This window comes from Planococcus sp. TJ-302 (genome assembly GCF_058268455.1).
The window spans coordinates 1,382,201-1,843,573 of sequence record NZ_JBZDOI010000001.1 but is presented as its reverse complement, the minus strand read 5'-3'; the positions used below and the strand labels follow the sequence as shown (position 1 = coordinate 1,843,573).

General features: G+C 46.4%; 418 protein-coding genes, 4 pseudogenes, 4 riboswitches and 1 other annotated feature (2 of these 427 only partly in view). Of the genes and pseudogenes, 326 read left to right on the top strand and 96 right to left on the bottom strand.

Going from position 1 to position 461,373, the window contains the following annotated elements; genetic code table 11:
- The 7 genes from AC4EHB_RS09015 to AC4EHB_RS08985 all read left to right on the top strand — a co-directional run.
- On the top strand, positions 1–388 hold the 3' portion of the coding sequence (locus AC4EHB_RS09015; protein WP_490981232.1) for a hypothetical protein. 47 nt of this gene lie to the left of the window's left edge; only the last 388 of its 435 coding nucleotides appear in the window; the start codon falls outside the window, past its left edge; it ends in the stop codon at positions 386–388.
- Positions 389–473: 85 nt separating this feature from the next.
- Positions 474–1,376, top strand: a complete 903-nt coding sequence (locus AC4EHB_RS09010; RefSeq protein ID WP_490981231.1) for an HD domain-containing phosphohydrolase — start codon at positions 474–476, stop codon at positions 1,374–1,376.
- 133 nt (positions 1,377–1,509) lie between these two features.
- Positions 1,510–2,088, top strand: a complete 579-nt coding sequence (locus AC4EHB_RS09005) for a hypothetical protein (RefSeq protein WP_490975232.1) — start codon at positions 1,510–1,512, stop codon at positions 2,086–2,088.
- A gap of 132 nt (positions 2,089–2,220) precedes the next feature.
- A complete protein-coding gene (locus tag AC4EHB_RS09000; RefSeq protein WP_490975231.1) occupies positions 2,221–3,696 on the top strand; it encodes a circularly permuted type 2 ATP-grasp protein in 1,476 nt (491 codons plus the stop codon).
- Positions 3,677–5,560: an alpha-E domain-containing protein gene (locus AC4EHB_RS08995; RefSeq protein ID WP_490975230.1), complete on the top strand. Its 1,884-nt coding sequence runs from the start codon at positions 3,677–3,679 to the stop codon at positions 5,558–5,560. Before AC4EHB_RS09000 ends, AC4EHB_RS08995 begins: the two co-directional genes overlap by 20 nt.
- Before the next feature lie 150 nt (positions 5,561–5,710).
- The gene (locus AC4EHB_RS08990; protein ID WP_490981230.1) at positions 5,711–7,156 is read left to right on the top strand and encodes a DEAD/DEAH box helicase; all 1,446 of its coding nucleotides are present in this window, start codon (positions 5,711–5,713) and stop codon (positions 7,154–7,156) included.
- A 234-nt stretch (positions 7,157–7,390) separates the two neighbouring features.
- Positions 7,391–7,957: a 3D domain-containing protein gene (locus AC4EHB_RS08985; RefSeq protein WP_490975228.1), complete on the top strand. Its 567-nt coding sequence runs from the start codon at positions 7,391–7,393 to the stop codon at positions 7,955–7,957.
- A 137-nt stretch (positions 7,958–8,094) separates the two neighbouring features.
- Here AC4EHB_RS08985 and AC4EHB_RS08980 read toward each other — a convergent pair whose 3' ends face one another.
- A complete protein-coding gene (locus AC4EHB_RS08980; protein WP_490981229.1) occupies positions 8,095–10,455 on the bottom strand; it encodes an immune inhibitor A domain-containing protein in 2,361 nt (786 codons plus the stop codon).
- Positions 10,456–10,925: 470 nt separating this feature from the next.
- Here AC4EHB_RS08980 and AC4EHB_RS08975 point away from each other — a divergent pair, with 470 nt between their 5' ends.
- The 3 genes from AC4EHB_RS08975 to AC4EHB_RS08965 are packed head-to-tail and all read left to right on the top strand — an operon-like array spanning position 10,926 to position 14,736.
- Positions 10,926–12,452, top strand: coding sequence for a phytoene desaturase family protein (locus AC4EHB_RS08975; RefSeq protein WP_490981228.1), 1,527 nt, complete (start codon positions 10,926–10,928; stop codon positions 12,450–12,452).
- The gene (locus AC4EHB_RS08970) at positions 12,449–13,915 is read left to right on the top strand and encodes a phytoene desaturase family protein (RefSeq protein ID WP_490981227.1); all 1,467 of its coding nucleotides are present in this window, start codon (positions 12,449–12,451) and stop codon (positions 13,913–13,915) included. Before AC4EHB_RS08975 ends, AC4EHB_RS08970 begins: the two co-directional genes overlap by 4 nt.
- Positions 13,906–14,736: a phytoene/squalene synthase family protein gene (locus tag AC4EHB_RS08965; RefSeq protein WP_490975224.1), complete on the top strand. Its 831-nt coding sequence runs from the start codon at positions 13,906–13,908 to the stop codon at positions 14,734–14,736. Before AC4EHB_RS08970 ends, AC4EHB_RS08965 begins: the two co-directional genes overlap by 10 nt.
- A gap of 37 nt (positions 14,737–14,773) precedes the next feature.
- Here AC4EHB_RS08965 and AC4EHB_RS08960 read toward each other — a convergent pair whose 3' ends face one another.
- Genes AC4EHB_RS08960 through AC4EHB_RS08945 form a run of 4 tightly spaced genes read right to left on the bottom strand, consistent with a single transcriptional unit; the run spans position 14,774 to position 18,778 of the window.
- Positions 14,774–16,249, bottom strand: a complete 1,476-nt coding sequence (locus tag AC4EHB_RS08960) for a phytoene desaturase family protein (RefSeq protein WP_490981226.1) — start codon at positions 16,247–16,249, stop codon at positions 14,774–14,776.
- The gene (locus AC4EHB_RS08955) at positions 16,246–17,346 is read right to left on the bottom strand and encodes a glycosyltransferase family 2 protein (protein ID WP_490981225.1); all 1,101 of its coding nucleotides are present in this window, start codon (positions 17,344–17,346) and stop codon (positions 16,246–16,248) included. Before AC4EHB_RS08955 ends, AC4EHB_RS08960 begins: the two co-directional genes overlap by 4 nt.
- A gap of 2 nt (positions 17,347–17,348) precedes the next feature.
- Positions 17,349–18,023, bottom strand: coding sequence for a lysophospholipid acyltransferase family protein (locus tag AC4EHB_RS08950; protein WP_490975221.1), 675 nt, complete (start codon positions 18,021–18,023; stop codon positions 17,349–17,351).
- Complete coding sequence (locus AC4EHB_RS08945) at positions 18,020–18,778, bottom strand: carotenoid biosynthesis protein (RefSeq protein WP_490975220.1); 759 nt, start codon at positions 18,776–18,778, stop codon at positions 18,020–18,022. Before AC4EHB_RS08945 ends, AC4EHB_RS08950 begins: the two co-directional genes overlap by 4 nt.
- A 468-nt stretch (positions 18,779–19,246) precedes the next feature.
- Between AC4EHB_RS08945 and AC4EHB_RS08940 the strand changes: the two genes are divergently transcribed.
- From AC4EHB_RS08940 to AC4EHB_RS08920, 5 genes are all read left to right on the top strand, one after another.
- Positions 19,247–20,089, top strand: coding sequence for a MurR/RpiR family transcriptional regulator (locus AC4EHB_RS08940; RefSeq protein ID WP_490975219.1), 843 nt, complete (start codon positions 19,247–19,249; stop codon positions 20,087–20,089).
- A gap of 81 nt (positions 20,090–20,170) precedes the next feature.
- The gene (locus tag AC4EHB_RS08935) at positions 20,171–21,007 is read left to right on the top strand and encodes an ABC transporter substrate-binding protein (RefSeq protein WP_490981224.1); all 837 of its coding nucleotides are present in this window, start codon (positions 20,171–20,173) and stop codon (positions 21,005–21,007) included.
- A gap of 28 nt (positions 21,008–21,035) precedes the next feature.
- Positions 21,036–21,704, top strand: coding sequence for an amino acid ABC transporter permease (locus tag AC4EHB_RS08930; RefSeq protein WP_490975217.1), 669 nt, complete (start codon positions 21,036–21,038; stop codon positions 21,702–21,704).
- 12 nt (positions 21,705–21,716) lie between these two features.
- A complete protein-coding gene (locus AC4EHB_RS08925) occupies positions 21,717–22,439 on the top strand; it encodes an amino acid ABC transporter ATP-binding protein (protein WP_490975216.1) in 723 nt (240 codons plus the stop codon).
- An 84-nt stretch (positions 22,440–22,523) separates the two neighbouring features.
- A complete protein-coding gene (locus tag AC4EHB_RS08920; RefSeq protein ID WP_490975215.1) occupies positions 22,524–22,823 on the top strand; it encodes an AraC family ligand binding domain-containing protein in 300 nt (99 codons plus the stop codon).
- Positions 22,824–23,360: 537 nt separating this feature from the next.
- Here the strand turns inward: AC4EHB_RS08920 and AC4EHB_RS08915 are convergent.
- Complete coding sequence (locus AC4EHB_RS08915; RefSeq protein ID WP_490975214.1) at positions 23,361–24,077, bottom strand: DUF6904 family protein; 717 nt, start codon at positions 24,075–24,077, stop codon at positions 23,361–23,363.
- Positions 24,078–24,088: 11 nt separating this feature from the next.
- On the bottom strand, positions 24,089–24,796 hold the full coding sequence (gene rluF / locus AC4EHB_RS08910; RefSeq protein WP_490975213.1) for a 23S rRNA pseudouridine(2604) synthase RluF: 708 nt from the start codon (positions 24,794–24,796) through the stop codon (positions 24,089–24,091).
- 235 nt (positions 24,797–25,031) lie between these two features.
- Between rluF and adh the strand changes: the two genes are divergently transcribed.
- The 4 genes from adh to AC4EHB_RS08890 all read left to right on the top strand — a co-directional run bounded on the left by adh (position 25,032) and on the right by AC4EHB_RS08890 (position 28,193).
- The gene (gene adh, locus AC4EHB_RS08905; protein WP_490975643.1) at positions 25,032–26,552 is read left to right on the top strand and encodes an aldehyde dehydrogenase; all 1,521 of its coding nucleotides are present in this window, start codon (positions 25,032–25,034) and stop codon (positions 26,550–26,552) included.
- 21 nt (positions 26,553–26,573) lie between these two features.
- A complete protein-coding gene (locus AC4EHB_RS08900) occupies positions 26,574–26,936 on the top strand; it encodes a DUF779 domain-containing protein (RefSeq protein ID WP_490975212.1) in 363 nt (120 codons plus the stop codon).
- Positions 26,937–27,421: 485 nt separating this feature from the next.
- Positions 27,422–27,610 carry a hypothetical protein gene (locus AC4EHB_RS08895; protein ID WP_490975211.1) on the top strand — a complete coding sequence of 63 codons (189 nt, stop codon included), beginning with the start codon at positions 27,422–27,424 and terminating at the stop codon, positions 27,608–27,610.
- Positions 27,603–28,193 carry a Fic/DOC family protein gene (locus AC4EHB_RS08890; RefSeq protein ID WP_490981223.1) on the top strand — a complete coding sequence of 197 codons (591 nt, stop codon included), beginning with the start codon at positions 27,603–27,605 and terminating at the stop codon, positions 28,191–28,193. The genes AC4EHB_RS08895 and AC4EHB_RS08890 overlap by 8 nt, the downstream gene beginning before the upstream one ends.
- Positions 28,194–28,264: 71 nt before the next feature.
- On the opposite strand, the gene AC4EHB_RS08885 is transcribed toward AC4EHB_RS08890, so the two are convergent.
- Complete coding sequence (locus tag AC4EHB_RS08885; protein WP_490975209.1) at positions 28,265–29,083, bottom strand: AAC(3) family N-acetyltransferase; 819 nt, start codon at positions 29,081–29,083, stop codon at positions 28,265–28,267.
- Between the two features lie 79 nt (positions 29,084–29,162).
- Between AC4EHB_RS08885 and AC4EHB_RS08880 the strand changes: the two genes are divergently transcribed.
- On the top strand, positions 29,163–29,639 hold the full coding sequence (locus tag AC4EHB_RS08880) for an acyl-CoA thioesterase (RefSeq protein ID WP_490975208.1): 477 nt from the start codon (positions 29,163–29,165) through the stop codon (positions 29,637–29,639).
- 61 nt (positions 29,640–29,700) lie between these two features.
- On the opposite strand, the gene AC4EHB_RS08875 is transcribed toward AC4EHB_RS08880, so the two are convergent.
- The 3 genes from AC4EHB_RS08875 to AC4EHB_RS08865 form a co-directional block, all read right to left on the bottom strand.
- Positions 29,701–30,210 (bottom strand): DUF421 domain-containing protein, encoded by a 510-nt coding sequence (locus AC4EHB_RS08875; protein ID WP_490975207.1) that lies wholly within the window; start codon positions 30,208–30,210, stop codon positions 29,701–29,703.
- A gap of 336 nt (positions 30,211–30,546) precedes the next feature.
- On the bottom strand, positions 30,547–31,566 hold the full coding sequence (locus tag AC4EHB_RS08870; RefSeq protein WP_490981222.1) for a YecA family protein: 1,020 nt from the start codon (positions 31,564–31,566) through the stop codon (positions 30,547–30,549).
- Between the two features lie 108 nt (positions 31,567–31,674).
- The gene (locus AC4EHB_RS08865) at positions 31,675–32,577 is read right to left on the bottom strand and encodes an acetamidase/formamidase family protein (protein ID WP_490975205.1); all 903 of its coding nucleotides are present in this window, start codon (positions 32,575–32,577) and stop codon (positions 31,675–31,677) included.
- Positions 32,578–32,703: 126 nt separating this feature from the next.
- On the opposite strand from AC4EHB_RS08865, the gene lepB reads away from it, so the two are divergent.
- Both lepB and AC4EHB_RS08855 read left to right on the top strand, forming a co-directional pair.
- The gene (gene lepB / locus AC4EHB_RS08860; RefSeq protein WP_490975204.1) at positions 32,704–33,237 is read left to right on the top strand and encodes a signal peptidase I; all 534 of its coding nucleotides are present in this window, start codon (positions 32,704–32,706) and stop codon (positions 33,235–33,237) included.
- A 510-nt stretch (positions 33,238–33,747) separates the two neighbouring features.
- Positions 33,748–36,087: a purple acid phosphatase family protein gene (locus AC4EHB_RS08855; RefSeq protein ID WP_490981221.1), complete on the top strand. Its 2,340-nt coding sequence runs from the start codon at positions 33,748–33,750 to the stop codon at positions 36,085–36,087.
- 50 nt (positions 36,088–36,137) lie between these two features.
- Here AC4EHB_RS08855 and AC4EHB_RS08850 read toward each other — a convergent pair whose 3' ends face one another.
- Entirely contained in the window at positions 36,138–37,304 is a 1,167-nt protein-coding gene (locus tag AC4EHB_RS08850) for a pyridoxal phosphate-dependent aminotransferase (protein WP_490975202.1), read from the bottom strand.
- A gap of 87 nt (positions 37,305–37,391) precedes the next feature.
- Here AC4EHB_RS08850 and AC4EHB_RS08845 point away from each other — a divergent pair, with 87 nt between their 5' ends.
- Positions 37,392–38,177, top strand: coding sequence for a carbon-nitrogen family hydrolase (locus tag AC4EHB_RS08845; RefSeq protein WP_490981220.1), 786 nt, complete (start codon positions 37,392–37,394; stop codon positions 38,175–38,177).
- 27 nt (positions 38,178–38,204) lie between these two features.
- Here AC4EHB_RS08845 and AC4EHB_RS08840 read toward each other — a convergent pair whose 3' ends face one another.
- Positions 38,205–38,783 (bottom strand): GNAT family N-acetyltransferase, encoded by a 579-nt coding sequence (locus tag AC4EHB_RS08840; RefSeq protein ID WP_490975200.1) that lies wholly within the window; start codon positions 38,781–38,783, stop codon positions 38,205–38,207.
- Between the two features lie 114 nt (positions 38,784–38,897).
- On the opposite strand from AC4EHB_RS08840, the gene AC4EHB_RS08835 reads away from it, so the two are divergent.
- From AC4EHB_RS08835 to AC4EHB_RS08820, 4 genes and pseudogenes are all read left to right on the top strand, one after another.
- Positions 38,898–39,350 (top strand): OsmC family protein, encoded by a 453-nt coding sequence (locus AC4EHB_RS08835; protein WP_490981219.1) that lies wholly within the window; start codon positions 38,898–38,900, stop codon positions 39,348–39,350.
- Between the two features lie 149 nt (positions 39,351–39,499).
- Positions 39,500–39,760 (top strand): metal-sensitive transcriptional regulator, encoded by a 261-nt coding sequence (locus AC4EHB_RS08830; protein WP_490975198.1) that lies wholly within the window; start codon positions 39,500–39,502, stop codon positions 39,758–39,760.
- Between the two features lie 200 nt (positions 39,761–39,960).
- Positions 39,961–40,323: a rhodanese-like domain-containing protein gene (locus tag AC4EHB_RS08825; RefSeq protein WP_490981218.1), complete on the top strand. Its 363-nt coding sequence runs from the start codon at positions 39,961–39,963 to the stop codon at positions 40,321–40,323.
- A gap of 47 nt (positions 40,324–40,370) precedes the next feature.
- Positions 40,371–40,526 (top strand): annotated as a pseudogene (locus AC4EHB_RS08820) (sulfite exporter TauE/SafE family protein); the annotation flags it as partial.
- A 17-nt stretch (positions 40,527–40,543) separates the two neighbouring features.
- On the opposite strand, the gene AC4EHB_RS08815 reads toward AC4EHB_RS08820, so the two are convergent.
- Entirely contained in the window at positions 40,544–41,245 is a 702-nt protein-coding gene (locus AC4EHB_RS08815; RefSeq protein WP_490981217.1) for an oxidoreductase, read from the bottom strand.
- A gap of 127 nt (positions 41,246–41,372) precedes the next feature.
- Between AC4EHB_RS08815 and AC4EHB_RS08810 the strand changes: the two genes are divergently transcribed.
- From AC4EHB_RS08810 to AC4EHB_RS08800, 3 genes are all read left to right on the top strand, one after another.
- Entirely contained in the window at positions 41,373–42,053 is a 681-nt protein-coding gene (locus AC4EHB_RS08810) for a TrkA C-terminal domain-containing protein (protein WP_490981216.1), read from the top strand.
- Positions 42,054–42,159: 106 nt separating this feature from the next.
- Entirely contained in the window at positions 42,160–44,268 is a 2,109-nt protein-coding gene (locus AC4EHB_RS08805; RefSeq protein WP_490975194.1) for a type IA DNA topoisomerase, read from the top strand.
- A 53-nt stretch (positions 44,269–44,321) separates the two neighbouring features.
- Entirely contained in the window at positions 44,322–44,528 is a 207-nt protein-coding gene (locus tag AC4EHB_RS08800; RefSeq protein ID WP_490975193.1) for a heavy-metal-associated domain-containing protein, read from the top strand.
- Positions 44,529–45,346: 818 nt separating this feature from the next.
- Here AC4EHB_RS08800 and AC4EHB_RS08795 read toward each other — a convergent pair.
- The gene (locus AC4EHB_RS08795; protein WP_490975192.1) at positions 45,347–45,928 is read right to left on the bottom strand and encodes a protein-L-isoaspartate(D-aspartate) O-methyltransferase; all 582 of its coding nucleotides are present in this window, start codon (positions 45,926–45,928) and stop codon (positions 45,347–45,349) included.
- A 205-nt stretch (positions 45,929–46,133) separates the two neighbouring features.
- Between AC4EHB_RS08795 and msrA the strand changes: the two genes are divergently transcribed.
- From msrA to AC4EHB_RS08750, 9 genes are all read left to right on the top strand, one after another.
- Positions 46,134–46,772 (top strand): peptide-methionine (S)-S-oxide reductase MsrA, encoded by a 639-nt coding sequence (gene msrA / locus AC4EHB_RS08790; protein WP_490981506.1) that lies wholly within the window; start codon positions 46,134–46,136, stop codon positions 46,770–46,772.
- Between the two features lie 162 nt (positions 46,773–46,934).
- Positions 46,935–47,129: a PLD nuclease N-terminal domain-containing protein gene (locus AC4EHB_RS08785; protein ID WP_490975641.1), complete on the top strand. Its 195-nt coding sequence runs from the start codon at positions 46,935–46,937 to the stop codon at positions 47,127–47,129.
- Complete coding sequence (locus AC4EHB_RS08780; RefSeq protein ID WP_490981215.1) at positions 47,126–48,004, top strand: ABC transporter ATP-binding protein; 879 nt, start codon at positions 47,126–47,128, stop codon at positions 48,002–48,004. The genes AC4EHB_RS08785 and AC4EHB_RS08780 overlap by 4 nt, the downstream gene beginning before the upstream one ends.
- Positions 48,001–48,786, top strand: coding sequence for an ABC transporter permease (locus tag AC4EHB_RS08775; protein ID WP_490981214.1), 786 nt, complete (start codon positions 48,001–48,003; stop codon positions 48,784–48,786). Before AC4EHB_RS08780 ends, AC4EHB_RS08775 begins: the two co-directional genes overlap by 4 nt.
- Before the next feature lie 160 nt (positions 48,787–48,946).
- Entirely contained in the window at positions 48,947–49,351 is a 405-nt protein-coding gene (locus AC4EHB_RS08770; RefSeq protein WP_490981213.1) for a VOC family protein, read from the top strand.
- Positions 49,344–50,048 carry a CBS domain-containing protein gene (locus tag AC4EHB_RS08765; RefSeq protein ID WP_490975188.1) on the top strand — a complete coding sequence of 235 codons (705 nt, stop codon included), beginning with the start codon at positions 49,344–49,346 and terminating at the stop codon, positions 50,046–50,048. Before AC4EHB_RS08770 ends, AC4EHB_RS08765 begins: the two co-directional genes overlap by 8 nt.
- Before the next feature lie 11 nt (positions 50,049–50,059).
- A complete protein-coding gene (locus tag AC4EHB_RS08760) occupies positions 50,060–50,884 on the top strand; it encodes a metallophosphoesterase (RefSeq protein ID WP_490975187.1) in 825 nt (274 codons plus the stop codon).
- Positions 50,885–50,896: 12 nt separating this feature from the next.
- Positions 50,897–51,373 carry an NUDIX hydrolase gene (locus tag AC4EHB_RS08755; RefSeq protein WP_490981212.1) on the top strand — a complete coding sequence of 159 codons (477 nt, stop codon included), beginning with the start codon at positions 50,897–50,899 and terminating at the stop codon, positions 51,371–51,373.
- 24 nt (positions 51,374–51,397) lie between these two features.
- The gene (locus AC4EHB_RS08750) at positions 51,398–51,895 is read left to right on the top strand and encodes a GNAT family N-acetyltransferase (protein WP_490975185.1); all 498 of its coding nucleotides are present in this window, start codon (positions 51,398–51,400) and stop codon (positions 51,893–51,895) included.
- Between the two features lie 33 nt (positions 51,896–51,928).
- Here the strand turns inward: AC4EHB_RS08750 and AC4EHB_RS08745 are convergent, their stop codons facing one another.
- Entirely contained in the window at positions 51,929–52,252 is a 324-nt protein-coding gene (locus tag AC4EHB_RS08745) for a CHY zinc finger protein (protein WP_490981211.1), read from the bottom strand.
- Between the two features lie 86 nt (positions 52,253–52,338).
- Positions 52,339–52,511, top strand: a riboswitch (FMN riboswitch).
- Positions 52,512–52,752: 241 nt separating this feature from the next.
- Between AC4EHB_RS08745 and ribE the strand changes: the two genes are divergently transcribed.
- The 10 genes from ribE (at position 52,753) to AC4EHB_RS08695 (ending at position 63,159) form a co-directional block, all read left to right on the top strand.
- Complete coding sequence (gene ribE, locus AC4EHB_RS08740; protein ID WP_490975183.1) at positions 52,753–53,382, top strand: riboflavin synthase; 630 nt, start codon at positions 52,753–52,755, stop codon at positions 53,380–53,382.
- Positions 53,383–53,397: 15 nt separating this feature from the next.
- Positions 53,398–54,591: a bifunctional 3,4-dihydroxy-2-butanone-4-phosphate synthase/GTP cyclohydrolase II gene (locus AC4EHB_RS08735; protein WP_490975182.1), complete on the top strand. Its 1,194-nt coding sequence runs from the start codon at positions 53,398–53,400 to the stop codon at positions 54,589–54,591.
- A 13-nt stretch (positions 54,592–54,604) separates the two neighbouring features.
- Complete coding sequence (gene ribH, locus AC4EHB_RS08730; protein WP_490975181.1) at positions 54,605–55,069, top strand: 6,7-dimethyl-8-ribityllumazine synthase; 465 nt, start codon at positions 54,605–54,607, stop codon at positions 55,067–55,069.
- 225 nt (positions 55,070–55,294) lie between these two features.
- Positions 55,295–55,834: a histidine phosphatase family protein gene (locus AC4EHB_RS08725; protein WP_490981210.1), complete on the top strand. Its 540-nt coding sequence runs from the start codon at positions 55,295–55,297 to the stop codon at positions 55,832–55,834.
- 69 nt (positions 55,835–55,903) lie between these two features.
- Positions 55,904–57,727, top strand: a complete 1,824-nt coding sequence (locus tag AC4EHB_RS08720) for an LTA synthase family protein (RefSeq protein ID WP_490975179.1) — start codon at positions 55,904–55,906, stop codon at positions 57,725–57,727.
- Between the two features lie 67 nt (positions 57,728–57,794).
- Positions 57,795–58,808, top strand: coding sequence for a GTPase (locus AC4EHB_RS08715; RefSeq protein ID WP_490975178.1), 1,014 nt, complete (start codon positions 57,795–57,797; stop codon positions 58,806–58,808).
- Between the two features lie 103 nt (positions 58,809–58,911).
- Entirely contained in the window at positions 58,912–59,592 is a 681-nt protein-coding gene (locus AC4EHB_RS08710; RefSeq protein WP_490975177.1) for a response regulator transcription factor, read from the top strand.
- Entirely contained in the window at positions 59,582–60,982 is a 1,401-nt protein-coding gene (locus AC4EHB_RS08705; RefSeq protein WP_490981505.1) for an ATP-binding protein, read from the top strand. The genes AC4EHB_RS08710 and AC4EHB_RS08705 overlap by 11 nt, the downstream gene beginning before the upstream one ends.
- 112 nt (positions 60,983–61,094) lie before the next feature.
- On the top strand, positions 61,095–61,970 hold the full coding sequence (locus AC4EHB_RS08700) for a peptidylprolyl isomerase (protein ID WP_490975176.1): 876 nt from the start codon (positions 61,095–61,097) through the stop codon (positions 61,968–61,970).
- A gap of 1 nt (position 61,971) precedes the next feature.
- Positions 61,972–63,159 carry a S1C family serine protease gene (locus AC4EHB_RS08695; RefSeq protein WP_490975175.1) on the top strand — a complete coding sequence of 396 codons (1,188 nt, stop codon included), beginning with the start codon at positions 61,972–61,974 and terminating at the stop codon, positions 63,157–63,159.
- A 66-nt stretch (positions 63,160–63,225) separates the two neighbouring features.
- Here AC4EHB_RS08695 and AC4EHB_RS08690 read toward each other — a convergent pair whose 3' ends face one another.
- From AC4EHB_RS08690 to AC4EHB_RS08680, 3 genes are all read right to left on the bottom strand, one after another.
- Entirely contained in the window at positions 63,226–63,456 is a 231-nt protein-coding gene (locus tag AC4EHB_RS08690; protein ID WP_490975174.1) for a hypothetical protein, read from the bottom strand.
- 141 nt (positions 63,457–63,597) lie between these two features.
- Entirely contained in the window at positions 63,598–63,804 is a 207-nt protein-coding gene (locus tag AC4EHB_RS08685; RefSeq protein ID WP_490975173.1) for a hypothetical protein, read from the bottom strand.
- A gap of 54 nt (positions 63,805–63,858) precedes the next feature.
- Positions 63,859–64,563 carry a type 1 glutamine amidotransferase domain-containing protein gene (locus AC4EHB_RS08680; protein ID WP_490975172.1) on the bottom strand — a complete coding sequence of 235 codons (705 nt, stop codon included), beginning with the start codon at positions 64,561–64,563 and terminating at the stop codon, positions 63,859–63,861.
- Positions 64,564–64,787: 224 nt separating this feature from the next.
- Here AC4EHB_RS08680 and AC4EHB_RS08675 point away from each other — a divergent pair, with 224 nt between their 5' ends.
- From AC4EHB_RS08675 to AC4EHB_RS08665, 3 genes are all read left to right on the top strand, one after another.
- Positions 64,788–65,126, top strand: a complete 339-nt coding sequence (locus tag AC4EHB_RS08675) for a hypothetical protein (RefSeq protein WP_490975171.1) — start codon at positions 64,788–64,790, stop codon at positions 65,124–65,126.
- A gap of 64 nt (positions 65,127–65,190) precedes the next feature.
- The gene (locus AC4EHB_RS08670; protein WP_490975170.1) at positions 65,191–66,012 is read left to right on the top strand and encodes a manganese catalase; all 822 of its coding nucleotides are present in this window, start codon (positions 65,191–65,193) and stop codon (positions 66,010–66,012) included.
- A 60-nt stretch (positions 66,013–66,072) separates the two neighbouring features.
- A complete protein-coding gene (locus AC4EHB_RS08665) occupies positions 66,073–66,795 on the top strand; it encodes a YqjF family protein (protein WP_490981209.1) in 723 nt (240 codons plus the stop codon).
- A gap of 16 nt (positions 66,796–66,811) precedes the next feature.
- Here the strand turns inward: AC4EHB_RS08665 and AC4EHB_RS08660 are convergent, their stop codons facing one another.
- From AC4EHB_RS08660 to AC4EHB_RS08645, 4 genes are all read right to left on the bottom strand, one after another.
- The gene (locus AC4EHB_RS08660; protein WP_490975168.1) at positions 66,812–67,687 is read right to left on the bottom strand and encodes an SDR family oxidoreductase; all 876 of its coding nucleotides are present in this window, start codon (positions 67,685–67,687) and stop codon (positions 66,812–66,814) included.
- Between the two features lie 89 nt (positions 67,688–67,776).
- Positions 67,777–70,362, bottom strand: a complete 2,586-nt coding sequence (locus tag AC4EHB_RS08655) for a YfhO family protein (RefSeq protein WP_490981208.1) — start codon at positions 70,360–70,362, stop codon at positions 67,777–67,779.
- A gap of 19 nt (positions 70,363–70,381) precedes the next feature.
- A complete protein-coding gene (locus AC4EHB_RS08650) occupies positions 70,382–70,777 on the bottom strand; it encodes a GtrA family protein (RefSeq protein WP_490975166.1) in 396 nt (131 codons plus the stop codon).
- Complete coding sequence (locus tag AC4EHB_RS08645) at positions 70,767–71,705, bottom strand: glycosyltransferase family 2 protein (protein ID WP_490975165.1); 939 nt, start codon at positions 71,703–71,705, stop codon at positions 70,767–70,769. The genes AC4EHB_RS08650 and AC4EHB_RS08645 overlap by 11 nt, the downstream gene beginning before the upstream one ends.
- 325 nt (positions 71,706–72,030) lie before the next feature.
- Here AC4EHB_RS08645 and AC4EHB_RS08640 point away from each other — a divergent pair, with 325 nt between their 5' ends.
- From AC4EHB_RS08640 to AC4EHB_RS08585, 12 genes are all read left to right on the top strand, one after another.
- The gene (locus tag AC4EHB_RS08640; protein WP_490975164.1) at positions 72,031–72,648 is read left to right on the top strand and encodes a TerD family protein; all 618 of its coding nucleotides are present in this window, start codon (positions 72,031–72,033) and stop codon (positions 72,646–72,648) included.
- 14 nt (positions 72,649–72,662) lie between these two features.
- Positions 72,663–73,241 (top strand): TerD family protein, encoded by a 579-nt coding sequence (locus tag AC4EHB_RS08635; RefSeq protein ID WP_490975163.1) that lies wholly within the window; start codon positions 72,663–72,665, stop codon positions 73,239–73,241.
- A gap of 109 nt (positions 73,242–73,350) precedes the next feature.
- On the top strand, positions 73,351–74,496 hold the full coding sequence (locus AC4EHB_RS08630; protein WP_490981207.1) for an HpcH/HpaI aldolase/citrate lyase family protein: 1,146 nt from the start codon (positions 73,351–73,353) through the stop codon (positions 74,494–74,496).
- A complete protein-coding gene (locus AC4EHB_RS08625) occupies positions 74,429–75,802 on the top strand; it encodes a phosphoribosyltransferase domain-containing protein (protein WP_490975161.1) in 1,374 nt (457 codons plus the stop codon). The genes AC4EHB_RS08630 and AC4EHB_RS08625 overlap by 68 nt, the downstream gene beginning before the upstream one ends.
- Complete coding sequence (locus AC4EHB_RS08620) at positions 75,802–76,911, top strand: cysteine protease StiP family protein (RefSeq protein WP_490975160.1); 1,110 nt, start codon at positions 75,802–75,804, stop codon at positions 76,909–76,911. The genes AC4EHB_RS08625 and AC4EHB_RS08620 overlap by 1 nt, the downstream gene beginning before the upstream one ends.
- The gene (locus AC4EHB_RS08615; protein WP_490981206.1) at positions 76,908–77,723 is read left to right on the top strand and encodes a hypothetical protein; all 816 of its coding nucleotides are present in this window, start codon (positions 76,908–76,910) and stop codon (positions 77,721–77,723) included. Before AC4EHB_RS08620 ends, AC4EHB_RS08615 begins: the two co-directional genes overlap by 4 nt.
- Before the next feature lie 17 nt (positions 77,724–77,740).
- The gene (locus tag AC4EHB_RS08610; RefSeq protein WP_490975158.1) at positions 77,741–79,354 is read left to right on the top strand and encodes a YceG family protein; all 1,614 of its coding nucleotides are present in this window, start codon (positions 77,741–77,743) and stop codon (positions 79,352–79,354) included.
- 21 nt (positions 79,355–79,375) lie between these two features.
- Positions 79,376–80,458: a toxic anion resistance protein gene (locus AC4EHB_RS08605; protein WP_490975157.1), complete on the top strand. Its 1,083-nt coding sequence runs from the start codon at positions 79,376–79,378 to the stop codon at positions 80,456–80,458.
- A gap of 19 nt (positions 80,459–80,477) precedes the next feature.
- Positions 80,478–81,056: a TerD family protein gene (locus tag AC4EHB_RS08600; protein WP_490981205.1), complete on the top strand. Its 579-nt coding sequence runs from the start codon at positions 80,478–80,480 to the stop codon at positions 81,054–81,056.
- A gap of 213 nt (positions 81,057–81,269) precedes the next feature.
- Positions 81,270–82,436: a M20 metallopeptidase family protein gene (locus tag AC4EHB_RS08595; protein WP_490981204.1), complete on the top strand. Its 1,167-nt coding sequence runs from the start codon at positions 81,270–81,272 to the stop codon at positions 82,434–82,436.
- A gap of 189 nt (positions 82,437–82,625) precedes the next feature.
- Positions 82,626–84,155, top strand: a complete 1,530-nt coding sequence (locus AC4EHB_RS08590; protein WP_490975154.1) for an AbgT family transporter — start codon at positions 82,626–82,628, stop codon at positions 84,153–84,155.
- Positions 84,156–84,193: 38 nt separating this feature from the next.
- The gene (locus AC4EHB_RS08585; protein ID WP_490981203.1) at positions 84,194–85,492 is read left to right on the top strand and encodes an amidohydrolase; all 1,299 of its coding nucleotides are present in this window, start codon (positions 84,194–84,196) and stop codon (positions 85,490–85,492) included.
- 62 nt (positions 85,493–85,554) lie between these two features.
- Here the strand turns inward: AC4EHB_RS08585 and AC4EHB_RS08580 are convergent, their stop codons facing one another.
- Entirely contained in the window at positions 85,555–86,817 is a 1,263-nt protein-coding gene (locus tag AC4EHB_RS08580) for a TRAP transporter large permease (RefSeq protein ID WP_490981202.1), read from the bottom strand.
- Positions 86,805–87,302, bottom strand: a complete 498-nt coding sequence (locus AC4EHB_RS08575) for a TRAP transporter small permease (protein ID WP_490975151.1) — start codon at positions 87,300–87,302, stop codon at positions 86,805–86,807. Before AC4EHB_RS08575 ends, AC4EHB_RS08580 begins: the two co-directional genes overlap by 13 nt.
- A gap of 415 nt (positions 87,303–87,717) precedes the next feature.
- Here AC4EHB_RS08575 and AC4EHB_RS08570 point away from each other — a divergent pair, with 415 nt between their 5' ends.
- The 15 genes from AC4EHB_RS08570 to AC4EHB_RS08500 all read left to right on the top strand — a co-directional run bounded on the left by AC4EHB_RS08570 (position 87,718) and on the right by AC4EHB_RS08500 (position 102,227).
- Positions 87,718–88,746 (top strand): DctP family TRAP transporter solute-binding subunit, encoded by a 1,029-nt coding sequence (locus AC4EHB_RS08570; RefSeq protein ID WP_490975150.1) that lies wholly within the window; start codon positions 87,718–87,720, stop codon positions 88,744–88,746.
- Positions 88,747–88,847: 101 nt separating this feature from the next.
- Positions 88,848–89,228: a 4-carboxymuconolactone decarboxylase gene (pcaC, locus tag AC4EHB_RS08565; RefSeq protein ID WP_490981201.1), complete on the top strand. Its 381-nt coding sequence runs from the start codon at positions 88,848–88,850 to the stop codon at positions 89,226–89,228.
- A 284-nt stretch (positions 89,229–89,512) separates the two neighbouring features.
- Positions 89,513–90,439, top strand: coding sequence for a hydroxymethylglutaryl-CoA lyase (locus AC4EHB_RS08560; protein ID WP_490981200.1), 927 nt, complete (start codon positions 89,513–89,515; stop codon positions 90,437–90,439).
- Between the two features lie 26 nt (positions 90,440–90,465).
- Entirely contained in the window at positions 90,466–91,260 is a 795-nt protein-coding gene (locus AC4EHB_RS08555) for an enoyl-CoA hydratase/isomerase family protein (RefSeq protein WP_490981199.1), read from the top strand.
- A 5-nt stretch (positions 91,261–91,265) separates the two neighbouring features.
- Positions 91,266–92,633 carry an MmgE/PrpD family protein gene (locus tag AC4EHB_RS08550; RefSeq protein ID WP_490975146.1) on the top strand — a complete coding sequence of 456 codons (1,368 nt, stop codon included), beginning with the start codon at positions 91,266–91,268 and terminating at the stop codon, positions 92,631–92,633.
- Between the two features lie 17 nt (positions 92,634–92,650).
- Positions 92,651–93,151, top strand: coding sequence for a PaaI family thioesterase (locus AC4EHB_RS08545; protein ID WP_490975145.1), 501 nt, complete (start codon positions 92,651–92,653; stop codon positions 93,149–93,151).
- Positions 93,152–93,171: 20 nt separating this feature from the next.
- Positions 93,172–94,014: a fumarate hydratase gene (locus tag AC4EHB_RS08540; protein ID WP_490975144.1), complete on the top strand. Its 843-nt coding sequence runs from the start codon at positions 93,172–93,174 to the stop codon at positions 94,012–94,014.
- Between the two features lie 12 nt (positions 94,015–94,026).
- Positions 94,027–94,581: a Fe-S-containing hydro-lyase gene (locus tag AC4EHB_RS08535; protein WP_490975143.1), complete on the top strand. Its 555-nt coding sequence runs from the start codon at positions 94,027–94,029 to the stop codon at positions 94,579–94,581.
- Positions 94,582–94,594: 13 nt separating this feature from the next.
- On the top strand, positions 94,595–95,485 hold the full coding sequence (locus tag AC4EHB_RS08530) for an NAD(P)-dependent oxidoreductase (protein ID WP_490975142.1): 891 nt from the start codon (positions 94,595–94,597) through the stop codon (positions 95,483–95,485).
- Positions 95,486–95,621: 136 nt separating this feature from the next.
- A complete protein-coding gene (locus AC4EHB_RS08525; protein WP_490975141.1) occupies positions 95,622–96,287 on the top strand; it encodes a GntR family transcriptional regulator in 666 nt (221 codons plus the stop codon).
- A 51-nt stretch (positions 96,288–96,338) separates the two neighbouring features.
- Positions 96,339–97,403: a tartrate dehydrogenase gene (locus tag AC4EHB_RS08520; protein WP_490975140.1), complete on the top strand. Its 1,065-nt coding sequence runs from the start codon at positions 96,339–96,341 to the stop codon at positions 97,401–97,403.
- A gap of 263 nt (positions 97,404–97,666) precedes the next feature.
- Positions 97,667–98,359: a class I SAM-dependent methyltransferase gene (locus AC4EHB_RS08515; RefSeq protein ID WP_490981198.1), complete on the top strand. Its 693-nt coding sequence runs from the start codon at positions 97,667–97,669 to the stop codon at positions 98,357–98,359.
- 28 nt (positions 98,360–98,387) lie between these two features.
- Complete coding sequence (locus AC4EHB_RS08510) at positions 98,388–99,809, top strand: SLC13 family permease (RefSeq protein ID WP_490981197.1); 1,422 nt, start codon at positions 98,388–98,390, stop codon at positions 99,807–99,809.
- Between the two features lie 38 nt (positions 99,810–99,847).
- On the top strand, positions 99,848–101,029 hold the full coding sequence (locus AC4EHB_RS08505) for a CaiB/BaiF CoA transferase family protein (protein ID WP_490981196.1): 1,182 nt from the start codon (positions 99,848–99,850) through the stop codon (positions 101,027–101,029).
- A 22-nt stretch (positions 101,030–101,051) separates the two neighbouring features.
- Entirely contained in the window at positions 101,052–102,227 is a 1,176-nt protein-coding gene (locus tag AC4EHB_RS08500) for an acyl-CoA dehydrogenase family protein (protein WP_490975136.1), read from the top strand.
- 65 nt (positions 102,228–102,292) lie between these two features.
- Here AC4EHB_RS08500 and AC4EHB_RS08495 read toward each other — a convergent pair whose 3' ends face one another.
- Positions 102,293–103,726, bottom strand: coding sequence for an amidohydrolase (locus tag AC4EHB_RS08495; RefSeq protein WP_490981195.1), 1,434 nt, complete (start codon positions 103,724–103,726; stop codon positions 102,293–102,295).
- Between the two features lie 235 nt (positions 103,727–103,961).
- Positions 103,962–104,187, top strand: a binding site (T-box leader).
- 94 nt (positions 104,188–104,281) lie between these two features.
- Here AC4EHB_RS08495 and AC4EHB_RS08490 point away from each other — a divergent pair.
- Positions 104,282–105,445: a pyridoxal-phosphate-dependent aminotransferase family protein gene (locus AC4EHB_RS08490; RefSeq protein ID WP_490981194.1), complete on the top strand. Its 1,164-nt coding sequence runs from the start codon at positions 104,282–104,284 to the stop codon at positions 105,443–105,445.
- A complete protein-coding gene (gene serA / locus AC4EHB_RS08485; RefSeq protein WP_490975133.1) occupies positions 105,442–107,028 on the top strand; it encodes a phosphoglycerate dehydrogenase in 1,587 nt (528 codons plus the stop codon). The genes AC4EHB_RS08490 and serA overlap by 4 nt, the downstream gene beginning before the upstream one ends.
- A gap of 87 nt (positions 107,029–107,115) precedes the next feature.
- Here serA and AC4EHB_RS08480 read toward each other — a convergent pair whose 3' ends face one another.
- The gene (locus AC4EHB_RS08480; RefSeq protein ID WP_490981193.1) at positions 107,116–107,907 is read right to left on the bottom strand and encodes an HAD family hydrolase; all 792 of its coding nucleotides are present in this window, start codon (positions 107,905–107,907) and stop codon (positions 107,116–107,118) included.
- 145 nt (positions 107,908–108,052) lie between these two features.
- Between AC4EHB_RS08480 and AC4EHB_RS08475 the strand changes: the two genes are divergently transcribed.
- From AC4EHB_RS08475 to AC4EHB_RS08455, 5 genes are all read left to right on the top strand, one after another.
- The gene (locus AC4EHB_RS08475; protein ID WP_490981504.1) at positions 108,053–109,147 is read left to right on the top strand and encodes a nitric oxide synthase oxygenase; all 1,095 of its coding nucleotides are present in this window, start codon (positions 108,053–108,055) and stop codon (positions 109,145–109,147) included.
- Positions 109,148–109,330: 183 nt separating this feature from the next.
- Positions 109,331–110,047, top strand: coding sequence for a YebC/PmpR family DNA-binding transcriptional regulator (locus AC4EHB_RS08470; RefSeq protein WP_490975131.1), 717 nt, complete (start codon positions 109,331–109,333; stop codon positions 110,045–110,047).
- 253 nt (positions 110,048–110,300) lie between these two features.
- Complete coding sequence (locus tag AC4EHB_RS08465) at positions 110,301–111,530, top strand: acyl-CoA dehydrogenase family protein (RefSeq protein WP_490981192.1); 1,230 nt, start codon at positions 110,301–110,303, stop codon at positions 111,528–111,530.
- A 56-nt stretch (positions 111,531–111,586) separates the two neighbouring features.
- Positions 111,587–112,171, top strand: a complete 585-nt coding sequence (locus AC4EHB_RS08460) for a TetR/AcrR family transcriptional regulator (protein WP_490981191.1) — start codon at positions 111,587–111,589, stop codon at positions 112,169–112,171.
- A gap of 46 nt (positions 112,172–112,217) precedes the next feature.
- Positions 112,218–113,204, top strand: a complete 987-nt coding sequence (locus AC4EHB_RS08455) for a quinone oxidoreductase family protein (RefSeq protein WP_490981190.1) — start codon at positions 112,218–112,220, stop codon at positions 113,202–113,204.
- A gap of 102 nt (positions 113,205–113,306) precedes the next feature.
- Here the strand turns inward: AC4EHB_RS08455 and AC4EHB_RS08450 are convergent, their stop codons facing one another.
- Positions 113,307–114,452, bottom strand: coding sequence for a M20 family metallopeptidase (locus AC4EHB_RS08450; protein ID WP_490981189.1), 1,146 nt, complete (start codon positions 114,450–114,452; stop codon positions 113,307–113,309).
- Positions 114,453–114,624: 172 nt separating this feature from the next.
- Here AC4EHB_RS08450 and AC4EHB_RS08445 point away from each other — a divergent pair, with 172 nt between their 5' ends.
- The 21 genes from AC4EHB_RS08445 to AC4EHB_RS08345 all read left to right on the top strand — a co-directional run bounded on the left by AC4EHB_RS08445 (position 114,625) and on the right by AC4EHB_RS08345 (position 137,971).
- Positions 114,625–116,001, top strand: coding sequence for a M20/M25/M40 family metallo-hydrolase (locus AC4EHB_RS08445; protein ID WP_490981188.1), 1,377 nt, complete (start codon positions 114,625–114,627; stop codon positions 115,999–116,001).
- Positions 116,001–117,242, top strand: coding sequence for a M20 metallopeptidase family protein (locus AC4EHB_RS08440; protein ID WP_490981187.1), 1,242 nt, complete (start codon positions 116,001–116,003; stop codon positions 117,240–117,242). Before AC4EHB_RS08445 ends, AC4EHB_RS08440 begins: the two co-directional genes overlap by 1 nt.
- On the top strand, positions 117,239–118,789 hold the full coding sequence (locus AC4EHB_RS08435; protein WP_490975124.1) for an ABC transporter substrate-binding protein: 1,551 nt from the start codon (positions 117,239–117,241) through the stop codon (positions 118,787–118,789). Before AC4EHB_RS08440 ends, AC4EHB_RS08435 begins: the two co-directional genes overlap by 4 nt.
- Positions 118,790–118,834: 45 nt before the next feature.
- Entirely contained in the window at positions 118,835–119,749 is a 915-nt protein-coding gene (locus AC4EHB_RS08430; RefSeq protein ID WP_490981186.1) for an ABC transporter permease, read from the top strand.
- A gap of 23 nt (positions 119,750–119,772) precedes the next feature.
- Positions 119,773–120,669, top strand: a complete 897-nt coding sequence (locus tag AC4EHB_RS08425; protein WP_490981503.1) for an ABC transporter permease — start codon at positions 119,773–119,775, stop codon at positions 120,667–120,669.
- 20 nt (positions 120,670–120,689) lie between these two features.
- Positions 120,690–121,652: an ABC transporter ATP-binding protein gene (locus AC4EHB_RS08420; protein WP_490975122.1), complete on the top strand. Its 963-nt coding sequence runs from the start codon at positions 120,690–120,692 to the stop codon at positions 121,650–121,652.
- 15 nt (positions 121,653–121,667) lie between these two features.
- Positions 121,668–122,693, top strand: coding sequence for an ABC transporter ATP-binding protein (locus AC4EHB_RS08415; RefSeq protein WP_490975121.1), 1,026 nt, complete (start codon positions 121,668–121,670; stop codon positions 122,691–122,693).
- 13 nt (positions 122,694–122,706) lie between these two features.
- On the top strand, positions 122,707–124,029 hold the full coding sequence (locus tag AC4EHB_RS08410; protein WP_490975120.1) for a hypothetical protein: 1,323 nt from the start codon (positions 122,707–122,709) through the stop codon (positions 124,027–124,029).
- Positions 124,030–124,433: 404 nt separating this feature from the next.
- Positions 124,434–125,684: a dicarboxylate/amino acid:cation symporter gene (locus tag AC4EHB_RS08405; protein ID WP_490975119.1), complete on the top strand. Its 1,251-nt coding sequence runs from the start codon at positions 124,434–124,436 to the stop codon at positions 125,682–125,684.
- Between the two features lie 226 nt (positions 125,685–125,910).
- Positions 125,911–127,311 (top strand): MBL fold metallo-hydrolase, encoded by a 1,401-nt coding sequence (locus AC4EHB_RS08400; RefSeq protein WP_490975118.1) that lies wholly within the window; start codon positions 125,911–125,913, stop codon positions 127,309–127,311.
- Between the two features lie 64 nt (positions 127,312–127,375).
- On the top strand, positions 127,376–127,744 hold the full coding sequence (locus AC4EHB_RS08395) for a rhodanese-like domain-containing protein (RefSeq protein WP_490975117.1): 369 nt from the start codon (positions 127,376–127,378) through the stop codon (positions 127,742–127,744).
- Positions 127,745–127,875: 131 nt separating this feature from the next.
- Entirely contained in the window at positions 127,876–128,859 is a 984-nt protein-coding gene (locus AC4EHB_RS08390) for a LacI family DNA-binding transcriptional regulator (RefSeq protein ID WP_490975116.1), read from the top strand.
- On the top strand, positions 128,856–129,737 hold the full coding sequence (gene rbsK, locus AC4EHB_RS08385) for a ribokinase (RefSeq protein WP_490975115.1): 882 nt from the start codon (positions 128,856–128,858) through the stop codon (positions 129,735–129,737). The genes AC4EHB_RS08390 and rbsK overlap by 4 nt, the downstream gene beginning before the upstream one ends.
- Positions 129,734–130,120: a D-ribose pyranase gene (gene rbsD / locus AC4EHB_RS08380; protein WP_490975114.1), complete on the top strand. Its 387-nt coding sequence runs from the start codon at positions 129,734–129,736 to the stop codon at positions 130,118–130,120. Before rbsK ends, rbsD begins: the two co-directional genes overlap by 4 nt.
- Before the next feature lie 19 nt (positions 130,121–130,139).
- The gene (locus tag AC4EHB_RS08375) at positions 130,140–131,642 is read left to right on the top strand and encodes a sugar ABC transporter ATP-binding protein (RefSeq protein ID WP_490975113.1); all 1,503 of its coding nucleotides are present in this window, start codon (positions 130,140–130,142) and stop codon (positions 131,640–131,642) included.
- The gene (locus AC4EHB_RS08370; RefSeq protein ID WP_490975112.1) at positions 131,623–132,567 is read left to right on the top strand and encodes an ABC transporter permease subunit; all 945 of its coding nucleotides are present in this window, start codon (positions 131,623–131,625) and stop codon (positions 132,565–132,567) included. Before AC4EHB_RS08375 ends, AC4EHB_RS08370 begins: the two co-directional genes overlap by 20 nt.
- Before the next feature lie 13 nt (positions 132,568–132,580).
- Positions 132,581–133,504, top strand: coding sequence for a ribose ABC transporter substrate-binding protein RbsB (gene rbsB, locus AC4EHB_RS08365; protein ID WP_490981185.1), 924 nt, complete (start codon positions 132,581–132,583; stop codon positions 133,502–133,504).
- Between the two features lie 120 nt (positions 133,505–133,624).
- Entirely contained in the window at positions 133,625–133,894 is a 270-nt protein-coding gene (locus AC4EHB_RS08360; protein WP_490975110.1) for a hypothetical protein, read from the top strand.
- 224 nt (positions 133,895–134,118) lie between these two features.
- On the top strand, positions 134,119–135,621 hold the full coding sequence (gene dacB / locus AC4EHB_RS08355) for a D-alanyl-D-alanine carboxypeptidase/D-alanyl-D-alanine endopeptidase (RefSeq protein ID WP_490981184.1): 1,503 nt from the start codon (positions 134,119–134,121) through the stop codon (positions 135,619–135,621).
- 658 nt (positions 135,622–136,279) lie between these two features.
- On the top strand, positions 136,280–137,002 hold the full coding sequence (locus AC4EHB_RS08350) for a gamma-glutamyl-gamma-aminobutyrate hydrolase family protein (RefSeq protein WP_490981183.1): 723 nt from the start codon (positions 136,280–136,282) through the stop codon (positions 137,000–137,002).
- A complete protein-coding gene (locus AC4EHB_RS08345; RefSeq protein ID WP_490975107.1) occupies positions 137,003–137,971 on the top strand; it encodes a dipeptidase in 969 nt (322 codons plus the stop codon).
- A 68-nt stretch (positions 137,972–138,039) separates the two neighbouring features.
- Here the strand turns inward: AC4EHB_RS08345 and AC4EHB_RS08340 are convergent, their stop codons facing one another.
- From AC4EHB_RS08340 to AC4EHB_RS08325, 4 genes are all read right to left on the bottom strand, one after another.
- Positions 138,040–138,888, bottom strand: a complete 849-nt coding sequence (locus AC4EHB_RS08340; RefSeq protein WP_490975106.1) for a YihY/virulence factor BrkB family protein — start codon at positions 138,886–138,888, stop codon at positions 138,040–138,042.
- Positions 138,889–138,981: 93 nt separating this feature from the next.
- A complete protein-coding gene (locus AC4EHB_RS08335) occupies positions 138,982–139,341 on the bottom strand; it encodes a YolD-like family protein (protein ID WP_490975105.1) in 360 nt (119 codons plus the stop codon).
- A 141-nt stretch (positions 139,342–139,482) separates the two neighbouring features.
- Entirely contained in the window at positions 139,483–140,784 is a 1,302-nt protein-coding gene (locus AC4EHB_RS08330; RefSeq protein WP_490975104.1) for a hemolysin family protein, read from the bottom strand.
- A gap of 91 nt (positions 140,785–140,875) precedes the next feature.
- Positions 140,876–141,502 carry a YfbR-like 5'-deoxynucleotidase gene (locus AC4EHB_RS08325; RefSeq protein WP_490975103.1) on the bottom strand — a complete coding sequence of 209 codons (627 nt, stop codon included), beginning with the start codon at positions 141,500–141,502 and terminating at the stop codon, positions 140,876–140,878.
- A gap of 91 nt (positions 141,503–141,593) precedes the next feature.
- On the opposite strand from AC4EHB_RS08325, the gene AC4EHB_RS08320 reads away from it, so the two are divergent.
- Positions 141,594–142,076, top strand: a complete 483-nt coding sequence (locus tag AC4EHB_RS08320) for a metal-dependent hydrolase (protein ID WP_490975102.1) — start codon at positions 141,594–141,596, stop codon at positions 142,074–142,076.
- A 109-nt stretch (positions 142,077–142,185) separates the two neighbouring features.
- On the top strand, positions 142,186–142,374 hold the full coding sequence (locus AC4EHB_RS08315) for a hypothetical protein (RefSeq protein ID WP_490981182.1): 189 nt from the start codon (positions 142,186–142,188) through the stop codon (positions 142,372–142,374).
- 13 nt (positions 142,375–142,387) lie between these two features.
- On the opposite strand, the gene AC4EHB_RS08310 is transcribed toward AC4EHB_RS08315, so the two are convergent.
- Together AC4EHB_RS08310 and AC4EHB_RS08305 are read right to left on the bottom strand one after the other, a co-directional pair.
- Positions 142,388–143,587 (bottom strand): MFS transporter, encoded by a 1,200-nt coding sequence (locus AC4EHB_RS08310; RefSeq protein WP_490981181.1) that lies wholly within the window; start codon positions 143,585–143,587, stop codon positions 142,388–142,390.
- A gap of 117 nt (positions 143,588–143,704) precedes the next feature.
- Positions 143,705–144,136 (bottom strand): hypothetical protein, encoded by a 432-nt coding sequence (locus AC4EHB_RS08305; RefSeq protein WP_135505354.1) that lies wholly within the window; start codon positions 144,134–144,136, stop codon positions 143,705–143,707.
- Between the two features lie 216 nt (positions 144,137–144,352).
- On the opposite strand from AC4EHB_RS08305, the gene AC4EHB_RS08300 reads away from it, so the two are divergent.
- The 22 genes from AC4EHB_RS08300 (at position 144,353) to AC4EHB_RS08195 (ending at position 166,615) form a co-directional block, all read left to right on the top strand.
- Entirely contained in the window at positions 144,353–145,027 is a 675-nt protein-coding gene (locus tag AC4EHB_RS08300) for an SOS response-associated peptidase (protein ID WP_490975099.1), read from the top strand.
- A gap of 15 nt (positions 145,028–145,042) precedes the next feature.
- Entirely contained in the window at positions 145,043–145,891 is an 849-nt protein-coding gene (locus AC4EHB_RS08295; protein ID WP_490975098.1) for a patatin-like phospholipase family protein, read from the top strand.
- 84 nt (positions 145,892–145,975) lie between these two features.
- On the top strand, positions 145,976–146,449 hold the full coding sequence (locus AC4EHB_RS08290) for a GNAT family N-acetyltransferase (protein WP_490975097.1): 474 nt from the start codon (positions 145,976–145,978) through the stop codon (positions 146,447–146,449).
- Positions 146,450–146,528: 79 nt separating this feature from the next.
- A complete protein-coding gene (locus AC4EHB_RS08285; RefSeq protein WP_490975096.1) occupies positions 146,529–146,978 on the top strand; it encodes an Lrp/AsnC family transcriptional regulator in 450 nt (149 codons plus the stop codon).
- Positions 146,979–147,333: 355 nt separating this feature from the next.
- Positions 147,334–148,275, top strand: a complete 942-nt coding sequence (locus AC4EHB_RS08280) for an ABC transporter permease (protein ID WP_490975095.1) — start codon at positions 147,334–147,336, stop codon at positions 148,273–148,275.
- A gap of 15 nt (positions 148,276–148,290) precedes the next feature.
- Entirely contained in the window at positions 148,291–149,178 is an 888-nt protein-coding gene (locus AC4EHB_RS08275; RefSeq protein WP_490975094.1) for an ABC transporter permease, read from the top strand.
- 16 nt (positions 149,179–149,194) lie between these two features.
- Positions 149,195–150,754, top strand: coding sequence for a glutathione ABC transporter substrate-binding protein (locus tag AC4EHB_RS08270; RefSeq protein WP_490975093.1), 1,560 nt, complete (start codon positions 149,195–149,197; stop codon positions 150,752–150,754).
- Between the two features lie 7 nt (positions 150,755–150,761).
- Positions 150,762–151,775 carry an ABC transporter ATP-binding protein gene (locus AC4EHB_RS08265; protein ID WP_490975092.1) on the top strand — a complete coding sequence of 338 codons (1,014 nt, stop codon included), beginning with the start codon at positions 150,762–150,764 and terminating at the stop codon, positions 151,773–151,775.
- A complete protein-coding gene (locus tag AC4EHB_RS08260; RefSeq protein ID WP_490975091.1) occupies positions 151,741–152,742 on the top strand; it encodes an ABC transporter ATP-binding protein in 1,002 nt (333 codons plus the stop codon). The genes AC4EHB_RS08265 and AC4EHB_RS08260 overlap by 35 nt, the downstream gene beginning before the upstream one ends.
- Positions 152,743–152,801: 59 nt before the next feature.
- On the top strand, positions 152,802–154,406 hold the full coding sequence (locus AC4EHB_RS08255; RefSeq protein ID WP_490981180.1) for a gamma-glutamyltransferase family protein: 1,605 nt from the start codon (positions 152,802–152,804) through the stop codon (positions 154,404–154,406).
- A 17-nt stretch (positions 154,407–154,423) separates the two neighbouring features.
- On the top strand, positions 154,424–154,999 hold the full coding sequence (locus AC4EHB_RS08250) for a chromate transporter (RefSeq protein ID WP_490975637.1): 576 nt from the start codon (positions 154,424–154,426) through the stop codon (positions 154,997–154,999).
- Positions 154,996–155,529 (top strand): chromate transporter, encoded by a 534-nt coding sequence (locus tag AC4EHB_RS08245; protein ID WP_490975089.1) that lies wholly within the window; start codon positions 154,996–154,998, stop codon positions 155,527–155,529. Before AC4EHB_RS08250 ends, AC4EHB_RS08245 begins: the two co-directional genes overlap by 4 nt.
- A 144-nt stretch (positions 155,530–155,673) precedes the next feature.
- Complete coding sequence (locus tag AC4EHB_RS08240; RefSeq protein WP_490975088.1) at positions 155,674–156,177, top strand: RrF2 family transcriptional regulator; 504 nt, start codon at positions 155,674–155,676, stop codon at positions 156,175–156,177.
- On the top strand, positions 156,174–156,398 hold the full coding sequence (locus AC4EHB_RS08235) for a DUF896 domain-containing protein (protein WP_490975087.1): 225 nt from the start codon (positions 156,174–156,176) through the stop codon (positions 156,396–156,398). Before AC4EHB_RS08240 ends, AC4EHB_RS08235 begins: the two co-directional genes overlap by 4 nt.
- A 17-nt stretch (positions 156,399–156,415) precedes the next feature.
- Positions 156,416–157,285 (top strand): Hsp33 family molecular chaperone HslO, encoded by an 870-nt coding sequence (gene hslO / locus AC4EHB_RS08230; RefSeq protein ID WP_490975086.1) that lies wholly within the window; start codon positions 156,416–156,418, stop codon positions 157,283–157,285.
- A gap of 232 nt (positions 157,286–157,517) precedes the next feature.
- Positions 157,518–158,120, top strand: a complete 603-nt coding sequence (locus AC4EHB_RS08225; protein WP_490981179.1) for an alpha/beta hydrolase — start codon at positions 157,518–157,520, stop codon at positions 158,118–158,120.
- 59 nt (positions 158,121–158,179) lie between these two features.
- On the top strand, positions 158,180–159,145 hold the full coding sequence (locus AC4EHB_RS08220) for a glutaminase (protein WP_490975084.1): 966 nt from the start codon (positions 158,180–158,182) through the stop codon (positions 159,143–159,145).
- Positions 159,146–159,268: 123 nt separating this feature from the next.
- Positions 159,269–161,317 carry a catalase gene (locus AC4EHB_RS08215; protein ID WP_490981178.1) on the top strand — a complete coding sequence of 683 codons (2,049 nt, stop codon included), beginning with the start codon at positions 159,269–159,271 and terminating at the stop codon, positions 161,315–161,317.
- Between the two features lie 138 nt (positions 161,318–161,455).
- Entirely contained in the window at positions 161,456–162,703 is a 1,248-nt protein-coding gene (locus tag AC4EHB_RS08210) for a DUF2382 domain-containing protein (RefSeq protein WP_490975082.1), read from the top strand.
- An 85-nt stretch (positions 162,704–162,788) separates the two neighbouring features.
- Positions 162,789–162,989 (top strand): YwbE family protein, encoded by a 201-nt coding sequence (locus AC4EHB_RS08205; protein WP_490975081.1) that lies wholly within the window; start codon positions 162,789–162,791, stop codon positions 162,987–162,989.
- Positions 162,990–163,171: 182 nt separating this feature from the next.
- A complete protein-coding gene (locus tag AC4EHB_RS08200) occupies positions 163,172–165,298 on the top strand; it encodes an ATP-dependent helicase (protein WP_490981177.1) in 2,127 nt (708 codons plus the stop codon).
- Positions 165,299–165,343: 45 nt separating this feature from the next.
- Complete coding sequence (locus AC4EHB_RS08195; RefSeq protein WP_490975079.1) at positions 165,344–166,615, top strand: MDR family MFS transporter; 1,272 nt, start codon at positions 165,344–165,346, stop codon at positions 166,613–166,615.
- A gap of 32 nt (positions 166,616–166,647) precedes the next feature.
- Here AC4EHB_RS08195 and AC4EHB_RS08190 read toward each other — a convergent pair whose 3' ends face one another.
- Positions 166,648–166,959 (bottom strand): DUF3243 domain-containing protein, encoded by a 312-nt coding sequence (locus AC4EHB_RS08190; RefSeq protein ID WP_490975078.1) that lies wholly within the window; start codon positions 166,957–166,959, stop codon positions 166,648–166,650.
- 162 nt (positions 166,960–167,121) lie between these two features.
- Here AC4EHB_RS08190 and AC4EHB_RS08185 point away from each other — a divergent pair, with 162 nt between their 5' ends.
- Positions 167,122–167,967 carry a VLRF1 family aeRF1-type release factor gene (locus AC4EHB_RS08185; protein WP_490975077.1) on the top strand — a complete coding sequence of 282 codons (846 nt, stop codon included), beginning with the start codon at positions 167,122–167,124 and terminating at the stop codon, positions 167,965–167,967.
- A 33-nt stretch (positions 167,968–168,000) separates the two neighbouring features.
- Here AC4EHB_RS08185 and AC4EHB_RS08180 read toward each other — a convergent pair whose 3' ends face one another.
- Positions 168,001–168,681, bottom strand: coding sequence for an IucA/IucC family C-terminal-domain containing protein (locus AC4EHB_RS08180; RefSeq protein ID WP_490975076.1), 681 nt, complete (start codon positions 168,679–168,681; stop codon positions 168,001–168,003).
- Between the two features lie 115 nt (positions 168,682–168,796).
- Here AC4EHB_RS08180 and AC4EHB_RS08175 point away from each other — a divergent pair, with 115 nt between their 5' ends.
- A complete protein-coding gene (locus tag AC4EHB_RS08175) occupies positions 168,797–169,177 on the top strand; it encodes a VOC family protein (RefSeq protein ID WP_490975075.1) in 381 nt (126 codons plus the stop codon).
- Between the two features lie 88 nt (positions 169,178–169,265).
- Here the strand turns inward: AC4EHB_RS08175 and hmpA are convergent, their stop codons facing one another.
- Positions 169,266–170,447, bottom strand: coding sequence for an NO-inducible flavohemoprotein (gene hmpA, locus AC4EHB_RS08170; RefSeq protein ID WP_490981176.1), 1,182 nt, complete (start codon positions 170,445–170,447; stop codon positions 169,266–169,268).
- Positions 170,448–170,681: 234 nt separating this feature from the next.
- Here hmpA and AC4EHB_RS08165 point away from each other — a divergent pair, with 234 nt between their 5' ends.
- On the top strand, positions 170,682–171,116 hold the full coding sequence (locus AC4EHB_RS08165) for an RrF2 family transcriptional regulator (RefSeq protein WP_490981175.1): 435 nt from the start codon (positions 170,682–170,684) through the stop codon (positions 171,114–171,116).
- Between the two features lie 33 nt (positions 171,117–171,149).
- Here AC4EHB_RS08165 and AC4EHB_RS08160 read toward each other — a convergent pair whose 3' ends face one another.
- The 3 genes from AC4EHB_RS08160 to AC4EHB_RS08150 form a co-directional block, all read right to left on the bottom strand.
- Entirely contained in the window at positions 171,150–171,572 is a 423-nt protein-coding gene (locus AC4EHB_RS08160) for a pyridoxamine 5'-phosphate oxidase family protein (protein WP_490975072.1), read from the bottom strand.
- 86 nt (positions 171,573–171,658) lie between these two features.
- Complete coding sequence (locus AC4EHB_RS08155; RefSeq protein ID WP_490975071.1) at positions 171,659–172,555, bottom strand: EamA family transporter; 897 nt, start codon at positions 172,553–172,555, stop codon at positions 171,659–171,661.
- Positions 172,556–172,650: 95 nt separating this feature from the next.
- The gene (locus AC4EHB_RS08150) at positions 172,651–172,878 is read right to left on the bottom strand and encodes a YczO family protein (protein WP_490981174.1); all 228 of its coding nucleotides are present in this window, start codon (positions 172,876–172,878) and stop codon (positions 172,651–172,653) included.
- Positions 172,879–173,052: 174 nt separating this feature from the next.
- On the opposite strand from AC4EHB_RS08150, the gene AC4EHB_RS08145 reads away from it, so the two are divergent.
- Positions 173,053–174,072, top strand: coding sequence for an STAS domain-containing protein (locus tag AC4EHB_RS08145; protein WP_490975069.1), 1,020 nt, complete (start codon positions 173,053–173,055; stop codon positions 174,070–174,072).
- 232 nt (positions 174,073–174,304) lie between these two features.
- Positions 174,305–175,402, top strand: a complete 1,098-nt coding sequence (locus AC4EHB_RS08140) for an acyltransferase (protein ID WP_490981173.1) — start codon at positions 174,305–174,307, stop codon at positions 175,400–175,402.
- Positions 175,403–175,593: 191 nt separating this feature from the next.
- Here AC4EHB_RS08140 and pepT read toward each other — a convergent pair whose 3' ends face one another.
- The 6 genes from pepT to AC4EHB_RS08110 all read right to left on the bottom strand — a co-directional run bounded on the left by pepT (position 175,594) and on the right by AC4EHB_RS08110 (position 181,760).
- Complete coding sequence (gene pepT / locus AC4EHB_RS08135; RefSeq protein WP_490981172.1) at positions 175,594–176,811, bottom strand: peptidase T; 1,218 nt, start codon at positions 176,809–176,811, stop codon at positions 175,594–175,596.
- A gap of 181 nt (positions 176,812–176,992) precedes the next feature.
- Positions 176,993–178,192, bottom strand: a complete 1,200-nt coding sequence (locus tag AC4EHB_RS08130; protein ID WP_490981171.1) for a M20 family metallopeptidase — start codon at positions 178,190–178,192, stop codon at positions 176,993–176,995.
- Between the two features lie 19 nt (positions 178,193–178,211).
- Positions 178,212–179,048 (bottom strand): MetQ/NlpA family ABC transporter substrate-binding protein, encoded by an 837-nt coding sequence (locus tag AC4EHB_RS08125; RefSeq protein WP_490981170.1) that lies wholly within the window; start codon positions 179,046–179,048, stop codon positions 178,212–178,214.
- Positions 179,049–179,088: 40 nt separating this feature from the next.
- Positions 179,089–179,739: a methionine ABC transporter permease gene (locus AC4EHB_RS08120; RefSeq protein ID WP_490981169.1), complete on the bottom strand. Its 651-nt coding sequence runs from the start codon at positions 179,737–179,739 to the stop codon at positions 179,089–179,091.
- Positions 179,729–180,760 carry a methionine ABC transporter ATP-binding protein gene (locus tag AC4EHB_RS08115; protein WP_490981168.1) on the bottom strand — a complete coding sequence of 344 codons (1,032 nt, stop codon included), beginning with the start codon at positions 180,758–180,760 and terminating at the stop codon, positions 179,729–179,731. The genes AC4EHB_RS08120 and AC4EHB_RS08115 overlap by 11 nt, the downstream gene beginning before the upstream one ends.
- A 140-nt stretch (positions 180,761–180,900) precedes the next feature.
- A riboswitch (SAM riboswitch) is annotated at positions 180,901–181,014 on the bottom strand.
- A 104-nt stretch (positions 181,015–181,118) separates the two neighbouring features.
- A complete protein-coding gene (locus AC4EHB_RS08110; RefSeq protein ID WP_490981167.1) occupies positions 181,119–181,760 on the bottom strand; it encodes a glycerol-3-phosphate acyltransferase in 642 nt (213 codons plus the stop codon).
- 133 nt (positions 181,761–181,893) lie between these two features.
- Positions 181,894–182,009, top strand: a riboswitch (SAM riboswitch).
- A 104-nt stretch (positions 182,010–182,113) separates the two neighbouring features.
- Here AC4EHB_RS08110 and AC4EHB_RS08105 point away from each other — a divergent pair.
- The 3 genes from AC4EHB_RS08105 to AC4EHB_RS08095 all read left to right on the top strand — a co-directional run bounded on the left by AC4EHB_RS08105 (position 182,114) and on the right by AC4EHB_RS08095 (position 185,358).
- On the top strand, positions 182,114–183,403 hold the full coding sequence (locus AC4EHB_RS08105; RefSeq protein ID WP_490975061.1) for an O-acetylhomoserine aminocarboxypropyltransferase/cysteine synthase family protein: 1,290 nt from the start codon (positions 182,114–182,116) through the stop codon (positions 183,401–183,403).
- Between the two features lie 12 nt (positions 183,404–183,415).
- Positions 183,416–184,429 carry a homoserine O-acetyltransferase MetX gene (gene metX / locus AC4EHB_RS08100; protein ID WP_490981166.1) on the top strand — a complete coding sequence of 338 codons (1,014 nt, stop codon included), beginning with the start codon at positions 183,416–183,418 and terminating at the stop codon, positions 184,427–184,429.
- A 143-nt stretch (positions 184,430–184,572) separates the two neighbouring features.
- Positions 184,573–185,358, top strand: coding sequence for a hypothetical protein (locus tag AC4EHB_RS08095; RefSeq protein WP_490975059.1), 786 nt, complete (start codon positions 184,573–184,575; stop codon positions 185,356–185,358).
- A gap of 55 nt (positions 185,359–185,413) precedes the next feature.
- Here AC4EHB_RS08095 and AC4EHB_RS08090 read toward each other — a convergent pair whose 3' ends face one another.
- Positions 185,414–185,644 (bottom strand): excisionase family DNA-binding protein, encoded by a 231-nt coding sequence (locus AC4EHB_RS08090; RefSeq protein ID WP_490975058.1) that lies wholly within the window; start codon positions 185,642–185,644, stop codon positions 185,414–185,416.
- A 195-nt stretch (positions 185,645–185,839) separates the two neighbouring features.
- On the opposite strand from AC4EHB_RS08090, the gene AC4EHB_RS08085 reads away from it, so the two are divergent.
- The 7 genes from AC4EHB_RS08085 (at position 185,840) to AC4EHB_RS08055 (ending at position 192,539) form a co-directional block, all read left to right on the top strand.
- Entirely contained in the window at positions 185,840–186,706 is an 867-nt protein-coding gene (locus tag AC4EHB_RS08085) for an EamA family transporter (protein WP_490975057.1), read from the top strand.
- A 118-nt stretch (positions 186,707–186,824) separates the two neighbouring features.
- Positions 186,825–187,517 (top strand): response regulator transcription factor, encoded by a 693-nt coding sequence (locus tag AC4EHB_RS08080; RefSeq protein ID WP_490975056.1) that lies wholly within the window; start codon positions 186,825–186,827, stop codon positions 187,515–187,517.
- A complete protein-coding gene (locus AC4EHB_RS08075) occupies positions 187,495–187,656 on the top strand; it encodes a hypothetical protein (protein WP_490975055.1) in 162 nt (53 codons plus the stop codon). The genes AC4EHB_RS08080 and AC4EHB_RS08075 overlap by 23 nt, the downstream gene beginning before the upstream one ends.
- Before the next feature lie 2 nt (positions 187,657–187,658).
- Complete coding sequence (locus tag AC4EHB_RS08070) at positions 187,659–189,800, top strand: sensor histidine kinase (protein ID WP_490975054.1); 2,142 nt, start codon at positions 187,659–187,661, stop codon at positions 189,798–189,800.
- Positions 189,801–190,049: 249 nt separating this feature from the next.
- Positions 190,050–190,319, top strand: coding sequence for a hypothetical protein (locus AC4EHB_RS08065; protein ID WP_490975053.1), 270 nt, complete (start codon positions 190,050–190,052; stop codon positions 190,317–190,319).
- A gap of 3 nt (positions 190,320–190,322) precedes the next feature.
- Positions 190,323–191,972 carry a sodium:solute symporter family transporter gene (locus AC4EHB_RS08060; RefSeq protein ID WP_490975052.1) on the top strand — a complete coding sequence of 550 codons (1,650 nt, stop codon included), beginning with the start codon at positions 190,323–190,325 and terminating at the stop codon, positions 191,970–191,972.
- 24 nt (positions 191,973–191,996) lie between these two features.
- Positions 191,997–192,539, top strand: a complete 543-nt coding sequence (locus AC4EHB_RS08055) for a hypothetical protein (RefSeq protein ID WP_490975051.1) — start codon at positions 191,997–191,999, stop codon at positions 192,537–192,539.
- A gap of 65 nt (positions 192,540–192,604) precedes the next feature.
- Here the strand turns inward: AC4EHB_RS08055 and AC4EHB_RS08050 are convergent, their stop codons facing one another.
- The 5 genes from AC4EHB_RS08050 to AC4EHB_RS08030 all read right to left on the bottom strand — a co-directional run bounded on the left by AC4EHB_RS08050 (position 192,605) and on the right by AC4EHB_RS08030 (position 196,002).
- Entirely contained in the window at positions 192,605–193,240 is a 636-nt protein-coding gene (locus AC4EHB_RS08050; protein ID WP_490975050.1) for a response regulator, read from the bottom strand.
- Complete coding sequence (locus tag AC4EHB_RS08045; protein ID WP_490981165.1) at positions 193,215–194,261, bottom strand: sensor histidine kinase; 1,047 nt, start codon at positions 194,259–194,261, stop codon at positions 193,215–193,217. Before AC4EHB_RS08045 ends, AC4EHB_RS08050 begins: the two co-directional genes overlap by 26 nt.
- The gene (liaF, locus tag AC4EHB_RS08040; protein WP_490975048.1) at positions 194,258–194,950 is read right to left on the bottom strand and encodes a cell wall-active antibiotics response protein LiaF; all 693 of its coding nucleotides are present in this window, start codon (positions 194,948–194,950) and stop codon (positions 194,258–194,260) included. Before liaF ends, AC4EHB_RS08045 begins: the two co-directional genes overlap by 4 nt.
- Before the next feature lie 62 nt (positions 194,951–195,012).
- Complete coding sequence (locus AC4EHB_RS08035) at positions 195,013–195,648, bottom strand: PspA/IM30 family protein (protein WP_490975047.1); 636 nt, start codon at positions 195,646–195,648, stop codon at positions 195,013–195,015.
- Between the two features lie 12 nt (positions 195,649–195,660).
- Complete coding sequence (locus AC4EHB_RS08030; RefSeq protein WP_490981164.1) at positions 195,661–196,002, bottom strand: lmo0954 family membrane protein; 342 nt, start codon at positions 196,000–196,002, stop codon at positions 195,661–195,663.
- 541 nt (positions 196,003–196,543) lie between these two features.
- On the opposite strand from AC4EHB_RS08030, the gene AC4EHB_RS08025 reads away from it, so the two are divergent.
- From AC4EHB_RS08025 to trhO, 4 genes are all read left to right on the top strand, one after another.
- Positions 196,544–197,626, top strand: a complete 1,083-nt coding sequence (locus tag AC4EHB_RS08025) for a metallophosphoesterase (RefSeq protein WP_490981163.1) — start codon at positions 196,544–196,546, stop codon at positions 197,624–197,626.
- 12 nt (positions 197,627–197,638) lie between these two features.
- Positions 197,639–198,256, top strand: a complete 618-nt coding sequence (locus tag AC4EHB_RS08020; RefSeq protein WP_490975044.1) for a DedA family protein — start codon at positions 197,639–197,641, stop codon at positions 198,254–198,256.
- 90 nt (positions 198,257–198,346) lie between these two features.
- Positions 198,347–199,297, top strand: a complete 951-nt coding sequence (locus AC4EHB_RS08015) for a 2-hydroxyacid dehydrogenase (RefSeq protein WP_490981162.1) — start codon at positions 198,347–198,349, stop codon at positions 199,295–199,297.
- Positions 199,298–199,425: 128 nt separating this feature from the next.
- On the top strand, positions 199,426–200,388 hold the full coding sequence (trhO, locus tag AC4EHB_RS08010) for an oxygen-dependent tRNA uridine(34) hydroxylase TrhO (RefSeq protein WP_490975042.1): 963 nt from the start codon (positions 199,426–199,428) through the stop codon (positions 200,386–200,388).
- Between the two features lie 40 nt (positions 200,389–200,428).
- Here the strand turns inward: trhO and AC4EHB_RS08005 are convergent, their stop codons facing one another.
- The 6 genes from AC4EHB_RS08005 to AC4EHB_RS07980 all read right to left on the bottom strand — a co-directional run bounded on the left by AC4EHB_RS08005 (position 200,429) and on the right by AC4EHB_RS07980 (position 206,941).
- On the bottom strand, positions 200,429–201,955 hold the full coding sequence (locus AC4EHB_RS08005) for a tripartite tricarboxylate transporter permease (protein ID WP_490981161.1): 1,527 nt from the start codon (positions 201,953–201,955) through the stop codon (positions 200,429–200,431).
- A gap of 18 nt (positions 201,956–201,973) precedes the next feature.
- Positions 201,974–202,423 carry a tripartite tricarboxylate transporter TctB family protein gene (locus tag AC4EHB_RS08000; RefSeq protein WP_490975040.1) on the bottom strand — a complete coding sequence of 150 codons (450 nt, stop codon included), beginning with the start codon at positions 202,421–202,423 and terminating at the stop codon, positions 201,974–201,976.
- Positions 202,424–202,473: 50 nt separating this feature from the next.
- Complete coding sequence (locus tag AC4EHB_RS07995; protein ID WP_490975039.1) at positions 202,474–203,490, bottom strand: Bug family tripartite tricarboxylate transporter substrate binding protein; 1,017 nt, start codon at positions 203,488–203,490, stop codon at positions 202,474–202,476.
- Positions 203,491–203,625: 135 nt separating this feature from the next.
- Positions 203,626–204,303, bottom strand: a complete 678-nt coding sequence (locus AC4EHB_RS07990) for a response regulator (RefSeq protein WP_490975038.1) — start codon at positions 204,301–204,303, stop codon at positions 203,626–203,628.
- Entirely contained in the window at positions 204,300–205,886 is a 1,587-nt protein-coding gene (locus tag AC4EHB_RS07985) for an ATP-binding protein (protein WP_490981160.1), read from the bottom strand. The genes AC4EHB_RS07990 and AC4EHB_RS07985 overlap by 4 nt, the downstream gene beginning before the upstream one ends.
- A gap of 212 nt (positions 205,887–206,098) precedes the next feature.
- On the bottom strand, positions 206,099–206,941 hold the full coding sequence (locus tag AC4EHB_RS07980; RefSeq protein ID WP_490981159.1) for a MerR family transcriptional regulator: 843 nt from the start codon (positions 206,939–206,941) through the stop codon (positions 206,099–206,101).
- Positions 206,942–207,262: 321 nt separating this feature from the next.
- Here AC4EHB_RS07980 and AC4EHB_RS07975 point away from each other — a divergent pair, with 321 nt between their 5' ends.
- From AC4EHB_RS07975 to AC4EHB_RS07965, 3 genes are read left to right on the top strand one after another with little or no spacing between them, the layout of a single operon-like run.
- Positions 207,263–208,744: an aldehyde dehydrogenase family protein gene (locus AC4EHB_RS07975; RefSeq protein WP_490981158.1), complete on the top strand. Its 1,482-nt coding sequence runs from the start codon at positions 207,263–207,265 to the stop codon at positions 208,742–208,744.
- Positions 208,745–208,763: 19 nt separating this feature from the next.
- Positions 208,764–209,927 (top strand): saccharopine dehydrogenase family protein, encoded by a 1,164-nt coding sequence (locus AC4EHB_RS07970; protein WP_490981157.1) that lies wholly within the window; start codon positions 208,764–208,766, stop codon positions 209,925–209,927.
- A 24-nt stretch (positions 209,928–209,951) separates the two neighbouring features.
- Entirely contained in the window at positions 209,952–211,145 is a 1,194-nt protein-coding gene (locus tag AC4EHB_RS07965) for an acyl-CoA dehydrogenase family protein (RefSeq protein ID WP_490981156.1), read from the top strand.
- Between the two features lie 66 nt (positions 211,146–211,211).
- Here the strand turns inward: AC4EHB_RS07965 and AC4EHB_RS07960 are convergent, their stop codons facing one another.
- A complete protein-coding gene (locus tag AC4EHB_RS07960) occupies positions 211,212–212,129 on the bottom strand; it encodes a diacylglycerol/lipid kinase family protein (protein ID WP_490981155.1) in 918 nt (305 codons plus the stop codon).
- 104 nt (positions 212,130–212,233) lie between these two features.
- Between AC4EHB_RS07960 and AC4EHB_RS07955 the strand changes: the two genes are divergently transcribed.
- From AC4EHB_RS07955 to AC4EHB_RS07935, 5 genes are all read left to right on the top strand, one after another.
- Positions 212,234–213,430: an alanyl-tRNA editing protein gene (locus tag AC4EHB_RS07955; protein WP_490981154.1), complete on the top strand. Its 1,197-nt coding sequence runs from the start codon at positions 212,234–212,236 to the stop codon at positions 213,428–213,430.
- Positions 213,431–213,487: 57 nt separating this feature from the next.
- On the top strand, positions 213,488–215,650 hold the full coding sequence (locus tag AC4EHB_RS07950) for a beta-propeller domain-containing protein (RefSeq protein WP_490981153.1): 2,163 nt from the start codon (positions 213,488–213,490) through the stop codon (positions 215,648–215,650).
- A gap of 93 nt (positions 215,651–215,743) precedes the next feature.
- Positions 215,744–216,883: a zinc-dependent alcohol dehydrogenase gene (locus AC4EHB_RS07945; protein WP_490975029.1), complete on the top strand. Its 1,140-nt coding sequence runs from the start codon at positions 215,744–215,746 to the stop codon at positions 216,881–216,883.
- Positions 216,884–217,441: 558 nt separating this feature from the next.
- Entirely contained in the window at positions 217,442–218,227 is a 786-nt protein-coding gene (locus AC4EHB_RS07940; RefSeq protein WP_490975028.1) for a threonine/serine exporter family protein, read from the top strand.
- Positions 218,228–218,240: 13 nt separating this feature from the next.
- Positions 218,241–218,708, top strand: coding sequence for a threonine/serine exporter family protein (locus AC4EHB_RS07935; RefSeq protein WP_490975027.1), 468 nt, complete (start codon positions 218,241–218,243; stop codon positions 218,706–218,708).
- 30 nt (positions 218,709–218,738) lie between these two features.
- Here the strand turns inward: AC4EHB_RS07935 and AC4EHB_RS07930 are convergent, their stop codons facing one another.
- The gene (locus AC4EHB_RS07930) at positions 218,739–220,760 is read right to left on the bottom strand and encodes a sensor domain-containing protein (protein ID WP_490981152.1); all 2,022 of its coding nucleotides are present in this window, start codon (positions 220,758–220,760) and stop codon (positions 218,739–218,741) included.
- A 177-nt stretch (positions 220,761–220,937) separates the two neighbouring features.
- On the opposite strand from AC4EHB_RS07930, the gene AC4EHB_RS07925 reads away from it, so the two are divergent.
- The 5 genes from AC4EHB_RS07925 (at position 220,938) to AC4EHB_RS07905 (ending at position 227,203) form a co-directional block, all read left to right on the top strand.
- On the top strand, positions 220,938–221,507 hold the full coding sequence (locus AC4EHB_RS07925; RefSeq protein WP_490981151.1) for a copper resistance CopC family protein: 570 nt from the start codon (positions 220,938–220,940) through the stop codon (positions 221,505–221,507).
- 62 nt (positions 221,508–221,569) lie between these two features.
- Positions 221,570–222,553, top strand: coding sequence for a copper resistance D family protein (locus AC4EHB_RS07920; protein ID WP_490981502.1), 984 nt, complete (start codon positions 221,570–221,572; stop codon positions 222,551–222,553).
- Positions 222,554–222,612: 59 nt separating this feature from the next.
- The gene (locus tag AC4EHB_RS07915; RefSeq protein WP_490981150.1) at positions 222,613–223,527 is read left to right on the top strand and encodes a DMT family transporter; all 915 of its coding nucleotides are present in this window, start codon (positions 222,613–222,615) and stop codon (positions 223,525–223,527) included.
- 132 nt (positions 223,528–223,659) lie between these two features.
- Complete coding sequence (locus tag AC4EHB_RS07910) at positions 223,660–225,387, top strand: ABC transporter ATP-binding protein (RefSeq protein ID WP_490981149.1); 1,728 nt, start codon at positions 223,660–223,662, stop codon at positions 225,385–225,387.
- Complete coding sequence (locus AC4EHB_RS07905) at positions 225,380–227,203, top strand: ABC transporter ATP-binding protein (protein ID WP_490975021.1); 1,824 nt, start codon at positions 225,380–225,382, stop codon at positions 227,201–227,203. Before AC4EHB_RS07910 ends, AC4EHB_RS07905 begins: the two co-directional genes overlap by 8 nt.
- A gap of 71 nt (positions 227,204–227,274) precedes the next feature.
- Here AC4EHB_RS07905 and AC4EHB_RS07900 read toward each other — a convergent pair whose 3' ends face one another.
- Positions 227,275–228,324 (bottom strand): acyltransferase family protein, encoded by a 1,050-nt coding sequence (locus AC4EHB_RS07900; RefSeq protein WP_490981148.1) that lies wholly within the window; start codon positions 228,322–228,324, stop codon positions 227,275–227,277.
- A gap of 145 nt (positions 228,325–228,469) precedes the next feature.
- Here AC4EHB_RS07900 and AC4EHB_RS07895 point away from each other — a divergent pair, with 145 nt between their 5' ends.
- The 3 genes from AC4EHB_RS07895 (at position 228,470) to AC4EHB_RS07885 (ending at position 230,974) form a co-directional block, all read left to right on the top strand.
- Positions 228,470–229,321, top strand: coding sequence for a GNAT family N-acetyltransferase (locus tag AC4EHB_RS07895; protein WP_490981147.1), 852 nt, complete (start codon positions 228,470–228,472; stop codon positions 229,319–229,321).
- 73 nt (positions 229,322–229,394) lie between these two features.
- Positions 229,395–230,249, top strand: a complete 855-nt coding sequence (gene kynA / locus AC4EHB_RS07890) for a tryptophan 2,3-dioxygenase (protein ID WP_490981501.1) — start codon at positions 229,395–229,397, stop codon at positions 230,247–230,249.
- Between the two features lie 11 nt (positions 230,250–230,260).
- Positions 230,261–230,974, top strand: coding sequence for a glycerophosphodiester phosphodiesterase family protein (locus tag AC4EHB_RS07885; RefSeq protein WP_490981146.1), 714 nt, complete (start codon positions 230,261–230,263; stop codon positions 230,972–230,974).
- 93 nt (positions 230,975–231,067) lie between these two features.
- On the opposite strand, the gene AC4EHB_RS07880 is transcribed toward AC4EHB_RS07885, so the two are convergent.
- From AC4EHB_RS07880 to AC4EHB_RS07865, 4 genes are all read right to left on the bottom strand, one after another.
- The gene (locus AC4EHB_RS07880; protein ID WP_490975017.1) at positions 231,068–232,087 is read right to left on the bottom strand and encodes a DUF2804 domain-containing protein; all 1,020 of its coding nucleotides are present in this window, start codon (positions 232,085–232,087) and stop codon (positions 231,068–231,070) included.
- 123 nt (positions 232,088–232,210) lie between these two features.
- A complete protein-coding gene (locus AC4EHB_RS07875; RefSeq protein WP_490981145.1) occupies positions 232,211–233,071 on the bottom strand; it encodes a DegV family protein in 861 nt (286 codons plus the stop codon).
- Positions 233,072–233,210: 139 nt separating this feature from the next.
- Entirely contained in the window at positions 233,211–233,774 is a 564-nt protein-coding gene (locus tag AC4EHB_RS07870) for a glycerol-3-phosphate acyltransferase (RefSeq protein WP_490981144.1), read from the bottom strand.
- A 91-nt stretch (positions 233,775–233,865) separates the two neighbouring features.
- Positions 233,866–235,239: a dipeptidase gene (locus tag AC4EHB_RS07865; RefSeq protein WP_490981143.1), complete on the bottom strand. Its 1,374-nt coding sequence runs from the start codon at positions 235,237–235,239 to the stop codon at positions 233,866–233,868.
- Between the two features lie 149 nt (positions 235,240–235,388).
- Between AC4EHB_RS07865 and AC4EHB_RS07860 the strand changes: the two genes are divergently transcribed.
- The 4 genes from AC4EHB_RS07860 (at position 235,389) to AC4EHB_RS07845 (ending at position 240,359) form a co-directional block, all read left to right on the top strand.
- Positions 235,389–236,642, top strand: a complete 1,254-nt coding sequence (locus AC4EHB_RS07860; RefSeq protein WP_490975013.1) for a hemolysin family protein — start codon at positions 235,389–235,391, stop codon at positions 236,640–236,642.
- Positions 236,643–236,861: 219 nt separating this feature from the next.
- Positions 236,862–237,920 carry a YkvI family membrane protein gene (locus AC4EHB_RS07855; RefSeq protein ID WP_490981142.1) on the top strand — a complete coding sequence of 353 codons (1,059 nt, stop codon included), beginning with the start codon at positions 236,862–236,864 and terminating at the stop codon, positions 237,918–237,920.
- A gap of 345 nt (positions 237,921–238,265) precedes the next feature.
- A complete protein-coding gene (locus AC4EHB_RS07850; protein ID WP_490975011.1) occupies positions 238,266–238,802 on the top strand; it encodes an RNA polymerase sigma factor in 537 nt (178 codons plus the stop codon).
- 102 nt (positions 238,803–238,904) lie between these two features.
- A complete protein-coding gene (locus AC4EHB_RS07845) occupies positions 238,905–240,359 on the top strand; it encodes a phospholipase D-like domain-containing protein (protein ID WP_490975635.1) in 1,455 nt (484 codons plus the stop codon).
- A gap of 90 nt (positions 240,360–240,449) precedes the next feature.
- Here AC4EHB_RS07845 and AC4EHB_RS07840 read toward each other — a convergent pair whose 3' ends face one another.
- Both AC4EHB_RS07840 and AC4EHB_RS07835 read right to left on the bottom strand, forming a co-directional pair.
- On the bottom strand, positions 240,450–242,009 hold the full coding sequence (locus AC4EHB_RS07840) for an ABC-F family ATP-binding cassette domain-containing protein (RefSeq protein ID WP_490975010.1): 1,560 nt from the start codon (positions 242,007–242,009) through the stop codon (positions 240,450–240,452).
- A 148-nt stretch (positions 242,010–242,157) separates the two neighbouring features.
- On the bottom strand, positions 242,158–242,340 hold the full coding sequence (locus AC4EHB_RS07835; protein WP_490975009.1) for an SE1832 family protein: 183 nt from the start codon (positions 242,338–242,340) through the stop codon (positions 242,158–242,160).
- Between the two features lie 160 nt (positions 242,341–242,500).
- Here AC4EHB_RS07835 and AC4EHB_RS07830 point away from each other — a divergent pair, with 160 nt between their 5' ends.
- The gene (locus AC4EHB_RS07830) at positions 242,501–244,324 is read left to right on the top strand and encodes a cation:proton antiporter (RefSeq protein ID WP_490981141.1); all 1,824 of its coding nucleotides are present in this window, start codon (positions 242,501–242,503) and stop codon (positions 244,322–244,324) included.
- A gap of 135 nt (positions 244,325–244,459) precedes the next feature.
- A complete protein-coding gene (locus AC4EHB_RS07825; protein ID WP_490975007.1) occupies positions 244,460–245,023 on the top strand; it encodes an NADPH-dependent FMN reductase in 564 nt (187 codons plus the stop codon).
- Between the two features lie 91 nt (positions 245,024–245,114).
- Here AC4EHB_RS07825 and AC4EHB_RS07820 read toward each other — a convergent pair whose 3' ends face one another.
- Positions 245,115–246,089 carry a nuclease-related domain-containing protein gene (locus tag AC4EHB_RS07820; protein WP_490981140.1) on the bottom strand — a complete coding sequence of 325 codons (975 nt, stop codon included), beginning with the start codon at positions 246,087–246,089 and terminating at the stop codon, positions 245,115–245,117.
- Between the two features lie 237 nt (positions 246,090–246,326).
- On the opposite strand from AC4EHB_RS07820, the gene AC4EHB_RS07815 reads away from it, so the two are divergent.
- The 9 genes from AC4EHB_RS07815 to AC4EHB_RS07775 all read left to right on the top strand — a co-directional run bounded on the left by AC4EHB_RS07815 (position 246,327) and on the right by AC4EHB_RS07775 (position 256,738).
- A complete protein-coding gene (locus AC4EHB_RS07815; RefSeq protein ID WP_490981139.1) occupies positions 246,327–248,486 on the top strand; it encodes a DNA topoisomerase III in 2,160 nt (719 codons plus the stop codon).
- Between the two features lie 55 nt (positions 248,487–248,541).
- Positions 248,542–249,030, top strand: a complete 489-nt coding sequence (gene ybaK, locus AC4EHB_RS07810) for a Cys-tRNA(Pro) deacylase (RefSeq protein ID WP_490981138.1) — start codon at positions 248,542–248,544, stop codon at positions 249,028–249,030.
- Between the two features lie 71 nt (positions 249,031–249,101).
- Positions 249,102–249,743, top strand: coding sequence for a YczE/YyaS/YitT family protein (locus tag AC4EHB_RS07805; RefSeq protein ID WP_490975003.1), 642 nt, complete (start codon positions 249,102–249,104; stop codon positions 249,741–249,743).
- 158 nt (positions 249,744–249,901) lie between these two features.
- Entirely contained in the window at positions 249,902–250,552 is a 651-nt protein-coding gene (locus AC4EHB_RS07800; protein ID WP_490981137.1) for a class I SAM-dependent DNA methyltransferase, read from the top strand.
- A gap of 40 nt (positions 250,553–250,592) precedes the next feature.
- On the top strand, positions 250,593–251,066 hold the full coding sequence (locus AC4EHB_RS07795) for an S-ribosylhomocysteine lyase (RefSeq protein WP_490975001.1): 474 nt from the start codon (positions 250,593–250,595) through the stop codon (positions 251,064–251,066).
- A gap of 11 nt (positions 251,067–251,077) precedes the next feature.
- On the top strand, positions 251,078–252,010 hold the full coding sequence (locus tag AC4EHB_RS07790; RefSeq protein WP_490981136.1) for a PLP-dependent cysteine synthase family protein: 933 nt from the start codon (positions 251,078–251,080) through the stop codon (positions 252,008–252,010).
- Positions 252,007–253,140 (top strand): bifunctional cystathionine gamma-lyase/homocysteine desulfhydrase, encoded by a 1,134-nt coding sequence (locus AC4EHB_RS07785; protein ID WP_490974999.1) that lies wholly within the window; start codon positions 252,007–252,009, stop codon positions 253,138–253,140. The genes AC4EHB_RS07790 and AC4EHB_RS07785 overlap by 4 nt, the downstream gene beginning before the upstream one ends.
- Positions 253,141–253,353: 213 nt before the next feature.
- Positions 253,354–255,456, top strand: coding sequence for a peptidase M6 (locus AC4EHB_RS07780; protein WP_490981135.1), 2,103 nt, complete (start codon positions 253,354–253,356; stop codon positions 255,454–255,456).
- A 91-nt stretch (positions 255,457–255,547) separates the two neighbouring features.
- Positions 255,548–256,738, top strand: coding sequence for a glycine C-acetyltransferase (locus AC4EHB_RS07775; RefSeq protein ID WP_490981134.1), 1,191 nt, complete (start codon positions 255,548–255,550; stop codon positions 256,736–256,738).
- Between the two features lie 121 nt (positions 256,739–256,859).
- On the opposite strand, the gene AC4EHB_RS07770 is transcribed toward AC4EHB_RS07775, so the two are convergent.
- The 4 genes from AC4EHB_RS07770 to AC4EHB_RS07755 all read right to left on the bottom strand — a co-directional run bounded on the left by AC4EHB_RS07770 (position 256,860) and on the right by AC4EHB_RS07755 (position 260,492).
- Positions 256,860–258,071 carry a M20 metallopeptidase family protein gene (locus AC4EHB_RS07770; protein WP_490981133.1) on the bottom strand — a complete coding sequence of 404 codons (1,212 nt, stop codon included), beginning with the start codon at positions 258,069–258,071 and terminating at the stop codon, positions 256,860–256,862.
- Positions 258,072–258,205: 134 nt separating this feature from the next.
- Positions 258,206–258,955 carry an amino acid ABC transporter ATP-binding protein gene (locus AC4EHB_RS07765; protein ID WP_490974995.1) on the bottom strand — a complete coding sequence of 250 codons (750 nt, stop codon included), beginning with the start codon at positions 258,953–258,955 and terminating at the stop codon, positions 258,206–258,208.
- Between the two features lie 30 nt (positions 258,956–258,985).
- On the bottom strand, positions 258,986–259,687 hold the full coding sequence (locus AC4EHB_RS07760; RefSeq protein WP_490974994.1) for an amino acid ABC transporter permease: 702 nt from the start codon (positions 259,685–259,687) through the stop codon (positions 258,986–258,988).
- A complete protein-coding gene (locus tag AC4EHB_RS07755) occupies positions 259,674–260,492 on the bottom strand; it encodes an amino acid ABC transporter substrate-binding protein (RefSeq protein ID WP_490974993.1) in 819 nt (272 codons plus the stop codon). The genes AC4EHB_RS07760 and AC4EHB_RS07755 overlap by 14 nt, the downstream gene beginning before the upstream one ends.
- A 372-nt stretch (positions 260,493–260,864) precedes the next feature.
- Between AC4EHB_RS07755 and AC4EHB_RS07750 the strand changes: the two genes are divergently transcribed.
- A complete protein-coding gene (locus tag AC4EHB_RS07750) occupies positions 260,865–261,809 on the top strand; it encodes an L-threonine 3-dehydrogenase (protein ID WP_490981132.1) in 945 nt (314 codons plus the stop codon).
- 58 nt (positions 261,810–261,867) lie between these two features.
- Here AC4EHB_RS07750 and AC4EHB_RS07745 read toward each other — a convergent pair whose 3' ends face one another.
- The 3 genes from AC4EHB_RS07745 to AC4EHB_RS07735 form a co-directional block, all read right to left on the bottom strand.
- Complete coding sequence (locus AC4EHB_RS07745) at positions 261,868–263,235, bottom strand: YjiH family protein (RefSeq protein WP_490981131.1); 1,368 nt, start codon at positions 263,233–263,235, stop codon at positions 261,868–261,870.
- Positions 263,236–263,392: 157 nt separating this feature from the next.
- A complete protein-coding gene (gene bshB2 / locus AC4EHB_RS07740) occupies positions 263,393–264,082 on the bottom strand; it encodes a bacillithiol biosynthesis deacetylase BshB2 (RefSeq protein WP_490981130.1) in 690 nt (229 codons plus the stop codon).
- A 13-nt stretch (positions 264,083–264,095) separates the two neighbouring features.
- Positions 264,096–264,446 carry a YojF family protein gene (locus AC4EHB_RS07735; RefSeq protein WP_490974989.1) on the bottom strand — a complete coding sequence of 117 codons (351 nt, stop codon included), beginning with the start codon at positions 264,444–264,446 and terminating at the stop codon, positions 264,096–264,098.
- A gap of 80 nt (positions 264,447–264,526) precedes the next feature.
- On the opposite strand from AC4EHB_RS07735, the gene AC4EHB_RS07730 reads away from it, so the two are divergent.
- Together AC4EHB_RS07730 and AC4EHB_RS07725 are read left to right on the top strand one after the other, a co-directional pair.
- The gene (locus AC4EHB_RS07730; protein ID WP_490981129.1) at positions 264,527–265,462 is read left to right on the top strand and encodes an ABC transporter permease subunit; all 936 of its coding nucleotides are present in this window, start codon (positions 264,527–264,529) and stop codon (positions 265,460–265,462) included.
- Positions 265,463–266,491, top strand: coding sequence for an ABC transporter permease (locus AC4EHB_RS07725; protein ID WP_490974987.1), 1,029 nt, complete (start codon positions 265,463–265,465; stop codon positions 266,489–266,491). It abuts the gene before it with no gap.
- Between the two features lie 96 nt (positions 266,492–266,587).
- Here AC4EHB_RS07725 and thiD read toward each other — a convergent pair whose 3' ends face one another.
- Both thiD and AC4EHB_RS07715 read right to left on the bottom strand, forming a co-directional pair.
- The gene (gene thiD, locus AC4EHB_RS07720; protein WP_490974986.1) at positions 266,588–267,424 is read right to left on the bottom strand and encodes a bifunctional hydroxymethylpyrimidine kinase/phosphomethylpyrimidine kinase; all 837 of its coding nucleotides are present in this window, start codon (positions 267,422–267,424) and stop codon (positions 266,588–266,590) included.
- A gap of 63 nt (positions 267,425–267,487) precedes the next feature.
- On the bottom strand, positions 267,488–267,742 hold the full coding sequence (locus AC4EHB_RS07715) for a hypothetical protein (RefSeq protein ID WP_490974985.1): 255 nt from the start codon (positions 267,740–267,742) through the stop codon (positions 267,488–267,490).
- A gap of 70 nt (positions 267,743–267,812) precedes the next feature.
- Between AC4EHB_RS07715 and AC4EHB_RS07710 the strand changes: the two genes are divergently transcribed.
- Genes AC4EHB_RS07710 through AC4EHB_RS07695 form a run of 4 tightly spaced genes read left to right on the top strand, consistent with a single transcriptional unit; the run spans position 267,813 to position 269,932 of the window.
- On the top strand, positions 267,813–268,532 hold the full coding sequence (locus AC4EHB_RS07710; protein WP_490981128.1) for a DUF4230 domain-containing protein: 720 nt from the start codon (positions 267,813–267,815) through the stop codon (positions 268,530–268,532).
- Between the two features lie 13 nt (positions 268,533–268,545).
- Positions 268,546–269,220, top strand: coding sequence for a uracil-DNA glycosylase (locus AC4EHB_RS07705; RefSeq protein WP_490981127.1), 675 nt, complete (start codon positions 268,546–268,548; stop codon positions 269,218–269,220).
- 59 nt (positions 269,221–269,279) lie between these two features.
- Positions 269,280–269,534 (top strand): DUF5327 family protein, encoded by a 255-nt coding sequence (locus tag AC4EHB_RS07700; RefSeq protein ID WP_490974982.1) that lies wholly within the window; start codon positions 269,280–269,282, stop codon positions 269,532–269,534.
- A 20-nt stretch (positions 269,535–269,554) separates the two neighbouring features.
- Complete coding sequence (locus AC4EHB_RS07695; RefSeq protein ID WP_490974981.1) at positions 269,555–269,932, top strand: DUF423 domain-containing protein; 378 nt, start codon at positions 269,555–269,557, stop codon at positions 269,930–269,932.
- A gap of 372 nt (positions 269,933–270,304) precedes the next feature.
- Here the strand turns inward: AC4EHB_RS07695 and hemQ are convergent, their stop codons facing one another.
- On the bottom strand, positions 270,305–271,054 hold the full coding sequence (gene hemQ, locus AC4EHB_RS07690; RefSeq protein ID WP_490974980.1) for a hydrogen peroxide-dependent heme synthase: 750 nt from the start codon (positions 271,052–271,054) through the stop codon (positions 270,305–270,307).
- 174 nt (positions 271,055–271,228) lie between these two features.
- On the opposite strand from hemQ, the gene AC4EHB_RS07685 reads away from it, so the two are divergent.
- Genes AC4EHB_RS07685 through AC4EHB_RS07675 form a run of 3 tightly spaced genes read left to right on the top strand, consistent with a single transcriptional unit; the run spans position 271,229 to position 273,904 of the window.
- Complete coding sequence (locus tag AC4EHB_RS07685) at positions 271,229–272,050, top strand: lipoate--protein ligase family protein (RefSeq protein ID WP_490974979.1); 822 nt, start codon at positions 271,229–271,231, stop codon at positions 272,048–272,050.
- Between the two features lie 54 nt (positions 272,051–272,104).
- On the top strand, positions 272,105–273,409 hold the full coding sequence (locus AC4EHB_RS07680) for an HD domain-containing protein (RefSeq protein WP_490974978.1): 1,305 nt from the start codon (positions 272,105–272,107) through the stop codon (positions 273,407–273,409).
- Positions 273,410–273,904: a YwgA family protein gene (locus AC4EHB_RS07675; RefSeq protein ID WP_490981126.1), complete on the top strand. Its 495-nt coding sequence runs from the start codon at positions 273,410–273,412 to the stop codon at positions 273,902–273,904.
- A gap of 52 nt (positions 273,905–273,956) precedes the next feature.
- On the opposite strand, the gene thmT is transcribed toward AC4EHB_RS07675, so the two are convergent.
- Positions 273,957–274,142 carry a 2-hydroxymuconate tautomerase gene (gene thmT / locus AC4EHB_RS07670; protein WP_135500829.1) on the bottom strand — a complete coding sequence of 62 codons (186 nt, stop codon included), beginning with the start codon at positions 274,140–274,142 and terminating at the stop codon, positions 273,957–273,959.
- Positions 274,143–274,235: 93 nt separating this feature from the next.
- Between thmT and AC4EHB_RS07665 the strand changes: the two genes are divergently transcribed.
- From AC4EHB_RS07665 to pyrG, 29 genes are all read left to right on the top strand, one after another.
- A complete protein-coding gene (locus tag AC4EHB_RS07665; RefSeq protein WP_490974976.1) occupies positions 274,236–274,751 on the top strand; it encodes a YwhD family protein in 516 nt (171 codons plus the stop codon).
- 374 nt (positions 274,752–275,125) lie between these two features.
- Positions 275,126–275,959, top strand: coding sequence for a spermidine synthase (gene speE, locus AC4EHB_RS07660; RefSeq protein WP_490974975.1), 834 nt, complete (start codon positions 275,126–275,128; stop codon positions 275,957–275,959).
- Position 275,960: 1 nt separating this feature from the next.
- On the top strand, positions 275,961–276,833 hold the full coding sequence (gene speB / locus AC4EHB_RS07655; protein WP_490974974.1) for an agmatinase: 873 nt from the start codon (positions 275,961–275,963) through the stop codon (positions 276,831–276,833).
- Between the two features lie 274 nt (positions 276,834–277,107).
- Entirely contained in the window at positions 277,108–278,334 is a 1,227-nt protein-coding gene (locus AC4EHB_RS07650) for a cation:proton antiporter (RefSeq protein ID WP_490974973.1), read from the top strand.
- Between the two features lie 102 nt (positions 278,335–278,436).
- Complete coding sequence (locus AC4EHB_RS07645) at positions 278,437–278,934, top strand: antibiotic biosynthesis monooxygenase family protein (protein WP_490974972.1); 498 nt, start codon at positions 278,437–278,439, stop codon at positions 278,932–278,934.
- A 174-nt stretch (positions 278,935–279,108) separates the two neighbouring features.
- A complete protein-coding gene (locus AC4EHB_RS07640) occupies positions 279,109–279,519 on the top strand; it encodes a YwiB family protein (protein WP_490981125.1) in 411 nt (136 codons plus the stop codon).
- Positions 279,516–281,177, top strand: coding sequence for an arginine--tRNA ligase (argS, locus tag AC4EHB_RS07635; protein ID WP_490974970.1), 1,662 nt, complete (start codon positions 279,516–279,518; stop codon positions 281,175–281,177). The genes AC4EHB_RS07640 and argS overlap by 4 nt, the downstream gene beginning before the upstream one ends.
- A gap of 44 nt (positions 281,178–281,221) precedes the next feature.
- Positions 281,222–281,409, top strand: a riboswitch (cobalamin riboswitch).
- 357 nt (positions 281,410–281,766) lie between these two features.
- Entirely contained in the window at positions 281,767–282,735 is a 969-nt protein-coding gene (locus tag AC4EHB_RS07630) for an ABC transporter substrate-binding protein (protein ID WP_490981124.1), read from the top strand.
- Positions 282,728–283,720 carry a FecCD family ABC transporter permease gene (locus tag AC4EHB_RS07625; RefSeq protein ID WP_490981123.1) on the top strand — a complete coding sequence of 331 codons (993 nt, stop codon included), beginning with the start codon at positions 282,728–282,730 and terminating at the stop codon, positions 283,718–283,720. Before AC4EHB_RS07630 ends, AC4EHB_RS07625 begins: the two co-directional genes overlap by 8 nt.
- Position 283,721: 1 nt before the next feature.
- The gene (locus AC4EHB_RS07620) at positions 283,722–285,182 is read left to right on the top strand and encodes an adenosylcobinamide amidohydrolase (RefSeq protein WP_490981122.1); all 1,461 of its coding nucleotides are present in this window, start codon (positions 283,722–283,724) and stop codon (positions 285,180–285,182) included.
- Entirely contained in the window at positions 285,179–286,132 is a 954-nt protein-coding gene (cbiB, locus tag AC4EHB_RS07615) for an adenosylcobinamide-phosphate synthase CbiB (RefSeq protein WP_490981121.1), read from the top strand. Before AC4EHB_RS07620 ends, cbiB begins: the two co-directional genes overlap by 4 nt.
- Entirely contained in the window at positions 286,119–287,198 is a 1,080-nt protein-coding gene (gene cobD / locus AC4EHB_RS07610; protein WP_490981120.1) for a threonine-phosphate decarboxylase CobD, read from the top strand. Before cbiB ends, cobD begins: the two co-directional genes overlap by 14 nt.
- Entirely contained in the window at positions 287,180–287,728 is a 549-nt protein-coding gene (locus AC4EHB_RS07605) for a bifunctional adenosylcobinamide kinase/adenosylcobinamide-phosphate guanylyltransferase (RefSeq protein ID WP_490981119.1), read from the top strand. The genes cobD and AC4EHB_RS07605 overlap by 19 nt, the downstream gene beginning before the upstream one ends.
- Positions 287,729–287,732: 4 nt before the next feature.
- Positions 287,733–289,187, top strand: coding sequence for a cobyric acid synthase (locus AC4EHB_RS07600; RefSeq protein ID WP_490981118.1), 1,455 nt, complete (start codon positions 287,733–287,735; stop codon positions 289,185–289,187).
- On the top strand, positions 289,184–289,954 hold the full coding sequence (gene cobS / locus AC4EHB_RS07595) for an adenosylcobinamide-GDP ribazoletransferase (RefSeq protein ID WP_490981117.1): 771 nt from the start codon (positions 289,184–289,186) through the stop codon (positions 289,952–289,954). The genes AC4EHB_RS07600 and cobS overlap by 4 nt, the downstream gene beginning before the upstream one ends.
- Positions 289,927–290,511 (top strand): histidine phosphatase family protein, encoded by a 585-nt coding sequence (locus AC4EHB_RS07590; RefSeq protein ID WP_490981116.1) that lies wholly within the window; start codon positions 289,927–289,929, stop codon positions 290,509–290,511. The genes cobS and AC4EHB_RS07590 overlap by 28 nt, the downstream gene beginning before the upstream one ends.
- Complete coding sequence (locus AC4EHB_RS07585; protein ID WP_490981115.1) at positions 290,463–290,888, top strand: bifunctional adenosylcobinamide kinase/adenosylcobinamide-phosphate guanylyltransferase; 426 nt, start codon at positions 290,463–290,465, stop codon at positions 290,886–290,888. The genes AC4EHB_RS07590 and AC4EHB_RS07585 overlap by 49 nt, the downstream gene beginning before the upstream one ends.
- Entirely contained in the window at positions 290,860–291,447 is a 588-nt protein-coding gene (locus AC4EHB_RS07580; RefSeq protein WP_490981114.1) for a cob(I)yrinic acid a,c-diamide adenosyltransferase, read from the top strand. Before AC4EHB_RS07585 ends, AC4EHB_RS07580 begins: the two co-directional genes overlap by 29 nt.
- A 1-nt stretch (position 291,448) precedes the next feature.
- Complete coding sequence (locus tag AC4EHB_RS07575; protein ID WP_490974958.1) at positions 291,449–291,925, top strand: ECF transporter S component; 477 nt, start codon at positions 291,449–291,451, stop codon at positions 291,923–291,925.
- A complete protein-coding gene (locus tag AC4EHB_RS07570) occupies positions 291,922–292,602 on the top strand; it encodes an alpha-ribazole-5-phosphate synthase (RefSeq protein ID WP_490981113.1) in 681 nt (226 codons plus the stop codon). Before AC4EHB_RS07575 ends, AC4EHB_RS07570 begins: the two co-directional genes overlap by 4 nt.
- Before the next feature lie 234 nt (positions 292,603–292,836).
- Complete coding sequence (locus tag AC4EHB_RS07565; protein WP_490974956.1) at positions 292,837–294,975, top strand: (Fe-S)-binding protein; 2,139 nt, start codon at positions 292,837–292,839, stop codon at positions 294,973–294,975.
- Positions 294,976–295,264: 289 nt separating this feature from the next.
- Complete coding sequence (locus tag AC4EHB_RS07560; protein WP_490981112.1) at positions 295,265–296,461, top strand: acetyl-CoA C-acetyltransferase; 1,197 nt, start codon at positions 295,265–295,267, stop codon at positions 296,459–296,461.
- Positions 296,462–296,463: 2 nt separating this feature from the next.
- Positions 296,464–297,315, top strand: a complete 852-nt coding sequence (locus AC4EHB_RS07555; protein WP_490981111.1) for a 3-hydroxybutyryl-CoA dehydrogenase — start codon at positions 296,464–296,466, stop codon at positions 297,313–297,315.
- Between the two features lie 17 nt (positions 297,316–297,332).
- A complete protein-coding gene (locus tag AC4EHB_RS07550; protein WP_490981110.1) occupies positions 297,333–298,469 on the top strand; it encodes an acyl-CoA dehydrogenase in 1,137 nt (378 codons plus the stop codon).
- A 36-nt stretch (positions 298,470–298,505) separates the two neighbouring features.
- Positions 298,506–299,645: an acyl-CoA dehydrogenase gene (locus AC4EHB_RS07545; protein WP_490974952.1), complete on the top strand. Its 1,140-nt coding sequence runs from the start codon at positions 298,506–298,508 to the stop codon at positions 299,643–299,645.
- A 15-nt stretch (positions 299,646–299,660) separates the two neighbouring features.
- Entirely contained in the window at positions 299,661–300,305 is a 645-nt protein-coding gene (locus AC4EHB_RS07540; protein WP_490981109.1) for a TetR/AcrR family transcriptional regulator, read from the top strand.
- 3 nt (positions 300,306–300,308) lie between these two features.
- Positions 300,309–303,560, top strand: coding sequence for a fused isobutyryl-CoA mutase/GTPase IcmF (gene icmF / locus AC4EHB_RS07535; RefSeq protein WP_490981108.1), 3,252 nt, complete (start codon positions 300,309–300,311; stop codon positions 303,558–303,560).
- Positions 303,561–304,223: 663 nt separating this feature from the next.
- On the top strand, positions 304,224–304,799 hold the full coding sequence (gene rpoE, locus AC4EHB_RS07530) for a DNA-directed RNA polymerase subunit delta (protein ID WP_490981107.1): 576 nt from the start codon (positions 304,224–304,226) through the stop codon (positions 304,797–304,799).
- Positions 304,800–304,956: 157 nt separating this feature from the next.
- The gene (gene pyrG / locus AC4EHB_RS07525) at positions 304,957–306,552 is read left to right on the top strand and encodes a CTP synthase (RefSeq protein ID WP_490974948.1); all 1,596 of its coding nucleotides are present in this window, start codon (positions 304,957–304,959) and stop codon (positions 306,550–306,552) included.
- 56 nt (positions 306,553–306,608) lie between these two features.
- On the opposite strand, the gene AC4EHB_RS07520 is transcribed toward pyrG, so the two are convergent.
- On the bottom strand, positions 306,609–307,094 hold the full coding sequence (locus AC4EHB_RS07520) for a DUF2529 family protein (RefSeq protein ID WP_490981106.1): 486 nt from the start codon (positions 307,092–307,094) through the stop codon (positions 306,609–306,611).
- A 100-nt stretch (positions 307,095–307,194) separates the two neighbouring features.
- Between AC4EHB_RS07520 and AC4EHB_RS07515 the strand changes: the two genes are divergently transcribed.
- The 33 genes from AC4EHB_RS07515 to fabZ all read left to right on the top strand — a co-directional run bounded on the left by AC4EHB_RS07515 (position 307,195) and on the right by fabZ (position 337,282).
- Positions 307,195–307,554 (top strand): response regulator, encoded by a 360-nt coding sequence (locus AC4EHB_RS07515; protein WP_490974946.1) that lies wholly within the window; start codon positions 307,195–307,197, stop codon positions 307,552–307,554.
- 86 nt (positions 307,555–307,640) lie between these two features.
- Positions 307,641–308,498: a class II fructose-bisphosphate aldolase gene (locus AC4EHB_RS07510; RefSeq protein ID WP_490981105.1), complete on the top strand. Its 858-nt coding sequence runs from the start codon at positions 307,641–307,643 to the stop codon at positions 308,496–308,498.
- A 77-nt stretch (positions 308,499–308,575) separates the two neighbouring features.
- Entirely contained in the window at positions 308,576–309,226 is a 651-nt protein-coding gene (gene fsa / locus AC4EHB_RS07505) for a fructose-6-phosphate aldolase (RefSeq protein WP_490974944.1), read from the top strand.
- A 134-nt stretch (positions 309,227–309,360) separates the two neighbouring features.
- Positions 309,361–310,659, top strand: a complete 1,299-nt coding sequence (murA, locus tag AC4EHB_RS07500) for a UDP-N-acetylglucosamine 1-carboxyvinyltransferase (RefSeq protein WP_490974943.1) — start codon at positions 309,361–309,363, stop codon at positions 310,657–310,659.
- A gap of 73 nt (positions 310,660–310,732) precedes the next feature.
- Entirely contained in the window at positions 310,733–311,698 is a 966-nt protein-coding gene (gene glpX / locus AC4EHB_RS07495) for a class II fructose-bisphosphatase (protein WP_490981104.1), read from the top strand.
- A gap of 121 nt (positions 311,699–311,819) precedes the next feature.
- Positions 311,820–313,103 carry a transcription termination factor Rho gene (rho, locus tag AC4EHB_RS07490; protein ID WP_490974941.1) on the top strand — a complete coding sequence of 428 codons (1,284 nt, stop codon included), beginning with the start codon at positions 311,820–311,822 and terminating at the stop codon, positions 313,101–313,103.
- A 151-nt stretch (positions 313,104–313,254) separates the two neighbouring features.
- Entirely contained in the window at positions 313,255–313,470 is a 216-nt protein-coding gene (gene rpmE / locus AC4EHB_RS07485; RefSeq protein WP_074510520.1) for a 50S ribosomal protein L31, read from the top strand.
- Between the two features lie 177 nt (positions 313,471–313,647).
- A complete protein-coding gene (locus AC4EHB_RS07480) occupies positions 313,648–314,241 on the top strand; it encodes a thymidine kinase (RefSeq protein WP_490981103.1) in 594 nt (197 codons plus the stop codon).
- 521 nt (positions 314,242–314,762) lie between these two features.
- The gene (prfA, locus tag AC4EHB_RS07475; RefSeq protein WP_490974939.1) at positions 314,763–315,836 is read left to right on the top strand and encodes a peptide chain release factor 1; all 1,074 of its coding nucleotides are present in this window, start codon (positions 314,763–314,765) and stop codon (positions 315,834–315,836) included.
- The gene (gene prmC / locus AC4EHB_RS07470; protein ID WP_490981102.1) at positions 315,829–316,686 is read left to right on the top strand and encodes a peptide chain release factor N(5)-glutamine methyltransferase; all 858 of its coding nucleotides are present in this window, start codon (positions 315,829–315,831) and stop codon (positions 316,684–316,686) included. The genes prfA and prmC overlap by 8 nt, the downstream gene beginning before the upstream one ends.
- Before the next feature lie 89 nt (positions 316,687–316,775).
- On the top strand, positions 316,776–317,768 hold the full coding sequence (locus AC4EHB_RS07465) for an L-threonylcarbamoyladenylate synthase (RefSeq protein WP_490974937.1): 993 nt from the start codon (positions 316,776–316,778) through the stop codon (positions 317,766–317,768).
- Positions 317,769–317,792: 24 nt separating this feature from the next.
- Positions 317,793–318,227: a low molecular weight protein arginine phosphatase gene (locus AC4EHB_RS07460; protein WP_490981101.1), complete on the top strand. Its 435-nt coding sequence runs from the start codon at positions 317,793–317,795 to the stop codon at positions 318,225–318,227.
- A 169-nt stretch (positions 318,228–318,396) separates the two neighbouring features.
- Entirely contained in the window at positions 318,397–318,834 is a 438-nt protein-coding gene (rpiB, locus tag AC4EHB_RS07455) for a ribose 5-phosphate isomerase B (RefSeq protein WP_490974935.1), read from the top strand.
- A 17-nt stretch (positions 318,835–318,851) separates the two neighbouring features.
- A complete protein-coding gene (locus AC4EHB_RS07450; protein ID WP_490981100.1) occupies positions 318,852–319,442 on the top strand; it encodes a TIGR01440 family protein in 591 nt (196 codons plus the stop codon).
- Positions 319,429–320,664 carry a serine hydroxymethyltransferase gene (glyA, locus tag AC4EHB_RS07445; protein ID WP_490981500.1) on the top strand — a complete coding sequence of 412 codons (1,236 nt, stop codon included), beginning with the start codon at positions 319,429–319,431 and terminating at the stop codon, positions 320,662–320,664. Before AC4EHB_RS07450 ends, glyA begins: the two co-directional genes overlap by 14 nt.
- Positions 320,665–320,747: 83 nt before the next feature.
- Positions 320,748–322,922 (top strand): putative bifunctional diguanylate cyclase/phosphodiesterase, encoded by a 2,175-nt coding sequence (locus AC4EHB_RS07440; protein ID WP_490981099.1) that lies wholly within the window; start codon positions 320,748–320,750, stop codon positions 322,920–322,922.
- 213 nt (positions 322,923–323,135) lie between these two features.
- Positions 323,136–323,765 carry a uracil phosphoribosyltransferase gene (gene upp, locus AC4EHB_RS07435; protein WP_490974931.1) on the top strand — a complete coding sequence of 210 codons (630 nt, stop codon included), beginning with the start codon at positions 323,136–323,138 and terminating at the stop codon, positions 323,763–323,765.
- Between the two features lie 148 nt (positions 323,766–323,913).
- Entirely contained in the window at positions 323,914–325,032 is a 1,119-nt protein-coding gene (wecB, locus tag AC4EHB_RS07430) for a non-hydrolyzing UDP-N-acetylglucosamine 2-epimerase (protein WP_490981098.1), read from the top strand.
- Between the two features lie 235 nt (positions 325,033–325,267).
- Positions 325,268–325,489 (top strand): AtpZ/AtpI family protein, encoded by a 222-nt coding sequence (locus tag AC4EHB_RS07425; RefSeq protein ID WP_490974929.1) that lies wholly within the window; start codon positions 325,268–325,270, stop codon positions 325,487–325,489.
- Between the two features lie 3 nt (positions 325,490–325,492).
- The gene (locus AC4EHB_RS07420) at positions 325,493–325,864 is read left to right on the top strand and encodes an ATP synthase subunit I (RefSeq protein ID WP_490974928.1); all 372 of its coding nucleotides are present in this window, start codon (positions 325,493–325,495) and stop codon (positions 325,862–325,864) included.
- Positions 325,865–325,891: 27 nt separating this feature from the next.
- Positions 325,892–326,602 (top strand): F0F1 ATP synthase subunit A, encoded by a 711-nt coding sequence (atpB, locus tag AC4EHB_RS07415; RefSeq protein ID WP_490981097.1) that lies wholly within the window; start codon positions 325,892–325,894, stop codon positions 326,600–326,602.
- Positions 326,603–326,662: 60 nt separating this feature from the next.
- Positions 326,663–326,887: a F0F1 ATP synthase subunit C gene (gene atpE / locus AC4EHB_RS07410; RefSeq protein WP_006829234.1), complete on the top strand. Its 225-nt coding sequence runs from the start codon at positions 326,663–326,665 to the stop codon at positions 326,885–326,887.
- A gap of 331 nt (positions 326,888–327,218) precedes the next feature.
- Positions 327,219–327,749 (top strand): F0F1 ATP synthase subunit B, encoded by a 531-nt coding sequence (gene atpF, locus AC4EHB_RS07405; RefSeq protein WP_490974926.1) that lies wholly within the window; start codon positions 327,219–327,221, stop codon positions 327,747–327,749.
- Positions 327,746–328,276 (top strand): F0F1 ATP synthase subunit delta, encoded by a 531-nt coding sequence (locus AC4EHB_RS07400; protein WP_490974925.1) that lies wholly within the window; start codon positions 327,746–327,748, stop codon positions 328,274–328,276. The genes atpF and AC4EHB_RS07400 overlap by 4 nt, the downstream gene beginning before the upstream one ends.
- Before the next feature lie 28 nt (positions 328,277–328,304).
- Positions 328,305–329,813, top strand: coding sequence for a F0F1 ATP synthase subunit alpha (gene atpA, locus AC4EHB_RS07395; RefSeq protein WP_490974924.1), 1,509 nt, complete (start codon positions 328,305–328,307; stop codon positions 329,811–329,813).
- Positions 329,814–329,864: 51 nt separating this feature from the next.
- Positions 329,865–330,719, top strand: coding sequence for an ATP synthase F1 subunit gamma (gene atpG, locus AC4EHB_RS07390; protein WP_135500195.1), 855 nt, complete (start codon positions 329,865–329,867; stop codon positions 330,717–330,719).
- A 226-nt stretch (positions 330,720–330,945) separates the two neighbouring features.
- Complete coding sequence (gene atpD / locus AC4EHB_RS07385) at positions 330,946–332,361, top strand: F0F1 ATP synthase subunit beta (RefSeq protein WP_490974923.1); 1,416 nt, start codon at positions 330,946–330,948, stop codon at positions 332,359–332,361.
- Between the two features lie 24 nt (positions 332,362–332,385).
- Positions 332,386–332,790, top strand: coding sequence for a F0F1 ATP synthase subunit epsilon (locus AC4EHB_RS07380; protein ID WP_135500197.1), 405 nt, complete (start codon positions 332,386–332,388; stop codon positions 332,788–332,790).
- A gap of 337 nt (positions 332,791–333,127) precedes the next feature.
- On the top strand, positions 333,128–333,361 hold the full coding sequence (locus tag AC4EHB_RS07375) for a DUF1146 family protein (RefSeq protein WP_135500198.1): 234 nt from the start codon (positions 333,128–333,130) through the stop codon (positions 333,359–333,361).
- A gap of 343 nt (positions 333,362–333,704) precedes the next feature.
- Positions 333,705–335,003 carry a UDP-N-acetylglucosamine 1-carboxyvinyltransferase gene (gene murA, locus AC4EHB_RS07370; RefSeq protein ID WP_490974922.1) on the top strand — a complete coding sequence of 433 codons (1,299 nt, stop codon included), beginning with the start codon at positions 333,705–333,707 and terminating at the stop codon, positions 335,001–335,003.
- A gap of 270 nt (positions 335,004–335,273) precedes the next feature.
- Entirely contained in the window at positions 335,274–336,269 is a 996-nt protein-coding gene (locus AC4EHB_RS07365) for a rod shape-determining protein (protein ID WP_490974921.1), read from the top strand.
- Positions 336,270–336,455: 186 nt separating this feature from the next.
- Entirely contained in the window at positions 336,456–336,737 is a 282-nt protein-coding gene (locus AC4EHB_RS07360; RefSeq protein WP_490981096.1) for a DNA-directed RNA polymerase subunit beta, read from the top strand.
- 104 nt (positions 336,738–336,841) lie between these two features.
- Positions 336,842–337,282: a 3-hydroxyacyl-ACP dehydratase FabZ gene (gene fabZ, locus AC4EHB_RS07355; RefSeq protein ID WP_490981095.1), complete on the top strand. Its 441-nt coding sequence runs from the start codon at positions 336,842–336,844 to the stop codon at positions 337,280–337,282.
- Positions 337,283–337,332: 50 nt separating this feature from the next.
- Here fabZ and AC4EHB_RS07350 read toward each other — a convergent pair whose 3' ends face one another.
- A complete protein-coding gene (locus tag AC4EHB_RS07350; protein ID WP_490974918.1) occupies positions 337,333–337,770 on the bottom strand; it encodes a YwpF family protein in 438 nt (145 codons plus the stop codon).
- 281 nt (positions 337,771–338,051) lie between these two features.
- Between AC4EHB_RS07350 and AC4EHB_RS07345 the strand changes: the two genes are divergently transcribed.
- Both AC4EHB_RS07345 and AC4EHB_RS07340 read left to right on the top strand, forming a co-directional pair.
- Positions 338,052–338,456, top strand: a complete 405-nt coding sequence (locus AC4EHB_RS07345; protein ID WP_490981094.1) for a single-stranded DNA-binding protein — start codon at positions 338,052–338,054, stop codon at positions 338,454–338,456.
- A gap of 23 nt (positions 338,457–338,479) precedes the next feature.
- Positions 338,480–338,623, top strand: a complete 144-nt coding sequence (locus AC4EHB_RS07340) for a hypothetical protein (protein ID WP_490974916.1) — start codon at positions 338,480–338,482, stop codon at positions 338,621–338,623.
- 55 nt (positions 338,624–338,678) lie between these two features.
- Here the strand turns inward: AC4EHB_RS07340 and AC4EHB_RS07335 are convergent, their stop codons facing one another.
- Together AC4EHB_RS07335 and AC4EHB_RS07330 are read right to left on the bottom strand one after the other, a co-directional pair.
- Entirely contained in the window at positions 338,679–341,402 is a 2,724-nt protein-coding gene (locus AC4EHB_RS07335; RefSeq protein WP_490974915.1) for a DEAD/DEAH box helicase, read from the bottom strand.
- Entirely contained in the window at positions 341,399–342,931 is a 1,533-nt protein-coding gene (locus AC4EHB_RS07330; RefSeq protein ID WP_490981093.1) for a hypothetical protein, read from the bottom strand. Before AC4EHB_RS07330 ends, AC4EHB_RS07335 begins: the two co-directional genes overlap by 4 nt.
- Before the next feature lie 249 nt (positions 342,932–343,180).
- On the opposite strand from AC4EHB_RS07330, the gene AC4EHB_RS07325 reads away from it, so the two are divergent.
- The 26 genes from AC4EHB_RS07325 (at position 343,181) to AC4EHB_RS07200 (ending at position 380,414) form a co-directional block, all read left to right on the top strand.
- Positions 343,181–343,543 (top strand): hypothetical protein, encoded by a 363-nt coding sequence (locus tag AC4EHB_RS07325; protein ID WP_490981092.1) that lies wholly within the window; start codon positions 343,181–343,183, stop codon positions 343,541–343,543.
- Positions 343,544–343,644: 101 nt separating this feature from the next.
- Positions 343,645–344,130, top strand: coding sequence for a transcriptional regulator (locus AC4EHB_RS07320; RefSeq protein ID WP_135500208.1), 486 nt, complete (start codon positions 343,645–343,647; stop codon positions 344,128–344,130).
- Between the two features lie 526 nt (positions 344,131–344,656).
- Positions 344,657–345,481, top strand: a complete 825-nt coding sequence (gene dppA / locus AC4EHB_RS07315; protein ID WP_490981091.1) for a D-aminopeptidase DppA — start codon at positions 344,657–344,659, stop codon at positions 345,479–345,481.
- 48 nt (positions 345,482–345,529) lie between these two features.
- The gene (locus tag AC4EHB_RS07310; protein WP_490981090.1) at positions 345,530–346,453 is read left to right on the top strand and encodes a S66 peptidase family protein; all 924 of its coding nucleotides are present in this window, start codon (positions 345,530–345,532) and stop codon (positions 346,451–346,453) included.
- Positions 346,454–346,476: 23 nt separating this feature from the next.
- The gene (locus AC4EHB_RS07305; protein WP_490981089.1) at positions 346,477–347,418 is read left to right on the top strand and encodes a C40 family peptidase; all 942 of its coding nucleotides are present in this window, start codon (positions 346,477–346,479) and stop codon (positions 347,416–347,418) included.
- A gap of 447 nt (positions 347,419–347,865) precedes the next feature.
- Positions 347,866–348,087: a DUF2187 family protein gene (locus AC4EHB_RS07300; protein ID WP_135501577.1), complete on the top strand. Its 222-nt coding sequence runs from the start codon at positions 347,866–347,868 to the stop codon at positions 348,085–348,087.
- Positions 348,088–348,270: 183 nt separating this feature from the next.
- Entirely contained in the window at positions 348,271–348,963 is a 693-nt protein-coding gene (locus AC4EHB_RS07295) for a hypothetical protein (protein WP_490981088.1), read from the top strand.
- Positions 348,956–350,254 (top strand): efflux RND transporter periplasmic adaptor subunit, encoded by a 1,299-nt coding sequence (locus AC4EHB_RS07290; protein ID WP_490974908.1) that lies wholly within the window; start codon positions 348,956–348,958, stop codon positions 350,252–350,254. The genes AC4EHB_RS07295 and AC4EHB_RS07290 overlap by 8 nt, the downstream gene beginning before the upstream one ends.
- A gap of 116 nt (positions 350,255–350,370) precedes the next feature.
- Entirely contained in the window at positions 350,371–350,640 is a 270-nt protein-coding gene (locus AC4EHB_RS07285; RefSeq protein WP_490981087.1) for a YhdT family protein, read from the top strand.
- Positions 350,637–352,097 carry a sodium/pantothenate symporter gene (gene panF / locus AC4EHB_RS07280; RefSeq protein WP_490981086.1) on the top strand — a complete coding sequence of 487 codons (1,461 nt, stop codon included), beginning with the start codon at positions 350,637–350,639 and terminating at the stop codon, positions 352,095–352,097. Before AC4EHB_RS07285 ends, panF begins: the two co-directional genes overlap by 4 nt.
- A gap of 435 nt (positions 352,098–352,532) precedes the next feature.
- On the top strand, positions 352,533–353,447 hold the full coding sequence (locus AC4EHB_RS07275; protein ID WP_490981085.1) for a DMT family transporter: 915 nt from the start codon (positions 352,533–352,535) through the stop codon (positions 353,445–353,447).
- A 96-nt stretch (positions 353,448–353,543) separates the two neighbouring features.
- Positions 353,544–354,704, top strand: coding sequence for an aminotransferase class I/II-fold pyridoxal phosphate-dependent enzyme (locus AC4EHB_RS07270; protein WP_490981084.1), 1,161 nt, complete (start codon positions 353,544–353,546; stop codon positions 354,702–354,704).
- A 45-nt stretch (positions 354,705–354,749) separates the two neighbouring features.
- Positions 354,750–356,363, top strand: coding sequence for a M20/M25/M40 family metallo-hydrolase (locus AC4EHB_RS07265; protein WP_490981083.1), 1,614 nt, complete (start codon positions 354,750–354,752; stop codon positions 356,361–356,363).
- A gap of 308 nt (positions 356,364–356,671) precedes the next feature.
- Positions 356,672–357,808, top strand: coding sequence for a mandelate racemase/muconate lactonizing enzyme family protein (locus AC4EHB_RS07260; RefSeq protein ID WP_490981082.1), 1,137 nt, complete (start codon positions 356,672–356,674; stop codon positions 357,806–357,808).
- Positions 357,798–358,889: an amidohydrolase gene (locus AC4EHB_RS07255; RefSeq protein ID WP_490981081.1), complete on the top strand. Its 1,092-nt coding sequence runs from the start codon at positions 357,798–357,800 to the stop codon at positions 358,887–358,889. Before AC4EHB_RS07260 ends, AC4EHB_RS07255 begins: the two co-directional genes overlap by 11 nt.
- A gap of 95 nt (positions 358,890–358,984) precedes the next feature.
- Positions 358,985–360,400, top strand: coding sequence for an alanine/glycine:cation symporter family protein (locus AC4EHB_RS07250; RefSeq protein ID WP_490981080.1), 1,416 nt, complete (start codon positions 358,985–358,987; stop codon positions 360,398–360,400).
- A gap of 354 nt (positions 360,401–360,754) precedes the next feature.
- Positions 360,755–361,246 carry a VanZ family protein gene (locus tag AC4EHB_RS07245; RefSeq protein ID WP_490981079.1) on the top strand — a complete coding sequence of 164 codons (492 nt, stop codon included), beginning with the start codon at positions 360,755–360,757 and terminating at the stop codon, positions 361,244–361,246.
- Between the two features lie 197 nt (positions 361,247–361,443).
- Entirely contained in the window at positions 361,444–362,169 is a 726-nt protein-coding gene (locus AC4EHB_RS07240) for a WecB/TagA/CpsF family glycosyltransferase (protein ID WP_490974897.1), read from the top strand.
- Entirely contained in the window at positions 362,166–363,257 is a 1,092-nt protein-coding gene (locus tag AC4EHB_RS07235; protein WP_490981078.1) for a glycosyltransferase, read from the top strand. The genes AC4EHB_RS07240 and AC4EHB_RS07235 overlap by 4 nt, the downstream gene beginning before the upstream one ends.
- A 235-nt stretch (positions 363,258–363,492) precedes the next feature.
- Positions 363,493–364,875, top strand: a complete 1,383-nt coding sequence (locus AC4EHB_RS07230) for a cell wall-binding repeat-containing protein (protein ID WP_490981077.1) — start codon at positions 363,493–363,495, stop codon at positions 364,873–364,875.
- Positions 364,876–364,940: 65 nt separating this feature from the next.
- Positions 364,941–367,334 (top strand): SpoIID/LytB domain-containing protein, encoded by a 2,394-nt coding sequence (locus AC4EHB_RS07225; RefSeq protein ID WP_490981076.1) that lies wholly within the window; start codon positions 364,941–364,943, stop codon positions 367,332–367,334.
- Positions 367,335–367,420: 86 nt separating this feature from the next.
- On the top strand, positions 367,421–369,283 hold the full coding sequence (locus AC4EHB_RS07220) for an LTA synthase family protein (protein WP_490981075.1): 1,863 nt from the start codon (positions 367,421–367,423) through the stop codon (positions 369,281–369,283).
- Positions 369,284–369,564: 281 nt separating this feature from the next.
- On the top strand, positions 369,565–371,817 hold the full coding sequence (locus AC4EHB_RS07215) for a cell wall-binding repeat-containing protein (RefSeq protein ID WP_490974893.1): 2,253 nt from the start codon (positions 369,565–369,567) through the stop codon (positions 371,815–371,817).
- 15 nt (positions 371,818–371,832) lie between these two features.
- Positions 371,833–372,483: a hypothetical protein gene (locus tag AC4EHB_RS07210; protein WP_490974892.1), complete on the top strand. Its 651-nt coding sequence runs from the start codon at positions 371,833–371,835 to the stop codon at positions 372,481–372,483.
- A gap of 295 nt (positions 372,484–372,778) precedes the next feature.
- Positions 372,779–377,437, top strand: coding sequence for a cell wall-binding repeat-containing protein (locus AC4EHB_RS07205; protein ID WP_490981074.1), 4,659 nt, complete (start codon positions 372,779–372,781; stop codon positions 377,435–377,437).
- 526 nt (positions 377,438–377,963) lie between these two features.
- Entirely contained in the window at positions 377,964–380,414 is a 2,451-nt protein-coding gene (locus AC4EHB_RS07200; RefSeq protein WP_490981073.1) for a cell wall-binding repeat-containing protein, read from the top strand.
- A gap of 236 nt (positions 380,415–380,650) precedes the next feature.
- Here AC4EHB_RS07200 and AC4EHB_RS07195 read toward each other — a convergent pair whose 3' ends face one another.
- Genes AC4EHB_RS07195 through murJ form a run of 4 tightly spaced genes read right to left on the bottom strand, consistent with a single transcriptional unit; the run spans position 380,651 to position 385,542 of the window.
- Positions 380,651–381,661, bottom strand: coding sequence for a GNAT family N-acetyltransferase (locus AC4EHB_RS07195; RefSeq protein ID WP_490981072.1), 1,011 nt, complete (start codon positions 381,659–381,661; stop codon positions 380,651–380,653).
- On the bottom strand, positions 381,658–383,118 hold the full coding sequence (locus AC4EHB_RS07190; RefSeq protein WP_490981071.1) for an O-antigen ligase family protein: 1,461 nt from the start codon (positions 383,116–383,118) through the stop codon (positions 381,658–381,660). The genes AC4EHB_RS07195 and AC4EHB_RS07190 overlap by 4 nt, the downstream gene beginning before the upstream one ends.
- Positions 383,119–383,142: 24 nt before the next feature.
- Positions 383,143–384,021 carry a PIG-L deacetylase family protein gene (locus AC4EHB_RS07185; protein ID WP_490981070.1) on the bottom strand — a complete coding sequence of 293 codons (879 nt, stop codon included), beginning with the start codon at positions 384,019–384,021 and terminating at the stop codon, positions 383,143–383,145.
- Positions 384,022–384,036: 15 nt separating this feature from the next.
- Positions 384,037–385,542, bottom strand: a complete 1,506-nt coding sequence (murJ, locus tag AC4EHB_RS07180) for a murein biosynthesis integral membrane protein MurJ (protein ID WP_490981069.1) — start codon at positions 385,540–385,542, stop codon at positions 384,037–384,039.
- Between the two features lie 335 nt (positions 385,543–385,877).
- On the opposite strand from murJ, the gene AC4EHB_RS07175 reads away from it, so the two are divergent.
- Both AC4EHB_RS07175 and AC4EHB_RS07170 read left to right on the top strand, forming a co-directional pair.
- Positions 385,878–389,369 carry a DUF8508 domain-containing protein gene (locus tag AC4EHB_RS07175; protein WP_490981068.1) on the top strand — a complete coding sequence of 1,164 codons (3,492 nt, stop codon included), beginning with the start codon at positions 385,878–385,880 and terminating at the stop codon, positions 389,367–389,369.
- Between the two features lie 582 nt (positions 389,370–389,951).
- Positions 389,952–391,391: a S1C family serine protease gene (locus AC4EHB_RS07170; protein WP_490981067.1), complete on the top strand. Its 1,440-nt coding sequence runs from the start codon at positions 389,952–389,954 to the stop codon at positions 391,389–391,391.
- 786 nt (positions 391,392–392,177) lie between these two features.
- On the opposite strand, the gene AC4EHB_RS07165 is transcribed toward AC4EHB_RS07170, so the two are convergent.
- Positions 392,178–392,969 (bottom strand): C40 family peptidase, encoded by a 792-nt coding sequence (locus AC4EHB_RS07165; protein WP_490981066.1) that lies wholly within the window; start codon positions 392,967–392,969, stop codon positions 392,178–392,180.
- 627 nt (positions 392,970–393,596) lie between these two features.
- Between AC4EHB_RS07165 and AC4EHB_RS07160 the strand changes: the two genes are divergently transcribed.
- From AC4EHB_RS07160 to AC4EHB_RS07135, 6 genes and pseudogenes are all read left to right on the top strand, one after another.
- Positions 393,597–394,616: a patatin-like phospholipase family protein gene (locus AC4EHB_RS07160; protein ID WP_490981065.1), complete on the top strand. Its 1,020-nt coding sequence runs from the start codon at positions 393,597–393,599 to the stop codon at positions 394,614–394,616.
- Between the two features lie 79 nt (positions 394,617–394,695).
- Entirely contained in the window at positions 394,696–395,715 is a 1,020-nt protein-coding gene (locus AC4EHB_RS07155) for an acyltransferase (RefSeq protein WP_490981064.1), read from the top strand.
- A 661-nt stretch (positions 395,716–396,376) separates the two neighbouring features.
- On the top strand, positions 396,377–399,400 hold the full coding sequence (locus tag AC4EHB_RS07150) for a S8 family serine peptidase (RefSeq protein ID WP_490981063.1): 3,024 nt from the start codon (positions 396,377–396,379) through the stop codon (positions 399,398–399,400).
- Between the two features lie 437 nt (positions 399,401–399,837).
- Positions 399,838–401,796 (top strand): bifunctional 2',3'-cyclic-nucleotide 2'-phosphodiesterase/3'-nucleotidase, encoded by a 1,959-nt coding sequence (locus AC4EHB_RS07145; protein ID WP_490981062.1) that lies wholly within the window; start codon positions 399,838–399,840, stop codon positions 401,794–401,796.
- Between the two features lie 1,010 nt (positions 401,797–402,806).
- A pseudogene (locus tag AC4EHB_RS07140) lies at positions 402,807–402,872 on the top strand (zinc-ribbon domain-containing protein); the annotation flags it as partial.
- Between the two features lie 54 nt (positions 402,873–402,926).
- Positions 402,927–403,712, top strand: a complete 786-nt coding sequence (locus tag AC4EHB_RS07135; RefSeq protein WP_490981499.1) for a S1C family serine protease — start codon at positions 402,927–402,929, stop codon at positions 403,710–403,712.
- A gap of 45 nt (positions 403,713–403,757) precedes the next feature.
- Here the strand turns inward: AC4EHB_RS07135 and AC4EHB_RS07130 are convergent, their stop codons facing one another.
- Positions 403,758–404,561 carry a hypothetical protein gene (locus tag AC4EHB_RS07130; protein ID WP_490981061.1) on the bottom strand — a complete coding sequence of 268 codons (804 nt, stop codon included), beginning with the start codon at positions 404,559–404,561 and terminating at the stop codon, positions 403,758–403,760.
- Between the two features lie 374 nt (positions 404,562–404,935).
- Here AC4EHB_RS07130 and AC4EHB_RS07125 point away from each other — a divergent pair, with 374 nt between their 5' ends.
- From AC4EHB_RS07125 to AC4EHB_RS07040, 18 genes and pseudogenes are all read left to right on the top strand, one after another.
- Positions 404,936–405,661 (top strand): YveK family protein, encoded by a 726-nt coding sequence (locus tag AC4EHB_RS07125; protein ID WP_490981060.1) that lies wholly within the window; start codon positions 404,936–404,938, stop codon positions 405,659–405,661.
- A 4-nt stretch (positions 405,662–405,665) separates the two neighbouring features.
- On the top strand, positions 405,666–406,391 hold the full coding sequence (locus AC4EHB_RS07120) for a CpsD/CapB family tyrosine-protein kinase (protein ID WP_490981059.1): 726 nt from the start codon (positions 405,666–405,668) through the stop codon (positions 406,389–406,391).
- 49 nt (positions 406,392–406,440) lie between these two features.
- On the top strand, positions 406,441–407,208 hold the full coding sequence (locus AC4EHB_RS07115; RefSeq protein WP_490981058.1) for a tyrosine-protein phosphatase: 768 nt from the start codon (positions 406,441–406,443) through the stop codon (positions 407,206–407,208).
- 124 nt (positions 407,209–407,332) lie between these two features.
- Positions 407,333–409,165 (top strand): polysaccharide biosynthesis protein, encoded by a 1,833-nt coding sequence (locus AC4EHB_RS07110; RefSeq protein WP_490981057.1) that lies wholly within the window; start codon positions 407,333–407,335, stop codon positions 409,163–409,165.
- A 57-nt stretch (positions 409,166–409,222) separates the two neighbouring features.
- Complete coding sequence (locus AC4EHB_RS07105; RefSeq protein WP_490981056.1) at positions 409,223–409,804, top strand: sugar transferase; 582 nt, start codon at positions 409,223–409,225, stop codon at positions 409,802–409,804.
- A gap of 187 nt (positions 409,805–409,991) precedes the next feature.
- Positions 409,992–411,398 carry an oligosaccharide flippase family protein gene (locus AC4EHB_RS07100; RefSeq protein ID WP_490981055.1) on the top strand — a complete coding sequence of 469 codons (1,407 nt, stop codon included), beginning with the start codon at positions 409,992–409,994 and terminating at the stop codon, positions 411,396–411,398.
- Complete coding sequence (locus tag AC4EHB_RS07095) at positions 411,395–412,522, top strand: glycosyltransferase family 4 protein (protein ID WP_490981054.1); 1,128 nt, start codon at positions 411,395–411,397, stop codon at positions 412,520–412,522. The genes AC4EHB_RS07100 and AC4EHB_RS07095 overlap by 4 nt, the downstream gene beginning before the upstream one ends.
- Positions 412,523–412,524: 2 nt before the next feature.
- Positions 412,525–413,769 carry an O-antigen ligase family protein gene (locus AC4EHB_RS07090; RefSeq protein ID WP_490981053.1) on the top strand — a complete coding sequence of 415 codons (1,245 nt, stop codon included), beginning with the start codon at positions 412,525–412,527 and terminating at the stop codon, positions 413,767–413,769.
- A gap of 73 nt (positions 413,770–413,842) precedes the next feature.
- On the top strand, positions 413,843–414,979 hold the full coding sequence (locus AC4EHB_RS07085) for a glycosyltransferase family protein (protein ID WP_490981052.1): 1,137 nt from the start codon (positions 413,843–413,845) through the stop codon (positions 414,977–414,979).
- Positions 414,980–415,466: 487 nt separating this feature from the next.
- Positions 415,467–416,828, top strand: a complete 1,362-nt coding sequence (locus tag AC4EHB_RS07080) for a phenylacetate--CoA ligase family protein (protein WP_490981051.1) — start codon at positions 415,467–415,469, stop codon at positions 416,826–416,828.
- A 26-nt stretch (positions 416,829–416,854) separates the two neighbouring features.
- On the top strand, positions 416,855–418,966 hold the full coding sequence (locus AC4EHB_RS07075; RefSeq protein WP_490981050.1) for a bi-domain-containing oxidoreductase: 2,112 nt from the start codon (positions 416,855–416,857) through the stop codon (positions 418,964–418,966).
- Between the two features lie 3 nt (positions 418,967–418,969).
- A complete protein-coding gene (locus tag AC4EHB_RS07070) occupies positions 418,970–420,871 on the top strand; it encodes a heparinase II/III domain-containing protein (protein ID WP_490981049.1) in 1,902 nt (633 codons plus the stop codon).
- On the top strand, positions 420,868–422,088 hold the full coding sequence (locus AC4EHB_RS07065) for a glycosyltransferase family 4 protein (RefSeq protein ID WP_490981048.1): 1,221 nt from the start codon (positions 420,868–420,870) through the stop codon (positions 422,086–422,088). The genes AC4EHB_RS07070 and AC4EHB_RS07065 overlap by 4 nt, the downstream gene beginning before the upstream one ends.
- Positions 422,088–422,969, top strand: coding sequence for an NAD-dependent epimerase/dehydratase family protein (locus AC4EHB_RS07060; protein WP_490981047.1), 882 nt, complete (start codon positions 422,088–422,090; stop codon positions 422,967–422,969). The genes AC4EHB_RS07065 and AC4EHB_RS07060 overlap by 1 nt, the downstream gene beginning before the upstream one ends.
- A 54-nt stretch (positions 422,970–423,023) precedes the next feature.
- Positions 423,024–424,250: a nucleotide sugar dehydrogenase gene (locus AC4EHB_RS07055; protein ID WP_490981046.1), complete on the top strand. Its 1,227-nt coding sequence runs from the start codon at positions 423,024–423,026 to the stop codon at positions 424,248–424,250.
- A 33-nt stretch (positions 424,251–424,283) separates the two neighbouring features.
- A complete protein-coding gene (gene wecB / locus AC4EHB_RS07050) occupies positions 424,284–425,399 on the top strand; it encodes a non-hydrolyzing UDP-N-acetylglucosamine 2-epimerase (RefSeq protein ID WP_490981498.1) in 1,116 nt (371 codons plus the stop codon).
- Positions 425,400–425,819: 420 nt separating this feature from the next.
- Positions 425,820–425,909 (top strand): annotated as a pseudogene (locus tag AC4EHB_RS07045) (AAA family ATPase); the annotation flags it as partial.
- Positions 425,910–426,502: 593 nt separating this feature from the next.
- Positions 426,503–428,677 carry a cell wall-binding repeat-containing protein gene (locus AC4EHB_RS07040; RefSeq protein WP_490981045.1) on the top strand — a complete coding sequence of 725 codons (2,175 nt, stop codon included), beginning with the start codon at positions 426,503–426,505 and terminating at the stop codon, positions 428,675–428,677.
- A gap of 187 nt (positions 428,678–428,864) precedes the next feature.
- On the opposite strand, the gene AC4EHB_RS07035 is transcribed toward AC4EHB_RS07040, so the two are convergent.
- Positions 428,865–429,971: a ketopantoate reductase family protein gene (locus AC4EHB_RS07035; protein WP_490981044.1), complete on the bottom strand. Its 1,107-nt coding sequence runs from the start codon at positions 429,969–429,971 to the stop codon at positions 428,865–428,867.
- Between the two features lie 721 nt (positions 429,972–430,692).
- Between AC4EHB_RS07035 and AC4EHB_RS07030 the strand changes: the two genes are divergently transcribed.
- A complete protein-coding gene (locus tag AC4EHB_RS07030; protein WP_490981043.1) occupies positions 430,693–431,439 on the top strand; it encodes an MBL fold metallo-hydrolase in 747 nt (248 codons plus the stop codon).
- A gap of 104 nt (positions 431,440–431,543) precedes the next feature.
- Positions 431,544–431,993, top strand: a complete 450-nt coding sequence (locus tag AC4EHB_RS07025) for a RidA family protein (RefSeq protein WP_490981042.1) — start codon at positions 431,544–431,546, stop codon at positions 431,991–431,993.
- Positions 431,994–432,208: 215 nt separating this feature from the next.
- Here AC4EHB_RS07025 and AC4EHB_RS07020 read toward each other — a convergent pair whose 3' ends face one another.
- From AC4EHB_RS07020 to AC4EHB_RS07010, 3 genes are all read right to left on the bottom strand, one after another.
- A complete protein-coding gene (locus tag AC4EHB_RS07020; RefSeq protein ID WP_490981041.1) occupies positions 432,209–433,627 on the bottom strand; it encodes an amidase in 1,419 nt (472 codons plus the stop codon).
- Positions 433,624–433,803: a hypothetical protein gene (locus tag AC4EHB_RS07015; protein WP_490981040.1), complete on the bottom strand. Its 180-nt coding sequence runs from the start codon at positions 433,801–433,803 to the stop codon at positions 433,624–433,626. Before AC4EHB_RS07015 ends, AC4EHB_RS07020 begins: the two co-directional genes overlap by 4 nt.
- A 253-nt stretch (positions 433,804–434,056) precedes the next feature.
- Complete coding sequence (locus AC4EHB_RS07010) at positions 434,057–434,878, bottom strand: neutral zinc metallopeptidase (protein WP_490981039.1); 822 nt, start codon at positions 434,876–434,878, stop codon at positions 434,057–434,059.
- A 662-nt stretch (positions 434,879–435,540) separates the two neighbouring features.
- Here AC4EHB_RS07010 and AC4EHB_RS07005 point away from each other — a divergent pair.
- From AC4EHB_RS07005 to AC4EHB_RS06930, 16 genes are all read left to right on the top strand, one after another.
- Positions 435,541–437,175 (top strand): ABC transporter substrate-binding protein, encoded by a 1,635-nt coding sequence (locus AC4EHB_RS07005; protein WP_490981038.1) that lies wholly within the window; start codon positions 435,541–435,543, stop codon positions 437,173–437,175.
- A 17-nt stretch (positions 437,176–437,192) separates the two neighbouring features.
- The gene (locus AC4EHB_RS07000) at positions 437,193–438,272 is read left to right on the top strand and encodes a M42 family metallopeptidase (protein ID WP_490981037.1); all 1,080 of its coding nucleotides are present in this window, start codon (positions 437,193–437,195) and stop codon (positions 438,270–438,272) included.
- A gap of 558 nt (positions 438,273–438,830) precedes the next feature.
- Complete coding sequence (nhaC, locus tag AC4EHB_RS06995) at positions 438,831–440,252, top strand: Na+/H+ antiporter NhaC (RefSeq protein ID WP_490981036.1); 1,422 nt, start codon at positions 438,831–438,833, stop codon at positions 440,250–440,252.
- Positions 440,253–440,485: 233 nt separating this feature from the next.
- Positions 440,486–440,791, top strand: coding sequence for a hypothetical protein (locus AC4EHB_RS06990; RefSeq protein ID WP_490981035.1), 306 nt, complete (start codon positions 440,486–440,488; stop codon positions 440,789–440,791).
- Between the two features lie 542 nt (positions 440,792–441,333).
- A complete protein-coding gene (locus AC4EHB_RS06985; RefSeq protein WP_490981034.1) occupies positions 441,334–443,055 on the top strand; it encodes a right-handed parallel beta-helix repeat-containing protein in 1,722 nt (573 codons plus the stop codon).
- A gap of 527 nt (positions 443,056–443,582) precedes the next feature.
- Positions 443,583–444,275, top strand: coding sequence for a sugar transferase (locus AC4EHB_RS06980; RefSeq protein WP_490981033.1), 693 nt, complete (start codon positions 443,583–443,585; stop codon positions 444,273–444,275).
- Positions 444,276–444,680: 405 nt separating this feature from the next.
- Positions 444,681–445,808: an acyltransferase family protein gene (locus AC4EHB_RS06975; protein WP_490981032.1), complete on the top strand. Its 1,128-nt coding sequence runs from the start codon at positions 444,681–444,683 to the stop codon at positions 445,806–445,808.
- A 198-nt stretch (positions 445,809–446,006) separates the two neighbouring features.
- The gene (locus tag AC4EHB_RS06970) at positions 446,007–446,999 is read left to right on the top strand and encodes a polysaccharide deacetylase family protein (protein ID WP_490981031.1); all 993 of its coding nucleotides are present in this window, start codon (positions 446,007–446,009) and stop codon (positions 446,997–446,999) included.
- Between the two features lie 633 nt (positions 447,000–447,632).
- The gene (locus tag AC4EHB_RS06965) at positions 447,633–448,406 is read left to right on the top strand and encodes a YveK family protein (RefSeq protein ID WP_490981030.1); all 774 of its coding nucleotides are present in this window, start codon (positions 447,633–447,635) and stop codon (positions 448,404–448,406) included.
- A complete protein-coding gene (locus AC4EHB_RS06960) occupies positions 448,366–449,049 on the top strand; it encodes a CpsD/CapB family tyrosine-protein kinase (RefSeq protein WP_490981029.1) in 684 nt (227 codons plus the stop codon). Before AC4EHB_RS06965 ends, AC4EHB_RS06960 begins: the two co-directional genes overlap by 41 nt.
- A 394-nt stretch (positions 449,050–449,443) precedes the next feature.
- The gene (locus tag AC4EHB_RS06955; RefSeq protein ID WP_490974844.1) at positions 449,444–450,619 is read left to right on the top strand and encodes a glycosyltransferase family 4 protein; all 1,176 of its coding nucleotides are present in this window, start codon (positions 449,444–449,446) and stop codon (positions 450,617–450,619) included.
- A gap of 117 nt (positions 450,620–450,736) precedes the next feature.
- The gene (locus AC4EHB_RS06950; protein ID WP_490981028.1) at positions 450,737–451,738 is read left to right on the top strand and encodes a glycosyltransferase family 2 protein; all 1,002 of its coding nucleotides are present in this window, start codon (positions 450,737–450,739) and stop codon (positions 451,736–451,738) included.
- A gap of 152 nt (positions 451,739–451,890) precedes the next feature.
- Complete coding sequence (locus AC4EHB_RS06945) at positions 451,891–453,063, top strand: glycosyltransferase (protein WP_490981027.1); 1,173 nt, start codon at positions 451,891–451,893, stop codon at positions 453,061–453,063.
- Between the two features lie 2 nt (positions 453,064–453,065).
- A complete protein-coding gene (locus AC4EHB_RS06940) occupies positions 453,066–454,385 on the top strand; it encodes a hypothetical protein (RefSeq protein ID WP_490981026.1) in 1,320 nt (439 codons plus the stop codon).
- Between the two features lie 112 nt (positions 454,386–454,497).
- Positions 454,498–456,033, top strand: coding sequence for a lipopolysaccharide biosynthesis protein (locus AC4EHB_RS06935; protein ID WP_490981025.1), 1,536 nt, complete (start codon positions 454,498–454,500; stop codon positions 456,031–456,033).
- Positions 456,034–456,238: 205 nt separating this feature from the next.
- A complete protein-coding gene (locus AC4EHB_RS06930; RefSeq protein ID WP_490981024.1) occupies positions 456,239–457,288 on the top strand; it encodes a polysaccharide deacetylase family protein in 1,050 nt (349 codons plus the stop codon).
- Positions 457,289–457,700: 412 nt separating this feature from the next.
- Here AC4EHB_RS06930 and AC4EHB_RS06925 read toward each other — a convergent pair whose 3' ends face one another.
- Both AC4EHB_RS06925 and AC4EHB_RS06920 read right to left on the bottom strand, forming a co-directional pair.
- The gene (locus tag AC4EHB_RS06925; protein ID WP_490974838.1) at positions 457,701–457,994 is read right to left on the bottom strand and encodes a hypothetical protein; all 294 of its coding nucleotides are present in this window, start codon (positions 457,992–457,994) and stop codon (positions 457,701–457,703) included.
- Between the two features lie 424 nt (positions 457,995–458,418).
- Complete coding sequence (locus tag AC4EHB_RS06920) at positions 458,419–459,222, bottom strand: neutral zinc metallopeptidase (RefSeq protein ID WP_490981023.1); 804 nt, start codon at positions 459,220–459,222, stop codon at positions 458,419–458,421.
- A 321-nt stretch (positions 459,223–459,543) separates the two neighbouring features.
- Here AC4EHB_RS06920 and galE point away from each other — a divergent pair.
- Positions 459,544–460,554, top strand: a pseudogene (galE, locus tag AC4EHB_RS06915) (UDP-glucose 4-epimerase GalE); the annotation flags it as partial.
- A 197-nt stretch (positions 460,555–460,751) separates the two neighbouring features.
- Here the strand turns inward: galE and AC4EHB_RS06910 are convergent.
- Positions 460,752–461,373, bottom strand: partial view of a neutral zinc metallopeptidase gene (locus AC4EHB_RS06910; protein ID WP_490981022.1) — the 3' portion only. It continues 278 nt past the right edge of the window; the window shows 622 of its 900 coding nt (coding positions 279–900); its start codon lies beyond the right edge, outside the window; its stop codon occupies positions 460,752–460,754.

Below are 461,373 nucleotides of genomic sequence, written 5' to 3'. Positions count from 1 at the left end.
AGTAATGCTTGGAACTTCGGCATTTGCTGCAGGAGACACATCCGTAACAACGGAAATTGCAGAAGGCTTATCTGATATCGAGCTGGTAAATAACGAAATCTACGCTGAAATCGCCGAAGCACAGGCGGAAGCGGATGAGTTATATGCTGACTATCTATCTAATTACGCGAGTGCTTATGACGCAGAAACAAAATCTGCTTTATGGGCTAAATACGACGAGGAAGTTTCAGCGTTGATCCATGACTTGGACATGAAGACTCGTGAAATGACGCGTGTTGGCGTTGAAAATGCCAATGCTGCTGGAATCAATGTCGCGATTGAATGGATTCCGGTCCAATTTCCGGACCGTATTGCGATGATTGATCCAATCCGCGTTATTGCTTGGTAGAATAGGTTGTATTTAAAATAATGTATGAGGTAATATGAGAGTATAGAATCTATACTCTCATATTTTTTTAGGAGGAAGTGAGCTTTTGAAAGGCTTAAATATATTGAAAAAAAACTTCCTTGATACAGTAAGGAATGATTCTACTACTTTGAGTTTATTAGGGCGCGGAGATGGCTTAGAACTTATGAAGCAAACTGTCATGAAAGATAAAATGTTTGTTTTGTTTCCTGGAGAAGGAAACTATGTAGTTGAATTTTTCTATATTTTAACTGGAGAAATGGAAGTAGATTTAGGTGGAGAAAAAATAAACCTGGGTCCTGACGACGTTTTTTCTGCTAAAAATCTCGAAGCTGCAGTGCATTTTTACGCTCTTACAGAAGTCACTATACTTTCATTTTCTAATGTTTCTTCTTTCCATTATTTAAGCAATGAAATAATGGAGTTAAGAAAAATCGGAGAGTTAGTTGAGCACAAGGATCGTTATACTTTTAAACATAGTGCTCGGGTTGCGGAATATGCAATGAAAACTGCAATAAAAATGAGTTTTGAAAAAAAACAGATATCAAATTTATTCATAGCGTCTATCCTTCACGACATCGGCAAAATCAACATTCCGGAAGAAGTTCTGAAAAAACCTGCTAAACTGAACGACGAGGAATTTGCGCTCGTCAAAAAACATCCCGGCGACGGTGCTGACATGCTCCGGAAAACGGCTTATGCAGACCTTGCGGATATCGTCGAGCAGCATCATGAACGGGTCAATGGCCGCGGCTATCCTTTCGGACTGAAAGGCGACGAGATATTGACGGAAGCGAAAATCATCGGCGTCTGTGATACTTTTGATGCGATGACGGAAGATAGAGCATATCGAAAAGCTTTTAGCGCAGAATATGCAATGGCTGAAATCAGGGGGCTGGCTGGAGTTCAGTATGACCCAGAAGTGGTCGAGGCGTTTTGGCAGGTGCTTAAAGAAGAAGGCAAAATTTAATAATGTTCCTCTTTTTTAGACACCACTTTTACCAGTAGGTGTCTTTATTTTTTTCCATTAAAAGGTTTGAAAATATTGCGAATAGTCAATACTAAATAACACAGGATTTAAAAATCAAAAGGAGTGGTAAGCAATGGCTAGAAAATCAAGCGGAACATTCGGTAAATTGGTGTTATTAGGAATTGGTGCTTTAATCGGTGCCGCAATGACACAGAAAAAAGAAGGGCAGACTTCAACTCAAGCTGGAAATCTGAAAGACTCTGTTGTAAAAGGACTTGACCGGTTGAACGAGCAGTCCGGCGGCATGGTTGATAAAGTGAAGCCAAGTGTCAACAAAGCGGTAGAGGCTGTGAAAGGCGTTATCGAAAGCCAGCAGCAAATGATGGACAAAGAAAAAGAAGCGTTGGACAAAGCCAATCAGACCTTGAAAGAGGATGTCGGCAGTTCAACAAATAAGACAGGTACAAGTTCAACAGGCACACCAAGTACGACAGGTACGGGTTTAACGGGTACAGGTTTATCTGGATCAGGCATGACAAGCTCTGACAAAACAGGCAGCGGCACTTCGGGAACTGCCGGCGGTACATCCTCTTCAACAAGTGGTTCTGCTTCTTCAGGCACAACTCCAAGCGGCGGCACATTTGGCGGCAGCACGTCTTATAGCGATTCCCTGAAAAAGAATGCAGACGAAGATAAGTCAAAAAATAACTAATTTTTCAGTTAAATGTATATCCTGTCTGAAAAATAAGATAAAATGAATAGAGGGAAGGCTATAGCTCGAAAAAAGAGCCGTAGCTTTTTTTGTTTATATTGGATGCTGCAAAATGATTTAAGGAGGGTATGTATGTTCAAATCGTATAATGTAAAACCGTTTTTTGATGAAATGTTTACAGCACAAGGAACGGCGAAACCCCATTACCGCAAATTCTATGAAAAGCTCCAGCAATTCTCCGAAGAAGAACTGAAAGAAAAGCACGAAACAGCCCAGCTGTCTTTTCTCAGGCAAGGGATTACGTTCACAGTCTATAACAATAACGTCGGAACAGAGCGGACAATGCCTTTCGATTTTGTGCCGATCATTATTTCCCCTGAAGAATGGGATACAATTGAAAAAGGAATGATTCAACGTACAGAAGCCTTAAACCGCTTTTTGGATGATGTCTATCACAGTCAGAAAATCCTCGAAGATGGAATAATCCCCAGAAGACTGATAGAAGAAAATCCCTATTATTATGCTAAACAAGTGCAAGGAATCGATGTGCCTCTGAAAAACCATATATTTTTAGCCGGCATTGATTTGATCCGCGATGAACATGGAACATATCATGTGCTTGAAGACAACCTGCGAAACCCCTCTGGAATGTCATATGTCTACCAGAACCGCTATGTTATGCGGCAAGTCTATCCGGAATTCTTCAACAATCATTCCGTGCATGCCTTGGAGCATCAAATGTCGTATTTGCACGAAGCGATTCTTGATCATGCTCCTAGAACGACGAACGATAAGCCTTTTGCGGTTCTTTTAACCCCTGGAATGTACAATTCCGCTTATTATGACCACGTTTTTTTGGCGCAGCAAATGGGGATTGACCTAGTTGAAGGCCGGGACCTCATTGTCAAAGACCATGTCGTATACATGAAATCGATTCGTGGGCTCAAGCGCGTTGATATTGTCTACCGCCGAATCGACGATGATTTTCTGGACCCGGAAGCTTTCCGCGAAGATTCAGCACTGGGCGTGCCGGGGCTGTTGGACGCTTACCGCCATGGAAACGTCGCCATTTTGAATGGTATTGGCAATGGTGTTGCGGATGACAAGGCGATTTATGCGTATGTTCCAGACATGATCCGCTATTACCTAAACGAAGAACCAATCATCGGCAACGTTAAAACTTATTTGCTTGATAATTTAGAAGAACGGGAATGGGTATTGGAGCATTTGGAAGAACTGGTCGTGAAAAACGTCGGCGCTTCTGGCGGCTATGATATGCTGGTCGGGCCCCATGCATCGAAAGAGCTAATTGAAGAATTCAGGGCTAAAATCATCGAGAGCCCACATCAATACATTGCCCAGCCGACAATCAAATTGTCGCGTGCTCCCGCTTATCAAGGCGAAGACTTTTACCCGTGCCATGTTGATTTGCGCGTCTTCGTCATGAGAGGGAAAAATACGCGCGTCCTTCCAGGAGGATTGTCGAGAGTGGCGCTGAAGCGCGGATCGCTCGTCGTCAACTCCTCGCAGGGCGGCGGCGGAAAAGATACCTGGGTCTACCGGGATAAGGATGACAGGGGGGACCACAATGCTGAGTCGAGTAGCTAATTCTTTATATTGGATGTCCCGAAATGCCGAGCGCGCAGAAAATAACGCCCGGATTTTGGATGTCCAGCTTTTGCAGATGATTGAAGCTTCCGATGAAGAACTGGTCAGAGACAGCGACTGGAAGTTGATTTATGAAATATGTGCTTCAAGTGAAGAGCTCAGCCATATAAAGTCTAAGGAATATTATGAAGAAGACCAGCTGGTTCAATATCTTTCATTTGATGAAGGCAATATGAATTCCGTTGCGAATTGTGTCCGGACGGCCCGCGAAAATGCTCGCGTCAGCCGTGATCATATTACGGATGATTATTGGCAGACATGGAATCGCTGTTATTTGGCTTTGCAGGATGTAGAAGTGGGCCAATGCACGGCCAAAGATGTCGGCAAGTTTTTGGAGCGCGTCAAATTCACTTCGCTGACATCGCAAGGAATTATTGAAGCGGCTATGTCACGTGGAGTCGGCTATCAAATCATCAAAATCGCCAAATGGCTCGAACGCGCTGAAAAAACCGCCCGGATTTTGAATGTCGTCTGTGAGCGGACCTATGAACAGCAGTTGAAAGCCCAGACGGAAGATTATTATTATTGGCTGTCTGCGCTGCGCATGACCAACGCCTATGATGCGTATTTAAAAGCCAATCCGCCAAAAATGGACCCGCGGCACGTGCTCAATTTCCTAATCTCCAATCAAAGCTTCCCGCGCTCAATCCGTTATTGTCTGGATCATGTACGGGCGGCTGTGGAAGAGTTGGAAGATAGCAAGATTTCCCATTATTCGTGGGAGCTTTACGCAAAACTGGACGAAGTGCGGACTAAGTTCAATGAGCTGAATTTGGATGAGTTATCAACTGATGAAATGATGGAGTTCCTAAATCATTTCCAAGACGGCTGCAATGAAATTAGCCAATTATTCTCTAAAACCTATTATTTGATCGAACCTTCTTCAGAACAGTCTGGACAAAGCCAGTCACAGAATGCAACACATCAGATAGGCACGAAGGGAATAACCACTATGAAGTATAAGATTGAGCACACCAATATTTTTCAATACGAGACGATTGTCGACCAAAGCATGAACTCCATCCGCCTCAAGCCAAAATCCGACGAATGCCAGCGCCTGCATGCTTACCGTGCGGATATTACACCTGCCTCACTGACAAAAGAGCATATCGATATTTGGGGCAATAATGTGGAAACCTTTTTCATTGCAGAGCATCACCAAAATCTTGAAGTGAAAGCTACGTCGACTGTCAGCATCCAGAAAAGCCCGTTCATCCACCGCATTGATTATTCACCGGAAATGAACTCCATTTTCCATTCCAACTTATTTGGGGAACAATATTTGGCCTATCTGAGCAACACGGCGTATACGTATCTGACGCCGGAACATATCAGCCAAGTGGACACAGCGCTCGGCGAAATGTCGAATCCGGTCCAGTATTCGATTGACGTTATGAATTACCTGCACGACCGCTTTACGTATGACGGCGAGTCGACGGACGTTTCGACGCGAGCGGAAGAGTCGTTCGATTTGATGAAAGGCGTCTGCCAGGACATCACGCACGTCATGCTGGGAATATTGCGCGCCAAACACATTCCAGCGCGCTACGTCAGCGGCTATTTATACGTCGGCGAAAACTCGGCATTGATCGGCGATGCGGCGAGCCATGCATGGGTTGAAGTGATGGTTCCGGGAATCGGCTGGGTCGGCCTGGACCCGACAAATAATGTAGAAGCGCTTGAGCATCATATTCTTGTCGGGGTTGGGCGCGATTACAATGATGTCAGCCCGGTGCAAGGCGTCTACAGAGGCGGAAGCCAGTCGCTTGACGTCAAAGTATCGGTCAGCTTGCTCGATCAATAAGCACCAAATCAACCAGTGGAGCATTTCCGCTGGTTTTTTATTCATCTACCGGCAAGATAAAACTTAATAATCGCTTAACGTGTGAAAGAATGATATCCGTGCGATAATAAAACAACGTGTATATTTTTGAACGGAGAAGGAGCAATAAATATGACTGAAAAACAATTTACTGATTTTACAATCAGCGAACCAATCTTAAAAGCATTGGATGGGCTGGGCTATAAAAAACCGACAGAGGTGCAAGAAAAGGTTATTCCCGTGGCTTTGGCAAAGACGGATCTAACCGTGAAATCCCAGACGGGGAGCGGGAAAACCGCTTCTTTTGGAATTCCGATCTGTGAATTGATCGACTGGGATGAAAATAAGCCGCAAGCGTTGATCCTGACGCCGACGCGTGAACTGGCTGACCAAGTGAAAGAGGACATTACGAATATCGGCCGCTTCAAACGCATCAAAGCGGCAGCGGTATACGGCAAACAGCCTTTCGCTTTCCAACAGGCTGAATTGAAACAGAAATGCCACGTTGTCGTAGGGACGCCTGGACGAGTTCTGGATCATATTGAGCGCGGAACGATCGACTTGAGCAAAGTCGCTTACCTGGTTCTTGATGAAGCGGATGAAATGTTGAACATGGGCTTTATTGAACAAGTAGAGACGATCATCACGAAGCTTCCGGAACAGCGCACAACAATGTTGTTCTCGGCAACATTGCCTGAAAACGTCGAAAAGCTTCAGCGCAAATACATGACGGATCCTGAACACATCGAAATCGAATCGACGGACACCATAACAGACCGCATCGCCCATTCCTTGATCCGTGTGGAGGAAAAGAGAAAGTTTGCTGTGCTGCGCGATTTGACGATTGTTGAAAATCCGGATAGCTGCATTATTTTCTGCCGTACGAAAGATAATGTCGACTTCGTTATGGAGCAGCTTGAAAAGCATCATTACACATGTGAGAAATTGCATGGCGGGATGCTGCAGGAAGACCGTTTTGCAGTGATGAGCGAATTCAAACGTGGCGAGTTCCGTTATCTTGTTGCTACGGATGTAGCTGCGCGCGGCATCGATATTGACAGCATCACGCATGTCATCAACTACGACATTCCTTTAGAGAAGGAAAGTTATGTACACCGCGCCGGTCGTACAGGGCGTGCAGGCAAGACAGGGAAAGCTATTACGTTCGTGACACCGCACGAAGGCAAATTCCTGACGGAGATCGAAGCGTATATCGGATTTGAAATCGAAGAGCGCATGGCGCCTTCATCAAGCGAAGTCCATGCCGCAGAGCCAGCCTTCACGGAGAAGCTCGAAACGCAGCCAAAGCTGAAAAAGAACAAGAATGAGGAAGTCAATAAAGACATCATGAAATTGTATTTCAATGGCGGCAAGAAAAAGAAATTGCGCGCATTCGACTTTGTCGGCACGCTGACGAGCATCCCAAGTGTAACGGCTGAAGATATCGGCATCATCAAAATCCAGGATACCGTGACGTATATCGATATTCTCAACGGCAAAGGGCCGATGGTATTGAAAGCGATGAAAGATAAGACGATCAAAGGTAAAACTTTGAAAGTCCATAAAGCGAATAAATAAGGAAAGAATGCCCAATATGGGCTTTCCAGAGTTGCCGGCAATTTGTCGGCAATTCTTTTTTTTGTGTCAAAATCCCGTTTTTCTGGGCAAAACTGTTTCTAGCTGTAACTTATTAATCATAAATGTCATGAAATATAGTCGAAATGTAATGGTATATACGTCTAACTGTTACAGAACTGTAATGTTTACATGTTATTTTATTTGTACTGCAAAAACAAAAAAGGAGCGAATAAATTGAAAAAACTACTCATCGTCTTAAGTTTCGCATTAGTTTTATTTCTTGGAACGTCTCTAGAAAGTTCAGCAGCATCAAATACATACACGGTTAAAAGTGGGGACACTTTATATAAGATTTCTAAAACGCATAAAGTATCAGTCAGCAACCTAAAAACATGGAACAAGCTTAAATCGAATACCATCCATCCGAAACAGAAATTAAAAGTGAAAGGCACTGCAGTGAAAACTGCTGCGAAAGCAAAAACGCCTTCACGTTCAACTTCATCTAACGTTGTAAAAGAATTCACGGTTTCCGCTACAGCATACACGGCGTCATGTGCAGGCTGTTCAGGAATTACGAAGACCGGCATTAACTTGAAGAAGAATCCAGGATTAAAAGTAATCGCTGTAGATCCGAGAATCATCAAACTAGGAACGAAAGTTTATGTTGATGGCTACGGTTATGCAGTTGCAGGCGACATCGGAAGCGCCATCAAAGGCAACAAAATTGACGTCTTCATTCCAACTAAGAGCGCGGCTCTAAAATGGGGACGCAAAAACGTCAAAATCAAAATCCTTAAATAAGATGGGATAAATCAGAATAGAAGTGAAAGCAGCCCTTGAACCCGGAAAAAATGGGTTCAAGGGCTGCTTTTCTTTTTCATGTGATTAAAAACCGAAGAAAGTGCCTCGGCGCATCCAATGCGCCGGGGCATTTTTTCTTATTTGTAGATGTGTACTTTCCCGACTGATCCGTCAGGGCTTTCGCCAGTAACACGGAACTTCAAGCCGGCGCTTGGGACATTGCGCCCTGCGTCATCCATACCCGGGTTGCTGTAGTCAGCGCTGTCATCAAACAGTGGTGTGCGTTTTGTAAAGTTGTCAGTCAAAGTCAAGCCATTGATCGCTCTGTAATCAAGGTACATTTTAGAAGATTTGTTTAAGCTGAAGGCTGCATCATTCAACTGGTAGCGTGACGATCCAACAAAGCCGTCGCTCCAGTAATTCGTTTGCTGGTCAGCGTCAACTACGCCAAGGAAACCTTCACCCGGATGCAATCCAGTCCAGTTGTCCGTGTAGAACGTATCCACATACCAGACAACAAGCCCTTTATCGTAGCTCATCAAGCTAGCTCCGCGGCGGATGTTGGCTAAGCCTTCATCGATGCCGTTATGTGAGCGCCAGTCAAGCAAGTAGTATCTTTCTGAGTAAACTTTCCCTTCGTCCTGTGTGAAACCTGCAAGTGTGAAAGCAGGAGTGCCTTCTGCATCGTCAGATACAATTGTCTGGCCGTCTGCCGTGATGACCAGGTCATCCGCGTAGAAGCCAGGGTTGATCGCTGCTACATCTGTCCAGTAGTTTAGTTCAACTGTAACTTTTTCGCCTGCATAAGCCGACAAGTCAAAGCTTGCATCGATCCAGCCATTTGAAGCGCCTGTGATGCCGTGTCCTGGATTCTGCTCATGCGGATCTGTATCTGTTGTGATATTTCCTTTGATTGCTTTGCCGTTCACTTTGACAGAAGCATAATCCCAGTCTGTTTCAATGTCATACCAAGCTTTGAAATTCAAAGCGGCTGAAGTAACGGTTGTCAAATCAACTTTCACTGACATCGAGTTATCCAATTCATCGCCTTTGCCGCTGAAGTATTCTTTCGTACCGCTGAATGGCGTGTTCACATCCGTCGCTTTTTCCGGCAAGTCGACGCGCACTGTATCGTTGTTTTTGCCTTTCGTGACGTTTTCATCGATCAGCACAGTTGTTCCTGCTGAAGTAATGTCTTTTTCGTTCAATGTGGTCCCTGTCAGCCAGTTGCCGCCATGGCCTGCTTGAAGCATTTCTTTAGCGTAGGGACTGAAAGCGGTCGGCTCAGTTCCTGGCACTTTTCCTGCCCAACTGCCGGCTGACATGATGGACCAGTATGCTACTGCTTCGCCAGTACCAGAGTATTGCGTATCGTATTCATCCGGCAATCCGAGATCGTGGCCATACTCGTGTGCAAACACGCCGCCAGCGCCGTCTTCCGGTTCGATTGTGTAATCAGAAGCCCCTAATAATCCACCAAAACGGTCGCTGTTAGATTTGCCGCCTGGCACCGCTACTAACCCAAGGCTTGAACGATGGGACCAGATTGCGTCTCCGGCCAGTTTTCCGCCGCCAGCTTCTTCGCCGACACCGGCATGGACAACCATCAAGTGGTCAATAATGCCGTCTGGTTCGTTGTAGACGCCATCGCCGTCATAATCATCGCGATCCCAAGCATCGTATTCAGAAAGGTTGATCGATGGGTCTTGACCCGCTTTTGTTAGCGCTTCCATTACAAGCGATCTTGCTCTTCGGTCGCTATCGTCTGGACCAGGGTAGTTGCCGCCGTAATAAGCGGCCGGGTTGTCAGCTGTATACCAGCCAGCGATTTGGCCGTCGAATGTATAGCTGCCGCCTGACTGCTGCTCGTAATATTGTTTCATGGATACGAAAGTTTCGCCGTTCGGGCCTTTATAACCGTTGTCGCCAAAAACCATATCTTCGAAATGGGAGGTTGGATAGTCTTCATAGAACATATCACTTTCTTCTGGTGTAATGGAGCCTGTTTTGTAATCCGGGAAGTCGATGGCAAGAACAAGCACTTTGTCTTTACGGACCTCACCGTCGAATGCTTCGTTTTCTACTGGCGATACATTCGCTTTTTTGGTTTGGCCAAGCTTATTGCCTTTTCCGTTTGTCAGGCCTTGACCTTTTGCTTTATCTCTTAATGAATCCTCGTGTTTTTTTGTGAGAGGATTTTGTGCTTCGACTTTTTTGTTGCTTTCAGCTTTTGTTTTCAAGAATTTCTGCAAAGCTTTCTCCGCTTCTTCAGGGCCGGCGTCTTTTGCCAAGCGTCCCTCTTTCTTAAGCATTTCAATCAATCTTTCGTCATTGGCCACGCCCAGATCCGCTGGCGTTCCAGAAACTTCGCTGAAATGGGATAAAGCTTCAGCTGCCTTGGTAGTTGGCGCTGCATAGACATTGCCTGTAGCCAGCGCGCTGAATCCAAGAACTGCAGCTAAAGTCGTGCTCACAAAGATGTTCTTCTTCAAATTCATTCCTCCTCTAATGATATAATTTTCATAACATTTAAAATATAAATGAGAGAAATGGAAAATACTATAAAAAATTTACAAATAATATAAAAAAGAAGAATAGTACCTACTAAAGAATGAAATGTGTGGATATATTAACACTACGATATGTAAAAATTTAGTTAATCGAAATAAGTGCGAGAAGGAATTGGAAAAAGGAGATAAACCCTCTAGCCTAATTTTTTGAAATTTTTAATTGGAATACTCGATGCTCCAGATATCGGGTATTTTTTAGTTTAGCGAAGCCACAGTTTTTACGGTTGATTTCCTGCCTCGCAGTAAGGCTAAAAAATCTGAAAAATGATAAAATAGAAATATCTTATAGACCGTTTGATTAATCATATCGCTAGTCATTTGGATGTTAAAAATATATAATGTTTGTATAATAAATGTCTAACTATTATAGGGAGTTAGTCTAAAATGGGGGTTAAGCCATGAAAGAGCGGATGATAGTAATAGGCGCAGGCCCAGGCGGCTTAGCGGCAGCGATGCTGCTGGCAAGCAAAGGCTATAAAGTGGATGTCTATGAGAAACAAGACAGAGTAGGAGGGCGCAATGCAGAATTGCGTCTAGGCGATTTTAAATTTGATACGGGCCCGACGTTCTTAAGCATGATTCACATTGTTGAAGAGCTTTTTGAGGCATCCGGGCGGCAGTTGAAGGACTATATGGAAGCGATTGAACTTGATCCAATGTACGAATTGCGCTTTGAAGACCAAAACCTGATTATGACTCGCGATTATGACAAGATGAGAAAACAGATCGATGAAAATTTCAAAGGCGATGGCGAAGGCTATGTCCGTTTTATGAAAGACAACGCAAAAAAATTGGAGGCGCTGACGCCGTTGCTGCAATCGCGCATGGACAAGTTGATCCATATGATGCAGCCCAATGTCATCAAAGCGCTGCCTCAACTGGAGGTCAATAAAACTTTATACGATGTCCTGTCCCGCTATTTTAAAGATGAGCGCTTGAAGATGGCTTTTGCATTTCAGTCCAAATACCTCGGGATGTCGCCATGGGAATGTCCGGGTGCATTTTCCATCCTTTCCTATATGGAGCATGCTTACGGCATATTCCACCCGATTGGCGGAGTCAATCAACTTTCACAGGCGATGGCAAAAGTGATCGAAGAGTTGGGCGGCACTATTCATTTAGGAAAAGGTGTTAAAAAATTAACCATTGAAAACCGTGCTGTAAAAGGCGTCGAACTGGAGGACGGCTCTGTCGAATTGGCAGATGAAGTCGTCATCAACGGTGATTTCGCACACGTCATGACACACCTTGTAGAACCGGGCATTTTGAAGAAATACAGTCCGCAAAAATTGGAGAAGAAAAAATATTCTTGTTCGACGTTTATGATGTATCTTGGGCTGGATAAAAAATATGACCTTTCCCACCACACCATCATCTTTTCGAAAGACTATAAAAAGAATGTCGAGGAAATCACGAATACGCGCATGCTTTCGGCAGATCCCTCTATTTACGTCCAGAACGCCAGTGTAACCGACCCAACGTTGGCGCCTGAAGGCAAGTCGACGCTTTATATCCTGGCACCGGTGCCGAATAATTTCAGCGATATCGGATGGGAGCAAGAAAAAGGGGCATTCCGCGAACTGGTATTGGATATCATCGAAGAAAAAACAGGCTTTAAAGGGCTCCGCGACCATATTGAAGAAGAGCAGCTGCTGACGCCATTCGATTGGGAGCATGAGTATTCCGTTTACAAAGGTGCAACGTTCAATCTGGGACATCAATTGTCGCAGATGATGATTTTCCGTCCCCATAATAAATTCGAAGAACTGGACAATTGCTGGCTGGTAGGAGGCGGAACACATCCAGGAAGCGGCTTGCCGACAATTCTGGAATCTGCCCGCATTACAGCGAATGGCATTTTTGAGCAATACGGAAAATCACCTGTTCCGACATCGCCTTTGCCGGCATTGGAGGGCTTTTCATGAAAATTGCCATTATCGGAGGCGGCGTCGGCGGTTTGATGGGAGCACTTTTCTTAACCCGTCAAGGCTTCGATGTTACCATCTTTGAAAAAGAGCAGAAATTGGGAGGCCGTTTAACGTTCGTGGAACGCGACGGCTTCCGGATCGACGAAGGGCCGACAATTGTCCTGCTGCCGGAAATGTTCCGTAAACTGCTGGGGGAAGCAGGAATCAGCGATGACCAATATGAACTGCTCCTCTGCGATCCGCTTTATACAATCCGTTACCCCGACGGCAAAGTGTACACCAAATATCCGGATATCGAACGCCAAGCCGCGGAAGTGGAGCGGGTGTTTCCCGGGGAACAGGAAGGCTTCTTGAAATTTATGGCAGAAGGCAGAGAGCGCTTTGAAATTGGAAGCTCCGCCTTTTTGGAACATTCCTTTGTTAAAAAAAGCGACTTCTGGACTCCTGGGAATGTGAAAAAGCTGCTGAAGCTGAAGCCGCAGCAATCTGTGAAAAAATTAATGGCCAATTATTTTAAAGATGAGAGGCTTCAATTGGCATATACACTGCAGGCGCTGTATATCGGGGGAGACCCGTTCAATGCGCCTGCAATGTATTCTTTAGTGCCTTTCAGCGAGCATGAACATGGCGTGCATTATTTGAAAGGCGGCTACGGCAGTTTGATCCCGCTTCTTGAAAAAGAACTCCGGAAGCGCCCGAATGCTGAGATACATACCGGCTGCCCAGTAGAAAACATCGTCGTTGAGGACGATGTGGTCAAAGGAATTGAAACAAAAGAAGGATTTCAGGCTTTTGACGGCGTAATTTATAATGGAGACTTTCCTTCGATTACATCTGTCCTGCCTGGCCAGAAAGTGAAGGAATTTGTTCCTTCTTCCGGTTGCGTACTGTTATACTTCGGGCTCGACAAAATCTATGAAGATGTTAATGTCCATCAGTTTTTCATTGGGAACAGTTATGAAAACCATATGAAAAATGTCTTTAGCGATAAGAAACTTCCTGAAGACCCTGCGTTCTATACCTTCCATCCTTCCAAAGTGGATCGTTCACTTGCTCCGGAAGGGAAAGGCGTCCTTTACATGTTGGTGCCTGTTCCTGCCGGCTCAACGGTCGATTGGGCTTCGGAAGCAGAATGGATCGATCAAATCATAGAACGCGCGGAGCATTTATCTTTTCCCGGGTTAAAGGCGGCGATAGAGTGGATGGAAATCCGTACGCCGACAGAAGCTGAAGCGTTCGGCTTGTTCAAAGGCGGCAGCTTCGGCATTGGGCCGACGCTGTTCCAATCAGGGGTTTTCCGTCCGCAGGTCAAGCCGTATAAAACCCAGGGCTTGTTCGCAGTGGGAGCGTCCGTGCATCCGGGCGGTGGAATCCCGATTGTCATGCAAGGAGCGAAACTCATGGCCGAGCAAGTCCAAAGTGAGTTCACGAGTGAAGGGAGCGGTCCACGATGGAAGTAAGACAAGCTTACGATTATTGTGAAAAAGTCATTGCTGCCAATTCCAAGAGTTTTTACAAAACCTTTTCTTTATTGCCAAAGGAAAAACGGAAAGCGGTTTGGGCAGTTTATGCATTTTGCCGTCTCGCTGATGATATTGTTGATGAAGGGGATAACCCCGTTGAAGAACTTGCAAAGTTTGAACAGGAGTTTCAGCAATTCTTGAAAGGCCAGCACAACCCGGAAAATCCGATGTGGGTGGCGCTGGCCGATGTGTTCCAAACCTTCGATATGGATGCAGACGCATTTTCCTGTTTGCTGAGAGGCCAAGCAATGGACTTGTCTTTCAGCCGCTACGAAACAGTTGAAGACCTGCTGGACTATTGCTACCATGTGGCAAGCAGCGTTGGGCTGATGCTGCTTCCGATTCTTGCGCCAGGCAAAACGGCTGTGCTGAAAGAAGGCGCGGTTTCCCTGGGCTACGCGATGCAGCTCACCAATATTTTGCGGGATGTCGGAGAAGATTTGAAAATTGGCCGAATTTATTTGCCGAATGAAGTTTTGCATAAATACAGTCTTGCCGATGCCGATCTGCATAATGGGCAGGTCAGCGGGGAGTTTGTCGAAGTTTGGGAAGATCTTGCCAAGCAAGCTGAACATTTTTATGAGCAGGCATTTGAAACCATCCATGAATACCCGCTGTCCTCGCGCATCGCTGTAAAAGGGGCGGGCCTTGTATACCGTGAAATTTTGTCGGCAATCCGCGACAAGCGCTATAATGTGTTCACAGAGAAACACTTCGTATCAGATGAATCCAAACAGGCCATCATAGCTTACTTATAAACCAAAAGGCTTCAGCGCGAAACGGCGCTGAAGCCTTTTATTTGTGCTGCTTGATGATGCGGTTTGCCAAATTCTGTCCACCCATTGTAACAATCGGGGAGCCGCCGCCGGGATGCGTGCTGCCGCTTATGAAATATAAATTGGAGATATCCGGGCTTGCATTTGCAGGCCGCAGGAAGGCATCCGCTTTGCGATGTGAAGAAGGGCCATACAAGGCGCCGCGCCACGAGCCAAACGTCTCCTTTATAAAAGAAGGAGTGAACACTTTTTCCACAGCGAGGCGGCTGCGGATTTCCACGCTGTAGCTTTCCAGAAAATCATAAATTCGTTCTTTGTATTGCTCAGGATCGATCTGCAGCTGCCCTTCTTTTGTCAGGGCAGGTGCGTTGACTAAAATAAACAAATTGCTGCCATCCGGAGATACGGTAGGATCGGTGAAAGAGGAGTTGCTAATATAGACCGTCGGTTCGTCGCTGTATTGCTGGTGATCAAACAAATCGGCAAATTCCTGTCGGTAATCTCCGGAGAAAAATACATTATGATGCTTGAGTTCCGGCACATGTCCTCTCAGCCCTGCGGTTATAACGAATGCTGAGATAGAAGGTTCGAAACTTGCTGCTTTCGCATCGGGAAAAGAAGGGCGCAGCTTTTCATCCACCAATTCGGGATAAGCACTCAAGAGATCACCATTTAAAATGACCAGATCCGCCTCGACTTTCTCTCCGCCTGCCAGCTCCACACCGCTGACGCTGCCGTTATTGACCAGTATCCGCTCTATGCTTGTTCCGGTCTGCAGCACAGCCCCGTTCTTTCTGGCAACAGCCGCAAAAGCTTCCGCAATGCGGACATTTCCGCCTTTCGTATAATAGACGCCTTCTACCAGTTCGAGATATGCAATCATCGCAAAAGTGGCAGGCGCTTTATAAGGTGAAGATCCGATATAAGTTGCGTAGCGGCCAAGAGCCTGCAGCAAGTTCGGGTTTGAGAAATAACGCTTGAAAAAATGATCTAAGGTTTCTGCCGGCCGTGCCTGCAGCAAAGCGCTGCCGAGAGAAGGAGAAAGGTAATCGCGCCAGGATTGGAACGTTGCGGGGAAGAAATAGCGTTCGGATAATCTGTAAAGGCGGCTAATTTCCTTCAGGAATTTCGGGTAATTGGCAGCGTCGCCTATCGACGAACGAGCAATTTCGGCAGCCATCTTTTCCGGGTCTGAAGAAAACTCAATTGTGGAGCCATCCCGAAAATAGTTGCGGGTATGGGATCGGAGCGGCAGAAGTTCGAAATAATCTTCTGCCCGCTCGCCGGTCTGCTCAATGATTCCTTTGAATACATGCGGCATCGTGATTGTATTCGGTCCAAAGTCAAACGTATAGCTGCCCAAAGAAACCGGCATCAATTTGCCGCCGAGATGGTCGTTCTGTTCGAATAAATGCACTTGGAATCCGGCATGTGCCAAAGTGACAGCTGAAGAAAGTCCGCCAAGTCCTCCACCGATAATAATCACTTTTTTCATGAATACTGCCTGCCTTTCCAGGAATACGGTTTTTTGCGCCATGCTTTCCACATTGAGTGAAGCAGTACGGCAATCATTGCGGCCGCCTGCGCAGGCATTAAGAACGCCAGCTGCCAATGCTGGCGGGTCATGAGCAGCACATAAAGCTGCTGCAGTACAGTCAAGACATAAGGGACGGCATAAAGCGGCTTTGCAAAAAACAACCCATATAAGAGTAAAAACAGAGGAGCTACGTAAAATGCTCCATAGAAAAGGCTCAACCCTGCAGCCATCAAAGGCGATCGGCCGATGCCTGCATAGCTGTTTTTCAGAAAGCCCTCCCATACGTCATGGTTTGTGTCGTACATGCGGCAGCGCACAGAGCGAGTAATGTTGGCGAGCAGCATTTTCTTTCCTGATGCCTTCATCAGCCTGGCGATGTGGACATCTTCCACGAGAGAGTCCGAAACTGCTGCATGGCCGCCGATTGTGTCGTATGCTTTGCGTTCGAACATCATCCACATGCCGTTTGCTGCTGTGGTGGACGGGATATTCGTCCGGTTGGCCACTGCCAGCGGAAGATGGAAAAACACAACGAAATGTTGCATCGGCACCAATAACTTGCTTAAAAAAGGCGGCACATCGAACGCTGGAAAACCGGACAATAACTTCGCATTTTTTTGCTGCATCAACGACAATGCTTGCCCGAACGCCTCCGGGACAAAGCGGATATCGGCATCAATGAACAGCAGGTATTCGCCTTGGGCGTGCTGCTGCAATTGGTGGCAGGCATGGACTTTTCCAACCCAGCCTGTCGGCAGTTCCCGACCTTGTAAAAGGGTGAAACGGCTGTCGCCGGCAGTCAGCTGGGAAAGAATCTCACCGGTCCGGTCTGTCGATTGATCGTTTAAGATGATGAATTCCATATTCGGATAATCCGCAGCTTTCAGGCAAGCTACCAAAGTCGCAGCATTATGCTCTTCATTGCGCATCGGGATCAGTACAGAAATGGCCGGTCCTGCAGAAAAGTTTGCCTTGGCTGGCAGCGCAGGGAGGAAAAAGCTGTTAAAAATGGTCCACAGCAAAAAAACCGAAAGTACGCTGATGAACAATAGCATACCTATTTCCCCCTTTTCAATAAGTCTTCAAATGCGGCAGTGTCTTCTGCCACCACAAATCTCTTCAACTCATCAAGCTGTTGCGTTGAAAGCTGTTCGATTTCCGCTGTCTGCTTTTTACGGCTGTTTCCTGCAAGATCATTCAGGCGGAACGCCGGACCCTGCAGTATCCACACTTCCGGCTTTTGGACATGGCGGAATGAATAATAGAAGCTCAGCGGAACGACCGGGATGTCCGGACAGCGTTCCATCAAATAGGTGATTCCGGCACTGAAGCCCAGCGGCCGTTTTTCCTGATGGAACTCGTCGCCTTGCGGAAACAGCACAACAGATTTTCCATTTTGCAGCAGCTTTTCTGCGTATTGCAGCGAGGCGAGAATATCTTTCGGTTTTGCGCGGTTGATGGAAAATGCACCGAGAAAACGGAAAAAGCTGTATTGAACCAACCCTTTTTCGTCCATCATCATATGGATGTTATGCTTCCACACAGTGCGGTTCAGGAAAAAGAACAAGAGCCCGTCCCACCAGGAACTGTGGTTGGCGATAAAGATGACAGGATTTGCCGGCGGCTTTTGCATGCCGCGGCCAAGAAGGGCGGAAAAAAATCGGCGAAGAAGCGGATTCAAATACAATTCAAATCCTTTATCGAATAAATAAATTTTTTTCGCGGGAATCATGCAGGCCTCCTTCTCCATGCCCATGCCGTGAATCCGGCTGCAAGGGTGGTGGTCAGCAATGCGGCAAGCCACAAGCCGCCCAAGGCGCCAAGCAGCACGAACATAGCTGTGATTAATATGTATAAGAGGACCATCCGTTTTTCGAGAATGGAAGCGCGAGTTTGGAGGCCCTGCCGTTTCATCAGCCAGTCAATGAGCAAGTGAAGGACGAAAGCGACGGTAAACCATCCGGTGAAATTGGTCCACGGGATACCGTAATAGATGCCCGTGTCTTGCCAAATCCAATATTCTTTCAAAAGGAAAGCTACGGGGTCGATAATCAAGTCGATGATGACGGCGCCTATAGCTCCGGCAAAGGCATATAAAATCCCCCCGGAAGGCACTATCCACCGTGCAAGCACGTGGGTGGTCGCCATGACCATCAGCCAGGCGAAGCCGATAGCAATAGGCACTCCAAACAGGTTGGGCGCGAAGCTTTTTGTGTAATCGTAAGAGCCGAAAAGGAAGTCAGTACCTGCGCCAGCCCCCTCCACGATAAACGTAAACAGGAAGATGAAAATGCCCAACGAAATGCCGGCTGTTTTTCCGAACAGGTGATAAAAATAGAGAAAACCAAGTGTTCCGGCAAGCATCAGGAAAAATGCATTCGCCCATTCCAGCCACCAAGGCAATAAATCAAAACTCAACAGCACTATGCCGATGCTGTACCATACGATAAACAGCCAGAAAATTCGATCTTGCCACTTCACATTCATCCACTCCGATACTAATATTATACAATTATTATACAATACTTATGTTTTATTTCATGTCCTGGCGTTTTTATCATACTGCTTCCTCTTTCTAATTCGTGTCTCCGAAAGGAAATCCTTTTAATTCAAAAAACATGAAAAATTCAGGTTTACAGTTTAAGTTGGAAGGGAATTTTTCAATAAGATGCAGTTGAGCGAAGTATTTCCTGCAAAAAAACTTCTGTTTTAAACCGAATTTGTCGACTCCGCCTCCTGCAAGCCTCCCTTTGCAGGCCGCTCTATACACCGCGCATTTAAAAAATACATAATAGCTGCATAAAAAACACCTTAAATTGAGTAAAAGGATCAAACATAGAATAAATATAAATAAATGGCTTCAGGGAATATTCAGTAAAGTATTGCAGGATTCCCTGCAAGGTAGTATACTTTTTATAGGTATTTGAGTAAGTTCTTGTGTTGGAGGCGGTTGGCATGCAGGAAATACTGCGTAAAGTTTCGGGATCTTATAAAGATTTCAGCTCTGGCCAAAAAAAAGTGGGAGATTTATTTGTTAAAGAACCCATTTTCCTGGCATTTTCATCAGCTCTTGAAGTAGGGAGACGGGTGAACGTCAGTGAATCAACGGTGATTCGCTGGACGCAGAAGCTTGGTTACAAAGGATATGCTGAATTTCAGCAGGTGATTCAACGGAAATTGGCGGAAGAAAGGCTGGTACAGGCGGAACAGGAAATACTGGAACCGGAAGTGGATCAATCTTTTTTGGAGAATTTGCTGGATGCGGATATTTTGAGCATCGTAAAGCTCAAGCAATCCATTGATGAAGAAAAGCTGCTTCAAGTAGTCGATATGATCAGTTCCGCAAAACACATTTACGTCACCAGCAATTTTTTCGATTTCGGGCTGGCGCATTGGTTTTCAGGCTGGCTGGACATGTCGCTCGGCCAAACTGAAATGATCGTTTCTTCCGAAGGGCGATATTACAGCCAATTATCGAAGGTCAAAGAAGGCGACATTTTAATTGCCTTTGCGTTTCCGCGCTATACTCGAGCATTGATCGAAACACTCGGCACAGCGAAAAAGCGGGGCGCACAAGTGATTGTGCTGACCGATGCTAGTGATTCACCTGCTGGCGAATACGCGGATATTTTGCTGCCGGTTGCGTTGAATTCCAATTTGAACATCGATTCCTACACAGCTGTCCACGCTTTGCTGACTTCCATCATGCGCTTCGTTTACGTAAAGGAGCATGCGAAAGTGAAGGGGAATTTGATAAAAGTAGAAGAGGTATACAAAGAGAAAGACATATTTTTATAAAAAGGACGCTCAACTTACTGGCAAGTCCCGAAACGCTTCGGCGCTTTGGTCAATCATAAACAACGAAAAGGGGAGAACAATATGAAAAAGAAATTATCATTTTTAGGTGTAATTCTATCAACAGGGATGCTTATGGCAGCTTGCGGAGGTTCAGAAGACTCAGCCGGTTCGGGAGGATCAAGCACTGAAGGCGGCAGCGATTTGAATCTAGTGGAGGAAGGCAAATTCACAACAGCTTCAAGCGGTCTGTACAAACCGTTCAATTTTACAGAAGGCGGGACTTTGACAGGGTTTGATATTGATGTCAGCAATGCAATTTCAGAGGAAATGGGCCTTGAGCCGAATCCAATCACAACACCATGGGAAACAATTATCCAGGGTCTAACAACTAACCGTTTCGATGCGATTATCGGATCGATGGCGATTACAGAAGAGCGTGAAAAGCAAGTTTCGTTCTCTGATCCATATTATTACTCAGGTGGTGTAATCTTCGTACGCGAAGGCAACACTGAAATCACTTCGGAAGCTGATCTGGAAGGTAAGAAAATCGGTGTTGTAGGACAAAGCACATACGATACAGCTGCACAAAAATACACGGAAGATATTCAGTATTACAATAGTGATGTTGTCGCATTGCAGGATTTAGCAATCGAAGGACGTTTGGATGCGGTCATCACGGCTGACGTAGTAGGCTTTGAAGCACAAAAAGCCGGTCTTGAAGTCGAAATAGTCGGTGATCCACTTTGGATTGAGCAAGCAGCTGTTGCAGTAAACAAAGAAGATGAAGAATTGCTGGCTGCAGTGAACGAAGCATTGGCTGCAATCATTGAAAACGGCACATATGAAGAAATCTCTGATAAATGGTTTGGCCGTAACCTCCTTGACGTAGATCTTGAAGGAGTCGAGATCCTCAAATAATCATTTGGCCTAGGGAGGAATGGTGTTAATGTTAGAATTATTTGCAACAGTATATGAAGTATTTATGCGGACCTATCAGGGATTCCTGGAAGCGACAGTTGTCACGCTGCAATTGACCGCAATCGGTGTCATTCTGGGTACGGTAATCGGTTTGGTATTTGCCTTGATGAAAATTTCGGGATCGAAAATCCTGAGGGGAATTGCTAATATTTATATTACGGTCATCCGCGGAACACCGCTGATCGTTCAAATCATGTTCCTGTACTTCGGGATAGTGGAAATTTACACAATGGATAATTTCTGGGCAGGCGCCATTGCTCTAGGTGTCCATAACGGTGCGTATATTGCGGAAATTTTCCGCGGCGCCATTCAGGGCGTCGACCCTGGGCAGCGTGAAGCGAGTATGTCGCTTGGCATGAATCGGAGACAGACCATGCAGCGCATCGTCTTTCCACAAGCCTTACGCCGTTCGATTCCACCGCTTGGCAACCAGTTCATCATTACATTGAAAGATTCGTCGCTGGTTTATATTATCGGGGTATCGGAAATCTTCGCACTTGCGAACCGTGAAGCAGCACAATCTTTCCAGCCGTTTGAGTCGTTCCTGGTTGTCGCGCTGTATTACTTGGTACTCGTAATGATCTTTACGTACCTATTGCGCTTATACGAAAATAAACTCGATGTGGACAAAGCCTAAGGAGGGTTAAACATGATAATCGGAGAAAATATACACAAATCCTTTGGCGACCTTGAAGTGCTAAAAGGCATTGATCTGCATGTGAAGCCCCAAGAGGTTGTCGTTCTGGTCGGGGTCAGTGGATCCGGAAAAAGTACGCTTCTCAGGTGTTTTAACTTTTTAGAAATGATCAATAGCGGGAAAATTACAATTGACGGTCATACAATCGATCCTAAAAAAGAGAATTTGCCTCAAATCAGAGCGGAAGTCGGGATGGTTTTCCAACACTTCAACTTGTTCCCGCATAAAACCGTTTTGGAAAATGTCATTGAAGCGCCGATTACGGTGAAAAAAATGAAAAAAGAAGAAGCGAAAAAGCTGGGAATGGAGCTTCTGAAAAAGGTCGGCCTTGAAGATAAGGCGGATGTTTATCCCAGCAAACTTTCTGGCGGCCAAAAGCAGCGGGTGGCAATTGCGCGGTCTCTTGCAATGAAACCAAAGGTCATGCTATTCGATGAACCTACTTCTGCTCTCGATCCTGAATTGGTCGGAGAAGTTCTGCAGGTCATGAAACAGCTTGCGGAAGAAGGAATGACGATGGTCGTCGTGACGCACGAGATGAAGTTCGCAAAAGAAGTAGCGGACCGTGTGATTATGATCGACCAGGGGACAATCATTGAATCGGCAGATCCAAAAACGTTCTTTGAAAATCCTCAGCACGAACGCACAAAACAATTTATCCAATTGGTCGAATAAGAAAATCGTGAAAACCCCGGATTCCGTAAGCAAAGGAATCCGGGGTTTTATGTCGAATTAGGTGAAGAAAAGGGAGGTGCCGGCATGGAATTGATTGAAACGCCTTATTATTTGAACGACACCCATAAGCATATCGAAAAAGTGCTGAGTTTTAACAACACCAATGTGGTGAACATGCAGCTGCAGATCGGGCAGACGGTAGCGGAGCATGAAGTGGATGCGGATGTTCTCATCATCGTCAAAAGAGGGAAAGTGATTTTCACGGTAGAGGGCAGGGAAGTTGAAGTGTCCCAACACAATATGCTCCATATGGCTCCTGGTGAGAAGCATAGCTTACGGGCAGAAGAAGTCAGTGATTTCATGGTACTGCAGATCAAGCGTTAAGAAAAAACAGGCGCCAGCGTGAATTCACGCCGGTGTCTGTTTTTCTTATTGTTCAGCTCCGGGGCCTAGGCCCTCGAGACGCTTCGGTCTTGTCCAGAATAGCAAAAAGCGCCATTCAAGCCAAGCCCTCCAGCGCTTGTCGGGCCTAGCAAGGCGCATGCACTTTTCTTGTTGTCTAGCTCCAACGGCCAGGTTCTCGGGTCATAAGCCAGCCTGTTGTCTAGTTCAGTGCCTAGCTCTTCGGGCCATAAGGTAACCCAGCTGTGTGGCGAAGAACGCCACTTCGCTGGTTCACCTTATGCCTGTCAGAGCTGGACAGGCACTTCTACTTTTCAGGACTGTGCGGCAAAAACACGCCGCTTCGCCAGTCCGTCTTATGCTGTCGAACCTTATCGGCCGTTTCCGCTTTTCTTGTTGTCCAGCTCCGGCGCCTAGGCCCTCGAGACGCTTCGGTCTTGTCCAGAATAGCAAAAAGCGCCATTCAAGCCAAGCCCTCCAGCGCTTGTCGGGCCTAGCAAGGCGCCTGCACTTTTCATGTCACCAATCAATCTGTTCAGGGTAATCAGCTTTAAAGTAAATTTCGTGTATGCTTTTTTTGGATGGATTTGCCGCTGCCAGCACCTGCTGGCGAAATGCGGTGTATTCGTTGTCTTGCACAGCAATCTTCATCGCGACAGCAGACAGCGCTTTTTCACGCTGCTGCTTCGCCATATCGATAAACTTCAGATTGAGAAAATCGATGTATTGGATAGCATAATCACCGACAGAAGAAGATTGGCTGAATGTCTTCATGATGATCTGGTATTCTTCTTCAGGCACTTGGCCGTGAAGGCAATCCAGCACAAGCGACTGGAAATGAGTGATAACGTGCACTTCTGGCTCCCAGTCGGGGAATGTGGATTCTTCGCGGTGCAGGCGGACAAAATCCTTGAGTGCCACCGCTGCGTATAAGATTTCAGGCCACAGCACTTCCGTAGAGAAATAGATATTTTTATCAGGAGATATAAAGCTCTTTTGTTTTTTTGCGTGTTCCGTCAAACCGTTAAAAACAGTTTCCAAATTGCGTTCGCCAAGCGCGGCTTGGCGGATTGCGTGGGAAATCCCAAGAATCCGGGTCCGGGAGCCGGTATAATTATGGTATTTGTTTTCATCGCCGATTACATGGTAAATCGCTTTGTTCAATTCTTCAAGATCGAAATAATCACCGCTGATCTTAACGCCTGCGTGGTTAGGGGTGTTCTGCAATGTCAGCATGTATCTGTCTCCTATCGTTTAGGTTTGTAGTCGAGTTCGCGGAACAGGTCGTTGCGTTCTTCCTCTGTCAGATTCCGCCATTCGCCTGTCGATAAGCCGCCTAGGTGAATGTTCATAATGCGCACCCGCTTCAAATCGCGGACTTCATAGCCGAGCGCTTGGCACATGCGCCGGATCTGACGGTTCAATCCTTGTCGGATCGTCAAGCGGAATGAGAATTTCGAAATCTTCTCAGCTTTAGCCGGCAGCGTTTTTGTATCAAGAATCTCAACGCCTTCCGACATTTTCTTCAAGAAAGATTCTGTAATCGGCATATCCACTTTGACGATGTATTCTTTTTCGTGTTCATTTTCCGCCCGTAGAATCTCGTTGACAATGTCGCCGTCGTTCGTCAGCAAAATCAAACCTTCCGAATCCTTGTCCAGCCTACCGACGTGGAAGATACGCAAAGGATGGTTGACGAAATCCACAATATTGCCTTCGATATGGCGCTCGGTCGTACTTGTAATGCCAACGGGTTTGTTGAGCGCGATGTAGACGTATTCTTCTTGCGGTTGTTCAATGATTTTGCCATCGACTTGGACTTCGTCGCGCGGTCCGACTTTGCTGCCAAGTTCCGCCAGCTGGCCATTGATAGTGACACGTCCTGCTTCGATGAATTTATCGGCGCCGCGGCGCGAGGTGATGCCCGTTTCACTCAAAAACTTATTGATTCGCATAAATAAAATCCCTTCATTGCTTATTTCTTTTTCTATTAAACAGTATACCCTTCAGGCCGAATAAACAAAACGATGTGAAATGGGACCTAGAATTTATCCAAATCGCTTGCAATTTTCTAATTTTTTTGACAATATAGAAGGGAAGCTGTTTCTTGATGTGCAGCACTCTTTTTCTAAGGGAATGTAAGCGCATACAAGAAAGGCAAAAAAGATAAAGGGAGGAAACAGAATGGTAATGGAATATGCGATGCCGAACACGCAAGGAGCGAAACACTCTTTTAAGGAAAGGTACGAAAACTTTATAAATGGAGAGTGGCGAGCTCCGGCGAATGGCCAGTATTTTGATAATGTTTCTCCAGTAAACGGCAAAAAATTCACAGAAGTGGCGCGTTCGACAGCTGAAGACGTAGAAGCGGCGCTTGACGCTGCACATGCGGCAAAAGAGGCATGGGGCAAAACATCGACTACTGTCCGCTCAAATATATTATTGAAAATTGCAGACCGCATGGAAGAAAACCTGGAATTATTGGCAGTCGCTGAAACTTGGGATAACGGAAAAGCAGTCCGTGAAACCTTGAATGCCGATATTCCTTTGGCAATTGATCATTTCCGCTATTTCGCGGGTGTGATCCGCGCGCAAGAAGGTTCGATCAGCCAAATTGACGAAGATACGGTAGCTTATCATTTCCATGAGCCGCTGGGCGTCGTGGGCCAGATCATTCCTTGGAACTTCCCGTTGCTGATGGCTGTCTGGAAACTTGCACCTGCACTTGCAGCTGGAAACTGCGTCGTCTTGAAACCTGCTGAACAGACACCGGCGAGCATTCTCGTTTGGGCTGAACTGGTAGGCGATCTGATTCCACCAGGCGTATTGAACATCGTCAACGGCTTCGGATTGGAAGCAGGCAAACCGCTTGCTTCAAGCCCGCGCGTTGCAAAAGTGGCATTTACGGGTGAAACGACAACAGGCCGTATGATCATGCAATACGCGTCGCAAAACTTGATTCCGGTAACATTGGAGCTTGGCGGTAAATCACCGAATATCTTCTTCAAAGACATAATGGATGAAGACGATGCATTCCTGGATAAAGCGATTGAAGGTTTTGTCATGTTTGCCTTAAACCAAGGCGAAGTATGTACATGCCCTTCACGCGTACTGATCCACGAAGATATCTACGATGCATTCATGGAGCGCGCTTTAAAACGCGTTGCTGCAATTAAAATCGGCAATCCGCTTGATCCTGAAACAATGATGGGCGCTCAAGCTTCACAAGAACAAATGGAAAAAATCATGTCTTACCTGGATATCGGCAAGCAAGAAGGTGCTGAAGTATTGATTGGCGGAGACCGCAATATACTTGAAGGAGACTTAGCAGAAGGCTATTATATCAAGCCTACTGTCTTTAAAGGCAATAACAAGATGCGCGTTTTCCAAGAAGAGATTTTCGGGCCGGTCGTTTCGGTTACGACATTCAAAACAAAAGAAGAAGCGCTTGAAATCGCTAACGATACGTTATATGGATTGGGAGCGGGAATCTGGACGCGCGACACGAATACGGCTTACCGTTTCGGACGCGGCATCCAAGCTGGCCGTGTTTGGACAAACTGCTACCACCAATACCCTGCACACGCAGCATTCGGGGGCTACAAAATGTCCGGCGTCGGACGTGAGAACCACAAAATGATGCTAGACCATTACCAGCAGACGAAAAATATGCTTGTCAGCTACAGTGATGACAAACAAGGGTTCTTTTGATCAAGGAAAGAAGGGATTAAGATGGTCCAACGAGTAATTGCAACAGAAGCGGCACTTGAGCTGATTGAATTGCTGAAAAAGAAACACGGACCGGTCATGTTCCACCAATCGGGAGGCTGCTGTGATGGCAGTTCACCGATGTGCTATCCGGTAGGCGATTTGTTTCTAGGCGACCAGGATGTGCTGCTCGGCGAAATCGGTGGCAGCAAATTCTATATGCATAAAAACCAATTCGAGTACTGGAGCCATACACAGCTGATTATTGATGTTGTGAATGGGCGCGGCGGCATGTTTTCGTTGGAAGGCGTGGAAGGCAAACGGTTCTTAACGAGATCCCGGCCTTTTACAGCCGAAGAAACCAAAGAACTGCAGCAGCAGGCATAAAGAAAACCGGGTGCTTCGGCATCCGGTTTTTTTTGTCGAGAAAATTTCTAGTAGTGTCTTTTCATTTCGCTCTAGGCGGACGCGTTCCGCATCATTCAAAGGTATTTCCTAATAGAGAATCATTTCTTTTATCGAAGAACATGAAAATATGCTCTCTGAATTTCCGGCGAATATTCAGATTTGGAGCAAAACAGCTCCGACTCCCACGGGGCAGCGTAGCGACGAAGTGCCGAACTAACTCGGGCGTCAGCACGAGTTAGTTCGGCGCAAGCCCGCAGGAAAGCGGGGCTGTTTTGCGGAATATCAATGTCAAAATATGCTTTATTACTTTTATAATTCTGCTTTTCAACAAACTGAAAACCGGGTGCTTCAGCATCCGGTTTTTTTGTGCAAAAAAATCGCTGAAAACCTTATGGAATAGGGGTTAAGGATGGAAAAAAGGGCAGAAAAATGGTATGATTGGAAAACGAAAGGTGGTCATGAACTTGACGAAATTAGTTAACCGTGTTTCCCATGAACAAGCCAGCCATGCAATTTCTTATGCTGCACATTCTCTAGTGACTGAAGGCTTTGATGTAACAAACGAGGATGAGAATTTTGTGAGGTCGGTGTTGACTGGCGAACGGACGGAAGCTCAATTCCACCGGGCCATCAAGTCGAAATTCAATGTCTAAGTACCAGCATAGCTCTATGTACTGCTACCCCGAGTCGGAGGTACTGGTCAATCTGTTCAACTTAATGGATGAAGAAAAACTGAAAGAGCTGGAAAAAGTCTATACGCTGTTCCGGTTATCGGAATTGCGTATTAAAAAACCCGCCGATCCGGTTGATATGGAAGCTTTTATTGAAATCCACCGCTCTATCCTGCAGGATGTCTATCCTTTTGCTGGGAAAATTCGGGAAGAGATGATTTCGAAAGGTTCCTCGTCTTTTGCGCATCCAAAGTTCATCGATGCGGAATTGCGCAGAATCTTTGTGGAGCTAAAGCGGGACAACTACCTGAAAGGCTTGCCGCGCAGCCAATTCATTCCCCGCCTTGCCCATTATTTGGCGGAACTGAATGCTTTGCATCCTTTTCGTGAAGGGAATGGCAGGACGGTAAGGGAATTCGCCCGCCAGCTTGCCTTGAACGCCGGATACCGGCTGGATTGGGAGAACATAGCGGAACCTGCTGACATTATCAATGCGTTCGTGGATTCTTTCAACGCCAGCAATACCCGCCTTGAGGATTTATTGGATGAAATCGTCTATACATAAAAGCCTGTCCATTATTGGGCTGCCTCTCCATGAAATAGATGGAAGGACAGTCCACTCCGATGGACAGGCTTTTATGATTGTTCTTCTTTTGGCGAAGGATTGGCTTTCAGCCATTCGATGCCGAATTCGACAAGCGGACGCATAGGGGCAATCTGAACTTCAGCTTGGCCAAGTCTGCCGGTTGTGATAGCTCCCGGGTATGCTTTGGCGATTTCAGGGAAACGCTCAGAGTCCATATCCACGCAGTCGAATTGCTGCCAGATCCGCTCGCCGTCTTTCATAATAGCGGCGCCTTGTGGGGATGTAGTTCTGTCGCTTTGGACAAACTCTGCATAATGCAAAGCTGTGCATGAATCAAAACCGGTGCCGAGCAATACGATTTTCACATCCGCTTCCATCATTTTGCCAAGCGGCGACCCGGGTCCGAAAGAATTTTCGATTGGCTGCTCGCTCATCCAATGAGCGGCATTTATGCCCCAAGCCATAAAGGAGTGGGCTGGATGCGGACTGCGGATCGTGTCCGGGTGGCGGTGCAGGCATTCAGCGATTTTGCCCATGCCACGCATGGGCGTCAGGTGAGGATCATACGCTGGAAGCTCATCACGCAATGGTTGATGCCAATTTTCCGGGATGGGCGGCGCCATCCAATAAGAAGGGTCTGAGTTATCCGCTGACTGCGCAGGCATAACTAAGGTCCCTTTTACGGTAATTGTCTCTATTAATGCCTCAACGACCGCCTGAGGGCCTCCTGCAATCCATCCCATCGACTTAAGCGATGAATGGACAATGAGTGAGTCACCTTCTTTTATTCCCAGCTCCTCCAATTGGCCTTTCAAGGTTTTTTTGGATTGGAATTCAGGTGTGTTCAAAATTCTCAATAATTCTGTCATTGTTACTCCCCCTTATTTTTAATATATCATAGAAGGGAAGTGTATTTAAAAACAGCAAGAAGCAGAAGGAGTGTTGAAAATGGAAACAAGGCCGATGAAGGAATCACGGACAATCCAGACAAAACTGGTATTGCCCCCGGATACGAATCACATGAACTCAATTTTCGGAGGCAAGGTGCTTGCCTATATCGATGAGATTGCCGGAATTTCCGCTATGAAGCATTCCCGCAAACAAGTAGTAACAGCGTCGATTGACTCGGTTGACTTTCTGTCCTCCGCACACGTCGGCGATGTGTTGGAACTTGAAGCGAATGTAACGTCTACGGGCAGAACTTCAATGGAAGTTTACGTACGCGTGAAATCGCATAATTTGCAGACTGGGGAAGAGCGGCTGACTACCGAATCGTTCCTGACGATGGTCGCAATGGGAGAAGACGGCAAACCGGCGCAGGTCCCAGCTGTGATTCCGGAATCCGCAGGAGAGAAGCTCTTTTTTGAAAGTGCACCTGCCCGCCGGGAGCACCGCAAACAACGGGTAAAAACCCCAAGGTCATAAAAAAAAGGTTCCGGAATCCTCCGGAACCTTTTTTTATGCATTTGCTTGCTGCTAACCGGAGCTATTGCTCACTGTTCATTTCTACATTGTTCAGGGTATTGCCTGGTTCACCGCTGATGACTGACAGGCTGCCGTCGGTTTCCAGAACAATTGCCTGGACTTTGTCCATGCTTCCTGTTCCTTGGTTCCGCACCGCTTGAAGAATCTCGTTTTCCGTAATTCGTTCTTTCTTCATCGCCTCTTCCAAAAACGAGCCGCCGCTATACAGTAACTTCGGTTCAGATTTGATGAAATTGGCAAAGCCTTTCGAACGGACTGCCAGAAACGTCATCAAGTACTGCATGATGATCAACAAAGCGAAGGCAGTCATCCCTTCGAGCAAGCTGACGTCTTTGCTCAATAAAACCGTCGCAAGCGTCGACCCCAATGCTACGGTTACGACCAAATCGAAAGCGTTCAATTTCGTCAATGTCCGTTTTCCGGAAGTGCGTAAAAAGAATACGAGGCCGATATACGCCAGAAAACCGACGGTGACAATTCGGATAAAACTGTTCAATGTGATTTCGAACATCTTCTTGTCCTCCTTTATTTGAGTAACATTTCGCCGCAAAACCTTATCAACATGTTGATAAGGTTTTTTTAGGGAAAAAGAACGTTTTTATCCCCACACCACACAGGTAAGCCATAAATCTTGTGCATAAGACGCAGATTAATGCACTTGGCGACGGGGAAATCTGTCTCTCTCAATAAATAACCCACATATTCTCCTGATTCCCTGGATTTCTGCAAACAAACGGATTTATATTAAATTTTCGCTTTCAAACAGGTTGGAAATCGTTGCAGGACTTGGCTTTGTGGGTAAAATGGCATGAAAAAGGCGCGGCCTAAGCCGCGCCTTTATTGCTGATTAACTTTTTGCTAAAAGCTCTTCGAAATAAGATCCGAATTCTTTTGAACGTTTTAGGATTGTGCTTGAAGAAACACCGAATTTTTCGCTGAGGTCCTTAGGCGCAAGCATTGGCCCTTTGATCAATTCGTGGTCCTGCAGGAATCTCCAATAGCCGGCAACAAGTGCTTCAGGCTTTTGGACAGTCGGTTGTTGGCTCACAAGATAGCTGTTCAGGATGCTTGTCACATTATCAACTGTTTCGGCATCAAAATCCGCCTGTTCAATATGTTTGTTAAGCTCGTTCATAACCGATTGGTGTTCATGCGAAAGCTCAAGGCTTTCATCGACCGAGCCTGTCGAATATTTAACGATCATCTCAACGACTGCCAAATAATTGTCGTACAAATAAGCAGTACCGTCAGTAGCATTTTCGGAAGCCATTTGCGCTTTCAACTGTTCAAAGAACGGGTTGAATTCGCCGACAACTGTCAAATAGCCGTTCAAGAACAATGCGCCTTCTTCGCCGATGCGTGCATCTGGCAGCAAAATAGCCAATAATCCTTGATTGTCCTGCATATCTGTCGGAGGCTGGTCAGTCATTTTGAAGACTTCGCCTGTAAAAGCATCTTTGAATTGTGCAGAAGTATCGTTTCCGGCAACATATTGGCCAAGGAATACTTTTACATTTTTCCAGTTTTCAAGAACTTCTTTGGTTGTTGGACGCTGAGCCGCTTCAACCTGTTTTGTTAAAAAGTCTGCCCATAGTTCAGGCTTTTGCATGAACAGGAAATTTTCGATGACAAAAGCTTGCGCATCGTTTTCAGCCATTGACTGCATCAAGCGAGGCTGCCATTGCTGCTGAAGTTCACGGAACGCCGGAAGCTGTTCCTGATTCGGGTTATCCGAGAAAAATTGCTGGCGTACTTTGAACAATTCGTCATTTACCATGTCATTGATGGAAACCGTTTGCTGTTTCCCGTGACATTTTTTATACTTCTTTCCGCTGCCGCATGGGCATGGGTCATTTCTTCCTACCATTCTTATCACCTACAAGTTTTTCTTGAGTGTAACATAAAAAGGAGCGGGGCTCAAAAGTCGGACGATTCTGACGCCGCCGCACTCCTGAAATGCCTAAATAAATCTTCATTAAGAGAATAATTTGATATTGAGCGAATCCAATACGTATTGTGGGACAAAAAAGCGCACCGTCACAAGCGGATCCACGACTTGGCTGATTTGTGCCTGGCCGGCCGCGCTCATGAGCATTGTCATGTCGCTGACGCTCAAATCGGTATGCGGCAGCAGCAGATCAATTGTTTCCTCCACCGCTATTTTGACCGCTTCGTCGAGCGTCATGGCAGAAACGAGGAGTGCAAAACCGTCGCTGTTTTGGAGAACCGGATATTTCGAATGCCGGCCTTTGATGACGTCAAATGTAACCGTCGCGCGTCCCGGCACTTCAATGCCTGATACACTGACTTCGCCGTCGCCCATGGCGGCATGGAAATCCCCCAATGCGAAAAGTGCACCTTCGGCAAAGACCGGGAAGTAGAGAACTGCACCTTTTGTAATCAGTTTCGTATCCATATTGCCGCCATGTGCTCCTGGAGTGCCGCAAGAAATCGGAGGGCCGTCAGGGGCAACACCGATAACTCCGATCATCGGGTTCAAAGGAATATGGAGCTGATCACTAAAAATAGCTTTACCGCCTTCTATTGGAATGATTTTCGATTCCATTTTTTCGAGGCGATGTCCCATGACACCTAAATCCGGACCGGTCACCATAACGCCTTGAGTGCCAATTTCGAGTTCGTCGATGGTCACTTTCAGCAAATCGCCGATTCCTGCGCCTTCAATAAAAATCGGCCCCGTAGCGGGGTTTATTTCATTCCAATCGATGGCCGCGACTTCCTGTTCGGCAGATTGAAGCTGATTCTGGAAGCAATCATAGGTTTCAATGGCTACTGTATCGCCCGGCTGCACCTTCATGACAGGTTCGTTCAAATGGGAAAAGCTGTAGATGACATGATTTGTTGATAAGGTTTTCATGCTTTAGTCCTCCTATTTTTAATATTTACACAATTGTAGCAATCCGGATATTGAATAGCAAAACGAATGTGCAAGCGCTTTTGGCTGTAGTAAAATGGATGTACTACAGAGAACGGGGTGGAAGAGATGGCTGAAGGCGCAATCCAAGAACTTATTGCCTGGATGAAAATCCTATTGTTCACCGCGCTGATCGTGCTTTTGGCCCGTCAATTTCTTTTTGAGCCTGTAGAAGTGCACGGCACATCGATGATGCCTACTTTCGAGGAAGCCGATAAAGTCTTGATCGTGAAACTCAGCGATATCGATAACTTTGACATAATCGTGTTTAAGACGCCTGGGGACAGAAACTTCATCAAGCGTGTAATCGGTATTCCGGGAGATAAGATTAGCATGGACGATGACCGGCTGTTCCTAAACGGTACGCCGGTTCAAGAAGCTTACCTGGAGGAAAACCGCGTTTTAGCCAGTGAGCAGGGGCTGGGAAAACTGACAGAGGATTTCGAGGAATTCACGGTGCCTGGCGGGGCATATTTCGTGCTGGGCGACAATCGGCTAAACAGCGTGGATTCAAGGGAAATCGGATTCGTGCTCGACAAAGCAATCGTTGGAGAAGTGAAGCTGCGCCTTGAGCCCTTTGAAAATCTAGGTGCAATCGAATGAAATAAAATGATTTATTTAGAATTTCTATTTAGAGAAGCTCGCTATTTTAGCGGGCTATTCTTTTGGCTATTAGGCTATTTGAAAAAATGGTGAAACTGAGGCTATTGTTAATGTTCCGTCAAAAATATGGTGAAGTTGACAAAACTACGAACTTTTTGCATGGATGAACGTCTAATAAGTACATATTTCCTATTCAAAGAGGTTTCTTTTTATCCATAAACAGTGTAGGATATAATAAAAGTCTGAAAAGTCAATTAATAAATGTTGAATTTTGTATTAAGGAATTAAGATTCCATTATATGGATTAAAATAGGGTTTATCTATCTCTATTTTGAAAGAGATTTGAGTATTTATGCTCTTCTATATTTTAGAAGTATTCACCTTAAGTCATGGGTCTATCAAATGCCGTTCATCCAATTTTTTACAACCAGTGTGTTTCCAGAAATTTTCGGCATTTAGGCAGTTCGCTGCTGGAGGTTTGAAAGAAATCAATGAAGTGGAGTGAAGACGATGCGGCTGATTCCTATGAAATCCAAAGTTGTTGAATTTATCGGAGCGGCAGCCTTATTAAGCTTCATATGCTTGTCAGGGGCGGAAAGCGCAGCAGCAGAAGGCGAATCCGAAACTGCACTGGCCTTGGCTGAAAGCGCTGAAATCGAAGAGAGAAACGTTCAATTGTCGAAAGAGCTGCTGAATTTCTCGGGCAGCTACAAAGAGCAATATGACCGCTTCTACTTGCTGCTCGACCGGAGCGGTCCGACTGTCTTTCCGGACACATCGCGCTACCTCGTCAGTTCGATCGCATTCGCTCCAGGGCGCACTGAGCAAGAAATGAACTTTTCCTGGTATTCTCCGGACACTCGCAATCCCGGAGTCGTCGAGTATGCCAAAGCGGGAAGCCGTTTCACTGCGGGCACTGAAGCTGCCGCTGTACAGAAGAGCATGGCCCATTCGGATATCGCTTCCATCGGATACGCATCCAACGAAGCAGCTATATCCGGCCTTGAGCCTTCTACCGAATATATCTACCGAGTGGGCGACGGCTATGGCAACTGGAGCGGAACATACAGCTTCCACACCCGGGAAACCGATTCGTATAATTTCCTGTTGATGGGTGATCCGCAAATCGGTGCTTCCGGAAATTTGAAAGCGGATATAGCCGGCTGGAACGAAACTTTGGAAAAGGCTTTGGACAAGTATCCGATGACGAGTTTTATCCAATCCGCTGGGGATCAAGTCGAGAACCGGAATTTGGAAGAAGAATATGAAGCTTATTTTGCCCCGGATGCGCTGAAGCACGTGCCGACTGCCACAACTATCGGGAATCACGATAATACGATTTTTTATGAATACCATTTCAATGTCCCGAACCAGAATGCCGCACTCGGCAATTATGACAGTTCAGGAGGGAATTATTATTTCACATATGGCGATGCGTTATTCATCAATCTGAATTCGAACCAAACAAATGGAGAAGAGCACGTCCAATTCATGGAAGAAACGATAGAGGCGACTGCCGGCCAGGACTTCAAGTGGAAGTTCCTCGTTTTCCACCATTCCATTTACAGCGCCGCAGTGCATTCGACGAGCGACCATGTCCTCGGCTTGAGGGAGCAGCTCGTTCCGGCAATCGATAAATTGGAATTCGATGCTGTATTGATGGGGCATGACCATTCCTATGTCAGGACCCACCAGATGAAAGGCTTTAAGCCGCTGAAAAACCATATGATCGAAGACGGGGCGGTGATCAACCCTGAAGGGACGATTTACCTGACCGGCAACTCGGCAAGCGGCAGCAAGTTCTACCCGATGAATACAGATCCCGAGCCTTATTCTGCAGTAAGAGAACAGCTCGGAGTGCCGACATTCATGAACGTCGCAGTGACGCCGACAAGCCTGGAATTTATCACATACCGAACCGATACGATGGACGTTGTCGATACGTATAAGATCATCAAAGATAGTTCCATTGAAGTCGAAGTACCGGGCCTGAGCGAAGCAGCTCTGACGGCGACGGGGACGATTTTACCGACCGAACCGACAGATTTCTATCCCGAGGTTGTCCTTGACGTCGCCGGCATCAATACAGAAGGCGGGCAATATGACCTTTTCGAAGAAAATATCGTCTATCGGACAGAGCCGGAAGGGGCCATTTCCATTTCTCGGACCGGAGTTGTCAGCATAGCGGAAAACGCCGAGCCTGGAGAAGTCGAAATATGGGCGGAAGTTAAGGCGGATGGCCAAAGTCTGACAACTGACCCGGTTTTGCTGTCAATTGTCGACCATGAAGAAACGACGTTGCTGGAAGCCGAATCCGACTGGACTTATTTGGACGACGGCTCAGATCCCGGCTCTGACTGGATGCTGCCTGATTTTGACGATAATGACTGGGAAGACGGGCAAGCGCCTCTTGGTTATCCGGAAGGCGATGAACGTGAACCCTTCGGGGAAATCCAGACAATCATTGGTTACGGGGATGACGAATCCGACAAATACGCGACTTCCTATTTCCGGACATCGTTCAATATCGATGACTTCGATGCAATCGGCGATTTCGGCATCATTGACCTCGAAGCGGATGACGCAGCGATTATTTATCTGAATGGCGAAGAAATCGGCCGCTATAATATGGCGGACGTTGAAGTTGAGTATGACGACCATTTGAATGATCTGGACGAAGAAAATATACCTCCCGAGAATAAATTGACGCGCATCACGTTGGATAGAGACGCATTGGCTAATCTGGCAGATGGGGAAAACGTCCTTGCAGTGGAAGTGCATCAAGACAGCCCGCAAAGTTCCGATGTTTATTGGGATATGAAGTTTGTCGTAAGCTTGAAAACAGACTGAACATAAAAAGGAGAGCCGCGTAGGCTCTCCTTTTTATAAAGTCTATAGATTCAACCAAACAGTTCCAATTTCTCGATGCGCTGGATGGCTTCCACGATACGCTCTTCACCCACTAGCAGGCCGACCCGCACGTAGCCTTCGCCGCTTTCGCCAAAGCCGCTCCCAGCCGCTACGGCTATGTCGGCTTTTTCCAGCAGGAGATCGGTGAATTCCATGCTTGTGAAGCCTTCCGGTACGGGCAGCCAGGCGAAGAATGATCCTTTAGGCGCTTCAATATGCCAGCCGATGCGCTCGCATTCCGCCTTTAATACGTTGCGGCGGCTTTCATACGTGCCGTTCAACTCTTCGACGCATTGTTGGCTGGCGGTCAAAGCTTCTGCGGCGGCGATTTGCAGGGCTGGTGAAAGCCCGGCGAATAAATGGTCTTGTATGATGTTCAAAGCTTCAATCATTTTGGCGTTTCCGACTGCAAAACCGATGCGCCAACCAGCCATATTATACGTTTTGGACAATGTGTACATTTCAATTCCGACTTCTTTGGCGCCTTCCGCCTGCAGGAAACTCGGCGGTTTTACACCTTCAAAGCCGACTGCGCCATATGCGAAATCGTGGACAACGCCAATTCTGTGATGCTTTGCAAATTCGACGGTTTCAGTGAAGAACTGATTGTTGGCAACGGCGCCTGTCGGGTTGTTCGGATAATTCAAGTACATCAATTTGGCTTGTTCTTTAGCCGAAAGAGAAAGTTCCGCATAATCCGGCAGGAAATTGTTTTCCGCTTTGAGCGGCATTGTTTCAAATCGGGCCTCGGCAAGCGGTGCACCCGACAGATAATCAGGATAGCCCGGGTCCGGCAGCAGCAGCAGGTCTCCAGGGTTGAGCAAGGCGAGCGGCAGCTCCACTAGGCCGATCTTCGTGCCGCCAAGCACAGCCACTTCCGTATCAGGGTCAATGTCGACGCCGTATTCGCGTTTATAGAATGCCGCAGCGGCTTGATGCATTTCCGGAATGCCACGGAACGGGGAATACCGGTGATTTTGCGGGTCGGCAACAGCTTCTTGCATCGCTTTAACGATGTGGGGAGGTGTCGGCTGATCCGGATTGCCCTGCCCCAGGTTGATAATATCTCGCCCCTGAAGCATCGCTTGTTTGGTGCGTGATGCTAGTTTTGAAAAAAATTGTTCCGGCAGTTGCTGCAGGCGATTTGAAAATTCCATATAATAGTCCCTCATTTTCTAAATAATTGCACTTCTATTCCAAATCTTATAGAGTTTAACTTAACTTGTCTACTGGAGGAGAATAAAATGAAGATTGCGTGCGTACAGATGGATATTGCTTTTGGGGAGCCAGGAGTGAATTTTGATAAGGTTGAGGCTTACTTGAATGAAGCAGCGGCGAACGGGGCGGAAACGATTGTCCTGCCCGAAATGTGGAATACAGGCTATGCTTTGACGGAATTGGAAGAGCTGGCTGATGGGGCTGGCCGAACGCTGGAGTTTCTGCAGGATTTTGCCAAACGGAATGGCGTCAATATCGTTGGAGGTTCAGTGTCCACCAAAAAACAAGCTGGCTTTTATAACACGATGTACGTTGTCGATAAAAAGGGTGAACTGGTATCGGAATATGATAAGGCGCACCGCTTCGGGCTGATGGATGAGCATATACATCTGGAAGAAGGCGAAGGTCTCGGCACATTTGAGCTGGACGGCACAGTTTGCGGCGGCGTAATCTGCTACGACATCCGCTTTCCGGAATGGATACGGGCGCAAGCGCTCAACGGAGCGAAGGTCATATTCGTGCCGGCGGAATGGCCGGAAGCACGAATTGACCATTGGCGCATTCTTTTACAGGCGCGCGCCATCGAAAACCAATGCTTTATCGTCGCGGTTAACCGCATCGGCAGCGATCCGAAAAACGAATTCGGCGGAAGTTCAATGGTTATCGCGCCATGGGGCGAGATTCGCCTTGATATGGCCAAGCAGCAAGGAATCGGCTACACAGAAATTGATTTGGCTGAAGTGGAGAGTGTCCGGGAACGCATACCGGTGTTCGCTGACCGCCGGGAGAAGCTGTACATGAAATTTAAATGACTGAAAAAAAGCCGCAATGACTATTTGTCATTGCGGCTTTTGGGCTGATACGGCCTTCACCATATGATGGAAAGGCTCTCCGATGATGGTCCAGGGTTCGGAAATAGTATAGCCGAGTCTCTGGTAAAGGCGTATGGCTGCATCTTTTTCTGTATCGACATTCAGCGACAGCTTGCCGCCTCCTTTGTCTGAAACAATTTTTTCAGCGTAGTGCAATAATGCTGTGCCGATGCCCTTTCCTTGGTAAGCGGCATCAACCGATACGGTATCGATATACCATTCATCGAGATGGGCTTCCCTTTCAATCGTCCGCTCATGTCCGCTTTTTCTCAGTTCATCGTACAGAAAGCGGTCAAGCGCTTCCGCTTTGCTGCCATGGTAAAGCACCAGCACTCCAGCGAGGTCATTCTGGACTTCTGCAATATAGGTGAAGCGGTGGCTGTGCCGTGTATTTTTGCCGCGGACCATTTCGCTGATTTTATCAAGGACCAATTGCGGCTCTTGCAGTGCAGTCATGTGCTTGGCGATATCCCCTATAGCATTGACGATGAGTGGGGCTGCCGCTGTTCCATCCTCAGGCCGGGCCTGCCGTAGTCTAATATCCATTCTATTTAGCTCCTTTTGCTTGCTTAATGCCTATGAGCACTGGAATAATAAAGAAAATCGGAAGAAATTATTTTTTTCTATGTAATGACGTTACCATTAAAGGAGAGAAGCTGCATGGCTTTACACAGTTTTCATTTAAAAGCGGATTGGCCGGGTTTGCGTAATGATGTTGGAGAAATCGAATCAGGGAATTTGAAGACGCAGATTTCCATACCGCCGGAAATGGACGGCCCGGGAGTCGGCACCAATCCGGACGAGATGCTGCTCGGAGCAGCCGCGACTTGCTACATCATTACACTGGCAGCAATGATGCAGCGCAGCAATTTGGAGAAGGAATCCTTGACGATGGAATCGGAAGGAATAGTGGAAGTGGAAAAAGGCGTGATCACTTATAAAAAAATCATTCATCGCCCGCAAGTGGTCTTGAAAACAGATGCTACCGAAAAAGATTTCGAACTGGCCCACCGGCTTGCGGAAAAAGCAGAATCTTCCTGTATGATTAGCCGAGCTATCAAAGGAAATGTCGAACTCGAGTTGCAGGCCAATATCCAGTCTCTTGCGATATAGAAGAAACTTGTGGAAATATTTAACCGAAATAGGTATTGCGGTTGCTGCATCGAAAACGAGTTTTAAATGATTTGACAACATACCCCGATGGGTATATTGTGGATAGTATAAATAAAGCATCTCTTGTATATTTCAAGGAGGAACGAAACATGGCATACGATAAACGCATTGAAAATCGGCTGAAACGGATTGAGGGGCAATTGCGAGGCGTGCTTAAAATGGTTGAAAATGACGGCGAATGCCGAGATGTTGTCACTCAGCTTTCCGCGATCAGAAGCGCTGTCGACCGTACAATTGGTGTAATAGTCAGTGATAATCTGGAAGCTTGCGTCCGCCAGAGCATTGAAAAAGGCGAAGATACAGAAGCGGTAGTAAAAGAAGCTGTAGAATTGCTCGTGAAAAGCAGGTAGTAAATTTTGGCTGGCATAGAGAATGATAGACTTCAACTCAGCCTACGTGGTGTGTTAAGAGTGCGACGACACTTTAAAACGTTCTTTTTTTGAAGAATATAATACCCCCACGGGTAAGTGTTTAAGATGATTAAGTGACGGCAACGCAGCTTATTTATCTAATTGGCTCGGCCAAACCGAATAGAGAGGAAATGATGAAAATGGATATTCTTTTATGGGTTGTAATCGGAGCAGCGGCTTTGTGGCTCGGATACCGTCTGACATCTCCAAAAAAAGGCGTGCAGTCGATTTCAACTGAAGAATTGAAATCCCAGCTAGACAGCGAAAATAAACAATTCGTTGATGTACGGACTCCAGGCGAGTTTAAAGAAAACCATGTCAAAGGCTTCAAAAACATTCCATTGAACGACCTGCCGAAGCGTATGGGCGAATTATCTAAAGATAAAGAAGTGGTGGTTATGTGCCAAAGTGGAATGCGCAGCAGCAAAGCCAGCCAAATCTTGAAAAAGAACGGTTTTGAAAAAGTCTTGAATGTACGGGGCGGAATGAGCAGCTACCGCTAAAGCAAAAAATATATCATGGTTTATCCAATGCCGATCGTAAAAACAACCTCTACGGTCCGGCTGCGGTCATGATTGTGGCTAGTATCATAGCTGCTCCGATTAGAGCGAGATTAGGCCAAAAAATGAATACGAAATATTTGCAATGGATTTTGGCGCTGTTGATTTTAGGGATAGCGATCAATATTTGGTCGGATATTCTATAAAGAAAAATGGCACTGGATTATCCAGTGCCATTTTTCTGTGCAAGCGGATGCCTGCGGCTCAACGTGAAAATCCGATTTGACGTATGGGTAAAGGCGCCAAGGGATGAATCCTGTGCTGCGTGATGCATTGCAACGGCTACACGCCGTGCGCTGATTGGCTTGTACTTTTGCAGCCTGCCGACGAGCAGGGGGCTGAACAACGGGCTCAACAGAACCGCTGCCTTTTCACCCAGGCGGAATTCTTTGCGATCCCCCAACAGCAAGGATGGCTGGAAAATGTGGAGCGCAGGAAAGCCGTTTTTCTTCAAAGCATCTTCTAATTGGCCTTTGGTGCGGCTATAGAATACCTTGGATGAAGAATCGGCGCCAAGCGCTGAAATAACCAGAAATTTTTGCGCGCCTTGCTCTTTTGCCATTTCTGCGAGTTTGGCCGGGTATTCGAAATCCACTTTTCTAAACGCTTGCTGGGAGCCTGCTGCTTTGATCGTGGTGCCTAAGCAGCAAAAAACGTCATCAGCAACGAGCAGTTCGTGAAAATTTTCAAGCCAGTCGAAGTCTACGACTATTTGCTCAAGTTTAGGGTGCATAATGTCGAGATGGCGGCGGCCGATTATTTTGACAGAATCATAATGGGGGCTTTCCAGCAAAATATGCAGCAGCTCATTTCCGACCAAGCCGCTGGCTCCTGCAAGCAGCGCGGTTTTAGTAGCGTGTTCCATGGGATCCTCTCCATTCATATCAATCAAGCTTGTGTTATTGATTATACTACTGAATACTTTCAAGCAGAAAGGATTTCAACTATTGCAATGGGGGAATAGTTTAAGATGAAGAGAGGAGTGGCAGGGCATGACGGGAATTCTTTTTATTTTGCTTTACTCGGCCATCATGTGGCTGGCGATCGAAATCGCAGTAATGCTTTTTGTGGCGACAGGGCTGAAGAAGCCAATAGCCCGCTATCAGGTGATTTCCATGCTGACAGCCACTGGTTTTACGTCGGATGAGTCTAGACTGATTGTCGATCATCCAATCCGCAGGAGAATCAGCGCTGCGGTCATTCTATTCGGCTACTTTTCCCTAGCCGTCATGATCTCTTCCATCGCGACGATTCTGTCCAATGATTTAAGGATAAATGTGCTTTTTATTGTAATAGCTGTTTTTCTGACGATTCTGCTCATATTAAAAAGTGGGTTGATCAAAACCTTTTTGGCTGGTAAATTTGAACACGAAATGGAAGAGGAATACGACCTGGAAGATTGGCCGCTGAAAACCGCGTTGTCACTCGAAGACAACGACATGGTGGCGCTGCTGGAAATCCGGTATGACTCTGAATACTCTGGAAAGACGGCAGAAAAGCTTTTGGAAAGAGAAGATGATATCCACTTGCTTTTTATCAGAAGAGGCAACTCCATCGTAAGGAAATTGGTTTTTGAAGAAACTTTGCAAACAGGGGACTTAGTGATGATTTTTGGAGACAAAGAAACCATAAAGGGCAGATTCAGCGAGATGTTGTCGCGTAGAAGGCTATGACTGTATCCCATAGGATGAATCGTGCAATAATCCGTTTTCAAATTTCTTTGCTTTTCCGGCGAACAGCGTACAATAGAGGAAAGCGGAGAATGAAAGGACGAATTGTATGAAACCAGTAATTGTAGCCGAAAAGCCGAGCCAGGCCAAAGCATATGCCGAAGCGTTTAAAACGTCCAAACGGGATGGCTATTTGGAAATAGCACCAGATTCGATTTTTCCGGAAGGCGCCTTTATCACGTGGGGAATCGGCCATCTGGTGGAGTTGAAAGAGCCAAAGGCCTACGATCCGAAATGGGGGCGCTGGAAGCTCGAGGCGCTGCCAATTCTGCCTGAAAAATACCAATTCCAGGTCGCGAGAGGAAAATCGCAGCAATTTAATATTATTAAAAGATTGATTTCACAAACCGACACCGTCATCAATGCGTGCGATGTTGACCGTGAAGGTTCCAATATTTTTTACAGCATTTATTATCAGACAGGTGTGAAAGGCAAGAAAATCCAACGGCTGTGGATCAATTCCCTTGAAGTGGATGAGGTCCGCAAAGGGTTTCAGCAATTGCGCGACAACAAGCAGGACTTGCTGCTCTATCAGGAAGCGCGGGCGCGGCAAATCAGCGACTGGCTTGTCGGCATGAACGGCTCCCGCCTGTATTCCTTGTTGCTGCAGGAAAAGGGCATACACGAAGTATTCGCCATTGGAAGAGTGCAGACGCCGACCGTCTTTCTGGTTTACCAGCGAGCGATGGAGATCGAGGCTTTTGTGCCTGAACCGTTTTATGAAATCGAAGGCGTTTTCACTGCGGAAAAAGGGCGTTATAAAGGAAAAGCGAAGTTCAAGGCGAAAGAGCGGCGTGAGGCGGAAGAATTGTTGCAGAAACATAACATCGCCGGAAAAGCGGAAGGCATCGTGGCGCAACTGAAAACAGTTGAAAAACGGATGCCGCCTCCGATGCTGCATTCGTTATCGACATTGCAGGCAACCGCGAACCGCAAATGGAAATACAGCCCGGCGAAAGTGCTGTCGGTCATGCAGGGGCTGTACGAGAAGAAACTGGTAAGCTATCCGAGGACCGATGCCCAACATATTACACCGGCGGAATTCAGTTACGTTGCGGGACAAGTTGAATCCTATCAAAAACTGATCGGCGCCGAATTTCCGATAGCATCAAAAACGCCGAAAAAACGCTTTGTCGACAGCGCGAAAGTCCAGGAGCATTATGCCATCATTCCTACCAAGTCCATTCCTACCGCAAGAAAATTGGAAGGCTTGGCGCGCGATGAACGGAGTCTGTATGAAGAAGTGCTGCGGACGACATTGGCGATGTTCCACCGGGATTACCGTTACGCAGAAACGAAAGTTGTGACAGACGTAAATGGTCTGGCGTTCTTGACGACTGGAAAAACGGATCTCGACCAGGGGTGGAAAGACTTGTTTCCGGCTGCAAAAGAAGCGAAACAGGAACCGCCATTGCCGGAACTTCGTGAGCAAGAACCGGTAAAGGCTGACGTAGCTGTGAAGGAAGGCATGACAACGCCTCCGAAACCATATACAGAAGGCCAATTGATCGCCATGATGAAAACATGCGGGAAGTATGTAGACGATGTGGAAGATACTGAAATCCTTAAGGAAATTGAGGGGCTTGGGACAGAAGCGACGCGGAGTGGCATCATCGAGACGATCAAGCGCCATGAATACATTGAAGTGAAGAAGAATATCGTTTCGATTACTGGAAAAGGCCGCATTCTGTGCCAGTCGATTGAAGGGAATCTGCTCTCGAGTCCTGCGATGACTGCCAAATGGGAAACGTATTTGAAGAAAATCGGCAAAGGGGAAGGATCCCCGGAAGTGTTCCTGGCGACGATTGCAAAATTCATACACAAGCTTCTTGAAGATGTCCCTGCCCAGATGAAGCAGAACGGCCTGCCGGACAAGCTGGCGGTGCCCGACAGCAAAGAAGAAATAGCCCTGTGCCCGCGCTGCAAAAAAGGTATGATCATCTCGCGCAAAGGGTCATATGGCTGTACGGAATACGATAATGGCTGCAAGCAATCCTTCCCGAATGTGTTCCTGAAAAAAAGGCTGACCGCAAAGCAAGTGGAGTATTTATGCACAAAAGGAAAAACGCCGGTTATCAAAGGTTTTGTGTCTAAGAACGGCAAAAAGTTCAACGCGAAGCTGATACTTGAGGATGGGAAACTGAAAATGGAATTTTAAATGCTTGAAAAGCGGGTATGGATATTAAAAGCATATGTGGAAGGATGGTTGGAATGAAAACGATAACCTTGTTCGTTAAAGAAGCCACTTCTGAAAAACCGATCCGTGCTCTTGAAGCCGTCATTACAGCAATAGATGGAGTCGAACGGGCATTGATTGACACGACGGATGGAGAAGTGAAGATTACTTTCGATGAAAAGGTTTTGGCCCAGGAACAGCTTATTGAAAGAATACGGCAAGACGGTTTTCATATCGTTTGAAGCATATAGTAAATCCTTTACGCCGATGGCAAATTGATGTAAAATTAAATTTGCTTGGAAAACTATAGCGTTTCCAATTCCACTTAAATTGATGAAAGCGTTCATAAACAGTCACATAGGTGCCGACATCCTTTAAGATGCTGGTATAACTTCCATAAAAAATATACTTTGGTGAAATGTTTCAGACAATAGAGCTGCTGACAAAGCCGAAAAGGATCCAAGAGATCCTTTTCGGCTTTTTTATGTTTTTCTTTAGAAAGGGATGATTTTCATGCAATTTTTTATTGATCATAAGTACAGGAAAATTCATCAAAGAATGTACGCGGGAGATAGATGTGGATTTGTCGAAACGCCGATCGACAAGCGGGAATTCACAAATGCGGAGGATTATATAAAAAGTCTAGAAAATGACGGTACATATGAATTATGTGAGCATTGCCAAACCGTACAAATTGAATTTGATTAAGGGGTTACATACTTAAATGCATGCCATATAACCTTCTGGTATGCTAAGGGGCTTTATGGTGTACATTTTATCGGCCAAGGGAGCATACAGAAGAGGCAACAGGAAAAAACATTGAAAAAGAATTGATCAAAGCGGGATTTTCTGAAGAACTGAAACTTGTGGAGCGACCGCTTGAACGCGCGATGCTGCGGCAGCTGATTTGGAAACCCACAATCAGCTGCAATGCAGGAAGTTTTTATCGACTGGCATTTAGTGGGTGACAAAGCTTATATTGTCATGCTGCTTGGAAAGAAGAAAAATAAAAGGCTGGCGAGATTCAATCTCGCCAGCCTTTTATTTTTTCAAGTGTCTATTATTCGTATTTACCTTTGAGCGGCACAAACAATACATTATTAATAACGGTTTTGTGGAGCTTGCCTTGACTGTCTTTTTCAACCAGCTGCAAATCCTGCATAAATGAGCTGCCGACCGGAATCAGCATTTTTCCGCCTGGCTTTAATTGTTCAATCAGCTCCTGCGGTATTGTGGCAGCAGCAGCCGTGACCATAATGCGATCGTAAGGCGCATGTTCAGCCCAGCCGTAACTGCCGTCATCAAGTTTGAAATGGATATTTTCAAAGCCGGCTTCGCCTAAGCGCTTTTGGGCACTTTTATGCAGTTCTTTAATTCGTTCGACTGTATAGACCGAATCTGAGAACTTTGCGAGCAAGGCTGTTTGGAAGCCGGAACCTGTTCCAATCTCCAATACTTTTGAAGTTTGCTGAAGATCTAAAGCAAGTGTCATTTCCAAAACGAGCGATGGTTGGGAAATCGTCTGTTGGTGGCCGATTGGAATCGCTTCATCCAAACCGGCAAGGTCTTTGTACTTTTCCATAAAAAAACTCCGGTCCAAATTACGGAAATAGGCAATGATTTCTTTTTTTCTGCTATTCATCTTCTTCACTCTCTTTCCATATAGGATAGGGAATCGGATGGTTTTGGCTCTTGTGTTCTATTGTAATTCGAATTTGCTTTTTTGCCTATTTATTCGCGGTCGCCTGCGCTTTCTTTGGCCACTCGGATGTGTTTAACTATAAGGGAATCGAGGTGGGGTTAAGATGAATAACAAACAGTCAAACTTGGCTGCGGCAGAACAAGAGATGGCAGAAGCGCATACTTATTTTGAAACCGCCACATTCGGGATGGGCTGTTTCTGGGGTCCGGAAGCGCGCTTTGGAAGCCTGCCGGGTGTTTTGCGCACGCGGGTCGGCTATGCCGGGGGCACGGCCTTGAATCCGGTTTACCGCCAAATGGGCGACCATACTGAAACCGTGCAAATAGATTTTGATCCGGCTGTGCTGCCTTACGAAGAGGTACTGCGGCATTTTTGGGAGAATCATTATCCGAACAGGGATGAGTATAAGGGCCGTCAATACATCTCCCTTTTGCGCTTCCATTCCGAGCAGCAGCAGAAAACGATTGCCCGAATCAAAGAAGAAATGGAAAGCAGGCTGGGAGAAAAGATCGAAACGGATATCGGACCCTACCGCAATTTCACATTGGCGGAAGAACGGCATCAAAAGTACTACGTGAAGCGGTATCCACGGATCCTCGAGCAATTGGTGCCGCATTATTCAGACGCACAAGGATTGCAGAATTCTATTTTTGCAGCGCGCTTGAACGGCTTTGCCAAAGGATTTGGCAATAGGGAAAAGTTGAAGGAAGAAATAGCACGTTGGAGCATCAGCGAAGAAAGCCGGAAGCAGCTGACGGAGACTTTGATGACAATCAAGTGGTAAGCGAAGGATTCCGTTTGCGGAGTCTTTTTTTCTGGCTAAAATTTAGAGGTGAAAAGGTTTGCCGCAAATTCTCGTGTATCATCAATCGGAATGCGAAAGCAGGATTCGCCTGGATGGGTAGAGAAATAAAAAATGAAGGCACAGGGAGGGAAAGAGATGGCGATGCAAGACATGGATATGTTAGGGCTGTTACTGCCGATTATATTGATCCAACTTGCTTTAATGATTTTCGCTTTAGTGGATTTGGTTAAAAATCCGAATCCCAATGGTCCGAAATGGATGTGGGCACTGATTATCGTCTTGATTAATACTATCGGTCCGATTGTTTACTTTGTTATAGGGAGGCGTAATTATTGAACATGCTGGAAGCCAAAAGTCTGACGAAACGGTATGGCAATGAATTGGCGGTTGATCAAGCCACCTTTGAGCTCGAAGAAGGGACTGCAACCGCTTTGATCGGTCCGAATGGCGCCGGCAAAACGACCACTTTGTCGATGCTCGCCGGATTGCTGAAACAGACAGAAGGAACCATTGAATGGGACGTACATTCCGGCATCGGTTTCCTGCCGCAGCATCCGCACTTCTTTCCTTGGCTGACAGCCATCGAGTTCACAGAAATGGCGGCGAAGATTAGCGGAGTGGATTCCAAATTAGCAAGGAAGCAATCCCAGCGGACGCTCGAATTTGTCGGTTTGGGCAAAGCCCTGAATAAAAAAACCGGGACGTTTTCCGGTGGCATGAAACAGCGCTTGGGCCTTGCGCAGGCAATTGTCCATCAGCCTAAATTGCTGCTGCTTGATGAACCAGTGTCTGCGCTTGATCCGACAGGGCGTCGGGAAGTGATGGATTTATTGAAATCGCTGCAAGGGCATACGACGATTTTGTACTCGACGCATATTCTGAATGATGCGGAAGAGATGACGGACCAAGTATTGTTCATGCAATCCGGAAAGCTGATTGAACAAGGATCGCTTGCTGAAGTTAAAAAGCGCCATGCCAATCCGCAAATCCGCATCCGTTTTGACGACAGCGAACAGGCATCGCGGTTTGTGGAAAACACACCGTGGCAAGCGGAAGCAAAAGGGGCATCTGTAATTTTGGCGGCAAGCGGCGGTCCCGCTATGGAAGAAATACTCAGCTTTTTGGCTGCGGCTCCAGCCGGAGTTGCGGCAGTGGAGCGCCAGTCCGCAACACTGGAGGAAATATTCTTGAAGGTGGTGGGGGCAAGATGAACCAATTAGGTGTTCTTTTTCAAAAGGAATGGCGGGAAAACCTGCGGAATTTTAAAGTTTTCTGGATTCCGGCTGTCTTCATCCTGTTCGGTATTTTGGAGCCGGTGACGAATTATTTCCTTCCACAAATTCTCGATTCTGTCGGGAATCTGCCGGATGGTGCGGTTATCGAGATTCCGCAGCCAGAACCGGCGCAAATTCTAGCTGCCGTTTTGGGACAATATCAATTTGTAGGACTGATGGTGCTGGTTTTGGCTTACATGGGAACGATTGCAGGTGAGCGGAAAAGCGGTGCAGCGACACTATTGTATGTCCGCCCTTTGTCTTTTGCGTCTTATTTTTTCAGTAAATGGATGATGGCGGGGCTGATTGCCCTTATAAGCGCCTGGTCCGGTTTGCTTGCGGCCTATTATTATACATTCCTGTTATTCGAAAAAGTGGATTTCATGAAATTCATCCAATTTGCGGCAACTTACAGTGTGTGGATTTTGCTGGTGGTGTCCGTTGTCCTCGCGGCAAGCGCCGCATTGCCGAATCCGGGGTTTGCTGCAGCAGTGGCATTGGCAGTGGTTTTCCTGGCGCAGCTCGCGGACGGACTGCTTGGAACGTATTGGACGGTTTCACCAGTGAAAATACCAAGCTATGCGGCACAATGGCTTGCAGATGGTCCGGTGCGCGCAAATTTTTGGTGGGCTTTGGGCATTGCCGTGCTGCTTATGGCAGTGGCCGCGGTATTCGGCGTCTGGATGTCACGAAAAAATGCCGCGACGGCAAAAGTGTAATCATATGAGCAGGTATAATGGGGAGTTCGGCTTAAAGAGCCGTGCTTTTTTGCGTGGCACGCCTTGCAGGCTTTCGTTGGGAAGGTGGAATTGTACTCTTTGCTTGAACGCGAACTTTTTGGAAAGGTTCTGTTAGAATGAAAAAAAGGGGCCCTTTAAATTGATTCATCACATTGAACTGAATGTTTCTGATTTGAATAAATCAAGGGCATTTTACGAGGCACTGCTTCCTGAACTGGGGTATTCGGTTTACCAGGACTGGCCGGAGGGCTTCAGCTTCAAGAAAGGCCCCAGCTACGTGGTGTTTGTGCAGACAGCCGAAGATTTCCTGTCCCGCCCTTATCACCGAAAAGCGCCCGGACTCAATCATCTCGCATTTCATGCGGACACACCGGCCGCTGTAGATAGCTTGGCCGGCAAGATGCGGAGCTTGGGCGTGCAGATGCTCTATGAAGACCGATACCCTTATGCAGGAGGTCCTCATCATTACGCTGTTTTCATGGAAGATCCGGATCGGATGAAAATTGAAATTGCCGTGGATGGGAGTGCTGAAAAAAATGTCTGATAAAAACTCAAGCCGATTTTTAGTGGCTTTCAATAAAATCGAAAAATTTCTGAAAGAAATCAATGGCTCAAAGGATTACGTTACGTTCTTCAAATCGATTGATTTAGCTGGCAGAAAAAACGCCACAGTGAGAAAATACGAGGGTGATTTGAGGGAATTCGCTGATTTGCGCAACGCTATTGTCCACCATCGGACTTCGACGGAATACGCTATTGCTGAACCACATATGGAAATTGTAGAATTGATAGAGCGTATTGAAGAATTATTGTCCCAGCCAGTTACGGTGGGTGTGATGTTTGCGCGCCAGGTGCATACGTTTCAAGCGGAAGATACATTGGCGAAAGTACTGCGCATCGTCCGGGCCAAGGGTTTTATGCAATGGCCTATTTATGACGGAGAAGAATTTGCCGGGTTGATTACATCAGGCGGCATCGCGCGATGGCTCATCCAAACGAGGGAAGAAGAAACTATTTCCCGGGAAATAACGACTATGCGTGATATTCTGCAATATGAGAAAGATGGCCGCAACCATCGCTTCATCGCTTCTGCTACATCCGTTTATGAAGCAGAGGAAATATTCAAGGAATCGGTGCTTTCAGGCGGTGCCCTGGAAGCGTTGCTCATTACAAGGAATGGCAGTAAAAAAGAACAATTGACGGGAATCATTACGCCGATTGACTTGATCAAGATTGAATAGAGGCTAAAATTATGAAGAAAATCATCACCCTGCTGTTGCTCATCGCTTTTGTCTGGAGCTTCATCTGGGTTAATAATAATTGGATTCAAACGACAGAATATACATTATCGTCTGCAGAGTTGCCCGCTGCTTTTGACGGCAAAAGGGTTATCCAGGTATCGGATCTCCACAATGCGAATTTTGGTACAGCGCAATCATCATTGATTGAAAAAGTAGAAGCTGCCGATCCAGATGTCATTTTCCTGACAGGGGATTTGGTTGACAGCAACCGCTACGATTTGGAAACCAGTTTGACGCTGGTCGATGCATTGGTAGAAATGAGCGAAGTTTATTTTGTGCTGGGCAATCATGAAGTAGCGGTCAATAAAATCGATGAGATTACAGCGGCGCTGGAAGAGCGGGGCGTCACAGTGCTCATGAATGACAAGGTGCAGTGGGAAGAAGGCGGGGAAACCGTCCAGATTGCCGGCATCAACGACCCCTTGTTCAATGTCGATTTGACAGAAGAGGAATTTACACACGATGCATTAGCTGAAACGGAATTGACGGACAATTTCACTTTGCTATTGGCGCATCGTCCGGAAATGTTCAGTATTTACGTGGAACAGGGCATTGATATGGTGTTCGCCGGACATGCCCATGGTGGACAGGTTCGCATACCTGGCCTTGGCGGCTTGATTGCTCCTGGACAAGGATGGTTTCCGACAATGACCAAGGGGATTTTCCGCAAAGAGGGCACACAGCTCGTTTTGAGCCGAGGGCTTGGCAATAGCGGCTTTCCGGTTAGAGTCTTCAACCTGCCGGAAGTGGTAGCGGTAACGCTAGAAAAAGAATGAGGAGGTGCCCATTTGGATACATCGTTTAAAATGGAAACACAGGTTTTCAACTACCGCGTGGCCGCTGTATGGATTGAGAACGGCCATATTTTGCTGCACAAGCAGACAAAAGAATCGTATTGGGCGCTTCCCGGCGGACGGGCGGAAATGCTTGAGGACTCGAAAAGCTGTCTTGCGAGGGAAATGGAAGAAGAGCTGGGCGCGACTATGTCCGCCAGCCGATTGCTGTGGGTGACAGAAAACTTTTTTACTTATAATGCTAAGAAATACCATGAGATCGGTTTCTATTATGAAGTAGAGCCTGTGGACGGCGCAAATCATTACCGCGAAGGCCCGTTCTTCGGACCTGAAGGCGAGCGCCTGACATATGAATGGGTGCCGCTTAGTGAAATCGATCAAGTCGAGCTTTACCCGAAGTTTCTGCGTTCCGGCTTAAAAAGGCTCCCTGCTGGTATAGAGCATGTAATCATTGCGGAAGATGCGCTTTAATAAACAATTCAGGAGGCGTTTACGGTGATCAGGAAAAAAGAAGTCACATTGCATTGCTACACGCCGAAAGTGGACGTTCAATACGACCTGCCTTCGGAGCAACGCGAATTTACCGGTCTGCCACAGGATATCATCCGGCGGGACGCGGAAAATCCGCTGAAGCATTTCATCATTATCAAAGCGCGTGGACAAGTGGCCGGCTTTTTTGAACTCGATGAATCGGATGACCGCAAAGCCTATTCCGACAACCCGCATACCTTGTTGCTGAGAGGCTACTCTGTGGATCCTGCTTTTCAAGGGCAAGGCATCGCGACAGGTTCAATTTATGCGCTGCCTGATTTTATCCGCCAGGAATTCCCGGAAGCTGACGAAGTGGTGCTCGGAGTCAATGCCCGCAACACGCCGGCTCAGCACATCTACCAACGAGCCGGATTTGAAGATACCGGGAGGCGCCTGATGCGCTCCAAAGGCGAACAAATTGTCATGTGCTTAAGAGTGAAAGCCGTTGAAAAGAGCGGCTGACGCTCTTTTTTTATTTGACCGCCTAAGAAGCACTTATTCAAAGTAAAGATGCTTATGCAGGCTGCAGCCTGGATTGAAGCGACTGTCGCATGACGGGCACACCGACGCGCAGTCTAGGTATTCCCGGATGGCCAATTGATGGCCGCAGGATCCGCACAACACCGCTTTTTCATCAAATTGCTCTTTTGGCCAGACTGTTGCTTTTCCGCATCCGGCTTCTTTATGGCATTCAAAGCATGCGTAATAAAGTCCACAGCAATAAAACTTAATGGCGATCCGGTCAATTTCCGAATGCCAATGAGCGCATCTCGTTTCTTCATCGACTTGCAGCCCTAAGACCTTTTGTGTATGTGGCATAATTTCTCCCCCTGTCATCCGCAAAATCAGAAATCTGCGAAGTTTCCTCTTTTTTATGCTACTATGAAATGGACAATTAATCGAATCGAATTCTTCGGGGCAAGGTGAAATTCCTTACCGGCGGTGAGCAGAGAACTGTAAGTCCGTGACCCGATCTTGAAAAGATGTCCAGCCAAATAATGGCTGCATGTTTTTCAAGGCGGTGGAGCTGGTGAAAATCCGGCACCGACAGTGAAAGTCTGGATGGGAGAAGAATTTGAGCGCTTGTTTTTGTCGTACCCTTTTTTAGCTCTTTAACGGCACGACTCCGTTTCTGACAACGAAATAGAGTTTATTCAGCGTGCCTTTGATGCGGCTTGCAAATCCCCTATAGAAATTCCTTTCCTTACCACCCGACTGCCCCTTGGTGGAAAGAACCCTTTTAGCAATACCTATAATTTAATGCGGTCATTGGACCGCAGCAACGGAGCTTTATGGCTTTTACAAAGGAGCGTGATTCAATGTTCACCGGAATTGTGGAAGAAGTGGGCCGCGTAGCATCTGTGCGGTCAAAGCCCCAGGCAATGGAGCTGACCATTTCGTGTTCGCTGGTTCTTGAAGACGCCAAACGCGGAGACAGCATCTCCATCAATGGTGTCTGCTTGACTGTGTCTTCATTGGCACAAAGCACCTTTACAGTTGATGTCATCCCAGAAACGGTCAAGTCCTCTACGCTTCACGGGCTGAAAAGCGGGTCGAAGGTCAACCTTGAACGTGCGATGCCTGCAAATGGCAGGTTCGGCGGCCATTTTGTCAGCGGCCATATTGATGGCGTTGGTGTGATTCGTTCAGTTAAAAAAGAAGCGAATGCGGTCACAAAGTCTATTGAAGTCAAACCCGAACTCATGAAGTACATGATGATGAAGGGTTCGATCGCAGTAGATGGGACGTCACTGACAATCTTCGAGCTCGGCCATAACACCGTAACAATTTCACTGATTCCCACCACGCAGGAAGATTCGTTGTTGGGTGCTAAAGGAATTGGCGATCCCGTCAACATCGAATGCGATATGCTGGCGAAGTACACAGAGCGCATTCAGACGGCGGAATCGAAAATCAGCCGCAGCTGGCTCGCGGAAAATGGATTTTAAATGGAGGCGGAAAAAATGTTTTATACAGTTGAAGAAGCTGTCCATGATTTGAAAAACGGCAAAGCGATTATTGTCATCGATGACGAAAACCGTGAAAACGAAGGTGATTTTATCGCCTTGGCAGAATTTGCTACACCTGACATTGTCAATTTGATGGCGACTGAAGGGCGCGGATTGATCTGCGTCCCTGTTGAGGAATCAATCGCCAAACGATTGAAAATCGGATTAATGACCGACAATAACACGGACGAATATGGCACCGCCTTCACTATCAGCGTTGACCACCGCGAAACTACGACAGGTATCAGTGCTTTTGAACGTTCGCACACGATCATGGGCCTGCTTGATCCGGCTGCGAAGCCATCTGACTTCAAGCGCCCTGGCCATATTTTCCCGCTGATTGCGAAAAAAGGCGGCGTCCTGCGCCGGGCTGGCCACACGGAAGCAGCTGTGGATCTGGCGAAATTGGCGGGCTCTACACCGGCTGGCGTCATTTGCGAAATCATGAACGCTGACGGTACAATGGCACGCGTTGATGATTTGCAGGAAGTGGCAAAGCGCCTGGGCATGGGCATTCTGACTATCCAGGACCTGATAGCCTATAAGCGAAAAAACGAAAAATTGATCAAACGCGAAGTGGAAGTTCAATTGCCTACCGAATACGGTGATTTCCGCGCTGTCGGCTATACCGAAGTGCTGACCGGGCAAGACCATGTGGCGCTTGTAAAAGGGGAAATCGATCCCGAAAGTCCAGTGCTTGTGCGCGTCCATTCGGAATGTCTGACGGGAGATGTCTTCGGTTCGCATAAATGCGATTGCGGCAACCAGCTTCATGCTGCCCTTAAACAGATAAACGACGCCGGAGCGGGAATTTTGCTGTATATGAGGCAGGAAGGGCGCGGCATCGGCCTGATCAATAAACTGAAAGCGTACGAATTGCAGGAGCAGGGCTACGACACGGTAGAAGCCAACCAAAAACTCGGCTTTGCCGATGATTTGCGCGATTATGGAATCGGCGCGCAAATTCTGCGGGATCTTGGCGTCCAGAAGATGAAATTGCTGACGAACAACCCGCGGAAAATTGCGGGCATCGGCGGCTATGGCCTCGAAGTTGTCGAGCGCCTGCAGATTGAAATGCCGACCAATAAGGATAATGAAGCATACATGAAAACTAAAAAATCGAAACTCGGCCACTTGCTGAATTTCTAAAGGAGAAATGGAAATGGCGAATCATTTTGAAGGTTATTTAAATGGAGAAGGACTGCGCATCGGCATTGTAGTCGGTCGCTTTAATGAATTCATCACCAGCAAATTACTGAGCGGAGCGGAAGATGCCTTGAAACGCCATGGCGTCAAACCCGAAGATGTCGGAATTGCATGGGTGCCAGGCGCATTTGAAATTCCATTAGTTGCTAAAAAAATGGCGGCCAGCGGCAAATATGACGCGGTCATTACACTCGGTACCGTAATCCGAGGAGCGACTCCTCACTTCGATTACGTCTGCAGCGAAGTCGCAAAAGGCGTGTCGCGGGCAAGCGACCAATCGGATATTCCGGTCATATTTGGCGTCTTGACGACAGATTCGATCGAACAGGCAATTGAACGCGCAGGGACGAAATCCGGCAACAAAGGCTGGGAGTCTGCTGCTGGAGCCATTGAAATGGCGAATTTGATGAAAAAACTATAATATTGCACTCCAGGCCATTTGCCTGGAGTTTTTTTGGCTTAAAAACCGGATAAAAAGGGAATAACATAAAAACCTAGATATGAGCGGAAACTGGCATACATACCTTCCTGCGCCTTGAAAAATAATGGCGGATGCATCGGAAGGCGAAAAAAGACGAATCTCCAAAAAAGGCTTATAATGGAATGAATGTGGCAGAAATTGTTATGGAGCCAAGGAGGACTAAAGATGAAGGGCACGGAGAAAACGTTTTACCTGGTTCGGCATTGCCAGGCGGAGGGACAGCATCCGCAAGCCGGATTGACAGTGGAAGGACGGGCGCAGGCAGACAGGCTTGCCCGTTTTTTTGCCCACAGTGAAATCTCCTATATCGTTTCAAGCCCTTATGTGCGGGCAATCGAATCGATCGGACCAACCTTAAAACAGACCAAGCTTCCGCTGGAAACCGACATCCGTTTATCGGAGCGTGTTTTGGGCAACGGTAATCTGCCTGACTGGCTTGAACATCTGGAACGGTCATTCAAAAACATGGATTTGAAGTTGGCGGGGGGCGAATCCGGAAGTGAGGCAGCTGAGCGTGGAATCGCGGCGGTATCTGCGGTGCCGCATCAAAGCATTGTCGTTACGCATGGCAATCTTTTGGCGTTATTGCTCAATCACTGGGATCCGAGCTTTGGCTTTGCTGATTGGCAAAATTTATCAAATCCTGACATTTTTAAAATCATGCATGACGGGCAATCGGTCATCGTGGAAAGAGTCTGGAACTGAGACTGTCCAGTGCAACGGAATTGCAACATTCCGGCAGCGCGGCCGTCTGTAAAGAGGAGGTGGATTACGATGAGAACAAAAGCTATGCCTTATATTGCAATTTTCTTATTATTATTTCTTAAAGTTATGACGTTCCGCATCGTAATCTTCGATGCGAAATCCATATTCCATATCGCGTTCGTCGAATTTCCGGTCTGGGCTTTCCTGTTGGCTGTTGCGCTGCTGTTATTCAAGAAACGCATTTGGCTCACTGCCGGCATTTTCAATGGACTGGTATCAGGGATCTTTTTTGCCGTTGTATTGTACAGCCGCTATTATTCCACAATCCCTTCCTATTATGATTTGCGGCAGACTACCCAATCCGGAACGGTTGGCACGACCATTTTGTTATTGATCAATCCACTGGATTTCCTTTTTTTCCTGGATGCAATAATCTTAGTTGTTTTGGCGCGCCGCTGGGGCAAGCTGCCAAAACTCAATTCATTGAAGTATGCTGCTGCTGGACTGGCTGCAATCAGTGTTTTGACAACTGTCTATGCCATCAAGCAGCCCATCATTGATATCTCCTTTTTTGCTAAAGAAAATGGCTATGCCCAATCCCAGCTCGTTCAGATGTACAACCAACTCAACGAAAAAGCACACGCTTCCGGCAATGAAACAAAGTTATCGGCGAAAGAGTTGGAAGAGTTGAAGGGCAATGAATGGGTCCCCTTGAAGAGTCACGCTGAGTTCGGGTTGGCGGAAGGGCGCCATCTGTTCATGATCCAAGTGGAATCGATGCAAAATTTCACTGTCAACAAATCAATCGATGGCCAGGAAATAACGCCCAATCTCAATAAACTTATCGAAGAAAGCGCGTATTTCTCGAATGTCTTCCAGCAAATTGGTGCAGGCACAACTTCGGATGCGGAGTGGATGGGTAATACCGGACTTTACGCCGAAGGAATGGCGCCAACAGTTAATGATTTGAATGGCAAGGAAGTGCCTTCACTTTCTCGTTCACTGAAAAAAGAAGGCTATGGTTCTGCTACTTACCACGCAGATGATGTGACCTTCTGGAACCGCGACGTGCTGTATCCGGCCCTCGGCTTTGATGAAGTGTTTACGGTGGAAGAGATTCCGGACAAAGACCAAGTAGGATATGGCCCTTCGGATGAAGTGTTGATGGATTTTGCGCTGGGGGAACTGCCGAGGCAGCTGGATACCTACGAGCGGGTCTACTCGAACATTGTCATGATGACAAGCCATACCCCGTTCATATTGCCTGAAGACATGCAACACCTGGACTTGCCAGCGGAATATGAAGGGACACACGTCGGCCATTATCTCCAATCGATCCGCTATGCTGATGAGCAGATTGGCAAGTTTATAGAAGAACTGAAAGATCAGCAGCTTTATGATGAGTCGCTGATTGTCATCTATGGCGACCATTCTGGTATACACGGCTCACCGCTTTCAGAGGAAGATGCTGTGCTGCTGCAAGATTTCCTCGGCCATCCGTATTCGATGAAAGAGCGGCTGACGGTACCGCTTGTTATGGCGGGAGGCGGCTTGTTCACGGGCGAAGAATTCAGCCGTCTCGGGGGGCAAGTGGACATTATGCCGACTACGCTCGCTCTGCTGGGAGTGGAGCATGAATCGCCAATGATGGGCCATAACCTCTTTGAGTATGAAAAAAACCTGCTGGCGATGCGTTATTATATGCCTGGCGGTTCATTCGCGCAGTCTGAACAATTGTACAAAGCGCCGGGGGCGAAATTGCCGGATGAGCTCCGGGATATGAAAACCATGGAAAAACGCGCGAAAAACAGCGCAACCAAAAAGCATATCCGCAATGCTCAGGAAATTTTGAAATACGGCGATGCGCTGCTGAAACCGTACATTGGTAAATAAAAATATGCGTGAATCACAACATTGCCTATACTATTTATAAAGAGAATTTATCAAGGGGGATTAGAAGATGGCAAAAAGTTTTGAAGAAGAAGTAAGCCGCGTGATGGATTCGATGTTTGAAAATGAGATGAAGAAAGTGAACGATATGCTCGAGCAGGAGCTGCTGATTTCTTTAATTGGTGAAGTCAATGCCGGCAAATCCTCGACGGTCAATAAAATCATCGGCAAGGATATTGCAAGTACCAATCCGATGCCGGGGGAAACCGTGAGCGTCGATCCATATAATTTGGAAGGCTTGGAGAATATCAAGTTCATGGATACGCCTGGGTTGAACGATCCAAATGATGAAAATCCCAAAAAGACCTTGGAGTTCGTTCAACAATCAGATGTGGTGCTATTTTTTCTAAATGCAGCTGGAACAGTATTTTCTGAAAGCGAAAAAGAAAAGTTCGCGGGAATCGAAAAGCACAACAAGGACATCCTGATTGTATTAAACAAAATTGATGCGGCTGAAGATATCCCCTCCATCATCGAATTTGTTAAAAGTCATACTGGCGGTAAATATAAGGTAATTCCAATTTCATCGAAAACTGGCGAGAATTTGGAAACCTTGAAGAAGGAAATCCTTTTTTTGCTCGAAAAGAAGGGTAAAGACCTGCTCTTTGCCAAAAGCATGAAAGAGAAATCGGCCGCTGCGAACCGCTGGATTATCGGTGCTGGCGTCTCGGCCGGCGTTATCGGGGCTTCCCCGATTCCCGGTTCAGACATCATTCCGCTGACATCGCTGCAAGTCGGTTTGATCATCAAGCTTTCAAAGCTGTACGATAAACCGCTCAGTAAAAAAGCAGCCAAAGATATGATTGTCATCACGGCGACCCAAACAATCGGCCACACGCTTTACCGCCAGGCGCTGAAATTCATCCCAGGCGCCGGTTCCGTCATCGGCGCCACTGTAGCTTCCGCAATGACCTTGGCGCTAGGCTATGGCGTGCGATATGCCTATGAAAACAATATCGCCATCGATTACGACATGATCGGCGAATTGTTCGAGAAATACAAAGCGCGCGAGAAAAAGGCATAAACGCAAAAAAACCGCTCTTATGAAAAGGGCGGTTTTTTTCTATGTACTTGCGTCTTTTGCCCGCCTGCTTTACTTTAAAAGAAAAGGATGCCGGAGGTACAGGATGAAAATATTAGTGGTGGAAGACAATCCAAGCGTCAGTTCCATGCTGGAGTTGTTTTTTCAAAAAGAAGCGATTGCTGGTGATTTTGCAGCGGACGGCCTGGAAGGATTCGCAAAATACAGACAAGGCGATTATGATTTATTGATTTTGGACTGGATGCTGCCAGGCATGGACGGCATTGCGCTGTGCCGGAAAATCCGGGAACTCGGGGATTCAGTGCCAATCATCATGCTGACAGCTAAAGACAGTGAATCCGACCAGGTCATCGGGTTCGAGATGGGCGCGGATGATTACGTGACAAAACCTTTCAGCCCCTTGACGCTCATGGCTCGCATCAAAGCAGTCATGCGGCGCTCGCAAAAGGCGGAAGCACCTATGGAAACAGTCCATACACAGCATTTTGCCGTAAATAAAGAAACGCGGGAAGTGCAAAAGGACGGCGAGGCGGTGCAAAATTTGACGCCGAAAGAGTTCGAACTGCTGCTGTTCTTCATGCAGCATCCGAAACAGGTGTTCAGCCGCGAGCAGCTCCTTGAACAAGTATGGGGCTACCAATATTACGGAGATGAGCGGACCGTCGATGTTCACATCAAGCGGCTGCGCAAGAAAATAGCAGGCGGGGAACAATTTTTCCATACCGTCTGGGGAGTTGGCTATAAATTTGAAGAACATGCGGATTAATTATTTTTACCAATTGATTGCAAGCCATTTGAGCATCCTGCTCATTGCATTTTTGATATTGAGTTTGTTATTCGTCAATTACGTGGAAGATTTTGCTTACGAGGAAAAAGCAACGGAACTGGAAAGCTATGGAGTCAAGATTTTGCAGGAGCTGGAAGCGCCGCGGCCAGGCTCAAATCTGCAGTCCTATGTGTCCATTCTGGAAGCCCAAAACATCAACTTTATCGTCTTCGACCAACAAAGCCGCATTTTGTACCCGGTATCCGGAGCGTTTCCACCTGTCGAATTAACCGCTGAGGAATGGAACGTTATTGAGCGCGGGGAAACGCTCGTCGTCAACCGGGATGTCGAACGATTTGAGAATACCGTGACATTTGTAGCGATGCCATATGCCGACAATGGCCAATTGGCTGGCGGCGTGCTCCTTGCTTCGCCGGTCAGCGGCACGAGCGAAATGATTGCAGAACTGAATAAATCGCTGTTGACGACGATATTCATTGCATTGGCAGTGGCATTGCTGCTTAGTCTGCTGTTGTCGAAACTGCATGTCAGTCGTTTGAAGCGCATGCAGGAAGCGACAGGAATGATCAGCGAAGGAAACTACGCGGTGAATTTGCCGGAATCCGATTTTGATGAATTCGGCGATTTGTCAAAGGATTTCAACCAGATGGCCAGAAAGCTGCAGCAGTCGAATGAAGAAATCGAGGGACTGGAAAACAGAAGGCGCCAGTTCATGGCAGACGTTTCGCACGAAATGCGCACGCCGTTGACCACCATTGCCGGCGTTATTGAAGGGCTGCGCAATAATATGATTGTAGAAGAGCAACGCGAAAAAGGTATCCGCCTGGTCAGCGACGAAACGAAACGCCTTATCCGACTCGTCAATGAAAACCTGGATTATGAAAAAATCCGTTCGAACCAAGTGGCGCTCACGAAAGAAGAAATCGAAGCGGAAGAATTGCTCGAAATCATTCAGGAGCAGCTGGAGATGCAAGCGTCTGAAAAAGGAAACCGCATTGAAATAGCCGTGGAACCCGGACAGGTGATTTACGGGGACATGGACCGGCTGATCCAGGTTTTGACGAATATTGTGAAAAACAGCATCCAGTTTACAGCGGATGGGCTGATTTCCTTGCGGGCATACAGCGAGCCGGGCGGTATAGCTATCGAAGTAAAAGACACGGGTGAAGGGATTGATGTCCAAGAAATCGATTTGATCTGGCGCCGCTTCTACAAAGCAGATTTATCGCGTGGGAGCGGCCAATTCGGTCTTGGCTTATCAATTGTCAAGCAATTGGTAACACTGCATGGGGGAGACATCAGCGTGCAAAGCGAGAAAGGAAAAGGCACGATATTCCTGATCCACCTGCCGCATAAAGAGACAGTTTGAGCCAGTCGGCCAAGCTGTTTTTTTATTTCTCTAATTGTTACAGCTTTGGTCATAGTTTATTCATAATTGCTTGTTACGATGTTAGTAATCAGATAGAGAGAGGGATAGCAAAATGAAAAAAGTGATATACATTGCAATTGGAGTCATTGCTGCATCAGCGATATTCTTATTGATGAGTTTTGGGAAGAACGATGGCGTGGCAAGCGTAAATGGACAGGAAATAAGCAAAGATGAATTGTACGCACAAATGCTGAAAACGAGCGGTACGGAAACACTCGATTTGATGATTTCGGATGAAATTGTCCGGCAGGAAGCTGAAAAAGAGGATATCACAGTTACAGATGAAGAAGTCGCAGATGAAATTGCGGTCTACGAAGAGCAGTACGGCGGCGCTGAAGAACTTGAGACGGCGTTGGCGGCAAGCGGAATGACGGTTGAATCACTGAAGGAAGACGTCCAGACCTATGTGAAAATCGAGAAACTGATCGGTCCGGGCATTGAAATTACAGATGAACAAATTCAAAACTATTTCGATGAAAATAAGGATTCACTGGGGCAAAGCGAACAAGTGGAAGCAAGCCATATCCTGACCGCCACTAAAGAAGAGGCAGAAGAAGTCCAAGGCAAGCTTGCTGAAGGCGGAGACTTTGCCGAATTGGCAAAAGAGTATTCGATTGATACAGCCAGTGCGGAGAATGGCGGCGAGCTTGGAACATTCGGAGCCGGTGAAATGGCCCCTGAATTCGAGGAAGCAGCATTTGCTATGAAAGCAGACGATATCAGCAAGCCGGTCGAAACGGAATTCGGTTTCCACATCATCAAAGTGACAGGCAAGACAGAAGCTGCTGAAGCTACGCTTGAAAACAGCAAAGAAGAAATCAAAGAGCTGTTGTTCGAAGAGCAATTGAACAGTGAATACGCAACATGGCTATCCGAAAAACAGGCGTCTTATGACATAGAAAACAAAATTGCAGAAGGAGGAAATTAATATGGGATATTACAATTCAAGTGAACCGAAGAAAAAACGTACAGGCTCTTTTGCATCCAGCTTTATGGGGCTGATTGCAGGAGCGCTTCTGGTGGGAGTGGTTCTGCCGGAATTCACGGATGTTGATTCGGCCGCAGACAACGGCGCAGTCATCGCTGAAACAGCAAGCGGCGTACAAGGAAGCACGAATATCGTGACCACCGATATTACAGAAACGGTTGAAAAAACTTCAGGAGCTGTCGTAGGCGTAACAAACTTGCAGACAGCCCCTCAAAGTCCATTTATGCCGACAGCTGAGTCTGGAGAACAGAAAGCCGGAGCAGGATCAGGCGTAATTTATAAAAAAACCGGCGATTGGGCATATATCGTCACCAATAACCACGTCGTCGAAGGTGCAGAAAAAGTTACCGTGACACTTGATGATAAAACGGAACTAGATGCGGAAGTGCTGGGCACAGATGTCTGGACGGACCTCGCCGTGTTAAAAGTGCCTTCCGAGCAGATTAAGACAGTTATCGAATTTGGCGACTCGTCTGTCCTTAAAGCAGGCGAGCCGGCAATCGCTATCGGCAATCCACTGGGCCTTCAATTTTCCGGATCGGTGACCACGGGTGTCATTTCCGGCACCGAGCGGCTCGTGCCGATCGATATCAATAAAGACGGAACAGAGGATTGGCAGGCAGAAGTCCTCCAGACAGACGCGGCTATTAACCCTGGCAACAGCGGCGGTGCGTTGATCAATAGCCAAGGCCAACTGATCGGCATCAATTCAATGAAAATAGCGCAGGATGCTGTCGAAGGCATCGGGCTTGCGATTCCAATCAACTCGGCAATTCCGGTAATCGAGGATTTGGAATCTAAAGGAGAGGTGGAACGACCGTCGATGGGTGTCAGCATTCTGGGGTTGTCCGAAGTTCCGCAGCAATACCGCCAAAGCGAGCTGAAACTTCCAGAAGAAGTGGAAGGCGGAATAGTGGTCAATGAAGTTTCGCCAAGTTCAAGCGCGGACAAAGCAGGGCTCCAGCAATTTGATGTCATTGTCGAGATGGACGGAGAGCCGGTAACATCCATCCAGGAACTTCGCCAGCATCTGTATAACGAGACAGAGGTCGGGGATAGATTGAAAGTGAAAGCATACCGCAACGGGGAATTGATGGATTTTGAAATCGAACTGAACGAAAGCCTTTAATGCAAAAAGAGGATGCGATTGCGCATCCTCTTTTTGTTGTGCATAAATCGTATTGGGCTATTGCCATCAGTTTATCAACCCCCACATATCGGAGGAGATTCCGAAAAAGATCAATGCCAATATGGCGATTGAAAAAATGACCACACCGACTTGTATCGGCTTGTAATCCTTGATTTTCGGCTCTTCTAAGCCTTCCATGTGGTGCATATGGTGATGGTGCGGCGGTGTTTCAACCGGTTCAGCAGTGTCATGGGCGGTTTGCAATTGCTCCTTTTCCACAGGTTCTTGCTGATTCATGATGATCGCCTCCCTTTGTAACACTTATTGATATAATATTAACAGAAAAAACAAATAATTAATACAACTAAGATTTTATTTTTCGGAATCAGAAGGTCGCTGAAATCTGGACCAACAAAAAAACTGATTGCTTGAAAGCAATCAGCCTAAAAGTCCCCACATGTCGGAACTTATGCCGGTAATAATGAGGATCAATACCAATATGACGAAAATGACGATACCGATTTGAATGGGTTTATAGCCCTTGGTCTTCGGCTCCTCCAAACCTTCTTTTTGTGCCGGGGGACCTTGCATTTCTGACTTATTGGCTCTTGCGTATTCTTGCTCTTTTGGATCTTTTTCTGTCATGTGAATTTCCTCCTTTTCTGAAGCAGATTGATTGAAAGCTGACATTAATGGAGCTTACTTAAAGAATTTTTCTTCTTCCTTTTTTTCGAGGCTTGTCAATTTCTCAGCCAGTTCTTTGCCGAACAGCGGAGAAGACTGCGGATCGCGGCCAGTTAAAATCTGGTCGCTGCCCCATACGGCATATTGTTCTTTATCAGAAGCCGGTTCGTAATTTGCAATTTTCTTCATTTCATCTTCAAGGCTGAATGGCAGCAGATCCACTACTTCTTCGGGCTCGAATTTATTTGGATAACCTGTCACTTTCAAACCTTCTAAAATTCCGCGGCCGTCTTTTGTCTTGGTATAGACGAGCGGCGCTGGTCCATGGCAAACAGCGGAAACAATGCCGCCTGTTTCGTAGACAATGTTGATGACGGCGTGCAAATCTGGATCATGCGCTAAGTCGAACATAGCACCGTGTCCGCCGACGATCATGATTGCATCGTAATCGCTCGCTTTGACGTCAACAATCGGTGTCGTTTTGTCCGCAATACCGGAGTCGTATAAATCCTTGTATTTGCCTTCTGGGTCATATTCTTTGCTGAGGCTTATCGGGTCAACAACTGGTTTGCCGCCTTTTAGTGAAGCAAGGCCGACTGTGTGCCCTTCTTTTTCAAGCGCTAATACTGGAGCGAACAATTCTTCCGCCCACCATCCAGTTACGTAATTATTTTCTTCATCTGCATATCCGCCTGATAGAACGGCTAAAACTTTTGCCATCATTTATTCCTCCTCAGAGTCTTTATGTCTATTAGTTCATTTACCCTTTCAGGCTATCCTGAAACGTTTTAGTAACCGCATTCATAGGAGTGTGAAAGAAACATAAGCAAGGTTTATTACTTTCGTAGGAAAGAGTTCAACGCTTACTTGAAACTTGTTTCACCATTAGTAGTCTGGGTATTCAGATAATGAATGCTGAAAACTAATAGGAAGGGGAAGGGAAAATGGAAAATGGGAATCAGGAACGCAATGATAAAGTGGAACAAAAAGTGGAAAAACGCCAAAAACCACAATTCAATGCTGGTGGAAATTCTTCGGATTATGATGGCGGCCATCCAGCAGGAAGCTTTTCGGAAGAAGAAACCTCTGAAAAAAGTGAAGATCAAGGTACATTTAATGCCGGAAATAACGATTCGGATTACGATGGCGGCCATCCAGCAGGAAGCTTTTTGGAAGAAGAAACCTCTGAAGAAGGTGAAGATCAAGGTACATTTAATGCCGGAAATAACGACTCGGATTATGACGGCGGCCACCCAGGAGAATCTTTCCGTTCGAAAAAATGATACTCAGCCATTGGAGAAAATTTTAAGACTGACAAATTTAAGATAAATCCAGGAGGTTATGCATATGTTCTTCCATCAAGGTGAACTTCAATATCATTCGAAACCGGACGCTCCAGATCCGGTGTTTGCGAAACAAGTCCAGGAATTGATTGGCGGGCAATTCGGTGAAATGTCCGTAGCAATGCAATACTTATTCCAAGGGTGGGGCACCAGAGGAAACGAGAAATACAGAGACTTGCTGATGGATACCGGAACCCAGGAATTGGGGCACATTGAATTGCTTGCTACAATGGTAGCGCGCCTTCTTGAAGGAGCGCCAGTCTACGAGCAGGAAAAAGCAGCAAGTGACCCGATTGTCGGGGCCATCATGGGCGGAATGAATCCGCAGCATGCAATCGTGCATGGTCTTGGTGCATCGCCAAAAGACAGCAATGGCGTCCCTTGGAACGCTGGATATATTGTAGCGAGCGGGAATTTATTGGCGGATTTCCGTGCCAATGTCAATGCCGAATCGCAGGGGCGCCTACAAGTTGCCCGTCTATACAGCATGACGGATGATCGGGGTGTCAAAGATCTCTTCTCGTTCTTGCTGGCGCGCGATACGATGCATCAAAATCAATGGCTCGCTGCTATTAAAGATTTGGAAGCGAAAGAAGGACCAATCGTGCCTTCAACTCTGCCGCCTGAATGGGAAGCGACACAATTCTCACACATTCTTTATACCAACACGGACACAAGCACAGCTTCGCAATTGCCTTGGGTCGGCCAGCCGGCGCCGGACGGCCAACCGATGACTGTTGAAAAACCGGAGCCATTAAGTGAGAAACCTGTATTGAAGCCTGCTCCAAGAGAAGCGCACAATACATTGCCAATGGATAAATTGTAATAAGAAAATGGAGCCTCTTCGCTGAAGAGGCTTATTTGCGTGTTTAAAGGGGAGAGAATGATGGGCTCCAAAAAATGGATCATGTCGCAGCAATTGCAGGATGTGCTGTTTTTGCATTGGGCGGTTCCCGCAGATTGGCTTTGCGGAATGCTGCCTTCTGAATTGGAACTGGATCTGTATGGTGGAGAGGCATGGATAAGCGCTGTGCTGTTCAAGGCGCGCGGCACGCATATCCGGGGCATGCCTGCGATGCCGGGAATGCGGACATTTCTGCAGCTGAACGTCCGGACGTATGTCCGGTACGGAAATCGGCGCGGCGTCTACTTTTTTTCGATGGATGCAAACAGCCTGGCAGCTGTCCAGACAGCGTCTCTGGGCGGCTTTTTGCCATACCGCCAGGCGCACATCGAAATGGCTAAGCAAGGAACAGGGATCATGTTCAAGAGCAGACATAGCGAAGCGAATGGCGTTGAAGAAATTGAACTGGCTTATGAACCCCAAGCGGCAATTATTGAACCTACCCCTTTAGAGATTTGGCTGACAGAGCGTTACAGCCTGTGGACGAAACCGAAAAATCGGCTTTACCGCCTGGACATCGGCCATCCGCCCTGGCGCATTCAATATGTTAAAGGAGAGATCAATGAAAATTCTCTTGCCGGATTTCTGCCGGAACAATTGCATCGATTGCGTCCGGTAACCCATTACAGCTCTTCAATGGAAGTTTTGTTTTATCCGCCGATTATCGAAAAAAACGCAAAAAAAACGCTGAAGCCAAAGCTTTAGCGTTTTTCTTTATTGTTTAGGATGTGATAAAGTCGCCGCCGTTAATATGAATTGCCTGTCCGGTCACATAAGTCGAATCTTTCGACGCGAAATAGACATAAGCCGGCGCCACTTCTGAAGGCTGTCCTCGGCGTTCCATCGCTGTTTCACTGCCGTGCTTGCCGACTTTTTCCGCATCAAAAGTTGCTGGGATAAGCGGAGTCCAGATTGGCCCTGGCGCAACGGAGTTGACGCGGATGCCTTTGTCGGCAAGGTTTTGGGAAAGCGAGCGTGTGAAGGCGGTGATTGCGCCTTTCGTCGATGAATAATCGATGAGTGACGATGAGCCGCGGTATGCGGTGACAGATGACGTATTGATGATCGAATCTCCTTTTTGCATATGTGGAACCGCCGCTTGGCTTAGATAGAACATACTGAAAATGTTTGTTTCAAATGTTTCCATCAACTGGTCGGGCGTAATTGCCAAGAAGTCATCCTGGGGAAATTGCTTGCCTGCATTGTTGACCAGTATGTTCAGTCCACCGAATTCAGCGATGACATCGTCAATGAGCTTTTGGCAATTTTCGGAGTCCCCGATGTCCGTTGCTGATTTGAATGCCTTCGCGCCATACGATTCAATAACTTTGACCGTGTCTTCCGCATCGGCGTGTTCATCCAAGTAAGCGATCGCGACATTCGCCCCTTCTTTTGCAAACGCCACAGCTACGGCACGGCCGATTCCGCTGTCTCCGCCGGTGATCAATGCTGTTTTGCCTTTAAGTTTGCCTGAGCCTTTATAATCTTTATCATCATAAATCGGTTCAGGGGACATTTCTCTTTCAGATCCAGGCTGGTGCGACTGTTCCTGTGGGTCAATTTCTTTGTCGATTTTTTCGAATTTATCTTCTGCCATTATGAATTCCTCCCCATTTCGGTTAGTTATAGGGTCATTATTCCCGTTGGGCTCTCCGCTAAACGCTATACCGTGAAGCCGTTCCGAAACTATGAACCGGACCGCCTTTTTCTGAAGAAGATGTAGAATAGCCCGGCAAGCACTGAAACGAGGCTGACAGCTGAAGCAATGCCGAAATAAGGCGGTCTGTAAGTAAATTCAACAGTGTTCAGCCCCTTTTCTATGGGCACGGCGACAAATGCATAATTGGCTTTCAGCACCGTAGCCGGTTCGCCGTTAACCCTTGCTTTCCATCCTCGCTCATAAGGGATACTGAGCAATAAATACTCATCCTGCTCAAGGTTATCGTAATCGAGCGTAACTTTACTGCCATCGATTTCAACATTTGCCGCGCTTGAAGGTTTTTGTGCCTGGGCTTCCAGCACTTCGTATGGTTCTTCGAAAACCTGTAGTTCTGTCAGCCGGTAATTGCCTTGTGGCAGCCGGATTTGGATAATTTCGTCAGCTGGTATGCGAATGGTCAAGTCGTCGACATATGTCCGGTAGATGGAATCGTTGGATTTGCGGCTCGTTTCATAGTCATTCACTGTCAGGATAAATCCTTCACTCGGAGCTTCGTTCTCCAAATGGAATGATACATAAAGGTCGCCTTCAGTAACTACGCCGTCTATCCGCGTCAAATCGATTCCCCCGGTTTCGCCATGGACTTTCAATAAGCCATTATCGTAGACGGCAGCTTGTTCCTGGATTTGATATTGCTGCGCCTGATCCTCTACAGAAAGTGGAGCAGAGCCGCCGTCGCCGTCCAGCACGATTCCCTTCAGCATGGCGTGTTCCCGGACGAGCGGAGGCGACGCTTCGAGCCCTGCTTCGGAATAAGAATCAGAGACAGAGCGGGCGAAAGGTAGATTATTGGTATTTCGATAAACGGCAAAGTTTTCTGAAGCTGTCAGCTCTTCAAAGCCATAGGGAACATTCGGATCGCCTTTTTCCAAGATGGTGTATTTTCCTTGCAGCAAGCTGTGGAGATTGGCCCGATTGCCCAGTGACGCGTAACGGCTGACACTTTCACGGCCCATATCGATTTCCAAGTCATATAAATAAAAATACAATAAATTTTTATTCAGAATGCTGGAGTATGCACTAAGACCCCGGAATTCCTGAACAATCGGCGTATTGTTGCGGATGTCTTCCATCCAGTCGATGCGGTACATCGGATCGCTTTCCTGCGCATGAATTTCTTCCAGCAAACCTCTGATTTCAAGAGAATCATAGCCCGCGGTAGTAAGCAGCTCTTCGTTAACATTTTTAACGCGGCCAGTTTCTAAGAGAGTATCAGCTTGGTATAAATTTGCAAACATGACAGCGGAAACTACCACATAGACGGCTAAGCTTTTTTTCAGCAGCGGCCGCGGCCAGCGAATAGACGCGGCGAGCAGCAGTATAGCTGCCGACAGTGATATTGAAACAAATACGGCTTGCCATGATTCGGCATCAAAACCTACGTCTATGCTGATAGCCAAGTTATAGGCCAGAAGCGCAAAGGCTGCGGCAGCAACGAGCTGGCGCATGGTGAGGTCGCCGAGGCGTTCCAATCCTACCGCTACTGCGCCGCCGCTCACAAGTGCCATAAAATATTCCCAACGGTATTGCGGAGCGGAGAAGCCATTGAAAAGGCTTGCCGCAATCGGGCTGTAGTGAAGCAACGTACCGATTAATGCGAACAAAGCGAACAAGCGGAACAAGCGGCTCCGATGGAAAGCGGGAATCGTCCAAAATAGCAAGAAAATTGCAGGCAAAACAATGTAGCGGCTGGTAAAAAGAATGTTATCAGTCATATTCACCCACTCGATGTCTTCTTGGAAAGCTGGCCGATGATTGTTCAGATAGGCATAAACCGCAGGCCCAAAAGATATTGCACTGATGCCCAGCCCAAGAAGGCCGAAGGCAAAAAAAGTGCCGATGGCTTTTCTTTTTGGAATTTCCGATTCAGTTAGCGGGAAAAAAAGTCGCACCGATATGTATATAGCTATGAGCATAATATTGATGTATGCAAAATAGAAGTTGTCGATTAGCGAAATGGCTATAGCAAATAAAAACCAGCCAGGCTTGTGCTCCCTGAACACTTTCTCCGCACCAAGAATCAGCAGCGGCAGCCATAAATACGCGTCAGCAAAGAATTCCCAATAAACTGTATGGCGGAAATACATTCCTGACAAGCCGTAAAGCACAGCGCCGGTGAACGCGGAAAGCATGGAAATGCCCATATAGATAAACAACCTGGTGGTGATGAACAAAACGAAAGCCAGCCGAATGATACTAATGAAAACTGCTGCATTTGCCCAAAACAGCACATCTGTCGAATCGATAATATGAATGCTTTCAAGCACAAATACTACAACGGCCGTAATCAGGAAAACAATTGATGTGGAAAAATAATAGGAAAGTTCGCTGAACGTCCCTGCGCCCAGGCCGAAATCGAATGAATAGAAAAACTCGCCGCTGCTGTATTGTTCATACAACAGCTTTTTGAATGGCATCATCTGGGAAGCTCCGTCATCAATGCCGATCATAAAGTGGCCGCGCGTCCATTGGGAAAGGAAAACCGCGTGTCCGGCAGCTGATAAAGCGAGACAGCTGAAGAACAAAAGGACATTCGGGTATTTCCACTGCATGGTATCACCAACTTTCGGATTATTTAGAGCGCGCAGGCCCCTTCATGATTCTGCTCGAAACGAGAAAAGTAATCGGCACTGTAAACAGAACGGCCGCGAATGGAGCGATATTGCTGCTTAAATGGATGAATTCCACAAATACATAAATGAGGAAGGTGGAAACTGACATATTGACTACCTGCGTTAACGGGAAATAAAGATATTTTTTGAGTGTCGGTTTTACATTGTACGTAACGTAAGAGTTTAAAAAGAAAGATACATTCAAAGAAATCAGAAAGCCGAAGACATGCGCAAGCAAGTATGGCAGCCCAGCCCATTTATGGAGCAGCAAATAAATGCTGTAATAGGTGATGGTGTTGATGACTCCGACAACGACAAACCGGTTGAATTCCGTATTCAGGCGTTTAAGGAGCATCGTATTCATCCGCATTGCTGATATCGACAAGGAAATTCGGGCGGCGCTTAGATTCATTGTAAATGCGCCCCACGTATTCTCCGATTACGCCAAGACTGATCAACTGAATGCCGCCGAGAAACAAGATGGCTGTAATCGTCGTGAAATAACCGGGTGCACCGATGCCGTTCACCATAATATTGTAGAAGGTCACACCAATATAGATAATTGAGAGGACCAGAACGATAAAGCCGGTATAGAAACAAATGCGCAGCGGCTTCATATTGAAAGAAATGATTCCGTCGATGCCATAGTTCACCAAGCTGCCAAAAGACCATTTGGAAGTTCCGGCTGACCGTGAAACATTTTCGTACGAAATGATCTTTTTGCTTAAGCCGATCCACGAGTAAAGGCCTTTCGAAAAGCGATTGCTTTCGCTGAGCTGAAGAATCGAATTAATGGCTTTGCGGCTCAGCAGCCGGAAGTCGCCTTCGCCGTCAGCAAAATCGACATCAGTAACAAAATTTACTAATTTATAATAGAAGGAAGAAAACACGCTTCGCAATTTGCTATCGCCTGTGCGCGACCGCTTCGCAACGACTTGGTGAAACCCTTCTTCAAATCCGCTGAACATTTCGCTGATCAATTCCGGCGGATGCTGAAGGTCGCTGTCCATCAAAATAGCGGCATCGCCTTGGATCCGTTTCAGCCCGGCAAAAAGTGCCGCTTCTTTTCCAAAGTTGCGGGTCAATGAAATGTATTTGACGTCGGCATGTTCATCCGCGAGCGCAAGGATCTGCTGTAACGTACCGTCGCTTGATCCATCATTGATAAACATGATTTCATAATCGAACGGGAGCGGCTGAAGTTCCTGAACTAATTTTTCATACATGAATTGGATATTGGCTTCTTCGTTATAAGCCGGCACAACTATGGAGATTAATGCCACATGAAAGGCTCCTTTCCGAGTATCATTCAATAAAACAGGCTGTCTGCTATTGTTTACCCATCGCTTTTTGTAATTATACAACTCTCTCGCCGCATATATGAAACTTATTTGCCGGATGAACGTATAGAATAATACCGGCCGTTATTCCGGAGACGCGCCGGCGGGAAATTTTCAATCTGTAACTCAACTTATATCAATAAGACGCAGAATTGGTAAAACGGTTCCAGCTGTAATTGGGATTGAAAGCCCTTAATAATTGAAATTTTCCGGAATTACAAATAGACTTATAGAAGAGTACATAAAGATGAATGGAGAGTGCAAAAGAATGGCTATTAACTTGGTAAAAGGTCAGAAGATCGATTTAACAAAAGGACGTTCCTCTCTATCGAGCATTATGGTTGGATTGGGTTGGGACCCTGTTGAAACGAAGAAGAGCGGCGGATTTTTGGGCGGCTTGCTTGGTGGAGGCGGCGGAGGCGGTTCAGAAGTGGACTGTGACGCTTCAGTTATCCTATTGGATGAGAACGGCAAACTGAAAGGCAAAGAAAACCTGATTTATTTCGGCAACAAGAAAAGCAAGGACGGCAGCGTTGTCCATTCAGGCGATAACTTGACTGGTGCAGGAGAAGGCGACGATGAAACGATCCAAATCGATTTGAAGAGCATTTCGCCATCTGTTCACCGACTGGTGTTCGTTGTCAATATCTACAACGCAAAACAGAAGAAACAGGATTTCGGCATGATCCAAAATGCTTTCATCCGTTTAGTAGACAACCAATCTAAAGAAGAACTTATCCATTACAACCTTACTGAAAACTACGGAGGCAAAATGTCATTGATCCCTGGAGAACTTTATCGCCAAGGCTCTGATTGGAAATTCTCCGCTATCGGTGAAGGAACAATGGATGCAGATATCGGATCAATCGCAAACAAATACGCTTAAGGGGTGCATGCGCAATGGCAATCAATTTATCAAAAGGTCAAAAAGTAGATTTAACTAAATCAAATCCGGGTCTTACGAATGTAATCGTCGGTTTAGGCTGGGATACAAACAAATACGATGGAGGACAGGACTTTGACCTGGATTCATCCGTATTCCTTTTAAACGCAGACGGCAAAGCAGCTTCTGAAGCCGACTTTATTTTCTATAACAACACGATTGGAGCCGCCGGTTCAGTAGAGCATACAGGCGACAACAAAACAGGTGAAGGCGACGGGGACGATGAGCAAGTCAAAGTGACCATGTCGACAATTCCAGCAACAATCGAACGTGTGACGTTTGCAATCACAATCCACGACGCGGAAAACCGCGGGCAGAACTTTGGGCAAGTGAGCAATTCTTACGTCCGTATCGTCAATGGCGATTCAAATGAAGAACTGATCCGCTACGATCTTGGAGAAGATTTCTCGATTGAAACGGCGATTGTCGTTGGTGAACTTTACCGTCATGGCGCTGAATGGAAATTCAATGCAATCGGCAGCGGCTATCAAGGCGGCCTTGGCTCACTAGTTAAAGACTTCGGCCTCGACAGCTGATTTGAAAGCAAAAAAGCAAGGAGGCTGTCTCCTTGCTTTTTTTATCCATTAATTCCGTTATTAATTTTAAGGTGCTTGCTGTTGCGGCGGGGCCGGGAGGAAAGAAGTTATGAGACATTTTGGCGTTTTGAACGATTCTGATTTAAAAACCTTTTTTAAATATACCCCGGCAGAATTCAACCGAGATGCAGAACGGGAAACATTGGGGTTGGCTTTGGGAGCGGCGCTTTACACGCCCGGCTCCAGGCCGGATTTCGCCCATAAGATATTATCTGGGCAATACAGCCGTGATGCGTTTTCTGGACTGACGACATTGATCGTTTGCCTGGAGGATGCTGTTGCAGACTCACAGCTTTTGCAGGCGGAAGACAATGTCGTTCAGCAGCTGAAACGGTTGGAAAAAGCGAAGGCGTTTCAGCTGGAGGCCGGACCGGCTCTTTTCCTGCGGATCCGCAACGCGCAGCAACTCGACAAGATGACGGCTTTGTGCGGTACCTCCCTAAGCGTTTTGACCGGCATCGTCTTTCCGAAATGCGAACCGGAGAACCTTTTGGCATTCTTTCCAGCGCTTGACCGCGCCAGTGCGGCAGCGGGGCGCAATTTATACGCCCTGCCCCTGCTTGAAACGAGAGAAGTGCTGTATTCCGAAACGCGCGACCAGGCACTGCAGGAAATCCATGAAATTTTGTTGGCGGAAGTGGACCGTGTATTGACGGTCCGAGTCGGCGCCACTGATTTTTCCAGTTTATATGGCTTGCGCCGTCCTGCAGAACGAACAATTTACGATGTCCACGTAATCAGGGACTGCTTGGCCGATGTGCTGAACCGTTTCGGCAGAGCCGAAGACGGTTTCACCGTATCAGGGCCAGTTTATGAACATTTCTCTGCTAACCGACAAGGTTGGCTCACAAGCGTTCCGGAGAAGGTGCTATGGGAAGAAGTGCAATTGGATGCCCTTAACGGATTCAAGGGCAAAACTTGCATCCATCCGTCCCAAATAATGATTGTCAATGCCGGCTATATCGTCTCGCAAGAAAGTTACACAGATGCTGCATTGATTTTGTCCGAAAGCGATTCGCATAATGGTGTACTGCAAAGCCCGACCCGAAACAAAATGAACGAAGTAAAACCGCATTTGAGCTGGGCAAGGAAAATTGCCGCCCAGGCGGAAGTCTATGGGGTGCTGAATGAAAACTTTAAACCAATCGATGTCCTCAACCACATTCGAGCAAGTCAATTATCAAAACAATTATAAATTATGGGATTCTCTTGAACTATTGGTTACGGTGAACCAATCTTTTCAGGGGCTGCCAGTGGAATCGCTTTTTTCGATGGCTCTTCGGGTCAATAAAAAACGGCAATTCCTGTTTGTCAGCAAGCTGATCGCCAAGCATTTGGCAGTCAATCCAGCCATTGCGTTAGGCACCGGCACTTTGCTGGCTTCTTTACTGATGGAAAAAGAGAGCCTTTCTGCACCGCCTCAAACACAGAAACTGGCACGCATGATCGGGGAGGGAATTCCTGATCCCGCTTTGCTGAAAAAAGCATTGGACTATAGAATTGCTTTGCCAGAGAAAACGGTTTTTATCGGCATGGCGGAAACGGCTACCGGATTAGGCCATTCTGTTTTTCAGCATTTTGAAGATGCTTTTTATATTCATACAACACGAGAAAACATAAATGGAGTAGCCCCATCTTTTGTTTTTGAAGAAGAACATTCCCACGCGACTTCCCACAGAGTTTATGCTCCAGAAGGAATGCTCGAAGATGCGGAAGCCATCGTGCTCATTGATGACGAGATCTCTACGGGCAATACCTTGATCAATCTCATAAAAGCCTTGGATGAGCAATTCCCAGGCAAAAAATATACGTCCTTGTCGATACTCGACTGGCGCAATGAAATACAGCGGCAAAATGTTAGCCAGCTTGAAGCGGACCGGAACATCAGCATCGCAGTCCTTGCCTTAATGGCCGGAGAGTTCGAACTCCGGCACGGTTCATCGCCGGAAGACGGCGAACTGGAAAATTTGTCAGGAACAAGCAGTTTACAACTGGAGGAAATTGTATTTTCAAAACCATTGCCGCATCAATCGGCCACGGGCCACCGCTATATTCCACTGACTGGCCGCTTCGGCTTGTCCAGCACTGCCCATTTAGAAATCGGCAGCTGGGCAAAACAGGCTTCAGCGCTGGCTGGAGAGCTGACAGCAAATGAAAAGCCGCTGGTAATCGGCATTGGCGAGAATATGTATTTGCCGCTCCGCTTCGCTTTGGAACTGGACAGCAATGCACTTGTCCAAACAACTACGCGCAGCCCGATTTTTGCTTCTGACACCGAAGAATACCCCATCAAAGAAAAAGTGAAATTCAGCTTGCCTGATGCTGACGGAGTGAACCAGTTCATCTATAACGTGGACAAGCTTGATATAACAACGATTTATTTGCTAGCTGAATCTGTCACATTAGAAGAAGACTGGCAGCCGCTGATTTCTTATTTAGAGAAAAAAGCGCCTGTCAAATGGATTTCTCTGACGAACAAGAAAGCGGGGGATGGAGCCTGATGATTGAAGCAGGACTGGTCAAAACAAGCTATTCGAAAGAAGATATCACTTTTTTATTGAAAGATGTAACTGATGACTTCACCGAAAGTACACTCGAGGAACGTGAACAAGCGGTACAAGCGGGAGCGCATTATGCAGAGCGCCTGCCGATTGAATACGTGCCGTCCCAAGAATACACGAAACTGTATCATGCTACGGTCGAAAAAACCAAGTCATATTTGGGCTCTTTGGTTGGCCTTGTAGCTCGCCGCATCCACATGAATGCGGGGACAGATGATATTGTACTCGTTTCTCTTGCGCGCGCCGGCAGCCCGATCGGCATTTTGATCCGCCGCTACGCGCAACAGATTTTAGGCATGGATTGGCCACATTACAGCGTATCGATTTTGCGTGATAAAGGGATCGATGAAAAAGCGATGGAAGCCATCTGCGAAAAACACCCCGAAAGCCGCATTCAATTCGTTGACGGTTGGACTGGGAAAGGTGCCATCCAAAAAGAACTGACAAAATCGGTTGCACTTTTGAATGATAAAAACGGCTCGAATCTGAAAGATGATATGGCGGTCTTGGCCGATCCCGGAGCATGCGCCGTATTGTTTGGCACAAGGGAAGATTTCCTGATTCCAAGCGCTTGTTTGAACGCAACAGTGTCTGGGCTTGTAAGCCGTACCATTTTAAATGATAAATACGTCGGTGAAAATGACTTCCACGGCGCCAAATTCTATGCCGAACTGCTTCAGGATGACTTATCCAATGATTTCATCAATCAGGTAACTGCTGAATTCAAGGCAACAGCGGACGCAGTGGAAAAAGCCGCTGAAAGTTCTCCAGCAACAGCGGAGCGGACATGGCAAGGCATGCGGGAAGTGGAAGAAATCGGCGATAAAATGTACAGCGAACGGGATTACCACCTCGTCAAACCAGGCGTCGGCGAAACGACGCGAGTACTGTTGCGCCGAAGCCCATGGAAGGTGTATGTCCGCGAACTCGATAATCCGGATGTGCAGCATATCTTGATTTTGGCGAAAGAAAAAGGCATAGACGTCGAAGAAGTGCCGGCCTTGTTTTACCAGGCAATTGGCTTGATCAGATCGGGGAAAGAATTATGACAATTCTTTTTGCGAGTGATTTGGATCAGACTTTGATTTATTCCCGCCGGTCAATGGGGCTTGATGTCTTAGAGGCAGAATTGCGAGAAGTGGAGCGTTTTGAAGGAAATCCGCAATCGTTTATGACTGAAAAAAGCCAGCAGGCGCTGTGGGAACTTTCGGAATCGACGTTTTTCCTGCCGGTGACTACAAGAACTCAAGCGCAGTACGAGCGTGTAACCGGTATTTTCAAAAACGGCGAAACGCCTCGTTTCGCCGTTATTTCAAACGGTGCGGTCATCTTGGAGAATGGACAGCCGATTCGCGAATGGTCTGAGCGGCTGCGCCAGAAATGCACAAGTGATAAAACGGTTATCGAGGAACTGCTGCCAAAAATAAAGCAGCATTTTTCAGAAGACTGGGTGCTGCGAGTGCGCCAGGCGGACGATTGGTTCGTCTATCTAATTGTCGACCGTGATCGTTTTCCGGAAGAGAGATTAAGCGAATACACGAAAATTTTCCGTGAAATCGGCTGGGACATGTCGTTGCAGGGGCGTAAGCTCTATTTCATGCCAGTCAGCATCACAAAGTCGGGCGCTATGGAATATGTGAAAGAACGGGTCAATGCAAGCTTTGTGGCAGCGGCCGGAGATTCATTATTGGACCATTGCCTCCTCGAAAGTGCGGACCTTGGGCTATTTGCTGCCCACGGAGAAGCTGTAAAGAGCAACATTCCGATTTCAGCCCATATTGAAGTGACTAGACAAAGCGGTATTAGAGCAGGGGAAGAAATTCTTGAGCGTATCGCGAAAGTGGTTCTGCAATATAAATAAAGGAGGAGGGGATTCCCATGGTTCAGCTGCATCCGGTTCGCGTGAGAACGTGGGATCCGGAAAAACTGGGTGAATGGCTGGCTAAACCGCTGGTTGCGCACCCTGAAACGAAAGTGGAAGATGAAACCATAACGTATCCGCAGCTGCTGGGGCAATTTCTCGGCATGCCGCTGGATGCCGATGATTATTTTGCAGCAATGTATGATTTGCTTGAACAAGCGGATGGCAGGCTGATCCGCCTGTCGGGCAACTTGAATAAGCAAATTTCTGGAGAACGTCTGCGCAGCCTTCAGGATTTATTCGAAATGAATAATAAGGAAAGGGGACTGTCCCCTAGCCGCATCGTGGCATTTCTGGACGGCAAGGGTTTGCTTCCGCGACTGAAGGACGCGGGCTTGAATCGTCGGATCCGCCTCATCATGATTGAAGTGTTGAAGGAATTTCAGGAGCAATCGGGAGGCAGCACGACGATTTCTTCTTTCCGGCGCGTGGCGACCGATCTTGTAAAGTGGACGTTCAACCACGTGGAGCCGGAGCTGGATAAATTGGCACTTGAAAAAGGTTTGCCTGGATTTTTGTGGTATGGGGAAACGACGGAAAGTGAAAAATGGTTCATGAAATTCGCAGCGAAGTTCGGCTTCCATCTTATCGTCTACGACCCTGAAGGCAAGCAATGGTTGGAAGATGCTGTCGGTGAAAAAGATCTGCCGTCGCATAGCTTCCAAATCACAGCGGATACAGTGCCGCCTTTCCCGCTGGAACGGCCTGAGAGAGTCGGAACAGTCGCTTTCCGGGCAACGCAGGAAGTGGACCGGCTTTTGCATCACGATGATTCTGGCTTGTACAAGCCGTTCCAGTTTAAATCCTACGCAACCAAATCAGTCCGCTTGAAAACCACCATCGATGAAGCTTTTATCTTGGCAAAAGAACGGGCGATGGTGCGGCCGTCATTTGCAGTGGAGCGTGGAAGCGTCATCATTCCAGTGGTTTTCGCGAAAATTATGGGAATCGAAAAGGACCGCAAGCGTTTTTGGGACAACATCCATAACCTGGATGAACGCGAAGATACTTTATTGATTCGCAGTTTCCCTTTTATTGAGGAACGGAAAGGCAATCAACAATTCCATTATCGCGCGGCGCTTGGCAAAGATGGCCGCTTAGATCCGGAAAAGATGAAGACCGCAAATTGGTGGAAGTACGGAAGGCTGCCGACAGGTTTACAGACGGCATTGTGCGAAGCGATTGCGCGGCATGTGGAAAAGCCCATGCTCGCTCCGCAGCCAGGAGAGTCTCTGGAAGACTTGAAGCTTTACCAATTTTCACAATCGATGTCGCTGCCGGATCCGGTCATCAAACTGATCCAGCAATTCGATTATCCGCAATTTGTGCCGACGCTGCTTTTTTACAACGAAGAAAAAGATGGGGAACTGAGCCGCGCGGATGCTAACGTGATTGCCTTGATCCACACTTTCGGATTGGATGTGATCATCATCAATCCACAAGCCCATCAAGACATCGAGCGCTGGATAGATGCGGATTTGATTGATACGCATTGGCTGGACGACAGAAGCTACGACGAACCATATAGAGAACCGTCAGTGGTGAAAAAAATGTTCAGAAAATGGCTTTAACCATAAAAGGAGGGAAAGTTGATGAACACGATGCCAAATCAAATCGAAGAACAAGAACTCGCAATGCAAAACGAGAACGAACTGAAAGTCCAGCTGAAGAAAAATCCTGAAGTGTTGCAGCTGGCTTCAAAAATCAATCCAAAAAACCAGATTGAATTATTGGAGTTCGGCCGTGAGCCGGCAAATGAAATTTCAGCGTTCACCGGCAAAGTATTGAACACGGTTCAAGCGAATAGCATGGAGGAATCCAGCGAGTTGCTGAAGCAGCTGGGCAAAATCATGGATAAGTTCGACAAGAAGGATTTTGTGGAGAAGAAAGGTTTTCTCAACAAAATTTTCAACAAAGGCAATAAAGTGATCGAACAATTATTCAGCAAGTACCAAACGATGGGTACGGAAATCGATAAGGTCTATGTCGAGATCACGAAATATGAATCTGAAATGAAAAAGTCCACTACGACTTTGGAAGAGCTGTACGACAAGAACTTCCAGTATTTTATGGAGCTGGAAAAATATATTGCAGCAGGCGATATTAAAATCGACGAACTGAAACAGCAATTGCCTGGCGTCCAAGCCAAGGCGGAAAGCGGCAATCAGATGGCGTTGATGGAATTGAACTCACTGCAGAACGCCATTGAATTGTTGGAACAGCGCGTCTACGACTTGGAGATGGCAAAACAGGTTTCCTACCAGTCGGCGCCGCAGATCCGCATGCTGCAACGGGGCAATACGAAGCTCATCGGGAAAATCAATTCCGCTTTCGTCACGACAATCCCTATCTTTAAAACAGGGTTGATCAACGCGATTGCCGCGAAGCGCCAGAGCTTGGTTGCCGAAGGCATGAACGAGCTTGACCGCCGTACGAACGAAATGCTTTTGAAAAATGCCAACGACATCTCACGCCAAAGTGTTGACATTGCGCGCATGTCTGGACAGCCGAGCATCAAAATTGAAACGATTGAGCAAACATGGGAGACAATTATGCAGGGCATGAATGAAACCCGTGCAATTGAAGACGAAAACCGCAAAATGCGCGAGCAAGGGCGTTTGCGCATCGAAGAGTTGCAGAAGAAATACGAAGATACCCAACGCAAAGCTACTTAATCTGAGGAGGAATTCACGTATGTCAACGATCAACTTAACAAAAGGCCAGAAAATTGATTTAACAAAAACCAATCCAGGATTAACAAAAGTTTTAGTAGGACTTGGCTGGGATACCAATAAATACAGCGGCGGAGGCGACTTCGACTTGGACGCATCCATTTTTCTGGTAGCGGAAAATGGCAAATCACGTGGCCCGGAAGATTTTATCTTTTACAATAACCTATCAGGCGGCAACGGTTCTGTCGTCCACACTGGCGATAATTTGACGGGCGAAGGGGAAGGCGACGATGAGCAAGTGATCGTGGACTTGCCGAATGTGCCTGCAGACGTCCATAAAGTGGTATTCACTGTAACTATTCACGAAGCGGAAAGCCGCGGCCAGAATTTCGGCCAAGTATCAAACGCATTTATCCGCGTGATGAACGAAAGCAGCAACCAGGAAATTCTGCGGTACGACCTTGGGGAAGATTTCTCTATTGAAACGGCGCTTGTCGTCGGAGAACTTTACCGCCACGGAGCGGAGTGGAAATTCAACGCCATCGGCAGCGGCTACCAAGGCGGGCTTGCCGCTTTGGTCAGCGATTTCGGCTTGAATTAATCAATTGAATAAAGTACAAAAGGCTGTCCCGGAAAGTCATGAATATGGCTTTGGGGCAGCCTTTTTCTATTGGGTCATCGGTCGCAGTTATTCGAGAGCCGAAATATAGTAAAGATGATGCAATATTTTATGAATTGGAATTATTCAACATCGCTATTTCGATTTATGCTATCCTCAAAAAGAAAGTAAAGCGATAAGGAAAGGGTGAGTTGCATGGTGGATATAGAGCGGGTAAAAGAAATTCGGCGGGCATTGCACCAGAAACCGGAGCTTGGCGGAGAAGAATGGGAAACGTCTGAACGCATTCAACAAGAGCTCCAAAAAGCTGGCATTCCGTTTAAGACGGGATTTGCAAAAACCGGTGTGCTTGGAATCATTGAAGGAAACGGCACAGGAGGCACAGTGGCGCTGCGTGCAGATATTGATGCCTTGCCGATTTCGGAAAAGGCGGATGTTGAATTCAAATCCAAGGCAGCTGGGAAAATGCATGCCTGCGGACACGATGCACATACCGCGATGCTGCTAGGCACAGCCTTCAAGTTGAAAGAAATGGAAGACCAGCTGCCTGGGCGTGTGCTGCTTGTGTTTCAGCCAAACGAGGAATCGACGCCAATCGGCGGAGCGCGGCCGATGATGGAAGACGGAGTATTTGATGAGTTCAAACCGGATGTCATTTTTGGACAGCATGTATGGCCGGATTTGCCGGTGGGCCAGATCGGCGTCAGGGACAAGGAAATGATGGCGGCTTCCGACAGGCTTATCTTCACGATCAAAGGTGCAGGCGGGCACGCGAGCATGCCACACCAAGGCAAAGATGCCATCGTCATCGCTGCCGAATTTATCTCTTCGCTGCAGTCGATAGTCAGCCGAAATGTCAATCCGCTGGAATCAGCGGTCATCACAATCGGCACAATCAGCGGAGGGTACCGGTATAACGTTATCGCGGACAGTGTGGAATTAAATGGCACAGTCAGAACTTATAGCAGCCAGGCGAAAGAAACGGTAAAACGGAGAATCGGCAGTCTCGTAAAAGGTTTCGCAGAAGCATTTGAAACGGAAATCGACTATGAATACATCGAAGGCTATGACGCTACCGTCAATACGCCAGAATGGGCAGAGCTGATTCGGGAACGCGCTGAAGAGCTGCACGGCGCTGATGCATTGCCAAAAGTAGACCCTTCCATGGCAGGCGAAGATTTTTCACGATTTTTGGCCGAATACCCGGGTGCTTTCTACTGGTTGGGCTGTGCGAAAGAAGGGGAAGAAAAATCGAAGCCACTCCACGATCCGGAATTTTTCTTCAACGAAGATGCGCTGGAAATCGGCATCAATACGATGGTCGATGTGACGGTCAGCGCCCTTAAAAAACTGAAAAACTGACTGCTGGTGGAGTTGCCACGAAAACCGTGGCTGATCAGCGAACTTTATGGTTGTTTAAAAAATAGTTATAAAGTTCGCTAAAAATAAGCTTGTATGCAATTTTCTTCAAATAATATTGAGTAATCCTGAAAATAATGTATATAATATTGTTAAAATGAATAAAAATTCTTTTGTTTAGGGAGGCGCAATATGAAAAGTCCAGAGAAGCAGGCGGAAAAGACGGGTATTTTTATCCGATTCTTGAACGCAATAGAAAAGATAGGGAACAAGCTGCCTGATCCATTCATGATTTTCGTGTATTTGTCCATTGCAGTCATTATAGGATCATTTATCTTCAGTTTGTTCAATGCATCTGTCGTCCATCCGGGTACTGGCGAGACGCTTGCTATTCAGAACCTGTTGTCTTGGACGGGTTTGGAATACATAATCACATCCATGCTCACCAACTTTACCGGCTTCGCGCCGCTTGGAACCGTCCTTGCAGTAATGCTTGGAATCGGACTTGCAGAAAAGGTCGGCTTATTGGAAATAGCCATCCGTAAGACGATTTTAAAAGCTCCCGCGGCATTAGTCACTTACGCGATTGCTTTTGTAGGAATTATGGGAAACATTGCTTCAGATGCGGCACAAATCTTGATTCCACCGCTAGCTGCGATGGTTTTTTATAAAGTCGGACGCCATCCGCTTGCAGGGCTTGCTGTTGGCTTTGCCAGTGCGGGCGCCGGTTTCACCGCAAATTTATTGATTGTTGGTACAGATGCTTTGCTTTCCGGTATTTCAACGGAAGCTGCCGCTATCTTGGACGACTCAATTATTGTGACACCCGCAGATAACTGGTATTTTAACATCGTTTCTGTTTTTGTTTTGACTATAGTTGCGGGGCTGATTACTGAAAAAATCATCGAACCGAAACTTGGAAAGTATGAAGGGGACGCTGTCATAGATGTCAGTGCTGAAGAACATCCAAAAGCCAATAAAGGGTTGCGTAATGCTGGACTTGCGGCTTTGGCTTACCTTGCTTTAATTGCTTTGCTCATCTTTCTGCCAGGGTCATCGCTTCGAAACGAAGATGGCGGATTGATCCCTTCGCCTTTTCTAACAGGAATCGTACCGGTGATCTTGGGGCTTTTCATCGTCCTTGGTGTAGCCTATGGAAAAACGGTCGGAGTCATCAAAAGTTCAAAGGATGCAGTCGGCTTTATGGGGGAATCCATTAAAGACATGTCTGGATTTATTGTCTTGATTTTTGCCGCGGCTCAGTTTATCGCTTACTTTACGTGGACGAATATCGGAACCTGGATAGCGGTCAATGGGGCTGAATTGCTGACACAAATCAATTTCACAGGAATCTATCTCATTATCGGATATATTCTCTTTACATCAATGCTGAATTTCCTGATTTCTTCTGGTTCTGCGAAATGGGCGCTGGAAGCTCCAGTTTTCGTGCCGTTGTTCATGCAGCTGGGCTACCATCCGGCATTTACCCAAATGGCTTACCGGATTGGGGATTCGTCTACGAATATCGTGACGCCGCTGAACCCGTATTTCATCGTTGTTCTTTCATTCATGCGTGAATACGATAAAAAAGCGGGAATGGGGACATTGATCTCGTTGATGATTCCATATACGCTATCTTTCTTAGTCGTTTGGATTATCATGTTCCTCATATTCTTCTATGCAGGCTTACAATACGGACCAGGCATTACGCCTTTCTTGTAAGCTAGGCAGATTGTAAAAAGATGAAAGGAGTAGATTTCATGATGGGAATAGGGATTGGCGACGAATTGCAGGAAGAGATGATCAAGTGGCGCAGGGATCTGCATAAGCATGCGGAATCTGGATTTTTGGAAATGCGCACAGCATCACTTGTTGCACCTTATTTAGAGTCACTTGGCTACGAATTGAAATGGGCGCAAGACGTCATGAAAGCGGAACATCGCATGGGCGTCCCTTCGGAAGAAATTCTGGACGCTCATTATAGCTGGGCCGAACAAAATGGAGCAGACCTCGATTGGCTGCCGAAATTCAAAGGTGGGATGACGGGAATTGTAGCGACGCTGCAAACCGGCAAGCCCGGCCCAGTGCTAGCTTACCGCTTTGACATGGACGCGCTGGATATCCAAGAAGACATGGCGGGTGGGCATGTACCTTTTGAAAATGGCTTTGCTTCGATGAATGCTTCAAAAATGCACGCTTGCGGTCACGATGGGCATACATCTATAGGCCTTGGTTTGGCAAAAGCGTTGATGGACAATAAAGAAAAGATGGCAGGGACAATCAAATTGATTTTCCAGCCAGCTGAAGAAGGGACGCGCGGCGCGAAGTCGATGGTGGAGGCTGGCGTAGTGGATGATGTGGATTTCTTCATTGCGATGCACCTTGGGACAGGTGTTCCGACAGGCGAATTCATCGCCGGCAATTCCGGATTCCTTGCCACGACGAAATTGGATGTCGCTTTTAAAGGCGTAGCTTCGCATGCTGGCGGCAAACCGGAAGAAGGGCGCAACGCATTAACGGCTGCATCGTCAGCAGTTCTTGCGCTATACGGCATTCCGCGCCATTCAGCAGGAGCTTCCCGCATCAATGTCGGTGTATTGACTGCCGGTTCAGGCCGCAACATCATTGCGCCGCTCGCTGAGATGAAATTGGAAACGCGCGGTGAAACTTCTGAGATCAATGATTTTATTCGCTCCCAGGCACTGGCTGTCCTAACGGGGGCGGCTGCGATGTACGGCGTGGAAGTGGAGATGGATATTGTCGGCGAAGCGAAAAGCAGCATGCCGAGCAGCAAGCTGGTCGAAGATCTTGCAGCGATAGCCGAAGAATCTCCATATTTCAATAAAGTAACAGCCTGGTCGACCGATGCGGCTGGATCTGAAGACGCCACGTATTACATGGAACGGGTGAAAGAACTCGGGGGCTCGGCGACTTATTGCATCGTAGGAAGCGACTTGGCAGCAGGGCATCATAACGAACGCTTTGATTTTGATGAAGCATCGATGCCGGCGGCGGTGGATGTACTCCTGCGCTCAGCGTTCAACTTAAGCAACACATAGGACATAAGAAAAAGACAGGGCAGTCGCCCTGTCTTTTTTCTTATGCCAATTAAATTCTACTGTTATGTCAGGAATAACGAAAGCTGCGGGAAGATGATGACGATGACCAAAACGATAACGAATATCGCGAAAAATGGCACGACGCCTCTGATAACCTCTTCCACTTTCTCGCCGGTTATCCCGCTGACGACAAAGAGGTTCAGACCAACTGGAGGGGTAATCATCCCGAGCTCCATATTTACAACCATGATGATCGCGAAGTGAATAACATCAATTTCCAATGCTGTGATGATCGGTAGCAAGATTGGCAGCGTAATCAGGATGATAGCTGTCGGCTCCAGGAACATCCCGAGGACGAAGAACAGCAAACTGATAATCAGCAAGAATGTCCATTTGTTAAAGCCGCTGTCGCTGACCCATTGCGCAAAGCTTTGTGGAATCTGTTCTGTAGTAAGGAAAGTTCCGAGCACAAGAGCGGCTGCGATAATTAGGAAAATCATCGCTGTGGTGTTGATGGATTCTGTTAAAATATTTCTGAATTTTTTTAGATCTAACTCACGGTAAACGAATATCGAGATGATCAAAGAATATAAAACCGCCAAGAATGATGCTTCAGTCGGTGTAACGACACCGGTATAAATGCTTCCCAAAATAAGAACTGGCATTATTAAACCCCAAATGGATTTAAGAGTCGGGCGCCATCTTTCATTCAACGGAACTTTCGGTGAACCGCCATAGCCTTTTTTGTGGGCAACGATTACGGCATAAATGATGAGTGCTAAACCGAGCACCAAACCAGGTAAAATACCGGCGGAAAATAATTTGCCGGTAGACTGCTCTGAAACCGATCCATACAAAATCAGCGGAATAGAAGGCGGGATCAAAATTCCCAGCGTCCCCGCAGATGCGACCAATCCCATGGAATACTTTTTATCGTATCCCGCTTTGACCATCATCGGAATCATGATGGCGCCGATTGCCGCAGCAGTGGCTGGGCTGGAACCGGAAATCGCTGCAAATATCATACACGTTAACACGGTTACAACTGATAGGCCGCCTTTTGTATGGCCAACCCATACGCGGATGGCTTCAATCAGATATTTTGAAATTCCGCCTTGCGCCATAATCAAACCGGCGAATACGAAGCCCGGAATTGCCATAAGCGTCGTACTGTTGACACCGGTAAACATCCGCTGAATAACAGTATTTAAAGAAAAATCAACCAGATACAAGCCGATGATGCTGGACATCGCCAAACTGATGGCAATCGGCACCCGCAATAAAGCAAAGAAGAATAATAAGCCAATTACAATTACTGCTTCCATAGAATATCCTCCCCGTGAGTAACGTCTTCTTTCTTAACAAAAAACTTATAGGCTTTTTCACAGAACCGGATAAACAGCAATGTACCGGCAATCGGCATAATCAAATAGTTGATCCAGATCGGGAAGTTAAGATCGATGGTTTTGATTTGCTGTTCGTATGCGGTCATAACCATATCCAGGCCAGTCCATATAACGAAAACACTGAATGAGATTCCGACCAAAAGAGTGAAAACTTGTGAAATTTTTCTGAAGGTTGGGCCTGCTCGGTCATAAATGATATCGATGGCAATATGTTTGTCTTCTTTTAAGGCAGTGGAGAAACCGATGAAGATTGCCCACACCAGCAGCATGGTGTAAATTTCTGTTGCCCAGCTTTGTGATGCTCCTATTACATAACGCATGAATACCGAATACAAACTGATTCCAATTCCTGCTAAAAATAAAACAGCTGAGAAAGCGCTTTCAATCCAGTCTAAAATTTTCATTAATTCTCCTCCTTATCCCGTTCATGTATTTTGGATACGAGATGCTAAGTCAAATCATAATATAAGCGTTTTAGAATAACAAGACCAAATAGTTAAATTATTAAAAATATTTAAACGGAAATTTGAGTTTTTATTAGAAATAATCCTCGCCTTTTAAAGAAGGAGACTGGAAAAGTGAATTAATGAGTCTGAATTAAAGTATTAGAAAATTAAAATTTTTCTTTACAATATGATTTTGCTGTGATAATTTGGGGTTGAGTTGTATCCAATAATCAAGAAACAGGGAACCGACTCCAAATCAGCAGTAAAAGTTCAATGAAAAGGGAGGCGTAAACGGTAAAATGAAAACCCTTTCAAAAAACGAAATAGGCTGGGCAGCACTAAAGGAAAACAAACATACAAGGGGGAAGAGTACATGAAGAAGGTAACACTATTGTTATTTTTATTGGTGGTCGGGTTTGTTTTGGCAGCTTGCGGAAGCGAGGAGTCAGGCGGTGGATCGGAAAGCGCGGATGGGGTTCAAGAAACGACGATTAAATTTTCGCACGTAGTAGCTGAAAACACACCGAAGCACCAAGGTGCATTGGCGATGAAAGAATATATTGAAGCAGAGTCGGATGGCAAGATCACAGTTGAAATCTACCCAAACAGTTCTTTGTTCGGTGACCAAGATGAATACCAAAACTTAGTATCGAATAACGTACAATTCATTGCTCCCGATTTATCTAAATTCGTAGGGAACAACCCGCAATTCAACGTTCCATCGTTGCCGTTCTTGTTTGACAACGATGATGAAGCCATCGCTTTCTGGGATGGGGAAAAAGGAACAGAAATTTTGGGAAGCCTTGAAGCAGATGGTGTACTTGGCTTGAAAATGTGGCCGAATGGCGGAAAACATGTAACGAATAACGAACGTGCCATCACATCTCCAGCTGATTTTGATGGATTGAAATTCCGTACACAAGGCGGACAAGTTCTTGAAGAGGTTTACTCAACGCTTGGAGCCGGTTCTGAATCGATTCCATTCAGTGAACTTTACACTGCATTGGACCAAGGAGTAGTTGACGGACAGGAAAATACATTCAGCAACATCGAATCGAAAAAATTCGATGAAGTGCAAGAATTCATGACAATTATGAACCATACACGTGTTGACTACGCAATTTTCACAAACACTGAATTCTGGGAAGGCATGAACGAAGAAACAAAAGCGATTGTTGAAGCAGGCGTTGAAGAAGGCACGAAAGTGGCACGTGAAGAAGCCCTTACTTTGAATGAAGCAGCATTGGAATTGATCAAAGAACGCGGCGAAATCGAAATCACTGAATTGACTCCTGAACAGGTGGAAGAATTCAGAACTGCTTTGGAGCCAATCTATGAAGAGTTTGAAGAGGAAATTGGCACTGATGTATACGAAGCGGCAAGAGAAGCTGCTGGAGAATAATGGCCATTATGGCTGGAATTGAAAAAGTTGGCTGTATCCATAGCCAGCTTTTTCACTTTATTTGAATTCTTTCAAAATAACCTTAAGACAGGAGAATGAATGTGGATAAAGCAAAATTTGAAAAAGGATTAGAAATTCGAAAAAGCGTTCTTGGAGCCGAATACGTCGAGAATTCGATCAATAATTCGACGGATTTCAATATGCCGATGCAGGAATTGGTTACAGAATATTGCTGGGGTGAGATTTGGGGACGTCCCGGTTTGGAAAGAAAAACAAGAAGCATCATCAATTTGGCAATGATCACAGCGCTCAATCGCCCGCATGAATTAAAGCTTCACGTCAGAGGCGCAATCAATAACGGCCTGACACGCGATGAAATTAAAGAAATATTCCTGCAAACAGCGATTTACTGCGGCGTGCCGGCAGCAATCGACAGTTTTCGCTCCGCAAAAGAAGTTTTTGATGAAATGGACAAAGAATAAGCCATTAAAAGGCCAATAAAAGCTCCTCCCGACGCGCACTTGGCTGCAGCAATCCAGCAAATCCAAGTGCAGCAAAGCGGGTAAAAATTTTCGCCATTATTTTGGATACAAAATACAACTATAAATTAAACTAAGAAGGTTTTACTCCATATCGAAAAGTATCTTACGAAGCGATGTATAAAAGCTTATTTAGTTTAATTTATATAATTGCTTTGATTAACGGGCTGTAGCCGAAATAAAGCGAAAGTTTTGATGGGGCATCATGATCTCAAAGGAGGGGCATTATGCATTTTCCGCAGCATGTGAAGATAAACGAAGTCGTGTTAAGAGATGGGCTTCAATTGGAGGCGAAGATCGCCAGCCTTGAGGAAAAGAAAGAGCTGTTTGACGGGTTGGTCCATGCGGGCGTCGAAACGATTGAATTCGGTTCATTCGTCCATCCGAAAGCGGTGCCGCAAATGGCGAACAGCGGTGAGTTTTATGCCCAAATTGCCAAAGAACCAGCCCATTCGGCGTTGATTGCGTTGATTCCGAATTTGAAAGGCGCAGAGCTCGCGAGTTTGAAAGGCGTGGAACGAGTGAATTTCGTTTTTTCAGCGAGCAATACCCATAACCTGCAAAATGTGAACAAGACCACAGAACAATCTCTGGAAGAGCTCGAAGCAATCCATGCTTTTTGCAAGGCGAATGGAATCATCATGAATGTGTCGATTGCGACTACGTTTGGCTGTCCGTTTGAAGGGGATGTGCCCCCTGAACGCATCAGTGAGCTGGTGAAAAAACTTATCGGTCTGCCAATTGATATCATCACATTAGCGGATACGACAGGCATGGCGAATCCGCGGCAAGTCTTTGAACTGCTGGAGAGCTTGAAAAAAGTCCACCCACAGCAGAAATTCAATCTGCATTTCCATAATACAAGAGGAATGGGACTTGCCAACATCTTGTCAGCCATTCAAGCGGGTGTGGACAGTTTTGACACATCGCTCGGCGGGCTCGGCGGCTGTCCATTTGCGCCAGGAGCGACCGGGAATGTCTGTACGGAAGACGCGGTCCACATGCTGCACACTATGGGCATCGAAACCGGCATTTCGCTCGGAGGGTTGATTGAAACCTCCCGCATACTTGAAAAAGTGGTCGGCCATAAGACGTCGAGCTATATTTTGAAAGCAGGGCCTTCTGACCGGAAATATCCGGTGCCGAACAATTAAACGTTGAAAACTTGGGGGATGACAAGATGGCTGACTGGCAAACAATCAAATTAAAAGAAGATTACGCTTCTGAAAACGTTTATATCCTTGAATTGAACCGGCCAGAGGCGATGAATTCGCTGAATACGCTAATGGGCATCGAGTTGATCGAATGCCTTAAGGAAATTCAGGAAAAGCCAAATCTGCGCGTGCTTGTGTTGACCGCTGCCGGTGAAAAAAGCTTTTGCGCTGGCGCGGATTTGAAAGAGCGAAAAGGCATGACGAATGAACAATGGAAGAAACAGCACGATATTTTCGAGGAAGCTTATGCCTGCCTGAGGAATTTTCCGTATCCGGTCATTGCGGCTGTCAATGGCTTTGCGCTTGGTGGGGGCATGGAAATGTTGTTGAGCTGTGATTTACGCTATGCATCAGAACACGCTCAGATGGGGCTTCCTGAAGTGAAGCTCGGCATTATTCCTGGAGTCGGCGGCACGCAATTACTGCCGCGTGCGATTCCGATCGGGCTGGCAAAGGAATTCCTGTTCAGAGGCAATAAGATCCCGGCGCAGAAAGCGTTTGAGACAGGCATTTTGAATGGCATGGTGCCAAAAGAGGAATTGCTGGAAGTGACGCTGTCGATTGCCAAGGAAATTGCGGCAAATGCGCCGCTGTCGCTGAAAGCGTTGAAGAAAGCGATTAACACGGGAATCGAAACCGATTTGAATACAGCGCTGGTGATTGAGCTGGATCAATATTATAAATGCGCGAACTCAGCTGACCGCCAGGAAGGGATTTTGGCTTTTAACGAAAAACGGAAAGCAAACTGGCAAGGGAGATGACGTAAATGCAAGAAGTAAAAGGAGAACAAGCGCTTGAACTGAGCAAAAAGCTTGCGGCATACAGCACAGCGCTGACATACAGCGAATTGCCCGCGGAAGTGGTGGAATTTACGAAGCTCTGCATCTTGGATTATTTCGGTTCGGCGATTGCCGGTTCCGGCAAAAGGCCAGTTCAGATGATTGCGGAACTTGCATCTGATCTGGGCGGGAGTGAACAAGCGCGCCTATTTACCGGCGGAAAGTCATCCGTTTTGAATGCGGCAATGGTCAACGGCGCAGCAAGCCATGTCGTGGAACTTGATGATATCCATAAAGGTTCGATTATCCATGCGGCCACTGTCGTCATCCCGGCGGCGCTGGCAATTGCGGAATGGAAGAAATTATCGGGGGAAGAATTGATCACAGCCGTAGTCGCCGGCTATGAAGTCTGTTTCCGGATCGGGGAAGCTGTATCGCCTTCGCATTATTATTACTGGCACAATACCGCGACTTGCGGAACATTCGGATCGGCAATCGCCGCGGCAAAATTGCTTAGCTTAGATGAGGAACAGACGATTGCGGCCCTCGGAAACGCTGGGACGCAAGCGGCGGGTCTATGGGAGTTTATCGAAGACGGCGCGATGTCAAAACAGCTTCATACCGCGAAAGCTTCAATGAACGGCGTACTCGCGGCTTTATTGGCCCAAAAAGGGTTTACCGGTCCCCGCAAGATTCTCGAAGGCGACCGTGGCTTTTTCAAGGCGATGAGCGAGGAATACGACGAAACGCGTATAACGGAAGGCTTAGGCCAACAATTTAAAATCATGGAGAACTCATTTAAAATTCATGCTTCATGCCGGCACACGCATCATGCGGTCGACATGCTAATTGACATTTTCAAGGAGCGCAAGCCATCACTCGAAGAGATTGAATCGGTGAAAGTCGAATCCTATCAAGTCGCGCTGAACATCACAGACGATCCAGCTCCGCAAACCGAATATGCGGCAAAGTTCAGCCTTCAGTTCTGCTCAGCATTGGCCCTATTGAAAGGCAGCGCCAGTTTGGCGGATTTCAATGAACAATCCCTGTGGGACGACGAAGTGCGCGAGCTGATGAAAAAAGTGGAGGTCATTACGGAACCCGGCATCGATGCCAGCTACCCGAAAAAATGGGGAGCGGCAGTGGAAGTGGCATTCAAAGGTGGCGATTCGGTCAAAATGGTAACCGAATATCCGAAAGGGGATCCGGAAAACGCGGTAACTGCACAAGAGTTGTACGATAAATTCATCGGCATGGCAAATGATTTTCCAGCCGAAAAGAGAGAACGGATCGCTGAGAAATTATTGAATTTGGAAAAAGTGCACAGCGTTGAAGAGTTGATGGACAATCTGTAGGTGAAGAGGGCGAGCATATGGCTGACAACAATCGCGGACGGTTAGATGAGCTGCAAAAAGGGCTGGCCGCGCTGGATAAAAAAGAATTGGATGAAGTGGCGTATGTGCTGTCGCTTTACGGCGAGTCTTCACGGACGCATCAACCAAACACTGTGCCGATGCATTTTCTTGGGAGATTTCTTGGAATCGAGCAGCATGCTGACGGGACAGCGGAGATGAAACTTGGCGCGCAGAACGAAAATACGTATGGCGTCGCGCAAGGAGGCGCAATTTACACCTTGGCGGACGTGGCGATCGGCTTCAGCATTCTAAAAACCTTGTCGGAAGGCGAGAAAGTATTCACGCTGGAGCTGAAAGTGAATTTCATTGAAAAAGGGCAAGGCGGCCGTCTGTTGGCGGCACCGGTCATTTTGCGCCGTGGCCGCAGTACGGTGGCGGCGGAATGTACTGTTACTGATGACAAAGGAACGCTTGTCGCAAAAGCGCTCGGAACATTTTATATTTCCGGAAGAAAGTAATTTTGGAAGGAGGGACCAACATGAAGGAAATCCATTATAACGACGTTGTAGAGGAAGTGGCCGGGATGTGCCAGCGCGCCAATTATAATTTGGGCGATGACGTTTATTCGGCATTCAAAAAAGCACTTTCTACCGAACGGTCCGAAACCGGCAAGGAAGTGCTTGCGCAATTGATTGAGAATGCCGATATTGCCCAAGCTGAACAAGTGCCGATGTGCCAAGATACAGGTACAGCGGTTTTCATCGTGGAACTTGGGCAGGACTGCCACATCACTGGCGGACTTTTAGGCGACGCCATCAACGAAGGCGTTTCGAAAGGCTACGGTGAAGGATATCTTCGGAATTCGATGATCTACAATCCGTTGAATCGAAAAAATACCGGCAATAACACACCGGCCATCGTCCATATTGAACTGGTGGAAGGTGATAAAATGGTGCTTCACATGACTGCTAAAGGTGGAGGCGCTGAAAATATGAGCGCGTTGAAAATGCTCAAACCTTCTGACGGTATTGAAGGGGTCAAAGACTATATTCTGTCGATTGTTAAAGTAGCGGGGCCGAATGCCTGTCCTCCGCTAATTGTTGGCATCGGAATCGGCGGCAATTTTGAACGTTGTGCTTATCTGGCGAAGAAATCGCTGTTCCGGCCGATTGGCACACGCCATCCGGACCCTGACGTAGCGGCGCTCGAAGAAGAATTGATTGCTTCTATCAACCGATTGGGAATTGGTCCACAAGGCATGGGAGGCAGTACGACGGCGCTCGATGTAAAAGTGGAAGCAGAATCGTGCCATATCGCCGCCTTGCCGGTTGCAGTCAATCTGAACTGCCACGCCAGCCGCCACCAGACGGCTGTGCTATAAGGAGGAAGGCGAATGGTCCAGAAGAAAGTTAGGTTGCCATTAACAGAAGAAGATATCGAGTTATTGAAAGCGGGCGATCGCGTGCTGCTGTCAGGGGTCGTCTACACGGCGCGTGATGCAGCCCATAAAAGGATGATTGAAGAGGAACGGCAAGGAATCCCAATGCCGATTGATGTCAGCGGCCAAGTGATTTACTACACGGGCCCTACGCCAGCAAAGCCCGGGGAAGTGATCGGTTCTGCGGGGCCGACGACTAGCGGGCGAATGGATTTGTATACGCCGGCACTGCTCGAAAAAGGCCTTAAGGGGATGATCGGCAAAGGCTACCGCAACGACGAAGTGAAAGAGGCGATCATAAAGCACAGAGCCGTCTATTTCGGAGCCGTCGGCGGAGCGGCAGCGCTCATTTCCCGTTCGATCAAATCGGTTGAAGTAATCGCTTACGATGATTTAGGGCCGGAAGCGATCCGCAAGCTGACAATAGAAGACTTCCCGGTTTTTGTTATCAACGATGCGCATGGCGGAGACATCTATCAGGAAGGCGTCGAGAAATACAGAGAGCAATAGAGGAGGACGGATAATGGTGAGAGCAGGGATTATCGGACTGGGAAATATGGGAGGCCGAATGGTTAGACGTTTGCTGGATGGAGGCGCTGAAGTCGGCATTTACGATGTGAACCAAGATGCCATTGAGGCAATGGTGGCATTGGGAGCTGAAAAAGCGGAAAGCCCGGCCGATTTGGCACGGAAATTTCAATACATCATCACCGTCTTGCCGAATGTTTACATCGTCCAAGAGACGCTGCAAGGCAATAATGGCTTGATGGATGGCATGAACGGGGAAAGCTTGCTCATCGAAATGACGACATCGATCCCTTCTGTAACGAAAGAGTTAAGCGCAGCGATGAAAGCGAAAGGTTTCCGCATGATCGACGCACCGGTTTCGGGTGGCGTCAAAAAGGCTGAAAATGGTACCTTGTCGATCATGGTGGGCGGCGAAGAATCAGATTACAACGAAGCGCTGCCGTTATTGGAAATGCTCGGAGAGAATATCAATCATGTGGGAGAAGCTGGAGCGGGGCATACCATTAAAGCGCTGAATAATATGATTTCCGCGACAACGCTTGCAGCAACTGGGGAAGCGATGGCGCTCGGCGTAAAGCTGGGGCTTGATCCAGCAAAAATGCTTGATGTCATCAACACCAGCACAGGCAGAAGTTTTTCCAGTGATTTCAAATTTCCCAATCAGGTACTGACAAGAAATTTTGAAGTCGGCTTCACACTGGACCTGATGGTTAAGGACTTGAAAATTGCCATGAGCATGGCTGAACAGGAAAGTGTACCGATGTTCATTTCCGGTGCTTCGTTCCAGTTATGGAAAAAAGCTTGGACCGAGGGCCGTGGAAGCGAAGATCATACCGCAATCATCAAAAGCATCGAAGAAATGTTCAATGTAGAGATAAAAGGATGACTGAATCCCTTCGTGCCCAACACAGTTGATTAGTGTTAAAATTACTTCATCATTCTTAATTTAAAGGCGTTGTTGGCATACCAGCAATGTTATGCCATAGCCGATTTAGAAGAGAACAGTATTTGAGGGGTGCCACATGGAGAAATTCAGATTAACGGAACAAGATAGGGCTACATTGCAGTTCAAAGTCACGACAAAACTGCGTGAATTGATTTTAAAAGGCGAATTCAAGATGGGCGAACGGTTGATGCAGGAGGAGTGGGCGAAAAAGCTGGGCGTCAGCCGGATGCCGCTGCGTGAAGCATTGCGCCAGCTGGAAGTGGAAGGCCTTGTCAGCATTGAGCCAAGAAGAGGCGCCATTGTGACGCCTGTATCGATTGAAGATATTGAGGAAATTTACCAGCTCCGCGCTTTGCTGGAAGGCGAGGCGGTGGTGAAGGCGCTGCCATTTCTGGGCGAGGAAGAGATTGCCGAGCTGGAAAACATCTACGGCAGGATGCTGATGCTGAAAGCGGACGAACATGATATGGAGGAATTTATGGCTCTGAACACCGAATTCCACCGCATCATCCGCGAAGGATGTCCGTGGAGACGAATTCAAGGTTTTATCGAAACGCTGTGGAAAGGCATTCCGCCATATACGCCGAGTTTACTGGCGGACCATTTGTCGGAATCGCATAAAGAGCACGGCCAAATGCTCCAAGCTATCAAAGATAAAAACGCCGAAAAGCTGCGGCAAGTGACTGTGCAGCATATCCTGCGCACAAAAGATAACTTGATCCGCATGATCAGCGAGAAATGACCGTTCTATCCGGAATGCTTAAATAACGCTTAGGGAAAAGGGGACAAGTTCATGAAAAGATTGGATATTGCCGTAATACCAGGAGACGGAATCGGAAAAGAGGTTGTGCCGGAAGCATTGCGTGTCCTTGATGCTGTTGCAGAAATCCATGGTGGCCTTGAATTCAATTATAGCCATTATCCATGGAGCTGCGAATACTATATTGAGCATGGCGAAATGATGCCGAAAGACGGTCTTGAACAAATCAGCCAAAGCGACGCGATTTTTCTGGGTGCTGTCGGAGATCCTGCCCTCGTGCCGGATCATGTCTCTCTTGCAGGGCTGCTGCTGAAAATCCGTCGGGAATTTCAGCAAGTCATCAATGTCCGGCCAGCGAAAATGCTGGAGGGAATGGTTTCACCACTGAGCCGTCCTGAAAATTTTGATATTATGATCGTCCGTGAAAACAGTGAAGGAGAATACAGCAGCATTGGCGGCCGGGTCCATAGCGGCGAAGATGAAATTGTCGTCCAAAATGCGGTATTCACAAAGAAAGGCGTTTCCCGTGTCATGCAATACGGTTTTGAAATTGCGCAAAAAAGAGGCGGCAGCCTGACCAGTGCGACCAAGTCGAACGGGATTGCCCATTCGATGCCATTTTGGGACGAGGTATTCAAAGAATTATCCGCGAGCTACCCTGACATCAAAACGAATAGCGAACATATCGATGCGCTTTCTGCATTTTTCATCACTAAGCCGCAAACGCTTGATGTGGTTGTGGCAAGCAATTTATTCGGTGATATTCTCAGCGATATCGGAGCAGCAATCATGGGCAGCATCGGCATCGCGCCAGCCGGCAACATCAACTTGAACGGAAAATTCCCTTCTATGTTCGAACCGGTACATGGCTCGGCTCCGGACATTTACGGCAAAGGCATTGCAAACCCGATCGGCCAAATATGGACGGCAAAAATGATGCTTGACCACTTGGGGGAACCTGAAATGGGCGCTCTCGTACTGCAAGCAATTGAAGATACATTGCAGCAAGGCATCAAAACAGGCGATATCGGCGGCCGTTCGAATACAAAAGAAGTGACTGATGCTGTTATAGAAGCGCTTAAGAAACGGTCCAACTAAACCAGCAGGAGATTTGGCGATGTTTATCTACGAAATTTATAGATGGGCAAGCCGGATTTCCTGTTATTCGTATTTACAATAGTCGGAATTTTTAGTAGTATTAGATTTGTAATTAAATTGTATCCAATATCCACATAATGTTATTTTCCGGCCGCTTGATTTGTTTTCGAGAAAGCGTTTTCATTAAAGTGAAGATCTTGCTGTGGATGCCGGATGTTCCAGGAATCGGCAAGTAAAAAAGAGCAGGAAACGAGGTGTAAGAGATGTCCGATAAAATGGCATTTGATTCCGATATCGCACAGGAATACGACAAAGGCGTGAGGCGGACATTGCCGACATACGACCAGCTCCTGCGGCTGACCAATACGTTTCTTCGATCTAAATTGGAGGCGGAGGCAGCTGTTCTTGTAGTAGGCGGTGGAGGCGGCAATGAACTGAAAACGTTCGGGCCGCCAAATCCCGGTTGGCGATTTACTGCAGTAGACCCGTCAAAAGCGATGCTCCAAGCGGCGTGGATAAAAGCGCAGCAGAACGATATGGAGAAACGGACAATTCTGATCCAGGGAACGGTCGAAGATGTCCCGGAAGCGGCGCTTTTTGATGCGGCGACTTGCCTGCTGGTCTTGCATTTCGTTGCAGAAATAGAAGGAAAGCTTGCGCTGCTGAAAAAGTTGAGATCCCATTTGAAACCTGGCGCGCCTCTCGTGCTGGCAAGCAAATACGGCGATCCACAAGACGAAGAGTTTCAAGAGCAGGTAGCATTATGGAAAAATTATTGGCTTGATATGACCAATTTATCTGAGGAGCAAGTTGAGAACCTGATGAAAAGCACGTTGGTGGAAGCCTCGATTCCGGAAGAAAAGCTGCGGGAATTACTGGTGGAAGCCGGATTCCGGAAAATCACGAAATTCTTTAAAACCAACCATTTTGGCGGCTGGATCTGCTATGCCGGTTAAACAGAGGCAGGGAAAGGCGTGAAATGCCATGAAAAGATTCGCCATGACCGATTATAAGGCGTTTGCATCTTTCACATTTTCCGCCGCTGTTTTTTTGCTCCTGTTTTTTGGTTTGCCGGATGCATTTTCGCATGACGCAAAAGTAATGACGGCTATTATCGTCTCGGGCATCATTTTATGGGCGTTCGAACCGGTGCCGATCGGCTTGACCGCTTTGATTATCCTGCTCGCCATGCTCATATTAAAAGCGGCGGACTCAACAGTCATTTTTAGCGGCTTTGCTTCGCCTGCCACTTATTTGATTGTGGCCGGCATGATGCTTGCAACGGCAGTCAACGAAACCGCGTTGATCAGAAGGATGACCTACTGGATTTTAAAAAGATGGGGCAGCAGCCCGGAAGGATTGCTCGGAAGCATTATCATCATCCAGCAGATCCAGGCGTTTTTTATTCCTTCCACGGCAGTTCGGTCGGCGCTGATCCTGCCGGTGTCCTCGATGATTATCGAAACGACACAGGCAGGGGCAGGCAGCAACTTGAGGAAAATGATCATGCTGGGTGTAGCATTCGGCGGCATCATCAGCGGCACGTCCGTGATGACCGCCGCCATCGGCAACATTCTCACGGTCGAATTGCTGGACCGCTTCGCGGGAATCAAAATTACGTATTTCCAATGGTTTTATTATACCTTTCCGCTGTGGATGATCCTGATTCCTGCAATTTGGCTGATGTTGCTGAAGACATTTCCGCTGCCTCCGGAACAGAGTTCTTTTCCGGCAATCCGCCAGGAGATGGGCGATAAGCTGGCAGAGCTCGGCCCAGTCACACCGGGTGAAATACGCGGCATCGGAATTCTTTTGTTCATCGTCATGCTATGGCTGACAGAACCAATTCATGGCATGCACCCGAGCCTGCCCGCATTGATCGGGGTCGTTCTGATGGCATTGCCAAAAATCGGCGTAGCTGATTGGGAAACCGTCGTCAAAATAAATTACAATACGGTGCTGCTGATCAGCGTCACGCTGTCGATGGGCTATGCATTTGCCGACTCTGGCGCAGCCGATACGATTAGCAATTATTTAAGCGTCGGATGGTTTACCGGCTTGCTGCAGAATCCGCTCATGGCGGTTGTAGCAGTTATTCTACTGTCTCAGTTGTTCCATAAACTGATCTCCAATGTCGCGACCGCTGTCGTCGTTCTGGTGCCGATCTTGATTAGCGTGGCGCAGAACGCGGGCATTAATCCATTGGTGATTGGGTTCACGACCGGCCTCACATGCCTTTTCGGTTTTGTGCTTATTGTCGAGTCGATGCCGAATCTGTTGGCACATAGCACCGGAATGATCAAACAGAAGGATTTTTTAAAGCCTGGCTTATATGCAACAGCGATATCCATCGCCGCTACCATTTTAGTCGCCGCGACGTGGTGGCAATGGATCGGCTTGGTATAGCGTGAAAATAGAACCGAAATTCAAAAGGAGGGGAAGTTATGTTGCCTTTACAGGGAATCACAGTGGTTTCACTTGAACAAGCAGTGGCAGCGCCGTTTGCGACGCGCCAGCTGGCCGACTTGGGTGCACGTGTCATTAAAGTGGAACGCCCTGGGCCGGGGGATTTTGCCCGCGGCTACGACAAAACGGTAAAAGGGCTATCAAGCCATTTTGTCTGGACGAACCGCTCAAAAGAATCGATTACGCTCGACCTGAAGCACGAAGAAGCGAAAAGAGTATTGGACAAACTGCTGTCGGAAGCCGATGTTTTTATCCAGAATCTTGCTCCAGGAGCGGTGGACCGCCTCGGCTTCAGCGCGCAGGAACTTCAAAAGAAATACCCGAAGCTCATCATCTGCTCTATTTCGGGCTACGGAACATTTGGTCCTTATACCAATAAAAAAGCCTACGATCTGCTGATTCAATGCGAAGCAGGACTGGTCTCTGTAACCGGTACAGAAGAAACGCCTTCGAAAGCCGGAATTTCCATCGCGGATATTGCAGCAGGTATGTATACGTACACGGGCGTGCTGACAGCGATTATCTCCCGCTATAAAACCGGAAAAGGCGCCATTATCGAAGTGTCGATGCTCGAAGCACTGGCAGAGTGGATGGGCTATCCGCTGTATTATTCTGCTTACGGCAAATCAGAGCCGCAGCGGACCGGAGCGAGCCATGCCACTATTTATCCTTATGGACCGTTCAAGGCGGGAGATGAAAAAATGGTGTTTCTCGGCATTCAAAACGAACGTGAATGGGTGCAGTTCTGCGAAGAGGTTTTGAACAAGGCTGAAATCGCAGTGGACGAGCGCTTCAATAACAACTCCAACCGCGTAGCGAACAAAGATGCGTTAAGAGCACTCATCGAAATGGTTTTCCAAAACATGGACTCGGACGCCATTATCAGTTCGCTGGAAGGAGCGAAGATTGCCAATGCCCGCTTGAATACCGTTACTGAACTGGTAGATCATCCGCAATTGCAGGCGCGCAATCGCTGGAGAGAAGTGGATTCACCAGTGGGCATGCTGAAAGCATTGTTGCCGCCTGTGACGTCGGATGAAATTGACACGGTCATGAATCCGGTGCCGGCGGTCGGTGAACACACAGCCGCCATATTAGAAGAGTTCGGTTTTGACTATGAAGAAATGCGCCCTTATACAGAGGTGGATGAGAATATTTAAAACATGAAGGGATGGGAAAAAGATGGCGGGTTTAAGTGTGCAGGAACGGGAGAGTTTGCGTGGAGAAGTCCGGAATCTGTGTTCGGCATTTCCAAATGAGTATTGGAGAAAGTTAGATTTGGAGCGGGAATATCCGTACGAATTTGTCGACGCACTGACGAAAAGCGGCTATCTATCTGCGCTGATTCCAGAACAATACGGCGGCAAAGGCTACGGCATGACTGAAGCGACGATTGTATTGGAAGAAATCAACCGGTCGGGCGGCCATGCGGCAGGCTGCCACGCGCAAATGTATACAATGGGTGCGCTGCTGAAGCACGGAAGCGAAGAACAAAAAAGCAAGTACCTGCCGGGTATTGCCGACGGCAGCATCCGTTTCCAGGCGTTCTCGGTGACAGAAGAGGCGGCTGGTTCCAACACGACAGCGATTCAGACATTTGCCGAGAAAAGGGATGGCGGCTATATCGTCAATGGCCATAAAAACTGGACTAGCCGTATTTTGCAATCGGATTTGCTGATGCTGCTTGCGCGCACGACCCCATCTGAAGAGTTGGGCGACAAGAAAACCGAAGGCTTGAGCCTGTTCCTTGTCGATTTGCGGGAAATCCGTGAACAGCAGCCTGAGACGTTTGTTACAGAACCCGTCCGTGCAATGTTCAATTATGCGACAAACCAGGTTTGGTATAAAAACATGAAAATTCCTGCAGATTCCTTGATTGGCGAAGAAGGCAAAGGTTTTCGCTATGTCCTCGACGGAATGAATGCCGAACGTACGCTGTTGGCGGCTGAAGCAATCGGCGATGGCTATTTCTTTATTGATAAAGCTACCGAATACGCCAATAGCCGCGTCGTGTTCGACCGCAAAATCGGCATGAACCAAGGCATCCAGTTTCCGATTGCGAAGGCTTACGCCGCGATTAAGGCTGCAGATCTGATGCGCTATGAAGCGGCGCGCAAATACGACGAAGGTGAAAAATACGGCGAACAGGCGAACTTAGCGAAATACCTGTCGAGTGAAGCGAGCTGGCAGGCAGCGAACGTCTGTGTCGATACGTTCGGCGGCTATGGCTTTGTCGATCAATACGACGTAGAGCGCAAATTTCGTGAAACGCGGATGTATCAAGTGGCACCGGTCAGCAATAATATGGTGCTGGCATTTCTCGGGCAGAACGTGCTGGGAATGCCGCGCTCTTATTGAACCATTATCAAAAAGCGCCCGGCCAATAAATGGCCGGGCGCTTTTGATTGCGCGTTGCTGTGCAATTATTTCGTTGCAGATGGCTTGACGCTTCGTGGAATCGGGTTGGTATAAGGTTCTTTCGAACGTTTTTTGTCGTGCTCCGTTTTTGCCGCTTCAAGTGCTGAGCCATTTTCGAAAAGATGGATGGCAGCTTCTGCCATAGCATGCGCTGCAAGCAATGTCCCACTGTGGGCGAACGTGCTGAGGCCTTGTGTGACCATCTGCCACGTATGCAGCGGTGTGCCGAGCGCACTGGTGGCAGCAGTCAATTGAGCAGTTGGGACAACCCAACTGACGTCCGAGACATCGGTAGAGCCGGGCATCGTTTTGTCAGAAGGCTCGTAGCTTGAAATGATATCGGACAGGAACTTTCCTTCAAACTCACTGCCATCGCCGCTGTAGCCGAAGCTTTCCATACCGCCGACGAAATTTTTCTTTTCCCCTTCGGACAAGCTGTCCCAGATGCCTTGAGCAAATGTTTCTTCTTCTGCCGTCGGGTGGATCGGACCGGCTGCCTGCAGCTTATCGAAAAGAATGCTTTCAAGCACGCGGTTCGGTTCGTAATTGGAGCAGGCTTTGTCAAAAACAATGGACATCTCAGTTTCTGTCATCAACGCTGCGCCTTCCGCGATTTTGCATACGCGCTTGTAGATGTCATCTACTTGTGCAACTTTCGGTGCACGGATCAAATACAGAACTTCTGCCTCCGACTGCACGACGTTCGGAGAAATGCCGCCGCTATTGGTGATGGCATAATGCATGCGCGCTTCTGGAATGACATGTTCACGCAGGTAATTGACGCCGACGTTCATTAGTTCAACAGCATCCAATGCGCTGCGCCCGAGGTGCGGCGAGTTCGCGGCATGAGAAGCAATGCCTTTGAAGCGGAAATAGACCTGGTAGTTTGCCAGGCTCGACAAACTCATAATGGTGTTCACATAAGAAGGATGCCAAGTGAACGCCGCATCGAGATCGTCAAAGACGCCTTCGCGCACCATGAACGTTTTGCCGGATCCACCTTCTTCGGCCGGACAGCCGTAGAATACGACAGTCCCTTTGATGCCATTTTCCTCAAAATAGGATTTAACGGCGTAAGCAGCGGCAAGCGATCCGGTGCCAAGGAGGTTATGCCCGCAGCCATGGCCATTGCCGCCAGATTCAAGCGGTTCTTGAGAAACGCTGTGCGCTTTTTGGCTGAGCCCTGCCAATGCGTCAAATTCACCGAGAAAACCGATGACTGGTTTCCCTTCACCGAACGATGCGGAAAAAGCGGTTTCGATGCCGCCGATGCCGTGTTGGACTGTAAATCCTTCTTTCTCGAATTCGTCCGACAAAAAACGGGAAGATTCAAATTCCAAGTAACGGGTTTCAGGGTGCTGCCAGATGAATTTGCTGATTTCCTCAAAACGGTTTCGGTTTGAAGCCAGATAGTCCTCAATTGAAAATGTATTGATCATCACTTACGCCTCCTTCTGAATTATCTTTCAAGTATAACAAATTCAGCGCGAGAATCTTAGGCTGTCTGTAAAACGCTGTATTTCCTTTGTAAAAGATAAAAAAGTTTATTCATGGATAGAGCCTTAAGGCACAAAGGATTGCTGAAAATGAAAACGGTTCCAAAGAAAGCTGAAAATTTATTATATATTGACAACTTACATCAATTTGTTATGATGAATTCAATTAAAGATTCAAACAACTATTTTGACGGAGACAAGCAGACGGCAGAGGAATCTCAAGAGAGCTGATGGATGGTGCAAATCAGCGGTTCCGGCAGTAAGCAGCACTCCTGAATAGATGGGCTGAACTCCAGTAGGCCCTTCCGGCTCGTGTCCGTTACGCATGTGAACCAATGAGGCTGTTCCGCCATGGAGCAGCGAATTAGGGTGGTACCGCGAATTGAAGGCTCTTCGCCCCTTACATTTTTATGTAGGGGGTGGAGAGCCTTTTTTTAGTTCCAGTTCCGGATGCTGAATTTCCGTACACCGTTTGAATTCGAAAGGGGAATGACCGTTATGCTGACAGATCAACAAATTCTAAGAATTCCAGGACCATCGCCGATACCGCCGAGTGTTGAACGGGCCATGAGCCAGCCGATGATCGGCCATCGTGGACAAAGCACGTCCGATATGATTGCTGCCATCCGCCCGAAACTGAAACAGGTTTTCGGCACTCAGCAGGAAGTCATGATATTGACAGGGAGCGGAACAGCAGGGCTTGAAACAGCTGTCGTCAATACGGTAGCACCTGGTGAAGAAGTCGCTGTCATTGTGACTGGCGCATTCGGCGACAGGTTTGTGAAAATCTGCAAAGCTTACGGACTGAAAACGCATGTATTCGATGTCGAATGGGGTAAAGCGGTCGATCCTCAAAAATTGAAAGAATTCTTGAAAGAAAAAACTCTCGTAACGGCAGTGTTTTCGACGTTCTGTGAAACATCAACAGGCGTTTTGAATCCTATAAAAGAATTGGCGGCAGCTATCAAGGAAGTATCGGATGCCTTGGTCATTGTGGATGGAGTTTCCTGTGTAGCCGGCACCGCAACGGAAATGGATGAATGGGGCATCGATATCGTCGTGACCGGCTCCCAGAAAGCATTTATGCTGCCTGCGGGATTGACGTTTATCGCTGCAAGCGAGCGGGCGTGGGAAAAAGTGAATGCCAATCCGCAGCCGCGATTTTATCTCGATTTGGCGAAGCACCGGGATAATATTCTTAAGGATACGACGCCTTTCACACCGGCATTATCAATTTTATTCGGCTTGCAGCAGGTGCTTGAGCTGCTGGAAGAAGAAGGGCTTGAAAGAGTCTATGCCCGCCATTCGTTGATGATGAAAATGACGCGTGCGGCATTTAAAGCGCTGGGCGTGCCGCTTTTGACAACGGACGCGGACGCTTCTCCGACCGTGACAGCAGTGAAACCCGACGATTTCGATCCGGAAGTGTTCCGCAAAGTAATGAAAACCGAATTCAACCTTGAACTCGCCGGCGGGCAGCAAGAGCTGGCGAAGAAGATCTTCCGCATTGGCCACATGGGTTATTGCTCGCCGGCGGATATGCTGCAGGCGATTGCCGCGATGGAAATCGGCATCGTAAAAGCAGGCAAAAAGATTGAACTCGGCCACGGCGTGCGGGCAGCACAACAAATTTTCTTGGATGAAAGGAAGTCTGCGCAATGAATTATAATATTTTGATCAGTGATTCTTTAAGTGAAGACGGCATTTACCCGTTGCGCCAAGCAGACGGCTTTGATATTACAATTGAAACGAACATGACGCCCGAACAATTGGGGGAGCGCATCGGTGATTTTGATGCGCTGCTTGTCAGAAGCCAAACCCAAGTGACCCGCGCCATCATTGAAAAGGCGAAGCACCTGAAAATCATCGGCCGCGCCGGTGTGGGTGTCGATAACATCGACCTTGAGGCTGCGACAGAACATGGCATCATCGTTGTCAATGCTCCAGACGGCAACACAAACTCAGCGGCTGAGCATACGATGGCGATGCTGATGTCGATGGCCCGGAAAATTCCGCAGGCGTATTACGCGCTCCGCAACCGTAATTGGGACCGCAAATCGTTTGTCGGCGTCGAATTGAAAAACAAGACGCTTGGCGTCATCGGACTTGGGCGCATAGGAGCGGAAGTGGCTGCGCGCGCCAAAGGGCAGCGCATGAATGTCATCGCATACGATCCGTTTTTGACGCCTGAAAAAGCGGAAAAAATGGGCGTCGATTTTGGCACTGTCGAAGAAGTGGTCAGAGCTGCGGATTTTATCACGGTCCACACGCCTTTGCTGAAAGAAACACGCCACCTCATTAATGCGGAAGCTTTCGGCATGATGAAGCCTGGCGTCCAGATCGTCAACTGCGCCCGCGGTGGAATCATCGATGAAAATGCCTTATACGACGCGATTAAAGCGGGCAAAGTGGCGGGAGCGGCACTTGATGTTTTTGAACAGGAACCGATGGTCGATTTTCGCCTGCTCGAGCTGCCGGAAGTGGTGGCGACACCCCATCTTGGCGCCAGCACGATAGAAGCACAGGAGATTGTCGCTGTCGATGTCAGCAATGACGTCATCCGGTACTTCACAGAAGGGACCGTGCGCAATTCGGTCAATCTGCCTTCAGTGCCAAAGGAAATCATGGCGCAAATCGAACCGTATTTTGATTTGCTGGAACGGCTCGGCATTTTCTTGGCGGATCTGGCGGACGGTACCGCCCAGGAAGTGAATATCCAGTATTCAGGCGAACTGGCGAATGTTGAAGTCGGTCCGCTGACGCGCAATATGCTGAAAGGCCTTTTGAAGCGCTATCTGGGCGAAATCGTCAACGACGTCAATGCCATGTATTTTGCGAATTTGAAAGGTGTCACGGTAAATGAAAGCAAATCGACTGCCTCGAAAGGCTTTACGAGCTTAATTACAGTGGAAGTGAAGACAGCCAATGGAACGAGGAAAGCGGCCGGAACGCTTTTGAACGGCCAAGGCGCACGTATTGTCAAAGTTGATAATTACCTCGTCGATGTTGTGCCAAAAGGCAACCTGCTCTTTATCCGCCACAATGACCGTCCGGGCGTTATTGGCCGCGTCGGCACATTGCTCGGACAGGAAAATGTTAATATCGCGACAATGCAAGTCGGCCGTTCGAATGCCGGCGGCGATGCGATCATGATGCTGTCGATCGACAAACCAGCTGAGCAAAGCAGTCTCGACCAACTGACAGCGTTAGCGGAAATCGAAAAAGTTACCGCCATCAATTTATAGATTGTATGAGAGTCAGTTGCTTTATTGGCTGGCATCATAAGAAAAAGGCGCATCGGGAATGACTCCGATGCGCCTTTTTGCGGCAAGTTACAATTGTTCCTGCTCCAACAATTGCAGCAATTCTTCCAGGTGCGCGATTTCATAGGTGGGTTTAATAGTGTCGTGGGGAGCTTTTCCTTCACGGTTGATCCACACAGAACGGATGCCCGCCCCTTCTGCACCGATGATATCGGTCATCAGATTATCACCGACCATCAGCACATCTTCCTTTGCATAGCCGAATTTGGCTAACGCATATTCGAAGATGCCTGGGTCCGGTTTGCCTTTGCCGAAATCGCCGGAAATGACGATATGGGCAAAGTAAGGCGCGATTTCAGGAGTGATTTCAAGTTTAATATTCTGCAGGCCAGGAGAGCCGTTCGTCAATAGCAAAAGGTCATAGCTGTCTTTCAGCCCTTCAAGCACACGCGTCGTTTCGTCGTAAAGGACAGGATGCTGTTTGCGTGCTTTCGGAAAATGTTCGGCCAATTGCTGGCCGAGTGCCGGATCATCGATACCGATGCGTTTTAAGCCGGCGGTCCAAGCCGCGCGCCGGTACTCCGGAACGATTTTCTTCATTTCCTGGAAATCGGAGCCTTCGTCATCGAAAGTTCCCCATAAGCCTTCGAATGGGTTGATGCCGATCATTTTCGTGAAATCATAGGTCGGATAAGAAGCGTACAACTCGCTCGCTTCGGCCCGGACCGCTGTTTCGAGCTTGCTGCAATCCGTCCCGCTGAGAGATTCTGCCAATTCACAGGTTTTCTGGAACGCCAGCTCGACACTTTTTTTATCCCATAACAAAGTATCGTCCAAATCAAAAAAAATCGCTTTTACCATCTTCTCTTGTCTCCTGCCGTTGTAGTTTCACTTTGTTCAAGTGTACTGTATTCGTCACAAAAAACCCAGCAGCGGTGCATTTCCAGCAGGAAAATAGGGAGGGGCGGTGATAGAATGTTGACGAGGAGTGATAATCTTGAACGCTATTGGGACGCCCAATGATTTGCTTGTGGAAGCCATGGATTTTTTATCCAGATACTGCTATGAATTAGGAAAGACCGAATCGGAAATGATCAGCCGCATCAATGAAGTGAAAAAGGAAATAGATGATAAAGGAAGCTACACCCATACATTCGAAGAGCTGGAGCACGGCGCGCGGATGGCATGGCGCAATAATAACCGCTGTATAGGCCGGTTGTTCTGGAACACATTGACTGTGTTTGACGAGCGTGGGAGGGAATCTGCGGAAGATATTTTTCAAGCGCTGCTGGGGCACATCGAATTTGCCGCAAACAGCGGGAAGATCCGGCCGGCCATCACCATTTTTACGCCGCAGCAAAACGGATTGGACAAAGCACGAATTTGGAATCACCAATTGATCCGCTATGCGGGCTATGAACAAAACGGAGAAATTATCGGTGACTCGTCGTCGCTTGAATTTACAAAGCAATGTGAAAAGCTGGGTTGGCGAGGAGCGGGTACACCTTACGACGTGCTGCCAATCGTCATTGAAACAGCACATGAAGAACCGCGCTTTTTCGAACTGCCGAAAGAATCAGTGCTTGAAGTGGAGCTTGAGCATCCTGACTGGCCATCGTTCAAAGAACTGGGCGTAAAATGGTATGCGGTGCCGATCATTTCAGAAATGAAGCTCGAAATCGGCGGCATCCATTATACACTTGCGCCATTTAATGGCTGGTATATGGGAACGGAAATTGGAGCACGCAACCTGGCGGACGAGGACCGCTACGATCTGCTGCCGAAAGTGGCAGAAGTGATGGGATTGGATACGGGCTCGAATCGTTCTTTGTGGAAAGACAAAGCGCTTGTCGAATTGAACATCGCTGTCCTTGAATCGTTCCAACAGGCAGGTGTGACGATCGTCGACCATCACACCGCTGCCAAGCAATTCAAAAGTTTTGAGAAAAAAGAAGAGGCGGCGGAGCGCGACGTCACCGGAAACTGGGCGTGGCTGATACCGCCGATGTCTCCGGCAACAACACATATTTTCCACAAACCTTATAAAAACGATGTGGTGAAGCCGAATTACTTTTACCAAAAACCGCCGTATCAACAGTAGGTTGGCAGGACTCCCTGCTTGAAACCGGAAGATTCCTGGCAAATGAGCACAGCTGAAAAAAGCTATGCTCTTTTTTTTTGCATATTTTCAGCTCAGCAATTCTGAAAAACCCGTGGATTTATTATATAATGGAGGATAGTGAACGTTCTTCACATTCAAAGTTGAAAGAAAGTGGGAAACACAATGGGACGCAAGTGGAATAACATCAAAGAGAAAAAAGCATCAAAAGACGCGAACACAAGCCGCATCTACGCAAAATTCGGCCGTGAAATCTATGTAGCTGCAAAGCAAGGAGAGCCGGATCCGGAATCGAACCAAGCATTGAAAGTCGTACTTGAACGCGCGAAGACTTATAGCGTGCCAAGAGTAATCATTGACCGGGCAGTCGACAAGGCAAAAGGTGGGTCAGAAGAAAGCTTCGACGAACTGCGCTACGAAGGATTCGGACCGAGCGGTTCAATGGTAATCGTCGACACGTTGACAAACAACGTCAATCGTACAGCATCTGACGTGCGTGCAGCGTTCGGTAAGAACGGCGGCAATATGGGCGTCAGTGGATCTGTGTCGTATATGTTCGACCATACTGCAGTCTTCGGAATTGAAGGCAAAACGGCTGACGACGTATTGGAATTGCTGATGGAAGCAGATATCGACGTACGCGATATCATGGAAGAAGAAGATTCGGTCATCGTCTACGCCGAGCCGGACCAATTCCATGTTGTCCAGCAGGCATTCAAAAACGCGGGCATTACGGAATTCACAGTAGCTGAATTGACGATGCTCGCGCAGAACGAGTTGGAACTGCCGGAAGATGCGCAAGCGCAATTTGAAAAAATGATTGATGCCATCGAAGATTTGGAAGACGTCCAGCAGGTGTACCATAACGTAGATTTGGGCTAATGAATGACAGAAAGATATAAGGATCGGTTCGCCCATAGGCGAGCCGGTCTTTTATATTTGTACTTTTAAGCAACTAAAAGAATAATTTCGTATTTGATGGAATATTTAAAATGATTCGGCAATTGATTTGTTATTCGAAAAGTTAACCTTTATACTAAATTTGAATAAGTATTCAAATTAATTAATTTTTTCATAGCCTGAATGATAGGTTTTCCACTCAAAAATACCTTGAAAAATATTGGAGGAAAAACGAATGCTTAAAGAATTGTCGCCGAAAGCCCAAGAACTGGAGATGAGTTTACTGCAGTTTATGGACGAACATGTTTATCCCAATGAATCGACGGTGGAGAAATACCTGAAAGAAGCGGAAGACCGCTGGACGATCCCGCCTATTATCGAAGAGCTGAAGGCTAAAGCCAAAGAGCAGGGGTTATGGAATTTGTTTTTGGACGATCCCGATTACGGAGCGGGCCTGTCCAATTATGATTATTCGCATCTTTGTGAAATCATGGGCCGTTCGCTGATTGCTCCCGAGATTTTCAATTGCAACGCGCCGGACACCGGCAATATGGAAGTGTTCGTGAAATACGGCACGGAAGAACAAAAAAAGCAATGGCTTGAGCCTTTGCTGCGAGGCGAAATCCGCTCTTGTTTCTCGATGACAGAACCGGACGTGGCGTCGTCGGATGCAACAAATATCCAAAGCAGCATTGTCCGCGATGGCGATGAGTATGTCATCAACGCGAAAAAATGGTGGACGACCGGCGCTATGGATCCGCGCTGCAAAATTGCCATCGTCATGGGGAAAACTGATCCAACTGCGGCAAAGCATCAACAGCAATCCATGATTTTGGTGCCCTTTGATGCACCAGGAGTCGAAATCAAACGGCCGTTGACTGTGTTTGGCTACGATGATGCTCCTCAAGGGCATGCGGAAGTGCATTACACTAATGTTCGGGTGCCGGTCGGCAATATGCTTTTAGGAGAAGGGCGCGGATTTGAAATTGCGCAAGGCCGATTAGGGCCAGGCCGCATTCACCATTGCATGAGGGCAATCGGAGCAGCGGAGCGAGCACTTGAATTATTGTGCAAACGCGCTGAAAGCAGAGAAGCGTTCGGTTCCACTTTAGTTGAAAAGGACGTCATCAAAGAAATTATTGCCGAAAGCCGCATTGAAATTGAAATGGCGCGTCTGCTGACTTTGCATGCGGCTCATAAGATCGACACAGAAGGCGCAAAGGCAGCACGCAAAGAGATTGCGATGATTAAAATTGCAGCTCCCCGTGTTTCTTTGAATGTCATCGACCGGGCAATTCAAGTCTTCGGCGGCGCGGGGCTTACGGAAGATTTCCCGCTGGCTGCACATTATGCTTATGCGCGGACGCTTCGTTTGGTGGACGGACCAGACCAAGTCCATCTGCGTGATATCGGAAGGCTCGAATTGCGTGAACAGCTGAAAGAAAGAGCATCTGTGAAGCAGTGATAACAGTCGGCTTATCAGAGGAATTCCTTTGAAAATGAGTAGATGAGGTGAATGGAATGAGCTTACGTGAACGGAAAGCCGCTAAAAAGAAAGAGGATATCCTTCGTTCAGCTAGTTTAGTCATTTCACGCAAAGGTTACCATAATGCCACGATGGAAGATATTGCAGCGGAATTGCTAATGACAAAAGGATCCCTCTATTATTACTTTAAAAACAAAGAAGAATTGCTTTATCGCTGCCATGATTTGATTTTGTCTGACGCTATGGAGAAGATGGAAGAGATTATTTCGCAGGAAATTTCTTCAGCGCAGAAGATGGAGAAAGCGATCAAATTTCATTTGGAAGTCGCCATTCGGGAAAAAGAGATTTTCAACTTAATTGTAAAACCTGAACAGATATTCTCAAAGGAGCATTTGGATGTAATTGTCGAAAAGCGTGCGAAATATGCGGAGGTTTTCGACAGGATCATCGACGAAGGCGTGAGTAAAGGCGAGTTCTCGATTGAGCAGAAAAAAATGGCGCGCATGATTATACTGGGTGCGACCAATTGGGTCCAAGTATGGCATTCTCCAGAAGGGGAATACAGCAATGAAAAAATCGAAGAGATCTACGCATCTTATCTATTAAAGATGTTGGCTTGAAGAAACCGCAAAGACACTGTTAATTTAAACAGAAAGGGGTTTTGACATGAAAGCGATAGTGGTTCATGAGTTGGGAGGGCCGTCCGTCCTGAAATTGGAGGATGCGCCAATGCCGGAAATCGCAAGCGATCAAGTGTTAATCAAGGTCGAGGCCATAAGCGTCAATTTTGCGGATATCAAGGCGCGCCAGGGGCAATATCACGGAGTCGAGGCTGGAGCTTCTTTTACTCCTGGCCTTGACTGTGCCGGAGTCATTGTAGAAACTGGAAGCAGTGTTACGCGTTTCCGTAAAGGGGACCGCGTCATGGCGTTTCCGAAAGAGGGGTCATATGCGGAATACGTCAAAACGGATGAAGCCTTAACGTTTGCGGTGCCGGACGAATTGCCGATTGAAACGGCCGCCGCTTCGTTGACGGTCGGCATCACCGCCTATAATGTCATCCGGAAAATGGCGAGGCTTGAACCGGGTGAAACCATTCTCATCCACGCGGCTGCTGGCGGCATCGGCTCGACGGCCATCCAACTGGCCCGGATTTTCGGGGCTGGCAAAATTATCGGTACAGCAGGCAGCAGCGAAAAGACGGCAATGGCGAAAGAATTCGGCGCCGATCACGCGATCAATTACCGGACGCAGGATTTTGCGGCTATCGTTAACGACATGACAGACGGCAAGGGAGCAGATGTTATTCTGGATACAGTGGGCGGTGAAAACTTCGAGAAAAGCATGAATTGCTTGGCGCCTTTCGGCAGGATTGTCTCTTTTGGACATGCCAATGAAGGCTCGATGCCAGGACGCGTCAAAACGACAGAACTCCATTCAAGCTGCCGCTCTGTCATCGGCTATAGCACGGGCACCTACCGCAAGCAGCGTCCGGAATTTCTGCATGAAGCCGCACAGGAAATCACCAAGCTCATGCTTGAAGGATCATTGAATATCGTCATCTCAAAACGCTACCCACTGGCAGCGGCAGCGAAAGCGCATGCTCTTATTGAAAGCCGCAAAAGCGTTGGTAAGGTATTGCTCATACCGTAAAATTCTTTTAATAAAACGAGAGGCAAGTGCTGTAAAAACGTTTCTCAATAGAAAAAACCATTCCTCCGTGGAATGGTTTTTTTTTCGTGTTATGGTGCGACATTAGAGATCGCTGAGTTCCAGGCATAATTCGGCGATCAGCGCAGAACGCTCACTGAAACGGTCAAAATGGATATGCTCATGAATAGCATGTGGCCCATCGCCGGGGATGCCCAAGCCGTCGAGTGTCGGAATTCCTAGTGCAGCCGTGAAGTTGCCGTCGCTGCCGCCTCCTGCTTTCGCTTCCTGCAGCTCAATCCCTAAACGCTTGCCTGCCACTAGGGCCTTCTGGTACAAACGTTCACTTTTTCCGCTTTTTTCCATAGGAGGGCGATTCAGCTCGCCGGAAATCGCCAATTCCGCTGCATTATTGAAAGGACTTAAGCTTTCCAGGACTTTAATGATTTTGTCCGCTTCACCATGGCTTGTCACCCTGAAATCTATCTCCGCTTCTGCCGCTGCAGACACAACGTTGCTGCTGGTGCCGCCTCGGATCACGCCGACATTGACAGTGGTGCCTTGCTCATAATTTGTCAGCTGTTCAAGCTTAATGATCTGCTGCGATAGTTCATGGATGGCGCTGACTCCGTCTTCGTGGTGATTTCCGGCATGTGCACTGACACCTTTCACGCTTAACGTATAGCGTCCCACGCCCTTCCGTTCTGTTTTCAAAGCGAAAGTGCCTGACACCGGCGGCTCCATCACGAAAACGGCGTCGCAAGTTTGGGCAACTTCTTCGATCAACTTCCTTGAAGTCGTGCTTCCGACTTCTTCATCGGTGGTGAAGAGGAAGACCGGTGAGAACGGCAATTCAGTATACTCCTGCTGTAAGGAGCGGATGGCCCAGATAGAAGAAAGGAGGCCGGCCTTCATATCGAATATTCCTGGGCCATAAATATCTTCGCCTTTTTCAACTACCGGCAGCGCACCGACTTCCCAAACTGTATCAAAATGGCTCAAGAATAAGAAACGGGGCTTGTTTGAATCTTCCTCCAATGAAAACAGCAAATGATTTCCTGCAGTTGGTTGTTCAAATTCTTGAAGCTGCCAATCGCCTTTTAAATTATTTTGGAATATTTCCTTTAAAATAACTCCGCATTTATCTACCTCATTTTTGCGGTGGCTGGGAGACTCTGCTTTCACTAATTTGAGAAGCTGTTCTTTAATTTCCCCTTTGTGTTCTTCTAAATATTCATAAAACACGCTCATTTTATCATTTCCTTTCCTTATTTCATTATATTTATACCTAAACATAAATAGAAAGATAAATCAATTAATTTCGAAAAAACTAAAAATTTCGTTGACAGGCTATATAAAAAACTAGTAAAGTGATAAAAAACATTAAGGAAACTTTCCTTAATTAAAAGGGGCTGGTAAAAGAGTGCAAAATATCGAAGAGTTTATTGAAAGGAATCGGGAGATGTACATAAAGTGGCTGACCGATTTTTGCGAGATCCCGAGTGTAGCCGCTCAAAATCGTGGAATGGAAGAAGCTGTCGACTACTTAGACGATTTGTTTGAAACAGCTTTTTCGCTGAAGCCGGAAAAGTTAGAGACTTCTGGATTTCCAGTGGTATTTGCAGAAATAAAAGGGGAATCCGATAAAACCTTGAGTTTCTACAATCATTACGATGTGCAGCCAGAAGATCCGGTTGAGCTGTGGGAAACACCTGCTTTTGAACCAAATATCCGAAATGGAAAAATTTTTGCCCGAGGAGTTGCCGATAATAAGGGCAACCTCATTGCCCGCCTTGCGGCATTGCATGCCATTCAACAATGCGGAGAAGAGCTGCCGGTGAATATCAAATTCATTTTTGAAGGGGAGGAAGAAATCGGCAGCCTCAACTTGCCTGAGTTCGCTAAGGAATATGCCGACAAGATCAAGTCTGACGGATGTGTCTGGGAATTTGGCTACCGCGACGCGGATGGCGCTGTGCAAGTCAGCCTTGGAGTGAAAGGCATGTTGTATGTCGAACTTCGCTCGAAAGGCGCGAATACAGATCTGCATTCTGCCCAGGCTGCCATTATTGAAAGTCCGGTATGGAAATTGGTGTGGGCGCTCAATACACTGAAAGATGCCAATGAAAAAATAATGATACCGGGATTTTACGACGATATCGAGCCAGTCACAGCACTTGAAGACCAGTTGCTTTCGCAGTACCGGCTGGAGGAAGAAGAAATCTTGAAAAAACTGGAGATCGACAAATTCGTGCTGAATTTGGAAGGAACCGATTTAAAGCGCAAGCATATTTTTGAACCGACTTGCAATATCTGTGGAATTTCCTCCGGTTATACAGGTGAAGGGACAAAAACGGTCTTGCCTTCGGAAGCTATGGCTAAACTGGACTTCCGCCTGGTGCCTGGACAAGATCCAGAAAAGATTCTTCGGCAGTTGAGAGCGCATTTGGATGCCCAAGGGTTCGAAGATATCACGATCCAGGTTACAAGCTCTGAAAAGGCCGCAAGAAGCCACCCGGATGAAGCGATTGCAGGAGCGATGATTGCGGTTGCGGAAAAATACAGCGATAAAAAGCCGAATATCATCCCGAATACACCTGGGACTGGCCCGATGTACGAACTATGCCAGGCCCTTGGAATTCCCTCAGCTTCTTTCGGAGTCGGCAATTTCCAGTCCAATAACCATGCACCAAATGAAAATATTAATGTCGAAGATTACATCGATGGCATCAAGATGATTGCAGCGCTGGTTTTCGAATTCAGCCGACAATTTGAGACATCTGAAGGAGGTGTTCGATAATGGCTGTGATCGCCGGAGAAAACCGTGGATTCGAAGAGTTGAAAAAAACGCATCCAGAATGGCATAGCTCAATTTTTTCCTTATTGAATGAAATTACGGCAATCCGCCGAGATTTGCATGCACACCCGGAATTGTCTTTCCAAGAAAAAAGAACGGCAGGTATTGTAGCGGATTTATTGGAAAGATGGGGCTACAAAGTTCAGAAGAATGTTGGGAAAACTGGTGTTGTGGGTTTATTGGAAAGCGGCAGGCCTGGGCCAGTCCTTGGCCTCCGGGCAGATATGGACGCCCTGCCTATGGAAGATGAAATTCCCAAGGAATACCGGAGCCAAAACGCCGGCGCTGCCCACACTTGCGGGCATGACGCGCATACCGCGATTCTGCTGGGTGTGGCAAAGCTGTTTGCTGAGAAAGGATTGCCGGGCGGTTCACTTAAGGTGATTTTCCAACCGGCCGAAGAAATAGGTGAAGGTGCCGCGGCGATGATTGAAGATGGCGTATTGGCCAACCCCAAAGTAGACGCCATGGCCGGCCTGCATGTCCACCCGACGCTGAAAACAGGTGAATTTTCAGTTACTACAGCGGAGTATAGCTGCGCTGCTGTCGACATTTTTGAACTTAAAGTGACTGGGAAAGGAGGGCATGCCGCCCATCCTCATCAAACTGTAGACCCGATTATGATTTCAGCGCAAATTTTGGTTTCGCTCCAGCAAATTGTCAGCAGGCAGACAGATCCGTTGGATTCGGTAGTGCTGAGTTTCGGACAGATAGAAGCGGGCAGCAAGGCAACAATTATTCCGAACTCGGTCCTGGTGAAAGGCACAGTGCGGACGCTAAAGCCAGAGACGCGGCAGTTGATGTCGGAACGCATCGAAACAATTTCGAAAGGCATAGCTCGAAGTTTTGGCGGGGACTGCGAACTGGACTATCAATTTGTTACACCGTCTATAAAAATAGACGCCGAAATGCGCGGGCTGCTTCAAGACACGATTGGCGAATTGTATGGGGAAGGGGCATTGAAAATATCCGCTCCATCAATGGGGGGCGAAGATTTCGCTTATTTTTCACAAGAAGTGCCTTCCGTATTTTTCCGTCTGGGAACAGAAAATGGCGAAGATACGGCTTATCCGAACCATAATAGCCGGTTTGACGTTGACGAGCAATCGTTTCTTTATGGCATATCCGTATTGAGTTTATTGGCAAGCAATTATTTAAAACAATCTGAGGGGGAAAATGTATGAAGAAAAGTCTTTGGGGATTAATGCTGAGTTTGGCAGTTGTGTTGGCCGGATGTTCAGGCGGAGAAGAAAGCGGGGGGTCGGAAGGCGAAGAGCCTGTTGAGCAAAGTGACAGCAAAACCTTGGTAATTGCTAACGGTACAGATGTTGTGTCTTTTGATATCCACGACCATAATACGACATCGACAGAAGCTGTACACGTTAATATGTTCAATTATCTTTTGACGAATGAAGGAGAAGAAGGGTTCAAACCTGACTTGGCTGAAAGCTGGGAAAACGTTGATGACAAAACCTGGTCTTTTAAATTGAAAGAAGGCGTTAAATTCCACAATGGGGAAGACTTGACGGCGGATGACGTGAAATACACGCTTGAAAGAATTGCAAAAGACGATACGTTGCTGGAGCATGGAAACTACAACCAGATCGAGGAAGTGAAAGTTGTCGGAGACTACGAATTTGAAATCATCACAAAAAATCCGGAACCTGCATTATTGAACAGACTGTCCCGCCTGGGTTCAGCGATCCTTCCGAAAGACTATATCGAAACGGAAGGCTGGGAAGTGTTCTTGGAGCAACCAGTGGGTACAGGACCTTATAAATTCAAAGAATGGAAGAAAGACGACCGCTTGACGCTGGAAGCTAATACGGAATATTTCGGAGAAGCACCGAAATGGGATGAAGTCGTATTCCGCAGCATTCCTGAAGATTCCACTCGTGTTTCTGAATTGCTGACAGGGGGAGTGGACGTTGCTGTAAACATCCCGCCGACAGACGTTGAACGCATTAACAGCACAGACGGCGTATCGGTTGTCCAATCGCCTACGCAGCGCGTTATGATGTTTACGCTGCGCACAGATGAAGGCAGCGTAACAGGAGATCCGAAAGTCCGTGAAGCCATCGATTTGGCAATTGATAAGCAAGCGATTGTGGATTCATTGCTTGAAGGCGCAGGAACAGTTACGCGCACCCGTGTAACACCAGGGAACATTGGCGCCAACGAAGACCTATACGGCCAAACACTCTATGATCCAGAAAAAGCAAAACAATTGCTTGAAGAAGCAGGGCATGCGGATGGCTTTGAGCTTGCGCTTAGCGCACCAAACGGACGGTATTTGAAAGATAAAGAAACAGTCGAATTGGTTACGGCGATGCTTTCTGAAGTTGGCATCACTGTAAACTTGGAATTGATGGAATGGAGTGCATTCAACCAGAAGTACCAGGAAAAAGGATTCGGTGAAATGTTCTACATCGGCTACGGCAACTCGATGTTTGATGCGTCGCTTGCGCTTGACCGTTTAACAACGGAAGAAGCTGCAGGTGAATCGGATTACAATAACCCGGAAGTGAACGATCTGCTGTTGGCAGCGGAACAGAATATGAACGCTGAAGAAAGAGCGCAGCAGTATCAGAAAGCTCAAGAATTGATTGCGGAAGATCGCCCTCAAATCTATATGTTCCAATTGGATGCTATTACTGGCATCAACGACCGTCTGAATTTCGAACCGCGTTTGAACGAAATGTTCTATGTGGATTCAATTACATTGAAGTAAAAGAAGGGGGGCATGCCCCCTTTTTTTCAATCGGGGAGGTTTGGCATGAAGTATTTTTTGAAAAGTCTAGTTAAAACGATTCCTGTGCTATTGCTGATTACGCTAATCGTCTTTTTGCTGGTGCGTGTCACAGGAGACCCGGTGTCGCTGATGCTGCCTGAAACAGCAAGTGATGCAGAACGGGATTCCTTGCGGGAAGCGATGGGATTCAACGACCCGCTGCCTGTGCAGTACCTTAATTATTTGGGAGATTTGGTAACTGGCGATTTCGGTGATTCGTTCCGGTACAATACCGATGCGCTGAATCTTATTCTTGAAAGGCTGCCGGCGACGATTGAACTGGCTATTGCGTCGATGATTGTCGCCATTGTCATTTCGGTTCCGCTCGGAATCCTGTCTGCTGTTAAACGGAACAGCTTTTTCGACCTTTTCATTACGGGCAGCGCAGTATTGGGCAAAGCGATGCCTAGTTTCTGGCTTGGCATCATGTTGATTCTAATTTTATCTGTAACTTTCCAGTTCTTTCCGGTTTCCGGGAGAGGGACATTAGGCCATCTGGTTTTGCCGGCGTTGACGCTCGGGACGGGTATTGCTGCAGAGATGACCCGCCTGATCCGTTCGAGCATGCTGGAAATTTTAGGGCAGGATTTTATCCGTACGGCCCGAAGTAAAGGATTAGGCGAAGCGATTGTTGTCAATAAGCACGCTTTCCGGAATGCACTGATTCCTGTGGTGACAATCATGGCTTTGCAAACGTCTACGTTGATTGGCGGCACGCTAATCACGGAAACGGTATTTGCATGGCCAGGGCTTGGCCAATTGCTGGTCCAGTCAGTGAACTTGAGAGATATGGCTGTAGTACAGGCTGCCACTTTCATCATCGCCATTTTTGTTATTTTAAGCAATTTGATTGCGGATTTAGTGTACCGCACGCTGGATCCACGCATTAAATATGATTAAAGGAGGTCAGGGCATTGACGGGAATAACAGAACCAATTGCAAATGAAGGGAAAGTCAAACCCCAGTCCTCCTTGAAGAGGCTTGGGAAAAGGCTGCTGCACAGCAAAACGGGAATGGTCGGACTGATTATTGTGGTGGGTGTGTTGCTTATGGCCATTTTAGCGCCATTATTGACAGACAATGATCCAGCTAAGACGGATGTGATAAACCGTCTGCTTCCTCCGTTTTGGCTTGAAGGAGGCAATACGGAATTCTTGTTGGGCACGGATAATCTGGGGCGCGACATATTGAGCCGCATCATTTACGGATCCCGCATATCGTTATTAATCGGAATCAGCGCCGTTTTGCTGGCAGGTGCCATCGGCATGGCGCTCGGATTAATCGCTGGCTACTACGGCAAAGTATGGGATTTCATCATCATGCGTACAGTCGATTCGCTGCTGGCAATCCCGAACATATTATTCATGCTAATCATTCTTGCAGTCATGGGGCCAAGCCTCATCACTTTAATACTGGTGCTTGGAGGCACTTCATGGGTTGTCTATGCGCGCATGGTGCGAAGTGAAACGCTCAGCATTAAAGAACGAGATTATGTGCGTTCCGCAAAAGCAATTGGCGCCAAAGATTTTCGAATTATCATGAAATACATTTTACCGAATGTCCTTTCCTCGTTTATCGTAATCGCCACACTCAACGTGGCCACGACAATCATACTGGAAGCCAGTTTGAGTTTCCTTGGCCTGGGCATCCAGCCGCCGGATGTTTCATGGGGGCTGATGTTGAGCGATGGCCGTGAATATATTGCGACCAGCTGGTGGGTAGCCACTTTCCCGGGGATCGCCATCACCGTAACAGTACTGGGAGTCATTTTCCTTGGAGACTGGCTGAGAGACGTATTGGATCCGAAAATCAAAGATTAATGGAAGAAGGTGGCTTGGTTTTGAATAACAGCCTTTTAAAAGTAGAAAATTTAAAAGTCCGCTTTAAAACGGAAGACGGCTATGTCTCTACTGTGAATGGAGTCACTTTTGATGTTGAAAAAGGTGAAACTTTGGCTATTGTGGGAGAGTCCGGTAGCGGGAAAAGTGTGACTTCACTTGCTTTAATGGGTATCCTTCCTGCAAATGGGGAAATTTATGAAGGCAAGGTCAGCTTCGAGGGCAAGGATTTGAGGAATTTAAGCAAAAAACAATACAGGGAATTGCGCGGAAAAGAAATTGCCATGATTTTTCAAGAGCCGATGACAGCATTGAATCCTGTTTTTACAATCGGTTATCAATTGAGGGAAACCTTGATATTGCATTACCAGATGTCGAAAGAACAGGCGCAGAAAAAAGGCGTGGAAATGCTTGAGACAGTTGGCATCCCGGATGCTGAAAAAGTGATGGGTAGGTTTCCCCATCAGCTTTCAGGGGGGATGCGCCAGCGCGTTATGATTGCGATGGCGTTGTCTGGAAATCCGAAGCTGCTGATTGCGGATGAACCGACTACCGCGCTCGACGTCACCATTCAAGCACAGATTCTGACATTGTTACGCAATTTGAAAGAGAAATCGAATACCAGCATCATGATCATCACGCACGACCTGGGAGTGGTGGCTGAACTTGCAGATCGCGTCATCGTGATGTACGCGGGAGAAGTGGTGGAAGAAGCACCGATCTACGAGCTTTTTGAAAATCCGCTCCATCCATACACAAAAGGATTGATGGCATCCATTCCGAAAATCCATGATGTGGTGGATGAATTGTATTCTATAGAAGGAACAGTGCCGAACCCTGCTGATATGCCGCCAGGCTGTAAATTTTTCCCGCGCTGTCCGATAGGGGATATCGAATGCACGAAAATCCATCCCCCATTAGAATACGTTTCAGAAAAACACGCGAAGCGATGCATAAAAGTTTAGGGGAGGGGGAATCATATGAACGCCGTCGAAGATCAGGTTATTATGGAAGTGAAAAACCTTAAAAAACATTTTGATATGTCTAAAGGTTTTATCAAAAAAACGAAAACCATTGTCAGAGCTGTGGATGGCTTGAACTTTAAAGTATACAAAGGCGAAACATTGGGTATTGTAGGGGAATCAGGATGCGGGAAATCGACGACCGGTTCCTTGATGCTGGGGCTGCTTGATGCAACAGAAGGCCATATCTATTTTCAGGATCAGGATATCGCAGGCATGACGAAAGAGGAACTTCGCAAGGCCAGGCGCGACCTGCAAGTGATTTTTCAAGATCCCTATTCATCCTTGAATCCAAGGATGACAGTTGAAGAACTGGTCGGGGAGCCTTTGCTGGTCCACGGCTTGGCTTCAGGCAAAGAATTGAAGAAACAAGTAAGTGAATTGTTGAAGCTCGTTGGTTTGCGGGAACATCAGATGAAACTATATCCCCATGAATTCAGCGGCGGGCAACGGCAGCGGATAGGAATAGCACGGGCATTGGCATTAAAGCCGAAAGTGATTGTCTGCGATGAAGCCGTGTCTGCGTTGGATGTTTCCATCCAGGCGCAAATCCTCAATCTGCTTAAAAAGTTGCAAAAGGAAATGGATTTGACTTATATTTTTATAGCACATGGTTTGCCGGCGGTGCGCCATATTAGCGACCGCATTGGCGTCATGTATTTAGGGAAAATGGTGGAGCTGGCGGGCCGGGATGAATTATTCGAACACCCCCTGCACCCATATACACATGCTTTGCTGGATTCTGTTCCGATTCCAGATCCGCGGCTGCGCAAAGAGCATCAATTGATCAAAGGGGAAATTCCAAGCCCGAGCAATCCGCCATCGGGGTGTCCGTTCCACCCGCGATGCCCTTATGCCCAAGCAAAATGCGAAATAGAAATGCCCGAATACCGGGAAATCTTGCCGGCTCATTTTGTTGCTTGCCATTATCCGCTAGTGAACGAAGATACAAATGTATTGCCGCACGTTAAAAAAGTTAAGTAAGAAGGTGCACATCATGAAAGTCCGAATTGGGGCAATCGGTCCTCCAGACTCTCTGCAAATCATAAGGGAAGTCGCCCAACTGGATTCGAGGATTGAATTGGTTGAGTTCGAGTATTTCGGTTCTGAGCAATTGCCGGGGATCCTTTCCAAACATCGCTTTGAAGTAACGCAATGGATCTTTTCAGGGCAGACGCCGTATTATTATTGCCTGGAAAAAGGCTTGATAACGGAGGAGGAGGCGTCTTATCCTCCTCTCCACGGCATGGCACTGCTCGGCACCTGCCTGCAAGTGATGCAGGAGCATGGCCGTTTTGTTTCACATATGAGTCTGGATACGGTAGATGAGGACATAGTCAAATCGCTTTTCTCTGAATACCATTTGAATAAAATAAACTTCGAATTGTTGTCATATCAGGGATACAAAGACTACGACGAAATTATTAATTTTCATTTCCAAAATTACCAGGCTGGAAAAGCGGAAGTGGTATTGACCTGCCTATTGAAAGTGTATTTGGCATTGAGGAAGCTGGGGATCCCATGCTATAGAGTGGTGCCTTCAAAATTAGCGATCAAAACAGTGTTGGATCTGCTCGTTTCACGCGCTCAAAGCCATGTCTATGAGAAGCAGAAAGTGGTCATTATCGGTTTTCAATTGGTCGAAGGCGGGCGAGCTTGCAAAAAGACGGTCTATGACTTTGCCGAAAAGCAGAAAGAGCTTGAACTGGAGCTTGAACTGCTGCAAATTGCGAGGAAATTGAATGGGTCTTTGATAAACCGTGGCGGCGGTGTGCATTTCATTTATGCCACCCAAGGGGATTACGAATTATTGATAGCTGAGCGCCCGTTTTCAAAATTGGTGAATGAAATCACTATGCGGACCGCTTTGGATTTCCATATTGGAATCGGCTCGGGATACACGATCCATGACGCTGAACAACATGTCCAACGGGCTTTTGAATACGCCAATGAAGAAAACAGCGAAAAAATCATATACGTTGATGAAGAAGGAATCAACACCGGTGCTCTTGATACGGACAATGCGAATATTTTGCCGAATTTGAAGCTTCCGGTCTACTGGGAAGCTGTTCTGAAAACACATGGCTACCGTGAAAATATCCCGATGAAAGTTTATCAATACGTAAAATTGAAAAATATCCCGTATTTCAGCAGTGAAATGATGTCATCGCTTTTGAAAAACACAGACCGCAATTCAAGGAGGATATTAAGCGAACTGGAACAGATGGGGCTGATTCGCAGCCTTAAAGAAGATTTGAACCAAGGTAAACGCGGAAGGCCAAAAAAAGTCTACGAGCTGGTCCTTGGCGCAGAAAAATGAATGCGTGTGAAAAAGCCCAAATGGGGCTTTTTTTTTATTAAGGCGAAAAATGGATCGTTTTCGATTTTTAATGAATTTGCTATTTTGGATTTGGATAAACCCGAATCAGAGGAAGAAAGCGGAGTTGATTGCCTGTTGTGAAAACAAAAAGCAAAATTGCGAAACCCTTGAGAAGGAGAAGTGCGCAACGATTTAACGCTCATCCGCCGAAAGGTCGAAAGTTTTGTGGAATAGATACGTAAAGATTAACAGTTTAATTCTTTGGAGTGGTTAAATGTTCTTACAAGACATAATACTATAGTAGTATATTTGTTGAAGCGCAATTCGAGCAACTACTTTACGCTATAATTCCTTTGCTATTTGAGTTAAACTATTGCCTATGTCAGAAGAAAAGGAAGATTTGAATGAAGAAGAAAAGTTTGACTGTAAAAGTAATTGCCGGATTGATATTGGGAGCCCTTACAGGATTGCTCATCAATCTGTTTGCGCCTGACGCTTTTGATAATTTTAATACATACTTGTTCGTACCGCTTGGCCAAATCTTTTTGAGCTTGATCAGCATGCTGGTCGTGCCGCTTGTATTCTTTTCAATTATCCTTGGAACCTCGGGGCTTGGCGATCCAGCGAAACTTGGCCGGATCGGCTTTAAAACAATCACTTATTTTCTCGTGACAACTACGATTGCTATAGTAATTGGCCTTGGCCTGTCCGCAATCGTCCAACCTGGACTCGCAGGAGACTTTGATCTGGAAACCGCAGAATTCGATTCGGAAGAAGCGCCTTCTGTCGCAGAAACATTACTGAACATCATTCCGAAAAACCCGCTTGAAGCGCTGACAAACGGCAATATGCTGCAAATCATCGTCTTTGCTGTGTTTATCGGCTTGGCGCTTACAGCGCTTGGCGAACGAACGAAAGGGATAGTAAATCTCATCGAACAAGGCAATGACATTATGATGTATCTTGTCGGCATCGTAATGAAGTTCGCTCCTTATGGAACATTTGGTCTGATTGCGACAGCTATCGGGTCACAGGGGCTGTCTGCCATTAAAGCGATGAGCGCATACATGTTGGTAGTCTTAGCTGCATTATTCATCCACGCCGCTTTCACCTACGGCGGAACGATTGGGTTATTGGCGAAGAAAAACCCAATCTGGTTTTTCAAGAAGTTTGCCCCTGCAATGAGTGTGGCATTTAGTACGTCTAGCAGTACAGCGACTTTGCCTGTCTCTATGGATGTTGCCCAAAAACAGTTGGGTGTACCTAAATCGATAAGTTCGTTTGTCCAGCCGCTTGGCGCAACGATCAACATGGATGGCACGGCCATTATGCAAGGCGTCGCGACAATGTTCATCGCGCAGGCCTATGGCGTCGATTTAACGATGACTCAATTGGCGACAGTTGTCTTAACTGCCGTCTTGGCAAGCATCGGAACTGCGGGTGTACCAGGCGTCGGTTTGATCATGCTGGCGATGGTGCTGGGCAGCGTCAATCTTCCGGTAGCTGGAATCGGTCTTGTGCTCGGGATCGACCGTTTGCTTGATATGACTAGAACCGCAATCAATATTTCAGGCGACGCAGCCTGTGCCGTATACGTAGCGGAAACGGAGAAAAACCGTACCGAAGCAATTCAGGAACAGGAAGTCAACGCGTAATTGAATAATAAAACCGAATCCCTCTTTTCTCCAGCCTGGTGTAGGCATGGCGGAAAAGGGGGTTTTTTATTTTACCCGTCTGCTGCGATGTGATCCCGCCAAACTGCGGTTTCACAGCGTAGGTATCTGAATGAAAGAAAAAATAAAGCAGATTGCTTTACATAGCATACCCCTAAGGGTATATTATATTTGGCCACTCTAAACAATAGGAAAAGGGGAATCATTTATGTTATTACGATATTTCTATGATGATAAATTAGCGCACGCATCTTATGTCGTAGGCTGCCAGGCAACTGGGGAAGCAGTAGTGGTAGACCCGATGCGCGATATTAACCCATACGTTGAACTTGCTAAAAAAGAAAAATTGAAAATTGTCGGAGCGCTTGAAACTCATATCCACGCAGATTTCGTTTCCGGTTCCCGCGAATTGGCTGACCGTTTCGGAACTAAGATGTATATTTCGGATGAAGGCGACAAGGATTGGAAATACCAGAACACAGATAATCTCAGCCACCAACTATTAAAAGATGGCGATAAATTCAGTATCGGCAATTTAATCTTTGAAGTGATGCATACTCCTGGCCATACGCCGGAAAGCATCTCATTTATCTTGACTGATACAAAAGCAGCCGATTTGCCATTGGGAATCTTCACAGGTGATTTTGTCTTTGTCGGTGACGTCGGCCGTCCGGACTTGCTTGAAAAAGCGGCAGGCATCCAAGGCACTTCAGAATCTGGAGCTAAAGAGATGTTCAAATCAATCAAACGCTTTAAAGAGCTTCCGGATTATTTGCAAGTCTGGCCGGCACATGGTGCAGGAAGTGCTTGCGGTAAGTCAATAGGCGCAATGCCTTCAACTACCGTCGGTTACGAAAAGCTCTTTAACTGGGCTATGCAATTCAAAGATGAAACTTCCTTCATGGAAGAATTGCTGGCAGGGCAGACAGAACCGCCGTATTATTTCGCGGTCATGAAATCGGTCAACAAAGTGGGTCCAGAGTTGATTGCTAACTTGCCCGAACTGAAACCGATCGATCGATTCGCCGATATCAAGAACTTGTTGAAACAAGGCGAACAAGTCTTGGATTTGCGCCCGGCGGATGCTTTTAGCCAAGGGTTCATTCCAGGGACCATCAACATCCCGTTCAATAACTCATTCACGAACTGGGCAGGGTGGGTCGTGGATTACAAAAAACCGGTATACATTCTGGTGAATCCCGAATCGCTTGACGAAGTGGTCATCGCTTTGCATTCAATCGGCATTGACCAAGTTCTTGGCTATGCGGATGCAGACACGGTTGTCGGCCAAGCGGACAGCTTGGATAAATACGATAACGTGACCATTGAAGAAGCAAAAGAAATGATCAATAATGGCGAAGCTAATGTACTCGACGTTCGAAATAAAACGGAGTATGATGAAGGACATATTGAAAATGCCATCCACATCATGGTGGGCACATTGAAAAACCGTCTGGAAGAAGTCGATGCCAGCAAGACAGTCATCGTCCATTGCCAAAGCGGAGCGCGCTCGGCGATTGCAGCGAGCCTGCTGAAAGCGAACGGCTTTGATAACATCGTCAACATGCCAGGCGGCTATTCGAAATGGTCGATTAGAGTAAAAGCGTAACTAACAGGATAAATCGAACCGCCGGAACTATTCCGGCGGTTTTAAGATGCAGAGGGGCAGGTGAATGGATATGGCAATACCGATTACTCTACTGGCGCTGCTGCTTGCAGGCTGCGGATACCGCAGGTTCATGCCGCTTCGCGGAATGAAAAAAGAATGCCTCGAAGATGTGGATTCCAAGTCTTTGACGATTCTGGATATCCGCCCTTACAATATCTCGCATGGAGAAGTGCCGGAAGCTATGAACTTGCCATTTTCTTATTTAATGCGCAGTCATAAGGAAATTCCGGATCAGCCTATACATTTACTGGCATCGGACGCAATCGAAAAGAATTTGGGCGCGCGCTTTCTGCAGAAAAAAGGCTTTAATGTAGTGAGCTACAGCTTAACTGGACAAAACAGCAACGGCGATATTCGCGTGCCGTGCAATTGATCAAAAGGATTCCATCCCACCCGATGGAATCTTTTTTTGTTTTCTGGAAAATCTTCACATTGACAAGGGTGAAACAGCGATGTATATTTTGTGTAACCGGTTACACACGCATTAGGAATGGAGCCAGTACAATGACAACCATCAGAGACGTGGCAAAAAAAGCTGGGGTATCCGTAGCGACAGTTTCCCGTTTTCTTAATAACAGCGGCTATGTCAGTACGGACGCAGCAAAAGCTGTTGCTTCAGCAGTTGAAGAATTGAAATACGAATTGAATCCAGTTGCCCGGTCGCTGAATACCAAACAGTCGAATTTGATCGGTTTGATATTGCCAGACATCACTAATCCGTTTTTTCCGGAACTGGCAAGGGCGGTTGAAGATGTTGCATTGACTTACGGCTACACTGTGATCTTATGCAACTCGGATGAAGATCCGGAAAAAGAGAAAAATTATTTGAATACATTAAAGAAAAAATACATTGCCGGTTTTATTGTGACGTCGAACCAGCTGGATGCTCCACATTACGCGAATATGACCTTGCCGATTGTGGCACTTGACCGCGCAATCAACGACAAAATACCAACCGTTTCTTCCAATAACCGGGAAGGGGCGGCGATGGGCACAAATGCACTTCTGGAAAGAGGCTGCAAAAACATCCTGTTTTTAAGAGGCCCGGGTGAGCTCAACCCAGCGAATGACCGCTATGAAGGGTTTATGGATGCCATCAAGGCAGCGGGCGCTGATTACCATGTGGCGACATCTCCGTTCCATTTCGCGGATTCGCAAAAAATCACGGATGAATTCTTACGGGCGCATAAAGAAATTGACGGCATTTTTGCCAGCAGTGATGTCTCGGCGGCAGGAGCATTGAAAGCGGCGGTGACGCTCGGCATCAAAGTACCTGAAGAATTGCAGATTGTCGGCTTTGATGGAATTGCAATGGGCGAGATGTTATCGCCCGGCCTTTCAACAGTGGCACAAGATGTTTATAAAATGGGAGCGATTGCAACGCGGGTTTTGATCAAGCGGATTGAAAACCAGCCCGTTGACCAGCATTTCTACGAAGTGCCGGTGCAATTGAAGCTTCGCGGGACAACAAAGGGAGTGGCAGAATGATTACAGTAGTGGGCAGTGTGAATATGGATTTGGTCGTACGGGCAAATCGCTTTCCAAAGCAAGGGGAGACAGCGTTAGGCGATTTGTATACGACTGTACCGGGAGGCAAAGGAGCCAATCAGGCAGTTGCGGCTGCGCGGCTTGGTGAAGCCGTGCAAATGATCGGAGCGGTCGGAACGGACGCTTTCGGGGATGAGCTGCTGAAAGGTTTGGCTGCTGAAAACATAGATATCGGCTTGGTGAAGCGTGTCGCAGGCACAAGCGGAATTGCGAATATTCTATTGTCTGAAGGCGATAACCGCATCATCGTCGTACCAGGCGCAAATCACGCCATCGAAGCGCACGAACTAGAGGCATTTGAATCCAAGCTCGCAGCAAGCGGCATCGTCATCTTGCAATTGGAACTTCCGATTCCAGTCGTCCAGCAGACGCTGGAAATTTGCCATAGGCATAATGTGCCGACCATCTTGAATCCGGCGCCAGCTGATGCTTTTACAAAAGAACTCCTGCCATACGCCACTTATTTGACGCCGAACGAAACAGAGGCAGAAGAAATCTTCGGTGCGGAATGGGAGCGGGAAATTGAGCAATACCCGAACCGCCTGATTGTCACCTTAGGCAAAGAAGGGGCAAGATATTTTGACGGCCACAAGCATATCCAGGTAAAAGGTTTTGAAACACAAGCGATTGATACAACAGGCGCAGGTGATACGTTCAACGGAGCGTTCGCTGTGGCGTTGGTGGAAAACATGCCATTTGCGGAAGCAGTGCGCTTTGCCAATGCGGCTGCATCGTTATCGGTGGAAAAATTCGGAGCTCAAGGCGGAATGCCATCCCGGCAGGAAGTTCTGAAGCGTATGGGAGATAACCAAACATGAAAAAACATGGCATGATCAACCGTGACATAGCGGCAGCGCTTGCGGCCTTCGGACATACAGACCTTCTCGTCATTGCCGATTGCGGTTTGCCGGTACCGAAAGGGGTTCCATGCATCGACTTATCCTACCGCATCGGCGAACCTTCTTTCCTTACGGTGCTACAGGCGGTCCTGGAAGATTTCGAAGCGGAAGCCGGGTTTATTGCCCGGGAAATAACAGAAGAGAATCCTGAAGTTGAAACAGGTGTTTTAGAGCAGGTCAATGCCGCATACATTACGCATGACGAATTGAAGAAAATGAGTAAAGAGGCGAAGCTGATCATCCGGACGGGTGAAGCGACGCCATACGCCAATATTGTTCTTCGTTCTGGTGTGATCTTTTAAAAAGGGCAGGTGAATCCCAATGATTAAAATGACCAATATATCGAAGTCATTCAACGGCAACCAAGTATTGAAGAATGTACAGTTTTCATTGGAACCTGGAGAAATCCATGCATTGATGGGGGAAAACGGCGCAGGCAAATCGACGCTGATGAAAATACTGACGGGCATTTACTCGCGCGACAGCGGAACGGTGGAAGTAAAAGGCAAGGAAGTCCATTTCACGTCGCCGAAGCAAGCGGAAGAAGCTGGGATAGCTGTAATACATCAGGAGCTGAACATCCTCCCGCATTTGTCGATTATGGATAATATGTTTTTAGGGAATGAAGAGACATTCGGCCGCACTGGAATCATCAGAACTAAAAAAATGGAACAGAAAACGAAAAAAGCGCTTCTGGACCTGGGCCTGGACATCGATCCGGCAGCACCGGCAAGTTCGTTGTCCGTCGGCCAGCAGCAAATCGTGGAAATTGCGAAAGCGCTGGCTATTGAAGCAGAAGTGATTGTCATGGATGAGCCGACAGCGGCGTTGACAGATCGCGAGATCGATACCTTGTTCGCGACGATTCGTGAATTGCAAGAGCGCGGCGTATCATTCATCTACATTTCACATCGCATGGAAGAAATCTTTTCGCTTTGCGATCGTATAACGATTTTGCGGGATGGCGAGTATGTAGGGGACAAGCGGATATCGGAAACATCGTTTGAAGAAATCGTCCAGATGATGGTCGGCCGCGAGCTCGGCGAACGTTTTCCGCAGCGCAATGCCGAGATCGGCGATGTGAAGCTGGCAGTAAAAGGCTTGAGCCGCAAGGATTGCTTTGAAGATGTCAGTTTTGAAATCCGCCGGGGCGAAGTGTTGTCGATCGCCGGTTTGATGGGCGCAGGGCGCACCGAAGTGGCGCAGTCGCTTTTCGGCTATAAGAAAGCGGATTCAGGGACAGTCGAATTTGATGGGCAGGTTGTAAAAATAAAAACTCCAAAACAAGCGAAGGAATTGGGCATTGGCTATATAACGGAAGACCGCAAGAGTGAGGGGCTGATCGTCGATTTCACCGTCGAAGAAAACGTCAGTCTGACCAATTTCTCTGCGATTTCGAAAAACGGCCTGATTTCCAAAACAAAAGAACGCTCGTTGTACGACAGCATGGTCAAACGCTTGGGCATCCGAACGTCAGGGCCGCAGCAGACGGCAAAATCCTTAAGCGGCGGAAACCAGCAGAAAGTGGTCATTGCCAAATGGCTGGGGATCGAACCCGAGCTGCTGATTCTCGATGAACCGACGCGCGGCGTCGATGTCGGAGCCAAAAAGGAAATCTATTCAATCATCAACAGCCTTGCAGAACGCGGAGTTGCGATATTGATGATTTCCTCGGAACTCCCTGAAGTCATCGGGATGGCGGATCGCGTGCTGGTCATGCACGAAGGAAAAGTAGCGGCTGATTTGCCAAAAGCCGAAATGACCCAGGAACGAATTATGCATTTTGCTGCAGGAGGCGGGAACCATGAAGTTAAAGAACACTAATCAATCTTTATTACAAAAAATCGGTCCATTTATCGGATTGATTGTTATTGTCCTAATATTTTCGATTTTAGAGCCTGGATTCCTATCCGTAAACAATTTGCTCAATGTGCTGAGACAAGTTTCCTTTAACGCGTTGATTGCATTCGGTATGACTTTTGTTATTTTGACTGGAGGCATCGATTTATCGGTCGGCTCTATCTTGGCGCTGACCGGTGCTGTGAGCGCAGGCTTGATTGCGAGCGGCATTGATCCGATTTTGGCAATGCTTGCGGGGCTGCTGCTCGGAGCTATTCTTGGCGCGGTTAACGGTGTCATCATTGCAAAAGGGAAAGTGGCGCCATTCATTGCGACTCTTGCCACAATGACCATCTACCGGGGGCTGACGCTCGTTTACACGGAAGGGCGTCCGATTTCCGGGCTTGGCGATAATGTGGCGTTCCAAATGCTTGGCAAAGGCTATTTTCTTGGAATCCCGATTCCGGTTGTCACCATGCTGATCAGCTTCGGAATCTTGTATTTCATTTTGAAGAAAACGACTTTCGGCCGCCGCGTTTATGCGGTCGGCGGCAATGAAGAAGCGTCCATCTTGTCGGGCATCAACACAGACCGCATCAAAATTTATGTCTACTCGCTGACGGGATTATTATCGGCTTTGGCGGCGCTCATGCTGACTTCCCGTTTGAACTCGGCGCAGCCAACCGCGGGAGAGATGTTCGAGCTTGATGCGATTGCAGCGGTCGTCCTCGGCGGTACCAGTTTAACCGGCGGGCGCGGATGGATTGTCGGAACATTGATCGGCGCGTTGATTATCGGCGTATTGAATAATGGCTTGAACATTATTGGGGTAACCTCCTTCTTCCAGCAAGTGGTGAAGGGTGCAGTAATATTATTGGCGGTTCTATTGGACCGTAAAAAAACAGCATAGGGAGTGTTGAGAAATGAAAAAGGTTCAATTATTGTTGGTGTTGTTGGCAATGCTTATTTTAGCAGCGTGTTCAATGGAAGCCCCAGGCTCTGGGTCTGAAGAAGAGGAAGGCGGCGGAGAATCAAGCGGGGAATTCAAAATCGGATTCTCGATTTCTACATTAAACAACCCGTTCTTCGTCACATTGAATGATGGCGCGGAAGCGAAAGCGGAAGAACTTGGCGCTGAATTGTCGGTTGTAGATGCACAGGACAATGCTTCAAAACAAGCAAGTGACGTAGAAGATTTGATCCAGCAAGGCGTGGATTTGATCATGATTAACCCGGTTGACTCGGAAGCGGTAACGGCTGCAGTGGAATCAGCGAACTCGGCTGGCATCCCAGTTATTACAGTTGACCGCAGTGCAGCTGGCGGCGAAGTAGTTTCACACATCGCTTCGGATAATATTGCTGGCGGTGAAATGGCAGGGGAATTCCTTGTGTCATTGGTCGGCGAAGGTGCTTTAGTTGCTGAACTTGAAGGGGTACCAGGATCTTCTGCTGCAAACGAACGCGGTGAAGGTTTCAACAAAATTGCATCAGGCAGCTTGGAAGTGGCTGCTAAACAAACAGCTAACTTCAACCGTTCAGAAGGATTGACTGTTATGGAGAACATTCTTCAGTCGAACCCTGACATTACGGGTGTGTTTGCCCATAATGACGAAATGGCTTTAGGGGCTCTTGAAGCGATTGAAGCTGCAGGAAAAGACATTACAGTTGTCGGCTTTGACGCAACTGATGATGCTGTGAAAGCAGTGGAAGAAGGCCGTATGGCAGGAACGATTGCGCAGAAACCGCAAATGATTGGTGAAATGGCAGTTGACGCTGCAGTGAAGTCGCTTAACGGCGAAGAAGTGGAAGCATCGATTCCAGTTGAACTGGAATTGATTAAAGAATAAGGAAAGCCCGGCATCGCGAAAACGCGATGCTTTTTTTATTTGGGCAGGTCTGAATAGGCGCCTTTGGTGAAGGGCTTTGTTATACTGGCAGTAATATAACCTTGAGGCGGAGGCGATTGGATGAGAAACACCTGGAAGCTGAAATACGAAGATCATAGCATTCACGTGGAAAATACGCTGTTGAATGATAAACTTTACGTTGACGGCGTATTGCAGGATGAACACATCGGCTTGCACTTGAGTTCACGGCTTTATGGAAAACTGAAAAACAGCCGCGGGGAGTCTGAAGACATCAAAATTTCATTGTCAGCAAAATGTCCGAATACAGAATGCAGAATCTTTATCGGGGAACGCCTTATCTATTCGACTGGCCTGCAATGGGACATGTAAGTTATGAAACCGAGCCGCAAAGCGTAAATGCTTTGCGGCTTTTGCGTTAGGTTCATCGGTCTATGGACAAGAATAAAACAATTAATCTATTTTATAAATTATGGAACATATTCCTATTTAATGAAAATATACTAAGTAGTTGGAATCATTTGTTAAAAAATCAGAAAATTCTTTCTCCTGGTGTGCTATGCTTTTTTTATCACTAGGAAAAAGGGGCTGGAAAAGTGGAAAAGAAACGTGTATTGAAGTGGGGGGTGCCCGTCGTACTGGCGGCTGTATTGGCAGTATCGCCTGTCCAAGGTGGAAATTCCGATCAAGGAGTTGGGGCGGATGACGATTATGCAGGACTCGCAAATGACATCAACTTGTTGCTGCAGGATAAACGCCTGGACGGTGCAACGACAGGCGTCAGTATACGCAAAGCGGAGACCGGGGAAGTGATATACGACCATTTCGGAGATTCCCGATTGACGCCGGCATCGAACACGAAATTGTTCAGCGGTGCGGCAGCGCTGGAGACTTTAGGAGAAGATCATCGTTTCAGCACAGAAATACATACAGATGGCCAACTCAAAGGAAAAGTTTTGCAAGGGAACCTATACTTGAAAGGGAAAGGCGATCCTACGCTTCTGCAAAAAGACTTTGAGGAGTTTGCCGCTGAGCTGAAAAGCCAGGGCATTGAAAAAGTGAAAGGCGACCTTATCGGAGATGACACGTGGTATGACGATGAACGGCTTTCCGAAGACATCACATGGAAAGACGAGCGCTATTACTACGGCGCTGAAGTGTCGGCTTTGACGGCTTCGCCGAACGAAGATTACGATGCGGGCTCTGTCATTGTCGAAGTGAATCCCGGCGATGCGCAAGGCGCCGAAACAGCAGTAACGCTGACGCCCCATACGGATTACGTCAACATCATCAATAACACGACCACAGGAGCAGTCGGCGGCAAGAAAACAGTTTCCATCATCCGCGCCCACGGTTCAAACGACATCATCATCGAAGGCGAAATGCCGCTTGAAGGTTCACGTACGCGTGAGTGGATCGCCGTGACGGAACCATCGGGATACGCCTTAGACTTGTTTGAAAACGCCTTGGCTACAGAAGGAATCGAATTGATTGGCAAACATGGCATGAAGATGGGCAAGGTACCTGAAGGTTCGACTATGCTGGCTGAGCGTCAATCTATGACCTTGCGTGAGCTTTACATTCCGTTTATGAAACTGAGCAATAACGGACATGCTGAAGTGCTGGTGAAAGAAATGGGCCAGGCAGTTTCCGGTGAAGGAAGCTGGGACGCTGGGCTTGAAGTTGTTGAAGACGTTGCTGTAGACCTCGGCGTGAATATGGACACGGTCCAGCTGCGCGATGGCTCGGGCATGTCGCATGTCAACCTTGTCCCTGCAAATGAAATTTCGGCTCTTCTTCACGGAGCGCAGCAGGAAGAATGGTTCGGAGCTTACTTGAACTCGCTGCCAGTAGCAGGTGTTCCTGAACGTTTCGTAGGCGGGACGCTCCGCAACCGCATGAAAACAGGGGAAGCGACTGGCAATGTCACCGCTAAAACGGGAACACTGACAGCTGTTTCAGCATTATCCGGATATGCAGAAACACGCAGCGGGGAAAAATTGATTTTCTCAATACTGATCAATAACGATCTTGCGACCGTGACGCCAATCGAAGATGCCATTGCATCAGCAATAGCGGAATACGGCGAAGAACAATAAATGCCATCCCGATAAGCGATTGCTTATCGGGATTTTTAAGTGTTGGAGAGTAGTATTACTAAAGCCGATATTCCGCAAAATAGCCCCGCAAGCCCATATGCTCCTGTCCCTGCAACGCTTCGCTAGCTTCGGGACATGAAAGTGCGTTGCATCGCTGCGCTGCTTCGTCGCAAAGATACGGCCGAACTACCTTCGGCCATATCTTTCCTGCGGGCTTGCGCCGAACTAACTCGTGCTAACGTTCGAGTGGATTTCGGCACTGCGCTGTCCCGCGGGAGTCGGAGCTGTTTTGCTCCATATCTGTAGAACCTTGAGAAACTACAGAAAGGATATCTTTCGCGATCTTTGGTAAAAGAGATGATTTTCTATATTAAGAAATACCTTTGAATGAAGCGGAAGGCGGAGACTGAAGCCGGGCCCGCGGAACGCGTCCGCCTGTCTCTGTCCCTGCAACGCTGCGCTAGCTTCGGGACATGAAAAAACGTTGCATCGCTTCGCTAGCTTCGAGACATGAAAGTACGTTGAAGCGCAATGAAAAGAGCCTACCCACAGGTTCTCCTTACACAGAAATATCTTTCGGTTCATCTGGCATTTTGGCGGGTAATTCTGTATGTTTAATATATTCAGACAAAATATTCAGTCACAGGGGGAAAATAGCATGAAACCAATCATTGGCATCACGGCATCGAAAGAATTGGGCAAAGAACACTACACAATCGAACAGGCGGACACAGAAGCTATTTTACAGGCAGGCGGCTTGCCAATCATGCTTCCGCATTTATTGGCAGAAAAAGACATCGACCAGATTGCGAACCGAATTGATGGGTTATTTGCTGCTGGCGGCTACGACATCGATCCAACGCTATTCGGCGAAGAACCGCATCCGAACCTCGGAGTGATCATTCCCTCGCGCGATGCGTTTGAATTGGCGCTGATCAAAAAGGTGCTGGAATTGGGCAAGCCGATTCTGGCTGTTTGCCGCGGGGCGCAGATTTTGAACATTGCCATTGGCGGGGATATGTATCAGGATATCACTACTCAGAAAGAAGGAGACTTGCTTCAGCATCAGCAGAAGGCGCCAAAATTCCACGGCTCGCATTTCGTGCATATTCCGGAAGGTTCTCTGCTGCAGCGCTTGACGGGGACGACGCAATTGAAAGTCAACAGCCGCCATCATCAAGCCAACCGATTGGTGCCGGAGTCTTTCCTCGTAAGCGGTACAGCAAGTGATGGTGTGATTGAAGCGATTGAAAGCAAGGAGCATCATTTTGTGTTGGGGGTGCAATGGCATCCAGAGAATATGGCTATTGCTGGTGACGCCCCTTCTATCGGCATTTTCAACGGATTTATCGAAGCGTGCCTGGAAGAGGGGGATGAATAAGTGCAGATTATCGATACGCATTGCGACGCCTTACTGAAATTGCAGCTTGCTAAAAGAGGGGCTTTCTACAAACAGCAGCCGTTGAATTTCACGGATGCGGATGGAATTGAAACGAATTACGAGCGGCTCCGTTCAGGCGGCGTCAAAGTCCAATTTTTTGCGGTATTTCTGTATCCGGATTTGCCTGACAATGAAAAATGGCAGCACGCGCTTGAACAGGTCGATCTGTTTTACACGGAAATTCTTGGCAAGAATGCTGCTATGAAGCACATTAAACGCTGGGAAGATATCGATGCGCTGGCGGATGGCGAAATTGGTGCTGTTTTGACACTTGAAGGAGCGGATGCTTTCGGCAATGATTTGATGAAGCTGCGCCAACTGTATCGCCTGGGTGTGCTGTCAATCGGATTGACGTGGAACAATGCGAATTTATGCGCGGACGGCGCCGGGGAACCCCGAGGTGGAGGGCTGACCCTGCTTGGCAAGGACGTGGTGCGTTTGAACAATGAAAACCGAGTCTTCACGGACGTTTCGCATTTATCAGTGAAAGGGTTCTGGGACGTTATGGAACTCGCTGATTATCCTATTGCGAGCCATTCCAATGCGCGGGCGCTTTGTAATCACCCGAGAAACTTGGATGATGAACAAGCTAAGGCGATGTTCGCGAAGGACGGCATGATTGATGTCGTGTTTTGCCTGGACTTTATCAAACCCAATCCGAAAGATATTATGATTCCGGATTTAATCCGGCACATCGACCATTTTTGCAGCCTGGGGGGCGTAAAGCAAATTGGAATCGGTTCCGATTTTGACGGCATCGCTTCACACATCATTGATTTAGAAAATGCCTCGAAGTTCCAAAACCTTGTAAACGAATTGCAAAAGCATTATTCGGAAGATGAAGTGGCGGGTTTCGCTTGCCGGAATTTCCTTGAACATCGGCCAGGCATGAAGATGCAAAAAAGCTGAAAGGCAGCAAACAATAGCGCTGTAAATGAAAAAAGGCGCACCGCTGAATTCAGCGGTGCGCCTTTTTGCTACTCCTCGTACACTTGCGCAGGAGCGTTTTTCGTATTCTTGCGTTTATGGATGACAGCGTTGATTTCGGCGCCGATCACGAGGATCAAACCGGTCAAGAAGAACCAAAGCATCAAGACGATTAACCCGCCCAAGCTTCCGTATGTCGCGGAATAGCTTCCGAAGTTTGCCACGTAAATCGAAAATCCGAGTGACACGACTTGCCATAAAACGGTAGCGATGACTGCACCGACCAATACCTCTTTGAAAGGGAATTGCTTATTCGGCGCAAATTTGTAAAGGAATGCCAGCACGATGCTCATAACAGCGATCGAGATAACCCAGCGCAAAACTTGGAAAATGATTTCTGTCTGTTCCGGCAAATTTAGGGTAGAACTGATTGCATCGATGATGGCTCCGCCAAAAATTGGCAAGACCAAAGCGATGATGACTGCAACAAGCATGAACAACGTCAAGACGATGGCCATGGCTTTCTTTTTGATAAACGAACGGGTTTCTTCAACATCGTAAGCTGTGTTCGTTGCTTCGATAAAGGCGTTCATGGCATTTGAAGCCGACCATAATGTCCCCAGGATACCGAATGTCAACAAACCGCCAGATGGCGTGGTGACCACGCTGACAATGGTGTCTTCGAATGTTCTCGCCACTTCACCTGGCATGATGCCGGCGATGAATTCCATAGCGGCATTCGGATCGATCTGCAAATAAGGCAAGATCGACAATAGCAAAATTAATAAAGGGACAATTGCTAATAAATAATAATAGGCTTGTGCAGCAGCTAAGGTAGTGGCTTTGTCTGTTTTAATTTCTCCGCCGACTGCTTTAGCATACGACATAAATTTACTCATATATCCGACCTCCATCCTTAAGACTATTCTCTATATGCCCCATTGCCAGCCGGTTTAATCCCGAAATTTTGAAATCGACCGTATTTTATGGAGCTATTCACGCATTGCTGCTCCAATAATAGCGTCAAAAGAAAACTTTAATACGTTTCCGCTGCTGTCTAAGGACAGCATCTTGAGCCTAAGGTCTATCGCCGCGACAACCCCGGTGAAAGCTTTCACCTCTTCTTGCCAGACGCGGATTTCGATAAGGCATTGCCGCTTATAAGCCAAGTGGATTTCCTCGTAAAGAGCTTCAAGGTCGAATTCATCCAAACGGGGTCTGGTATCGCTGCGCTCGTGGTTCTGCCAGTCGCGTAGCATCTGCACATGTTCGGGCAGCATCATCGCTGTCCACTTGATCGTACCCCGATCTTTGATTTGTCCATTCACTTTTAATTGCCTGTTCAGTTTCATGCAAATTCCTCCTTCTTTTAAAATAGGAACATTTGTTCTTATAATATAGAAGGTCACCCTTATGGTCAATGCCAACTGGAAAATAATGTCCGTTTAAACGGAAAAAAGCAGGACATCTGCAATGAGATGTCCTGCTTTTTGTCAATCTCTTAGAATTTCCAATGAGACTTTTACAATATGGTGGTTTTCCATTTCGAGGATAATCCAGCGTTGCCCAGTTTTTGAAACGATGTCGCCAATTTCTGCTTCCACCAGCTGATGCTGGATCCAGCCTGCAATCGTATCAATATCGTCACTATCTTCAAACTCCAGATTGAATCGCTCTTCAAGGTCTTTCAGCAAAACACGCCCATTTAACAAGTAGCGGTCATCGCTTTCTTTAATGATTTCAGCTTCTTCTTCATCATCGAATTCATCGCGGATTTCCCCGACAATTTCTTCCAAGATGTCTTCCATTGTAATAATCCCTGACGTTCCGCCATATTCATCAATCACCAAAGCGATATGCGTGCGGTCTTTCTGCATCTTCATCAACGCTGTCTGAAGAGGCGTCGTTTCATGGAAATAGGGAAGGCTATGGATAAAATCGGGCATCTTCACATCGCCCACAAGCGCATAATGGGTCAAAATTTCTTTGGCGTTGATAAAACCGATCAAATCGTCTTTATCGCCGTTATTGGCAATGGGATAGCGCGTGTAGCGATGTTCCCGAAGTTCGGCCAACAGTTCTTCGCAGCTCAAATCTTGCGGGAAAGCCACAATCTGGGTACGCGGCACCATGACATCTTTAGCGCTGCGCTCATCGAATGCAAATATATTCTGCATGAAGGACAATTCGGTTTGGTTGATTTCGCCGCTTTGAAAACTTTGTGCCATGATGATTTTCAGTTCGTCTTCCGAATGGGCCTGTTCTTCAGAAGCAGGCTGGACACCGAAAAGACGGAGGAAAACACGCGCCGAACCGTTAAGCAGAAAGATGACTGGAGCCATGATTTTGCCAAACCAGTAAAGTGGCGGGGCCAATAGCAGCGACATGCGTTCGGCGAATTGGAGCGCTAATGATTTCGGCGCCATTTCTCCGATGACGACATGCAAAAAAGTCACTAGCGAGAAAGCCAGGACAAACGAAACGATGGCCGAAACCGATGACGGGATGCCGAATGCATCAAAAACAGGATGCAGGATCCGCTCCACGGTCGGTTCTCCGAGCCAACCAAGGCCAAGTGCTGTGACCGTAATTCCGAGCTGGCAGGCGGATAAGTAATAATCCAGATTCCCGACAACTTTTTTGACCGTAAGCGCCTTTTTATTGCCTTCTTCAATGAGCTGGTCAATGCGCGACATGCGGACTTTGACGACGGCAAATTCAGCCCCTACAAAAAAGGCTGTCAACGCGATTAATAAGATGAGCAAAGCTAAATTCAATAAAAGTATGGGGTCCAATAAATTCCCTTAAATAAGGGATTCACCTCCGGATTTTTTTGGTATTATTATAAATTTACCATAGTTAAAAGGCAAAACCTATCGTTTTAGATTAATCAGCCAGTACCTGGCGCGTGATTTCCTTTATATCAACAATCGAGTCTTCACTGATGACGTCTTCAAGGATGACATGCTGGAAGTAATCAACGCTCGCTTTAAGCGGAATCGCCAGCAGCTTTTTCAAGGCAATGCGGTACATCGCGACAAATTCCTTGTCCGAATTGCCGCGTTTCAATTCTGCGAACGACTCGTAGAATTGGTCGAGCTTGTCTGCCATCTCCAGCAGACGCCCTTCGGTGGAAGCGTCTTTTCCTTCTTTCATACGGTCAAAGAACACTTCGTGGAATTCTTCAGGGATTTCGCGGTAGATGAACTTTTCCATCATGCCTTCTTCCACTTTTGCAATCATTTCTTTAAGTTCGGGTGAAGAGTGCTTGACGGGCGTCTTGATATCGCCGATGAACACTTCCGCAAAGTCATGGTTGATGGTTTTTTCGTATAGCGACTTCCAGTCGACGTTTTTGCCTGCCCGTTCTTCAATGGTAGCAAAGAACATCGCATATTGGCTGACTTTCCAGGAATGCGCCGCTACGTTATGCTCTTCAAACTTAAATCTACCTGGAGCACGGATAATCCGCTCCAAATCATTTAATGAGGTAAAAAACCTATGGATTCCCATCGCCCTCGACTCCTTTATTTTTTCTCTATACCTCATCATACCCGGTTTTCAGTATAATAAAAGAAGATACTAAAAAAGGGGAACATGCGACATGACTGGAAAAACACACATCATCGGAGGCATCGCCGCAAGCCTGGCGTTTGCCCAAATTACACATTACGATCCGGTTATACTCTTATGCTCCGGAACTATAGGGGCGCTGCTGCCGGATATTTGCCACGGAGGCAGCAAAATCGGCCGCTCGTTCCCGGTTTTATCGAAAATCATCAATGTTCTGTTCGGTCACCGGACGTTTACTCACAGCCTTCTTTTCTTAGTGCTGATAGGCATCCTGTTTAATGCCCTTGGAGTGGACAAAGCCATCAGCGCAGGTTTTCTGGTCGGAATGATCAGCCATCTTGTACTGGATATGGCGACGAAAAATGGCATTAAATTATTTTTCCCATTGAAAGCGACGATCCGCTTTCCAATCACAACAACAACTGGCGGAACTGCTGAATACTTGGTATTTTCCGCGCTTTCAGTATTGGTTGTCTATTTTGGTTATGACGCTTTCTCAATCTACTTCCAATAGGATACTAGCCAGAAATTCTGCCAGCTATAAAATGAACCTGAAACAGGAGTTTTATCGCTGCGTTATAGGGAATAATCGCCTTATAGACGAAAAAAAGGAGGCGAAATTCATGGGAAAAGACGACTTTTCGAATGAACGCCCTCTCGGCGGCTCAAAAAAACGCCGCGAACGGGAAGAATTTGAAAGCATCGAGCAGGAATCCAGTGAAGACGGAAGAGACATGGGAAAAAAGGGAGCGCACAGCAACCTTGGAGTGGGCGATGAAGAAACGCCGATAAAAGAAAGTGAAAAAGAATGAAAAAAATGCCGCCTCAGCTTTTAGCCGAGGCGGCATTTTTACGGTACATCGATACAGCAAACAGGTACAGCATAGGCAGCGACGCGGTGAACAGCACCAAAGCGTTCCAGCCGCCAGCGGTCCAAAGCGGACTTAACAGTGAGCTGCCTGCAGCGACGCCGATGTAATAAGCGACAAGGTACAAGCTCGAAGCACTTCCCTTGTGATGGGCAGCTTGCTGTCCTACGGAAGCTGCTGTCAAAGAATGGGCAGTAAAGAAGCCTAGGCATGTCACACATAAACCGACTGCGATGAGCCAGACTTGGGAGCTGAGGGTCATCAAAATCCCTAAAGACAAAATCACTACACCAGCTCTGCGCACAGTACGGAGGCCGAATCGTTCTGCGGTGCGCCCAGCCAGCGGCGAACCCGCGACACCGATTCCATAGGCGAAAAAGAAATAAGAAATGGTCTGCAGCGTCATGGAGTAAGGAGGTGCTTCAAGGTGGAACGGCAAATAAGTCCAGATACCTGTGAACGAAATCTGCAGAACCGCCCCAAGACCGAAGACAACAAGCAAAGAAGGGTTTTTCAAATGGAAAAGGAAGCCTGCAATGTCTTTAGAGAAGCTTAGGTCGCTCGGTTGGAAATAAAGGGATTTCGGCAGCAGAAGCAACACAGCGACAAAAAGTAAAAGGCCGGTTGCCCCGAAAACAAAGAAGGTGGTCTGCCAGGAAAAGTGGTCAGACAGATAGCCGGCGAGTACACGGCCAATCATCCCGCCAAGCGCATTGCTGGAAATGTAGAGAGCGGTCGCATACGCGATGTCTTTCCGGTCGATCTCTTCACTGATATAAGCCAGTGCCGCTGCCGGAACTCCTGCCAGCGCAAAACCTTGGATAAGGCGCAGAATAACAAAACATGTAAAGGATTCGGTGAACGGCAGCAGGAAAAAAGGGAGCGCCGATCCGAGCAAGGAATAGATAATATAAGTTCGCCTGCCGTTGCGGTCAGAAAAGAAGCCGAGAATGATCAAGCCGGCAATCAGCCCGACAATCGTCGAAGACAGCGCCAGGCTGGATGTAGAAATCGAAACCTGGAATTCTGAGACGAAAAGCGGAAGCAACGGCTGCACGGCGTACAGGTTGGCGAAGATGAAAAGAGAAGCTAGAAGCAAGCTGAGCATGATCTTCCAAAAATCTTTGTCTTTGGAAGTGTATTTTTGGAGCTCCATAGAATTCACATCCATTCGCTTGGCGATATCAATATATTACCATTAATCAACTGCAATGGAATTGTGATGGAGCAAGACATGAAAAAATCCCGCAAATCGAATGATTGCGGGATTTTTTCATATTTTATTGAAGAAAGAAAGAATCTGTTTCTTCGAAGGTTCTTGAAGGCGATAGCGAAGTTCTTTGTTTTGGGTATTTACCAGATGGTAAGCCGGGTTTTCAGCAACCGTGAACTTCCAATGTGGTTTCGTGTTTTTCTTCTTGATCTGGAGTTCAGGCGGCATCATTTTTTCTTTGAAGCTTTCGAGTTTAGCCATCAAAAAGGTATCCATATACCGTACGATCAAAAAGCCTTGTTGACGCTCCGGGTCGAATTTCGCCAAGCTGAATTCGCTGATATCAAAACCTTTTTCGTACCGCTGGACTGATGGAGATAATACGAAGCAATCCTCGTTCGCAAATACCGATGAGTTGCCTTGTTGTTTCAGCCCTAATTCTTCTACCAGAAAATCTTTGTTTACCAGACTCATTTCTCGTGCAGTAGCCATGTAATTCCTCCTTGTAAAGCTCTTTATGTCTTATTATACCACTCTTTGGCCATAAATGGGGATGAAACGGGCTATTGAGATTTGCCAAGAGCACACAATGGGTGCATGCGAATAAAGAAAGGGGGTAATAACGGAAAAATGAGCTGATAACAATTAAAAGGCGGAAAATTCTGTTATATTAAAGGTATGGAAGAAAGTGTGGAAAGGAGTGTTTGCATGTGTGGTAGATACGCTTTATATGCGGATTATGCAACGATTTTAGAACGGTTTCACATTGAAGAAAGTGCGGTTGGCGAAGCGGAGTATTCGCCCAGCTACAACATCGCACCTTCCCAAAAAGTGCTGGCGGTGGTAAACGACGGGACGAAGAACCGGCTTGGCTATTTGAAATGGGGGCTCGTGCCGCCGTGGGCGAAAGATCAGAAAATCGGCTATAAGATGATCAATGCCCGAGCAGAGACTGCAGCGGAAAAGCCAAGTTTCCGCCATGCGTTCAAGAAAAAACGCTGCTTGGTGATTGCGGATGCCTTTTACGAATGGCAGCGTACTGATGAAGGCAAAATTCCCATGCTCGCCAAGTTAAAGTCCGGGAAGCCTTTCGCTTTTGCTGGGCTTTGGGAAACATGGCAATCGCCCGAGGGTGAAATTGTGAACAGCTGCACCATTCTGACGACACAGGCCAATGGATTGATGGGGACAATCCATGACAGAATGCCGGTCATGCTGTCGGAAGAAGGAGAGAAACTCTGGCTCAATCCAAAACAGGATCCACAGGTTCTTGAAGACTTATTGAAACCGTTCGATTCGGAGGAAATGGAAACTTTTGAAGTCTCAGATGCTGTCAATTCGCCAAAGCATAATGGACCGGAATTGATTCGAAAAGTGGGATGATCGGAGGGATTCCAAATGAAGAGTGGCCTGATTTTAGAAGGAGGAGGCATGAGGGGCGTTTATACAGGGGGAGTTCTGGAGAAATTCCTGAATGAAGAATTGTTTGTGGATTACATTATCGGAGTCTCGGCAGGCGCATGCAATGCTTCTTCTTATGTGTCGCGGCAATCCGGACGCAACCGTGAAGTGACGATCGGCTCTGTACATCATCCGGATTATATATCAGTAAAGAACCTCTTGCTTAAAAGGGAATTGTTCGGCATGAATTTGATTTTTGACGAAATTCCGAATCGTCTTGTGCCATTCGATTACATGAATTTCAATAAAGCCACCGAAGAATTCGTAGTGGGGGCGACCGATTGCATGACGGGTGAAGCAATCTACTATAGAAAGAATGAGCATGCTGATGACATTCTATCGATTGTCCGGGCATCAAGCTCAATCCCGTTGATGGCGCGGCCGGTCGAGTACAATGGGCGCCTGTTGATGGATGGGGGGCTTGCAGATCCGCTGCCGATCCGAAAAGCACTGGAGGATGAAGTGACAAGGCCAGTCATCATTCTCACCAAAGAGAAAGGGTACCGCAAAAAAAAGAATTCGTTTGCACGCATCGTGCCTACCTTTTACCGCCAGTTCCCAGGAATCATCAAGAACCTGGAAGACTGGGCTATCCGCTATAATACAACAATGGAACTTATTGAAAAAATGGAAGCGGAAGGGACTGTGCTGGTCATCCGGCCCTCTAAATATTTCAAAATGACCGGTATGGAGCGCGATGTCGGAAAGCTGACGGAGCTCTACGACCTAGGCTATAAAGATACTGAAGAGATGATGGACGTGATCTACAGATTCATCAGCCGCTAAACCGCTGGAAGCCAGCGGTTTTTTTATATGGCGGTGCGCCCGCCAATAATCGGAAATATGGTAAAATCGGAGAGAGGTGCATTTATGATTGAACGATTGAACCATCACCAGGAAAAAACGGCAAAAGAAATTCAACGTCTGCAAAAGCGTGCCTACCAAGTTGAAGCCGAACTGATCGGATTCGACGGCATTCCGCAATTAAATGAGTCCATATTGGAAATTCAGAATTCGGGCGAAACTTTCATTGGGTATTCCAACGGAGTGTTGGCCGGCTTCATTTCCTACAAAGTGAAGGGGCCCTTAGTCGATATCCACCGGCTAGCCGTTGCACCCGCACATTTTCGGCAAGGGATAGGACGTACATTACTTGCGCATTTGCTGGAAAATTTTCCATGCAGCGATTTTATCGTCAGCACAGGCACATTGAATGAACCCGCTAGAAAATTGTATGAAATGTTTGGTTTTAAACTGCAAGGAAGCTTTGAACCGGAGCCTGGAATTCCATGTGTAATTTATCATAAAATTAAAACATTACATATAAATGATTTCGAAAAGTAAAAATAATTATAATTTATCTTTCAAAACGGAAGTAAAGGACGTATAATCATATACAAAAATATAGTTTAGAGGTGCGCTTATGAAATTGGATGAAATTGATAAGAAGATATTGGATTTATTGACGGTCAACGGCCGTTCTTCGTATGTCGACATCGGTAAAGAATTGAGCCTGTCACGCGTGGCAGTCCGGGAACGTGTCCATCAACTGACCGAGGCGGGCATCATTGAAAAGTTCACGGTGGTCATTAATAGCGAAAAAGTTGGAAAAAAAGTATCCGGTTTCTTTGAAGTAGATTGTGAACCATCCTCCCTTGTTGAAGTTGCGCAGGCGCTGGCGGATAACCCCAGTGTTGCAAGCTGCTACCAGATGACCGGTCCATCGACTCTGCACATGCATGTCTTGGTGGATGACTTTACTGATCTGGAGAAATTCATTAACAAGGAATTATATGCGCTTGAAGGAATCACGCGCGTAGAAAGCCACATTTTATTACGCCGTTTCAAGAGCAGAAATGGTTTGAAACTTTAAGAGCTTGCAGCATATTCAATTGCTGCAGGCTTTTTTTGTGCGGAAAATTGATTATTTCTCAGAAAATCCTTTTTTATAGTCAATTGCGATGCTTTCTTTTTGTATTCCAAAATATTGGAAAGTGTTTTCATCCATATATTTCAAAATGTATAATAATTATTATAAAAACGAACTAAAAGAAGGATTTTTCAATAGAATTATAATTTTATGAATGAAAAAAATAAAAAATAATGACTTTTTTGAAAATTCGTATAGATTTTTTAAAAGACTTGCTCTATAATCAAAGAAATCAAAAAAATCATTTGTTAATCGTTTTCATTTAAACACTTAACAAATGTAAAGAGGGGGAGGAACAATGCTTGCTTTAATAATCCGCCGGATAATGCAATTGGCATTCTTGCTATTCGGAATCTCATTTCTTGTCTTTTCTTCTATGTATATTGCGCCCGGAAATCCGGCAGCTATCATTGGCGGCCCAACTGCTACGGCGGAAGATATTGCGGCAATCGAAGCGAATCTCGGCTTGGACGATCCGTTTCTTACACAATACGTACGATACGTCGGTAATGCAGTGCAAGGGGATTTCGGTTATTCCTATCAGACAGCCCAACCAGTTGCTGATGCCATTGCGGTCCGCTTTCCAAACACGTTGAAACTGGCAATTGCCAGCATGATCGTTGCGGTGGTCATCGGAATCATCACAGGGCTGATCTCGGCGCTGAAGCAAAATTCTTTGCTCGATGTATCGGCAACGACCTTTGCTTTAGCGGGCATCTCGATACCGAACTTCTGGCTAGGGGCATTGCTTATTCTGGTCTTCTCGGTCAATCTCCAATGGTTGCCGGTAGGAGGGATGACCAACCCCTTCTACACGCTCGCGGGAATTAAAGAATTGATCCTGCCGGCCATTACGCTTGGCACAGGTTCAGCTGCTATGATTGCCCGCATGACACGGTCTTCTATGCTTGAAGTAATCCGTGCCGATTATGTCCGGACAGCGCGTGCGAAAGGTGTTAAAGAGAAAAACGTTATATGGATCCACACATTAAAGAACGCAATGATTCCGATTATCACAGTCATCGGCTTGAACTTCGGTTTCCTGCTTGGCGGCACGATCATCACAGAGAAAGTATTCGCAATCAATGGGGTCGGCCGCTTGATGATTGATGCCATTGCTGCCCGGGACTTTCCAATGGTCCAAGGTTCTGTGCTTCTCGTCGCCACCTTGTTCGTAGTTGTCAATCTGCTTGTTGATATCATCTACACCTATATCGATCCAAGGATCAAATTCGATTAAAAAGGAGGGGACCCAATGGCAATAGCGGAAACGGTTGCTTTAAAAGAAAAAAAGCGAGAGAAATATATCGTCACCACGATTCGGCGCTTGTTTAAAAACAAATTGGCGGTAGCTGGCCTGATTATCGTCATCCTGCAAATCCTGATGGCCATTTTTGCACCAGCCATTACAGTACATGATCCGATAAAACAGAATCTTGCCAGCAGTGAATTGCCGATGTTCAGTGACGGCCATTGGCTTGGCACTGATAATTATGGCAGGGATGTCTGGAGCCGCATTGTTTACGGCGCACGGATTTCTCTAGTAGTGGGATTAGTTGCCGTCTCATTAGGGCTTATCGGCGGAGTGCTTCTGGGCATGCTCGCCGGCTTTTATCCGAAGCTTGACGCTGTTATCATGCGCTTTGTCGATTTACTGTTTTCGTTTCCGGGAATTCTTTTGGCGATGCTGATCATCGCTATCCTGGGAACTAGCCTAGTCAATGTCGCAATCGCCATCAGCATCTGGTCGATTCCCACATGCGCGCGCATTGTCCGCGGCTCGGTATTGTCGATTAAAGAAAAAGAATACATCATGGCCATGCGCTCGATGGGCGCTTCGGATCTACGGATCATGGCCAGGCACATCTTGCCGAACGCCACCGCGCCAATCATTGTTTTCGCAACAATGCGGATGGCGACCGCTATCCTTTCCACTGCTTCACTCAGCTACTTAGGGCTTGGCGCACAGCCGCCGACTCCGGAATGGGGTGCCATGATTTCACAAGGCCAAGACTTTATGTGGACATCTCCGCATTTGACGATTGTGCCCGGCATCGCCATCATGCTGACAGTTTTCGCATTTAATGTACTCGGAGACGGCTTACGCGACGCGCTCGATCCGAATATGGATATACAACAATAAGAATGGGGGAATTTAAATGAAAAAACACTGGCTGCTTTTATTAACATTGATCGGGGTATTGATTTTAGGGGCTTGTTCTGGTGGAAGTACCATTCCAGAAGGGCAGGAAGGTTCAGGTTCTGATTCGGAGCCGGCAAGCGGAGGGGCGAAGGAAGTTATTTATGCTTCAACTTCTGATGCGGTGGGATTATCACCGACAATGACGAATGACTCTGTTTCTTCGAACGTCATGACTCAGATTTATGAAAACCTATTTGAAAGAAATCCGGAAACAATGGAATTGGAACCGAAGCTTGCAGAATCCTATGAAAACACAGATGACCTGACTTGGGTGATCAAATTGAAAGAAGGCATCACTTTCCAAGATGGCACGCCGTTCAACGCGGAAGCAGTCAAATATACGTACGATAAGTTGCGCGACCCGGCAACTGCCGCGCCACGTGCATCCTTATTAGAACCGGTGGATACGGTAACGGTTATTGATGAAACAACTGTTGAAATCAAAACGAAATACCCATACGGACCGCTGCTTGCAGCATTGTCCCACTCAAACGCTGCTATTATCAGCCCAACTGCTGATGAAAAACAAGATTTGATGCAAAATCCGGTAGGCACAGGCCCATTCAAATTTGTCAGCTGGGCGACTGGCGACCAAATCGTCCTTGAAAAAAATGCAGACTACTGGGATGGAGAAGTTGCGCTTGATAAAGTGGTATTCAGAGTAGTGCCAGAAACATCAACTGCTATTTCAATGCTTCAGACAGGTGAAGTAGGCTTCCTGGATGCATTGCCGCCAGAACAAATTTCCCGTATCGAAGGCTTGAAAAATGTCGATGTGTCCAAACAGGAAGGGACTCCGGTCTACTACCTGACTTTCAACCATTCACAAGAGCGCAACCAGGATCCAGCATTCCGAAAAGCGGTCGCTCAAGCAATCGATCGTGACGCTTTTGTTGAAAAATTGAACGGATTGGGCGTAAGAAGCGACAGCGTACTTGGACCGAAAGTCTTTGGCTATAACGAAAGTGCAGACAAAGCAGGAACAGCATACGATCCAGAAGCTGCTAAGAAACTGGTAGAAGAAAACGGTTTTGGGGACGAGCCGATCAAATTGCTTGCAGCGAACCGCGACAATTTTGTCTTGATGGCGGAAATTGTCCAAGCACAATTGACTGATGCAGGATTCAAAGTGGAAATTGAAATGATGGAATGGGCGACATTCCTTGATACAGCACGCGGCGGTGAATATGATTTGACATTCTTGAGCTGGTCGAATGTTACAAGTGACGGTTCTGAGATGCTTTACCCGAACTTCCATTCCGATAACGTTGGAAATTCAAACCGTGCGCAGTACAGCGATCCTGAATTCGATAAATTGGTTGAAGCGTCACGTACGACTATAGACCAGGCTGAACGCGAGCAACATTTGAATGAGGCGAATATGTACATGCTTGAAAACGATATTGCCGTCGTCATGTATCACGGCCTTGTAACTTCAGCTACTGACAAATCAATCAAAGGGCTGAAAGTGGACCCGAATGGCCAATGGAGCTTAAAAGACGTAACGAGAGAGTAGGGAGAATATGGGAGAAAGATTGCTTGACGTGAAGAATCTGGTTACATCATTTCGTACAGCCGATGGAACATTGCAAGCGGTCAGAGATGTTTCTTTCCATGTTGATAAAGGGGAAACGCTTTGCATCGTTGGCGAGTCCGGCTGCGGGAAAAGCATCACTTCTTTATCGGTGATGCGCTTGCTCCCATCCAACGGCTCAATCGAAAGCGGAGAGATTTTGCTGAACGGTGAACCTCTTCAAAATCTGTCAAATGAAAAAATGCGCAGAATCCGCGGCAATCGGGTTTCGATGATTTTCCAAGAGCCGATGACGGCGTTGAATCCGGTTTTGACAATCGGCTTTCAATTGCGTGAGCCGCTGATGCTGCACCATAAAGTGTCGAAAGCGGAAGCATCGATACAAGGCATTGAATTGCTTCGGCAAGTGGGGATTCCCAATCCGGAGAAACGGTTGAACCAATACCCGCATGAACTGAGCGGGGGGATGCGCCAACGGGTCATGATTGCTATGGCCTTGTCCTGCCATCCGAGTTTGCTGATTGCGGATGAACCTACTACAGCGCTGGATGTTACCATCCAGGCACAGATTCTGGACTTGATCAAAGACTTGAAAGAGAAATTGAATATGGGCGTTTTGATGATTACCCATGATATGGGCGTCGTAGCAGAAGTTGCAGACCGCGTCATGGTCATGTACGCAGGAAAGAAAATCGAAGAAGGACCGGTGGAAGAAATATTCACTAATCCAAGCCATCCCTATACATTAGGGTTGTTGCACTCGGTACCGAACGTCGATGATCCTGAATTTGAACTGGAACCGATTCCGGGCAATATGCCTGGATTGAATGAACAGATCACTGGCTGCCGTTTTCATCCGCGCTGCAAATTCGCAATGGATAAATGCAGAGTGACGGAACCTCCTAATTTCACTTTATCCAATGGCCATAGCGCGATGTGCTGGTTGAACGAAAAGGAGGCCGAAAAAGATGAAAGCAGTGGAAGAGTTACGGTCGAATCCTGAAGTCCTCGTTGAATTAAATGGTGTAAAAAAATACTTTCCAATCAAAGGCGGGGTCTTTAAACGAGTTGTCGGCAATGTCAAAGCTGTTGAGTCGGTAACGCTGAAATTATACAAAGGCGAAAGCCTCGGAGTGGTAGGCGAATCTGGCTGTGGTAAATCCACGCTGGGGCGCACAATCCTCGGGCTTGAGGAGCTGACTGATGGTACAATTAGCTTCGGACAGCAGGAAATCCAGGATCTGAGCCGCAAGGAAAAAAAGAAATTCGTCAAAGAAATGCAAATGATTTTCCAGGATCCTTACGCTTCGCTGAATCCGCGACAGCGAATCGGCCATGCATTGGATGAAGTGTTCAAAATGCATACCGATATGTCGGCGAAAGAGCGGAAAGATTCCGTTTTGAGCTTGTTAGCCGAAGTCGGGCTGAAGCCTGAACATTACGACCGCTATCCGCATGAATTCAGCGGAGGCCAGCGGCAGCGAATCGGCATTGCCCGGGCAATTGCCCTCAATCCTTCTTTTGTCATTTGTGATGAAGCGGTATCGGCATTGGATGTTTCAGTGCAGGCGCAAGTCTTGAAACTGCTGAAAACCATCCAGAAAAAGTACGATCTTTCTTATATGTTCATTTCCCACGATTTAGGAGTTGTGCGCTACTTCTGCGATCGGGTGCTTGTTATGTACCTGGGGAATATGGTGGAAATGAGCGATGTATCCAAAATCTTCAATAACCCGCTCCACCCTTATACAAAAGCGCTGTTGTCGGCGATTCCGAGACCGGCAATCAACGCGAAACGCGAACGTATCCGCCTTGTTGGCGATATGCCGAATCCGGCAAATCCGCCTACAGGCTGCCCATTCCACACCCGCTGTCCGATTGCGCAGGATGTTTGTGTTGTGGACAAGCCGGCGTTTGTGGAACATGAACCAAATCATTTTGCGGCGTGCCATTTCGCGGGCAAACTATGAGCCGGGTGCCGGGGGAAACTCCGGCAGCTGGCTTTTATTCTGAATCTGGAGGAATTTCAATGGACTATTTACAGCACCCGTTCGAATCGAAAAGACATACGGTATTTTCAAAAAAAGGCATGGTTGCAACTTCCCAGCCTTTAGCGGCACAAGCAGGGATCGAAGTGATGCAAAAAGGCGGCAACGCAATCGATGCCGCAATTGCAACAGCGGCTGCGCTGACAGTCGTTGAACCAACTTCAAATGGAATCGGGGGAGACGCTTTTGCATTAGTTTGGGTAAAAGACAAGCTTCACGGTCTGAACAGTTCAGGTCCTGCGCCGGCGAAAATTTCGATAGAAGCTGTAAAAGCGCTCGGGCATGACAAGATGCCGGTACACGGCGTAGTGCCAGTCACGGTTCCTGGCGTTCCCGCTGCATGGGCCGAACTTTCAAAGAAATTCGGCAAATTGCCTTTGTCTGAAGCGTTAAAACCGGCAATCCGATATGCGGAAGAAGGCTATCCGTTGACGCCGATCCTTGGCAAGTACTGGAAAGCGGCTTATGAAAAATTCAAGGATTCGTTTACTTCTGAAGAATACCAATCGTGGTTCGATACGTTCGCACCGAATGGCCAGGCTCCGGAAATTGGAGAAATGTGGTCTTCACCAGGACATGCGGCAACGTTGAAGGAAATAGCCGAAACAGATGCACGTTCTTTCTATGAAGGGCCGCTGGCTGAAAAAATCGATGCTTTCATGAAGCAGCATAATGGCTTCCTTTCCAAAGAGGATCTTGCAGCATTCAAACCGCAATGGGTTGAGCCGGTGTCAGCCAATTACCGTGGCTATGATGTGTGGGAAATTCCGCCGAACGGCCAAGGCATGGTGGCATTGATGGCATTGAATATCTTCAAAAAACTGAAAGAGCCCAAATGGCAGTCAGCTGACACCTATCATCAACAAATCGAAGCAATGAAGCTGGCTTTCACAGATGGCAAAGAATTTATCACGGAACTAGAAGCGATGCCTGTCAGCGTCGAACATCTTCTGTCCGAAGAATATGCAGCACAGCGTGCCGGTATGATCGGTGAAGGCGCAGCAGATCCTGTTCCTTACGATCTGCCTAAAGGCGGGACCGTTTATTTGTCCGCAGCAGATGAAGAAGGCAATATGATTTCCTATATCCAAAGCAATTACATGGGCTTCGGTTCAGGAATCGTCATTCCAGGAACGGGAATCGGCCTGCAGAACCGCGGTGCAGATTTCTCGCTTGACCCGCAGCATCCGAATGTACTGCAAGGTGGAAAGCGGACTTATCACACGATCATTCCCGGATTCCTGACCAAAGACGGCAAAGCGGTCGGTCCATTCGGCGTAATGGGCGGCTATATGCAGCCGCAGGGACATTTCCAAGTAGTAACGAACACCATAGACTATTTAATGAACCCACAGGCTGCCCTTGATATGCCGAGATGGCAATGGATGGGCGGCAAAACGATTTTGGTCGAGCCGAATTTCCCGAATTATTTAGCGCAGTCGCTTGCGCGTAAAGGGCATGCAATTCAAGTAGCAACAGACGGCGGTGCTTTTGGCCGCGGCCAGATCATTTGGCGCAATCCGGACACGGGCGTATTGTCAGGCGGCACAGAGTCCCGTACGGATGGAGCCGTGGCTGTTTGGTGACTGAAGGGAAAAAAGGGATGGAGCCGCGGGCTGGTTCAGCCTTGAAAATAAATGCCGATTTATTTGCCGCCTTTTTTCGCGTCGGTATTTTAGGCTTCGGCGGAGGCCCCTCGGCAATCCCTCTTTTCCATGCGGAAGCTGTAAAAAAATATGACTGGATGACAGAAGACGAGTTCAGCGATACCTTGGCGCTGGCCAATACGATGCCAGGTCCGATTGCCACGAAAATGGCCGGCTATATAGGTTATCGCATCGGGGGCATCGTTGGAAGCATGACGGCGCTGATTGCATTAGTGGTGCCGACGGTCCTGATGATGATCCTGTTGCTCGGCGCATTGCAGCAATACAAGGGCGTTGAATGGGTAAACAGCATGTCGGCAGCAGTTGTTCCGGTTGTTGCGGTCATGCTGGGGGTGATGACCTGGGATTTCGTGAAAAAATCCGGGCAGTCCCTGGGCTGGCCCCGAGCTGCCTTGCTGCTCGGAATTTCGGTTCTGTTGATGGAAATCCTCCATATCCATCCGGTTGTTTTGATCATCGGAATTCTTTTGATCGTGTTGCTGGGCTTTAGAAAAGGAGGGCGGACAGCGTGATTTACTGGTCCATTTTTCTGGCGTTTTTTATTCCCGGCATATTGGGCTATGGCGGAGGCCCTGCCTCCATACCGCTTGTTGAGAAGGAAGTGGTTGACCGGTACGGCTGGATGACGACGCAGGAATTCGGAGAAGTGCTGGCATTGGGAAATGCACTTCCAGGACCGATTGCGACGAAGATGGCTGGCTATATCGGATACATGGAAGGTGGAATCCTGGGGTCATTTATCGGGTTGTTCGCTTCGGTGGCACCTTCACTGATTTTGATGATTGCCTTGATGATGACATTGATGAAATACAAAGATTCCCCGAAAGTCAAAAACATCACGAAGATGATCCGGCCAGTCATCGCTGTTCTTTTGGGCGCCATGACGCTACAGTTTTTTATGACTTCAGCAGAAACTTCCGGCAGCATACAAACCGTAGTGCTGGCGGTAGTCAGCTATTGGCTATTGGAAATCAAGAAAATCCATCCAGCCTTTGTCATATTGCTCGCACTCGTCTACGGCGGCCTCAGTGGCTTGTTTTAGTTTCTTAATAACCTCCAAAACCATTCGCATGCAGCGGGTGGTTTTTTGTTGCAGGCAGAAACCTTTACTTTTAATTCGAGATATTTTATTATAGCAATCAAGGACAATTGTTGTCCTCGTTAATAAGGGATAGAGGTGAGTTTCATGCACATGAAGACAGGGGTCGAGCAATCCGTATATGCCATTCTTTTGTTGAATATGCTGCCGGGCAAAGCAGTGCTGTCCGGTGAAGCAATCAGTCAGCAGTTGAATGCGTCACCCACTTATTTTCAGAAGTTGTTGAGGAAATTAGTCAGCGCAGATCTGGTGGCATCAGTGCCTGGCGTCAAAGGCGGATTCCGGTTGAAGAAACGCCCCGAGGAAATCTGTGTGTACGATATTTACTTGGCAATAGAGGGCAGGCAATCGCTGTATTCACCAAGCGGGATTTTGGGCGATTTGCTGGAACTTGAAAAACCCGAGGCCAGTTGCTTGTTGACGGATTTAATGGATGAAGCGGAATCAGCATGGAGAGCTGTCATGGAGCGGGAAACTGTGGCTTCATTGGCACGGAAGATGGAAGAACAGCGATTTCAGCCGAAAGCGGCAGAGCTTCAACAATGGTTGATCGAAAAAATGCTTGTTCAGGAAAGGAGCGGTAATCGATGATTGCAAGTTTGACTCGCATTAACGAATTATCAAAAATAGCAAAAGAAGTAGGCTTGACGAAAGCTCAGCAAGTGGAACAGCAAGTGCTGCGCGAAGATTACCTGCGCCAGATCCGTGGACAGGTAGAAAGTTCGGTTACCGGATTGACGATCATCGATCCGCTCGGCAACGACGTTACGCCAGATAAATTAAAAGATAAAACTGTTAACAATATTATATAGAAAGAAAGTGATTATAGATGAATGATTATTTAGTGAAAGCATTAGCATACGACGGACAAGTCCGCGCATACGCCACACGCACAACTGAATCCGTGGGGGAAGCGCAGCGCCGCCACTATACATGGCCGACTGCATCAGCCGCACTGGGCCGCTCAATGACAGCGACCGTCATGCTTGCAGCTATGATGAAAGGCGAAGAAAAGCTGACGATCAAAATCAACGGCAATGGACCGCTCGGAACGATTTTGGTTGATGCCAATGCCAAAGGAGAAGTCAGAGGATACGTGTCGAATCCGCATACCCATTTCGATTTGAACGAAAAAGGAAAATTGGATGTGCGCCGCGCTGTCGGAACGGAAGGGACGTTGTCGGTATCGAAAGACATTGGCTTGCTGCATCCTTTCGTCGGGCAAGTGCCGCTCGTATCAGGTGAGCTGGGTGAGGACTTCACGCATTATATCGTCACGTCGGAGCAGGTTCCTTCATCAGTGGGTGTTGGCGTAATCGTTAATCCGGATAACAGCATCCAGGCTTCCGGGGGCTTTATCATCCAGTTGATGCCGGGCACTGAAGAAAGTGTCATTGCGCATATTGAGCAGCGACTATCGGAAATTCCGACCATTTCGAGCATGGTGCGTGATGGCTTAACGCCTGAAGAGATTTTATCAGAAGTTCTCGGAAGCGAGAATGTTAAAGTTCTGGAAAAAATGCCTATCCAGTTCCAATGCCAATGTTCACGGGATCGCATATCGAATGCCATCATCAGCCTTGGCCCTGACGAAATTCAGGACATGATTGTGACCGATGGCCAAGCGGAAGCCCAATGCCATTTCTGCAATGAAAAATACCATTTTTCCAAACAGCATCTAGAAGAAATGCTTGGCTAGAAAAACATCTAATATTAATGCCGCCATCGTCGGCTGGCTTAAAAAATGCAGCGGATCCGTTCCGCTGCCTTTTTTTGTCGAAAAGCGTTGGTTAAAATAAAAACGGATTAGTTGGTATGAAGCGAAAAGTATGTTATTATTATCTCGAATTCAAGATAAGTTTCGAACTAATTAAAAAGGGGAAAGCCAGAACAGAGCAGAGGCTTTCTACTATCTCGGGAGGTTATAAAAGATGAAACACATATTCCAAAAAGGTACCGATCCATCCAAACCGACATTTCTAATGCTCCACGGCACAGGCGGCAATGAAAATGATTTGATGCCTATTGCGGCTCATATTGATTCGCAGGCTTCCGTCCTAAGTGTCCGCGGCAACGTTTCAGAAAATGGCATGCCGCGCTTTTTCAAGCGCTTGTCTGAAGGTGTATTCGATATGGAAGATTTGAAATTGCGGACCGAAGAATTATACGATTTTATTGGTAAAGCGGCTGAAGAAAACGGTTTTGACCGTGCCAATGTCATCGCCATCGGCTACTCGAACGGAGCGAATATTGCAGCCAATCTGCTCTTTACTTACGCAGATGCGCTGAAAGGTGCGATTCTTCACCACCCGATGGTGCCGAACCGCGACACGGAATTGCCGAATTTGGCAGGTGTCCCTGTATTCATCGCAGCCGGCACGAACGATCCGATCTGCCCAGCAGAAGAGTCGACAGATCTGGAACGGCTTTTAAGCGATGCCGGTGCCAGCGTCAAGCTTCATTGGGAAAATTACGGACACCAATTGACCATGCCGGAAGTCGAAGCGGCGAAAGAATGGTACGATAACTTATAATCATCCAACCCCTCTTGCACATTAAGAGGGGTTTTAGAAATTTTAGGAGGAGGGATGTTATGAAGGAAAATCCGCATATCCAGGAACAGCTTGAAGCATGGGTGAAAGAAAACAAAAGCCACGCTATTTTAGGGACGACCGCCCAATATATACCGGCGCTTGGAAAAGTGGATCCAAGTCTTCTCGGCATTTGCATGGTGGATGAGGATGGGCATTATTATTGCGCCGGAGATACGGACCAGGAATTTACGCTGCAAAGCATTTCAAAGGCGCTGACGTTCATCGCCGTGAGCTGCCATTACGGTTTGGATTTCGTTTTGGAGCGTGTAGACGTCGAACCGACGGGAGAAGCGTTCAATTCCATCATTCCGTTTGAAATACACCGGCCAAACAAGCCGTTCAATCCTTTTATCAATGCAGGAGCTATTACCATTTCTGCGATTTTGCCCGGGACAACGAGTCAGAAAAAATACGAATTTTTGCTTGAGTTTCTGGAAAAGCTTGTCGGCCATCCGCTGGAGCTCGATAAGGAAGTGTACGATTCGGAATGGAAGACATCGCATCGCAACCGGGCACTCGCCTACTATTTGAAAGAAGCGAAGTTTTTGGATATTGAAGTGGAAGAAGCGTTGGATATATATATTCGCCAATGTTCCATCAAAATGAGCGTCAAGGACTTGGCGCTGATCGGATTGATCATCGCCTACGACGGTTTTAACCCAATTACAAAAGAAACGCATTTTTCGGCTGAAATTGCGCAAGTGGCAAAAGTTTTGATGGTCACCTGTGGCATGTACAATTCATCCGGCAATTTTGCGGCGCATGTCGGCATTCCAGCGAAAAGCGGCGTGTCTGGCGGAATCATGGGGGCTGTGCCTCCGAAACTGCATTCCCAGACCTATGAATTCAAGGCTGGTGCAGGCATCGGTGTTTACGGGCCAGCAATTGATGTCCAAGGAAACAGCGCTGCAGGGACAATGATGCTGCGGCAGATTTCAAAAGAATGGGATTTAAGTATATTTTAAATGAAAAGCTCTGCAGGCTGTTTATGCCTGCAGAGCTTTTCATATTTTCCATTTGGCGTTTTATTAAAAAAGTTAGAGGGTAGAAGGAGAGAAGAAAGAAAATTGCGACAGAGGAGTGGAGAAATGGACAAGAAAACGAAAGTCGGCGCCGATAGCAAAGACGAACAGTTGGAACAATTCCGCAGTGATGACGCCGGAAAAGACATGACCACTAACCAAGGACTCAAAGTCTCGGAAGATGAATTTTCACTGAAAGCAGGAGAACGAGGGCCTACGCTGATGGAGGATTTCCATTTCCGCGAAAAAATGACGCATTTCGACCATGAGCGGATTCCTGAGCGTGTCGTCCATGCCAGAGGCTATGCTGCGCATGGCGTTTTCGAAGCATATGATTCATTGGAACATTTGACGAAAGCCAAATTTCTGTCTGCGAAAGGCAAGAAGACACCTGTTTTCGTGCGTTTCTCCACTGTGGCAGGCTCTAAAGGCTCCGCTGAAACCGTGCGGGATGTCAGGGGGTTTGCAACAAAGTTCTATACGGAGGAAGGAAATTACGACTTGGTCGGCAACAATATGCCTGTGTTCTTTATCCAGGATGCCATTAAGTTCCCGGACTTTGTCCATGCCGTGAAACCGGAACCGCATAACGAAATGCCTCAGGCAGCGAGTGCCCATGATACATTATGGGATTTCGTGGCGCATAATCAGGAAACGGCCCATGCCATTATGTGGCTGATGTCTGACCGCGCTTTGCCGCGCAGTTTCCGGATGATGGATGGTTTCGGCGTCCACGCGTTCCGCTTTGTCAACGCCGAAGGAAAATCCCATTTTGTGAAATTCAACTGGAAATCGACGCTCGGCGTGCATTCACTCGTATGGGACGAAGCACAGAAGATTTCAGGCAAAGACCCTGACTTCAACCGCCGAGATTTATATGAAGCAATCGAGAACGGAGATTTTCCTGAATTTGAATTAGGGGTTCAAATCATTCCAGAAGAAGATGAACATAAATTCGACTTTGATTTGCTGGATGCAACCAAGCTTTGGCCGCAAGAAGAAATCCCGATTCAAATTGTCGGCAAGATGACATTGAACCGCAACGTCGACAACGTTTTCGCAGAAACTGAGCAAGTAGCATTCCATGCAGGGCATGTTGTGCCTGGAATCGACTTTTCCAATGATCCGCTGCTGCAAGGGCGCTTGTTCTCCTATACAGACACGCAATTGATTCGCCTCGGCGGACCTAATTTCCACGAACTGCCGATCAACCGGCCGGTATGCCCATTCCACAATAACCAGCGCGATGGCTACGGGCGCCAAACAATTAACCGCGGGCAAGTGTCGTACCATAAAAATGGCTTGGCAAATAATAGTCCAGCGCCAGCGAGTCCCGCGGATGGCGGATTCGAACATTACCAGGAGAAAATGGAAGGGCGTAAAGTGCGTGCGCGCAGCGAAAGCTTCAAAGACCATTTCTCGCAGGCGACGATGTTCTGGAACAGCATGTCCGCGCCTGAAAAAGAGCATATCATCGAAGCGTTCAGCTTCGAACTCGGAAAATGCAAAGAAAAAGTCGTGCGCCAAAATGCGGTCGATATGTTTGCGAATGTAGATCTTGAAATGGCTAAGACGGTAGCTAAAAACGTCGGAGCTGTGGCGCCGCAAAGCGGCAATACAGCTGTTGGCAAAACTTCTCCTGCGCTGAGCCAGGAAAACACCATCAAAACGCCCGCAACGCGCAAGGTCGGGGTTTTGCTGGGAGACGGCTTTGAGGATAAAGAAGTGTCGAAAGTCTTTGAGGCATTGAAAGCTAAAGGGATTCAAGTGGAAATTATCAGTGAGATGCTGGGGATGGCTAAAGGGAAGAATGGCGGCGAATTTGAAGTAGACCATACGTTTACGACGGCAGACCCTGTGCTATATGACGCAATCTATGCAGTCGGCAGTGCATCGGTGAGCCGGAAGTTCGCTAAAGAAGCGGCGCGCTATGTTGGTGAAGCCTTCGACCATTACAAACCAATCGGAGCGACTCATGATGGCATGAAATGGATTGAAGCGGCCCATATGCAAGGGCAGCCGGGCGTGATAACCGGATCGGCGGATGGCAGTTTTCCAACTGATTTTATCGCCGCAATTACCAAGCACCGCCACTGGGAACGGAAAGTAGAGTGAGTTTTCGCATTATAATCCATTAGTCCTTAAATCGCAATAAAATGTTTCAGTGTTTTCAAGGCGGGTATTTCAAAACTAGTAAGATTTTTCGCAATACAAAAATTTTTGTAAACATAAAACAATTGGAGGAATAGAAAAATGGCCAACAATAAATTTATGGGAACTTTCGACAATGAGTCAGAGGTATTAAGAAAAATCGAAGAGTTAAGAGAGCAAGGTATTTCCGAAGATCATATGTACGTCATGGCGCATGATAAAGAACAGCTATCCATGGTAAGAGGGCGGACAGACGTGGATTATAAATCTGCTGAAGGCGGCTGGATGGATAAATTCATGGGCTTCCTTTCCGGTAATGAGCCGGTGCGTGAAGCATTCTCGGGCATGGGCGTAGACGATCAGGAAGCAGACCGCTATTACCAGGACGTGCAAAACGGCAAGATTTTATTGTTTGTTGATCAGGAAATCGGTTCGGATTACGACTCAAAAGATAGTGATATCGATCGCAATGTATACGGCGATCCGGGGAACAATACTACAGGTGCGGCAGGCTATGTCGGCGCAACCGGTGGAACTGCCGGCTACGGCGACTCAGGAATGGTGGCGCGTGACGGATTGACTGTGGATACAAACGAATCGAACGACGTTAACTACCACCGGGAAAAAGGCGAGCGCGGCATGACAGATGACGATGATTTGGCCGCTTCAGAACGACAAAACACTAATGAAACTGCAGGAGTCGGCGAAGACAGAGGCACAGGATTTGGTTTAGGGCCAGGCGTTTCAGTAGATGGCGATACTAGTAAAGACCGTGATGCAGACCGCTTTGACACAACAAATGGAATGGAGCGTGACACATTGAATAAAGACAATGAACGATACACAGATACAGATCGCACAGCTTCTAACTTCTCAGGCAATAACACAGATGCAGCAGGGACGGAAGAAGAGCGCCTGCGCCTTCACGAAGAACGTTTGCATGTGAACAAAGACCGTGTACAGACTGGCGAAGTGAACGTTGGGAAACGCACAGTGGAAAACGAACAATCGATTGATGTGCCGGTAGAACGCGAAGAGATTTATGTTGAACGGCGCCCGGTAAATGAAGAAGTCGATGGCGCTACAGCAGATGCCTACCAAGAAGGCGATAACATTCACATTCCATTGACAGAAGAACGCGTCAACGTTTCGAAAACGAATGTGGTCAGTGAAGAAATCGTAGTCGGCAAAAAGAAAGTCCAAGACACGGAAACAATTCGTGAAACTGTCCGTAAAGAAGAAGCTGACATTGACGAAGACGCTTCTTTCACTAATAAAAACAAAAAAGATACAACGTTGTCAGATCTTGATGACGATGATTTAGAAGGTAATCGCAAAAAACATTTTTAAGCAATGAATGCAAAGCGAGGCGGGGGAATCCCCGCCTTTTTGTATGCGATAATGTATACTGGAAGAAAGTCGGGAGGGATTTTGGATGGACGGCAAAAAAAGAAGTGACGTAAAACCGGGGCTGGAAGTCAACGTGATTTTAAAACAAGACCAGCGAAGCGGTAAAAAAACACAAGGCATCGTCAAAGATTTATTGACCAATTCCGCGACGCACCCTCATGGCATCAAGGTGAGGCTGGAAGATGGGCAAGTGGGCCGGGTCTGTGAAATTATCAGTCCGAAATAAATCGCATAAGGCAATGCTTGCCGGATTGCGGTAAAGGGCTCATTCCCATGAGTCCTTTTTTATGTTAGAAAATTATTCGCAACCGGACCGCAAGTTTTCTCTGCATCTTAAAAAACAACAAATAAATATCGCGCAGCCATGGTAAAATAGAAGGAATGATAGTGCGAAGGAGTATCTGCCGTATGAGCAATTTTTTTGAACGCAAACAACAACAGCTCGGCGTCGAGCTGAACAAAATACAGCGCAAAGCAGTGGAGCGGACTGAAGGCCCCTTGCTTCTCCTGGCATGCCCTGGATCCGGCAAGACCACGACGATGATCATGCGCATCGGCTACTTGATCGAAGAAAAAAAGGTGGCGGCGCAGCGCATTAAAGCGATCACATTCAGCAAAGCGTCAGCTGTCGATATGCAGGAACGCTATAAACGGCTTTTCCCTACGCTTGCACCTGTGGATTTTTCGACAATCCATAGCCTGGCTTTCCAAATTACCCGGGAGTATTTGTCGGAACTGCGCTATGTCATGATTGAAGGCAGCGAAAGCAACGGACTCCATAAAAAACGGCTGCTGCGGGAAATGTTTGAGACCGAAGTCGGGGAACCTATAACAGAAGACCAATTGGACGAATTGACCTCATTCATCAGTTTTGTGAAGAACAAGATGACGCCGCGCAGCGAGTGGAAAAAACTGAAGGCCCCTTTTGAAGGCGCCATTGAAATACTGAAGACCTATGAAGCGTTCAAAGAAAACTATGATGTTAGGTTAGTGGACTTTGACGATATGTTGTCGCTCGCGAACGAGGCGTTGGAAAAAGACAAAGCGCTATTGAAAAAATACCAGCAGCGCTGGGATTACGTGATGACCGATGAAAGCCAGGACACATCGATGATCCAGCATGCCATCGTGGAAAAGCTGGTGTTGCGCCACCAAAATCTGTGCGTCGTCGCTGATGACGATCAGTCGATTTATACGTGGCGCGCGGCAGAGCCCACTTATTTATTGAAATTCAAAACGGTTTATCCGGACGCTTACGTCATGAAAATGGAGCGCAATTACCGGTCCACGAAAAATATTGTCGACGCCGCGAATTTATTCATCAAGACGAATAAAAAGCGCCACGATAAAAACATGTTCACCAAACAGCCGGATGGCCAGCCAATCGTAATCAAACGGCTGGTTTCAGAAGATGCACAATTCAAATACCTGATGAAGGAATTGAAGGAGCTGGACAATTTCGGAGAAGTGGCGATTTTGTACCGCAATAATTCGTCTTCCACTTTGTTGATGAGCGAGCTCGACCGGATGGGCATCCCGTTTTATATGAAAGATGGGGACAACCGGTTCTTCTCCCATTGGATTGTCGAGGACATGCTGAATTTTATGCGTTTCAGCTTAAAGCCGGAGCGCATCGACATCTATTCAAAAGTCGCTTCAAAAACCAATGCCTACTGGTCAGGAAGCCAGCTGAAGTTCATGAGCAAGATGAAGCCATCAGAAATCAATGCCTTTGACGAAATCAACCGCCACATAACATTGAAAGATTACCAAATCCGGATATTGGGCGAGCAGAAGAAATGGTTCGAAGCATTGAAAGGCATGCAGCCGCTGAAAGTCATCCGCACCATCAGGGCAGATCTGGGCTATGACCAGATGCTTGCGAGCCGCGCGGAGAAATTCGGGATGCGGCTGCAATACCTGGAGCAGATCCTGGTAACACTGGAGCAGATTGCTGCGCCGCTTAGCAGCATGATGGAGTTTGCGAAGCGCCTGAAGGAATTGGAGCAGGTGACACAGGCAGCCAAAGCCGAAAAAACTGATGACATGCTGACGCTTTCGACATTCCACAGTTCCAAAGGGTTGGAATTCGACAGAGTGTATATGATCGACCTAGTGGAAGGCATCATTCCGACAGAAGAAGACACAGAGCAGCCGGATCTTCTTGAAGAGGCGCGGCGCCTGTTTTATGTCGGGATGACTCGCGCTAGAAAGCATCTTGAATTGATCAGCTATGATAGCGAATCCCGTTTTGTCGATGAAGTGCGGGATGTGGCGATTGCAGGAAAACCAGCTCTTAAGAAGGCTCCTGCAAAAGTACAGCCGCCGGTCAAAGTGAAAGTGCCCGACAATCCGAATGCCGTAAAAGATGGCGGCGAACTTGTGGCGGGAGCGACTGTACGGCACCGTGTGTTCGGAGCTGGTGAAATCATCGAACGTGATCATGAACGCCTGGTCATCCAATTTGCCAAAGAACGGAAAGAGCTGTTAATCGATATTTGCCTGAGCTACAAGCTGCTTGAAGTTATCGGGTAATTACCAGGCCCAGAGAAGAGATCAGAGAACGCGGGGAACTGAAAAATGAAGATTAGAGATTGGAATAGGAATTTGAAAGTTCGCCTCGTCGGCGAATTTTTCATGAATACAAGTTACTGGATGGTCTTCCCATTCCTCGCCATTTACTTTGCGGAAGAATTCGGGAAAAACACGGCGGGCTTGCTGCTTGTCGTGTCGCAAGTTTTTTCAGTAGCCGCTAATTTAGTCGGCGGCTATTGCGCAGACAGGTTCGGCCGGCGCACAATGCTTGTCGTAGCCTCGATCGGACAAGGTTTTGCGTTTTTGCTGTTCGCTTATGCCAATTCGCCTTGGCTCGAATCACCAATGCTCGGTTTTATCGCCTTTACGATAGCGGGCATGGGCGGTTCACTGTACTGGCCAGCGAGCCAGGCGATGATTGCGGATGTCATTCCGGAGAAATATAGAAGTGACGTATTTGCCATTTTCTATACTACGTTGAATATCGCGGTAGTTGTTGGCCCGCTGTTCGGAGCCGTGCTGTTCTTCTCGTACCGTTTCGAATTACTGTTGATCGTGGCGGTCATCTCGATGATCCTCGGTACCGTCTTAAGGCTTTATACCAATGAAACCTTGCCGCAAAGCGTCATAGACAAATGGCAGCGCGAAGAATCAGTCGGTGTTCTTGGAGCAGTGGCGAAGCAAGTGAAGGAATACGGCGTCATTTTCAAAGACAAACTCTTCCTGTTATTCGTCATTGCCGGTATTCTAGGCGCGCAGACATTCATGCAGCTGGATTTGCTGATTCCCGTCTTCTTAAAGGAAACAATTGACGAACAGACTGTAGCTGCATTTATGGGGCGTGAACTGACAGTAACGGGTGAAACGTCATTCGGTGTCCTGTTATCCGAGAACGGCTTGCTGGTTGCGTTATTTACAGTCATCATTACCAGATGGATGACCAGGTTCCGGGAGAAATGGGTTTTCTTCATGTCAGCGATTTTGTACGGCGTCTCGATGCTTATTTTCCCGATTACTTCTTGGTTCTGGATGTTCGTGTTAGCGATGGCGATCTTCACTTTTGCGGAGTTGATGGTTGTCGGCGTTCAGCAGAGCTTTATCTCAAAGCTGGCGCCTGAAGAAATGCGCGGCCAGTATTTTGCAGCAGCGAGTCTAAGGTACACGATAGGGCGCATGATTGCACCACTGTCGATCCCGATGACTGCTTGGTTCGGCTTCGGCTGGACGTTTACCATTTTGGCACTCCTGGCATTCGCAAGCGGCGTTATCTATTACTGGATGTTCCAGCTATTTGAAAAACAGCCTTCCCATTTATAAGGGAAGGCTGTTTTTTATGAGTCATTTTAACTTTATGAGTCTTTTTTAACCATACGCAAGAGCATGTGGGCCAGCATGTGCTGTTCTTCTTTTGAACCGACTTTCCATAGTTCCTGTAGCACGTATTCTTCACGGTTTTTAGGTTCTTCATTTTTCGCTAAATAGCCTGCGACTTTTTCCGTAATTTGAGCTAGGCGTTCTTCGCTCAATCCCATTTTTTCGCCAAGTTCCACTTTTGAGCCTAAATAATTTTTGAAGTTCTCAAAATTGGCTAGAATTTCTTCTTTCTTTTCGTCATCAAAATGCTTCAACTTCTCGTCTACTTTTTTATCTACATTTTCCAATTTTTACACGCTCCTTTTTTTTTTCATTGCACTTCTTGTTTACCTCAACTGGCAGAACTTAAACGTCTGAATAATGAAAAAAAGAAGGGGATGGACCGTTTAATATAGAACTCATAGGGTAAGGAGTTAAATAGCACGGATTTTAAGGAGGATGAGGGTTATATGACATTATACGATGAAATTCAGGAGTTGAAAGCGTTCCGTTGCGAAGATCGCTGTGTACTGAGTATCTATCTAAATACCAATCCTGCAGATTCAGAAGCCCAGAACGGTGCTTGGAAAATCCATTTAAAAAACGGCTTGAAAAAGCTTGATGAATACCTTTCCGCTTCACGCGATGAAAAAGAAATAAATTCTTATAGAGAATTGAAGAAAAAAGTCGAACGAGAAATCACCGACCACCAAAGCGAGCTTTTAAAAGGGGTCGTCATTTTCGCTTCTCCCCATGAAAATTTATGGTGGGTGCGCTATGTTCAAATTCCGGTCAAAAACAATTTCCATTGGGAAGAAACGCCGCAATTGGATCAGCTAAGATATATGTACAAAGCCTATCCATATGCAGGAGTCGTCATGCCGAGCCTAAAAGGAATCCGGGTTTTAGATACCTCAATGGGAATCATCAATGAGGAATTCTTCTATGAATTCGATTCAGGCCTTGAAGTCTGGGCGGAACAAAAAGGCGTCCGCAGTTCTGGGCGTGTTTCAGGCGTCGGTGCAACTGGAGGCGGTGCTTCGGGTGGCAGTACGCCGGTAAGCGGAGGCGGCAGTCCGGTTGATGAACTGGACCATCGCTTAAAAGAAAATCTTGACCGTTTCTATAAAGATATGGGCGGCAAGATTGAAAAACTGAAAAAAGAGCGCCGATGGGAAGAAGTGCATATTGTCGGAGATGCCGAGCATGCCAAATCTTTTGCGAAATCGCTCCAAGACAAGCCGAAAAGCTGTGTCTACAAAAATCTAATGAATAACGATCCAGGAAAAATTCTGCATGAAGTATTCGAAGTCTAATCTAAAGCTCCGGCGCATTGTGCTCCGGAGCTTTTAATTTGGCTGAGGGCAGTATGTGCAGGCTCCGAATTCAGGGAGTTCCTTATAAAGGCAGCACGTTTTGCGGAGCGGGCCCGAAACGGCGCGCCCCAGCGGAACATCACCCAGCAGCTTGTTCAGATAAGACGTCTTGATAGGCTGCCAATTCGACGGTTCGAGCAGCCATTCCATGTCTTCTGCGGCTTTTCTGGGATTTGAGCGTTCAATTCCGGCATAAAGCCAGATGATGGATCCCAGGACGTTCTCCCATAAGATGATGGGCGAAATTTTAGCATGTTGGCGAAACTCCTGGATCAGGGAATCGACTTGTTCGACAAGCACGTAATGCATCGCTTCATATCGTTGGTGAGGCTGGATTTGCGTATAGGAAAGGGAAGAGGCATGCGTCTTCAACAAGTGCAAGCCGTAATTAAAGCTGCGATCGAATTTCAATTCCTTCCAGGAACAAGCGAAATAAGCATTCTGATGCGCCAGTAGATTGAACTGGGCAGAGATGAAAAGTGCATATTGGCGGAAGAAATAGGAAATTGCCACTCCGTCGTTGTCTGTTTTGGCCCATTCTTTCAATTCCTTGATTAAAATTGGGAATTCGGCCGATAGCGCTTGCTGCGGCTCGCGGTCGATTGAGACCGATTGGGCGGCGAGTGTGTATTTTAGCTGTTGCGGAAAAGCCATCTAGCGTCACCCCTTTTTTTATATGCTACGGGATGGCGGAAGGATTTGCAAAACAGAAAGGCGAAAGAATAAAAGGCGCTTCTAAAATTATGGAGAAGCTGGAGGAGGAAATGGAATGGTATTTAACATCAAAAAAATAGATCATGTTCAGGTAGCTGCGCCTAAAGGCTGCGAGGAAGAAGCCCGTAACTTTTATAGCGGAATTTTGGGAATGAAGGAATTGGAAAAGCCAAAACCGTTGCAAGAAAGAGGCGGGGCTTGGTTTGAATTTCCTGGCTTTCAGCTACATGTGGGGGTCGAAGAACCTTTCGAACCGGCAAAAAAAGCACATCCTGCGTTTGTCGTAGAAGGGTTTGATGAATTGAAAGCCCATCTGATGGAAAAGGGTATAGCGGTAAAGGATGACAAAAGCATTCCCGGAAGTACCCGATTTTTTGCAGCGGACCCGTTCGGCAACCGCCTGGAATTCCTGAAACAAGCGATGGCTTCACAGTAAATAGAAAAAGCATGTCCTTCACCTGTAAAAGGCGGAAGGACATGCTTTTATCCATTTTCAGCGCGTTGCGGAAATAGTTTAAGAACTTTTAAACAGTCTGCAGTGCTACAGCAGGGCCGAAGAATTCAAAATGAATCTGATCTTCTTTCATGCCAAGCGCGCGCAGTTCCTGAATCATGGCTTCCATGAATGGTACAGGCCCGCAAACGTAGGCTTCGCCTGAAATATCGACGTATTCCGCAAGAAGCTCACGTGTGATGTAACCGGAAGGTTCATCAGAGTAAAGCGTTTTATAAGTGGCGTTATCCATCGACTCTGTGTATTTCCGGATGTCCTGGTCGAATGCATGGAATGATTCATTGCGTGCAGCGTGCAAGAAGACGGTCGGGCGTTCCGGAGTCATTGTGGCAACAGTTTCGAACATGCTCATCATCGGTGTGATGCCAACGCCGCCGCTGACAAATGCCACCGGAGATTTTTTCTCAGTATCGAGGACGAATTCGCCTGCTGGCGCGCTGACTTCTAGGCGGTCGCCGATATTCACTTCTTCATGAAGGTACACGGAAACGCGGCCATTTGGATCGTTATCCGCTTCGCGTTTGACGGAAATGCGGAACTCGTCTTCTTTAGCAGCCTGTGACAAGCTGTATTGGCGGATCATTGTGTATTTTTCACCTGGAATCGACATGCGCACTGAAATATATTGGCCTGGTTGATAGGTAGGAACATTCGAACCTTCAGCCGGTTTCAAATAGAACGAAGTGATATTGCCGCTTTCTTTCTCTTTCCGTGCGACGATAAAGTCTTTAAAAAATTTCCAACCATTTTCCTGGTTTTCTACTTTTTCATACATATCTTTTTCAACGCCGATGAATGCGTCAGCAATGACGCCATATGCTTCTCCCCAGGCATTGATGATGTCGTCAGTCGCGGCATCGCCTAATACTTCTTTGATCGCTTTTAATAGATACTCGCCGACAATCGGATAATGTTCAGGTTTTATGCCAAGGCTAACGTGTTTATTGGCGATTTGAACCACTGCTGGAAGAATGGCTTCTAAATTATCGATATGCACCGCTGCCGCGTATACGGTATTTGCTAAAGCGGCCTGCTGACGCCCTTTTGCTTGGTTTGCATGGTTGAAGATATTCAAAAGTTCCGGGTGTGCTTCGAACATATTTTTGTAAAAGACCGTTGTGATCGCTGTGCCGTGTTCCTCTAAAACAGGTACTGTCGCTTTGATAATTGATCTTGTCTCTAGGGATAACATTGTCAATCGCTCCTTTTGTTTTCTATATCTTGACTATATACCCCTTTACGAATTAAAGATATATTTAAAATACATCTTTAAAATTTCAAGACATTTGATTTCACAAAAAAGTCACACAAAAAGCCTGTGAAAACACAGACCGTTTTATGTAGACTTATGAATGATTCGCCAATCCGGATTTCTTTTCCACCAATCCCTTAATGGGTATAATAGAGAGGCAGGGAAGGTGAAAAGATGAGACTGACGATGTATACTGATTACTCGTTGCGTGTGTTGCTGTATTTAGGGTCGAAACAAGATGGGAAATTATCCACCATACAGGAAATTTCCGATGCTTATAATATATCGAAAAATCATTTGATGAAAGTGACGTTCGAACTCGGCAAAGCCGGCTTTATCCATACTGTGCGTGGCCGCGGCGGCGGAATCCGATTAGCGGATTTGCCGCAGAACATTAATGTGGGGGCAGTCGTCCGCAGGATGGAAGATGACTTCCATTTGGTCGAATGTTTTGACCCCGAGCATAACCGCTGCCCAATTACGCCGGTATGCGGTCTGAGGGGCGTTCTTGGGAAAGCGCTGCACGCCTATCTGGCGGTTCTAGATGAATACACATTGGAAGATCTGTTGTTCAACCGTGAAGGACTGCGCCAGATTTTGAAAACATAAAAACGGCTCGATTATTCGAGCCGTTTTTGTGTTTTACAAGTCGATTGACTGCGGCTCTTCACCTTTTTTATTGATCAGGCGAACGCGTGTCGGCTTAATCGCCAGTATCAGCAGGTTTGGATCATCCGGACCTGTAAACCAGCCTTTTAGATGGTCGTTCCAGACTTTATCAATCATGCTGGCATCGTCGTGCATGCCTATCTGCCCTTCGATTTCCAAGAAAGCATCCCCGACGCCTTCGCCTTCGTAACCAAGAAGGATATGGGCATTCGGATTATTTTCCAATTCATCGACCTTCTGTGTCTTTTTGCTGGTTGGAGTATATAAAGTGAATTCATCATTAAAGAATGTCATATAGCGTGAATGAGGTTTATTGTCCTTCACCGTCGACAGGACGCCGACGCGGCTTGCATCCAAAATATCGAGTGATTGCTTTTTTAGCTCAGATTGATTCATTTTTTCCACTCCTTTGATTTAATGTGATATTCCTGTTATTCCTGTTTAATCCAATGCTAAACATAAAAAGCCCGCAGAGCGCGGGCTTAATGGATAGTTTCGACTGATTTTGGTGTGCGGTTGAATGCGCTTGGCAGTATCATGCCAACCAAAATGACACCAATTCCGAGCACTTGGAGAAGAGTCAGCGTCTCGCTTAAAATCAGTACGGACACGATAATAGCCACTGGCAATTCCATGGCGCTTAAAATGGAAGCTAAGCCGGAACCGGTATGTGGGACCGCAACGGAAAAGAAGTAAATTGGCATGATAATGCCGAAAAATCCTAAAAGTAAACCGTAAATCCATAAGCCTTCAGAAAAGAGTTGTCCGTTCCAGACAATTTCCGGCGTCTGGAACATTCCGACGACGATTGCCGCAAACAGCGAAACATAGAAAAGTCGCGCGGAGGTATCCATGCCTTCCACCTTTTTGCCGTTGACAAACATGAACGCCGAGAAGCAGAAGGCTGCGCCGATTCCCCATGCCCATCCTTGCCATGCGATTCCGCTAAGGTCAGTATCGATGACCCCGGCTGCGAGCAGTGTTCCCCCGAATAATAAAACAAGGGAAAGGGTCTCAGCACGTTTCAACCGTCTTCGTTTTACAATGCAATCCAGAAACATGCCAATCCATGTGAATTGGAAAAGCAGGACAACTGCAAGGGATGCAGGCAGGTATTCCAGCGATTGGCCATAGACCATTCCTGTCGCCGCTGTGCAAGAACCGGATAACACAAGTATTTTCCATCCGCGAAGACGCGGGAATTTGCGTTGTGTAACTGCAAATAAAAGGGCTGCTAAAAAGAAGCCCACAAAATATTGGCTGGTAACTGCTTCGGCTGCTGTAAAACCATTCTGCATCGCCACTTTGATAATTGTGGAAAGAACGCCATAACAACTTGCCGCAACAACTACCATGACCGGGTAAATCCAGTTTTTCATGATAAGCCACTCCTGTTCATCAGAATATCATATCATAAAAAAACAGCCCGGCGTCAGCCGAACTGTTCTTCAGAAAAATGGGTTTATTCTGCCCTTTATCCGGGGAATTTTTCTTCGCTGGATGAGTTATCCTTTGTAGAGCGAGGATTTCCTTCATCTTCCATATCTTGCTTTAAATCTTCAAGCGGAATGGAATCCACCGTTTCTTCTTCTTTGAACATTTCATGCATTGTTTTCTTGTCAGTCTTGACTTGTTCCGGGTTATCCATCGGCGCGCCTGTACGATTTTCACGTTCTTCTTCAAAAGATTTTTTATCTGGCAAAGAAAGCACCTCTTCCTATTAATGTGTTATCTCTTTATTCCTTTAATCAGCCAATTTAAAACATATCCATTATAAATGCCACATTTATGATGAAAGTGAGTGGCTTAAGGTGCAAGCTTTAACGTTTGTTTAACAATATGATAAAATAAAATGAAGTACGAGAGGAGTTTTCAAATGGCTACACTTTCTTCAATAAAGGTTGGAGGCTTGAGCTTTGAATGGAATCTGGAAGAAGGCAGGTTTTTGTTCGAAGGTCAGGATTCGGTCCTTTTTTGGACTTCCACTGCTTTAAAAACATTTTTTGATACGATTGAAGAGATTGCAGGTGAAGATTCGTCCAATATCGTGATGGAAACGACCGGATTCCGCCAAGGGTTGTTGGTGGGACAATACTTTTCGAAGATGAAAAACGTTACGATTTCCGATGCAGCTGCACTCATTACAAATACATACGCCTCTGCTGGATGGGGGTTGGCTGAAATCAGCGAGTTGGACGAACAGCAGAAAACGCTGAAAGTGAGTTTGAAAAACAGCTGGGAGCATAAGATGAACGTGGCGCAAGGGAAAAAATCTGGCGGTTGCTTTCTGCCGGCGCATTATGCCGGAATTTTCACCGAATTATTCGGGGAGAACATCTGGTACCGGGTGCTGCACCACCAGATAGAGGGCTTTAGTGAAACGCTTGTTGAATATTACTCTTCCGATGAAAACATTGACAAAAATATCCATCGATTGGCGCGCAAAAAAGAAGCGGAAGAAATTCAGCGCCTGGAACTTCAAGTAGAAGAGAAGACTGCTGAACTCAATGCCCTTATCAAGGAAATTTCATCGCCAATCATTCCAGTGCTCGATGGCATTGTCGTCGTGCCGCTGCTTGGAACATACGACGAAGCACGCGCAGAAGAACTGCTCGTGAAAACATTGCAGAACCTGCCAAGATATAAAGCGAAATACCTTGTACTGGATTTGACAGGGCTGAATGCAGAATTCACGTATCAGGCGGCAAGCTTGATCGACAAATTGGGCACTACAGCCTCGTTGATTGGCAGCCAAGCCATCCTGGTCGGAATATCCCCTCAAATGGGCATGATTATTACGGAAACCGGTTTGAATTTATCGAAATTCCAATGCTTCCAAACTTTGCAGCACGGCATCCATTATGCATTAGCGCAGAACGGAAGAAGTATTATATAAAGACGAAAGCTTAAGTGTTTATCTAGTCCGGAAGGCTTTTAAATCGCATCTAGACAAAAAAAAAGCGCCCACAGGCGCTTTTTAATTTGAAGACATAAGAAAAGATTTGCCCTCCGAGTTCAGAAATGAAAACACAAGTATATTATATTGATATTTTTAAAATAAGTTGTATCCCCTTGTAAGAAACGTTTATAATAAATTCGGTCTAATAAATAGTTAAGGGTGTAAATATATGAATCAGCAAGGTCAAATTTTTGATATCCATGTACTGAGAGCAGTAGGTTGTTTAATGGTGGTACTTGTTCATGTCTCAGCGCTATATTATGTTCAAAGTGGAAGCTGGGAAGACGTAATCCTGTTTATTAATCAATCAAGTCGATTCGGGACCCCTGTTTTTGCTATAGTAAGCGGGCTTTTATTATTTTTGCAGGTGAAAAAAAGAGGATTTTTCTTTAAAAAATTTTTCAGATCACGATTAAATAAAATCGTCATCCCATTCATATTCTGGACCGCATTTTATGTAGTTTATATCTGGCTGGTTTTTGGTGCGAATCCCTTTAATGGCGGAATTGAACGCTTTATTTTTAAAGCGGCATTTGGAGAAACCTATTCTCATCTTTATTTCATTTCAATTGTTTTGCAATTTTATTTGATTTTTCCATTGCTGCAGTTTATTAAAAGCAAAGGTGCTTGGTTTGGCTTATTAGCCATATCAGCTTTGGTTCATATCTATTCCATGAAATATATGGCAGCTGGACAGTTTGAAGGGTTTTTTGGCTTAATAACTGAACAACGCGCGTTTTTGCCAAAGTGGTTATTCTTTTTCATTTTTGGCGGATTTCTTGCATATCATTGGGAGATTGCAAAAGAATGGACTTATAAAATGAGAGTTCCACTATTTATTGCAGTATTATTAGTTTTTTACTTCGCAGCAGTTGAATATGAGTGGGGCGGTTACATTGGATCTAATCGTATAACTAATATCGTTAATTTGCCTGTTATCGTTATGTTTGTAATGGCGATTTCTGAAAAAGTTGCTCGAAACCCTTTACTCTTTTCCGTAACATCAAGACTTGGAGCTATGTCGATGGGAATCTATCTTATACATCCCTTTGTTATACATATGTTACAACGAAATCTACCCTCAGATGTATGGACTCTTTCTCTATTTCCAATTTGGTTTGCAGTGGTGATGTTTATCACGATTGGCATTATTTTATTGATTCAAAAATTGCCATTTGGACATATCATTTTAACAGTTCCTTCTATAGTTAATAAGGCACCTGCTAAAGAAAGCAAAAAAGAAGTTTTAACGAGAAACCTTATTTAAGGTTTAGAGGGTAATAACTTCATAAAATTAAAAGCCGTTTTCATTTTGTATCGGCTGTCACTAATTTTTTTTACGATATGGAGTAACCTCCTCAAAAGCATCAGTTTCTTTTGTTATACAAAAAAAACTTGCAGCCTTAGGGTGGAAATCGACCCTAATTCTACAAGCTTTAAGCGCCCGTGGGCGCTTTTTTATTTTGCCGATTGAACGATTTCAATAATGACTTGTGTTGCTTTTTCCATGTTTTCGGCTGAAATGAATTCGTATTTTCCGTGGTAGTTTTCGCCGCCTGTGAAAACATTCGGTGTCGGCAATCCCATATACGATAATTGCGAGCCATCCGTGCCGCCGCGTACTGGAACGATATTCGGCGTGATGCCTAATTTCTTCATCGCTGCTTCTGCGGCATCAACGATTTCCATCGACGGTTCGATTTTTTCGCGCATATTATAATACTGGTCTTCAAGCTCCAACGTGATTGCATCCGCACCGAATTGTTCTTGTAGCTTCGCTGCGACAGCTTTCATATGTTCTTTCTTCGCTTCAAACTTTTCTTTATCGAAATCGCGGATGATATAGGAAAGCACCGTTTTTTCAACATCGCCCTTGAAACTATTCAGGTGGATAAACCCTTCATAGCCTTCTGTCCGTTCAGGCACTTCATTTTTTGGCATTTCTTCCTGGAACAGGATCGCAACTGTCTGAGCGTTGACCATCTTGTCTTTCGCAGATCCAGGATGGACGCTTTTCCCTTGCACGGTTAATTTTCCACTTGCTGCATTGAAGCTTTCATACTGCAATTCACCAAGCGGTCCGCCGTCCATCGTGTACGCGTAATCCGCTCCAAAGCGGGCGACATCGAATTTATGCGGGCCACGGCCGATTTCTTCGTCCGGAGTGAACGCCACACGGATTTTTCCATGCTCTAGTTCAGGATGCTGCACCAAATATTCCATCGCTGTCATGATTTCAGCGACGCCCGCTTTATTGTCAGCTCCTAGCAATGTCGTGCCGTCAGTTGTAATCAAAGTATGGCCAACGTAGTTTTTCAGGTCCGGGAAGTCAGCGACTGTCATTGCGACTGTGCCGCTCAGCTGAATATCGTTGCCATCGTAATTTTCGATGCGCTGGGGATTGACGTTTTTGCCGGTGAAATCAGTTGCCGTGTCGACATGCGCCAGGAAGCCGAGGACTGGCAGCTGCTTATCGGTATTTGCAGGCAATGTACCAAAAAGGTAGCCATGATCGTCCATGCCTACTTCTAGAAGTCCGATGTGATTCATCTCATTTTCCAGTTCACGCAGTAAATCCCATTGGCCGGAAGTCGACGGCGTTTCGTTGTTTTCAAAATCGGATTGCGTATCGATTTTTGCATAGCGCACAAGGCGCTCGATCAAAGTTTCAATCATCAAATGTTCCCCCTAAATATGTAATGCTTTAATTTTAGCACGATAAGAGAGAATTTTGGGAATACGGTATGGGAATTTGGAAATACGCTCTATTGCGGCCGAAATACGCTCTATAACGAGCAAAATACGCTTCTAGACAATAAAAAAAGACAGCGTCTCTGCTGTCTTATATTTCATGCGATTAATTTTTTGCTGTTAATGCCTGGGCATGCGCTTGTTTGATTTCTGCTAAGAGAGGAGCGTCAGTCAACAACCGGTATCCGGTGTTCGCCAGCGCTTTGGCACCGCGGATCAAAGCTTCATTGCCCAAATCTGATTTTGCTGCTTCCCGGAACTCCGGCGTGTGTCCAACAAGGTCATCAGGACCGATTTTGATATAAGGATGCGCAGTCGGGACGACATGGCTGATGTTGCCGGCATCCGTGGAACCGAGTCCGTAATTGCGCGACTCCGCTACTTGTTCGCCTACTGCTTCCAATTCGCCGCGCACAATCGAATCCAATAGGGGAGTAGGGACAAGATCTTTGACTTCGTTTTGGAAGCGGACGATTTTCACACTGGCTCCTGTAGCAAGTGCGGCGCCTTCAGCGATTGCGCGGATTTTCTCCGCGGTATCCGCAGTTTTTTTCCATGAATCGCCTCGAATGTAAAATCGAGCAGCAGCGTATTCCGGAATGATGTTCGGTGCATCGCCGCCGTGAGTAATGATACCGTGGACGCGTGCGTCGGACGGCAATTGCTGGCGCAACGCGTTGATGCTGTTGAAAAGCTGCAGCACGGCATCAAGTGCGTTAATGCCTTTTTCAGGAGAACCGGCAGCGTGTGCCGGTTTGCCGTAGAAATGGAATTCCAATGGGTCCACTGCCAGCGAGTTGCCGGTCAGCGCCGTTTTGCCCGAAGGATGGATCATCAGCGCGGCATCGATGCCTTCGAGCAGCCCGTGTTTCACGAAGCTGCCTTTTGCGCTGCCGTGGGGTCCGCCTTCTTCAGCTGGTGTGCCAAGCACTACGATACGGCCGCCAGTCCAAGCGAGTGTCTCGGACAAGGCAATTGCAGCGGCAACGCTTGTCGTGCCGATAATATTATGGCCGCACGCATGGCCAAGGCCGGGCAATGCATCGTACTCCGCAAGAAAAGCGATGGCTGGGCCGGGAACATCACCGCCGAAGCTCGCATAAAAGGCGGTTTCGTGGCCGGCAACGCCAGTTTCGACGGTGAAGCCGGCGTTTTCAAGCAAGGCTACTAAGGTCTTGCTGGCGAAAAACTCTTCGTTTCCGATTTCAGGTTTGGCATGTATCGCTTGGCTGGCTCTGATGTACGCCGCCTGCTTGGAATCGATCGACTGGGAAATAGCCTGGACGGTTTCTTTGGCAATGGTCATTGGAATTCCTCCTCAAGAATTATTTATAATCGACAAGTTCTTCAACAGAAACGAATGTCGGGATTTGAGCGCCTTTTGTATGCTCGATGATGAATTCTTTCGTGTCTTCCTGTTGGTAAAGTTCAACGATTTTCAGGAAATCCGGATCTTCTGCATTTTCTTCACTCGCTGCAATCAAGTTGATGTATGGTGTTGCTGTTTCACTTTCACGGGCAATCGGGTCTTCAGTAGGGTTCAAGCCGGCATCAACTGCAATGCCGTTATTGATGATTGAAGCGGCAACGTCACCCATTGCACGTGGTGTTTGGCCAGAAATCATCGGTACAATTTCAAGTTTTTTCGGGTTATCCGTAATGTCATCAGCTGTTCCTGTCAAACCGGCATCATCCGCAAGTTCGATCAAGCCTGCTTCTTCAAGGAGCAGCAAGGCGCGGCCCATGTTCGTCGCTTCGTTCGGTACGGCGATTTGTGAACCTTCAGGCAGTTCTTCGATCGACTTGTGTTTTTCAGAGTAAAGGCCCATTGGCGCAATGACAGTCGAGCCGATCGGAACGATATCCAGTTTATGTTCTGCGACAAATTCATCGAAATAAGAAATCGTTTGGAATGCGTTCAAATCAAGTTCACCTTCTGCTAAGGCAATGTTCGGTGCAACGTAATCAGAGAACGTGACGATTTCAAGTTCGATTCCTTCTGCTTCGGCTTTTTCAGCAATGTGGTCCCAAATCGTCGTGTCAGAGCCGCTGATGCCTAGTGTGACTTTTCTGCTGCCGTCAGCGCCTTCTTCGTCGTTGCCGCAAGCTGCCAGCAGCAATGCGAGTATCGTTATCAATAAAAAAGCTGTAATTTTTTTCATGTGGGTTTCCTCCAATAATGGTTTAAGTTGTCGTTCGTTTTTATCTTCTTCTGACTTGCTTCGATAATAGGTTGCCAGCGGATTGGACGCTTTGCACCAGGACGACTAGAATCGCTACTGTGATGACCATGACCATTGTGTCGAAACGCTGGTAGCCGTAAGTGATGGCGAGATCTCCGAGTCCGCCGCCTCCGATGGCGCCTGCCATGGCAGAAGCGCCAATCAAGCCGACAATAGCAATTGTCAGGGCGAGCACCAGTGAACTCAATGCTTCCGGTATCAAAAAGCGGAAAATAATCTGGGCAGGAGAGGCACCCATGGCTTGCGCGGCTTCAATGACGCCTTTATCAACTTCGAGCAGCGAGTTCTCAATCAAACGGGCGATATATGGGCCGGCGTAAAAGACCAGCGGGACAATCGCTGCCGCCGTACCGATCGACGTGCCGACAATCAGCCTCGTTAGCGGGATGATGGCGACCATTAAGATGATGAACGGCACAGAACGGAAAATATTGATGACGATGTTCAGTACTTTTGATACGGGTTCATTGGCCAGCAAATGGTCTTTACGGGTGACGACTAGCAATATGCCGAGCGGGAAGCCGATTAACAGGGAGAAGAAGAATGATGCACTGGTCATATAAACGGTCTCCCACAGTGCTTCCAAAATTTGTTCGTTATCAATTAGCATAATGCTTCACCTCCTCAACCTTGACGCTGCCGCTGCGGATTGTCGCGAGCGCTTTTTGTATCTCTGCAGCAGGGCCGGTAAATTCAACAATCAGATTGCCATACGGCTCGCCTTGCAATTCAGTAATGTTGCCGAATAAAACATTCAAATCTAAATTGAAATCACGTGAAATGCGGGACATCAGCGGCTGTCCGACTGACGAGCCGGTGAATTGAATGCGGTAAATGGAATGGCTTCGTGCCGCATCCGCCAGCTGTGCCAGTAACGACGGCGGCAGCTCATCATTCATGACCGAGCGCACGAAGCGCTGGGTGGTCGGTTGCTGCGGATTGGTGAAGACATCAAATACTGTTCCTTTTTCGATGATTTTGCCGGCTTCCAGGACGGCGACTTTGTCGCAGATTTCACGGATGACGCCCATTTCATGTGTGATGAGCAAAATCGTGATGTTGTATTCCTGGTTGATGCGGCGCAGCAGTTCAAGAATAGATTGCGTGGTCTGCGGGTCCAGAGCGGAAGTCGCTTCGTCGCATAACAGCACGGAAGGATTAGTGGCAAGCGCCCGGGCGATTCCGATGCGCTGTTTCTGGCCACCCGATAATTGATCCGGATACTTCTCCGCTTGGTCAGCCAAGCCGACGAACTCCAGCAAGTTTTTGACTTGTTCCTTAATTTTATCTTTCGGTGTGTTGGCCAGCAGCAGTGGCATAGCGACGTTATGGTAGACCGTTTTGGAATTCAGCAGATTGAAATGCTGGAAAATCATACCGATGTCTTTTCGCGTTTTACGGATTTCACTGCCTGACAAGGCCAGGATATCTTTTCCGTGAATCAGCACTCGCCCGGTAGTCGGGCGTTCCAATAGATTGACTGTGCGGATCAGTGAACTTTTCCCGGCGCCGCTGAAGCCGATGACTCCGTATATTTCTCCGGTCTCAATCGTCAAATCAATGCCATTCAAAGCGTGGATTTCCTGTTTTCCGGATTGGTAGGTTTTTGTGACCTCCTCGAATTGAATCATGTAAAAGCGCCTCCTCAAGCTGAGTGTATCTATGCAAATCTCTTCGGTACAGATCAATCTTTCCAAAAGTGAACGATAAAAAGCCCTCTTTTTTCTTAATCCATAAGAAAAAAAGAGGGCTTCGGCATGAAACCATCTCGTTCTCATCTTCCAAATGCACGGATGCATTTGCAGGAATTAGCACAGTTTTCGCATGAAGCGAATCCGCTGCCGAAACGTCATAGGGCCTGTCCCTCGGTTTCTCTGGATAAGAAAGTGATGTACGTATTCGATTTGTAATGCTTACTTTAAAGGGGACTGTTGTAAAAGTCAACTAAAACTCCAAAAAAATTTTTGGACTTATTTCTGCCAGCTTATGTTAAGCAGAACCGGCGGATTTTTTGCGCAGCACTTCAGAAACCTTTTTTTCGGTGCCTTCCCGAACGCGCGCAATATTTTCAAGATGCTTCCAGATAGCCATTGCAAACAGCAGAATTGCAAAGGCTGGTGGCCAAAATCCTTCAGCTGGAAAAATCGCGATAGCTAAAAGCATGAGGTAAAGGACCAGCACGCCAGCGATGAGATAGTCGGTGGCGAGTGAAACGGCAACCAATAATAGGAGAGCGGCAATTCCAAATTTCCAATCCAGTGCCAGCATGACGCCAATAAGCGGTGCTGTTCCTTTGCCGCCGTTGAACTTCATATAGACGGGAAAGTTGTGGCCACAAACGACGCCCGCGCCAACGGTGAACAGCAAGGTCCAGGCTGTTCCATCCGAAAGCGCCGATGCGTCGAGCAGCAGCCGAAATCCGGCCACTGCAGCAAATCCTTTAATAATGTCGAAGGCGGCGACGAGTGCGCCGAATTTCCAGCCAAGCACAATTGCGGCGTTCGACGCTCCGGAGTTTTTAAGGCCTTCTTTATTGATGTTGACGCCCGTTAACAGCTGAGGGATGAGCGAGCCATGCAAAGAACCGATAATATAACCTGATATGAGTGCGGAAATTGTCCAAAATAACATCTGTATTCTCCTCCTTCCCTTCATTTTAACGCAACCGATGCTGGAAGGTTTCGAAATTATTTGAATTTTATTCTTGACATTGCTGGCCTTTCTTTTTATACTTCACAACAAGATGGAAAACTAAATCTGAATACTCTTATCAAGAGAGGCGGAGGGAATAGGCCCTGTGATGCCCAGCAACCAACAAGCGCAGCTTGGAAAGGTGCTAAATCCTACAGATCCGGTACGACGGGATCTGGCAGATGAGAGGAGGTATACCCGTATTTGGCGGCCCTCTTCTTAATCGAAGAGGGCTTTTTCTGTTCCCTCCTCAACCTTGGTTTCCATCCATAAAACCTTAGGAGGAATACGAAATGACAAATTTTAAACCGGAAACGCTTTTATTGCATGGTGGACAGCAGCCTGATCCCGTAACAGGCTCAAGAGGGGTGCCAATTTATAAAACGACTTCTTATGTGTTTAAGAATACGGAGCATGCCCAGAATTTATTCGGCTTGAAAGAAGCCGGCAATATCTATTCACGCATTATGAATCCGACGGTGGATGTATTTGAACAGCGAGTAGCGCTTCTCGAAGGCGGCACTGCAGCTGTGGCGCTGGCATCTGGGATGGCGGCTATCGCTTTCTCCATTCTGAATGTAGCAGAAGCGGGCGATGAGATCGTCGCGGACAGCAACTTGTACGGCGGTACTTACAGCCTCTTTGCAAATACATTGCCGAGATACGGTATTACGGTTAAGTTCGTCGACGGCAAGGATCCGGAAAATTTCCGTGGAGCCATCACCGATAAAACAAAAGCACTGTTTGGCGAAATTATCGGCAATCCGAGCCTGAATGTTTTCGATGTCGAAAAAGTGGCCAACATTGCACATGACAATGATATTCCGTTATTGATTGACAATACGTTTGCATCGCCTTACGGCAGCAACCCGATCGAATTCGGAGCCGATGTGGTCATCCACTCCGCAACAAAATGGATTGGCGGCCATGGTACAACAATCGGAGGCGTAGTTGTCGATGGCGGGAAATTCAATTGGAACAACCCGAAATTCCCAAGCTATACCGAACCCGATGAAAGCTACCACGGCATACGTTACGGAATCGACGCAGAAGGAGCTTCCTTTGCAACGAAATTGCGCGTTCAGCTGCTGCGTGATTTTGGCCCGTCTTTGAGTGCGGAGAGCGCGCATGCATTTTTACAGGGCTTGGAGACGCTGCATCTGCGGATTCCGCGCCATAACAGCAACGCACAGGCCATAGCGGAATATTTGAGAGACCATCCACAAGTGGAATGGGTCAATTATATCGGATTTGAAAATCATCCATCACATGGATTGGCGCAGAAATACTTGAAGGATGGATATGGATCGATCGTCAACTTCGGTGTTAAAGGTGGACGTGAAGCTGGACGTAAATTGATTGATAGCGTTGGATTGTGGTCGCATGTCGCCAACGTCGGCGATGCCAAATCGTTGATCATCCATCCGGCGTCGACAACGCATCAGCAATTGTCTAAAGAGGAACTTGAGTCATCGGGCGTCACGGAAGAATTGATCCGCTTGTCGGTCGGCCTTGAGAATCCGGAAGATTTGATTGCAGACCTTGAGCAGGCCATACAAGCTGCAGTTTTAGAAAACGTTTAGGAGGAATGCGGAATGGCTAGCGTATCTATCGGATCTTTGGCCCTGGAGTCGGGGGGAATCCTTGCGAATGTCGAACTTGCCTATGAACGCTGCGGGAAAAAAGGCGCCCCAGTGGTCCTTATATGCCATGCCTTGACAGGTGATCAATGGGCTGTCGGCACTGCGGAAAACCCAGGCTGGTGGGCAGGCCTGGCAGGGCCAGGGAAAGCCGTAGATACGGATAAATTCCAAGTCATCACTTTCAATGTGCTGGGCGGATGCAGCGGCACTACTGGCCCTTTGTCCATCAATCCACATACCGGAACGCCTTACAAGGCAGCATTCCCAGCCATCACAATCCGGGACATGGTGAATGCGGAATACGCTGCTTTACGTGAATTGGATATTACCGGTCTTGCCGCCGTAATTGGCGGATCTCTAGGTGGTATGAAAACCTTGGAATGGGGACGCAGTTACCCGGAATTCGTCAAAGCGATTTTCCCGCTTGCCGTAACGCCGGCTTACAGCGATTTTGGCGTCGCATTCAATTTTATCGGCATTCAATCGATCGTGAACGATCCGAAATTCAATGGCGGAAACTACGAGGACTCCGCTGATTTGAAAGGTTTTGAGATAGCCCGCATAGCAGGGATGGTGACATATCGGAGCGGTGGGATGTTTAACGAGCGATTCAGGCGTGCCGGAGGCAAAGGAACTTTTCAAGTAGAATCTTATTTGGCTTATCAGGGGCAGAAATTGGCGAAGCGCTTTGACGCCAATAGCTATGTAGTTTTGCTCCACGCTATGAACACTCATGATGTTTCAGAATCCCGGATGGAAGTGGAGATCCTCTCTCTTTCCTACACACACGATTTGCTGTATCCGAGCGAAGGGATGATTCCTTGGCTAGCCAGCCAACCCAATGCTTCATGGGAAATCATCGATACCCAATTCGGGCACGACGGTTTTCTGGTCGAGTTCGAAAAATGGGGCAGCCACATTTCCCGAAAATTGAACAGCTTGACAATTCCTCAGCTTATGCAATAGCATAAGCTTTTTTTATTTGCCTAAAATGCTCTGAAAAACTACCGGAAAGATCTCGACAATACAAAACTTATTTCTCAAAAATAGGTTAAAATGTTTAATAAGGAATATGTTTACAGTAAGGTGTAGAGGATGAGGAATGTATTATGGATGAACAAACAACAAAACTGCTCTTGAAAAAAGTAAAGAAGCATAAAAAATGGACAGAAGGTGTATTTGTAAATCCCATTTATTGGATGGTAAACGGCAAACCTTATTATATGGCGGGCTTCACGAAGAATAATGCTTCTGTTGCAACGGCATATTTGACGACCGGTGAAGAAAACCGGGAAGAAGCGTTGGAAGCTCAACGCCATTTAGCTCTTTTTGGCGATTTAAGCAATAATATATTCAATATTGGCATGGACTTTTTAAAAATAAACGCAGCCTATTTTACGAAGCCGCTAAGTGTTCCTGTTCCTGCTTCGGATTCAGCTGTGATAGCAGGAAGAAATGCATTTGATGAGCTATGGAAGATTCAGCAAAAGCTTTCATCGCTAGTAAAAGAGTACAAAGGCTATTACGAAACGGACGTGTTGATCCGCAACGAAATTGTCCTTGCGGATGTTGTGAAAACCCAGGAAACAGCAAATCTGCTGACCCTTTATCAATTCTTGAACCTGCAGATTTTGCTGAAAAAGAATTCGGAAATAAAGGCTTTTTCCTCTTTTTTAAAAACAAAGGAAGCCTGGAATGGATTCGACAAAGAAACTCAGAAATTCATCCAAGGAATCACAGAGAACACGGAAAAAATGCAAAAGAGTTTAGATGGATTGAAGGTGATTTCAGACAGCGATTTTGAAAAAATGAAAAAGCTGAACTACGATAAGATGATCGAAGACAACAAAAAAATCATCGAAGGCCAGCGGCAATGGATCCGCTATCCTAAATAACTCAACTAAAAAGCATCTCGGCGATTTAATCGCCGGGATGCTTTGCTGCAAGCTATCAATCTTCGTCTTTAATATCCACATCTTCCGGAATCGGCGTCATCTGCCATTCTTCCAAGGCTTGTTTGGCGATCTCGAGCTGCTGGAAATGCGTGTCGAATTGAGAAGTATTGACCAGGTATTGTTCACCGTCATGGACTGCGCGGATGCGGCCTTCTGAAACATAGCGGGCTATTTGTTCTTCAGGCATCGACAGGAAAGCGGCAGTTTCCGAGACTGTCATATACATGGAATCATCTCCTCTTTTTCTTTTATTATAATAGAAGAAGTGCGCTATCTCAAACCATTCAATTAATGATAAGCTAATTGGTGGATGGCTGAGGCCGGTTGAATAAGGCCTTTTCGCAACGCTTAAGCTTTTAAGAAAATCATACATACTAAAACGGCAAGCGCGGGTTGCTTGCCTTAACTTGAGGTGCATGTCATGAATTATTGGCCATACATATGGGTGCTGCTGGCTGCTATGCTGTGGGGCACGACCGGCACCGCCCAAAGTTTCATCGAAGGAGACGCGCACCCGCTGACAATTGGTGCCATGCGCCTTGGAATCGGCGGCTTTACGCTGTTGGCTTTTGTACTGCTTGCGAAAAAATTGATATGGAAAGAGATTCCTTGGAAAGCAGCAGTGGTGTCGGCGGCATTAATGGCACTATTTCAGCCGCTGTTCTTTTCTTCGGTGCAGCTGACCGGCATCGCTATCGGTACGGTGGCGTCAATCGGCAGCGCGCCGGTATTTTCCGGGTTGTTGGAATGGCTTATTATGAAAAGGCGGCCAGACCGCGTATGGGCCGCTGCAACTGCATCGGCAATCGCTGGCTGCTTGCTGCTTTTTTCCGATAAGCAAGCAGCGGTGATCGACCCACTCGGCATTGTCTTGGCGCTGGGCGCAGGCCTGTCTTTCGCGGGCTATGCAATTTCAAGTAAAAAAGTGCTCGACCGAATGGATGCCGTACCAGCGGTAGCCGTTATTTTTTCACTGGGTGCTTTGGCGCTGCTGCCGTTTTTAGTAGTACTTGATATTTCCTATTTAGCGCATCCCGCCAATCTGGCGGTCCTTGTCTATTTAGGCATCGGCGCGACAAGCTTATCGTATATTCTTTTTTCATATGGCTTAAAAAACATACCTTCTTCATCGGCAGTTACGCTGTCGCTCGGAGAACCATTGACCGCCGCGCTGCTCGGCGTTTTCATCGTCGGTGAACGGTTGAGTGCGGTATCTTGGGCCGGCGTCCTGCTGTTACTGGGGGGAATTCTCATCTTAACTTTTGCTAAAAAGAAACCCATTTCTTGAGAAACAGCGGCATCCTATGGATTGCCGCTATTTTCTTAAGAATTTCTTCATAATATTCCTAAGCTACCCTTAAGAATTTTCGTTTACAATAAATTACAGAGATGAAAGAGGTGGGGAAATGGGACAATTTACAGTATTGGTGACTGACGATGACCAGGACATCCGGGATGGCATCGAAATCTATTTGAAGAATGAGGGATATAGGGTGCTGAAAGCGGCAAACGGCCTTGAAGCGCTGGAGTTGTTGGACATCAATGATGTGCATGTTATCATCCTCGACGTTATGATGCCAAAAATGGACGGCATCGCTGCTACATTTAAAATACGTGAACAACGCAATATTCCTATCATTATGCTCAGTGCGAAAGTAGAGGATTCTGATAAAATACATGGCCTCTCGGTTGGTGCAGATGATTACGTCACGAAGCCTTTTCATCCAATGGAGCTGGTGGCAAGGGTGAAATCACAGCTTAGACGTTACGTTAGCCTAGGTACATACGAAGACAAAAACCAGCGCATTGAAATTGACGGCCTTGCACTCGACGCTGAAGCAAAAGAAGTGTCGCTGCACGGTGAGGCAATCAAATTGACCCCGATTGAATTCAAAGTGACCGAATTATTGATGGCGAATGCGGGGCGTGTGTTTTCCATCCAAGAAATTTATGAACGCGTCTGGAACGAGCCCGCCTATAATGCTGAAAACATTGTAGCGGTGCATATCCGGAAAATCCGTGAAAAAATTGAAGCAGATCCGAAAAATCCAAGATATTTGAAGGTGGTGTGGGGCATTGGCTACAAAATGGAAAAATGATCTATGGTCGATTTCAGCGGTCATCATTGCATTGTTTTCTTTGCTTTACTGTTGTTCATTCATATTGGAAATGGTTCAAAATACATCTTCTGCAGAGTTGCTGGCATCGCTGCGCTTGTTGTCGAAAGGGGACATTTGAAGATGAAGAAATGGTTATGGCTAGCAGCCACGGCTTTTGTTATTCTCGGCCTTTTCATTCTTATGGAAACGGTCCCCAGTTATTTTGGCAAGCAGTTCACCGATTCCGAACAATTCAAGATGGATTATGCTTATTACACCGATAGCTTGATCATGTTTGAATTGGCGCCGCCCGATGCGGAAGAATTGGCAGACAGACCGGTTACCCAAAGCGAAATGGAAGAATACCGCACCCGCTATGGATCACTCGCCGACCAAGTCGAAAATATTCAAAGCCAATATGCCGCCGATATCGAAGAGGCAAAAGCTGCAAGAAACGGCGACGTGGAAAAAATTCTCGTTGCAGAACGCGACCGCAAAATCGCGGCAATCCAAAGCAATTTTTCAGACGATGAAGTAGTTGCGGAAAAATTAAAAGCTGAATGGCAGGAGGAAATCGCCAGGTCGTTGAAGGATGTATATGCGGATAAACCATCATTCGCTGCTAATTACACCTATTATGTCTATGAATTGAAAAATACCGAGACCGGCGAAGTCTTCACGAAAGGAGAACTTTCGAAAGATCCGGTGTACGAAAAAAACTATACGGCAGCACGGCCATTGAACAAAAGTGAAAGTGATTACTTTATGCCGGGTATGGAGGAGACAGTTAATGAGGCGGCTTTTGAAGGGGTGATTCAAGTTGATCGTGAACTGCTCGCAGCATCTGAAAGCGGCAACAACTTCAATCAATTCAATTTCGTCAAGACTTTCACTTATCTATTGTCTGTAGCTGTAGCGGGAGTAATGATTGCAGTAATCGTGCTGCTGCCTTTCCGCTGGGAATGGTTCACATTCAGCCGGCTGTTTGAAAAATGGGCAGGCTGGCCGATGGAAGGACGGCTGCTCGCAGCTTTCCTCGCTGCCATTTATGCCTTATTTGCTGCTGGAAACTTCAACACGAGCTTGATGAACAGCTGGTCAAGCAATTATGTGAGCTACGTACTTAGCCTAGGAGGCGAGTTTATCGTCGTACTAGCCGTCACCGCACTTGCGATTTTGCAGGTGATTTGGCTCACGGCTTATTACAAAAAGCCTGCGTTGTTAAAACACGAGTTTCAGAAAAGCATCCTTCACCGCAACGTAAAGGGACTCAAACAGGTTTTCTTGAACAAATCGATCGGCGTCCAGTCGTTGATTTTATTGACTGTGATTTTCTTTTGGGGCTTCGGTACGATGCTGTCCATTGCCATTCCGGGGATGTTGCTAGTATGGTTGCCAGCCACGTTCTTCATCGGTATTCCGGTGCTCGTGATGATGTTGAAGCGCTTCAGCTATTTGAATGTATTGATGCAGGAAACGGAAGCGATGGCGATGGGGCAGCTGAACCAAGCGGTGCCGGTCCGCGGCTCTTCGCCGCTTGCCAATCACGCACGGCAACTGAACCGCTTGAAAGAAGGCGTTAAAATTTCGATGTCCGAGCAGGCGAAAAGCGAAAGGTTGAAAACGGAATTGATCACGAATGTCAGCCATGATTTGCGTACACCGCTGACTTCCATCATCACATATACCGATTTGCTGAAAGCGCCGGTGTTGTCGGATGAGGAGCGCTTGTCCTATGCTGGCATCCTCGACCGTAAGTCACAGCGCCTGAAGACACTGATTGAAGACTTGTTCGAAGTATCCAAAATGGCCAGCGGCAATATCGAGCTGCACCGGACGAAGCTTGATTTTGCGCAATTGCTGCAGCAGGCACTTGCTGAACATGCGGAAGACATTGAGCAATCCGGTTTGGATTTTCGCGTATCGATTGGTGACAAGCCACTATACATCTATACGGACGGCCAAAAGTGGTGGCGTGTGCTGGATAACCTGATTTTGAATTCACTGAAATACGCGCTGCCGGGCACACGGGTTTTCGTGTCGCTGAACGAGGTGGAGGGCGATGCGGAATTCATCATCAAAAACATCACTCGCTATGAGCTTGGAGGCAATCCGGATGAGCTATTCGAACGCTTTAAGCGCGGCGACGCTTCACGGCAGACAGAAGGCTCAGGTTTAGGACTTGCCATTGCCCAGTCGATTGTCGAACTTCACGGAGGCGCATTGAAGATTGAAGTGGACGGAGATTTATTCAAAGTGACAGTAACCGTTAAAAGTGCATAATAGTTAAAGAGAGCCAGCCCGTAGTCCAGACTATAGGCTGGTTTTTATTTGTTTCGGATAATAAAATATGCAGGAGTTATTATAATTATTAGAAAATTAGTTTGACTTAAAATCGGGAAAGCGGTTACAATCAAAAGGTCATTACTCTTAAAATAAAGAAGGGGAGGGAAATTATGGAATGGAAATGAGCGCACGCTCAGACGGTGTACAAGGGGCAGTAATTTATTTCACGAAATGGGGGAGCATGCAATGAAGGCTTACAAAAAAGAAGTGCAATTCACAATTTGGATGACGGCAGCTTTCATCCTGGTGGGAAATGTTGGACTGATTTTCTCGATTTTCCCGACTGATGCAATTTTCTTAGGGTTTCCATTAAAGTACATCTTGCCGATTCTGATGGGGTGGTTCGGCGTGTTCCTATTGACGATTATTGCAGGGATCATCGGCAATCGCATCGATGATGAAATTGATGCAGAAAACGATATGCTCGATAAGTCCCGCGATACGGAAGGGGTGTAAGGAATGGAAAACCAAAATTGGCAATTAGATAATCCGTGGTTGGGTCTTGGCGTTATTATAGCCACGTTCCTGTTATTCTATATAGTCGGTTTTATATCGAACCGCCAAAGTACTTCTGCTAAGGAGCTGTATGTCGGCAAATCTAATACAGGGGCGCTTGTAAATGGCCTTGCCATGTCAGCAACGTACATGAGTCTAGCGACGTTTTTAGGGATTACAGCACTTATTCTTCAATTGCAGGTGCCATTCATCATGCTGTGGATTCAGCTGATTTTAGCGATTCCACTGATCACCATCATTTACGGGACAAGCCTGCGCCGGATGGGAGCTTTTTCTCCAACGCATTTTATCCGCGACCGCTACGGCAAATCGGCATCTATCATTGCTGCGTTGTTCATGATTCTCGTCTCTATTATGTACGCGCTTGGCCAGATGATCGGCATCGCCGTAACTTTCGAAACATTATTGGGTATTCCGTACTTGACCGGTTTGATTGTCGGCGGCTTGCTTATTGTCGGCTATATAACAGTAGGGGGCATGGCTGGAGCGACCAATAACGCGGCAATCCAGATGGTCATCATGGCTTTGATGTTCATCGTTCCTTTAGGGGCGATCATGAAAGCGGTCGGTGGCACTGGCTGGTATTTCCCGCCATTATTGTATGCGGATATGGTCCCGGCGATGCTAGACGCACTGCCGACTTTTTTCGACTATCAATTTTCGCCTAAATGGTATTTCTCGATTATCCCGGCTTTGACAATCGGTGCCTTGGGGCTTCCCCATTTGGCGATGCGTGTTTACACAGCATCAAACCTGAAGAGCGCGCGGGCAGCGATGGTCTGGTTCGCCTTTATCCTAGGATTGGTATTCTCAGCTACTTACGCGATGGGCTTTGTCGGGGTCTATGCGACAACTACGCAAGGGTTGCAGATTTCACCGGAAGACGCAGACAAATTGACAATCATCCTTAACTTGGTTTACAACCCTGACTGGGTGACGGCATTAGTCATCGCCGGCGCCATTTCAGCCGGTGTTTCTACATTGAGCGGCAACTTGCTGGCAATCGGCGCTTTGCTGTCCCAAGACATTGTTGCTACATTGAAACCGAATATTTCTCAGCGCGTGAATCTGCGCCTTGGCTTTGTAGCGATTTTCCTTGGCGGTGTCGTCAGTATCCTATTGGCGATCCAACCGCCCGCATTCCTGGTGGTCAGCATCCTTTGGGCATTCGGTCTCGCCGGAGTGACAAATGCGCCGCTTATCATTGTCGGCGTATGGTGGAAAGAAGCAAATAAATATGGGGCGATGGCAGCCTCGATCGTCGGCGGAATCTTGTATATCGTCGTATCGCCTTTCGTCTTCCCGAGTATCGTCTTGACCGGGCACGCAGTGACAGACGGCATGGGCCTATCAGGCGCAATGCTGGCTGTTCCGGTCAGCTTTATCTTGCTGATTGTGGTGTCGTATATCACGAACCGCATGCCGTCACTGGCAAAAAACTTGACCAAACAATCGGATATCGAATTGGTCGAACGGATCCACGGATGGAAAGATATCAAAGCTTACCGCTACAACAGCAAAGTCGGCGCGGGCGTAACGGTCGTATTGTCTGCAATCGTTGCTGTATGGGCGCTGATGCCTTGGGGCATGTAAGATATGGAAAAAGGAGTGATTAAAATGGTCAGGAATATGGTGGCGTTGAATGAAACATATTTTGGGGCATTTTTAAACTCACCGAATATCAAGGTGATCAGCAATCTTATTTTGCTGGTTACCGGAGTAGGCTACGGCGCGATTTCAATCGCGTCGAATGCCTCATACATAGCGAACTTCGATTCGCCCGTGCTGCAAAATTTCCTTGTACCGCTGATATTCATTCTTTTTGGCTTGTTATCGGCAGTCATCACGAAAATCGGCCTGGCGCTGCTGTTATGGGCGGGGGCGAAAGGGTTCGGCGGCAAGGCACTTTTCAGGGAGATCAATCTTGCCTCGCCTGTCGCAATGCTGCCGGGTCTGCTCTGCGTACCCTATTTGGCAGGCTGGGGAGAAGGCGGACCTGTAGTCATCGTCTTGCTGCTGGCGGGTATTGTATGGATGTATTTTGTCAGTGCAAAAATCTTGAAAACGACACAGAACTTTACTAATAAAAAAGCGTATTGGGCGGCATTCCTTGCGTTCTTGTTTTTAGCGAGCGTCTATTACATCGTAGTGCCGTCTTGAAAGGAATTTGAAAAAGGCTGGAAGCATGAGCTTCCAGCCTTTTTTTGATGGAAAAAAATAACCCCTCATTGCGGAGGGGAGATGAGGCGATGTTGAAACGCATAGATAGCCGCTTGAGTGCGGTCATGGACTTCGAGTTTAGCCAAAAGATTACTGACATGTGTCTTGACCGTTTTCAGCGCGATGAATAACTCATCCGCAATTTCCTGGTTGCTGTAGCCCGATGCAATCAGCAGCAGGATCTCCATTTCGCGGTCTGTCAGATCTTCATGAGGAACATGGCTGCGGCGCATCTGCTTCATCATCTTGGCCATCACTTCCGGCTCAAGGACAGGTGTACCGTTCATCGTAGCGCGGATAGATTCTGCAATGCGAGATGCTTTGGACGTTTTCAGAATATAGCTTACCGCCCCGGCTTTCAATGCAGGGTAAACTTTATCATCATCTGGAAAGCTGGTGACAATCATGATTTTCGCTTCCGGCCAAAGGGTGATGATGGCGTCGGTCGCTTCCGCCCCGTTCATGATGGGCATAACCATGTCCATCAAAATAACATCCGGCCGCAATTCGAGCGCCATCTTCACAGCTTCTTCACCATTTGCCGCCTCGCCGGCAACTTCCATATCCGGCTGCGATTGGAGATAGGCGGAAACACCAATTCGGACCATCTCATGGTCATCGGCTAATAAGATTCGGATCATCAGAAACCTTCCTTTCAATAGGGACTTTCACTTCAACGATAGTGCCCTCGGAAGGCACGGAAACGATTTTGCTGACGGCGCCGATTTCAATGGCCCGTTCTTCAATATGCTTCAAGCCATATGAAGTGGATTTTGATTGATGGCTTTCAAAACCTACGCCATTATCTTGGATGCGCAAAATGGCGAAATTGTCCCGTTCGACAAAAAGGATATGGACTTCGGTGGCTTTCGAATGGCGCAGTGTATTCGAAAGAGTTTCTTGGGCGATGCGGAAGAGATGGTCTTCCGCGCCTTTTGGCAAGAGAACTTCCTCCAATTTGGAATCGATATCGAAATAGACTTTTTCCTTTAGTTCGGCGATCAGTTCAGCCAATCCTTGGCGCAAGGTTTTATTGTGGAGCGCAGCAGGGCGGAGATGGAGCAGCAAGGCGCGCATCTCCAGTTGTGCTTGCTGAACCATTTTTTCCGTCTGCAGCAGAGCTGGTGCGGCATGTTCACGCTCTGTCATTGAAGACAGCAGCATAGATGCAGCAAATAATTGCTGAGACACTGAATCATGCAATTCGCGCGCCAGCCGCTGGCGTTCCATGATTAGGCGTTCCTGAATCACTTTGTCCTGGGTTTCCGCGCGTTCATTGGAAATGCGCGCCAAGCTTCTGCGCTGAGATTCCAGCAATTTCTGGAGTTTTAAAATAGAAGAAGCCAAATTGGCCGGCAGCGATTTCATATGGGCAGCTTCAATGACAGTGTGGTCTTCGTTGCGCAACAAAGCCTGAAAAATTTCCTCGATATCCTGCACTTTTGCGCGGGACATTGATTCTGACCACCAAGCAATGCCGATTGACAGCGCAAGCACCAACACGAGCAGCCAAATGCCGAACGGCAATCCGGCAACGAAATCCTCCCACAGCACGGACCACGCGGCGAAAGTCGGAAGCCCCAGCAGCACTGCCAGGATACAGAAAACGATAAAAGCGAACAAGGCCATGAAGAAAAGGCTGCGCGGCAGGATCTGTCTCATCGGCGAATCACCTCGACATCCCCCATCCATGTCGTGATTGCAATGATCATTTCAACTTTGCCGTCAGCGGGATAGCCATCCTCGACATGAAGCGAACTATTCCAAATGCGTTCTTTTTCAGCGTTGAAAAAACGTGCGTCCCCTAAGAGGGTAGAGTAGTAGACGCGCACCGGAACTTCATAAGGTACAATGATTCTCACTTTACCGAACCCTTGGCGAATGGAAATTAATGAGGTTTGTTTCGGCAGCACCGTCTGGGTTGCGTCAATGAGTAAATCACCGGCAATCCCTTGGATGTGTATATCTTTCCATTCATATGCTTCAATCGGCGTTTGCTGGGCAGCGAAAAATTTATTTTGGAAGGGGCCTTTGTCGCCGCCGCCAATCGGCAGCTGCTGCTCCCACTCTTCGCCTTTCCATAGGCGGATCAGCAAATAGATGGCAACCGCAAAAACGATCAGCCTCAAACTCCACATCGACAGCACCGCAATACCGATCAAGATGACAGCAGTCCAAACATAAGCTTTGCGGGACTCTGGCGCTTTACTCATGGCGTAATACAAGATTCCAATGCCAAGAAGAACCAAAAATACGCTGCCATTTCCAAAAAAGGCAACTTCTATAAAAATGAGCAATAAGGCGCACCATAAAATCAGTGCTTTTTTATTGGTGGTCCAGTGGTTCATCATGGTTTTTCCTCCTTCTTTGCAGCGGAAAAGCGAGAAGAAGGAAACCTTCTTCTCACTCTAGTTTACCCAATTTCTTTTTGCTGTGCGCTGTTTTTTTCGAGCGATTCCAAGCGGTGTTCCATTGTTGAGCGTTGTTGCACCTCTTCCGCTTCGCTTCCCAGGCCGTTAATAAATGCGGACATGTTTCCTGATCCCAAACTTTCTGTTTCGAAGCCGGAAGCTAAGACTTTGTCCATTTGATAATGCGCGCGTGCCGCATTCTCTTTCCCCATCAATTGCAGCTGCCGCAATTTCATATCTTTCACTTTATGCTGCATCTCCTCGAATCGCTGCTCTAGGCGAGTGATTTCCTCAAGATTTTCAGCAAGGCTTTGTTCCAATTCCCTGACACGATTCGAATAGGCTGCGACTTCCAGTTCAGCAAATCGTGACAAATCGCTTTCACCTGAAGCTTTTGCCAACCCAAGCTGCATTTGTCGTTTTTCAGCCATCGCAGACGCTTCCGATAGCTCCTGCTCCAGTTTAGCTGTCAGCTGAGCTTGGCGTTCCACCCATTTGCCTGTCGTTTCCGTCTGTTTTTGGGCTTCCGCAATAAAGCGGTTCAAAGCAGCTAGTGGATTTTTTTCTTCCTTCTTTGTCATCACCATATCCACGTCAGTGGCTACAGCGAATTTCAAGCGTTCCCATAAAGTTGTCATGCCGATTCCTCCTTATTTGTTTAATTTCTGCCATTGGCTTTCAAAGTTCGTAAAAGGGTCTTTTGCGTCTTGAAACGAAACGGGACGTCCGTTCCAATTGCGGTAAATCATCCACAGGCCGGCTGCTGCCGCCACGCCGAGCAAAGCTGGGACATTTGAGATTGCTGAGATTGCACCGGCGGCACCGACGACGCCCCACCAAATTTTAGCAGCGAGGGAAATGCTTCTCAGGTAATAATGGATACCTGCGTACATGATCAACGCTGACACAGCGAGCCCGACAATTGCTCCCAGGTTCGACAAGACGATGATTCCGGCGATAATGCCGAGTGTGATCATCCAAAACTTATTCATTGTTATTTCCTCCTCTCAATTTCTATCTTCATGTTACCAAGCGCACGGCTTTTGGAATACGGACCTTGACTGCATCTTTAACTAGGGCTTGCGGCGTAGTGGCGTTCGGGAAGGTAGTTTTGGGAGTAAGTGCTATAATGTTTTTTAGATATATATAAGTTGAACTAATAATCAATAATAGCGGATATTCCGCAAAACAGCTGCGCTTTCCGCGGGCTCGCTCCCAAGCCTCCTCGGTCGCTAGGCTCCCTGCGGGGTCTCGGGAGTCTCGCTATTCCGCAGGAGTCGCAACTGTTTTGCTCCATATCTCCAGAGACTTCTCTCAGCGCCGGCGCGCCTTCGGACTGGGCGAAGCAATGAGACGAGTGGTTTTCGCGGCTTATTGAGGGAGCCAAGGAGATGGCCAAATGGAATTTGGACCATTTCCTTTGCGACGAGCTTGCGCAGGAGCATAATCTTTGCTCTGTCCAAAGCGCAGAAGCGGTATATTTATACTAATTCTTTAATTCAATTTATATAGCAGGAAAAGAGGAAATATTGTATGAAACAGTTTGCCGCCATTGTAGGTGCGTTCGGCATTTACTTGGCACTGATCAGTTATTTGGGATGGAACACATATTTATGGATCGCCTTATGGATTTCAGTGAAACCGTGGCTGTTCGCTGGCATTTGGACGATCATTGCCTTCAGTTTTTTCATCGGCCGCATCGGCCATAACTGGTTGGCATTTACCATTATCGGCTCTTATTGGTTTGCCTTTTTACAATATGCAATTGTGTTGTTCCCCGTTGCCAATTTGGTGAGCGTTTTGGTGGATTGGCCGCGTGAAGCATTTTATATCGGCAATGCCGTCGCGGCGGCGATGTTGTTGATTTTACTGGTCGGTTCTTATTTGGCTTATAGTCCGACCATTCGTGAATTGGAGATAACAGTGGGCGATGTGCCGGCAGAACCATTGCATATTGTCGTGGGTTCGGATTTTCACTTGGGCGTGCTGTCAGGCAAACGGCATCTGAAGCGATTTGTTGATAGGGCCAACAATCTTAAGCCGGATGCCGTATTTTTAGCAGGAGATCTGGTCGATGATGATCCGGTGTGGTATGCGCGTTACGGGATGCAGGAGGAAATGGAGCGCTTGACAGCTCTGCTTGGAGTATACGGTGTTCTTGGAAATCATGAATATTACGGACGTAAAATTCCGCTCCTCGTCAAAGTGATGGAAGACTCCGGCGTTCGGATTCTGCGCGATGAAACTATTTTGGTCGCGGAGCGTTTCTATTTAACAGGACGGGAAGACCGGACAAATGGCGAACGGCATCCACTCGAGAAGCTTGCGCCTGAAAAAGGCCTGCCTTGGATCGTCATGGACCATACGCCTTCTGATTTAAAAATGCCGGTTCGACTTGGAGCTGATTTTCATATATCGGGCCATACCCATAAAGGGCAGATGTGGCCAAATAGCTGGATCACTAAAAAAGTCTTTGAGTTGGATTACGGCCACCGTTTGATCGAGAAAACCCATTTTCTCGTGTCGTCAGGATTCGGATTCTGGGGGCCACCGATCCGGATTGGCAGCCGATCAGAATTATGGTCGGTAAAAATGAAGTTCGGGAAAGAGCAGTAAAGGAGACAGCAAATGGAACAATGGATTATAGACATTATGTCTGATTACGGTTATTTTGGAATATTTTTTCTTATTATGTTGGAAAACGTTTTCCCGCCTATCCCCTCGGAAGTCATTTTGACAGTGGGGGGCTTTATGACAACCTCTACGAATATGACAATTCCAGGAGTGATTTTGGCTTCGACGGCGGGATCAGTAAGCGGTGCGGTTGTCTTGTATGGCCTTGGTTTGCTGCTGGATGTTGAGCGGTTGGAGAAAATCGTTGATAAATATGGCCGCGTCTTGCGTGTCAAGCGGGCGGATATCTACCGGGCAGATGCCTGGTTCGACCGCTATGGCATCTGGACCATCTTTTTCGCGCGGCTGGTTCCGCTTATCCGGAGCTTGATTTCGATTCCTGCAGGCATGGCAAATACGAAATTTTGGCTGTTCATCACATTCACGACACTGGGAACTTTGCTATGGAATACTGTCCTCGTTTTTATTGGCGAAGCAGTAGGGGTGAACCGGGCAGCTATTATGGAGCAGTTTGATATTTATTCCAATGTGGTATATGCTTTGATCGTAATCGTTGCACTAGCGGCAGTATGGTTTTACGTGAAAAAGATTCGCAGCCGGCCGATGGATTAAACAAAATAGAATTTCCAAAAACTGCCGGCAATTGCCAGCAGTTTTTTAAATTGATATAATTGTTTGATAATAAAGAGACGGAGGGTCCAAATGAAACCTATCATTTTTATCACACAGAAATTGCCGGACGAGGCTGTCGCCGGCTTGAATGAATCTTACGAAGTGCGCATGTGGCACGATGAGAAAGCGCCGGCGCCGCGGGAAGAAATCTTGAAGCAGGCAAAGGAAGCGCACGCTTTATGGACGATGCTGTCCGATAAGGTGGACCGCGAATTGCTGGAAGCCGCACCGAATTTAAAAATCGTTTCGAATCTGGCAGTTGGCTATAATAATATCGATATCCACGCCGCCCACGAGCGAGGTGTCATGGTGACGAATACGCCCGATGTCTTGACAGAAAGCACAGCGGATCTTACATTTGCGTTATTGCTGGCAACTGCCCGGCGCATTATCAAAGCGGAAGAGTCCGTGCGTTCTGGAGACTGGAAGTCGTGGTCGCCGATGGGAATGGCGGGACGCAACGTCGGAGGAGCGACGCTCGGCATCATCGGCATGGGGCGCATCGGCGAAGCGGTTGCGAGACGGGCTCAGGGCTTCGGCATGAAGGTGTTGTATCATAACCGGACCCGCCGCAGCTTTGAAGACGTCAAATATGCTCAGCTTGACGACTTGCTGCAGCAATCGGATTATGTCGTCATTCTGACGCCGCTGACTCAAGAAACACAAGGCATGATCGGAGAACGTGAATTGTCTCTTATGAAAGAAACCGCTTGCCTCATCAATGTTGCGCGAGGCGGCATTGTTGATGAAAAAGCTTTATACGAAGCGCTCAAAGCGAAAAAAATCTGGGGTGCCGGCCTCGACGTCTTTGAAACAGAGCCGCTGCCGCTTGACCATTCTCTGTTGTCATTGCCGAACTTGACGGTGCTGCCGCATATCGGCAGCGCTACCGTCCAAACGCGCTTGGCGATGATGGAAATGAATGCCCAAGCAATTGCTGCATGCCTTGAAGGCAAATCGGTGGAAAACCGGGTCTGTTAACATCTTATGATGCTGTTTTCAATTATGAGAAAGTTGAAGTTTGCCGGAATTTATTATAAAATAGTCTAGGTTTTTAACGCCGTTCCGGTGAAGAGAACAAATTGAAAAGAGTAGGGTGGTAATGATTCATGCAAAATCATACACACAATGTTCTACTGTACTATAAGTACGTAGAAATCGAAGATCCAACAGTATTTGCTGCAGAGCATTTGGCTGCGTGCAAGGAAATCGGTTTGAAAGGCCGCATCCTTGTTTCACATGAAGGCATTAACGGCACGTGTTCAGGTACGGTCGAGCAAACTGATGCTTATGTAGAATTGATGAAACAAGACGAGCGCTTTGCGGATATGCCATTCAAAATTGACGCGACTGACCGCCATGCCTTCAGAAAAATGCATGTGCGCGCGAAACAAGAGATTGTCCATTTGGGCTTGGAAGATGATATCAACCCGAACGAATTGACCGGGAAATACCTGGAGCCTTCTGAATTCTACAAACAGATGCAAGAAGAAGATACAATCGTTCTTGATGCACGCAATGATTATGAATTTGATCTTGGCCATTTCCGCGGTGCGGTAAGGCCGGATATTGAAAACTTCCGCGATTTGCCTGAATGGGTACGCGACAACAAAGAAATCTTCGAAGGTAAGAAAATTTTGACGTATTGCACAGGCGGAATCCGCTGTGAGAAATTTTCTGGCTGGCTGAAAAAAGAAGGCTTTGAAGATGTTTCACAATTGCACGGCGGGATTGCCACTTACGGCAAAGATCCTGAAGTGCAAGGGGAACTTTGGGATGGCCAGCTCTACGTTTTTGATGAGCGCATCGCCGTACCGGTAAACCAAAAGGAACACGTCATCGTCGGCAAAGACCATTTTACAGGCGAACCTTGTGAGCGCTATGTAAACTGTGCTAACCCTGAATGCAACGCGAAAATACTAGCATCAGAAGAAAACGAGCATAAGTATATGCGTTCATGTTCTGATGAATGCCGCGAACATCCGCGCAACCGCTATGCGTTTGAGCACGGCTTGGATGGAGCACAAGTCCAGGAGCGCCTGAACGCATTGAAAACAACAACTGAAGTGTAAAAACAGAAAAAGCCGCCCCTCGGGACGGCTTTTTTCTGTTTCAATCTTCTTCATTGACAATAATGGCGCGGCCTTTGAATTTCAGCAGCAGCGGCACGAGCAGCCAAGCGGCAGCGACGATCAAGAGCACAAGCGAGATCGGCTTGGTAACGAAAATAGAGAAGTCTCCGTTCGAGATTGTCAGTGCGCGGCGCATATTGTTTTCGATCATTGGACCAAGCACTAATGCCAATACCAATGGAGCGACTGGGAAATCATTCCGCACGAGCAGATAGCCGAGTACGCCGCAAGCAAGCAATAGGTACAAATCGAATGTCGTGTATTGCACTGCGTAGACGCCGAAGAAAGAGATGGCGATGATGATCGGCAACAAGTATTTCTTCGGTGTTTGAATAATCTTAGCAAATACTTTGACCAATGGCATATTCAGCACCAACAGCATCAAGTTTCCGACGAACATACTGGCGATTAATCCCCACGCTACTTCAGGGTGATCGTCAAAAAGTAATGGGCCTGGCTGGATATTGTACATGATCAATGCACCCATGAGGATAGCGGTTGTACCTGATCCTGGAATGCCGAGTGTCAGCAAGGGGATCAATGCGCCGCCAGAAGCTGCATTATTTGCGGATTCCGGGCCCGCTACACCAGCAATTGCGCCAGTGCCGAATTTTTCAGGAGTTTTGCTGAATTTCTTTTCTGTGATGTAAGAGAAGAACGAAGCCAATGTAGCGCCGGCTCCAGGCAGAACGCCGATGAAGAAACCCAGGAACGAACCGCGCAATATCGGTACGGTACTGTCTTTTAAATCTTGCTTTGTCGGCAAAATGCGGCCGATTTTGGCAATTGCGCCTTCTTCGTGATCACGTTCAAGGACTGTTTTGAATACTTCCCCTAAAGCGAATAACCCGACAGCAATCGTCAAAAATTCAAGACCTGAATACAAAATCGGCAAATCGTAAGTGAAGCGCGCAATGCCTGAAACGGCATCGATGCCGATGGTCCCGAGCATAAGGCCGAAGACTGTCATCATCAGCGCTTTTGTCATTGATTTTCCGGCGAGTCCGCTAACCGCAGCAAGACCAAGAAGCATCAACGAGAAATATTCGGCTGGCCCGAATTGCAGTGCGATATTCGATAACGGTTTTGCCAGCAGCACAAGGCCGATCAGTGAAATTATGCCTGCGGCGAACGAACCGATGGCAGCAATGGACAATGCTGCACCCGCCCGCCCTTGCCGCGCCATCTGGTAGCCGTCGAGCGTAGTGACGACTGAAGAGGATTCTCCAGGAGTGTTCAGTAAGATGGAGGTTGTCGAACCGCCATACATTGCCCCATAGTATACGCCGGCCAATAAAATGATGGAGCTGGCGGCGGCCGCTTCAGGGGGAAGGCCAGCAGTTAATGTGGCTGTGACCGGAATCAGGAGCGCAACGCCGCTCATAGGGCCGATGCCCGGAAGCACCCCGACCGCTGTTCCGATCAATACGCCGACAAATGCAAAGAGGATGTTCTGCCATTGAAAAGCGACACCGAATCCATCCATAAGAAATTGTAATGTACTCATAATTCTCCGCCTTTCAAGTTAGAATACCGGAAACCCTGGCAAGGAACCGCCTAGGAATTCAGCGAACAAATAATAGACTCCGAAAGAAAAAATGCTGGCGATGACAAGGGTTTGAATCCATTTGCCGCGCTCCATCGTCTGGAATGCGATTAACAAGAACAGGAAAGTCGTGATGACATATCCCAGAGGTTCAAGAAGTGCTGCATAAAGCACTGCGCTGACAAACAGCACAATAAACTTGCCATACTGGACTTTTTCCATTTCTCCTTGTATCACCTGGTAGCGGAAAGTTTCATAAATCAACCGTGCACTCAACAGGATCAAAAGGATGCCCAAGCCAATAGGGAAGATATCTGGTCCGACTTCTGAGCCGTACGAGCTTTCGGATATTTTTCGGCTTTCCAGTACGAACAGCAGCCCAATCAGCAAAAAAGCGATTCCTGCAAAGCGGTCAAACGTTTTACTCATTGCCTTCTACTCCTTTCAAAATCAAGAAAGCGGCCGAAGCCGCTCCTTCATTATTTTTGCATCTCAAGCGCCGTCAACAGTTCAACAATCACTTGTTCTTGTGTTTTCAAGTATTCTTCAAAACCAGCGGCATCTTTGTACTCAGGCTGCCAGCCGTTCTGCTCTAATTCTTTTTTCCATTCTTCCGTTTCGGACATCTCTTTCAATTTCGTTGACCAATAGTCAACTGCGCCATCTGACATATTCTTAGGTCCGAAAATTCCGCGCCAGATTGTGAATTCTGCATCAATTCCAGCGTCTTTAAAAGTAGGGACATCGCTCAACTCGCCTTCAAGAGGTTCAGGAGAACTTACTGCCAGAACTTTCACATCACCAGAGCGAACGTATTCAGCAATCGTCGAAGCATCCGTTGCAATGACATCTGCGTTATTGCCGAGCAAAGATGCTACCGCTTCGCCGCCGCCATCATACGATACGTATTTTACTGACTTTGGATCAATACCGTATTCGAAAGCAGGAAGGATGCCGACTAGGTGGTCCATCGAACCTGGAGCTGAACCGCCGGCCAATGTGATGGAAGTTGGGTCTGCTTTGATTGCTTCCAGCAAATCTTCGAGCGTATTGAATTCTGAATCGGCTCTGACGACGATTGCGCCGTAATCACGCGTCAATTGCGCCAGTGGAGTTGTATCTTTATAGCCATAAGGGCTGTTTCCTTCAGCTTTATTGTTGTTGATCAAAATTGGCGGAGATTTCACCATCAGCATATAATCGTTGTCCACTTCTTTAGTGGCGTATTCCGCCATAAATACTGCACCGCCGCCGCCTGGTTTGTTTTCAACCGTGATCGACTCTTCGATCAATTTTGTATTGTTCATGGTTTTAGCAATGGACCGCGCTGTCAAATCCCACCCGCCGCCAGCTCCCGAAGGGGCAACAATGGACATTCCACGTTCTGGATAATTCGCTGATTCACCCGCTCCTTGCGTTTCTCCTCCGGAAGAACAGGCTGCCAAACTTAAAGCCAAGACACCGGCTAATGAAACAGAAATCATTTTTTTCAACATATTAATCATCCCCTTTGAAATAGTAAAAGACAGCGCTTTCATGCGCTGTCTTTAATTTATCAGAACTTTTATTCAATTGATCGTTTGTGGAAATAAGAGGGATATTGTTCAATTAATCATTTTTGTGCATAAAGTTCACGGCTGCGGAAAGTAGCGGCGCTCTGGCCGGCCGATTGTGCCATAAAGCAATTCTGCCACTGCCAGCCGTTCAGATACCAGGTGTTCCAGATAACGGCGGGCAGTAGACCGGCTCATGCCGCACGCGGCGCCCATTTCTTCCGCAGTCATTCCCAGCTCAGCCATTGCCAAACGTTCTTTGATGCGGGCCATGGTATTCGGATCGATGCCTTTCGGTGTAGCAAAAGGTTCGCTTGAGGCACTGCGGTTCAAATTCCATAATTTCTGGATAGACTCCTCGTCCAGCGAACCGGCCTTTTCCAATGACCGTCTTTTTTCCTTATAGGCAACCAGGCTTTCTTCAAATCGTGCAAAAGTCAGCGGTTTGAGGATATAATCGGCGACGCCTGCGCGGAACGCTTTTTTCACGATGTCCGTCTCAGAAGCCGCTGTGATGAAAATGATATCCGAGTCGGTGCTTTCCTGCTGGATGAAAGGCAATAATTCCGTTCCTTTCATGTCTGGCAAATGGACATCGAGCAAAATCAGTTGAGGCTGAAGCGCTTGAATCCAATCCTTGGCTTCCGCTCCGTTATGGGCAGAGCCGACCACTTGGAAACCTTCCATCTTTTCGATGAAGCGTCTGTGGATGTCGGCAATGCGTTTATCGTCTTCAATGATTAGAATCTCAATCATGCTAGTTCCTCCGATTTTATCGAAATAATGAATAACGAACCGCCTAAATCGCCAGCTTCGATAGCGATCTCCCCTTGGAGGTCGCGGACGCTTTCGTAAACTTTGACCATACCATAGCCGCGGTCGCCGCCTTGTTTAGTGGAGACGCGCTCTTTGAACAGCAAAGGCATGAGTTCCGGCTTAAGACCCGGACCCGAATCTTCAACTTCCAAGAGAATTTCGCTGCCATTGTCCACTATTAACAGGCGCACCGTACGTTCGCTTTCCGGCAAGTGCTCGACCGCTTCGAATGCATTAACAATTAAATTGCCGAGTATCGAGACAAACAAACTTTTTTCGAGGTGAGGGGGCAGCCCTTTCATATAACTTTCTTCATCGAGCAGCATTTTCACTTTCAATTCACGCGCGCGATTGAACAAGCCAATGACCAAACCGCCTAAAAATGGGTCTTGGAGCCGTTGCGTCACGAACTGGACAAGTGATTGCTGTTCTTCAGTTTCGTGATGGATTAGCTGCATCGCTTCTTCGAGCGAGTTAAGCTGAATCAGGCCGGATATCGTGTAAAGGAAATTCTGGTGTTCATGTGTCTGAGCGCGCAAAGCTTCAGCATATTGTGTGACTTGTGACAATTCACTCCGCAGCCCTTCAATATCCGCTTGCAGTCGGAAACTGGAGACGGCCCCGACGATTTCATCATCAAAACTGATGGGGATGCGATTGACGATCGTTTTCTTGCCGCGTATTGTCATGGGGCGATCGAATTGGGATTCGCCCGTTTGGAACACTTGAGGAAGCATCGTGTTCGGCAAAATGTCTTCGATGGGGATACCCAGCAGGCTCATGTCTTCAGGCAGCTCTAACATGTCATGCGCTGAAGCGTTCGCCATGGTGATTTCGCCCGACTTGTTCACCATGATGATGCCTTCCCGGACCGATTCAATTACCGCGTTCCGTTCATTGTACAGGTTGGCGATTTCAGCAGGTTCAAGGCCGAATAAGGTTTTCTTGATGCTGCGCGCAAGCAGCATCGAACCGAAGGCGCCGATGACAGCCGCCGCCATGACGATGCTGCTGATGGAATCCAGATAGGCATGGAACGTTCCAGCCATATCCGTCTTTAAGAACCCGACTGAAATGACGCCGATGATGGTGCCGTCTTGGTCAAAAATGGGTGCTTTTCCTCGCAAGGCTGGTCCCAGGGAACCTGTTGCCTCGGAAATATAAGCAATGCCGTCCTGTAAAGCTTTTTCGTTGTCGTCGCCGATCATCTTTTGTCCGAGCCTTCCGACAATGGGATGAGAATAGCGGATGCTTTCAGTATTGCCGACGACCACATATTCGGCGCCGGTTTGGGTGCGGATTTTTTCAGCAATCGGTTGTATGGACGCCACCGGGTCGTCCGCTTTGAATCCTTCTATAATATCGGGGCGCTCGGCTGAAGTGACGGCAATATCCAACGCCCGCTGGCCGACCTGTTCTTCAATGGCGCCAGATATGGTGACGTAAAATAGGCCGCCAGCCAGCACCATAATGGCGGAAATGAACAAAGCGCCGTATAAAAATATTCTTTTCTGAAGAGACATGAACACGCCACTCATTTCTATAAAAGATGAAATAAAATTCTGAATTTAAAAGAACGGAAAAGAAATGGCACAAAAGTGTCTACTTTTGTGCCATTTCCTCCTCTTCTTCCGAGCAGTCAAAACAAAAGAGCTCACCGTCTATATAGACGCCGTCCAAAAAGCCATCAAGGCAATAGATGTCTTTTCCACAATTGCTGCAGGGGCCGATGAGTTCACGCATCCTGTAATGCAGCCGCGTAATCGTACATGGCTTCCTTCAAGTAAGTTGAAAGGCCTTTTCCATGCTGATCGATATTGTTCGCGAAGCGGCTGTCAGACGCGTATAAATCTGCAAGGCCGCGGAACATTCTTGGCGTGCAATCGTAAAAACGGTTCAAAAGCGTGTAATACGCCTTCATTTCAATCTGCACTTCTTCCGCGTACGGCGGCAGATGCATCAATGCTGCGACTGCATTGTAAATCCGGTTTCCTTCAAGGTTGATCTCATCCAAGTCTTCTTCTTCTTTTTCCGGTTTTGCCGTTTCAATATGTACAGGCTCTTCAATAGCAGCAGCTTCGTCGATTACTGCCATATTCACAAGCAATTCCGCTTCTTCTGCAGCTTCAAACCTTTCTTCAGACACTTCATCTTCCAAGAGTTCTGGAATCTCCATTTTATATTTTGAGATATCGTCCATGTTCTTCTTGTCAGCGAAAGCTGCAAAACGTTCTTCATTGGAAAGTGTTTCCGCGCCCGCGTTTTCCAAAAGCGTCATTTCAGCGCTTTCAATCAATGCTTCCATACGCTCTTTTTTCAGGCGTAAAAACTCGATGTGCTGCGCCAACGCGAAATTCGCATCAAATCCAAGAGCAACAATTTCCTGTATTTTTTTCAAAGAGAATCCAAGTTCTTTGAAAAATAGGATATGCTGCAGCAGCTTCAAATCTTCGTCGTTATAATAACGGTAACGGTTGGAACCGATATTTGAGGGCTTGAGCAGCCCGATGCTGTCATAATGGTGGAGAGTGCGAACACTGACTCCTGCAATTTTTGCCACTTCCTGTACTTTGTACATGACTATCACCTCTAATTACTGATTAGACTATGACGAACCGTCAGTGTCAATAGAATATGGAGAATTTCTTTTAAATGGCACAAACTACACAAGCATGCAGGGGAACGCACTTTCTAATTCAGGTCTATTATCTTAATAAATCTTGAATGGGGTTATTTTTACTTTTGGATGTTTCGCCAACCAAGTGGCATTATATAAGCTGTATATTATCGTAGAAAGAAAATTCTAATATTTCTCATAAAAGCTGGTAGTTTCAAAATCCGTGTGAAATAATAACCATGAGAGCAGTTTCAAAAATGGCGTGCCAAGGAGGAATGGAAAATGAAGTTGACGAATTACGTGAACGGCGAGTGGCAGGAAGCGGCTAATTCAAATTTTACTCCAGTAACGAATCCAGCTACGGGCGAACAATTGGCTCAAGTCCAAATGTCTACAACGGCTGATGTCGATGCAGCGGCTCGAGCGGCAAAAACAGCGCAGAAGAAATGGGCGAAAGTTCCGGCTCCGAAACGAGCGGATTATTTATATGAAATTGGAAGGTTGATGAAAGAAGATAAAGAACGGTTGGCGCAAGTACTGACCAAGGAGATGGGCAAAGTCATCGAAGAAGCGCGCGGAGAGGTGCAGGAAGGCATAGACATGGCTTTTTATATGGCTGGTGAAGGACGTCGCATGTTCGGTGAAACGACACCCTCTGAACTGGCAGACAAATTTGCGATGAGCGTCCGCTCTCCGATTGGGGTTGTCGGATTGATCACTCCCTGGAATTTCCCCGTGGCGATTGCAACATGGAAGTCGTTTCCGGCCATTGTAGCGGGCAATGCGTTTCTCTGGAAGCCGGCTACGGAAACGCCGATGATGGCTTTTGAAATGGCTAAAATCTTCGAGGCGGCGGGATTGCCTCCAGGGGTGGCGAATATTGTATTCGGCTCTGGTGCTGAAGTGGGCACAGCGATGATCGAACATCCGGATATCAAAGTGATTTCGTTTACAGGTTCAACGGAAACCGGCCGCAAAGTGGCTGAAGCTGGAGGACGTAACTTGAAGAAAGTGTCTTTGGAAATGGGCGGCAAGAATGCAGTGATCGTCATGGATGATGCGGATCTGGATCTTGCAGTCGAAGGAATCTTATGGAGCGCATACGGAACAGCCGGCCAGCGCTGCACGGCTTGCAGCCGTGTCATTGCCCATAAGGACATCAAAGAGGAACTGCAAAGACGGCTGCTTGAAAAAGTGAAAATCTTAACGATCGGGGATGGCTTGGATGAAACGGTTAAAGTTGGTCCGGTCATCAATAAAAAAGCTTTGGAAAAAATCCATTCCTATGTGGAGGTAGGCCAGCAGGAAGGCGCTGCATTGCTGATTGGCGGTGTAGTTTTGAGTGGAGCACCGCTAGACAAAGGCAACTATTACGCTCCGACAGTGTTTACGGATGTACTGCCGGATATGCGGATTGCCCAGGAGGAAATTTTCGGCCCTGTCGTGTCAATCATAGAAGTATCGAGCTTTGAAGAAGCAATTGAAGTGAATAATGGCGTGATTTACGGATTATCAAGCTCAATTTACACGAGTGATGTCAACCGTGCATTCAAAGCGCAAAGAGATTTGGATACGGGAATCGTTTACATCAATGCTGGGACCACAGGGGCAGAAATTCATTTGCCATTTGGGGGGACAAAAGGGACCGGCAACGGCCATCGCGATTCAGGGGTTGCGGCACTTGACGTCTTTACAGAGTGGAAGAGCGTGTATGTTGATTTCAGCGGCAAGCTGCAGCGTGCGCAAATCGACAACGAAATCTGATTAAAGAGGAGGCGTCGGCATGAAAATCGCGGTATTGGGTGCAGGATTGATGGGTAAGCAAGCAGCAGGGGACTTGGCTGCCAACAGCGAGGTGGAAAAAGTGTTTCTGGCGGATCTTCATCCAGCGCAGGCTGAGCTGTTCAAACAACAGCTAGGCAGCGATAAAATCGAGGTGCATTATTTAGATGCTCATGACGACCAGCAGCTCTTGGATATCATGGCTCAGGCTGACGTTGTCATCAACGCATTGTTTTATACATTCAACGAAAAAGTGGCCCGCCTTGCTATGCAATGCGGAGTCCATTCGGTGGACCTTGGCGGCCATATCGGCGGAGCTACCGACGCTGTTTTGTCGATGCACGAACAAGCGGAGCAGCGGGGCGTGACACTCATTCCAGATTTGGGCGTGGCTCCGGGCATGATGAATATATTGGTTGGCCATGGAGCCGAAAAGTTGGATCAAGTCCATGAAATCCGGATTTTTGTTGGCGGAATACCGGTGAAACCCGAACCGCCTTTAATGTACAATCATGTTTTTTCATTGGAGGGCGTATTCGATCATTATACGGACCCGTCGGTTGTCATCCGCGAAGGGCGTGAACAGGAAGTCGCTTCGCTGTCGGAAATCGAATTTGTACAATTCGAGGATTTCGTGGAACTTGAAGCCTTCCATACATCTGGCGGAACATCAACGCTTATCGACACGTTCAGTGACGTTGATACATTAGAGTATAAAACGGTTCGCTATAAAGGGCATGCCGAAAAGTTTCAAACCCTTGTCGACCTTGGATTCACGGATCGTGAAAAAACGGTTAAGGTGAACGGGCTAGCCGTGAAGCCGCGCGACGTTTTGCGTGAAGTGCTGAAGCCGCTCACTGAACTTGGCGATAAACAGGATGCTGTTTTATTGCGCGTCTTGGTTTCGGGTACCAAAGAAGGTGAAGGGCTGACCTATGAATACAATATGATTACAGTTCGGGAAGATGTGGGTGTGACCGCTATGGCGCGGGCGACTGCTTATACGATTTCAGTTGTGGCGCAGATGATTGGCAGCGGCCTCATCGATAAGCGAGGTTCTTATCCGCCTGAATTGATCGTGCCAGGCGATGAATACATTGCGGAAATGGCGAAGCGCGGAGTTCTCATCAAAGAAACAGTGCATCGTTCCGCGTATCAGAATTAAAAAACGGCACAGGGGGGAACGGCTATGGATTTCGAATTCACTCAAGAACATCAGCTGCTTCGGAAAACAGTCAGGCAATTTGTCGATGAAGAAATCATTCCGCATATAGCCGGATGGGATGCGGCCGGAGCTTTTGATCCGGCCATCTGGATCCGGCTGAAAGATATGGGCCTAATGGGTGTATGCATACCTGAAAAATACGGCGGCAGCGGAATGGATTATAATTCGTTGGCGATTATTTGTGAAGAATTAGAAAGAGGAGACACGGCTTTCCGGACAGCGGTTTCCGTCCATACGGGCCTCAATTCGATGTCCCTTTTGCAATGGGGGACCGAGCAGCAGAAACAGCAATACCTCGTTCCCCAAGCAAAAGGTGAAAAAATTGGAGCATTCGGCCTGACAGAACCGGGCGCAGGCTCAGATGTCGTAGCTTTGGCTTCGACAGCGGTGAGGGACGGCGAGTATTATATTTTGAATGGTCAGAAAACCTGGATTTCGTTATGCGACGTTGCGGACCATTTTATCATTTTCGCTTATACCGACAAAGAGAAAAAGCATAAAGGAATCAGTGCATTTATCGTCGAGCGGACTTGGGAAGGGTTTTCTTCAAAAGCGCTAAAAGGAAAGTACGGCATCCGCTCGGGCAATACCGGCGAATTATTCTTTGATGATTTGCGGGTGCCGGTGGAAAATCTATTAGGACAAGAAGGCGAGGGCTTTAAAATCGCCATGTCTGCACTTGATAACGGCCGCTTTACCGTTGCTGCGGGTGCATGTGGTTTGCTGATGGCGTGTATAGAAGAAAGCGTCAAGTATTGCCATACCCGCTCGACATTCGGCAAACCGATTGGCGAACACCAGCTTGTCCAGCAGATGCTTGCCAATATGGAAGCGGGTTATCAAATGAGCAGGCTGCTCGTATACCGGGCGGGCGAGATGAAAAACCAAGGGAAGCGCAACACGCGGGAAACGTCTCTAGCGAAATGGCAGGCTTGCGATTTTGCCAATAAAGCGGCAGATGATGCTGTCCAGATCCACGGCGCTTACGGCTATACGGATGAATATCCGGTTGCCCGCTTCTTGCGGAACTCGAAAGCACCGGTCATTTATGAAGGAACGCGTGAAATCCATACGCTCATGCAAGCGGATTATGTGCTCGGCAACCGCCAGGATAAGAAATTGAATCACATGCTGCCGCAATGGCCATTTGAAGAATAAAAAAAGCCGCCAGCACTGTCATTTTTCCATGACAGTTGCTTGCGGCTCTTTTTTCTGGCTGGGGGATTATTCAGGAATACTGTCAAATGCGGGTTTTGGCACCAGCATTTTGAGTTTCTTCGGCTGGATTTGAATGTCAAGTGGAGTCTTCAAGTAGATTTCTCCATCCGTGTCGACTTCTTTTTCTTCATCTGTCCATATTTTGATGTGCTGTCCTTGGAAATGGGTTATGTGTTCCAATTCGTCGGGCGTCACGTCAGGTTTAGCGAGTGAAAACCATTCCCGGATCGCGGTAATCGTCGATGATTGGACAATGAAGACATCAAGCAGGCCGTCAGAAGGGCTAATCGAATCCATCGGAAGCATATGGGTGCCGATGGATTTTCCGTTCATAATCAACGCAGCGACTCCTTCTTCCAAGGATTGCACGCCATCGATTTCCAAATGGATTGGAAAAGGGATTGATTGGCGCATGGTTTGCAAAGCGCTCATGAAATAACTTAATTTGCCGTAGCGTTCTTTTAACGCAGGGTCGATGTTCAATGACGTATCCGTAATCAATCCGAGTCCGGCGAAATTAAGGAAAATCCGATCGTTGACTTGTGCCGTGTCGATGTCCTGAATATCTCCAGCGGCCAAAGCTTCAGCCGCTTGGTCAAGCAACAATGGAATCTCCAGCGTTCGGGCAAAATCATTGCACGTTCCGCTTGGAAGGATTCCGAGCACTGGAGGAGCATCCATGGTGGAAAGCACTTGTACCGCAATGTGTACGGTGCCGTCTCCTCCTGCAACAAAAAGCGCATCGGCGTTGTTGCAGGAATTGCGGCATGCAGCTTCGAATTCTTCTGGTGACGCAGTTTGGATCAGCTCAAGATGCTTTGACGCCCGCGCGAGAGCCGGAACAGTCAAAGGGATTACCGTGTCGGTCGTTGCCGCTCCAGCCGCGCCGTTATACAATAATATGGAACGTTCAAATCTCGGCATGCTTGCTACCTCCTAAATTCTCTTGTAATTATTTATTTCCACTAAACGGAGATCCCTAAACAACAGAGGGCTGCATACTGAAAAAGCGGAAAGAAGGAACGATAATGACATTGAAAATGTATTATGGCGACCCGGAAATTGCGCTGGCCAAAGTGGAAGTGATTGGATCGGGACAGGACAAAAAAGGGCAATACATACTAACAAACCAAACGATATTCTATCCGGAAGGCGGCGGACAGCCTGCAGACACCGGCTCCATTGGCGAGGCTGCAGTACTGGACGTTCAAACTTTTCAAGAGGAAATCCGGCATTACACGAATATGCCGCTCGGCAACGGGGAATATCCGGCGCAGCTCGACTGGAATAGGCGCTTTGACCATATGCAGCAGCATGCTGGCCAGCACGTACTGAGTGCCGTGTTTGCTGACAAGTTTAATTTGCATACGACAAGCTTTCATCTTGGTGTGGAGCGGGTGTCCATTGATTTGGACACCGCTGGAATTCCACCGGAAGTTCTGTCGGCTGCGGAAGCTGCGGCCAATAGAGTCATTCGCCGCCATCTGCCGATTACGACAGAATGGGTGTCGGATGAGCAGGCGAAATCCCTGCCGTTAAGAAAACCGCCTGTGGTGGAAGGGGACATTCGGCTCGTAAAAATTGAAGGGGTCGACCTAAATGCCTGTGGAGGTACCCATCCTAAAAATACCGCTGACATTGGCGTCATCAAAATCATTACTGTGGAGAAGGCAAAAGGCGGAACACGGGTTTATTTTTTATGCGGTGGCCGGGCATTCAGCCATTTCAACCTGTTGATTGAAACCACTGATGAACTGGTGCGCCAGCTGAATTCCCCGTTGAAGGATTTGCCGGCTGCGGCTGATGCGCTGCTTGAAGAAAAGACGGGAATCGAAAAAGAATTAAAAGACACACGTTCAAAATTATTGGTAGCAGAAGCCGGTGGCATTCAGGCAACGGCAAATACGGCAACTGCAGAACGTATATTTTATAACCGCCCGGTAAAAGAACTCCAGCAATTGGCGCGTTTAGTTGCGGCTCGTGAAAAAGAGGCTTATTCACTCCTTTTGTCGGTAGAAGGTAAAGGCGTGCGATTTGTCTGTGCGAAAGGGGAAGAGGCACAAGGAGATATGCGGGAAGTGCTGGAAGAGCTATTGGCATTGACGGATGGCAAAGGCGGCGGAAATTCAGGATTTGTTCAAGGCGGTGGGAACACGGATTGCGCGAATGAGCAGTTTATCGAGACATTCCAAAAGGCTGTAAAAAAGTTCCGGGAAAATCTGTAACTTTTTTCTGTGGCTAGTGTCTAATTGGAAAAGAAGCCTTGAAAGGCGGGGTCGGTAATGAAGAAGAAAGGGATATGGCTAGTGGCAGCAGTGTTGCTTGCAGGCATCGCAATTGCAGGAGTTTTGATGTTCGACAAAGTGACTGTCAACGCACCCGCAATCGCCTTGACTGAGCAAGGATGGCGCGCGAATTTCTCATCCACAGTCCAAAGGGATGCGATTGAAAAAGGCGACATTTATCTGACGGATGCGGAAGGGAATCGAGTGGAAACTTCAATGGAATTGCGGCCAAACGGCAAAACTATTGAAATGCCGCAGCTTCCGGTGGGGCAATACGAGCTTCACATCAAAGAATCAGCAATCAAAGGAAGCTTTTTCAAATCACTTGATCGAAAAGAGCTCACTTTTTCTGTTCAGGAAGAAATCCAGACATTGACGGACGCTGAAGAGCTAAAGGCGTATTTCGACCAGGTATTGGCTTTGCAGCAAAGCAATGAAGAAGCTGGCATTTTCACAGATAAAAGCGGCGCCACAGAAGAGTCTGCAGACAGCGGCAGCGGTGAATCCAGCGGAGAGGCCGGGAATGGCGGCGATTACTCAACCACCAATAAACAAGTTGAAGGTGTAGATGAAGCTGATCTCGTGAAAACCGATGGATCGTTCATTTATTCAATCAGCGAAAATCGCGTTATTATTACAGATGTCCGAAATCCGGACGAATTGGCCGTGGCGGATGAACTGGTTTTCGAAGAAGAAATATATCCGCAGCAATTGTTCTTGAACGATGGCGTTCTTGTTGTGATCGGCAGCAAGTATTCAATTATGCCGATGGATGGCATGGAACGGGAGTACTTTCCGCATATGGGAATGACAACCGTCCACCTTTACGACATTGATAATCCGACATCGCCGGAATTGCTGAGAGAATTCGGGACAGAGGGGAATTTGAACGGCGCACGGCTGGCTGACAATGTCTTATACTATGTCACCAATGTCTATCCGGATTTCTGGATTATGGAACAGCAAAATGAGACGGAATTGCGTCCCCATACCTATGATTCGAAAAATGGCGGCACGCTCACACCGGTGCCTTACGACAGCCTTTCCATCTTGCCAGGGACAATGGAGGGCAGCTATAGTGTCATATCAGCCGTCGATTTGGCGGAGCCTTCCCAAAACGACATTAGCACAAAAGGATTTTTAGGAGGCAGCGAGCAGTTGTATATGTCGAAAGACCATCTCTATTTGACGGCAGCCGCTTATATTCCGGCAGCCAGCGAAGACGGCACAGTGACCGACAGCGATGCCGATATAGCGATCTGGATGCCGCAGACGGCAAATACCGAAATTTTCAAATTTGCATTGGAAGAAACAGAGGTCCAATTTTTAGCCTCTAGCGAAGTGACGGGTTCACTCTTAAACCAGTTTTCAATGGATGAGCACAATGGCTATTTCCGTATAGCAACAACGGAAGGATTTGCGTGGAATGTCAATGAACCCTCGAAAAACCATCTGTTCGTACTGGATGCTGGCATGAAACAAGTTGGCGCAGTGGAAGATTTGGCAAAAGGAGAGCGGATCTACTCAGCCCGGTTTATCGGGGATAAAGCATATATGGTGACGTTTAAAGAAACCGATCCATTGTTTGTCATCGATGTATCCGCTCCATCCGCGCCGAAAGTGCTGGGAGAATTGAAAATTCCCGGATTCTCGAATTATCTTCATCCATTGGATGAAAACCACTTAATCGGTTTTGGCGCAGATACGAAGCTGGAGCCGGTGAAGAGCGGCGAACCGCGGATAGTAACCGGGGGAATGAAAATTTCATTGTTTGATATCAGCGATTTCTCAAATCCCCGGGAAAAAGACAATGAAATCATAGGGGGTCCGGGAACCTATTCCCAGCTGCAATACGACCACAAAGCGCTGTTCATCCATCCCGAAAAGAGCCTTTACGGTTTTCCGCTGGCAATGTATGGCGAAACAGATGGCAAGTATGTGGAGTTCGAAGGTGAGGGGGCAATGATTTACAATATAACTCCCGACGGCATCACAGAAGCGGCCAATTTGATAGCGCAGTCCGATATGCAGTTCGAAGATTGGGCTAAAAGCGTGCAGCGCATACTTTACAGCGGTGACAATCTTTACACTGTAGCCAATAGCGAAGTGAAAAGCTACAATCTCGAAACCTATGAATTGAAAGACACATTGGCCTATTAGCCGTCCGCACATCCGGAAATTCCGGATGTGCGGTTTTTTATTCATCAAATCAGGGAAGTAGTAGAGTATTCTGAAAACTATGGAGGCGATAAGATGAAAGCAGTAACTTTTCAAGGAGTCAAAGACATTAAAGTAAAAAAAGTCAAGGATCCTGAAATTGAGAAGAAAGACGATATCGTTGTCAAAATCACTTCTTCTGCTATTTGTGGTTCGGATTTGCATATTTATCAAGGAGCCTTGCCAGCGCGAAAAGATTACGTCATTGGCCATGAACCGATGGGCATTGTCGAAGAAGTTGGGCCCGAAGTGACAAAAGTGAAAAAAGGCGATCGCATCGTACTGCCATTTAACGTCAGCTGCGGGCAGTGCTTCTATTGCGATCATGACATGGAGAGCCAATGCGACAATTCAAATGGCAATCCTCATTTCGATACGGGCGGCTATTTCGGATTTACTGAACGCTACGGCGATTATTCCGGCGGACAGGCCGAATACCTGCGTGTGCCGTACGGCAACTTCATGCCGTTTGTCATTCCGGAATCTTCCGAGCTTGAAGATGAATCGGTGCTTTTCCTTTCTGACGTCCTGCCGACCGCTTGGTGGAGTGTTGAAAATGCCGGCGTAAAGCAGGGAGATACGGTAGTTGTTCTGGGCTGCGGGCCAATCGGCTTGATGACCCAGAAATTCGCGTGGATGAAAGGCGCTAAACGCGTCATCGCGGTTGATGAAATTCCATACCGAATGGAAAAAGCGAAACGCATGAACAACGTTGAAGTGTTCGATTTTAGCCAATACGATAATATGGGTGCGCATATCCATGATCTGACGAGCGGAGGCGCACAAGTAGTCATCGATTGCGTCGGAATGGACGGCAAAAAATCGGCGGCAGAAGCAATCCAGCAGAAGTTGATGCTTCAAGGCGGCACGCTAAGTGCGATTGATATCGCAAAAGACGCAGTTGCCAAATTCGGTACGATCCAACTGACAGGCGTCTATGGGTTGAAGTACAACCAGTTTCCACTGGGCAATATCTTTGAGCGCAACGTTACAATGAAGATGGGGCAGGCACCCGTCATTCATTTGATGCCGATGCTGTACGAAAAAATTGAGAATGGTGAATTCGATCCGCGTGAAATCATTTCGCATATCATGCCGCTTGAAAAGGCAGCGGATGCTTATCAGATTTTCAATGACCACACAGACGACTGCACGAAAGTCATCCTGAAACCTTGATATATAGCTAACAGAAAACACTAAATTAAAATCCAATGTCAAGTCAGGCATCGACATCGATATTCCACAAAACAGCACCGCTTTCCTGCGGGCTTGCGCCGAAATCCACTCGTGCTAGCGCTCGAGTGGATTTCGGCACTTCATCGCTTCGCTGCTCCCGCGGGAGTCGGAGCTGTTTTGCTACATATCTGGAGATTGGAAAGAAACTGCAGAAGTTATATCTTTCGTTTTCTTCATTCAAAGAAATGCTTCACTATTAAGAAACACCTTTGAATGGAGCGGAAGGCGGCGAACAAGTTGGCAAAAAGTTTTTTTGCCCAACTTGTTTGCGACGAAGCGTATAGCGCTGCAACGCACTTCCATGTCCCGAAGCTAGCGAAGCGTTGCAGGGACAGGGATAGGAGCAACGGTTTTCGTAGTGAGGGAAGCGGCTGAAGCCGTGCCCGCGGAAAGCGTCCGCCTAGAGCGAAATGAAAAGAGTTGTCAGGATTTTCCTAATAATCTAAAAAAACGCTCCGCCTAGGCGGAGCGTTTTAATTTTTGTCCGGATGCGTTATCATGAGGAATAATACAGAAGGGGGAGAGCCTGTGACACAAATAGTTGAAACTAGACGCGAGCTTGCCCTCGATTGTTTTCTGTTGGCCGGCAAGCTATTGATGGAGAATGGCGCGGAAACTTACCGCGTTGAAGATACGATGATCCGCATGGCCATATCACAGAAAATGACAGACTCCCATTGTTTTGTCACGCCTACGGGCATCATGTTTTCTCCGAGTGATGAACTGGCGACGCGCTTTGTGCGCATCAACAGCCGCCGCACCGATCTGGAGCGTGTTGCGCTGGTGAATTCGGTTTCTAGGAAATTGGTGGCTGGTGAATTGGCGCTGGCAGAGGCATACGAAGAATTGAAAATAATCGACCGAACTAATTATATGTTCAATATATGGCTTCAGATTCTGGCAGCAGCGACGGCGAGTGGATGTTTTTTGATCCTGCTGGGCGGCAGTTGGAGTGATTTGCCGTTCGCTTTTGTTTTCGGCGGTACGGGCTTTATCATAGTAGAAACGATTTTAGAGAAAACGCGAGTGAAATTTTTTGCCGAGTTTGTCGGAGCGTTGGCCATCGGCGTATTCGCGCTGTTGGCCGTCCATTCCGGCTTTGGAAAAAATCTGGACACAATCATCATCGGCTCGATCATGCCGCTTGTACCGGGGCTGCTGATCACTAACGCCGTCCGCGATCTGATGGCCGGGCATTTCGTTTCGGGCCTCTCTAAAGGAGCGGAAGCATTTCTGACAGCGTTCGCCATTGGAGCGGGCATCGCGCTTGTATTGTCATTTTAAAAGGAGGGGTACGATGAACTGGCCATTAGAAGCGTTTTTAAGTTTTCTGGCAGCAGCGTCGTTTGGCGTTATTTTCAATACGCCGAGAAGGACATTGTTCAGCTGCGGGCTGGTCGGTATGACGGGCTGGCTGATTTACCGGACGGGCGTCATTTTCCTCGACGACCCCGTACAGGCGACCTTTGCTGGCGCATTCGGCGTGGCGCTGGCTGCGCATCTGCTGGCGAAAAAATTCAAGATGCCCATGATCATTTTCAGTGTGGCAGGAATCATTCCGCTTGTGCCGGGCAGCAAAGCATATAATGCCATGCGCAATATCGTAGAGAACAATTATCTGGAAGCCATAACCTTCGCTTCTGAAGCGCTGATGATTTCAGGCGCTGTCGCGATGGGGTTGGTGTTCGCGGAAGTATTGATGCAAATGGTCTTCAAAGTGATGGCCAAGCGCGTCCAAAAGAAAATCGGCATGACCCAGAATTGACTGGGACATGCCGATTTTTTTATTTTTATATTACGTCGTTTCTGAAACTTTAAGCCATTTTTCCAGGTCTGCCGCTGTCATCGGATAACCGGAAATATAACCTTGGATCAAATCGCAGTCCATGGCGCGCAATAATTCCAGCTGTTCGTTGGTTTCTACGCCTTCCGCAGTGACTTGGAGATCCAAGCTCTTGCCAAATTGGATCATGCCTTTAATCAGTTTCTGCATTTTTTCCTGTTTAGTGATGTGCTTGATGATGGAACGGTCGATTTTCAAATTGGTGATCGGCAGCATCAGCATATAGCGGAATGCGGCGTAGCCTGTGCCGAAATCATCGAGTGAGAAGGAGATGCCAGCCGCGTTCAGCTGCTGCATCTGTTTGACGATGGACCGTTCTGCTTCCGCTTCCAAAGCGAACCGTTCGGTAATTTCAATCGCCAATGAAGCAGGATCACAGCCATTTAGCTGGATCTGCTCAAGAAAGATCTTGGCCATGTCCTTGTCGCGGAATTCCCGGATGGACGTATTAATGCTGACTTTCATATCGATTCCACGATTCTGCCAGTCTTTCAGCTGCGTGCAAACCGTTTCAAGCACGTAAAGGCCGATTTCGTTGATCATGCCATTTTCTTCGGCGATCGGTATTAATTCATCCGGCGTGACAATGCCGATTTCGGAATCTTCCCATCGCACGAGCGCTTCGACACTTTCCACTTTTCCGGTCTTCAAATTGACTTGCGGCTGGTACAGCAAATGCAAATTATGGCGGTCAAGCGCGTGGATCAAGCGTTTTTCAATCAATGATTTTCGGCTCAGGCGCTCATGGTCATCCGAAGTCAGCGCAGAGATGGCACTGCCGCCGCGTTCTTTGACTTTTTTGATGGTCGCGTGAGACGCTTTAATCAGGTGCACGAACGATTGCTGATCTTCAGGATAGCGCGTGATGGCGCCGCTGATGGTCATCGGAATTGACAGCCCGTCAATGTAGATCGGGTGCTGCTGAAGGTAATATAGGAACCCTTCAATGAACCAGTTGCTGAGCGGTGTCACCAACGCGAATTCATGCAGCCCGGCGCGGGTGATGACGGTATCTGAGAAATACATGCGCAGGCGCTTCGTGAATTCGATGAGCAATTCATTTTCAGTATCGGTGTCCGACACATCGCGAAGTGTATAGAAACGGTCAATATCGAGATAGACAAACGAGAAATTTTTCTTCTCTTCGATAAACTCGTTGACCACTTGCTCTAAGCGATGGCGGTTCTCTAAGCCAGTGATGGGATCAACGAAGGCAATTTCTTCCAAGTGATGCTGCACTTTCTTAGCAGCAGTAATATCCTTTTCGAGGAAGATGTAATAGGTGTCATCGCCTTTAATCTGCATCGGAATCGCAGTCAGGTCAACCCAGTATTCTTCGCCGTCTTTCTTCACTTTCCGCGTCTGCCCGTTCCAGACATTTCCGCTCTTCAATGTTGCCACAAGCGTTTCCACAAAACGGACATCCGCGCTTTCTTCCCCGAACATCTGCCAGATCGGTTTGCCGAGAATCCGTTTCGGCGTCCATTTGCTGAGTTTTAGAAACAAAGGATTTGCGTAAGTGATCAAAAATTCCTCGTCAAAATATAGCAACATGAACGAATTATCCAATCCGCTCCGCAAGCTGTTCAATTCGCGGTTTGCCGATCCTTCTTCGTCAGCATCGTCCACTTCGAAAATCGCCATTATGAATTGTTCATTATCAGCAGTGAATGCTTTTGTGACGATGGTTGTATACGTCAGCGTTCCGCCACCTAATTCGACTTCTACATCTTCAAACCGTATCGGCTCTTTGCTATGTATAACCGTTTCCCAGGAATGCTTATAAAGAGCGGCTCTCTCCGGGTTCATATATGGATAAAGTTGGCCTTTGATTGTATTGGTTTCGATTTGGAAAACACGTTCTGCATGGCGGCTGCACCATACTACAAGTCCGTCTTTGTCCATAATGATAATGGGAAAAGGGATATGGTTAAAAACGAGGTTATCCGCTAGCAGTTCTTGTAATTCACTCATTCCATGACGCTCCTTCTCCGTAGTCTAATTCCATTATAAAGAAGAAAAGGACTATCGTCATCCTTTTCAAAATATTCCCTGCGATTATTTATAAGATACAATGACTATGCTTATTTTAACAAGCATGAGAGAATGGGGAAAGAAAAAATGAAAAATAAAGAAAAAGAGGGAAACTCAATGAAGAAAATAATTGTGGCAATGTTGCTGCTAATGATCGGGATGCCTTTCACGGCGCATGCCCATACAGCATTGACATCGTCTAACCCTGCAGAAGGTGAGAAATTGGCTGAAACCCCGGAGGAACTTGAATTGGTGTTTGGCACAATTATCGAAGAAGGCAGCATGATGACGCTCAAAGGACCTGAGACAGACGTGGCGCTGGATGGTATTTCAATTTCTGAAAACGTGATGAAAGGCTTAATCAATGAAGAGTTAGTGAATGGCCAATACATAATTTCATGGAAAATTATAGGTGAAGATGGCCATCCAATTGAAGGGGAAATTTTATTCAGTTTGGAGGCGGCTCCTGCAGAAGAAACAGCATCGGAAGAACCTGCTGAAGAATCCACAGGAGAAGCTGCACAAGAAGAGGCGGCTCAAACAGAGCCTGCCGAGTCCGATGAAGACCAGCAAGCTGCTGCGGATGAAGGGAAAGAAGGCGGCAGCCTTCTGACAATTTTATTGATTATTGCTGTTACAGTATTGATAGGGTTCGGCTCTGTCCTGCTGATCAAAAAGAAGCGATGATCTTTTTCACTTCAATTGCTGATTTTTTGCTGTATATCTCATTTTCCATTATCGCGAGTTCGGTGTTGTTGAAATTCATCCCTCAGTCCCATAAGCCGGAAATCCGTGAGCCGCGATGGCTGCTGATGTTAAGCGTAATCGGGATTGTGCTTTTTTCGCTGGCCCCTGTCATTGAATTGCTGGTGTTTTTGGACGGCGGTTTCGGGACGTTCTTTACCGTGCTGCTCGATTACCGGACCGGCCATGGCTGGGTGATTACCGCATTGATTTCGCTGCTCCTTGGCGTCACCATCTATTACGACGGCTCAAAATACATGGCCGCGTACTACACGCTGGCATTAATTCTGGCTGTCGGATTTTTCAGCCACGCTTCGACCTTGAATTTATGGAGCGGTTTCGTTGGCCATACGATCCATTTTTTGGCGTTGGTGCTCTGGGCGGGAATGCTGCTGCAGACAGCATGGTTATCAAAGGGTGGGCAATGGGAGCGATTCTTGGCGTGGTTCACGCCATTTGCCAGTGCCTGTGTCGCGATCCTGTTAATCAGTGGATTTGTCATCATGCTGTTCTTTGTGGCGCCAGCTGATTACGCCAGTTCATGGGTTCTGCCTTACGGCCAATTGCTGTTATTGAAACATTTGAGCATCCTTCCGCTATTGCTGGCGGCAGCCATCAATGGCTTTTTGAATAAAAAACGCCTTTACCAACAGGCATGGCTGAAAGCGGAAAGCATTTTGCTATTGGCAACGCTGGCAATGACCGCGTTCATGAGCAAACAAGCACCTCCGCACGATGTCAATGATACATTCCGCTCGGAAGGGGCGGCGCCGTTTATCGAAGCGTTCATGGGTCCGCTGTATATTCCAATCAGCGCAGCACCGGCCTTTTCATTGAATGGCCTGCTGCTGCTTGGAATAGCACTCCTTTGTTTGGTGATGGTGCCGCTGTCTTATAAACGCAGCCTGCCTGCCGGATTTTCCGTACTGTTCGGCATCGGTTTTATCGCAGCCGCGTATTGCGGCTTGATGCTGACCACCACTTTTTAACGAATACCAGAAAACCAATCTTCCGGGATTGGTTTTTCCTGTAGAAAGGAAGATTTGCCATGAACCGTATTAAAGGGATTGCAATGATCATCACGGGTTCGGTATTTTGGGGAGCAACCGGCCCGATGATGGAGTGGATGATGCATGAGTACAGCTTGACGCCTACTTTTGTGTCCACGCTGCGCCTGATGCTGGCGGGGGTGATGCTGCTTGCTTTTGTGAAAATGAAAGGAGTGAAAGTCACATCGATTTTCAGAGGGCGCATTTGGATCCGTCCACTTGTACTGTTCTCGATTTTCGGCATGCTTGGCGCGCAATTTACATTTGTTTCAGCCATTGCAGCCAGTGACGCAGTCGTCGCGACGCTGCTTCAATTTTTGGGGCCGATTTACATCATCCTATTCATTTCACTGCGCCAAAAGAAATTGCCGCCGCTTTATCAGGTGATCGGCATGGTGGGAACGCTGGTAGGGTTATTCCTGCTTTTGACAAATGGTCGTCCGGATGAGCTGATCATCAGCGGCGAAGCGCTGTTCTGGGGCATCTTAGTAGGACTGACGTTTTCTTTTTATACCTTATACCCAGCACAATTGATGCAAGAATGGGGCGTACTTCTTGTCGTAGGATGGTCGATGCTGATTGGCGGCCTGTTCCTGGCGATTGTGGATCCGGTGTTTCTTGCGGATGATTGGGGAAGCCTGATGGATCCAAAAGCGCTCTTGATTTTCCTTGCCTTGGTTATTGTAGGGACGCTGGCGTTTGTCCTGTTCCTAAGCAGCATGCGCTTTATCACGCCAGTGGAAACGAGTGTGCTGTCTGCGGTGGAACCGCTTACGGCAATGATTATTTCAGCTTTCTGGTTTCATCAGATACTTGCACCGACCCAGCTTACAGGAGCGCTCATCATGCTGGTGTTTGTCACATTCCTGTCGCTGGCAGGCAATGTTAAACTGAAAAAACGAAGAGTCAGATAAGTCACGAAGCGGCGCTTTATAGAAGCGCCGTTTTTTTTATTTTCAAGGAAATATACTGTCTGTTGTCAGAGAATTATGTCATAATAACAAGATAAAAGTTCGTGTATCGAAATGTTCAAGGAGGCTATGCGGGTGAAAACTGTTTTTTCGTACGCCAAATCATATAAATTTTTAATCGCCATCGCCTTATCTCTTATGCTGCTTGAACTGACAGTGGAGCTTTTGCAGCCGCTGGTCATCGCAAAAATCATCGACGACGGCATCATGGCGGGGGACCGCGATCAAATCATCGAATATGGAATCATATTGATGGGGCTTTCGGTCATCGCCTTTTTGTCAGGTGTGGTGAACTCCTATTTCGCTTCGCACGTATCGCAAAGCTTTTCGTTCGACTTGAGAAAGGCCGTCTACGGGCGGATACAGTCTTTTTCACTGGCAACGTTCAACCGCTTTCCGGCGTCGGGCTTGATCACGCGGCTGACCAGCGATGTCAACTTAGTCCAGCAGGTGCTGTTCATGAGTTTGCGCATCATGCTGCGCGCGCCGTTGCTCGTTATTGGAAGCATCGTCATGGCATTTGTCGTTAACGCCCAGCTGGCGGTTTATCTGGTGGTCATCTTTCCATTGCTGTTGGTGTTTTTATACATTATGGTGAAAAAAGGTGTTTCGCATTTCAGTTTTGTTCAGCAGCGGCTCGATCAGCTTAACCGGATGGTTCAGGAAAACTTACAGGCTGTCCGGCTGATCAAAGCTTATTTGCGCGGCAAACACGAATCGAATCGTTTCTCGGGCGTAGCCGATTCGCTGAAAACCGATACCGTGAAAGCATTCCGCGTCATGGAAATCATTTTGCCAATTCTTTTATTCGGCATGAACTTGTCGTTATTAGCGGTGCTTTGGTTTGGCGCCTTTGAAATTCGTCAAGGCAGTGCTGAAATCGGCGAACTGGTGGCAATCGTCAACTACGCCATGCGTATGACTGGCGCTTTCTCGATGTTCTCGTTCATCATTATGGCGTTTGCGCGGGCGAAATCTTCTTCTGAGCGAATCGAAGAAGTGCTGCTTGCGGAAGACGTGCGTGAAAAAGATGAAAATGGTGGAGACAATATGCTGCAGCGCGGAGCTGTCGAGTTCGATGGCGTGTCATTTGCATATCCCGGAACGGATCGATTGGTGCTGAAGAATATCACGTTCAGCTTGGAAGCGAATGAAAAACTGGCGATTATGGGTGCGACTGGGTCGGGGAAATCGACGCTTTTGCAGCTCATTCCCCGGTTTTATGATGCTAAGGATGGCATTGTGAAAATCCATGGCAGCGACGTGCAGAAATGGAAGCTGCGGACATTGCGCAAAACCATCGGCATCGTGCCGCAGCAATCGATGCTTTTCACGGGGACCATTTCAGACAACTTGTCGTGGGGGAAAGAACAGTCTGAGCAAGGTGAACTTGCCAACGCCGCTGTTAAAGCCCAGATCCACGATACCATCATGCGTTTTCCGGATGGCTATAACACGCGTGTCGGACAAAAAGGCGTCAATTTATCCGGCGGCCAAAAACAGCGCTTGTCGATTGCGCGTGCACTTGTACGCAAACCATCGGTGCTGATTTTGGATGACAGCACAAGCGCGCTTGATGTGAAAACGGAAGCGGCGCTGTGGGAAGAGCTCGAACGGGAAAATGCGACGATGCTCATGGTCACACAAAAAATCCGCACAGCGATGAAAGCTGACCGCATCCTGCTTTTGGAGGATGGTGAAATTTCCGCTTATGGAACACACGAACAGCTCTTGAAGGCGTCTTCACTTTATCGGCAGATTGCCTTTTCACAGCAAGAACAGGAGGTGGACGAGTATGTTTGAGGCGATTCGGCGTCCTTTCGGCTACGAACCGGTAATCCAGAAAGAGGACTTAAAAAAGAAAGACAGCAAAAAAACCGAGCGTGCGGAGAATTGGCAATCCACGCTGCTGCGCATCTGGAAACTGGTGGATGAACATCGCCTCCTGTTGGTGGCAGTGCTTGCTTTGGTGTTCGTCAGTTCAGCGTTGGCGCTGCTAGGCCCTTACCTGATCGGTTTTATTATTGATGAATTCATCGTCCCCCAGACGTTCAGCGGCATGGGAACGGTCATCTTCTGGCTCATTGCCGTTTATACCGGGCATTCTGTCTCGTTATACCTGCAAAACTATTGGATGGTCGGGATTGCCCAAGGAGTGATTTACCGGATGCGCACCAGGCTGTTCGAGCATCTTCAGCGTTTGCCGGTCTCATTCTTCGACAAACGCCAGCACGGCGAGTTGATGAGCCGCATGACGAATGACATCGAGAATGTGTCGACAACGCTTAACAGCACATTTATCCAAGTGTTTTCAAGCATCCTGACATTGACGGGTACCATCATTGTCATGCTGTGGCTGAGCCCGCTGCTGACGGTTTTGACGCTAATCATCATTCCCCTCATGTACGTTTCGATGCAATGGATTACGAAGCGCACGGGCCGTCTCTACAAAGAGCAGCAGCAAGCCATCGGCGAATTGAACGGTTTGATCGAGGAATCGATTTCCGGGCAGAAAATCGTCAAAGCCTTTTCACAGGAACCGCGCGTGATGGAAGAGTTTCTCGTGAAAAGTGAGAATCTTCGCCGTACAGGATTTTGGGCATGGACTTATGCTGGGTTCATTCCGAAAGTGATGAACTTTTTGAACAACGGCAGTTTTGCGATTGTCGCCGGCGTGGGCGGTATTCTTGCGCTTAACGGATCGATTTCAATCGGGGTCATTGTCATCTTTACTGAGTATGCCCGCCAGTTTACGCGCCCGCTCAATGACTTGGCAAACCAGTTCAATACCGTACTGTCGGCTATAGCAGGGGCGGAACGAGTGTTTTCGATCATGGGAGAAACGGAAGAAAAGGATGAAGCGGTTTTGAATGCCGATAAGAAGCTGCGCGGGCTGGTCGAATTTGACGATGTGTCTTTCAAATACGAAGGTGCGGAAGAGGATTGGACAATCCGTAATGTGAGCTTTGCCGTCGGCGTTGGCCAGACTGCCGCATTGGTCGGAGCGACCGGTGCGGGGAAAACGACGATTATGCAGTTGCTTGCCCGTTTCTATGACACGGCGGAAGGGCAGATACGCCTTGATGGCACACCGATCGAAGCGATGCCGAGGGAAACGCTCCGCAAACAAATCGCTTTTGTCCTGCAGGACCCGTTCCTTTTTGAAGAGACGGTGCGGGAAAATATTCGGTATGGCCGCCTCGATGCAACCGATGAAGAAGTGGTCGAGGCTGCGAAAAGGAGCAATGCCCATGACTTTATCGAGGCATTGCCGTTCGGCTACGACACGGTGTTGAAAGGCGACGGCTCGATGATCAGCCAAGGGCAGAAGCAATTGCTGTCGATTGCGAGAGCGCTCATCGCAGATCCTGTCATCCTTTTATTGGATGAGGCAACGAGCAGCATCGATACCGTCACAGAGCTGAAAATACAGGAAGCTCTTGAACATCTCATGGCCGGCCGAACCAGCTTCGTCATTGCGCACCGTTTGAACACAGTGCGGCAGGCTGATTTGGTGCTGGTGATGGAAATGGGTGAATTGGTCGAGTTCGGCCAGCAGCAGGACTTGATCAACAGCGGGGGTTTGTACACGGCAATGCTCGCGGATGCGAAGCTGTGACCGCATAGTTTAAATCTTTTCCAACAAAAAAGAGACGGAATGGCAGATACTCTGCTTTCTGTCTCTTTTTTTCAGCTCAAGTGCATATGTTTGTGCGGATTGAATCGGCCGATGAGGATTTCGCCGAGCGGAATCGTCTTGGGAATCAGGATTGACAAGACAATCGGCACGAATAATCCCGCTAATGTGTAGGTCAAAATATTATAAGGAAGCATATCTTTGACGACAAAGCCGATGAAGATGTGCAGATACATGATTGAAATCGAATGTTTTTCGATTTTCTCGAACCAAGGCAGCCTTTTAATGGCTGTCATCTGCTGGAAGATGCCGACGATTAAAGCTGACATCGCAATCGGTATGATGAGATCCAGCAAGAAATGGTCGTAGCGCAAAAATTTCAGGCTTAAATGGTAATTGATAAGTCCGATGCCATCGGCGGCCATTGCTAAAGCAACAACTGTCGCCGCAATGCCGATTGCGGCTTTCGGGATATTCATCCAAAATGCCTTGAAATAATAGCCGGTTGCAAAATAGACGACGGCGATAAGCACAACGTCCAGATTCCCAATCATTGGAATCTGGGCAGAGGCAGCGTCTGGTTCAGAAGCGAGCCCCATAGCGAATGATCCTTCCAGCTGTGCGGCCATATAACAGCCAGCCAAGATGGTGAACTGCAGCCAGCGCTTTTGGCGTGTAATCCACAAAAACAGCAAGTAAGTGGCGAACATAACCGTAACAAACCAGAAGACGCCGTGTTCACCGCGTAAAAAACGTCCGCCCACAGTCAATTCGATCAAGTCTTGTCTGAGGAAAGCTGAAGTAAGGGTGCCATCGCCTATCATCATGCCGTATTTGAAGAACGTCAATAACAGCAGGAAAAATAGATAAGGCACCATTAGCTGCATAAAACGTTTATGGATAGCCGGTTTTAATTGGCTATTATCGGTTATCGGTTTAAAGAACAAACCGCTCAAAAGGAAAAATGCCGGCATGTGGAACCAATAAATATATGTGATCAAAGGGGATTCGACAGGCATCGGCCCTGAATAATGCCCGATGACAACAAGCACCATCAGGAATCCTTTTACTGCATCCACCCACGTTAAACGTTTTTTCGCCATAATGCTGACCTCCGAAAATAAGTTCATCAACACATTATAGCCTAACTACAACGCCTTTAAACCAATGATACAGAACGGTAAAAGTTCGTTTAATTCTGTAATCTTGTGATACGATGAAAATAATCAAGTGAAGGGATGGTGGAAAATGAATATTTCCCTATCAATAGAGTCATTTCCGTTGGATAGCAAGACCGTTCAGGATGCCTCGAACTTTTTAACATTATTTCAAACAGATTACAGCCAAGTGCTCCATAGATCGCTTTGGCAAAATCCGGAAGCCAGAGGATTTGCAGTCTTCGCTTATACAGATGACGGGAAATTAGTAGGATTCGCTTCTTCGGCAGATATGGTCGGCTTGCATCATTATGAATGGTCGGTGCTGGTACACACGGAGTACCGCCGATTGTCGCTTGGCACCGCATTGGCAGAAGGCATTGAACACGGCCATGGCCAGCGCCAGGCAGAAAGCATACTGGCCGCATCCATTGAAACGCCCGAAGCTGCACAATTTCTGGAAAGCCTCGGCTACAGGCTCGATTTCAAGGAAATCTTAATGGCTGCGGGACCGTTGGAGGAGCTGGAGCTGCCGAATGACTTGGTTGTACGGCCATATAACGGCGAGCGGGAAGAATTGGATTCGCTGTTGGAGGCGGCTTTTGACGAAGGGATATTATCCGTGGTTTCCCATAACATCGAGTCGCCCGACCGGAACGTCTGGTTGATGGCACGGGACGGTAAGATGGTGGCTGCTGCGACGCTTCTTGAGGAGGGAGCAGATTTATGGGTGACAGCATTCGCTGTCGATCCCAAAGAGCAAGGCAAAGGCTATGGCAAGGCCTTTTTGTTATGGTGCAGGCATCATGCATTTGCTGTTGGCAAGCACCAAGTCCTGCTGGATGTGGAAACGGAAAATGACGCGCTGAAAGTCTACGGGAAGTCCGGCTTTGAAGCAGTAGACACCGTGGCCTATTGGAAAAAGGCAACAAAACCGGCATAATTGGTATGGAATACGAGCATAGCGGGTATAGCAGATGAGGACAGCTGAAGACGAGCAGGACGGAGCCCAATCCATGAATGATTACAAAAACGGCCAAAATATTGCAGCGGCAAATGAAAGCAACATCCGCACGGATTTTAAAGAAAGCATGACGTACGGGGAATATCTGCATCTTGATCAATTGCTGAACGCACAAGGCGGCGTCAGCGGACATCATGATGAAACCTTATTCATCATCATCCATCAAGTGTCGGAACTATGGATGAAGCTGATATTGCATGAACTAACCTCGGCAATCGACCATATCGGCAATGACGACCTTCAGCCAGCCTTCAAGCAATTGGCGCGTGTTTCGAAAATCCAATCCCAGATTATCCAAGGCTGGGACGTTCTCGCAACGATGACACCAGCAGAATACATGGAATTCCGTGGAGATCTTGGAAATGCCAGCGGCTTTCAATCGTATCAATACCGGATGATTGAATTTGCCCTGGGCTATAAAACGCAGCATGTGTTGAAAATCTACGAAAAAGATGAAGCGCTGCATAAGACGCTGTCGGAAGCTTTCGGCAAACCTGGGCTTTATGACGCCGCTATCCAAAAGTTGGCCCGAAGCGGTTTCCACATCAATCCTGAGGTCTTGAACCGTGACGTTACGAAAGTCTATGAATCGGATGAAAGCGTCAGAGAAGCATGGAAAACGGTTTACCGCGATGTGGATACGTATTGGGAATTATACCAATTGGCTGAAAAGCTCGTCGATATCGAAGACTGGCTTCAGCAATGGCGCTTCCGCCACATGAAAACAGTGGAACGCATCATCGGTTTTAAACAAGGAACAGGCGGCTCATCAGGGGTCAACTACCTGAAAAAAGTGCTCGACCAATACTTCTTCCCAGAACTATGGGAAATTCGGACGGAAATTTAGGAGGCCACGGGATGAAGATTTTTGCACATAGAGGAAGTTCCGGAACACATCCGGAAAACACGCTAGCTGCTTTTAAGGCAGCTGCGGCATTGCCTATCGACGGCGTAGAACTTGATGTGCATTTAACAAAAGATGGTGTAGCTGTTGTCATCCATGATGAAAGAATCAATCGGACAACTGACGGTAAGGGCTATGTCAAAGACATGACAATGGACGAATTGCAGGAATACGACGCTGGTTCCTGGTTCGCGGAAGAGTGGAGAGGGGAACGCATCCCGACACTCGATGAAGTGTTTGAAGTTTTCCAAGACACTCACCATCGACTTAATATTGAAATCAAATCGGATGTTTTTCCATACGATACTCTGGTAGATAAAGTTATCAACCTTGCCAATAAGCGAGGACTGATGGACAGGCTGCTGCTGTCTTCGTTCAACCACGAAGATGTCCTCCATATCTGCCGGGAAACGGAAGTGAAGTCGGCAATACTGACTTCTCAGATTTATGTGGACGTTTACGATTACGCCAGGGTCATCGGAACCAAACAAATTCATGTCTCGCTGCCGGCCGCATTCCGGAAAATGACGACCGATGCCTTAAGAAAAGGGTCGATCGTCTATGTGTATACCGTCAATAGCATTGAATACGCCGAACAATTGCAGCAAATTGGCATTCATGGCATTTTCACGGATTACCCCGCGCGCATGCTTGAGAAGCTGAAATGATATCAAAAAACAGGCCCCGGCGCAATTTGCGCCGGGGCCTGCTTTTATTGTTCATGTTAGGTGCCTCGTGCAATTGCTGCACAGCCACACGTTTCACCATTTCGCGAAATGCTCCTCGACCGCGCCGAGGATTTGGGAGATTTTCAATTTCCGGCCGTCGGGGTAACGGACATAGCCATTGTAATAGCCGATCAATTGATGGATTTCTGACTTTACCAGCTTCAAGTCTGTCTTCGATTCGCGTTCGAAAAACGGCGTGAAGGTTAATTTAACGTCATCAGAGAATTTGGTTTGGATAAACCAAGGTTCTTTGTAGTTCTCGCTATTGTAATGGAAAAGGACGTCTTCGTGCAGTTTCGTCATCTTGCCGTCGACAAAAAAAGCGTTTTCGGTCATGCCGGTGCCATCTGTCCATTTGCCCCCGAAATTCAAGCCGATGGTTTTACCATCGGAGCGCTGCGAAGCCATTCCCCAATTCCATGAGGACTCACGCGGCCAGATGCCTCTGCCGTAATCGAGTACTGCAAAACTGTCCCCCGGATCAATTTCATAAGTCCGGTTGCCAAGCTTTATAGACCCGGTAGCAGGAAGGGACAGATGCTTACCTGTGAATTGGAAAGTCTGGCGGTTCCGAGGGATAACTACATTCAGCGAATCGTGGTTTTCGGGATGGCGGATCAGCAAGGAAGCTTCCAGCGGCTCTCCATCGAATTCTTCGACCTCTACTAAAATGCGGGTTTCATTGTGCTCATATTCGAACTTTATATTCATCTCTTCATGGAGGAAGTGGCTTGTATCAAGAACTTGATTTGATAATTTAATTTGGCGGGTAAAAGGCATAATGACGGTTTTTTCATAAAAACGCTGCGTTTCGTAATTCAGGAAGTAGACAAAGCACACCGTCGAGTAATCCAAGTGGCAAATGGTAGCAGAAAACATCACTTCTTCGCCGAAAACACACCAGTAATTCCACTTTTTCTTGCGCATGAAATTGCCTCGAAGATTGCTGATTACCAGTGGCTGGCGTGCAAAACCTATCGCATTCGGATTTAATTGGCCTTTTGCATCACATAGCATGACATGTTCAGTAATTTCACGTTCCATATGTTGCATTGAATCCACCTCACCTTCAGCGATCATTGTAAATGGTAATTCCATTGTAGCAGAATTTTCACGAAATAACCGTCTTACAGGCACTGAAAAGCCCCGGATATCTTATATATCCGGGGCTTTCATTTAGTTCTGGGGCGGCTTTCTCCAAAGCAGAGCGATGGTTCCTTCGCCGGCATGTACAGCAAGAGATGAGCTTAGATCTCCAACCAGGATTTTAGCTTCCGGTACGATTTTAAGGATGTCCTGCTTGAGACTTTCGGCTTCGTCCAGGACGTTGCCGTGCATGATCTGGAACTTGTCAGTGCCGTATTTCTCGTGGTCTTCTTTTACACGGTCCAGCAGATACTGAATCGCTTTCTTATGCGAACGGACTTTGTCGATCGGGACCAATTCGCCTTCCGCGCTCAGTTGGACGATCGGCTTTACTTTCAGCAGGCTGCCAATATAGTATTGGGCTCCGCTCATGCGGCCGCCTTTATACAATTGGGACAGGTTGCCGATCAGGATGTAATTGCGCAGGTCATGGACTTCTTTTTGCAGAAGCTCGGCAATTTCCTCCGCCTCCATGCCTTGTTTTTGTAACTCAAGGCCGCGGTCGATCAAACCGGATAAACCATAAGACAATGCCAGCGAGTCGATCGCGTAGACTTTAAAGCTGGTCATTTCTGCAGCGGCCGTGGACGATGCAATGGTGCCGCTCAGTTTAGCAGAAGCGTGGACGGCAATTGCGCATTCGTATTCTTCTTTCAGCTTTTCATAGAGTTCCGCGAATTTACCAGCAGAAGGCTGGGATGTCTTCGGGAATTCAGCTGAGCTTTTGATGCGCGCATACAATTCTTTGTTCGTTAAATCGACGCCGTCATCGATGAATTCTTCGCGACCGAAATGGATATTCAACGGCACCATATAAACGTCGGGATGAGCTTTGAATTCTTCGGTAACGAACCCTGTCGAGTCAAGGATCCAGGCAATGGGTTTTTTCATGGGTTGCAACATCCTATCTTAAAGTTTTTTGAATAAATAAACTATAACATGAATAGCTTTAAGGACATAGTATTATCTTGAAGTCGAGTGAATCCGCTGTTTTAGGTATATGAAAACATTAGTGAATGGATAGTATTTATTATTTGTTGAACCGGATTTCGAAAGATTCTTTTATATCCGGAACGTGCTTGATGAGGATCAGAGCCATGGCAGCAAGGAGCGGCCAGAAGTCGGGAAGCTCGCTGAACCAGACCATCGAGACGGCATAAGCGAGAAAACTGAACAGCATTGTTAAGGTTGCGCTCTTGACGAAAGGCAGAAAGGCGGCGAACACTGCTGCCATCATCAGAAATAAAGTAGGTGTTAAAATCAGCGCAGCGCCGATGAAGGACGCAATGCCCTTGCCGCCCCGGCCTTTTAGCCAGACAGGGAAGAGGTGACCGCAGATGGCCGCGAGTGCCGCCACTGCAATTATCCATTTTTCAAAACCCAAATAATGGCCCAGCCAAATTACAATGCCGACTTTAGCCGCATCGCCTAAGAATGTCAGGAAAAAAGCGGTTTTACCGATAACAGCTCCTGCATTGCGTGCGCCTAAATTGCCGCTGAGTTCATTTCGTAAGTCGACGCCCTTCCACTTTCCAACCCACAAGGCTGTCAGAAGATTTCCGATTAAATACGAAGCAATCCAATAGATGGCCATTTTTACCTCCCGGAAAAGATAGTTGGTTCAAAAAACATGGCAAAGCCAAAAAAATGGCCTTCCTGTTCATAAGGAAGGCCATGGTTTGATTTTACAGCTTTGCGGCTTCAAATAGGTAATCGCTGATAACGCGAAGACCTTTATCAAAGTTTTCAAGATGGAAATGTTCGTTTGGCGCATGGAAGTTTTCCGAAGACAAGCCGAAGCCCATCAATACGACCGGCAAGCCCATGACTTGGTCGAATACGGCAACAATCGGCACGGATCCACCCATGCGTGTAAAAGCGGTTTTGACGTTATAGACTTTTTCATAAGAACGGCCTGCTGCTTGGATAGCCGGGTGATCGTATGGTGTCAGGAATGGCTGGCCTTTGTCGAATTCAGAAATTTTCACAGTGACGCCCGCTGGTTTATGTGCTTCGACGTGCGTCCGCAATTTTGCGACAATGTCATCCGGATCCTGGTTGGGTACAAGGCGGCAAGTGATTTTAGAACTCGCTTCGGCAGGCAGCACGGTTTTGATGCCCTCGCCGGAGAAGCCGCCAGTGATACCGTTGATTTCAAGTGTCGGACGAATCCAAGTGCGCTCAACGAACGAGTAGCCTTTTTCACCGAAATCTTCTGTAATGCCCAGGTCTTTCTTTTCTTGTTCCAAATCAAATTCAAGAGCGGCGAATTCAGCCCGTTCCGCGTCTGAGACTCCAATGACATCATCGTAAAAGCCTTCGACTTGGATGACCCCTTCTTTATCGCGGAACGATTGCAGGATCTCCACGATGGCATGCAGCGGATTTTGCACGGCGCCGCCGTAAAGTCCTGAATGCAAATCGCCTTTTGGCCCTTTGACATCAATTTGGATGCCGGCAAGACCGCGCAGCCCATAGCATACAGCCGGACGCCCGGGGCCTTGCATGCCTGTATCGGAAATGACGATCAAGTCGGCCTTCAATTGCTCCAGGTTTTGTTCTACGTATTTAGGCAGGTTCGGGCTACCGATTTCCTCTTCGCCTTCGACGATGAATTTGATATTCACCGGCAATTCGCCATTCAGTTTAAGCAAGGCTTCGACCGCTTTGACGTGCATGAACGTTTGGCCTTTGTCGTCACTTGCGCCTCGCGCGAATAATTTATTGTCACGCACATGAGGGTCGAATGGCGGCGTCTCCCATAGATTCAGCGGATCCACAGGCTGGACGTCGTAATGGCCGTATACAAGAACAGTCGGCTTGCCTTCCGCATGGAGCCAGTCTGCGTAGACGACAGGATGGCCGTCAGTTTCGAAGATTTCGGCGTTTTCCAGCCCAGCTTCCTGCATCGATTTTTTCAACCATTCGGCGCCTTTGCGGACGTCGTCTTTGTGTTCTGACAGTGAGCTGACAGAAGGGATGCGCAAAAATGCTTTCAATTCTTCAAGATGCTGTTCACGGTAATCTTTAAAATATTGATCGATTTGTTGAGCGTTCATATTATCCCTCTATTCCATAAATTTTAATTATGGAAAAATTATAACATACAAGATGTGGTTTTCGACATTTGGAAAAAGGCTATGATATAATTGTTGCTACGGAAATAGCTCGTTTAAAAACGTGTTTCAAGACACTGGAGGAAATAAATTTGTTTATTGCATTAGGATTCTTTTTGGCGATGTCGTTCTTCTTCTCGGGAAGCGAAACGGCTTTGACAGCTGTAAATAGGATGAAGGTCCATCTTCGTGCTGAGCAGGGTGATGTCAAATCACAAAAGCTGCAAAAATTGATCGCGAAGCCGGACCGCATGATTACGACTCTTTTAATCGGAAACAACATTGCCAATATAATGCTGCCGACGCTTGTCACAACAATCGCTTTGACGAGAGGATGGGAAGTAGGTGTTGCGACGGCTATCCTGACTGTCGTGCTCATTATCTTCGGGGAAGTGCTGCCGAAAACAATTGCGGCAACATTCTCGGATAAAGTCGCGTATTTGGTATTCCCGGTTATTTCATTTCTCGTTGTCATCTTTAAGCCGCTGACATGGATTTTGGCGCAATTTACAAACATCTTTATCCGCATCATTTCGAAAGGGACCGTCAAAGAAGCGACGATGACCAAAGAGGAATTGCGGACGATGGTTGACATTGCTTCGACTGAAGGAACGTTTGAAGAAGATGAATCCGAGCGCATCAAAGGCGTGCTCGACTTCCCGCACAAAGATGTTTCTGACGTCATGTCGACCCACCGCACCGATACTGTCGGCATTTCACTCGATTCGACTTATGAAGAAGTGCGCGATTTAATCCTCGATTCTTCGTATACGCGCTATCCGGTCTACGAAGAAAGCCTCGACAATATTGTCGGTCTGTTTTTATCGAAGAAATTGATCGAATGGTCGATGAACCCGAATCTGACGCTTGCTGAATTGATGGATGACAATCCATTATTCGTCGTGCAGTCGGTCAGTGTGGAAAAAGTCTTCAAGATGATGATGGCGAAGAAAAAGCATATGGCCGTCATACTTGATGAATACGGTGGGACGCTCGGCATCGTTACTCATGAAGACATCATCGAAGAAATGATCGGGCAGGACATTGAAGATGAAACGGATGAAGAAGAAGACGAACTGGTCTTCGAAATGACCGACACTCAGCTGACTTGCCACGGACGCCTGGAAATTGAGGATGTCAACGAAATGTTCCACGTGGACGTGCCGGGTGACCATGATACGATTGCCGGTTTTGTCATGCAGCAGCTTGGGCATGTACCGGAAGAAAGCGAAGAGTTCATTTACGAAAACCTTCACGTCAAAATTAATGAAATGGACCGCAATCGCATCATGCGATTGACGATTACGAAAAATGCAAATGAAGAAATGATGGCCAATTCACTATAAAGGCAGCGTAGAATCCTCGGCGAATCCGATAATTCGTCGGGGGTTCTTTTTTATTGCCCGAAAATAGGGATTCGCTGGGATTTATAGGCGAAGAAAGCCCGGTTTTCATGTGAATCGCGTGTATATTGTTTATTGTTTATTCCTAAAGGTAAAGAATAAAGGAGCTTAGTTTAACACACGGCTAAAAAATAGCGTCCATTAAAATGAAAGGGGAATAAGATGAAGAAAAGTTTGAAAATCGCAAGTGCATTTATAGGGATTGTAGTCGGTGCGGGTTTTGCATCCGGCCAGGAAATATTGCAATATTACACTAGTTTTGGCTATTGGGGGCTCGCGGGAGTTGCGCTTGCCACTGTGCTCTTCGGCTACTTGGGAAAAGTGCTGACCGGGCTTGGCAGCAGGTTGCAGACAGTGTCCCATGAAGAAGTGGTATACAAGATTGGCGGAAAAGTAATCGGGAGGATTATTGATTACACACTAATTCTCACGTTGTTCGGTATTCTGGTCGTTATGATTGCAGGAGCGGGATCGATTTTCTCGCAGCAGTTTGGATTAGCCCCAGCGTTCGGCCGGGCAGTAATGACGGTTTTGGTTATTCTCACAATCATGCTCAATGTTAAAAAAGTCATTACGATTATCGGCAGTGTCACGCCATTTCTTATTTTGATGGTTGTCGGGATAGCGGCTTACAGTTTGCTGACGATGGACGCCAGCTTTACTGAACTCGAGCCGGTCGCGAAAGAGCAATTGTCAGCTGCACCGAATTGGTTCATATCAGCGATCAATTACGTTTCATTGTCGATTGCACTGACGACTTCTATGGCGCTTGTGATGGGAGGCGCGGAAAAAAATTCTAAAGTTGCAGCACGCGGCGGGATGATTGGCGGCATCGTTTTCGGCGTATTGATATTGCTGAGCTATTTGGCTATTTTCTCGAAAGTGGACGTCGTCGGAGGTTCTGATTTGCCTATGCTGAGCTTGGCGGACAATATTTCACCATTTCTTGGCATTGTCATGGCCATCGTCATCTTCGCCATGATTTATAATACAGCTGTCAGCTTGCTGCTGTCATTCTCCGCGCGATTCACTGAAATGGGTACGAAACGCTTCAGAATTTTCGTGATTATTTCAGGGATCATCGCGTTCGGTTTGAGCTTTGTCGGCTTTACGCAATTGGTCAACTGGTTCTACCCGGTTGTCGGCTACTTGGGCTTGCTCCTTGTAGGTGCATTGATGCTGGCGAATATCCGCAAAGTCGGTAAAGCAAAAGAACAATAATAATGTAAATGCAACAGAGGAAGCAGTGCTGCAGGCAATCCGATTACGGGAGGTCTGAGGCGCTGCTTTTTTGTGGTTGCGTGGGCATCTGTACTTTTCTTATTGTCGAGTTGCAGCGGCCAGATTCTCGGGTCATAAGCCAGCCTGGCTGTGCGGCTGAAAACACGTCGCTTCGCCAGTCTGTCTTATGCCGGTCGAATCCGAACGGCCGCTTCCACTTTTCTTTATTACAAATATGTAAGCGAAATGAAAGTGAATGCGATAGAGGGAAAGGTTGGGGTGCGGCACAATAAGGTTAACAAGAAAACACAGGAACCGGTAAGTAAACGGATGGAGGAAACGATCATGGAAAATGTTTACGCAGAATACAATCGCTATATCTATCATTTATGCCTGAAATTGACGCGCAACAAAGCCGAGGCGGAAGATTTGATGCAAGAGGTGTGGCTGAAAGTCGTTCGTTATGAATCATCGATCAAAGATGTCGACCACGTAAAAGCATGGCTAACGACGATCTGCATGAACACATTCCGTGACCGTTACCGCAAAAACGTGCGCCGCAGCAAGCATATGGTCCAACAGCCGGAAGGGCTCGACGTCTCCTTGCTGGATTTGATTCCATCTGACGCAGCAGGCACAGCGGAACTATTGGAACAGCAAGACGTTTCCGACATGATCCGCGGCAAGATATCGGAATTGGATTCAATTTACCGCACAACAATCCTTTACTTCTATGTACATCAATTATCGCTTATTGAAATTGCGGAAACGATGAAAGTGTCAATTGGCACCGTGAAATCCCGTTTGTTCCGCGGCAAACAGCGCTTAAAAGATATGCTGATGGAAGATGCTCGTACCCGCGAATACGTTGTAACAGCTTAAGCGCTATCTTTACGAACCCACCTATATAGGTGGGTTTTTTTTCCATAAAATTAATCCATTGTTTTCACTTCTTCTTGCTATAATGAAGAGGAGGGGGAGCGAATTATGAAGAAAAGAGTAACAGGGTGGAGCAAGCGCAGAAGAATCGTCTATACAATAGCAGGGGTACTGGCCATAATGTATTTGATTGTCATCATTTGGCATACATATAAACCGCTGCCTGAAGGAATTTCCTATGCAGGCGAATTGCGCAATGTAGAGAACGTGGAAATGCTGTATGACCTATCGTATGCCCAGGATAAAGAAGGTACGCAAACCGAGTATCATCTGGAAATATACGATGAGATTTTTACAATGATTGATGAAGCAGAAGAATTTATCGTTCTGGACCTTTTTCTTTTCGATAATTACAATGACCAAAAAATAGAATTTCCAGCCATATCTGAATTGCTGACAGAGCATTTATTGAAAAAGAAAGAAGCAAATCCGGATATGCCGATTTATTTTATCAGCGATCCCTTGAACACGGGTTACGGCTCTTATGAAAATCAATTTTTCGATACGATGGACAAGGCAGGAATCGAAATTATTATTACGGATTTGGATAAACTGCGCGACTCGATGCCGCTGTATTCAGGCTTTTACCGTGTCATTTTTCAGTGGTTCGATACGGGCGGCCGCGGCTGGGTGCCGAATGGCATGTCCAGTGACGCACCTGATTTATCCATTGCCTCTTATTTGACGATGCTGAACATCAAAGCGAATCACAGAAAAGTGGTTATTACAGAAAAAGAAGCCATCGTCAGCTCGGCAAATCCCCATAACGCCAGCGGCCTTCACGGCAATATGGCGTTCAAAGTAAGCGGCGAAATTATTAATGATCTCCTGGAAGCGGAAGAAGCCGTTTCGAAGTTTTCCGGTGGACCGGAATTTCCAAGAATCGACGCAGCCGAACAAACAGGAGAGTACCAAGCGCAGTATTTGACGGAAAAGAAAATCCAGGATGCCCTTCTAGCGGATATCGTAAAAGCGCAGGATGGGGATGCCATCAGGCTTGGCATGTTCTATATCGCGCAGGCAGAAGTGGTTGACGCATTGGAAAAGGCGGCAAAAAGAGGCGTCGATGTCAAGATGATCCTAGACCCGAACGAAAATGCCTTCGGTACGGAAAAAACCGGCCTTCCGAACCGGCCTGTGGTTAATGAGATTCTGGAAAACTCCGGCAATAAAGTGCAAGCGCGTTGGTACAATGCAGTTGTTGGCCAATATCACACGAAAACATTGATGATCAAAACTGCGGAAGAAACATATATCTATGGCGGTTCAGCCAATTACACCGAACGAACGCTGGATAATTACAATTTGGAAAGCGATATCCGGATCATTGCCCCGAACGACAGTGACATCACTGGGAAAGTAGATAGCTATTTCAATATGCTATGGGACAACGAAGACGCGCTGTATACGCTTGACGTTGAAGAATACCAGGATGACTTCACTTTCTGGCAGCGCGGTATCTACGCTTTCCAGAAAATATTCAAACTGACTACTTATTGAGTTAGGTATGCAGCGGCAATCGTCGAATAAAACAAAAAAAGTGGACCCGAGAAAAATTTTTCTCGGGTCCACTTTTTATTTTTCTGAAACTTATAATGAATGTTTTCCTGCTTCAATCCATTCTTCCACATTCCAGACTTTCGTCGCAAGTCCTTCATAAAATTCAGGTTCGTGGCTTACCAGGACAATTGTGCCTTTGTAGGCTTGCATTGCGCGTTTCAATTCAGCTTTGGCATCGATGTCCAAATGGTTTGTCGGTTCATCGAAAATGAGCCAATTGCTTTCTTCCATCATCAATTTGCACAAGCGGACTTTCGCTTGTTCGCCACCGCTCAATTGAGTCATCGAACGGGAAATGTGCTCGTTCTTCAAGCCAGTGCGGGCCAAAGCTCCGCGGACTTGCCCTTGTTCCATGCTTGGATAAGCAGCCCAGATTTCATCAAGTGGCGTATGGCTTGGTGCTTTTACTTCCTGCTCGAAATAGCTCGGCGTCAAATATTCGCCGCGGATCACATCGCCGTCAAGCGGTTTGATCTTGCCAAGCATCGTTTTCAGCAACGTCGATTTCCCGACGCCGTTCATGCCGACCAAAGCGATTTTCTCACCGCGTTCGATCATGAATGTCAATGGCGGCAATAGGGCTTTGTCGTAGCCGATCGTCAAAGCTTCCGCTTCGACTACATAACGGCTTGGACTGCGCGTCTCTTTAAAAGAAAATTGCGGTTTCGCAGCAACTTCCGGCTTGTCAATGCGGTCAATGCGGTCCAATTGTTTCTGGCGTGATTTCGCACGTCCGGCTGAAGAGGCACGTGCCTTGTTTTTAGCAATGAACGTCTCGGTTTTCTTGATCATGTCGGCTTGTTTTTCATAAGCGTCCAAATGCTGTTTTTTCGCAAGGTCTGCAAGTTCAATGAATTTCTCGTAAGTGGCTGTGTAGCGAGACAGGCGAGAAAATTCCAAGTGGAAGATGACGTCTGTAACACTGCTCATGAATTCCGTATCATGCGAAATCAACAAAAACGCATGCGGGTAGTTTTTCAAATAATTGACGAGCCATTGAATATGTTCTTCGTCCAAATAGTTGGTTGGCTCATCCAGCAATAACACTTTCGGCTTTTCCAGCAGTAATTTCGCGAGCAGCAATTTGGTCCGCTGTCCACCCGAAAGAGCTTCGACAGGGCGTTCCAGTCCGATGGCATCGAGCCCAAGGCCGCGTGCAATTTCTTCGATTTTCACGTCAAGCGTATAGAAGTCGCCGGCATCCAAAGCATCCTGCACTTCCGCCATCTCTTCCAATAATTCTTCCAGGTTAGCATCAGGATCGCCCATTTGCATAGCGATGTCGTTCAATTCCGCTTCTTTGACATACAGTGGCTTGAACGCATCCTGCATCGTTTCGCGGATTGTGCGCCCTGGGGTCAATTGTGTATGCTGATCCAAATAGCCGTAATGCGTTCTCGGCTGCCATTCGACACGGCCCTCATCGTGGATGATCTTGCCCGTCAAAATATTCATCATTGTCGATTTGCCGACGCCATTTGCGCCGACCAGGCCGACATGCTCGCCTTCAACCAAGCGGAACGACACATCGTTGAACAAGGTACGGTCACCGAATGTGTGACTAAGGTTTTCTACTGTTAATAAAGCCATTTAATAAATTCCTCCATTTTTTCAAACCTTTTAAGGTGATGCTAAACTCTTTGAATGCGGATGTGCCGAAAAAATCCAGTTGTGCCGAATCAGGCACAGGCGCTTGGCAAAGGCACCGGCATAAAAGATGTCAAAAAAAAATCGCGGTCTACAGTTCCGCGAGTTGTTTGTTCAATTCCGCAAGGTTTTGCTCCATGTTCGCTAAACGCTGTTCCGCTTTTTCCACCATTTGATGATGCCCGGTCGTTTCCAGCTTCTCAATGTCGCCTTGGTGGCGCACATAATCCATCTTCAATTCAGCGATTGCATATTCCAATTCTTCTCTAGTCAAAGAAATCCACCCTTAGTTTTTCCTTATTGTATCACAAATCCACAAAATTTAAATCCTTAAGCATCGGGCTTGTGCTTTTAAAAATTGGGGTATAACCGATATAATAGGCAATACTTCAGGAAGGAGGGCGCATGACATTAATAGTTTGTTGTTCGATTTGATGCTTATCATTTTTCTTGGGGTGTTCTCCCAATGGATTGCCTGGCGCTTGCAGCTGCCAGCAATTGTCTTAATGTCGATCGCCGGCCTCTTAGCAGGTCCGCTGCTGGGTATCATCAGCCCGGCTACAAGTTTTGGCGACTTATTCAATCCATTTATTTCATTGGCGGTAGCCATTATCCTGTTTGAAGGCAGTTTGAACCTGAACTTCAAAGAAATAAGGGGATTCAGTAAGCCGGTAGGGCGGATTGTAACCATTGGCGCATTAATCGCCTGGATTGCAGGATCGCTTGCCGCCCATTATATGGCGGGCTTGTCGTGGGCTGTGGCGTTCGTCATCGGCGGATTGTTCATTGTCACGGGCCCAACGGTGATTTTGCCGATGCTCCGGCAGGCGAAGCTGAACGCGCGTCCTGCCGCCATCCTGAAATGGGAAGGCATCGTCGTCGATCCGTTCGGCGCATTGCTTGCGCTGTTCGCATTTCAGTTTGTGCTGTTCGCGATAGGCGATGAAACCGCTGCGGCGTTCGGACTGTTTTTCCTGGCCTCGCTGTTTGCTGTCATTCTTGGCGTTGGTGCCGGATTCGGCATGGGCCGGATGTTCGAAAAAGGGCAAGTGCCTGAATTCCTCAAATCGCCTATGGTCTTTGGCGTCGTGCTGCTGACATTCGTCGTCTCGGATTTGATCATGCACGAAACAGGATTGCTCGCCGTCACAGCGATGGGGATGACGATGGCCAATATGAACATCACGTCCATCAATGATATGCGCCATTTCAAAGAAAACATCTCCGTGCTGCTCATCTCGAGTATTTTCGTCATGCTGACAGCATCGCTCAGCCTGGATGTGCTGCTGGAAATCTTTAATTGGCGCATCATCGCATTCGTCTTGACGACGCTGTTCATCGTGCGGCCGCTGTCGATTTGGCTGTCGACAATCGGCACCGACCTGAGCTGGCAGGAGAAAACCTTGATCGGCTGGATTGCGCCCCGCGGCATTGTCGCATTAACCGTGTCGGGTTATTTCGCCAGCACCTTACTTGAAGCCGGGTTCGAAGATGCAGAATTATTGACCGCGCTGACGTTCGCGCTGGTGTTTTCGACCGTTATCGCGCACGGCTTCACAATCGGTTGGCTCGGGCGAAAACTGGGCTTGGCCTCGTCCGAAGCTCCAGGTGTACTAATCGTCGGAGGCAGCCGCTTCACCACCAGCCTCGGCAAGGTGCTTAAGGAAATAAATCAAAAAGTGCTCATCATGGATCCGGCATGGGGCCGTCTGCAGCAGGCTCGACAAGCGGGATTGCCTAACTTCACCGGCGAAATTCTGTCTGAACACACCGATTACGAAATCGATTTGACGCCTTATGAAATGATGGTCGTTGCGACCGAAACGGATTCGTATAACGCGCTGGTCGTCAATAATTACGTCCCTGAGATGGGACGATTGAACCTTTACCAGACCGCCATCCACACGGGCGATCCAGCTGATTTCCATGCATCATTGAGTGGACGGACGCTGTTCGGCAACGAATGGAATATCCATGAACTCGATCTCAAAGCTGAACAGGGGTATGCAATGCGCAAGACGCAAATCACCGGACAGTTTACGTATGAAGAATTTAAGGAACGGTCGATTGAAGGCACGATTCCGCTGTTCATCAAGCGCGCGCAAGGAAAACTTGAATTTATTACCGCGGATTCCGGACTGGAGCCAAAAGAAGGCGACACCCTCGTCAGCTTTTCTCCGCCAGAGCACCAGGAAATCCGTGTCCAAGGCAAACTGGAATCGAATCGCAGCCGCATCGAATCTCAGTCTAAAGAATGAAATCTTCTATAGGAAAGTTTTTAGATGCGTATAATGAAACCGGGTTTGCTATCATGAAGTGAGGTCGATTGATTAGTTACTACTAGAAGGGCGGCGCGGCCGCCTGGCATATACGTATTTGAGGAGGATTCAACGATGAAAATTTTATTGGTGGACGGTACGATTATTGGAAGAAAAACAGGGGCAATCCTGGAGCAGGTGAAATTGTATATCGAGGAGACCAATCCCGAAATGACTTTGGAAATCATGAATCTCAGTGATTTCGAGCATCAATTCGTTGATGGCCGCCCGCTTGGCGATTACAACGAAGACATGCAGGAGATGGTGCGCCGCTTTGCACAGGCGGACGGCTACATCATCGCGACGCCGATTTTCCAGGGCTCGATTCCAGGCGTCTTGAAAAATGCTTTCGATATGCTGCATCCGCGCACGATGCGCTACAAGCCGGTATCGATCGTCGCGAACGGAGGCACGTACCAGCATCACCTGGTCATCGAGAACCAGCTGAAGCCGATACTCGATTATTTCCGTTGCCTCGTCACGCCGAACTACGTCTACACGCATACCAGCCATTTCGACGAAACCAACTCCATCATCAACGAAGATGTGCATGACCGTTTGCGCGAGTTGGCGCGTGTGTTTGCAGAATACGCGAAGATGAGCACACATTTATCCAAAGAAACGATTGATAATCCATAAGCAAGAGTGAAAAAACCTCCCGCGGGAGGTTTTTTTGTTTGATTTATGCCTATTGCCGGTAAATACTGTCCGGGATCGGCCAAATACTGTCCTAGCTCGGTGTAATACTGTCCCCATCCAAGAAATCCTCAGGAATAAGGTAAACGCGGTCTTTAAAACTACCTTTAAAGGCCATTTTAGAAGCAACTAACATTTTAGAGGCGACGGATGTAGAGGTGATTCCCGAAAATGTGCGGAATTCCCGATTTGAAATCGTAGATCCGAATAGAGAACGGTATTGTTTCAAGGCATCAATATGTGCTTGTGGATTTGAATATAAGCAAGTGCCGCAAACCCATTTTTTCCGCTCGTAAACCATTTTTGTCCTTTCACATTTAATGCAGAGTACACCAGTCAACAAGCCACTAGGTATTTCAAACGGAGCAATTGATTTTATTGAATGGAGCTTCAAGAGTTGTCCTGCAAGTTTTTTTGTTGCCGCCTTTGTGTGAATTTCATTTCCAAAATCATTTATGAATTGATCAACCAAATACGGCAAACCTGACGATTGAATCATGAGGCGCTTTCCAGCTTTCGATTGAATGACAGCAGAAGGATAAGTAAAGACAATAGCGCCGATAACAGGAAGTTTTATTTTCCGGATAGCTAGGAATTGTTCCAGCCATTTTTCATGGCGCCGTAATTGGTCATCTGGATTGCGCATGCCATCGATGGTGCCATCCTTATTTGTACGAAAGAATTGGCGGGTCTGTGAATCGAAATGGAGCAGCCCTGAAATAGTTTTGATTTCAAGGATTAAAATGAAGTGGCTGGTTATTAGAAGAGTATCCATCTGATGTGAGGACTGCTGCTTTTGGATAAATAAATCATGGATAAAAAAATGGGGGATTGGGATGTCGATTTCGTTCCAAAGAGAATCAATGCGTTGTTCGCCATGGTAGCCAGCTTTGATTCGGCGAAGTTTTTCTGTCCAATGGGGGAGTTGAGTGTGGGTATGCGGCATTCTTTTCAGCAAGCTTTCGAGTTGGAAGAGTTCCGGTGGAGTGTGGCGGTGTTTAAGTATCAATCTATCGTCTCCTTTCTTCATATGAATATAGCTTAGAAAGTTATTGACAGCAAGAGGGAATTGGAAAAAAGCTGGTTACTGTCTGTAAATCGAAGTTTACTGTCCGACTTGCCGACAATACTGTCCCAAATGCATAAATACTGTCCACAAGCCGGTAAATACTGTCCAACCCCGCGACAACCCACCAAAACCGGAAGATGTTATAATAAACGCTATAGAAATGAGGGTGAAGGAAATATGAAATCAGTCATACTTGCAGAAAAGCCATCGGTGGCGCGCGATATTGCACGCGTGCTGGGATGCGCTCAAAAAGGCAACGGTTATTTGGAAGGCAAGCAGTATATTGTGACTTGGGCGCTCGGGCATTTGGTGACGCAAGCGCAGCCGGAACAATACGACAACGACTTTAAAGAATGGAAGATGGAAAGTCTGCCGATTATCCCGCAGCCGTTCAAACTGGTACCGATCAAACAGTCGATGAAGCAATACAACGCGGTGAAAGCGCAACTAGCGAGAGGCGATGTCAATGAAGTCATCATTGCGACGGATGCTGGGCGCGAAGGCGAGCTCGTGGCGCGCTGGATTCTGGAGAAGACGAAAACGAACAAGCCGGTCAAGCGTTTGTGGATTTCGTCGGTCACCGACAAAGCGATCACCGACGGCTTCAACAACCTGAAAGACGGCAAAGTGTATGAGAATTTATTCCAGGCGGCAGTGGCCCGCGCGGAAGCTGACTGGGTGGTCGGCATCAACGCGACACGCGCATTAACGGTGAAATACAATGCCCAATTATCAACGGGACGTGTGCAAACGCCGACGCTTGCGATGATCGCCGAACGCGAACGGCAAATCCGCAGCTTCCAGCCGAAGCCTTATTACGGGCTGCAGGCAGTCGCCGAACAGGCGGCGTTTACGTGGACGGACGGCAAGTCGAATCAGTCGTTCGACAAAGATAAAATCCAAGGGCTGTTCAATAAACTGGAAAATACACACGAAGGCGTCGTCATGGACATCAAAGTGACGCCGAAGAAACAGCCGGCTCCGCCTTTATTCGACTTGACGGAATTGCAGAAAGAGGCCTATAAGCGGTATAGCTGGTCGGCGAAAGAGACGCTGAACACGCTGCAGAATTTATACGAGCGCTACAAAATCGTCACGTACCCGCGGACGGATTCGAAGCATATGACGTCCGACATGCGTGACACATTGATAGACCGCGTCAAAGCTGTGCAGACCGGACCTTACCGCGCGCTTGCAGCGACGATCTTGAAATCGCCAGTGGCTCCGCAAAAAGGCGTCATCGATGACAGCAAAGTGAGCGATCACCACGCCATCATCCCGACCGAGGAAACGCCGCAGATGCACAACCTTTCCGACAAAGAGCATAAATTATACGACATGATTGCCAAGCGCTTTCTTGCCGTCTTTTACCCCATGTACGAATACGACCAGACGACGGTGACCATCGAAGCGGGCGGCGAAACGTTCCAGACGAAAGGCAATACGATCCGCAATGAAGGCTGGAAACGCGTTTATTCCGATGACGAGGAAGACGGCGATACGTCGCTGCCGCCATTTGAAAGGGGACAGAAGCTTCCCATCAAAGGCGTTGCGCTGACGGAAGGCAAAACGAAGCCGCTGGCATTTTTCAATGAAGGAACGCTGCTCGGCGCGATGGAAAACCCGTCGCAGTTCATGGCAGGCGAATCGAAAGAATTGATCCAGACGCTTGGCGAAACAGGTGGACTCGGAACCGTGGCGACGCGTGCGGACGTCATCGATAAACTATTCAATACGTTCTTGATTGAAAAGAAAGGCAAGGATCTGACGATCACCTCGAAAGGGCGCCAATTGCTGGAACTCGTGCCGGAAGATCTGAAGTCGCCGAAACTGACAGCGAACTGGGAGCAGCAGCTGACGAAAATCGCGAAAGGCGAGCTGAAGAAAGAAGAATTTATGAAAGAAATGATTCAATTCGCTGAGAAATCGGTATCGGACATCAAGAAGAGCGACCAAAAATTCAAACACGACAACATCACCGGCAAGACGTGCCCCGACTGCGGCAAGCCGCTGCTTGAAGTCAACGGCAAGCGCGGCAAGATGAACGTATGCCAAGACCGCGAATGCGGCTACAAAAAACAAGTGGCGATGCAGACGAACGCACGCTGCCCGAACTGCCATAAAAAGCTGGAAATGCAAGGCGAAGGTGACGGCAAAATTTTCGTCTGCAAATGCGGGCACCGGGAAAAGCTGTCGGCATTCGAAAAGCGCCGCAACAGCAACCAGTCCAAAGCGAACAAAAAAGATGTCAATAAATTCATGAATCAGCAAGACGAAGCGCCAGCCAATACGGCCATGGCGGATGCGTTGAAGAAATTATTGGGACAGAATGATTAATTTCCACTCCCTTTAATGATATGCTTAGACAAAATGAGCATGCGAGGTGCAGTCCATGGCGAAGAAAGTCGCGAAAACTAACGCGGCGCGCATTCTCGATAAAGAGAACGTGGCGCATGAAGTTCTCCAATACGATCCGCAGGACGGCAAGATCGACGGCGTTTCGGTTGCGGCGAAAATCGGTTATCCGGTTGAAACGGTTTATAAAACGCTTGTCGCTGCCGGGAGCTCGAAGCAGCATTATGTCTTTATCATCCCGGTAGCGGAAGAACTCGATCTGAAAGCCGCAGCGAAAGCCGCCGGCGAAAAGAAAATCGAGATGGTGCCGGTGAAAGAAATCCTTAATTTGACGGGCTATATCCGCGGCGGCTGTTCGCCGCTAGGTATGAAAAAGCCCTTTCCGTCATTTCTTGCCCGGCAAGCCGAGAACTTGGACGAAATCATCGTCTCTGCCGGCAAGATCGGCATGCAGTTGAAGCTGTCGCCTGATGATTTGATGAAAACCATGAACGGCCAATACGCCGACGTAACAATGGCGGGCTGATTAGAAAGCCCATCCATTCTTTTGAGTGGGTGGGCTCTCACTATGCAAATGCAAAAGAAAGAAGGGTCAGAATGGGACGTGCATTATTTTACCGCTGGCTGTTTTTTATTAGCGGACTGATTGTTTTGGCGCTGGGCTTTACAATGGTCATCAAAGCGGACCGGCTCGGAATTGGGCCATGGGACGTACTGAACGTCGGCTTATTTAAAAATTTCGGGCTGACAATCGGCACGTGGGCGATTTTGGTCGGTTTGGCCGTCATTGTTTCGACAGTGGTGTTCACCCGCAAAATTCCGCAAATCGGCACGTTTCTGAACATGCTGCTGATTGGCGTCTTCATTGACGTCTTCAACTGGATGATTCCGGAGATTGAAACGCTTGCGGGCCAAACAGCAATGTTCGTGATTGGTCTGGTGATCGCGGGTTACGGCGTCGGCATATACGTGGCGCCGCGCATCGGAGCAGGACCGCGCGACAGCCTGATGCTGCTGCTTGTAGAAAAAACGGGTCTCAGCATCAGCATAATCCGGACGACGATGGAAGTGTCTGTCGCATTTATCGGCTGGCTGCTCGGGGGCCCAGTTGGAATCGGCACGATTGCCGTCGCAGTGTTCACCGGCAAAATCGTCCAGATCTCGCTGCCGCAATTCGAGCGCCTCTTGAAAAGAATCATCGAAAAAGGTACAGACGTCCCACCCATTTTGAAAATGTGAAACCGAGTGCAGGGAAGTTGAATCCCTGCATTTTTTATGTTATAAATAAAACCAAGTAATTCAATAGGCATTATAATGATTAAAAGGATGCCAATGTCTGCCAGCGCTATTCCGCACTGGCAAAAAGAATACTATTATCACTAAAAGGGGTTAATTTTATGGGACGCGAGTTCGTAGAGATTTTCGATGAATGGGTGCACACTTATGACGAATCAGTTGAAGGAAAAGATAAAGAATACGAAGACGTTTTCAAGCATTACAACGGCATCCTGCGAGCGACAGCCGATGTGGTAATCGGCCCGGTCGTGGAGTTCGGCGTCGGCACAGGAAATTTAACGCAGAAACTGCTTGAGCGCGGTATGCACGTGACCGGCATTGAACCGAACGCAGCGATGCGCGAAGCCACTTCGCAAAAGCTGCCGGAACTTCCGCTGTTCGACGGCGATTTTCTGGACTTCCCGCTTACGGGAGAAGTGAAGACTTTCACCAGCTCTTACGCATTTCACCATTTGACGGATGTGGAAAAAGCACAGGCATTCAAACTTTATGCACAGAAATTGCCGGCAGGCGGAAAAGTCGTTTTTGCTGACACTGTGTTCGAATCTGCTGAAAAAAAACAGCAAAAAATTGAATTTGAACAAGCGCGGGCTTATGCTAATCTAGTAGAAGATCTGCAGCGCGAGTATTACACCACGCTGCCCGTACTCAGAGAATTAATCGAAGATGCCGGTTTTACAGTGGAATTCACACAGTTGAACAGCTATGTGTGGTTGATCGACGCGACAAAGAAAAGCGAAGACGGCCGCTAAGCTCCGTCACAAAATCACCATACCCAGAGGAGACGATTTCATGAAAAAGATGAATGTTGAAAGCTTTAATTTGGACCATACAAAAGTAGTTGCGCCTTACGTACGTTTAGCAGGAGAGAAAACAGGGGCAAACGGCGATGTCATCCGCAAATACGATATCCGCTTCAAGCAGCCGAACAAAGAGCATATGGAAATGCCTGGCCTGCATTCATTGGAACACATGATGGCAGAACATAGCCGCAACCATTCAGAACAAATCATCGACATCGGACCGATGGGCTGCCAGACCGGATTTTATTTGTCGGTCATCAACCATGACGATTTCGATGACATTTTGGTCATTTTGGAAAACACGTTGAATGACGTAATCGAAGCAGACGAAGTACCGGCTTGCAATGAAGTCCAATGCGGCTGGGCTGCGAGCCATAGCTTGGAAGGCGCGAAAGAATTAGCGCGTGAAATGCTTGCGAAAAAAGACGAATGGCGTCACGTGTTCGTCGAAGAAACGGTATAAGGGGAATTGACATGAAATTTGCGTCCAGCATACAGCAATTGATCGGCAACACACCTTTATTGGAATTGACGCATATCGAGATTCCGAACAACTGCCGGATTTTTGCCAAGCTTGAATTTTTCAACCCGGGCGGCAGCGTCAAAGACCGCCTGGGTGTTTCTTTGATTGAAGATGCCGAAAGCCGCGGGCTGCTGAAGCCAGGGGGCACGATTGTCGAACCGACTGCCGGAAATACCGGGATTGGTCTGGCTATCGCAGCAATCGGCAAAGGCTACCAAGTGAAATTCGTTGTACCGGAAAAATTCAGCCAGGAAAAGCAGAGCTTGATGCGCGCGCTTGGAGCTGAAGTCATCAACACGCCGACTTCAGAAGGCATAAAAGGCGCGATTGCAAAAGCTGAAAAACTTGTCGAAGAACTCGGCGCCTTTTCGCCTTCGCAATTCTCCAACCCGGCAAACCCGGAAACCTATGTCCGTACATTGGGACCTGAATTATGGGAAGCGCTGGATGGCGCCATCGATGTCTTTGTTGCGGGCGCGGGTTCAGGCGGCACATTCATGGGAACATCACGTTTCTTGAAAGCAAAAAATGAAAAAATTAAAACCGTTATTGTTGAACCGGAAGGCTCGATACTTCAGGGGGTGCCAGGTCCGCATTTGACAGAAGGCATCGGCATGGAGATCTTGCCTGCTTATATGGACGAAACTTATTTTGACGCAATCCACACCATCATGGATAAGGATGCGTTTGCAGCAGTGAAGGAATTGGCGCTAAAAGAAGGGCTGCTCGTCGGCAGTTCTTCGGGAGCCGCCTTTCAGGCAGCTTTGAAAGAAGCCGCTGCAGCGGAGCCTGGAAGCCATATCGTTACGGTGTTCGCGGATTCAAGCGAGCGCTACATGAGCCAGAACATCTACGGAAGAACTTTTGAGGAGGATCATACATGAAACCGAAAACAAGATTGATTCACGGCGGTATTTTTGGAGATGAGGCGACAGGTGCCGTATCAACTCCGATTTACCAAGTGAGCACATACAAGCAAGAAGCAGTCGGCAAATTCAAAGGCTACGAGTATTCCCGCACCGGTAACCCTACGCGGCACGCGCTCGAAGAATTGATTGCGGATGTCGAATACGGTCACGCTGGATTTGCGTTTGCTTCAGGCATGGCGGCGATTTCTTCCGTTATGATGCTGTTTTCAGCGGGTGACCATGTTATTTTGACAGATGATGTCTACGGCGGCACTTACCGGGTCGTCAATAAAGTCTTGAACCGCTTCGGCCTTGAATTCACGTTTGTCGACACGGGAGATTTAGCTGCAGTAGAAGCAGCAGTACAAGAAAACACGAAAGCGATTTTCATTGAAACGCCGACAAATCCGCTGTTGAAAGTAACGGATATCGAAGCGGTTTCCGCGTTCGCGAAAGCGAAAGGCATGCTGACGATTGTCGATAACACATTCATGACGCCGTATTTACAGAACCCAATCCCATTGGGCGCAGATATCGTCCTGCACAGCGCGACGAAATACATTGGTGGACACAGCGATGTTGTGGCCGGACTGGTTGTCGTGAATACAGCTGAACTGGCGGAAGAAATGCATTTTGTCCAGAATTCAATCGGTGCGATTTTAGGGCCTCAGGATTCATGGTTATTGATCCGTGGCTTGAAAACTTTAGGCATCCGTATGGAAGAGACTGGCACGAACGCACAGCAGATTGCGGAGTTTCTCGATGGCCACGAAGCGGTTGGGAAAGTCATTTATCCTGGCTTGCCTGCACACAGTGGACACGAATTGATGAAGAAACAGTCAGCTGGTTTTGGCGGCATGATTTCGTTTGATGTCGGCAGCCGTGAAAAAGCGGGTGAATTGCTTGCGAAACTGAAATACTTCACGCTCGCCGAAAGCTTAGGCGCAGTCGAGAGCCTGATTTCGGTGCCTGCACAGATGACGCATGCTTCCATTCCAGCGGAACGCCGCGCGGAACTCGGCATTGGCGACGGGCTGGTGCGCATTTCTGTCGGAATAGAAGACGTAGAAGATTTAATAGAAGATTTAACTGAAGCTTTAAGCTGAGGTACAACCGCCCATGAGGCGGTTTTTTCATGCGGAAAAATCACTAATTTACTATTAATATCAATTTTATTTTTACTTTGGTAAATTTTATAGTATATACGCACTTAAGTTTCGACACCCGAAATAAATACATTAGCATATTCTTCTGAATTGTCTAACATGTTATTATTTTAACCAGCGGTAAAATTCTGACAATTACAGGAGGTCACATCCATGAGTAAAAGCAAATGGGCATCAGTCATTTCAGCCAGTGCGTTGGCACTGTCTTTATTAACACCAGCAGCAACAGCTGCACCAGTAGAAACGGTTCCGTCAACAGTTGATTGGAACAGTGCAAAATACGGGAACAAAATTGATATCGACCAGCAATTGAACAAATTGACATTGGATCCAGAATTCCAAAAAGAAGCAGATAAAAAGATTAAAGCGCAGGCAGGCGCTCTTGATAATGCATCAACTAATGGCGCAGAAACAGCGGCCGGCAGCACATTCACAGAAAATCACGGGACGAAAAAATTCCTTAACCGGAACTTGAAATTCAAGGATTTCACGCTTCGCAGCATCGGCGACAATGTAGAAATCTGGGTAGCGAATGATTTGAAATATGGACCAAACAACCCGAAACCGGCTGACGTGGTAACACAGGCTCAAGTCGACAAATTGCGCGCCGAGTTTGACAGCAATATCTATCCGAAAGCAACTGAGTTTTTCGGAACACCGGATACGTTGGACGGCTCAAACGCGACTGTTCCTGGCATGGTTGGACTTCCTGATAACTATTACGAAGGGTCAGACAAAGTGATCATGCTTGTCGACAACGTGCAGGACGAAGGCTGGAACAACCCATCGTACCCATTCTTCGTAGCTGGATTCTTCTGGCAGACGCTTGAAAACTATACAGACCGCAACATCATCACAATCGACACAAACTCATGGGCGACTCGTTTGGAGAACACGTTCTTCGCAACGACAATCCATGAATTGCAGCATTTGATCCAAGCCGACAACGACGGTTCGGAAGAAACTTGGTTGAACGAAGGGATGTCCACATTCTCTGAATTCCTTGGCGGATACGGCCACGGCGAAGGTTCGATTAACTTCTACTTGGATCATCCTGAAAACTCGCTTGTAAATTGGGATGAGCACGGAACAGCAAAAACTGGTCCTGAAACAATTGCAGATTATGGACAGACTTACTTGTTCACGCTTTATATGTACGATAAATTCGGCAAAGAGTTCATCCGTGAACTAGCGGTTGACGGCACAAGCCAAGGCATGCCAAGCGTCAATGAAACATTGAAGCGCTACGGCTCTGACAAAACATTCACGGAAGTTTACCAAGACTTCATGGCGGCTTTGGCGTTGGACAACTCTGACGTAAGCAGCGACTACAACTTCGACAGCATCAACTTGCGTGAATTGCCAGTTGGTACGAATGGCGACGTGCGCGGCAAAACTGTCGACTTCGAAAAAGCGAAAACATTTGAAAAAGAAGGCGTTCCGGCTTGGGGCGGTGACTTTAAAGAATTCAACTTCGGCACAGACGTGCGCGGCATGGAATTTGATGGAGTCGATTTCCTTCCATTGCAATGGCAGACAACTGCTAATCCATTAGATGCTTCTGAGCAGGTGTTGCACGCAAACAACGGCGACGAAGCGGATCAGGCATTGATTTTCGGTGCAACAGTTCCAACGGACAACGCGACGTTGACGTTCGATCATTACTACGACATTGAAGAACAGTGGGATTATGCGGCAGTACAAGTATCTACTGACAATGGCGAAACTTGGACTTCATTGGCGAATGAAAACACACGCAGCGATGTAGTTGAGGAAGGCTATCCGAAAATCAAAGAAAATGTTCCTGGCTTCACTGGCCACAAGTTAAATTGGTCAACTGAAACATTCGACCTTTCAGCTTATGCAGGGCAAGACGTCTTGGTTTCATTCCGCAACTTGACGGACTGGGGCTATAACGATAAGGGCTGGTTCATCAAGAATGTTCAATTGGGTGATTTCTCGGCTGATGGTACTTCAGTTGAACCGTTCCAATCTCTTGGCCAATTGAAAGGTGAATACGTAGACTTCACAACTACATTCATCCAAACGAAGAAAAATGGACAGCAGCGCGTAGTCAATGTTGATCCATTCAACGTAACGGACAAAGAAGCATTGGATCTTCAACAAGTGCTTCGCGAAGGCAACGTGAAAATGATCACTTCTTATGCGGCAGCTGAAGGCCAAAAAGAAGCGAAAGAATTCACATACGAAGTTCTTTACAAATCAAATAAAGGCAAAGCAAAAGACATTAAGTAAAGAGAAAGCGGACCTCGGTCCGCTTTTTCTTTTGCCCTCAATTGCGGTATGATAGGGGAGTGAAATAATATAGGATGGAAGGAAGATAGCATTGTCAAAAAAATTGGATGCATTTTTAAATGAAAACCTGGGCGAATTAAAAGAACAGGGATTATACAACGAAATTGACCCGGTTGAAGGGCCGAATGGCGCGATCATCAAGGTTCGCGGCAAAGATTTGATCAACCTGTCTTCTAACAACTATTTAGGCTTAGCTACAAACGAAGATTTAAAGAAACTGGCGAAAGACGCGATCGACAAATACGGAGTCGGCGCAGGTGCTGTCCGCACAATTAACGGCACACTCGATATCCACGTGAAATTGGAAGAAAAGCTGGCTGAGTTCAAAGGGACTGAAGCCGCGATTTCATTCCAATCAGGCTTTAACTGCAATATGGCGGCGATTTCAGGGGTTATGGACAAAAATGACGCGATTCTTTCCGACCAGCTGAACCACGCATCAATCATCGATGGCTGCCGCTTGTCGCGTGCAAAAATCATTGCGTTCAAGCATTCAGACATGGAAGACCTTCGCCAAAAAGCGAAAGAAGCGACTGAATCCGGCTTGTACAATAAAGTGATGGTCATCACGGATGGCGTATTCTCCATGGACGGCGACATCGCGAAGCTTCCTGAAATTGTGGAAATCGCGAAAGAATTTGACTTGATCACGTACGTCGACGACGCGCACGGTTCAGGCGTCACTGGCAAAGGCAAAGGCACCGTGAAGCATTTCGGCCTTGAAAAAGAAGTGGATCTGCAGATGGGTACGCTGTCGAAAGCGGTCGGCGTTGTCGGCGGCTATGTAGCCGGCAAACAAAACCTCATCGATTGGCTGAAAGTCCGCGCACGCCCGTTCTTGTTCTCGACGGCTGTTCCGCCGGGCGATGTAGCAGCAATTATCGGCGCATTGCAAATGATCATGGATTCTACGGAATTGCATGACAAGCTATGGGACAACGGCGATTACTTGAAAAAAGGCTTGAAAGAGCTGGGCTTCAATATCGGCGATTCAGAAACACCGATTACGCCATGCATCATCGGCGACGAAAAATTGACGCAGCAATTCTCGAAGCGTTTATTTGAAGAAGGCGTTTACGCAAAATCGATCGTCTTCCCGACGGTTCCAAAAGGCACTGGACGCGTACGCAATATGCCAACTGCGGCGCACACGAAAGAAATGCTCGATGACGCCATTGCGACTTACGAAAAAGTCGGCAAAGAACTTGGCGTTATTAATTAAAAATGTGAAAAACCCACGGAGCTGTTTTCAGCTTCGTGGGTTTTCATTTTATATATCTATAGTTTACTGTCCGTAAATGAAGAAATACGATCCGGACAGGAGAAATACTGTCCGCAAACCTTTATTTACTGTCCGCCGTAGCTGAAATACGATCCATTCCTGATTTCTGCGCTTCAAAATAAGCCGCGGCAAAGACTTTTGCCGCTATCGCCATCGCGCCTTCATTGAAATCGAAGTTTTCGTGGTGGTGTGGAAACCTTAAGGCATCATCCGCCATCTTTGCGCCGACAAAGAAAAACGCGCCGGGAACCTTTTGCGTGTAATAAGCGAAATCCTCGACCGGCATGATCGGGTCGATCTCCACCAGCGCATCCTCGCCAACGGTTTTGCGGGCAGCGGCGCGCACCATATCCATCGCTTCAGAATGGTTCCACAGAGAGTCGTAGCCGGCTTCGAGCACCACTTCTGCAGTTGCGCCCATCGCTCGCGCAACGTTCTCCGCTATCGACGTCAGACGCTCTCTGGCAAGCTGCCGCAGTTCTGGATTGAATACGCGGATGGTGCCTTCGAGCACCGCTTCGCTTGGGATGACGTTGTCCGCTTCGCCGGCATGGAATTTGCCGACAGTTACCACGAGTTCCTGCAGGGGATCTGCATTGCGGCTGACAATCGATTGCAGCGCAATCATGACGTGGCTCGCGGCCAGAATCGGGTCAACGCCAAGCTGTGGTTCAGCACCGTGGCTGCCTGAGCCGCGGATTATGATTTTGAAGGTATCTTCTGCAGCCTGTAAAAAACCGTCGCGCACAAAAATCTTGCCGTATTCCATGCTACTTTGGACATGTGCACCGAAAATAAGGTCGACACCGTCGAGGCAGCCATCTGCAATCATGGCGCGGGAGCCACCGGGCGGCGTTTCTTCGCCGAATTGATGGATCAGCACAATGGTGCCGGGCAGTTCATCTTTGATGGCGGCCATCGCTTTCGCAAAGCCGAGCAGGGCGGCGGTATGGCCATCGTGGCCGCAGGCGTGCATGACGCCGGGAACCGTCGATTTATACGGAGCATCTTTCTTATCGTCAATTGGCAGTGCATCAAAATCAGCGCGGAACGCAATCGTCTTGCCGGGCTTGCCGCCACGGATCTTGCCAACCACCCCGCGGCCACCGACGCCTCGGCGCACTTCCACGCCAAGCGCTTGGAGCTGCCTTGTAATAAATTCAGGTGTTTCGACTTCTAGATGGGACAATTCCGGGTGCATATGCAGATGGCGGCGGGTTGCCGTCATTTCTTCCTGTAACGCATCAATCGCTTCGTAAATTCCAGTTTTCATGGTGCCACTCCTCATCACATAATATCTTCAGTATACTGCCCACAAGCCTGTGGCTTCAAATAAAGGAGAATAAAAAACAATTGCAAAGCATATTTATCCATAAAAAAACACGCTGCCGAATGGGCAGCGTGTTTTCAAATTGCATCTGTGTTGGAAATCAAGCTAAGGAATTGCTGGGTGCGAGCTTCTTTCGGGTGGCTGAAAATGTCTTCCGGCTTGCCGCGTTCAACAATCACGCCGCCGTCCATAAACAGGACTTCATCCGCCACGCCGCGTGCGAAACGCATCTCGTGGGTAACGACGACCATCGTCATGCCTTCAGCCGCCAAGTCTTTCATGACTTGCAGGACTTCGCCGACCAATTCAGGGTCAAGCGCTGAAGTCGGTTCGTCGAATAACATCACTTTCGGTTCAAGCGCAAGCGCGCGGGCAATGCCGACGCGCTGTTGCTGGCCACCTGATAATTGGAAAGGGTATTCGTCCGCTTTGTCTGCAAGCCCGACTTTCTCGAGCAATGCCTGCGCCTTTTTGCGCGCTTGTGCTTTGTCGATCCCTTGGACGATGACCGGTCCTTCCATGACATTTTCAAGTGCAGTCATGTGGGGGAACAGGTTGTAATGCTGAAAGACCATCGCAGACTGCTTGCGGAACGCGTTCACTTGCTTTTTCGGAACGGGCTTTGAAAAATCCACTGTCTGTTCGTCGATTGTGATGACGCCTTCGGACGGAACTTCCAAGATATTCAGACAGCGAAGAAACGTCGTCTTGCCGGAACCGGAAGGGCCGATGACAACAACCGCCTGGCCTTTTTCGACCGTCAAATCGATGCCTTTCAGCACTTCCAGCTTGCCGAATTTCTTATGCAAATCAGTAATCGAAATCATATTTTGCTCCTTACTGCATGGTGTGCTTTATTAGCGGGAAACGTAACGGTCGAATCGATTTTCCAGCCTGCCTTGCCCGAGGGACAAAATGAAGCAGACCAGCCAATAAATCAATGCCGCCTGCCCGTATAAAAGCAGGAATTCGTAATTGGTCGCAGCGATCTGCTGTGCCACACGGAACATTTCCGTCACGAGAATCAGCGATGCCAACGAAGTGTCCTTGATCAGGCTGATGAACGTGTTCGAAAGGGGCGGAATCGATACCCGCGCTGCCTGCGGTAAAATAACGCGGCGCAGCGATTGGGCGTAACTCATGCCGATCGTGTTCGCCGCTTCCCACTGGCCTTTTGGAATGGACAGGATTGCTGCGCGGATCACTTCGGACGCATAAGCGCCGACATTCAGCGAGAAACCGATAATGGCTGCCGGAAACGGGTCAATAACCACGCCGATCGTCGGCAAGCCGTAAAACAGGATGAACAATTGGACCAATAAAGGCGTGCCGCGGATAATCGAAACGTAAACGCGGGCAATCACCTGAAAAATCTTAACTGTCGAAATGCGGGCGAGCGCCGTCAGCACGGCAATGGCAAGCCCCAGTACGAAGGCGATGAACGACAGTGGAATCGTATACTGGATCATCCCTTCAATCAACGGAAGCCAGGAAGACTGGGAGATGTCCATCAGCCGCTCGAGGCGAACCGGATCTGTAAAAATACTATTCAAGTACATTTTCGCCGAACCATTTGTTCGAGATTTCTTCGTACGTGCCGTCTTCGATCATTTCCGCCAACGCTTTGTTGACTTCTTCGATCATCGGGCCGCTGCCTTTACGGAACAACAAGGCGCTTTGCGCTGCATCGTCCGCTTCGTCAACGATTTCGATATTGGCTTCAGGGCGTTGCTTCAAGAAATCCAAGACAGTCAAGTTATCGTTCACAGTTGCATCGACACGGCCGGAGTTCAGCAATTCGATTGCTTGGTTGAATCCTTCAACGCCTTCAATTTCTGCGCCAAACGATTTAGCTGTTTCTGCGTAATTACTTGTTAATGACTGGGCGGACAATTTGCCTTCCAAGTCTTCAAATGCTTGGATTTCTGAATCTTTCGGTACGACTAGTACAGCAGTTGAAGTGATGTATGGATCTGAGAATTCGTAGCTTTCCTGGCGTTCAGGGTTGATGCCGACTTGGTTTGCGACCATATCAAAGCGTTCTGCGTCAAGGCCAGCAAACATAGCATCCCATTGCGTTTCCAAAAATTCAGCTTCGACGCCTAAGCGGCTCGCCACTTCTTCAGCGATTTCAACATCGAATCCGGTCAATTTGCCGGTTTCATCGTGGAAAGTGAAAGGAGGGTAAGTTCCTTCCGTACCGATCGTCAATGTTCCTTCTTCCTGTACTTTCGCCAACAAATCTTCTTCTGCGCTTTCGGATCCGCCGCTAGTTGAATCCGGTGCAGCTGTGTTGCTGCCGCAAGCTGCCAATAACAACACGGCGCCGATTAATGCCAATAAACCCAATGTGAACTTCTTCATAAATAATCCCCTCGATTTCTTATATTTTTTCGCTGAAAACTTTTTTCTAACATAAAGCCGCTTTGCCGCAAGATTGAAAATATATATACCGAGCGGAATACTAGGTTTTAAGATGAAAAAAAAGTTTCAACAATTTTGGTCCAATGATTGGAGCCGACTTTATTAAGTGCTGACTTATTATAGCACCATTAAAGCGCATTTTTCAACAACATCAACCTGCAAGTTCGAAGTAGTTGAAATGCGTTAGGCATTGTATTTTTAAAGAGAACAATTTATAATGGCTTCATAGAGAAGCTTATAGAAACAGCAAAAACAGTACGAAGAATGTGTTTTTACAGAGGACAATTGTTTTATTCGAAAGGAGTGCTATTGATGGAACGTATAATGATTACTGGTGCACTGGGACAGATTGGATCGGAATTGACGGAAAAGCTGCGCGGAATCTACGGTGCGGACAACGTATTGGCTACAGATATCCGGGAAACTGGCGATCAAAGCGGGCCGTTCAGCGTCTTGGACGTGACGGATGCCCAAAAAATGCACGATTTGGCAAAAGACTTCGAAGCCGACACGATGATGCACATGGCGGCGTTATTGTCTGCGACTGCGGAAGAAAAGCCGCTGCTTGCGTGGAACTTGAATATGGGCGGTTTAGTCAACGCTCTTGAAGCATCGCGCGAACTGGGCATGCAATTCTTCACGCCGAGCTCGATCGGCGCGTTCGGACCTTCCACGCCAAAGAACAATACGCCGCAAGACACGCTGCAGCGCCCGACGACGATGTACGGCGTCAACAAAGTGGCTGGCGAATTATTATGCGATTATTATTTCCAGAAATTCGGCATCGATACGCGTGGCGTTCGCTTTCCTGGATTGGTGTCCTACGTGGCACAGCCAGGCGGCGGCACGACGGATTACGCAGTAGACATCTATTATAAAGCGATCGAAGAACAACGCTACACTTCTTATATCGCTGAAGGCACTTACATGGACATGATGTATATGCCTGATGCGCTGCAGGCGATTGTCGATTTAATGGAAGCAGACCCGGCAAAACTCATCCACCGCAACGCATTCAACGTGACGGCGATGAGCTTTGAGCCCGGGCAGATTGCAGCTTCGATCCGCAAGCACATTCCTGAATTTCAGATGTCTTACGATGTCGATCCGGTGCGCCAGGCGATTGCCGACAGCTGGCCGGACAGCATCGACGCTTCAGCGGCAAAAAACGAATGGGGCTTTAAAACGCAATATGACCTGGATGCGATGACATCGGATATGCTGGAGAAACTTAAAAAAAAGTTAGCACACGTCTAAAGAATGACAAATAAAAAAGCTGGAAGCGAAATTTCGCTTCCAGCTTTTTTGGTTTTAATTAGAAAAGAATATGTGCAACACCGGCAACGATCGGCAAGGCGATAACCGTGCGCAGTAAGAAAATGACGATCAGGTCGAAGATGTTGACCGGAATTTTTGAACCGAGAAGCAATCCGCCAACTTCTGACATGTAGATCAGCTGGGTTACGGACATGGTTGCCACGACAAAGCGCGTCATTTCCGATTCAAGACTTGCTCCGAGAATTGCAGGGAGGAACATATCAGCGAATCCGACAACCATCAATTGGCCGGCTTCAGCAGCTTGCGGAATGCCAAGAAGATTCAGGTAAGGTACAAATGGTGCACCCAAAACAGAAAATACAGGCGTGTATTCCGCCAAAATCAAAGCGATTGTACCGAATGCCATGACGACCGGAGCAACCCCGATCCACATATCCAGGACATTTTTAAAGCCGTCTTTGAAAAATTCTTTTACCGATTTGTTTTGCGATGCTTTCGTCAAAGCATTTTCAATGCCGTGGGAAGCAACACTATACCCTTCTGGAACTTCTTCAGAAAAAGACTCCTGAGGGTCTCCGTTCATAAAAGTTGTCTTTTTTTGTGCCAGTGGATAAATACGCGGCATAATCAGCGCCAGAATGATTCCTGTTAAGATGACCGTTCCATAGTATGGAAGGAAATATTGGGCAAGGCCAACTTCTTGAATGACCACGATTGCAAACGTAATCGAAACGACCGAGAACGTGGTTCCAATGATGGCAGCTTCACGGTCTGTGTATTTATTCTGGATATATTGGTTATTTGTCAATAATACCCCGATAGTTCCATCACCAACCCATGAAGCTAGCGCATCGATTGATGAACGGCCAGGAAGTCGGAATAGAGGGCGCATGACTTTTACCATCATGGTACCGAAGAGCTCGAGCAAACCGAAGTTCATCAATAAAGGAAGGAACAGTCCAGCAAACAGGAAGATGGTGAAAAGAAACGATAAAAGACCAGTGCTCGACAAGAGCAACCCGCCCGTGTTCTCGCTCCAGACTGCTTCCGGTCCGATTTGGAACAGCACCATTACCGCAAATACAGCACCCACGATGCGGACAAATGTCCAAAAAAGATTTACATTAAATAATCGGTCGAAAAATGTGACGTGCTGTCCTTCTTTAACTTTGCGCGTGATCATAATTATTGATCCGATAGCTGCAATGATTAGGATAACTAACATAATCCATGGTGCAATCGGTCTTATCACGTCTGCCAAGGCATTAGCAAAAACCGCAATTGTCACCATCCATACAGTCTGGCCTTCATCATCAATTGTCGGTATTGGAATGAGGAATAACAGGACACCCAACAAGGATGGAATTAGAAATAATAGCCAGGTCGAAGTTGAAAACTTTTTCACGAATAAATCCCCTTTTCTCTGTGCATTTAAACACGTAATTTATAGTAATTATACAGCGCTTTCCCCTCTGAAAGTGCTTTCATACCAATGTTTATATTATCTGATAACCTCAAGAAAAAACACCCCTATCTTAAAAAAAAGATAGAGGTGTTTGGGATCAGAAAGTTTCTTCAAAATCTTCGTGCCAGCGGTAATTATAAAATCGTTCTTTGGTCAGCCAATTTTCCGCATCTGTGTCGCCTTGAGATAATTTCAATTCCATCTCTTCAAGCATCCAGGCAGTTTGGGAAATGTGTGCTTTCATGGCGTTCATTTTTTGGTCTCGAACCGCCGTTACATCGTGAATGATGTCGGGATGGCCAAGAACTTCGAGTGTTTCATTAGCAAAAGCGACGCAATGCAGCTTCGGCCGGTCTTTCATGCGGCGGACCGCACGGACGACTGCACGCGCTGTTGCTTCGTGGTCGGGGTGGACAGATAAGTTTGGATAAAATGTGATGATCAGGGAAGGATTCAATTCCTCGATCAGATCGGCCATCATTTTGACCATTTTTTCGTCATCTTCGAATTCAACTGTTTTGTCGCGCAATCCCATCATGCGCAAATCAGTAAGTCCCATCGCTTGGGCAGAGCCGAGCAATTCCTTTTTACGGACATTCGGCAAAGATTCACGGGTTGCGAAAGGCGGATTGCCTAAATTGCGGCCCATCTCACCAAGCGTCAAACAGGCGTATGTAACCGAAGTCCCTTGCAGAATATGAGTGGCGATCGTTCCTGAAACGCCGAACGCTTCATCGTCCGGGTGAGGGAAGACGACCAATACTTGACGTTCTTTTTCAATTGCCATCTTGTTTTCCCCCTTAATAACTGAACGGTGTTTCGCTGATTTGCAGCGCAACCGCCAGTTTTCCTGCTCCGTCATGGCCGGCTAACAGCAGGCGCCCCTGCTCGTCCAATTCATAATGGGTGATGCCTTGCGCGTATACCCAACCGTGCGGCAATTTTAAGCCGACCCGGTGCGGGCTGTCGCCAACTACTTTACCAAGCTCATAATTGATGACTACATTTCGGATAAAGGCGCCGGCATTAAAAAATCCTTCATTGAAATGAGTTGCGTATGAACCATTGGTTGTTTCCAAATGCAGATAGACATCTTTTTTTGCGAACGCATCAAGTTCTACTTGCAGTTTCTTAACTTCGACTAATTCCATTGTTTTCACTCCTCATGCAATCCGTATTCTTTCAGTATAGGGAAAATCGCAAAAGAATGCGATTAGGATGATTTACGAACATGAAAATAATGTTATTATATGGAAAAGAGGATCTTCGGACTTATTTGAAAGTGCGCAAAAGGGTGGAATGCATGAAATTAATGATCAAATTTATCTTTTCCGTGCTTGGCATTGTGCTGATCAGCGGCTTTCCGGTGCTGATCGGCGGGTTGGTGGCCGGGGAACTGCGGCTCGCGGAATATGCTGCCGCGTTGGAAGCGGTGCTGCGCGGGATTTGGCCGCTGCAGGAATTTACAGTGCTGAATTTAAGGACGAATAGGGAAATCCCGCTGTTCCCGACGATTGCCGATTACATCACCTATTCATTGGAACTTTTGTTCTTGGCGTTCGCGGTGGCAATTTTCTTCGCCATCACATTCACGGTGCTGACGATGCTGCTGAAAGAAAAGGGTCGGCACCGTATCAAAATGGCGTTGTATTTCCTTGAATCGCTGCCGGATCTTTTGGTGATCATGCTGGCCCAGCTTGTTGTCATTGCCATCTATCTGCAGACTAATGTGTTGATTTCCAAAATCGCCGTCGTCCAAGGTGAACACATTTATTGGCTGCCGGTACTGTGCCTGGCGTTATTGCCGATGATCCAATTATATCGTTTGTGCATGCTGACGTTTCAGGACGAAGAGCGGAAGATGTACATCGAACTTGCGCGTTCGCTCGGCTTTTCCAAAGTGTTCGTCATTTGGGTGCACATGTTCCGCAATGCGATCATCAGCGTCTTTTTCCAATCGAAGAAGACCATCTGGTTCATGTTGTCGAATTTGTTTGTGCTGGAATTGATGTTCAACATTCCAGGTATCATGCTGTTTATGAAGGATAATATTTCTCCTCAAGTGTTCCTGGTCTCTATTTTCAGCTTTTTCCTTCCAATTTTTTTGCTGTACAGCATCGGCGAATGGCTTGTGCTGCGGCATCTGCGCGGAAAGGAGGCGATTTAAATGTGGAAACAGCCTTATTTTCTAGCAGGATTCGCCATTCTTGCTTTTTTTCTGGGCGGAAGTTTTATTTATGAATGGCTATGGGGCAATGTGCCGAAACAGATTTTTTTCGTGACGGAAAACGGCAGAACGGTGGAAGGCCCGCCGATTTCCCCAAAATGGGAGTTCCCGTTGGGTACGGATCAGTATGGCTATGATTTATGGGGCAAATTGATGATCGGCGGCAAGTATACGATACTGGCTGCGCTGGCGATTGCCGCATTGCGCATGCTTATCGCAGTGCCGCTCGGCTATATCATGGCGACGTATTTGCAGCGCCATCGCCCGTGGATCGGGGGCTTGGCTGATTCGCTGCATTATATTCCACTGACGCTTTTTGCGGCATACATTCTTTATCCGGTTCTGTGGATGCCGCTCGGAGGATTCACCAATAGCATTTGGGAAAGAATCGCCATCCAGGTATTCCTAATGGCATTGCTGACAATGCCGATTGTCGCTGTCTTGATTGGCAATGAAGCTGCATTGCTCTACCGCCAGGAATACGTAACGGCGGCACGGGTGCTCGGAGCAAGGGAACCGCGGATCATCCACAAGCACCTGTATCCGCAGATGCGGGAGAAATTGGCGGTGTTGTATGGCCAGCAAGTGATTGAAACATTCATTATTCTGGCCCATTTAAGCTTGCTGAACTTATTTTTGGGCGGCACGAAGATAAGCTACGATCCGATGTTCGGCGATCCGCCGATGTCGATTTCGTTCGAATGGTCCGGCTTGTTTGGTTCGACCTTCCGCTATCTACACGGCTCGCCATGGCTCCCGCTGTTTCCGGTGTTGTTCATCGCTTTGTCGATTTTGGCGGTCACGCTGATGCTCGAAGGCTATTTGCGTTCGAAAGACCTTCAAGCTCCTAAAAGCAGCTCGTTATTGGCAGCGGATGAAGGGGTGGTCGACTGGAACCGCGAACAATTGCACAGCCGAATGGTGCTCCTGAAAAATTCTGAAACACCAAAAAACCCTCACAAGTTGTGAGGGTTTTTTTATTCTGGATAAGAGGATAGATGACATTAAAAAAAACTGCCCCGAAAGCCGTTTTCACAGCATTCGGGACAGCATTATTGATGAGGATTAGATTTTTTCCATTTGCACTTCAGGTGTTTCTTCGAATTTATTCGCCGCACCGTGCATAACCGGACCAACGTATTCGTTGAGCTTCCAGCCGTTGGCGATAGCTGCTGAAACGAATTTCTTCGCGTTCAGGACAGCATCTTCAACTTCTTGCCCGTTTGCCAGATTGGCAGTGATCGCCGCTGCGAACGTGCAGCCAGCGCCGTGGTTGTAAGTTGTTTCGGTTTTCTCTGACGTCAGCAAGTAATGCGTTTTACCATCGAAAAGCAGATCAGCCGCTTTTTCATGCTTTAATTGCTTGCCGCCTTTGATGACAACATATTCCGCGCCGTGTGCATGGATTTTTTCTGCTGCTTCTTTCAAATCGTCAACGGTTTTCAGGATGCCGACGCCAGACAGTTCGCCAGCTTCCACAAGGTTTGGCGTTACGACTTTCGCGTGCGGCAGCAAGTATTTGATCATGGCGTCGACATTTTCAGGGAATAGGACTTCCGCTTCGCCTTTGCACGCCATGACCGGATCGATAACCACGTCGCGGATGCCGGATTCAGCGATTGCTTCGCCCGCCATTTTGATGATTTCGACCGTCGGCAGCATGCCCGTTTTCAACGCATCGATGCCTGTAGAAAAAGCCGTGTCCAATTGCGCTTGCAGCGTATCAACTGCGATCGGATGGATGCCGTGGCTCCAGCCATTGTTCGGGTCCATTGTCACAATGACGGTAAGCGCGTTCATACCGTATGTGCCGTGTTCTTGGAAAGTTTTCAAATCAGCTTGTATACCAGCGCCTCCGGAAGTGTCCGAGCCGGCGATTGTTAAAGTTTTTTTCAAAGCCATTCAATTTTATCCCCTTTATAAGTAATATGTTATGTTTCTTCATTTTATCAAAAATCAGTGTATTTACAATGGATTGGACTTGTGCGGCATGAGGAGCAGAACAGTAGTGGCCGCGCACACCAGGAAAAATGCCCCTGCGAAAAAACCGGCCATCCAGCTGCCGCTTTTGAAAAGACCAAATGCCACGATCAATGTTAGAATGGAAACAGCGAGGACAGCGAAGCCCAGGCATCCCAGGCCAAGCCGTTTGGCGCTTTCAGGCGCGCTGTTTCCTTTAGTTTTGGAAACGGATTTTATTTTTTCCCGCCAATCGGCCATGTGAATCGCCCCTTTGCTCCATCGTATCACGGGGGCTCATTGATTTGAATACAAGAAAGAGGGATAGACAGTGGCAAATGATTCGAAATTGAAAGAGATTGAGCGTTTATTGCAAGAATTGAAAGGCAAAGAAGATTCAAACCCATCCGGATTCTGGAAATCAGCGAAGGTGGTGGCAGGCGTTTTCCGCAAAACGTTCATGGTGTTGGCAGTGTTGCTGTTGTTGTTATTCATTGCATTGCCGCTGGGCGCCTTCTGGATGTTGAATGGCAGTACGTTCACGGAAGAAAAAGGCGCGTTCCTTGAGCGCATCCAGGATTTAAATGAATTATCGACAGCGGAAGCGTTCTCGAAAGCCATCATCGAACGCCAGGACAACGCCGTATTCGGCCAGGAAATCGGCTTGGAGCTGCCAGGGACGAAACGCCAATTGCTGGTGATCATCCCGGGATCGGTCAAAGCAGGCATCGATTTTTCAGAAGTGACGGAAGATGACATCGAAGTGGATGAAGAAGCGAAAACGGCGACATTGATGTTGCCGAAAGCGGATTTCCTCGGTGGACCGGAATTATTCATGGACCAAGTGGAAGTCTATTCGTATGAAGGGCTGTTCCGCGACAAAGCGGATATTTCAGAAGCTTACGAGCTGGCGGAAGAAGCGCAAAAGCTGATTCTTGAAGAAGCAGAAGGCCAAGGGGTGCTTGAGCGGGCAGAAGAGAACGGAGCACGCTCGGTGCAGGAAATGTTCAAGCTGGTTGGCTATGACGTGACAGTTGAGTTCAAAGACTGAGGAGGGCCAAGCAATGCCGAAAGAGATTTTTCATAATGATTGGCAAGAAGTGATTGGCGACGAATTCGCCAAACCGTATTATTTGAAGCTGCGGGAATTTCTGAAGCATGAATATGAACACGGGCCTGTGTATCCGGACAAACAAGATATTTGGAATGCATTCGAGCATACGGCCTTTCAAGACGTCAAAGTCGTCATCTTGGGACAGGATCCCTACCACGGGCCGAACCAGGCGCACGGCTTGAGTTTTTCGGTGCAGCCGGGCATCCCGCATCCGCCGAGTTTGCGCAATATGTTCAAGGAATTGAAAGAGGATTTGGGCTGCGCTATTCCAAAAGACGGAACGCTGACGAAATGGGCGGACCAAGGCGTCATGATGCTCAATACCGTGCTAACGGTGAGACAAGGCCAAGCGCATTCACACCGCGGCCAGGGCTGGGAACAATTCACGGATGAAGTCATCCGGAAATTATCCGCCCGCGAAGAATCGGTGATTTTTGTATTATGGGGACGGCCGGCCCAGCAGAAAAAGCAATTCATCAATTTGGAACGCCACGCAATCATCGAAGCGCCGCATCCGAGCCCGCTCAGTGCAAGCCGCGGATTTTTCGGCAGCCGGCCATATTCGCAAGTGAATCAATTGCTCGAGCAGCGCGGAGAAGCGCCGATTGATTTCTGCCTAGCCTGACGAAGCTGCAAAATGCATGGTAATATAAGAAAGATTGTAAATCGAAAGGGGGACTTGGCATGGCAATTGATGCCGCCCGTATTTTAAGCGAGATTGAAAAACACACGGCATTGGCGCGCAAATCGAATCCCTCAAAAATGCGCGAATCCATCGCGGCCATCCGTGCGCTTTGCGATTTGCTGCTCGATGACGACCGTCCGGCAGCCGAAAAGCCGCAGGCAATCCCGCTCGCGTCTCCTCAGGTGCAAACCGTGTCTTCTGTCAATAAATTAAAAGAAGACGATGCAAACGGAGATTCACTGTTTGAATTTTAATTGGAAAGAGGAATGAAACCATGAAATTTTTCTTAATCGCAGGAGCGCTCAATGCGTTGTTGTCAGTCGGGTTCGGCGCATTCGGCGCACATTTGCTCGAAGGCCGCGTTGCCGATAAATACTTGGATACATGGCAGACTGCCGTGCAATATCAAATGTTCCACGCCATCGGCTTGATGGTTGTTGCCATCTTGATGAGTTCTTCGCTGCTTGGGCCGCTTGGTTCATTAAACTGGGCAGGCTATTTAATGCTTGCCGGAATCGTCATTTTTTCAGGCAGCTTGTATGTGCTGAGCTTGACTGGCATCAGCATACTCGGCGCGATCACGCCAATCGGCGGCGTCGCGTTCATCGCTGGCTGGATTATGCTGATCATCGCGGCTGCCAAAGCGTTGTAATCGTTTTTAAAGGGAGCCTCCGCGCATGCGGGGGCTTTTTTCATTTATGGAGCAGGAACTTATGCCAAAAGGTTATTCTCCCAGCATACGTTTCAGTTTTACGGGATCATCAACGGCTAGCGCGATATGCGTGACCCTTTTCGTTCAACCGACTAAGGTTCTTTGAAGCTCCAGCTCGGCAAAATCCGGGGGCGATGAAAAGGATTCTGAAAAATTCATTGGGGACAGTAAAAGGAGCATGCGGACAGTATTTTGTGCCTTCCGGACAGTATTTCACCAATCTCGGACAGTATTTGCTGCCACGCGGACAGTAAAGCCGCCGAACCGACGCCAAATAGAAAAAACCGCCCGTGGGCGGTTTCAATCAATCAATTAAACTTCCAGGAATTTAGCGGTGCGTTCTGCGTCTAAGCGAGTGCCGACGTAGAATGAACCGAATTCAGCGTAGCGCGCGCTGACTTCGTCAAAGCGCATTTCATAGATCAATTTTTTGAATTGGAGAACGTCGTCTGCAAAGAGCGTAACGCCCCATTCGTAGTCGTCAAAGCCGACAGAGCCGGAAATGATCTGTTTTACTTTGCCTGCGTAGCTGCGGCCGATTTTGCCGTGTGACAACATTAATTCTTTGCGCTCGTCCATCGGCAACATGTACCAGTTGTCATTGCCTTCGCGGCGTTTGTCCATCGGATAGAAGCAAATGTACTGCGAACGCTGAAGCTCAGGGTACAAGCGTGCGCGGACATGCGGGTTCTGGTAAGGATCTTCGTCTGATTTTCCAGCCAGATAGTTGGAAAGTTCGACAACAGAAACGTACGAATAAGCAGGGACTGTGTAAGCGTTCAACGTTAATTTATTGAATTCCGTTTCCAGTTCGTGCAATTCGTCCATCGTTTCACGCAAAAGCATCAGCATGAAGTCGGCTTTTTGGCCAACTACTGAATACAACGCGTGTGCGCCGGTTTTATTCGTATCGGCTGTGTTGACTTTGTCCATGAACGCTTGGAACTCGTCGATGGCAAATTGGCGCTCGGCGTCGTCCAGCATTTTCCACGTAACCCAATCCATCGTGCGGAAGTCATGGAGGACGTACCAGCCGTCTAATGTAATAGCTGCTTCATTCATTTATCAAACACTCCTTTAATCTGAATCTCACAGAATCAGTTTATCATAACCGCCTGGCTAGTACCTCCAAAAGAAATGACTGTCACTAATTTGACAAGGGCGGAACGGGTTTTCAGTGGCCGTTATCTCGGGTACACTTAGGAGAGCGATTGTGATGAAAGAGGAGATAGCAAGATGGAAACATTTATGGAAGAAACAAAATGGCGTTTTTGGGATCAGTCCCTGAGCGCCAGAAAACGATCCGCGCTGGAGTCATTCGCGGCAGACGACCTATTGTGCGAGCTCGTCGGTTCAGGGAAAAGCCCGTCCGCAATCCGTACGTGGGTGCATGACGATACGGTTGTGCTGGGCATCCAGGACCACCGGCTGCCGCATATCGGAGCGGGCATGGAATTTTTGGAAGAGCGCGGCTATCAGCCCATCGTGCGCAATTCGGGAGGGCTTGCCGTCGTCTTGGATTCGGGAGTGCTGAACATTTCGCTCGTGCTGTCCGAAAAAGACAACGCGATCGATATTCCGGCTGGCTATGACATGATGGTCGAACTCGTACAGGCTTTGTTCCCGGAAGCGCCGATTGAAGCGTATGAAATCTTCGGCTCTTATTGCCCAGGTTCGTATGACTTGAGCATCGGCGGACGAAAATTCGCCGGGATTTCCCAACGCCGCATCCGCCGCGGCATCGCGGTCCAGGTGTACTTGTGCATCGAAGGGTCTGGCGCAGAGCGTGCGGACTTGATCCGTGGATTTTACGAGGCAGGATTGCAAGGGGAGAAGACGAAAGCGGTCTACCCGGACATCGATCCGACCGTGATGGCGTCGCTCAGCGAACTCCTTGGGAAACCCTTGACGGTACAGGAAGTCGTGCTTGATCTTCACGGATTGCTCGGTTCACCGGCCCCTCAGCCGCTGATGCCCGAAGAGACGGAGCTTTACGGTTTTTACTTGAACCGAGTCGTTGAACGCAACCGAAAAATGCTGTCGCCAGACCTTGAATGACTAGGACCGGCTCGTGTAAAATAACAATTACGCAGAAAAAGTGGAGGTGCGGCCGTGGGCTATGCAAATCAGAAGTTAGCGGAAGAAAAAGTATTCAAAGATCCGGTTCACCGGTACATATACGTGCGCGACCAAGTCATCTGGGATCTGATCAATTCGCGGGAATTCCAACGTTTGCGGCGCATCAAGCAGCTCGGCACCTCTTATCTGGTGTTTCACGGAGCTGAACACAGCCGCTTCAGCCATTCACTCGGCGTCTATGAGATTGTCCGACGGATTTCAGACGATATGTTCCACGGACGCCCTGAATGGGATGAAAGCGAGCGGCTCGTTGTGCTATGCGCAGCGCTGCTCCATGATCTTGGCCACGGACCGTTTTCCCATTCGTTCGAAAAGGTGTTCCATGTCGACCACGAGAACTTCACCCGTGAAATTCTGCTCGGCGACACGGAAGTCCATCAAATTCTACTGAAAGTCGGTGCTGATTTTCCGAAGAAAGTTGCTGAAGTCATCGCCAAAACGTATTCCAATAAACAAGTGGTGTCGTTGATTTCCAGCCAGATCGACGCCGACCGCATGGATTACCTGCAGCGTGACGCCTATTATACCGGCGTTTCGTACGGCCATTTTGACATGGAGCGGATCCTCCGCGTCATGCGCCCGCTCGAAGACCAAGTGGTCATCAAAGCAAGCGGCATGCATGCGGTCGAAGATTACATCATGAGCCGCTACCAAATGTATTGGCAAGTGTATTTCCATCCGGTGGCGCGCAGCGCAGAAGTTATTTTGCGGAAAATCCTGCAGCGTGCCAAAGAATTGCATGACAGCGGCTACGAATTTGCGCAGCCGCCGACCCATTTCGCAGCATTCTTCGACCGTTCATTCACATTGAAAGATTATTTGGCGCTCGATGAAGGCGTCATGATGACCTATTTCCAATTATGGATGACCGAACGCGACCCGATCCTTTCGGATATGAGCGATCGTTTCGTCAACCGACGGCTTTTCCAATACGTCGATTTCGATCCGGGCAAAGATTACCGAAAGCTCGGCGAACTCGCCGGCTTGTTCAAAAAAGCGGGCATCGATCCCGATTATTACCTGGTGGATGACTCCACGTCGGACCTGCCTTACGATTTCTACCGCCCCGGCGAAGAAGGGGAGCGCTTGCCGATCCACTTGTTGATGCCAAACGGCGACATCAAAGAATTGTCGCGCTTGTCTCAGATTGTCGAAGCGATCTCCGGCAAACGGCGTACTGACTATAAATTATATTTCCCTGCCGAATTGCTGGTGGACGGCAAGAAAAAAGCCATCAAGCAGCAAATCGTGGAAATGCTTAAAGAAGGAGGGGTATAGTTGCTCCAGGAACACGCAAAAATTGTGGATTTCATTGCCACTGCTGAAGGAATCACCGGACGCAAAAAAATGCAGAAAATGATTTATATCTTAAAGAAGCTGGGTATGCCATTCCAGGAAAAATACGAATTCCACATTTATGGACCGTATTCCGAAGAACTGACAGCCCGAGTAGAGGAATTATGCGATATGGGTTTTTTGTCGGAGGAGCGCGAAGACAAAGGTTCATACGTTCAATATAAATACGCAGTGACCAAAGAAGGTTCGGATTTCCGCGGAACGCTGAAAGAGTCGATTTTGGATTCACCGGAAGTCGCTGGAAAACTGAACGGCAAAAGCAGCCGTTTCCTTGAACTCACTGCGACACTCTTGTATTTTGACCACATGGAACGCGAAGAACAGGTTGAGAAACTTCACATCGTCAAAGCGAAATTGAATTTCACAAGGGACGAAATTCAAGAAGCTTACGGCTTTATAGAGGAATTAAGGCAATAAAAAAACTCCCATAAAGGGAGTTTTTTCGTATAACTTAGCGGATGTCCGATTTTTAGATGTCGCTAAACAATTTCCCTTTAACACCGTAATCGGTTTTCTTCATGTCTTCGATGAAGACAGTGACGTTTTCGATCGGTGCGCCGGTTGTTTCTGAAACGGCTTGGCTGACTTTTTCAACCAGGGCGCGTTTTTGGTCTTCTGTGCGGCCTTCGAGCATTTTGACAGTTACGTATGGCATAATGGATACAGCTCCTTTTTTTATAAGCTTCGGCATTTTGGCGAAGCTCTTGTGAAGATACTTTTATCATATCAGAACGGAGGAAATAGACACATGGCAAATGAAGAAAAACCAAAACAAAAAGTAGGATTCACCATTATAAAAAACGATCCGACCGACGGCCATAAAGGCTACGGCATCGGTTCCTTGTCATTGGAAAATGTTTCCCCGCTATTTATCGACATCGAAGAAGGCGAAGCATTTATTGACATCGGCGCGATGCATGCACGCAGCCAAGTCGAGCGAGGCATCAAGTTCACGGTCAACCGCGAAGACTCGGAAGGCGGAAAGCCATATTGGCTCGTCTGGATCACCATCGACTTTAATCCGGCAGGCCCTTATTACGCAGGCGTCACAGCGTGTGAGATGGTCGTCAACCGGGAAAAACGCCGCGGCTACAAGATGTTGGCGGAGCACGTCAATTTGATGGACAAGTCGATGAAGCGCAAAATTGTTGTCAACCAAATGGATGAAGCTTCTAAGCGAGTGCTGGCTGATTATTTGAAGAGCCACAACCCAGAAATGTGGGAGCGCAGCAGCGAACAATTGCATCAGGATTTAAATGGGTAAATAAGGTAATTTATTGACTGAATTGTGACATTTGTAATTGCTTTACACAGGCAGTTGAAGTTGGGAAAGAAAGGCAGTACACTATAACTACAGCTTTTGAATAGAAAGCTAGGACACCTGAAGTGCGAGCAAGTGCCGTGAGCCATTGCGAGAAAACCCAAGCCCAATGCCTCATGTCTCTTTCTCCGCATCATCAGGATAAAAAGGTTTTCTGTGAAGGGAAAAATTCCCTCTGCAGAAAACCTTTTTATTTTGTGTGTAGAGCTAAGCGCAGCGGGTAAAGGACATTGTACAAAAAAATATTGCACTTTTGCCGAAAAGACTTATACTTTTTTAAGGAGTTTTAAATTGATCGAAAAGGAGTTTGATTATAGATGGCAGGATTTTGGTACACAGAAAAACAAACCGAGAACTTCGGAATTACGATGAAAATCAATAAAACGCTTCACACCGAACAAACGGATTTCCAATACTTGGAGATGGCAGAAACGGCTGAATGGGGCAATATGCTTTTCCTTGACGGCATGGTCATGACATCTGAAAAAGACGAATTCGTTTATCACGAAATGGTGGCGCACGTTCCATTGTTCACTCATCCAAACCCGGAGAATGTTTTGGTTGTGGGCGGAGGCGACGGCGGAGTAATCCGTGAAGTGCTGAAGCACCCTTCTGTAAAAAAAGCGACGCTTGTCGACATTGACGGCAAAGTGATCGAGTACTCGAAAAAATTCTTGCCTTCAATCGCATCCGGCCTTGAAGACGCGCGCGTTGACGTAATTGTCGGAGACGGTTTCATGCACATCGCTGAATCCCAAAACAAATACGACGTCATCATGGTCGATTCTACTGAGCCTGTAGGGCCCGCAGTAAACCTTTTCACAAAAGGCTTCTACGCAGGGATTTCCAGAGCGCTGAAAGAAGACGGCATTTTCGTCGCACAGTCGGACAACCCATGGTTCAAAGCCGATTTGATCGAACAAGTCCAAAAAGACGTGAAAGAAATTTTCCCGATCACGAATCTGTATTTGGCGAACATCCCGACTTACCCGAGCGGTTTGTGGGCGTTCACGATCGGTTCGAAAAAATACAATCCGCTGGAAGTGCCAGCTGAGCGTTTCCACGACATCGAAACGAAGTATTACACGAAAGAATTGCACAGCGCTGCATTCGTTTTGCCGAAATTCGTGAAAGACTTAGTAGGTAAATAAGATGCGCTTTGACGAGACCTATTCAGGTAAAGTATTCATCAAAAGCCATCCGAGCTACGAAGAATCCAAAGCAGTGCTTTACGGCATGCCAATGGACTGGACAGTAAGCTACCGTCCAGGTTCACGCTTCGGCCCGAATAAAATCCGTGAAGTATCGATCGGGCTTGAAGAATACAGCCCGTATCTTGACCGCGAACTCGACGACGTCAAATTCTTTGACGCCGGTGATATTCCACTGCCATTCGGCAATCCGGAAAAATCTCTTGTTGAAATTGAAACGTATGTGCACACTCTTTTAGCCGATGGGAAAATCCCGATGGGCATGGGCGGCGAACACCTCGTGTCACTGCCGGTGATGAAAGCCGTTGCCAGCAAATACGACGATTTAGCAATCATCCATTTTGACGCGCATACCGACCTACGCGAAAACTACGAAGGCGAAGAATATTCACATTCAACGCCGATCCGCAAAATCGCGGACCTCATCGGACCGAAGAACGTTTATTCATTCGGGATTCGTTCTGGCATGAAAGAAGAATTCGAATGGGCGAAAGAAAACGGCATGCACTTATCTAAATTCGAAGTGCTTGAGCCTTTGAAACAAGTATTGCCGACGCTAGCAGGACGCAGCGTCTACGTCACAATCGACATGGATGTTCTTGACCCGGCGCATGCGCCAGGCACAGGCACAGTCGACGCCGGCGGCATTACGTCGCGCGAATTGCTCGCGTCGATCCACGCCATTGCCGCATCAGGCGTCAACGTTGTCGGATTCGACCTCGTGGAATTGGCACCGGTCTACGACCATTCTGACCAAACAGCAAATACTGCAAGCAAACTCATCCGTGAAATGATTCTTGGCTGGGTAAAATAATCTAGAAAAGGCCGGCCTGGAAAATCCAAGCCGGCCTTTTCTAGATTTACAATCGGTAAAGGATGGACTGGTACTAGGGAATAGGACGCGATCTTAGAAAAAAAACGGAAAAAATTTCGGCATTGACGGCATTGAAAAAACAAGAGGAAAGGAAACATCATTCGGTATGCTGAGGCAACTGGGCAACAAATAAACACATTGATTTAGCTAAAATGTTTACAAGCTCAATTTTTGAGAAATGGAAGGGATAAAGGGCAGATGGGAGCGCGGGAGCATGCATGATTTCAATGAAGTGTTTATCCAAATTCTGATACTGCTAGCCATTGCGATTTCCGTAGTTGGAGTTGCCAGGAAAATCAATCAGCCGGACACGATTGCGCTTGTACTAGTGGGGCTCTTTTTAGGCATCGTCAATTTGCCGATTCCGCTGATTGACCAAGCGGAAGAGTTCATCACCCAATCGAATGTATTCCAAGTCATCATCATTTCGTTGTTCCTGCCGATCCTTCTTGGGGACGCGACGTTGAAGCTACCATTTCATCATCTTTACAAGCAGAAGAATACGGTGATTGGCATGGCGCTTGGCGGAACCTTTCTATCGTTCATCATCATCGGTTTTGCAGGGCATTTTTTGATCGGTCTTCCAATTGCTGTGGCTTTCACGTTTGCGGCATTGATGAGTGCCACTGATCCGATCAGCGTGCTGTCCATTTTCAAATCTGCAGGCGTCTCCGAAAAATTATCCACAATCATGGAAGGGGAATCGCTGTTCAATGACGGCATAGCGATTGTGCTTTTCCAAATTGCCTCGGTGTATTTATTGACCTATATCGAAATGGGCTGGGCAGGCGTCGGAAGCGGGGTCTGGCTGTTTCTGAAGTTTGCGGTAGGCGGAATCCTGGTGGGGGTCATCCTCGGCTTCATCTTCTCGCAAGTCATCCGTTTTTATGACGATTATCCTTTTGAGATCGTGGTATCCGCATTATTGTTCTTCGGCAGTTATTTTATCGCGGAACATCTTCATGTGTCAGGTGTCATCGCGGTTGTAGCAGGGGGGTTTGTCTTTGGGGATTATGGCGGGAAAATCGGGATGTCCGAGATAACCGAACGGAATATCAATTCCTTTTGGGATGTTATTGCTTTGATCGCGAACTCGCTCATTTTCCTGATTGTCGGCTTGGAAATCCGCAATATTGATTTCGGAGGACAATGGGACATTATTCTCTATGCAATTCTCATCGTAATTGGAGCAAGGATTATTGCCCTGTTTATCAGCACGATGCCGGCGAAAAGCCTGAACCGAAAAGAGCGAATCCTGCTCAATTGGGGGGGACTGAAAGGAAGCCTTTCCATCGCATTGGCGCTGAGTCTTCCGACAAGTTTTGACGGAAGGGAAACGGTACTGATCCTGACATTCGCCGTCGTCCTCTTTTCCTTGATTGTCCAAGGCTTGACGATCAAACCGCTTATCCGAATACTCGGGCTTAGGGAAAAAGGATGAAAAACTGGTTTTGGAGAAGAATTGCCTGGTGATATAAATAGATTCTTCTGGGCAGTCGAGATAAAATATTAGGAAATGAAGAACTGAAAGAGGTGCATGGCAATGGAATTATATAAATGGACAGGGCACAGAGACCAAGGTGTAGCGATGCTCGCCGCGACTCCGAATGCACGGCTGATTTACCTAGTGGACGGCGAGGAATCGACGTTGCTTTATGAAAGTGAAGGAGGCACGCCGCCTCAAGGCTTTGAAGCATTTGAAGTGCTGAATGCGGTCGGCGATATCAACAACGGCTTTTTTGCAGTATTTAATAATATTCCAGTGACGGATGAAGGCCGCGAGATTTTCGAATCGCGTTTCCAGAATCGGGCAGGCAAGGTGGAAGGGGAGCCCGGCTTTGCAGCTATCCGCGTATTAAAGCCGCTGAACTCAGATACATACATCATTCTGACGATGTGGAAAGATGAACAATCGTTTAAAGACTGGCAAGCGTCGGAATCTTACGGCCAGGCGCATGCAAAGCGTGGAACGGCGGACGGCATCGACAAAAGGCCGAACATCTTCGCGCGCCCTTCTTTTGTAAAGACGTATAAGAGGTAATTCCATGCAAGTGCAGGCTTTATTGGATGGATGTGAAACCACTCTTCGGAGTGGTTTCTTGCATTTGGGCCCGTTTTTGGGTGTTTTATGCATATTCCGTCAAAGCCTTAATTGAAAACAAGCGCGGAATCGAGCTATAATGGAAAGGCTATTACTTAAAGGAGGCGGGGCGGCATGAGAAAACTGGTTAAAATCAAACTGACGACCATAATCCGCCAGCCGGACGTGGAAGAACAGACGATAGAAATGTGGTCTGAGGGAACGATGACGGTGAAGAATGACCGGCGGTACTTGCAGTACGAGGAACGGCAGGATGAACTGGACATCAAGACCACAGTGAAAATCGGGGAACATGATGCCGTGATTATGAGAAGCGGCTGCCTGCAGATGCGGCTGCCGTTTTTATTGCATACAGAACAGATTGGCAATTTAACGAACGAACACGGCTCGTTCATGCTGACGACGAAAGCGCATGAACTTTCAGCCAGCGACGCACATTTTAAAGTCCGCTACGATTTGGCGATGGGTTCTTCCCATGTCGGCGAATACGAAATGGAAATTCAATTTACGGAGGGCAAACAATGAATGCAGTAGAAAAAGTGCAGCACGCAATCAAACAAGCAATCAATGAGGCAGTTCAAAAAGCCGAATTGACGGCAGAACCAGTGGATGTTTTCCTCGAATCACCAAAAGATAAGGCGAACGGCGACTATGCGACGAATATTGCGATGCAATTGGCGCGCGTCGCTAAAAAAGCGCCGCGCATCATTGCCGAAGCGATTGTCGAAAACGTCGACAAAGAAGCGGCGAACATTGAGAAAATCGAAATCGCTGGCCCTGGATTCATCAACATCACAATCAAAAAAGATTATTTGCAGGACGTTGTAAAATTAGTCCTTGAGCAGAAAGAAGATTACGGGCGCAGCACGTCAGGCGGCGGCGAACGCATTCAAGTGGAATTTGTTTCGGCGAATCCGACAGGCGATCTCCATTTAGGGCACGCACGCGGTTCTTCAGTCGGCGATTCGTTATGCAACGTTTTGGATATGGCCGGCTATGATGTATCACGCGAATATTACATAAACGATGCGGGCAATCAGATAAACAATTTGGCGTGGTCGATTGAAGCGCGTTATTTTGAAGCGCTTGGCCAAGAGTTGAACATGCCGGAAGACGGCTACCGCGGCCAAGATATCAAAGACATTGCGCAAGTATTGGTCAAAGAACATGGCGATAAATTCGTCTCGATGTCGAAAGAAGACCGTTTTGAAGCGTTCCGCCAGCACGGCTTAAAAGTGGAACTTGCGAAACTGCAGAAAGATTTGGCTGATTTCCGCGTCGAGTTCGACGTCTGGTTCTCGGAAACTTCATTGTATGAAAAAGGAGAAATTGAAATCGCTTTGGACAAGCTGCGCGCCAATGGCCACATCTTTGAAGAAGGCGGGGCAACTTGGTTCCGTTCGACAACATTCGGCGATGACAAAGACCGTGTATTGATCAAGAACGACGGCTCGTTCACGTATTTAATGCCGGATGTCGCTTACCACGAGGACAAATTGTCTCGCGGCTTCGACAAGCTTATCAACATCTGGGGAGCGGATCACCATGGCTATATCCCGCGCATGAAAGCGGCGATTGAAGCATTGGGCTACGACCGCGACACGCTTGAAGTCAGCATCATCCAAATGGTGCAGTTGTACAAAGACGGCGAAAAAATGAAGATGAGCAAACGTACAGGCAAAGCGGTTACCATGCGTGAATTGGTGGAATTGGTCGGTTTGGATGCGGTCCGTTATTTCTTCGCGATGCGCTCAGGCGATTCGCATATGGATTTCGACTTGGATCTAGCTGTTTCGCAATCCAATGAAAACCCGGTTTATTATTCACAATACGCGCACGCGCGCATCAACTCGATCCTGCGCCAAGCAGAAGAACAAGGTTTTATCGCATCAACTGACAATTTGAGCCTCTTGTCTTCAGAAAAAGAAATTGATGTTCTGAAGAAAATCGGCGATTTCCCGCAAGTGGTGGCAGATGCAGCAAAACAGCGTTCTCCGCACCGCGTTACAACTTATATCCATGAGCTGGCGGCAAACTTCCACAGCTTCTATAATGCCAATAAAGTCCTTGATGCTTCTGAAGAAGAGATGACGCGTGCAAGATTGGCTCTCATTACGGCAGTGAAAACGACGATTGCCAATGCTTTGAAGCTTGTCGGCGTCTCAGCTCCGGAAAAAATGTAAGCGACACGAAAAAATTTTCGTGTATACTATTGGTGTAAGGCAATCGAATATTCATTCATAAAGGTGCTTATGTCTAAGAACATGAGTTAAAAGGGAAGCCGGTTCGATTCCGGCGCGGTCCCGCCACTGTAAGTGAGAGCAAGCTGCAACAATGCCACTGAAGCCAAGCTTTGGGAAGGCGCAGCAAGCGATGATCACAAGCCAGGAGACCTGCCTTTATGACAACGCCCACATAGCCTGCGAGGACCGGTTGGATGTACATGCTTTTTTATGTCGTCCTTTCAATCCCTCGCAGATTCTGCGGGGGATTTTTTAACGGAAAGCGGATGCGCCGGAGCCTTTCATTGTTGAATAAGCGTTATCGCTTTTCATGGTGTCCAGCTTCAGCGCCTAGTCCCTCGGGGTCTTAAGTCGCCTCGCTTATGCGGCAAAAAACGCCGCTTCGGCGATTCGCCTTAAAACAATATGCTCCTGCAGCACTTCGTGCTTCGTCGCAAAGTTATAGCCCAAATTTCATTTGGCCATAACTTGCCCAACAGGACTGGACAGGCGCATCAACTTTTCGAATTAGAAACGGAGGATTTCACAGATGAAGAAGATTTGGCAATTTGGATTAAGTACAGGGTTGGCGGCATTATTATTAGCAGGCTGCGGCGAAGAAGCAGCACCGGCACAGGAAGAGACTGCGCCGGCAGAAACACCGGCAGCGGGAGAAGCTGAATTCCCGGTGACATTGACGGACGCAGTTGGCGAAGAAGTGGTAATTGAAGAAGAGCCGAAGGCGATCATCTCGATGATTCCTTCAAATACTGAAATTGCATATGAACTTGGGCTTGGCGACAAAATGGTCGGCGTGTCTGATTTTGATAATTATCCGGAAGAAGCTGCAAAAGTTGAGAAAATCGGCGGGCAGGAATTCAATGTCGAAAAAATCATCAGCTTGAATCCGGACGTGGTATTGGCGCATGAGTCAGGAGTCGCGGTAGGCGAAGCGGGGCTTCAACAAGTCCGCGACGCAGGTATTCCAGTTTATGTGGTGCAAGAAGCGGCCAGTTTTGATGAAGTATATGAAACGATTTTGATAATTGGCCAGGCGACAGGCACAACGGAAGAAGCAAAAACACTGGTGTCAGACATGGAAGCACAAGTAGCGGAAGTAAAAGAACAGGCAAGCGCGGTCGAAGAACCGAAATCCGTATTTGTCGAAGTCGGAAGCACACCGGATATCTACACAACGGGCAGCGGTACGTTCATCGACGAAATGCTGACGATCATCAATGCTGAAAACATCGCTGCCGATCAGGAAGGGTGGGTCAGCATGGATCCTGAAGCGATTGTGGATGCGAATCCCGAAGTGATCATCTCAACAGAAGGTGCTTATGTGCCTGATGCTGTAGAAAAAATCAAAGCACGCAGCGGCTTTGCCGAAGTGGCCGCAGTGAAAGAAGATGAAGTGTATAACGTGGATTCAGACCAAGTAACCCGTTCAGGCCCGCGATTGACGGCAGGTTTGATGGAATTGGCAAAAACGGTTTATCCAGAGGTTTTCAGTGAGTAAAAAAATTATTGCCTATTACGTCTCTCTTTTTCTTTTGGGAGGCGCCGTGGTGTTGGGTGTAACGGTCGGGACGGTTTCCATCTCGCCGGTTGTCATTTGGAATCCGGCATCGGATGAAGCAGCAGCCAATATATTATGGAATATTCGCATGCCCCGTGTGGTGCTGGCAGGTCTTGTGGGCGCTGCGTTAGCAATTGCAGGCGCAGCATTCCAAGGGCTTCTCAAAAACCCATTGGCTGATCCTTACACGTTAGGAGTGTCTTCCGGTGCCTCAGTCGGCGCCGTGATGACGCTCTTTTTCGGCATTTCCATCCCTTTTCTCGGTATTTACACATTGCCTGTCATGAGCATGTTAGGAGCGCTAGTGACGATGCTCGCCGTGATGGCGTTTGCGAAGCTGGTGGACAAGGCAATGAAAATGGAAACTGTTATTTTGACCGGCATCATCTTCAGTTCTTTTCTCGGTTCGATCATCTCGCTGATGATCGCCTTGACCGGTGAAGAGCTGCGCCAGATTATCGGCTGGCTCCTTGGCAGTGTTTCGATGCGCGGCTGGCCTTTTGTCCAGATGGCTTTGCCTTTCATCTTAATCGGTTCTTTTATCCTGTGGCTCAACCGCCGGGAGTTAAATGCCATGCTGTTCGGCGAAGAAAGGGCGCAGCATCTAGGAGTAGACGTGAAAAAACGCAAGATGATGATTTTGATCAGCGGTTCGGTGCTGACTGGGGCAGCTGTCGCTGTATCCGGCACCATCGGTTTTGTCGGCCTCGTCGTACCGCATATGGTGCGTCTCGTCTGGGGCTCGGACCATCGCCATGTGCTGCCGCTGTCTTTTATCAATGGAGCAGCGTTGCTCATCGTCTGTGACCTTGTATCGCGGACGATCATTTCCCCTACAGAACTGCCAATTGGCGTAATTACTGCATTTATTGGCGCGCCGGTCTTTGCCTTCATCTTTTTCCGGCAGCGCAAAGGAGGGGCTTAACATGCTGAAAATAACGGAACTTACCGGCGGCTATGGAGATAAGACCATTGTTAAAGGAGTTTCTTTTGAAGTGCCGAAAGGAAAGATGCTGGGTATTTTGGGTCCGAACGGAAGCGGAAAATCCACCATGATGAAATTGATCAGCGGCGTTCTGCCGGCCAAAAGTGGAGCGGTTGAAATTGAAGGGCGTGCTATCAGCGAATTCGGGGCGAAAGAATTGGCGAAGAAAATGGCCGTTCTGCCGCAGCTGCATGCCCACGCATTTGCCCATACTGTCCGGGAAACCGTGTCGCTCGGCAGGTATCCGCATCAAAGCGGCTGGTTTGCATCCTGGTCTCATGAAGACGAAGCGGCGGTTGCGGAGGCGCTGCGATTGATGGATATCCAACATTATGAAAATACACCGATTGACCAGTTGTCCGGCGGAGAACAGCAGCGGGTGTTCGTCGCCCAAGCGCTTGCACAGAATGCCAAAATCCTATTATTGGATGAACCGACCAATCATCTGGATATTAATCATCAGCGGGAATTGCTGGATACGATCAAACGGCAAGCAATTGAAAAAGACTTAACAATAATCTCCATTTTTCACGATATCAACCTCGCTTCCATGTATTGCGATCAATTATTGCTTCTCGACAAGGGGCATGTAATGCGCATCGGTGAGCCCCATGAAGTGGTGCGGGAACAAGACATCGAGAGGGTTTATCAAGCTAGGGTCAGTAACCATCCCCACCCGGAATTGCCAAAACCCCAGATTACACTGCTTCCGGGAGTGGAACGGCCGCGAGCGGCATCGGTTATCCGGGTGAAGGACTTTTCAGTTTCAGCGGACATGGTGCTATACGAAAGCGATGTGCCATTGAAAACCGTATCTTCCGCAGTCATCAACGCAGGAGCAGGCTGGTACCGAACCTTTATTAACCGCCATGTGGACATGGATTACAACATCGATGACAGCTTAAGCGAGATGACCCGCTTTATCGAAGAGCGGGGCTTTAAACCGACCGATACTGTCGGCATGATGACCGCTATAAAGACGGAGCATGTCATCATCAAAGAATTTCCCTCTTCGTTCGGTTCTGTCGTCATTGCGGTGACAGCTGGCGTCGGCAATGCAGTGGATGTATCAAAAGCGATCGAGCGGCCATTGGGAGTCGGAACGATCAACACCTGGATTTTGGTCAATGGTGCTTTGTCGGATGAAGCCTTCATCCAAGCTATGATTACGGCTACTGAAGCAAAAACAAAAGCGCTGCACCAAGAAGGCGTCAAAGATCCGCTGACAGGAACGATTGCGACTGGAACCTCGACAGACAGCTGTCTGGTGGCAGCGACTCAGCAAGGAGCGATCCTTCCTTACGCCGGCCCGATTACAGAGCTTGGCGGGTTGATTGGATCGGGTGTATACCAATGCACGATTGAAGCGATCGCGTTATACAGAAAGGCGAAAATGCAATGATCGGCCATCTTTCCGCGATTGCGCTTGGGATGATGATTGATCGGCTTGTGGGTGATCCTCCAAAGTGGCCGCATCCGGTGCGCTGGATCGGCAAAGGGATAACCCAGTTAGCAAAACGCTGGAACCAGGAGCCTCATGCGTTTCGCAACGGCTTCCTGATGACAGCGGCTGTTGTATCAATCACATTCGGCACCGTCTTTCTGCTTGTGAAAAGCGCTTATGCCTTTCATTGGGCGCTGGGATTTTTAGTAGAAGCCGCTTTGATCGCTTCAGGATTGGCGCAAAAAAGTTTAATGGACGCTGCAGAAGAAGTCTATAAGCCGTTGGTTGAAGAAGATTTGAACCTGGCTAGAGAAAAGCTGTCTTGGATTGTCGGTCGGGATACAGACAAATTGGACGAAAGTGAAATTACGCGGGCAGTGGTCGAAACCGTTTCGGAAAATACAAGCGATGGCGTGACGGCCCCGTTGTTTTGGGCGTTCCTTCTTGGAGCTCCCGGGTTGTGGCTTTACAAAGCGGCCAATACATGTGATTCGATGGTGGGCTATAAAAACCAAGAGTTTGAAAAATTCGGTTTTGCTTCAGCGCGTCTGGACGACCTTTTAAACTTCATCCCGAGCCGGATTACCGGTGGGTTAATCCTGATTTTGACGGAGAATAAAAGAAACCTGTCGCTTCGCCAGCGTTTTGTCGAATGGTGCAGAGACGCCAAAAAGCATCCCAGCCCGAATAGCGGCTGGCTGGAAGCGGCAACAGCGATTCAATTGGGTATTGAGCTGGGCGGCCTCAATACATATAAAGGCATCGTTTCGGAACGGGCTCGCATGGGTGTTCCGTCTTACAGGCTGGAAGCTGCCCATATCCGTGATGCCGTCAGCCATATGCAAACAGCGGCCATTTGGTTTTTTATTCTTTTTGCAATAGGAGGGATCCTCATTGAAATTGCCTGACCATGGAGCAAATCCACACAAGTTATTTGAACAAGCAGGCGTGGAGCAGCCGCATTCGATTTTGGATTTCAGTGAAAATGTCCATCCTTTTGGGCCGCCGGCTTTTGTGGAACAAGCCTGGCCGGGCTTGTTGGAACAGATCCGCCGATACCCGGATCCGGAGGGGGAACCGTTTCGCAGCGCTGCAGCAGCTTACCACGAAATTGAAGCTCACAGCGTGGCAGCAGGAAACGGCGCTGCAGAGATTTTCACCTGGCTTTCGCGTCGCTATCGCGGCAAGCGGGTAATATTGATTGAACCGGCTTTTTCCGAATACCGGAAAACCTTGGAGGCAGAAGGCGCTGAAATAATCACGGTGCAATTAACCGCAGACAATGGCTGGCGCTTGGAGTTGGAAAGAGTGGCGACAGAGCTCGCAGGCAGCGCAGCGCTTTATATATGCAACCCGCATAATCCAACCGGCAGGATGCTTAAGAGTCCAGAACTGGTCTTTCTGGCAGAAGCTTGCAAGGCAGCAAACTGTGAACTGGTATTGGATGAAGCATTTATTGACTTTGCAGGGGAGCAACATTCGTTTATCGGTCGGCAAAAAGAGTTTTCGAATCTGATCATTGTCCGGTCGATGACTAAGATGTATGCGATTCCCGGCCTGCGCCTCGGTTATGCCGTAGCAGATCCAGCCATAATAGCTGAACTCAAGCAAGGTGCTGCCCACTGGAACGTCAATGCGATTTCAGCAAATCTTGGATCAAACTGCTTTAAAGAGGCGGAATACCGTCAGCGGGTGGTGGAAGCGGCGGACCAGGAACGGCAGCAAATGGAACGATTTTTAATGGGGCATAGCTGCGAGGTCACTGATTCAGCCGTGAACTTCTTGTCGTTCCGGCTGCCGCAAGGAAAAAATCCTGAACAGTTTTTCATGGATATGCTGACAAAGGGACTGGTATTAAGACATACGAAATCGTTCCGCGGGATGAACGGCGAGTGGTTTCGCATTGGCATGAAAGCGCCAAAACAGATGATTCAGCTGCGGGAGGCGATTAGCGCATGGCTGGAAACAAAATGATTTTTATCAGCGGCGGCGTCCGCAGCGGCAAAAGCGCATGGGCGGAAAAAAAGGTTCTCCAAGCCAAAGGAAGAAGAAATATTTACCTTGCTAGTGGAAGAGCTTACGACAAAGAAATGGAAGAGCGGATTGAACGGCATCGCCAAGACCGCGTCCATGATGGCTGGATGACCATCGAACAGCCGCTGCATCTTGAAGATGCCTTGCCCCAATTGAATGCTGGAGACGCGGTCCTGTGGGATTGCGTGACGACTTGGCTGGCCAATGAATTATACGCGGGCTGGGAAACCGGCACGCCTTGTGCGGCAGAGCCCGGCTGCATGGAGAAAAAATGGGCAGCGCTGCAAGAGACGCTGCAAGAGATCCAGGCAGCTTCTGAAGTGCTGGTTGTGGTATCGAACGAAGTCATGGACGATTTTATTTGCGATGAAACGTATCAGCGTTGGCTCGGCCGAATTCACCTTTGGCTCGTTGCTGAGTCAGAAGAAGCTTTTGAAATGGAAAATGGATTTGCTTATAAAAGGAAGTGACTGCATGAAGGGCATAATGATCCAAGGAACTTCATCAGATGTCGGGAAAAGCATGATTTGCACCGCCTTCTGCCGTATTCTTGCTGATGAAGGCAAGAAAGTAGCACCTTTCAAGTCGCAGAACATGTCCAATAACTCTTACGTTACTGTGTTAGGCGAAGAAATTGGGCGCGCTCAAGGTGTTCAAGCTGAAGCGGCGGGGATAATTGCGACGGTGGACATGAATCCGATTTTGCTGAAGCCGGAAAGCAGCATGAAGTCGCAAGTAGTTTTGTTCGGCAAAAAAACGATGGTTATGGATGGGATGGATTACCGGCTGCGGTTTTATGGACAAGGACAAGCGGCGATTGCACAGGCACTTGCCAATTTGGAAAAAACGTTCACCCATCTTGTCATTGAAGGCGCAGGGAGCCCGGCGGAAGTCAATCTGAATGACCGTGACCTGGTGAATATGGCTGTAGCTGAATATGCAGATGTGCCGGTGATCCTTGTTGCGGATATCGAACGAGGCGGCGTCTTTGCCTCCATCATCGGCACGCTGGCACTTGTTCCGAATCCAGAGCGAGTGAAAGGCCTGCTGATCAATAAATTCCGGGGCGATATTCGGTTATTTGAAGATGGCATCCAATTTTTAGAAGATTATACCGGTTTGCCGGTGCTCGGAGTCATTCCCTACTTACCGGATCACCAAATCGAACAGGAAGATTCGCTTGGAGTTCGTGAACTAGTGAGGCAAACCCGTGAAAATGCAGTGGATATTGCGGTGTTGAAGCATCCATACTTGTCGAATTTCACTGACCTCGAGCCGTTGTTCATGGAACAGGACACTGCTTTGCGGTGGATTGAAAAGGTGGAGGAAATCGGCCAACCCGATATTTTGGTCATTCCAGGCACAAAAAGCACAATTGCCGATTTGCACCATTGGAAGCAGCAGGGACTTGCAGAAAAGCTGCAATCGCTGCAGCACGAATGCTGGATTGTCGGCTTATGCGGAGGTTATCAAATGATGGGGGAATTTTTGCGCGATCCAACTGGCTTTGATGGAACGGCTGTAGAAGTAGAAGATGGATTGGGCTTGATAGCTGGAATGGAGACTGTCTTCAAAGAAGAGAAGATTGTCGCTAGGCGCAGCGGGAAAGTGCGATTTTCTGGTCAAGAAGCAGCCGTGGAGGGCTTTGAAATCCATGTCGGCAGAACGACAGAAGCGTCATCGCCGCTAATTCATTTTGCAGACGGTACAGAAGGATATTTTTCGGGCAAGATTCTCGGAACGCATCTCCATGGATTTTTTGCGAATGTGGAATGCCGGAATGCATTTTTGGCGCCGATCCGAAAGAGGAGAAATTTGCCGACACCGGAAGCTGCAGTGGAAGTCGATCGCTATGGACAGTGGGCTGAGCATGTAAAAGCCCATATTGACTGGCCAGCGGTAAGGCAAATGATTGAGGTGTTTAAATGAGGGGCCATATCGCTTCAGGAATTGCGCTCGCCTTTCAATTTTTTTCGGTGGTTCCGATGAAAAAAGCATTGCCCATGGAAAAGCGGGATATTACGGTCATGTACATGGCGTTGCCGCTTCTAGGGGCGGTGATGGGTGCAGCTGCAATGGGCCTTGCGTTTTTGTTTCAGGAATACACTGATGCTAGCCCATTACTAGGTGCATTTTTGCTCGTATTCTTTTTCTTTGCGGCAACGGGCGGCCTCCATTTGGACGGGGTGGCCGATACCGCAGATGCCTACTTTTCGTATCAGAACCGGGAAAAACGCCTGGAAATTATGGGAGATCCGAGAATCGGGGCGTTTGGAACGATGGCGCTTCTATTCGCAGTCGCAGGAAAGATTATTGTGCTTTCAGAAGTGTTTTCGGATCTTCCGCTGTTATGGCTGCTGATTGTTCCATTGCTTTCCCGTACCGGCTTGCTGATTTTATTCAATTGGACGAAAAGCGCAAAAAAAGATGGGCTGGCTGCTTTCTTCCAACAAGGAGCAGATAAACGGTGGATTGCAGGATCTTCTGCCATTTATCTGCTCCTTGTGGGCACATTGCTTTTGTATGTGGGCGGCTGGTCAATGGCATTTGCAGTTCTTGTAGCTTTTCTGCTTTTCCTATTTTTATATCGCCGATGGTGCTTACGGAACTTCGGTGGCATTACGGGAGATCTCTTCGGAGCTTATGTGGAAGGAGCCGAAATCTTATTATGGATGATGTGTTTATTCTTCATCTGATTCGCCACGCACCAACAGCTGGCAACAAAGAAAAGCGTTACATCGGCTGGACTGATGAACCGGTGCTTCCATTTCAAGGCGCAAACAATCCTTTTGTTCGGAAAGTATGGGGCAGCGACTTGATGCGCTGTCGGCAGACCGCAGAAATTTTATTTCCAAATGCGGTTTACCATGCTGATCCGGACTGGCGAGAATGCCATTTCGGCAAATGGGAGCGGAAAACCTATGAGCAATTGAAGAACTGCCGAGCCTACCGGGAATGGATTGATGACCCGGAAGAAACTGCACCGCCGGATGGCGAGAGCCTGAAGCAACTTGCCATGCGCATTGACAGAGCGGTCCGTTCGCTTCCGCAAGGAAATGAATTCACGGTCGTGACGCACGGGGGACCGGTTCGCTGTTTGGCAGCAAAAGCAACCGGCCTTGCTTTTAAACAGCAGACTGCGCTTCATGGCCATCGCTATAGCATAACTTGGCAAAGCAGGAAAGCTTATGAGGAGGGGCAGCAATGCATATCGTATTCGGCGGCGCCTTTAACGGCAAACGCCAATTTGTAAGAGGGCTTCCGGGATGCAATGAAGCAGCTTGGTTCGAAGGAGAATTGCCTCACAATTCTGTTCCAGGGGCCGTCGTAGCCGGATTGGAACTTTGGGTGAAAGGGCAATTGGAAAAAGATATGGACGAAAAAGCCATTAATCGAATGGTCCAGGATGCCATAGCGCATCAGGTACCCCGACAAATCTGGATTTTAACGGACATCAACCGAGGCATCGTGCCGGCTGATCCGCTTGAACGTGAATTGCGTGATGTGGTTGGCCGTTTGTACCAGCAATTGTTTTCGCAAGCGGCGTCGGTTACCCGGATTTGGTACGGCATACCAGAAACTTTAAAAGGAGCGGATTTGCATGAGAATTTACACAAGAACGGGCGATAAAGGACAAACAGGTTTGATTGGTGCGCGTGCGGATAAAGACGATGCACGCGTCGAAGCATACGGGACGATCGATGAAGCCAATTCGTTCATCGGTAAAGCTATGACTGAATTGGATCCAGAAATTTATGCAGATCTGCTTGCAGACCTCGAAGCGATTCAAAATGAATTATTTGATTGCGGGGGAGATTTGGCGGATGTACGAAAAGAACCGCAATATAAAATGACTGAACAGCCAGTAGCTATTCTTGAATCGCGAATTGATGACTTAATGGATGAGCCTCCGTTGCTAGAACGCTTTATCTTGCCAGGCGGTTCGCCTGCAGCGGCCACCTTGCATATTGCGCGGACCATCACACGCCGGGCGGAACGCCAGACCGTTACACTGATGAAAAAAGGCGAAGATTTCCCGCCGGTCGTCCAACGGTATTTAAACCGTTTATCGGATTATTTATTTGCGGCTGCACGTGTAGCCAACTCACGGGCCGGGGTGCCTGACAATGAATACGTCCGAAGCGCAAAAGTGTTTAAGAACGGCGGACGCGGAAAGAAAAGTGAGTAACATGCCAGCAAAAAAAATCGCGCTGTTCGCATTTTTTATCAGTTTGTCGGCAGTCGGCGGCATGATTAAAATTCCGTTGGGCATTGCTTCCATTGCTATGGACTCGATGCCGGCGCTTGCTGCCGTGCTATTTTTCTCTGCACGAGGCGCAGGCTTAATTGCGGCGGTTGGCCATTTGATATCAGCGATGTTGGGCGGCTTTCCTTTGGGGCCATTCCACAGCCTGATTGCGCTGGAAATGTTTGCAGCTGTTTGGCTGTTCGCAAAGCTGCATAATGCGGGTTGGCGAAAAAGTAAATGGTTTGCATTCATTGCCGTTAATGGGGTAGCAGCAGCCATACCATTCTATTTTTTGCTGTCGCCGGCGTTTTTCTATGCGACGGTTCCAGGCTTGTTAATCGCGTCTTCGCTGAATGCCGCAGCAGCGAGCGTTGTCATGCCAGTCCTTGCGGGCATTAAAAAGAAGGTGCTCTTATGAGACATGAATTGGAGCTGGGCGACTGGATTGTAACTTCAGACAATAGTGCCGCCATCGGCGAAAAGCCCGCCGATATTGTATTTGCCTCTGATACTGTTACGGCGAAATTTGCTGCACGCGTAGCCTTGCTTGAACAATGGGCTGCCGGCAGTGAGCCGGCAGCACTTCTCATCCACAATTTCAGTGGGGAAGCCCAGTGGGAGCGTTATATGCAAGGGATCGAGGAATTATTTGCAGAACTTGGCCGGCCGATGCCGCAATGTGCTGGGAGTTCTGAAAGCAATATGGCTACGTTGCAATCCGGTATTGCAGTGACCATGCTTGGAAAGCGAACGGAAAAAATCGTTCAGCCAAGCGGGCTCTCCTGGTATATTTATGGCCACCCGCTAGTCGGCAAGGATGTTCTTGAGCAAAGTGAACGTGTAGCAGATTTGAAAAAGATAGCTGATGCTTTAACGAATGGGCTGATCCGGCGTGTTTGGCCTGTCGGCTCTAAAGGAATCGCACAGGAAGCAGAATTGCTTTTCGGGCAGAAAGTGGATGTCTCGGAAATCGTGGACACCGCTGCTTCTGCAGGACCAGCCAGCTGCGTGTTAATCGGTGTTTTTTCTAAAGAAAAAAAGCCGTTGGAAACACATTTCGGCAGCTGCCTGTACCCTTTGATACGGAAAAACTGAACGCATCGCCTTGCCGCGATGCTTTTTTTGTGTCTAGAAAGCCCATGTCAATATAAGGGCTATATTTAATAGATACAATGTGTATAATAATAAATGAAAACCCTTTCAAGTTTCGGGTTGACTGAATGCTCATTCATATTCTAATATAGAAATAACAATCGACATTGTAGCAAGGGTCACGTAGTATTTATTTAAGGAATATTTGGAATTTGTACACAAAAGGGGGATTTCACAATGGAACCATTGCTTATTGCTAACTGGATTCTGTTTTTGGCCATCACGGGTTACGCAGTTTACTTATTCATCTATTTGCTGAAAACGCGCTATGACTTCATCAAGCTTGGCAAGAAAGTGGAGTTCGAAGACAACTTCAAAGAACGTCTTCGCAAAGTCATGGTCAATGTCTTTGGCCAGAAGAAATTGATGAAAGACAAAAAAAGCGGAACGATCCACGTCATGTTCTTCTACGGTTTCCTGCTTGTACAGGCAAGCGCCATTGATTTTATCATCAAAGGGCTTGTGCCTGGAGCGCATTTGCCGCTTGGGCCGCTTTACCCGGCCTTCACATTTTTCCAGGAAATTGTGACACTGACGATTCTCGTCGCTGTTGTCTGGGCATTCTATAGAAGATACATCGAAAAACTGGTCCGGCTGAAACGCGGTTGGAAATCAGGATTGGTGCTGATTTTCATCGGCGGTTTGATGGTTTCGGTTTTAGTCGGAAACGGAGCATCAATGATCTGGCAAGGCCACGAAACGGCTTGGACTGAACCTGTCGCTTCGGTATTCGCAATGTTATTTGCAGGTCTTCCTGAAACAGCAGCGGCCGCCATTTTCTACGTTATGTGGTGGGCTCATCTATTGTTCCTTCTGACATTCCTGGTTTACGTACCGCAATCAAAACACGCCCACTTGATTTTTGGGCCGGTCAACACTTGGTTCCACCGAGTAGACCACGTCGGACGTTTGAAACCGATTAATTTTGAAGAAATGGAAGACGAAGAAGACGAGGACGCCATGCCGTCATTCGGCGTCGGCAAAATCACTGATTTCACACAATCCCAAATGATCGACTTCTACGCTTGCGTGGAATGTGGACGCTGCACGAATATGTGTCCGGCAACAGGCACAGGGAAAATGCTGTCGCCGATGGACTTGATTACGAAACTGCGCGATAACTTGACGAACACTGGTGCAGTCGTAACGCGCCAAAAACCTTGGGTGCCGGCAATGGCATTTAATAATTCGCAAGGAAACCAGCTTGCTATGGCTGCTGGAGCTGAGGGCATTTCGATCGATGAGCTTTACAGCCCAAGCTTGATCGGCGACGTTATCACAGAAGAAGAAATCTGGGCATGTACGACTTGCCGCAACTGTGAAGACCAATGTCCGGTAATGAATGAGCATGTTGACAAAATCATTGATCTTCGCCGTTACCTTGTTATGACGGAAGGGAAAATGGACAAAGATGCACAACGCGCGATGACAAACATCGAAAAGCAAGGCAATCCATGGGGCCTTAACCGCAAAGAAAAAGAAAACTGGAGAGATGCACGTGAAGACGTCCACATCCCGACAGTGAAAGAAATGAACAAAGCCGGCGAAGAGTTCGAATTCCTATTCTGGGTAGGTTCAATGGGATCATTCGACAGCCGCTCGCAAAAAATTGCGTTGTCGTTTGCCCGCCTGATGAACGAAGCAGGAGTGAAATTCGCGATTCTCGGCAATAAGGAAAAGAACTCTGGCGATACACCGCGCCGCTTAGGCAACGAATTCCTGTTCCAGGAACTGGCGACAGCGAATATTCAGGAATTCGAAAAAGCGGAAATCAAGAAAATCGTCACGATTGATCCGCATGCTTATAACATCTTCAAAAACGAATATCCGGATTTCGGCTTTAAAGCGGAAGTCTACCACCATACCGAAATGCTGTTCGAACTGGTGCAAGAGGGCCGTTTGAAACCGCAGTTCCCGGTCAATGAAAAAATTACTTTCCATGATTCATGCTACCTCGGCCGCTATAATGATGTTTATGACGCGCCGCGTGAGATCCTGAAAGCGATCGAAGGCGTCGAGCTTGTCGAAATGGTCCGCAACCGCCAAGATGGCATGTGCTGTGGAGCAGGCGGCGGCTTAATGTGGATGGAAGAAGATGCAGGGCATCGCGTCAACGTGGCTCGTACAGAACAAGCACTTGAAGTCAGCCCGACAATCATTTCTTCTGGCTGCCCGTACTGTTTGACAATGCTGTCCGATGGCACGAAAGCAAAAGAAGTCGAAGAAACAGTCGGTACCTACGACGTCGCAGAACTGCTTGAAATGGCAGTTATCGGTAAACAGGCACCAGTAGTTGAAGAAACAATCGCCCAATAAAAATTGCAAAAAGCGTGAAAATTGTTTAAGATAATATTATAAGCAAGAAAAATGAAAGGGAGTCTAACAGCTCCCTTTTTGTTCGGCAACAAACCGAGCGAGCGTTCAGTCAACCACAATGCGCCACATCATGGCGCATTATGGTTTGCCTCGAAGCTAGCGAAGCGATGCAGAGGCAATGTTTTGCGACAAAGCTAGCGATACGACAAAACAGTCTAATTAAAAGAAGAAAACTATCTGCTTTTCACATTTTGAAACCGTTTACAAAGAATAGAGGAGGAATACACCAATGGCAAAAACAGTCATTATTGATGGAGCACGTACAGCATTTGGGAAATTCGGAGGCAGCTTGAGCTCGCTGAGCGCCAGCGATTTAGGAGCAGCGGCGATCAAAGAAGCGATGAACCGCGCCGGCGTCAATCCGGAAGATATCCAGGAAGTCATTATGGGCAACGTTTTGCAGGCAGGCCAGGGGCAAATCCCTTCACGCCAAGCAGCGAAAAAAGCGGGCATTCCTTATCATGTAAAAACGGAAACAATCAATAAAGTCTGTGCTTCAGGGATGCGTTCTGTAACATTGGCGGATCAGCTTATCCGCTTGGGCGATGAGGAATTGATTGTCGCTGGTGGCATGGAATCGATGTCAAATGCGCCTTATTATTTGCCGAAGGCTCGTTGGGGCCTTCGCATGGGCGACGCCCAAGTCGTTGACGGCATGGTGCATGACGGACTTTCTTGCTCGTTCCACCCGGACAAAGTCCATATGGGAACATACGGCAACTCGACTGCAACCGACTTTGACTTGTCGCGCGAGCAGCAGGACGCTTGGTCAGCACGATCACACGAACGCGCCATCATTGCACGCGCTCATTTTGCGGAAGAGATTGTAGTGCTTGAAATTCCACAGCGCAAAGGCGAGCCAATCAAAGTCGATCGAGATGAAGCGCCGCGCGAAGACACGACAGCAGAAACCTTGGCAAAATTGCGCCCAGCATTCGGTAAGGATGGCACCATCACAGCCGGCAACGCGCCTGGCATCAATGATGGAGCAGCCGCACTTGTCCTGATGAGCGAAGAACGCGCTGAAAAAGAAGGCAAAAAGGCATTAGCTTACGTGCTTTCCCACGCGGAAGTGGCAGTTGAGCCGCATCGTTTCCCGGAAACACCGGGGATTGTCATCAACGAAATCCTGAAAAAAACAGGCAAAGCGCTGGAGGACATCGATTTATTCGAAATCAATGAAGCGTTTGCCGCAGTTGCATTGGCAAGTTCGAAAATTGCTGGATTGGATGCAGAGAAAGTCAACGTCAATGGCGGTTCTGTCGCACTTGGCCATCCAATTGGAGCTAGCGGAGCACGCGTCATTTTGACGCTTGCATATGAATTGAGACGCCGCGGAGGCGGCATCGGCATTGCAGCAATCTGCTCAGGCGGCGGACAAGGCGATGCGATCATGATAGAAGTTCCAAAACAGGAGGCAAACTAATAATGTCGATTCAAAACGTAATGGTGATCGGGGCAGGACAAATGGGTTCCGGCATCGCTCAAGTATGTGCACAAGCAGGATTCAACGTGAAACTGAATGATATGAAGCAAGAAGCATTTGACCGCGGCATAGCGGCAATAACTAAAAACTTAGCGCGCAACTTCGAAAAGGGCCGTTTGTCTGAAGAAGAAAAAACGGCAATTCTAAGACGCATCACGCCATCGTTGGATTTGAACGATGCACACGATGCAGACATCGTTATTGAAGCAGCAGTCGAAAACATGGCAATCAAGCACACCATCTTCAAAACGCTTGATGAAGTGGCTCCGAAACATGCGATATTGGCATCGAATACATCGTCGTTGCCAATCACTGAAATCGCAGCAGCGACGAACCGTCCGGAACAAGTAATCGGCATGCATTTCATGAACCCGGTACCGGTCATGAAGCTGGTGGAAATCATTCGCGGACTTGCGACAACGGATGAAGTATATAAAACGGTCGAAGAAATGACAGTGAAATTGTCAAAAACGCCAGTGGAATGCAATGACTTTCCTGGTTTCGTTTCCAACCGCATCTTGATGCCGATGATCAATGAAGCGATATTCACGCTGCAAGATGGCGTCGCTTCAAAAGAAGCGATCGACGACATTATGCGCCTCGGCATGAACCACCCGATGGGACCGCTGCAATTAGCTGATTTTATCGGCCTTGATACATGCCTTTACATCATGGAAGTGCTGCACGAAGGTTTCGGCGATAGCAAATACCGCCCAAGCCCGTTGTTGCGCCAATACGTTAAAGCCGGATGGCTCGGCAAGAAAACTGGCCGCGGATTCTACGAATACAGCTAACTTTAGGGGGAACCGCAATGGATTTGCGATTTACAGAAGAACAATTGATGATGAGAAACATGGTACGCGATTTCGCGAAAGAAGAAATCACGCCTTATATCGAAAAAATGGAAGAAGGCCATTTCCCAAGAGAGATTCTAAAAAAAATGGCAGAACTCGGCTTGATGGGCATCACGGCTCCTGAAAAAGTAGGCGGCTCTGAGATGGACTTTACGTCTTACATCATCGCCATCCACGAATTATCAAAAGTCAGTGCCGTTATCGGCGTCATCCTCTCTGTCCATACGTCAGTCGGCACAAATCCGATCCTGAACTTTGGCACAGAAGAGCAAATTCAGAAATACGTGCCGAAGCTTGCTTCTGGCGAATACCTGGGCGCTTTCGCTTTGACTGAACCGTCAGCCGGTTCGGATGCGGCAAGCTTGAAAACCAAAGCCGTGCTCCAAGGCGATCATTACGTTTTAAATGGCTCAAAAGTATTTATCACAAACGGGGGCGAAGCCGATACATACATCGTTTTCGCATCGACCAAACCGGAAGCCGGTTCACGCGGCATTTCTGCTTTTATTGTTGAAAAAGATTACCCGGGCTTGATCGTCGGGAAAGACGAAAAGAAAATGGGCCTTCACGGCTCACGCACCGTCCAGTTGACGTTCGACAATATGAAAGTGCCGGCTGAAAACCTGTTGGGCAAGGAAAACAAAGGCTTCAGCATCGCCATGGCAAACTTGAACGTCGGACGCATCGGCATCGCAGCACAGGCGCTCGGCATTGCGGAAGCGGCATATGAACATTCAGTGGCTTACGCGAAAGAACGCGTCCAATTCGGCAAACCGATTGCGCAGCAGCAAGGCATCGGCTTTAAATTGGCCGATATGGCGACGCAAGTCGAAGCGGCAAAATTGCTGGTCTACAACGCAGCAGACCTATATGCCCGCGGCAAAGATTGCAATAAAGAAGCATCAATTGCGAAGCTTTTCGCCTCAAAAGCGGCGATGGATGTGGCAATCGAAGCGGTTCAAGTATTCGGCGGCTACGGCTACACGGAAGATTATCCGGTAGAAAGATTATTCCGCGACGCAAAAATCACGGAAATCTATGAAGGCACAAGCGAGATCCAACGAATGGTCATCAGCAAACAATTAGTAAAATAAATAGCTTATAAAACAACAAATTGGAGGAATTTGACAATGAATTTTCAATTGAGTGAAGAACATGTAATGATCCGCAAAATGGTTCGCGACTTCGCGAACAAAGAAGTGGCGCCGACTGCTGAAGAACGCGACGAAGAAGAGCGTTTTGACCGCGAAATTTTCGACAAGATGGCGGAACTTGGCCTGACAGGCATTCCGTGGCCAGAAGAATACGGTGGCATCGGTTCGGATTACTTGGCTTATTGCATCGCTGTTGAAGAGTTGTCCCGCGTCTGCGCATCTACTGGCGTAACCCTTTCCGCGCATACGTCACTTGCTGGATGGCCGGTGTATACATTCGGCACAGAAGAGCAGAAACAGAAATACTTGCGCCCGATGGCTGAAGGAACGAAAATCGGTGCTTACGGCCTGACAGAACCAGCTTCAGGATCTGATGCTGGCGGCATGAAAACAAACGCAAAAGAAGACGGCGACCATTACATCTTGAACGGTTCAAAAATCTTCATCACAAACGGTGGCATAGCGGACATCTACATCGTCTTTGCGGTAACGGATCCGGAATCGAAGCAAAAAGGCACGACGGCGTTCATCGTCGAGAAAGACTTTGAAGGCTTCTCAGTCGGCAAAAAAGAAAAGAAACTCGGGATCCGTTCAAGCCCGACAACTGAAATTATTTTCGACAATTGCCGCGTACCAAAAGAGAATATGCTTGGCGAACTTGGCCAAGGCTTCAAAATCGCTATGCAGACGCTTGACGGCGGACGCAACGGTATCGCTGCACAAGCAGTCGGCATCGCACAAGGCGCAATGGACGCTTCAATCACTTACGCAAAAGAGCGCGAGCAATTCGGCAAGCCGATTGCAGCCAACCAAGGCATCTCGTTCAAATTGGCAGATATGGCGACTTCCATCGAAGCTTCACGTTTGTTGACGTATCAGGCGGCTTGGCTTGAATCGAACAAAATGTCCTACAGCAAAGAATCAGCAATGGCGAAATTGATGGCCGGCGACACAGCGATGAAAGTCACAGTTGAAGCGGTTCAAGTATTCGGTGGCTACGGCTACACGAAAGACTATCCGGTTGAGCGTTTCATGCGTGACGCGAAAATCACGCAAATCTACGAAGGCACACAGGAAATCCAACGTTTGGTAATTTCCCGTATGGTCACGAAGTAAGCGGAGGGATCGCTCATGAACAGAAAGCGTGAAGTCCAGTCCTCCGTGAAAGACGAAAGCCTGATTGCTAAGCGCCGGGCACAGATGATCCGGGGCGCTGTCACGCTTTTTAAAGAAAAGGGCTTTCACCGGACGACAACAAGAGAAATCGCAAAAGCTTCAGGTTTTAGCATTGGGACATTGTACGAATATATTCGGACCAAAGAAGACGTCTTGTATCTTGTCTGTGACTCGATCTACGACGAAGTGCATGCACGCTTCGACGCACTCGACATCGAAAAAGGATCGCTCGAAGTGCTCGTCACGGCAATCGGCCATTATTACGGGCTGATCGACGATATGCAGGATGAGTTTGTGGTCATGTACCAGGAATCGAAATCGCTGCCGAAAGATGCACTGCAATATGTCCTTAATAAAGAAATGGAAATGGTTTCTTTATTCGAAGGCCTGTTGGCAGACTGTGCGGCAAGCGGCGAGCTGAAGTTGACGCCGAAAGAAATCACGTTGGCGGCCCATCATTTATTCGTCCAAGGACAGATGTGGGCATTCAGACGCTGGGCGCTGCGTGATTTCACAATTGAAGAATTCATCGAATTACAGACTCAATTTCTGTTGCAGGGGATGGCAGGGGAAAAAATCAATATACAGGGGGTTAAATAAAACATGGCAACTATACAAGAACAATCGACTTATAAGCCGAAGAACCATGTACGTTTCGTCACTGCTTCAAGTCTATTTGACGGTCACGATGCGTCAATCAACATCATGCGCCGCATTTTGCAGGCGAGCGGAGCAGAAGTCATCCATTTGGGGCATAACCGTTCCGTAGAAGAAGTAGTCAACGCGGCAATTCAGGAAGATGTGCAGGGCATCTGCATTTCTTCTTATCAGGGCGGCCACATGGAATACTTCAAATACATGCACGATTTGCTGGCCGAAAAAGGCGCTGGCAGCATCCGCATCTACGGAGGCGGGGGCGGCGTAATCTTGCCGCGCGAAATCAAGGAACTTGAAGAATACGGCATCGCCGGCATTTTCTCACCGGAAGACGGCCGCAAAAAAGGCCTTCAAGGCATGATCCTGGAGATTGTCGAAGAATGCGATTTCTCCACAGTGAAAGAAAATCTTTCAGCGGATGCTGTATCTGCAGAGGATCCTGTAGGTTTGGCCCACATCATCACCGCAGCTGAAGAAGCGCACACGCGTGAAACCAACACGGATGCACTGCTTGCGGCAGTACGCGCGAAATCGAAGAATACACCGGTGCTCGGGATTACAGGTACAGGCGGAGCGGGCAAAAGCTCGCTGACGGATGAATTGATCCGCCGCTTCCTGTCAGAACTTCCGGACAAAAAGATCGCCATTTTGTCGATTGACCCGACCAAACAGAAAACGGGCGGCGCGCTTCTAGGCGACCGCATCCGCATGAACGCCATCTTCAACAATCGTGTGTTCATGAGAAGCTTAGCAACTCGCGGCTCGCGCACTGAAATTTCACGCGCGCTCGGCGATGTCCTTGACGTCGTGAAAGCAGCCGGCTTCGACCTGATTGTCGTTGAAACGAGCGGCATCGGTCAAGGAGACGCGGAAATCGCGAACTTCTCGGATGTATCGATGTACGTTATGACAAGCGAGTTCGGTGCACCGACTCAGTTGGAAAAAATCGACATGATCGATTACGCGGATCTGATCGTGATCAATAAATTCGAGCGCAAAGGCTCGGAAGATGCTTTGCGCCAAGTGCAGAAGCAATTCCAACGCAGCCACTTGCGCTGGGATGATGAGCTGGAAAAAATGCCGGTATTCGGTACAATCGCCAGCCAGTTCAACGATAAAGGCACAAACTCCTTGTTTGCGGCATTAGTCGGCATCGTCAACGAAAAATGCGGCACGGACTGGACAACGGATTACGAGCAATTCGCTAAAACGCAAAAAGAGAACTTGATCATTCCAAACGACCGCCGTTATTATTTGCGTGAGATTACGGATACGGTCCGTGGCTACCATGCGAAAACGATTGAACAGGCTGTATTTGCGCGCCGGATCTACCAGCTTGAAGGCGCCATGGAAACTGTGAAGGAAAAAGCGCCGGATGATGCACTTTTGGCATCACTCAAATCGCTTGCTGATGGCATGCGCGATGAGCTGACAGCGGAATCCAAACGAATTCTTGAAAACTGGAAATCCATTAAAGAAGCCTATGCCGGCGACGAGTTCGTGACGACAGTCCGCGACCGGGAAATCCGCACGATTCTGCGGACAGAAAGCCTTGCAGGCTTGAAGATCCCACGCGTTGTCCTGCCGAAATTCGAAGATTACGGTGAAATTTTGAAATGGGTTTATTTAGAAAACGTACCGGGTTCATTCCCTTATACAGCGGGAGTATTCCCGTTCAAACGTGAAGGCGAAGATCCAAAGCGCCAGTTTGCGGGCGAAGGAACTCCAGAACGGACAAACCGCCGCTTCCATTACCTGTCAAAAGACGACGACGCGAAACGCTTGTCGACGGCATTCGACTCAGTGACGCTATACGGTGAAGACCCTGACCACCGCCCGGACATCTACGGAAAAGTCGGCGAATCAGGCGTGTCGATCTGTACGCTTGAAGACATGAAGAAATTATACGAAGGCTTTGATTTATGCGCTCCGTCCACTTCGGTCTCGATGACGATCAACGGACCTGCGCCGATTATCCTGGCAATGTTCATGAACACGGCAATCGACCAGCAAGTGAAGCTGAACGAAGAGAAGTTGGGCCGTGCATTGACGCTGGAAGAATTCACTGAAGTTCGTGAAAGCACGCTGCAAGTCGTCCGTGGAACGGTGCAAGCCGACATCCTGAAAGAAGACCAAGGGCAGAACACGTGCATCTTCTCGACGGAATTCGCGCTTCGCATGATGGGCGACATCCAGCAATACTTTATCGACCATAAAGTACGCAACTATTATTCGGTATCGATTTCCGGCTACCACATCGCGGAAGCAGGAGCGAACCCGATTTCACAATTGGCGTTCACGTTGTCGAATGGCTTCACGTACGTTGAGTACTACTTGAGCCGCGGCATGAACATCGATGATTTTGCGCCGAACCTGTCGTTCTTCTTCTCGAATGGCTTGGATCCGGAATATACGGTCATCGGCCGCGTGGCACGCCGCATCTGGGCAGTCGTTATGCGCGATAAATACGGCGCAAACGAACGCAGCCAGAAGCTGAAATACCACGTTCAGACTTCCGGGCGCAGCTTGCACGCGCAGGAAATCGATTTCAACGATATCCGCACGACATTGCAAGCATTGATGGCGCTGCAGGATAACTGCAACTCGCTGCACACGAACGCTTATGACGAAGCCATTACTACTCCGACAGAAGAATCAGTGCGCCGCGCGATGGCCATCCAAATGATCATCACCAAAGAGCACGGCTTGTCCAAAAATGAAAACCCGCTGCAAGGCGCGTTCATCATCGAAGAAATGACGCAGCTCGTCGAAGAAGCGGTGCTTTCTGAATTTGACCGCATCAACGACCGCGGAGGCGTCCTCGGCGCGATGGAAACGCAATACCAGCGCGGCAAAATCCAGGAAGAGTCGATGCATTACGAAATGAAGAAACACACTGGCGAATTGCCGATTATCGGAGTCAATACGTATTTGAATCCGAATCCGCAAACAGACGATGAAATCAACGCAATGGAAATCGCTCGTGCCACAACAGAAGAAAAAGAAACGCAAATCGCCAACTTGCGCATTTTCCAGGAACGCAACGCTTCAGAAGAAGCATTGATGCACCTGAAACAAGTCGCAAAATCAGGCGGCAACATCTTTGAAGAATTGATGGACACCGTCAAAGTGGCGAGCCTCGGCCAGATCACAACGGCTTTATATGAAGTAGGCGGGCAATACCGCCGCAACATGTAAGCAAACAAAGCAAACCGCTTGCGGACGACATCCGCAAGCGGTTTTTTGTGCGGAAGTATTTACGCTCGCGGTGCCAAATAGAAGAATAGATTTAATAATAACTCTCTGTAAAAAGATTAACTCCAAATCTTTTATGAAAAGCTTTTCGTTCTTGAGCTTAAAGTTTTTGAGTAAGCGCTATAATTTTTGGAAAAAGACAGCGTGAAAAAAGAAAATTGGATGCATTTCGCAGGCGAAATGCGAAAAACAAGCGGTGCAGCAGGTTAGGGAGCGGGAGAGTTCAGTATTAGAGGGTGCGGCGGAGATTTATGCGCGTTCAGGAGAATTTACGAGCGTGCACGTAGAATTCCGCTCTCCGGCAAGATGCGTGTCGCATTGCTCACCGAACTTCGGTATAATGAGAGAAAATTCAATGTTGGCCACTAAAGGATGGACGCCCATGCCGAAATACGTACACTACAGCATAATGGTCCTCTGCATCGTGCTCATTTTCTTTCTTTACAATAGAGCGCTTGGATCGATTCCATTTCTGATCTTGTCGTTTTACTTGTTTTTTTTCGGTTGGATGCAGCTAAAGGACAGAAAAAAGAAAACACGGTAGCGGAGCGCACCGACTTTGTATATAATGAATTAAGTTAAGATAGTAGAAGGGACGTGCACAGATTGAAATTACGCGAATTATCAAGAGACGAACTAATCGAAGAGTCATTTGTTGACTTAACATATGCAATGCTCGAAGAAACGCACGAAACAAAAACATATGCTGAGCTTATCGCAGAAATCGAGAACTTGCTTGGACTAACGAAAGAGGACATGAAAGCCCGCCTTGTGCAGTTCTATACAGATATGAACATTGATGGCCGCTTTCTAATTCTTGGCGAAAACCGTTGGGGACTGCGTGAATGGTACCCGGTTGAACAAATCGAAGAAGAGTCTGCGCCGACTGTAAAAGCCCGCAAGAAAAAGACCAAAGTTGCCGGGGATGATGGCTTTGATGATATGGACCTCGAGCTTGAAGACGAATTAGAGTTCGATGACTTTGAAGAAGACGACGACGATGACGATATCGATATTGTACCGGAAGATGATATATTGAAATCACCTGAAGTGGAAGTTATCGATTTTGATGTCGACGATGATGAAGAAGACGTAGACGTGCTTGTCGAAGACTTGGACGGCAATATCATCGATGAAGAAGAAGACGAAGATGAAGACGACGACGACGAGGATTTGAAGTAGTCTGAACATTTTTTTACCTTGACTTATGAGGCTGGACTGGATAAGATTTTATTGGGCTCCTTAAAATAGGAGAAATGATTCGTACAGTCTACGCGCTCCCCCTGCACCTTGCAGGCGGAGCGCTTTTTATTTTTCATCATCAGAGGAGGAAAACAGAATGACAAAGTATATATTTGTAACCGGCGGGGTTGTATCGTCGCTTGGTAAAGGGATTACCGCCGCTTCACTCGGCCGCTTGCTGAAAAACAGAGGCTTGAAAGTAACAATCCAGAAATTCGATCCGTACATCAACATTGACCCGGGTACAATGAGCCCCTATCAGCACGGAGAAGTTTATGTAACAGACGACGGAGCGGAAACGGACTTGGATTTGGGGCATTACGAGCGTTTCATCGACATCAACCTCAACAAATACTCGAATGTGACGACGGGAAAAGTCTATTCGACAGTAATTCAGAAAGAACGCCGCGGCGATTACCTGGGCGGTACAGTCCAAGTTATTCCGCATATTACAAATGAAATTAAAGACCGCTTGGTGCGCGCTGCTAAAACGGCTCAAGCGGATGTAGTCATCACTGAAATTGGCGGGACGGTAGGCGACATTGAATCGCTGCCATTCCTGGAAGCGATTCGCCAAATGAAATCGGATCTAGGCCGCGAAGAAGTCATGTACATCCACTGTACATTGATTCCATATCTTGGCGCTGCTAAAGAAATGAAGACAAAACCGACGCAGCATAGCGTTAAAGAGCTGCGCAGCCTTGGGATTCAGCCAAACTTGATTGTTGTCCGCACGGAACATCCAGTGCCGCAGGACATGAAAGACAAAATCGCGTTATTCTGCGACATTAAAGCGGAAGAAGTCATTGAATCCCGTGATGTAGATGTAATTTACGAAATGCCGCTTCGTTTGCAGGAGCAGAACATGGACCAAATCGTCCTTGACCATTTCGGCATCGAAGCGCCGGTTGCAGACATGACAGAGTGGAACCAATTGGTGGATAAAGTGAAATCATTGACTAAATCGGTCCGCATCGGGTTGGTTGGGAAATATGTAGAGCTTCAAGACGCGTACATTTCTGTAGTGGAAGCGATGAAACATGCAGGTTTCGCATTTGATTCTGAAATTGAAGTCGAATGGATCAATGCAGAGCACATCAACGCAGAAAACGCTGCTGAGAAATTGCAGCACGTTGATGGAATCTTGATCCCTGGCGGATTTGGTGACCGAGGCGTAGAAGGCAAAATTGCCGCGACGCAATATGCACGTGAAAACAAAGTGCCGTTCTTCGGAATTTGCCTGGGCATGCAGCTGGCTTCTGTCGAATTCGCACGCAGCATCATGAACTTGAACGGTGCGCATTCTTCGGAGCTTGATCCGAAAACGCCTTATCCGGTAATCGACTTATTGCCAGAACAGAAAGACATTGAAGACTTGGGCGGCACGCTGCGCCTCGGCTTGTACCCTGCAAAATTGCAGCCAGGCTCGAAAGCCCACGAAGCGTACGGCGAAGAATTAGTGTATGAACGCCATCGCCACCGCTACGAGTTCAACAACGAGTACCGTGAGCAATTCGAAGCGGCCGGATTTAAGTTCTCGGGAACTAGCCCGGATGGCCGCCTAGTGGAAATCATTGAGCTTGAAGACCATCCTTGGTTCCTGGCTTGCCAATTCCACCCGGAATTCATTTCACGTCCGACACGTCCACAGCCTCTATTCAGAGAGTTTATCCGCGCGTCGCTCGGCGAATAATAATGGCCAAACCAAAAGCCTTCCCGATTTTTTCGGGAAGGCTTTTGTCTTAGGTTTCAATCTTTCAGCACTTCATCTATCGCTATCTTCACTGCATAGTAGGCGAATAAGGCCCCCATTGCATCGGGAACCACCGTCCGGCTGCCGTTGTCCTGAAGCAACAGGCCATTGTCGATATGGAGCGAGATGAACGCGTCGGCTTCAACCGGTTCACGCGTTCGTGCGGCGAGCATGGCGAACGGCAGCTGCGCATCGTTCAAGCGTCCGGCCAATTCATCGCCTTCGCGGTTCACGGCTAGGATCCATACGCGGTCGGCATGCGTAACAATGCTCTCAGGATGCCATTTCGCTGCACATCGCAGAGGTTCTTCGCCTTCCAGTGCAGCAGTGAGCACGGCGCTCATTTCTCCGAAGGCTGCCAGGTAAATGGTGCCTTCACCAGCTGCTGCTTGGGCGAGCAGGTGCGCGGTATCTTCGATCGCTTCAGACTGTGTAGCGATTTCCTGAAACAGGCAGGCCAATTGAGTTGCCAACATTTTCATGGTTTCACCTCTTTATTTGAGTATAGCAGACGAAGTATGGTAGAAATAATTCCCTGAATTTAGTAAAATGGAAAGTAAGTACAGAAGGGAATGAAGACTCTTGAAAACGATACTGATTGTTGATGACCAGACGGGTATCCGGCTTTTATTGAATGAAGTATTCAAAAAAGAAGGGTTTCATACCTTGATGGCTGCAAATGGACCGCAGGCTTTGAAGCAGGCGGAGGAAAACTGTCCGGATATTGTACTGCTGGATATGAAAATTCCTGGCATGGACGGCATAGAGATCTTGAAGAACCTCAAAAAGATGCACCAGGATATCAAAGTGATCATGATGACTGCTTATGGCGAGCTAGATCTCATCAAGGAATCGATGGTCAGCGGGGCATGCTGTTATTACACAAAACCGTTTGACGTCTTCGAAATCCGTGACGCTGTAAAGGAATTGTTAACAGATTGATATATACGAAAGTGGCGAAAGCAAGCGGTTTTTGTTATAGTAAAAAGGATATTCGGTTAGAGTCACAGCTGAGGAGGAATTATGCAATGGCATTGGTTTCAATGAAAGACATGATGATTAAAGGTAAAAAAGAAGGCTATGCAATCGGCCAATTTAACTTAAACAACCTTGAGTTCACTCAAGCGATCTTAAAAGCGGCACAAGAAGAGAATTCACCGGTTATCTTAGGTGTCTCTGAAGGCGCGGCTCGCTACATGGGCGGATTCACGACAGTTGTCCACATGGTAAAAGGCTTGATGCATGATTATAAAATCACGGTTCCTGTCGCGATCCATCTTGACCACGGATCAAGCTTCGAAAAGTGCAAAGAAGCGATTGACGCTGGCTTCACTTCAGTGATGATCGACGCATCGCACCATTCATTTGACGAAAACATTGAAATCACGAAGCAAGTGGTTGAATACGCGCACAAGAACAATGTTTCAGTGGAAGCTGAACTTGGGATCGTCGGCGGGCAAGAAGACGATGTCATCGCTGACGGCGTCATCTACGCAGACCCGCAGGAATGCAAAGCCCTTGTCGACGCGACTGGGATTGATTGCTTAGCGCCAGCACTTGGTTCTGTACACGGACCTTATAAAGGCGAACCGAACCTCGGCTTCAAAGAGATGGAAGAAATTTCTCAGCTATGTGACGTTCCATTGGTCCTTCACGGAGGAACTGGAATTCCGACAAAAGATATTCAGCGCTCTGTCTCTCTAGGCACAGCGAAGATCAATGTCAACACAGAAAGCCAAATCGCTTCTGCTAAAGCCGTGCGCGAAGCATTGGAGAAAGATGCGGAAATGTACGATCCACGCAAATACATGACACCTGCACGCGATGCAATCCAAGCGACAGTATCAGGCAAAATGCGCGAATTCGGAAGTTCAGGCAAAGCATAAAATCATACATGATGGATGAAAGAGGGAAGCGTCCGATAGGTCTCTTCTCTCTTTTCCATAAACCAGGAGGATAAATGATGAAATTTTTTATCGATACAGCAAACTTTGAAGAAATTAAAGAAGCACACGCATGGGGGATTCTTTCAGGCGTTACAACAAACCCGTCGCTAGTGGCTAAAGAAAAGAACGTTTCTTTCCATGATCGCTTGAAAGAAATCGCGGCATTGGTCGATGGTTCAATCAGCGGCGAAGTTATCGCACTTGATGCAGAAGCCATGATCGAAGAAGGGCGCGAATTGGCGGCTCTTGCTCCGAACATTACGGTTAAATTACCGATGACTCCGGATGGCTTGAAAGCTTGCGCAGTTTTAGCCAGCGAAGGCAAAAAGGTTAACGTAACGTTAATCTTCAGTGCGAACCAAGCTCTTCTTGCAGCACGTGCAGGAGCGGCATACGTCTCGCCATTCCTTGGGCGTCTTGATGATATCGGCCATAACGGCATGGATTTAATCTCGACAATTTCTGATATTTTTGACATTCACGACATTAAGACTGAAATCATTGCAGCATCGATTCGTCATCCACAACACGTAACGGATGCAGCATTGAACGGTGCACACATCGGTACGATGCCGATTAATGTAATGAAACAAATGTTCAAACACCCACTGACGGACAAGGGGATCGAAGCATTCCTTGCAGATTGGGAAAAGCGTACAGCTGAATAACAGCGCATTGCGAATCTGCGTTCAGCGAATAATTCTAAGCCTGTGAATGTTAGAAGAACCAATCGTACTTTTAGGGGGAGGGCTACACTTAGCTGCCCGCCTTTCTGAAGTATGACAAAGGAGAAATTAAATTAATGGATGTTTATAAAATAAAAGGCGGTAAACGCTTATCAGGCACGATAAAAGTAAACGGGGCAAAGAACAGTGCGGTAGCATTGATCCCCGCATCAATTTTAGCGAATTCACCGGTGCAAATTGAAGGCTTGCCGGAGATTTCAGACGTTTGGACATTAAAAAATATTCTTGAAGAAATCGGCGGGGAAGTGTCTTTCGAAGACGGCATAATGAACATCGATCCGACAAATATGATCGATATGCCATTGCCGAACGGCAACGTCAAAAAATTGCGCGCTTCTTATTATATGATGGGCGCAATGCTTGGCCGTTTTAAACATGCGGCAATCGGGCTTCCCGGCGGATGTTTCTTAGGCCCTCGGCCAATCGACCAGCACATCAAAGGATTTGAAGCGTTGGGTGCAAAAGTGACGAACGAACACGGTGCAATCTACTTGCGCGCGGACGAACTAAAAGGTGCGAAAATCTATTTGGACGTTGTCAGTGTAGGGGCGACGATCAACATTATGCTTGCAGCAGTTCTTGCAACAGGGCAAACAGTAATTGAAAATGCGGCAAAAGAGCCGGAAATCATTGATGTTGCTACTTTGCTGACGAATATGGGTGCGAAAATCAAAGGTGCAGGAACGAACGTTATCCGCATCGACGGCGTCGAAGAGCTTCACGGCACCAATCATACGATCATTCCTGACCGCATTGAAGCGGGTACATTCATGATTATGGCGGCTGCCATCGGCGACGGCATCACAATCGACAATGTCATTCCTTTCCATATGGAAGCTTTGACTGCGAAACTCCGCGAAATGGGCGTTGATGTCCAGGAAGGCGAAGAATCGATTTATATCCCGAAACCGGAGCAATTAAAGGCGATTGATGTTAAGACTTTAGTTTATCCAGGTTTCGCAACAGACTTGCAGCAGCCATTCTCGGCATTGATGACGCAAGCAACAGGTTCCTCGATGATCACAGATACGATTTATTCTGCCCGTTTTAAACACATTGACGAATTCCGCCGCATGAACGCAAGTGGACGTGTCGAAGGGCGCGCTGCTATTATCACTGGGCCGACGCCACTGACCGCTGCAACTGTCGTAGCATCTGATTTGCGCGCAGGAGCTGCACTTGTCATTGCTGGTTTGATGGCAGAAGGCGAAACGGAAATCCGCGAAATCTATCACATTGAACGTGGCTATTCGAAGATCATCGATAAGCTGCAGGGCCTTGGGGCAGATATCCGCAGAGAAACGATTGACCCGGTCGCGAGTGCAAAGTCCGACCTTAGCCAGAACGCTAATTGACTTCTTTTTAGCTTGTCGATTTATGCTACACTTAAAGGAATTGAGTTATAGCTAAACAGGAGGAATTCACCTTATGGAACGAAGTTTATCAATGGAACTGGTGCGGATTACAGAAGCTGCTGCAATTGCTTCAGCGAAATGGATGGGACGAGGCTTGAAAAACGAAGCGGACGACGCTGCAACAACGGCGATGCGCAGCGTATTCGATACGATTCCGATGCGTGGAGTCGTTGTAATTGGCGAAGGCGAAATGGATGAAGCGCCAATGCTTTATATCGGCGAAGAACTCGGTACGGGCCATGGTCCGGAAGTCGATGTTGCGGTTGACCCTCTTGAAGGGACGAATATCGTAGCTGCTGGCGGCTGGAACGCACTTGCTGTACTGGCCATCGCTGACCGCGGAAACTTGCTGAACGCTCCCGATATGTACATGGATAAAATTGCAGTAGGCCCTGAATCTGTCGGCAAGATCGACATCAATGCATCGGTTATTGATAATCTTCGTGCTGTCGCGAAAGCAAAAAACAAGGATATTGAAGACGTGGTTGCAACAATCATTGACCGTCCGCGCCATAAAGACGTCATTGACCAAATCCGTGCCGCAGGCGCACGCATCAAATTGATCACTGACGGCGATGTGGCTGGAGCTCTCAATACGGCTTTCGATAAAACCGGCGTTGACATTCTTTTCGGCATCGGTGGTGCTCCTGAAGGCGTCATCGCAGCGGTAGGCTTGAAGTGCCTTGGCGGTGAAATCCAAGGGAAGCTTCTTCCGCAAAACGAAGAAGAAGCGCAGCGCTGCATCGATATGGGACTTGATGTCAACAAAGTCTATATGATGGAAGACCTTGTTAAAGGTGACGACGCAATTTTTGCAGCGACTGGCGTAACAGACGGTGAATTGCTGCGCGGCGTCCAGTTGAAAGGCGCTTTTGCAGAAAGCCATACACTGGTTATGCGCGCGAAATCAGGCACGGTCCGCTTTGTTGAGGGTCGCCATAGCTTGAAGAAAAAACCGAACCTGGTAATGAACGATTAATTTCCCTACTTCAAAATGAGTCCGGCATATTGCCGGGCTCCTTCTTTAAAATCTTTCCTTACTTTCAACGAACAATCCCCAAAATAGCTTCCTAAAAAATGAATAAGAGTGGTGTCCATTAATGACAACGATTACGATTTCCGCATTGGAAAACATGACGCTGAAAGAGCTTTATAATTTGGCGAAAGAATACAAACTGACAAATTACAGCAAATTGACGAAAAAAGAATTGATTTTTGCGATTCTGAAAACACGGGCGGAACAGGAAGGGTTCTTCTTTATGGAAGGCGTCCTTGAAATCATCCAGTCGGAAGGGTTCGGCTTCCTGCGCCCAATCAACTATTCACCGAGCTCGCAAGACATTTACATTTCCGCGTCCCAAATTCGCAGATTCGATCTGCGGAACGGCGATAAAGTTTCTGGCAAAGTGCGTCCACCGAAAGAAAACGAACGCTATTTCGGCTTATTGCAAGTCGAAGCGGTGAACGGGGAAGACCCGGAAGTTGCAAAAGAGCGAGTCCATTTCCCTGGTTTAACACCGCTTTATCCGGACCGCCAGATCAAGCTTGAAACGACGCCGGACCATTTATCAACGCGCATCATGGATCTTGTTGCACCTGTCGGATTCGGCCAGCGCGGATTGATCGTGGCTCCGCCGAAAGCCGGCAAGACGATGCTGCTGAAGGAAATCGCGAATTCGATTACGACCAACCATCCTGAAGCGGAATTGATCGTCTTGCTGATCGACGAACGTCCGGAGGAAGTGACCGATATCGAGCGTTCCGTCGATGCCGACGTTGTTTCGTCGACGTTTGATGAAGTGCCGGAAAATCACGTCAAAGTGGCGGAATTGGTGCTTGAGCGCGCAATGCGCCTTGTTGAGCACAAACGTGATGTCATCATCTTGATGGATTCCATCACACGCCTGGCCCGAGCATATAATTTGGTTATTCCGCCAAGCGGCCGTACACTATCAGGAGGGATTGACCCAGCGGCATTCCACCGGCCAAAACGATTTTTCGGAGCGGCACGCAATATCGAAGAAGGCGGAAGCTTGACGATTTTGGCGACAGCGTTGATCGATACAGGTTCACGCATGGACGAAGTGATTTACGAAGAATTCAAAGGCACCGGCAATATGGAGCTGCATCTTGACCGCAGCTTGGCAGAACGCCGTATTTTCCCAGCACTCGACATCCGCCGGTCTGGCACACGCAAAGAGGAATTGCTGCTTGATCCGGAACAGCTGGAAAGATTGTGGTCAATCCGTAAGACATTTTCGGATTCATCCGACTTCGGCGAACGTTTCCTGAAAAAGCTCAGCAAGACAAAGACTAACGAAGAATTTTTCGAACAGCTGAACAGCGAAATGAAAGCTCATCGCGGCAGCAAAAAGATGATTTAATTACTTGCAAAAACGAGTAGCATTTGATATGATTATGAAAGTGAATTAATACATGATTATTGCATATATGGCCTAAAGAGCCATGTAAGGCAATAGCAAAATAGATTATGAACTCTGTTCCAGATGGTTCAGGGCGAGAGGAGAAAAACACATGAAAACAGGTATTCATCCAGATTACAAACAAGCAACAGTAACTTGCTCTTGCGGCAACAGCTTCACTACAGGTTCTGTAAAAGAGAACATCAACGTCGAGCTTTGCTCAGAGTGCCACCCATTCTACACTGGACGCCAAAAATTTGCTGCTGCAGACGGCCGCGTAGACCGTTTCAACAAAAAATACGGCATCAAAGAAGAAATCAACGAGTAAGATCAAAATATACCTGCCCAGCGCGAAAACGCGAGGCAGGTATTTTTTCGTTTATAAACCCTTTAAGTGCGGTGGTTTATACAATTCCGAACGCAATATATAGATAAAAAAGCAGTAATCAGCTTGAATTTTAGGTATGATAATAAATGATAAAAGCGTTTGAAAGGGGTCTCACATATGTACGTCATGAAACAGTCAGGCTGGGTAGAGCTGATTTGCGGGAGCATGTTTTCAGGAAAATCGGAGGAATTGATCCGCCGTGTGCGCCGCGCACAATTTGCAAAACAAAAAATTGCCGTATTTAAACCGAAAATTGATAATCGCTTTAGTGAAGAAGCGGTCGTATCGCATAATGGAACAACAGTCATCGCATTGCCAATCGAACATTCCGAGGAATTGTGGAATTACATTTCGGACGAATTCGACGTCATTGCCATCGACGAAGCCCAATTTTTCGATGGGGCAATTATTGATAATGTCCAAAAACTTGCAGACCACGGATTCCGTGTCATCGTAGCGGGACTTGATCAGGATTTCAGAGGGCGTCCATTCGGCCCGATGCCGGATCTTTTAGCTGTCGCAGAGCAAGTAACGAAATTACAGGCAGTCTGCACCGTATGCGGATCACCCGCAAGCCGCACACAGCGTCTCATCGACGGCCGGCCGGCCGGTTCAGATGACCCGACAATCTTAGTCGGAGCGTCCGAAGCCTACGAACCACGCTGCCGCCACCATCACGAAGTGCCAGCAGGCGTTACTGTTAATAAATAAAATTTGGCTGTTTAGATTGAACTAAATTTTTAAAAAATATCGATATTCCGCAAAAAAGCTGCGCTTGCCGCGGGCGAGCGCCAAGCCTCCTCAGTCGCTTCGAAAACCTTGTGCTCCTGCATCGCTTCGCTAGCTTCGTCGCAAATGAATGGGCAAATGACTTTGCACATTCATTCCCTGCGGGGTCTCGGCTGTCTCGTCGCTACGCTGCCCCGCAGGCAAGACTTAACCGAAGCCTGCGAGGGCAAGTCTTTGCGACGAAGCACGCAGTGCTGCAACGCACTTTAATGTCTCGAAGCTAGCGCAGCGATGCAGAGACAGGAGCAGTACGGTTTTCTCCGCTATTTTGCTCCATATCGAGATATTTCTTAGCGTAGGCGCTAACACGGGCTAGACGAAGCAAGAAGACAGGCGTTCTTTGCCTGGCTTCTTGCGGGAGTCATGACCTGAGCGACCGGAGCGTTGGGTAAAAAATTTCCTATATAATAACACAATGAAAATAGAAATAGAGGTGATTCGGGATGTTTGATCGATTACAATCTGTAGAAGATCGATACGACCGATTAAATGAATTGCTGAGCGACCCGGAAATCGTCAGCGATACAAACAAGCTCCGCGAGTATTCCAAGGAGCAGTCGGATTTGCAGGATACGGTGGAATCTTACCGTGAATATAAAGATGTCAAAGAGCAATTGGATGGCGCGAAAGCGATGTTCGACGACAAGCTGGACGCCGATATGCGCGAAATGGTCAAAGAAGAAGTGGCCGAACTGGAAGAGCAATTAGAAACGATTGAAGAGCGCCTTCATATTTTATTGATTCCCAAAGACCCTAATGATGACAAAAACGTCATCATGGAAATCCGCGGAGCTGCGGGCGGCGACGAGGCGGCATTGTTTGCTGGAGACCTTTACCGCATGTACAGCCGCTTTGCGGAGTCGAATGGCTGGAAAGTGACGGTCATGGATTCAAGCCCGACAGGCCTCGGCGGTTTCAAAGAAATCGTCTTCATGATTTCCGGCAAAGGCGCTTATTCGAAGTTGAAATACGAAAACGGAGCACACCGCGTTCAGCGTGTTCCAGAAACAGAATCGGGTGGCCGTATCCATACGTCTACTGCAACTGTAGCTTGCTTGCCGGAAGTGGAAGAAGTCGAAGTGGAAATCCATGACAACGATATCCGCACCGACACTTATGCTTCCTCAGGGGCAGGCGGACAATCCGTCAATACGACAATGTCGGCGGTACGCTTGACGCATATTCCGACAAACACGGTCGTAACGTGCCAAGATGAAAAATCCCAGATCAAAAACAAAGCGAGTGCGATGAAAGTTCTTCGTGCGCGTGTTTACGACAAGTTCCAGCAGGAGGCGCAAGCTGAATACGATGCTGTCCGGAAATCGGCAGTTGGGACCGGCGACCGTTCTGAACGGATCCGTACGTATAATTTCCCGCAAAACCGTGTAACAGACCATCGCATCGGCCTTACCATCCAGAAATTGGACCAAATCATGCAAGGCAAGATGGATGAAATCATGGAGGCTTTGATTGTGGAAGAGCAGTCTGCCAAAATGGAAGCATTGAATAATGACTGATGTGAGACGTGTGTACGAGGCCCTTAACTGGGCTTCTTCTTTTTTAAAAGACAAAGGCCGCGAAGAAAATGCTGCGCGCCTCTTGCTGCAGCATGAACTCGGGATGTCGCAGGCCGGATTGCTTGCGTCTCTTCGCGATCTATTGGACCCGGAACAGGATGAACGTTTCCGCCGCAAAATCGAACAGCATGCAGCAGGCGTGCCGGTACAGCATTTGACCGGCGTTGAGCAATTTTATGGCCGCGAATTTGAAGTTAATAGAGATGTCCTGATCCCGCGCCCGGAAACGGAAGAACTAATAGAAGAAACGCTCGAATTGGTGCAGCGATATTTTCCTGCCGGCAATCCTTCGATTGTTGATATTGGCACAGGAAGCGGAATCATCGCCATCACGATGAAATGCGAACTGCCGGCTTCAGAAGTTGCCGCTGTGGATATCTCAGAAAGTGCGCTTCTTACAGCGGAACGCAATGCAACGAAGCATGGAGCAGAAATTGATTTTAAGCTAGGCGATTTGACAGAGCCGATCAGTGGGCGTAAATGGGACATTGTCTTATCCAACCCGCCCTATATCGGGTATGATGAAAAGGCTGAACTGTCCGACACGGTACGTGATTTTGAACCCCATACTGCCTTATTTGCTGATGAAAACGGCCTTGCTTTATACAGCCGAATGGCCCGTGAATTGCCAGCTTTGTTGAATAAACCCGGCATTATCGGTTTTGAAATCGGCCATGCACAGGGAGAAGCAGTAAAAACCCTGCTTAAAGAAGCTTATCCCCAGGCAGAAGTATACGTCAAAAAAGATATCAACAAAAATGACCGTATGGTCTTTTGCATTAACGCGTAGTTACTAACATTTTATAGGCAGATTCAAAGAAGTTATCCACTGTTTGTGGATAGAATGATAGAAAACCTGTTAAAATAGGAGTTGTTAACATGCAGACAGGAACCATACTTGTGGATAAAAATGTGAATAAAGAAGAAACTTACTCACAGGCTGTGGAAATATTGAAAGATGGAGGCATTGTAGCTTTTCCGACAGAAACAGTTTACGGTTTGGGCGCAGATGCCACAAATCCACATGCTGTCGCTAAAATATTTGAAGCGAAAGGGCGACCAGCGGACAATCCACTGATTGTCCATGTCGATTCAAAAGACAGTGCTTTAAAATATGCAGAAGAGCTTTCGCCGTTGGCCCTCCAATGCATGGATGCTTTTTGGCCAGGCGCTTTGACCTTGATTGTCAAAGCGAAATCAGACCAATTTGCAGATAATGTTACTGCCGGGCTTTCTACAGTAGGCATTCGCGTGCCGGACCATCCGGTGGCGTTGAATTTATTGAAACGGCTGCCGTTTCCGCTCGCAGCGCCGAGCGCTAATACGAGCGGCAAACCAAGTCCGACATTAGCGGAACACGTCTATCACGACATGAAAGGGAAAATCCCACTCATTCTGGATGGTGGGGCGACAGCTATCGGGCTGGAATCGACGGTGCTCGATATGACGTCGGAACCGCCTGTGATTCTTCGGCCGGGACGCATTTCGCAAGAGCAGATCGAAAGCGTGATCGGCAAAGTGAGGCTGTCTTCTGAAATCCAAGGAAATGCCCCGAAATCGCCTGGCATGAAGTATATCCATTACGCGCCGGAGGCTCCGGTCTATTTGATTGAAAATGACCCGGCGTTGATTGAAAAAGCGATTGAGTATGTACAGAAAAACGGTAAAAAAGTGGCCGTTTTAAGTGAGCATGAATTTAAAACTGCTGACTTCCATTTTCCGTTGACTGCGGAAACGCTTTACGCCAGTTTGCGGAAATGTGATTTAATGGACGCCGACATGATTTTGGCGGCAGTATCGGCGAATGTTGAAAAAGGCGATGCAATGATGAATAGGCTTGAAAAAGCGGCTGATCACAAATGGTTCTGCTAATCCAATGACAAGGCGGTGGATGGGATGAAAATTTTCTTTGTTTGTACTGGAAACACGTGCCGCAGCCCGATGGCTCAGGCCTTGCTCGCTGCGAAAGAGTTGCCTGGAATTGAAGTGCGGTCAGCTGGCATTTTTGCTGGCGAGGCACCGTTATCGAGCCATGCCCGTACCGTACTCGAGGAAGACGGAATCGATTTTCAGCATATGTCCAAGCAGCTTTTGCCGGGGGATATCCGCTGGTCGTCGCTAATATTGACGATGACCGCTACCCATAAGCAATATTTGATGCAGAATCATCCAGAAGCAGGCGACAAGATTTTCACACTGAAGGAATTCGCAGAAGGGCGTCTGGCGGATGTCAGCGACCCATACGGCGGTTCCTTGAATACTTATCAACAGACATATACCGAGTTGAAAAAGCTGATTGATAAACTTGTGGATAAATTAAATGGATATTGAAAGCCGGCTATCTGCGAAAAGCGGATGGCTTTTTTATTTGGCATTGCTCGATATTCCTTGCATGCCAGCTTTGTAGGTTTTTCAGCGCAATAATGTTAGAATGAGAGAAAAGTGGAAGCCGCGTTTTTAGGTGATCCGCTCAAACAGAAAACAGAAAAGAGGGTTTTTCATGAAAATTGCTATTTCTTCAGACCACGGCGGCAACGTTCTGCGCAAAGACATCATGAATTTACTGGATGAAACAGGTATAGAATACAAGGATTTCGGACCGCAGACAGATGATTCCGTGGATTATCCGGATTATGCCAAACCAGTGGCAGATGCAGTTGTGAGCGGCGAATACGACCGCGGCATCCTGATTTGCGGCACAGGAATCGGCATGTCGATCGCAGCCAATAAAGTGGACGGTATCCGCGCCGCTTTAGTCCATGATGTTTTTAGTGCGAAAGCGACAAGAGGGCATAACGATTCCAATATTCTTGCCATGGGCGAACGCGTTGTTGGACCTGGCCTTGCACGGGAAATCGTCAAAACATGGCTGGCGGAAGAATTTGAAGGTGGACGCCACCAGAACCGCATACAGAAAATTTCTAACCTCGAAAACTAATCGAAGGGGTGGGCGATATGCAGACTTTATGGGAGTTGCAGCTTGAAGAAGTGCTCAGTGAATTAGAGCAGCAGATCCAGTTTAAGAAAGGACAGGTATTCGTTATCGGCTGTTCGACATCTGAAGTCGCCGGTCAGCGCATCGGCACAGGGGGCGGGCTCGATATCGCGGAAAGTTTATTCCAGCCGCTGGAGAAATTCGCCGCGCGCCATCGTATTTTTCTGGCTTTCCAAGGCTGTGAGCATATTAACCGTGCAATCACGATCGAGCGGCAAGCGGCGGAAAAATACGGTTTGGAACCGGTGTCCGTCATTCCTGTGCCGAAAGCAGGGGGCTCGATGAGCGCATACGCATTCACCGCGATGACCGACCCGGTCGTTGTTGAAGAGATTCAGGCACATGCCGGAATCGATATCGGCCAAACAATGATTGGCATGCATTTAAAAAGAGTAGCCGTTCCACTCCGAACTTCTGTTAAACTAATAGGAGAAGCGATTGTCTCAGCCGCTACAACACGGCCGAAATTGATCGGCGGGGAGCGTGCGAGCTACAATCGTCAGCTTGTTCACTTACAGGAGGGATTTACAGATGGAGATGGAATTGATTAAAGCGCAAGACCCGGCAGTTTATGAAGCAATGGAAGCAGAAAAGCAGCGTCAGGAAGCGAACATTGAACTGATCGCCTCTGAAAACTTCGTGTCACCAGCAGTAATGGAAGCCCAAGGTTCAGTTTTAACGAACAAATACGCGGAAGGCTATCCTGGCAAACGTTATTACGGTGGCTGTGAATTTGTGGACATTGTAGAAAATATTGCACGCGACCGCTTGAAAGAAATTTTCGGCGCAGAACATGCAAACGTGCAGCCGCATTCAGGATCACAAGCCAATATGGCAGTTTACACGGCGGTCTTGGAAAAAGGCGATACGATTCTCGGCATGAACTTGAATCATGGCGGCCATTTAACGCACGGCAGCAAAGTCAATTTTAGCGGTATGCAGTATAATTTCGTGGAATACGGCGTCAACAAAGACACGCAATTGATCGATTACGACGTTGTGCGTGAAGTGGCGTTAGAACACAAGCCGAAAATGATCGTAGCTGGCGCTAGTGCATATTCCCGCCAACTGGATTTTGTTAAATTCCGTGAAATTGCGGATGAAATAGGCGCATACTTGATGGTCGACATGGCGCATATTGCAGGCTTAGTGGCTACGGGTGCACATCCGAACCCAGTTCCGCATGCACATTTCGTCACGTCAACTACCCATAAAACACTTCGCGGACCGCGCGGCGGTTTGATTCTCTGCAAAGAGGAATTCGCAAAAAAAATCGACAAAACCATCTTCCCTGGCATTCAAGGCGGACCTTTGATGCATGTAATCGCTGCTAAAGCGGTGGCATTCGGAGAAGCACAGCAGCCTGAATTCAAGACTTATATCGAACAAGTAGTCAAAAATGCGCAAGCATTAGCGGAAGCGCTGATGGCTGAAGGGGTCAATATCGTATCCGGTGGCACAGAAAACCATTTGCTGCTGCTCGATTTGAGATCGTTGAATTTGACAGGAAAAGTAGCTGAGCACGCACTTGACGAAGTCGGCATCACAACAAACAAAAATACGATTCCATTCGATCCGGAAAGCCCATTTGTCACTTCAGGTATCCGTTTAGGAACACCTGCTGTGACTTCTAGAGGATTCAAAGAACCTGAAATGAAAGAAATTGCTTCAATCATGGCTTCTTTGTTGAAAGACCATGAAAACGAAACGGTGAAAAAAGAAGCAGCGGAGCGCACAGCAAAGCTGACAGCAAGTTTTCCGTTGTACAAATAAGGGAATACAGCTGCCAAAGGTTTAATTACAGGCAGCTGTTTTTTTGTCCAAAAATACATCCGAATAACATGGGGGACCCGCATATGCAGAACGATCAGAGAAATAAAGAAACGCGCATAATTATCGACTGGCTTCGGCGTCTCGGAGTAGAATTCCAGACGGGTTTTATCGTTACTAATCCGGAAGCAGTAGATAATCCTATCATCTATGCCAACGAGGCATTTTGTGAAATGAGCGGGTACCCTGTGAATGAAGTGGTCGGAAGAAACGGCAAATTCATGCATGGTTCGAAAACGGATCGGGAAGTCAGCCGGCAAATACGCGAATGCATCGACACCGGTAAAGCCTGCGTTAAGGAAATCATCAATTACCGCAAAGACGGTGTGCCTTTCTGGAACGAAATCACAATACAGCCGATTACCCTCGATGAAACTGAAGCGAAGTTCACCCTGATGCTGCACCGGGACATCACGGACAGAAAACGGGCGGAGACGCTCATCAAGCTGCAGCAGGAAACCTATAATGACTTGGAAAAAGGCTATATGCTTAGTGCACTGCTGCAAAAAGCTTGCACAGCGGTGGAATCGTTTTTCCAGGACGGCGCGAAATGCACCGTCTTATTAGTTGGGGAAGACGGGAAATTCAAACCGGGCGCGGGCAATTCGATGCCTCAGCATTTCCACGATGCTGTCAGCGAAATCAAAGTCGAAGCAACAGTTGGGACTTGCGGCGCTGCCTATTTCCGGAAAGAGACAGTCGTTGCGGAAAATATGCGGACCGATCCGTTATGGTCGGACCATCAGGATTTGGTTGAGCGCTACGGTTTGTTTTCGAGCTGGTCAGTACCGATTCTGGATGCCGGCGGGGACGCTATTGGCACATTTGGAATCTACTTCAAGGAAGAAAATGCGCTGGCAGCTGCAGATCGGGAGTTCATTGAACAGATTGCGCCGATTGTGTCGCTGACGATTAAGTATTTCCGCCAGCAGGAAGAAATGATGCGCTTGGCATTCCTGGACAAAGAAACGGATTTGCCGAACCGCAATTATTTTATGAATGAAACCCAAACGCTGATGGAAGAAAACAAAGAAGGTTTTGTGGCTTTCGTTTCCGCAGACGAGTACATCAAAGTGGTCGACCAATATGGGCACCGGGCAGGCGACGCCTTAATCCAGGAAATCGGTAAGCGATTCCTGTTGCCGCCATTGCCGCTAGAAAGCTTAGTGGCGCGTTTTTCAGATTCCACAATTGCTGTTTTCTGCTTGACGCCGCTTGCCAAAGTACCCGATATTCTGGGCGTGCTGGCGCAAAGCGCTGCCGAGCCCGTAAAAGTGCACGATCTGGAATTGTTCCTGACGCTGAAGATGGGCATCGCGATTGTTACCCAAAAACAGCACGATGCAGATGAGTTGATCCGCCATGCGGACAGTGCGCTGTCGAAAGCGAAGCTACGGGCAGGAGAGTCAATCTGCTATTACGAAAACGAACACGATGAATTCATGATGAGGGATTTGCGGATAGCAAATGAACTGACAGCCGCCATCAAACGCGAGGAAATCGATGTGCACCTGCAGCCGAAAGTGGAATTGGACAGCGGGAAAATCATTGGTTTCGAAGCACTTGCCCGCTGGTTCTCCGCCGATCTGGGGACAATATCGCCTGAAGTCTTCATTCCGGTGGCAGAAAAAAACGGGAAAATCCGTGAACTGGAACAGTTTGTAATGAAGAAAGTGCTCAGTTGGCTCCAAAAACAGCGGGATCTTGGCATGGAGTTGCGCCAAGTGGCGGTCAATATTTCGACTGATCATTTCTTCCATCATTCTTTCATTCCATACCTTGTGGACATCACGGCTGAATACGATATTGAACCAAGCTGGATCCGGCTGGAAATTACTGAGCGGATCGGATTTGTCGATATCGAGACCGCTTATAAAGTCTTTAACCGCTTGAAAGTTTTCGGCTTTACGAGTTCCATCGATGATTTCGGAACCGGCTATTCATCGCTGAGTTATCTTCAGAAACTGCCCGTACACGAAATCAAGATCGACCGTTCGTTCATATCCAAAATGCATGAGCCTGCAACGATGGCAATTGTCCGTACAATCATCCAGCTAGCAGAAAATCTTCAGATGATGGCAGTGGCGGAAGGAATTGAAACAGATGAACAGCGGAAGCTGCTCATTGCTCTTGGCTGCCGTGTCGGGCAAGGTTATTATTTCTATCGACCAATGTCACTCGATGAAGCGAATCTATTGTAAGCCGGAGCATCCATGCTCCGGTTTTTTTTGCGGTTTTGCAACAGGGTCTATCAAGCAGCAACTCTTCCCGTTCCGGGAAAGGTAAAGTTTAAAGGCAGCTTAAAGCCCTAGGCCAGAAAAAGTCTGAAAAATCTCAATGCGCCGAGCAGTGCGTTGCTGTAAAAAAATTCTGTTATACTAGATAGGATAAAGTTTGAAAAGGAGCTGTTTGCAGTGGGAAAAGTACATGTATTTGATCATCCGTTAATCCAGCATAAATTGACTTACATCCGTGACAAATCAACAGGCACAAAAGAATTTCGCGAGCTTGTCGATGAAATCGCTACGTTGATGGCTTTTGAAATCACGCGTGATCTTCCGTTAGAGGAAATTGAAGTCGAGACTCCTGTCCAAATGGCCAAGTCCAATGTGTTGTCAGGCAAAAAACTAGGAGTTGTTCCGATTCTCCGTGCCGGCATCGGCATGGTCGATGGAATTTTAAAATTGATCCCAGCAGCAAAAGTAGGGCATATCGGCTTGTACCGTGACCCAGAAACTTTGCAGCCGGTTGAATACTACTTGAAATTGCCTTCCGACGTGCAAGAACGTGAATTCATCGTGGTCGATCCGATGCTCGCTACTGGCGGTTCGGCAGTTGAAGCTGTTAATTCATTGAAAAAACGCGGAGCGAAAAAAATCCGTTTTATGTGCATCATCGCCGCTCCTGAAGGCGTGGAAGCATTGCAGCAAGCGCATCCGGATGTCGATATTTACATCGCAGCGCTTGATGAAAAGCTGAATGACCATGGCTATATCGTTCCGGGTCTAGGAGACGCCGGAGACCGTTTATTCGGAACTAAGTAAGCAAGAAAAGCGCAGGTGGCCGTTTAGCCCTGACAAGCGCTGGAGGGTTTGCTGCAATGGGGACTTTGCCATTGTTGGCAAAACCGAAGCGACCTCGAAGGGTTGGCCACCGGAGTCTGGACAATGAAGTGAAAAGGCGGGATAAACCTTGACGAAAAAGTGGAAAGTAATGACGATTTTCGGCACACGGCCGGAAGCCATCAAAATGGCTCCTCTAGTGTTGGAACTCCAAAAGCATCCTGAAACAATCGAGCCGTTAGTGGCAGTCACTGCACAGCACCGGGAAATGCTTGACCAAGTCCTTGAGACGTTCAAGATTACGCCGGACTTCGACTTGAATATCATGAAAGACCGCCAGACGCTAAGCGGTGTAACAACCCGTGCCCTTGAAGGCTTGGACAGCATCATGAAAGAGGCAAAACCGGATATCGTGCTTGTCCACGGCGATACGACCACAACTTTCGTTGCTGGACTTGCAGCGTTCTATAACCAGATCGCTGTCGGCCACGTCGAAGCCGGGCTGCGTACGTTCAATAAATATTCGCCTTACCCAGAAGAGATGAACCGCCAATTGACGGGTGTCTTGACGGATATCCATTTCGCGCCGACTGAAAAGTCCGCGCAGAATCTACGGTCGGAAAACAAAAAAGAAGCATCGATCTATATCACCGGCAATACCGCAATCGACGCATTGAAGACGACGGTCCAAGAGCATTATAGCCATCCAATCCTTGATAAGATCGGCAGCGACCGCCTGATTTTGTTGACTGCGCACCGCCGTGAGAATTTGGGAGACCCGATGCGCAATATGTTCCGCGCTATCAAACGCCTCATTTCTGAACATGACGATGTGCAAGTGGTTTATCCGGTGCATTTGAATCCGGCTGTCCGTGAAGTTGCGGAAGAAGTGCTTGGCGAAGATCCGAGAATCCATTTGATCCCGCCGCTTGAAGTATTGGATTTCCATAACTTTGCAGCGCGTTCGTTCATCATTCTCACAGATTCAGGCGGCGTGCAGGAGGAAGCTCCATCGCTCGGCAAGCCGGTTCTCGTATTGCGTGACACGACTGAACGTCCAGAAGGAATTGAAGCGGGCACTTTGAAGCTCGCCGGCACGGAGGAAGAAGACATCTACCGCATGGCGAAAGAATTGCTGACGGACGAAGAAGCATATAAGCGCATGTCGCAAGCTTCGAACCCGTATGGCGACGGTTTTGCGTCCCGCCGGATTGTGGAAGCTTTGCATGCGTATTTTGAGAAGAAGTAAGAACTAGAAGACGCTATGGACATTTGTTTTCAAATTTGTCAACAATATGTCGGCTCTAAATCGCTTGTGATGTTTTTCACTTCATCCAATTGACATGAATTTACCCCTAATGTATGCTTACAAAGGGTATGCATGAGAGGGTTTTCATACATAAAGATGTTGTTCTGGAAGCCTGATGCGACTGCTCTTTTTTAAGGGTTTAAGTCAAATCAAAACGAAACTCGAGGGGTTTATCATGCGCCCAACAAAAAGTCCCTTACAAGCGATGGCACTTTATAGCGCCATCCTCTCACAACTTGTCGGGTCCGTGCTCATCGGTCTGTTCACAGGTATGTGGCTCGATGAACAATTAGGAACCGCCCCGCTATTTCTGATCATTTTCCTGCTTGCGGGATTAGCTCTCGGAGTATGGGCAATGCTTCAGACCGTCCGAAAATTCGAATCAGGAGACCAGTAGAAAATGGATGGACTTAGGGAAATTTATGAACGGCTAAAAAAGATGATGTATTTCATTCTGGCAGCTTTCGTTTTAGGCTGGGGATTGACCCCATTTCAAGCGATTTTTGCAGGCCTCATCATAGGATCCTTGTTCGGCATTTATAATATGTGGATTTTGGTTCGCCGGATGGAAAAATTCGACCGGGCGGTGGCAGAAGGCTCGAAGGTTCGTTCGCTTGGAACGGCATTACGGTTTGCATCAGGTGTTGCCGCTGTTGCGATAGCTATTCTTTTCGCAGAGCAAGTTCACTTGGTCAGTACAGTAATTGGATTGATGATCCCTTATGTTCTGTTATTGGCAGAACGGATTATCTATCACGTGAAACACCATTAAGAAAAGTGAAAGAGAGGTGAAACTATCGTGGATCACGGCGCTCCAACTCGTGAGATATTCGGCCTCTGGTTCAACATGTCGAATGTTTTGATGCTAATTGTAGCCGCTGTTATCGTTTTCCTCATTGCTTTTATCGCTACACGAAATTTGAAACTGAAGCCTACGGGCATGCAGAACTTCATGGAATGGATCATGGATTTCGTCAAGGGCATCATTAAAAGCAATATGGACTGGAAAACAGGCGGCAGGTTCCATGTGCTGGGAATAACGCTAATCATGTTCATCTTTGTATCGAATATGTTAGGTCTCCCTTTCTCAATCATTGTCAACGGCAATCTTTGGTGGAAATCACCAACAGCTGACCCGATTGTAACAATGACGCTGGCAGCAATGGTTATCATCTTGAGCCATTATTATGGCATCAAGCTGAAAGGGCTGAAAGGGTACGGTGCGGATTACTTCAAACCGATGCCATTCCTTTTCCCGCTTAAGATCATTGAGGAATTCGCAAATACGCTGACACTCGGTCTGCGTCTTTACGGAAACATTTACGCAGGAGAAATTCTTCTTGCACTATTGGCCGGACTCGGCGGAGCAAGTGTATTCGGTTTTGCCGCTGCATTCCTTCCGATGATGGTATGGCAAGGATTCTCGATCTTTATCGGGGCAATCCAAGCATTCATTTTCGTTATGTTAACGATGGTTTATTTATCGCATAAAGTCAGCGAAGACCATTGAGTATAAAACGCTCCTAGCAGAGCAACAAAAAAACAACTATCCTGAGGAGGACACATCACAATGACAGGTTCATTAGGTTTATTAGCAGCAGCAATCGCAGTAGGTTTAGCAGCACTAGGTGCAGGTATTGGTAACGGACTTATCGTTTCAAAAACAGTAGAAGGTATCGCTCGCCAGCCAGAAGCACGCGGCGTTCTTCAAACAACTATGTTCATCGGGGTAGCTTTGGTTGAGGCATTGCCGATCATTGCTGTAGTAATCGCGTTCATCGTAATGAACCAATAGTATTAGAGAAAAGCGGAAGTGCCTGGTTAGCCCTGATAAGCGCTGGAAGTCTGACCGGTAATGGCGTACTTTGCCATTGCTGGTCAGACTGAAGCGTCTCGAGGGGCTGGGCACTGCAGCTGGACAAAGAAAAGCGCAAGCATCCGTTTAAATTCAAGGGGTGTGAGCAATCTAGTCAATATCAAGCAGAATGGCGGGAATGCTTCGGCATGTTTTTCGCCATTTATGTTTGTATGACACCATTTGATCTTGAAACAACATCTTTGAAATCAATAGATTTTACTAAATAGAAGAATCCGGATTTTAGGCTCTTGAAGGGAGTGAAACAATCGTGTTTTTTGATCACCTTGTACTTGGTGCAACTGATGGACATGCAGAATTTTTGAATGGTGGAGACATCATCGCGACACTTGTCGTCTTTCTAGTATTGCTGTTCTTGCTGAAGAAATTCGCTTGGGGTCCTTTGATGGGCATCATGCAGCAGCGGGAAGATTTGATCGCCAGCGAAATCGAAACGGCTGAAAACAGCCGCCAAGAATCCGCTAAATTGCTTGAAGAACAACGCAGCTTGTTAAAAGAAGCGCGTGTTCAAGCGCAAGAGATCGTAGAAAATGCTAAAAAGCAAGGCGAAGTTTCGCGTCAGGAACTGATCGCAACTGCGCGTGCTGAATCTGGCCGCATGAAAGAGTCTGCAGTTCAAGAAATTGCAAACGAAAAAGATAAAGCGATGGCAGCAGTGCGCGAAGAAGTTGTGGCATTGTCATTGCTTGCAGCATCTAAAGTTCTCAACAAAGAAATTTCTGAAGAAGACAACCGCCAATTGATTAACGAAACGATTGCGAAGGCAGGCGAAGTGCAATGAGTCAAGCTTCAGAACGCTACGCACTAGCACTGTTCGAAATCGCTAAAAAACACGGCGCTTCAGTGGAAGTGGAACTGGATCTTCGCGAAGTGCAAAAAGCTTTCGTAGCAAACCCAGAACTGCTGGAACTATTAAGTTCCCCGAAATTGGAAGCAACTGAAAAGAAAACCGTTATTTCCAACCTTTTCGGACAGGCGAATGTATATGTTCTAAACACATTGCAATTGCTTTCTGACCGCAAACGTTTAAAAGAAATTTCTCCAATCGTCGACGAATATATCCGTCTGGATAACGCAGACAAAGGAATTGAAGACGCGAAAGTCTACTCGGTCAGCCCATTGACTGACGAGCAGCGCGCATCCATCTCTTCTGTATTTGCGAAAAAAATCGGCAAAGAAGCATTGCGAATTGAAAACATCATTGACCCGTCCCTAATCGGCGGGCTGCGTCTTCAAATCGGAAACCGCATTTTCGACAGCTCAGTCAGCGCGAAACTAGAGCGCCTGCAGCGTCAATTGATCGGTTAATCTAAGAAATTAAGAGAGGGTGACATACATGAGCATCAAAGCTGAAGAAATCAGTGTCCTGATTAAACAGCAGATTGAAAATTATCAATCTGAAATGCAAGTTGACGATATTGGTACAGTAATCACAGTCGGTGACGGTATCGCTCGTGTTCATGGCCTCGACAACGTCATGGCTGGAGAACTTGTAGAGTTCTCAACTGGTGTCCTTGGTATGGCGCAAAACTTGGAAGCCAACAATGTTGGTATTATTATCCTTGGCCCATTCGCAGACATTAAAGAAGGCGATGAAGTACGTCGTACTGGCCGCATTATGGAAGTACCGGTAGGATCAGAACTTATCGGACGCGTAGTAAATCCACTAGGCATGCCTGTTGACGGTCTAGGACCGATCAACACAACTAAATCACGCCCAATCGAAAGCCCTGCACAAGGCGTTATGGCCCGTAAATCGGTTCATGAACCGCTTCAAACAGGCATTAAAGCGATTGACGCATTAGTACCAATCGGCCGTGGACAGCGCGAATTGATCATCGGTGACCGCCAGACAGGTAAAACGTCTGTAGCAATCGATACGATCTTGAACCAAGCTGACCAAGACATGATCTGTATCTATGTTGCAATCGGACAAAAAGAATCTACAGTACGTAACGTAGTTGAAACGTTCCGCAAAAACGGTGCTTTGGATTACACAATCGTAGTAACGGCTTCAGCTTCACAGCCGGCTCCATTATTGTACCTTGCTCCTTACGCAGGTATCACAATGGCTGAAGAATTCATGTTTGACGGCAAACACGTTTTGATCGTTTATGATGATTTGACGAAACAAGCATCTGCTTACCGCGAACTTTCACTATTGCTTCGCCGTCCACCAGGCCGAGAAGCTTACCCAGGGGATGTCTTCTACTTGCATTCACGGTTGTTGGAGCGTGCTGCGAAACTGAACGAAACATTAGGTTCAGGATCAATCACTGCCCTTCCATTCGTTGAAACACAAGCTGGCGATATTTCTGCTTATATTCCAACAAACGTAATCTCGATCACTGACGGACAAATCTTCCTTCAGTCTGATCTATTCTTCTCTGGTGTTCGCCCAGCGATCAACGCCGGTCTTTCTGTATCACGTGTTGGTGGTTCAGCTCAGATCAAAGCAATGAAAAAAGTTGCTGGTACTTTGCGCCTTGACTTGGCAGCTTACCGTGAATTGGAGTCATTCTCCCAGTTCGGTTCAGACCTTGATGCAGCTACTGCAGCAAAACTTGAGCGTGGTAAACGTACAGTTGAAGTCTTAAAGCAAGATTTGAACAACCCGATTAAAGTTGAAAAACAAGTTGTTATTTTCTATGCATTGACACGCGGATTCCTTGACGATATCCCAGTTCAAGACATCACTCGTTTTGAAGCAGAATTGACAAGCTGGTTGGATACGAACCACACTGAAGTTTTGGATACTATTCGCACGACTCAAGGATTGCCTTCTGACGACGCATTTGGCGCAGCGATCAACGATTTCAAACGCACATTCGCAAAATCAGAGTAATTTCCGACCAGTCCGGATTAGAACAAAAAATAATAAGGTGGTGAAATACCAGTGGCATCTTTACGCGATATAAAGAACCGAATTACGTCAACCAAGAAAACAAGCCAGATCACCCGCGCAATGCAGATGGTTTCTGCTTCGAAATTGAACCGTGCGGAAATGAATGCGAAAGCATTCGTTCCTTACATGGAGAAAATTCAGGACGTTGTAGCATCAATTGCAGCTGGCTCAAACGAGACGCATGCAATGATGATGACACGCCCTGTGCAGAAAACGGCTTACCTTGTGATCACATCGGATCGCGGCTTAGTCGGCGGATATAATAGCAACATCCTGCGGACAGTAATGGCTAGAATCAACGAACGCCATACATCCAATGATGAGTTTGTTATCCTAAGCGTTGGCCGTAAAGGTCGGGATTTCTTTGCCAAACAAGGAATGACGATTCTTGAAAGTGCAATCGCACTTCCAGATCATCCGACTTTTGCAGACATCAAAGAAATTACGCGCAAAGCTGTTGGTATGTTCTCAGACGGTACGTATGACGAAGTTTATATGTACTACAATCACTTCGCCTCAGCAATTCAGCAAGACGTCACTGAAAAGAAAGTCCTGCCTCTTACGGATATCCAAGCGACTGGAGCAACTGCTTCTTACGAGTTCGATCCATCAGCTGAAGCCATCTTAGAAGTGCTTCTTCCGCAATACGCAGAAAGCTTGATTTTTGGTGCTGTCCTTGACGGCAAGGCAAGTGAACACGCTGCGTCCATGACCGCAATGAAGAGCGCAACAGATAACGCGACTGACTTGATCAATGGGTTGACACTTTCATATAACCGTGCGAGACAAGCTGCGATCACTCAGGAAATCACTGAAATCGTCGGCGGAGCAGCGGCTTTAGAATAATAAAGAAAAGTGTAAGCGCCCGTCTAGCACCGACAAGCGCTGGAAGCCTTGCCAGTAATGGCGTTCTCTGCCATTGTTGGTAAGGCTGAAGCGACTCGAGGGGCTGGGCGCTGAAGCTAGACATAAAACAAAACATCAAACGATCAGCCAAGCTCCTGCCGTCAAAGCGGGAGTCATGCGGTTCGTTAAATTGTATAAAGAAAAAAGTAAGACAGGAGGGAACAGCATGAACACAGGACACGTTCTTCAAGTTATGGGACCGGTTGTAGACATTAAGTTTGCCGATGGCCATCTTCCAGCGATCTACAACGCCCTAACAGTATTAATTAATCGTCCAAACCAACCTCAAGTAAAATTGACGTTGGAGGTAGCTCTTCACCTTGGTGACGACACTGTACGTACTATTGCAATGGAGTCTACTGATGGATTGCAACGCGGTTCAGTAGTAACTGATTTGGGCAGCGCTATCACTGTTCCAGTCGGAGATGTAACATTAGGCCGTGTATTCAACGTACTTGGCGAAGTTATCGATTTAGGCGAAGAAATTCCGGCTACAGAAATGCGTAACCCGATTCACCGTTCAGCGCCGACTTTCGAACATCTTTCCACTGAAATCGAAATCCTTGAAACTGGTATCAAAGTTGTTGACTTGCTTGCCCCTTACATCAAAGGCGGTAAAATCGGTCTCTTCGGTGGTGCTGGTGTAGGTAAAACAGTTCTAATCCAGGAATTGATCAACAACATCGCTCAAGAGCACGGCGGACTTTCAGTATTCGCTGGAGTTGGTGAGCGTACACGCGAAGGAAATGACTTATTCCACGAGATGAGCGAATCCGGCGTTATCAAGAAAACAGCAATGGTCTTCGGCCAGATGAACGAGCCGCCTGGCGCACGTATGCGTGTAGCTTTAAGTGGTTTGACAATGGCAGAATACTTCCGTGACGAGCAGGGCGCTGACGTTCTTCTCTTCATCGATAACATTTTCCGTTTCACACAAGCCGGTTCTGAGGTTTCAGCCCTTTTAGGCCGTATGCCTTCAGCGGTTGGTTACCAGCCGACACTTGCTACAGAAATGGGCCAATTGCAAGAGCGTATCACGACAACTAGCGCCGGTTCAGTAACATCGATCCAAGCGATCTATGTGCCAGCCGATGACTATACGGATCCAGCTCCTGCAACAACTTTCGCTCACTTGGATGCAACAACGAACCTTGAGCGTAAACTTTCTGAAATGGGTATCTACCCAGCCGTGGATCCTTTGGCTTCGACTTCTCGCGCATTGTCGCCTGAAATTGTTGGAGTAGAGCATTACGGAGTTTCCCGTGAAGTTCAAGAAACGCTTCAGCGTTACCGTGAACTTCAAGATATCATTGCAATCCTAGGTATGGATGAGTTGAGCGACGAAGATAAGCTAACGGTTAACCGTGCGCGCCGCGTTCAAAACTTCCTATCTCAGAACTTCCACGTAGCTGAGCAGTTCACGGGCCAAAAAGGTTCGTACGTGCCAGTACAGGAAACGATCAAAGGATTCAGAGAAATTCTTGACGGCAAATACGATCACTTGCCTGAAGACGCTTTCCGTTTGGTAGGGCGTATTGAAGAAGTAATCGAAAAAGCCAAAGGCATGGGCGTACAAGTCTAAAACCAGGGACCAGGAGGGAAAAAAATGCAGACCATTAAAGTCAATATTGTCACTCCCGACGGCCCAGTATACGATTCAGAAGTTTCTATGGTAATAGCAGTTACAGCGACCGGTGAGATGGGTATCTTGCCTGGCCACATTCCGACAGTTGCTCCCCTTGGAATCGGCGCAGTCCGATTGAAAAAAGACAACTCGACTGAATTGGCAGCTGTGAGCGGTGGATTCTTGGAAGTTCGCCCTGATAAAGTAACAATTCTTGCACAATCCGCAGAGCTTGCGACAGATATTGATCTGGCGCGTGCACAAGAATCTGCAAGACGTGCAGAAGCGATGCTTCAGGCGCATAAAGATGAAGTCGACTTTAAACGAGCAGAATTAGCGTTAAAACGTGCGATGAATCGTATCAACGTTTATGAGGGTAACATTTAAAGAAAAGCGTAAGCGACCGTGTAGATTCGACGGGCATAAGACGCACTGGCGAAGCGGCATGTTTTCAGCCGCACAGCCAGAGTGGCTTATGACCCTAGAATCTGGTCGCTGAAGCTAGACTAAAAGAAAATGAGCGGACAGAAGGGCTTTTGACTTTTGTCCGCTTTTTTTATTAGCTAAATAAGTGGAGCTAATAATTTTTTATTGTCGATATTCCGCAAAATATCTGGACTTGCCGTTGGCGAGCGCGAAGCCCAAAGCGTCCGAAGCGGTATGTAAACTTTAATTTTTTTAGTTCTACTTATACAGCCTATATTCGCGCAAAGGAGTGAATAAAATGGAGACTATGATTGGGCAGCAGGCCTTGATTTCGATATTCAGCCATATCTTTTTTACGGGTGTAGCATTTTTCGCTATGCGGGCAGTTATGTTTGAAAAATGGATCCGCAAGGAACACGTGCTGCAAGCGCAAATTTTATATATCTTTTTAAGCATATCAATCGGATTAGCCGTATCGACCTTCTTTTTGAATATCTCGGTATGGTCTAGGCAATTGCCCTATCTTTTCTAAGTTTGCTTTGCTGCACATGGACAAATGTTCTCATGGCAGCAAAGCAAATTTTTTATTTCCCGGGAAATAAAATAGGGATTAAGGTTTAGTTTAGAAATAAAAGGGAAAAATAACATTGTCATGAAAGTGCAGTACTCTTTCTAGCGAAGGGCAGAAAATTTGTCAGTTTTGCGAAAATTATAGCCATAAAACATAATTGTTATTAAAAACTTTCCATAGATACTTGTTATTTTAGTAAAATACAGGTATTATGAGAAAGGTTTTGTTTCTAAATTATGACATAGGACTTTAACGTACAGAGTGTACATATAGATAAATCACATTATAGATGGAGGGCATATCAGTGGATCAGATTATTGTAAAAGGCGGCCAACAACTTAAAGGGAAAGTACGTGTCGAAGGGGCGAAGAATGCAGTTTTGCCAGTATTGGCAGGATCTTTGCTGGCTTCGAATGGCAAAAGCGTTATCAAAGAAGTTCCAAACTTGGCGGATGTCTACACGATTCAAGAAGTTTTGAAAAGTTTGAACGCAACAGTTGAATACTTCCCGGAAAAAAATGAAATGGTGATTGATGCATCAAACACCTTATCAAGCGAAGCGCAATTCGAATACGTTCGTAAAATGCGCGCTTCAATTTTGGTTATGGGGCCGTTGCTTGCACGTAATGGATTCGCTCGAGTTGCTCTTCCAGGCGGCTGTGCAATCGGATCACGTCCGATTGAATTGCATTTAAAAGGGTTTGAAGCGATGGGCGCACAAATCACTTTCGGCAATGGTTTCGTGGAAGCGACCGTTAACGGCCGTCTGCGCGGCGCTAAAATTTATTTAGATTTCCCAAGCGTCGGCGCAACTGAAAACATCATGACGGCAGCAGCTTTGGCTGACGGCGTAACGATTATCGAAAACGCGGCTAAAGAACCAGAAATCGTTGATTTGGCAAATTACATCAACGAAATGGGCGGCAAAGTCATTGGCGCTGGCACAGATACATTGCGCATCGAAGGCGTGGAAGTTTTGAGTGGCACAGAGCATTACATCATCCCTGACCGCGTTGAAGCTGGAACGTTCATGGTTGCGGCCGCTATCACAGAAGGCGACGTCATCATTGAAAATGCAGTTCCAGAACACATGGCGGCTTTAATCTCCAAATTGGAGGAAATGGGCGTTGATGTGAAAGAAGAAGAAGAAGGTTTGCGCATCCGTTCAAACCGTCCGCTTCGTTCGATCGATATTAAGACAATGCCTCACCCGGGATTCCCGACAGACATGCAGTCCCAGATGATGTCATTGATGCTGACCGCTCAAGGCAGCGGCATTCTGACAGAGACAGTTTTCGAAAACCGTTTTATGCACGTTGAAGAATTCCGCCGCATGAACGCGTCTGTTAAAATTGAAGGGCGTTCAGTGATCATGGAAGGGCCTTCTAAGCTTCAAGGAGCAGAAGTGGCTGCAACTGACTTAAGAGCAGCAGCGGCGCTTGTATTGGCAGGATTGGCTGCTGAGGGCATCACTCGCGTTAACGAATTGTATCACTTGGATCGCGGCTACGTGAATTTTCATAAAAAATTAGCCGCATTAGGTGCTGATATCGAACGTGTTACGACTGTGGAAACAGAAGTAAAAGAAGAGCAAATGGTCTAATATCATTTATATTTCAAGTCTGCCGGTTATATGCCGGCAGGCTTTTTATATGCCTGAAATCTTTGGTAAGCCAGCGCAAAATATTATGCCAATAAACTAAAAGACTTAGCAGTTGCATCGGGAAGAGAGGACGGCTTCTTCCAAAAGAGGACTATATTCCTTGAAAATTCTTTTTCTTTTATCTCATACCTATGATAAAATGTTCAGTTAGGAGAGTCTTTTTCAGGCTCAATAATTGTTGTGCTAGATTTGGAAGGGGAAACGGTTTAAATGTTTTCAAAAGATATAGGAATAGACCTAGGGACGGCTAACGTCCTGATTCATGTGAAAGGCAAAGGCATCGTATTGAATGAGCCATCTGTTGTAGCTCTGGACCGTAAAACAAATCAAGTGCTTGCGGTAGGGGAAGCGGCACGGAAAATGATCGGCCGCACACCGGAACACATCGTCGCTGTACGCCCATTGAAAGATGGCGTTATTGCGGACTTCGATGTCACAGAAATCATGCTGAAATATTTTCTTAACCGCTTGAAGGTGAAAGGCTTTATGACGAAGCCGAGAATCTTGATCTGCTGTCCGACAAACGTAACAAGTGTCGAGCAAAAAGCAATTCGGGAAGCTGCGGAAAAATCAGGAGGCAAAAAAGTTTATCTTGAAGAAGAACCGAAAGTCGCAGCCATTGGCGCGGGCATGGATATATACCAGCCGAGCGGTAATATGGTAGTCGATATCGGCGGAGGTACGACAGATGTAGCCGTGCTGTCAATGGGTGACATCGTCACGAGCGAATCGATCAAAGTTGCAGGCGATGTATTTGATAACGACATTCTTCAATACATTAAACGCCAATATAAATTATTGATCGGTGAACGCACTTCAGAAAACATCAAAATCCAGATCGGTTCGGTTTTAGCAGGCAACCGAAAAGAAGAAATGGAAGTGCGCGGCCGTGATATGGTGACGGGTTTGCCGCGCGTCATCAAAGTCCATTCTTCTGAAATAGAAGAGGCCTTAAAAGAATCAATCGGCATGATTGTCACAGCGGCAAAAAATGTTCTGGAGAAAACACCGCCTGAGCTATCCGCAGACATAATCGACCGCGGGATCATTTTGACGGGCGGCGGTGCAATGCTGCATGGCATGGAGAAATTATTGGCTGACGAGTTGAAAGTGCCTGTAACTGTGTCGGAAACCCCAATGGATTGCGTGGCTTTAGGAACCGGCATCATGCTGGACAATATGGGACGTTTGTCGAAGCGCCGTTAAGTGGATTGCTGGAAGCTAGGCTGTATGCAGGGTTTATGACGAATGGCATATGGCAAATCCGCATATTTTTAGTATAATGACAACTAATGCAGATGCGCGCGGAAAATATACATTACAGTAGAATTTCGGCGACAAACAGCCCAAGCTTGGAGGGCGGATGCATCAATGGAAAGGTTGACTGAGTAAATGGCTGAAACCAATAAGAAAATTCTTTTTCATAAAGAAACAAGAAAAGCTCCGGAACGAGATGCAGCTGTGGCAAAAAAGGAAGCGAAAAAGACGCGCTGGGTGCAAATCCGCATGTTTCCGATTTGGCTCCGTATTATCATTGTATTGCTGCTAATCGTTATTGCAGCTGCGCTGGGATCAATGATTGGTTATGGCGTGATCGGTGACGGCAACGCGAAAGATGCACTGAAATGGGAAACGTGGCAGCATATTATCGATATCATGAGCGGAAAGAAATAATTTCCGCTCTTGTTTTTTAGCTGCAAGGATTAGTTGAAGGCTGCTGGAGATGAGTTTATTCCGCAGCCGCTCAACTGCGAAAAGAATTCAAAGGGGTTGGAACCATGTTGACAGTAGAACAGATTCAGGCAATCTTGCCGCACCGCTATCCATTTCTAATGGTGGACCGCATTTTGGAAATCGAAGCGGGAAAAAGAGCGGTCGGACTTAAAAATGTAACAGCAAACGAAGAGTTTTTTAACGGCCATTTCCCGGGTTATCCGGTAATGCCAGGCGTTTTGATCGTTGAAGCCTTGGCACAGGTCGGAGCAACAGCGGTTCTTCAGCTTGATGTAAACAAAGGACGGCTGGCGTTCTTCACTGGCATCGACAATTGCCGATTCAAGCGCCAAGTTGTACCGGGTGATCAATTGAAGCTGGAAGTGGAATTGACGAAATTGCGCGGTTCTATGGGCAAAGGGCATGCCATTGCCACTGTTGACGGCGAACTTGTCTGCGAATGCGATATCCTTTTCGCACTAGGGCCGGTTGCTGAAACGAAATGAAGGAGGAAAAAAGCTGGAATCCGGGGAATATCCCTGGATTCCAGCTTTTTTTATTGTTTTGCTTCGTCTTTTCTCAAGCTTGGACGTTTACGCATATCGTGTTCAAAACGCTCGAGCAATTCTTCACCTTCAAGGCCGTCTTCCAGCAATTCTGATAGAAGCGTCTCAGCGTACTTCCTGCGCGCCCGTTTCAGGGTGCCTTTCAGTAGCACGGAAATTTGTTCTCCGATGACTTTCACTCCGTATATAGCTACTTCGAATGTGGCCGGTTCATTTTCCGGGTAGGAGATGACGACTTTGACGTCGTAGATATGGCCGGTTTCCATCATTCTTTTGAATGTCTCCAAATAGCGGATGTCCATCAGCATTTCCATCACCCACGAACGATGGCTATTTTCCTGATTGATGATGATTCCATCTTCAAGCGGGTAATCTGTCACTACATCATTTTCGACAACCCCGAGCGATAGCATTTTAAATGTTTTCACGAATCTCACTCCAAACATCACTTTTTTCCAGTATATCACAGCCATTATTTTTCAGTGCATACACTAGAAATTTCATGCGCATTTTGCAAAATTCGAAATTTAAAAAAAGAGGAAAATCAGTGCTTTTCCCGCTAGTTCTAGTGAAATTAAACGTAGAATTCTTTTGCGTTTATTGAAAAATAAAATATCGAGCCCAGATATCCCCCAAATCCTATTTTTGCCCTTTTGCGCAATATTCGCTGTTCGATCTATGATTTGGGTAATCCAAAGGAGGTGAATACATGAACCAAGTCGGTATTGTAGGGCGTTTGACAAAAGATCCGGTGATGCGGGAATTGCCTGAAGGGCGCGTACATACGTCATTCGTCGTGGCAGTTTCCCGGAATTACAAAAATCAGAAAGGAGAAGTGGAAACGGATTTTGTGCTGTGTTCCTCATGGGGACGGCCAGCGCTTAATATCCACAAATACTGCCATAAAGGTGCGCTTGTTGCGGTGAGCGGCAGGCTGCAATCCCGCTTTTACGACAAAGAAGACGGCACGCGCGTCTACGTCACAGAAATACTGGGGGACCAGATCCGGTTTCTCGACAAAAAGAAGGAGAAAACGGAGACCGTCCAAAGGGAACCAGAATCTGCAGCAGATTTTGACTTCCCGCCGCCAGCGACGGATAAAGTAACCGTATAACATGAAAAGGGAGGCACTTAGCGATGCCGAAAGACGTGCAATTGCAATTGGAAGTGCATATGGAGCAGTTGATCAGGCTGACCGCCTTGCTTCATCAGCGATTGAGCGAGGCGGAACGGGAACTAAGTGAAATGAAAGCGATTTTCCGTTCCGCTGAAAAAGGGTGAAGGTTTTTCCGTCTAAAAAGGAAATTCGGCCAGGTGGGGGCCTGGCCGAATCATTTTAAAGATTATAAGTGAACAATTCCTTCAGTTCGTTGTCAGACAGCTCGGTCATCCATTGGCTTGACTGGATAAACTGTTCCGACATCGATTGTTTTTGTGTCAGAAGTGAATCGATTTTTTCCTCGATGGTCCCGATCGTCACAAATTTATGGACATGCACGAATTGCGTCTGCCCGATGCGATAAGCCCGGTCAGTTGCCTGATTCTCGACAGCTGGATTCCACCATCTATCCGCGTGAAGAACATGCGTTGCGGCGGTCAAGTTAAGGCCGGTACCACCTGCCTTCAATGACAAGATAAAGATTGGGAATTTACCCGCTTGGAAAGCAGCCACCAGCGAATCGCGCTGATTTTTTGGCATGCTGCCGGTCAAGAACGGCACTTCGTGGCCATAAAGCTCATTGATGGCCTGCTGCAGAAGATGCCCCATGCCGATATATTGAGTGAAGATCAAACATTGTTCCCCGCGTTCCGCTATTTCTCCGGCGAGAGTCACTATGCGCTCCAGCTTCTGTGAACGAGGCAGAATTTCATCCGCGTTGGTATACGGCTCTTTCAAGTATAAAGACGGATGATTACATAATTGCTTCAGTTTGCTAAGCATTTTCAGCACAAGCCCTTTTTTCTCGAAGCCTGTGAGCGTCTCCATTTTCTGCACCGTATCCTGTACAAGCCCTTCATAAAGCGCAGCTTGCTCAGGCGTAAGCGGACAATACTCCAATTGCTCCAATTTTTCTGGCAGGTTCAACTGCAGATCCGGATCTTTCTTGGTGCGGCGCAGCAGGAACGGTTGAATCCGCTGACGCAATTTTTCTTTATGCTCTTCGGAATCATCCCGTTCAATCGGAATCATGAAGTTTTCCTGGAATTGCTTAATCCGGTAGAGGTAGCCTTTATTGATAAAATCAAAAATTGACCATAGCTCAGACAAGCGGTTTTCAATCGGAGTCCCAGTCAAAGCGATGTGATGGCCGCCTTTGAATTTACGGATCGTGCGCGATTGTTTCGTGTACATATTCTTGATATTCTGTGCTTCATCAAGCGTGATGCTGGTCCAATTGATGCTTTGGATTTCTTCAGCATCCGAAGAAGCGATGCCGTAAGTGGACAACAGCACATCGGGGCGCTCACTTTCAAGGTAATTCGTGAATTGCTCGCCTTTCGGGCGGGTACTGCCGTAATGCATACCCACTTTCAAGTCAGGCGCAAAACGTTCGAGCTCTTTCTGCCAGTTGCCGAGCACCGAAGTCGGGCAGATGATAAGCGACGGCTGTCCAGGATTTTTACTGTGGACATGCAGCAAATATGCAATCAGCTGAACCGTTTTCCCAAGGCCCATATCGTCGGCCAAGCACAGGCCGAAGCCTTCCTCGCGCATGAAAACCAAATAATCGAAACCGGTCTTTTGGTAGGGGCGCAGCGTAGTAAGGAGATTGGCCGGAACCGGAGTCGGCGGCAAGTCGCGCTTATCCAGCAGCTTATCGAGTAGTGTACGCAGCGACTTGTTCAGGTGGTACTCGACAAGTGGATCGTCTTCTTCGATATTTTCTTCCAGCATGATTTCAGGGACGTTCTGGAACAGCATGTCCTTGATGGTCCAATCCGCGTCCTCCGCTTCTTCGATCATCTTGCGGAGCTGCATGAGCAATGCGGAGTCAACGCGCACCCATTCATTTCCGATCCGGATGAATTCCTTGTTCTCGGAGACGAGCTGGTTAAAGTCCTGCATGCTGAGCTCATGGCCATTCAACGAAAACTGCCAGTCAAAGCGGATGATCTGGTCGAGTCCGACAACCGATGCTTTTTTGATCGGAGAATGGACATTCGCTTTGACACGCACTTTGGATTCCTGCACGGCTTTCAGCCACGAAGGGATTGATACTTCGATGCCGAACGATTGCAGAATCTCTGCATCGTTGCGCAAAAAGTCGAGCACTTGCGCATCGGTCCATTCGGCTTGATAAAAGCGGTCGCTTTCAAAATATTCAACAGCAGGGCAGAGGCTTAGAAGCAGCGACTGCCTTTCCTGGATTTCGCTTGCATGGGTGCGCCATTTTTCAGGCAGCACTTTTTCGAACGGTTCGTTCATGCGGCGCTTCGAAGGGGACCAATAAACGGCTCCGCGTTTCGTGCGCAGTACGACTTTAAAGGACCAAAACGCGTCTTCATCAGGTTCGCTCAATTGAGCGGCCAGCACATAATCGTCGGCAGCAGGCAATCCGTCCCAGCCAACTTGCTGGACGAAATGGCTGATGAACGGCAATTGAGCCGGCGACAAGCCTTTTTGGCGCAGCTGATGGCGGATGGTATCTGCTAGGAACGACAGAATTTCCGCGTCGCCGTAGGAATCTCGGATGACGATGTCATCGCCATCGACTTCGACGTGATTCCATAATTCGGGATCGTTTAGTGAATCGGAGACCCGTGAAGCAAGGCTGAGCCAGACATCATCTGCAGGGCTTTGCCCGAGAAACGACACGTAATGATGAGGTTTCTGCTGAAATAAGCGCACGAAATCAGCTGGTGTAAGGAGCAAGTCCAGTCCGTCGATACGCGACGTCAAACCGTAAAAACTCGCCTTGTCTAAAAAGTAGAGATAAGGTTTCCAGATTTCAGGAGGAATGCGGTTCCCCGCTTCGTTGGTCGCCTGAATGCGGAACTCTTCAGCGCGGCTGATCTTTAAATAATAGGTTTTGCTTCCTTCTGTCTGAAACTGATTCATAAAAGATGTCCTTTCTCGATCTCTTCCTGCAGTGCCCGCAGGCGCTTGTTCTGTGTACGCACTTCGGTCATGTAAGCGTTCCAGAACTCCAGTTGACCGCTTTTCTTGCAGGCGGCTTTCATCTTTTTCCAAATCCGCACGGCTTGTTTATAGCCGGGGCGGTTGCGCTCTTCCAGAAAATCCATCGCAAAACGGTGGTATAGCGGAAGAACAAAGTCAGGTGCAGCGTCCTGCACGTTTTTCAAGCCGCATTCCTCGACGAAATAGAGTGGCGAATTATGGAGATGATGAAGCTCTGCCCATTGTTTATATAATTGTTTTTCAATCAGGTAAGTTGAATAGGCCGGCAACCCATAATGGCCGAATTGCTTGAACAGGTCTTCCCAATCCTCTTCGCTCAAATGGATCTGTGAGAAAAGGCGGCTCAGTATGCGCACATATTGGTGGCGATACTGGGTATAGAGGCCTTCGAACAAATAGGTTTTCACATGTGGTTTGATTGCCATTAAAATAGCAGTCAGTGCTTGTTGATGCTGCTCGGTCTCCGCCTGGATCGCGAGCTGCACCCAATCTGCAGTCTCACCGGGTGCGGTTTTTTGGACAACAACGTCATCACCGGACAAGATGGCAAAAAACGCGGTGATGCGGTGGTCGGGCTTCGCAAAAGCGGCCGCTTCGGTGCTGCGCAATTTATCCGAAGTGAACAATGCAGTCCAGAAAAGCCGGTACACGGTAAAACGTTGTGAAAACGACCCGTTTTTGGTTTCAATGAATGAACGAACGAGTTTTCTTAAATGGTCCAAAAAGGCATCCGCCTCAAATGTCCGGTGCTGAACGCGCAATTGATCGAGCAAATCGCGCAAGGCGTGTAATTCGTCTTCGAACCAAGTTTTGAAAAACGAATGATGGACTTCTTCGGTGCCGGAAATAAACGTATCCCAGACTTCCATCAAGGAAATCAAATGGGCATAGGTGCGGTAAAACACTTTCCATTCCCGTTCAAGAGGCACGAACGACAAGGCATTTTTCAAACGCCCTTCGAACATCTGCTCAAAATAGAAGTAATTGCGCGTCGTGTAATCAGGAATCGGATCGCGCCAGACGCTTTTGATGATCTGCGTCCATTGCGCCGGTGAGCGTTTTTCCGCCAGCATTTTCAGCTGGCTGCTCGGCTGCGCCCGCCAAGCGGCAACCCATTCCGATAATGAGCCAACTTTCTGGTACAGCGAAAAAATCACTGCGAGCCGGTGGCGGCACATATCGGGCTGTGGGCAGGCGCAGATGGCGTTCATTTTATCGAAGTTCAAGACGACCTTCACAGTATGGGCGTCCTTGACGATCGCTTCAAGCAAAAGCCGTTCTTCATTGAATGACAGTATCTGTACGCCGTCGTGGCGCACTAAAAAGACTGCTTTTCGAACCATTTCCTCATCCATTTCCCGTGATGGAGTGAGTGATTTGTCGATAGCAGCCATATAATTGTGGATCGTATCATCGAATCGTTTTGCCAGGGACTGAACCGTAGCCATATGCATCGCTCCAAAATAAAACTTTCCTTCTATTATACGGCTTTAAAATGGCGGCGTAAACGATGAAGACAAAGTATTGCTCCGCAACGCTTATTTAAAGATGCAAAATATGCCGTGCTTTTCAGCGTGCGCAGGGTTGAGAGGGAATCTGAAGTGAAAAAAATAATAAAAAAATTTCATTGATTGTAAGGGATTTGGAATCATTTAGAAGAAAAAGTCCTATGAAAAAATCGTTTGAGGAGGCGCACTATGGTCCAATCAATTATATTGGAGATTCCTGAACTCGGGTATTTATTGAAACAGGAAAGCATTATGGAGTGGCAAGTTTACGGACCGGCAAGATCCGGCAATTACGAAAAAATCTGCTGGCACATTGCTTCTTCGGGCAGCAAAGTGATCTTGCGGAGTGAAGAAAAGCTGGAAGGGACGCGGAAATCAGCGGAAATTGATTTCGCAGCAAGTCGCATTGTGCTCCATAAAGGGGAATTAAGCGACGGTGAATTCACGAAATTTCTGCAATTTCTGCTCGAAAAAATGGTTCTTAGTACAGCTTCAGGAGAAATGAATTTTATCGTTTCTTCCAAAAAAAGGCTGAAAAAACCTTTGGCATAAGGTGATAATCCTTGTGCTTTTTTATATCCAAAATGAGAAATTTATGATATCATAATTGTAGTAAGAATTTTCAAAATCTTTAACCAAAAGGGGGGAGTGAGATGCTGCAGGTTAAATTGATGAAGCCTTTTTATACAAAGAAAGAAGGGCATTTGGTCAAGTTCGTGTTCGCCTATCAATACTTTTCAATCCTGAAAGATGATGAATTGTTCCACTTTATACCGGTAGAAGGAAAAGAAATCATCGTCAATTTAAATACCCTCCAAGTGGAAAATCTATCCGAAGTGTTTGTTTTCCAAAAAGGTAATAGATTTATACGCTTGCCGTTATACCAGCTGCTGCTGGTATCGGATATCCATACACATTTACAGGCAATCCTACAAGAAGAGAGAGCGGGGCTGCACGGAGTGAATGATCAAGCTAGGGAAGAAGCGCAGGAAGCGATTCAGTTTCTGGAAAAAGAAAATTTTGATCGGATGATTGACTATGCTCTAGCGACGCATGACGAAGCAATGTTCTTTAGGTTACTGGAACAACAATTGCTTGAACGCCAGATGCTTGAAAAACAGGAAAATGGAGGTTTTTAAAAGTGAAAGCAGCCAATGGATAAACGCCTGTCCGCACCCAGAACAAAGGACAGGCGTTTTTGTATGCCTAAAAACGCGTGAAAGCCCTTTTCCGTTGTATGCGGAAAAGGGCTTATAAGAGCTGCATCAAATTTTTCTTACAACAAAGTGACATAATTGATGACGAACATGACAATTGCAGAACCGCCAATCCCCAATGCTAAATCTTCCCAACCCAATTCAAGTACTTTGTCAAAATTCATCTCAATCCGCCCCTTTTTGAATGTCTATTATCTGAAAAAATATTACTGAATAATGTAATTCGATTTTTCAGATATCTTTTTGGCCTATTTTTATTATAATAGAGCATGAAATTGTTACAATGGACCAAAATAACTAAAAATTCAAAAATAAAACAATTTTCTATAGAAATGTAAAACAGCCAGAACTATTTAAAAGGCAAGGCGCAGATTGAAATGTCGCCTTCCAGTTGATACAGTAAATAGAAGGAAGTTTCCGACAATTTGAAGTGAGAGGGTGTTGCAGGGTGAAGTTTTATCTGTCGATGGACATGGAAGGTGTGACGGCGTTGCCTGATTATACATATGTAGATTCGGCTGAACCAAATTACGAACGCGGACGCCGATTGATGACGGCCGATGCCAATGCTATTATCACGAGTGCGTTCAGCCACGGAGCGCAAGAGTTCGTCGTGAATGACAGCCATTCAAAGATGAATAACCTGATTGCAGAAAATCTGCATGAAGACGCGCTGCTGATCACGGGCGGCGTTAAAGCTTTTTCAATGATGGAAGGGCTGGACGCATCTTATGATGGAGCTTTTTTTGCAGGCTACCACGCGCGGGCGGGCCAAAAAGGCGTCATGTCACACGCTATGATTTTCGGTGTGCGATCGATGTGGATCAATGAAACCGAAATTGGCGAGTTGGGCTTTAACGCATATGTTGCCGGACATTTCGGTGTGCCTGTGCTTATGGTAGCGGGGGATGATTGTGCATGCCGAGAGGCGGAAGCGCTTATTCCAAACGTCGTCACGGCGGCAGTGAAAGAATCTATTTCGCGTTCAGCGGTCAAGACACTGCATCCGAAAAAAGCGCAAGGTTTGCTGGCGCGCCAAACGGCAGCGGCTATTGATAACTGCAACAATGTCAAACCGCTGGTACCGCCAGCTGAACCGCTGCTGAGAATCGAATTCACGAATTATGGCGAAGCGGAGTTGGCGGCGATGATGCCGGGCTGTGAAATTGAGGATGGGACGACCGTTGTGCGTTTTCAATCAAAGGACATTTTGGAAGCTTATCGGGCGATGCTGGTCATGACAGAACTTGCGATGCATGCCAAATTTTGCTGAAAACGGTATGCTAGACATGCACATATTTGAAATTGGGAGTGGATTTATTTGCGTAAAACGCCAAAACGGCTGCAAAAAGGCGACACGGTCGGCATCATTTCGCCTTCGAGCCCGCCAAACTTAGAAAATTTGAAGAAAGCCTTGCCATTTATAGAGGAATTGGGGCTCAACATCAAAATGGGCAAATCCGTGGAAGCGAAACGCGGCCACCTGGCTGGAGACGACGATGCGCGCCTTGCAGATTTGCATGAGATGTTCGAAGATCCGAACATCGCCGGCATCATTTGCGCGGGTGGCGGCTACGGAGCGGCGCGCTACACAGATCGCATCGATTTCGCGATGATCAAAGAAAACCCGAAAGTATTCTGGGGCTATTCGGATATCACGTTTCTGCACACAGCAATCGGACAATATGCGGACCTCGTGACATTCCATGGACCAATGCTTGCTTCAGATGTTGGGAAAGACGAATTTCATGAGCGCAGCGGGCGGATGTTCGGCCAGCTGTTCGAACCGTTTGAGCTGCATTATACGGAAGAAGTCGCGCCGCTTGAAGCACTAGTGGGCGGACAGGCTGAAGGGGAATTGGTCGGAGGCAATCTGTCGTTGGTCAGAAGTGCAATCGGCACCAAATTCGAACTCGATACAAAAGGCAAGATTTTATTGATTGAAGACATCGATGAAGAGCCTTATCAGGTCGATGAAATGCTGAACCATTTGAAGATGGCCCGGAAATTCGAGGAAGTCGCTGGCATCATCATCGGTGATTTCAAAAATTCAGATCCGAAAAAGCCTGAACGTTCGTTGAGCTTGGACGAAGTGTTTGCGGATTATTTCAAAGACATGAAAGTGCCTGTAGTAAAGGGTTTCAAGATCGGCCATTGCGAACCGCATTTCTCTGTGCCGCTCGGCGCGAAAGCTCGGCTTGACGGTGACGCACTGACGCTGACGGTTTTGCCGGGTGTAGAGTAAGCGAACAAGGACGGAGGAGAAAAATGTTGCAGACAGAATCGACAAGATGGGTATGCAATGTGCCTGTTGCGACCATATGGACGGCACCGGAAAAAATCCGGGAAGTAGATGCGGAAGGTTTAGGGGAAACGCCTAATATCAACAAATGGATCAATGCGATGACGGCGGAAGAAAGCCGTGACATGGTCGACAGCAACCGCGTTCAGTCGCAGCTCCTTTTCGGGGAACCGGTAGTGATTGATGAAGTGGCGGATGGCTGGGCGAAAATCGCAGCTATCTGGCAGCCGTCGCAAAAAGATGAGCGCGGCTACCCGGGCTGGGTGCCTATCGACCAACTGAAGGAAGTGGAAACACTCGATGAGCTCGGGTACGCCCGTGTCGTTTCCTCCATGTCTCAATTATGGACCGAAGATTTCAAACCGCTTCTCGTGGTGCCATTCAATACGATGCTGCCGGTCAAGGAATTGGGGGAATTCATCCGTGTGCAGACGCCTGCGGGCGACGCATTCATCATGGCGGAGCAAGCGGTAGTCGCCCGCGGCTTCGAAGGGGTGGAAAAAGGCACCGGCGTGGACGTCGCAAACTTGGCTGCAACATTTTTGCAATTGCCGTATTTCTGGGGAGGCATGTCGAGCTACGGCTATGATTGCTCGGGGCTCAGCTACAATATGCTGAAAGCAAACGGCGTAATTATTCCACGCGATGCAAAAGACCAGGCGGCCGAAGGCGTTGAAATCAACACCGAAAACCAGCATGACTGGCATATCGGCGATCTTTTGTTCTTCGCTTACGAAGAAGGCAAAGGAAAAATCCATCACGTCGGGATCTATTACGGAAACGGCTTGATGATCCATTCTCCGACGCCGGGCAAAGCGATTGAAATCATCGAACTTGCCGGCAGCGTGCACGAAAAAGAATTATGTGCCGTACGCCGATTCACGGAAAATGAAGGCACTGAAGCGTAACGCAGTTTACATCTCTATAGCTTGTAAAGTTGATATTCCGCAAAACAGCTCCGCAAGCCCATATGCTCCTGCATCGCTGCGCTGCTTCGTCGCAAAGATACGGCCGAACTACCTTCGGCCATATCTTTCCTGCGGGCTTGCGCCGAACTAACTCGTGCTAGCGCCCGAGTGGATTTCGGCACTTCGCTATCCCGCGGGAGTCGGAGCTGTTTTGCTCCATATCTACACATGATTGAGGAACTGCATAAATTGTATCTTTAAAGTTCTTTGATCAAAGAAATGGTTTACTGTTAAGAAATACCTTTGAATGAAGCGGAAAGCGTCCGCCTAGAGCGCAATGAAAAGTCTATCCCGAGTTTTTAAAGCCTGCCTAAAACGTGAAATTCCATCGATTTTATGTTATAATTACTAGATATTGTTTCTATAAACAGAGAGGCGTGGATGACGATGGCATTTCAACCGCATGAAAAAGAAGTATCGGAATTTGTAGCAGCCCGTAGAATTGGCGAATGGATTTCTTTCACACGCAATGGCGTTGAAGTTAATGGAACCATTTTTAAAATTATGGACAACTCGGTGATTGTTGAAATTTCGCCCGAAGACGCTAAAGAAATTGGTGCGGCATCAAACATGACCGTAATCTCCCATAAGAAATACAAAATCGTTTAAATCCCGCAGCAAGGTGGGAGCCAAACCGCAGGCAAACTCGCAAGATTCGAGTTGCCTGCGGTTTTTTATTGGCCGAAAGGCAGTGATTTGAAAATTGTGCATTATTAAAGTTTCAAAGCATCGGCTTTTTTGGTAAAATAAAGAAAGTAAAACCACTATTGGCGTTGAAAGGAATCACATAGCATGATATTTGATTTTAGATTCTGGCATTATTTCGTCCGACAGGGTGAATTGATACATAACTTACAAAATGGCGAAATGCGCCAATTCAATAAACGCCTTGGCTGGATCATTGCATTCGGCATACTGGTTTTTGCGCTGCGCGAAATCTGGGGCATGAACACAGCCTCCCTGACGCCTTATTTGGCGGAGGGCCAATGGGCGGAATACACATTGGCGCGCTGGGCTTCACTCGCCGGCACGTTAATCTGGGCCGGGGTATATTTGGCATTCCATTCGTATGGAACGGCTTTTTTGTTCTGGAAATTCCTGAAAATGCCATGGCGCGCGGCAATCGTCATGCAGACTTACGTGTTAGGATTGCTGGTCGTTGAAAAAACGCTGACATTCCTGATTTTTGCACTGGCTGGCTACACGATGCCCGTGTCGCTGTTCTCGTTCGGACCGCTGGCAGCCACTTTTATCGGCATTCCGTTCCTCATTTACTTCTTTAACCAATTGACGATATTCACGTCTTTGTTCATCGCAGTCCAATACCGTTATATCCGCAGTTTTAAAGAATATTCACCCAAGCTGATTTTATTGCTGCTGATTGTGCTGCACATCCTTGTGGCGCTGGCAATCGCCTCTTTGAGCTTTGTACCGCTCGGCGAAATGCTCAGCGATTTCACGAGAGGAGGTCCTTCTGTTGAATAAATTCTTTTTCATCGGCCTCTCTGTGGCAGTGATTGCATTCATATCAGCAAACGCATTGTTGTTATTCGGAGAAAAAAGCATCATTTCCAAAAACATCTATGTCAGCGAGTATGAACAGGCATATACGGATAAATACGAAGAAAACCTTCCTAAAGAAGCAGTGGCGGCACCACTTTCAACTGTCCAGATCTACGTCCAGGATTCACAGGCCATCGAACAATGGCTCGTTGAAGAAGGGGATGTGGTACAGGCGGGGTCTGAGCTTGCAGCCCTAAATGAAGCGGAGTCGGAAGACCAGCGCGCGGTATGGGAATCTGAAAAGAGCGCATTAGAAGCTGAAAGAGGTGAAGTGCAAAGTTCGTTGCAGGCCCTTGAATCGGCGCGCTCGTCCAATAGCGGCGCCGAATCTCGCAGCGAATCTGACCGATCCGCTGAAACGGACGACGAAGGCAACACGGTCAACTTCAACGTCGATTTGAATGTCGGCGTCGAAGTGCCGCAGGACGGCTCTTATGCAGCTGGAATCGCCCAAGCTGAACAGCGCTTAGCGGCAATCGATTCACAGCTGGCGGTTGTCAATGCGCAATTGAACCAAAGCGCATCAACTCCGGCGTTGATCAGCCCGGCGGAAGGCATTATCGCAAAAATCAATCGCACGGAAGAACCGCTCAGCGTGGAGATTTACTCGCCTGAAAAAACATTCGTGACCTACCTTTTGGAAGACGAATGGCATGAAGTGGCTGCGGAAGACCGGGTCATGGTCCAAGCGGAAGGCTTGGGGCAAGCTGTTCCAGGCACCATTTTAAGTGTAGACGCCATTCCAGCGGAACCTTCGAAATGGCTTGAAGCCTATAAGGGGCTTGATCCAATTGAACAGGCCAATCCGATTGCATTTTATAAAGTGCAGATCGGCATCGGGCCAGAAGTCGAAGCGGCATTGCCGCTCGGCAGCAGCGCAAATGCTGAAATCATCATTAACGAAGCCGCTGACGCTGTGGCGTTGCCGGAACCATGGATTTTTGATCGCTTTGATACGAGCGGGTCGGCGTACGTCCTGTCACAAACCGGCAAAGCGGCGCTCGCGCCGGTAACCATCGGATTTGATGTCGGCGGCAAAGCGGTTCTAACAGAGGGCGTAGCAGCAGGTTCGATCGTGTTGAATGAACGAAAGCTAAGGGATTTCCAGAAGGCGCAGACTGTCTTCATGCCGTTCCCAAGCATTCAGCCTGATTACGAATTTGCAAAAACAACCGATTGGCGCAAATACGTCGAATATTTATTGGCACGGTAATCCAACCCGGAAGCGGCTGCTTCCGGGTTTTTCACTGCCTTGAAAGAGAGTGACAGCGGCGAGCGCAATTGGTACGATAAAGTTAATGGCAGGTTTTAGGGAATGGAGTGGAAAAAATGAAAGAGAAGGACTGGCGTTTTAAAGTGGCTAACCGTGAAGCATTGATTGGACTAAGCCTCGCCATCTTCAATTTTATCTGGTGGTTCGGCTTCGCTTATGGGCTGGGCTCGCGCCCGGTTGAGGAATATACATATATTTTCGGCTTGCCGGACTGGTTTTTCTATAGCTGCGTCGTCGGTTTCCTTTTGATGGTCGTACTGGTCATCGTCATCGTAAAGTTTTTCTTTGTAGAAGTCCCGTTCGATGAAGAGGAGGACGTCCGATGAATTTTGCAGTCCTGCTTCCGATGCTGGTGTTTTTGGTCGTTATTTTTGCCATCGGCTATTGGTCAAGCAAGAAACTGGCCGTGAGCACAAACTTCATCAGCGATTATTTCCTTGGCGGCCGTGAACTGGGCGGCTTTGTCCTAGCGATGACGATGGTTGCGACCTATGGCAGCGCGTCGAGCTTTCTCGGCGGCCCAGGCACCGCATACACGATGGGCTTCGGCTGGGTGCTGCTCGCCATGACGCAAGTCGCCACCGGCTATTTCGTGTTGATGATCCTCGGTAAGAAGTTCGCCATCATGGCGCGCCGCTACCAAGCCATCACGATGATCGACTTTTTGAAAGCCCGCTATAGCAGCACGTGGGTTGTTTTGCTGTCGGCATTCAGCATCATCGTCTTCTTGTTTTCCGCAATGGCCGCGCAATGGATCGGCGGCGCACGCCTCGTTGAATCGTTGACCGGCTTGCCGTACAACACGGCGTTGTTCATCTTTGCGGTCAGTGTGCTCGTCTACGTCACTATCGGCGGATTCCGCGCTGTGGCGGTGACCGACGCGGTGCAAGGGGCGGTCATGTTCCTCGGCACATTGGTGCTGCTGATTGCCGTCATTATCGCAGGCGGCGGCATTCCGAACATTATGAACGATTTGATCAATGAAAATCCGAACCTCGTCACGCCATTTGGTGCAGATGGCAATTTGAGTGCGGCATACGTATCGTCTTTCTGGATACTCGTCGGGGTCGGAGTTGTTGGCCTGCCGCAGATTGCCGTGCGCGCAATGTCTTATAAAAACGCGCGTTCGATGCATCGTGCGCTCATCATCGGTACGATCGTTACCGGTTTTATCATGTTGAATATGCACTTGATCGGCGTTTTTGCACGTCCTATCCTGCCGGGCATCGAAATCGGGGACAAGGTCATTCCGCTCATCGCGCTTGAAACCTTGCCGCCTTGGGCAGCAGGCATCGTTCTTGCTGCTCCGATGGCTGCCATCATGTCGACGGTAGATTCGCTGCTCATCCTGGTCAGTTCGTCGATCGTCAAAGATGTTTATTTGAATTACATCAAACCGGACGCCGATTTGAAAACAATCAAGCGGCTGTCGTTCGGCGTCACCGGAGCGCTTGGCGCCATCGTGTTCCTGCTGGCAATCAATCCGCCTGATCTGCTCATCTTCCTTAATTTGTTTGCATTTGGTGGACTTGAAGCGGCGTTCATCTGGCCGGTCGTCCTCGGCCTGTACTGGAAATGGAGCAATAAATACGGTGCCATCGCTTCAATGGTGACCGGCATCATCAGCTACGTCGCGCTGCATTTCTATAACGCGGCATACGGCAATTTGTTCGGCGTCCATACCGTCACTGTGCCGGTCTTGCTGTCGTTGCTCGCTTTTGTCTCATTCAGCTTGCTCATCGGACGAAAAGCATATGATTACGAGACGGGGATTGTGAAATAAGAACGTTTCCCGCATAAACAGGTGTTTGCTGAAAAATCGGAAGATCAAGTTCTTTAATGTGAAAGCCGTTCGCCATCGCGAACGGCTCCTTTTATTGAAAAGGCGCATTCCGCCTAGGCGAAATGCATGCAACTATGTTTTTGGTTAGAAGGTTTTCGCGTTAACATAAACTAAATCGGAATTAACATGACCTTTAGAGGAGTTATCATGAAGTCCGGGAGATTTAACATGAGCTAAATTTCGGTTAACATGAACTGTGCCGATTTTAACCGGCATTAGCCCAAAAGCAACGCTCTCCAATCGAAGATTAAGCCCATTCCGATGCAAGCATGCATTCAACAATACGTCTTGCACTTCACCGCCATCCATTTACTTTTTCGCAGATAGGGCGTAGAATGAGTGGATAATTCGTAAGGCGAAAGAAGGCATAAGCAGTTGAAACAATGGAAAATCTACGCAATTTTAACGGCAGTTATGCTAACGTGGGGCTTTAATCTGCCCTCGGTCAAATATTTGGTAAGCTTCGTAGAACCGGTGACGCTGACGGCGTTCCGCATCCTGCTTGCAGGGATTTCGGTTTTCGTGATTCTGGCGTTCGTAAAGCTGCTGCGGTGGCCGAAGAAAAATGAGTGGAAGTATATTTTCCTGGGTTCGCTGCTCAACGTGGTAGGCCACCATTATTTCCTGTCGAGCGGGTTGGCCATCACGAGCGGGTCGAATGCAGGGCTGATTCTCGGAACAGGGCCGATGCTGACAGCGGTGCTGGTGTCGCTCATCATGCGGTCTTATCCGTCGAAACTGCAATGGCTCGGTGTCATTATCGGTCTTGCGGGTGTCGCGGCAACGGTGCTTGTCGGGAGTGGCGGCGCGACGGGCATGAATATCGGCGATGTTTTCGTCTTCATATCGATTTTCGTTCAGGTCCTGAGCTATATCGTCATTTCGAAAGCGGCCGGGTCGATGGATCCGCGCTTGCTGACTGCGTATATGTTCATCATCGGATCACTCGTGCTGTTTGCGATTTCGCTGGTGCAGGAGCCTGGCGAAATCCGCGCGTTCCTCGATGTGCCGCCGACGTTCTGGCTGGCGTTCATCTTTTCCGCGGTAATCGGCACAGCGGTCGGGCATATGCTGTACAATTACTCGATTGGTCAGGCAGGCCCGACAAAAGCCGCCATTTTCATGAATCTCAATACGTTTTTCTCGCTAGTCGGCGCGAGTGTCATTCTAGGCGAAGCCATTACCGGCCGCCATATGTTCGGCCTTGTGCTAATTGTCGTCGGCGTGCTGTTCGGTTCAGGCGCGGCAGAGGATTTGATACGCAAACGGCGCAAGCGACTCAGTTTATGAGCCGCTTTTTTCGTTTCCGCAACCCGCAGTTGTTTATTTTCCTGAGGAATGCAATATAATAGAGGAAAGCCAAATACGAAACGGAGTTTTCTACATATGCCTTTAACTTTGAATCCACGCGCTGAAGCGCTTCCGATATCTGGCATCCGCCAGTTTTTCAACCAGTTGGCTGATTATCCCGATGCCATCAATTTGACGATCGGCCAGCCGGATTTTCCGACGCCTGAAGCGGTCAAGCAAGCAGGAAAAGACGCCATCACCAATAATCTGACGGGTTATTCCCATAATGCGGGGCTGATCGAGCTGCGCAACGAAGCGGCCTCTTTTTTCAAAGACCGCTACGGGCTTAGCTATGACCCGCAGACGGAAATCGTCGTAACGAACGGCGCTACAGAAGCGCTGGATGCGGTTTTCCGGACAATCCTGGCTCCGGGCGATGAAGTGGTCATCCCGGCGCCTTGCTATACGGGCTATAGCCCGATTATCGAGATGAACGGCGGTGTACCGGTACTGCTCGACACGTCTGATACCGGCCTCGTGCCGACAGCCGCTAAGCTGAAAGCGTTGATAACGAATAAAACCAAAGCTGTGCTGTTCAATTTTCCATCGAATCCGACCGGCGTGACGTTGTCAAAAGAGCAAATGGACCCACTCGTCGAAGAGCTTGCGCGGCATGACATCTTCGTCGTGACGGATGAGATTTACAGCGAAAATACATTTGAAGGCGAACATACATCATTCGCATCTTACGCGGCCATTAAAGAGCGGACGTTCCTTGTGCAGGGCTTGTCGAAATCGCATTCGATGACAGGTTGGCGCATGGGATTTTTGCTCGGGCCGGAACAATTCATGAAACATGCATTGAAAGTCCATATGTACAACGCGGTCTGCGCGTCGCTGCCGAGCCAGTACGCGGCAATCGAAGCATTGAAGAATAATCGCGACGTGCCGGAAGAGATGAACCGCGCATACAAAGAGCGGCGCGATTTCGTCTACGGCAAACTGCTGGAAATGGGGCTTGATGTCGTCAAACCGAAAGGCGCGTTTTATATTTTCCCGTCAATCGAAAAATACGGCATGGGATCTTTTGATTTCGCGACGCGTTTATTGAAAGAAGGGGGAGTCGCGGCTGTGCCGGGCTCTGCCTTTACGCCGTATGGCGAAGGCTTTCTGCGCATTTCCTACGCCTATTCAATGCCGACGCTCGAGCGCGCGATGGAGCGTCTCGCAGCTTGGCTCGAAACTTTGGAACAATAACAACACTTGGACATCATCGCTACAGCGATAAGGGAGGACATCAAGATGGCTTCATTATGGGGGACACCTGAGAAACTGCAAGAATTATTGGTTGAATTGGTCGGCTGGAAAAGCATGACGTTGACGGGAGGCGAAGTTGAATTCGCCTATAAGCTGAAAGAGAAACTGGAAGGGCTGCCTTATTTCCAGCAGCATCCGGAACATCTGCATCTCAGCGAAGTGAATTGGGAGCGCGAGAACGTTACGGCGCTGTACAAGCATCCGGAAGCTGTCGACACGGTCGTGCTGATGAGCCATTTTGACACTGTCAGCACCGCGGATTATGGCGATTTGGAGCCGCTTGCCTGCAGCCCGTATGAATTGGCGGAAGCGTTTAAGGCAGTGCGCGATCAATTGGACTCCTATGCGCAGGCGGACCTGGATTCGGGTGAATACCTGTTCGGCCGCGGCACGATGGACATGAAGGCAGGGTTGGCATTGCATATGGCGATGATCGAGAAAGCCTCGACGGAACAATGGCCGATTAACTTGTTGCTGCTGTCGGTGCCTGACGAAGAAGTGAACTCGGCGGGCATGCGCTACGGCGTTTCGAAACTGCTCGACTTGGAACGTGAATTCGGACTCGAATATACGCTGTTTTTGAACGGCGAACCTGTCTTTGCGCAAAAACCAGGTGATACCGGCCATTACCTCTACACCGGCTCGATCGGCAAAATCATGCCGTCCGCAATGTTCTACGGCAAAGAGACGCATGTCGGTGAACCGCTGTCGGGCATTACGTCGAGCTATATCTCGACCTACCTGACGCACCGCATGGAATGGAATAAAAACTTTAAGGAAACGGTGTACGGCGAAACGACGCCGCTGCCGGTGACGCTCCTGCAAAAAGACATGAAGCAGGAGTATTCGGCGCAGACGCCTTACCGTACGAGTGCGATGTACAATGTCTTCCTTATGGAAAAGAATGCCGATGAAGTGTTCGCCCAGTTCGAGAAAATCGCTATTGAAGCGATGGACCATTGCACCCGCGACTACCTTGCAATGTGCGAACGCGAAGAAATCGAGCCGATCGGTGAAATCCGCGTCATGCGCTTCCGTGAGCTCAAGCGCTACGCCATCAAAAAATTCGGCCGCGAATACATCGACAAAGCGCTGATTGACACAATGATGCATCCGGAATGGGATGTGCGCGAAAAATCGATGCATGTTGCGGATGTCCTGCTCATCAATTGCCCGGAACTGACGCCGGTATGCGTCCTGCTCTATACGCCGCCGTTTTATCCGCCGGTGAACTCATCCGAGAACGAGCTCGTCAAACATTGCGTTCAACAAGTCACAAGCAATGCTGTTGAGAAATTCGGGCTGGATATCCAACAGATCCATTATTTCAACGGCATCTCGGACCTCAGCTACGTCAATTACGGCGATAAAGAAGACAGCTTCGTTACTTACGAAAAAAACACACCGGTCTACGGCGATTCCTACAGCATCCCGTTTCAGGCCATGAAAGAACTCGATGCGCCAGTGCTTAACGTCGGCCCGTTCGGCAAAGACGCCCACAAGCGCACCGAGCGCCTGCACATCAAAAATACATTCGAAGAAATGCCGCTGCTTCTCGAAGAGATGATTTTGTCAATTCCTGTGAAAAGCACAGTCTGAACTTTAACGGCAATGGCTTTAAATGAAAACAGCTTAGTTGAGCCTATTCCGTTAGATGCGGAATAGGCTCTTGCAGTGAGAGGAGTCCTTCGCAGCCGCGGAGGGCTTTTCGTATGGAGGGCTTGGATTTTGGTTATGGAGTTTCGCTTTTTTCGCTAATGCCTGTTAAAGGTGGAACAGGTTATGTTAACGGCTACTTAGGTCATGTTAACTCCAATTTAACGCCGGTAAACTCGAGAACCTTCTCGCAAAAAGCCTTCGCAATCATGTACAATTGGGTTGGATATACATAATAGGGGGAATGGTTGATGAAAATCGTAAAGGCTGAAATTTACGTGGTGGAGTTTCCGCTCAAGGAACCGTTCATCATTTCGTATGCGACCTACCCGCATATGGCGGCAGTGATCGTGAAACTGGAAACGGATAAAGGGCTTGTGGGCTACGGCGAGGCGGTTCCGGATGAGCACGTGACAGGCGAGCAAGTGAACGGCACTTTTGAAATTCTGAAGAATGTGCTGGTGCCTGCAGTCATCGGGCACAACCCGTTCGATATTGAAAAGATACACTTCCTCATGAATTCGGAGATCGCGCGCAATCCAGCGGCGAAAGCGGCGATCGACATCGCATGCTATGACTTGATGGGCAAAGCGTCAGGGCAGCCGGTTTATAATTTGATTGGCGGGCGCGCGCATGACAACCTGCAATACCCGAAAGTGCTGAGCATCGAAGCGCCAGAGATCATGGCGGAAAAAGCGAAGCTCGCAATGGAGCAAGGCTTCAGCAGCCTGAAGCTCAAAGTAGGCGGCGCTGACTCAGGGTTGGATATCAAACGCATTTACGCAGTGCGCGAAGCGGTCGGACCAGACATGCCGATCCGCATCGATGTCAACCAAGGCTGGAAAACGGCAGGGCACGCGATCCAGGTGATTAACCAACTCGACGGCGCAGGGCTGACATGGATTGAACAGCCGATCCGCATGGGCGATATCCGCGGCCTCGCCAACATCCGCAGCAAAACGGCGACGCCGATCATGGCTGATGAAACGGTCCAGACAATGGAAGACGTGCTGGAAATCATCCGCTTGGAGGCGGCGGATTACATCAACATCAAGCTGATGAAATCGGGCGGCATTTTCCCGGCAGTGCAAATGGCGAAAGCCGCTGAAGGAGCGGGCATCATTGCGCAAATCGGTTCAATGGTGGAATCATCGGTCGGCTCAGCAGCAGGCTACCATGCCGTCATGTCGCGCCGCAATATCCAGACGGCCGAATTGACAGGACCGCTTTTATTTTCCGAAGAAATAGGCGATCTGAATTTCCAATTGCCTTACGTCTTGCTGTCGGACAAGCCGGGGCTTGGAATCGAAGTGGACGAAAAGCAACTGCATAAGCTGACTGTCATGTCCTGCACGGTAGAAGGGGGCAGAAAACTTCATGGCCATTGAAACAAAAATCAACGAATGGTTCAGCTATTTCCATACCCATCCGGAAGTGAGCTGGCAGGAAACAGGGACAACTGAAAAGCTAGCGTCGATTATGGCATCGCTTGGCATCGCACACTGGACATTTGATGGCGTTACGGGATTGTTTGCCGAAATCGGGGCAGGAGAGCGGGTCGTTGCGGTGCGCGCAGACATTGACGCGCTGTGGCAAGAAGTGAATGGAAAAGTGCAAGCCAACCATTCATGCGGCCACGACGCCAATATGGCCATGGTTTTAGGTGCACTTTTGTACTTGAAAGATGAAACCCTGACGAAACGTATCCGTTTCATTTTCCAGCCGGCGGAGGAACGGGGCAACGGTTCGCTGGCGATGATTGAACACGGCGCATTGGAAGACGCGACGCATTTATACGGCGTCCATTTGCGGCCCATCGAGGAATTGCCGCACGGCAAAGCCACGCCTGCAATCCACCACGGTTCGGGCATTTTCCTGAAAGGAAAGATCACGGGCGTTGACGCGCACGGTGCGCGCCCGCATCAAGGCAAGAACGCGATTGATGTAATTGCCGCGATCCATCAGTTTATCAAGTCGATTTATTTTTCCCCGTTCGAGTCTTATTCGGCGAAGATGACGAATATCCAGGCGGGGGGCGACTCGCTCAATATCATTCCAGGAAGCGCCACTTTCGCGCTTGATGTCCGTGCACAAAGAAATCGCGTCATGGATGAGCTGAGAAGCCGCATCGATGAAGGTCTCCGATCGATTGCCCGGCTTTACGATATCACCATCGATTGGCAATGGGATGATTACACACCGGCGGCGGAAGTGTCGGAAGAAGCGAAAGATATCGCAGATGCTGCCATCCGCTCGGTCATTGGGGATGCCAATACGGCGCCGCCGCTCGACACGACGGGCGCAGATGATTTTCATTTTTACACGATCAAAAAGCCGGAATTGAAAGCGGCGATGCTTGGCATCGGGGCGGATCTCGCTCCCGGATTACATCATCCGGACATGGCCTTCAACCACGATGCGCTCGACATCGGCGCGCGCGTGCTGGCCGAGACGCTGAGAAAGAGCTAAGGGATAAAACTGCCGTAAATTCGGCAGTTCAGGTTTTTTGAAAATCATTTAGGGTAATGAAAGAGTAAAACTAGTTATTAAAAGGGAGCTTTTTTATGGATGCTATTTTAGACGCGTTGACGTGGCTCGTCGACGAAGGCAATAATTTATTATGGACTTATATTTTGATCGCCCTGCTTCTTGGACTCGGGGTTTATTTTACTGTGCGCACGAATTTCGTGCAGGTACGGCTATTCGGCGAGATGTTCCGTGTCATTTCTGAAAAGAAAGACGGCGAAGCAGGCGTTTCGGCGTTCCAGGCCTTCACCATTTCAACAGCTTCACGCGTCGGGACAGGCAACATTACCGGCGTTGCGCTGGCAATTGCCATCGGCGGTCCGGGTGCCGTATTCTGGATGTGGATGGTTGCGTTGATCGGCATGGCGACGGCTTTCATTGAAAGTACGCTTGCCCAAGTATATAAAGTGCGTGACGGCGAGCAATTCCGCGGCGGCCCGGCTTATTATATGCAAAAAGCGCTTGGCAGAAGAAAGCTAGGCATCGTCTTTGCAATTTTATTGACGGTTGTTTTCGGTTTTATCTTCAACTCGGTACAATCGAACACGATCGCGCAATCATTCGGCGAAGTCTTCAATATTCCGGAATGGGTTGTCGGCTTGGCGCTGGTAGTGCTGACTGCGCTGATCATCTTCGGCGGTGTTCAACGCATTGCCAAAGTTACGCAAGTTTTGGTTCCGGTCATGGCGGTATTATACATATTTGTGGCATTATGGGTGGTTATCACCAATATAAGCGAAATTCCGGCTGTTTTCTCAGTGATTATTAAAAGCGCATTCGGTTTGGAAGAAGCAGCAGGCGGTGCAATCGGTGCAGCCATCATGCAAGGCGTACGCCGCGGTTTGTTCTCGAACGAAGCAGGTATGGGTTCGGTGCCGAACGCTGCCGCTTCGGCCAACGTTTCGCATCCAGCGAAGCAAGGGCTTGTGCAAAGCCTAGGGGTATTTTTCGATACCATTATCATCTGTTCGGCGACAGCATTCATCATTATACTGGCTGGCGTCTACAAGACAGGCGAACAGGAAGGCATCTTGTTGACACAAGCATCACTCGACGTCCATGTAGGCGGATGGGCTCCGTATTTCCTGGCATTCGCCATCCTGTTTTTCGCCTTCAGCTCGATCGTCGGCAATTATTATTACGGCGAAACAAACATCGAATTTATCAATGCGCATAGCGCGTGGCTGACTGCTTACCGAATCGGCGTGCTCGGAATGGTCATGTTCGGAGCGCTCGCAAAAGTGTCGCTCGTATGGAATATGGCGGATTTGTTTATGGGCATCATGGCCGTGATCAATCTGGTCGTCATCGCGATGCTAGGCAAAATCGCCTTCAAAGTGCTCGGCGACTACACAGCACAGCGCAAAGAAGGCAAGAATCCTGAATTCTTCGCCAAGAACATCCCTGGCCTGAAAGGCACGGATTGTTGGGGCGAACACAGCAGAGACGATTAATAGTAAAGAATCTATGTGAATTTGAAGGAGCCCTCCGCATAATGCAGAGGGCTTTTCATATGGGGTGTTTTCGGGTTCAGCACGATTTCTGTTCTGTTAGTGCTGGTTAATGTTAAAACAGTTCATGTTGACTGCTGGCTAGTTCATTTAAATCTCACACACTTCATGTTAAGCTCTTGCCCCTTCATGTTAACTCTCCAACTCTTCAGGTTAACTAAAAGCTAGATCATGTTAACGCCATAACAATGCTTGTTAACGGGAGAACCTTGTAAATGCGCGCAGTGAAAAACGCTTTTTGAGCAGTCCAATAAATTCCCATAAGCCTTCCAGTAAACTACGTGCTATAATCTTTTTATGAAAAAATTACTGATTTTCCTTACTTTATTTACCATACTGTTTATTTCGTCGGGGCAAACCTATGAACAACAGACATTGATTCCCGCAATGGAGCGGTATTTGCCATTCGAGCCATTTAAAGGTTTTCTGAGCCTTTTTCAGATTCCATATTGGGGAATGACAATCTCGGTTGAGGAAAGAGGCTATTATCCGTTTGTTGAATTTGTGATCCGTAAAGCTTCCCATGTGGTTATTTTTGGGTTGATTGCGCTTGCAGTTTTGAATTTATTGCCGAAGCCGAAAATGGGTTTGGCTTTAGGGATTACCACCGTTATTGCGCTTACGGACGAATTCCATCAATCGCTGACCGGCGGCCGGACGCCGACGGGGCAGGATGTTCTTTTGGATGTGTTCGGGGCAGTGTTATTTTTGAGTGCCGCTAAGTTTTTGAAGAAAAATAAAAAAGAATTTAGTACTAGCACTAGAAGCTTGCGTACCCAGCGCCGTTAAGCTGTGAGAAAACACCTCAAAAAGAAATGATTTTAGAATTCGCTTCATACTCAAAGAAATTTTAGTGAAAAGAAGACAACTATGATAAAATTAACGGATGATTCGACTGTGATGTAAAAGCAAAAAACGGCGATTTCTTATTATATTTAAAGAGCATCTTGAACAATAGTTAGTTTTAATATGGAGGATGAAATGGAATGAAAGAACAGATTTTAGGCGTTAATGTCAATATGCAAAGCGAACAAGAACTTATGGAACTGATCAATGCGGACATTCAAAACGGCAGAAAATCACGCATCGTGGCGATCAATCCGGAAAAAGTGATGATGGCATCAAAAAGCAGCAAGTTGATGGAATTGCTCAACGAATCCACTTACCAAATTCCCGATGGCATAGGAATATCTGTTGCCTCGCGCTTGCGCGGCGGCGCAATAAAGGGCCGGGTTACGGGTATTGGCATGATGGATGCGCTTCTGAAGCTCGCACATCAAAATAAATACCGCATTTTCATGTACGGTGCGAAAAAAGAAACGGTTGAATTGGCAGCTGCTTCGATTCAGGAAAAATACCCGGACTTGATTATTGCAGGGACATTAGATGGCTATGAACAAGACATGGATAAAATCGCGCGCCGCATAAACGCTGTGAAACCGCATATCTTATTCGTCGCTTTAGGAAGCCCGAAACAAGAAATGTTTATCCGCGAGAATATGGCGCGCCTTGATGTGAATATTTTTCAAGGAGTCGGCGGCAGCTTTGACGTCTATAGCGGAACGGTCAAAAGAGCACCGGCTGTTTTTCAAAAAACCGGAACCGAATGGCTCTTCCGCCTGGCTTCACAGCCTTCACGGATCAAACGCCAAATGGCTCTTCCCCAATTTCTTTTTAAAGCAGTTCGTTCAAAGGACCGGAAAAGCCTGTGAAAATCCTTCATATGATCAGCGGGGGAGAAACGGGCGGTTCAAAAAAGCACCTTCTGCAATTATTCCATGGAGCGTCGGTAGACATGGAATTATTGTTATTAACGGAAGGGGCGTTTGCCGAAGAAGCCAGAAAACAGGGCGTTAAAGTAACGGTCATCCCGCAGAAAAGCCGATTTGACCAATCGACGCCTAAAAAAATACTAGCATTCATTCAGCAAAATGATTTTTCATTGATTCATTCGCATGGTGCTAAATCGAATTTTCTGATCAACTCAATCCACAAGGAGATGAAGGTGCCTTGGTTTATCACGGTGCATAGTGACCCTTCGTTGGATTTTCTGCATCAGCCGAAAGTGATCAACAAATTCTTTACGATGCTCAACAAACGCGCGCTGCGCAACGCTGATCATTTGTTTGCGGTTTCTGAAAAATTTAAAACGATGCTGATGGAAATTGGCGTCGATGCACAGAAAATTACACCTGTTTTTAACGGCATCGAATTTTCGGAAGCGATTCCGGCGTGGGATAAAAACCACATCCGTGCCGAGTTCAATACGGCGGAGACGGATTTTGTGTTTGCCATTGTGGCACGCCTGCATCCGGTAAAAGGCCACGAAGTATTATTAAAAGCGTTCAGCAGACTGGATGTTCCAGGCTGGAAACTCTGGATCATCGGCGACGGCGCATTAAGAGCAAGTTTGGAGGCGCTGGCAAAAGATTTAGGCATTCAGCAAAACGTGCGCTTTATGGGCACGCGAAATGATGTCGACGAATTGCTTTTTGCTGCGGATGTTTCTTTGCTGACGTCTTATAGCGAGAGTTTTCCCTTGGTATTATTGGAATCCGCGGACATGGGGACACCGGTAATCGCAACGGACGTTGGAGGCGTAAGCGCGTTGGTTGATCCGGGCAAAACAGGTTGGATCATTGTGGCTGGGAATGAAGAATCATTGCTTGAAGCGGCAAAATCTGCCATTTCCTCAGATACACCAAAAATGGGACGCGAATTGCGTGATTTTGCGGTTCGAAACTTTTCAAATGCCAATTTGCAGAAAAAACTGCTTGCTACTTACCAAAATATACTGTAAATAAACTAGGCAAAAAATACTGTTTTTTCACTCTGCCTAATTATTTCCAAACAACGCTATTCGTTGATATACGGGCATTTTTTTAAAACCTCGAGAACTTTTTCGAGGTTTTTTTGTCGTTTGCCGAATATAAATAATGTATTCAACATAGTTTATCAATGATAGACTCAGTTTAGTGCTTAGGAAAATGTATAATTCATACAATAAATGTACTAGAAGGAGCATGAAAGGCTATATGAAAAGATTAAAGGGCATAAGTATTCTTACTTTGACTATCGCTATTTCATCCTCAACATTCGTGCTTACGCCAGAAGCGTCCACTATCTACAGTGATTTTGATAGGGTTTCTGGGAAAGACAGATACCAAACCGCTGTTGCGGTTTCGCAAGAAGGATGGGCAAGCAATAGCACCAATGACGTCGTGCTGGCTGTCGGCAATAATTATCCGGATGCGCTTTCCGGAGCCCCGCTTGCGAAAAAGCTGAACTCACCGATTTTATTAGTAAAAAAAGACGAGATACCAGCAGTTGTCCTCAACGAAATCAAACGGATCGGCGCTGAAAATGCCACTGTATTAGGCGGCAAAGGCGCAATTTCGGATATTGCCATGCAGCAGCTTTCAAATGCAGGGATAAAACCTACCCGGATTTCAGGGGCAAACCGGCATCAGACTTCCGCTTTGATCGCCGAGAAAGTGGGAGGCGTGAAAGCGGTAGTCGCGACAAGCTCCGGTTTTGCGGACAGTTTGGCGATTGCTTCTTTCGCAGCAGAAAAAGGCATGCCGATTTTATTGACATCGCCAACTAAAATGTCACCAGAAGTAGAGCTAATGGTCAAAAAATATTCGGAAGTTATCGTAGTGGGAGGGACAGGCGCTGTTTCTTCCGAAGTCTTCGGGCAAATTGAAAAAACGGCGACGGCCACTCGCATTGCAGGCAAAGACCGCTATATGACAGCGGCTGCGATCGTTTCTGATTTATACCCGGCAACGATCGCTTCTTCTTTGATGGCATCTGGCGAGCAATTCGCGGATGCGTTGACCGGTTCCGCATTAGGTGCGAAACAGAAAAAACCGATTTTCCTCTCACGCCAAGCTTCTTTGCCAGCGGTAACAAAAACGGCTTTGGCCGACAAAAGTGTCGAGGCCTTGACGGTAATTGGAGGAGAAGGGGCGATTTCGAGTGAAGCGCTGAACCCGACGCCGCCATCAAGCCAAGCTGCTGTCGCTGAAGCGGCCCTCCGAACTGGAATTGTGGAAGAGTCGAAAAAATACATAGGGACTCCCTATTTATACGGCGGCACAACGACGAGAGGCTTTGATTGTTCCGGATACTTGCAATACGTGTTCGCTAAAAAGAGCATCGCGATTCCCCGGACAACCGGTTTGATCGCCAAGGCCGGAAACGCGGTCAGCTACGAAAACGCCAAGCCAGGCGATATTATCATCCTGGATTTGAACAATGCCGTTCCCACTACACCGTCCCATGCAGGAATTTACTTGGGAGACGGGAAACTAATCCATGCCGGTTTCAGTACGGGCATAACAATCATGGCGTTAAACGCGTCATGGGCTAACTGGGACAAGAAAATCGTGACAGTTAGATCGTATGTAAATTGACTTTTTAAAAGCCTGGCCAAGAGCCATAAGTGTTCCGCCAATTAAAAATACAAGGAGGAATTCTATTGAAATCCAATATAAAAGGCTTTGTTCTTATCGTACTTTTCAGTTTGCTGGCTATGACGGTTCCAGTTGATACAGCATCAGCGGCTGATTTTGAAGTGAAAGTTAAATTGAGCAATAAATTAGGAACGTCCGCTATATACCATTTTGTTCCAAAGGGGGAATCGATTTTATTCGAGAACCCGACTGTAGTGCTAGCGAAAGATAAGCGATACACAATAGTTGTCAATGCAGGCAAGCTGTCTGTCAAAGACGGAGCGAAAATCGTAGCTTCTGGCTTGTCCACTGTAACGGTGCAGCCGAAAATCTATACGAAAGAAAATCATGTATTGCTGTTCAAAGGAGCTTTGACAGAAGCGCATCCTTATATGGGAACAGTACTTTTCAGGTTAGCTGGCACGGCATTGATGCAGCCTGTGAACATTCTGCAATTCGAGGATTATTTGAAAGGCGTTGTTCCATCTGAAACACCGGCAAGCTGGGGTTCGCCAACTTCCGGAGGAATGGAAGCCTTGAAAGCACAGGCAATTGCGGCGCGTTCATATGTGTTTTCAAAAATGAGCCAAAGCACGCTGGAAATTGATGACACAACAACGTACCAAGTGTATAACGGATTTATCTGGGATCCAATTTCGCCAAAATATAACTCTGATTACCAATACAGCAACCGGGCTGTGACGGAAACGCAAGGGCAGATTTTGACTTATGTCGATAATTACGGCAAAAAAAGATTTGTGACAGCGTACTTTTCTTCCAGCAACGGCGGCCAGACAGAATTGGCTCAGCAATACTGGACAAGTGCACTTCCTTTTATAAAAGAATCGAAGGTCGATGAGTTCGATACGGCAAACGTCTTGTGGAAGCTGACTTGGTTAAAGCAGCAGCTTCCAATTGATGCAAATACATTGAAACCGGAACTTTGGTGGAATGCGACAGCTGAAAAGAACCTCTTGAGTTCTGAAGTTGCCAATAGCCAAAGCCGTGACGCGTTCCAAAAATATAAAGCGTATGTACTAACAAAAGCGAAAGCCGCCAATCCGGCAATTGAATCGATCAAGATTGCATCAATCGACTCGATCAACACGGCAGACTACGAAAACACGGGCAAAGTGGCGGAAACGAAAATTGATGTCAGCTATTACGCCAGAACCGAAGTGAATAATGTTCAGAAATACGTTATGGCACCGGGTGCTGCGTCGAAAACACTTTCAGGCGGCGACCGCTACGAGACGGCTGCTCAAATAGCAATGCAATATGTCGGGGAAGAAAAAGCGAAAGCGATCGTCTTGGGACGAGGCGATATTCCTGCGGATGCACTTGCGGGAACAGTACTTGCCCATAAGCATCAAGCACCAATTATGCTGGTGCGCAACGACTCGATTCCAGCAAGTGTGGAACAATTTTTAACTGAAAAAACCGAACCTGGAGCGCTCGTCTACTTATTGGGCGGCGCAGGGGCAATTTCACTCGATATTGAAAATAAATTAAACCAAAAAGGCTTTAAGACGAAACGCCTTTACGGAAAAGACAGAACAGGAACATCACTGGCGATTGCCCAGGAAATCGGTTCTCCTTCACAAGTCATGATTGCCACTGGCAATGACAACTCTTCCGATGCCTTGTCGGCTTCCGCTTATGCAGCATATAAGCAAACTCCGATCATCGTTCAGCGCGGAACGAAGCTTGCGCAACAAACCAAGACATTCTTAAGCGAAACTGGCAATAGCTCGGCCATCATCATCGGCGGCAAGGGCGTAATTGATCCATTTATCGAAACGGAATTAGCCGCTATGAACATCTCATCCAAACGCATCAGCGGCGCGGACCGTGTTGAAACGAGTATTGCAATCAATAATGAGCTGCCATTGCCAGGTAATAGTATCGCAATCGGAAACGGCTATCGATTTATCGATGCGCTGGCAGGCTCTGTGCTGGCGGCGAAAAACGGGTCACCGATTGTTATGCTTGATCCCGATCCAGCTAAACTTCCTGCAGCGTATTTCGATTCTATGCCCGTCAAGAGCGAGGCTTTCTTCCTTGGTGGAAGCGGCGTCGTTTCGGAAGACTTAAAAGAATCGGTTAATCAATTTATCGGCAGTGCTTTGAAAAAGCAGCAAATGAGCCTGACGTTCAATGGCTCAAAATCAACCAACGGCAATCCGACGATGACCACATTCCGCACGACACTTGGAGGCGTGAATTTAAAGAGCCTCCAATATGGAATTGATGATGAAGCGGACCGGTTCGTTATGGACGGCAGCGGATTCGGCCATGGCATCGGCTTGAGCCAATGGGGCGCATACAAACGCGCTAAATCTGGCCATACGGCAGCCCAAATCCTTGGATTCTATTACCAGGATGTAAACATTGAATTGACGTCTAATTTTGTAAAATAACCAAACTTAAACTGATGTTGCGCATTGGCGCAGCTTCAGTTTTTTCTAAACAAAAAACTGAAAATTCGAACAGGAAGAGGAAAATTATGAAGAAATTGCTGGATACACATTATCTTGGCGCCATTTTTATTGTTAGTTCGATTTTGCTGATCATTAAAATCGCTGTTTTTCGTTCCTTGGTTTTTGGAGAAGTTTCGTTTTTACGGTTGTTGATCGTCGACTTTCCGATTTGGATGCTGCTTCCGGTTTTGCTGTTATTGGCATTAAAGAAAGTAAGCCCGTTGATCTTATTGGGGTACAACTTGTTTGTTTCAGCCTTATTGATCTCTATTATTTGGTATGAACGCTATTTCCAGACTGTGCCATCGTATTATGATTTGAACCAGGCAAGCCAAGCGGGTTCTGTTATGGAAACGCTTAAACTGCTTTATTCCCCATGGGATTTATTTTTTTTCACGGATGTCATCGTTTACGCTGTGCTTGCTATCGTATTTTGGAAAAAGAGCTTTACAACCGTTTCTCGCTTGAAAATCGGAGCGGTTGCCATTGTATTTTCAATAATGGCCATTGCGACAACAGCGGCAGCGCTGCAAGAACCAATCATCGATGTTGCGCTATCGGCAAAAGAGCAAGGCTTTATCCAAACCCAGATTGTCCAGGCTATGGCTCAAGATTCAACAATTGGCTATGCTGAAAGCCAAATCCTGACCGATGAGGACCTTGCCGCATTGAAAGGCAATGACTTTGTGCCGTATGTAGAGCATGACCGTTTTGGCATTGCGGAAAATCGTCACTTATTCTTTATCCAAGTAGAATCGCTGCAAGCATTTGCGGTTAACCAATCTATCGACGGGCAAGAAATCACGCCGAACATCAACGCGCTGCTAAAAGACAGCATGTATTTCAATCAGGTTTTCCAGCAAATCGGGGGCGGCAATACGTCGGATGCTGAATGGATGTTCCATACTTCTCTTTACCCGAAAGGGCTCGAACCGACAGTCAATTATGTAAAAGGTGAAGAAATTCCATCATTTGTCGGCTTATTGAATGACCGGGACTATTTAACAACGACGTACCACGCAGACAAGATTGACTACTGGAACCGCGATATGCTTTATCCAACATTAGGTTTCCAAAAAGCATACACATCAGAAGAAATTCCTAATGAAGATGTGATTGGGTTCGGACCTTCCGACGAGGTGCTTTTTGAATTTGCGAAAGAAAAAATCAAGAAGCAGGCAGAAGAAGGCAATAAAATCTATGCGAACATCATGACAATCACGAGCCACACGCCATTTGAAATGCCGAAGAAAGATGAGTTCCTCGAATTGCCTGCTGATTTTGAAGGAAGTTATGTGGGAGATTATTTGCAGTCTGTGCGCTATACAGATGAGCAGATCGGAAAATTCATCGAATTCTTGAAAGAAGAAAACTTGTATGATGAGTCGCTGATTGTCATCACAGGTGATCATTCTGGGCTCCATGGCACGCCGATGAAAAAAAGTGATGTCGAATTGATGGGCGGTTTGCTTGGACACGTATATACCATCAAAGACCGGTTCCTGCTGCCATTCATCGTGGCGGGCCCAGGCCTTTTCGAGAATGAAGTCTATTCGCACTTAGGCGGCCAATTGGATATCATGCCAACATTGACTAATTTGATGGGTATCGTGCCCGAAGCACCGATTGCAGGGCATAATTTGCTGGAATACGAAAGTAATTTGCTGACGATGCGTTATTATTTATCGGGCGGGTCCTTTATCTCGGACGAATCAATATACTTAGGTCAAAATGCCCGTTATCCAGAACGTTATTATGATTTTGGGATGATGACAAAGATAATTCCGGTTCCAGAAAGCGCAAAACGGCATCAAGAAAATGTTATGGAGATACTTGATCATTCTGATAGTATTCTGACAAATTATCTAAGTGAAGCAGTTACAAATTAAATCTATTTTTACAAAATTGTAATTTTTTGTTTATAAAATGGAAATAAACTGATTTTGAATGTAAAATCATCATTTTACTAATGATAGTTCGAGAACCAAAGCGACTAAATCCCCTTAATAATTTTTAAGAAAGTAGTTATTAGTGACTACTTTTTTTTAACACGCAAATAATTTGAAGTGCTAAAACAGAATATAGTATCATTTTTGTAAAAGGTTGTAAAATTACCTTGTTTCTACTAATTTTTGCATGTAGGATTAAGACAGAAAGAGGGGAATAATACTTGAAAATAAAAATACTATTCGTATTTATGCTGCTAGCCATTGGTTTTAGTACACAAGACGCATTAGCCGCTGGAAATCCGACTATTATAATTGACCCTGGGCATGGTGGGAAATATGGAGGTACAGCCGGTTATTCAGGAAACTCAACCGGTTATTACGAAAAGCACGCCAATATGGAAGTCTCTAACCGCTTGCAAACCGAATTACAAAAATTGGGCTTCCAAGTTAAAATGACCCGCAGCACCGACACGGCATTCAATACGACTTCATCGAATAATGACTTGATTTCGCGGATGAACGTAGCCAATAACATGGCTGTAGGCAATAATGACAATAGTGTCTTTATCTCAGTCCACCACAACGCCACGAGCTCACCTACTTACGGAGGATACGAAACGTATTATTTTAATAAAAATTATATCGATAGCAGCTATCCGCCAGATAAAATGCAGATCCATTACTCCCCTGAAAGTGAGCGTCTGGCAAACCTGACGCATAATTCCGTAATTTCATCAGGCGTGAAAGAAGGACGCGGGATTGTACCTTACAGTTTGTATGTAACACGCAATGCACAAATGCCCGCAGTTCTCTTGGAAGTTGGATATATGTCCAATCCGGTTGAAGAAAGAATGATCAAAACGGCAACATTCCAGCAAAAAGTCGCAGCTCAAGTTGCGAAAGGCGTCAATACATTCTTTGATGTCTACGTGGTCAACGACGCAAATGGCAAAGTTGTAAAGACTTACGTTTCGAAAACAGATGCCTTGAATTACTCTAAAACATTGTCAGGAAGTTATGTAACTTATAAAAAGACCGGCGCTGTCCAAACTACTGCAACAACCCCGACGCCAGTTCCAGTTGCAAAACCGAAAATTTACGGTGTTTATCACACAGCAGTGAAAATTGATAACAATATGTTCGCAACGCAGCAGGAAGCGGTGAACTACGCTGCGCAATGGAAAAATACGCGCGTAGTCCACACTACAACAAAAAATATTGTATGGTCGAATTACTTGCCGCTTAAATTCACAGTGCTGGACGGAAGCGACAAAGAAGTGAAAAAATTCTACCAAGAAGACCAAGCAACGGCATATGCTCAGAAGATGGCCCAAGCTTCAGTCATCAATAACGGAACACAAGATATCCTATGGTCCAACTTCAAACGGAAAAACTTTGTCGTCCGTTCGAAAGATAAAGGAGACATGGTTGATTTTTACAATAGAGAACAAGCAAGAAGTTATGCTGCTCTATGGCCAAACACAACGGTCTTTGATATTTGGGCGCAAAAAGTGATTTACACAAACCCGAATACGAAAGCTTATAGTTATAGCCCAGTAGAGGTTCAAGGCAAAGATCGCATTGCTACTGCAATCGCAGTTTCCAAGCAATTGTATCCAACCGGTTTTGCCAGCACGAAAACGCAAAAAACGGTCGTGCTTGCAACTTCACATCAATATGCGGATGCATTGTCTGCCGGACCTCTTGCTGCACATTACGGCAATGCGCCGGTACTTTTGAACAAACCTGCTGCTTTAGCATTGAGTGTAGAAGCAGAACTTAGGCGCCTGAAAGCGAACCATGTCATATTAGTTGGCGGTACATCTGCATTGACGCCAGCCATTGAAAGCAAACTGAAAGGCATAGGAATTAGAACTGAACGCCTTTCAGGAGCTGACAGATACGAAACAAATGCGAAGATCAATACTAAAATGCCAAATACTGCCGGCGTCTTTGTTACCAGCGGCAGCAACTTCCCGGATGCTTTGACAGCGGCGAGTGCAGCGGTCGTGAAAAATTGGCCGATCGTCCTGGTCAATGAAAACAAGCCGACGCCAGCCCGGTTGAACAACGCATTCGGAGATGACATTGTCATCATCGGCGGTACAGGAAGTGTGCCAACTAGCATCGAAACAACGGTAGGCAAATTGGTCGGTACTGATAAAGTACTCCGCTTGTCCGGCCCGACGCGCTACGAAACGTCAACAGCTGTTTTGAATCATTACAGCGATGAATTCATCTCGAGCAGCATGATCGTATCCAGTGGAACGAATTATCCGGATGCACTTGTGTCGTCAGCATTGACGAAGCGATTTAACGCTCCGCTATTCCTGGTCCCTAATGCCAATATGCCGACTGAATTGACAAATACCTTAAAAGCGAACAGTACAGAAAAACTAATCAACCGCATTTATTATGTCGGAGGCACTGTACCTGATCAATTGAGAGCAACAGTCAACGCAATGCAAAAATAATGAGGTGGGTTAAACATGAAAAAACTTAGTGGATTAGTAATTGCTGCGTTAATGCTTAGCGGATGTGGCACCGCGGTTAAAGAAAATACTGAAGAAAACGTTAACGGCACCGGTTCTGAAAACAACGCCCCAGCTGCTGAAGTAGAGGCTGTTGATCCAGCAGGCATTAAAGTGTATATGCCCACTGAAGGATTAGTGAAAAAATTCCAAGTCGATTCTTTCGAAGTGGTCCGTGAAACACAGGAAGTCCAAGAAAACAAAGTCTTGGAAGTCATTTCTTTCGGGGATGTAAAAACCGTTCAGATCACAGAATGGACAGAAGGCGGCATGGAAATGCTGCTTGAAACTTCTGAACTATCGGGCGTACAAGATATTTCCCTCAAAGGATTGGTTCCAATGGAATCGCCAGTCAGCGTGATCAACGAAGCGAACCAAGCGGAAGGCGAATGGCAAATTACTGAGACTGCAGGAACATTGGAAACACCAGCAGGCACTTTTGAAGATGTCCTAGTCATCACGCAGACATTGAAATCAGAAAGCTCTGAGCAAGTAACGTCAATCTCGAACTCTTATGCACCGTCTCTTGGATTGATCCAAGAATCGACAACGATTACGAATGGTGAAAATGTTCAAGAGTCGAAGATGGAACTTGTCAGCTACGAGTAATTTCAAGAAGCAGTAAATTGAAAAAGCAGCTAATGGATGCCCATTAGCTGCTTTTTTTGTGCTTGAAAGCTCTAAGAAAACCAATCTATACATAGACTTTTCTCCCATCCGCTTGGCAATCTCTGCCTCTTTTATATAAAGAAAAATACAAATTTGAAATAATGGAAATTATTTTCAAAAAATATTGACTTAAATGTAAGACTATTGTTACAATTCTGTGAGTGGGGAAAAACATACATAATTAAGGTAATATATGTCTAATTTCTCCATTAAGAAATTTAGGGGAGGCACCAAAGTGGAGAATATTTCTAAAAAGTGGAGAAAGTATGCATCGTTAGCAATGATGGCGGGATTGATCGCTAGCAACGGCGCTATGACAGCAAGTGCGGCAACAGGACAAGGTTCAACAGTTTCTGATAAGGATGCCCAAGCGATCAACGTTTTATCGAATGAGAAAGCTGAACTAGTCAAAGGCCTTGCGACGAAACAGAAAACTGATCTTCCAGGAGTTAAAGCGCTTACACCTAACCAAGAAGTCCGTATTATTGTAGAAGTCGAAGGGAAAGCAGGAGTAGAAGTTGCTTCAGCGAAAGGCGTTCAATACAAAGACCTATCTTCAACTGAAAAAACAAAAATTGATACTCAATTAAAGAAAACACATACATCTGTTAAGCAAACGATTTCTTCTCAAGGCGTATCCTTGAATTCGCAATTTGAATACACAACAACTTTCAACGGTTTCAGTGGAATCGTGAAATACAGCGAAGTTGAAAAGATCAAAAACCTCCCAGGCGTAAAAAATGTTTATTTGTCCAATGAATACGACAAGCCGGATGTAAAACCGGATATGACGACAAGCCATGATTTTGTGCAGTCTCGCCAAGTATGGGCTGATAGCAAGCTTAAAGGCGAAGGTATGGTCGTAGCGGTCATCGATTCCGGAATCGATCCGACTCACCGTGATTTCAATATTACAGACGAGTCCAAAGTCGATTTAACGAAAGATGGCGTTGCGAGCGCAATTGCCGCTAACGGATTAAAAGGCGCTTACCATAACGCGAAAGTTCCTTATGCATATAACTATTACGATAAAAACGATATTGTCGGTGATATTTCACCTGGCGCATCTATGCACGGCATGCACGTTGCCGGAACAGTCGGAGCGAATGGCGACGAGTTGAATGGCGGCATTAAAGGCGTTGCACCTGAATCCCAATTGCTGGGCATGAAAGTTTTCAGCAACGATGTCAACTTCCCATCTACATTCTCTGATATCTACTTGGCAGCAATCGATGACGCGGTGAAATTAGGCGCGGATGTATTGAACATGAGTTTAGGTTCAACTTCTTCGTTCTATGAAGAAGACAGCGCGGAAGACAAAGCGATTTCCAATGCGGTAGCAAACGGAATTGTGGCTTCAGTTTCTGCAGGTAACTCAGGAACAATCGGCTACGGATTCGACTCGCCGCATTACGACAACCCGGATTACGGCCTAGTCGGCTCGCCTGGATTGAATAAAGATACGATCCAAGTAGCTGCAACAGGAAACATGGTAAACGAATTTACGCATGAAGTCGACTTCGGCGATTTCTCAGTTGAAGGATTTGGCGTAGATGACTGGACAAAACTTGGTGCAGTTGAAGTTGTTTCGTTGAAAGCATTGTCTGGAAACCAAAGTGCATTAGGCGGACCTGACGATTACAAAGGAATCGATGTAACAGGCAAAGTAGTAGTCGTGGAACGCGGCGCATATACTTTCGTTGATAAAACGAATAACGCGGCGGCAGCTGGCGCAGCTGGAATCATCGTTTATAACAGCACGAGCCCTGTGTTCTATAAAGACCAAGGCGGCTGGGATATTCCATTCATGAAAACCACTCGCGAAGATGGGCTTGAATTGGAAGCGGCTCTTTCTGCTGGTGTAGAAATTCCTGGTGATGTAACTCAAACTGGAGCTTTAGAAGGTCCTGAAGTTGGGCGTGCAACTGACTTTACTTCATGGGGCGTTACACCGGATCTTGAGTTCAAACCTGAATTATCAGCTCCGGGCGGAAACATCTACTCAACGCTTGAAGGCGATAAATACGGCGTAATGAGCGGAACGTCAATGGCAGCACCGCACGTATCAGGTGGAGCTGCATTGGTTCAGCAATACTTGAAAGCGGACGCTAAATTCAGTTCTTATTCAATTGAAGAACGCACGCGCCTTGCTAAAAAGTTAATGTTGAATACAGCTGACATCACATTTGGCTTAGACGGAGACACCATTTCACCACGCCGCCAAGGAGCTGGAATGATGCAGCTTCACGCAGCAGTTTCCACTCCAGTCGTTGTCGTTGAAAAATCGACGAACGAAGCCAAAGTAAACGTTAAAGACTTTACTGAGGATTCATTCACATTTTCATTAACTGCAGAAAACTTGACGGACAAAGCGGCAAGCTATTCAGTTGATACATCTGTCTTGGTGGATATGTTCAAAGAAACAGCAAGCGATGTTAAATACAATCTATTGAAATCAGGCAAGCTTGAAGGCGCTAAAGTAACTGCTCCTGAAAAAGTTGTTGTACCAGCAAATGGCACGGCCGATGTCACGGTAACAATCGATATCAGCAACGGCCAAGTTCCTGGACTTGATGCAGCCGGCAAAACAATTTTGAAAGACCTTGAGCAAGACGTATTTGTTGAAGGCTTCGTAAAATTAGTCGCTGAAGATACAGTAAATCCTGATTTGGTTGTTCCTTACATCAGCTTCTACGGCGAATGGGACCGTCCAGAAATATTGGATGCTTTCGGCCCAGCTGAAAAAGAAGAAACGAAATTCTATGATTACTTCTTCAAAGGATATGGGGTTACATCAGATGCTGACGATGGCGTTAACTACTTGGATCTAGTTGAAGTTGACGGGAAGTTGGTTTACCCAGTCTCGCCAAACGGAGATACAATTTTTGATAACATCAACGCAAATCCGACATTCCTGCGCAATGCAAAAGTGCTTGAAACGAATATCTTGGATGCTGAGGGCAATAAGTTGAGAACGGTCAATATCGAAAATGACGTTCGCAAAGACTATTACGACGGCGGTACAGGTACTATTATCAACTATAACCCAGCGCGTGCATGGGATGGCAAAGTCAGTGGGCAAACTGTAAAAGACGGTTTGTACCAATATGAATACGCTGCGAAAGTGGATTATGAAGATGCTGAATGGCAAAGCAAGCAACTGCCAGTTTATGTGGATACAGTTGCTCCAACAGGAACAGCAACATTGAACGATGACAAAAACACGCTTGAAGTAAGCTTTAATGATGAAGGTGTAGGCGCTGACGTTTACACAGTTAAACTTGATGGAAAATCTTTGGGCAAAACATTCAAAGCATCTGAAACTTCAATTGACTTAGACCAATTCAATTTGAATTCAAGTCAAATCAGCTTAGTTGAAGTCGAAGTTGTCGATCACGCTTTCAACAGCGCTGTATTAAGAACGAACATGGATGATACGACAAAACCAGTCATTTATGTAGACGATAACGGACCAGCTGCATTAGGCTTGTTCAACACTACGACTATTCCGGTTAAAGGCTATGTGGTAGAAGAATACCTTGACAAGTTGACAGTAAATGGAAAAGAAATCGCTACTACGTACACAGCTGGCAAAGGCTATGAATTCAATTCAACAATTGAAGTGTCTGGAAGCGGCAAGCACGATGTGAAATTTGAAGCAACAGACTATAACGGAAACGTTGTTTCAATTATCCGTCCAATCTTTGTCGATACAGTTAATCCAACAATCGGGACAACAGCTCCAACAGTTGTTGACAACGACCAAAAAACAGCGAAATTCGACATTACAGTAAAAGATAACTTCAACATGATCAAACTTACTATTAATGGCGATGTTCTTTATGCGCAAGATGTCTTTGACGAAATCAAATTAGCGACACCAATCAGCAAAGTCGTTGAAGCCCAAGTTGATTTGGAGCCAGGCATCAACAAATTCACGGTAGTAGTGGAAGATGGAGCCGGCAACAAAGTGACGAAAGAATTGACGATCGAGCGAGCTGAAAACGAGTTGCGCGCTGAACGTATTGCAGGGGCAGACCGTTATGCTACTTCAGTGAAATTGAGCAAAGAAGGCTGGGATTCTTCTAAAGTGGTCGTTCTGGCACGTGGAGACCATTATGCTGATGCTCTAGCAGGAGTGCCGTTAGCTAAGAAATACGACGCGCCATTGCTGTTGTCACGCACGAAAGCTCTTCCAGGCACAACGTATGACGAAATCAAACGATTGGGCGCTGAGAAAGTTTACATCCTTGGGGGCACTGGAGCGATTTCAGATGCAATCGTCAAAGAATTGGAAGGCGATGGAATTGACGTTGAACGCTTAAGCGGTGCTGACCGTTACGAAACTGCTGCGAAAATCGCTGGCAAATTCGATACAGCTAAATCAGCAGTCGTTGTAAACGGACAGAACTTCCCGGATGCATTGAGCGTAGCAAGCTATGCTGGATCTGAAGGAATGCCGATCTTGTTAAGCCGTGAAAACGCAGTGCCATTTGCTACGAAAGCTGCTTTAACAAAACTTGGTACTGAAAACACACTTGTCATCGGCGGAACGGGCGCAATCAGCAGAAAAGCATTTAACCAATTGCCGACTCCGTTGCGCATCAAAGGCGCTGACCGTTATGAAACTTCATTGGAAGTTGCTAAATATTTCGGCAGCACATCTGATACGATCTACGTAGCGACAGGTTCATCGTTTGCCGATGCGTTGGCTGGCGGAGCATTAGCTGCCAAGCAAAACACAGGCGTTTACTTGGTAGGGAAATCAGTATCTTATGAGCTAGGCGCATACTTGGAAGAAAGCGGCGTAGAATTCGCAAAAGTAATCGGCGGATCGGGCGTAGTTTCTGACAATGTTGTTGAAGAGCTAGACGAAATCTTGAAAAGCGAATAATTGAAGAAGGCTAGAAGCGCTGAGCTTCTAGCTTTTTTTATGTGAAAGCAGTCGATACTCCACTCCACTGAGCGAAATGCAATCTGATTATTGGATTGGGGAGTAGGTATATGCATTATCAAGCATTATTTTTCCGCTAACCGGAATTAGCCAGAACTTGTCCAGCATTAGACGAGATTCAGGGCGCGCTAGCCAAAAGTTAACACACACTATCTCGATTTTATCCGGCATTAGCAGAAAAGAGATCTCTTTTCGATCAAAGTGCAAGAGCGGAATATCGAAGATGCCGCTCTACAAATCCAACTTTTTATCATAAACCCATTGCTATTTAACCAGAAAAACTAAGTTTCCCGACTAGTTTTAAAATTTTTAATAAAAATATAAAAATTTCCAAAAAAATTAAATAATTTACACTATATTAATAATAGATATTGTATTATGAATAGTAGGAAGAATGACCTTATTCGTAACAATGAGTCAAAAGGTCTAAGGTGTTAGCCTAAAAAATGAGTGGGATGGTGTAGGAATGCCGAAAAAGATTTTTACTTCAGTAATGGCGGCTGCGTTGACGGTAACAATTGTAGGGGTGCAAGAAACAACTATGGAAGCAGCTACAGGTGATTTTAACCTAACAATCATGCACACGAACGACACGCACGCTAATCTGGATAACATTGCCAAAAGAGTAACTCTGGTAAATGAAGTCCGGGAAGAAAATCCGAATAACCTATTATTGGATGCAGGAGACGTTTTCTCTGGTACTCTTTATTTCAATGAGTACGAAGGACAAGCGGATCTACCTTTCATGAACTTGATGAAATACGATGCAATGACTTTCGGAAACCACGAATTTGACCTTGGCTCAAGTGCAAACGGACATGAATCGCTTTCGAAGTTCGTTTCGGGCGCTGAGTTTCCATTCGTATCAGCTAACGTTGATTTTTCAGCAGATGCTGATTTAGCACCTCTTGAAATCGACAGTTACACGGATGCAGCGGCAGATGGTGAGATTTATGAAGGGATCATCAAAGAGATTGATGGAGAAAAAGTCGGGATTTTCGGTTTGACTACTGAAGAAACAGCGACGATTTCAAGCGCAAACAGCGTAGTATTTACGGATTATATCGAATCTGCTAAAGATGCGGTAGCGGCTTTTGAAGCGCAGGACGTAGACAAAATCATCGCTTTGACGCATATCGGCTTTGATGACAATGCAAATGTCGACAACGATAAAGAATTAGCAAATGCCGTCCCGGCAATTGATGTTATTGTAGGCGGACACACACATAGCAAACTTGAAGAGCCAGTGAAAATTGGCAAAACTATCATTGTACAAGGCGAACAATACAATAACTTCTTAGGCAAACTGGATGTAACATTCGATGCAGCCGGAGAAGTGACAGCTTATGAAGGCGAATTGCTGCCAGTAGCTGCTGCAATTGAAGACCCAGAAGCAAAAGAATTATTAGCTCCCTATAAAGCCGCAATCGAAGAAGTGAAAAATGAAGAAATCGGTGTTGCTTTAGAAGACGGATTGAACGGTGACCGTGCTTCTGTGCGAGTTGGCGAAACCGATCTTGGCAACTTGATCACGGATGGCATGTTGGCAGCGGCAAAGGAAATTGATCCTGAAACTACAATCGCTTTGACGAATGGCGGCGGAATTCGTGCATCACTTAATGCTGGCCCGATTACAAAAGGCGAAGTCCTTACGATGATGCCTTTCGGAAACTCGTTGGCAATTATGGAATTGACTGGCGCAGAACTTCGCGAAGCGTTAGAGCTAAGTGTTAAAGACTTCCCATTGCAAAGCGGAGGATTCCTTCATTTCTCAGGATTGTTCTATAATTACGATGCAAAAGCTCCTGTAGGAGACCGTGTTGCAACTGTGTTCACACAAGAAGCAGACGGCGGCTACGTGGATTTGGAAGATGCAGCAACTTATAAAGTAGCAACGAACACGTTCACTGCTAAAGGCGGCGACGGCTATGGCGTATTCAAAGAAGTTTATGAAGACGGCCGTGTACAAGAGCCGGGCAACGTCGACTACCAAATGTTCCTTAACCATGTCACTGCAACTAATGCAAATGAAGCAGGCGACGAAGACCGCATCAACCAAGTACGCTTTTCAGGCTTGGATCGCTATGAAACAGCTGTCGCTGTATCGAAAGAAGGATGGAGCTCGGCAGATACAGTTGTTATCGCACGCGGCGACCACTTCGCGGATGCATTGACGGCAACGCCATTGGCTTATCAGCAAGATGCACCGATTTTATTGACACGTTCAGGTAAATTGAGCGAAGCTGTAAAAGCTGAAATTGCCCGCCTTGGCGCAACAGAAGCGATTATTTTAGGCGGCACTGGAGCGGTTTCAACAAATGTTGAAGCGGAATTGGAAGCTGCTGGTGTAGGTACTTACCGTGTTGGTGGTAAGGATCGCTATGAAACAGCTGCAAATGTTGCATTTGAATTAGGCAACGATACAGGAGAAGCCGTAGTTGTTAGCGGCTTGAACTTCCCGGATGCTTTGTCCGCTAGTTCGTTTGCGGCTTTAAGCGAATTGCCAATCTTGTTGACTCGCCCTGACGCCATTCCTGCTGCAACACAAGCAGCTCTTAAAGACGTTACAAATACGTTGATCATTGGTGGCAAAGGAGCTGTTTCAACGAAAGTTGAAGGCCAATTGCCAGCAGCTGACCGCATCAGCGGCGTTGATCGCTATGCGACTTCAGCAGCAGTTGCAGAAGAGCTTTTCGCAGGATCGGCTATAGGCTTTGCAGCTAACGGTGCCGGCTTTGCCGATGCATTGACAGGCAGTAATTACGCAGCAACTTACGAAGCTCCAATGCTTCTTGTTAAGACGGACTCTGTGGCTCCAGCGATTGATGAGCTGGCTTTCACGTATAACACAATTTTCATTACAGGCGGTGCGTCAGTAGTATCACCTGCAGTCGTTAAGGAATTGCACCAAGACTAATAAAACACAGGGCTGCCGAGAATCTCTCGGCAGCCTTTTCTTTTGGAGTTTCATGGTTAACAGGCAGTAGTTCGGCGATAACAAATGTTAGGTTTGGGTTATCATGCATTGCACGAGTTTCATCACCCAATGGCTGATATTTAACAGGGACTGTTTCGATTTTATCCGATATTAGCAATACATCCACTCCCACAAACAGAAAACCCGGCTGTCCATTGGACGGCCGGGTTTTTGGATTAATAGGAATCGACGTCGGATTGGGACAAGTGCCAGTTGGCGATGTGTCCGGCATCGACTTTGGTGGTGAATGATTTGACGATGAAAGGCATGGGACTGTTTAGGTGGTAAAAGCCGGCTTTTTTCAAAGCGGCATAGCGTTCGCTGTCTTTGACGGCCCAGATGTTCATGGCGTCGGCGGCAGAGTTTGCGCGGATGGAACGGATCATGGCAGCTAATTGCTCGCTGTCGTTCGGCCCCCAGATGTCGACGATGGTTTCGAACGACACACCGTTTTCAGCTGTTTCGGTGTGAAGCACCGCATAGCCGCGATCTTCGCCCGCAGCGTTCAGCGCAACGATTTGATAGTCTTTGCCGGGGTGGTCCATAAAGCGGCGTACGACGTAATCGCTGCCGCGTTTCGCGTGCAAGGGATAGGACGCGGCATGGCGTTCATATAGCTCATCAATGACGTGCAGGTCGGCTGCGCCGAGTGTCCGCAAGCTGTAAGGGGTTTTTTTGCGGCGCAATGTCCCGAACAGTCCATTGATCGGTTTTTTCAAAAATGACAGCGCGGAAATTTTAGCGCTGAGCAAGCTTCCGGGTTTATTGACGGCTAAAAACCTTGGGACGTTGCCGAGGTCGTCGGCTTTTGCGACAGACAGGAAAACGTCTTTCGCTTTAGGAGCGGGAAAGCCATACAAGATATCGATGTTTGCTGCCGCGCATTCTTCAAGCATGCGAAACACGATGTTTTTGTAGATGCCTTGCCCTTGGAAATCAGGGTCAACCATGATGTCGACGCGCTCTGCTAGCAAAAGTGTTTGGCCTTGGTGAAACGCATTGATTTGGAGGCAAGCGGCATGGCCGACGATCCGGCCCGCTTGTTCTGCGACAATGATAATGGCGGGAGGGGAAGAAAAGCGTTGAAACTTCCATTCCCATTCCGCGAAGCTGCGGCTTTTTCCAAAAACGCGTTCGTACAATGCATTGATGTTATCAGCGTCGCCTTCTTGGTAAAGGCGGATCATAAAGTACCACCGGTGATTTTTCCGAGGTCCTCCCGGCGCGAAGCAGCGGCCAGCAAGACAAAGAAAGAAAGTGTGAAAATATCCGATTCCCATAAGTTATAGACAAGGCCCATAAAGTAGGCGCCCAGCAAGAAGCTGATGGTAATGGTGTAAATATAGCTTTCTTTATGCTTTTTAAAGAAACGCACGAGTATCGATAACAGGAAGACCGCAAAAGCGATTACGCCCAGTACACCCGTTTGTACGATGATTTGAATGTATTGATTGTCTGAATAAAAGTTATGGCCGATTCCGTATTCCCGGTAAAGCGGAGACGAACTGGACAACGTGGTCGAATCGCCGAATGTTGCAAAGCCGGTACCGATGACCGGATGATCCATAAACACTTCAAAGCCTTTTTTTACGATGAAGATCCGGCCGGAGCTTTGGCTGCCGGTGACGGTATCTTCACTGAATGTGCTGCCGATGCGGTCCGAGAATCCGGACTCGCCGCCAACATCGAATTGCTGGATGTTGCTGACTTTTTCAGCGCCGATATCGGTGCTTTCAATGACGTTTGTCAGCAAGTTCATCGGCATAACAACAAATAGCAAAGCGAATGCGACGTATTTGACCATATCAAAGCCGATTTTCCATTTGCGTGTCATAAGGACGAATGCAATGGCAGCGATCAAGAAGCCGCCCCATGTGCCGCGGGAATAGGTCAAGATCAAGATGCCGATGATCAAGACATTCAAAATCTCCATATAAAGCGGTCTGAATTCGCTGAGCTTTTGCTTAGCTGTGTAAAATAGGACGAACGCAAAAGCCAAGTAAATGCCCAAAACGTTCGGGTTGCCAAGCATTCCGTAGATACGGACGCGGTTTTTCGCTGACAACGCCATTGCCTGCCAGCTTTCCGGCAAGAATAAATTCCGGATTGACAGTTTTTCAGTGATCGCTTGAAGCAAAACCAAAATCGAGGTCCAGATGAAAATCCACACTAAATTGACGAGGTCTTTGCGGCTGATTTGCAGACGGTAGACAATGTAATACACCAAGTAGAAGATGGTGAACGACCGCAATTGTTGGATGATGTTGACGATATTGATGCCTGTGATCAAAGCCGACACAGCCCCGATTGCCAAAAAGGCGAAAAACGCATATTCAAAAATTTTGAATTTAAAGAGGCTAGACAATGATTTGCGGTTCATCCAGAACACTTTGAACAAAGCACCGAAGACCAAAGCATCTGTAACAAACGACAGCCCCGGATTGTATTCGATGATAAAAACGCGGATCGGGATATAGACAAACAGCATAAGTATACCGTTTTTAGGGTTGTAGAATGAGTAAGCAAATAATAGGACGGTCAGCACGTAGCCGATCAAAGGGATTTGAGTATAGCCGATGAGCATGAATGCCACCAAAGACACCAGCCAAAACCATTTTTCATTTTCGTTCTTTATAAAGTTCATGATTTCCTCCAAATACGTAAATGATTAGCGGCTTTGGTAAAAAGCCTTTTTTAACTTGATGTTTTTGAAAATAGCCCACCACAGCGTAACCACGCGGTTTGCTTGTTTGAAATGCTTGCCGTAATCGCGATCTTGTTTTTTCAAATTGTCCGCAGCTTGTATAAACGCCTCGGGAACATTTTCCACAAAAGTTTCAACGTACTTGACGCGGGCATCGGACTGTAACGAAGTTTTGATGGCGGCCAGCGCCAAAAATCCGTCAAAGGCGATTACTTGCGATTTGAATGCCGTGGTTGCTTGTTTCTTCACTTCAAATTCAGCCGTAATGTCTATTATACAATTAATTTCCTCCGGAGGAACAGGGCAGTTAATCTCATATTCCCTAATTAAGGAAGGTTTATGTACCGAATTTTTCAAAGCATCTGCCACAAGGTGAGCGGTAAAGACATGATCGGGATGTGCGTCGATCAGACTCGGCACATAGACAGTTTCCGGTTTGACCGAATCGATCAGTTTTTTGAATTCATCGGAAGACTCGACTTGGTTCATCACGCTGTCTGGATATTCCATATAAATTATAGAGGAAAAGCCTAACAGGTCTTGAATCGACACCAGTTCGCTTTTGCGGATGTCAGCCAAACTTTGTCCGCTGCCGCTGGTGGTGTTGCTTTTATTGCCATCGGTGATGACGGCAATATAGACTTCAGTGCCGTTTGTGGCGTATTTCCGGATCGTCCCGCCAAGGCCGATGGTTTCATCGTCGATATGCGGTGCGAAAATCAGGACGCTGCGCGCCTGTTCGAGCGGCGTCACAGCTTTATCGGACTTGTAAAACTTTTTCAGCGATGCCTTGATGGCAGGCGCTAAAAGGGGAGTGGCGTTATTCATCAATGCCTGTTTCATAAAAGCGTAAACTCCTTATTTTTTCAATTTAGTCAAAAGAAAACGGGCAATGGCTGTGCGCAACGCCAAAATCGAAGCACCGTAGACAATCGCTCCGACAATCACGGTAATGGCGAAGCGGATGTAAACATTGAAATCACTGACGAACAGATCCGTCAGCCACAGCGATGCCAGCATCAAGCCGGTAGCCGCGATGATTTTCGCTGCGTCTTTTAATAGGAAGGAAGTTTCAAGTTTGCCTTCTGTCCGGTTAAAGACAATCCAGTTCAGTGTGAAGTAAACAAGCGCCATAACTGAAGATGCCAGTGGGATAGCCAAATACGAATCCATCAATTCGATGAACAGGAAGTTCAGTGCAACGTTCAGCGCAATGGAGAACAAACTGATGCGCAAAATGACGTGGCCTTTCTTCTTCGCGTAAAATGCTTTGTTCAAGATGTTCTGTAAACTGAAAAACAGCACGGATCCTAAGTATAGATGTCCGACAGCAGCCGTTGCTTGCGTAGCATCCGCTGTGAAAGCACCGCGTTGGTAAACGATTTGGATCAAGTCTTCCATGAGCCACATCATACCCGCAACCGCCGGCAGTAAAACAAGAAGCGTCAACATCAAGCCGTACTCGATGCTCTTTTTAAACCCCGCTTGGTTGTTGGTGGAAATGGCCTTGGCTAAAATCGGAAAGACAATCGTACCGATCGTCACGCCGATGATCGCTTGCGGAAAATGAACGATATTCTTCGCGTAATTGATGTAGTTGATCGCTTCGCCGCTGAAACTGCCGGCGAAGATGTTATCAATCGTCAAGTTGACTTGTCCGACCATCACCGTAATCGCGACAGGGATGAAAATGATCGAGAACGGTTTGATCTCGCTCCAGTCAAGCCGCCCGATCACTTTATGGCTGTCTTTCGGAATAAACCAGAGGCGTTTAACGATATACGATAAAATGGATCCGGTTAAATAACCGAATGCCAGGGAATACGCACCAAAACGCTCTGCAAAGAATACAGCACCAAGGATTGTGCTGCCGATGACCAAAATTTGGGACACGACAGACAAGGAGAATTTATTCTCCGCATCGAGGTATGCTTCGTAAACAGCGTTCAACGAAACCATGAACACCGCAATAAAGAAAATGATCGACAAGCCGACGCTCAAGCTGATTGCTTCAGCATTCAGTTCCGGGAACATGACAGGAAGCAAGAACGGGCTTGCCAAGACGCCAATTACCGAAACAACAAAGCCAAGCAGCACGGTGCCCCGGATAATCTGGGAAAAATGGTGATGTCCCTTGCCGTCAGCGAGCGCATGGATATAACTTGGCACAAAAGCGTTCTTCATGCCGGTAGCAAAAAACAGGATAAATATATTCGGCAGCGTGAAAGCCGCAAAATAAGCCATTGCCTGATAAGAATCTCCGAAATAAAAAGCGATAATCATATCGCGCAGCAATCCGGATACTTTTAAGAATAAGGAAGTAATTACAAAAAGGATGCTGGTTATTGCAAGTTTTCTACCCACTACAAAATCCTACTTTCCAAATGATTTTCCAATTAATAGAACCCATAAGTTCTAATACACGGATTCTATCTTATCATGAATCTTTCTTTAATGACGTCTATTAAAGCAATAGGTTACGAAATGTTCACAACTATGTTAATGTAAGCGTTTTCAATATACTGGAAATCTGCCTGAAAAAATGTCAGTTCAAAAGATTCAGTTTATACCTTTATTTGTAACTAAGATAGTCTTATCGGGCAAATAAGTTAAACTTTTACAATACTTTAATAAATTACTCATCTTTAATCTTGTATACTTGCACTGTATGTTAATACTTTAATGGGGAGTGGAGCAATTTGACGAAAACCGCGTTAGGCAAGATTTTTTTGAGTCTTTTATTGGCCTTATCCGCAGCTTTGCCTTATATGGCAACTGCGACTGCCGCAGAACCGATTAGTGTGGCTGAAGCCATCGCAACAAATTCTGGAGCGGCAACGGTGAAAGGTTATATTGTCGGAGTAGTCATCAGCGGTACAAACTACGACCAAGAAGCACCGTTTACGGGAGCTACAAATGTAGGATTGGCGGATTCCCCGGATGAAACCGATCCAGCTAAAATTTTGCCGGTTCAGTTGCCGACGGGTGCTACCCGAGCAGGCATCAACTTGGTTGATAATCCTCAAAACTTCAAAGCGCAAGTAACAATTTCAGGAACACTTGGTGCATATTTCTCGGTACCGGGTCTGCGTTCTGCAAATGCATATACAATCTTGTCAGAAGGCGAAGCTCCGCCTGAACCAACTGCAGTCGACACGCTTGCTGAAGCACGCACAACACCAGGCGAACTGATCTCAGTTGAAGGCATTGTCACTACCGGAACTGGTTTCTGGGGCGGCAACGCGTTCTACGTCCAGGACGAAACTGCCGGCATTTATGTTTATACATCAAGCGCAACTGTAGCGCCTGGCGACAAAGTGCGCCTCGTGGGTACGGTATCCGAGTACTCCGGCGAACTGCAATTCCAGCCGAATACAATAGAAGTTCTTTCTAAAAACAATGAATTGCCAGCGACGCAGACAATTACTCCTGCTGGCGTTAATGAAGACACACAAGGCGAATCCATTGAACTTCGCAATGTCACGATCACTGGCCTTAAAGCAGTGAACGAATATGGTACGTTCGAATTCACGGCAATGCATGAAAACGGCGAAACCGTCGTGATCCGCAACGATAACCGCAACGGCTTGACCTATGAGCGTTTCCTTCAGCAATACAAAGAAGGCGAAGGGGTCCACGTTAGTGGCATCGCTTCTAAATTCAACGATTCGTACCAAGTGAAAACACTTGGCATCGAAAGCTTCGATTTGGTCAACAAACCAGCAGTTTATGCAGATGTCTTCCCAGGAGTCGTTTCTGAAGGTACAAAAATCACCCTTCAATCCGGCTGGGAAAATGCAGCAATCTATTACACGTTGGACGGTTCAACTCCAACCGCTGCAAGCACACCTTACACTGCACCGATCACTTTGACAGAAGATACGGCGATCAAAGCCATTGCAGTGGGCGCTGAAACGTCGGAAGCCTTCACATTTGAATACACAGTACTAAAAACAGCGGACTTGAAAATCCGTGACATCCAAGCGAAAAAGCATTTCACAAACTACGAAAACGTAGCGGTAAATGAAATCACAGGCGTCATCACGCATTTCTATAACGGCGCAAACTTTGTCATCCAAGATCCAAATGGCGACGGCGACTGGAAAACTTCTGAAGCCATCATCGTCAACCGCGCAAGCGCAAGCAGTTCATTCAAGGTCGGCGATGTGGTAACAGTTGCCGGGACAGTAGAAGAATGGTTTTATAAAGGCTATTCCGACATGAAAGACAACGATCTGCCACTGACACGCATCCGTTCGACGGAAGTGGTGAAAGACGGTACGGCTGAACTTCCCGCACCATTGGTTATCGGGGAAGACGTGTTCCCGCCGACTCAAAACATCGACGATGACGGATTGACAACGTTCGATCCGGAAAAAGACGGCGTTGATTTCTGGGAATCCCTGGAATTGATGCGCGTTGGCGTAAGTGACGCACAAATCGTCGGACCGCAGGATTACGGCGAAGTCTTTGTCGTATCGAAAACCGCGACAAACAACACGTTCCACAAACAGGGCGGCATCCTTCTTGCTGAAGATGATTACAACCCAGAACACATCACTGTAACAACTGGCGACAACGTTGTTGCCAAAGCAGGCGACACATTCGCTGAAATGCCAGTCGGCGTTCTAGGCTATGGCTTCGGAAACTACCAGATCTGGACAAATCCGGCTGAACTTCCAGCAATCCTAGATGGTGGAACTACTCGTGAACAAACATGGATCGAAAACGCAGACGACAAATTGACCGTCGCAGCATATAACGTCGAAAACTTCTCGGCTGACCCAAGCCACACAAGCGACGAAAAAGCGGCACGCATCGGCGAATCATTCGTCAACGACTTGAACTCACCGGACATCATCACGATGGTTGAAGTACAAGATACGGACGGCCCAACAGCATCAGGAAATTCTGACGCTACAGGAAGCTATGAGCGCCTGATTGCAGCAATCGAAGCGGCTGGCGGACCAACGTATGCGTGGACCGACATTGCACCTGAATACAACCAGGACGGCGGACAGCCTGGCGGAAACATTCGCGTCGGCTATTTGTACAACCCGGAACGCGTAACACTTTCTGAAGGAACAAAAGGCACAGCAACACAAGATACGGAATGGGTAGAAGGCGAATTGTCATTAAACCCAGGACGCATCCAACCGTTCGCAATGCCAAACACACGCAAGCCAGTAGCGGCACAATTCGAATTCCAAGGTGAGCAAGTGGTTGTCATCGGCGCCCACTTGAACTCGAAAGGCGGAGACCAAGGCTTATTCGGCCAAACGCAGCCTCCATTCCTTGGTTCGGTTGAAGAACGCATCAAATTGGCTACAGCGATCAACGAATTCGTTGCAGATGGGCTTGCACAAGACCCTGACCTGAACGTCATCGTTGCAGGCGACATGAACGATTTCGAATTCACACCAGCTCTTGACGCTCTAAAAGGCGACATCTTGACGAATAAAGTCGAAGATGTGCCATTAGATGACCGTTTCTCTTATTATTACCAAGGTAATTCACAAGTGCTTGACCACTTGTTGGTAACGAATAATTTGGCGGCCAATACCCAATTGGATATGGTCCACATCAACGCATTGTTCATGGAACAGCACGGACGTGCATCTGACCACGATCCATTATTGGCGCAAATCACATTCAAAGAGCCAGCAGTTCCTGGCGAGCAAGAAGCAGATCCTGACTTGTCAGGTGACGAAGCTGTTATCACAGCTGGTGAATTCAACGAAGCAGGCGAATTAACGATTGAATTCTCTGAAGGCACGATCGAAGCATTGCTCGAAAGCGGTAAAGATCTATTGATCGACTTGCCGACTGCTGATTTGACTTTGTCAGCAGCCAACCTACAGCAAATCGCAGCAGCAGCTGGCGAAGGCTTTAATCTCGACTTCGCAGTTGAAGATGCGGCAACAGTAGACAGCCGCCCAGCATTAGCGCAGCAATTTAATATCGCCATCACGGACGCTGAAGGCAATGAAATTCCTGTCAAATTCACGTCAAGCGTTGAACTGGCATTCGACACGGACAGCAGCATCAAAGTCCAATTCGGTGCACGCGAAGACGCACAAGGCAAATGGAAAATCATCCAAGGCGAATTGAACGGCTCAACGTTCGCGCTAAGCATCAACGAACTAGGCAATTACACAGTCGTCACGAACAAAGGGCAAGCGAAGAAATAACAGCCTGTAGAAAGATCCGAAGCGCCGACGCGCTTCGGATCTTTTTTTTGGGTTGTGAAGGATTTGTTGGTTGAAAGGGGTTTCTGCGCCGTTAACATGATCTAGTAAGAGGTTAACAAGAAGTGCTGTAGATTCAACATGAACTAGTGAGACGTTAACATGAACTGTCTGGAGCTTAACCGGCACTAGCGGTGGAGAGTCTCTCTATGATCCAAGTTCAAGCTCGTAAATGGAAAAGCCGTCCGCCTGGGCGAGCGGTTCCTTACGTGCACTTAAGCATTTCGCCCAGGCGAAATGCATCCATCTTCAATTTTGGGAATAAGAAATCATAATGTAATCGTTTTTCCACCAGCGTTATCAGTGGATAGCAAGAGTTTAACCCGTGTTGCTGAAATTTTATCTTTTGTTAGCTATGAAGCGTTTTTTTTAAACAGATTCACCCCTAAAAACTGTGCGTTTTCTGCATTTCCAACAGAAAAAGCCGCCAAACGGTGCATTTATAGCCTCTTTTTGCGCATCTTTACGCCCGAAAGCGGAACTTTTCGCCCCGGCTTGCTATAATGGAAAGAACATCGCGGCAAAGTGAAACCATTCGCAATGCGGCTCGTCTATTTAGAGGACATGAAAAGGGAAGTGACAGATTTTATGAATAAACGCATCGACCATAGAAAGCAAGATCAAAGCTCGAAACGCCGCATTTGGACAGCGGTTTTATCGGTATTGCTGCTGTTTGGCATTGTGGGAGGCAGCTACGCATTAATTGAAAAGGAAGAGCCAGCTGATCTGCAGATGAAAGACGAATCTTTCACAGACAAAAATTACGCAGGCTTCGATACGAAAGCAGAAGAAATCGAAGTGCCGGCAGAAGAAGCACCGCCAGCTGAAGGCACCGTCGAAGACGCAAGGGAAGACGAACCTGCTCAAGAAGAGCCTGTTGAAGAAATCGTCGTGGCCGAACCGAAGCCTGAACCGAAGCCTGAACCGAAGCCTGAACCAGAGCCGGAAGTAGAACCGGTTGAAGTATCGGTCGAAGCACCTGAAAAAGATCTTGACCAAATGATTGCTAACGCCCAAACACATGTCTATACGCTTTATACGGACCTGGAGCAGGGATCAGGCTTTCTTTACAATGACAAAGGGGATATCTTGACCAACGCCCATGTCGTCAAAGACGCGTCGTATGTGATGCTAAAAAACAGCAACGGCCAGGAATTCAATGGCCAAGTTATCGGCATCTCTGAAACGACCGACATTGCGTTAGTGCGCGTCAAAGAATTGGCCGGTAAACAGCCAATGCCGATGGCTGCAGAAGAAGCCGCTGTCGGAACGAAAGTAGTCGCAATCGGCAGCCCGGAAGACCAAGCGAATACAGCCACTGAAGGTGAAATCACTGCAGTCGGCAAGAGCTTTTCATCCGATTACGAATACAGCGGCCTCTATGAAATGACAGCAATCTTGCAAAAAGGCTCCAGCGGCGGACCGCTGATCAATGCCGAAACAGAAAGCATCATTGGCATCAACTCGATCATCCTCGAAGAGACGCCGGAACTCGGCTACGCCATCCCGATCCACAGCGTCGCCGGCCAGTTGGCTGAATGGGTCAGCAAGCCGATTGAATACGCAGAAGAAGACGTCGTCTTGCAGGACGTCAAGGACGCCTATTTCGATGAAGCCCTCCTGACAAGCTTTATCGAAGGCTATTACGAATTGTTGCCATATTCATTGAATGATCCGGAAATGAATTATTACGAAGCGTACCTGCTGCCCGGCAGCGACGCAGCAACGCAAGGCAAAAAGCAAGTGGACGAATTGAGAAGTCCAACACGGACATTCGATGCCATCAAACCCACCATTGCCAGCGTCAAAATTAATGAAAAAGACGCCGCCATCGAAGCGTCAGCCGACTTTGTCTACCATGACACCGAAAGCGGCGAAACCCTGAAAGAAACCCGCCGCTCCGTCTTCACCGTCGTCATCGACGAATACGGCGACTACCAAATCAAAAACATGAAAAACGAATAACCCGAACACGCCCGGCAGCTGCCGAGCGTGTTTTTTTTGAGCTTAATTTAAGCTTTTGCGTATTAACCCTTACTAATTTCGAGTTAACATGACCTAGCTTGGCGCTAACATGAAGTACGTGAGAGTTAACATGACCTAGCAGGACGTTAACATCAACTGTTAAGAAGTTAACCGGCACTAGCGGTTGGAGCGTCGTATAAGAAGAGAATGTAAATCTAAAAGAATCATACCAAGAGCCGAGTTCAAGAACCCAAATGGAAAAGCCGTTCTCATGAGCGAACGGCTCCTTCTCTAGCACTTGCGCATTTCACCTCAGTGAAATGCAGGCATATATGGTGTGGGTAGAAAGTTCTCGCGTTAACATGAACTAAATCGGCGTTAACATGACCTAACAAGAAGTTGACAAGAAGTGCGGAAGATTCAACATGACCTAGCGGAACGGTAACGTGAACTGTATAGCGTCTAACCGGTACTAGCAGAAGGGGTTCTCTCCAAGATCTAAAGTTCAAGAGCGAAAATGGAAAAGCCTAACGCAGCTGGCCGCCGCGTGAGGCTCCTTTTCATGCATCCATCTATGGGGGATGGGGAATAAGGATCCTCCTGTTAACCAGCACTAATTTCAAGTTAACATGAACTGTTTTGATTTTAACCAGTACTAACAGTCTCACGGAATATCATTATTCATATAGAAGAAACCCATCACAAATAAAAAGACTTTCTTCTATATAAAAGAACACACTCCAAGCAACAAAAAAGAGCCTCCATAAAGGAGGCTCTTGAAAATTCTTATTTAAGACGCTTGTAGCTGTGGAATTTATCTCCCCAGTATGGTGCATTTACGCTTAGGACTTCAGCTTTCGATCCACCAGAGTGAACCCATTGGCCATTGCCGATGTAGATGCCGACGTGAGAGATGCCTGGGCGGTATGTGTTAGCGAAGAAGATCAAATCTCCTGGCTGTGGGCTTGAAACAGTTACTGAGTCAGCGAACTGGCCAAGTGTTGTACGTGAAATGCTTTTGCCTGCTTGTTTGAAAGCGTATTGCGTGAAGCCGCTGCAATCGAATCCTGCAGTTGTTGTGCCGCCGAAACGGTAAGGTGTTCCTTTAAGTGACAAGCCGACTGAAACGGCTTTAGAAGTTACAGTTGAGTTTGAAGCTTTAACAACAGTTGGTTTTTTAGCTGTTGCTTTTTTAGTTGAAGTCAACAATGTGCTAAGAACCCAGCCGTGTTTGCCGCTGACTTTAACTTTAATCCAAGTTTGTTTGCCAACTTTTTTCTGGTGAGTAGCTGTTGCAGTTGCGCCTTTTTTAGCGACTTTCAAAACTTTGAATTTCGTGCCAGCGTCAGCGCGGACATTCGTGTTGTATTTCATTTTATAAGTACCGGATTTTGCAGTTGCTTTCGCTGCTGCGACTTCCACCACTTCGTTTACTTCGATAGTTTCTAATGTTTGAACAGCCTCATAAGCTGTAGTAATTGTGTTGTTTTCAGATGTGAACGCTGCTTGTGCGTCAGTAGCAGAGTTAGTGAATATCAATGAACTAGCTGCAAGAAGTGTGAAGACTAATTTTTTCATTTGTTTTTCCCCTAACGTTTTATATTATCGAACAATAAGTTTGTCTGTTTATCAATCTGTTATTTACTATAGATGTTGGGTCATATAATAACAACGTCATTTCGATTGCAGTTATATTACAGTTGTATAACAAAAATATTTTATGCAAATAAACCCAGTCGTATCAACGTTTTTAGCTTCCATCTTTTTTGCGGAAAAATGTTTAAAAACCAGAAAAAATGGGTTTTAGACTGTTTTTTACGTAATTATTACATAAATTTCAGTCATTAATTTCCAAAGAGCAGTGATGAAAATTACGCTTTTCGTAATAAATGCCAGAGAAAAGTTCGCTGGCCAATGCAACTGGATCACGATAAATACTGTACAAATATTATATAAAACTAAGATAATTACGATTATTCAGAATTAATTCGGAAGCAGAAACATTTATCTCGAATTAATATATTTTTGATATATTGGATAAAATACTATTCTGAAAAATGTATATACTAAAACAAAATAATAATACCGCTTTTTTTAGGTGAAAAGAATCCGCGTGTTAGCTCTTTTTGACATTTATCCCTTTCTAACTTACCCTGATAACAATCAGAATTTTATAGATATTTGATCTTTAAAGGAGGTTGCGCGATGAAAAAGATATTATCTATAGATGGTGGAGGGGTAAGGGGCATCATTCCTTCAGTGGTGCTCGCTGATATCGAAAAACGCACCGGGAAGCCGATTTCCGAACTATTCGATTTGATTGCTGGCACATCAGTGGGCGGCATGCTGGCGTTAGGTCTCGCGGTACCGAAAAATTCGCAAGGCCAAGATCCCGCTCCCAAATACAGCGCAAAAGAACTCGGCGAATTATTGAAGCGCGACTTGCCGACGATTTTCAAGCGGCCGTTTCTGTTAAATTTGCCCCTTGGGCAATTCCTTTACCGGCGATACAGCCAGCGCGGCATCGAAAGCGTGCTGGAAAATTATTTCGGCGAAGCCCGCTTAACGGACGCATTGGCAGATGTCCTCATTCCGAGCTACGAAATCGAATACCGCAGCCCGGAATTCTTCCGCAGTCCGCATTCGAGACTAGCGGAAGTGCCCAAAGCGTCGAGAGACCCACATGACGATACACCACCGCATAAAAACATTTATATGAAGGAAGCTGCCCGGGCATCTTCCGCAGCACCGACTTATTTCGTGCCCAAAAAAATTCCTTCGCTGCCGGGATACGCTTTTATCGATGGTGGCGTCTTCGCCAACAACCCGGCAATGTGCGCTTATGCCGAAGCCAAAGCGATTTACGCAAATGAAGAAGAATTCCTCGTCGTCTCACTCGGCACTGGGGCTTCACATGCCGCGATAAAAGAAAGGGACGCTTCGAAATGGGGCCACATCGGCTGGGCGCGCCCCATGCTCGACATCATGATGGACGGCAACAGCGACACCGTCGACTACCAGCTGCGCCAAGTTGTGCCGCACGTCAACGGGCGCCGGCGCTATTTCCGCTTCCAGGTGCAGCTTGACGGGGCTGGCACGGAAAAACTCGACAACACCGATCCGTTTAACCTCGACAAGCTCGAAGCGCTCGGCATCAATCTCACCAAAGACCCTGTTTACCGCAAATTGCTCGACGAACTATGCGAATGCCTGCTGCACGAGTGAGTTTACCCTGCAGCAAAGCAGGGCATGGAGTAATAGCGATGGAACACGGATGAAATGAATTAATGGAGGGGGCAAGACGATGGCGCAACGCTATGAATACATGGACTGGCTGCGCGTATTGGCGATTTTCACCGTCGTGGGCATCCACGTCTTGTCAAAAATCATCAACGCCGAACCGCCAGGCGAATGGGAATGGAAACTCGCAAACGCTATCGACTCCGCCACACGCTGGTGTGTGCCGGTGTTTTTCATGCTGAGCGGCGCATTGCTCTTGACGAAAAAGCCAGATGAACCGGTGTGGAGCTTCCTGAAAAAACGCCTCGCCAAAGCATTTATTCCGTTAGTGTTCTGGAGCGGCATTTACTTGCTGTACCGCATTTTTGAGCAAGGCCGCAGCTATACCGCTGGGGAAGCCATCACCTTGTTCCTGACCGACGATGTCTATTTTCATCTCTGGTTCCTGTATACAATCATTGGCCTGTATTTGATGGCGCCGTTCCTGCGCATTCTTGTCGACCGCATGACGCAACAGACATTCCAATATTTCCTTGGTTTTTGGTTTCTCTTCACCGTCTTGATGCCGTTCATCAACCGCTTTCTTGGCTTCGACGTCGCATTCAAAGCCGGCCTGTTCGAACCGTATATCGGCTACTTCATGCTCGGCGCCTATCTGTTTCTTTATCCAATCCCGAAGAAATACTTGTCCCATCTCGGCGCCTTCGCCTTATTCGGCTACTTCGGCACCTATATCGGCACCGAAGGGCTGAGCGAATACAAAGGCGAACTCGACGAATTCTTCTATGAACATTACCGGCCAAATTCGCTCGCCGTCACGCTATTCGTCTTCACCCTCTTTCAACATTTGGAAGGTCGCCTGAAAGCGAACAAACTCATCACCCGGATCAGTGCCGCCACACTCGGCATCTACGTCATTCATCCGCTCATCCAATTCTATCTAGACAAATACCTGTCTATAAGCCCGACAATGTTCCACCCGGCATTAGCCATCCCCATCACGTGGATCATCATTTTCATCCTGGCCTATGTGATTATCCGCATTCTGCAGAAGCTGCCAGGTGTCAAACACCTCGTGCCGTAGACCAAGCATGAGCAGAATAAAACCATTCAGGAGCCCTTCGCCCAAGCGAAGGGCTTTTCCAATTCATCTCTTGCCTTGAGTCGGAGAGAGGCGCTTCGCCGATAGTGCCGGTTAAAATCAAAACAGTTCATGTTAAGGTCCCGCCAAATCATGTTAACTCTTCCGCACTTCATGTTAATATTCAGCTAGATCATGTTAACGCCCATTTATGTCATGTTAACGAGCGAACCCCCTAAACTAAAACCATAAATGCGCTAGCGCACGAGAAGGAGCCCTTCGCTGAAGCGAAGGGCTTTTCCAATTCATCCTTTGAACTTATTTCGTGGTAAGAAGCTCCAATCTCAATTCCATCAACAAAACATATCTATATAGAAGAAACTCTCATTTTTAAAACTTGTATCAATCATTTCGCTTAGAGATACCACACAAAACATTTAATTTTTTTCTTTTTGACGCAAGAGCGTATCCAGCCCTGAGCGTCCGAAGCGGTATTTTATCAGATATTTAACAAGAAAATTTCCCGGGAAATAATCTATACCAATAACCATCACATAAATAAAATAATAATTTTATCGCTAATTACCATTATTTTCAACAAAATATATCAAAAATATGATAAAATTCAGATAATTACATAGCACAAACAAGGAGGAGTTTTTCGATGAAAAGCCAGGGGTTCAAGCAGTTATTCAGTATTCTTCTTATCTTATTTCTAGTTGTGGCGTTATGGCCAACCGCAGCGTTGACTGCCCCAGCGGTCAACGCGCCGACAGCAAAAGATTTTGAAATGCGCGAGGCTATTGCAGAACAGACCGATGTGCTGAAAGGCAAACCGCAGCTGCATGCCGACTTGAAAGGATTGACGGGCAGCCAGCAAGTCGCGGTCATCGTCCACTTGTCTAAAAAATCAGTGGGCTTGGAAATTGGCGTGAGTTCGCTGGCCGGCGAGCGCGTGACAACTGCGCAAACTGACAAACTCGAAGCGGCGATTGTCAGCCAACAGGCATCTGCAAAAGCGGCAATGGCCGAAACCGGCATCGCTTATGAAGAGGGCTTTTCCTACACGCAAGTCCTCAACGGCTTTTCGGCGCATGTGAAAGCGTCTGACCTGGCGAAACTCCTGGTAATCGAAGGGGTCGCGTTTGTTGAGCCGGACGTCCAGATGCGCGCAATGGCGACGCCTGAACAAGACCAGAAATTCTCGGCGGCTTTCGCTGCGAGCACTTCGTTTCTCGGCGTTGAAGGCTTGTGGAAAGAAGGCCTTGAAGGCCAAGGCGTCAAAGTTGGCGTTCTCGACACCGGCATCGACGCGGACCATCCGGAATTCGCCGGCGTCTTGAAAGGCCAGCGCAATTTCGTTCCACACTCGCTGTATTACAAAAAAGCACGCGCGGAAGATGACGCTTCTGAAACGAAGCCGTCTGAACGCGTTCCGAGCATACCCGCTGTGACCGATTGGGGTATGCCATTTGTAACGTCGCATGGCACGCATGTAGCGGGCACGATTGCTGCGGGCGGCGCCAATACATTCGGCTTTAAAGGCATCGCGCCGAAAGTGGACCTTTATGCATACCGCGTCCTCGGCGCATACGGATTGGGTTCGCAGTCTTGGGTCATTGCGGGCGTTGAAGAAGCCGTGCGCCAGGACCTCGACATCGTCAATTTATCGATCGGCAGCTTTAATAATTCAGAAGCGCGGGCAGAATCGTTCGCGCTCAACAACGCCATGTTCGCTGGCACGCTTGCCATCACCGCGGCTGGCAATAACGGCATGTACCGCAACAGCCTCGGCAGCCCCGGAACGTCGCGCCTTGCCGTCACCGTCGGCAGCAGCACGATTCCGGAAGAACGTTTCAGCGGCACCGTCAAACTCACTGCCGGAAACTATGTGCTCAATAAAAAACTCAATTTGATGGCAACCGATACCGACGAAGATCCTATCAAACAACTGGCCGGCACATTTGACGTCATTGCGGTGCCGAATGCCGGTGAGAAAAAAGATTACAGCAAGCTCGACGTCAAAGGCAAAGTCGTCGTCGTATCAGCCGGCGGCATCGAAAACCACGAGAAGATTAAATTTGCCAAACAAGCGGGTGCGAAAGCCATGCTGATCCACAACATCCGCGGCGCAGAACGGGCACCGGAGCCGAGCGGATTCTATCTCGGCGACTTGTTTGATTTTATTCCGACGTTCGATGTGTCGCAGACCGACGGCGAGGCAATCCGCAAGGCTTTAGCGGCGAATGAAGGGAAAGTGTCGTTCAGCGGCATCACCATGGTGAAAACGAAAGGCGACACCATTTCCGAATACAGTTCAAGCGGACCGACCAAACCGAATTTTGACATCAAGCCGGACGTCGTCGCGCCGGGTGCGAGCATCATGTCCACCAAGCCGATGTACAAAACGGACTTCCCGAAAGCAGAATACAGCGAAGCTTATATCCGCCAATCCGGTACCTCGATGGCAACGCCGCATATCACCGGCGTCGCAGCGCTGATTTTGCAGGCGCATCCCGAGTGGCAGCCGTTTGACGTGAAAGTCGCGCTGTCCAATTCAGCGAAGATCCTCGATACCGAAGCATACGATGTTTTTGCACAAGGAGCGGGAAGGGTGCAAGCATACGACGCCGCCCATCCGCAATTCCTGGCTTATGCCCATGACAAAGCGGTATTGAACGGCACCGGCACCATCGTCGACAACATCAAAGGAACCATTACATTTGGCCAGCAGCCGCTCGCCAAAGCGAATGTCTCCGTGACGAAAAAAATCGTCGTCAAAGACCTCACCGGTAAAGGCGGCGCGCTGAAAGTGACCGTCGACACCAAAAAGACCTTCGGCGACGCCAAAGTGACTGTCGACAAACCAGCCTTCACATTGAATGGCGAACAAACGCTCAATGTCACATTGACCGCTACCAAAAATCCAAAAACCGTCGACGGTGAAGAAACAATCGGCTATATCCACATCAAAGGCGCGAATTATGATGTGTCGCTGCCATTCGCAGCAGATTTCAGCAGCAGCTCGCTCGCCGAAATCCAGAATTTCTCGATCTCTGAAGACGACCTGTCGTTCAATGGAGACGGCATCAACGACAGCGCCGAAATTAAATTCAACCTGACTGGCCCGGTCGCCAAAAACTCCATCGAATTATACGACCTGGCCAACCCGACAGGCGGCGCCTTCAATAACGGCTTTATCGGCTATATCCACTCAAGCGCTTCGCTCGCTGCTGGCTCTTATTCAATGCCGGTGACTGGCGAATACCATCCGTGGAACGGCGAACCCGTCAAGAAAATTCCAGACAGCCTATACCAAATTCATTACATGTCCGAGCCGCTTCCTGGCAACTGGAACTACCTATACGATTTCATCATTCCCGTATTCGTCAAAACGACGCCGCCGAAAATTTCCGGCTCCGTCATCGCCGGCCAAGCAATCGGCCGCGTCATCGACAAATACATCGACTACAATAAAGAAATCATCAAATTCGAAGTCCCTTACGACGTGAACTCGAAACTGCACGCTACTTACCAGCTCAACGGCGAAGGCGACGCCATTCCGATCACACTCGACCAAACCGGCGCATTCAGCTTCCGGCTGCCCGGCTTCACCGAAGGCACCGACAGCATCACTCTCACCATCAAAGACGAAGCCGGCAACCAAGCAACAAGCATATTGGAATAAACAATAGAGAAGAAGAGGGGCATCCGCAAACGCGGATGCCTCTTTTTTTATGTTTATTGAAATTATATGTGATCTAACTTCTTAGTATTAAGAGGTTTTCTCGTATTATGCAACCTATCATATGTTGAAGATATGGAGTAAAACTGCCGAGAAAAACGTACTGCTCCTGCATCGCTTCGCTGCTTCGTCGCAAAGACTTGTCCTCGCAGGCTTCGGTCAAGTCTTGCCTGCGGGATAGTGAGACAGCCGAGACCCCACAGTGAGCGAAGCGAGCGAGGAGGCTTGGCGCTCATCCGCGGCAATTTTGCGGAATATAATAATACTTATCAAACTAAACAACAATGTAATATATTTGTAATGCTAGCATCTATAATTACTTCACTCCTCGAAGTATAATGAAATTGTTCAACTATCTGACAATAAGAGGAGATGGAAAAATGTCGATTCATAACAAAGCGGCACTAGCTCTAGCAGCATTCATGCTGGCGGCAAGCGGAGTATCAGCGGCTGCACCTGCTGCAAAAGAAAACAAGTCGGCGCAGGCAAGCACCGAACGTCCCGCGCAAAAGAAAGAAGTTTCGCTTCGCATTTTGGGCACGTCAGATCTACATACCAATTTCGTCAATTACGATTATTACCAAGATAAAGAGTCCAATTCACTCGGCCTTGCTAAGACCGGCGTCCTCATTGAACAGGCGCGCGCAGAAAACGACAACACGCTCCTTTTCGATAACGGCGACTTAATCCAAGGCACGCCGCTTGGCAGCTATACCGCGAATGTCGATAAGCTTGAAGATGGCGAAAAGCATCCCGCTTACGCCGCGCTTGAAGCGCTCGATTTTGACGGCACGACACTCGGCAACCACGAATTCAACTACGGCCTCGATTACCTCGACGAAGTCATGGATGACGCGGAATTTCCGGTACTGAACGCCAACGTCTATGACGCTGCGACGAATAAAAACCGCTTCACCCCATACGAAATCATCGACAAAGAAGTCGTTGACGGACGCGGCAAGAAATTGACTGTCCAGGTCGGCGTCATCGGCGTTGTGGCTCCGCACATCATGAAATGGGACCGTGCGCATCTTGAAGGAAAAGTCTACGCGGAAGATGCAGTAGAAACCGTCGAGAAATTCCTGCCGGTTATGGAAAAAGAAGGCGCTGACATCGTTGTCGTGCTGTCCCACTCAGGCATGGGAGACGCCACGCATGAAGTCGGCGAAGAAGACATCACGTATCAGCTATCAAAACTTAACGGCATCGATGCCATCATCACGGGACATAACCACGCCCAATTCCCAGGTGCCTATAGCGATTTGCCGAACGTTGACCAGGAACAAGGCACGATCAACGGCACACCAGTCGTCATGCCAGGCAAATTCGGCAGCCATCTAGGAGTAATCGACTTGCAGTTAGCGCCGCATGGCCAGGATTGGAAAGTTGTTGAAGAAAAAGCCGCGCTTCGCGCAATCGACAAAACGACCAATGAAGTCTCTGAAGAAGTCGTGGAAGCAGTGAAAGAAGCTCATGAAGCAACAATCGAATACGTCCGCCAGCCAGTAGCTGAAACAACAGCGCCGATCAACAGCTACTTCTCATTGGTGAAAGACGATCCATCTGTACAAATCGTCAATAACGCACAAACTTGGTATGTCGAGCAAAAAGTAGCGGGCACCGCTAACGCCGACTTGCCGATCTTGTCAGCAGCAGCACCGTTCAAAGCAGGAACACGCGGTGACAGCAGCTATTACACCGACATCAAAACCGGCACCGTCGCCATCAAAAATGTCGCGGACCTTTACGTCTTTGACAACACCGTCTTTGCGTTGAAAATGACAGGAGCCGACGTCAAAGAATGGCTCGAAATGTCTGCAGGCCAATTCAAGCAAATCAACCCGGCAGCAACAGGCGAACAGCCATTGATTAACACCGATTTCCGCACATACAACTTTGACGTCATCGACGGCGTCGAATACGAAATCGACATCACGCAGCCAGCGAAATACGACGGCAACGGCAACACAGTCAACGCGGATGCCAACCGCATCAAGAACTTGAGCTTCAACGGCGCACCGATTGACCCGTCACAAGAATTCCTGGTTGCAACAAACAACTACCGCGCAAGCGGCAACTTCCCAGGCGTACGCAATGCAGCTGAAAAAATCGACTACGCTTACGAGAACCGCCAAGCGATCATCGACTACCTATTGGAACAAAAAACCATCAACCCGTCCGCTGACGAAAACTGGACATTCGCGCCAATCACATCCGGCCCGAACACCACATTCGAATCATCGCCAAACGCCCAGAACCTGATCCCCGCTAATAGCGGCATCACTTACATCGGCGCAGGCACAGACGGCTTCGCCAAATACGGCATTGATCTAAAATAATCAACCCAGCTACACTCAGAAGGCATCTGCATAACTCGCAGATGCCTTTTGTTGTGGAGATATAAGAGGGAACTCAAGGAGAAGAGAATGAGCTCCTAGGTCAAGCATGTCTAGCTCAACTCATTAAATCCTAATTTTCAGCTTTTGCTTCCAGAGAAAAGCGACAAAATCCTTTTCGCCTCCCGATTCGTTATGCTTTTATTGTATTCAGAACGCGGGCGGTGGGAAATAGGAGAGCAATCGAAAATTAAAAAAAGACTTTAGGTAAACTCAATCGAGGTGAGTTTGTCTAAAGTCTAAGCCCTTCCTTTCTTTAAAGAAAGGAAGGGCTTACTGATATATTTTTTGTGATTATGAAAATTCAACGCATTCTAAAACCACTTAAAAAGCGCACAAATTCAAGGATTGAGCTTATCATTTTAATCCCTCCTACTGCTATATTTGCCTAGTCTTAAATTCTTTCCCCTAGTTATTTCAGTATTTTCTCCACATGGAAGCTTTAGGGTAAATAAGCATAAGGAATTTCGATTAATGTATTTTCTTTGATGTAATTCCTCCTCAAAAATTGCTATATAAGCACAATCGTTATTATTATCATAAATATCATATTCTCATTATAATACACTTATCGGAATAATCAATTAATTTTAACTATTATTAGCTGTGAATTGTCGATATTCCGGAAGCAGTGTGAAACAGCTAATCGTTATTTCATACTGTAAATAAATTCGACCAATATGAGGCATCTCACTAGTAGATATGGAGCAAAACTGTTGAGTCGCCTGCGGAATAACGAGACAGCCGAGATCCCACAGGAAGCGAAGCGACCGAGGAGGCTTGGGGCTCGTCCGCGGCAAGCGAGGCAGTTTTGCGGAATATCTACAACTCACGCCGATGAAAGTATATCAATCTACCCGCATACATGGTAATATAATTTATAATATTCAGAAAAATTACATACATTAGTCTCACAGAATCCACCGCTAGAACCTGAGTAGGGAGGAGCCGCTATGTTTTGTGCCAGTTGCGGATACATGAATAGGGACGGAGCCAATTATTGCCGGCGCTGCGGCGATCCGCTGCACCGAAGCTTCGCCCGGAAAAAGAAGAGATTATGGAGGCCGCGTGTCATGGCTACTCTGCTCGGTACGCTCCTGCTCGTTGCAAGCGCCATAGGCATTTGGCAATTCCTTAAGCAGCAGCAAGCGAGCCTCGACGCGCTCGTGGAAGAAGTAAGAACGGGAGAAGGCTCCTTCGAAAAAACCGATCTCATCAAAGCGGCGCAGGAAAAAGTCTACACCATTAAAACGGATTCCGCATACGGCTCAGGCTTCCTCTACACCGATAGCGGCGCAGTCGTCACCAGCGCACATCTCGTTATCGGCTTTTACAAAGTGCTCGTGCGCGACCACAGCGGAAACGAAGAAGTCGGAAGAGTCATCGGTGTATCCGAAACGTCCGACATCGCGCTCATCCAAGTCGATGCGTTCGACGGCACCCAGCCGCTTGCCATAGAAGCGGAACCCGCTGAAGTGGGAGCGGAAGTCATTGCGCTCGGCAGCCCGTCCGGTTTTGAGAATACCGCATCGACCGGCTTTTTGACCGGCCTCGACCGCGATTTCGACCAGGACTTTAAGTACGAAGACCTCTACCAAATCGATGTCCAAATGGCGCTCGGCTCCAGCGGCGGGCCGCTCATCGATGCTGCGACCGGCAAAGTCATCGGCATCAACTCGCTGTTGCTTGTCGAAAGTGACGGCATCGGCTTCTCAATCCCGATGCATACCGTTAATAACCAGCTCGCGGAATGGGTGGCGAACCCGATGAGTGAAGAGGAAGTGCAGGAAGTATTCGATGCCTACGATGGAGGCGGGGAGTTTGAAACCCCTTTACCGCAAGCTGCTAAATCCCAATAAAACAAAAAAGGCCGGACAGCAATCGCTGTCCGGCCTTTTCCATTATTATTTCAAGCCTGCTGCTTTTTTCACCAAAGCGTTTTTACGTTGTTTCTTCTTGTTCTCGTACTCGTTGATCACTGACTTCGTGTGTGAAGCCGCAAGTCCATTCGCTTCCAAGTCTCTCTCCATCACAGCAACAATCGCGTAAAACGCTGAGTCTGCGCGGTTTTCAAGTACTTCCGCAGCGGAAGTGTACTTGTTGTAATAGCGTGCATAGCTCACGTTATCATCGTTCAGGTATTCTGTTTTCGCGCGTAACACCAAAGCGTTAAGGCGGTCGTTCGCTGTGTTTTCAAGTCCAACCAACGCTGTGTCGTATCTATTTTTGATTTGGGACACCGTCACACGGCCAGAACCGTTAGAAGCATTGTTATTATTATAAGAACTATTGTTATTCGATGATCCGTTGTTCGACGAACCATTAGAAGCAGGAGCAGAAGCTTTCGCCGGTGTAGCTGAAGAGCTTGTCGAATTATTCGCAGCTGTTACGGTAGAAGTAGATTCACCGTTAGTAGAACCGGTTGATCCAGTATCCGTTGACGTGTCTTCCGTAGTTTCTTCGTCTTTTTCTTCAACTTCTTCTTTTTCTGTCTCTTTAGTTGTTACTTCGCCGTCTTCATCGACAACAATGGTCGTGTCGTCTGGCAAGTCGACTTCGATTTCGTCTTTCGTGATTTCATCGACTTCTTCATCAGCCGTGTCGTAGTCTTTAAATTCAAATGTGTAAACCAAGTAACCTGCGATTGCCAGAAGAACGACTGACAAACCAATTGCGATCTGTTTCCAATACTTCTTAAACTTCTCCATGCTTCATTCCTCCTGAATTAAACCCTTGTATTTACAATAATGTATTTCTAAATAATGTAAGCACTCTACTTTTATGTATAATTTGCCAAATTTAAAACAATAATTGCTCGAATAAGGCGGCTTATTTAAAAAGAATAGCATAAAAAGGAGTAAAAAGAAGTGATTTAAGCAAAATTTTGTAAATAAAATTCAGAATTCCAACCAATAGCCTATGCCACTCCACTTTCTGATTCTATCTACCAGCATTTTACAGCCAAAGGAATAAACTATAAGAAATTATACCTAAAAAATTTTTCCAATAAAACCCTCTCTTGTCTAATAACTTCATGCTATACTATTAAAAGCAATTTACTGATAAAGGAGCCGGACTATCGATGGAAGAAACCATTTCGTTACAAGAACTTTTCGCCACGTTAAAAAAGAGGCTGGGATTGATCATCATCTTAACTGCACTCGCCGTCATCATCGCAGGGGTCGTCAGCTATAATTTCCTGACACCGATCTACCAGACTAACACGCAAATTCTCGTCAATCAGGAAAAATCAGAAGCAGCGGCATTATTAAACCAAAACATTCAAACAGACCTGCAGCTGATCAATACATACAGCGTCATTATCAAAAGCCCGGCAATTTTGGATCAGGTCAGCGATCAGCTGGCATTAGACTTAAGCACCGACCAGCTGACGAATAAAATCACCGTCTCCAATGCAGAAAACTCGCAAGTCGTGAACATTTCCGTACAAGATCCGGACCCGGCAATCGCCGTTGACATCGCAAACACAACAGCGGCCGTCTTCCAGGAAGAAATTCAAGAATTAATGAAAGTCGACAACGTGTCGATCTTGTCATACGCCGTCGTAAAAGATAAGCAAGCGCCGGTTGCACCGAACCCGATGCTCAATATGGCAATTGCCGCAGTCGTCGGTTTGATGCTTGGCGTCGGTATCGCGTTCCTGCTTGAATACCTCGACACCAGCATGAAAAACGAACAAGACATCGAAGACGTGCTCGACATGCCGCTGCTTGGCGTTATTTCACCAATCAACGAAGACGCAAAACCGCTAAGCACCAAGAATAATTCACGAAGAAAGGCGGGCTGATCCGATGTTCTCAAAGTTAAAGAAGAGAAAACAAGAAAAACGCAGAAAACTGCAGCAAAGCGCGCGGAAACTCGTCGCGCACACCAACCCGCGCTCGTTCGTCGTGGAGCAATTCCGCACGCTGCGCACGAACATCAACTTCTCGTCGCCCGACAGCGACATCCGCTCGATCGTCGTGACGTCAGCAGCACCTGAAGAAGGCAAGTCGACAGCGGCGGCGAACCTGGCAGTAGTATTCGCGCAAGAAGGCAAGAAAGTCTTGTTGATTGACGGCGATATGCGCAAACCGACGACGCACCACACATTCTTTATGGACAATGTCATTGGCTTATCGAACGTCTTGACGCGCCAAACCTCTATAGAAGAAGCGGTGCGCCAGACGGAAGTCGAACGCTTGGACCTTCTGACATGCGGGCCGATTCCACCGAATCCCGCTGAACTTTTGGCGTCGCGCTCGATGACGAGTCTTGTCGAACACCTGAAAAACCTGTACGACTTGATCATCTTCGACGCGCCGCCGGTACTTTCGGTAGCGGACGCACAGATTTTGGCCAATAAATGCGAAGGCACCATCCTCGTCGTCAATTCCGGCAAGACGGAAAAAGAACAGGCGCTGAAAGCGAAAGAAGCGATCGCTTCATCAAACAGCCGCATCATTGGCGCGGTGCTCAACAATTTCGTGCCAGCAAAAGACAGTTATTATAACCAATACTATGGCTCCGAAAAGTAAAAAGGCTTTCCTTTTTACTTTTTTCTTTAGCAGTTAAGGAGGGGAAACGATGATAGATACGCATTCACATATATTAGCCGGCCTCGATGACGGCGCGGAAACGATGGAAGAAACGCTTGGCATGCTGTTGCAAGCTATTGAAGAAGGCATCACTGGCATCATTGCGACGCCGCACGGCCACCACCCGAATTTTCCGACCGACGTGTCAAAAATGAAACGGCAGCTCCAAGCGACTAAAGAACTCGTCCGGCAGCATAATCTGCCGCTCGAAGTTTACAGCGGCCAGGAATGCCGGCTATCTGATAAACTGCCGGAACGATTAGCAAGCGGCGAAGCGGTGCCGCTTGCGGAATCGCGCTATGTTTTGCTTGAATTGCCGTCTAATGGCGTGCCTGCATACACTGTGCCGATAATCCAAGAGTTGATCAGCCGTAATTTTACCCCGGTCATTGCGCACGCTGAGCGCAACCAAGGCATCATCGAAAAGCCGGAGCGGCTGGGCAAGCTCCTGCTGCACGGCGCAGTTGCGCAAGTTACTGCCGGTTCGATTACCGGCACATTCGGCAAAGCGATTCAAAAAACAGCATTGTCGTTGATCAACGCCAACTTAATCCACGTTTATGGCTCGGATGTCCACCACTTGACGAGAAGGCCGTTCCATTTCCGCGCAGGCCTCGACTTTCTGGAAAAGAAAAATCTCGGCGACGTTGCCGAGATTCTACTGGAAAACAACGAAAAGATTATTAACAATGAGCCCTTCATCATTTTGGAGCCACAAGCCATTAAAATGACAAAATGGTGGGACTTATTAAGATAAATAAAGTAAAAAAAGTATAAATATGATAAAAAACTCCTATCATTCCCAAATAATAGGTGTTAAGATTAATGTGCAGATAACGCACGTTAATTACAAAGTATGATTTTTGGGAGGATTGACCTATTTGGCACTGAAAAACCGCATTTCTTTATTATTCTTGGTCGATTCGCTGATCGTATTCTTCTCCATCTTCATCGGCTACTTCATCCTCCATCCGTGGATCAATCCGTTTGAAAGCAAGTTCCTGCTGGTGAGCGCCGCAACCATCTTCATCGCGCATCACGCATTCTCGCTTTATTATGGTTTGTACCGGAAAGTGTGGGAATACGCCTCGATCGGTGAATTGACCTCCATCTTCAAAGCTGTGACGCTGTCCGTCGCGGTACTTGGCATTGCTCAATTCATCGTGCTGCAGGATGTTCTGTACCGAGCGCTCGCCATCACGTGGATGCTGCATCTCTTATTGATCGGTGGATCCCGCCTGTCTTGGCGCTTGATGCGCGACACCGTCACCGGCAAGAACACTCAAAACCAAAAACGCACGCTCATCATAGGAGCTGGGCAAGCGGGCACGATGGTCGCTCGACAGCTCCATAATAATGCCGATAAAGGCTTGCTGCCGGTGGCATTTGCTGATGATGACACGAGAAAACAAGGCGGTGACATTTACGGCGTCCGCGTCATGGGAAGTTTGTCAGAAGTCGCCCGAATCGTAAAAGACCAGGCGATCGAGCACGTCATCGTAGCGATTCCGTCACTTGGCAAAAAGGATACCGCAAAATTGATCTCGACGTGCATGGACCTTGGCGTCCGCACGCAGACCATCCCGCTCATTGAAGACATTATGACAGGTAAAGTCGCTGTCAGCGATATCCAGGACGTGAAAATTGAAGACCTGCTCGGGCGTGACGAAGTGCAGCTCGACATGGAAACAATCAAAGGCCAGCTGACAGGCAAGACCGTTCTCGTGACAGGTGCAGGCGGCTCGATCGGGTCGGAAATTTCGCGCCAAATTGCTCGCTTTGGCCCGAAAAAGCTGTTGCTGCTCGGGCACGGCGAGAACTCGATCTACACGATCGACATGGAACTGAGGCAAACGATTGCCCAGGATACCGAACTGATTCCGGTCATCGCAGACGTCCAGGACTATGAGCGCTTGACTGACATCATGACGCTGCACCGTCCGGACGTCGTCTACCACGCCGCGGCGCATAAGCACGTGCCGCTCATGGAAGGCAACCCGACAGAAGCGGTGAAAAACAACATCTACGGCACGAAAAATATCGCCAACGCGGCGCATATCTCGGGCGTCGGAAGCTTCGTCATGATTTCCACAGACAAAGCCGTCAACCCGCCGAACGTCATGGGCGCGTCGAAACGATTCGCTGAGATGATCGTCCAGAACTTGGCGAAGCGCAGCGACACGAAATTCGTCGCCGTGCGTTTTGGGAATGTGCTTGGTTCGAGAGGATCGGTTATCCCGCTGTTCAAGAGCCAAATCGCCCTTGGCGGTCCGATTACGGTGACCGATCCGGAAATGACGCGTTACTTCATGACGATTCCGGAAGCGTCCCGCTTGGTGATCCAAGCCGGATCGCTGGCAAGAGGTGGCGAGGTCTTCGTCCTTGATATGGGCGAACCGGTGAAAATCGTCGACTTGGCGAAAAACTTGGTGCGCTTGTCTGGTTACAGCGAAGACGAAATCGAAATCAATTACTCGGGCATCCGCCCTGGCGAGAAGTTGTTCGAAGAGCTTTTGAACGCAGACGAAATCCAAAGCAAGCAAGTGTTCCCGAAAATCTACATCGGAAAAGCGAATCCGATTAGCGAGTTGGAGCTGTTTTATACATTGGAGAAGCTGCCTGAGATGGGGGATGGAGAGATTAAGAAAGTGCTTGTGGGGTTGGCTAATCGGAAGAATGTTGAGAGTTCGAAGTTATTGGCCAGCAGTTCATAAAAAGGCATGGGCTCTTTTTTTATAGAAGAAATAGAAATTCAGAGAGGGGAACACATTATGTTCTCAGTATTCAAACGCATCATCGACTTCGCACTGTCACTGACAACGCTGATCGTCTTAGGAATTGTACTATTAATCGTTTCCTTGTTAATCAAGATGGAGTCGCCAGGACCCGTATTCTTCAAGCAGCGCCGAATTGGCAAAGGCAAGAAAGAATTCAACATCCTTAAATTTCGAACGATGAAAACAGACGCACCGAATGACATGCCGACTCATTTGCTCGACAAAGCGGATTCATACATAACCCCAACCGGCAAATTCCTGCGTAAAACAAGCTTGGATGAACTGCCTCAGTTGTTCAATATTCTAAAAGGTGAAATGAGCCTTATTGGACCTCGTCCGGCGTTGTGGAATCAGGATGATCTGATTGCGGAGCGGGATAAATATAAAGCGAACGATGTATTGCCAGGCTTGACTGGCTTAGCACAAATCAGCGGGCGGGATGAGTTAGCGATTGAAGTGAAGGCTAAGATTGATGGGGAATATGTTGAGCGGAAGAATCCGGTTTTGGATACGGAGATTTTTTTTAAGACTGTTTTTAGTGTTTTGAAGAGTGACGGTGTTAAAGAAGGTAGATGAAATATTTTTTATTTATTTAGAATAGTTTAAAGGAAGAACGTATATTTAAGTAGTATTATTTTTATTTAAAACGCCTATAAATATATTGAAAAACTTTTTAACAATTTGCTTTTAATTAAACTACATGGCTACACCATAAATAATATGATTGCTAACATAAAAAATGTAATTAGAAAGAGTAGTTAAAATGCATAAAATTTTTGGGAATATTAAAAGTTTATTAAATTCTTTTATAGTTGATAGAATTTTTAATACTGTTTCATTTCTTTTAATAGCTAGAATGCTAATAGAAGCGGATTATGGAATATTTTCTGTGGCTCTTGCCTTTGGAGGCATCTTTGCTTTTTTAGGTGATTTAGGGATGTCTAATACTTTAATTAGAGAAGTGAATGAAAATCCTAAGCGTAAGTATATCTACTTAGTATCATTTATAAAAATAAAAGTAGTTTTTGCACTCCTTTCAATAGCTGTCGCTATTTTTATAGGAGTATTAATGTATGAAGATGATTTACTTGCCTATACTTTAATCTTAACGATTTCAATGATAATAGGTAATTTTTTATTCACAATCTCAAAAGCATTTTATCAAGCCATTCAGGAAATGAAATACATTGCTAAAATATCTTTTATTTCTAGCATAGTAACTTTTCTAGGCGTTGTCACATTGTTTTTAATGGATAACAAAAATATAAGCATTATTGTTATTATATATAGCTTCTCCAAAATGTTAGGAGGAGGTTTAGCAATTTTTGTTTTGAAAAAACATTTGAGAAATTGTTCAATGAGTGAGTGGGATAATACATTATTAAAGGGGTTATTTGGATTTTCAGTAGGGGGGATAATTCTACTTTTAATTTCACAAGCGCCAGCAGTTTTGTTAGGGAAATTTACCACATTAGAGAATGTAGGAATTTTTAGCGTTGCTCACCGAATTCCTCTGATCCTATACACGTTACCAGGTGTGGTAGCAGGTAGTTATTTCCCTCAATTATTTAAATTTAATAAAAGAAAGTTAATACACTTAAAGCTTGTTATTTCCGAAACTAAAATCTTATTTATTATTACATCACTACTAGTACTACCGTTTATTTTAGAACCAACATTTTTAATTAGTATTTTATTTGGAGAAAAATGGATAGATGCAACTTCGATTTTAAATGTCCTAATATACATAGTTATTTTGCAATGTTTTAATTTTCCTTTAGGAGATGCATTATCCACTATAGGTAAGCAAACTTATAGAAATTTCATCTACATAATAGGTGGTATAGGGATACTATTAGGTTTTTTGCTAGTTTATTATTTATTTAATTCTAATCTAATTTTTTACGCTTTTGTATTAGTGCTAGCAGAGTTAATCATATTAATCGGATTTACGATAAAATTACCAAAATACTCCATGAATATTTTTCTGTCGATTAAAAGTCTCGTTTTCCCTTTTGTTACTATTATATATTTGAATAGATATTTCTCGATCTCGCAACCTATACTCAATATTATTTTGTGGGAATTTTTATTTGTAATTTGTATTCTATTTATTAACAAGAAAAAGGTTTACGAGTATGTAAGCAATAAAGCGAGGGAAAGAGAATGAAAGTATCAATTTTAACAACTGCTCTGCTTGATTTATATGGAAAAGAATATATTCTAGGTGGAAATGAGAGATATTTATTAGATTTGATTAATGTCTATAAAGAGATAGGATTTAAAGAAATCGAGATTATTCAACCAAGTTTAAAAAACTTTCATATTGTTGATGATGTTCAAAATTTTGTCGTTAAAGGAATTGAATATGAAAAGGTAAACTTAGCTGCATACAAAAAAATCAATAAGTATTTCTATCATCAATCTTCAGACGCGCTTATTAATCACTACCAGTCTTTTACATCCGGTTACCCTTATGTGAAAAATAGTAGTATTGGAATTAGTCACGGTGTTTCATGGGACAAACCATTTGGTGATAATTGGGACTCAGGTTTTAGTGAAAAAGACAAGTTTATAAGAAATGTTAAAAAAGAAATTTTGACAAATCGCTATCGAAAAACAATTTCAAAAATGGATTTAGTTGTTGCTAATGACACGAACTTTCTAAATTATGCGAGAGTGGAGTGGCCAGAGTTAGTAAGAAAGATTGAGTACGTCCCTAACTATGTCGATTTATTAGAATTTACTTCTCCGAAAAATATGGAAGAAAAAAAGGAGATAGTTATTTTATTTCCGAGGAGAATTTCTTTTGAAAGAGGTTTCGAATTAGCTTATAAAGCTGCAACTAACCTTACTAGAGTAAATAAAAATATAAGATTCATATTTACAGGTCAGTGTCCAGATTACATTGATAATTCTAATTCGAGTATTCAGTTCATATCAACTGATTTTAAAGATATGAGCATGCTATATAAAAAAGCACAAATTGTGATCATACCAACTCTTTATTCAGAAGGCACTTCTCTTTCTTGTTTAGAAGCAATGGCTAGTGGAGTCCCAGTTATAGCAACAAATGTTGGAGGGTTACCTAATATGATTATAAATAACTTCAATGGTATATTAATAAATCCAAATTATGAGGAACTTGAAAAAGCTTTAATTTTGTTGATAAATGATAAAAGAGTTAGGGATAATATGAGCAAAAATGCATTAGAAAGCGTTAAAGCATTTTCTAAAGAAAATTGGAGTAACAGTTGGAAAGAAATAATTAATTCAAAAGTAGAAGGTTCTTAATAATGGAAAGAAGCTTAACTAACCTAAACTTATCTAGATTTAAAGAACGTTTAATTTTAATTGTTGTTATCTTTATGCCAGTAAGTAATATCATTTTAGAGCTTCTTAATTTATCATCTACCATATTTTCAAATTGGCAGGTTCTCCTTATCGGCTTAATATTGATTTTATCATTAAAAGAAATTTTGCAAGACATCTTAAGCTTTAAAATTTTTCCACTTTTAATAGTTACCTTTATACTTTTAGTCATAATATTAGGTTTGGTCTCGGCTGATACAAACGTTTTATTTACAATGATTCCAATATATCTCCTGTTCCCATTATTTATTCTCAGCATAAATAATGAATTTACGAATAATTTCCCTGTTAAAGTATTAAAATTTTTAATCCTTAGTATGTCTTTATTAGTATTTGGTGGAATTTTAGAGTTATTAAAACCAGAAATAGTAGAAAAATTTATAAATAGAATTGAAGGATTTCGATTAGGACACGTTCGTTTGACTTTTGGAGTAGGTTCTTCATTAGTATATGGGCCAATTGTTTCAATTTATTTGACAATTTTATCAGCTTATATTTTATTTAGTAAAAAATCCCTTTGGAAAATTTCAGGTCTAGTATTGATGATTTTAGGAATAATAACATTGTATAACTCTTACACTCGTATAGCTTGGTTGCAATTTACTATAGCCGTTAGCATTTTACTAATAATACATCTTATAAAAACGCTTAAAAGGTTTACTTACTTTAGCATGTATATCATGGTAACTGTATTTCTAGGAGTTATAAGCGCAATAATATATTTTATTTCTCTATATAGAAATTTTTTTATTGAAGGAGTATTTCAAAGAAATATTTTCTGGAAAAATGCATACAAAGCTTTTTTAGATAACCCGTTTTCGGGTGAAGGTATTGGAAGTTACACATGGGCGACAAGGGAAATTAGAGGATCTGAGATTGTTGCGGAAAGTTACCTTATTCAATTACTAGCTGAAATGGGAATATTCCCATTTATGTTTTTTGCAATAATTTATTTGTACATCCAAATATTTCTTTTTAAAGCAATGGTTAGAAAAAATATTAACGAAGCCTGGCCTTCCTATGCCATTTTTGCTGTATTATCTTCGTTGTTAATAAGTTTAATTGGCTCTCAAGCTATGAATGCTTATATATTGAATTTTTTATACTGGTTATTTTTAGCATTGGCCTATTTAACCATAAAAGATTCGAATTTCAGTGAAATAAAGTGAACTATTTCAGTTCTATCAATACAAAAATATATTATTGAAGCATAAAAAAATTTAATTTGAAGGTTGGGAAATTATGAATATTTTATATATAACAAAAATATTTCCTGAGGTAAGAGGGGTAAAATGGATAAATTCTTTACAAAAAAATTCTCATAATATATTAGTTGTAACAGAAGAATACAAAACACAAAACGAAATTTGGAAATATGACGTAAATATACTTGACGGTATTAAAAAAATGAATTTAGAAGAAATGAAAAAAAATATTCAAAAAAAAGACTTTTCTCCAGATTTGATTATACTTCGTGATATCTTCCAAATAAATTTAGCTATTAAATTAAAAAAAAATTATAAAACTGAATTAATTGTGGATATTGCTGATAATTATCCAGAAGTTGTATATCAAATTCACAATAATGTATTTGGCAGTATAGTAAAGTCTTACTTTAATTTTTTGGAGAAAAGAGTATTTAAATATGCAAAAGAAATTATAGCAGTTACTGAAGAGAGTAAAGATTTCTTAATAAGCAAACATAAAAGAAGTCAGCAAAAGGTTAGTGTAGTTCGCAATACGCCAAATTTTAGAGAGAAAAAAAGTATTTTTGAAAAATTACAAAAAAAAGAAGTTAATGATTCTTACATAGATCTGGTCTATATTGGACACTTTCATGCGAAAATCAGAGATTTTAACGTCTTATTTGAGGCACTAAGTTTAAATGAGAAACTTAGATTGAATATCTTTTCAGATCAGCAAGAGAAAATAAAAAGTATTCGAAGTTTATATACAATAAAAGAAGAACAAATAAGAATAAAAGAAACAGTTAAAAATGATCAGCTCGATAGCTTACTTAAATCGTTTGATATCGGGTTAATCCCACATAAAAGAGGCATGGGTACCGAATACACCGAACCTAATAAGTTATATGATTATATACATGCAAACATACCAATATTAGCATCAAACAACTTAGCATTAAGAAATACTATTAATCGATATCAAGTCGGTGAGGTTTATGAAGTGGAAAATGCCAATAATTTTGTTGAGATGGCATTATTAATGAATTCTAAAAAAGACTATTATAAAAACAAGGGTTTAGAATCTGCTAGTTACTTGGTATGGGAAAAAGATTTTGAAATAGTTATTTCTTCTTTAGAAAAAATGGAAAATTTAGGTTGTAATTTTAATTCGAACGCTTCAAGCAGCATATAAATACTTTAAATGGTGTATTTTAATTTGGTACTTTCCAAAGAACCAAATAAAGTTCATAATCTTAAAAAGTTCGAAGATATCACCTTGATTTCTCTGGTGATTAAGAAAAATTTACAAGAGTAAAATTTAAATAGCAGATCTACCTTAGAAAAAGCCTCAGTATGAATAAATACAGGTGGCCCTCTGGTCAATCTTTAGACCTTTATCTTGTAAAGAATTGGTTAGCTCGTGTGTAGGCTCATATGCACGAATTTTGATCAAGTCTCGGAATAAGCCAACTGATTTAAAGCTAACTATTAGTGAAGAAATCTTGAGAAACATTTTTTGAAATATAATCCTATTCGCAATGAATATGTAATAAATTTTATGCAGAACTTATTCGGTCAAACAATTGTACTAAATAAGAATAAAATAAATGAAAATAAAGAGCTTTTTAGACGCGCCATAAATAAAAATTGCAAATTGAAATACAAAGGGTGTTCAATGAATGAATGTTATGACCATATATAACAAGTCTCCTATTTTTTTACAAAATTTAGCATGTAGTATTGAAGGATACAAGATTGAAAAGCAAAGATTTAATAAATATTTTTGGCTTCAACTTGCTGAGTATGAAAGTCGAATGGATTGGTCTGAACAGCAAAAAAACGATTTTCAAAATAATCGAATTCAAAAAATTGTAAAACATAGTTATGAAACAGTTCCATATTATAAGGAACTTTTCAGACATATGGGAATCAGTCCTACTGATATTTTAACCTTAAAAGATTTAGAAATATTACCTGTACTAAATAAGCAAATAATAAAAGAAAACTATTCGATGTTTTTGTCTGATGCATTTTCTGAAAAAGAAGTTGTTCATTTGTCCACAAGTGGTTCAACCGGATCGAGTTTTAAATTTGTTACTAATAAAGAGGCGGTTTTTGAACAATGGGCAGTTTGGTGGAGGTATAGAAGATCAATTGGTATTAGAACAACCGATTGGTGTGCTTATTTTGGCAGCAGGCCTATTGTACCTGCCAAACAAAGTAAACCGCCATTTTGGCGTACAAATATTCCAGGAAAACAATTACATTTCAGTGCATTTCACGGCAATGATGAAAACTATTTTCTTTATTTTGAAAAACTAAAAGAAAGTAAAATCGATTGGATTCATGGATATCCTTCATCCATTACTCCGTTTGCTGCATTTATTGTGAAAAACAACCTTAAATTTAATCATACATTTAGATTCGTTACAACTGGTGGAGAAAACCTTTTCGAATATCAAAGTAAAATTATAGAACACGCATTTCATGTAAAACCTTATTCACATTATGGTTTGAGCGAAGGAGTAGCTAATTTTTCTGAAAGTAAAAATCATAAAATGTTAATAGACGAGGATTTTGCTGCAGTTGAGTTTCTCAAGTTGTCAGATGGAACCTTTAATATTGTAGGAACAAATCTCACTAATTATGCTATGCCACTATTAAGATATGATACAAATGACAGAGCCATCTTAGAAAGCTCGGACAATGGGAATATAAAAAGAGAAATAAAAACGGTTGATGGAAGAAATGGAGAACATATAGTTTTACCAAATGGAATTAAAATCGGGGCTTTATCCGCTTTATTTACTACAACATCAACCTTTGTAGAAGCTCAAATACACCAAAAGAATGATTATAATTTAACAATAAATATAGTTAAATCTGGAGAAGAATATATAGAAGATGAAAATTTAGTAAGAAAATTATTGGCTGAAAGAATTGGAAATGATATTAAAATAGAATTTAAATATGTCGAAAAAATTCAAAGAACTAATAGTGGGAAATTAAGATACGTAATCTCTGATATAAATAGTGATTAGATTATCATTTTAGAGGAGGAATTTATTTGCAAATAATTCAACAAAGTTTAAAGAACGGCGAAACAACAATAATTGAAACGCCTTTACCTAATGTTAAAAGTGGACATATTTTAATACAAGTAGAAAAAGGTATCGTTTCTGCTGGCACAGAAAGAATGCTGGTAGATTTCGGAAAGTCTAACTATATTGAAAAAGCGCGCCAACAACCTGAAAAAGTAAAACAAGTTTTGGATAAAGTTAAAACTGATGGATTACAACCGACAATAAATTCGGTTAAGTCAAAATTAGATCAACCAATCCCATTAGGCTATAGTAATGCTGGCCGAGTAATTGCTGTTGGTAATGGAGTTGCTAATTTTAAAATTGGCGATTATGTAATTTCAAATGGTTCACATGCAGAGGTTGTATCTGTCCCTTCAAACCTATGTGCGAAAATACCGGCTAATGTAAATTTAGAAGATGCAGCTTTTACCGTGATCTCCTCTATTGGTCTTCAAGGGATTCGTTTAGCTCAGCCTACCTTGGGAGAAACATTTATTGTTACAGGATTAGGTCTAATCGGTTTAATTACTGTTCAACTGCTTCGAGCTCACGGCTGCAAAGTAATAGCTTCAGATTTTGATCAACGGAAAGTTGATCTTGCAAGCAGCTTTGGTGCTGATGCTGTAAATGTTGCCAACGGAGTAAATATTGTTGACTATGCACTTTCAAAAACTAATGGTCGCGGAGTCGATGGAGTTATTGTTACTGCTTCGACTAAGAGTAGTGATCCAATTTCTCAAGCAGCTCAAATGTGCAGAACACGAGGTCGTATTATTCTTGTAGGTGTTACAGGATTAGAATTGAATAGATCAGAATTCTATGAAAAAGAACTCTCCTTCCAAGTATCCTGTTCGTATGGTCCGGGCCGCTACGATTATAACTACGAAGAAATGGGTCAAGATTATCCATTAGGATTTGTGAGATGGACAGAGCAACGGAATTTCGAAGCGGTATTAAATATGATATCTGAAGGAAAGTTAATTGTTAAACCTTTGATTACTCACACTTATAAATTTGACGAAGCAGTAAAAGCTTACGAAGCATTAAGTGAAGACAAATCGGCAATTGGAATATTACTTGAATATGAGAAAAAAGAAATTGATATAGTGAAGGATCGTGTTATTACTCTTAGAGAAAATAACATAGTGGGTAACCATAAACCTTCTGTCGGAATTATTGGAGCAGGCAACTTTACCAATCATACATTACTGCCAGCAATGCAAGAATTAGATATACAGTTACATACTATAGTGAGCAACGGTGGCGTTAGTGGAGTTAATGTAGGGCGAAAATTTGGTTTTTTGCGAGCATCAACAGAAGTTTCTCATGTTTTAAATGAAAAAGAAATTAACTCAATTGTAATCACAACACGACATGATAGTCATGCCTCTTTGGTAAAAGAAAGTTTATATAATAAAAAGCATGTTTTTGTCGAGAAACCATTGTGCCTAACTAGAGAAGAACTTAATGATATTAAAAAAATAAATCATCAACAAATTTTAATGGTTGGATTTAACCGTCGATTTTCTCCTCACGTTAAAAAGATGAAAGAATTATTATTAACTGTACATCAGCCAAAATCAATTATTATTACAGTAAATGCTGGTAGTATACCATCTGATCATTGGACCCAAAATACTTTAATAGGTGGAGGTAGAATTTTAGGAGAGGGCTGTCATTTTATTGATTTATCAAGGTTTTTGGCAGATTCTAAAATTTCTTCAGTAAATGCAATGAAAATGAAAGTGCCTGGAGAAGAATTATTGGAAGAAAATGTAATGATTAATCTTACTTTTGAAGATGGGTCAATAGCATCTATTCAGTACTTAGCAAATGGTAATAAAGCGTTTCCTAAAGAACGTATAGAGGTTTTTGTGGCAAATAAAGTGTTGGCACTTGATAATTTCAAAACTTTAACAGGTTACGGATGGAAAGATTTTTCAAAGTTCAAAACTCGTTCACAAGATAAAGGACACGCTAATGGCATTCAAGCTTTCATTGAAGGAATACAAACTGGAAAAGCTCCAATCACCTTAAATGAGATTTTTGAAGTGACTGAAGCCACATTTGATGTAGTTGATCAAATTAGAAACTAAGAAATGGGTATGGTGATAAGGTTGAGTTTTCAAAAATATTTTCTTTATATTAATACTCTAAAATATCTAAAAGGGTCTCAATTTTATCATCGTGGCTTGTTTATATTTAAAAAGCAAGTGCTTTATAAATCAGCAAGATGGAAAAAATCAAACAAAAAAAATAACGTTAATATTATTAATTCTGTTAAAGAGGTTCATCCGTTAATTTTCAATATGGCTGAAATTGACCCTGATTTTGATTTTAATAATATGAAAAAGAATAAAAAAATGCTCAGTAATAGAGAGTTTGATTTCTTAAATAAAAGAGTAATATTTGATAAAGAACTAGGATGGGAAGACCCGGATTTATCACAGTTATGGAGATATAACTTACATTATTTTGAGTATTTCCGGCGTTTAATTGAAGTGGAATTTGTACGTCCGAACATTAGCAATTATGAATTACTGAAATATTATGTAACCAGTTGGATTACAAAGAACGAAAAAATTGGTTTAGGCGATGGTTGGCATTCTTATACCATCTCTCTACGTTTAGTAAATTGGATATTTGCTTATAGTGCTTTTTATGAATACTTGAAAAATGATCCGGAATTTAATGATCATTTTTTAAGTAGTATTTTAATTCAAAGTGATTTTTTACTCAATAATCGCGAGTATGATGTAGTAGGAAATCATCTTTTTGAAAATTTAAAAACCTTAATAATTGTTGGTATATTTTTAGGTGATAATATAATTGGGGAAAAATGTTTGAAAATAGGCGAAAAGGAAATGATTAATCAACTTTCTGAACAATTTTTGAAAGATGGTGGGCATTTTGAATTGAGTGCAATGTACCATAGCATATTACTTAAAGGGTTATCAGAATTAATATATGTTTACAATAACTTAGGGAACGAAGTTCCAGTTGAATTTTTGGATACCCAACAAAAAGCATTGAATTATTTAATGAATGTAGCCCACCCTGATGGAGAGATTCCTTTATTCAATGATGCTGCTTTTGGCATTGCAAATTCCCTGTCATATATAAGTGAGTTTATCTTGAAAAAAGAAACGAAACATTCATCACTTAATCTATTTGATCAGATAATGTCGAAATCTAATGGGGTTACTCCACAAGAAGAAGTGAAATATGAATCTAAAGTTTTTTATGCGAAACAATCTGGGTATTTAAAAACGAATGATGAAACATTTTTTTCTATTCTTGATATAGGAAAACCATGCCCTGATTATTTACCGGCACATGCACATGCAGATATTTTTTCTTATGAACTTTCAATGAACAGAAAACGTTTGGTAGTAGACACGGGTACATATGAATATTCGGGTATTAAGAGAGACTATGATAGGTCAACTAGAGCTCATAATACTCTCACAATAAATAAAGAGGACCAGTCTGAAGTTTGGGGTAATTTCAGAGTCGCAAGAAGAGCTAAACCGACTATAATTTCATATGAAGAGAATAATGATTTTGTGGAAATCTTTGCTTCCCATGACGGGTATTTAAAAAAGTTTAAAACATTACATTATCGAAAATATATCCATATATTTAATCAAGCTATTTTCGTTTTAGATTTCGCAAAAAGCAAAGAAAAAATAGAGAGTTATATACATTTAGCACCTTCAACAATATTTTCAATTAATAAGGAAAATATCGAATTTACACATGAAGATTTCTCTGTAAAACCTATCAATGCTTATTTTGTTATTGAAGATAGCGTATATCATCCGGAATTTGGGGTAGAAGAAATCAACAAGAAAATAGTTGTTCATCCAAGATCGCCTGGAGTGTTTGGTTATTATTACACATCTGGGAATAAGAATATTTATCAAGATGAAAAAAATATAACTATTGATACTGGGGAAAAAATATTGAATTTTGATTTAGATTGGGGCAGCAGTAGATGAAAATTCTTGTAATTTCACATTACTTTCCACCAGAAATCGGAGCGCCTTCAGCCAGGTTATTTGAAATGGCAAGATATTGGGTTGCAGAAGGCCATGATGTAACTGTATTAACAGCATTTCCTAATCATCCTACAGGTATAATTCCGAAGGAATATAGAGGGAAAAAATCAATGATTGAACATATGGAAGGTATTAAGGTAATCAGAAGTTACGTATATGCAACGCCAAATGAAGGGTTTGTGAAAAAAACTTTAGGGCACATTTCATTTATGTTTTCTAGTGTTCTTCAAAGCTTTTTTAAAACTGGAAAACCTGATATTGTTATTGTCAGTTCACCAACTTTTTTCTCTATGTTTTCTGCTTCTTTTTACTCGGTATTTAAACGGGCAAAACTTGTATTGGATATAAGAGATTTATGGCCAGCAGCAATTGTGGAATTAGGAGTATTAAAAAATAAGTTTATAATAGGCATCCTAGAATTTTTTGAGAAAAGCTTTTACAAACAAGCTTCCAAAATTGTAGTAGTGACAAATTCCTTTAAGGATAATTTAGTGAATAGAGGCATTCCACAAGATAAAATAGACGTAATTACAAACGGTGTTGATGATAATTTATTCAATTATGATCAAAAAGCAAGAACGGACTTACGTAAAAAACTTGGAATAGGAACAAGCGAATTCGTAGGATTATATATAGGTGCCCATGGATTATCTCAGTCTCTACATGTATTACTGGATGTAGCCGCAGAACTTCCAAACATTAAATTTTTATTTGTTGGAGAAGGTGCAGAAAAAAAGAAGTTACTTCAAATAAAAGATGATAAAAATTTGAGTAACGTTCTTTTTGTAGAAGGACAACCAAAAAATATGATTTCTGATTATTATTCCCTTTCAGATGTATGTTTTGTTCCTTTAAGAAACGTAGAGTTATTTAAAACTTTTATTCCATCAAAAATGTTTGAAATAATGAGCAACTCCCGGCCTATAATTGCTAGTCTCGAAGGTGAATCTGAAGGGATATTAAAAAAGTCGAATTCAGCTATCATAACAAAACCAGAGAACGTAGAAGAAATAAAAAAAGCGATTTTATTTTTAAATAATAATTCCGAAATAATTGAAGAATATGGAAATAATGGCAGAAAATTTGTTGTGCAAAACTATACTCGCAAGTCATTAGCAAGTAAGTATCTAAAGCTGTTGAAAATGGAGGTTAAATAATGCTATTAGTAACCGGAGCTACAGGATTTTTAGGAAGTCATACTATTCCAAAGTTAGCCAAAGACTATGATGGTAAAATACGTTGTTTTGTAAGAAAAACAAGTGATACCAGCGAGTTGGAAAAATTCACTAATATAGAACTTGTATACGGAACTTTAGATGATATGCAAACTTTTGAAAATGCTTTAGAAGGAATTGATATTTTAATAAATATTGCTTCTTTAGGTTTTGGACATGGCCCATCTATTGTAGAATCTTGCAAAAAAAAAGGAATCAATAGAGCAATTTTCATAAGTACTACTGCTATGTTCACCCAATTGAACGCGAGCACTAAGGTGATACGGCAAACAGCTGAAAGATCAATAATGGAGTCAGGAATCGACTATACAATATTAAGACCTACTATGATATATGGGACAGAAAAAGATCGGAACATGAGTCGATTAGTGAAGTTTCTTAACCGTACACTAGCCTTTCCTATTTTCGGGACGGGGGAGTATTTACAGCAACCAATTCATGTAGAAGATTTAGCTGATGCTATTGTAAAAGCATATAAATCAGAAAAAACGAAATTTAAGGCTTACAATTTGTCAGGAGAAGATGAAATTACATATAATGATGTAATTGATATTACCAGCAAACTATTAAATAAAAGAGTGAAAAGAATACATATGCCTGTAAAGCCTGTATTAAGTGGTTTAAGATTATATGAAAAAGTATCAAATAAACCAATTTTAAAGGCTGAGCAAGTACTAAGATTAAACGAACATAAAAATTTTAGTCATGTAGATGCTGTTGAAGATTTTCAATTTAAAACAAGAACTTTTAAGATTGGAATTAAAGAAGAAATTGACCTGATGAGAAATAAAAAGTTAATTTAGTGTATCTTAGCCATATTTTCACATTATGGGCGTTTAAGAAAAAGGAGTTTCAAAATGACATTAGTTAATATTGTAGGGCTTGGATATATAGGTCTTCCAACTGCTTTAATGTTTGCTAAAAGCGGCATTAAAGTTATAGGTACAGACTATAATAAAGGTATAGTAGAATCACTAAACTATGGAAAGCTTTCATTTGAAGAAGTGGGTCTTCAAGAACTTTTTGAAGAAGCCCAGGCTAATGGAGTAGAATTTTCAACAGAATACAAAAAAACAGACACATATATTCTCGCAGTACCAACGCCATATATAGAAGAAAGTAAAAAACTGGATCCTGTTTATGTGATCTCTGCAGTAAATAGTGTGCTTGATGTATGCGAAAAAGGCGCAGCTATTATTATTGAATCAACCATTTCACCAGGTACGATTGATCGCCATATCCGGCCTGTAATTGAAAAAAGAGGGTTAGTAATTGGAGAAGATGTTCATCTGTTACATGCTCCTGAGAGAATTATTCCTGGTAATATGGTGTATGAACTTGAGCATAATTCAAGAACAATTGGTGCTGATAATTTAGACGTTGCTGCAAAAATTAAGGATTTATATGCTAGCTTCTGCAAATCAGAAATCGTTTTGACAGATATTCGGTCTGCTGAAATGTCGAAGGTTATAGAAAATACATATCGAGACGTTAATATTGCATTTGCAAATGAACTGACTAAAATTTGCCGAACAGACGATATAGACGTCTATGAAATTATTCGTATTGCAAATAAGCATCCGAGAGTAAACATCCTGCAGCCTGGTCCAGGGGTCGGTGGCCATTGTATCTCGGTAGATCCATGGTTCTTAGTTGGAGATTACCCGGATCTAACAAACTTAATTCTAGCTGCACGTAAAATCAACGATTCAATGCCACGACACGTTCTTGGACGTATTAGAGACATTATGCGTGAACATAATATCCAAGACATTACAAAAGTTGGATTGTACGGATTAGCTTATAAAGAAAATGTTGATGATACAAGAGAGAGCCCTACACTTCAGCTATTAGAAAGACTGGATGAGCATTTGGCATTTGGAGTTAAAGTTTTTGATCCATTTGTAAAAGAGCGTATGGTGGATCATCAATTCATGAACTTTGAAGATTTTATTAATGAAGTTGAAATAGTAGTCGTTATGGTAGGACATGATCACATTAAAGAAAATATGGATTTGCTAAAAGACAAACTGGTTCTTGATACAAAGAATATTTGTGTATTCGAAGATGCCTATAAACTATAGAGAAATGTGGTAGTAGCTTTGACTAAAAAAGTAATGGTGGTTTTTGGTACCCGACCAGAAGCGATAAAAATGTGTCCTTTGGTTCAAGAACTTAAAACTAGAGATAATCTTAAAACAGTCGTTTGTGTAACCGGTCAGCATAAGGAAATGTTAAAACAGGTCCTTGATGCCTTTAATGTAGTTCCAGATTATAATCTTTCTATTATGAAAGCAAAACAGACATTATTCGATGTTACAATAAATATACTTGAAAAAATGAAGGGTATCTTGGAAATAGTAAAGCCAGATGTAGTTTTAGTGCATGGAGATACTTCTACCACTTTTGTTACTTCTCTTGCTTGCTTCTATTTACAGATTCCAGTAGGGCATGTTGAAGCAGGTCTCAGAACGTATAATATTTACTCACCTTATCCTGAAGAATTCAATCGGCAGGCAGTGGGAATTGTGGCAAATTACAATTTTGCTCCTACAGAAATTTCAAAACAGAACTTGATTAAAGAAGGTAAGAACCCTGCTTATATCTTTGTTACAGGAAATACAGCTATTGATGCTTTAAAAACGACGGTTACTGAACATTATTCACACGATCAGTTAGATTGGGCTGCTGACAGCAAGCTTATTATGATTACAGCTCACCGAAGAGAAAATCTTGGTGAGCCGATGAGAAATATGTTTAAGGCCATTAAGAGAATTATCCAAGAGCATCCTGATATAAAGGCAATTTATCCAATTCATATGAATCCATTAGTAAGAGATGCAGCGAATGAAATTTTAGGAGATCTGGATCGAGTAAGAATTGTCGAACCTTTAGAAGTAGTCGATTTTCATAACTTCCTGTCCAGATCACACATCATTTTAACGGATAGCGGCGGTATTCAAGAAGAGGCGCCTAGTCTTGGTAAGCCCGTATTGGTCATGCGTGACACTACGGAACGTCCTGAAGGTATTGAAGCGGGAACTCTTGAGTTGGTTGGTACACAGGAAGAAACAATCTACAAGGCTTTTAAACTGCTTTTAGAAAACGAAGAGAAATATGAAGCTATGAGTAAAGCAAGTAATCCATATGGTGATGGACATGCCAGTAAGAGAATTGCAGATATTTTAGAGGGTAAAGTAGAAAACGCGCCCCTGTGTCGAACACAATTCTAAATATACGGACATACTGCATGAGGAATTCGCTGAAACCAGTGGTTGGGCGGGTTCCTTTTGCATGTATATGGTGAAAAGCAAGTAGTCATAATTGCACCTTACACAGGGAATAAATGGGAACTTATGGAAACCTGTGAAATACAGGCAAAGGCCAGGAAATCCCTTTCTTTTCTGCTTGCTCCAGCACATCTTTAATCAACACTTACAGCTGGCAGCGCTTATCCGTTTGGATACCTCCTGAGCATCCAGCCGGAGAATCTCTCGATATTTGATCATAAAAAACCTCCTACACAATCAATTTACGTAATATTCTGCAAACCAATTATATAGAAATGATTCTCTCATGTCTTAAGTGGTTCTATTTTTTGTCCGTAGTGGTTTTGAAATGTGGCACAAGTGGTTCTTTTAGATGGCTATATGCATGAAACAATCGCAGAAGCCATTCTCGATCGGATTATTCACGACTCTTACCTTATCATGATCGATGGAGATATTTCGATGCGCGAGTGACATGGTTTAGGACAGAGATAAGAACTCAGTGCCCAAGGAACAAAAAGAAAGCTCTGCAGAATTATAACTCTTTGTCTGAAGGGCTTTGTGGTTGTCTTGGTAAAGAGTGCGACAAATCGCGGTAAAGCAAATGGCACTGGGTGGTAAATAAGAAGGTAGACATGGTAAAAATTCGTGGCCGAATCACTTAACGCTATTCGGTTAGATCAGCTGTTCTAAGGATTTTATTCGTATTAAAAAATTGGACCTCAGCCTAGGTCTGCCGATTCAATATATTCACAGCATAGCCATGAGAAACTACCGTATTCTGAAACCGCATGGGTTAGTGGATACGGTAGTTGTATGTATAGCGCGAAAAGCAGATAGGCTTAATTGTGCCCGGCAAAGGAAATATGCAGTTCGAGTAAAAAATATTATCTCATTTAAAAAATAAATATAGGTTTACATAGATAAATCGATTATTATTATAATGTAAAAACTTTCAAAAATATGGAAAGTTAAGATGTAGAAAGGTATCGGAAGGGCATGAAAATAGAACGGGTCAAAACCGAAAACGAGATGATTGATTGAAATTTGAAAAAGGGAGATCGAACTTGAAAATACTATTGCGTGTACTTATAAGTACAGTTTTATTGCTTCCCATTGCTTCGCTGGTTTTGCCTGAACATCACAATACCGAGGCTGCCGGAAATACGTTCATGGATATGATTAAAATTGACAGGAGTCAGGATGTTTCGGCACTTCACGTCTTTGATGAGCAGATCATCACGACTTACCGTGATAACGCGACCCGGCCTGCCCTCATCTCTTCCTACAGCAAAACAGGAACCTTGAACTGGGAAATATCCGAGTATGGCCCTCATGCCATCTCAGAATACAAATTTGCACGGGTGCAGAGTGGAGTCCTTTACATCTATTCCACTGCGACAGGGAAAGTGCTGACTTCGACTGCCATCCCTTACGGCGCTTCAAAAATTTACATGACTGAAGCCTATATTGTACTGGCTACCTCCTCGTCATTTTCCGTTTACGATACAAGCGGAAAGTATATTATGAAAGCCAATGTGGATGGCATTAAAGGGGCAGCGCTAAGCCGCAATACGCTGGTGCTGCAGGATTCGAAAGGCGTCCATTCGTTCGATTTTGCTGCCCGTAAAAAGATGTGGAGTGTGCCTTTGGAGCCTTTTATAACCAATGAACGCATGCTGAAGCCGACTGACAATGTGGTCTATGCCCTGGGTGTTGAAAAGCGGTATCCAGAGCACCTTATAGCTCCAAAGGATATCCTGATTGGGATTAACGCAACTACTGGCGCCGTCCTCTATAAAAAAGACTTCGGTGAGTATGCAGAAACTTATTCGCGGATCAAAGAGTTCGGTCTAATGGTCAACCATCCTTTTGAAGATATTCACCACATCTACAATCCGGATGGCACCGTGAAAATGGAATTGAATATGGAATCTGCAGCCATCAAACAGTTAAAGGAAAAAAACTTCGTTTATGGCACTTATTATAATGGAGCGGAAGACACCATCGCTGCAAGAGAAGGACTTTATTATTTTAAAACTTATGACGCGGTCCATAAAGAGTTTCTTTTTTCATCGCTGAAAAGCCTGGATCAAACAGGGGCTGTGAGCTTTGAAAAAGTATTCGAAAATGAATATATTTTCGGCATTGCGACTTCGGATTCCAATAAATTATTCGTGGCAAGTGGAAACCGCCTTGACAACTCCAGCGAATTGAATAAATTGAGCGTTTATGATTCAAAAGGGGCGTTATTGGATACCATCCAGACCGGTTACATCGAACGTCTGCAATCAGACGGTTCCAGTTTATATGGCTATGGTAACAGAACGCTTTACATCTTTAAGGAAAGTGAACCAAAAAACGTACCTCGAATCTCAGGATCCAACCGCTATGATACCGCTGTCGCGATTTCCCAAAAAGGCTGGGAATCAGCCGGTACGGTGGTGGTCGCAACCGGCACGGATTTCCCCGATGCTTTGGCGGGCGGACCGCTGGCGTATCAGGAAGATGCACCGATTCTGTTGACGCGTCCTGCGAGTCTGTCTAGTGCCACTGAGAAGGAAATCAACCGATTAAAAGCGGAAAAAGCCATCCTTCTTGGCAGTGAAGGAGCCGTCTCTCAGGCGGTCGAAGACAAATTAACAAGTCTAGGGCTGTCAGTGGAAAGGATCGGCGGCAAATCGCGTTTTGACACCGCAAGGCTAATCGCAGACAAAATTTCTTCGGACAAAGCGATTGTCGCTTACGGGTTCAACTTCCCGGATGTGCTGGCAATTTCTCCGTATGCCGCGAAAAACGGCATCCCGATTTTGCTGACACGAACGGAGCGCCTTCCGGAAGAAACGAAAGCAGCTATAAAAAATAAAACGTCGACAATTGTGGTCGGCAACACTGGTGCGGTCAGTGCCGAGGTATTCAGCCAGCTGCCGAAGCCAGTCCGCTATGGAGGCAAAACCCGATTCGATACCGCCAAAGAAATCAGCTTGAAGCTGCCGCTTGGTGTCGACCAGGCTTATGTTGCTACCGGACGGAACTTCCCGGATGCGCTGGCAGGCTCGGTATTGGCAGCGAAGAACGATGCATCGATCTTATTGGTCAATGATGCATCAATTCCAGCAGCTACAAACGATATCCTGTCAAGATACCGGAACTTCTCAATTCTCGGCAGCGCAGGAGCGGTCGGGGATGAAGTGAGGCTGTTATTGAAAGAGGAAATGGTGAAGCAGCGATCTGTGGAGTGAAAGATTTTTTTCGAAAAGCATAAAATCGCGCCCCCTGTGCAAGACAAAATTGAACTTATTCAGTTAAAATGAATGCCCAAAAGACCGCCTTCAATGAAATCAAGGGATTTCGAAGGCGGTCTTTGTGTTTTCATGCGGCCAGCTAACTATTCAGAGTTGCTCCGTATATAAGGACGAAATTGTTAGGTTAAGCGGCCGGTAAGTGGTGCTTGCCATTGCCGTTGCCGTTTCGTTGCTTCTTGATCAGCGTTGCTGCACCGACGACAGCGGCAATGCCGATTGCGGCTCTGTAAATCGGTTTCCAATTGAGCGGAATGGTTTTCGAGCCGACAGGCAGAGGTTCTTTCTTTCCGTACGTGTATTGCGTCAACTCGTCCACAGTCGGCGTCGGTGTGTTCCCTGGTTTGATCATTGTATAAAATTCGTCTGTCAAATAAGCAATCTCATCTTCTGAATCCTTCAAATGCTCCATGGCATTCTCAAATTGTGGGGTGGCTGCCACTTTGCCGAGAGCGAGTACAAAGATCGGTTCAGGAATTTTGTCCATCATCCGATACGCAGGAGGTGTTATTGGAATCCCCGCATTTTCCGTAGCCAGCAATGATTCATGCAGCGCGCGTTTTATGAGAACTCGCGCATCCCGTGTCGCAGCAAAATGTTCCATATCTGAATTGCAGGCATAGACAGCCGGAGCGAACGTCGGGACCAGTATGGCAACTTGTGTTTTCAACCAGGCATCGATGTCTTTCTGTATTTCCGTCCGGTAACCGCGCATGGAGCTCAAAATCTTCGCCACTTCACGGGTTCTGGTGGTGATGCTGCCATCGACCTCGCCAATCGGCAGGACCGTGGGTTGCTTTTGATCTACCGGCAACATGTGCATGACATGTCCTTTCTTAAATCCGCCCGGAAGCGGAAAGCCGGCCATCACTCGTTCTTTGCCAAGTGCGTCAATAAATTCCTGCTGCCCGGCGGCATTATTCATCATGAACAAAAACGTCGGCACTTTTTTATTGGCCGCCAGAACAGGAAGTATGGCAGAAACCTTATTTTTTCGGATCGACACAATGACAAGGTCGTAATAATCCTCTTCTTCAAGGCTTTCGACAACCGGCAGATGCGTAATCTTTTGCACACCGGTATCCGTATTTTCAATGGCGACTCCGTAAGTTTTCAACTCCTGCTGCCGCTCTCCCTGGTCAAGCAAGGATACGGAATGGCCAGCTTCTGCAAGGCGCACCGCGAATAAACTGCCCATAGGTCCCGCACCATAAATAAGAATTTTCTTTTTCATAATCATTGCTCCTTTTTCTATAGTTTTGTAAAATCCGCGACATGTTCAACGTACGATTCATTCACCGAAACTAACTAGAGCTTTTATGCTGATATGAAAACTTATCCTCCTTTGACGTGACGTAAAAGAAATCTCGAAAAAACTGAATTAATAATATTTTGATACAGTGTATCATTTTTTGAGTGATTATGCGGATGTTTTTATAAGATAACTAGAAATACTTCAGGCATTTTTTCGTATTTACCTTCAGCAAAATTAGAATTCGCGCCACTGTGGAAAACACAATTGAATTTAGTCATTTAAAATGAATGGCCAAAAACCGCCTTCAATGAAATCAAAGGATTTCGAAGGCGGTCTTTGTGTTTTCAAGCGGCCAGCTAACTATTTAGAATTGCTCCGTACATAGGGACGAAATGGGACTGCTTTAAAGAGGGGAGCATTCGGATTTTGCCTCAAGACAATCGTTGGGTCTGCATCTCCGAGGGCTCTATGTCTTCTGAATGAAGATCTTACTCAGCGTTCTGCAGTTACGACAGGTAATAGATGCACTACCACAGGTTGGTCTTCTCGAGCGACTCACTAATCCGTCCAAAGTGGCTCATTTCAATGGCTGTATTCACCAAAGAATTTGAGGCTTAAGCAGTTAGGAAAGGGTATTTTATACGTGTCTCATACCGCCGAGTCACTCTATGATAAACTTGTCGTTAAAAGGGGGATTTTTATGAATATTTTTCAGAGCTGCTTATGGCAAACGAACTCGACTTTAATAGAAGGAAGAGAGGATTGCTTTCTTTTTGACCCAACCTATTTTCCTCACGAATTAGCACAAATTAAAAAATCGCTTCCAGACAAAAAGTTATACGTGATTTACACACATGCCGATTGGGATCACATTGCTGGATTTTCCGATTTTTCATATGGACATACGGTGGGCCATCACAAGATAGGTGAACGCCAAGACCCCATGGAGAAAGTGCGGTCTTTTGATCTTCAATGGTATGTGGCGCGTGACAAAGAACTTGAAAATCTTAGAATTGATGAGGAAATCGTGGAGGAGACGACCAAATCCACCTCGGATGATCTGCTTTATTTTTTGCCCATACCAGGCCATACCGATGATATGATGGCTACGTTTTTTCTAGAACGCAAACTTGTGGTAGCAGGAGACGTCTTATCAAATTTGGAATTTCCGTTTATTTTTTATTCAAGCAAAAAATACATCGAAAGCTTGCAGCGGATGAAAGAGAAAATAATCGAATATGGTATTCACACCTTGATTCCTGGCCACGGCGATCCTATTTTTGATTCTCAACCGGATATTCTCAAACGAATCGAAGACGATTTGGATTACCTTCACCAGATAACTTCTGGCAATAAACGGGCTCTTTACCGGCAAAAGCCAATTCCGCCACACCTCATTCCACGGCATGAAGCAAATATAGATTTTATTGAAACCGAGTTAACATAAGCGGGAAGAAAATCATGCCTTGAATAGAATAGGCAGAATTTTTTTAGGTGAGTGCATATTGCTGAAACTAAACGGTTCATTAATGTAGAGGAGTTGTGTTGAAAATGAACAAGCAAGAAGAAACGAATAACCCCGTTCCGCAGGGGAAATATGTTCCGGCATCGCGATTTGAAAACTTGATTTATACCGCCGGGATGACTCCCAGAAACAATGGCAGACTGATTCAATACGGGAAAATAAGCGCTGATCAGCCGGCAGCTAGCTATAAAGAAGCAGTCAGGCAAGCGGTTGCCAATGCACTCACTGCAGCCAGGAGTTTGCTAGCGGAGCAGGAAGAGTTTGAGCAAATCATTTCGCTCACCGTTTACCTGAATGCGGAAGACATATTTGAAGCGCATTCTGCGCTGGCTGACTTTGCTTCTGAGTACTTATTCGAACAATTAGGCAGCAAAGGAATCGGGAGCCGGGCTACGGTAGGTGTTGCCTCATTGCCAGGCAATGCACCGGTAGAGATTCAACTTATTGCTGCCGTTGCTGCTAAAAGCAGTGATTAAACCCGATCCAACTTTATTGATGGGATTCAGGACGAATTCGCGTCGCTTGGAAAGAAACAATTCAATAGCGTTTTGAATAGACACGACAATTGAATGCAAAAGAAAGCCGCTCCTGAGAATGCAACATTCTCGGGAGCGGCTGTTTCAGTTTTATGCGGAAAGCGAAATTCTCCTGAATTAGGCCGCTTCCTGCAAGAGAAAAGCTAAGCTTTACTTCAAAAGACGCTAAGCAAATCCGGTTTTTTGCCTTTCATCAACTGGAGCTTCTCTAAGGCATACGCCACATTCAATACTTTTTCTTCTTCAAATGCAGAGCCCATAATCTGCAAACCGATCGGCAAGCCATCACGGACACCGCACGGAATGCTCAACGCCGGCAGCCCAGTTAAGTTGCCGGGTCCTGTGAAGCGGATCACTTCATCCAGGAAGCTCAGCGTTTGGCCGTTAATGTCTACCGTGTTGTCGCCAATGAGCGGCGGCAGGAACGGCAGCGTCGGGCTGATGATGACATCGACCTGCTTGAATGCTTGTGCAAACTCATTGCTCAGCTTCCGGCGGATTTGCTGGGCTTGCAAATAATCCACGGCCGTCACCAATTCACCAAACTCCAGCAAGAAGCGGGTATCTTCTCCGAACATTTCGGGATGCTTGAGCAAATTCTGGTGGTGGACGGTGCTGGCTTCTGATGTAATGGTGACGAGTTCGGCAAACTCCGCTTGCGAAAGGGACGGAATCTTGATCGGTTCGATCCGCGCCCCGAGCTTCACCAATTCATTGATTGCGTTTCGCACAGCTTCATCGACGCGTTTGTCGACATTGCGGAAAAAGTAATCTTCATCGATGCCGATGACTTTGCCTTTCAAGTCTTCGGATAGCCCGCCGCTGTAATTTTGGGAAGGTTTATCTATAGACGTCGGATCTTGCGGGTCATAGCCGGATAAGGTTTCCAACAGCAGCGCGGCATCGTAGACCGTCTTGGTCAATGGTCCGATATGGTCGAGGCTCCAGGCCAAAGGGAAACAGCCGTATTTTGAGATTCTGCCGTGCGTCGGCTTCAAGCCGATAATGCCGCAGCTTGCAGCGGGAATCCGGATTGAACCGCCTGTATCGGTGCCAAGCGAAGCGATGGCCATGTCAGCGGCAACGGCTGCGCCTGACCCACCGCTTGAACCGCCAGGAATTTTGCTGAGGTCCCACGGGTTGCGGCAAGCGCCGAAATGCGGATTGGTGGTCGTTGCGCCCCAGGCATACTCATGCATGTTCAGCTTGCCGGTGAAAACCACACCCGCGCTTTTCAGCTTCGATACGACCGTTGCATCATAATCGGGCACAAAATCCCGGTGGATGCCAGAGCCCATTGTGGCTGTTTCGCCTTTGAAATACATAATGTCTTTCAACGCCATCGGAATGCCGTGCAAGGGACCGCGGTAATTGCCGCTCGCAATTTCACTCTCGGCCGTTTTTGCTGCCTGTCTCGCTCCATCGGCTTGAATCTCGATATAGGAATTCACATGGCTGTCGTACTTGTCGACATTTTTCAGCACCGCTTCGGTTAATTCGACAGGGGAAATGTCTTTGTTTTGGAGCAACGGAGCCAGTTCGCCAATCGATTGTTTCGCTAAGTTCTGCGTCATTTCCCATCACCTCCTGGCACATGGGTCAAGCCGATGTCGTAATCGGCTAGTGCCTCCTGGTCCACGGTCGCTCGCATTTTTTCGAAAACTGCCCATTGACTCTCCAACATTTCCACGTGATGTTCCGGTACGTCGATGCCTTTGTCTTGCAAGATCTTTAAAATGTTCTGTGCCATTCCTTTTCCTCCCATTCAAATTAGGTTGAAAGCTTATGTGAGAACAAAGATGATTACGTCTACCTTATCATAGTAGAGAGAATATTTTGATTAATTAAGTGTAAATGAATGAACAATGAGAAATTCATTTCTCAGGAGAAGAGGCAATGCCACGCAATGCTGAGCCTGCACAATAATAGAAGACAGAAAAATCCACTCCCAAGGAAACTCAAGGGAGTGGATTTCTTGTGCAGAATGAGGAGAGCCGGTCTGTTTAATAAGGAGTGGTCAAGTAAGGGTCACAGCTGGCAGCCGCTCCGGAATCATAGCCAAGCAGAAAAGCGTCGGTCCGCTCTTTCGGCGTTCCGTGCGTCGGATTAGGAGCTGATGGGTCTTGGCCGATATCCGCCAGCGTCCGCTTCACTTCCTGGATGTCCGTGGTGTCCAGAAGGCCGCGAGCGTTTACCGAATGGGTCCATACGCCCGTCAGGCAATCCGCGTTCAGTTCAATGCTCCGGGAAGTCGCTTTTGGGGCTTCGTCGCCGGTTACTGGCAGCCATCCGAGCTCGGTCTGCAGATTATGCGCGTATTCGTGAGCCAGCACAAAGGCTACGGAGAAATCACCGGCCTTGTATTCACTCGGCGGCTCTACATTGGTTTTGTACGTCCCTTCCAATAGCTGCGCGGCCATTAGCTGCGTCATGACGATCTGATCATCATAGCCGCAATAAAATGCTTGCGCCGGATCGATCGGTGTTTCAATAATGCATTCGGTCTGGACCGGTTCTCCTAAAGCTGGGAACGAATAAGTGACAGCCGGTTTTGCATAGCCATCCTTCACCAGTATTGGAGACCAAAATGCTTCCACATCAGCCAAGACGTAGACAAGATAATCATGCATTGTGTAATCCGCTGGCAGATCCTTCTTGAACGCTGAGCTGGCTAAAGCCGATTCTTTTGCTGATAAGCCGAGAGCTTGGGGATCGACGGCTTCTTGATTTTCCGCTGCTTGTGGCGGAGCTTGAAGAGGGTTCCACCCGGGAAGCAACAGGAAGATGACCACGGCTAACATGATTTGTGCTGTCTTTCTCCACATAATGATCATCTCCTAGTTTTTGATTAGCAAATCCACGGGCATGGGTATGATTGAATTCTGAATTTTTTAATAATTAATTATCATTCTATCATATATTTGATATTTAAATGATAAATTTTTAATTATTTTTAAATGTCTTGCCAAGTAACAGAATGCAGAGAGGGGGGATGGAAGGGGCACCAGCACAATCAAAAAAATCCCGCCGCTGTGTAAGACAAAATTGAATTTATTCAATTAAAATAAATGCCCAACAAACCGCCTTAAAAGCTTCTTGAATTGGAGCTAATCACTCGGGACTGAGTGTATCTATTTGATGCGAAGAATAATTCAACCTGCCTGGATGCCCATTCAGGTTTTCATCTAAAAATGTAAACAATTTTTAAGAAGTTAAATAAATTAATTGAATTGTATAATAAATAATTGACTTTGAATTTTATTGCTAATACACTTAAAGAAGTTTCAGAACAAAAGTTAAGAAGAAGTTAAGTAATTCTTACTTTAAGGAAGATAAATAGTTCAAAATAAGTTATTTTGTAAAACGAAAGGAGTGCGATAAGGACCGTATCCATAGAAAAGTACGGTGAACAACCTATAGGCCGTCGCTATTCATTTAGTTTCAACTTAACGATGAGGATTAAAGCTAAAAAGAGGAGGCACAAAAAATGAAGAAAAAACTGCATATCCCGTTTATCCTGGGATTGATTCTCGTCTTGATACTCGCCGCTTGTTCCGGAAATGATGGAGCGGACAACGCTGACAGCGGCGGTGAAACGCCAGAAGGAGACAAGCAAGGCGGAACACTTGTCTATGGCCGCGGAGCTGATTCAGTCGGCTTAGATCCGATCAATGTGACAGACGGGGAATCGATCCGTGTGACGCATAATGTTTTTGAGACTTTGCTTGAATACGATCAAAACCTGGAATTGCAGCCGAAGCTGGCGACAGAGTACAGTTCCAGTGAAGATGGACTGACGTGGACGTTCAAATTGCGCGAAGGCGTGAAGTTCCATGACGGCACTGATTTCAACGCGGAAGCGGTCGTCTTCAACTTCGACCGCTGGATGGATCCGGAAAACCCGTATCACCAAGGGGATTTCGCGTATTATCCGTTCCTTTACGGCGGTTTTAAAGGAGACGAAAATCACTTGATCGAGCATGTGAAAGCGACAGGCGACCATGAACTGGAAATCAAGCTGAAACGCAAAACGGCGCCGTTCTTAAGTTATTTGGCGATTTCGATGTTCGGCATTGCAAGCCCGGCTGCGATCGAACAATACGGCGAGAAGCTGAACGAAAATCCGGTGGGGACAGGGCCATTCATGTTTGAAGAATGGAGCCGCAACAACACCATCACGCTGGCGAAAAACCCTGAGTACTGGATGGAAGGAAAACCGTATTTGGATAAAGTCATCTTCCAGGTGATTCCGGAAAATGCGGCACGTTTGAATGCGTTGCAGACCGGGGAAATTGATGTGCTCGACGGCATGAATGCAACCGATACGACGATTGTCGAAGACACCGCAGGGCTTGAATTGCTCAAACGGCCGAGTTTTAACATCGGCTATATGGCATTGAACACGGAAAAAGAACCGTTCAACAATCCATTGGTGCGCCAAGCGCTCAATATGGCCATCGACAAAGACAAAATCGTCGATGCGTTTTATAACGGACTTGCCGAGACTGCCACTAGCCCGCTGCCGCCATCGCTTTGGGGCTATGATGATTCCTTGGAAAAGTACGAATACAATGTAGAAGAAGCCAAAAAGCTGTTGAAAGAAGCAGGATTTGAAAATGGCTTCAAGACAAAACTGCATACAATGAGCAATCCGCGCCCGTATTTGCCGGAACCGATGAAAATTGCGGAAGCGATCCAATCAGATTTAGCGAAAGTCGGGATCGAAGCGGAAATCGTGTCGATGGAATGGGCGACTTATTTGGAAGATACGAAAGCAGGCGCGCATGAGATGGCGATGTACGGCTGGACCGGCGTTATGGCGGATCCGGATAATTTCCTGTATCCAAACCTCAGCAAAACGAACGCTACCGTACCTGCACAAAATATCGCATTCTACAAAAGTGATGAATTCACCGCTTTGATCACTGAAGCGCGTGAAACCCTTGACCAAGACAAGCGCATCGAGCTGTACAAACAAGCGCAGCAGCTGTTCCAAAAAGACGCACCGTGGGTGATGCTCGCTTACACCACGCCACCGCTTGCGCAGATGGATTACGTGGAAGGCTACGTACCGCATCCGATGAGCAACGATTTACTGACAGACGTTTACCTATCAAACTAATTCCTTGGAGTGATTTTGTGTATCAGCTATTAAAAGATTTGTGTGAACTGGTGGGGCCGAGCGGATTCGAACAAGATGTCCAGCGGTTTATCCTGAACAAAGTGAAAGATGGAGCGGATAGCGTAGAAGTGGATGCGTTAGGCAATCTGATCGTCAAAATCAATGCAACCGATGCTAGCATGCCTTCGGTTTTATTGGCAGCGCATGCCGATGAAATCGGGCTTATCGTCAAAAAGATCGAGCCGAACGGCACTCTCCGTTTTGAAAAGCTCGGCGGTTTCGATGACCGCATTCTGCTGGCTCAGTCGGTGACGATCAAAGGAAAGGAAGGATACGTAGAAGGCGTGATTGGCACGCTTTCCATGCATTATGTGAAATGGGATGATCCGAAGCGCATCGATTCCCACCGGGAACTGTATATTGATATCGGTGCGAGCTCTGCCGAGGAAGTCCTCGAAATGGGTGTGAAAGTCGGCCAGCCCATCAGTTATGGCAGCGACCTGAAACTAGTGGGTGACAAAAAGCGCAACCGCGTTGTCGGAAAAGCACTGGATGACCGCGCGGGGTGTGCGATATTGATCCAGCTTCTAAGGGAGTTGAAGGATAACCCCAACCGCAAGCATGGCGACGTTTACTGCGTCTTCACCGTACAGGAAGAAGTCGGGCTGCGCGGAGCGTCCGTACTGTCTCCTGCCATCCAACCCGATTTTGCGCTTGCGATTGACACTACGCCGACGAGTGACACATACGACGTGTTAATGACCGGAACGCGCGTGCTCGGCGGAGGCCCTTGCATCAAAATTGCTGACAAATCGCTGATTGCTCATCCGCTGGTCACAGGCCTGCTGAAAAAAGTCGCCGTTGAACAAAGCATTCCGCACCAAATAGAAGTCTTCATGGGAATCGGCACAGATGCCGGTGCGATTCATATGACATCTACCGGGGTATCTTCCGGCGTCATATCCATTCCGTCCCGCTATACCCATTCGCCTGTGGAAATCGTCGATTTTGGCGATTTGGAAAACACCGTCAAGCTGGCGGCTGCGTTCATTTATCAGTCCGGCGAGTTGGTTGGGAAGAATTTTTTGGATACGTAAATTCACATCGCCGGGAATAATCGCCGAACGACTTTCAAAAATGTGTCGCTGTGGCAAATGCAGTTCCTTTGATAACTTAAATATGCATAAAGAATAGCCATCATCAATGAAATCAACCGATTTCAAAGGGTGGCTGTTTTTGTGCAATGACGCTTAGAATTATTTTCTTTGAAACGGAGGTTTTCTATGTAAAAGAAAAAATAGCTTGAATTCCCAAATGAAGAATTGCCCACGGAGCAATCCTTATGAAAAAGGCAACAGAAGCCTGTTTTATTTGAAGGGATTGTATGTAGAAAGAAACAGTGCTTTACCATCCAGAAGCTATAGACATAAGAAAAGCAGGCATTAAACAATCATAATCCCAAGCTGCGTTTGGACGAATGCGGTTCGCAGCTGAAAAGTAGGTATCAAATCATCAAAGAGTTTTTAGACGGATAAAAGCGGATATGGAGTTTTCAGCGGTTTCCCGTAAAATTTAGCCAGCTGCTTAATCATTAATGAAGAGAAAAGAATAATCCATTTAAAAATCAGGTCAACTAATATATAGGGGGAATGGGGATGAACGGAACTTTGTCACCGGTGAAAGCAATTATACTAATTGCCGTATCAATAGCCATTGTGTTCGGCGGCATTATCTTTATAGACGCAGAGTCGACGATTGTGTTGCTTGCTGCAGGGACTGCAGTCATTATCTTGAGCTTGTTATGGGGAGTCAAATGGGACGATATCGAAAAAGGCATTCTGGATAATTTGCGTGCCATGTTTATTCCAATTCTCATATTGCTTGCAGTCGGCTTGATGATCGGGGTCTGGATGTTGGCAGGTACGATTCCGTTGATTGTGTATTACGGATTGCTTCTGATTCATCCGAGTGTTTTTCTGTTTGTGGCATGTTTGGCATGTGCGCTGATGTCCGTAATGGCCGGAACTTCTTGGGGGACGATTGGAACCATTGGTGTTGCATTCATGGGGGTTTCGGTCGGCCTGGATATTCCGCTTCATTACACGGCAGGAGCCGTCGTTGTTGGCGCGATTTTCGGTGACAAGCTGTCGCCTTTATCGGATACGACCGTTATGGCAGCTGCCGTTACGGATGTGAAGTTAGTGGATCACATTAAACATATGCTGTACACGACGATTCCGGGATTTGTTATTTCCTTGATTGTTTTTCTGATTCTCGGCTTTCAAGTTGGCGGGCAAATTGAAAATGAGCAGATCACGAGCATTCTGAGTACGTTAGATGCCAATTTCAACTTAAATCCGTTGCTTCTGCTGCCGCCTGTTGTGATCTTATTTTTGATTTACCGGGGTAAACCGACTTTGCCTGTTTTTGGTGTCGGGATTTTACTGGGTGTTCTGCTAGCCGCCATATTCCAAGGGAATGGGTTAGGCGAGATCGCCGTTGCTTTAAATGACGGCTATACAGCGTCAACGGGTGTAGAAGTTGTTGATAGCATGCTGCAGCGGGGCGGCCTTGCCAGTATGCTCGGAACCGTCGCTTTGTTGATCGCCGCCGCCATTTTCGGTTCGCCTCTTCAGACGGCCGGAGTGATTGATGTCATTTTGACCGGCATCCAAAAAGTAGTCAATACCGGAAAAGGGCTTATGCTTTCGAGCTTATCACTTCATGCTTTCCTGTTTATCATTACGGGAAGCTATTACGTAACATTTGCTGTATTAGGGCCTATGATGAAATCGATGTATGACAAATACGGCTTGCACCGCAAAAACTTTTCCAGAACTTTGGAAGACTCGGGAACAGCATTAGCTCCTTTAGTTCCATGGAGTGTCACTGGGGCTTTCATCGCTGGAACGCTGGGCGTCCCGGTTGTTCAATACGCGCCCTTCGCACCGATGCTTTACCTGGGAATCGTCTTTGCAATTATCTATATCATGACCGGTATCGGAATTGCAAAGGTCGATGTTCCTGAAAATCAAACAGGAAAAAAGGTGACCGCAAAGAAAGCCTTGCAAAACTAAAAAATCGCACGCTTAAAATTTAACACCCTAAACAAAGAACATTTCTGAACGTTGCTGATTACACACCACAATTGAATGCGAAAGAAAGCCGCTCCAGGGAATGCAACATTCCTGGAGTGGCTGTTTATTTTTTTGCAAAAAGCGGAAATCCTTTGATATGTATCGCACCTTGTGAGTGAAAAACAAAAATAGACAACATAATATAAGGATGTATGCTCAGAAGGAGGGCGTCTTTGAAAGTTTTCAAAATCTATTTCCTGATTAATATCAGTATGATTCTGGCTCATATCGCTTTGTACGGGGTGACAGTAATGGGGCTCGGAAGCGGGAATCAAGACGCGGCGAGAAGTGAAATCATCAATATTTTGCTGTTTATGGCCGCACTTAGTGCATCACCGAACGTAATTTTGCTTATAACCAGTTTACTTAGAAAAAAACAGCTTAAAGAAAATACCCTCTGGGCCACAGTCTTCACTTTAATCGTGCTGCTGGGTTACCTGATTGTGTTTTGGCCCTTTGCTATGGAGTATTCGGCATAGATATATTGAGCTCTTGGTTTGAAGACATTAGTGCAGCGTTCCAAGGAAAGGAGCTGCTCTGAATCATTCTAGAGATGCACAAAAATTGAATACAGAAAAAATCCACTCTTGAGAACAAATTGTTCAAATGAGCGGATTTTTTTGATTTATGCAGAAAGCGGAATCGCCATAAAATGAGTTACCCCCACTGCCGTTCTTTGCAACGTACCCCTGCCTTTTTTCGTGAAGATGGCTGGCTACACTATCGAGAGGCGGCTCAATCTATTACCTTGATAATCGGAATCTGAATTTTCAGTATACGTTTGATCTATGGTGCTATAATGAAGTGGCATATATAGGACTATGATGTTGCTCTGCTTAAATGAATCTGATATGACTTTAAGTTATATCAGATTTTTATTAAATAAGTTAAAAGTTTAAAATGAATTTAACAATTCCGGTAAGTGGCTAACACTAAGACAGACTCTTTCAAAATAGCAACTGAAATTAAGCACAGTACAAGGAGTAGTTATAAAATGTTTAGCTAATAAGGGGTGATTGATTTGGCCTTGAATAAGATTAATAAAAAAATGATTGATGGTCAACTTTTACAAGAGATAGCAAATGCTGAAGTTGCAGTGAATAGCGCTATTGCACAAATGATAGAAATACCTAAGCAAATATACGTCAATGCGGGATTAGGAAGTGATAGAAGAAACGGCTCGTTACAATTCCCCTATAAATCAATCCAACACGCTTTGAACAAAGCGATTGCCGGTGACACCATCAACGTCATGAACGGCACATACAATGAACGGGTGCAATTCACTAAATCAGGTACTGAAACCAATCCGATAACATTAAGAAACTGCCTTGGACATTGTCCTATTATTGATGGCACTGGACTTGAGTGGGGCGACAGCTCAACAGGGGCATTGATTCAATTCAATCGCCATAGCCATTTGGTCATTGAGGGTCTTAGCATTCAGAACTCTGCGGCTTTCGGCATCGGGGATTTGAGACCGTTCCCAGCGAACAAGGATATGAGAAACATAAAAATCAGAAACTGTTCAACGGTGAGCACATTCGGTTGCGGTATTCATATCCAGAAGGCTTATGATATCGAAATAGCCAATTGCACAATAGTGGATGCTTGTGCTAACACATGGGACGAATGTATAACATTGAATGATGTAAATGGCTTTGAGATAAAGGACTGTAATGTATCGGACAGTTTCAAGGAAGGGATAGATGTGAAAGAAGGATCAAGAAACGGGAAAATCCATGGCTGTACGGTGAGAAACGTCCATTCAGTCGGAATCTATATTGATGCTTATTCAGGTCATCAGTACAACATTGAAGTGTTCAACAACACCATTTCCGATATGCCCGGTTCGGGGATTTCCACGGGGGCGGAAAACGGCGGGAAGTTGGAAAGCGTGGTCATACGGAATAACACAATTTTTGCTTGCAATCGCGGAATCAACATCGCTGCTTTCAACGAGGAAGCTGGAACGCCTTACGTGCTAAAGGACATCATTGTCCGCAACAACGTTACTTTCGATGTTCTGTATTCGGGCGTGTTCATCCCATCAAAAGTGGAAAACATATTAATTGAAAACAATGTATTGTTCACTGGCGAAGGGTCAGAGGGTTATGGGGTGCACGTTTACGACACTGCGGTGACAGACCTTACCGAACTGACTATCCGAAACAACCTTTTCCGTGAGTCCGAGGGGGGTGATGAAGAGCCGATAGGGATTGACGCTAAAGTGCTTCTGGATTTAGAGGGCAGCACGTCGGCTTATGGGACAGTGTTCAAAGACGCCACTGGTGCGATAACAGGGACAAGAGACTTCTCGTTAGCGATTGTTTCACATGCTCGGGGTACGGGGTACAAAGGTCAGGATATGGGGTCTCAATTCCAAGGAACTGAGGGTACTCCTGCAACAACTCAAATAGAATTATTTAAAAACAACAAAGAACTACCGATGACATCATCGATTCTTCCAAACGCCAACGCCTTTTATCGAAGCAAAACCATGTTTGTGAAAGGCGGAGCTGGAATAGCTGACGGAGTTTACGTTTGTATAAAACAAGCAGACAAAACGTCTGTCGGAGCAGCAGAAGTGATCTGGGGCTTCCTCGATATCATTTTGATGACAATACTCATTCCAAACGCCATCGCCATCCTGCTATTAAGCAATAAAGTGAAAGCACTGACAACAGAGTTTTTCACAACGGATCAGTTAGCAAAAGGGGGACGGAGGAACAAAAAATCCTGAACGATGCGGATTATGCGCGTGAATTGAATGCACAAGAAAACCACTCCTCAAATCAACAAATTTGAGGAGTGGTTTTTTTGTGCTAAAAGCGGACAGACCGAAGCAAGCCGATAGACGGGCTGGATATAATCGTTCAGGAACTGTACAGCTCGATTTCATTTCAAATGCACTCCTCGTATTTTGCAACTGAATACAGCAGTTTTTAAAAAATGTAGATATCTTATTTAAAGAAAATTTGGCTCAAATCTAATTTTACCGCAAAGTTTTACAGTCTTCATCTCTTTAAAACTTACAAAATCTAGAAACTTATCACGTCTTAGGTATAATTGTTCAAATTCTTAATAAAACTTAGAATATTTGATGGTGACATAGTATATAAGGAGTGATATTATTAGCTTTAATTATTAGAAATTTCAGTTTTTTAAAAATATTTTATCATTTTGAAAGAGGTGTCAAACAGGGGAATGACGTTTAAGAAGTGATGCCAGGTGGTTTAGGAAAAATTAAAAGAAAATCGAGGTGTATTTATGAAAGGAAGAAAAAGAGGGTTCTACGAAAACTATTTCAAACGTCTTTTAGACATTGTGATTTCTTTATTGGCAATTTTGGTTTTAAGCATACCCATTATAATATTTGCCTTTCTTATAAGGGTCAAGTTAGGCAGTCCTGTCTTGTTTAAACAGAAAAGACCTGGCTTCAATGAAAAAATTTTTACTATGTGTAAATTTAGAACCATGACAGATGAGAGAGATGCTGGTGGGAAACTGCTGCCTGATAGCCATAGACTAACTCAGTTTGGAAAGTTTTTAAGATCCACTTCTTTTGATGAACTTCCCGAATTATTCAATATTCTCAAAGGAGATATGTCCATAGTCGGTCCTAGGCCGCAATTAGTAAAGGACATGGTCTTCATGGATGCCCAGCAGAGAAAAAGGCATAGTGCACTACCGGGATTAACCGGTTGGGCGCAAGTCAATGGCCGCAATGAACTTTCGTGGGAAACAAAACTTGATTTGGACACTGAGTATTTAGATAACATTACTTTCTATAACGATTGCAAGATTATTTTATTAACTGTATTTATAGTTTTCAAAAGAGAAGGCATCAGCAATAAAGGGATGGAGACAGGCGAAGATTTTGGAGACTACTTGTTGAGAGAGAAAAAAATAAACAGCGATAAATACTTAGAAATTCTTAAAGAAAGTGATCAACTTCTTTGATTGCTTATACTTATTTGTCCCATACAATTTTTTTGGAGAGCTTCCGGTTCCTGTGAGGAATAAGCGTTATTAAAGGATAAAATCAAATAATTATAAAACGAAAGCTCCTGACATAGAATTGAACTGATGACTAAATCAGATTCAAATCTTAAAGAAGGGGCTTTCTGAGTTAGAATATTGAAGCAAACAGCATCTTTATCAATCAATCGAGTTAATAACGGCAGAATCTGCAAATTTATCTGGATGTCTAGCCCGTCTTATTTTGCTCCAACTGCTAATAAGTTTCTTTTTTATAGCTTATATTGGTTTTAATGCAACGATTTTTTTTAGAGACACGAAATTCTTCTGTATCATTTTTTACAATTATCTTTTATATTTAAGTTTCTAACTAGGGGGTGGAATTAAATGAGAAAGAACTTTTTTGACAACGGAAAAGCTCTTGCTAGTGTACTTGGCTTTTTCTATCATGTGGGGCTCGTATTTTCGAGTCCATGGATAATAAATGCGAATTTCGAAGATTCTAGTAAAGAGGTTTCTCTGCTAACTGCTTTTATAAGTATGTTCAGGATGCCCCTATTTATGTTGATCTCGGGGTATTTTGCAATTTATTCTGTAAAGAAATATGATTTTCTATCATTTTCGAAAAACAAACTTTTAAGACTCGGTTTGCCTTTATTATCTACCTTGTTTATATTCGTTCTCTTACAAAATTTTTATGCACTTGTCTTGTTTAAAGGGCAATACACTTTGCAAGAGGTCGTGCAAACGACAATTCCCTGGAGTAAAAACTTCGACTTATCGCATTTGTGGTTTTTATATTTAGTCCTAATATACAGTTTCTTTTTATACGTCACTGTAGAAGTATTAAAAAAGTACAAAAATATAAATAGATTTAAAATGATGAAAAAACAACTGCACAATATGAATAGCATATCTTTGGACATTTTCTTTATAATTTTCTCATTTATCATACTCACATTGTGCTGGTTGGCAGAAAAAATTACACCATTTAATCCACACCTTATACCTATTATTGATTTCGGCACTTTCTTACCTTATTTTTTGTTAGGTGTATTACTTTATACTTTTTGGGATAAATATGAAGACCTTGTGTTGAGGTTCACTAAAAAGAGGCTTATTACCATTTCGATTCTACTGATTGCTGCATCTTTTTTAATGAATCTAACTGTGAATAGCGAACATATTATTGGCTCAGCCGTTGATCAGCTATTTACTTTTATCGCGAAATACTACTTTTTGCTATTTGCTTTATACATATTGTATAAATACTTTAACAAAACCAATAATTTTCTTAGATATTTATCTGATTCTTCTTATTCTATTTATTTACTCCACCAACCTGTTATTGTTATAGTTTCTTACTACTATTTAAATTTTAGAAACACTTCTACAAATTATTCATATATCGTGGTTTTATGTTTGTCTATTTGTATAACCTATTTGTTAGAGTTTTTCTTAATAAGAAAAACAAAAATAGGAAAATTTCTATTTACAGGTGTTAAAATTTCATGAAATTCGCGTCTCCAGTAATTTTTCAAATCAGCTGAATAACGCTAACTAAAAACTACCTGAAATTCTTAAATAGAATTTCAGGTAGTTTTTTGATTCAATATTCTAATAATTTAACTTGCATTTAACCTCCTATTCTTATGATAAAAGACAATTAGTTTTTCAAAAAAATATTTTGCATTAGAAAGGGGCAAAAGAATCGTGACAAATGGATATTTTATAATCTCTCTCGACTTTGAATTATATTGGGGGATGTTTGATAAAGTCAGCAAGGAAGAGTATAGCGATAACATTCTGGGAGTTAGAGTAGTCTTACCGCAAATATTAAAAATATTTGAGGAGAACGAGATATACGCTACTTGGGCAACAGTGGGCTTACTGTTTTCTGAAAACCGAAAGATCCTTATGGATAACATTCCCCAAACGGTTCCAAATTACAACAATCATGAAATGTCAGCGTATCAACATATTAAGAAAATAGGGCAAAATGAAATTGAAGATCCTTACCATTATGGTGCTTCATTAATCCGCTTAATTCAAGAAACTCCTTTCCAAGAGATTGGTTCTCATACTTTTTCGCATTATTATTGCTTGGAGGATGGACAAAACAAAGACAACTTTATAGAAGATTTAAAAGCATTTAAAAGGATCTCCGAAGGGGTGGAAGTATCGTCGATAGTTTTCCCAAGAAACCAAGTTAATGAGGAGTATTTAGATAGTTGCGCTTTATATGGCATTAAAGCTTATAGGGGAACAGAAAAGACAAATATCTATATGTCCGAATCTGAAAAAGAAAAAAATAGAGTAAGCTCTCGAGCCTTGCGTTTGGCAGATTCTTATCTAAATATTTTCGGACATAACACTTATAAGACGGAAGATGTCGAATTTAAGAAAGAGTTGATAAATTTAGCAGCAAGTCGATTTTTTCGGCCTTACTTTAAAAAGTTGAAGGTTCTCGAGAAAATAAAGCTAAAAAGAATATTAAATGACATGACTTATGCTGCTAAAAACCAAGAAATCTATCACCTATGGTGGCATCCCCATAATAGTGGAAGTAACATTCAAGAAAATTTACAGCAAATAGAACGTATAGTTCTGCATTACAAATATTTACATAATAAATACAATTGGAAAAGCAGTAATATGGGAAAACTGGCAGACACCATCATTCGTACAAAACAAGTATCTGAATAATTTACTAAAAATAATTATATTAGCTGAATTTATATTTTATGAGGTTCGATATTCCGCGAAACAGCTACTCTTGCGGGAGTCATTCCCAAAGCGTCCGAAGCGATGTATAAATCTGAATTTCTTTTGTTCAACTTATTTAGATACTGAGTCAGATAAACAGGATCTAAGAATATGCCCAAGATAAGTAGAGTATTGAGAAGAAAGAGGATGCTAATAAGAGAGATCTGATGAAACGATGAAGAGGACAAAGATTTTCTTTTGCAGTTCATCTAGGAAAAATAATTGAACAAATAGATTCTTATTCTGCGGCTTCTTTAAGAAATGTAGATTGATAAAGAGCATAAGTAATTGTTTTAAAAACACTAAAAACTGAATAATAAGAATTGTCTATCTTTTGAGAAAATAATAGTCTATTATATAAACAACAGAATGGAGAGTGAGACCAGGACTATGACCCCAATTAAAAATATAGAGAGTAATTGGAAAGAGAAAGCAAGGGAGTTACGGCAATCCAGCAATTTTCAAACCAAATGTTCTCATGCATCATTTTGGGTGACTAATGATTCAGTTGTTGAAATCTCTGGACATAACCTATTTTCTCTTCAACAAAAATCTTAAGGAGTTGGCAGTTATATGGAAGAATCCATCAGTTTAAAAGATATCTTTAAAACAATGCGTAAGCATCTCGTCCTTATTGCATTTTTGACAATTCTTGCAATCACTACTACCGGCCTCATCTCGTACTTTGTCTTGACGCCTGTCTATCAGACATCGACAGAGATTCTCATCAACCAGAGCCCGGCAGAAACAGGTGAATTGATAGACCAGAACATTGAGGCTGATCTGCAATTGATTAAAACTTATTCGGGCATCATCAAGAGCCCTGTAGTCCTGGACCAGGTCGTTGATGAGTTGAACCTTGATATGACAACGGATGAGTTGATTGAAAACATGACCATCAGTAACGATGAGCAATCAAAAATAGTTTATATTTGGGTGGAACACCAAGATCCGGAATTAGCAGTGGAAATCGCCAATTCGACAGTTGCCGTTTTTGAAAATGAAGTTAGGGGTTTGATGAACGTCGATAACGTCACTATTCTTTCCTTGGCGGTCTTAAAGGACAACCCGGTTCCGGTATCCCCGAACCCAGTGCTCAATATGGCAATTGCGGCAGTAGTTGGTTTAATGCTTGGAGTCGGAATCGCTTTTCTTCTGGAAAATCTGGATATGACAATAAAAGATCAGCAGGATATCAAAAACATCCTCGGAATCCCGGTGATTGGCATCATTCCGCTAATTGTCGAAAAAGCTGAAATCGGACAGGATGAAAAAATGACTTCCAAAAGAAGGGGGGAGATAAGCAATGGTCAGAAAGAAAAAGCATCTCCAGCAGACAGCACGTAAGCTTGTCACATTTACAAATCCCCGCTCCTTTGAAGCTGAGCAATTCCGAACATTGCGCACGAATATTACTTTTTCATCACCGGATGCGGACATACGTACACTTGTCGTAACGTCAACAGCGCCATTAGAAGGCAAGTCAACGACCTCGGCGAACCTCGCAGTGGTATTTGCTCAAGAAGGCAGGAAGGTCCTCATGGTTGACGGGGATATGCGCAAACCGACGGCCCATTACACATTTCAAATTGAAAATACGGCTGGGCTTTCAAGTGTACTGACGCGGCAAACGACTGTAGAAAAAGCAATCCGCTCAACTGTGGTGGAGCATTTGGATTTGTTGACGTGCGGCCCCATCCCGCCAAACCCGGCGGAATTGCTGTCATCGAAATCGATGGATGAGCTGATTCGTCAATTGACCGACATGTACGACCTGGTGATATTCGATGCCCCGCCAGTGCTGTCAGTCGCTGATGGACAGATCCTTGCGAATAAATGCGACGGTACCATTCTCGTCATCAACTCGGGACACACTGAGAAAGAAAGTGCATTAAAAGCGAAAGAAGCGATTGAATCTTCAAATAGTCGCATCATCGGTGCTGTATTGAACAATTTCGTATTTCCGAAAAACAGTGGCTATTATCAATAATACCGCGCAAAAGAGTAAAGAGTAGCCCACTTTTATCTCTTTCTTGCCCCTTCATAAAGCCACGGGTGCTACATAATGGTATATGTTAAAAAACTGAAAATCCAACTTTTAATAGCTTTATAAGTTGAACAAATGATTGTTCATAATTGATATTCCGCAAAACAGCTGCGAAGGCATGGACCCAAGCATTGTGGCTATGCCTTTGCGAAGAAGCAGCGTAGCGATGCAGTAGCAGTACGGTTTTCTCTGCTGTTTGCGCCATATCGAGAGATATCTTAGCGAAGCTATTTTCAATATGTTGCTTATTTAAAAAACCATATATAGATTATGACCTCTATTGATCCGTGAATTGTTAAATATAAAGATTGAAATTGGGAAGGAGCATAGCCCATTCATGAAAAAAGTATTAATGTTGGCCTCCGTTGCATCAATGATAGATCAGTTTAATATGACGAATATCAATATACTCCATAACCTTGGTTATGAAGTACATGTAGCCGCAAATTTTGAATTAGGGAATACCAGTTCAGCCCATAGAGTCAATGAATTTAAAACAGAACTTATTAGAAAGAATATTTCTTATCATCAAATAGATTTCTCCCGAAAAGCTACAAATATACGAACAAATGCTGGAGCATATAATCAATTGAAAATATTGATAAAAAAGAACCGTTATGAATTTATTCACTGCCATTCTCCAGTGGGTGGTGTAGTTGGAAGGTTAGCAGGAAAAAAGTTGAAGGTGCCTGTCATTTATACCGCACACGGTTTTCATTTCTACAAAGGAGCTTTGATGATCAACTGGTTATTGTTTTATCCGATTGAGAAACTATTATCGAAATGGACCGATACCTTGATAACTATTAATAATGAAGATTATAAAATAGCCCAGAATTTTCATTCACGACAAGTGAGTTATATACCCGGAGTAGGAGTGGATACTGAAAAGTTCTCAAATTTATCCCTTAGCAGCAACACAATTAGAGAAGAATTAGATATTCCTAAAAATGCATTTGTAGTTCTTTCAATAGGCGAGTTAAACGAAAACAAGAACCATGAAGTATTAATAAAGGCCATCTCAAAATTAAATAATCCAGACTTTTATTTTGTGATTTGTGGTGAAGGAACTTTAAAAAGTCGACTAAATGATCTAGCTAAAGAATTAAAAGTAGAAAATCAAGTGAAAATTTTAGGCTTTCGAAAAGACGTAGCAGAAATCCTGAAAGCTTCAGATGTCTATGGTTTCCCTTCGTTTCGTGAAGGGCTTTCTTTATCTCTGATGGAAGCAATGTCTTCAGAGCTGCCTATCGTATGTTCAAATATTAGGGGGAATAGAGACATAGTCGTAGAAGGTAGGGGGGGGATGCTTTTAAAGCCTCGAGATATAGAAGGTTTCACAGCAGCTTTGAATCATTTATATAATGATGAATCTCTAAGAAAACAGATGGGGAAATATAACAGAGAAGGAGTCTCGAATTTTGGTGTATTTAACGTAAGTAAAGAGATGAAAAAAATATATTCTGAGATGCATATTGATAGAAAGTATGATTTCGAGAGTAAAACTAACTAATGTTACATACATTGATTTTAAATATCTGGAATTTATTAAACTGACAAAACCCCTGCATTTAATTAATCCATACAGGTGAAAGTCGGAAAATTCAATGATATGAAAGGAGAAGGTGATTTGAAAAAATTTAGTATCATTATTCCTGTTTACAATCTTGAAAGTTATCTGGAAGAGTGTCTTGAAAGTATATTGAAACAAAATTATACCGATTACGAAATAATTCTTGTTAATGATGGGTCTACTGATAGGAGTGGGGAAATATGTAAAGATTATTCTTTGAAATATAGTTTTATTAATGTAATTGAAAAAGAAAATGGTGGAGCTTCTGACGCCCGAAATGTAGGCATCAACTATGCAACGGGGGAATATATCTTATTTATTGATGGTGATGATTATATTAACTCAAATACTTTAGTAAAAATAAGTGAAAATATTCAAAAATATGGAAATGTAGATGTTATTTTTCTTGAAGGTGTAAAAATATATCCTGATGGCAAGAAAGTGTTAATTAATGATGGTTATGAATTCGATAAAATATATGGTAAAGAAAAAAGCGAAGTGATTAAGCATATTTCAAAATTAAATAAGTTTCCCGCTTCACCTTGCACAAAAGTTATCAGGCGAAATTTCTTAGTGGAAAAAGAAATTTACTTTATAAAAAACTTACAGTATGAAGACATTGATTGGAGTTTGAAAATATATATGGAAGCAGAAAAGTATTCATATTGTTCTCATTTACACTACTTTTATCGTCAGAATAGAAGTGGATCTGAAACTGATGTATATACTGAAAAGCGTTTTTTAGACTTATTCTACATTTTTAAAAAATGGATGAAATACGCTGACAGAATTAGCATAGATCTTAACTCCAAAGTTTTAATTTATAGTTTATTAGCATATGAATATATTTTCTTGATTTGGGGATATAGCTACCTATCTAGAAAACGTAAGGTAAAGCATAAATCAGACTTGGAAAAGCTTCAATGGATCCTCAACTTTCGTCATGATAAACGGACGAAGCTAATTAAATATATTTGTCATTTTGCAGGTATTAACCTGACTGCTAAATTATCAATGATTTACTTCCAACTTGTAACTGTCAGCCTATCAAAAAAATGACGAATCTGATGCTTTCAAATGACTCGGAAATATTTCCTAAGTGTTTCAAGAATCCAATGATGGTTGAATCAGAATGGAGAATAGAATAGGAAAGTTGTATCGGAAAATATAAAAGAGGAAGTAAATTAAATAATCTTGGTGGGGTGATTACGATGAAATTATTATTTGTTGCTCGAAATATGGAGATGGGTGGGATTCAAAAAGCTCTTGTCAATACTATTAAAGAGTTAAGTAAAAATGAAGAATTTGAAATAGATGTATTTATATTTGGGAGAGGGACTCTCATTGAGGAGCTTCCAGAAAATATTAATCTATATTTTGGTTCTTTGCTTTTAAGGCTGGTTTCTACACCTTTTGCAACAGTCCGAAAAAATGAGAGCTACTTACATATATTTTTAAGAATAGCATGTATGCTGGGCGTGAGAATTATAGGGATTAAAAATTTTTATAGTTTACTTTTTAAAATGCAAAGAAAATTTAAAGGATATGACATTGCAATCTCTTACTTTAATGATATACAAACTGGTTATTTTAATCGGGGAACAAATCAGTTCGTTATTGAAAATACGCACGCCAAAAAAATTGCCTGGATTCATACAGATCCCATCGAAGCAGGTTTTAAATTTAAAAACTCTTTAAATACCTATAAAGAGTTTGACAAAGTTGTTTGTGTGTCGGAAGCTTGCAAGCAAAAATTTCATAAACTTATTCCTGAGTTCGGATTTAAAACTCATGTAGTTTATAATTTTTTCCCTATAGAAGAAATAAAGAAAAAAGCAAGTGTTCTCAATCCAATTGAAAAAAAGACAATTAATTTAGTCTCAGTTGGCCGTATAGACAATTCAACAAAACGTTTTCACTTAATTCCCGAAATAAGCAAACTATTAAAAGAGTCCTCTATTTTAAATTATAAATGGATAGTGGTTGGTGATGGACCAGATATGGAATTGAATAAACAATTGGTGGAAAAATTAAGAGTTTCAGATTTCGTCGAATTTGTGGGCGAAAAAATTAATCCATATCCTTATATCGAAAAAAGCGATCTGTTTGTGCTTACTTCCGCTTATGAAGGCTACCCTATGGTTGTTGGGGAATCAATAATTCTTGGAACACCTGTGTTATCAACTAATTATTCTGCTGCACACGAACAAATAATGAATAATCACAATGGAATTATCACCGGAATGGAATTAGAAGACTTATTCGCGGGTCTAAAAGATATTCTGGAAAATCCCGAAAAACTTGGTGATTTGAAAAAAAATAGTGAAAAGGGAGGTTTTTCAAATTCGAATACAATGAAGCAATTTCTGGAGGTAATAAAATAATTATGATTAGAGAAAATTTGAGTGTAATTATATGTATTTTTTCCTGCTTCTTGGTTGTAATGAAAATTTACACTGGCAGTAATATCTTTTTAATACTATTCATCCTCATTATTTCTTTAGCAATAATAGTCGATAAAATAGAAAATAAATTTATATATCTTTTATTTTTTGTCCCTTGGATATATACATTGAAATTTCATTTTGACCAATTCTCCTTATTCTTATTTTTATCTGCACTGTATATATTCGTATGTGTATTGTATTTTATTATCTCTGACAAAAAAATCCGATTTAACTATTTATTTAGTTACTTTTTATTTGTTGGTTTTGTGATTAGTGTATCTCTCATTCAAGGAGGAACACTTACCCTGGTTTTAGGTTTCTTACTGAATTTCACAGTCGTTTTTTTAGCTGCATTGTTTGTTAAAGATAGAAAACAATTTGGGAAATATACCATTATATATTCCCTTGGTTTGTTAACTGCCAGTGTTTTAAGATTAATTGCTTATGCGATACCAATCATGGATCAATATTTCTTAGATATGGCTACCACATATACTTTAGTTGTTAATGGAAATTTAAATGTTAGATTCGCCGGACTGGATTTAGATCCTAACTACTTTTCAATGCATATTCTTATAGCCGTATCCTGTTTATTGGTCAACTTATACCATAATGATGAAAAAAAACTTATTTCCATCTTATTAATTGTGATGCTTTCGTTGTTCGGTTTATTTTCACTTTCGAAAATGTATTTAGTTTCTCTTTTGTTCTTAATTGTACTAAGCATATTGTCTCTGTTAAAAAACAATTTAAAATTCGGGTTGAAATTTGTTTTTTCGCTGCTTCTTATCGGAGTTGTTGTCACTTCATTCTCATTTGATTATTTCTATGATTCTTTTGCAGAAAGATTAAATCTGGAGGATGCAAATTTAAAAAGCTTAACTACTGATAGAAGTACGGCTTGGGGACTTTATTTAATGGAAATAATAAAGAATTTTAATGTCCTATTATTTGGCGCTGGATATGGAACAGGGACTATAAATGATAGGATGCCCCATAATATATATTTAATTTCCTTCTATAATTTTGGTCTTATGGGTGTCTTAATTATATTATTCTATATTTTTAGTTTAAGAGAAATGTTTTTAATAAATACTAAACAGAAAAAAGTTTTTAATGTGTTGTCAGTAAGCAGCATTCCACTTTTAGTTTTATTATTTTCAAACTTTGCTTTAGATTCTATTGTTATGGATTTCTTTCCAATACATTTGTTTTTAGTTCTTTTTTCATTAACTTATGATAAAAAACGCGTTATATAAGTTCAACTTGTATAGATTCCATAGTGATTCTAGAATTCATTTATATTTGTCGTATTGGGGTGGTAGTGAGCGCAGCTAAGATACCTAAGAAAAAGAAGGCAGGAGAATGTCGATGAGAACGCAAAAAGCAGAATTGAATTTTATCGTGAGTGTCGGAATGCTTTTTGTAGCTGTCCTGCCCGTGTTTCTTTTAAGGAAAGTTTTTCTCGATGCATTAGGGCCTGAAATCCTTGGTTTAACTTCTTTATATTTGAGTATCATTGGTCTTTTATCCCTTGCGGAGCTTGGAATATCGTCTGCTATTGTTTATGCGCTTTACAAACCGTTTGCTGAAAATGATTATGAAAAAGTCATGGGGTATATTCAATATTATAAGAAATTTTATCAGGCGATCGGCCTCATCATCCTCCTTGCAGGAATAGCAGTATTGCCCTTTTTCCCTTTTTTTATAAAAGGGGATATTAACATTAACGATGCCCGTTTCTACTTTTTACTTACTCTTGCAAATACAGTGATTACATACTTCTACTCTGCCAAATTTAGCCTGCTGATTGTTGCACAAGAAAGTTACCGCATCACAATTGCCATTACAGCTTCACTCTCACTGACAGCTGTGCTGCAGATGGTGGCGTTATCTCAGTTCCCAAGTTTCTACTTATTTCTGATAATTCAATTGGTGATAAATATTTGCTATTTCGTTATTATCAATTCATACATCAAACATCGCTTTAAGTGGAGCAAAGTAACACCCAAGACTTTAGAGAAACAGGAAAAGAAGCAGTTGGGGAAGAATATTAAAGCTTTGTTTATCCATAATATCGCCGGGTATGCCGTTTTTGGCACGGACAATCTTCTTATTTCGTATTATCTCAATCTGGCTGTCGTCGGAATATACAATAGCTATTATCTTGTGATCGAGTTTGCAGCAAAGATGGTGCAAAAGGCTTTTAACGGAATTACGGCAAGCATTGGAAACCTCTTGGTCGAAGGAGATAAAGAGAAAGCATATGACATCCATAAAAAACTTTTCTTTTTCAATTTCTGGATAGCTTCTTTTACGGTTATTTCATATTTTAATACAATCAGGCAATTTATCGTTTTATGGCTAGGAGAAACCCAATTTCTCAACACTTTCACCATCACCCTCATTTTGCTGAATCTCTATATAACGATGTTGCGGGTATCTGTCGAAAATTTTAAAGAAGCCGCTGGATTATATCAGCAGGATCAATATGCTGCAATTTTGGAAGCCATCATTAACTTGGTCTTTTCCATTCTTCTGGTCCAATATTTCGGACTTCCAGGCATCTTCCTTGGTACGTTAATCAGCAACCTTTCGATGGTCTTCTGGGTTAAACCAAAAATAGTTTATAAATACGTTTTCCAAGTAAAGCTCCGCAAGTACTTTAGTATGTATTTTAAATATACCGGTATAGCATTAGTGCCTTTAGGTTTAACTTATGCAGCCACGATAAACTTGCAGAATTCTATCACTTTATCTGCATTTCTTATGAATTGCCTTCTGAATATTGTAATTATCAATACGTTTTACTTTATAGTCTTCCGTAAGAATGTTGAGTTTCTATATTTTAAGAAATTAATTTTGGATAAGTTGCCCAAAAAAATGCTGGCCAATCATAACAAGTAGGAAGAGAGCCAAAATTTCATTTTGAACATGGAATATCGATTTTCATTTTCATTTGCGGCATCTTAACCAGTTTAACCTTTCCTTAACCAAGATAATTTAAAGTGAGGCAAGGAGGAAAATTTTACGAAGTTTCCCATGCGAAACTGCCGACGAGCGGCGGAATTGAAAGGCTAATGATCAACCTTACTCAGGAAAGGCGGATAGTATGCAAAAATATGTGAAAAAACAAGTTCAAAAAACATTGAACAATCCCAAGCTTTCAATGTTTACCAACGTTTTCAGCCCTTTATATTCAGGGATCGGCAGTGTACTGATGTTTCACCGCATTGTTGAAAGTGAGAAGGACGTTGTGATTGACGATCTGGAAGTAACTGCTGCCCAGCTGGAAAGAACGATCCGGTATTTTCTCGAAAATAACTACGATATCGTTTCAATTGAAAGAGCGCATGCCATTATAACGGGAAAAGTAAAGGTTGATAGGAAATTTGCAGTTTTTACATTCGATGACGGCTATAAAGATAATTATACGATTGCCTATCCGATCTTCAAAAAATACAATGTTCCTTTCACTATTTATGTCACAACCTGTTTTCCAGACAAAACAGCTACTATCTGGTGGTATGCACTGGAAGAGCTGGTCAAGAAAGTTGAACAGGTGGAATTTCATTTCTTAGGAAAAGATCATCATTACCCCACCAGAACACCAGCTGAGGAAAGGGAAACCTCTTCAATACTCAGGGAAGTTATCTTGAGCTTGGATGTTGAAGAGCAGTATCGCCTTTTTTCTCTGCTTTTTGACGGCAATTCCATTGATTTCCGGCAGTTCTCGGATAGCATGACGATGGACTGGGAGGATATTGAAGAATTGTCCCGCAGTGAACTGGTTACGATCGGAGCACATACAAGCAACCATTACAATCTTAAGAATCTAGACGTACAATCGGTGCGGCGGGAAATCGGCGATTCGAAACGGGAAATCGAATCACGTATTGGAAAAGCGGTTGAGCATTTCGCCTTTCCTTTCGGTTCGGAAAACGAAGCGGGCATCAGGGAATTCAAAATAGCGGAAGAGCTCGGTTTTAAAACGAGCACCACCGTGAGATGCGGAAATATTTTCCCATCCCATTCGGTATACACCAATTGCCTTCCGAGAATCTCACATAGTCCGTTGCTGATGGATTCTTTTCCTCAAATTTTCGCGAACGGCTGTATTCCCGCCTTAATGCAGAAATTCAGACGCGTCGTGACGGAATAAAATCATTAATCGAGCCACAGGCATCCATTTGCAGGTGGCTCTTTAATTTTCATGATTTTACACTATACTTTGCCATTGGTCCTGCCTTCTCCAGATTCACTTATTATGAATTTGAACCCTGTGTAAGTCGCAATTGAATTTATTCAATAAAAATGAGTGCCCTAAAAAAGCCTTCAATGGAATCCAAGAATTTGAAGACAGACTTTGTGTTTTCATTCGGACCTAAGCTTGAAAAAAAGTTTGAGTGGAGGTCGAAGTGAATCACAGGGTAATGAAGTCTAGATCTGGATAGAGATGGCCACGCGGACGAAATCAATGGATTCCGTTCGCGCGGCCATTAATCGTGCTGCTATTTGTGAATTGAAATCAAATATCACACCAAATCGGTGACACTTCCCAATGGAATTATCCATCACTTTCCCATGTCCTTGACGTTAATGACCACGTATGACCCTTTCGCAAGGCTGGTGAATGTGATGGAACGGATCTTTTCCTCAGTATCACGCCATCCGGTATGCTTACCGTGTTTCATATTTTCATCACTGTATTCACTTGCAATCGTGCTTACGGCATGTTCAGAGGAGTCTTCCCCGGTGTCATGCGCCAAAACTGGAGTCACTGAAAAAGCGCCTATGATGGTAAACGAGAGCAGCCAGAAAAAGAAGTTTCTGCTGAAGCGCTTCATGTTTGTCACCTTCTTAGACATATTGTTTCCTCAATGGGCAAATAAACAGGGTGGTAGTAAGGCAATAACGGATGTTCTGATTAATGCAGTCCTCCTTCCTCCGGCATGGTCGGCAATGGAGAGACGGGCAGAATTCACAGGTTGCAGAAACAGGTGTCTTGTTTGCCGCCAGAGGATTGTAAACGTATTTAGGTTCTTTTCCGATTAGAAATCATGCAGATCCGGATTAGAGTGCTATGTATGTGACTTTCTACACAATCATTATACGCTTTTATTGATAAAATTTCAATTAATTATTTAATTAATCAGATAATTATCTCTAATTTTACATCCATATAAAAACCCGCTCCCTAGATATAAATTTAAGGGAGCGGGTTTTTGGGTTTTATTCAAAATGTTGACCGGCAGTGAGGGGGGCCACCGACCGAATCCGACCTTTCAGACGTCACTGAGGGGTGGTCAGATAAGAGTCGCAGCTGGGTACGGATCCGGAATCATAGCCAAGCAGAAACGCGTCGGTCCGTTCTTTTGGTGTGCCGTGTGTCTTATTCAGGTTCGACGAGTCTTCACCGATATCTGCCAGGGTGCGCATGACTTCCCGGATGTCCGTGGTTTCCAGAAGGCCGCGCGCGTAAACCGAATTTGCCCATACGCCGCTTAAACAATCGGCGTTAAGTTCATTGCCTCGAGAAGCCGTTTTAGGTACAGCGTCGCTGCTGATTGGCTGCCATCGGAGCTCGGCCTGCAGATTATGGGCATATTCATGGGCTACGACAAACGCTACGGAGAAATCACCCGCCTCGTATTCAATGAGCGGGTCCAAGTTGGTTTTTAGCGTTCCGTTCCAGAGCTGCAAGGCCATTTCCTGAGTGATGACGATTTGGTCATCCGCTCCGCAATAAAATGCCTGCAGTGGATCTTTTGGTGCCGGCAGCGCGCAATCGGTAACAATCGGCTCTCCAGCGGCCGGGAACGAATAAGTGACGAACGGTTCTGCATAGCCGTCTCCAACCATTACCGGGGACCAATAGGCATCGACATCATTCAATACATAAACAAGGTAATCGTACACCGTGTAATCCACTGGCAGTTCCGTCTTGAAGGCCGGGTTGAACGTTGCGGGTTCTCCTTGTACAAAGGCTTGCGTGTTTTCAGTCACTTCAGTAGATGGATGTGGAGGAGTGCTCCATCCGGCGAGCAATAGTAAAAGTGCTGCGGATATAAAAACTCGGGCTAACTTTTCGGTCATCATGAACATCTCCTAGCTTTTAATGAGAAAATCCACAAGCGCAGCGAAAAACTAAATTCAAAATATTATAACAATTAACTATCATTTCATCATATAATTGATTTATTGGTGATTTATTTTTTGTTTTCGGAGTCGGCAGGAGCTTCCGGCAAATTCATTGATTTCTTCCCAGGGATATTTTTTAAATGAATATCGAATATTCAGATTTTTAACTTCTTTTTAACATAAATTCTTTACGATGAAGATACGTTCCTTTGACCAATATTATTTCTAAGGAAAGTAACTTTGCGTAAAGAGTCTTATGAAAAAGGGGAGTGAACCATGTCAATTTTAATTACGGGCGGAGCTGGCTTTATCGGAAGCCACGCAGCAGTAGAGCTGCTGAATAAAGCGCATGACATTGTCATCGCAGATAATTTGGGCAATAGCCAGATGGAGTCGATTTTGCGCATCAAGGAATTGAGCGGCAAGGATTTTCCGTTCTATGATGTTGATTTATTGGCAGCTGAAAGTCTGGATGAAGTTTTTGCCGCACACAAGATCGAAGCTGTTATGCATTTTGCCGGATTCAAGGCGGTCGGAGAATCCGTAGAGAAGCCATTGGCCTATTACCACAACAACATAACGGGGACATTGAACTTGTGCAAGGTGATGGCGAAGCACGGCGTGAAAAAGCTCGTGTTCAGTTCTTCGGCTACCGTCTATGGAAGCCCTGAGAGCCTGCCGATAGATGAAACCTTCCCGCTCTCTGCGACGAATCCATACGGGCGCACGAAATTGATGATTGAAGAGATTCTGCAGGATTTAACCCTTTCTGACAATTCCTGGCGCATTGCCGTGTTGCGGTACTTCAACCCGATCGGAGCTCATGAAAGCGGTAGAATCGGCGAAAATCCAACAGGGATCCCGAACAACCTGATGCCGTATATCACCCAGGTGGCTGCCGGAAAACGGCAACAGCTGCAGGTCTTTGGAAACGATTACGAAACCCACGACGGCACAGGGGTGCGCGATTATATCCATGTCTCGGATCTCGTGAATGGGCACCTGAAAGCCCTCGAATACTTAGAAGGCAATCAAGGAATCGAAACGTTTAACCTGGGCACGGGTGTTGGCTATAGTGTCCTCGATTTAGTGGATGCCTTCAGCAAAGTCAATGACATTGAAATTCCTTATCAAATCACGGCAAGACGCCCTGGGGACATTGCTGCCTGCTACGCCAATCCGCGAAAGGCGAAGGACTTACTGGCATGGCAGGCGGAAAAAAGCTTGGAGGACATGTGCCGGGATTCCTGGCGATGGCAAACGAAGAATCCGGATGGTTTTACCGAAACCTTGGCTAACCCTGTCATGAACATCCAAGTCCCAGCGAAAGAAGCAATGCTGCAGGATGTTAACTTGGCACAACAATTGAATGAACAAGAAATCCACTCCCAAGAATGAACGTTCGTTCGAGGGAGTGGATTTTCCTTTCATCACTGAAAATGATAATGCAGTGAAAAGAACCACTCCATGGGAAATCGTATTGTTTATTGCCCCTTATAGGCGTTCAACAGAAACGCATCGCAATCTGACGCCATCCCACTGTCGTAGCCAGCGAAGAATGCCTCTATACGTTCTTCTGCAATGCTTTGAGGCTCAGAACCCCCTAATTTATCATCCCCAATGCCAATCAACGCGTTGATCGCTTTTTCAATGTCTTGGGTTTTAAGTTGGTCGCTGTGGTAACTGGAACTGGTCCATATACCCGCGAGGCAATAAGCATTATTCTCGGTTGCAGTTAGCGGCAATACAGGTTCGTTTGCTTTTCCATCTTCGAGCGGCTCTCTTCGGAGCCAACCCAGATCCGCTTGCAGCGAGTGGACGTATTCATGGACCAACAGCAACGCCACCGAAAAGTCATTCACGACAAAATCTGTCGACACTGCATCCCTTCCATTTAAAGTTCCGTCCCAAACCTGCTGCGCCATTTCCTGGGTCACGACGATCTGGTCATCAATGGGGCAAAAAAAGGCATCGACTTTTTTGGTGAACCCGCATTCCGTGAAATAACTTTCCGCATCTACCGCGCTCGGAAACGAATAGTCGACAAAAGGCCGGCTGTAGCCGCCTTGATGCATGAGGTCTGCCCAAAATTCATGGACATCGTAA

Excerpts from the sequence above, each read along its gene's own strand:
- lepB (WP_490975204.1), top strand. The coding sequence starts at position 32,704 with ATGGCTGAAGGCGCAATCCAAGAACTTATTGCCTGGATGAAAATCCTA.
- AC4EHB_RS08660 (WP_490975168.1), bottom strand. The coding sequence starts at position 67,687 with ATGGCAGAAGATAAATTCGAAAAAATCGACAAAGAAATTGACCCACAG.
- AC4EHB_RS08360 (WP_490975110.1), top strand. The coding sequence starts at position 133,625 with ATGAGAAACACCTGGAAGCTGAAATACGAAGATCATAGCATTCACGTG.
- AC4EHB_RS07580 (WP_490981114.1), top strand. The coding sequence starts at position 290,860 with ATGAGAATTTACACAAGAACGGGCGATAAAGGACAAACAGGTTTGATT.
- AC4EHB_RS08300 (WP_490975099.1), top strand. The coding sequence starts at position 144,353 with ATGTGTGGTAGATACGCTTTATATGCGGATTATGCAACGATTTTAGAA.
- AC4EHB_RS08130 (WP_490981171.1), bottom strand. The coding sequence starts at position 178,192 with ATGACCATTGCCAAAGAAACCGTCCAGGCTATTTCCCAGTCGATCGAT.
- AC4EHB_RS08930 (WP_490975217.1), top strand. The coding sequence starts at position 21,036 with ATGTTAGAATTATTTGCAACAGTATATGAAGTATTTATGCGGACCTAT.
- AC4EHB_RS07840 (WP_490975010.1), bottom strand. The coding sequence starts at position 242,009 with ATGGCTTTATTAACAGTAGAAAACCTTAGTCACACATTCGGTGACCGT.
- AC4EHB_RS07985 (WP_490981160.1), bottom strand. The coding sequence starts at position 205,886 with ATGTCTCTTCAGAAAAGAATATTTTTATACGGCGCTTTGTTCATTTCC.
- AC4EHB_RS08120 (WP_490981169.1), bottom strand. The coding sequence starts at position 179,739 with ATGCTAATTGATAACGAACAAATTTTGGAAGCACTGTGGGAGACCGTT.
- AC4EHB_RS08765 (WP_490975188.1), top strand. The coding sequence starts at position 49,344 with ATGTCTGATAAAAACTCAAGCCGATTTTTAGTGGCTTTCAATAAAATC.
- AC4EHB_RS07950 (WP_490981153.1), top strand. The coding sequence starts at position 213,488 with ATGAAGAAGAAAGGGATATGGCTAGTGGCAGCAGTGTTGCTTGCAGGC.
- AC4EHB_RS08810 (WP_490981216.1), top strand. The coding sequence starts at position 41,373 with ATGACGGGAATTCTTTTTATTTTGCTTTACTCGGCCATCATGTGGCTG.
- AC4EHB_RS07795 (WP_490975001.1), top strand. The coding sequence starts at position 250,593 with ATGAAAAAGATGAATGTTGAAAGCTTTAATTTGGACCATACAAAAGTA.
- AC4EHB_RS08080 (WP_490975056.1), top strand. The coding sequence starts at position 186,825 with ATGGGACAATTTACAGTATTGGTGACTGACGATGACCAGGACATCCGG.
- AC4EHB_RS07540 (WP_490981109.1), top strand. The coding sequence starts at position 299,661 with ATGAACAGAAAGCGTGAAGTCCAGTCCTCCGTGAAAGACGAAAGCCTG.
- icmF (WP_490981108.1), top strand. The coding sequence starts at position 300,309 with ATGGCAACTATACAAGAACAATCGACTTATAAGCCGAAGAACCATGTA.
- AC4EHB_RS07855 (WP_490981142.1), top strand. The coding sequence starts at position 236,862 with ATGAAGAAAAGTTTGAAAATCGCAAGTGCATTTATAGGGATTGTAGTC.
- rbsB (WP_490981185.1), top strand. The coding sequence starts at position 132,581 with ATGAAAAAGGTTCAATTATTGTTGGTGTTGTTGGCAATGCTTATTTTA.
- AC4EHB_RS08070 (WP_490975054.1), top strand. The coding sequence starts at position 187,659 with ATGAAGAAATGGTTATGGCTAGCAGCCACGGCTTTTGTTATTCTCGGC.
- AC4EHB_RS07060 (WP_490981047.1), top strand. The coding sequence starts at position 422,088 with ATGCTATTAGTAACCGGAGCTACAGGATTTTTAGGAAGTCATACTATT.
- AC4EHB_RS08270 (WP_490975093.1), top strand. The coding sequence starts at position 149,195 with ATGAAAAAACACTGGCTGCTTTTATTAACATTGATCGGGGTATTGATT.
- AC4EHB_RS08165 (WP_490981175.1), top strand. The coding sequence starts at position 170,682 with ATGAGACTGACGATGTATACTGATTACTCGTTGCGTGTGTTGCTGTAT.
- trhO (WP_490975042.1), top strand. The coding sequence starts at position 199,426 with ATGCAAAATCATACACACAATGTTCTACTGTACTATAAGTACGTAGAA.
- AC4EHB_RS08640 (WP_490975164.1), top strand. The coding sequence starts at position 72,031 with ATGGCTATTAACTTGGTAAAAGGTCAGAAGATCGATTTAACAAAAGGA.
- AC4EHB_RS07095 (WP_490981054.1), top strand. The coding sequence starts at position 411,395 with ATGAAAGTATCAATTTTAACAACTGCTCTGCTTGATTTATATGGAAAA.
- AC4EHB_RS07700 (WP_490974982.1), top strand. The coding sequence starts at position 269,280 with ATGGCAATTGATGCCGCCCGTATTTTAAGCGAGATTGAAAAACACACG.
- AC4EHB_RS07380 (WP_135500197.1), top strand. The coding sequence starts at position 332,386 with ATGCAGACCATTAAAGTCAATATTGTCACTCCCGACGGCCCAGTATAC.
- AC4EHB_RS08995 (WP_490975230.1), top strand. The coding sequence starts at position 3,677 with ATGCTGAGTCGAGTAGCTAATTCTTTATATTGGATGTCCCGAAATGCC.
- AC4EHB_RS08875 (WP_490975207.1), bottom strand. The coding sequence starts at position 30,210 with ATGTTCGAAATCACATTGAACAGTTTTATCCGAATTGTCACCGTCGGT.
- AC4EHB_RS07510 (WP_490981105.1), top strand. The coding sequence starts at position 307,641 with ATGGCATTGGTTTCAATGAAAGACATGATGATTAAAGGTAAAAAAGAA.
- adh (WP_490975643.1), top strand. The coding sequence starts at position 25,032 with ATGGAATATGCGATGCCGAACACGCAAGGAGCGAAACACTCTTTTAAG.
- AC4EHB_RS07165 (WP_490981066.1), bottom strand. The coding sequence starts at position 392,969 with ATGAAAAAATTAGTCTTCACACTTCTTGCAGCTAGTTCATTGATATTC.
- pepT (WP_490981172.1), bottom strand. The coding sequence starts at position 176,811 with ATGATTGAAACTTTGATCGAGCGCCTTGTGCGCTATGCAAAAATCGAT.
- AC4EHB_RS08655 (WP_490981208.1), bottom strand. The coding sequence starts at position 70,362 with ATGCAGTGGAAATACCCGAATGTCCTTTTGTTCTTCAGCTGTCTCGCT.
- AC4EHB_RS08775 (WP_490981214.1), top strand. The coding sequence starts at position 48,001 with ATGAACCAATTAGGTGTTCTTTTTCAAAAGGAATGGCGGGAAAACCTG.
- AC4EHB_RS07585 (WP_490981115.1), top strand. The coding sequence starts at position 290,463 with ATGCATATCGTATTCGGCGGCGCCTTTAACGGCAAACGCCAATTTGTA.
- AC4EHB_RS07965 (WP_490981156.1), top strand. The coding sequence starts at position 209,952 with ATGGATTTCGAATTCACTCAAGAACATCAGCTGCTTCGGAAAACAGTC.
- AC4EHB_RS08290 (WP_490975097.1), top strand. The coding sequence starts at position 145,976 with ATGATTGAACGATTGAACCATCACCAGGAAAAAACGGCAAAAGAAATT.
- AC4EHB_RS08350 (WP_490981183.1), top strand. The coding sequence starts at position 136,280 with ATGAAACCAATCATTGGCATCACGGCATCGAAAGAATTGGGCAAAGAA.
- AC4EHB_RS08465 (WP_490981192.1), top strand. The coding sequence starts at position 110,301 with ATGCTTAAAGAATTGTCGCCGAAAGCCCAAGAACTGGAGATGAGTTTA.
- AC4EHB_RS08880 (WP_490975208.1), top strand. The coding sequence starts at position 29,163 with ATGGAAACAAGGCCGATGAAGGAATCACGGACAATCCAGACAAAACTG.
- AC4EHB_RS08575 (WP_490975151.1), bottom strand. The coding sequence starts at position 87,302 with ATGAAAATTTTAGACTGGATTGAAAGCGCTTTCTCAGCTGTTTTATTT.
- AC4EHB_RS07550 (WP_490981110.1), top strand. The coding sequence starts at position 297,333 with ATGGATTTGCGATTTACAGAAGAACAATTGATGATGAGAAACATGGTA.
- AC4EHB_RS07115 (WP_490981058.1), top strand. The coding sequence starts at position 406,441 with ATGATAGATACGCATTCACATATATTAGCCGGCCTCGATGACGGCGCG.
- AC4EHB_RS08865 (WP_490975205.1), bottom strand. The coding sequence starts at position 32,577 with ATGAAAACCTTATCAACAAATCATGTCATCTACAGCTTTTCCCATTTG.
- AC4EHB_RS07065 (WP_490981048.1), top strand. The coding sequence starts at position 420,868 with ATGAAAATTCTTGTAATTTCACATTACTTTCCACCAGAAATCGGAGCG.
- rluF (WP_490975213.1), bottom strand. The coding sequence starts at position 24,796 with ATGCGAATCAATAAGTTTTTGAGTGAAACGGGCATCACCTCGCGCCGC.
- fsa (WP_490974944.1), top strand. The coding sequence starts at position 308,576 with ATGAAATTTTTTATCGATACAGCAAACTTTGAAGAAATTAAAGAAGCA.
- AC4EHB_RS07800 (WP_490981137.1), top strand. The coding sequence starts at position 249,902 with ATGGGACGCGAGTTCGTAGAGATTTTCGATGAATGGGTGCACACTTAT.
- AC4EHB_RS07135 (WP_490981499.1), top strand. The coding sequence starts at position 402,927 with ATGGCTACTCTGCTCGGTACGCTCCTGCTCGTTGCAAGCGCCATAGGC.
- AC4EHB_RS08460 (WP_490981191.1), top strand. The coding sequence starts at position 111,587 with ATGAGCTTACGTGAACGGAAAGCCGCTAAAAAGAAAGAGGATATCCTT.
- AC4EHB_RS07645 (WP_490974972.1), top strand. The coding sequence starts at position 278,437 with ATGGAATTATATAAATGGACAGGGCACAGAGACCAAGGTGTAGCGATG.
- wecB (WP_490981498.1), top strand. The coding sequence starts at position 424,284 with ATGGTGGTTTTTGGTACCCGACCAGAAGCGATAAAAATGTGTCCTTTG.
- argS (WP_490974970.1), top strand. The coding sequence starts at position 279,516 with ATGAATGCAGTAGAAAAAGTGCAGCACGCAATCAAACAAGCAATCAAT.
- thmT (WP_135500829.1), bottom strand. The coding sequence starts at position 274,142 with ATGCCATACGTAACTGTCAAAATGCTCGAAGGCCGCACAGAAGACCAA.
- serA (WP_490975133.1), top strand. The coding sequence starts at position 105,442 with ATGAATTATAATATTTTGATCAGTGATTCTTTAAGTGAAGACGGCATT.
- AC4EHB_RS08045 (WP_490981165.1), bottom strand. The coding sequence starts at position 194,261 with ATGAGACAGATCCTGCCGCGCAGCCTTTTCTTCATGGCCTTGTTCGCT.
- AC4EHB_RS07975 (WP_490981158.1), top strand. The coding sequence starts at position 207,263 with ATGAAGTTGACGAATTACGTGAACGGCGAGTGGCAGGAAGCGGCTAAT.
- AC4EHB_RS08225 (WP_490981179.1), top strand. The coding sequence starts at position 157,518 with ATGAAACACATATTCCAAAAAGGTACCGATCCATCCAAACCGACATTT.
- AC4EHB_RS07340 (WP_490974916.1), top strand. The coding sequence starts at position 338,480 with ATGCCGAAAGACGTGCAATTGCAATTGGAAGTGCATATGGAGCAGTTG.
- AC4EHB_RS07760 (WP_490974994.1), bottom strand. The coding sequence starts at position 259,687 with ATGTACTTGAATAGTATTTTTACAGATCCGGTTCGCCTCGAGCGGCTG.
- AC4EHB_RS08745 (WP_490981211.1), bottom strand. The coding sequence starts at position 52,252 with ATGCCACATACACAAAAGGTCTTAGGGCTGCAAGTCGATGAAGAAACG.
- AC4EHB_RS07915 (WP_490981150.1), top strand. The coding sequence starts at position 222,613 with ATGAACCGTATTAAAGGGATTGCAATGATCATCACGGGTTCGGTATTT.
- atpE (WP_006829234.1), top strand. The coding sequence starts at position 326,663 with ATGACAGGTTCATTAGGTTTATTAGCAGCAGCAATCGCAGTAGGTTTA.
- AC4EHB_RS07335 (WP_490974915.1), bottom strand. The coding sequence starts at position 341,402 with ATGAATCAGTTTCAGACAGAAGGAAGCAAAACCTATTATTTAAAGATC.
- cobS (WP_490981117.1), top strand. The coding sequence starts at position 289,184 with ATGAGGGGCCATATCGCTTCAGGAATTGCGCTCGCCTTTCAATTTTTT.
- AC4EHB_RS07780 (WP_490981135.1), top strand. The coding sequence starts at position 253,354 with ATGAGTAAAAGCAAATGGGCATCAGTCATTTCAGCCAGTGCGTTGGCA.
- AC4EHB_RS08850 (WP_490975202.1), bottom strand. The coding sequence starts at position 37,304 with ATGGAATTTTCAAATCGCCTGCAGCAACTGCCGGAACAATTTTTTTCA.
- AC4EHB_RS08340 (WP_490975106.1), bottom strand. The coding sequence starts at position 138,888 with ATGAGTAAATTTATGTCGTATGCTAAAGCAGTCGGCGGAGAAATTAAA.
- AC4EHB_RS07305 (WP_490981089.1), top strand. The coding sequence starts at position 346,477 with ATGTTGCAGACAGAATCGACAAGATGGGTATGCAATGTGCCTGTTGCG.
- AC4EHB_RS07565 (WP_490974956.1), top strand. The coding sequence starts at position 292,837 with ATGGAACCATTGCTTATTGCTAACTGGATTCTGTTTTTGGCCATCACG.
- AC4EHB_RS08650 (WP_490975166.1), bottom strand. The coding sequence starts at position 70,777 with ATGCTCCTTAAACGCCTGAATACGGAATTCAACCGGTTTGTCGTTGTC.
- prfA (WP_490974939.1), top strand. The coding sequence starts at position 314,763 with ATGTTTGATCGATTACAATCTGTAGAAGATCGATACGACCGATTAAAT.
- AC4EHB_RS08505 (WP_490981196.1), top strand. The coding sequence starts at position 99,848 with ATGTTGCCTTTACAGGGAATCACAGTGGTTTCACTTGAACAAGCAGTG.
- AC4EHB_RS07995 (WP_490975039.1), bottom strand. The coding sequence starts at position 203,490 with ATGTTGAAAAAAATGATTTCTGTTTCATTAGCCGGTGTCTTGGCTTTA.
- AC4EHB_RS08400 (WP_490975118.1), top strand. The coding sequence starts at position 125,911 with ATGTTATTACGATATTTCTATGATGATAAATTAGCGCACGCATCTTAT.
- AC4EHB_RS07750 (WP_490981132.1), top strand. The coding sequence starts at position 260,865 with ATGGAACGTATAATGATTACTGGTGCACTGGGACAGATTGGATCGGAA.
- AC4EHB_RS07815 (WP_490981139.1), top strand. The coding sequence starts at position 246,327 with ATGAAATCAGTCATACTTGCAGAAAAGCCATCGGTGGCGCGCGATATT.
- AC4EHB_RS07285 (WP_490981087.1), top strand. The coding sequence starts at position 350,371 with ATGAAAGAGAAGGACTGGCGTTTTAAAGTGGCTAACCGTGAAGCATTG.
- AC4EHB_RS07990 (WP_490975038.1), bottom strand. The coding sequence starts at position 204,303 with ATGATTGAGATTCTAATCATTGAAGACGATAAACGCATTGCCGACATC.
- AC4EHB_RS07885 (WP_490981146.1), top strand. The coding sequence starts at position 230,261 with ATGAAGATTTTTGCACATAGAGGAAGTTCCGGAACACATCCGGAAAAC.
- AC4EHB_RS08815 (WP_490981217.1), bottom strand. The coding sequence starts at position 41,245 with ATGGAACACGCTACTAAAACCGCGCTGCTTGCAGGAGCCAGCGGCTTG.
- AC4EHB_RS08680 (WP_490975172.1), bottom strand. The coding sequence starts at position 64,563 with ATGGCAAAAGTTTTAGCCGTTCTATCAGGCGGATATGCAGATGAAGAA.
- AC4EHB_RS08830 (WP_490975198.1), top strand. The coding sequence starts at position 39,500 with ATGGCATACGATAAACGCATTGAAAATCGGCTGAAACGGATTGAGGGG.
- AC4EHB_RS08500 (WP_490975136.1), top strand. The coding sequence starts at position 101,052 with ATGGCGGGTTTAAGTGTGCAGGAACGGGAGAGTTTGCGTGGAGAAGTC.
- AC4EHB_RS08625 (WP_490975161.1), top strand. The coding sequence starts at position 74,429 with ATGAAAACTTTAAACCAATCGATGTCCTCAACCACATTCGAGCAAGTC.
- AC4EHB_RS07070 (WP_490981049.1), top strand. The coding sequence starts at position 418,970 with ATGGGTATGGTGATAAGGTTGAGTTTTCAAAAATATTTTCTTTATATT.
- AC4EHB_RS08110 (WP_490981167.1), bottom strand. The coding sequence starts at position 181,760 with ATGTTATTTTGGACAATTTCCGCACTCATATCAGGTTATATTATCGGT.
- AC4EHB_RS08710 (WP_490975177.1), top strand. The coding sequence starts at position 58,912 with ATGAAAATATTAGTGGTGGAAGACAATCCAAGCGTCAGTTCCATGCTG.
- AC4EHB_RS07360 (WP_490981096.1), top strand. The coding sequence starts at position 336,456 with ATGGCTGAAACCAATAAGAAAATTCTTTTTCATAAAGAAACAAGAAAA.
- AC4EHB_RS08030 (WP_490981164.1), bottom strand. The coding sequence starts at position 196,002 with ATGAATAAGTTTTGGATGATCACACTCGGCATTATCGCCGGAATCATC.
- AC4EHB_RS08685 (WP_490975173.1), bottom strand. The coding sequence starts at position 63,804 with ATGACAGAAAAAGATCCAAAAGAGCAAGAATACGCAAGAGCCAATAAG.
- AC4EHB_RS07105 (WP_490981056.1), top strand. The coding sequence starts at position 409,223 with ATGTTCTCAGTATTCAAACGCATCATCGACTTCGCACTGTCACTGACA.
- AC4EHB_RS08310 (WP_490981181.1), bottom strand. The coding sequence starts at position 143,587 with ATGGAGCTCCAAAAATACACTTCCAAAGACAAAGATTTTTGGAAGATC.
- AC4EHB_RS07765 (WP_490974995.1), bottom strand. The coding sequence starts at position 258,955 with ATGATTTCGATTACTGATTTGCATAAGAAATTCGGCAAGCTGGAAGTG.
- AC4EHB_RS06945 (WP_490981027.1), top strand. The coding sequence starts at position 451,891 with ATGAAATTATTATTTGTTGCTCGAAATATGGAGATGGGTGGGATTCAA.
- AC4EHB_RS07590 (WP_490981116.1), top strand. The coding sequence starts at position 289,927 with ATGGATGATGTGTTTATTCTTCATCTGATTCGCCACGCACCAACAGCT.
- AC4EHB_RS07665 (WP_490974976.1), top strand. The coding sequence starts at position 274,236 with ATGGCAAATGAAGAAAAACCAAAACAAAAAGTAGGATTCACCATTATA.
- AC4EHB_RS07090 (WP_490981053.1), top strand. The coding sequence starts at position 412,525 with ATGGAAAGAAGCTTAACTAACCTAAACTTATCTAGATTTAAAGAACGT.
- AC4EHB_RS08950 (WP_490975221.1), bottom strand. The coding sequence starts at position 18,023 with ATGATTCCCGCGAAAAAAATTTATTTATTCGATAAAGGATTTGAATTG.
- AC4EHB_RS07195 (WP_490981072.1), bottom strand. The coding sequence starts at position 381,661 with ATGATCCGCCTTTACCAAGAAGGCGACGCTGATAACATCAATGCATTG.
- AC4EHB_RS07055 (WP_490981046.1), top strand. The coding sequence starts at position 423,024 with ATGACATTAGTTAATATTGTAGGGCTTGGATATATAGGTCTTCCAACT.
- AC4EHB_RS08735 (WP_490975182.1), top strand. The coding sequence starts at position 53,398 with ATGTTTTATACAGTTGAAGAAGCTGTCCATGATTTGAAAAACGGCAAA.
- AC4EHB_RS08155 (WP_490975071.1), bottom strand. The coding sequence starts at position 172,555 with ATGAAAAACTGGATTTACCCGGTCATGGTAGTTGTTGCGGCAAGTTGT.
- atpA (WP_490974924.1), top strand. The coding sequence starts at position 328,305 with ATGAGCATCAAAGCTGAAGAAATCAGTGTCCTGATTAAACAGCAGATT.
- AC4EHB_RS08955 (WP_490981225.1), bottom strand. The coding sequence starts at position 17,346 with ATGCTATTGTTCATCAGCGTACTTTCGGTTTTTTTGCTGTGGACCATT.
- AC4EHB_RS08435 (WP_490975124.1), top strand. The coding sequence starts at position 117,239 with ATGAAGAAAAGTCTTTGGGGATTAATGCTGAGTTTGGCAGTTGTGTTG.
- AC4EHB_RS07220 (WP_490981075.1), top strand. The coding sequence starts at position 367,421 with ATGAAGAAATTGCTGGATACACATTATCTTGGCGCCATTTTTATTGTT.
- AC4EHB_RS07295 (WP_490981088.1), top strand. The coding sequence starts at position 348,271 with ATGATATTTGATTTTAGATTCTGGCATTATTTCGTCCGACAGGGTGAA.
- AC4EHB_RS08605 (WP_490975157.1), top strand. The coding sequence starts at position 79,376 with ATGAACACGATGCCAAATCAAATCGAAGAACAAGAACTCGCAATGCAA.
- AC4EHB_RS07010 (WP_490981039.1), bottom strand. The coding sequence starts at position 434,878 with ATGTGGAGAAAGACAGCACAAATCATGTTAGCCGTGGTCATCTTCCTG.
- AC4EHB_RS07260 (WP_490981082.1), top strand. The coding sequence starts at position 356,672 with ATGAAAATCGTAAAGGCTGAAATTTACGTGGTGGAGTTTCCGCTCAAG.
- AC4EHB_RS07605 (WP_490981119.1), top strand. The coding sequence starts at position 287,180 with ATGGCTGGAAACAAAATGATTTTTATCAGCGGCGGCGTCCGCAGCGGC.
- AC4EHB_RS08275 (WP_490975094.1), top strand. The coding sequence starts at position 148,291 with ATGGCAATAGCGGAAACGGTTGCTTTAAAAGAAAAAAAGCGAGAGAAA.
- AC4EHB_RS08090 (WP_490975058.1), bottom strand. The coding sequence starts at position 185,644 with ATGTATATGACAGTCTCGGAAACTGCCGCTTTCCTGTCGATGCCTGAA.
- AC4EHB_RS08390 (WP_490975116.1), top strand. The coding sequence starts at position 127,876 with ATGACAACCATCAGAGACGTGGCAAAAAAAGCTGGGGTATCCGTAGCG.
- AC4EHB_RS08835 (WP_490981219.1), top strand. The coding sequence starts at position 38,898 with ATGGCTTTACACAGTTTTCATTTAAAAGCGGATTGGCCGGGTTTGCGT.
- glpX (WP_490981104.1), top strand. The coding sequence starts at position 310,733 with ATGGAACGAAGTTTATCAATGGAACTGGTGCGGATTACAGAAGCTGCT.
- AC4EHB_RS08260 (WP_490975091.1), top strand. The coding sequence starts at position 151,741 with ATGAAAGCAGTGGAAGAGTTACGGTCGAATCCTGAAGTCCTCGTTGAA.
- AC4EHB_RS07450 (WP_490981100.1), top strand. The coding sequence starts at position 318,852 with ATGCAGACTTTATGGGAGTTGCAGCTTGAAGAAGTGCTCAGTGAATTA.
- AC4EHB_RS06975 (WP_490981032.1), top strand. The coding sequence starts at position 444,681 with ATGAGAAAGAACTTTTTTGACAACGGAAAAGCTCTTGCTAGTGTACTT.
- AC4EHB_RS08255 (WP_490981180.1), top strand. The coding sequence starts at position 152,802 with ATGGACTATTTACAGCACCCGTTCGAATCGAAAAGACATACGGTATTT.
- AC4EHB_RS08430 (WP_490981186.1), top strand. The coding sequence starts at position 118,835 with ATGAAGTATTTTTTGAAAAGTCTAGTTAAAACGATTCCTGTGCTATTG.
- AC4EHB_RS07330 (WP_490981093.1), bottom strand. The coding sequence starts at position 342,931 with ATGGCTACGGTTCAGTCCCTGGCAAAACGATTCGATGATACGATCCAC.
- AC4EHB_RS07575 (WP_490974958.1), top strand. The coding sequence starts at position 291,449 with ATGCCAGCAAAAAAAATCGCGCTGTTCGCATTTTTTATCAGTTTGTCG.
- AC4EHB_RS08160 (WP_490975072.1), bottom strand. The coding sequence starts at position 171,572 with ATGAATCAATCTGAGCTAAAAAAGCAATCACTCGATATTTTGGATGCA.
- AC4EHB_RS07190 (WP_490981071.1), bottom strand. The coding sequence starts at position 383,118 with ATGAACTTTATAAAGAACGAAAATGAAAAATGGTTTTGGCTGGTGTCT.
- AC4EHB_RS07555 (WP_490981111.1), top strand. The coding sequence starts at position 296,464 with ATGTCGATTCAAAACGTAATGGTGATCGGGGCAGGACAAATGGGTTCC.
- AC4EHB_RS07035 (WP_490981044.1), bottom strand. The coding sequence starts at position 429,971 with ATGAAAAAGAAAATTCTTATTTATGGTGCGGGACCTATGGGCAGTTTA.
- AC4EHB_RS08205 (WP_490975081.1), top strand. The coding sequence starts at position 162,789 with ATGGACGGCAAAAAAAGAAGTGACGTAAAACCGGGGCTGGAAGTCAAC.
- AC4EHB_RS07600 (WP_490981118.1), top strand. The coding sequence starts at position 287,733 with ATGAAGGGCATAATGATCCAAGGAACTTCATCAGATGTCGGGAAAAGC.
- AC4EHB_RS07320 (WP_135500208.1), top strand. The coding sequence starts at position 343,645 with ATGCTGCAGGTTAAATTGATGAAGCCTTTTTATACAAAGAAAGAAGGG.
- AC4EHB_RS08540 (WP_490975144.1), top strand. The coding sequence starts at position 93,172 with ATGAAGGAAATCCATTATAACGACGTTGTAGAGGAAGTGGCCGGGATG.
- AC4EHB_RS08220 (WP_490975084.1), top strand. The coding sequence starts at position 158,180 with ATGAAGGAAAATCCGCATATCCAGGAACAGCTTGAAGCATGGGTGAAA.
- AC4EHB_RS08250 (WP_490975637.1), top strand. The coding sequence starts at position 154,424 with ATGGAGCCGCGGGCTGGTTCAGCCTTGAAAATAAATGCCGATTTATTT.
- AC4EHB_RS07325 (WP_490981092.1), top strand. The coding sequence starts at position 343,181 with ATGGTCCAATCAATTATATTGGAGATTCCTGAACTCGGGTATTTATTG.
- AC4EHB_RS08700 (WP_490975176.1), top strand. The coding sequence starts at position 61,095 with ATGAAAAAAGTGATATACATTGCAATTGGAGTCATTGCTGCATCAGCG.
- AC4EHB_RS07125 (WP_490981060.1), top strand. The coding sequence starts at position 404,936 with ATGGAAGAAACCATTTCGTTACAAGAACTTTTCGCCACGTTAAAAAAG.
- AC4EHB_RS07650 (WP_490974973.1), top strand. The coding sequence starts at position 277,108 with ATGCATGATTTCAATGAAGTGTTTATCCAAATTCTGATACTGCTAGCC.
- nhaC (WP_490981036.1), top strand. The coding sequence starts at position 438,831 with ATGAACGGAACTTTGTCACCGGTGAAAGCAATTATACTAATTGCCGTA.
- AC4EHB_RS08545 (WP_490975145.1), top strand. The coding sequence starts at position 92,651 with ATGGCTGACAACAATCGCGGACGGTTAGATGAGCTGCAAAAAGGGCTG.
- AC4EHB_RS07460 (WP_490981101.1), top strand. The coding sequence starts at position 317,793 with ATGAAAATTTTCTTTGTTTGTACTGGAAACACGTGCCGCAGCCCGATG.
- rpiB (WP_490974935.1), top strand. The coding sequence starts at position 318,397 with ATGAAAATTGCTATTTCTTCAGACCACGGCGGCAACGTTCTGCGCAAA.
- AC4EHB_RS07980 (WP_490981159.1), bottom strand. The coding sequence starts at position 206,941 with ATGTACAAAGTACAGGAAGTGGCAAAAATTGCAGGAGTCAGTGTTCGC.
- AC4EHB_RS07570 (WP_490981113.1), top strand. The coding sequence starts at position 291,922 with ATGAGACATGAATTGGAGCTGGGCGACTGGATTGTAACTTCAGACAAT.
- AC4EHB_RS07830 (WP_490981141.1), top strand. The coding sequence starts at position 242,501 with ATGCTTATCATTTTTCTTGGGGTGTTCTCCCAATGGATTGCCTGGCGC.
- AC4EHB_RS08690 (WP_490975174.1), bottom strand. The coding sequence starts at position 63,456 with ATGAATCAGCAAGAACCTGTGGAAAAGGAGCAATTGCAAACCGCCCAT.
- AC4EHB_RS08285 (WP_490975096.1), top strand. The coding sequence starts at position 146,529 with ATGAAATTGGATGAAATTGATAAGAAGATATTGGATTTATTGACGGTC.
- AC4EHB_RS08095 (WP_490975059.1), top strand. The coding sequence starts at position 184,573 with ATGGATGAACAAACAACAAAACTGCTCTTGAAAAAAGTAAAGAAGCAT.
- metX (WP_490981166.1), top strand. The coding sequence starts at position 183,416 with ATGGCTAGCGTATCTATCGGATCTTTGGCCCTGGAGTCGGGGGGAATC.
- rpmE (WP_074510520.1), top strand. The coding sequence starts at position 313,255 with ATGAAAACAGGTATTCATCCAGATTACAAACAAGCAACAGTAACTTGC.
- AC4EHB_RS07685 (WP_490974979.1), top strand. The coding sequence starts at position 271,229 with ATGGAAACATTTATGGAAGAAACAAAATGGCGTTTTTGGGATCAGTCC.
- AC4EHB_RS06925 (WP_490974838.1), bottom strand. The coding sequence starts at position 457,994 with ATGTCTAAGAAGGTGACAAACATGAAGCGCTTCAGCAGAAACTTCTTT.
- AC4EHB_RS07300 (WP_135501577.1), top strand. The coding sequence starts at position 347,866 with ATGGCATTTCAACCGCATGAAAAAGAAGTATCGGAATTTGTAGCAGCC.
- AC4EHB_RS07440 (WP_490981099.1), top strand. The coding sequence starts at position 320,748 with ATGCAGAACGATCAGAGAAATAAAGAAACGCGCATAATTATCGACTGG.
- AC4EHB_RS09000 (WP_490975231.1), top strand. The coding sequence starts at position 2,221 with ATGTTCAAATCGTATAATGTAAAACCGTTTTTTGATGAAATGTTTACA.
- AC4EHB_RS08695 (WP_490975175.1), top strand. The coding sequence starts at position 61,972 with ATGGGATATTACAATTCAAGTGAACCGAAGAAAAAACGTACAGGCTCT.
- AC4EHB_RS08025 (WP_490981163.1), top strand. The coding sequence starts at position 196,544 with ATGAAACAGTTTGCCGCCATTGTAGGTGCGTTCGGCATTTACTTGGCA.
- AC4EHB_RS08620 (WP_490975160.1), top strand. The coding sequence starts at position 75,802 with ATGATTGAAGCAGGACTGGTCAAAACAAGCTATTCGAAAGAAGATATC.
- AC4EHB_RS08520 (WP_490975140.1), top strand. The coding sequence starts at position 96,339 with ATGAAAAGATTGGATATTGCCGTAATACCAGGAGACGGAATCGGAAAA.
- AC4EHB_RS08580 (WP_490981202.1), bottom strand. The coding sequence starts at position 86,817 with ATGGAAGCAGTAATTGTAATTGGCTTATTATTCTTCTTTGCTTTATTG.
- rbsD (WP_490975114.1), top strand. The coding sequence starts at position 129,734 with ATGAAAAAACATGGCATGATCAACCGTGACATAGCGGCAGCGCTTGCG.
- kynA (WP_490981501.1), top strand. The coding sequence starts at position 229,395 with ATGAATGATTACAAAAACGGCCAAAATATTGCAGCGGCAAATGAAAGC.
- ribE (WP_490975183.1), top strand. The coding sequence starts at position 52,753 with ATGTTCACCGGAATTGTGGAAGAAGTGGGCCGCGTAGCATCTGTGCGG.
- AC4EHB_RS08065 (WP_490975053.1), top strand. The coding sequence starts at position 190,050 with ATGAAGGCTTACAAAAAAGAAGTGCAATTCACAATTTGGATGACGGCA.
- AC4EHB_RS08375 (WP_490975113.1), top strand. The coding sequence starts at position 130,140 with ATGATTAAAATGACCAATATATCGAAGTCATTCAACGGCAACCAAGTA.
- AC4EHB_RS07620 (WP_490981122.1), top strand. The coding sequence starts at position 283,722 with ATGCTGAAAATAACGGAACTTACCGGCGGCTATGGAGATAAGACCATT.
- AC4EHB_RS08480 (WP_490981193.1), bottom strand. The coding sequence starts at position 107,907 with ATGGTAAAAGCGATTTTTTTTGATTTGGACGATACTTTGTTATGGGAT.
- AC4EHB_RS08630 (WP_490981207.1), top strand. The coding sequence starts at position 73,351 with ATGAGACATTTTGGCGTTTTGAACGATTCTGATTTAAAAACCTTTTTT.
- AC4EHB_RS07945 (WP_490975029.1), top strand. The coding sequence starts at position 215,744 with ATGAAAGCAGTAACTTTTCAAGGAGTCAAAGACATTAAAGTAAAAAAA.
- speE (WP_490974975.1), top strand. The coding sequence starts at position 275,126 with ATGGCAGGATTTTGGTACACAGAAAAACAAACCGAGAACTTCGGAATT.
- AC4EHB_RS08530 (WP_490975142.1), top strand. The coding sequence starts at position 94,595 with ATGGTGAGAGCAGGGATTATCGGACTGGGAAATATGGGAGGCCGAATG.
- AC4EHB_RS07085 (WP_490981052.1), top strand. The coding sequence starts at position 413,843 with ATGAATATTTTATATATAACAAAAATATTTCCTGAGGTAAGAGGGGTA.
- AC4EHB_RS08595 (WP_490981204.1), top strand. The coding sequence starts at position 81,270 with ATGGTGGATATAGAGCGGGTAAAAGAAATTCGGCGGGCATTGCACCAG.
- AC4EHB_RS08870 (WP_490981222.1), bottom strand. The coding sequence starts at position 31,566 with ATGGTAGGAAGAAATGACCCATGCCCATGCGGCAGCGGAAAGAAGTAT.
- AC4EHB_RS08495 (WP_490981195.1), bottom strand. The coding sequence starts at position 103,726 with ATGATCAATACATTTTCAATTGAGGACTATCTGGCTTCAAACCGAAAC.
- AC4EHB_RS08325 (WP_490975103.1), bottom strand. The coding sequence starts at position 141,502 with ATGGGAATCCATAGGTTTTTTACCTCATTAAATGATTTGGAGCGGATT.
- AC4EHB_RS07120 (WP_490981059.1), top strand. The coding sequence starts at position 405,666 with ATGTTCTCAAAGTTAAAGAAGAGAAAACAAGAAAAACGCAGAAAACTG.
- AC4EHB_RS07905 (WP_490975021.1), top strand. The coding sequence starts at position 225,380 with ATGTTTGAGGCGATTCGGCGTCCTTTCGGCTACGAACCGGTAATCCAG.
- AC4EHB_RS08670 (WP_490975170.1), top strand. The coding sequence starts at position 65,191 with ATGTTCTTCCATCAAGGTGAACTTCAATATCATTCGAAACCGGACGCT.
- AC4EHB_RS08305 (WP_135505354.1), bottom strand. The coding sequence starts at position 144,136 with ATGGCTACTGCACGAGAAATGAGTCTGGTAAACAAAGATTTTCTGGTA.
- AC4EHB_RS08235 (WP_490975087.1), top strand. The coding sequence starts at position 156,174 with ATGATTGCAAGTTTGACTCGCATTAACGAATTATCAAAAATAGCAAAA.
- AC4EHB_RS08990 (WP_490981230.1), top strand. The coding sequence starts at position 5,711 with ATGACTGAAAAACAATTTACTGATTTTACAATCAGCGAACCAATCTTA.
- AC4EHB_RS08145 (WP_490975069.1), top strand. The coding sequence starts at position 173,053 with ATGGCTACACTTTCTTCAATAAAGGTTGGAGGCTTGAGCTTTGAATGG.
- AC4EHB_RS07130 (WP_490981061.1), bottom strand. The coding sequence starts at position 404,561 with ATGGAGAAGTTTAAGAAGTATTGGAAACAGATCGCAATTGGTTTGTCA.
- AC4EHB_RS08890 (WP_490981223.1), top strand. The coding sequence starts at position 27,603 with ATGTCTAAGTACCAGCATAGCTCTATGTACTGCTACCCCGAGTCGGAG.
- AC4EHB_RS07185 (WP_490981070.1), bottom strand. The coding sequence starts at position 384,021 with ATGAAACAGGCATTGATGAATAACGCCACTCCCCTTTTAGCGCCTGCC.
- AC4EHB_RS08140 (WP_490981173.1), top strand. The coding sequence starts at position 174,305 with ATGAATCAGCAAGGTCAAATTTTTGATATCCATGTACTGAGAGCAGTA.
- AC4EHB_RS08525 (WP_490975141.1), top strand. The coding sequence starts at position 95,622 with ATGGAGAAATTCAGATTAACGGAACAAGATAGGGCTACATTGCAGTTC.
- AC4EHB_RS09005 (WP_490975232.1), top strand. The coding sequence starts at position 1,510 with ATGGCTAGAAAATCAAGCGGAACATTCGGTAAATTGGTGTTATTAGGA.
- AC4EHB_RS07520 (WP_490981106.1), bottom strand. The coding sequence starts at position 307,094 with ATGAAAATGTTGGCAACTCAATTGGCCTGCCTGTTTCAGGAAATCGCT.
- AC4EHB_RS08845 (WP_490981220.1), top strand. The coding sequence starts at position 37,392 with ATGAAGATTGCGTGCGTACAGATGGATATTGCTTTTGGGGAGCCAGGA.
- AC4EHB_RS08980 (WP_490981229.1), bottom strand. The coding sequence starts at position 10,455 with ATGAATTTGAAGAAGAACATCTTTGTGAGCACGACTTTAGCTGCAGTT.
- AC4EHB_RS08585 (WP_490981203.1), top strand. The coding sequence starts at position 84,194 with ATGATGGGAATAGGGATTGGCGACGAATTGCAGGAAGAGATGATCAAG.
- AC4EHB_RS08675 (WP_490975171.1), top strand. The coding sequence starts at position 64,788 with ATGGAAAATGGGAATCAGGAACGCAATGATAAAGTGGAACAAAAAGTG.
- AC4EHB_RS07255 (WP_490981081.1), top strand. The coding sequence starts at position 357,798 with ATGGCCATTGAAACAAAAATCAACGAATGGTTCAGCTATTTCCATACC.
- AC4EHB_RS07560 (WP_490981112.1), top strand. The coding sequence starts at position 295,265 with ATGGCAAAAACAGTCATTATTGATGGAGCACGTACAGCATTTGGGAAA.
- AC4EHB_RS08725 (WP_490981210.1), top strand. The coding sequence starts at position 55,295 with ATGAAGGGCACGGAGAAAACGTTTTACCTGGTTCGGCATTGCCAGGCG.
- AC4EHB_RS07970 (WP_490981157.1), top strand. The coding sequence starts at position 208,764 with ATGAAAATCGCGGTATTGGGTGCAGGATTGATGGGTAAGCAAGCAGCA.
- murA (WP_490974943.1), top strand. The coding sequence starts at position 309,361 with ATGGATGTTTATAAAATAAAAGGCGGTAAACGCTTATCAGGCACGATA.
- AC4EHB_RS08705 (WP_490981505.1), top strand. The coding sequence starts at position 59,582 with ATGCGGATTAATTATTTTTACCAATTGATTGCAAGCCATTTGAGCATC.
- AC4EHB_RS08535 (WP_490975143.1), top strand. The coding sequence starts at position 94,027 with ATGGTCCAGAAGAAAGTTAGGTTGCCATTAACAGAAGAAGATATCGAG.
- AC4EHB_RS07400 (WP_490974925.1), top strand. The coding sequence starts at position 327,746 with ATGAGTCAAGCTTCAGAACGCTACGCACTAGCACTGTTCGAAATCGCT.
- AC4EHB_RS07240 (WP_490974897.1), top strand. The coding sequence starts at position 361,444 with ATGAAAGAACAGATTTTAGGCGTTAATGTCAATATGCAAAGCGAACAA.
- AC4EHB_RS07865 (WP_490981143.1), bottom strand. The coding sequence starts at position 235,239 with ATGAACGCTCAACAAATCGATCAATATTTTAAAGATTACCGTGAACAG.
- AC4EHB_RS07005 (WP_490981038.1), top strand. The coding sequence starts at position 435,541 with ATGAAGAAAAAACTGCATATCCCGTTTATCCTGGGATTGATTCTCGTC.
- AC4EHB_RS08590 (WP_490975154.1), top strand. The coding sequence starts at position 82,626 with ATGAAAAGTCCAGAGAAGCAGGCGGAAAAGACGGGTATTTTTATCCGA.
- AC4EHB_RS08945 (WP_490975220.1), bottom strand. The coding sequence starts at position 18,778 with ATGAATGTGAAGTGGCAAGATCGAATTTTCTGGCTGTTTATCGTATGG.
- AC4EHB_RS08000 (WP_490975040.1), bottom strand. The coding sequence starts at position 202,423 with ATGAGTAAAACGTTTGACCGCTTTGCAGGAATCGCTTTTTTGCTGATT.
- AC4EHB_RS07145 (WP_490981062.1), top strand. The coding sequence starts at position 399,838 with ATGTCGATTCATAACAAAGCGGCACTAGCTCTAGCAGCATTCATGCTG.
- AC4EHB_RS07805 (WP_490975003.1), top strand. The coding sequence starts at position 249,102 with ATGGGACGTGCATTATTTTACCGCTGGCTGTTTTTTATTAGCGGACTG.
- AC4EHB_RS07785 (WP_490974999.1), top strand. The coding sequence starts at position 252,007 with ATGAAACCGAAAACAAGATTGATTCACGGCGGTATTTTTGGAGATGAG.
- AC4EHB_RS08085 (WP_490975057.1), top strand. The coding sequence starts at position 185,840 with ATGAATTATTGGCCATACATATGGGTGCTGCTGGCTGCTATGCTGTGG.
- AC4EHB_RS07365 (WP_490974921.1), top strand. The coding sequence starts at position 335,274 with ATGTTTTCAAAAGATATAGGAATAGACCTAGGGACGGCTAACGTCCTG.
- AC4EHB_RS08940 (WP_490975219.1), top strand. The coding sequence starts at position 19,247 with ATGCAGGAAATACTGCGTAAAGTTTCGGGATCTTATAAAGATTTCAGC.
- AC4EHB_RS08185 (WP_490975077.1), top strand. The coding sequence starts at position 167,122 with ATGACATTATACGATGAAATTCAGGAGTTGAAAGCGTTCCGTTGCGAA.
- AC4EHB_RS07930 (WP_490981152.1), bottom strand. The coding sequence starts at position 220,760 with ATGAGTGAATTACAAGAACTGCTAGCGGATAACCTCGTTTTTAACCAT.
- AC4EHB_RS07715 (WP_490974985.1), bottom strand. The coding sequence starts at position 267,742 with ATGGCCGATTGGCGGGAAAAAATAAAATCCGTTTCCAAAACTAAAGGA.
- AC4EHB_RS07940 (WP_490975028.1), top strand. The coding sequence starts at position 217,442 with ATGAGGAATAATACAGAAGGGGGAGAGCCTGTGACACAAATAGTTGAA.
- AC4EHB_RS08615 (WP_490981206.1), top strand. The coding sequence starts at position 76,908 with ATGACAATTCTTTTTGCGAGTGATTTGGATCAGACTTTGATTTATTCC.
- AC4EHB_RS06935 (WP_490981025.1), top strand. The coding sequence starts at position 454,498 with ATGAGAACGCAAAAAGCAGAATTGAATTTTATCGTGAGTGTCGGAATG.
- AC4EHB_RS07825 (WP_490975007.1), top strand. The coding sequence starts at position 244,460 with ATGAAAATTTTATTGGTGGACGGTACGATTATTGGAAGAAAAACAGGG.
- AC4EHB_RS07250 (WP_490981080.1), top strand. The coding sequence starts at position 358,985 with ATGGATGCTATTTTAGACGCGTTGACGTGGCTCGTCGACGAAGGCAAT.
- AC4EHB_RS07155 (WP_490981064.1), top strand. The coding sequence starts at position 394,696 with ATGGCGCAACGCTATGAATACATGGACTGGCTGCGCGTATTGGCGATT.
- AC4EHB_RS07150 (WP_490981063.1), top strand. The coding sequence starts at position 396,377 with ATGAAAAGCCAGGGGTTCAAGCAGTTATTCAGTATTCTTCTTATCTTA.
- AC4EHB_RS08915 (WP_490975214.1), bottom strand. The coding sequence starts at position 24,077 with ATGCTGACATTGCAGAACACCCCTAACCACGCAGGCGTTAAGATCAGC.
- glyA (WP_490981500.1), top strand. The coding sequence starts at position 319,429 with ATGGAATTGATTAAAGCGCAAGACCCGGCAGTTTATGAAGCAATGGAA.
- AC4EHB_RS07770 (WP_490981133.1), bottom strand. The coding sequence starts at position 258,071 with ATGAAAACTGGAATTTACGAAGCGATTGATGCGTTACAGGAAGAAATG.
- AC4EHB_RS07870 (WP_490981144.1), bottom strand. The coding sequence starts at position 233,774 with ATGGCCATCTATTGGATTGCTTCGTATTTAATCGGAAATCTTCTGACA.
- hmpA (WP_490981176.1), bottom strand. The coding sequence starts at position 170,447 with ATGTTATCCCTAGAGACAAGATCAATTATCAAAGCGACAGTACCTGTT.
- AC4EHB_RS08925 (WP_490975216.1), top strand. The coding sequence starts at position 21,717 with ATGATAATCGGAGAAAATATACACAAATCCTTTGGCGACCTTGAAGTG.
- AC4EHB_RS08785 (WP_490975641.1), top strand. The coding sequence starts at position 46,935 with ATGCAAGACATGGATATGTTAGGGCTGTTACTGCCGATTATATTGATC.
- AC4EHB_RS07420 (WP_490974928.1), top strand. The coding sequence starts at position 325,493 with ATGGATGGACTTAGGGAAATTTATGAACGGCTAAAAAAGATGATGTAT.
- AC4EHB_RS08015 (WP_490981162.1), top strand. The coding sequence starts at position 198,347 with ATGAAACCTATCATTTTTATCACACAGAAATTGCCGGACGAGGCTGTC.
- AC4EHB_RS07030 (WP_490981043.1), top strand. The coding sequence starts at position 430,693 with ATGAATATTTTTCAGAGCTGCTTATGGCAAACGAACTCGACTTTAATA.
- AC4EHB_RS08210 (WP_490975082.1), top strand. The coding sequence starts at position 161,456 with ATGGCCAACAATAAATTTATGGGAACTTTCGACAATGAGTCAGAGGTA.
- AC4EHB_RS08550 (WP_490975146.1), top strand. The coding sequence starts at position 91,266 with ATGCAAGAAGTAAAAGGAGAACAAGCGCTTGAACTGAGCAAAAAGCTT.
- AC4EHB_RS06965 (WP_490981030.1), top strand. The coding sequence starts at position 447,633 with ATGGAAGAATCCATCAGTTTAAAAGATATCTTTAAAACAATGCGTAAG.
- liaF (WP_490975048.1), bottom strand. The coding sequence starts at position 194,950 with ATGATGAACCACTGGACCACCAATAAAAAAGCACTGATTTTATGGTGC.
- AC4EHB_RS07375 (WP_135500198.1), top strand. The coding sequence starts at position 333,128 with ATGGAGACTATGATTGGGCAGCAGGCCTTGATTTCGATATTCAGCCAT.
- AC4EHB_RS06930 (WP_490981024.1), top strand. The coding sequence starts at position 456,239 with ATGCAAAAATATGTGAAAAAACAAGTTCAAAAAACATTGAACAATCCC.
- AC4EHB_RS08970 (WP_490981227.1), top strand. The coding sequence starts at position 12,449 with ATGAAAATTGCCATTATCGGAGGCGGCGTCGGCGGTTTGATGGGAGCA.
- AC4EHB_RS07480 (WP_490981103.1), top strand. The coding sequence starts at position 313,648 with ATGTACGTCATGAAACAGTCAGGCTGGGTAGAGCTGATTTGCGGGAGC.
- AC4EHB_RS08610 (WP_490975158.1), top strand. The coding sequence starts at position 77,741 with ATGGTTCAGCTGCATCCGGTTCGCGTGAGAACGTGGGATCCGGAAAAA.
- AC4EHB_RS07790 (WP_490981136.1), top strand. The coding sequence starts at position 251,078 with ATGAAATTTGCGTCCAGCATACAGCAATTGATCGGCAACACACCTTTA.
- AC4EHB_RS08720 (WP_490975179.1), top strand. The coding sequence starts at position 55,904 with ATGAGAACAAAAGCTATGCCTTATATTGCAATTTTCTTATTATTATTT.
- AC4EHB_RS08175 (WP_490975075.1), top strand. The coding sequence starts at position 168,797 with ATGGTATTTAACATCAAAAAAATAGATCATGTTCAGGTAGCTGCGCCT.
- AC4EHB_RS08200 (WP_490981177.1), top strand. The coding sequence starts at position 163,172 with ATGAGCAATTTTTTTGAACGCAAACAACAACAGCTCGGCGTCGAGCTG.
- AC4EHB_RS07880 (WP_490975017.1), bottom strand. The coding sequence starts at position 232,087 with ATGCAACATATGGAACGTGAAATTACTGAACATGTCATGCTATGTGAT.
- AC4EHB_RS08560 (WP_490981200.1), top strand. The coding sequence starts at position 89,513 with ATGCATTTTCCGCAGCATGTGAAGATAAACGAAGTCGTGTTAAGAGAT.
- AC4EHB_RS07900 (WP_490981148.1), bottom strand. The coding sequence starts at position 228,324 with ATGGCGAAAAAACGTTTAACGTGGGTGGATGCAGTAAAAGGATTCCTG.
- AC4EHB_RS08215 (WP_490981178.1), top strand. The coding sequence starts at position 159,269 with ATGGACAAGAAAACGAAAGTCGGCGCCGATAGCAAAGACGAACAGTTG.
- AC4EHB_RS08450 (WP_490981189.1), bottom strand. The coding sequence starts at position 114,452 with ATGAGCGTGTTTTATGAATATTTAGAAGAACACAAAGGGGAAATTAAA.
- AC4EHB_RS07025 (WP_490981042.1), top strand. The coding sequence starts at position 431,544 with ATGAACAAGCAAGAAGAAACGAATAACCCCGTTCCGCAGGGGAAATAT.
- AC4EHB_RS08825 (WP_490981218.1), top strand. The coding sequence starts at position 39,961 with ATGGATATTCTTTTATGGGTTGTAATCGGAGCAGCGGCTTTGTGGCTC.
- AC4EHB_RS06980 (WP_490981033.1), top strand. The coding sequence starts at position 443,583 with ATGAAAGGAAGAAAAAGAGGGTTCTACGAAAACTATTTCAAACGTCTT.
- AC4EHB_RS08760 (WP_490975187.1), top strand. The coding sequence starts at position 50,060 with ATGAAGAAAATCATCACCCTGCTGTTGCTCATCGCTTTTGTCTGGAGC.
- AC4EHB_RS08795 (WP_490975192.1), bottom strand. The coding sequence starts at position 45,928 with ATGAATAGCAGAAAAAAAGAAATCATTGCCTATTTCCGTAATTTGGAC.
- hemQ (WP_490974980.1), bottom strand. The coding sequence starts at position 271,054 with ATGAATGAAGCAGCTATTACATTAGACGGCTGGTACGTCCTCCATGAC.
- AC4EHB_RS08180 (WP_490975076.1), bottom strand. The coding sequence starts at position 168,681 with ATGGCTTTTCCGCAACAGCTAAAATACACACTCGCCGCCCAATCGGTC.
- AC4EHB_RS08125 (WP_490981170.1), bottom strand. The coding sequence starts at position 179,048 with ATGAAAAAAATTACAGCTTTTTTATTGATAACGATACTCGCATTGCTG.
- AC4EHB_RS08195 (WP_490975079.1), top strand. The coding sequence starts at position 165,344 with ATGAAGATTAGAGATTGGAATAGGAATTTGAAAGTTCGCCTCGTCGGC.
- speB (WP_490974974.1), top strand. The coding sequence starts at position 275,961 with ATGCGCTTTGACGAGACCTATTCAGGTAAAGTATTCATCAAAAGCCAT.
- AC4EHB_RS08415 (WP_490975121.1), top strand. The coding sequence starts at position 121,668 with ATGAACGCCGTCGAAGATCAGGTTATTATGGAAGTGAAAAACCTTAAA.
- AC4EHB_RS08005 (WP_490981161.1), bottom strand. The coding sequence starts at position 201,955 with ATGAGTACATTACAATTTCTTATGGATGGATTCGGTGTCGCTTTTCAA.
- AC4EHB_RS08020 (WP_490975044.1), top strand. The coding sequence starts at position 197,639 with ATGGAACAATGGATTATAGACATTATGTCTGATTACGGTTATTTTGGA.
- AC4EHB_RS07160 (WP_490981065.1), top strand. The coding sequence starts at position 393,597 with ATGAAAAAGATATTATCTATAGATGGTGGAGGGGTAAGGGGCATCATT.
- AC4EHB_RS07270 (WP_490981084.1), top strand. The coding sequence starts at position 353,544 with ATGCCTTTAACTTTGAATCCACGCGCTGAAGCGCTTCCGATATCTGGC.
- AC4EHB_RS07735 (WP_490974989.1), bottom strand. The coding sequence starts at position 264,446 with ATGGAATTAGTCGAAGTTAAGAAACTGCAAGTAGAACTTGATGCGTTC.
- AC4EHB_RS06940 (WP_490981026.1), top strand. The coding sequence starts at position 453,066 with ATGATTAGAGAAAATTTGAGTGTAATTATATGTATTTTTTCCTGCTTC.
- AC4EHB_RS08920 (WP_490975215.1), top strand. The coding sequence starts at position 22,524 with ATGGAATTGATTGAAACGCCTTATTATTTGAACGACACCCATAAGCAT.
- AC4EHB_RS08035 (WP_490975047.1), bottom strand. The coding sequence starts at position 195,648 with ATGACAACTTTATGGGAACGCTTGAAATTCGCTGTAGCCACTGACGTG.
- AC4EHB_RS08470 (WP_490975131.1), top strand. The coding sequence starts at position 109,331 with ATGGGACGCAAGTGGAATAACATCAAAGAGAAAAAAGCATCAAAAGAC.
- rho (WP_490974941.1), top strand. The coding sequence starts at position 311,820 with ATGACAACGATTACGATTTCCGCATTGGAAAACATGACGCTGAAAGAG.
- ybaK (WP_490981138.1), top strand. The coding sequence starts at position 248,542 with ATGGCGAAGAAAGTCGCGAAAACTAACGCGGCGCGCATTCTCGATAAA.
- AC4EHB_RS07960 (WP_490981155.1), bottom strand. The coding sequence starts at position 212,129 with ATGCCGAGATTTGAACGTTCCATATTATTGTATAACGGCGCGGCTGGA.
- AC4EHB_RS07630 (WP_490981124.1), top strand. The coding sequence starts at position 281,767 with ATGAAGAAGATTTGGCAATTTGGATTAAGTACAGGGTTGGCGGCATTA.
- fabZ (WP_490981095.1), top strand. The coding sequence starts at position 336,842 with ATGTTGACAGTAGAACAGATTCAGGCAATCTTGCCGCACCGCTATCCA.
- AC4EHB_RS07935 (WP_490975027.1), top strand. The coding sequence starts at position 218,241 with ATGAACTGGCCATTAGAAGCGTTTTTAAGTTTTCTGGCAGCAGCGTCG.
- prmC (WP_490981102.1), top strand. The coding sequence starts at position 315,829 with ATGACTGATGTGAGACGTGTGTACGAGGCCCTTAACTGGGCTTCTTCT.
- AC4EHB_RS07705 (WP_490981127.1), top strand. The coding sequence starts at position 268,546 with ATGCCGAAAGAGATTTTTCATAATGATTGGCAAGAAGTGATTGGCGAC.
- AC4EHB_RS07200 (WP_490981073.1), top strand. The coding sequence starts at position 377,964 with ATGCCGAAAAAGATTTTTACTTCAGTAATGGCGGCTGCGTTGACGGTA.
- AC4EHB_RS08320 (WP_490975102.1), top strand. The coding sequence starts at position 141,594 with ATGACTGGAAAAACACACATCATCGGAGGCATCGCCGCAAGCCTGGCG.
- AC4EHB_RS07955 (WP_490981154.1), top strand. The coding sequence starts at position 212,234 with ATGACATTGAAAATGTATTATGGCGACCCGGAAATTGCGCTGGCCAAA.
- AC4EHB_RS07925 (WP_490981151.1), top strand. The coding sequence starts at position 220,938 with ATGAAGAAAATAATTGTGGCAATGTTGCTGCTAATGATCGGGATGCCT.
- AC4EHB_RS06960 (WP_490981029.1), top strand. The coding sequence starts at position 448,366 with ATGGTCAGAAAGAAAAAGCATCTCCAGCAGACAGCACGTAAGCTTGTC.
- AC4EHB_RS08410 (WP_490975120.1), top strand. The coding sequence starts at position 122,707 with ATGAAAGTCCGAATTGGGGCAATCGGTCCTCCAGACTCTCTGCAAATC.
- rbsK (WP_490975115.1), top strand. The coding sequence starts at position 128,856 with ATGATTACAGTAGTGGGCAGTGTGAATATGGATTTGGTCGTACGGGCA.
- AC4EHB_RS08555 (WP_490981199.1), top strand. The coding sequence starts at position 90,466 with ATGGCTGACTGGCAAACAATCAAATTAAAAGAAGATTACGCTTCTGAA.
- AC4EHB_RS08115 (WP_490981168.1), bottom strand. The coding sequence starts at position 180,760 with ATGATTCAATTCGAGGAGGTCACAAAAACCTACCAATCCGGAAAACAG.
- AC4EHB_RS08405 (WP_490975119.1), top strand. The coding sequence starts at position 124,434 with ATGAAGAAGAAAAGTTTGACTGTAAAAGTAATTGCCGGATTGATATTG.
- AC4EHB_RS08635 (WP_490975163.1), top strand. The coding sequence starts at position 72,663 with ATGGCAATCAATTTATCAAAAGGTCAAAAAGTAGATTTAACTAAATCA.
- AC4EHB_RS08490 (WP_490981194.1), top strand. The coding sequence starts at position 104,282 with ATGCTGACAGATCAACAAATTCTAAGAATTCCAGGACCATCGCCGATA.
- AC4EHB_RS07695 (WP_490974981.1), top strand. The coding sequence starts at position 269,555 with ATGAAATTTTTCTTAATCGCAGGAGCGCTCAATGCGTTGTTGTCAGTC.
- AC4EHB_RS08600 (WP_490981205.1), top strand. The coding sequence starts at position 80,478 with ATGTCAACGATCAACTTAACAAAAGGCCAGAAAATTGATTTAACAAAA.
- AC4EHB_RS08295 (WP_490975098.1), top strand. The coding sequence starts at position 145,043 with ATGAAGAGTGGCCTGATTTTAGAAGGAGGAGGCATGAGGGGCGTTTAT.
- AC4EHB_RS08965 (WP_490975224.1), top strand. The coding sequence starts at position 13,906 with ATGGAAGTAAGACAAGCTTACGATTATTGTGAAAAAGTCATTGCTGCC.
- AC4EHB_RS08570 (WP_490975150.1), top strand. The coding sequence starts at position 87,718 with ATGAAGAAGGTAACACTATTGTTATTTTTATTGGTGGTCGGGTTTGTT.
- AC4EHB_RS07015 (WP_490981040.1), bottom strand. The coding sequence starts at position 433,803 with ATGGCACAGAACATTTTAAAGATCTTGCAAGACAAAGGCATCGACGTA.
- AC4EHB_RS08805 (WP_490975194.1), top strand. The coding sequence starts at position 42,160 with ATGAAACCAGTAATTGTAGCCGAAAAGCCGAGCCAGGCCAAAGCATAT.
- AC4EHB_RS07100 (WP_490981055.1), top strand. The coding sequence starts at position 409,992 with ATGCATAAAATTTTTGGGAATATTAAAAGTTTATTAAATTCTTTTATA.
- AC4EHB_RS08960 (WP_490981226.1), bottom strand. The coding sequence starts at position 16,249 with ATGAAAAAAGTGATTATTATCGGTGGAGGACTTGGCGGACTTTCTTCA.
- AC4EHB_RS08715 (WP_490975178.1), top strand. The coding sequence starts at position 57,795 with ATGGCAAAAAGTTTTGAAGAAGAAGTAAGCCGCGTGATGGATTCGATG.
- AC4EHB_RS07265 (WP_490981083.1), top strand. The coding sequence starts at position 354,750 with ATGGCTTCATTATGGGGGACACCTGAGAAACTGCAAGAATTATTGGTT.
- AC4EHB_RS08855 (WP_490981221.1), top strand. The coding sequence starts at position 33,748 with ATGCGGCTGATTCCTATGAAATCCAAAGTTGTTGAATTTATCGGAGCG.
- AC4EHB_RS08510 (WP_490981197.1), top strand. The coding sequence starts at position 98,388 with ATGAAAAGATTCGCCATGACCGATTATAAGGCGTTTGCATCTTTCACA.
- cbiB (WP_490981121.1), top strand. The coding sequence starts at position 285,179 with ATGATCGGCCATCTTTCCGCGATTGCGCTTGGGATGATGATTGATCGG.
- AC4EHB_RS07755 (WP_490974993.1), bottom strand. The coding sequence starts at position 260,492 with ATGAAGAAGTTCACATTGGGTTTATTGGCATTAATCGGCGCCGTGTTG.
- AC4EHB_RS08315 (WP_490981182.1), top strand. The coding sequence starts at position 142,186 with ATGGGAAAAGACGACTTTTCGAATGAACGCCCTCTCGGCGGCTCAAAA.
- AC4EHB_RS07245 (WP_490981079.1), top strand. The coding sequence starts at position 360,755 with ATGAAAAAATTACTGATTTTCCTTACTTTATTTACCATACTGTTTATT.
- hslO (WP_490975086.1), top strand. The coding sequence starts at position 156,416 with ATGAATGATTATTTAGTGAAAGCATTAGCATACGACGGACAAGTCCGC.
- AC4EHB_RS07545 (WP_490974952.1), top strand. The coding sequence starts at position 298,506 with ATGAATTTTCAATTGAGTGAAGAACATGTAATGATCCGCAAAATGGTT.
- AC4EHB_RS07640 (WP_490981125.1), top strand. The coding sequence starts at position 279,109 with ATGAGAAAACTGGTTAAAATCAAACTGACGACCATAATCCGCCAGCCG.
- ribH (WP_490975181.1), top strand. The coding sequence starts at position 54,605 with ATGGCGAATCATTTTGAAGGTTATTTAAATGGAGAAGGACTGCGCATC.
- panF (WP_490981086.1), top strand. The coding sequence starts at position 350,637 with ATGAATTTTGCAGTCCTGCTTCCGATGCTGGTGTTTTTGGTCGTTATT.
- AC4EHB_RS07210 (WP_490974892.1), top strand. The coding sequence starts at position 371,833 with ATGAAAAAACTTAGTGGATTAGTAATTGCTGCGTTAATGCTTAGCGGA.
- AC4EHB_RS08455 (WP_490981190.1), top strand. The coding sequence starts at position 112,218 with ATGAAAGCGATAGTGGTTCATGAGTTGGGAGGGCCGTCCGTCCTGAAA.
- AC4EHB_RS08840 (WP_490975200.1), bottom strand. The coding sequence starts at position 38,783 with ATGGATATTAGACTACGGCAGGCCCGGCCTGAGGATGGAACAGCGGCA.
- AC4EHB_RS08265 (WP_490975092.1), top strand. The coding sequence starts at position 150,762 with ATGGGAGAAAGATTGCTTGACGTGAAGAATCTGGTTACATCATTTCGT.
- AC4EHB_RS08335 (WP_490975105.1), bottom strand. The coding sequence starts at position 139,341 with ATGAAACTGAACAGGCAATTAAAAGTGAATGGACAAATCAAAGATCGG.
- AC4EHB_RS08055 (WP_490975051.1), top strand. The coding sequence starts at position 191,997 with ATGGTCAGGAATATGGTGGCGTTGAATGAAACATATTTTGGGGCATTT.
- AC4EHB_RS08370 (WP_490975112.1), top strand. The coding sequence starts at position 131,623 with ATGAAGTTAAAGAACACTAATCAATCTTTATTACAAAAAATCGGTCCA.
- AC4EHB_RS08050 (WP_490975050.1), bottom strand. The coding sequence starts at position 193,240 with ATGATCCGAATCTTATTAGCCGATGACCATGAGATGGTCCGAATTGGT.
- AC4EHB_RS06920 (WP_490981023.1), bottom strand. The coding sequence starts at position 459,222 with ATGACCGAAAAGTTAGCCCGAGTTTTTATATCCGCAGCACTTTTACTA.
- AC4EHB_RS08440 (WP_490981187.1), top strand. The coding sequence starts at position 116,001 with ATGGCTGTGATCGCCGGAGAAAACCGTGGATTCGAAGAGTTGAAAAAA.
- msrA (WP_490981506.1), top strand. The coding sequence starts at position 46,134 with ATGGCAGAAGCGCATACTTATTTTGAAACCGCCACATTCGGGATGGGC.
- AC4EHB_RS08395 (WP_490975117.1), top strand. The coding sequence starts at position 127,376 with ATGGATATGGCAATACCGATTACTCTACTGGCGCTGCTGCTTGCAGGC.
- AC4EHB_RS08800 (WP_490975193.1), top strand. The coding sequence starts at position 44,322 with ATGAAAACGATAACCTTGTTCGTTAAAGAAGCCACTTCTGAAAAACCG.
- AC4EHB_RS08975 (WP_490981228.1), top strand. The coding sequence starts at position 10,926 with ATGAAAGAGCGGATGATAGTAATAGGCGCAGGCCCAGGCGGCTTAGCG.
- AC4EHB_RS08935 (WP_490981224.1), top strand. The coding sequence starts at position 20,171 with ATGAAAAAGAAATTATCATTTTTAGGTGTAATTCTATCAACAGGGATG.
- AC4EHB_RS07725 (WP_490974987.1), top strand. The coding sequence starts at position 265,463 with ATGTGGAAACAGCCTTATTTTCTAGCAGGATTCGCCATTCTTGCTTTT.
- AC4EHB_RS08105 (WP_490975061.1), top strand. The coding sequence starts at position 182,114 with ATGACAAATTTTAAACCGGAAACGCTTTTATTGCATGGTGGACAGCAG.
- AC4EHB_RS08240 (WP_490975088.1), top strand. The coding sequence starts at position 155,674 with ATGCACATGAAGACAGGGGTCGAGCAATCCGTATATGCCATTCTTTTG.
- AC4EHB_RS07425 (WP_490974929.1), top strand. The coding sequence starts at position 325,268 with ATGCGCCCAACAAAAAGTCCCTTACAAGCGATGGCACTTTATAGCGCC.
- atpD (WP_490974923.1), top strand. The coding sequence starts at position 330,946 with ATGAACACAGGACACGTTCTTCAAGTTATGGGACCGGTTGTAGACATT.
- AC4EHB_RS07850 (WP_490975011.1), top strand. The coding sequence starts at position 238,266 with ATGGAAAATGTTTACGCAGAATACAATCGCTATATCTATCATTTATGC.
- AC4EHB_RS07730 (WP_490981129.1), top strand. The coding sequence starts at position 264,527 with ATGAAAATAATGTTATTATATGGAAAAGAGGATCTTCGGACTTATTTG.
- AC4EHB_RS07345 (WP_490981094.1), top strand. The coding sequence starts at position 338,052 with ATGAACCAAGTCGGTATTGTAGGGCGTTTGACAAAAGATCCGGTGATG.
- bshB2 (WP_490981130.1), bottom strand. The coding sequence starts at position 264,082 with ATGGCAATTGAAAAAGAACGTCAAGTATTGGTCGTCTTCCCTCACCCG.
- AC4EHB_RS07020 (WP_490981041.1), bottom strand. The coding sequence starts at position 433,627 with ATGACGCAGAACTTAGCGAAACAATCGATTGGCGAACTGGCTCCGTTG.
- AC4EHB_RS07080 (WP_490981051.1), top strand. The coding sequence starts at position 415,467 with ATGAATGTTATGACCATATATAACAAGTCTCCTATTTTTTTACAAAAT.
- AC4EHB_RS08665 (WP_490981209.1), top strand. The coding sequence starts at position 66,073 with ATGGGCTCCAAAAAATGGATCATGTCGCAGCAATTGCAGGATGTGCTG.
- pyrG (WP_490974948.1), top strand. The coding sequence starts at position 304,957 with ATGACAAAGTATATATTTGTAACCGGCGGGGTTGTATCGTCGCTTGGT.
- AC4EHB_RS08515 (WP_490981198.1), top strand. The coding sequence starts at position 97,667 with ATGTCCGATAAAATGGCATTTGATTCCGATATCGCACAGGAATACGAC.
- AC4EHB_RS08280 (WP_490975095.1), top strand. The coding sequence starts at position 147,334 with ATGCTTGCTTTAATAATCCGCCGGATAATGCAATTGGCATTCTTGCTA.
- AC4EHB_RS07465 (WP_490974937.1), top strand. The coding sequence starts at position 316,776 with ATGCAGACAGGAACCATACTTGTGGATAAAAATGTGAATAAAGAAGAA.
- AC4EHB_RS08885 (WP_490975209.1), bottom strand. The coding sequence starts at position 29,083 with ATGACAGAATTATTGAGAATTTTGAACACACCTGAATTCCAATCCAAA.
- AC4EHB_RS07230 (WP_490981077.1), top strand. The coding sequence starts at position 363,493 with ATGAAAAGATTAAAGGGCATAAGTATTCTTACTTTGACTATCGCTATT.
- AC4EHB_RS06955 (WP_490974844.1), top strand. The coding sequence starts at position 449,444 with ATGAAAAAAGTATTAATGTTGGCCTCCGTTGCATCAATGATAGATCAG.
- thiD (WP_490974986.1), bottom strand. The coding sequence starts at position 267,424 with ATGGCTTTGAAAAAAACTTTAACAATCGCCGGCTCGGACACTTCCGGA.
- AC4EHB_RS08900 (WP_490975212.1), top strand. The coding sequence starts at position 26,574 with ATGGTCCAACGAGTAATTGCAACAGAAGCGGCACTTGAGCTGATTGAA.
- AC4EHB_RS07895 (WP_490981147.1), top strand. The coding sequence starts at position 228,470 with ATGAATATTTCCCTATCAATAGAGTCATTTCCGTTGGATAGCAAGACC.
- AC4EHB_RS07875 (WP_490981145.1), bottom strand. The coding sequence starts at position 233,071 with ATGAAAAAACCCATTGCCTGGATCCTTGACTCGACAGGGTTCGTTACC.
- AC4EHB_RS08060 (WP_490975052.1), top strand. The coding sequence starts at position 190,323 with ATGGAAAACCAAAATTGGCAATTAGATAATCCGTGGTTGGGTCTTGGC.